The organism is Pseudomonas wenzhouensis (assembly GCF_021029445.1).
GTDB lineage: Bacteria > Pseudomonadota > Gammaproteobacteria > Pseudomonadales > Pseudomonadaceae > Aquipseudomonas > Aquipseudomonas wenzhouensis.
Genome location: NZ_CP072610.1, coordinates 2,409,434 through 2,866,083, shown reverse-complemented (window position 1 = coordinate 2,866,083; position 456,650 = coordinate 2,409,434). Strand labels below are relative to the sequence as shown.

408 protein-coding genes, 8 tRNA genes, 1 other RNA gene, 7 pseudogenes and 1 riboswitch (2 of these 425 running past the window's edge) are annotated in these 456,650 nt (G+C 62.3%); of the genes and pseudogenes, 240 read left to right on the top strand and 184 right to left on the bottom strand.

Annotation, left to right across the window (positions count from 1 at the left end):
* The 3 genes in view from J7655_RS13120 to J7655_RS13110 are tightly spaced (at most 27 nt apart) and all read right to left on the bottom strand, a layout consistent with a single transcriptional unit that may run on beyond the window.
* A protein-coding gene (locus J7655_RS13120) for a hypothetical protein (protein ID WP_143509038.1) crosses the window boundary here: on the bottom strand, positions 1-261 show its 5' portion. It extends 171 nt beyond the left edge of the window; only the first 261 of its 432 coding nucleotides appear in the window; the start codon lies at positions 259-261; its stop codon lies off the left edge, out of view.
* A 27-nt stretch (positions 262-288) separates the two neighbouring features.
* Positions 289-1,284, bottom strand: coding sequence for a 2-hydroxyacid dehydrogenase (locus J7655_RS13115; protein WP_230924836.1), 996 nt, complete (start codon positions 1,282-1,284; stop codon positions 289-291).
* A 9-nt stretch (positions 1,285-1,293) separates the two neighbouring features.
* Positions 1,294-4,044: a response regulator gene (locus J7655_RS13110; RefSeq protein ID WP_230924835.1), complete on the bottom strand. Its 2,751-nt coding sequence runs from the start codon at positions 4,042-4,044 to the stop codon at positions 1,294-1,296.
* Positions 4,045-4,162: 118 nt separating this feature from the next.
* Here J7655_RS13110 and J7655_RS13105 point away from each other — a divergent pair, with 118 nt between their 5' ends.
* From J7655_RS13105 to J7655_RS13070, 8 genes are all read left to right on the top strand, one after another.
* Positions 4,163-4,873, top strand: coding sequence for a response regulator transcription factor (locus tag J7655_RS13105; RefSeq protein WP_230924834.1), 711 nt, complete (start codon positions 4,163-4,165; stop codon positions 4,871-4,873).
* Positions 4,870-6,207, top strand: a complete 1,338-nt coding sequence (locus J7655_RS13100) for a sensor histidine kinase (RefSeq protein ID WP_230924833.1) — start codon at positions 4,870-4,872, stop codon at positions 6,205-6,207. Before J7655_RS13105 ends, J7655_RS13100 begins: the two co-directional genes overlap by 4 nt.
* Positions 6,208-6,388: 181 nt before the next feature.
* Complete coding sequence (cysM, locus tag J7655_RS13095; RefSeq protein WP_230924832.1) at positions 6,389-7,294, top strand: cysteine synthase CysM; 906 nt, start codon at positions 6,389-6,391, stop codon at positions 7,292-7,294.
* The gene (gene rlmD / locus J7655_RS13090; RefSeq protein WP_230924831.1) at positions 7,294-8,652 is read left to right on the top strand and encodes a 23S rRNA (uracil(1939)-C(5))-methyltransferase RlmD; all 1,359 of its coding nucleotides are present in this window, start codon (positions 7,294-7,296) and stop codon (positions 8,650-8,652) included. Before cysM ends, rlmD begins: the two co-directional genes overlap by 1 nt.
* Positions 8,653-8,786: 134 nt before the next feature.
* The gene (gene relA, locus J7655_RS13085; protein ID WP_230924830.1) at positions 8,787-11,030 is read left to right on the top strand and encodes a GTP diphosphokinase; all 2,244 of its coding nucleotides are present in this window, start codon (positions 8,787-8,789) and stop codon (positions 11,028-11,030) included.
* A 93-nt stretch (positions 11,031-11,123) separates the two neighbouring features.
* Positions 11,124-11,951 (top strand): nucleoside triphosphate pyrophosphohydrolase, encoded by an 828-nt coding sequence (gene mazG, locus J7655_RS13080; RefSeq protein ID WP_230924829.1) that lies wholly within the window; start codon positions 11,124-11,126, stop codon positions 11,949-11,951.
* A 117-nt stretch (positions 11,952-12,068) separates the two neighbouring features.
* A complete protein-coding gene (locus J7655_RS13075; protein ID WP_230924828.1) occupies positions 12,069-13,172 on the top strand; it encodes an IS110 family RNA-guided transposase in 1,104 nt (367 codons plus the stop codon).
* A gap of 424 nt (positions 13,173-13,596) precedes the next feature.
* Entirely contained in the window at positions 13,597-14,136 is a 540-nt protein-coding gene (locus J7655_RS13070; RefSeq protein ID WP_064494525.1) for a DUF2058 domain-containing protein, read from the top strand.
* Between the two features lie 36 nt (positions 14,137-14,172).
* Here the strand turns inward: J7655_RS13070 and J7655_RS13065 are convergent, their stop codons facing one another.
* Both J7655_RS13065 and J7655_RS13060 read right to left on the bottom strand, forming a co-directional pair.
* Positions 14,173-14,442 (bottom strand): Rho-binding antiterminator, encoded by a 270-nt coding sequence (locus tag J7655_RS13065; RefSeq protein ID WP_230924827.1) that lies wholly within the window; start codon positions 14,440-14,442, stop codon positions 14,173-14,175.
* 122 nt (positions 14,443-14,564) lie between these two features.
* On the bottom strand, positions 14,565-15,809 hold the full coding sequence (locus tag J7655_RS13060; protein WP_230924826.1) for an OprD family porin: 1,245 nt from the start codon (positions 15,807-15,809) through the stop codon (positions 14,565-14,567).
* Between the two features lie 320 nt (positions 15,810-16,129).
* Here J7655_RS13060 and J7655_RS13055 point away from each other — a divergent pair, with 320 nt between their 5' ends.
* Positions 16,130-17,269 (top strand): DUF5610 domain-containing protein, encoded by a 1,140-nt coding sequence (locus tag J7655_RS13055; protein ID WP_230924825.1) that lies wholly within the window; start codon positions 16,130-16,132, stop codon positions 17,267-17,269.
* Positions 17,270-17,317: 48 nt separating this feature from the next.
* Positions 17,318-17,554, top strand: coding sequence for a glutaredoxin family protein (locus J7655_RS13050; RefSeq protein WP_230924824.1), 237 nt, complete (start codon positions 17,318-17,320; stop codon positions 17,552-17,554).
* A 287-nt stretch (positions 17,555-17,841) separates the two neighbouring features.
* Here J7655_RS13050 and J7655_RS13045 read toward each other — a convergent pair.
* The 3 genes from J7655_RS13045 to mobA form a co-directional block, all read right to left on the bottom strand.
* Positions 17,842-17,918: transfer RNA gene (locus J7655_RS13045), tRNA-Pro, on the bottom strand.
* 99 nt (positions 17,919-18,017) lie between these two features.
* The gene (locus J7655_RS13040; protein WP_230924823.1) at positions 18,018-18,239 is read right to left on the bottom strand and encodes a YgdI/YgdR family lipoprotein; all 222 of its coding nucleotides are present in this window, start codon (positions 18,237-18,239) and stop codon (positions 18,018-18,020) included.
* A gap of 86 nt (positions 18,240-18,325) precedes the next feature.
* On the bottom strand, positions 18,326-18,916 hold the full coding sequence (gene mobA / locus J7655_RS13035; protein ID WP_230924822.1) for a molybdenum cofactor guanylyltransferase MobA: 591 nt from the start codon (positions 18,914-18,916) through the stop codon (positions 18,326-18,328).
* 68 nt (positions 18,917-18,984) lie between these two features.
* On the opposite strand from mobA, the gene moaB reads away from it, so the two are divergent.
* The 19 genes from moaB to J7655_RS12945 all read left to right on the top strand — a co-directional run bounded on the left by moaB (position 18,985) and on the right by J7655_RS12945 (position 34,204).
* Positions 18,985-19,524, top strand: a complete 540-nt coding sequence (gene moaB, locus J7655_RS13030; RefSeq protein ID WP_147810909.1) for a molybdenum cofactor biosynthesis protein B — start codon at positions 18,985-18,987, stop codon at positions 19,522-19,524.
* On the top strand, positions 19,521-20,735 hold the full coding sequence (locus J7655_RS13025) for a molybdopterin molybdotransferase MoeA (protein ID WP_230924821.1): 1,215 nt from the start codon (positions 19,521-19,523) through the stop codon (positions 20,733-20,735). Before moaB ends, J7655_RS13025 begins: the two co-directional genes overlap by 4 nt.
* Before the next feature lie 149 nt (positions 20,736-20,884).
* Positions 20,885-21,508 (top strand): C40 family peptidase, encoded by a 624-nt coding sequence (locus tag J7655_RS13020; protein ID WP_230924820.1) that lies wholly within the window; start codon positions 20,885-20,887, stop codon positions 21,506-21,508.
* Positions 21,509-21,592: 84 nt separating this feature from the next.
* Positions 21,593-22,117: a C40 family peptidase gene (locus J7655_RS13015; protein ID WP_230924819.1), complete on the top strand. Its 525-nt coding sequence runs from the start codon at positions 21,593-21,595 to the stop codon at positions 22,115-22,117.
* A 6-nt stretch (positions 22,118-22,123) separates the two neighbouring features.
* Positions 22,124-22,444, top strand: a complete 321-nt coding sequence (locus J7655_RS13010) for a hypothetical protein (protein WP_230924818.1) — start codon at positions 22,124-22,126, stop codon at positions 22,442-22,444.
* 39 nt (positions 22,445-22,483) lie between these two features.
* A riboswitch (cobalamin riboswitch) is annotated at positions 22,484-22,694 on the top strand.
* Positions 22,695-22,884: 190 nt separating this feature from the next.
* Complete coding sequence (gene cobO / locus J7655_RS13005) at positions 22,885-23,496, top strand: cob(I)yrinic acid a,c-diamide adenosyltransferase (protein WP_230924817.1); 612 nt, start codon at positions 22,885-22,887, stop codon at positions 23,494-23,496.
* On the top strand, positions 23,496-24,788 hold the full coding sequence (locus J7655_RS13000; protein WP_230924816.1) for a cobyrinic acid a,c-diamide synthase CobB: 1,293 nt from the start codon (positions 23,496-23,498) through the stop codon (positions 24,786-24,788). The genes cobO and J7655_RS13000 overlap by 1 nt, the downstream gene beginning before the upstream one ends.
* Positions 24,785-25,438 (top strand): 5,6-dimethylbenzimidazole synthase, encoded by a 654-nt coding sequence (gene bluB, locus J7655_RS12995; protein ID WP_230924815.1) that lies wholly within the window; start codon positions 24,785-24,787, stop codon positions 25,436-25,438. Before J7655_RS13000 ends, bluB begins: the two co-directional genes overlap by 4 nt.
* 3 nt (positions 25,439-25,441) lie before the next feature.
* Complete coding sequence (cbiB, locus tag J7655_RS12990; protein WP_230924814.1) at positions 25,442-26,350, top strand: adenosylcobinamide-phosphate synthase CbiB; 909 nt, start codon at positions 25,442-25,444, stop codon at positions 26,348-26,350.
* Positions 26,343-27,353 carry a threonine-phosphate decarboxylase CobD gene (gene cobD / locus J7655_RS12985; protein WP_230924813.1) on the top strand — a complete coding sequence of 337 codons (1,011 nt, stop codon included), beginning with the start codon at positions 26,343-26,345 and terminating at the stop codon, positions 27,351-27,353. Before cbiB ends, cobD begins: the two co-directional genes overlap by 8 nt.
* A complete protein-coding gene (locus J7655_RS12980; RefSeq protein ID WP_230924812.1) occupies positions 27,353-28,804 on the top strand; it encodes a cobyric acid synthase in 1,452 nt (483 codons plus the stop codon). The genes cobD and J7655_RS12980 overlap by 1 nt, the downstream gene beginning before the upstream one ends.
* Before the next feature lie 57 nt (positions 28,805-28,861).
* The gene (gene cobU, locus J7655_RS12975) at positions 28,862-29,383 is read left to right on the top strand and encodes a bifunctional adenosylcobinamide kinase/adenosylcobinamide-phosphate guanylyltransferase (protein WP_230924811.1); all 522 of its coding nucleotides are present in this window, start codon (positions 28,862-28,864) and stop codon (positions 29,381-29,383) included.
* Complete coding sequence (cobT, locus tag J7655_RS12970; RefSeq protein WP_230924810.1) at positions 29,380-30,435, top strand: nicotinate-nucleotide--dimethylbenzimidazole phosphoribosyltransferase; 1,056 nt, start codon at positions 29,380-29,382, stop codon at positions 30,433-30,435. Before cobU ends, cobT begins: the two co-directional genes overlap by 4 nt.
* Positions 30,435-31,007, top strand: a complete 573-nt coding sequence (gene cobC / locus J7655_RS12965) for an alpha-ribazole phosphatase family protein (RefSeq protein WP_230924809.1) — start codon at positions 30,435-30,437, stop codon at positions 31,005-31,007. Before cobT ends, cobC begins: the two co-directional genes overlap by 1 nt.
* The gene (locus J7655_RS12960) at positions 31,004-31,735 is read left to right on the top strand and encodes an adenosylcobinamide-GDP ribazoletransferase (protein ID WP_230924808.1); all 732 of its coding nucleotides are present in this window, start codon (positions 31,004-31,006) and stop codon (positions 31,733-31,735) included. The genes cobC and J7655_RS12960 overlap by 4 nt, the downstream gene beginning before the upstream one ends.
* 73 nt (positions 31,736-31,808) lie before the next feature.
* Positions 31,809-32,213, top strand: coding sequence for a MarR family winged helix-turn-helix transcriptional regulator (locus J7655_RS12955; RefSeq protein ID WP_230924807.1), 405 nt, complete (start codon positions 31,809-31,811; stop codon positions 32,211-32,213).
* Positions 32,214-32,262: 49 nt separating this feature from the next.
* On the top strand, positions 32,263-33,468 hold the full coding sequence (locus J7655_RS12950) for an MFS transporter (protein ID WP_147810893.1): 1,206 nt from the start codon (positions 32,263-32,265) through the stop codon (positions 33,466-33,468).
* Positions 33,465-33,590, top strand: a complete 126-nt coding sequence (locus tag J7655_RS20800) for a hypothetical protein (protein ID WP_267914131.1) — start codon at positions 33,465-33,467, stop codon at positions 33,588-33,590. The genes J7655_RS12950 and J7655_RS20800 overlap by 4 nt, the downstream gene beginning before the upstream one ends.
* A 62-nt stretch (positions 33,591-33,652) precedes the next feature.
* Positions 33,653-34,204: a glutathione peroxidase gene (locus tag J7655_RS12945; RefSeq protein ID WP_230924806.1), complete on the top strand. Its 552-nt coding sequence runs from the start codon at positions 33,653-33,655 to the stop codon at positions 34,202-34,204.
* A gap of 62 nt (positions 34,205-34,266) precedes the next feature.
* On the opposite strand, the gene J7655_RS12940 is transcribed toward J7655_RS12945, so the two are convergent.
* The 3 genes from J7655_RS12940 to J7655_RS12930 all read right to left on the bottom strand — a co-directional run bounded on the left by J7655_RS12940 (position 34,267) and on the right by J7655_RS12930 (position 37,194).
* Complete coding sequence (locus J7655_RS12940; RefSeq protein ID WP_230924805.1) at positions 34,267-35,520, bottom strand: OmpP1/FadL family transporter; 1,254 nt, start codon at positions 35,518-35,520, stop codon at positions 34,267-34,269.
* Positions 35,521-35,671: 151 nt separating this feature from the next.
* Positions 35,672-36,151, bottom strand: a complete 480-nt coding sequence (locus J7655_RS12935) for a hypothetical protein (protein WP_230924804.1) — start codon at positions 36,149-36,151, stop codon at positions 35,672-35,674.
* Positions 36,152-36,339: 188 nt separating this feature from the next.
* Entirely contained in the window at positions 36,340-37,194 is an 855-nt protein-coding gene (locus tag J7655_RS12930; protein ID WP_230924803.1) for a sulfurtransferase, read from the bottom strand.
* A 327-nt stretch (positions 37,195-37,521) separates the two neighbouring features.
* Here J7655_RS12930 and gdhA point away from each other — a divergent pair, with 327 nt between their 5' ends.
* Together gdhA and J7655_RS12920 are read left to right on the top strand one after the other, a co-directional pair.
* Positions 37,522-38,859 (top strand): NADP-specific glutamate dehydrogenase, encoded by a 1,338-nt coding sequence (gdhA, locus tag J7655_RS12925; RefSeq protein WP_230924802.1) that lies wholly within the window; start codon positions 37,522-37,524, stop codon positions 38,857-38,859.
* Between the two features lie 130 nt (positions 38,860-38,989).
* Complete coding sequence (locus J7655_RS12920; protein WP_230924801.1) at positions 38,990-39,670, top strand: spermidine synthase; 681 nt, start codon at positions 38,990-38,992, stop codon at positions 39,668-39,670.
* A gap of 145 nt (positions 39,671-39,815) precedes the next feature.
* On the opposite strand, the gene J7655_RS12915 is transcribed toward J7655_RS12920, so the two are convergent.
* On the bottom strand, positions 39,816-40,880 hold the full coding sequence (locus J7655_RS12915; RefSeq protein WP_420850878.1) for an SMP-30/gluconolactonase/LRE family protein: 1,065 nt from the start codon (positions 40,878-40,880) through the stop codon (positions 39,816-39,818).
* Between the two features lie 127 nt (positions 40,881-41,007).
* On the opposite strand from J7655_RS12915, the gene rnd reads away from it, so the two are divergent.
* The 5 genes from rnd to J7655_RS12890 all read left to right on the top strand — a co-directional run bounded on the left by rnd (position 41,008) and on the right by J7655_RS12890 (position 45,229).
* On the top strand, positions 41,008-42,141 hold the full coding sequence (rnd, locus tag J7655_RS12910) for a ribonuclease D (protein WP_230924800.1): 1,134 nt from the start codon (positions 41,008-41,010) through the stop codon (positions 42,139-42,141).
* Complete coding sequence (locus J7655_RS12905) at positions 42,138-42,431, top strand: YcgL domain-containing protein (RefSeq protein ID WP_147810885.1); 294 nt, start codon at positions 42,138-42,140, stop codon at positions 42,429-42,431. The genes rnd and J7655_RS12905 overlap by 4 nt, the downstream gene beginning before the upstream one ends.
* Before the next feature lie 3 nt (positions 42,432-42,434).
* Positions 42,435-43,367: a D-2-hydroxyacid dehydrogenase gene (locus tag J7655_RS12900; RefSeq protein ID WP_230924799.1), complete on the top strand. Its 933-nt coding sequence runs from the start codon at positions 42,435-42,437 to the stop codon at positions 43,365-43,367.
* Between the two features lie 84 nt (positions 43,368-43,451).
* Positions 43,452-43,901, top strand: a complete 450-nt coding sequence (locus tag J7655_RS12895; RefSeq protein ID WP_230924798.1) for a YcgN family cysteine cluster protein — start codon at positions 43,452-43,454, stop codon at positions 43,899-43,901.
* Between the two features lie 101 nt (positions 43,902-44,002).
* Positions 44,003-45,229 (top strand): hypothetical protein, encoded by a 1,227-nt coding sequence (locus J7655_RS12890; protein ID WP_230924797.1) that lies wholly within the window; start codon positions 44,003-44,005, stop codon positions 45,227-45,229.
* A 15-nt stretch (positions 45,230-45,244) separates the two neighbouring features.
* Here the strand turns inward: J7655_RS12890 and J7655_RS12885 are convergent, their stop codons facing one another.
* Together J7655_RS12885 and J7655_RS12880 are read right to left on the bottom strand one after the other, a co-directional pair.
* Complete coding sequence (locus J7655_RS12885) at positions 45,245-45,715, bottom strand: RNA methyltransferase (RefSeq protein WP_230924796.1); 471 nt, start codon at positions 45,713-45,715, stop codon at positions 45,245-45,247.
* A 47-nt stretch (positions 45,716-45,762) separates the two neighbouring features.
* Positions 45,763-46,104 carry a YajD family HNH nuclease gene (locus J7655_RS12880; RefSeq protein ID WP_104729658.1) on the bottom strand — a complete coding sequence of 114 codons (342 nt, stop codon included), beginning with the start codon at positions 46,102-46,104 and terminating at the stop codon, positions 45,763-45,765.
* An 84-nt stretch (positions 46,105-46,188) separates the two neighbouring features.
* Between J7655_RS12880 and J7655_RS12875 the strand changes: the two genes are divergently transcribed.
* On the top strand, positions 46,189-46,503 hold the full coding sequence (locus tag J7655_RS12875; RefSeq protein ID WP_230924795.1) for a hypothetical protein: 315 nt from the start codon (positions 46,189-46,191) through the stop codon (positions 46,501-46,503).
* 45 nt (positions 46,504-46,548) lie between these two features.
* Here the strand turns inward: J7655_RS12875 and J7655_RS12870 are convergent, their stop codons facing one another.
* The gene (locus J7655_RS12870) at positions 46,549-48,609 is read right to left on the bottom strand and encodes a S9 family peptidase (RefSeq protein WP_230924794.1); all 2,061 of its coding nucleotides are present in this window, start codon (positions 48,607-48,609) and stop codon (positions 46,549-46,551) included.
* 105 nt (positions 48,610-48,714) lie between these two features.
* Between J7655_RS12870 and J7655_RS12865 the strand changes: the two genes are divergently transcribed.
* From J7655_RS12865 to J7655_RS12850, 4 genes are all read left to right on the top strand, one after another.
* Positions 48,715-49,188 (top strand): MFS transporter, encoded by a 474-nt coding sequence (locus J7655_RS12865; RefSeq protein WP_230924793.1) that lies wholly within the window; start codon positions 48,715-48,717, stop codon positions 49,186-49,188.
* A 63-nt stretch (positions 49,189-49,251) separates the two neighbouring features.
* Positions 49,252-49,698, top strand: coding sequence for an HIT family protein (locus J7655_RS12860; RefSeq protein WP_230924792.1), 447 nt, complete (start codon positions 49,252-49,254; stop codon positions 49,696-49,698).
* Between the two features lie 4 nt (positions 49,699-49,702).
* Positions 49,703-50,476 carry a class II glutamine amidotransferase gene (locus J7655_RS12855; protein WP_230924791.1) on the top strand — a complete coding sequence of 258 codons (774 nt, stop codon included), beginning with the start codon at positions 49,703-49,705 and terminating at the stop codon, positions 50,474-50,476.
* A gap of 4 nt (positions 50,477-50,480) precedes the next feature.
* Positions 50,481-51,005 carry a DUF2937 family protein gene (locus J7655_RS12850; protein WP_230924790.1) on the top strand — a complete coding sequence of 175 codons (525 nt, stop codon included), beginning with the start codon at positions 50,481-50,483 and terminating at the stop codon, positions 51,003-51,005.
* Positions 51,006-51,083: 78 nt separating this feature from the next.
* On the opposite strand, the gene J7655_RS12845 is transcribed toward J7655_RS12850, so the two are convergent.
* Both J7655_RS12845 and J7655_RS12840 read right to left on the bottom strand, forming a co-directional pair.
* Complete coding sequence (locus tag J7655_RS12845; protein ID WP_230924789.1) at positions 51,084-52,262, bottom strand: vWA domain-containing protein; 1,179 nt, start codon at positions 52,260-52,262, stop codon at positions 51,084-51,086.
* 176 nt (positions 52,263-52,438) lie between these two features.
* Complete coding sequence (locus J7655_RS12840) at positions 52,439-53,284, bottom strand: AAA family ATPase (protein WP_230924788.1); 846 nt, start codon at positions 53,282-53,284, stop codon at positions 52,439-52,441.
* 207 nt (positions 53,285-53,491) lie between these two features.
* Here J7655_RS12840 and cysK point away from each other — a divergent pair, with 207 nt between their 5' ends.
* A complete protein-coding gene (cysK, locus tag J7655_RS12835; RefSeq protein WP_230924787.1) occupies positions 53,492-54,463 on the top strand; it encodes a cysteine synthase A in 972 nt (323 codons plus the stop codon).
* 57 nt (positions 54,464-54,520) lie between these two features.
* Here the strand turns inward: cysK and J7655_RS12830 are convergent, their stop codons facing one another.
* Together J7655_RS12830 and J7655_RS12825 are read right to left on the bottom strand one after the other, a co-directional pair.
* Positions 54,521-56,074 carry an MDR family MFS transporter gene (locus tag J7655_RS12830; protein WP_476748518.1) on the bottom strand — a complete coding sequence of 518 codons (1,554 nt, stop codon included), beginning with the start codon at positions 56,072-56,074 and terminating at the stop codon, positions 54,521-54,523.
* Entirely contained in the window at positions 56,064-57,113 is a 1,050-nt protein-coding gene (locus J7655_RS12825; RefSeq protein WP_230924786.1) for an HlyD family secretion protein, read from the bottom strand. Before J7655_RS12825 ends, J7655_RS12830 begins: the two co-directional genes overlap by 11 nt.
* Positions 57,114-57,219: 106 nt before the next feature.
* Here J7655_RS12825 and J7655_RS12820 point away from each other — a divergent pair, with 106 nt between their 5' ends.
* Positions 57,220-58,140, top strand: a complete 921-nt coding sequence (locus tag J7655_RS12820) for a LysR family transcriptional regulator (protein ID WP_230924785.1) — start codon at positions 57,220-57,222, stop codon at positions 58,138-58,140.
* Between the two features lie 34 nt (positions 58,141-58,174).
* Positions 58,175-59,656 (top strand): glutamate--tRNA ligase, encoded by a 1,482-nt coding sequence (gltX, locus tag J7655_RS12815; RefSeq protein ID WP_230924784.1) that lies wholly within the window; start codon positions 58,175-58,177, stop codon positions 59,654-59,656.
* A 67-nt stretch (positions 59,657-59,723) separates the two neighbouring features.
* On the opposite strand, the gene J7655_RS12810 is transcribed toward gltX, so the two are convergent.
* Positions 59,724-61,112: an adenylate/guanylate cyclase domain-containing protein gene (locus J7655_RS12810; RefSeq protein WP_230924783.1), complete on the bottom strand. Its 1,389-nt coding sequence runs from the start codon at positions 61,110-61,112 to the stop codon at positions 59,724-59,726.
* A 228-nt stretch (positions 61,113-61,340) separates the two neighbouring features.
* A complete protein-coding gene (locus J7655_RS12805) occupies positions 61,341-61,658 on the bottom strand; it encodes an Mpo1-like protein (RefSeq protein WP_230924782.1) in 318 nt (105 codons plus the stop codon).
* A gap of 128 nt (positions 61,659-61,786) precedes the next feature.
* On the opposite strand from J7655_RS12805, the gene J7655_RS12800 reads away from it, so the two are divergent.
* Positions 61,787-62,800, top strand: a complete 1,014-nt coding sequence (locus J7655_RS12800; RefSeq protein ID WP_230924781.1) for an AraC family transcriptional regulator — start codon at positions 61,787-61,789, stop codon at positions 62,798-62,800.
* Between the two features lie 12 nt (positions 62,801-62,812).
* On the opposite strand, the gene J7655_RS12795 is transcribed toward J7655_RS12800, so the two are convergent.
* Positions 62,813-64,267, bottom strand: coding sequence for a TrkH family potassium uptake protein (locus tag J7655_RS12795; RefSeq protein WP_230924780.1), 1,455 nt, complete (start codon positions 64,265-64,267; stop codon positions 62,813-62,815).
* A gap of 3 nt (positions 64,268-64,270) precedes the next feature.
* On the bottom strand, positions 64,271-65,725 hold the full coding sequence (locus J7655_RS12790; protein WP_230924779.1) for a TrkH family potassium uptake protein: 1,455 nt from the start codon (positions 65,723-65,725) through the stop codon (positions 64,271-64,273).
* A 151-nt stretch (positions 65,726-65,876) separates the two neighbouring features.
* On the opposite strand from J7655_RS12790, the gene J7655_RS12785 reads away from it, so the two are divergent.
* On the top strand, positions 65,877-66,248 hold the full coding sequence (locus J7655_RS12785; protein ID WP_147810864.1) for a YkgJ family cysteine cluster protein: 372 nt from the start codon (positions 65,877-65,879) through the stop codon (positions 66,246-66,248).
* Between the two features lie 220 nt (positions 66,249-66,468).
* Here J7655_RS12785 and J7655_RS12780 read toward each other — a convergent pair whose 3' ends face one another.
* Positions 66,469-67,359 (bottom strand): DMT family transporter, encoded by an 891-nt coding sequence (locus tag J7655_RS12780; RefSeq protein ID WP_230924778.1) that lies wholly within the window; start codon positions 67,357-67,359, stop codon positions 66,469-66,471.
* A 200-nt stretch (positions 67,360-67,559) separates the two neighbouring features.
* On the opposite strand from J7655_RS12780, the gene aceK reads away from it, so the two are divergent.
* The 5 genes and pseudogenes from aceK (at position 67,560) to J7655_RS12765 (ending at position 72,104) form a co-directional block, all read left to right on the top strand.
* Entirely contained in the window at positions 67,560-69,278 is a 1,719-nt protein-coding gene (gene aceK, locus J7655_RS12775; protein ID WP_230924777.1) for a bifunctional isocitrate dehydrogenase kinase/phosphatase, read from the top strand.
* 87 nt (positions 69,279-69,365) lie between these two features.
* Positions 69,366-69,497 (top strand): PA1414 family protein, encoded by a 132-nt coding sequence (locus J7655_RS20795; protein WP_256834787.1) that lies wholly within the window; start codon positions 69,366-69,368, stop codon positions 69,495-69,497.
* Positions 69,498-69,862: 365 nt separating this feature from the next.
* Positions 69,863-70,144 (top strand): annotated as a pseudogene (locus tag J7655_RS21095) (PAS domain-containing protein); the annotation flags it as partial.
* Positions 70,145-70,405: 261 nt separating this feature from the next.
* Positions 70,406-71,428: a methyl-accepting chemotaxis protein gene (locus tag J7655_RS12770; protein ID WP_420850950.1), complete on the top strand. Its 1,023-nt coding sequence runs from the start codon at positions 70,406-70,408 to the stop codon at positions 71,426-71,428.
* 82 nt (positions 71,429-71,510) lie between these two features.
* Positions 71,511-72,104: a tRNA-uridine aminocarboxypropyltransferase gene (locus J7655_RS12765; protein WP_230924775.1), complete on the top strand. Its 594-nt coding sequence runs from the start codon at positions 71,511-71,513 to the stop codon at positions 72,102-72,104.
* A 150-nt stretch (positions 72,105-72,254) separates the two neighbouring features.
* On the opposite strand, the gene J7655_RS12760 is transcribed toward J7655_RS12765, so the two are convergent.
* The 3 genes from J7655_RS12760 to J7655_RS12750 are packed head-to-tail and all read right to left on the bottom strand — an operon-like array spanning position 72,255 to position 77,165.
* Positions 72,255-73,613 (bottom strand): HlyD family type I secretion periplasmic adaptor subunit, encoded by a 1,359-nt coding sequence (locus J7655_RS12760; RefSeq protein WP_230924774.1) that lies wholly within the window; start codon positions 73,611-73,613, stop codon positions 72,255-72,257.
* 12 nt (positions 73,614-73,625) lie between these two features.
* Positions 73,626-75,785: a type I secretion system permease/ATPase gene (locus tag J7655_RS12755; protein ID WP_420850876.1), complete on the bottom strand. Its 2,160-nt coding sequence runs from the start codon at positions 75,783-75,785 to the stop codon at positions 73,626-73,628.
* Between the two features lie 24 nt (positions 75,786-75,809).
* The gene (locus J7655_RS12750; protein ID WP_230924772.1) at positions 75,810-77,165 is read right to left on the bottom strand and encodes a TolC family outer membrane protein; all 1,356 of its coding nucleotides are present in this window, start codon (positions 77,163-77,165) and stop codon (positions 75,810-75,812) included.
* Between the two features lie 447 nt (positions 77,166-77,612).
* Between J7655_RS12750 and J7655_RS12745 the strand changes: the two genes are divergently transcribed.
* Complete coding sequence (locus J7655_RS12745; RefSeq protein ID WP_230924771.1) at positions 77,613-87,353, top strand: retention module-containing protein; 9,741 nt, start codon at positions 77,613-77,615, stop codon at positions 87,351-87,353.
* A 148-nt stretch (positions 87,354-87,501) separates the two neighbouring features.
* Positions 87,502-87,843: a tryptophan synthase subunit beta gene (locus tag J7655_RS12740; protein WP_230924770.1), complete on the top strand. Its 342-nt coding sequence runs from the start codon at positions 87,502-87,504 to the stop codon at positions 87,841-87,843.
* A 138-nt stretch (positions 87,844-87,981) separates the two neighbouring features.
* Here J7655_RS12740 and lapD read toward each other — a convergent pair whose 3' ends face one another.
* The 4 genes from lapD to J7655_RS12720 all read right to left on the bottom strand — a co-directional run bounded on the left by lapD (position 87,982) and on the right by J7655_RS12720 (position 91,780).
* A complete protein-coding gene (lapD, locus tag J7655_RS12735; RefSeq protein ID WP_230924769.1) occupies positions 87,982-89,928 on the bottom strand; it encodes a cyclic di-GMP receptor LapD in 1,947 nt (648 codons plus the stop codon).
* 10 nt (positions 89,929-89,938) lie between these two features.
* Complete coding sequence (lapG, locus tag J7655_RS12730) at positions 89,939-90,619, bottom strand: cysteine protease LapG (RefSeq protein WP_230924768.1); 681 nt, start codon at positions 90,617-90,619, stop codon at positions 89,939-89,941.
* A 132-nt stretch (positions 90,620-90,751) separates the two neighbouring features.
* The gene (locus J7655_RS12725; RefSeq protein WP_230924767.1) at positions 90,752-91,150 is read right to left on the bottom strand and encodes a YbaN family protein; all 399 of its coding nucleotides are present in this window, start codon (positions 91,148-91,150) and stop codon (positions 90,752-90,754) included.
* Between the two features lie 45 nt (positions 91,151-91,195).
* The gene (locus J7655_RS12720; RefSeq protein ID WP_230924766.1) at positions 91,196-91,780 is read right to left on the bottom strand and encodes a UPF0149 family protein; all 585 of its coding nucleotides are present in this window, start codon (positions 91,778-91,780) and stop codon (positions 91,196-91,198) included.
* A 172-nt stretch (positions 91,781-91,952) separates the two neighbouring features.
* Here J7655_RS12720 and recQ point away from each other — a divergent pair, with 172 nt between their 5' ends.
* The 4 genes from recQ (at position 91,953) to J7655_RS12700 (ending at position 98,266) form a co-directional block, all read left to right on the top strand.
* Positions 91,953-94,085 (top strand): DNA helicase RecQ, encoded by a 2,133-nt coding sequence (gene recQ, locus J7655_RS12715; protein WP_230924765.1) that lies wholly within the window; start codon positions 91,953-91,955, stop codon positions 94,083-94,085.
* Between the two features lie 93 nt (positions 94,086-94,178).
* Positions 94,179-95,339: a GGDEF domain-containing protein gene (locus J7655_RS12710; RefSeq protein ID WP_230924764.1), complete on the top strand. Its 1,161-nt coding sequence runs from the start codon at positions 94,179-94,181 to the stop codon at positions 95,337-95,339.
* A 135-nt stretch (positions 95,340-95,474) separates the two neighbouring features.
* Positions 95,475-95,906, top strand: coding sequence for a MarR family transcriptional regulator (locus J7655_RS12705; protein WP_230924763.1), 432 nt, complete (start codon positions 95,475-95,477; stop codon positions 95,904-95,906).
* Positions 95,907-96,184: 278 nt separating this feature from the next.
* Positions 96,185-98,266 (top strand): FimV/HubP family polar landmark protein, encoded by a 2,082-nt coding sequence (locus J7655_RS12700; protein WP_230924762.1) that lies wholly within the window; start codon positions 96,185-96,187, stop codon positions 98,264-98,266.
* Positions 98,267-98,320: 54 nt separating this feature from the next.
* On the opposite strand, the gene J7655_RS12695 is transcribed toward J7655_RS12700, so the two are convergent.
* Positions 98,321-100,507 (bottom strand): patatin-like phospholipase family protein, encoded by a 2,187-nt coding sequence (locus J7655_RS12695; protein WP_230924761.1) that lies wholly within the window; start codon positions 100,505-100,507, stop codon positions 98,321-98,323.
* A 71-nt stretch (positions 100,508-100,578) separates the two neighbouring features.
* Here J7655_RS12695 and J7655_RS12690 point away from each other — a divergent pair.
* A pseudogene (locus tag J7655_RS12690) lies at positions 100,579-100,860 on the top strand (Rdx family protein).
* A gap of 4 nt (positions 100,861-100,864) precedes the next feature.
* Here J7655_RS12690 and J7655_RS12685 read toward each other — a convergent pair.
* The 3 genes from J7655_RS12685 to J7655_RS12675 form a co-directional block, all read right to left on the bottom strand.
* Positions 100,865-101,722: a DMT family transporter gene (locus J7655_RS12685; RefSeq protein ID WP_230924760.1), complete on the bottom strand. Its 858-nt coding sequence runs from the start codon at positions 101,720-101,722 to the stop codon at positions 100,865-100,867.
* The gene (locus J7655_RS12680; protein WP_230924759.1) at positions 101,719-102,054 is read right to left on the bottom strand and encodes a tRNA-binding protein; all 336 of its coding nucleotides are present in this window, start codon (positions 102,052-102,054) and stop codon (positions 101,719-101,721) included. The genes J7655_RS12685 and J7655_RS12680 overlap by 4 nt, the downstream gene beginning before the upstream one ends.
* 175 nt (positions 102,055-102,229) lie before the next feature.
* Positions 102,230-102,976, bottom strand: a complete 747-nt coding sequence (locus J7655_RS12675) for a helix-turn-helix transcriptional regulator (RefSeq protein WP_230924758.1) — start codon at positions 102,974-102,976, stop codon at positions 102,230-102,232.
* A gap of 134 nt (positions 102,977-103,110) precedes the next feature.
* Here J7655_RS12675 and J7655_RS12670 point away from each other — a divergent pair, with 134 nt between their 5' ends.
* The 3 genes from J7655_RS12670 (at position 103,111) to rluB (ending at position 106,246) form a co-directional block, all read left to right on the top strand.
* Positions 103,111-103,929: a UDP-2,3-diacylglucosamine diphosphatase gene (locus tag J7655_RS12670; protein ID WP_230924757.1), complete on the top strand. Its 819-nt coding sequence runs from the start codon at positions 103,111-103,113 to the stop codon at positions 103,927-103,929.
* The gene (locus J7655_RS12665; RefSeq protein WP_230924756.1) at positions 103,926-104,957 is read left to right on the top strand and encodes a glycosyltransferase family 4 protein; all 1,032 of its coding nucleotides are present in this window, start codon (positions 103,926-103,928) and stop codon (positions 104,955-104,957) included. The genes J7655_RS12670 and J7655_RS12665 overlap by 4 nt, the downstream gene beginning before the upstream one ends.
* Positions 104,958-105,088: 131 nt before the next feature.
* Complete coding sequence (gene rluB, locus J7655_RS12660; RefSeq protein ID WP_230924755.1) at positions 105,089-106,246, top strand: 23S rRNA pseudouridine(2605) synthase RluB; 1,158 nt, start codon at positions 105,089-105,091, stop codon at positions 106,244-106,246.
* Between the two features lie 86 nt (positions 106,247-106,332).
* Here the strand turns inward: rluB and J7655_RS12655 are convergent, their stop codons facing one another.
* From J7655_RS12655 to J7655_RS12625, 7 genes are all read right to left on the bottom strand, one after another.
* Positions 106,333-107,172, bottom strand: coding sequence for a penicillin-binding protein activator LpoB (locus J7655_RS12655; RefSeq protein WP_230924754.1), 840 nt, complete (start codon positions 107,170-107,172; stop codon positions 106,333-106,335).
* A 112-nt stretch (positions 107,173-107,284) separates the two neighbouring features.
* Positions 107,285-107,866: a tetratricopeptide repeat protein gene (locus J7655_RS12650; RefSeq protein ID WP_230924753.1), complete on the bottom strand. Its 582-nt coding sequence runs from the start codon at positions 107,864-107,866 to the stop codon at positions 107,285-107,287.
* Between the two features lie 148 nt (positions 107,867-108,014).
* Positions 108,015-108,941 (bottom strand): GGDEF domain-containing protein, encoded by a 927-nt coding sequence (locus J7655_RS12645; RefSeq protein WP_230924752.1) that lies wholly within the window; start codon positions 108,939-108,941, stop codon positions 108,015-108,017.
* A 238-nt stretch (positions 108,942-109,179) separates the two neighbouring features.
* Positions 109,180-109,920 (bottom strand): YciK family oxidoreductase, encoded by a 741-nt coding sequence (locus J7655_RS12640; RefSeq protein ID WP_230924751.1) that lies wholly within the window; start codon positions 109,918-109,920, stop codon positions 109,180-109,182.
* An 86-nt stretch (positions 109,921-110,006) separates the two neighbouring features.
* Positions 110,007-110,678, bottom strand: a complete 672-nt coding sequence (mupP, locus tag J7655_RS12635; protein WP_230924750.1) for an N-acetylmuramic acid 6-phosphate phosphatase MupP — start codon at positions 110,676-110,678, stop codon at positions 110,007-110,009.
* Positions 110,679-110,684: 6 nt separating this feature from the next.
* Positions 110,685-111,383 (bottom strand): bifunctional 2-polyprenyl-6-hydroxyphenol methylase/3-demethylubiquinol 3-O-methyltransferase UbiG, encoded by a 699-nt coding sequence (gene ubiG, locus J7655_RS12630; RefSeq protein ID WP_147812290.1) that lies wholly within the window; start codon positions 111,381-111,383, stop codon positions 110,685-110,687.
* Positions 111,384-111,496: 113 nt separating this feature from the next.
* Positions 111,497-112,855: a TRZ/ATZ family hydrolase gene (locus J7655_RS12625; protein WP_230924749.1), complete on the bottom strand. Its 1,359-nt coding sequence runs from the start codon at positions 112,853-112,855 to the stop codon at positions 111,497-111,499.
* Between the two features lie 158 nt (positions 112,856-113,013).
* Between J7655_RS12625 and mtnA the strand changes: the two genes are divergently transcribed.
* On the top strand, positions 113,014-114,090 hold the full coding sequence (gene mtnA, locus J7655_RS12620; RefSeq protein ID WP_230924748.1) for an S-methyl-5-thioribose-1-phosphate isomerase: 1,077 nt from the start codon (positions 113,014-113,016) through the stop codon (positions 114,088-114,090).
* A gap of 50 nt (positions 114,091-114,140) precedes the next feature.
* Here mtnA and J7655_RS12615 read toward each other — a convergent pair whose 3' ends face one another.
* Both J7655_RS12615 and J7655_RS12610 read right to left on the bottom strand, forming a co-directional pair.
* Entirely contained in the window at positions 114,141-117,428 is a 3,288-nt protein-coding gene (locus J7655_RS12615; RefSeq protein ID WP_230924747.1) for a sensor domain-containing protein, read from the bottom strand.
* Positions 117,429-117,531: 103 nt separating this feature from the next.
* Complete coding sequence (locus J7655_RS12610; RefSeq protein WP_230924746.1) at positions 117,532-118,413, bottom strand: LysR family transcriptional regulator; 882 nt, start codon at positions 118,411-118,413, stop codon at positions 117,532-117,534.
* A 280-nt stretch (positions 118,414-118,693) separates the two neighbouring features.
* Between J7655_RS12610 and leuC the strand changes: the two genes are divergently transcribed.
* The 15 genes from leuC (at position 118,694) to J7655_RS12535 (ending at position 135,952) form a co-directional block, all read left to right on the top strand.
* On the top strand, positions 118,694-120,121 hold the full coding sequence (gene leuC, locus J7655_RS12605; protein ID WP_092374835.1) for a 3-isopropylmalate dehydratase large subunit: 1,428 nt from the start codon (positions 118,694-118,696) through the stop codon (positions 120,119-120,121).
* An 11-nt stretch (positions 120,122-120,132) separates the two neighbouring features.
* Entirely contained in the window at positions 120,133-120,780 is a 648-nt protein-coding gene (gene leuD / locus J7655_RS12600; protein ID WP_230924745.1) for a 3-isopropylmalate dehydratase small subunit, read from the top strand.
* Positions 120,781-120,869: 89 nt separating this feature from the next.
* Positions 120,870-121,952, top strand: coding sequence for a 3-isopropylmalate dehydrogenase (leuB, locus tag J7655_RS12595; RefSeq protein ID WP_230924744.1), 1,083 nt, complete (start codon positions 120,870-120,872; stop codon positions 121,950-121,952).
* 56 nt (positions 121,953-122,008) lie between these two features.
* Complete coding sequence (gene asd, locus J7655_RS12590) at positions 122,009-123,121, top strand: aspartate-semialdehyde dehydrogenase (RefSeq protein WP_230924743.1); 1,113 nt, start codon at positions 122,009-122,011, stop codon at positions 123,119-123,121.
* Between the two features lie 140 nt (positions 123,122-123,261).
* Positions 123,262-124,272, top strand: coding sequence for an aspartate-semialdehyde dehydrogenase (locus J7655_RS12585; RefSeq protein ID WP_230924742.1), 1,011 nt, complete (start codon positions 123,262-123,264; stop codon positions 124,270-124,272).
* 155 nt (positions 124,273-124,427) lie between these two features.
* Positions 124,428-127,220, top strand: a complete 2,793-nt coding sequence (locus J7655_RS12580) for a motility hub landmark protein FimV (RefSeq protein WP_230924741.1) — start codon at positions 124,428-124,430, stop codon at positions 127,218-127,220.
* Positions 127,221-127,227: 7 nt separating this feature from the next.
* Positions 127,228-128,091, top strand: coding sequence for a tRNA pseudouridine(38-40) synthase TruA (gene truA, locus J7655_RS12575; protein WP_230924740.1), 864 nt, complete (start codon positions 127,228-127,230; stop codon positions 128,089-128,091).
* 24 nt (positions 128,092-128,115) lie between these two features.
* Positions 128,116-128,787, top strand: a complete 672-nt coding sequence (locus J7655_RS12570) for a phosphoribosylanthranilate isomerase (RefSeq protein ID WP_230924739.1) — start codon at positions 128,116-128,118, stop codon at positions 128,785-128,787.
* Positions 128,788-128,906: 119 nt separating this feature from the next.
* Positions 128,907-129,791, top strand: a complete 885-nt coding sequence (gene accD / locus J7655_RS12565) for an acetyl-CoA carboxylase, carboxyltransferase subunit beta (protein WP_230924738.1) — start codon at positions 128,907-128,909, stop codon at positions 129,789-129,791.
* Complete coding sequence (folC, locus tag J7655_RS12560; protein ID WP_230924737.1) at positions 129,788-131,065, top strand: bifunctional tetrahydrofolate synthase/dihydrofolate synthase; 1,278 nt, start codon at positions 129,788-129,790, stop codon at positions 131,063-131,065. Before accD ends, folC begins: the two co-directional genes overlap by 4 nt.
* Positions 131,066-131,080: 15 nt before the next feature.
* Complete coding sequence (locus tag J7655_RS12555) at positions 131,081-131,707, top strand: SPOR domain-containing protein (protein ID WP_230924736.1); 627 nt, start codon at positions 131,081-131,083, stop codon at positions 131,705-131,707.
* Between the two features lie 78 nt (positions 131,708-131,785).
* Entirely contained in the window at positions 131,786-132,307 is a 522-nt protein-coding gene (locus tag J7655_RS12550; RefSeq protein WP_147812276.1) for a CvpA family protein, read from the top strand.
* 75 nt (positions 132,308-132,382) lie between these two features.
* Positions 132,383-133,891, top strand: a complete 1,509-nt coding sequence (gene purF, locus J7655_RS12545) for an amidophosphoribosyltransferase (protein ID WP_230924735.1) — start codon at positions 132,383-132,385, stop codon at positions 133,889-133,891.
* Between the two features lie 73 nt (positions 133,892-133,964).
* A complete protein-coding gene (locus J7655_RS12540) occupies positions 133,965-135,176 on the top strand; it encodes an O-succinylhomoserine sulfhydrylase (protein WP_230924734.1) in 1,212 nt (403 codons plus the stop codon).
* On the top strand, positions 135,176-135,952 hold the full coding sequence (locus J7655_RS12535) for an SDR family oxidoreductase (RefSeq protein WP_230924733.1): 777 nt from the start codon (positions 135,176-135,178) through the stop codon (positions 135,950-135,952). The genes J7655_RS12540 and J7655_RS12535 overlap by 1 nt, the downstream gene beginning before the upstream one ends.
* Positions 135,953-136,021: 69 nt before the next feature.
* On the opposite strand, the gene J7655_RS12530 is transcribed toward J7655_RS12535, so the two are convergent.
* The gene (locus J7655_RS12530; RefSeq protein ID WP_230924732.1) at positions 136,022-137,686 is read right to left on the bottom strand and encodes an electron transfer flavoprotein-ubiquinone oxidoreductase; all 1,665 of its coding nucleotides are present in this window, start codon (positions 137,684-137,686) and stop codon (positions 136,022-136,024) included.
* Between the two features lie 324 nt (positions 137,687-138,010).
* Here J7655_RS12530 and J7655_RS12525 point away from each other — a divergent pair, with 324 nt between their 5' ends.
* The 3 genes from J7655_RS12525 to ltrA (J7655_RS12515) all read left to right on the top strand — a co-directional run bounded on the left by J7655_RS12525 (position 138,011) and on the right by ltrA (J7655_RS12515) (position 141,596).
* Positions 138,011-138,760 carry an electron transfer flavoprotein subunit beta/FixA family protein gene (locus J7655_RS12525; protein ID WP_024307880.1) on the top strand — a complete coding sequence of 250 codons (750 nt, stop codon included), beginning with the start codon at positions 138,011-138,013 and terminating at the stop codon, positions 138,758-138,760.
* Positions 138,761-139,690, top strand: coding sequence for an electron transfer flavoprotein subunit alpha/FixB family protein (locus J7655_RS12520; RefSeq protein WP_230924731.1), 930 nt, complete (start codon positions 138,761-138,763; stop codon positions 139,688-139,690).
* Positions 139,691-140,270: 580 nt separating this feature from the next.
* Entirely contained in the window at positions 140,271-141,596 is a 1,326-nt protein-coding gene (ltrA, locus tag J7655_RS12515; protein WP_230924730.1) for a group II intron reverse transcriptase/maturase, read from the top strand.
* Positions 141,597-142,363: 767 nt separating this feature from the next.
* On the opposite strand, the pseudogene J7655_RS12510 reads toward ltrA (J7655_RS12515), so the two are convergent.
* Positions 142,364-143,282: pseudogene (locus J7655_RS12510) on the bottom strand (alpha/beta fold hydrolase).
* 107 nt (positions 143,283-143,389) lie between these two features.
* Between J7655_RS12510 and J7655_RS12505 the strand changes: the two are divergent.
* From J7655_RS12505 to J7655_RS12470, 8 genes are all read left to right on the top strand, one after another.
* Complete coding sequence (locus tag J7655_RS12505; RefSeq protein WP_230924729.1) at positions 143,390-144,223, top strand: substrate-binding periplasmic protein; 834 nt, start codon at positions 143,390-143,392, stop codon at positions 144,221-144,223.
* 9 nt (positions 144,224-144,232) lie between these two features.
* A complete protein-coding gene (locus J7655_RS12500; RefSeq protein WP_230924728.1) occupies positions 144,233-144,583 on the top strand; it encodes a DUF4398 domain-containing protein in 351 nt (116 codons plus the stop codon).
* Positions 144,583-145,395 (top strand): OmpA family protein, encoded by an 813-nt coding sequence (locus tag J7655_RS12495; protein WP_230924727.1) that lies wholly within the window; start codon positions 144,583-144,585, stop codon positions 145,393-145,395. The genes J7655_RS12500 and J7655_RS12495 overlap by 1 nt, the downstream gene beginning before the upstream one ends.
* Positions 145,396-145,576: 181 nt before the next feature.
* On the top strand, positions 145,577-147,022 hold the full coding sequence (locus J7655_RS12490) for an aminotransferase-like domain-containing protein (RefSeq protein WP_230924726.1): 1,446 nt from the start codon (positions 145,577-145,579) through the stop codon (positions 147,020-147,022).
* An 86-nt stretch (positions 147,023-147,108) separates the two neighbouring features.
* Complete coding sequence (locus J7655_RS12485; RefSeq protein ID WP_230924725.1) at positions 147,109-148,809, top strand: vWA domain-containing protein; 1,701 nt, start codon at positions 147,109-147,111, stop codon at positions 148,807-148,809.
* Positions 148,806-149,378, top strand: a complete 573-nt coding sequence (locus J7655_RS12480; RefSeq protein ID WP_230924724.1) for an RNA polymerase sigma factor — start codon at positions 148,806-148,808, stop codon at positions 149,376-149,378. Before J7655_RS12485 ends, J7655_RS12480 begins: the two co-directional genes overlap by 4 nt.
* Positions 149,375-150,052, top strand: coding sequence for a hypothetical protein (locus J7655_RS12475; protein WP_230924723.1), 678 nt, complete (start codon positions 149,375-149,377; stop codon positions 150,050-150,052). Before J7655_RS12480 ends, J7655_RS12475 begins: the two co-directional genes overlap by 4 nt.
* 246 nt (positions 150,053-150,298) lie before the next feature.
* Positions 150,299-150,601, top strand: a complete 303-nt coding sequence (locus tag J7655_RS12470) for a hypothetical protein (protein ID WP_230924722.1) — start codon at positions 150,299-150,301, stop codon at positions 150,599-150,601.
* Between the two features lie 142 nt (positions 150,602-150,743).
* On the opposite strand, the gene J7655_RS12465 is transcribed toward J7655_RS12470, so the two are convergent.
* The 7 genes from J7655_RS12465 to J7655_RS12435 form a co-directional block, all read right to left on the bottom strand.
* Positions 150,744-151,568: an SDR family oxidoreductase gene (locus J7655_RS12465; RefSeq protein ID WP_230924721.1), complete on the bottom strand. Its 825-nt coding sequence runs from the start codon at positions 151,566-151,568 to the stop codon at positions 150,744-150,746.
* A 109-nt stretch (positions 151,569-151,677) separates the two neighbouring features.
* Positions 151,678-153,666 carry an acetyl/propionyl/methylcrotonyl-CoA carboxylase subunit alpha gene (locus J7655_RS12460; RefSeq protein ID WP_230924720.1) on the bottom strand — a complete coding sequence of 663 codons (1,989 nt, stop codon included), beginning with the start codon at positions 153,664-153,666 and terminating at the stop codon, positions 151,678-151,680.
* A gap of 109 nt (positions 153,667-153,775) precedes the next feature.
* Positions 153,776-154,573, bottom strand: coding sequence for an isohexenylglutaconyl-CoA hydratase (gene atuE / locus J7655_RS12455; RefSeq protein WP_230924719.1), 798 nt, complete (start codon positions 154,571-154,573; stop codon positions 153,776-153,778).
* A gap of 151 nt (positions 154,574-154,724) precedes the next feature.
* A complete protein-coding gene (gene atuD, locus J7655_RS12450) occupies positions 154,725-155,882 on the bottom strand; it encodes a citronellyl-CoA dehydrogenase (protein ID WP_230924718.1) in 1,158 nt (385 codons plus the stop codon).
* 25 nt (positions 155,883-155,907) lie between these two features.
* Positions 155,908-157,524, bottom strand: coding sequence for an acyl-CoA carboxylase subunit beta (atuC, locus tag J7655_RS12445; protein WP_230924717.1), 1,617 nt, complete (start codon positions 157,522-157,524; stop codon positions 155,908-155,910).
* Positions 157,525-157,528: 4 nt separating this feature from the next.
* A complete protein-coding gene (locus J7655_RS12440; RefSeq protein WP_230924716.1) occupies positions 157,529-158,398 on the bottom strand; it encodes an SDR family oxidoreductase in 870 nt (289 codons plus the stop codon).
* A 40-nt stretch (positions 158,399-158,438) separates the two neighbouring features.
* Positions 158,439-160,244, bottom strand: coding sequence for an acyclic terpene utilization AtuA family protein (locus J7655_RS12435; RefSeq protein WP_230924715.1), 1,806 nt, complete (start codon positions 160,242-160,244; stop codon positions 158,439-158,441).
* 221 nt (positions 160,245-160,465) lie between these two features.
* Between J7655_RS12435 and J7655_RS12430 the strand changes: the two genes are divergently transcribed.
* From J7655_RS12430 to J7655_RS12420, 3 genes are all read left to right on the top strand, one after another.
* The gene (locus tag J7655_RS12430) at positions 160,466-161,089 is read left to right on the top strand and encodes a TetR/AcrR family transcriptional regulator (RefSeq protein ID WP_230924714.1); all 624 of its coding nucleotides are present in this window, start codon (positions 160,466-160,468) and stop codon (positions 161,087-161,089) included.
* A gap of 111 nt (positions 161,090-161,200) precedes the next feature.
* Complete coding sequence (locus tag J7655_RS12425) at positions 161,201-161,965, top strand: substrate-binding periplasmic protein (RefSeq protein WP_230924713.1); 765 nt, start codon at positions 161,201-161,203, stop codon at positions 161,963-161,965.
* A 74-nt stretch (positions 161,966-162,039) separates the two neighbouring features.
* Positions 162,040-162,858 carry a substrate-binding periplasmic protein gene (locus J7655_RS12420; protein WP_230924712.1) on the top strand — a complete coding sequence of 273 codons (819 nt, stop codon included), beginning with the start codon at positions 162,040-162,042 and terminating at the stop codon, positions 162,856-162,858.
* On the opposite strand, the gene J7655_RS12415 is transcribed toward J7655_RS12420, so the two are convergent.
* Positions 162,809-163,567, bottom strand: coding sequence for a CPBP family intramembrane glutamic endopeptidase (locus J7655_RS12415; protein ID WP_230924711.1), 759 nt, complete (start codon positions 163,565-163,567; stop codon positions 162,809-162,811). The genes J7655_RS12420 and J7655_RS12415 overlap by 50 nt on opposite strands.
* A 204-nt stretch (positions 163,568-163,771) precedes the next feature.
* Positions 163,772-163,945, bottom strand: coding sequence for a DUF2897 family protein (locus J7655_RS12410; protein WP_230924710.1), 174 nt, complete (start codon positions 163,943-163,945; stop codon positions 163,772-163,774).
* Between the two features lie 1,351 nt (positions 163,946-165,296).
* Here J7655_RS12410 and ltrA (J7655_RS12405) point away from each other — a divergent pair.
* The 4 genes from ltrA (J7655_RS12405) (at position 165,297) to J7655_RS12390 (ending at position 169,882) form a co-directional block, all read left to right on the top strand.
* Positions 165,297-167,036: a group II intron reverse transcriptase/maturase gene (gene ltrA, locus J7655_RS12405; protein WP_230924709.1), complete on the top strand. Its 1,740-nt coding sequence runs from the start codon at positions 165,297-165,299 to the stop codon at positions 167,034-167,036.
* 155 nt (positions 167,037-167,191) lie between these two features.
* A complete protein-coding gene (gene pyrF, locus J7655_RS12400) occupies positions 167,192-167,893 on the top strand; it encodes an orotidine-5'-phosphate decarboxylase (RefSeq protein WP_230924708.1) in 702 nt (233 codons plus the stop codon).
* Positions 167,894-168,111: 218 nt separating this feature from the next.
* Positions 168,112-168,873, top strand: coding sequence for an SDR family oxidoreductase (locus J7655_RS12395; RefSeq protein WP_230924707.1), 762 nt, complete (start codon positions 168,112-168,114; stop codon positions 168,871-168,873).
* A 112-nt stretch (positions 168,874-168,985) separates the two neighbouring features.
* Entirely contained in the window at positions 168,986-169,882 is an 897-nt protein-coding gene (locus J7655_RS12390; RefSeq protein ID WP_230924706.1) for a bile acid:sodium symporter family protein, read from the top strand.
* Positions 169,883-170,012: 130 nt separating this feature from the next.
* Here J7655_RS12390 and J7655_RS12385 read toward each other — a convergent pair whose 3' ends face one another.
* Positions 170,013-171,203 carry a benzoate/H(+) symporter BenE family transporter gene (locus J7655_RS12385; RefSeq protein ID WP_230924705.1) on the bottom strand — a complete coding sequence of 397 codons (1,191 nt, stop codon included), beginning with the start codon at positions 171,201-171,203 and terminating at the stop codon, positions 170,013-170,015.
* Positions 171,203-171,814 (bottom strand): LysE family translocator, encoded by a 612-nt coding sequence (locus J7655_RS12380; RefSeq protein ID WP_230924704.1) that lies wholly within the window; start codon positions 171,812-171,814, stop codon positions 171,203-171,205. Before J7655_RS12380 ends, J7655_RS12385 begins: the two co-directional genes overlap by 1 nt.
* Positions 171,815-171,957: 143 nt before the next feature.
* On the opposite strand from J7655_RS12380, the gene J7655_RS12375 reads away from it, so the two are divergent.
* The gene (locus J7655_RS12375) at positions 171,958-172,599 is read left to right on the top strand and encodes a hypothetical protein (protein WP_147809811.1); all 642 of its coding nucleotides are present in this window, start codon (positions 171,958-171,960) and stop codon (positions 172,597-172,599) included.
* A gap of 37 nt (positions 172,600-172,636) precedes the next feature.
* Here the strand turns inward: J7655_RS12375 and J7655_RS12370 are convergent, their stop codons facing one another.
* The gene (locus tag J7655_RS12370) at positions 172,637-173,149 is read right to left on the bottom strand and encodes a MarR family winged helix-turn-helix transcriptional regulator (protein ID WP_230924703.1); all 513 of its coding nucleotides are present in this window, start codon (positions 173,147-173,149) and stop codon (positions 172,637-172,639) included.
* Positions 173,150-173,231: 82 nt separating this feature from the next.
* Between J7655_RS12370 and J7655_RS12365 the strand changes: the two genes are divergently transcribed.
* From J7655_RS12365 to J7655_RS12330, 8 genes are all read left to right on the top strand, one after another.
* Positions 173,232-174,389: an aminotransferase-like domain-containing protein gene (locus J7655_RS12365; protein ID WP_230924702.1), complete on the top strand. Its 1,158-nt coding sequence runs from the start codon at positions 173,232-173,234 to the stop codon at positions 174,387-174,389.
* A 108-nt stretch (positions 174,390-174,497) separates the two neighbouring features.
* Positions 174,498-175,100 carry a glutathione S-transferase family protein gene (locus J7655_RS12360; RefSeq protein ID WP_230924701.1) on the top strand — a complete coding sequence of 201 codons (603 nt, stop codon included), beginning with the start codon at positions 174,498-174,500 and terminating at the stop codon, positions 175,098-175,100.
* Between the two features lie 81 nt (positions 175,101-175,181).
* The gene (locus tag J7655_RS12355) at positions 175,182-175,586 is read left to right on the top strand and encodes a hypothetical protein (protein WP_230924700.1); all 405 of its coding nucleotides are present in this window, start codon (positions 175,182-175,184) and stop codon (positions 175,584-175,586) included.
* A gap of 74 nt (positions 175,587-175,660) precedes the next feature.
* Positions 175,661-175,960, top strand: a complete 300-nt coding sequence (locus J7655_RS12350) for a hypothetical protein (protein WP_045733131.1) — start codon at positions 175,661-175,663, stop codon at positions 175,958-175,960.
* Positions 175,947-177,347 carry a TolC family protein gene (locus tag J7655_RS12345; RefSeq protein WP_230924699.1) on the top strand — a complete coding sequence of 467 codons (1,401 nt, stop codon included), beginning with the start codon at positions 175,947-175,949 and terminating at the stop codon, positions 177,345-177,347. Before J7655_RS12350 ends, J7655_RS12345 begins: the two co-directional genes overlap by 14 nt.
* Before the next feature lie 16 nt (positions 177,348-177,363).
* Positions 177,364-178,776 (top strand): multicopper oxidase family protein, encoded by a 1,413-nt coding sequence (locus tag J7655_RS12340; RefSeq protein ID WP_230924698.1) that lies wholly within the window; start codon positions 177,364-177,366, stop codon positions 178,774-178,776.
* Between the two features lie 51 nt (positions 178,777-178,827).
* Complete coding sequence (locus J7655_RS12335; protein WP_230924697.1) at positions 178,828-179,322, top strand: cupredoxin domain-containing protein; 495 nt, start codon at positions 178,828-178,830, stop codon at positions 179,320-179,322.
* 19 nt (positions 179,323-179,341) lie between these two features.
* A complete protein-coding gene (locus J7655_RS12330) occupies positions 179,342-179,635 on the top strand; it encodes a copper-binding protein (protein ID WP_230924696.1) in 294 nt (97 codons plus the stop codon).
* A gap of 43 nt (positions 179,636-179,678) precedes the next feature.
* Here the strand turns inward: J7655_RS12330 and J7655_RS12325 are convergent, their stop codons facing one another.
* Positions 179,679-179,957, bottom strand: a complete 279-nt coding sequence (locus tag J7655_RS12325) for an HU family DNA-binding protein (protein WP_147809801.1) — start codon at positions 179,955-179,957, stop codon at positions 179,679-179,681.
* A gap of 263 nt (positions 179,958-180,220) precedes the next feature.
* Between J7655_RS12325 and J7655_RS21165 the strand changes: the two genes are divergently transcribed.
* Both J7655_RS21165 and ffs read left to right on the top strand, forming a co-directional pair.
* Complete coding sequence (locus tag J7655_RS21165) at positions 180,221-181,876, top strand: methyl-accepting chemotaxis protein (protein ID WP_476748517.1); 1,656 nt, start codon at positions 180,221-180,223, stop codon at positions 181,874-181,876.
* Positions 181,877-181,959: 83 nt separating this feature from the next.
* Positions 181,960-182,056: signal recognition particle sRNA small type (ffs, locus tag J7655_RS12315), an RNA gene on the top strand.
* Between the two features lie 122 nt (positions 182,057-182,178).
* On the opposite strand, the gene J7655_RS12310 is transcribed toward ffs, so the two are convergent.
* Together J7655_RS12310 and J7655_RS12305 are read right to left on the bottom strand one after the other, a co-directional pair.
* Complete coding sequence (locus tag J7655_RS12310; RefSeq protein WP_230924694.1) at positions 182,179-182,466, bottom strand: DUF3509 domain-containing protein; 288 nt, start codon at positions 182,464-182,466, stop codon at positions 182,179-182,181.
* Between the two features lie 53 nt (positions 182,467-182,519).
* Positions 182,520-182,741, bottom strand: coding sequence for a hypothetical protein (locus tag J7655_RS12305; protein ID WP_147809798.1), 222 nt, complete (start codon positions 182,739-182,741; stop codon positions 182,520-182,522).
* 462 nt (positions 182,742-183,203) lie between these two features.
* On the opposite strand from J7655_RS12305, the gene dnaX reads away from it, so the two are divergent.
* The 9 genes from dnaX (at position 183,204) to J7655_RS12260 (ending at position 193,193) form a co-directional block, all read left to right on the top strand.
* The gene (gene dnaX, locus J7655_RS12300) at positions 183,204-185,282 is read left to right on the top strand and encodes a DNA polymerase III subunit gamma/tau (protein WP_230924693.1); all 2,079 of its coding nucleotides are present in this window, start codon (positions 183,204-183,206) and stop codon (positions 185,280-185,282) included.
* A 24-nt stretch (positions 185,283-185,306) separates the two neighbouring features.
* Positions 185,307-185,633 carry a YbaB/EbfC family nucleoid-associated protein gene (locus J7655_RS12295; protein WP_003460931.1) on the top strand — a complete coding sequence of 109 codons (327 nt, stop codon included), beginning with the start codon at positions 185,307-185,309 and terminating at the stop codon, positions 185,631-185,633.
* Between the two features lie 208 nt (positions 185,634-185,841).
* Positions 185,842-186,441: a recombination mediator RecR gene (recR, locus tag J7655_RS12290; RefSeq protein ID WP_230924692.1), complete on the top strand. Its 600-nt coding sequence runs from the start codon at positions 185,842-185,844 to the stop codon at positions 186,439-186,441.
* A gap of 30 nt (positions 186,442-186,471) precedes the next feature.
* On the top strand, positions 186,472-187,050 hold the full coding sequence (locus J7655_RS12285) for an eCIS core domain-containing protein (RefSeq protein ID WP_230924691.1): 579 nt from the start codon (positions 186,472-186,474) through the stop codon (positions 187,048-187,050).
* A gap of 66 nt (positions 187,051-187,116) precedes the next feature.
* Positions 187,117-188,265 (top strand): acyl-CoA dehydrogenase family protein, encoded by a 1,149-nt coding sequence (locus J7655_RS12280; RefSeq protein WP_230924690.1) that lies wholly within the window; start codon positions 187,117-187,119, stop codon positions 188,263-188,265.
* A 288-nt stretch (positions 188,266-188,553) separates the two neighbouring features.
* On the top strand, positions 188,554-189,843 hold the full coding sequence (locus tag J7655_RS12275; protein ID WP_230924689.1) for an NAD(P)/FAD-dependent oxidoreductase: 1,290 nt from the start codon (positions 188,554-188,556) through the stop codon (positions 189,841-189,843).
* Positions 189,844-189,859: 16 nt separating this feature from the next.
* Entirely contained in the window at positions 189,860-190,417 is a 558-nt protein-coding gene (locus tag J7655_RS12270; protein ID WP_074914745.1) for a helix-turn-helix domain-containing protein, read from the top strand.
* A 26-nt stretch (positions 190,418-190,443) separates the two neighbouring features.
* Positions 190,444-191,790, top strand: a complete 1,347-nt coding sequence (locus J7655_RS12265) for a glutamine synthetase family protein (RefSeq protein ID WP_230924688.1) — start codon at positions 190,444-190,446, stop codon at positions 191,788-191,790.
* A 23-nt stretch (positions 191,791-191,813) separates the two neighbouring features.
* Positions 191,814-193,193: an aspartate aminotransferase family protein gene (locus J7655_RS12260; RefSeq protein ID WP_230924687.1), complete on the top strand. Its 1,380-nt coding sequence runs from the start codon at positions 191,814-191,816 to the stop codon at positions 193,191-193,193.
* A gap of 157 nt (positions 193,194-193,350) precedes the next feature.
* Here J7655_RS12260 and J7655_RS12255 read toward each other — a convergent pair whose 3' ends face one another.
* The 5 genes from J7655_RS12255 to J7655_RS12235 all read right to left on the bottom strand — a co-directional run bounded on the left by J7655_RS12255 (position 193,351) and on the right by J7655_RS12235 (position 196,207).
* Entirely contained in the window at positions 193,351-193,776 is a 426-nt protein-coding gene (locus tag J7655_RS12255) for an organic hydroperoxide resistance protein (protein ID WP_230924686.1), read from the bottom strand.
* A 312-nt stretch (positions 193,777-194,088) separates the two neighbouring features.
* Entirely contained in the window at positions 194,089-194,541 is a 453-nt protein-coding gene (locus J7655_RS12250) for a MarR family winged helix-turn-helix transcriptional regulator (protein ID WP_230924685.1), read from the bottom strand.
* 64 nt (positions 194,542-194,605) lie between these two features.
* On the bottom strand, positions 194,606-194,923 hold the full coding sequence (locus J7655_RS12245) for an I78 family peptidase inhibitor (RefSeq protein ID WP_230924684.1): 318 nt from the start codon (positions 194,921-194,923) through the stop codon (positions 194,606-194,608).
* 18 nt (positions 194,924-194,941) lie between these two features.
* Positions 194,942-195,592 carry a YceH family protein gene (locus J7655_RS12240; protein WP_230924683.1) on the bottom strand — a complete coding sequence of 217 codons (651 nt, stop codon included), beginning with the start codon at positions 195,590-195,592 and terminating at the stop codon, positions 194,942-194,944.
* A gap of 48 nt (positions 195,593-195,640) precedes the next feature.
* Entirely contained in the window at positions 195,641-196,207 is a 567-nt protein-coding gene (locus J7655_RS12235; RefSeq protein WP_230924682.1) for a TetR/AcrR family transcriptional regulator, read from the bottom strand.
* A gap of 89 nt (positions 196,208-196,296) precedes the next feature.
* On the opposite strand from J7655_RS12235, the gene J7655_RS12230 reads away from it, so the two are divergent.
* The 3 genes from J7655_RS12230 to J7655_RS12220 all read left to right on the top strand — a co-directional run bounded on the left by J7655_RS12230 (position 196,297) and on the right by J7655_RS12220 (position 197,951).
* Positions 196,297-197,028 carry an SDR family oxidoreductase gene (locus J7655_RS12230; RefSeq protein WP_230924681.1) on the top strand — a complete coding sequence of 244 codons (732 nt, stop codon included), beginning with the start codon at positions 196,297-196,299 and terminating at the stop codon, positions 197,026-197,028.
* 43 nt (positions 197,029-197,071) lie between these two features.
* Positions 197,072-197,665, top strand: coding sequence for a 2-hydroxychromene-2-carboxylate isomerase (locus tag J7655_RS12225; RefSeq protein WP_230924680.1), 594 nt, complete (start codon positions 197,072-197,074; stop codon positions 197,663-197,665).
* 67 nt (positions 197,666-197,732) lie between these two features.
* A complete protein-coding gene (locus J7655_RS12220; RefSeq protein ID WP_230924679.1) occupies positions 197,733-197,951 on the top strand; it encodes a DUF3820 family protein in 219 nt (72 codons plus the stop codon).
* A 36-nt stretch (positions 197,952-197,987) separates the two neighbouring features.
* On the opposite strand, the gene J7655_RS12215 is transcribed toward J7655_RS12220, so the two are convergent.
* Genes J7655_RS12215 through fnr form a run of 3 tightly spaced genes read right to left on the bottom strand, consistent with a single transcriptional unit; the run spans position 197,988 to position 200,186 of the window.
* Positions 197,988-198,803: an ion transporter gene (locus tag J7655_RS12215; RefSeq protein WP_230924678.1), complete on the bottom strand. Its 816-nt coding sequence runs from the start codon at positions 198,801-198,803 to the stop codon at positions 197,988-197,990.
* A gap of 56 nt (positions 198,804-198,859) precedes the next feature.
* A complete protein-coding gene (locus J7655_RS12210) occupies positions 198,860-199,408 on the bottom strand; it encodes an adenine phosphoribosyltransferase (RefSeq protein WP_230924677.1) in 549 nt (182 codons plus the stop codon).
* Positions 199,409-199,451: 43 nt separating this feature from the next.
* Positions 199,452-200,186 (bottom strand): fumarate/nitrate reduction transcriptional regulator Fnr, encoded by a 735-nt coding sequence (gene fnr / locus J7655_RS12205; RefSeq protein WP_230924676.1) that lies wholly within the window; start codon positions 200,184-200,186, stop codon positions 199,452-199,454.
* A 150-nt stretch (positions 200,187-200,336) separates the two neighbouring features.
* Here fnr and J7655_RS12200 point away from each other — a divergent pair, with 150 nt between their 5' ends.
* Positions 200,337-200,780, top strand: a complete 444-nt coding sequence (locus J7655_RS12200) for a hypothetical protein (RefSeq protein WP_230924675.1) — start codon at positions 200,337-200,339, stop codon at positions 200,778-200,780.
* Positions 200,781-200,814: 34 nt separating this feature from the next.
* Here J7655_RS12200 and hemN read toward each other — a convergent pair whose 3' ends face one another.
* From hemN to ccoN (J7655_RS12130), 14 genes are all read right to left on the bottom strand, one after another.
* Entirely contained in the window at positions 200,815-202,197 is a 1,383-nt protein-coding gene (gene hemN / locus J7655_RS12195) for an oxygen-independent coproporphyrinogen III oxidase (protein ID WP_230924674.1), read from the bottom strand.
* A 201-nt stretch (positions 202,198-202,398) separates the two neighbouring features.
* Positions 202,399-203,082, bottom strand: coding sequence for a sulfite exporter TauE/SafE family protein (locus J7655_RS12190; RefSeq protein ID WP_230924673.1), 684 nt, complete (start codon positions 203,080-203,082; stop codon positions 202,399-202,401).
* Positions 203,075-203,281 (bottom strand): cbb3-type cytochrome oxidase assembly protein CcoS, encoded by a 207-nt coding sequence (gene ccoS, locus J7655_RS12185; RefSeq protein WP_147809780.1) that lies wholly within the window; start codon positions 203,279-203,281, stop codon positions 203,075-203,077. Before ccoS ends, J7655_RS12190 begins: the two co-directional genes overlap by 8 nt.
* Before the next feature lie 46 nt (positions 203,282-203,327).
* Positions 203,328-205,724, bottom strand: coding sequence for a heavy metal translocating P-type ATPase (locus J7655_RS12180; protein ID WP_230924672.1), 2,397 nt, complete (start codon positions 205,722-205,724; stop codon positions 203,328-203,330).
* A gap of 8 nt (positions 205,725-205,732) precedes the next feature.
* Positions 205,733-206,251 (bottom strand): FixH family protein, encoded by a 519-nt coding sequence (locus tag J7655_RS12175; protein WP_230924671.1) that lies wholly within the window; start codon positions 206,249-206,251, stop codon positions 205,733-205,735.
* Between the two features lie 13 nt (positions 206,252-206,264).
* Positions 206,265-207,677, bottom strand: a complete 1,413-nt coding sequence (gene ccoG, locus J7655_RS12170; RefSeq protein WP_230924670.1) for a cytochrome c oxidase accessory protein CcoG — start codon at positions 207,675-207,677, stop codon at positions 206,265-206,267.
* Between the two features lie 161 nt (positions 207,678-207,838).
* Positions 207,839-208,834, bottom strand: coding sequence for a cytochrome-c oxidase, cbb3-type subunit III (ccoP, locus tag J7655_RS12165; RefSeq protein ID WP_230924669.1), 996 nt, complete (start codon positions 208,832-208,834; stop codon positions 207,839-207,841).
* Positions 208,831-209,019 (bottom strand): cbb3-type cytochrome oxidase subunit 3, encoded by a 189-nt coding sequence (locus tag J7655_RS12160; RefSeq protein ID WP_230924668.1) that lies wholly within the window; start codon positions 209,017-209,019, stop codon positions 208,831-208,833. The genes ccoP (J7655_RS12165) and J7655_RS12160 overlap by 4 nt, the downstream gene beginning before the upstream one ends.
* 6 nt (positions 209,020-209,025) lie before the next feature.
* The gene (gene ccoO, locus J7655_RS12155) at positions 209,026-209,634 is read right to left on the bottom strand and encodes a cytochrome-c oxidase, cbb3-type subunit II (RefSeq protein WP_092375024.1); all 609 of its coding nucleotides are present in this window, start codon (positions 209,632-209,634) and stop codon (positions 209,026-209,028) included.
* Positions 209,634-211,082: a cytochrome-c oxidase, cbb3-type subunit I gene (gene ccoN, locus J7655_RS12150; RefSeq protein ID WP_230924667.1), complete on the bottom strand. Its 1,449-nt coding sequence runs from the start codon at positions 211,080-211,082 to the stop codon at positions 209,634-209,636. Before ccoN (J7655_RS12150) ends, ccoO (J7655_RS12155) begins: the two co-directional genes overlap by 1 nt.
* A 347-nt stretch (positions 211,083-211,429) precedes the next feature.
* Complete coding sequence (gene ccoP / locus J7655_RS12145) at positions 211,430-212,356, bottom strand: cytochrome-c oxidase, cbb3-type subunit III (RefSeq protein WP_003460988.1); 927 nt, start codon at positions 212,354-212,356, stop codon at positions 211,430-211,432.
* The gene (locus J7655_RS12140; protein WP_092375032.1) at positions 212,353-212,532 is read right to left on the bottom strand and encodes a cbb3-type cytochrome oxidase subunit 3; all 180 of its coding nucleotides are present in this window, start codon (positions 212,530-212,532) and stop codon (positions 212,353-212,355) included. Before J7655_RS12140 ends, ccoP (J7655_RS12145) begins: the two co-directional genes overlap by 4 nt.
* 5 nt (positions 212,533-212,537) lie before the next feature.
* Positions 212,538-213,146, bottom strand: a complete 609-nt coding sequence (ccoO, locus tag J7655_RS12135; RefSeq protein ID WP_230924666.1) for a cytochrome-c oxidase, cbb3-type subunit II — start codon at positions 213,144-213,146, stop codon at positions 212,538-212,540.
* Positions 213,146-214,585: a cytochrome-c oxidase, cbb3-type subunit I gene (gene ccoN, locus J7655_RS12130; RefSeq protein ID WP_230924665.1), complete on the bottom strand. Its 1,440-nt coding sequence runs from the start codon at positions 214,583-214,585 to the stop codon at positions 213,146-213,148. Before ccoN (J7655_RS12130) ends, ccoO (J7655_RS12135) begins: the two co-directional genes overlap by 1 nt.
* A gap of 101 nt (positions 214,586-214,686) precedes the next feature.
* On the opposite strand from ccoN (J7655_RS12130), the gene J7655_RS12125 reads away from it, so the two are divergent.
* The 5 genes and pseudogenes from J7655_RS12125 (at position 214,687) to J7655_RS21075 (ending at position 218,812) form a co-directional block, all read left to right on the top strand.
* Positions 214,687-215,373, top strand: coding sequence for an alpha/beta family hydrolase (locus tag J7655_RS12125; RefSeq protein WP_230924664.1), 687 nt, complete (start codon positions 214,687-214,689; stop codon positions 215,371-215,373).
* 282 nt (positions 215,374-215,655) lie between these two features.
* A complete protein-coding gene (locus J7655_RS12120; RefSeq protein ID WP_230924663.1) occupies positions 215,656-217,065 on the top strand; it encodes a circularly permuted type 2 ATP-grasp protein in 1,410 nt (469 codons plus the stop codon).
* 3 nt (positions 217,066-217,068) lie between these two features.
* Positions 217,069-218,019: an alpha-E domain-containing protein gene (locus J7655_RS12115; protein WP_230924662.1), complete on the top strand. Its 951-nt coding sequence runs from the start codon at positions 217,069-217,071 to the stop codon at positions 218,017-218,019.
* Positions 218,016-218,191, top strand: a pseudogene (locus tag J7655_RS21080) (transglutaminase N-terminal domain-containing protein); the annotation flags it as partial. The gene J7655_RS12115 and the pseudogene J7655_RS21080, both read left to right, overlap by 4 nt.
* 210 nt (positions 218,192-218,401) lie before the next feature.
* On the top strand, positions 218,402-218,812 hold the full coding sequence (locus tag J7655_RS21075; protein WP_420850946.1) for a transglutaminase-like domain-containing protein: 411 nt from the start codon (positions 218,402-218,404) through the stop codon (positions 218,810-218,812).
* Positions 218,813-218,901: 89 nt separating this feature from the next.
* Here the strand turns inward: J7655_RS21075 and J7655_RS12105 are convergent, their stop codons facing one another.
* Both J7655_RS12105 and J7655_RS12100 read right to left on the bottom strand, forming a co-directional pair.
* A complete protein-coding gene (locus tag J7655_RS12105) occupies positions 218,902-219,708 on the bottom strand; it encodes a c-type cytochrome (protein ID WP_230924661.1) in 807 nt (268 codons plus the stop codon).
* Positions 219,708-220,064, bottom strand: coding sequence for a rhodanese-like domain-containing protein (locus J7655_RS12100; protein ID WP_230924660.1), 357 nt, complete (start codon positions 220,062-220,064; stop codon positions 219,708-219,710). Before J7655_RS12100 ends, J7655_RS12105 begins: the two co-directional genes overlap by 1 nt.
* Positions 220,065-220,756: 692 nt before the next feature.
* Between J7655_RS12100 and J7655_RS12095 the strand changes: the two genes are divergently transcribed.
* Both J7655_RS12095 and J7655_RS12090 read left to right on the top strand, forming a co-directional pair.
* The gene (locus J7655_RS12095) at positions 220,757-221,962 is read left to right on the top strand and encodes an acetyl-CoA C-acetyltransferase (RefSeq protein ID WP_230924659.1); all 1,206 of its coding nucleotides are present in this window, start codon (positions 220,757-220,759) and stop codon (positions 221,960-221,962) included.
* A gap of 90 nt (positions 221,963-222,052) precedes the next feature.
* Positions 222,053-224,197, top strand: coding sequence for a 3-hydroxyacyl-CoA dehydrogenase NAD-binding domain-containing protein (locus tag J7655_RS12090; protein WP_230924658.1), 2,145 nt, complete (start codon positions 222,053-222,055; stop codon positions 224,195-224,197).
* A gap of 173 nt (positions 224,198-224,370) precedes the next feature.
* Here the strand turns inward: J7655_RS12090 and J7655_RS12085 are convergent, their stop codons facing one another.
* Entirely contained in the window at positions 224,371-224,637 is a 267-nt protein-coding gene (locus J7655_RS12085) for a PepSY domain-containing protein (protein ID WP_230924657.1), read from the bottom strand.
* A gap of 254 nt (positions 224,638-224,891) precedes the next feature.
* Between J7655_RS12085 and J7655_RS12080 the strand changes: the two genes are divergently transcribed.
* The gene (locus J7655_RS12080) at positions 224,892-225,617 is read left to right on the top strand and encodes an amidotransferase (RefSeq protein ID WP_230924656.1); all 726 of its coding nucleotides are present in this window, start codon (positions 224,892-224,894) and stop codon (positions 225,615-225,617) included.
* A gap of 76 nt (positions 225,618-225,693) precedes the next feature.
* Here J7655_RS12080 and J7655_RS12075 read toward each other — a convergent pair whose 3' ends face one another.
* The 5 genes from J7655_RS12075 to acnB all read right to left on the bottom strand — a co-directional run bounded on the left by J7655_RS12075 (position 225,694) and on the right by acnB (position 232,596).
* On the bottom strand, positions 225,694-226,416 hold the full coding sequence (locus tag J7655_RS12075) for a lysophospholipid acyltransferase family protein (protein ID WP_230924655.1): 723 nt from the start codon (positions 226,414-226,416) through the stop codon (positions 225,694-225,696).
* A 163-nt stretch (positions 226,417-226,579) separates the two neighbouring features.
* Positions 226,580-227,809, bottom strand: coding sequence for an alanine transaminase (gene alaC, locus J7655_RS12070; RefSeq protein ID WP_230924654.1), 1,230 nt, complete (start codon positions 227,807-227,809; stop codon positions 226,580-226,582).
* A 129-nt stretch (positions 227,810-227,938) separates the two neighbouring features.
* Complete coding sequence (locus J7655_RS12065) at positions 227,939-228,517, bottom strand: ANTAR domain-containing response regulator (protein ID WP_036999951.1); 579 nt, start codon at positions 228,515-228,517, stop codon at positions 227,939-227,941.
* Positions 228,518-228,535: 18 nt separating this feature from the next.
* Complete coding sequence (locus J7655_RS12060) at positions 228,536-229,747, bottom strand: CmpA/NrtA family ABC transporter substrate-binding protein (protein ID WP_230924653.1); 1,212 nt, start codon at positions 229,745-229,747, stop codon at positions 228,536-228,538.
* A 248-nt stretch (positions 229,748-229,995) separates the two neighbouring features.
* The gene (acnB, locus tag J7655_RS12055; RefSeq protein WP_230927720.1) at positions 229,996-232,596 is read right to left on the bottom strand and encodes a bifunctional aconitate hydratase 2/2-methylisocitrate dehydratase; all 2,601 of its coding nucleotides are present in this window, start codon (positions 232,594-232,596) and stop codon (positions 229,996-229,998) included.
* 549 nt (positions 232,597-233,145) lie between these two features.
* Here acnB and J7655_RS12050 point away from each other — a divergent pair.
* The gene (locus tag J7655_RS12050) at positions 233,146-233,622 is read left to right on the top strand and encodes a DUF1289 domain-containing protein (protein WP_230924652.1); all 477 of its coding nucleotides are present in this window, start codon (positions 233,146-233,148) and stop codon (positions 233,620-233,622) included.
* Between the two features lie 63 nt (positions 233,623-233,685).
* Here the strand turns inward: J7655_RS12050 and J7655_RS12045 are convergent, their stop codons facing one another.
* On the bottom strand, positions 233,686-234,549 hold the full coding sequence (locus J7655_RS12045) for a universal stress protein (protein WP_230924651.1): 864 nt from the start codon (positions 234,547-234,549) through the stop codon (positions 233,686-233,688).
* Between the two features lie 157 nt (positions 234,550-234,706).
* Between J7655_RS12045 and J7655_RS12040 the strand changes: the two genes are divergently transcribed.
* Positions 234,707-235,384, top strand: a complete 678-nt coding sequence (locus J7655_RS12040) for a MiaE family protein (RefSeq protein ID WP_230924650.1) — start codon at positions 234,707-234,709, stop codon at positions 235,382-235,384.
* A gap of 129 nt (positions 235,385-235,513) precedes the next feature.
* On the opposite strand, the gene lpxH is transcribed toward J7655_RS12040, so the two are convergent.
* Together lpxH and J7655_RS12030 are read right to left on the bottom strand one after the other, a co-directional pair.
* Positions 235,514-236,242, bottom strand: coding sequence for a UDP-2,3-diacylglucosamine diphosphatase (lpxH, locus tag J7655_RS12035; protein WP_230924649.1), 729 nt, complete (start codon positions 236,240-236,242; stop codon positions 235,514-235,516).
* Between the two features lie 4 nt (positions 236,243-236,246).
* Complete coding sequence (locus J7655_RS12030) at positions 236,247-236,744, bottom strand: peptidylprolyl isomerase (RefSeq protein WP_119691148.1); 498 nt, start codon at positions 236,742-236,744, stop codon at positions 236,247-236,249.
* A 159-nt stretch (positions 236,745-236,903) separates the two neighbouring features.
* On the opposite strand from J7655_RS12030, the gene J7655_RS12025 reads away from it, so the two are divergent.
* Together J7655_RS12025 and cysS are read left to right on the top strand one after the other, a co-directional pair.
* Positions 236,904-238,568, top strand: coding sequence for a glutamine--tRNA ligase/YqeY domain fusion protein (locus J7655_RS12025; RefSeq protein WP_230924648.1), 1,665 nt, complete (start codon positions 236,904-236,906; stop codon positions 238,566-238,568).
* Entirely contained in the window at positions 238,568-239,953 is a 1,386-nt protein-coding gene (cysS, locus tag J7655_RS12020; protein ID WP_230924647.1) for a cysteine--tRNA ligase, read from the top strand. The genes J7655_RS12025 and cysS overlap by 1 nt, the downstream gene beginning before the upstream one ends.
* Before the next feature lie 310 nt (positions 239,954-240,263).
* Here cysS and J7655_RS12015 read toward each other — a convergent pair whose 3' ends face one another.
* Both J7655_RS12015 and J7655_RS12010 read right to left on the bottom strand, forming a co-directional pair.
* Entirely contained in the window at positions 240,264-241,403 is a 1,140-nt protein-coding gene (locus J7655_RS12015) for a class C beta-lactamase PRC-1 (RefSeq protein WP_230924646.1), read from the bottom strand.
* A gap of 95 nt (positions 241,404-241,498) precedes the next feature.
* Positions 241,499-243,334: a sigma-54-dependent Fis family transcriptional regulator gene (locus J7655_RS12010; protein WP_230924645.1), complete on the bottom strand. Its 1,836-nt coding sequence runs from the start codon at positions 243,332-243,334 to the stop codon at positions 241,499-241,501.
* Positions 243,335-243,593: 259 nt separating this feature from the next.
* On the opposite strand from J7655_RS12010, the gene J7655_RS12005 reads away from it, so the two are divergent.
* From J7655_RS12005 to J7655_RS11980, 6 genes are read left to right on the top strand one after another with little or no spacing between them, the layout of a single operon-like run.
* Positions 243,594-244,688, top strand: coding sequence for an ABC transporter ATP-binding protein (locus J7655_RS12005; protein ID WP_230924644.1), 1,095 nt, complete (start codon positions 243,594-243,596; stop codon positions 244,686-244,688).
* Positions 244,688-245,785, top strand: a complete 1,098-nt coding sequence (locus J7655_RS12000; RefSeq protein WP_230924643.1) for an ABC transporter ATP-binding protein — start codon at positions 244,688-244,690, stop codon at positions 245,783-245,785. Before J7655_RS12005 ends, J7655_RS12000 begins: the two co-directional genes overlap by 1 nt.
* The gene (locus J7655_RS11995; RefSeq protein ID WP_230924642.1) at positions 245,782-246,645 is read left to right on the top strand and encodes a carbohydrate ABC transporter permease; all 864 of its coding nucleotides are present in this window, start codon (positions 245,782-245,784) and stop codon (positions 246,643-246,645) included. Before J7655_RS12000 ends, J7655_RS11995 begins: the two co-directional genes overlap by 4 nt.
* A gap of 8 nt (positions 246,646-246,653) precedes the next feature.
* Positions 246,654-247,454 (top strand): carbohydrate ABC transporter permease, encoded by an 801-nt coding sequence (locus J7655_RS11990; RefSeq protein WP_037000801.1) that lies wholly within the window; start codon positions 246,654-246,656, stop codon positions 247,452-247,454.
* A 12-nt stretch (positions 247,455-247,466) separates the two neighbouring features.
* A complete protein-coding gene (locus tag J7655_RS11985; RefSeq protein ID WP_003239937.1) occupies positions 247,467-247,739 on the top strand; it encodes a DUF2160 domain-containing protein in 273 nt (90 codons plus the stop codon).
* A 51-nt stretch (positions 247,740-247,790) separates the two neighbouring features.
* Positions 247,791-249,533, top strand: a complete 1,743-nt coding sequence (locus J7655_RS11980) for an ABC transporter substrate-binding protein (RefSeq protein ID WP_230924641.1) — start codon at positions 247,791-247,793, stop codon at positions 249,531-249,533.
* Between the two features lie 60 nt (positions 249,534-249,593).
* On the opposite strand, the gene folD is transcribed toward J7655_RS11980, so the two are convergent.
* The gene (folD, locus tag J7655_RS11975; RefSeq protein WP_230924640.1) at positions 249,594-250,448 is read right to left on the bottom strand and encodes a bifunctional methylenetetrahydrofolate dehydrogenase/methenyltetrahydrofolate cyclohydrolase FolD; all 855 of its coding nucleotides are present in this window, start codon (positions 250,446-250,448) and stop codon (positions 249,594-249,596) included.
* Positions 250,449-250,717: 269 nt separating this feature from the next.
* Between folD and J7655_RS11970 the strand changes: the two genes are divergently transcribed.
* The 9 genes from J7655_RS11970 to J7655_RS11930 all read left to right on the top strand — a co-directional run bounded on the left by J7655_RS11970 (position 250,718) and on the right by J7655_RS11930 (position 259,601).
* Positions 250,718-250,794, top strand: a tRNA-Arg gene (locus J7655_RS11970).
* Positions 250,795-250,833: 39 nt separating this feature from the next.
* Positions 250,834-250,909, top strand: a tRNA-His gene (locus tag J7655_RS11965).
* Between the two features lie 55 nt (positions 250,910-250,964).
* Positions 250,965-251,049, top strand: a tRNA-Leu gene (locus J7655_RS11960).
* Between the two features lie 129 nt (positions 251,050-251,178).
* Entirely contained in the window at positions 251,179-252,489 is a 1,311-nt protein-coding gene (tig, locus tag J7655_RS11955) for a trigger factor (RefSeq protein ID WP_230924639.1), read from the top strand.
* Between the two features lie 94 nt (positions 252,490-252,583).
* On the top strand, positions 252,584-253,225 hold the full coding sequence (clpP, locus tag J7655_RS11950) for an ATP-dependent Clp endopeptidase proteolytic subunit ClpP (protein WP_230924638.1): 642 nt from the start codon (positions 252,584-252,586) through the stop codon (positions 253,223-253,225).
* A gap of 107 nt (positions 253,226-253,332) precedes the next feature.
* Positions 253,333-254,613, top strand: a complete 1,281-nt coding sequence (gene clpX, locus J7655_RS11945) for an ATP-dependent Clp protease ATP-binding subunit ClpX (protein WP_159971142.1) — start codon at positions 253,333-253,335, stop codon at positions 254,611-254,613.
* A 149-nt stretch (positions 254,614-254,762) separates the two neighbouring features.
* The gene (gene lon, locus J7655_RS11940; protein ID WP_230924637.1) at positions 254,763-257,159 is read left to right on the top strand and encodes an endopeptidase La; all 2,397 of its coding nucleotides are present in this window, start codon (positions 254,763-254,765) and stop codon (positions 257,157-257,159) included.
* A 135-nt stretch (positions 257,160-257,294) separates the two neighbouring features.
* Positions 257,295-257,567 carry a nucleoid-associated protein HU-beta gene (gene hupB / locus J7655_RS11935; protein ID WP_003282502.1) on the top strand — a complete coding sequence of 91 codons (273 nt, stop codon included), beginning with the start codon at positions 257,295-257,297 and terminating at the stop codon, positions 257,565-257,567.
* Positions 257,568-257,756: 189 nt separating this feature from the next.
* Positions 257,757-259,601: a SurA N-terminal domain-containing protein gene (locus tag J7655_RS11930; RefSeq protein WP_230924636.1), complete on the top strand. Its 1,845-nt coding sequence runs from the start codon at positions 257,757-257,759 to the stop codon at positions 259,599-259,601.
* 135 nt (positions 259,602-259,736) lie between these two features.
* On the opposite strand, the gene fabI is transcribed toward J7655_RS11930, so the two are convergent.
* The 8 genes from fabI to gloB all read right to left on the bottom strand — a co-directional run bounded on the left by fabI (position 259,737) and on the right by gloB (position 270,660).
* Complete coding sequence (fabI, locus tag J7655_RS11925; RefSeq protein ID WP_230924635.1) at positions 259,737-260,531, bottom strand: enoyl-ACP reductase FabI; 795 nt, start codon at positions 260,529-260,531, stop codon at positions 259,737-259,739.
* A 28-nt stretch (positions 260,532-260,559) separates the two neighbouring features.
* Complete coding sequence (locus J7655_RS11920; RefSeq protein ID WP_230924634.1) at positions 260,560-262,173, bottom strand: ABC transporter ATP-binding protein; 1,614 nt, start codon at positions 262,171-262,173, stop codon at positions 260,560-260,562.
* 1 nt (position 262,174) lies between these two features.
* Complete coding sequence (locus J7655_RS11915) at positions 262,175-263,194, bottom strand: ABC transporter permease (protein ID WP_230924633.1); 1,020 nt, start codon at positions 263,192-263,194, stop codon at positions 262,175-262,177.
* Between the two features lie 2 nt (positions 263,195-263,196).
* The gene (locus J7655_RS11910) at positions 263,197-264,282 is read right to left on the bottom strand and encodes a microcin C ABC transporter permease YejB (protein WP_230924632.1); all 1,086 of its coding nucleotides are present in this window, start codon (positions 264,280-264,282) and stop codon (positions 263,197-263,199) included.
* Positions 264,282-266,141, bottom strand: coding sequence for an extracellular solute-binding protein (locus J7655_RS11905; RefSeq protein WP_230924631.1), 1,860 nt, complete (start codon positions 266,139-266,141; stop codon positions 264,282-264,284). Before J7655_RS11905 ends, J7655_RS11910 begins: the two co-directional genes overlap by 1 nt.
* Entirely contained in the window at positions 266,138-267,967 is a 1,830-nt protein-coding gene (locus tag J7655_RS11900; protein WP_230924630.1) for an extracellular solute-binding protein, read from the bottom strand. The genes J7655_RS11905 and J7655_RS11900 overlap by 4 nt, the downstream gene beginning before the upstream one ends.
* Before the next feature lie 223 nt (positions 267,968-268,190).
* Positions 268,191-269,765 carry a lytic transglycosylase domain-containing protein gene (locus J7655_RS11895; protein WP_230924629.1) on the bottom strand — a complete coding sequence of 525 codons (1,575 nt, stop codon included), beginning with the start codon at positions 269,763-269,765 and terminating at the stop codon, positions 268,191-268,193.
* Positions 269,766-269,883: 118 nt separating this feature from the next.
* Complete coding sequence (gene gloB / locus J7655_RS11890; RefSeq protein ID WP_230924628.1) at positions 269,884-270,660, bottom strand: hydroxyacylglutathione hydrolase; 777 nt, start codon at positions 270,658-270,660, stop codon at positions 269,884-269,886.
* Between the two features lie 72 nt (positions 270,661-270,732).
* On the opposite strand from gloB, the gene J7655_RS11885 reads away from it, so the two are divergent.
* From J7655_RS11885 to nudC, 7 genes are all read left to right on the top strand, one after another.
* On the top strand, positions 270,733-271,491 hold the full coding sequence (locus J7655_RS11885; protein ID WP_230924627.1) for a class I SAM-dependent methyltransferase: 759 nt from the start codon (positions 270,733-270,735) through the stop codon (positions 271,489-271,491).
* Positions 271,492-271,549: 58 nt separating this feature from the next.
* A complete protein-coding gene (rnhA, locus tag J7655_RS11880; protein ID WP_230924626.1) occupies positions 271,550-272,002 on the top strand; it encodes a ribonuclease HI in 453 nt (150 codons plus the stop codon).
* 74 nt (positions 272,003-272,076) lie between these two features.
* Positions 272,077-272,835: a DNA polymerase III subunit epsilon gene (dnaQ, locus tag J7655_RS11875; protein ID WP_420850874.1), complete on the top strand. Its 759-nt coding sequence runs from the start codon at positions 272,077-272,079 to the stop codon at positions 272,833-272,835.
* A 121-nt stretch (positions 272,836-272,956) separates the two neighbouring features.
* Entirely contained in the window at positions 272,957-275,200 is a 2,244-nt protein-coding gene (locus J7655_RS11870; RefSeq protein ID WP_230924625.1) for an Orn/Lys/Arg family decarboxylase, read from the top strand.
* Between the two features lie 201 nt (positions 275,201-275,401).
* Positions 275,402-276,214, top strand: a complete 813-nt coding sequence (locus tag J7655_RS11865; RefSeq protein WP_230924624.1) for a crotonase/enoyl-CoA hydratase family protein — start codon at positions 275,402-275,404, stop codon at positions 276,212-276,214.
* Positions 276,215-276,251: 37 nt separating this feature from the next.
* Positions 276,252-277,931 carry a FimL-related protein gene (locus J7655_RS11860; protein WP_230924623.1) on the top strand — a complete coding sequence of 560 codons (1,680 nt, stop codon included), beginning with the start codon at positions 276,252-276,254 and terminating at the stop codon, positions 277,929-277,931.
* Positions 277,931-278,755: an NAD(+) diphosphatase gene (gene nudC / locus J7655_RS11855; protein ID WP_230924622.1), complete on the top strand. Its 825-nt coding sequence runs from the start codon at positions 277,931-277,933 to the stop codon at positions 278,753-278,755. Before J7655_RS11860 ends, nudC begins: the two co-directional genes overlap by 1 nt.
* Before the next feature lie 80 nt (positions 278,756-278,835).
* Here nudC and J7655_RS11850 read toward each other — a convergent pair whose 3' ends face one another.
* Positions 278,836-279,615, bottom strand: a complete 780-nt coding sequence (locus J7655_RS11850; RefSeq protein WP_230924621.1) for a TSUP family transporter — start codon at positions 279,613-279,615, stop codon at positions 278,836-278,838.
* 102 nt (positions 279,616-279,717) lie between these two features.
* Between J7655_RS11850 and J7655_RS11845 the strand changes: the two genes are divergently transcribed.
* Positions 279,718-280,365: a hypothetical protein gene (locus tag J7655_RS11845; RefSeq protein ID WP_230924620.1), complete on the top strand. Its 648-nt coding sequence runs from the start codon at positions 279,718-279,720 to the stop codon at positions 280,363-280,365.
* 306 nt (positions 280,366-280,671) lie between these two features.
* Here the strand turns inward: J7655_RS11845 and J7655_RS11840 are convergent, their stop codons facing one another.
* The 4 genes from J7655_RS11840 to J7655_RS11825 form a co-directional block, all read right to left on the bottom strand.
* Positions 280,672-281,439, bottom strand: coding sequence for an SDR family oxidoreductase (locus J7655_RS11840; protein ID WP_230924619.1), 768 nt, complete (start codon positions 281,437-281,439; stop codon positions 280,672-280,674).
* Positions 281,440-281,455: 16 nt separating this feature from the next.
* A complete protein-coding gene (locus J7655_RS11835) occupies positions 281,456-282,523 on the bottom strand; it encodes a phosphotransferase family protein (protein WP_230924618.1) in 1,068 nt (355 codons plus the stop codon).
* Between the two features lie 221 nt (positions 282,524-282,744).
* Positions 282,745-283,059, bottom strand: a complete 315-nt coding sequence (locus tag J7655_RS11830; protein WP_230927718.1) for an SCP2 sterol-binding domain-containing protein — start codon at positions 283,057-283,059, stop codon at positions 282,745-282,747.
* A gap of 54 nt (positions 283,060-283,113) precedes the next feature.
* Complete coding sequence (locus J7655_RS11825) at positions 283,114-283,812, bottom strand: histidine phosphatase family protein (protein ID WP_230924617.1); 699 nt, start codon at positions 283,810-283,812, stop codon at positions 283,114-283,116.
* A 197-nt stretch (positions 283,813-284,009) separates the two neighbouring features.
* Between J7655_RS11825 and sohB the strand changes: the two genes are divergently transcribed.
* A complete protein-coding gene (gene sohB, locus J7655_RS11820; protein ID WP_230924616.1) occupies positions 284,010-285,029 on the top strand; it encodes a protease SohB in 1,020 nt (339 codons plus the stop codon).
* A gap of 36 nt (positions 285,030-285,065) precedes the next feature.
* A complete protein-coding gene (locus J7655_RS11815; RefSeq protein ID WP_230924615.1) occupies positions 285,066-286,055 on the top strand; it encodes a YhdH/YhfP family quinone oxidoreductase in 990 nt (329 codons plus the stop codon).
* 54 nt (positions 286,056-286,109) lie between these two features.
* On the opposite strand, the gene J7655_RS11810 is transcribed toward J7655_RS11815, so the two are convergent.
* Together J7655_RS11810 and J7655_RS11805 are read right to left on the bottom strand one after the other, a co-directional pair.
* A complete protein-coding gene (locus J7655_RS11810; protein ID WP_230924614.1) occupies positions 286,110-286,877 on the bottom strand; it encodes a DODA-type extradiol aromatic ring-opening family dioxygenase in 768 nt (255 codons plus the stop codon).
* Between the two features lie 92 nt (positions 286,878-286,969).
* A complete protein-coding gene (locus J7655_RS11805; RefSeq protein WP_230924613.1) occupies positions 286,970-288,202 on the bottom strand; it encodes a transporter substrate-binding domain-containing protein in 1,233 nt (410 codons plus the stop codon).
* 53 nt (positions 288,203-288,255) lie between these two features.
* On the opposite strand from J7655_RS11805, the gene J7655_RS11800 reads away from it, so the two are divergent.
* Positions 288,256-288,912, top strand: a complete 657-nt coding sequence (locus J7655_RS11800) for a thiopurine S-methyltransferase (protein WP_230924612.1) — start codon at positions 288,256-288,258, stop codon at positions 288,910-288,912.
* A gap of 55 nt (positions 288,913-288,967) precedes the next feature.
* Here the strand turns inward: J7655_RS11800 and htpX are convergent, their stop codons facing one another.
* The 3 genes from htpX to J7655_RS11785 form a co-directional block, all read right to left on the bottom strand.
* Positions 288,968-289,840 (bottom strand): protease HtpX, encoded by an 873-nt coding sequence (gene htpX, locus J7655_RS11795; RefSeq protein WP_230924611.1) that lies wholly within the window; start codon positions 289,838-289,840, stop codon positions 288,968-288,970.
* Between the two features lie 88 nt (positions 289,841-289,928).
* A complete protein-coding gene (locus J7655_RS11790) occupies positions 289,929-290,381 on the bottom strand; it encodes a hypothetical protein (protein WP_230924610.1) in 453 nt (150 codons plus the stop codon).
* A gap of 6 nt (positions 290,382-290,387) precedes the next feature.
* The gene (locus J7655_RS11785; RefSeq protein WP_230924609.1) at positions 290,388-291,599 is read right to left on the bottom strand and encodes a pyridoxal phosphate-dependent aminotransferase; all 1,212 of its coding nucleotides are present in this window, start codon (positions 291,597-291,599) and stop codon (positions 290,388-290,390) included.
* A 170-nt stretch (positions 291,600-291,769) separates the two neighbouring features.
* Between J7655_RS11785 and msrB the strand changes: the two genes are divergently transcribed.
* Positions 291,770-292,168: a peptide-methionine (R)-S-oxide reductase MsrB gene (gene msrB / locus J7655_RS11780; protein WP_147809763.1), complete on the top strand. Its 399-nt coding sequence runs from the start codon at positions 291,770-291,772 to the stop codon at positions 292,166-292,168.
* A gap of 47 nt (positions 292,169-292,215) precedes the next feature.
* On the opposite strand, the gene J7655_RS11775 is transcribed toward msrB, so the two are convergent.
* The gene (locus J7655_RS11775) at positions 292,216-292,395 is read right to left on the bottom strand and encodes a PA1571 family protein (RefSeq protein ID WP_003459954.1); all 180 of its coding nucleotides are present in this window, start codon (positions 292,393-292,395) and stop codon (positions 292,216-292,218) included.
* A 148-nt stretch (positions 292,396-292,543) separates the two neighbouring features.
* Here J7655_RS11775 and J7655_RS11770 point away from each other — a divergent pair.
* From J7655_RS11770 to J7655_RS11750, 5 genes and pseudogenes are all read left to right on the top strand, one after another.
* A pseudogene (locus tag J7655_RS11770) lies at positions 292,544-293,733 on the top strand (ATP-NAD kinase family protein).
* Positions 293,669-294,259 (top strand): DUF1287 domain-containing protein, encoded by a 591-nt coding sequence (locus J7655_RS11765; RefSeq protein WP_230924608.1) that lies wholly within the window; start codon positions 293,669-293,671, stop codon positions 294,257-294,259. Before J7655_RS11770 ends, J7655_RS11765 begins: the two are co-directional and overlap by 65 nt.
* Positions 294,256-294,690, top strand: a complete 435-nt coding sequence (locus J7655_RS11760) for a thiol-disulfide oxidoreductase DCC family protein (protein ID WP_230924607.1) — start codon at positions 294,256-294,258, stop codon at positions 294,688-294,690. The genes J7655_RS11765 and J7655_RS11760 overlap by 4 nt, the downstream gene beginning before the upstream one ends.
* Entirely contained in the window at positions 294,683-295,090 is a 408-nt protein-coding gene (locus tag J7655_RS11755; protein ID WP_230924606.1) for a DoxX-like family protein, read from the top strand. The genes J7655_RS11760 and J7655_RS11755 overlap by 8 nt, the downstream gene beginning before the upstream one ends.
* Before the next feature lie 8 nt (positions 295,091-295,098).
* Positions 295,099-296,856, top strand: a complete 1,758-nt coding sequence (locus tag J7655_RS11750) for an ABC transporter transmembrane domain-containing protein (RefSeq protein ID WP_230924605.1) — start codon at positions 295,099-295,101, stop codon at positions 296,854-296,856.
* Here J7655_RS11750 and rhtA read toward each other — a convergent pair.
* The 3 genes from rhtA to J7655_RS11735 form a co-directional block, all read right to left on the bottom strand.
* Positions 296,853-297,704 carry a threonine/homoserine exporter RhtA gene (rhtA, locus tag J7655_RS11745; protein WP_230924604.1) on the bottom strand — a complete coding sequence of 284 codons (852 nt, stop codon included), beginning with the start codon at positions 297,702-297,704 and terminating at the stop codon, positions 296,853-296,855. The two genes, J7655_RS11750 and rhtA, sit on opposite strands and share 4 nt — an antisense overlap.
* 75 nt (positions 297,705-297,779) lie before the next feature.
* A complete protein-coding gene (ppnP, locus tag J7655_RS11740; protein ID WP_230924603.1) occupies positions 297,780-298,061 on the bottom strand; it encodes a pyrimidine/purine nucleoside phosphorylase in 282 nt (93 codons plus the stop codon).
* A 67-nt stretch (positions 298,062-298,128) separates the two neighbouring features.
* Positions 298,129-298,677, bottom strand: coding sequence for a 3'-5' exonuclease (locus J7655_RS11735; protein WP_230924602.1), 549 nt, complete (start codon positions 298,675-298,677; stop codon positions 298,129-298,131).
* 121 nt (positions 298,678-298,798) lie between these two features.
* On the opposite strand from J7655_RS11735, the gene J7655_RS11730 reads away from it, so the two are divergent.
* From J7655_RS11730 to J7655_RS11720, 3 genes are all read left to right on the top strand, one after another.
* Entirely contained in the window at positions 298,799-299,671 is an 873-nt protein-coding gene (locus J7655_RS11730; RefSeq protein ID WP_230924601.1) for an NAD(P)-dependent oxidoreductase, read from the top strand.
* Positions 299,672-299,744: 73 nt separating this feature from the next.
* Positions 299,745-299,996, top strand: coding sequence for a YkgJ family cysteine cluster protein (locus J7655_RS11725; protein WP_024308043.1), 252 nt, complete (start codon positions 299,745-299,747; stop codon positions 299,994-299,996).
* A gap of 66 nt (positions 299,997-300,062) precedes the next feature.
* Positions 300,063-300,662, top strand: coding sequence for an START domain-containing protein (locus J7655_RS11720; protein WP_230924600.1), 600 nt, complete (start codon positions 300,063-300,065; stop codon positions 300,660-300,662).
* Positions 300,663-300,728: 66 nt separating this feature from the next.
* On the opposite strand, the gene gltA is transcribed toward J7655_RS11720, so the two are convergent.
* Complete coding sequence (gltA, locus tag J7655_RS11715) at positions 300,729-302,009, bottom strand: citrate synthase (protein ID WP_230924599.1); 1,281 nt, start codon at positions 302,007-302,009, stop codon at positions 300,729-300,731.
* Between the two features lie 362 nt (positions 302,010-302,371).
* Between gltA and sdhC the strand changes: the two genes are divergently transcribed.
* The 12 genes from sdhC to J7655_RS11655 all read left to right on the top strand — a co-directional run bounded on the left by sdhC (position 302,372) and on the right by J7655_RS11655 (position 316,818).
* On the top strand, positions 302,372-302,746 hold the full coding sequence (gene sdhC, locus J7655_RS11710; protein WP_230924598.1) for a succinate dehydrogenase, cytochrome b556 subunit: 375 nt from the start codon (positions 302,372-302,374) through the stop codon (positions 302,744-302,746).
* Entirely contained in the window at positions 302,740-303,108 is a 369-nt protein-coding gene (gene sdhD, locus J7655_RS11705) for a succinate dehydrogenase, hydrophobic membrane anchor protein (RefSeq protein WP_090428741.1), read from the top strand. Before sdhC ends, sdhD begins: the two co-directional genes overlap by 7 nt.
* Positions 303,109-303,111: 3 nt before the next feature.
* Positions 303,112-304,884, top strand: coding sequence for a succinate dehydrogenase flavoprotein subunit (gene sdhA, locus J7655_RS11700; RefSeq protein ID WP_230924597.1), 1,773 nt, complete (start codon positions 303,112-303,114; stop codon positions 304,882-304,884).
* 11 nt (positions 304,885-304,895) lie between these two features.
* Entirely contained in the window at positions 304,896-305,603 is a 708-nt protein-coding gene (locus tag J7655_RS11695; RefSeq protein ID WP_230924596.1) for a succinate dehydrogenase iron-sulfur subunit, read from the top strand.
* Positions 305,604-305,852: 249 nt separating this feature from the next.
* On the top strand, positions 305,853-308,684 hold the full coding sequence (locus tag J7655_RS11690; RefSeq protein ID WP_230924595.1) for a 2-oxoglutarate dehydrogenase E1 component: 2,832 nt from the start codon (positions 305,853-305,855) through the stop codon (positions 308,682-308,684).
* A 64-nt stretch (positions 308,685-308,748) separates the two neighbouring features.
* Positions 308,749-309,972: a 2-oxoglutarate dehydrogenase complex dihydrolipoyllysine-residue succinyltransferase gene (gene odhB / locus J7655_RS11685; RefSeq protein ID WP_230924594.1), complete on the top strand. Its 1,224-nt coding sequence runs from the start codon at positions 308,749-308,751 to the stop codon at positions 309,970-309,972.
* A gap of 66 nt (positions 309,973-310,038) precedes the next feature.
* Positions 310,039-311,475 carry a dihydrolipoyl dehydrogenase gene (gene lpdA, locus J7655_RS11680; protein ID WP_230924593.1) on the top strand — a complete coding sequence of 479 codons (1,437 nt, stop codon included), beginning with the start codon at positions 310,039-310,041 and terminating at the stop codon, positions 311,473-311,475.
* Positions 311,476-311,860: 385 nt separating this feature from the next.
* Positions 311,861-313,027, top strand: a complete 1,167-nt coding sequence (sucC, locus tag J7655_RS11675; RefSeq protein ID WP_230924592.1) for an ADP-forming succinate--CoA ligase subunit beta — start codon at positions 311,861-311,863, stop codon at positions 313,025-313,027.
* Positions 313,027-313,914 (top strand): succinate--CoA ligase subunit alpha, encoded by an 888-nt coding sequence (gene sucD, locus J7655_RS11670; protein ID WP_230924591.1) that lies wholly within the window; start codon positions 313,027-313,029, stop codon positions 313,912-313,914. Before sucC ends, sucD begins: the two co-directional genes overlap by 1 nt.
* A gap of 359 nt (positions 313,915-314,273) precedes the next feature.
* Positions 314,274-315,587 carry a branched-chain amino acid transport system II carrier protein gene (gene brnQ / locus J7655_RS11665; protein ID WP_230924590.1) on the top strand — a complete coding sequence of 438 codons (1,314 nt, stop codon included), beginning with the start codon at positions 314,274-314,276 and terminating at the stop codon, positions 315,585-315,587.
* A 104-nt stretch (positions 315,588-315,691) separates the two neighbouring features.
* On the top strand, positions 315,692-316,426 hold the full coding sequence (locus J7655_RS11660; protein ID WP_230924589.1) for a DUF599 domain-containing protein: 735 nt from the start codon (positions 315,692-315,694) through the stop codon (positions 316,424-316,426).
* Positions 316,423-316,818 (top strand): MAPEG family protein, encoded by a 396-nt coding sequence (locus tag J7655_RS11655; protein WP_230924588.1) that lies wholly within the window; start codon positions 316,423-316,425, stop codon positions 316,816-316,818. Before J7655_RS11660 ends, J7655_RS11655 begins: the two co-directional genes overlap by 4 nt.
* 43 nt (positions 316,819-316,861) lie before the next feature.
* Here J7655_RS11655 and J7655_RS11650 read toward each other — a convergent pair whose 3' ends face one another.
* Positions 316,862-317,140: a hypothetical protein gene (locus tag J7655_RS11650; protein WP_230924587.1), complete on the bottom strand. Its 279-nt coding sequence runs from the start codon at positions 317,138-317,140 to the stop codon at positions 316,862-316,864.
* A gap of 303 nt (positions 317,141-317,443) precedes the next feature.
* On the opposite strand from J7655_RS11650, the gene J7655_RS11645 reads away from it, so the two are divergent.
* From J7655_RS11645 to J7655_RS11625, 5 genes are all read left to right on the top strand, one after another.
* Entirely contained in the window at positions 317,444-318,691 is a 1,248-nt protein-coding gene (locus J7655_RS11645) for an MFS transporter (protein WP_230924586.1), read from the top strand.
* Positions 318,692-318,775: 84 nt separating this feature from the next.
* Complete coding sequence (htpG, locus tag J7655_RS11640; protein ID WP_230924585.1) at positions 318,776-320,680, top strand: molecular chaperone HtpG; 1,905 nt, start codon at positions 318,776-318,778, stop codon at positions 320,678-320,680.
* Positions 320,681-320,866: 186 nt separating this feature from the next.
* Positions 320,867-324,508, top strand: a complete 3,642-nt coding sequence (locus J7655_RS11635) for a PAS domain S-box protein (protein WP_230924584.1) — start codon at positions 320,867-320,869, stop codon at positions 324,506-324,508.
* Positions 324,505-325,509, top strand: coding sequence for a response regulator (locus J7655_RS11630; protein ID WP_230924583.1), 1,005 nt, complete (start codon positions 324,505-324,507; stop codon positions 325,507-325,509). The genes J7655_RS11635 and J7655_RS11630 overlap by 4 nt, the downstream gene beginning before the upstream one ends.
* A 95-nt stretch (positions 325,510-325,604) precedes the next feature.
* Entirely contained in the window at positions 325,605-326,390 is a 786-nt protein-coding gene (locus tag J7655_RS11625) for a dienelactone hydrolase family protein (RefSeq protein ID WP_230924582.1), read from the top strand.
* A gap of 60 nt (positions 326,391-326,450) precedes the next feature.
* On the opposite strand, the gene J7655_RS11620 is transcribed toward J7655_RS11625, so the two are convergent.
* From J7655_RS11620 to J7655_RS11600, 5 genes are all read right to left on the bottom strand, one after another.
* On the bottom strand, positions 326,451-327,230 hold the full coding sequence (locus J7655_RS11620; RefSeq protein ID WP_230924581.1) for a DUF4394 domain-containing protein: 780 nt from the start codon (positions 327,228-327,230) through the stop codon (positions 326,451-326,453).
* Positions 327,231-327,414: 184 nt separating this feature from the next.
* Positions 327,415-328,128, bottom strand: coding sequence for an anti-sigma factor (locus tag J7655_RS11615; protein WP_230924580.1), 714 nt, complete (start codon positions 328,126-328,128; stop codon positions 327,415-327,417).
* Positions 328,125-328,673: a sigma-70 family RNA polymerase sigma factor gene (locus J7655_RS11610; protein WP_230924579.1), complete on the bottom strand. Its 549-nt coding sequence runs from the start codon at positions 328,671-328,673 to the stop codon at positions 328,125-328,127. Before J7655_RS11610 ends, J7655_RS11615 begins: the two co-directional genes overlap by 4 nt.
* Positions 328,674-328,770: 97 nt before the next feature.
* Positions 328,771-329,631 (bottom strand): pirin family protein, encoded by an 861-nt coding sequence (locus J7655_RS11605; RefSeq protein WP_230924578.1) that lies wholly within the window; start codon positions 329,629-329,631, stop codon positions 328,771-328,773.
* Positions 329,628-330,029: an OsmC family protein gene (locus J7655_RS11600; protein WP_230924577.1), complete on the bottom strand. Its 402-nt coding sequence runs from the start codon at positions 330,027-330,029 to the stop codon at positions 329,628-329,630. The genes J7655_RS11605 and J7655_RS11600 overlap by 4 nt, the downstream gene beginning before the upstream one ends.
* Before the next feature lie 173 nt (positions 330,030-330,202).
* On the opposite strand from J7655_RS11600, the gene J7655_RS11595 reads away from it, so the two are divergent.
* The 4 genes and pseudogenes from J7655_RS11595 (at position 330,203) to J7655_RS21065 (ending at position 333,802) form a co-directional block, all read left to right on the top strand.
* Complete coding sequence (locus J7655_RS11595; protein ID WP_230924576.1) at positions 330,203-331,213, top strand: amidohydrolase family protein; 1,011 nt, start codon at positions 330,203-330,205, stop codon at positions 331,211-331,213.
* A gap of 109 nt (positions 331,214-331,322) precedes the next feature.
* Positions 331,323-331,787, top strand: coding sequence for a DUF3859 domain-containing protein (locus J7655_RS11590; RefSeq protein WP_230924575.1), 465 nt, complete (start codon positions 331,323-331,325; stop codon positions 331,785-331,787).
* Between the two features lie 389 nt (positions 331,788-332,176).
* Positions 332,177-332,665, top strand: a pseudogene (locus tag J7655_RS21070) (MCP four helix bundle domain-containing protein); the annotation flags it as partial.
* Positions 332,666-332,758: 93 nt separating this feature from the next.
* Positions 332,759-333,802, top strand: a complete 1,044-nt coding sequence (locus J7655_RS21065) for a methyl-accepting chemotaxis protein (protein ID WP_420850945.1) — start codon at positions 332,759-332,761, stop codon at positions 333,800-333,802.
* 58 nt (positions 333,803-333,860) lie between these two features.
* Here the strand turns inward: J7655_RS21065 and fabB are convergent, their stop codons facing one another.
* The 3 genes from fabB to J7655_RS11570 form a co-directional block, all read right to left on the bottom strand.
* Positions 333,861-335,081, bottom strand: coding sequence for a beta-ketoacyl-ACP synthase I (gene fabB / locus J7655_RS11580; RefSeq protein WP_230924573.1), 1,221 nt, complete (start codon positions 335,079-335,081; stop codon positions 333,861-333,863).
* 11 nt (positions 335,082-335,092) lie between these two features.
* On the bottom strand, positions 335,093-335,608 hold the full coding sequence (fabA, locus tag J7655_RS11575; RefSeq protein WP_230924572.1) for a 3-hydroxyacyl-[acyl-carrier-protein] dehydratase FabA: 516 nt from the start codon (positions 335,606-335,608) through the stop codon (positions 335,093-335,095).
* Positions 335,609-335,826: 218 nt separating this feature from the next.
* Positions 335,827-337,740, bottom strand: a complete 1,914-nt coding sequence (locus tag J7655_RS11570) for a response regulator (protein ID WP_230924571.1) — start codon at positions 337,738-337,740, stop codon at positions 335,827-335,829.
* A gap of 270 nt (positions 337,741-338,010) precedes the next feature.
* On the opposite strand from J7655_RS11570, the gene J7655_RS11565 reads away from it, so the two are divergent.
* From J7655_RS11565 to J7655_RS11525, 9 genes are all read left to right on the top strand, one after another.
* On the top strand, positions 338,011-339,033 hold the full coding sequence (locus tag J7655_RS11565; protein ID WP_230924570.1) for an NAD(P)H-dependent glycerol-3-phosphate dehydrogenase: 1,023 nt from the start codon (positions 338,011-338,013) through the stop codon (positions 339,031-339,033).
* Positions 339,034-339,061: 28 nt separating this feature from the next.
* Positions 339,062-339,409, top strand: a complete 348-nt coding sequence (locus J7655_RS11560) for a DUF4389 domain-containing protein (protein ID WP_147809721.1) — start codon at positions 339,062-339,064, stop codon at positions 339,407-339,409.
* On the top strand, positions 339,406-339,864 hold the full coding sequence (gene sixA / locus J7655_RS11555) for a phosphohistidine phosphatase SixA (RefSeq protein ID WP_147809720.1): 459 nt from the start codon (positions 339,406-339,408) through the stop codon (positions 339,862-339,864). Before J7655_RS11560 ends, sixA begins: the two co-directional genes overlap by 4 nt.
* A 181-nt stretch (positions 339,865-340,045) precedes the next feature.
* Positions 340,046-341,713 (top strand): AMP-binding protein, encoded by a 1,668-nt coding sequence (locus J7655_RS11550; RefSeq protein WP_230924569.1) that lies wholly within the window; start codon positions 340,046-340,048, stop codon positions 341,711-341,713.
* A 55-nt stretch (positions 341,714-341,768) separates the two neighbouring features.
* On the top strand, positions 341,769-342,212 hold the full coding sequence (locus tag J7655_RS11545) for a hotdog fold thioesterase (RefSeq protein ID WP_230924568.1): 444 nt from the start codon (positions 341,769-341,771) through the stop codon (positions 342,210-342,212).
* 366 nt (positions 342,213-342,578) lie between these two features.
* Entirely contained in the window at positions 342,579-343,382 is an 804-nt protein-coding gene (locus J7655_RS11540) for an alpha/beta fold hydrolase (RefSeq protein ID WP_230924567.1), read from the top strand.
* Positions 343,379-344,242 (top strand): alpha/beta hydrolase, encoded by an 864-nt coding sequence (locus J7655_RS11535; protein WP_230924566.1) that lies wholly within the window; start codon positions 343,379-343,381, stop codon positions 344,240-344,242. The genes J7655_RS11540 and J7655_RS11535 overlap by 4 nt, the downstream gene beginning before the upstream one ends.
* Positions 344,243-344,369: 127 nt before the next feature.
* Positions 344,370-345,185 carry a DUF4892 domain-containing protein gene (locus J7655_RS11530; protein WP_230924565.1) on the top strand — a complete coding sequence of 272 codons (816 nt, stop codon included), beginning with the start codon at positions 344,370-344,372 and terminating at the stop codon, positions 345,183-345,185.
* Positions 345,186-345,259: 74 nt separating this feature from the next.
* A complete protein-coding gene (locus J7655_RS11525) occupies positions 345,260-346,345 on the top strand; it encodes an AI-2E family transporter (RefSeq protein WP_230924564.1) in 1,086 nt (361 codons plus the stop codon).
* Here the strand turns inward: J7655_RS11525 and J7655_RS11520 are convergent, their stop codons facing one another.
* Positions 346,346-347,353 (bottom strand): patatin-like phospholipase family protein, encoded by a 1,008-nt coding sequence (locus J7655_RS11520; protein ID WP_230924563.1) that lies wholly within the window; start codon positions 347,351-347,353, stop codon positions 346,346-346,348. It lies immediately after the preceding gene.
* A 112-nt stretch (positions 347,354-347,465) separates the two neighbouring features.
* On the opposite strand from J7655_RS11520, the gene selD reads away from it, so the two are divergent.
* The 10 genes and pseudogenes from selD (at position 347,466) to J7655_RS11470 (ending at position 356,432) form a co-directional block, all read left to right on the top strand.
* The gene (gene selD / locus J7655_RS11515) at positions 347,466-348,500 is read left to right on the top strand and encodes a selenide, water dikinase SelD (RefSeq protein ID WP_230924562.1); all 1,035 of its coding nucleotides are present in this window, start codon (positions 347,466-347,468) and stop codon (positions 348,498-348,500) included.
* A complete protein-coding gene (gene mnmH, locus J7655_RS11510; RefSeq protein WP_230927717.1) occupies positions 348,500-349,600 on the top strand; it encodes a tRNA 2-selenouridine(34) synthase MnmH in 1,101 nt (366 codons plus the stop codon). The genes selD and mnmH overlap by 1 nt, the downstream gene beginning before the upstream one ends.
* A 76-nt stretch (positions 349,601-349,676) precedes the next feature.
* Entirely contained in the window at positions 349,677-349,955 is a 279-nt protein-coding gene (locus J7655_RS11505; protein WP_147809710.1) for a hypothetical protein, read from the top strand.
* The gene (locus J7655_RS11500) at positions 349,955-350,560 is read left to right on the top strand and encodes a flavin reductase family protein (protein ID WP_230924561.1); all 606 of its coding nucleotides are present in this window, start codon (positions 349,955-349,957) and stop codon (positions 350,558-350,560) included. Before J7655_RS11505 ends, J7655_RS11500 begins: the two co-directional genes overlap by 1 nt.
* A 122-nt stretch (positions 350,561-350,682) precedes the next feature.
* Positions 350,683-350,772: pseudogene (locus tag J7655_RS21060) on the top strand (hypothetical protein); the annotation flags it as partial.
* 95 nt (positions 350,773-350,867) lie between these two features.
* A complete protein-coding gene (locus J7655_RS11490; RefSeq protein WP_230924559.1) occupies positions 350,868-351,785 on the top strand; it encodes an AAA family ATPase in 918 nt (305 codons plus the stop codon).
* Positions 351,785-352,738 (top strand): DUF58 domain-containing protein, encoded by a 954-nt coding sequence (locus tag J7655_RS11485; protein WP_230924558.1) that lies wholly within the window; start codon positions 351,785-351,787, stop codon positions 352,736-352,738. Before J7655_RS11490 ends, J7655_RS11485 begins: the two co-directional genes overlap by 1 nt.
* Positions 352,735-354,723: a transglutaminase TgpA family protein gene (locus J7655_RS11480; RefSeq protein WP_275948849.1), complete on the top strand. Its 1,989-nt coding sequence runs from the start codon at positions 352,735-352,737 to the stop codon at positions 354,721-354,723. Before J7655_RS11485 ends, J7655_RS11480 begins: the two co-directional genes overlap by 4 nt.
* Before the next feature lie 34 nt (positions 354,724-354,757).
* Positions 354,758-355,528 (top strand): CHAD domain-containing protein, encoded by a 771-nt coding sequence (locus J7655_RS11475; RefSeq protein ID WP_230924557.1) that lies wholly within the window; start codon positions 354,758-354,760, stop codon positions 355,526-355,528.
* 106 nt (positions 355,529-355,634) lie between these two features.
* Entirely contained in the window at positions 355,635-356,432 is a 798-nt protein-coding gene (locus J7655_RS11470; RefSeq protein ID WP_230924556.1) for an acyl-CoA thioesterase, read from the top strand.
* Between the two features lie 24 nt (positions 356,433-356,456).
* On the opposite strand, the gene J7655_RS11465 is transcribed toward J7655_RS11470, so the two are convergent.
* The 3 genes from J7655_RS11465 to J7655_RS11455 all read right to left on the bottom strand — a co-directional run bounded on the left by J7655_RS11465 (position 356,457) and on the right by J7655_RS11455 (position 359,293).
* Positions 356,457-356,813 (bottom strand): Mpo1-like protein, encoded by a 357-nt coding sequence (locus tag J7655_RS11465; protein ID WP_230924555.1) that lies wholly within the window; start codon positions 356,811-356,813, stop codon positions 356,457-356,459.
* A gap of 101 nt (positions 356,814-356,914) precedes the next feature.
* Complete coding sequence (locus J7655_RS11460; protein ID WP_230924554.1) at positions 356,915-358,381, bottom strand: methyl-accepting chemotaxis protein; 1,467 nt, start codon at positions 358,379-358,381, stop codon at positions 356,915-356,917.
* 84 nt (positions 358,382-358,465) lie between these two features.
* The gene (locus tag J7655_RS11455) at positions 358,466-359,293 is read right to left on the bottom strand and encodes a TatD family hydrolase (protein ID WP_230924553.1); all 828 of its coding nucleotides are present in this window, start codon (positions 359,291-359,293) and stop codon (positions 358,466-358,468) included.
* Positions 359,294-359,563: 270 nt separating this feature from the next.
* Between J7655_RS11455 and J7655_RS11450 the strand changes: the two genes are divergently transcribed.
* Both J7655_RS11450 and J7655_RS11445 read left to right on the top strand, forming a co-directional pair.
* Positions 359,564-360,958, top strand: coding sequence for an MltF family protein (locus J7655_RS11450; protein ID WP_230924552.1), 1,395 nt, complete (start codon positions 359,564-359,566; stop codon positions 360,956-360,958).
* 128 nt (positions 360,959-361,086) lie between these two features.
* The gene (locus tag J7655_RS11445; protein WP_230924551.1) at positions 361,087-361,521 is read left to right on the top strand and encodes a DoxX family protein; all 435 of its coding nucleotides are present in this window, start codon (positions 361,087-361,089) and stop codon (positions 361,519-361,521) included.
* Positions 361,522-361,583: 62 nt separating this feature from the next.
* Here the strand turns inward: J7655_RS11445 and J7655_RS11440 are convergent, their stop codons facing one another.
* Positions 361,584-362,519 carry a LysR family transcriptional regulator gene (locus tag J7655_RS11440; RefSeq protein ID WP_230924550.1) on the bottom strand — a complete coding sequence of 312 codons (936 nt, stop codon included), beginning with the start codon at positions 362,517-362,519 and terminating at the stop codon, positions 361,584-361,586.
* 149 nt (positions 362,520-362,668) lie between these two features.
* Here J7655_RS11440 and J7655_RS11435 point away from each other — a divergent pair, with 149 nt between their 5' ends.
* Positions 362,669-363,898, top strand: a complete 1,230-nt coding sequence (locus J7655_RS11435) for an acyl-CoA dehydrogenase (protein WP_230924549.1) — start codon at positions 362,669-362,671, stop codon at positions 363,896-363,898.
* A gap of 61 nt (positions 363,899-363,959) precedes the next feature.
* Here J7655_RS11435 and J7655_RS11430 read toward each other — a convergent pair whose 3' ends face one another.
* The 3 genes from J7655_RS11430 to xthA form a co-directional block, all read right to left on the bottom strand.
* Positions 363,960-364,949, bottom strand: a complete 990-nt coding sequence (locus tag J7655_RS11430; protein ID WP_230924548.1) for a TerC family protein — start codon at positions 364,947-364,949, stop codon at positions 363,960-363,962.
* 161 nt (positions 364,950-365,110) lie between these two features.
* Positions 365,111-366,493: a substrate-binding domain-containing protein gene (locus J7655_RS11425; protein ID WP_230924547.1), complete on the bottom strand. Its 1,383-nt coding sequence runs from the start codon at positions 366,491-366,493 to the stop codon at positions 365,111-365,113.
* Between the two features lie 101 nt (positions 366,494-366,594).
* Positions 366,595-367,407 (bottom strand): exodeoxyribonuclease III, encoded by an 813-nt coding sequence (xthA, locus tag J7655_RS11420; protein ID WP_230924546.1) that lies wholly within the window; start codon positions 367,405-367,407, stop codon positions 366,595-366,597.
* Between the two features lie 268 nt (positions 367,408-367,675).
* Between xthA and J7655_RS11415 the strand changes: the two genes are divergently transcribed.
* The 8 genes from J7655_RS11415 (at position 367,676) to J7655_RS11380 (ending at position 383,680) form a co-directional block, all read left to right on the top strand.
* Positions 367,676-368,320, top strand: coding sequence for a GNAT family N-acetyltransferase (locus tag J7655_RS11415; RefSeq protein ID WP_230924545.1), 645 nt, complete (start codon positions 367,676-367,678; stop codon positions 368,318-368,320).
* A gap of 68 nt (positions 368,321-368,388) precedes the next feature.
* A complete protein-coding gene (locus J7655_RS11410) occupies positions 368,389-370,116 on the top strand; it encodes an autotransporter assembly complex protein TamA (protein WP_230924544.1) in 1,728 nt (575 codons plus the stop codon).
* Positions 370,113-373,793, top strand: coding sequence for a translocation/assembly module TamB domain-containing protein (locus tag J7655_RS11405; protein ID WP_230924543.1), 3,681 nt, complete (start codon positions 370,113-370,115; stop codon positions 373,791-373,793). Before J7655_RS11410 ends, J7655_RS11405 begins: the two co-directional genes overlap by 4 nt.
* Positions 373,794-373,968: 175 nt before the next feature.
* Entirely contained in the window at positions 373,969-374,469 is a 501-nt protein-coding gene (gene tpx, locus J7655_RS11400; RefSeq protein WP_230924542.1) for a thiol peroxidase, read from the top strand.
* A 221-nt stretch (positions 374,470-374,690) separates the two neighbouring features.
* A complete protein-coding gene (locus J7655_RS11395; protein WP_230924541.1) occupies positions 374,691-375,881 on the top strand; it encodes an MdtA/MuxA family multidrug efflux RND transporter periplasmic adaptor subunit in 1,191 nt (396 codons plus the stop codon).
* Positions 375,878-378,970, top strand: coding sequence for an MdtB/MuxB family multidrug efflux RND transporter permease subunit (locus J7655_RS11390; RefSeq protein WP_230924540.1), 3,093 nt, complete (start codon positions 375,878-375,880; stop codon positions 378,968-378,970). The genes J7655_RS11395 and J7655_RS11390 overlap by 4 nt, the downstream gene beginning before the upstream one ends.
* Positions 378,971-379,112: 142 nt before the next feature.
* Complete coding sequence (locus tag J7655_RS11385) at positions 379,113-382,217, top strand: multidrug efflux RND transporter permease subunit (protein ID WP_230924539.1); 3,105 nt, start codon at positions 379,113-379,115, stop codon at positions 382,215-382,217.
* Complete coding sequence (locus J7655_RS11380) at positions 382,214-383,680, top strand: efflux transporter outer membrane subunit (RefSeq protein ID WP_230924538.1); 1,467 nt, start codon at positions 382,214-382,216, stop codon at positions 383,678-383,680. The genes J7655_RS11385 and J7655_RS11380 overlap by 4 nt, the downstream gene beginning before the upstream one ends.
* A 47-nt stretch (positions 383,681-383,727) precedes the next feature.
* Here the strand turns inward: J7655_RS11380 and J7655_RS11375 are convergent, their stop codons facing one another.
* Positions 383,728-384,735 carry a TRAP transporter substrate-binding protein gene (locus J7655_RS11375; RefSeq protein WP_230924537.1) on the bottom strand — a complete coding sequence of 336 codons (1,008 nt, stop codon included), beginning with the start codon at positions 384,733-384,735 and terminating at the stop codon, positions 383,728-383,730.
* A gap of 308 nt (positions 384,736-385,043) precedes the next feature.
* On the opposite strand from J7655_RS11375, the gene tam reads away from it, so the two are divergent.
* The gene (gene tam / locus J7655_RS11370; RefSeq protein WP_230924536.1) at positions 385,044-385,805 is read left to right on the top strand and encodes a trans-aconitate 2-methyltransferase; all 762 of its coding nucleotides are present in this window, start codon (positions 385,044-385,046) and stop codon (positions 385,803-385,805) included.
* Between the two features lie 128 nt (positions 385,806-385,933).
* Here the strand turns inward: tam and nuoN are convergent, their stop codons facing one another.
* The 24 genes from nuoN to J7655_RS11250 all read right to left on the bottom strand — a co-directional run bounded on the left by nuoN (position 385,934) and on the right by J7655_RS11250 (position 413,974).
* Positions 385,934-387,418 carry an NADH-quinone oxidoreductase subunit NuoN gene (nuoN, locus tag J7655_RS11365; protein WP_230924535.1) on the bottom strand — a complete coding sequence of 495 codons (1,485 nt, stop codon included), beginning with the start codon at positions 387,416-387,418 and terminating at the stop codon, positions 385,934-385,936.
* Between the two features lie 19 nt (positions 387,419-387,437).
* On the bottom strand, positions 387,438-388,967 hold the full coding sequence (nuoM, locus tag J7655_RS11360) for an NADH-quinone oxidoreductase subunit M (RefSeq protein WP_230924534.1): 1,530 nt from the start codon (positions 388,965-388,967) through the stop codon (positions 387,438-387,440).
* 271 nt (positions 388,968-389,238) lie between these two features.
* Entirely contained in the window at positions 389,239-391,098 is a 1,860-nt protein-coding gene (gene nuoL, locus J7655_RS11355; RefSeq protein ID WP_230924533.1) for an NADH-quinone oxidoreductase subunit L, read from the bottom strand.
* Positions 391,095-391,403, bottom strand: a complete 309-nt coding sequence (gene nuoK, locus J7655_RS11350) for an NADH-quinone oxidoreductase subunit NuoK (RefSeq protein ID WP_230924532.1) — start codon at positions 391,401-391,403, stop codon at positions 391,095-391,097. The genes nuoL and nuoK overlap by 4 nt, the downstream gene beginning before the upstream one ends.
* Positions 391,400-391,909 (bottom strand): NADH-quinone oxidoreductase subunit J, encoded by a 510-nt coding sequence (gene nuoJ / locus J7655_RS11345; RefSeq protein WP_230924531.1) that lies wholly within the window; start codon positions 391,907-391,909, stop codon positions 391,400-391,402. The genes nuoK and nuoJ overlap by 4 nt, the downstream gene beginning before the upstream one ends.
* Before the next feature lie 67 nt (positions 391,910-391,976).
* On the bottom strand, positions 391,977-392,525 hold the full coding sequence (gene nuoI / locus J7655_RS11340) for an NADH-quinone oxidoreductase subunit NuoI (protein ID WP_112211259.1): 549 nt from the start codon (positions 392,523-392,525) through the stop codon (positions 391,977-391,979).
* A gap of 11 nt (positions 392,526-392,536) precedes the next feature.
* Positions 392,537-393,529 (bottom strand): NADH-quinone oxidoreductase subunit NuoH, encoded by a 993-nt coding sequence (nuoH, locus tag J7655_RS11335; RefSeq protein WP_230924530.1) that lies wholly within the window; start codon positions 393,527-393,529, stop codon positions 392,537-392,539.
* Positions 393,526-396,234 (bottom strand): NADH-quinone oxidoreductase subunit NuoG, encoded by a 2,709-nt coding sequence (nuoG, locus tag J7655_RS11330; protein WP_230924529.1) that lies wholly within the window; start codon positions 396,232-396,234, stop codon positions 393,526-393,528. Before nuoG ends, nuoH begins: the two co-directional genes overlap by 4 nt.
* 58 nt (positions 396,235-396,292) lie before the next feature.
* The gene (gene nuoF / locus J7655_RS11325) at positions 396,293-397,639 is read right to left on the bottom strand and encodes an NADH-quinone oxidoreductase subunit NuoF (RefSeq protein WP_230924528.1); all 1,347 of its coding nucleotides are present in this window, start codon (positions 397,637-397,639) and stop codon (positions 396,293-396,295) included.
* On the bottom strand, positions 397,636-398,130 hold the full coding sequence (nuoE, locus tag J7655_RS11320) for an NADH-quinone oxidoreductase subunit NuoE (RefSeq protein WP_230924527.1): 495 nt from the start codon (positions 398,128-398,130) through the stop codon (positions 397,636-397,638). The genes nuoF and nuoE overlap by 4 nt, the downstream gene beginning before the upstream one ends.
* A 1-nt stretch (position 398,131) precedes the next feature.
* Positions 398,132-399,913 carry an NADH-quinone oxidoreductase subunit C/D gene (gene nuoC, locus J7655_RS11315; RefSeq protein WP_230924526.1) on the bottom strand — a complete coding sequence of 594 codons (1,782 nt, stop codon included), beginning with the start codon at positions 399,911-399,913 and terminating at the stop codon, positions 398,132-398,134.
* Between the two features lie 63 nt (positions 399,914-399,976).
* On the bottom strand, positions 399,977-400,654 hold the full coding sequence (locus J7655_RS11310) for a NuoB/complex I 20 kDa subunit family protein (protein WP_013715478.1): 678 nt from the start codon (positions 400,652-400,654) through the stop codon (positions 399,977-399,979).
* A gap of 10 nt (positions 400,655-400,664) precedes the next feature.
* Complete coding sequence (locus tag J7655_RS11305) at positions 400,665-401,078, bottom strand: NADH-quinone oxidoreductase subunit A (protein ID WP_125873291.1); 414 nt, start codon at positions 401,076-401,078, stop codon at positions 400,665-400,667.
* Positions 401,079-401,658: 580 nt separating this feature from the next.
* Positions 401,659-403,254 carry an isocitrate lyase gene (locus J7655_RS11300; protein WP_230924525.1) on the bottom strand — a complete coding sequence of 532 codons (1,596 nt, stop codon included), beginning with the start codon at positions 403,252-403,254 and terminating at the stop codon, positions 401,659-401,661.
* Between the two features lie 559 nt (positions 403,255-403,813).
* A complete protein-coding gene (locus J7655_RS11295) occupies positions 403,814-404,623 on the bottom strand; it encodes a secretin N-terminal domain-containing protein (protein ID WP_230924524.1) in 810 nt (269 codons plus the stop codon).
* The gene (locus J7655_RS11290) at positions 404,620-405,261 is read right to left on the bottom strand and encodes a DUF7931 domain-containing protein (protein WP_230924523.1); all 642 of its coding nucleotides are present in this window, start codon (positions 405,259-405,261) and stop codon (positions 404,620-404,622) included. The genes J7655_RS11295 and J7655_RS11290 overlap by 4 nt, the downstream gene beginning before the upstream one ends.
* Positions 405,262-405,269: 8 nt before the next feature.
* Entirely contained in the window at positions 405,270-405,695 is a 426-nt protein-coding gene (locus J7655_RS11285; protein ID WP_013715487.1) for a GNAT family N-acetyltransferase, read from the bottom strand.
* Positions 405,688-406,854: a ribosomal protein uL16 3-hydroxylase gene (locus J7655_RS11280; RefSeq protein WP_230924522.1), complete on the bottom strand. Its 1,167-nt coding sequence runs from the start codon at positions 406,852-406,854 to the stop codon at positions 405,688-405,690. The genes J7655_RS11285 and J7655_RS11280 overlap by 8 nt, the downstream gene beginning before the upstream one ends.
* 78 nt (positions 406,855-406,932) lie before the next feature.
* On the bottom strand, positions 406,933-408,303 hold the full coding sequence (gene purB, locus J7655_RS11275) for an adenylosuccinate lyase (protein WP_230924521.1): 1,371 nt from the start codon (positions 408,301-408,303) through the stop codon (positions 406,933-406,935).
* Positions 408,304-408,451: 148 nt separating this feature from the next.
* Positions 408,452-409,315 carry a DMT family transporter gene (locus J7655_RS11270; RefSeq protein ID WP_230924520.1) on the bottom strand — a complete coding sequence of 288 codons (864 nt, stop codon included), beginning with the start codon at positions 409,313-409,315 and terminating at the stop codon, positions 408,452-408,454.
* Positions 409,316-409,317: 2 nt separating this feature from the next.
* Positions 409,318-409,938, bottom strand: coding sequence for a high frequency lysogenization protein HflD (gene hflD / locus J7655_RS11265; RefSeq protein ID WP_230924519.1), 621 nt, complete (start codon positions 409,936-409,938; stop codon positions 409,318-409,320).
* Positions 409,935-411,047 (bottom strand): tRNA 2-thiouridine(34) synthase MnmA, encoded by a 1,113-nt coding sequence (gene mnmA / locus J7655_RS11260; RefSeq protein WP_230924518.1) that lies wholly within the window; start codon positions 411,045-411,047, stop codon positions 409,935-409,937. Before mnmA ends, hflD begins: the two co-directional genes overlap by 4 nt.
* A 136-nt stretch (positions 411,048-411,183) precedes the next feature.
* Complete coding sequence (locus J7655_RS11255) at positions 411,184-411,624, bottom strand: NUDIX hydrolase (RefSeq protein ID WP_230924517.1); 441 nt, start codon at positions 411,622-411,624, stop codon at positions 411,184-411,186.
* Positions 411,625-411,745: 121 nt separating this feature from the next.
* On the bottom strand, positions 411,746-413,974 hold the full coding sequence (locus tag J7655_RS11250; RefSeq protein ID WP_230924516.1) for an NADP-dependent isocitrate dehydrogenase: 2,229 nt from the start codon (positions 413,972-413,974) through the stop codon (positions 411,746-411,748).
* A 357-nt stretch (positions 413,975-414,331) separates the two neighbouring features.
* Here J7655_RS11250 and icd point away from each other — a divergent pair, with 357 nt between their 5' ends.
* Positions 414,332-415,588, top strand: a complete 1,257-nt coding sequence (gene icd / locus J7655_RS11245) for an NADP-dependent isocitrate dehydrogenase (RefSeq protein ID WP_230924515.1) — start codon at positions 414,332-414,334, stop codon at positions 415,586-415,588.
* A 100-nt stretch (positions 415,589-415,688) separates the two neighbouring features.
* On the opposite strand, the gene cspD is transcribed toward icd, so the two are convergent.
* Complete coding sequence (gene cspD / locus J7655_RS11240) at positions 415,689-415,958, bottom strand: cold shock domain-containing protein CspD (protein ID WP_017360860.1); 270 nt, start codon at positions 415,956-415,958, stop codon at positions 415,689-415,691.
* Between the two features lie 230 nt (positions 415,959-416,188).
* On the opposite strand from cspD, the gene clpS reads away from it, so the two are divergent.
* Together clpS and clpA are read left to right on the top strand one after the other, a co-directional pair.
* A complete protein-coding gene (gene clpS / locus J7655_RS11235; RefSeq protein WP_147810860.1) occupies positions 416,189-416,551 on the top strand; it encodes an ATP-dependent Clp protease adapter ClpS in 363 nt (120 codons plus the stop codon).
* 29 nt (positions 416,552-416,580) lie between these two features.
* Positions 416,581-418,851 (top strand): ATP-dependent Clp protease ATP-binding subunit ClpA, encoded by a 2,271-nt coding sequence (clpA, locus tag J7655_RS11230; RefSeq protein WP_230924514.1) that lies wholly within the window; start codon positions 416,581-416,583, stop codon positions 418,849-418,851.
* Between the two features lie 95 nt (positions 418,852-418,946).
* On the opposite strand, the gene infA is transcribed toward clpA, so the two are convergent.
* The 4 genes from infA to trxB all read right to left on the bottom strand — a co-directional run bounded on the left by infA (position 418,947) and on the right by trxB (position 421,749).
* On the bottom strand, positions 418,947-419,165 hold the full coding sequence (infA, locus tag J7655_RS11225; RefSeq protein ID WP_002553999.1) for a translation initiation factor IF-1: 219 nt from the start codon (positions 419,163-419,165) through the stop codon (positions 418,947-418,949).
* 135 nt (positions 419,166-419,300) lie between these two features.
* Entirely contained in the window at positions 419,301-420,008 is a 708-nt protein-coding gene (locus tag J7655_RS11220) for an arginyltransferase (protein WP_230924513.1), read from the bottom strand.
* Positions 420,009-420,062: 54 nt separating this feature from the next.
* The gene (gene aat, locus J7655_RS11215; RefSeq protein WP_230924512.1) at positions 420,063-420,743 is read right to left on the bottom strand and encodes a leucyl/phenylalanyl-tRNA--protein transferase; all 681 of its coding nucleotides are present in this window, start codon (positions 420,741-420,743) and stop codon (positions 420,063-420,065) included.
* Positions 420,744-420,798: 55 nt separating this feature from the next.
* Entirely contained in the window at positions 420,799-421,749 is a 951-nt protein-coding gene (gene trxB / locus J7655_RS11210; RefSeq protein ID WP_230924511.1) for a thioredoxin-disulfide reductase, read from the bottom strand.
* A gap of 192 nt (positions 421,750-421,941) precedes the next feature.
* Here trxB and J7655_RS11205 point away from each other — a divergent pair, with 192 nt between their 5' ends.
* The 6 genes from J7655_RS11205 to cysG all read left to right on the top strand — a co-directional run bounded on the left by J7655_RS11205 (position 421,942) and on the right by cysG (position 429,722).
* Positions 421,942-424,350 carry a DNA translocase FtsK gene (locus tag J7655_RS11205; protein WP_420850870.1) on the top strand — a complete coding sequence of 803 codons (2,409 nt, stop codon included), beginning with the start codon at positions 421,942-421,944 and terminating at the stop codon, positions 424,348-424,350.
* A gap of 121 nt (positions 424,351-424,471) precedes the next feature.
* Entirely contained in the window at positions 424,472-425,098 is a 627-nt protein-coding gene (gene lolA, locus J7655_RS11200) for an outer membrane lipoprotein periplasmic chaperone LolA (RefSeq protein ID WP_230924510.1), read from the top strand.
* Positions 425,099-425,101: 3 nt separating this feature from the next.
* Positions 425,102-426,424 (top strand): replication-associated recombination protein A, encoded by a 1,323-nt coding sequence (locus J7655_RS11195; RefSeq protein WP_230924509.1) that lies wholly within the window; start codon positions 425,102-425,104, stop codon positions 426,422-426,424.
* The gene (crcB, locus tag J7655_RS11190; RefSeq protein WP_230927714.1) at positions 426,424-426,804 is read left to right on the top strand and encodes a fluoride efflux transporter CrcB; all 381 of its coding nucleotides are present in this window, start codon (positions 426,424-426,426) and stop codon (positions 426,802-426,804) included. The genes J7655_RS11195 and crcB overlap by 1 nt, the downstream gene beginning before the upstream one ends.
* A gap of 80 nt (positions 426,805-426,884) precedes the next feature.
* Positions 426,885-428,165, top strand: coding sequence for a serine--tRNA ligase (gene serS, locus J7655_RS11185; protein ID WP_230924508.1), 1,281 nt, complete (start codon positions 426,885-426,887; stop codon positions 428,163-428,165).
* 168 nt (positions 428,166-428,333) lie between these two features.
* Positions 428,334-429,722: a siroheme synthase CysG gene (gene cysG / locus J7655_RS11180; RefSeq protein ID WP_230924507.1), complete on the top strand. Its 1,389-nt coding sequence runs from the start codon at positions 428,334-428,336 to the stop codon at positions 429,720-429,722.
* 38 nt (positions 429,723-429,760) lie between these two features.
* On the opposite strand, the gene J7655_RS11175 is transcribed toward cysG, so the two are convergent.
* The 7 genes from J7655_RS11175 to J7655_RS11145 all read right to left on the bottom strand — a co-directional run bounded on the left by J7655_RS11175 (position 429,761) and on the right by J7655_RS11145 (position 433,997).
* Positions 429,761-430,759: a glutathione S-transferase family protein gene (locus J7655_RS11175; protein WP_230924506.1), complete on the bottom strand. Its 999-nt coding sequence runs from the start codon at positions 430,757-430,759 to the stop codon at positions 429,761-429,763.
* Positions 430,760-430,844: 85 nt separating this feature from the next.
* Entirely contained in the window at positions 430,845-431,828 is a 984-nt protein-coding gene (locus tag J7655_RS11170) for a glycosyl transferase family protein (protein ID WP_230924505.1), read from the bottom strand.
* A complete protein-coding gene (locus tag J7655_RS11165; RefSeq protein WP_230924504.1) occupies positions 431,825-432,160 on the bottom strand; it encodes a TusE/DsrC/DsvC family sulfur relay protein in 336 nt (111 codons plus the stop codon). The genes J7655_RS11170 and J7655_RS11165 overlap by 4 nt, the downstream gene beginning before the upstream one ends.
* A complete protein-coding gene (gene tusB / locus J7655_RS11160) occupies positions 432,157-432,456 on the bottom strand; it encodes a sulfurtransferase complex subunit TusB (protein ID WP_230924503.1) in 300 nt (99 codons plus the stop codon). Before tusB ends, J7655_RS11165 begins: the two co-directional genes overlap by 4 nt.
* Positions 432,456-432,815, bottom strand: a complete 360-nt coding sequence (gene tusC, locus J7655_RS11155; protein ID WP_230924502.1) for a sulfurtransferase complex subunit TusC — start codon at positions 432,813-432,815, stop codon at positions 432,456-432,458. Before tusC ends, tusB begins: the two co-directional genes overlap by 1 nt.
* Positions 432,815-433,207 carry a sulfurtransferase complex subunit TusD gene (gene tusD, locus J7655_RS11150; protein ID WP_230924501.1) on the bottom strand — a complete coding sequence of 131 codons (393 nt, stop codon included), beginning with the start codon at positions 433,205-433,207 and terminating at the stop codon, positions 432,815-432,817. Before tusD ends, tusC begins: the two co-directional genes overlap by 1 nt.
* Before the next feature lie 121 nt (positions 433,208-433,328).
* Entirely contained in the window at positions 433,329-433,997 is a 669-nt protein-coding gene (locus tag J7655_RS11145) for a Bax inhibitor-1/YccA family protein (protein WP_230924500.1), read from the bottom strand.
* 164 nt (positions 433,998-434,161) lie between these two features.
* Between J7655_RS11145 and J7655_RS11140 the strand changes: the two genes are divergently transcribed.
* The 7 genes from J7655_RS11140 (at position 434,162) to J7655_RS11110 (ending at position 437,941) form a co-directional block, all read left to right on the top strand.
* Positions 434,162-434,249 (top strand) — tRNA-Ser (locus tag J7655_RS11140).
* Between the two features lie 165 nt (positions 434,250-434,414).
* Complete coding sequence (gene gacA, locus J7655_RS11135) at positions 434,415-435,059, top strand: response regulator transcription factor GacA (RefSeq protein ID WP_230924499.1); 645 nt, start codon at positions 434,415-434,417, stop codon at positions 435,057-435,059.
* Positions 435,060-435,061: 2 nt separating this feature from the next.
* Complete coding sequence (gene uvrC, locus J7655_RS11130; RefSeq protein ID WP_230924498.1) at positions 435,062-436,885, top strand: excinuclease ABC subunit UvrC; 1,824 nt, start codon at positions 435,062-435,064, stop codon at positions 436,883-436,885.
* A gap of 33 nt (positions 436,886-436,918) precedes the next feature.
* Positions 436,919-437,479, top strand: coding sequence for a CDP-diacylglycerol--glycerol-3-phosphate 3-phosphatidyltransferase (gene pgsA / locus J7655_RS11125; protein WP_230924497.1), 561 nt, complete (start codon positions 436,919-436,921; stop codon positions 437,477-437,479).
* Between the two features lie 67 nt (positions 437,480-437,546).
* A tRNA-Gly gene (locus J7655_RS11120) sits at positions 437,547-437,622 on the top strand.
* Between the two features lie 38 nt (positions 437,623-437,660).
* A tRNA-Cys gene (locus J7655_RS11115) sits at positions 437,661-437,734 on the top strand.
* Positions 437,735-437,854: 120 nt separating this feature from the next.
* A tRNA-Leu gene (locus J7655_RS11110) sits at positions 437,855-437,941 on the top strand.
* 783 nt (positions 437,942-438,724) lie between these two features.
* Here the strand turns inward: J7655_RS11110 and J7655_RS11100 are convergent.
* The 6 genes from J7655_RS11100 to arsB all read right to left on the bottom strand — a co-directional run bounded on the left by J7655_RS11100 (position 438,725) and on the right by arsB (position 443,497).
* Positions 438,725-439,375, bottom strand: coding sequence for an MFS transporter (locus J7655_RS11100; RefSeq protein WP_230924496.1), 651 nt, complete (start codon positions 439,373-439,375; stop codon positions 438,725-438,727).
* A gap of 236 nt (positions 439,376-439,611) precedes the next feature.
* The gene (tnpA, locus tag J7655_RS11095) at positions 439,612-440,043 is read right to left on the bottom strand and encodes an IS200/IS605 family transposase (RefSeq protein ID WP_230924495.1); all 432 of its coding nucleotides are present in this window, start codon (positions 440,041-440,043) and stop codon (positions 439,612-439,614) included.
* 37 nt (positions 440,044-440,080) lie between these two features.
* Positions 440,081-440,464, bottom strand: a complete 384-nt coding sequence (locus J7655_RS11090; protein ID WP_230924494.1) for an MFS transporter — start codon at positions 440,462-440,464, stop codon at positions 440,081-440,083.
* A gap of 676 nt (positions 440,465-441,140) precedes the next feature.
* Positions 441,141-441,377: a thioredoxin family protein gene (locus tag J7655_RS11085; RefSeq protein ID WP_230924493.1), complete on the bottom strand. Its 237-nt coding sequence runs from the start codon at positions 441,375-441,377 to the stop codon at positions 441,141-441,143.
* A 24-nt stretch (positions 441,378-441,401) separates the two neighbouring features.
* Entirely contained in the window at positions 441,402-442,406 is a 1,005-nt protein-coding gene (locus tag J7655_RS11080; RefSeq protein WP_230924492.1) for a permease, read from the bottom strand.
* A gap of 11 nt (positions 442,407-442,417) precedes the next feature.
* Positions 442,418-443,497, bottom strand: a complete 1,080-nt coding sequence (gene arsB / locus J7655_RS11075) for an ACR3 family arsenite efflux transporter (RefSeq protein ID WP_230924491.1) — start codon at positions 443,495-443,497, stop codon at positions 442,418-442,420.
* Positions 443,498-443,601: 104 nt separating this feature from the next.
* On the opposite strand from arsB, the gene J7655_RS20820 reads away from it, so the two are divergent.
* The 5 genes from J7655_RS20820 (at position 443,602) to arsJ (ending at position 448,028) form a co-directional block, all read left to right on the top strand.
* The gene (locus J7655_RS20820) at positions 443,602-444,378 is read left to right on the top strand and encodes a metalloregulator ArsR/SmtB family transcription factor (RefSeq protein ID WP_275948848.1); all 777 of its coding nucleotides are present in this window, start codon (positions 443,602-443,604) and stop codon (positions 444,376-444,378) included.
* A 51-nt stretch (positions 444,379-444,429) separates the two neighbouring features.
* On the top strand, positions 444,430-445,143 hold the full coding sequence (arsH, locus tag J7655_RS11060) for an arsenical resistance protein ArsH (RefSeq protein ID WP_230924490.1): 714 nt from the start codon (positions 444,430-444,432) through the stop codon (positions 445,141-445,143).
* A gap of 18 nt (positions 445,144-445,161) precedes the next feature.
* Complete coding sequence (locus J7655_RS11055; protein ID WP_230924489.1) at positions 445,162-445,662, top strand: phosphatase domain-containing putative toxin; 501 nt, start codon at positions 445,162-445,164, stop codon at positions 445,660-445,662.
* Between the two features lie 13 nt (positions 445,663-445,675).
* Positions 445,676-446,680: an ArsJ-associated glyceraldehyde-3-phosphate dehydrogenase gene (locus J7655_RS11050; protein ID WP_230924488.1), complete on the top strand. Its 1,005-nt coding sequence runs from the start codon at positions 445,676-445,678 to the stop codon at positions 446,678-446,680.
* 118 nt (positions 446,681-446,798) lie between these two features.
* Positions 446,799-448,028, top strand: coding sequence for an organoarsenical effux MFS transporter ArsJ (gene arsJ / locus J7655_RS11045; RefSeq protein WP_230924487.1), 1,230 nt, complete (start codon positions 446,799-446,801; stop codon positions 448,026-448,028).
* Between the two features lie 25 nt (positions 448,029-448,053).
* On the opposite strand, the gene J7655_RS11040 is transcribed toward arsJ, so the two are convergent.
* Together J7655_RS11040 and J7655_RS11035 are read right to left on the bottom strand one after the other, a co-directional pair.
* Entirely contained in the window at positions 448,054-449,130 is a 1,077-nt protein-coding gene (locus J7655_RS11040) for an ArsO family NAD(P)H-dependent flavin-containing monooxygenase (RefSeq protein WP_230924486.1), read from the bottom strand.
* Positions 449,131-449,340: 210 nt separating this feature from the next.
* Positions 449,341-452,349, bottom strand: coding sequence for a bifunctional diguanylate cyclase/phosphodiesterase (locus tag J7655_RS11035; protein ID WP_230924485.1), 3,009 nt, complete (start codon positions 452,347-452,349; stop codon positions 449,341-449,343).
* Between the two features lie 629 nt (positions 452,350-452,978).
* Between J7655_RS11035 and J7655_RS11030 the strand changes: the two genes are divergently transcribed.
* Entirely contained in the window at positions 452,979-454,850 is a 1,872-nt protein-coding gene (locus tag J7655_RS11030) for a CHASE domain-containing protein (protein WP_230924484.1), read from the top strand.
* Here the strand turns inward: J7655_RS11030 and istB are convergent.
* A complete protein-coding gene (gene istB, locus J7655_RS11025) occupies positions 454,847-455,602 on the bottom strand; it encodes an IS21-like element ISPpu7 family helper ATPase IstB (RefSeq protein ID WP_230924483.1) in 756 nt (251 codons plus the stop codon). The two genes, J7655_RS11030 and istB, sit on opposite strands and share 4 nt — an antisense overlap.
* Positions 455,603-455,619: 17 nt before the next feature.
* On the bottom strand, positions 455,620-456,650 hold the 3' portion of the coding sequence (gene istA / locus J7655_RS11020) for an IS21-like element IS1491 family transposase (protein WP_230924482.1). 484 nt of this gene lie beyond the right edge of the window; 1,031 of the gene's 1,515 nt are visible here — the last part of the coding sequence; its start codon lies beyond the right edge, outside the window; its stop codon occupies positions 455,620-455,622.

Sequence of the window (456,650 nt, the reverse complement as noted above, 5' to 3'; positions counted from 1 at the left end):
ATGGATGGCCAGCTCCTTGAACTGCGGTCCCTTGCACACGGCCAGCCATTGGCCGGGCGGGTTGATCAGGTGGCGAACCTTTTCCACCTCCAGGCGCATGTGCAGGTCGCGGCTGCCCTTGAGGGTGACCAGTAGCACGTCGTTTGCCTGGATCGAGCCGCCGTTGCCGGTGACCTGATAGCGGCCCGGCGCCAGGGCGCGGCATTCGGTGAGGGTGTGTTGCGGGTTGAGCAGGGAATAACGGAAATCGTGTTCGGCCATGGGTCCTCCGGATCAGCCGGCATGCTATCACGCACCGGCCTTGACCTCATTGCTTGGCTGCCCGGCGAGCCAGGCCGCGATGTTGTCCAGTGTCGTGCGGGCAATGGCACCGAGTGCTTCGTGGGTGAGAAAGGCCTGGTGCGCGGTGACGATGACATTGGGAAAGCTCAGCAGGCGGGCCAGAGTATCGTCCTGCAGCGGCAGGTCGGAATGATCCTCGAAGAACAGTTCCGACTCTTCTTCATAGACGTCCAGGCCCAGGTAGCCGAGCTGGCCGCTTTTCAGTGCCGCGATCAGCGCCGGTGCATCGACCAGTGCGCCGCGCCCAGTGTTGATCAGCATGGCACCGCGTTTCATCTGCTGCAGGCGGGCAGCATTGATCAGGTGGTAGCTGGCATCGGTCAGCGGGCAGTGCAGGCTGAGGATGTCGCTGCGGGCGATCACTGCTTCGAGTGGCGCCTGGCGTGCACCGGTTTCATCGAGTCCGGTCAGCGGGAATGGATCGTAGATCAGAACCTGGCAACCGAAGCCGTGCATGATGCGGGCGAATACTTGGCCGATCTTGCCGCCGCCGATGACGCCGACGGTCTTGCCGTGCAGGTCGAAGCCGGTCAGGCCATGCAGGGAAAAATCACCCTCGCGGGTGCGGTTGAAGGCGCGGTGGATGCGCCGGTTCAGGGCCAGTACCAGCGCCACGGCATGTTCGGCCACGGCATGCGGTGAGTAAGCCGGCACGCGTACCACGGTCAGACCAAGCCGCTGCGCCGCGCCCAGGTCGACATGGTTGTAGCCGGCCGAACGCAGGGCGATCAGGCGTGTGCCGCCGGCGGCCAGTTGTTCCAGTACCGTTGCCGACAGGTTGTCGTTGATGAAGGCGCAGACTACCGCGCTACCGCTGGCCAGCGCGACACTGTCAGCGGTCAGGCGCGCTTCATGAAATTGCAGGTGCCAGTCTGGGGTGTCGTTGGCGGCCAAGAACGACTCACTGTCGTAGCCCTTGCTGCTGAACAGGCAGATACGCATGGCGTTTCCTCAGGCGTTTTGCGCCGCTGTTTCGCTCAGGCGTACGATGGCCGCATCGAGTTCGTCCAGCGCGCGTTGGGCTTCGGGGTCATCCTGCTTGAGCAGGGTTTCGCTGCGCTGGCAGGCCAGGCGCAGTTGCGGTACGCCACAGTAGCGCGTGGCACCGTGCAGGCGATGAACCCGTTCGATCAGTGCGCTGCGCTCGCCGGCATCGCGTGCCTGGCGGATGGCCTGGCGGTCGCCGGGCAGGCCGGCCAGTAGCATGCTCAGCATATCGGCCGCCAGATCGGCTTTGCCGGCCGCCAGGCGCAGGCCTTCTTCGGCATCCAGTATCCGGGCTTGTGTGTCCGCCGGTGCATGTGGGGTGATGCGGGGGCTTGGCTGGTTGCGCAGGTTGAGCCCCGTCCATTTGAGTACCACCTGGGCCAGTTGCCGCTCGTTGATCGGCTTGGTCAGGTAGTCATCCATGCCGCTGTGCAGCAGCGCACGCTTCTCGTTGGCCAGGGCGTGGGCGGTGAGGGCGATGATCGGTGTGGCGCTGCGCCCCTGTTCGCTCTCCCACTGGCGAATCGTTTCGGTCGCCTGGCGGCCATCCATGCCGGGCATTTGTACATCCATGAACACCAGATCGAAGCTGTCCTGCCGGACGGCTTCTATCGCTGCGTAGCCGCTGTCCACAGCCGTGACCTGGGCGCCGAGATCATCCAGCAGGGTCTGTACCAGCAGCAGGTTGGCCGGGTTGTCATCGACGCAGAGAATCTGTGGCCGGCGTGTGTCGCCGACGGCGACTGGCTCGGCGCTCGTGCGTGGCGGGTTGACCAATTCGACCAGTGCCTTGTGCAGTTTGCGCGTGCAGGCGGGCTTGGCTTGCAGTTGCGTATAAGCGTCGGGCAGACGTTCGTGGAACAGCGCCAGTTCGGTGGTCGGGCACAGCACCAGCGCCTTGCAGTCGAGCCGGTCGAGTTCGCGGATCAGTTGGCCCAGCGCCTCGGGGGACAGCTCGTTGGCGGTGATCCCCAGTACGGCCAGTTGCAGTGGCCGTTCGAGGTCGTGCTGGGTTTTCACGGCTTCGACGAGCCGGGCGTGATCGATGAAGCTTTCCACCTCCAGGCCGCAGTCCTCGAGCAGGTGAGCCAGTGCCTGGCGCGCCAGCTCATGATTTTCCAGAATGGCGACGCGGCGCCCTTGCAGCGCCGTGCGCGGCAGGTCTTCGGCATCGTCGCGGGCCTTGGGCAAGGTCAGGGTGACCCAGAATTCCGAACCTTCTCCCGGCGTGCTGTCGACGCCAATCTCGCCGCCCATCTGCTCGATCAGGCGCTTGGAAATCACCAGCCCCAGGCCGGTACCTCCTGCCTGGCGGCTGAGGGAGTTGTCAGCCTGGCTGAAGGCCTGGAACAGGGCGCGCAGGTCTTCTTCCGAGAGGCCCACGCCGGTATCCATCACGCTGATGCGCAGTTGCGCGCTGTCGGCGCGTTCGTCCTCAAGCATGGCGCGCATGACGATGGTGCCCGCGCGGGTGAATTTGATCGCATTGCTGACCAGGTTGGTCAGTACCTGTTTCAGACGCAACGGGTCGCCGCGCAGCGCCAATGGCGTGTCGCGGTAAATCAGGCTGACCAGCTCCAGCTGCTTCTCGTGGGCAGCCGGGGCGAGGATGGTCAGGGTGTCCTGCAGCAGGTCGCGCAGGTTGAACGGAATGCTCTCCAGTACCAGCTTGCCGGCCTCGATCTTGGAGAAGTCGAGTACCTCGTTGATGATGCCGAGCAGGTTGTCGGCAGAGTTTTCGATGGTGGCCAGATAGTCGCGCTGACGTGGGCTGAGCTCGCTTTTCTGCAGCAGGTTGGTGAAGCCGAGAATGCCGTTGAGTGGGGTGCGAATTTCGTGGCTCATGTTGGCCAGGAATTCGGACTTGATACGGCTGGCCTCCAGTGCCTCCTTGCGTGCGAAGTCGAGTTCGATGTTCTGGATTTCGATGGTTTCCAGGTTCTGCCGCACGTCCTCGGTGGCTTGTTCGATGCTGTGCTGCAGCTCTTCCTGGGCGTTCTGCAGCGATTCGGCCATGCGGTTGATGCCGGCTGCCAGTTCGTCCATTTCATGGCTGCCCAGCGGCGGCAGGCGGGTTTGCAGGTGGCCGTCCTTGAGCTGGGCAACCCCCGCTTTGATTTCGCGCAAGGGGGCAATGATGCTGCGGCTCATGCGCAGGGCGAGCATGGCTGTCAGGGCCAGACCGCCGATGATCAGCAGCAGGCTGGCAAACAGGCTGCGGTAGCCGCTGAGCAGCGTACCCTGGTGCGAAAGCTCCAGCTCGACCCAGCCCAGCAACTGGAAGTTGGCTTCATCGGCCTGATCGTCGCTCAGCGCCAGATGTTGGTCATAGACCGGTAGCAGAAAGCGCGTGGCGTCCTGGCCGCTGATGCGGTTGAGGGTCGGTTGGCTGGCCGGTGACGGGTTGAGCATGCTCGGGCCGGCATAGGCCAGCGGCGTGCGTTCGGGTGTGAGCAAGGCCACCGCACGTACATCCGGGTGCTCCAGCGCCTGCCGGGCTATGCGCTCGAGTTTACTCACATCCTGTTGGTGCAGGGCCGGAGCGGTCAGGGGCGCCAGGTTTTCGACCAGCATCTCGCCGCGTTGCAGCAGTTGCGTCTGCAGGCTCGAGAGCTGTACCCAGGTGAAATAGCCGCCCAACACCAGCGCCAGCAGGCTGGTGGGCAGCAGGGTGAGCAGCAGTACGCGGCCTCTGATGCTGAGATCCTTGAACACGACCTTCCTCCTTAATCACATGCCGGCAGTGTAGCGATTCGGCGCGCTGGAATCTTTAGGTGAGCGATTGTCGTTTAATAGGTAGAATTGTTCGCATTATGCCTTTTGGTTCCTGGCCATGCTGACCTCCACCCGCACACCGGCTCGCATTCTTGCCGTCGAAGACGATCCGCTGCTTGCCTGCCATCTGCAATCGCACCTGATGGGCTGTGGGTTCGACGTAACCCTCAGGCATGACGGCAGCGAAGGCCTGCAACTGGCTGAACGTGAGGATTTCGATCTGATTCTGATGGATATCTTGCTGCCGGGAATCAGTGGTCTGGAGGCTCTGCAGCGGCTGCGCCGGCAACGCAGCGTGCCGGTTTTGCTGATGTCGGCTCTGGGTGACGAGCAGAACCGTATCGCCGGTTTCAGTCAGGGTGCCGATGACTACCTGCCCAAGCCCTTCAGCCTTGGTGAGTTGAGCGTACGGGTGGAAGCCATTCTGCGCCGTGTCGCCTATGAGCGTCGTGAGCCTCAGCCAGGTTCAGAGGGCAATGGCCTGCAGTTCGACGAAGGGCGCAGCGATGTCGCCTTTCGTGGTCACTGGGTCGGCCTGACGCCCAGCGAATACCGGGTGCTGGAGCTACTCTGGCGGCACCAGGACGAGGCATTGAGCAAGCCTTTCCTTTATCAGCAGGCGCTGCGCCGTGCTTACGCTCAGCATGATCGCAGCCTGGATATGCACGTCAGCCACATCCGCCGCAAACTGCTGGCTGTCGGTTACGAGGCTGCGCGCGTCGATACCGTGTGGGGCAAGGGCTACGTTCTGGTCAGGGCCGGCGCATGAGTCTGCCGGGCAGGTATTCGCTGCTCTGGCGCCTGGCTGGTGCGCTGGCCCTGTTTTGCCTGCTGTTGGTCAGCCTGCATGTGGATGTGGGGCGTGAACTGATCGAGGCGACCTCCTATCTGCCCGAACCCGCCCGGCAGACGCTCAAGGGCTATGCCCGTGAGGCGGAGACGGCCTGGCAAGAGGAAGGTGCATCCGGGGTCGATGCCTTTCTCCGGCAATTGCAGGAGCGCGAGCAGATCTGGGCCGTGGTGGTCGATGCGCACAAACGGTCGCTGTCTTCCCGACCGCTGAGCGCCGAACAGGCGCAGCGTCTGGATTTCGTGCGCAAGCTGGATTTTCCCGTTGGACGCCCCGGCGGTACGCCGACCTTTTATATCCCCTTCAATGCTGGCGAGGCGCGCTTGGTGATGGAGCTGCCGCAGCGCCTGAACCCGCGCCGCTACAACGTGCTGTGGGAGGCGTTGCTGCAGCGTGTGCTGCCGGCCGTGCTGGCTGTGCTCGTGGCGCTGTTGCTGTATCGCCAGTTGATTGCTCCACTCGCGATTCTCCGGCGTCAGGCTGCGGCCCTCAGTGCAGGCGATCTGTCCGCCAGGCTCGGCGCGCAGGTCACCGGGCGCAGGGATGAGCTGGGTGAGCTGGCGCGAACCTTCGATCATATGGCTGAGCGCCTGGACGGTACCGTAGCCTTTCAGCGCCAACTGCTGCGTGATCTGTCCCATGAGCTGCGCACGCCCCTGGCCCGCCTGCGCGTGGCCGGGGAGAGCGAACAGGACGGCGAGGCGCTGCGTCAGCGTCTGGCGCGCGAGGTCGCGGGCATGGAAAAACTGGTTGGCGATGCCCTGGAACTGGTCTGGCTGGATACCGAACGCCCCAGCCTGCCGCTGGAGGAGGTCGACGTCGGTCGGCTCTGGGATGTCATCAGGGAGAATGCCGGCTTCGAGACCGGCTGGGCCATCGAACGCATGCCCTGCGAGCTGCCCCACGACTGCCGTGTGCTGGGTAATCTCAACGGTCTGGCTCAGGCGCTGGAGAATATTCTGCGCAATGCCATTCGCCACTCGCCGGCGGACGGCGTGGTGCGCCTGAGCGGCCGGCGCGAAGGCGGGCAATGGGTATTGTGGATCGAAGACCAGGGGCCCGGCGTTGCCGAGGATGAGCTGGAAAACATCTTCCGGCCTTTTACCCGGCTCAGTGCCGCGCGCCCCGGGGGGGGCGGCTTCGGCCTCGGGCTGGCCATCGCGCGCAGCATGATTGCCACGCAAGGCGGTCATCTGTGGGCGGAGAATGCCCGGCCAGGGCTAAGGCTCAAGCTGCGTCTGCCCTGTGCGTAGCCCATTGCATGGCTCCAAGGTCGAATGCCTGTGATCACGAGAGTGCGCGTAGCGCAGCATTGGCCGCATGACCCCGGGGAGCGGTTGCTCGATCACGTTCTGCAACCGATCATGGCGTGATGAAGCGACGGGTTCGGCGTATCATGATGCCCCTTCGCGTCAGTCTGGATTCGAGCGACCCATGACCCTGCAATTCCCCACCATTGCCGACTGCATCGGCAATACCCCCCTGGTACGTCTGCAACGCCTGGGCGGCGACACCAGCAACACCCTGCTGGTCAAGCTGGAAGGTAACAACCCGGCCGGTTCGGTCAAGGACCGTCCGGCCCTGTCGATGATCAACCGCGCCGAGCTGCGTGGCGATATCCAGCCTGGCGATACCCTGATCGAAGCCACCAGTGGCAACACCGGCATTGCCCTGGCGATGGCGGCGGCGATCAAGGGCTACAAGATGATCCTGATCATGCCGGACAACTCCACTGCCGAGCGCAAGTGGGCGATGACCGCCTACGGCGCCGAGCTGATCCTGGTGAGCAAGGAAGAGGGCATGGAAGGCGCCCGTGATCTGGCCGAGCGCCTGCAGGCCGAAGGGCGCGGCAAGGTGCTGGATCAGTTCGCCAACGGTGACAACCCCGAGGCGCACTACAACGGCACCGGCCCGGAAATCTGGCGCCAGACCGGCGGCAGCGTGACCCATTTCATCAGCTCCATGGGCACCACCGGCACCATCATGGGCACTTCGCGCTACCTCAAGGAGCAGAACCCGGCGATCCAGATCGTCGGCCTGCAACCGCAGGAAGGTGCGGCCATTCCCGGTATCCGCCGCTGGCCCGAGGAATACCTGCCGAAGATCTATCAGGCCGAACGGGTCGATCAGATCATCGACATGGGCCAGGCCGAGGCCGAGCATGTCATGCGTCGCCTGGCGCGTGAGGAAGGCATCTTCTGCGGCGTGTCCTCCGGCGGTTCGGTGGCCGGCATGCTGCGTTTGTCGCAGCAGGTGGAAAACGCGGTACTGGTGGCGATCATCTGTGATCGTGGCGACCGTTACCTGTCCACCGGCGTTTATCAAGAACCGGCGCACTGATGGCCAGACGCAGCTCCAACCTGCGCTTTCAGCCCAGCGGCGGCAGCCGTGCGACGCAGGTGCCGGTGGGCAAGAAGCAGAAACTCACCATCGAGCGCCTGGCCGGTGACGGTCGTGGTATCGCCTTCGAGGGTGGACGCACCTGGTTCGTCAGCGGTGCATTGGCCGGTGAAGAGGTCGAGGCGCGGGTGCTCAGCGCTCGCAGCCAGACCGTCGAAGCGCGCGCCGAACGCATCATCGTCGCTAGCAGCGAACGGCGTACGCCGCCCTGCATTAACGCTGACCACTGCGGCGGCTGCAACCTGCAGCACATGCCCCACGCCGAGCAATTGGCCCTGAAACAGCGCACGCTGGCCGAGCAATTGTCGCGCTTGGGTGGCGTGCAGCCAGATGAGTGGGCTGCGCCGCTGGTTGGCCCCGAACTCGGTTACCGGCGCCGCGCGCGCATTGCCGTGCGCTGGGATGCCAAGGCGCGGCAGCTGCAGGTCGGTTTCCGTGCCGAGGCCAGCCAGGACATCGTTGCCATTGACCAATGTCCGGTACTGGTACAGCCCTTGCAGCCCATTTTCAGCGCCTTGCCGGCCTTGCTGCGCAGTTTGGAAAAGCCACAGGCAGTCGGGCACGTGGAGCTGTTCAGCGGTACTGCCGAAGCCTTGCTGCTGCGACATACGGCAGCGCTTGCCGAGGCGGATCTGAGTCGCCTGCGCGCGTTCTGCAGCGAGCATGATGCGCAGCTGTGGCTGCAGGGTGAAGGGCCGCCACAGCCTGATGAGCCGAGCGCTGAGCTGGGCTTTGAGTTGCAACGCTGGCACTTGCAACTGGCCTATCGGCCGGGTGATTTCGTTCAGGTCAATGGTCTGGTCAACGAGGCCATGGTCGCTCAGGCGCTAGACTGGTTGAAGGCGCAGCCCGGCGAACGGGTGCTGGATCTGTTCTGCGGCCTGGGCAATTTCGCCCTGCCGCTGGCGCGTCAGGCGGCTGAAGTAGTGGCGGTGGAAGGCGTCGCCGCGATGGTGCAGCGGGCCGCTGACAACGCGCGCCACAACGGCTTGGACAATGCGCACTTTTATCGCGCCGACCTGTCCAAGCCGCTGGTCAACGAGACCTGGGCGCGTGGCGGTTTTGCCGCAGTGCTGCTCGATCCGCCGCGTGACGGCGCGCTGGAGGCGGTACGTGGGATGAGCGAGCTGGGCGCGCGGCGCCTGGTCTATGTATCCTGCAACCCGACCACGCTGGCACGTGATGCAGCCGAGTTGCTGCAGCAGGGCTATCGCCTGCGCCGCGCCGGGATTCTCGACATGTTTGCGCAAACCGCGCATGTCGAGGCCATGGCTCTATTCGATAAGCCCGAGACTTAGGTCTTGGGCCAAAGCGGTACGTTCGGTACCGCGGGGATGCGCAGGACGCGCACCCTTTCAGTTAATCCGACCGGCTCAGAGAAGGCCGGCGACTGCTCGGTGCCGCTCAGGCGCACCGTAGGGAAGGTAAGACGATGGTTCAGGTGAGAGCGCATCAGCCGGTCAACGACGACGGCAGCATCAATCTCGTGGCCTGGTTGGATCATGTCACTCGTGTCGATCCGGCGCTGGATCGCCAGGCATTGCAAGAGGCCTGCGAGTTCGCCCGTGACGCCGAGCAACAGGCCAACACCACCGAGCATCACTGGAGCGAGGGCGCCTCGACATTCCGCGCCGGTCTCGACATTGCCGAGATTCTCGCCGATCTCAAACTCGATCAGGATTCGCTGGTTGCTGCGGTCATCTATCGCGGCGTGCGCGAGGGCAAGATCACCCTGGCCGCCGTGCAGCAGCGCTTCGGTGCGGTGGTGGCCAAGCTGATCGAAGGCGTGCTGCGCATGGCGGCGATCAGCGCCAGTATCAACCCGCGTGAATCGGTGGTGGTCGGCTCGCAGACGCAGGTGGAGAACCTGCGCAAGATGCTGGTGGCCATGGTCGATGACGTGCGTGTGGCGCTGATCAAGCTGGCCGAGCGTACCTGTGCGATTCGTGCGGTCAAGGAGGCCGACGAAGACAAGCGTCAGCGCGTGGCGCGCGAAGTGTTCGACATCTATGCACCACTGGCTCACCGCCTGGGCATCGGCCATATCAAGTGGGAGCTGGAAGACCTTTCCTTCCGCTACCTGGAGCCGGATCAATACAAGCAGATCGCCAAGCTGCTGCACGAGCGTCGCCTCGACCGCGAGCAGTACATCAACGACGCCATGGCGAATCTGCGTCAGGAGCTGGAAGCCACCGGTATCAAGGCCGATATCAGCGGCCGGGCGAAACATATCTATTCGATATGGCGCAAGATGCAGCGCAAGGGCCTGCAATTCAGCCAGATCTACGACGTGCGTGCGGTGCGGGTGCTGGTGCCGGAGGTGCGTGATTGCTACACCACCCTGGGCATCGTGCATACCCTGTGGCGGCACATTCCCAAGGAGTTCGACGACTACATCGCCAACCCCAAGGAGAACGGCTACCGCTCGTTGCACACCGCCGTGCTCGGGCCGGAAGGCAAGGTGCTGGAGGTGCAGATTCGCACCCACGCCATGCACGAAGAAGCCGAACTGGGTGTGTGTGCGCACTGGCGCTACAAGGGCACCGACGTCAAATCCGGCTCCAACCACTACGAAGAGAAGATTTCCTGGCTGCGTCAGGTCATCGAGTGGCACGAGGAACTGGGCGATATCGGCGGCCTGGCCGAGCAACTGCGTGTGGATATCGAGCCGGATCGGGTCTACGTGTTCACCCCCGACGGCCACGCCATCGACCTGCCCAAGGGCGCCACACCGCTGGATTTCGCCTACCGCGTGCACACCGAGATCGGCCACAACTGCCGCGGCGCCAAGATCAACGGGCGCATCGTGCCGCTGACCTACAGCCTGCAGACCGGTGAGCAGGTGGAAATCATCACCAGCAAGCAGGGCACGCCCAGTCGCGACTGGCTCAACCCCAACCTGGGCTATGTCACCACCAGCCGCGCGCGGGCGAAGATCGTCCACTGGTTCAAGCTGCAGGACCGCGATCAGAACGTCGCCGCCGGCAAGCAGTTGCTCGAGCGCGAGCTGGCGCGCCTGGCCCTGGTCGGTGCGGACTTCGACAAGCTGGCCGAGAAGGCCAACCTGAAAACCGCCGATGACCTGTTCGCCGCCCTGGGGGCCGGCGATGTGCGCCTGGCCCATGCGGTCAACCTGGCGCAGCAACTGCTCGAGCCTGAACGCGGTAACGAGCAACTGGAGCTGATTCCGCGCAAGGCGCAGGGCTTCAAGCCGGGCAAGCGCGGTGATATCCAGATCCAGGGCGTCGGCAACCTGCTGACGCAGATGGCCGGCTGCTGCCAGCCGCTGCCGGGCGACCCGATCGTCGGTTACATCACCCTCGGCCGTGGCGTCACCATCCACCGTCAGGACTGCCCGACGGCACTGCAGCAGACGGCGCGTGAGCCGGAGCGGATGATCCAGGTGAGCTGGGGGCCGGTGCCGGTGCAGACCTACCCGGTGGAGGTCGTCATCAAGGCCTACGACCGTTCCGGTCTGCTGCGTGACGTCACCCAGGTACTGCTCAACGAAAAACTCAACGTGCTGGCGGTCAACACCCGCTCGAACAAGGAGGACAACACCGCCTCCATGTCGATCACCGTGGAGATTCCCGGACTCGATGCGCTCGGGCGTCTGCTGGCGCGCATCGGCCAGTTGCCCAACATCATCGAGGCGCGTCGCCAGCGGGCCAATTAAGCGGCACGCTTCAAGTGACAAGCAGCAAGTCAGAGGCGCCGCTGCGCCTTTTCTTGTGGCTTGCCGCTTGTAGCGTGCAGCCCAGGAGTTTTTATGTACCAACTCGACGATCTGCTGCACCTGATGGCGCGTCTGCGTGACCCGCAACACGGCTGCCCGTGGGATCTCAAGCAAAGCTACGCGAGCATCGTGCCTTACACCCTGGAAGAGGCCTACGAGGTGGCTGACGCCATCGAGCGTGGCGACTTCGAGCATCTGCCGGGGGAGCTGGGCGACCTGCTGTTCCAGGTGGTCTATTACAGCCAGCTGGCGCAGGAGGAGGGGCGTTTCGATTTCGCCCGTGTGGTCGATGGCATCACTGCCAAGCTGATCCGCCGCCACCCGCATGTCTTCCCTGATGGCGATCTGTACGGCGCGCCGGATGCGGCCAAGCTGGAGGATGCTGCGGTCAAGCAGCGTTGGGAAGAGCTCAAGGCGCAGGAGCGCGCCGAAAAAGCCGCTGCACCCGAGCAACTATCCCTGCTCGATGATGTACCGACGGCGCTGCCGGCGCTGTCGCGTGCGGCCAAGCTGCAGAAGCGTGCGGCCCAGGTCGGTTTCGACTGGCCCGAGGCACTGCCGGTGGTGGACAAGGTGCGCGAAGAGCTGGATGAAGTGCTCGAAGCCATGAGCGAGAACGACGCCGAGGCGGTGGCCGAGGAAATCGGCGATCTGCTGTTCGTCGTCAGCAACCTGGCACGGCACCTGAAGGTCGATCCTGAGGCTGCGCTACGGGCAGCCAATGGCAAGTTCGAGCGGCGCTTTCGATTTATCGAACAGAGCGTGCGGGAGGCCGGGCGCAGCATGGAGGCTTGTTCGCTGGAGGAGCTGGACGCCCTCTGGGGCGAGGCGAAGAAGCAGGAAAAACAGGCTCCTGGCTAATGCCGATCAGATAAGGTTGGCAAGGCGGCCTTTCGTAATTACATGGACTCGCCCACGCCGAGGCGTCAATGCGCCACGGTGGCAGTCTAAGAAGCCAACGGCAGCGAGGGCGAGTCCATGAAAAAGCATACAGCAACTAATCAATCCCAGGCCTTAAACGATCTATCGGCCTGCACGACAGTGGCAGTCGATCTTGCCAAGCGGGTCTTTCAGGTGGCGGGAGAAGACGTTCTTGGTCAGGTGCGTTACGAGGCGCGGATCAAGTCGCGTGAGGCGTTCTACGAGTTTCTGTGCAAGTTGCCGCCGAGTGTCGTCGTGCTGGTTGAAACTGGCCCAGGTGCTCAGGCGTGGGCACGGCAGCTACAGGGGCAAGGCAACCTGGCGCGGATTCTTCCGGCTCGTCTCGTCGAGGGTCACCGCAGCGGTGCGAAGAATGATCGTAACGATGCCCTGTCGATCTTGCGCGCCGGTCGCGATAGCAAGATTTCAGCCGTGCCCATCAAAAGCGCTGCCTCGCTGGCCATGCAGGCGCTGCATCGCGCTCGGCAGGGTTATGTGCGTCGGCGTACGGCGATGAGTAATCAGATGCGCGGTTTGCTGCTGGAGCACGGCGTGGCTCTGGCGCAAGGCGATGCGGCTATCAGCCACGTGATACCGAGGGTGCTGGAAGATGCAACGCAGCCACTGCCGGAGATACTGCGGGAGTTGATCGACGAATTGCTGGGTGAATGGCGGCAATTGGGCGAACGCATCAACGTCTTGAGCGGGCGCTTGGAAGCTGCTGCGAACGCGGACAAGACCGCGAAACGACTGATGACGGTGCGCGGAGTCGGCCCGATCATCGCCACCGCGCTGCTGGCCAAGCAAACCGAACCTGAACGTTTCGCCAATGCCCGCTTATATGCGGCTTACTTCGGCATGGTGCCTGATCAGCACAGCAGCGGAGAAAAGATCCGCCTGGGCAAGATGAGCAAGCGAGGCGATGGCTACATGCGCAGCCTGATGATCCAGGGCGCGCATGCGGTCCTCCGACAACTACGGCCTGATTCGCAGCAACCGGATGATCGCCGCTTGCTGGGCTGGCTGAGTCGCCTGGGGCGCAAAGAGGCGGCGGTGAGGTTAGCCAACCGCAACCTACGGATCGCCTGGGTGCTGCTACAGAATGAACAGACTTATCAACGCCAGCCAGTTAATGACAGGCAGGCGGAAATGAGTCACTGATCCACCGAGTTCTGCCACCGGGGCGCGAAGTCGCTCCAACCTCTGCTAGAAAATATTGACCCCAGGTAAGACCGTTGCGGATTGATGCCTTGGCTCCTACTGGCCTTCGAGGTCTGAATGTAATAGGCATACCGCAAGCTCACACAATGTTGGCCAGAAGCTGATGACAGCTTCCTCGAATAGGCCTGATACATAGATGCAGCCGGGTAGCAGTGTTGAAAAGCAGGTTTGACAGTGGGGGCGAGTCCATACATAGGAGCCCCGCCCCGGGGCGAAGCTTTTCAATTGCTTTTCCCGGGTTGCATCCGGGCTACGGGTTGGCTTCCGTGCTGGAGCCCAGGCGTCTTAGCCCTTATGCTGGGCATCTTTCATGGTGGTGCCGCTGGCGTCGCCTGGTCTGAATCAAGTGTGGGATCGTTAAGTTATGGGTCTTTCCCTGCGCGACCAGCTGCTCAAAGCCGGCCTGGTCAATGAAAAACAAGCCAAGCAGGCTGGCAAACAGCAGCAAAAGCAGCAGCGCCTGGCCAAGAAAGGCCAAGCCGAACTGGACGACAGTGCCCGTCAGGCCGCACTGCAGGCTCAAGCCGAGAAGGCGGCGCGCGATCAGGAGCTGAACCGCCAGCAGCAGGAAAAAGCCGAACAGAAAGCCCGTGCGGCGCAGATCAAGCAACTGATCGAGCGTTCGCGCCTGCCCAAGCTCGATGGCGAGGATTACTACAACTTCGTCGACGACAAGAAGGTCAAGCGCCTGCCGGTCAACACGCTGGTGCGCAACAAACTGTCCAACGGCTGGCTGGCCATCGTGCGCCATGGTGGTGGCTATGAAATCATCCCGCGCGAGGCGGCAATGAAAATTCAGGAGCGCGACGCTTCGCGCATCGTCCTGCTCAATACCCATGTCGAAGAGCCGGATGCCGACGATCCTTACGCGGCCTATCAGATTCCTGATGATCTGATGTGGTAACGCAGCGTCACTGCATGCTCGCGTAGGCCGTCACGTTCAGCAGCGATTACCGTTCAACAGCACCCGACCAAAGCTGGCGTCTGCATCCTGTGGGGTGATCGCCAGCAGGCGGTCCATGCGCAGACGCTGCTCCCCATCGTTCGTGCGTATCAAGAGAAACTCCTCCTTGGCCGTGGTTTGCGTGGTCAGGGCCTGGCCCAACAGGTGAGAGCCGTCGATCAGCTCGATAGCCAACTGATAGCGGTGCATGCAGGCGATCTCCAGGTAGTCATAGAGGTCACAGGCCAGGGGTTGGTAGTCGTCCATCGAATCGTCCTCCGCGCTGGCTGGAGACTAGCCGAGAAATGCCCCCGGCTGTTTTCCGTGGCGATAAAGAAACGCCGCAACCCGATACCGGTGTTGCGGCGTTTTCGTTTCGCGGACGCGCCTTACATCAACGGAATGGTGTAGCTGACGATCAGGCGGTTCTCATCCAGATCGCCAATGTTCGCGTTGGAGCGCACCATCGCGTTACGCCAGCGCACGCCAAGGTTCTTCAGTGGGCCTTGCTGGATGACGTAGCTGATATCCACGTCACGTTCCCATTCCTTGCCGCTTGCGCCACCCACGCCGTCGAAGCCGTCACCGGTCACGTAGCGCACGAACGCGGTCAGGCCTGGAATGCCGTAGCTGGCAAAGTTGACGTCATAACGCGCCTGCCAGGATTTCTCGTCCTTGCGGGTAAAGTCGAGAATCTGGATGTAGTTGACGATGTACGGATCGGTTTCTGTCAGGAAGGGGAAGGCGTTGTCGCCACCGACCTTCTGGTAGCCCAGGCGGAAAGTGTGCGCACCGATACCGGCCCAGAGATTGACCGAGGTGAGGTCGTTATCCAGCTTGCCGCCGAGTTTGCGGCCGTTGTCCTGGGAGTCGAAGTAGGCCAGGTTGGCGCCCAGTTTCCAGTCGCCGATGGGCTGCACATGGATCAGGTTGTACAGCTTCTGGTCGTAGATATCTTCCAGCTCGCCGTACCACACGCCGACCGTGGTGTTGCCACCATTGAACTTGTAGTCGCCGCCGGCGAAGTTGTAGCGGTCGCTTTCGCCGCCGACGTTGGTGGCGGTGATATCCACTCTGTCGGTAGAGGCGCGTTGGTTGACTTCACGCAGTTGACCGCCATTGAGGGTCAGTCCGTCGATTTCCTGCGAAGTGATCATGCCGCCGGTGAACACCTGCGGCAGCAGGCGCGAGTCGCCGGAGGAGACGATGGGCAGCTTGGGCATCAGCCCGCCAACCTTGCCGACGGTTTTCGAGATCCGTGCCTTGGCCGCCCCGCTGAATTCCGAATATTCGTCCGGCCCCTCGTTGCCGAAGCCGTTGGGCAGCAGAGCAGTGCCGGCACGCTCGTCAGACGAATCGAGTTTCAGGCCCAGGCCTGCATAGGCATCCAGACCAAAACCGACGGTACCCTCGGTGAAGCCGGACTCGGCCTTGAGAATGAAGCCCTGTGCCCATTCCTCGCGTTTGGACTGGGCCACACCCGGATCACGCAGGTCGCGATTCATATAGAAGTTGCGCAGTTCCAGCGTCGCTTTGCTGTCGCCGATGAAGTCAGCCTGTGCCAGGCTCGGTAGAGTCAGGCTGGCGCCCAGCGTGGCGAGGGCCACGGCGCGGGCGAGGGGAGTTTTGCTCATTATTGTTGTCTCCTCGTTGTTATTGGCAGGTCGGCCACGATGTGACCGACCAGTTACGGCGCGATGAAATAAAGCATCTGGCTCGCGAGTCGACTGTAAGACTTTAGTCTGGCGGGGGTTTCCGCGCTTTCGGGGGGGAGTGGTGCGTAGGCTCTAGCGCGTGGTTATCGCGTGTTTTTAGTGGGAGCGCCGGCGGTCAGAAAAAAATCGACTGCGGGTGATCAGGCTGAGAAAAATCGATAACCGTTGGTCGATAAAGGTTAAAGCTTGCCTGTGTGCGGCCGCTAAGGTCGGCAGATAACCTATTCAGGTACCCGGCCATGAATCCTCTGAACTCACTCAACTCCGCCGCTTCCCGTGCCGCGCAGGCCAGCCAGTCCCAGGCGGCGCGCAACACTGCAATCGATGCTCAGGCCACGCTGGCCAACCGTCTTGCCGAGAAGCTGGGTGTGCCGCCGGGCTCGCTTTCCGCTGCGCGCGATGACTACACGCCTGAAAAGGTCGCCGGGCGGATTCTCGGTTTCATCGAGCAGCGCCTGCAGAGTGAGGCTGCTGCCGGCGCTGATCCGGCCAAACTGGACAAGCTGCTGACCCAGGCGCGCGATGGTGTAGAGAAGGGCTTTGCCGAGGCACGCAAGATTCTCGATGGCATGGGTGTGCTCAAAGGTCAGGTGGCAAGTGACGTCGACGACACCTACAAGCGCATTCAGGACGGCCTGGGCGACCTCGACAAGCGCTTCGGCAGTGCCGCTCCGAGCATTTCGGACGGGGTTGCCCTGGCCGGCTACAGCGAGCGTTTCAGTGCCCTGGCAGAGACCTTCGATCTGTCCGTCACCACCCGTGATGGCGACCGTCTGCGCATCTCTGTGGCACAGGCTTCGGCCAGTTGGTCGCAGAGCAGTTTTGCCGCCTCCAGCGATGACAAGTCTGCGACCGTCGCCGCCAGCAGCCAGTCAGGCAGCATGCGCATCGGCGGTTGGCAAGTGCAGGTCGAGGGCGAGCTGGACTATGGCGAGGTCAAGGCGCTGGAGAAGCTCTTCAGCCAGGTGCAGGAACTTTCCGACACCTTCTACGCCGGTGATCTGGCTGGTGCCTTCGATCGTGCCATGGCGCTGGATATGGATGCTGAACAGTTGGCATCGATGTCGCTGCGTCTGACCCAGACCAGCGTGCGGCAGGCCACTGATGCTTATGGCGCGGTGGCCGGGCAGGGGGTCAGTGCGGTCAATCCGGGGCTGCAGGAATATGCCCAGGGGCTGCTCGATGCGCTACGCACTGCCGGTGATCTGAGCCAGGATGCCGGTGGCCTGCTCAGGGATCTGCTCAAGGGCGGCTTCTCGCTCGATGAGCGTTTCGATCAGCCGCGTCTGGACAAGGCCGAGAGCATCAACCGCAGTCTGCTTGGCGGCCTGCAGTCTCTGCTTGCCAATCAGGCAGGCGCTGCCGCTGGCGCGAGCTGATTCATCGTGGTGCTAAACTGCGCGCCTTGCTCACAGTGAGGTGCGTAGATGACGCCTGAATGCCAACTTTTCGGAACCCTGGGTTGCCATCTCTGTGAGGTGGCGGAGGCGTTGTTGATGCCGTTCGTGGAGAACGGTCTGTTGGTCGAGTTGATCGACATTGCCGAGCACGAGAGCATGGTCGAGCAATACGGACTGCGTATTCCGGTGTTGCGCCGTTGCGATACGGGCAGCGAGCTGAATTGGCCGTTCGATGCCGAGCAGGTCGTTGAGTTTCTCAGTTGAAACGTCTGAGATGATGAATCGCAGACAATAAAAAACCCGCCGTGAGGCGGGTTTTTTGATTTGGTCGAGAGAGGGTGGTATCGGCCATCGGCCGGCGCTTGATATCCGCTCGTTTCATGGCTGTTTGGTATGCTGGGTTATAGGTGTTTTGCCAGCATGCCAATCGGCATACCAATTAGGTAGAGATGACCGGGGATAAGGTGAGGCAAGCAGAAACAGAAAACCCGGCGCAGAGGCCGGGTTTTCTGGGGTTTCGAGGCATGTCACGACATGCTGAAACAAAGGACTGGTCGGCGAGACAGGATTCGAACCTGCGACCCACTGGTCCCAAACCAGTTGCGCTACCAAGCTGCGCTACACTCCGAATGAGGGATATTCTACTGAAAAACTTTTACCGCACAAGGGGTTAGCCTGAAAAATATTCGGGCCGAGCAGCCTCCAGCAGCGCCTCGGGCTTTCCTGCTCAGAGTTCCTTGACGGTTTGCACCTGATCCTTGTTGATCGTGGCGCGTTTGCCGTCCAGTTGCTCGAATTCGTAGAAGCCTGAGTCTTCATCGTACTTGGGCTTGTCCACGGTTTGGATCTCACGTCCATCGTTGAGCGTGATCACCGAGGGGGTCGAGCAGCCGGCCAGGACAACGAAGCCTAGTGTCATCAGCAGTGTGGGAATGATCCGTTTGGTCATGGTCTGTCTCCTTGAGGGCTAACGGTTGGGCTATGCCTTCGCTCAGACGTGAAACTGTCACGTGAGTTCCTTATGGTTTTATAGCATCAGTCAATATTAGCGCTGGAAGCGAGCATGTCCGGGGTGTTCAGGTTGGCCAGGCGTGAATCTTGTACGGGGCAGTCGACGGCGATGGGCGTCAGTCTGCCAAACCAGCGTTGCGGGCTGCGTTCCCCTGACTGCCAGGCCTGTTCCAGGTCATCGCGCAAACGGGTCGGCAGCAGGCAGAACAGCGGCTGCCAGTAATCATTCTGGCGAATCACCACGGGCTGGCTGCCAGCCTGGGCGAGCAGTGACTCGATCAGGGCATGATCGACCAGCGGTGCGTCGCAAGGCAGTACCAGCATCTGCTCATGACGGGCCGCGGCCATGCCGGCGCGAATGCCGGCCAGGGGGCCCTGGAAGTCCTGTTCCTGGTCGGCGACCAGTTGATCGGCATACGGCGCGTAGTGCTCCTGGTTGCGGTTGCAGGAGATGATCAGATCATCGCTCAGTGGCCTTGTCAGGTCGTGCAGCCAGGCGATCAGCGGGCGCCCGCGCCAGTTCAGCAAGCCCTTGTCACGTCCGCCCATACGCTGGCCTCGACCACCGGAAAGCAGTAGCACGGAGCAGCAGGAAGAGGCATTGGATGCGGGCATGCAGGCGGTCTCCGTAGATGGGCTGTGTGATATAACAGCGCCCATTCTCTCCCAATTGGATGCCTGCCATGAACCATAAGGCTGATGCGGTTTTCGTGCCGCTGAACATCGCCGTACTGACCGTCAGCGATACGCGTACGCTGGAGACCGATACCTCAGGGCAACTGCTGGTCGATCGCCTGACGGACGCCGGTCATCAATTGGCCGCCCGTGTGCTGCTCAAGGACGACCTGTACAGAATCCGTGCGCAGGTGGCGACCTGGATCGCCGAGGATCAGGTGCAGGTCGTGGTGATCACCGGTGGCACCGGCTTTACCGGGCGCGACAGTACGCCGGAAGCGGTCGCTTGCCTGCTGGACAAGCAGGTCGACGGTTTCGGTGAGCTGTTCCGGCAGATATCCGTGGCCGATATCGGCACGTCTACCATCCAGTCGCGCGCGCTGGCCGGCCTGGCCAACGGCACGCTGGTGTGCTGCCTGCCGGGTTCGACCAATGCCTGCCGTACTGCCTGGGACGGCATTTTGGGCGATCAGCTGGATGCACGGCACCGTCCCTGTAACTTCGTCCCGCACCTGAAGCAGGTGGGCGCCTGCGAGACGCGCGGATGAGTGCTGGCGATCATCCCGGCTTGCTGCCCATGGAGGCTGCGCTGGAGCGCTTGCTGGCCTTGGCCGATGCCTCACGCATTGACGAGAGCGAGCCGGTCTCGCTGGCCGATGCCGATGGCCGGATATTGGCCGAGCCACTGATCGCCACGCTGGATCTGCCGCCCTGGCCCAACAGCGCCATGGATGGTTACGCCCTGCGGCTGGCTGATTGGAGCGGCCAGCCATTGCCGGTCAGTCAGCGTATTCAGGCCGGCAATGCGCCGCTGCCACTGCAGCCAGGCAGTTGCGCGCGTATCTTCACTGGCGCGCCGCTACCGGAAGGCGCCGACACCGTCGAGATGCAGGAAAACGTTGAGCTGGATGAGGCGGGGTGCGTGTATTTCCGTGAGCCGCTGAGCATCGGGCAGAACGTTCGTGCCCAGGGGCAGGAGACGCGAGTCGGTGAGTGCGTGCTGCCGGCCGGTACGCGTCTCGGGCCGATCGAGCTGGGCCTGGCCGCGTCGCTTGGTGCTGCACAATTGTGGGTGCGGCGGCGCCTGTGCGTTGCCGTGCTATCCACCGGCGACGAACTGGTGGAGCCGGGGCAGGCGCTGGGGCCGGGGCAGATCTACAACAGCAATCGGCGTCTGCTGATTGCCTGGTTGCTGCGGCTGGGTTGTGCGGTAGTCGATGCAGGCATATTGCCTGATGATTTGCCGCGTATCCGCACAGCGCTCGGTGCCCTGGGCGAGGTTGATCTGATCCTCTCCACGGGCGGTGTGTCGGTGGGGGAGGCGGATTTTCTCGGCATGGCCCTGCGTGAGGCCGGCGAACTGACGCTATGGAAGCTGGCGATCAAGCCTGGCAAGCCGCTGACCTTTGGACATTACCAGGGGGTTCCGGTTATCGGTTTGCCGGGCAATCCGGCTTCGACATTGGTCACCTTCGGCTTGCTGGCGCGTCCTTATATGTTGCGTCGTCTCGGTGTGCAGCGAGTGGAGCCGCTGGGCTTCGAGGTGCCGGCAGGCTTTGTCTGGGGCAAGCCGGGCAAACGTCGTGAGTACCTGCGTGCGCGCCTGGAGAATGGCCGCGTAGTGCCGTACGCCAACCAGAGCTCCGGTGTGCTGCGCAGTGCCGCCTGGGCCGAAGGGCTGGCCGAGGTGATGGAGGGCAGCACCTTGGCAGAAGGGGACATGCTGCGCTTCATTCCCTTGAGTGAGATCCTCGGCTAGCGTCTGCAGCGCCCGGCTGTGCGAACGGTTGGGCACTTTAGATGGCGCGGCAAAACAACCGGGTCACATTTTCGACGATAGAATTTGCAAATCAGCCTTATAGCGGGCATAGTCGCAGGCTTGTAAATTCAACCGACACGGTCGTGCCCATGCTAAAACGCTTCGCACCCCTCGTGCCTCTTGCACTCACAGTCTTTCTCGCTGCCTGCGCCGGCCACTCGCCGCAACCGCAGATCAGCGATGCCAAGGTCGAGCCTACTGCGCGTCCGCTGGCTCATCAGGCCGAGCCTGCTGACGATGAAATCAACGCGCTGATCGACGACAAGCCCTATGAAATGCCGCAACTGGCCGATAGCCTGCTCGATCTTGGGCGTTCGCTGATCGGTACTCGCTATCGTTACGGCGGTACCTCGGTGCAATCCGGTTTCGACTGCAGCGGTTTCGTCGGTTACCTGTTCCGTCAGGAAGTCGGTCTGGAGCTGCCGCGCTCCACGCGCGAGCTGATCAACCTGGATGCGCCCAAGGTGGCGCGGGCTGATCTGGAGCCTGGTGATCTGATCCTGTTCAATGACCGTGGTCGTGGCCGCGTCAGCCATGCGGGCATCTACCTGGGCGATGATCAGTTCATCCATTCCAGCAGTAGCCGCAGTGGTGGTGTGCGTATCGATAGCCTCGATGACAGCTACTGGAACCGCAGCTATCTGCAAGCCAAACGCGTGCTGGCGCTGGCTCAGGTGGAAGAGCAGGCGCCTGCCGACAAGCGTCATAACTGATGTTGCATGGCGTAACCCAAGGGTTGCGCCGTTTGTCGTGACTCGGGCAGAGTAGGGCGCATTGGACTCTGGATCGCCTCGCTAATGCCTCTCACGACCCGTGTCGCCCTCATTGCTCTTGCGCTGTTGCTGGCTGCCTGCAGCAGCCGGGCACCTTCTCCGCAGCCAGTCCATACCCCGCCAATCGCCTCGCCGTCCTACCTGGGTGGCGCAGAGGATGTGCTGTTTCGTGCGCTGGGGCTGGTCGGTACACCTTACCGCTACGGCGGCAACACCCCGGAAGGCGGCTTCGACTGCAGCGGCCTGATCGGCTATGTCTACCGTGATGCCGCCGGCATCAGCCTGCCGCGCTCGACGCGTGAACTCATTGCCATGCGTACACCTGCGGTGCGCCGCGATGCATTGCAGAGCGGGGATCTGGTGTTCTTCGCCACCAATGGTGGTCGCGCCGTCAGCCATGCCGGTATTTACGTGGGCGATGGGCGTTTCGTCCATGCACCGTCCACTGGCGGTACCGTACGGCTGGACAGCCTCGACAATGTCTACTGGCAGCGCGTCTATCTCGATGCCAAGCGTGTGATCACGCCCGAGCTTGCCCGTAACCCCTGATCCGTCATGGTCGAGCCCATCCGCCTGCCGCCTCAGCCGGAGGTCTGCGAGTTGTGCGCGCGACCTGTAGCGCTGACGCGTCACCATCTGATTCCCAAGGCCCTGCACGACAAACCCTATGTGCAGAAGCGTTTCGATCGTCATCAGCGCATAACGGCGACGCTCTGGGTGTGCCGTGCCTGCCACAACCAGATTCACCGACTCTTCAGTGAAAAAGAGCTGGCACTGACCTACAACAACCGGGGCCGGTTGCTGGCCGATGATCGCTTGCGCACCTTTGTCGAGTGGCTGGCCAGTAAACCGCCGGGCTTTACGCCCAGGCATTGAGGCGTCCCGGCGTTGACGTGCAGGGCTGCCAGCCTCTACCCTGCGCGCCTTGCTTCAGGTGCCCCTGCGCCATCATCCGTGATGGCGCAGGGGTGAAACAGGGAAGCCGGTCCGAATGCCGGCGCTGCCCCCGCAACGGTAGGTGAGTCAAACACCGCTCAAAGCCACTGTGCACTGCACGGGAAGGCGCGGTGCCGAACCTTTGGGTTCACTCACGAGCCCGGAGACCGGCCTGTCGCAGTTTCACGGCATCGCGGAGGGCGTTGTCCGGCCAACGCTCCGGTTCTACCGGGGCGTTCGTGTTTTTTCGTCTTCCGCTTGCCTGACCAGCCATTGGCGCCTGGATGAGTGCATGCGGATCGTCGCGATCTTTTTGCTCATGACCGTTCGTACTGTTCGCTGAACAGGCGGCGCGGGTGCCTGACGTGCAGGAGCACAGCATGAGTGAGACCGCCGAACGCGATGCCCGCCACAAGGCACGCATGCAGCGCAAGAAAGCCCTGATCGACGAGAAGATCGCCCAGGCCCAGGACGAATACGGCCTGCTGCTGGTGCACAGCGGCAATGGCAAGGGCAAGAGCAGCAGCGCCTTCGGCATGGTTGCGCGCGCTCTGGGTCATGGCATCAAGGTCGGTGTGGTGCAATTCATCAAGGGCGCGGCCAGCACTGGCGAAGAGACCTTCTTCCGCCGTTTTCCCGAGGAAGTCAGCTACCACGTGATGGGCGAGGGCTTCACCTGGGAAACCCAGGATCGCCAGCGTGATATCGCCAAGGCGCAGGAAGCCTGGGCGGTGGCCCGGCGCCTGCTCAGCGATGAGTCTGTCGGCCTGGTGGTGCTGGATGAACTGAATATCGCCCTCAAGCACGGCTATCTCGAACTGGATGCGGTGTTGGCGGATATCGAAGCGCGGCCGCTGCTGCAGCATGTGGTGGTGACTGGGCGTGGCGCTTTGCCGGGGATGATCGAGGCGGCTGATACCGTCACCGAAATGAGCCTGGTCAAGCATGCCTTCAAGTCCGGGGTGAAGGCGCAGAAGGGCATCGAATTCTGATGACGACACGTCACTGTCCGGCGTTGCTGATCGCCGCCCCGGCTTCCGGCCAGGGCAAGACCACCGTCACCGCTGCCCTGGCGCGTTTGCATACGCGCCAGGGGCGGCGGGTGCGGGTGTTCAAGTGTGGCCCGGATTTTCTCGACCCGATGATCCACGCCCGCGCCAGTGGCGCACCGGTGTACCAGCTCGATCTGGCCATGGTCGGCGAGGCTGAGAGCCGTCGCCTGCTGTGGCAGGCCGCCGGCGAGGCCGATCTGATCCTGATCGAAGGGGTGATGGGGCTGTTCGACGGCAAGCCCTCGGCGGCGGATCTGGCCCGTCATTTCGGCGTGCCGGTGCTGGGCGTGATCGACGGTGCGGCCATGGCGCAGACCTTCGGCGCCCTGGCTCATGGCCTGGCCACCTTTCAGCCGGACTTGCCCTTTGCCGGCGTGCTCGGCAATCGCGTTGCCAGCACACGCCACGGCGAGATCCTGCGTGATGCGCTGCCGCCGAGCATTCGCTGGTTCGGCGCCTTGCCGCGCAGCGCTGCGGTGGAGCTGCCGAGTCGGCATCTGGGCCTGGTGCAGGCCGCTGAGCTGGCCGATCTCGATGCGCGCCTTGACGCCGCCGCCGATGCCCTGGCCGCCAGCGCCAACGTCGACCTGCCGCCTGCGCTGAGCTTCGCCGCGCCGCCGTTCGATGAGCCTGCGCCCCTGATGAAAAATGTGCGTATTGGCGTGGCGCGTGATGCCGCGTTCGCCTTTTTATATCAAGCCAATCTCGACCTGTTGCTGGCGCTCGGTGCCAAGCTGCATTACTTCTCGCCACTGGCTGACAGCAGGCTGCCGGAGGTGGACAGCCTATACCTGCCCGGTGGTTATCCTGAGCTGTACCTGGCCGAGCTGGAAGCCAATCAGGCCATGGCCGCAGCGATTAGGGCTCATCACCAGGCTGGCAAACCGCTGCTGGCTGAATGTGGCGGCATGCTCTATCTGCTCGATGAACTGCGCGACAAACAAGGCGTTAGCGGGCGCATGCTCGGCTTGCTGGCAGGCAGCGCTGCGTTGCAGCCGCGGCTAACCGCTTTGGCCCTGCAGGCAGTGACGTTGCCGGAAGGCGAGCTGCGTGGTCATAGCTACCATCACTCGCGCCTGGACAGCCCGCTCGAGCCGCTGGTACGCGGCCGCTGCCCGAATGGCAAGCCGGTAGCCGAGGCGGTGTATCGCCTGGGACGGCTCACCGCCAGCTATATCCACTTCTACTTGCCGTCCAACCCGGAGGCGGCCGCCGCGCTGCTGCGTCCATGAGCGAGCACGCCTTCAGCCTTGAGGAGCGTGCAGCGGTGTACCGCGTCATCGCCGAGCGTCGCGATATGCGCCATTTCAACGGTGGCGAGGTGCCGGCCGAGGTATTGGCGCGTTTGCTCGAAGCCGCTCACCACGCCCCGAGCGTCGGCCTGATGCAGCCCTGGCGCTTCGTGCGCATCCGCGATGTGCAACTGCGTGAGGCGATCCATGGGCTGGTGGAGGCCGAGCGGGTGCGCACCGCCGAAGCCCTGGGCGAACGCAGCGACGCGTTCATGCGGCTGAAGGTCGAGGGCATTCGCGATTGCGCAGAATTGCTGGCGGTGGCGCTGATGGAGGGGCGCGAGAAACATGTCTTCGGGCGACGCACCTTGCCGGAAATGGATATGGCTTCGGTAGCCTGCGCCATTCAGAATCTGTGGCTGGCTGCGCGTGCCGAAGGGCTCGGGCTGGGCTGGGTATCGCTGTTCGACCCCGAGGCGTTGGCCGAGCTGCTGGGGATGCCAGCCGGCAGCAAGCCGGTGGCATTGCTGTGCCTTGGTCCGGTGGATGCCTTCTATGAAAAACCCATGCTGGTGCAAGAGGGCTGGGCCACGCCCCGACCTTTGAATCAGCTGCTGTTCGAGAATCGATGGGGAGAACAGGGTGACTGAACCATGAGCCTGGCGCTGATCACCTTCGCCGGTGTGGCGCTGGACGCCTTGCTGGGCGAGCCGCGCCGCGCGCATCCGCTGGTAGCCTTCGGGCGCCTGGCCGCGCGTCTGGAGCAGCGTTTCAACCCGGCTGGCAGTGGCTGGCGCAGCCACGGCGTCACGGCCTGGTGCCTGGCGGTGCTGCCGCTGACGCTGCTCACCTGGCTGCTGGTACAGGTGAGCGGGGTGAGCTGGGCAGTGGAGATTCTCGCACTGTATTTCGCCCTGGGCCTGCGCAGTCTGTATGAGCATGCGCAACCTGTTGCGCAGGCGCTGCGTCTGGGTGACCTGCGGCTTGCCCGCGAGCGCGTCGGCTGGATGGTCAGCCGCAACACCGCTGAACTGGACGCTACCGGCGTGGCCCGCGCCGGCACCGAATCGGTGCTGGAGAACGGCTCCGACGCCGTGTTCGCCGCCTTGTTCTGGTTCATCGTCGCTGGCGCGCCCGGCGTGGTGCTGTACCGCCTGAGCAATACGCTTGACGCCATGTGGGGCTATCGCAACGAACGCTTCGAGCGCTTCGGCTGGGCGGCGGCGAAGATCGATGATGGGCTCAATTACATCCCGGCGCGTCTGGTGGCGCTGACCTATGCGCTGCTCGGGCATACCTGGCTGGCGCTGCGCTGCTGGCGTCGGCAGGCGCCGTTGTGGGACAGTCCCAATGCTGGCCCGGTGATGGCGTCTGGTGCCGGCAGCCTGGGGGTGAGCCTGGGCGGCGTGGCGGAATATCACGGTGAGCGACATGAGCGCCCGCAACTGGGCGAAGGCCCACCGCCACGGGCGCGGGATATCGAACGGGCGATGAACAGGGTTATCGCTGGGGTTGGCTGGTGGCTGTTATGCCTGATCCTCTGGGAGGTGCTGGGTGCTTGAACATGGAGGTCGTCTGCGCGCGGCGGCGCAGCGCTATGGCATACCGCTGGAGGATTGGCTGGATCTGTCCACCGGTATTGCGCCCTATGGTTGGGAGCTGCCCGCCGTACCGCGCTCTGCCTGGACACGACTACCTGAAACGGACGACGGCCTGGAACAGGCGGCGCGTGACTACTACGGCGCTGTCGGCCTGCTGCCGGTCGCCGGTTCGCAAGCAGCGATTCAGGCATTGCCACGTCTGCGTGGACACAGCCGCGTCGGCATTCTCGCGCCCACTTACGCCGAGCACGCCGCAGCCTGGCGTCGCGAGGGGCATTGCGTGACCAAGCTCAGCGAGGGGGCGGTGCATCGTGCGTTGCCGCAGCTGGATGTGCTGCTGCTGGTCAACCCGAACAACCCGACTGGTCGTCTGATCGAGCCGGCGCGCCTGCTCGACTGGCATGACGAGCTGGCCGAGCGTAGCGGCTGGCTGGTGGTCGACGAAGCCTTTATCGATTGCACACCGCAGCACAGCCTGGCCGCCTACAGCGACATGCCGGGGCTGATCGTGCTGCGCTCGTTCGGCAAGTTCTTCGGCCTGGCCGGCCTGCGTCTGGGCTTCGTGCTCGCCGCCCAGGCACTGCTAGATGAGCTGGAGGCGCTGCTCGGACCCTGGGCGGTCAGCGGCCCGGCGCGCAGCGTGGCCTGCACTTTACTGCGTGACAGTGAGGGCCAGCGCCGCCAGCGCGAGCGTTTGCTGGCCGATGGTGAGCGCCTCAGGACACTGCTGCGTGACTGTGGCCTGCCGGCTACCGGCGGTTCGGCGCTGTTCCAGTTCTGCTGCACCCGCCGTGCGGTGCCCTGCATGGAGCTGCTGGCACGGCGCGGCATTCTGATCAGGTTGTTCGCCGAACTGGACAGCCTGCGCTTTGGCCTGCCGGCGGACGAGACGGGCTGGTTGCGGCTGGAGCAGGGGCTGCTGGAGTGCGCGCCGATATTGGCGAGTCTCGAGGAAACGTCCTGATGGCCACCCTGATGGTGCAGGGCACCACCTCCGATGCCGGCAAGAGCACCCTGGTCACGGCACTGTGCCGTTGGGCGCGGCGCCAGGGCGTGTCCGTGGCGCCGTTCAAGCCGCAGAACATGGCGCTCAACTCGGCGGTGACCGTCGATGGCGGCGAGATCGGCCGGGCGCAGGCGGTGCAGGCGCAGGCGGCCGGGCTGGCGCCGCATACCGACATGAACCCGGTGTTGCTCAAGCCCAACAGCGACATGGGCGCCCAGGTGATCATCCACGGCCGCGCCATCGGCAATATGCAGGCGCTGACCTATCACGCCTACAAACCGGTGGCCATGGCGGCGGTGCTGGAGTCCCACGCGCGCCTGGTCGAGCGTCACGAGCTGGTGCTGGTCGAAGGTGCCGGCTCGCCTGCCGAGATCAATTTACGTGCCGGCGATATTGCCAATATGGGCTTCGCCGAGGCGGTGGACTGCTCGGTGATCCTGATTGCCGATATCGACAAGGGTGGTGTATTCGCCCACCTGGTCGGCACCCTGGAACTGCTCAGCCCGAGCGAGCAGGCACGTATCCAAGGCTTCGTGATCAATCGTTTTCGTGGCGACATCGCCCTGCTCAAGCCGGGACTGGACTGGCTGGAGCAGCGCACCGGCAAACCAGTGCTGGGCGTGCTGCCGTACCTGATGGATTTTCACCTGGAGGCCGAAGACGCCGTCGACACTCGGCAGCAGGCCAAGGACGCGCAGGCGCTGCGCGTGGTGGTGCCGGTGCTGCCGCGCATCAGCAACCATACCGATTTCGACCCGTTGCGCCTGCACCCGCAGGTGCAACTGACCTTCGTTGGGCCGGGCCAGGCTATCCCGCCAGCGGATCTGATCATCCTGCCCGGCTCCAAGAGCGTGCGCGCCGATCTTGCGCGCCTGCGCGAGCAGGGCTGGGACGCCGCCATCGCCCGTCACCTGCGCTATGGCGGCAAGATTCTGGGTATCTGCGGTGGCCTGCAGATGCTCGGTCGGCAGATTCACGACCCGCACGGCCTGGAAGGCGCAGCCGGCAGCAGCGAGGGCCTCGGCCTGCTGGATTTCGAGACGGTGCTGGAGCCAGAGAAGCAGCTGCGCAACGTACGCGGCCGGCTGTGCCTGGAGCAGGCACCGGTCAGCGGCTACGAAATTCATGCCGGGGTCAGCCGTGGCCCTGGCCTCAATGGCGCCGTGCAACTCGATGACGGGCGCAGCGACGGCGGGTTGAGCGCCGATGGCCAGGTGCTCGGCACTTATCTGCACGGCCTGTTCGAGCAGCCTTCGGCAGCCGCTGCCTTGCTGCGCTGGGCCGGGTTGCATGCGGTGCAAGCGGTGGATTACCAGGCCCTGCGCGAGCGCGATATCGAACGCCTTGCCGACCAGGTGGAATTGCACCTGGATACCGAAAAACTCAAGGCACTTTGCGGCCTGGGGTAGGGGCGCGGCATTTGCAGGTTTTGAAATGGTGCGCACAGCGCACCCTACGGAGTGAAGATGCTTGAATTGATCCTCGGCGGTGCTCGTTCCGGCAAGAGCCGGCTGGCCGAGAAGCTGGCCGACGACTCCGGGTTGGAGGTCCTCTACATCGCCACCAGCCAGCCGCTCGATGGCGAGATGAATGCGCGCGTTGCCCAGCATCGCGCACGTCGGCCTGCGCACTGGGCGTTGGTCGAAGAGCCGCTGGCGCTGGCCCGTGTGCTGCGCGAGCAAGCTGCGCCCGATCGTTGTCTGCTGGTGGACTGCCTGACCCTGTGGCTGACCAATCTGCTGCTGCAGGACGATCCGGTTCGGCTGGCAGCCGAGCGCGAGGCACTGCTTGACTGCGTGAACAAACTGCCCGGGCGCATCCTGCTGGTCAGCAATGAAACCGGGCTGGGCGTGGTGCCGCTGGGCGAGCTGACCCGTCGTTATGTCGATGAGGCCGGCTGGCTGCACCAGGCGCTGGCCGAGCGCAGCCAGCGTGTGCTGTTCACCGTCGCCGGCCTGCCCATGGTGCTCAAGGGGGCGGCGTTATGAGTCTGCAGTGGTGGCAGGGGCCGTGCCAGCCGCTCGATCATGTGGCTCGCATCAAGGCCGAAGCGCGTCAGCAGCAACTGACCAAGCCAGCGGGTGCGCTGGGGCGACTGGAAGCGCTGGCCATTCATCTGGCGGCGTTGCAGGGGCGTGAGCGACCGACGCTTGAGCATGTGTGGATCGCCATTTTTGCCGGTGATCATGGCGTGGTGGCCGAGGGTATTTCCGCCTATCCGCAGGCGGTGACCGGGCAGATGCTGGCCAATTTCGTCACTGGCGGTGCGGCCATCAGCGTGCTCGCGCGCGAACTCGATGCGGCGCTGGAGGTGATCGACCTGGGTACGGCCGAACCCTTGCCGCCGCTGCCTGGCGTGCGTCATCTGCAGGTCGGCGCCGGCACGCAGAATTTCGCCCGCGATCCGGCGATGACCCTGGCTCAGGCAATGATCAGCCTGGAGGCCGGGCGCGACAGCATCCAGCGCGCCCGTGCCGTTGGTTGTGATCTGTTCGTTGGCGGTGAGATGGGCATTGGCAACACCACGGCAGCGGCGGCACTTGCCTGCTGGCTGCTGGATTGCCCGGCGAGCGAGCTGGCTGGCCCCGGTACCGGTCTCGATGACGCCGGTGTAGCGCACAAGGCGCGGGTGATCGATGCCGCGTTGAGCCTACACCGCGCGCAGATCGACGGCCCCTTGCAGGCATTGATCCACCTCGGTGGCTTCGAGATCGCCGCGCTCACCGGCGCCTACCTGGCCGCCGCGCAGCAGGGGGTGACGGTATTGGTCGATGGCTTTATCTGCAGCGTTGCCGCCTTGCTCGCCGTGCGCCTCAATCCAGCCTGTCGCGACTGGCTGCTGTTCGCCCATCACGGTGCCGAGCCCGGTCATGTACGGGTGCTGCAGACGCTGCAGGCCGAACCGTTGCTGGAGCTTGGCTTGCGTTTGGGCGAGGGCAGCGGCGCCGCCCTGGCCGTACCGTTGCTGCGCCTGGCTTGTGCCCTGCACGGGCAGATGGCGACGTTCGCCGAGGCTGCCGTGGCGCAGGGGGCAAACTGATGCTGTATCTGGACTTGCTGCGTCACGGTGAAACCGAGCTGGGTGGTGGGCTGCGGGGCAGCCTGGACGACGCGCTGACTGAGCATGGCTGGGCGCAACTGCGCGGAGCGGTGCAGGACGCGGGCCCCTGGGATCGCCTGATTAGCTCGCCGCTGCAGCGCTGCGCTCGGTTTGCCGAGGAGCTGGCCGCTACCCATTCATTGCCGCTGCACCTTGAGCCCGATGTGCGGGAGTTGCATTTTGGTGACTGGGAAGGGCGCAGCGCTGCCGCGCTGATGGAAACCGACGCGGAGGCGCTGGGCCGCTTCTGGGCCGACCCTTATGCCTTCACACCGCCCAATGGCGAGCCTCTGCTGCACTTCGAGGCACGCATTCTGTCTGCCCTGCAGCGCTTGCAGCAGCGCCACGCGGGTGAACGCCTGCTGCTGATCACGCACGGCGGTGTGATGCGCCTGCTCCTGGCGCGTGCGCGCGGCCTGCCACGGCAGGATCTGCTGCAGGTCAACGTCGGCTATGCCCAGCGTTTTCGCCTGCGCCTGGATGCCGATGGACAACTGGCGGAGTTGCCATGATTGCGTTGCTGATCGCCTTGCAGTTCCTTACTCGTCTTCCAGTGAGCCTGCCGGGCATACCGACCCCCGAGCAGGTGGGGCGCTCGCTGCTTTGGTACCCGCTGGTGGGGCTGCTGCTCGGCCTGCTGCTGTGGGGCGCCCATCTGCTGTTGGGGCAGGCATCGGCGGTGTTGCAGGCGGCGATCATCCTGGCGCTATGGGTGGGCTTGAGCGGTGGCCTGCATCTGGACGGCCTGGCCGATACCGCTGACGCCTGGGTCGGTGGCTTCGCAGATCGCGAGCGTACCCTGGCGATCATGAAAGACCCGCGCAGTGGCCCTATCGCGGTGGTGGTGCTGGTGCTGCTGTTGCTGCTCAAGTTCGCTGCGTTGTTCACGCTGCTACAGGCCGGACAGGGCATCTACCTGTTGCTGCTGCCCTGGCTGGGGCGCAGCCTGTTGCCGCTGTTGCTGGCGACCACGCCTTATGTGCGCGTGGGTGGGCTGGGCCAGGCGCTGGTCGAGCATCTGCCGCGCGGGCAATTGCCCTGGGTGCTGGGCATGCATCTGCTGGGCATGCTGCTGTTCGGCTGGATGGGGCTGCTGGCGTTGGCCACGGCATTGCTGCTGTTCATCTGGCTGCGCCGCGCGTTGCTACGGCGCCTGGGCGGCACCACCGGCGATACGGCCGGCGCGCTGGTCGAGCTGGGTGAGTGTGGCGTGCTGCTGGCGCTGGCCCTGAGTCTCTGATTGCAACTGTTATGGCGAGGCAGTGAGTAACTGTATGAGTGCTAATCGCTAAAGCGGGTATATACCTGTATTCATGTTGCCGACCTCCTGTCTTTGCACTCAATTACGCCGCGCCAGCCGTGGTGTCACCCGTCGTTATGACGATGCCCTCGCGGCCGTCGGGCTCGGTGCTGCGCAGTTTTCCCTGTTGCGTCATGTGCAGCGGCTCACGCAGCCGAGCATCTCTGTGCTCGCCGACGCCATGGGGCTCGATCGCAGTACGCTGGGGCGCAACCTGCGGGTGCTGGCGGAGCAGGGACTGGTGCAACTGGGTGAAGGGCGCGACTTGCGCGCTCGCGAGGTACGGCTCACGGAAGCCGGCCTGCAACGTATCGGGCAGGCGTTGCCGCTGTGGGAACAGGTGCAGCGTGAACTCAATGCCTGGTTAGGCGCCGAGCGCCGTGCCGAGCTGATGAGCCTGCTCGAAGAACTGGCCTGATGGCCCTACTGCTTACACGGTCGCAGGCGACCGTACGCTGGAGATAGCGATGACAACTGCATGGCGTTCAACCACCTGGCTGCTGCTCGGCGCCTCGCTGATCCTGGCGCTGTCGCTGGGCACGCGCCATGGCTTCGGCCTGTTCCTGCCGCCGATGAGTGCCGAGTTCGGCTGGGGGCGTGAGGTGTTCGCCTTCGCCATCGCCCTGCAGAACCTGATCTGGGGCCTGGCGCAGCCGATCACCGGCGCGCTGGCCGACCGCTTCGGTGCGCGCAAGGCCATCGTCATCGGTGGTGTGCTCTACGTGCTGGGGCTGCTGTGCATGGGCATGGCCGACTCGCCGCTGTCACTGTCGCTCAGCGCCGGCTTGCTGATCGGTATCGGTCTGTCCGGCACCTCGTTCTCGGTGATTCTCGGCGTGGTCGGCCGTGCCGTACCGGTGGAAAAACGCAGCATGGCCATGGGTATTGCGGCGGCGGCGGGCTCTTTCGGTCAGTTCGCCATGCTGCCTGGCACGCTCGGGCTGATCAGTTGGCTGGGGTGGTCGGCTGCGTTGCTCGCGCTGGGGCTGCTGGTGGCGTTGATTCTGCCGCTGGCGGCGATGATCAGGGAGGCGCCGCAACCTGCCAGCAACGGTCCGCAGCAGACGCTGGTCGAAGCGCTGCGCGAGGCCGCCAGTCACTCGGGGTTCTGGCTGCTGGCGCTGGGCTTCTTCGTCTGTGGGTTTCAGGTAGTGTTCGTCGCCGTGCATCTGCCGGCTTATCTGGTCGACCACCATTTGCCCGCATTGACCGGTACCACGGTGCTGGCGCTGGTGGGGCTGTTCAATATCTTCGGCACCTATATTGCCGGCTGGCTCGGTGGGCGCATGGCCAAGCCGCGATTACTCAGCGTGCTGTATCTGCTGCGTGGCGTGGTGATCACGCTGTTTCTGCTGGCACCGTTGACGCAGTGGAGCGCCTACCTGTTCGGCATTGCCATGGGCCTGCTGTGGTTGTCGACCGTGCCGCTGACCAACGGCACCGTGGCGACGCTGTTCGGCGTGCGCAATCTGTCGATGCTTGGCGGTATCGTTTTTTTGTTCCATCAGCTCGGCTCCTTCCTTGGCGGCTGGCTGGGGGGCTACCTTTACGACACCACCGGCAGCTATGACTTGGTTTGGCAGATTGCCGTCGGCCTGAGCCTGATGGCCGCTGCGCTGAACTGGCCGGTACGGGAAGTGCCGGTGGCGCGGCTGCAGGGGGCGCCGGCATGAACCGCCAGGTAGTGACGTTCAGTGCCGTAGCCCTGGGCTTCGGCCTGTTGTTGACGCTGGCCTGGTGGGGCTGGCGTCAGGGTGGGCTGGCCCTGCTGCAGTTGGGCGTTGGTATCTGCTAGTTGCCTAAGGGCGGGTCTGCGAGTAGCGTAATGCGATTGTGTTAGCGCCAGAGGTCACTGCCATGTTTCTTCGCCGTCTTGCCTGTTCCCTGTTGCTGTCCAGTCTGGCATTGCCGGTGCTGGCCGCCGAGTGTCCGGCGATGCTTCAGGGCGAATTGCCCAAGCTGCACGCCAAAGGTGAGAGCATCGAACTCTGTCAGTTCTCGGGCAAGCCTCTGATCGTGGTCAATACCGCCAGCTTCTGTGGTTTCACCCCGCAGTTCAAAGGGCTCGAAGCGCTTTATCAGCGTTACAAGGATCAGGGGCTGGAAGTGCTGGGCGTGCCGTCCGATGACTTTCGCCAGGAGTCCGCTGACAGCACGGAGACCGCCACCGTGTGTTACGTCAATTACGGCGTAACCTTCACCATGACCGAGCCGCAGCCTGTTTCCGGTACTGATGCCATCCCCTTGTTCAAGGGGTTGGCTGAGCAGAGCAGGGCGCCACGCTGGAATTTCTTCAAGTACGTGGTCGACCGCCAGGGCAAGGTGGTGGCCAGTTTCTCCAGCCTGACCAAGCCGGACGATCCCGAGTTGATCGCCGCTGTTGAAAAGGCCATCGCCTCGCAGCCCTGACCAGGCTCGTTTGCGCGGAGCAGAGGCTCACGTGGTCGTCCCTGACCCTGTGAGCGGTATTGTCAGAAGCGATAGCTGAGTGAGGCACCGAGGCCGTGTGCGCTGTTGTTGTAGCGTGCACGGTAGTCACCGCGGGTCGAGCTCTGCTGGTTCACGTCCACCGACTCTTCCTGCAGGTAGGAGTAGGCCACGTCGATGGTCATGTCCGGGTTGGGGCTCCAGCCGGCGCCAACGCTGAAAATGGTGCGGTCGCCCGAGGGCACGCGGGCCGAACGGTCGACATTATTGGTCGGTGACTGATCGACGGCGATGCCGGTGCGCAGCGTCCATTGTGGATTGAGCCTGTACGACAGGCCTACGGCATGTGCCCAGGTGTCGTGCCAGTTCTGTTCCTCGACGATGACGGGCAGCGCCGCCGAGTCATTCTCCACGCGGATTTCCTTGAAGCGACTCCAGCGCGTCCAGGTGCTGCCGGCATGCAGCGTCAGGGCATCGGTCAGTTGGTGGGTGATGGACATGTCCACCGACTCGGGCGTAGTCAGCCCCAGATTGGCGTCGTACTTGCCGGCGATAGCAGCCAGTGCACCGTTACCGGAAACACGGGTATCGCCCTCCAGTTCGTATTTGACGCGCGAGTGGTAGGTGATGCCGGCGCGTGTGCCAGGGGTGAACTCGTAGAGCACTCCCAGGTTGAAGCCCACGGCGGTGTCATCGCCTTTGACCCTCACTTTGCCGTCGCTGTTGCCCGGGTTGAGCAGCGAGGAGCTCAGTTCCCCTTCGATATGGTTGAAGGTGGGGCCGAAGCCGACCGACAGGTGCTCGTTGAAACGGTAGCTCAGGGTCGGCTGCACGGTAATCACCCGCACATAGCTCTTGTCTGCGTGGTAGCGGCCCTGGAACGTGCGCTCGTAGTCGGTCATCAGGCCGAAGGGCACGTAGACACCGAGACCGAAGGCGACCTTGTCGTCTAGCGGTTTGACGTAATAGCCCATGGGTACGCCGGTACTTGGCACCATATCGCCGTCGTTGCTGCCTGCCAGTGTCGCAGGGCCGGCGTTGGCACTGGCACGGCTGATATCGCTCTGGGCATGAATGACGGCTGCGCCGACATAGACCTCTTCGCGCTTGAGGCGTGCCATGCCGGCCGGGTTGCCGAATACTGTGCTGGCATCCTCGGCGGAGGATGAGCGGCCGGCGAAGGAGGTGCCCATGCCGGAAATGCTCTGTTCGTTGAGGGCGAAGCCGCTGGCGAAACCATGGCCCGAGGTGGCGGTGATGGCAACTGCCAGGCCAGTCTTGAGAAGGCGTTTGCTCACGGGGGAGGCTCCTGTGGTGAGGCGAGCGGCGCACGCTACCGTTTTTCCCGCTCCCTGCCAAGGCAAACAAGTTCAATGATATTGAGTGAATTGTCAGACAATTTCTGCAAATAGGTATGAAAAATACGAAGCTGATTTCCTGATTGAATGGTCAGGCTACCCGGCTCACTGGGGTGATGCAGCGCTGCCAGGTCTCGAGGAAATCCTGTTGACTGGCCTGTGGCTGAAAAACCTTGCACCAAATTCGGCCCATGGCCAGTACGTCATCGGCGGCCGGCAGCGTCAGCTTTTCCTGCTCGATCAGCAGCCAGGCAATGGCCGTTGCATAGCGCAGGTTGACCGTCAGTTCGAGGTGCGGCGCCTCGAGAAACGCGTGTTGGCTGGCAAGGCCGCGAACACGGCTGGCAAGCTCCGGATCGAAGGCCAGGTATTGATCCCAGAGCATCTGGTGGGCCGGTTCGCTGATGCGATACAAACCATGACCTTGCGGCGTATCCAGCGCGCTGCCCAGCGCCGACTGGCAAGCGGCAGCTCCAAGTAGCAGGGCTTCGGCGCTGTTGCTGTGGCGCTGCAGGTAGACAAGGGTCGGGCGGATCACGTGCTGGCTGAGATCGCAGGCGGCTATTCCCATGGCATCCTCGCGGAAGGTGCCGGTGGAGGCCGGGCTTCTGATCGTTGTTCGATAAAGACTCCACCGGGAGCGGAGTTAGCCGCTCATTCTCAAGCCTAGTGCGATATTTAAGCGGTAACGGTCTGTTTTTAAATTGATTACTGACTTGAGCTATTGGACATATTTCGATTCGTGCTTAAAACCGCTGCTCATTGGCCGGTAGCAACCGGACGTGCCGGGTTGGTGATCCATTCGCTCCAGGAGCCGGCATAGAGCGGTGCCAGGGGATAGCCGGCGAGATTCATGGCGAACAGGTTATGGCAGGCCGTGACGCCGGAGCCGCAGTAAGCCACCAGGTTTTCCAGCGGGCGTTCGCCGCGCAGGGCGTCGAAACGCTGGCGCAGTTCATCTGCCGGGAGGAAGCGGCCATCGGCGCCCAGGTTGTCGGTGAACGCGGCGCACTGCGCACCGGGAATATGCCCGGCAACCGGGTCGATCGGTTCGACCTCGCCACGAAAGCGCGGCAGTGCCCGCGCGTCCAGCAGGGTCAGATCCGCTGTGCCCAGGCGCACGGCCAATTGCTCGGCGCTCAGTACGAGGCTGTTATCGGGTTCGGCGCAGAAGTCGCCAGGGGCGTTGTCCGGTGCTGCGCAGGTCAATTCCAGGCCGGCTTCGCGCCAGGCTTTCAGGCCGCCGTCGAGCAGATAGAGGCCGTCACGTTTGCCCAGCCACACCAGCAACCACCAGGCGCGGGCGGCGAAGGCGCCGGGGCCATCGTCGTACAGTATCACCTGGCTATCCTGGCGCAGGCCGCAACTGCGCAGGCGTTCGACCAGTGCGCTGGCGTCGGGCAGTGGATGGCGCCCGGTCACGCCTTTGATCACTGGCGCGGACAAATCCTGCTCGAGGTCGAGAAAGTGTGCTCCTGGCAGATGCCCTTCGAGGTAACTGCGCCGCCCGTAGGCGGGATCTTCGAGGGCGAAGCGACAGTCCAGTAGCAGCAGATCTTCCTGTTGCAGGCGCTGTTGAAGGTCTTGCGTGCTGATCAGTTGAGCCAATGACATGGTATCTCCGGAGTCGTCGAGAGCTGGCTGCATCATAGCGTCCGCAACTGACGCAACCTTATCAAGAGGATGCTTTGGCAGGGGGACTCGCGATATTCGTGATGACTGAGGTGGAGTCCGGGAGCAAGAGCGGGCAAAAATTGTGCAATCAGGGCATTTATTTGGTGCGTCGAGAAATCGCTCATGCGGCCTGTTAACGGGGCTTCTGGGGTTACTTGTAGCTTCATGCTCTAAAAAGTTTCATGAAAGCGACATTTTGATCTGTTTTGGTGCTTTGCTGCCTGATAAAGTGCCGGCCACTTTGTCTTTGTGGTGTCGAGGTGCCGCATGTCGTTGTCCGTTGATGCTTTCCTGGCGCGCCTGAAACAGCGCGATCCCGACCAACCGGAGTTCCACCAGGCGGTGGAAGAGGTCGTGCGTACTCTATGGCCTTTCCTCGAAGCCAATCCGCGCTATCGCGATGCCGGTATTCTCGAGCGCATGGTCGAGCCTGAGCGTGCCATCCTGTTCCGGGTGCCGTGGGTCGACGACCGTGGTCAGGTGCACGTCAACCGTGGCTACCGCATCCAGATGAGCAGTGCCATCGGCCCCTACAAGGGTGGCCTGCGCTTTCACCCCTCGGTGAACCTGGGCGTGCTCAAGTTCCTGGCCTTCGAGCAGGTGTTCAAGAACTCGCTGACCTCGTTGCCCATGGGCGGCGGCAAGGGCGGCTCGGACTTCGACCCCAAGGGCAAGAGCGAGGGCGAGGTGATGCGCTTCTGTCAGTCGTTCATGACTGAGCTGTATCGCCATATCGGTGCCGATCTCGACGTGCCGGCTGGTGATATTGGCGTAGGTGGCCGCGAGATCGGCTACCTGTTCGGCCAGTACAAGCGTCTGTCCAACCAGTTCACCTCGGTGCTGACCGGCAAGGGCCTGAGCTACGGCGGCAGCCTGATCCGCCCGGAAGCCACCGGCTATGGCTGCGTTTATTTCGCTCAGGAGATGCTCAAGCGCATCGATCAGGGTTTCGAAGACAAGCGCGTGGCCATTTCCGGTTCCGGCAACGTCGCCCAGTATGCGGCGCAGAAGGTCATGGAGCTGGGCGGTCGGGTGATTTCGCTGTCCGACTCCGAGGGCACTCTGTATGCCGAGGGTGGCCTGAGTGATGAGCAGTGGCTGTACCTGATGGACCTGAAGAACGTGCGTCGTGGTCGCCTGCGTGAGATGGCCGAGCACTATGGCCTGCAGTTCCTGGCGGGCCAGCGTCCCTGGGATCTGCCGTGCGATATCGCGCTGCCCTGCGCAACGCAGAACGAGCTGGACGGCGAGAATGCTCGCACCCTGCTGAAGAATGGCTGCATCTGCGTGGCTGAGGGCGCCAATATGCCCTCGACCCTGGAAGCGGTTGACCTGTTCCTTGAGGCCGGCATCTGCTACGCCCCGGGCAAGGCTTCCAATGCCGGTGGCGTGGCCACCAGCGGCCTGGAAATGAGCCAGAACGCCATGCGCCTGCACTGGAGCGCCGGCGAGGTGGACGAGCGTCTGCACGGCATCATGCAGAACATCCATCACGCCTGTGTGCACCATGGTGAAGAGAACGGTCGTATCAACTACGTCAAGGGCGCCAACATCGCCGGCTTCGTCAAGGTGGCCGATGCCATGCTGGCGCAGGGCGTAGTCTGATCGATCCCGTTTTTAGCCACGAGGCCTCGCGTGTCAACGCGGGGCCTCGTCGTTTCTGGTGGGGCTGTGTTGCGCGGCCGATTCAGGCATGCTGCCGGCCTCACGCTCGTTACACAGGTTGTCGTTACGCATGAAACGCTTTGTCTTGCTCGACACCGCTCCGATCCCGGGTACGAATGGTGCGCTGAACCTGTTTGAGTACGGGGAAGACTTCGTCATCAAGATCGCTGGTGGTGATGGCGGGCAGCTGATGAATACCCGTATGCACGGCTCGGAAGATGCCCTGGCCGCGATTCCCTGCAAGCAGATCGCCAATCGTCCACAGGCGCGGGTGCTGATCGGAGGTCTGGGCATGGGCTTTACCCTGGCCTCGGCGCTGCAGCACCTTGGGGCTGACGCCGAGGTGGCGGTGGCCGAGCTGGTGCCTGGCGTGGTCGAGTGGAACCGTGGCCCGCTCGGGGCGAAGTCCGGTTATCCGTTGAATGACCCGCGTGCAGTGATCATTCAGGAGGACGTCGCCAAGGTGCTGCAGGCCGCCGAGCAGTGCTACGACGCGATCATGCTGGACGTCGACAACGGCCCCGAAGGCCTGACCCAGAAGGGTAATGACTGGCTGTACAGCATGGACGGCCTGCGTCAGTGCGCCAAGGCGCTGAGGCCCAAGGGCATGCTGGCAGTGTGGTCGTCCAGCGCCGACCGGGCATTTTCGGAGAAGGTGCGCAAGGCGGGCTTCAAGGGCGAGGCGGTGCAGGTGTATGCCCATGGCAACAGGGGCACGCGGCATACCATCTGGATTGCCCAGAAGGTCTGAGCCTGCAGTCTTTCGATTTGGTGGGCTGAAGCCCACCCTACCGTAGGGTGGGCCGGGCGGCGATCCACTTCAGCCCACCAACTTGGCGCACCACCGCGAATGGCCGCTCTGTCTTTTTGCTGTCATTCGCCGGTGGCATCTCGTCTCAGTGAATCTGCAGTTTGCCGATACGGTCGTTGTCCAGGCTGCCGAAGTACAGGTAGTCGCCTACCGGCTTCACCGAGGTGACCATGCGCAGGTGCGTGCCGCTGGTGTCATGCAGGCTGCGGACGATCTCGCCGTTCTCGTTGAGGGCGATGGCGAAGCCATAAGGGATTGCTTTCGGCCACAGCGCGCGCGGCAGTTTGGCCAGTTGCGCCTTGAGCCAGGGGTGGCGATGGAGAAAGTCGGCGTCGGCCTTGCGCGGGGTCGGCAGCGCGACCCAGAAGGTGCCGTTGCGGTCGCCCTGCAGGTTGTCCGGCAGGCCCGGCAGGTTGTCGATGAAGATGTCGTGCTGGCCGGCCTTGTCACCCTTGAGCCAGTAGCGGGTAATGCGATAGCGATAGGTCTCGTTAACCAGTATGAAGTCCTCGTTCGCCGACAGCGCCACGCCGTTGGCGAAATACAGGTCTTTCAGCAATACGCGGGTTTCGCCGCTGGCCGGGTCATAGCTGAGCAGGCGCCCATGCGGACGCGCTTCGAGCAGGTCGAGCAGATAGTCCGGCTGCTGGAAGCGTGAGGAGGCGTCGCTGAAGTAGATGGTGCCATCGCTGGCAATATCCAGATCATCGGTGAAGGCGAAACGCAAACCTTCAGCTTCTGTGCTCAGCACCTTGATCGCACCTTGCGGGTCGATGCTCAACAGACCCTTGTAGGCGTCGGCGACGATCAGGTGACCACTGGCGTCGAAGTTCATGCCCAGCGGACGGCCACCGGTATCGGCGAAGGTTTCCAGGCTGTCGTCTGCCAGCACGCGGACGATGCGGCCATCGTGCAAGCCGGTATAGACCCGGCCCTGGCTGTCGACAGCGGTGTCTTCCGGGCCATGCACCTGACCGCGCGCCAACAGCTCGGCCTTCATCAGGGTGTCGTTGGGCTCCAGCACACCGGTCATCGCCGGGGCAGGCGCGGCATCCCAGGGCAACGGGTCGATTGGGCTCGGGGTCAGGGCCAGGTAACCGGCTGCTGCGGCCAGCAGTACGACGAGCAGGGCAAGCAGTTTCCTCAGCATTATCGTGTGTCCGTTTCGGAGGTGGTGCGCGGCACAGATTACACAGTTCCGTTGATCGACGGCAGGCCGCGCCCCGTGCATCGGCCCGGGCATATATACTGCGCGGCATTCTAGACGGGAGAGCCGCGTGGCTAACGACATTCACTGGATTCTCGACGACGCCAGCCTGGCCGAGTATTGCGCCGCCTGGCAGGCGCAGCCATTCGTCGCCCTGGACACTGAGTTCATGCGCGTCGACACCTTCTACCCGATTGCCGGATTGCTGCAGGTCAGCGCTGGCGAGGGTGCCTATCTGATCGACCCCTTGCGCATTGGCGACTGGCAACCTTTTGCTGCGCTGCTCGAAGCGCCGAATGTGGTCAAGGTGCTGCATTCGTGCAGTGAGGACCTGGAGGTCTTCCTGCGCCTGACCGGCAGCCTGCCGACGCCGCTGTTCGATACGCAACTGGCGGCTGGCTATCTCAATCTTGGTTTCTCCATGGGCTACTCGCGTCTGGTGCAGGCCTTGCTCGATATCGAGCTGCCCAAGGGCGAAACCCGCTCCGACTGGTTGCAGCGGCCGCTGTCCGAGCTGCAGGTGCGTTACGCCGCCGAGGATGTGCTGCATCTGGTCGAGGTATACCGCGCATTGATGGCGCGTCTGGCGCCGCAGAAGGTCGAGTGGATTATTGAAGACGGCGCCGAGCTGGTGGCCAATCTGGGCCGCGAGATTGCCCCGGAAGACGCCTGGCGAGAGGCCAAGCTGGCCTGGAAACTGTCGCGCCAGCAACAAGCTGTGTTGCGCGCCCTGTGCGCCTGGCGCGAGCGTGAGGCGCGGGCGCGCAATCAGCCGCGCAACCGCGTGCTGCGTGAGCACTCGCTGTGGCCGCTGGCGCGCACCCAGCCGGACAATCTGGTGGCGTTGGCGCGTATCGAGGACATGCATCCGAAAACCGTGCGTCAGGATGGCGAAACCCTGCTGCAACTGATCCGCGAGGCTGCAGCGCTGCCGCCTGCGCAATGGCCTGAAGCCCTGCCCGAGCCGTTGCCGCTCGAGGCCTCGACGCTGCTCAAGAAGCTGCGCGCCGTCGGCCAGCGCGAGGGTGAGCGGCTGGATATCGTGCCGGAGCTGATGCTGCGCAAGAAAACCCTGGAAGCCTTGCTCAAAAGCGGTTATCCGCATGGCCCTTATCAATTGCCCGACTCCCTGCGCGGCTGGCGCCGGGAGCTGATGGGCCAGGCTTTGCTTGACTGCCTGGCCGCCGAAGGAGAATCCGCGTGAAACGCATCTGTTCCATCTACAAAAGCCCGCGCAAGAACGAGATGTACCTCTACGTGCTCAAGGCCGAGGCGCTGACCCGAGTGCCCGAAGGGCTGCTCGCGGTGTTCGGCCCGCCCGCGCATGCCTTCGATCTGGTGCTCAGCCCGGAGCGTCAGTTGGCTCGCGAGGACATCAGCCTGGTGCTGGAGAATCTCGAGAAACAGGGTTATCACCTGCAGATGCCGCCGCCCGAGGAGGAATACATCCAGCATCTGCCCGACGAGCTGCTGCGCCGCAACGACCCGGTGTAAACGATGCGCCTGCTGATCGCCGAGGATGATCACGCACGCTATGCCGAGCGCATCCGCATGGCCTGTCCGGCACTGCAACTGGTAGCCGGCGCACAGCCCGAAGCGCTGCATGCGCTGGCCGATGATTGCGACGTCTGGCTGGGGCAACCCGATCTGCTCGCACCCTTGCTGCGCCAAGGTGTGCGCCCACAGTGGTTGCAGTCGACCTGGGCCGGTATCACGCCGTTGCTGGCCCATGGATTGCCGCGTGATTACCGCCTGACCCGCGCTGTCGGCATCTTCGGTCAAGTGATGGCCGAATACGTGCTCGGCCATATGCTGGCCCACGAGCGGCGCCTGTTCGCCCGCCTGGCGGCGCAGGTCGAGCAGCGTTGGGATCACCGCCTGTCGCGCAGCCTGCGCGGGCGCCGGGTGTTGGTGGTCGGTTGCGGCGATATCGGTCAGGCCGTCGCCGAGTTTCTCCAACCCTTCGGCGTGGAGCTGCGTGGTGTCGCCAGTCAGGCGCGTGAGCAGGCGCCGTTTCTCGACGTGGTGGCAATGGATCAACTGCCGCAGCTGGTCGCCTGGGCCGATTACGTGGTCAATCTGCTGCCGGATACGCCGGCTACACGTGATCTGTACGATGCCCAGCTGCTTGCCCACTTTCGCCAGGATGCCGTGCTGATCAATGCCGGTCGTGGCGTTGCCGTGGTCGATGTCGACCTGGTCGCCGCGCTTGAGCAGAACAAACTGGCTGGCGCGGTGATCGATGTCTGCCGTGAAGAGCCGCTGCCGATCGGTCATGCGTTCTGGACGGCGCCGCGTTTGCTGCTCACCGGTCACAGCTCGGCACCCACCGACCCGGCGCTGATGAGCGAGCTGTTCATCGACAACCTGAGGCGCTGGCAAGCTGGAGAGGCGTTGCGCGGTGAGGTGGATTTCGCCCGTGGTTACTGAGGTCGTCGGGCCCGCGCCACTTGGCCCTGCATTGCACCCACGCTAGACTGCCGCGCCTTTTCCGCCTGAGTCCATACTGTAGCCATGGCCGCCGACCTCGAACCCTTCTGGAAGCGCAAGACCCTCGCCCAGCTCGACTCGGGCGAATGGGAGTCGCTGTGCGACGGCTGTGGCCTGTGCTGCCTGCAGAAGCTCGAAGATGAGGACGACGGCGCCGTCTACTACACGCGCATCGCCTGCAAGCTGCTGGATCTGCAGACCTGTCGCTGCAGCGATTATCCCAATCGGGTCAAGCATGTGCCTGACTGCATTCAGCTCACCCCGGCGCAAGCCGACCAGTTTCGCTGGCTGCCGCCGACCTGCGCTTACCGCCTGGTCAGCGAAGGCAAGGACTTGCCACATTGGCACCATCTTGTCTCAGGCGATCCGGAGGCTGTGCACGCTGAGCGCATTTCCCAGTCGGGGCGCATGCTCAGTGAAAACAGCGTGGCCGAAGACGACTGGGAAGATCATCTTATTTTCCGCGCAGGTTGATTGCCACGCGGCTTCGTGGCAAATCTGTCGCGTGCCCACGGAATTTGCCCTCTGGCGCGGCGGTCATATGCCGCCATGTCCCGCATCAGGAGTTTCGCTCGATGTCCCTTCGCTTGCCGTTGTTCTCGTCTTTGCTGCTTCTGAGCCTGCCGGCCTTCGCTGCTACGCAGAAGGTCGATCTGGATTATCACGTGCGTTTTCTACCCGAAAGCAATCAGGCTGAAGTCAGTATCACCCTGGAGAAGGGCGAGTACGTGCGCAGCCTCGATTTCAATCTGGGCGAGGACGAACGCTTCAGCGATTTCAAGGCCGACGGCCAGTGGTTGCAGGAAACCCCGCAGCGCGGCAAGTGGCAGCCAGGCGAAGGCAAGAGCGTGTTGAGCTATCGGGTGCTGATCGACAGTGAACGCAAGCCGGGGCGCTATGACGCCAGGATGACCGAGGACTGGGCGTTGTTCAGGGGCGACGACCTGATTCCTGCGGCCAAACTCGACCAGCAGAACAAGACCGAGCTGGTCGCGCGCCTGCAGTTCGAGCTGCCCAAGGGCTGGAAGAGCGTGGAGACCGGTTGGCCGCGTATCGGCAAGAACCGTTTCCGCATCGATAACCCGCAGCGCAAGTTCGACCGTCCCACCGGCTGGATGCTCGCTGGCAAGCTGGGCACTCGTCGCACCCGCCTGGGCGATACCGAGGTCGCCATCTCCGCGCCGATCGGCGAGGGCATGCGGCGCATGGACATCATGACCTTCCTCACCTTCGTCTGGCCGCAGCTGCAGCAGGTGTTCCCGCGCGACCCGGACAAACTGCTGATCGTCGGCGCTGGTGATCCGATGTGGCGCGGCGGCCTGTCGGCGGCCAATTCCTACTACATGCACGCCGACCGCCCGTTGGTCAGTGAGAATGGCACCAGCTCACTGGTGCACGAACTGGTGCATGTATTCGGTCGTATCTATGGGCGTGATCGCAGTGACTGGATCGCCGAAGGCCTGGCCGAGTATTACGCCATCGAGCTGATGCGCCGCGCTGGTGGTATCAGCGAGGATCGTTACCAGAAGATCCGTGAGCAGCTGATTCGCTGGAGCAAGCCGGTCAGCAGCCTGCGCACCGACAATGCCAGCGGCCCCGTCACCGCCCGTGCGGTGCTGCTGCTGCAGGAGCTGGATCGGGAAATTCGGCAGAAGACCAAGGACAAGGGCAACCTGTCCCTGGATGACGTGACCCGTGGCCTGATGCGGCTGGATCGAGTCAGCACTAAGGACTTCATCGACATCACCGAGAACGTCATTGGCGGCCCGTCGAAGACCCTGGATACGCGGTTGCTGCGCTGAACGCTAGCGCTTGACTCAGAACCGGGGGCCGGAGCGGGTGTTGTTACCCTTGGCCAGGCGGTCATAGAGCACCACGTTGACCGTCGCGGCCAGGTTCATGCAGCCCTGGGTCGGGATATACACCACTTCACCCGCGCACCAGTCGAGAATCTCCTGCTGCAGTGAGCCGTCCTCCGGGCCGAAGATGTACAGCGCCCGGTCGGGATGGGTATAGGCGGGCAGGGCGCGGGCATCATCGACCAGTTCCACCGCCACCGGTGTGCAGCCCAGCGGCAGGATCTTGCGCAGATCGTCGATATTGATCAGCGGGATATCCTGGTGAACCTTCTTGGTGTCGGTGATGAAATCCCTGGCGCGGTCGTAGCGGGTGCCGGTGTAGAACACCGAGCTGACGCCGTAGCAGCCCGCCGCCCGCATGATGGAACCGACGTTTTCCGGTGATTTCGGGTTGAACAGGCCGATGCAGGCGTATCGTTTGTTGGCCACGGTGGCACTCGCAAAAGCGCCGATTATACGGTGCCGAGCGCCCCGCCCTAGTCCTTTTTCAACAGGCTGGCCAGATCGCCAAAGGCCTTGTAGGTCGATTTGGCAGCCTGCGGGCTGGCGGTGGAGCCTTCGGCGAAATACTGCTGGTCGGTGTAGCGCGAGTGTTCGTTGTCATGACAGAACAGGCACAGCAGCTCCCAGTTGGAACCATCGGCCGGGTTGTTGTGGTGGTTGTGATCGCGGTGATGCACGGTCAGTTCGCTCAGGCGCTTGCCGGAGAACTCGCGGGCGCAGCGGCCGCAGACGTGTGGGTACATTTTCAGCGCTTTCTGCCGGTAGCCTTCTTCGGCCTGGGCGGACAGGTAGTAGCGGTTGTTGCTGGTGCTCATGACAGAACCTGTTATCGGGAGGTGAACGCTTGACTGGATATGTTGCCAGAATAGAACGAAAGCCTGCAGCACAGGAGACCTGTCATGCGCTTGCCTCTGTTCGCCGTAATGGTACTGGCCACCAGCCCTGTCAATCTGGCCTGGGCACAGGAACCGATACGCATGCCTTCTGCTGTGCAGCCCGGCTCACCGGGTACTGCGACGCCACAGCCTTACGCTCAGCCGTCCATGCCCAATACGATCAAGCGCCAGGGATCGGCGCCCCTCTTGCCGCCGCCCCAGGGGCAGGCTCTGCCCGGTGCGGCGCCCAAGTCCACCCGTGATCAGCCGATTCCGCAACTGGATGAGCAGTTACGCCGCAACAGCCAGGGGCTGGAAGGGCAACGCCAGCAGGACTGATCGTCGAATTATTGCAGTAGCGGCTTGAAACACGATGCAGGTGAGTCAACGCCCAAGCTGCATCTGCGGGTGTGCGACCCCCAGTACGTGGAACAGAAACGCGTACTCCAGCGCCACATCTCTGATGCCCTGATAACGTCCGCTCATGCCGCCATGGCCAACACCGAGGTCGGTCTTGAGTAATAGCAGATTGGTATCGGTCTTTTCGCGGCGCAGCCTGGCCACCCATTTGGCAGCTTCCCAGTACTGCACACGGCTGTCGTTGTAACCGGCGACGGCGAGGATGGGCGGGTAAGTCTGGACGCGTACGTTCTCGTAAGGCGCGTAGGCCTTGATGCGTTCATACACCTCGGGCTGGTTCGGGTCGCCCCATTCGTCGTACTCGGTCACGGTCAACGGCAGATCCGGGTTGAGCATGGTGTTGAGCACATCGACGAAGGGCACTTCGGCGATGGCAGCAGCGAACAGCTCGGGGCGCTGGTTGAGCACGGCGCCGATCAGCAGGCCGCCGGCGCTGCCGCCGCTGATTGCCAGTTGCGCGGGGGTGGTCAGGCCCTCGGCGATCAGGCGTTCGGCGCTGGCGATGAAGTCATCAAAGCTGTTCTGCTTGTGCGCAAGCTTGCCGGCACGGTACCAGGCTTCGCCCATCTCGCCGCCGCCGCGCACATGCGCGATGGCGAAGACGAAACCGCGATCGAGCAGGCTCAGGCGAGCGTGGGAGAACCAGGGGTCAAGGCTCTCGCCGTAGGCGCCGTAACCATAGAGATAGAGCGGTGCAGGCTTTCCTGCGGCGAACACGTCGCGCCGCGCCACCAGGCTGATCGGTATCTGCGTGCTGTCGGCAGCGCTGGCCCAGAGACGACGGCTTTCATAGGCATCGGCATCGAACGGGCCTTCCACGGGCGTCTGCTTCAGTACCTGCTGCGCGCCGCTGGCCAGTTCCAGCTGGCGTATCTGCGCGGGGCGATTGAGCGCTTCGTAGCGCAGGCGAATCACCGGGCTGTGAAACTCCAGGCTGTCCTGCACGTAGAGGCTATAGGCGGCATCCGGCAACTGCACGCGATAGGCTTCAGCGCCCTGTGGCTGCACTTCGAGGATCGGCAGACCGCCTTCGCGCAGCGCCAGGACGATGGCGCGCTGGTTCAGCGTGGCGCCTTCGAGCATCACCCGCGGGTCGTGGGCGCGAATCTGCTGCCAGTGCGGACGTTGCGGCTGCGACTCAGTGGCGCGGTACAGCGCAAAGTTGATACCGCTCTGGTTGCTGCGAATCAGCCAGCACCAGTGGCCATCGAGCATGCCGTGGTCGACGTCGTACTCGTGATTTTCCTCGCGGGGCGCCAGGCAGGTGAAGGCGTCTTGCGGGCTATGGGCGTCCAGCACCCAGACTTCGCTGGTGGTCTTGCTGCCCAGTTTCAGGATCAACTGGTGCTCGGAACTGGAGCGGTAGCAGTGCAGGAAGAAACGGCCATCTGCCTCTTCGAATACCGCTTCGGCTGCGGCGTCGCCGAGGCGGTGACGATAGAGTTTGTAGGGGCGGTGGGTGTCGTCCAGTTCGGTGAAGAACAGCGTCTGGCTATCATTCGCCCAGGTCATGCTGCCGTCGCAGTCGTCGAAGGGCAGTTCGCTGATCTGGCCGCTGCCCAATTCCTTGACGAACAGACGGTAGATTTCGTCGCCGTTGCTGTCGAGGCTGTAGGCCAGGCGCTGCTGGTCGGGGCTGATGCTGAAGGCGCCTACGGAAAGAAAGCCGCCGCCGGCCAGCTCGTTGGGATCGAGCAGCAGCGTTTCGCTGGCGCTGTCGACCTGCAGCGAACCATCGGCAGGACGGCGGCAGCGATAGTGCCGTGGATACTCGTCACCGGCCGTGGTGCGTTGGTAGTAGAGATAGTCGCCCCAGGGCGTGGGCAGCGACAGGTCTGTCTCGCGGATACGCCCCTTGATTTCTTCGAACAGTTGCTCGCGCAACGCCTGCTGCGGTTCCAGCACCGTCTCCAGGTAAGCGTTCTCGGCCTGCAGGTATGCCAGCACCTCTTCGCTGTCGCGGTTTTCCAGCCAGTGATAAGGGTCGTTGCCGGCTTCCTGGCGGGCGATGGGGGCAGGGGACATGGCATGGCTCCAGTGAACGAGAGGGCGACGGCAGGGGCGCCGCGCTGGACAAAAGCCGCTATCATAAGCGCCCCTTTGCCAGACCTGCCACGCCGGCGCCTGCTTATGATGAATGAAAACGACTACCTCATGGCCTGGGCGGCCTATGGGATTGCTGCCCTGGGTTGCCTGTTGGTGTGGATGCGCCTGACCCGCTGGATGTGGCGCTACCTGCGTGAGCCGCTGCGGGTGTTGATGGCTGTGCTGTTGTTCAGCCCGACCATCGTCGATCCGGCGCGTGACCTGTTTGCACCCGCTCTGGCGGTCACTGCCATGGACGTGTTGCTCAAGGTCGGCAACAACGCCTGGCGTGCGGTGGCCGATTTGGCGTTGTACAGCCTGATTGCCCTTGCCGTTTATCTGCTGTTCGTCGCCATTCGCTGGCCCATCGAGCGCTGGTGGAAGGATCGCCATGGCCAACCAGCGTCGGAGCCTGACGAAGACCCGCGCACCCTGCGCGAGCGCATGGAAGAGGACGACGATCTGCCGATTCGCGATTATGGGCGCGATCGCAGCGGCCGTCTGGAGCCGCGAATCTGATTTGCCCCCTTGCGCCGGCTGGCCCGTGCGTTCAGCATGATGGCCTTGTGCAAGGGAGGCCCGATGGATTGCGTGTTCTGTACCATTGCCGAGCGACGGCTACCCGCTCATCGACTTTACGAGGATGATGATTTCATCGTTCTGCTGGATATCTTCCCGATGCGTCCGGCCCATGTGCTGATCGTCAGTCGCCTACATGCGCCGTTTCTGCGTGACTTGCCCGTGTCGGTTCGTGAGCGCCTGCTGACTTTGTCGGAGCGCGTGGCCAGTGCGCTGCGTGAAGCGGGCTTTGGCAAGAACGGCATCAACCTGCTGATCAATGACGGTCCGGACTCCAACCAGCACGTGCCTCATCTTCATCTACACCTGATTCCGCGTCGGCCGGGTGACCTGCCGGCGCTGCTCTGGCGATTGCTGGTGCGTTTTCTGCCAATGGGCCGCAAGCGAATCGAAGCGCGTCTGCAGGACGAGGCCGAACGTTTGCGCCTGATCCTCGGCAAGGAGAATTGATTCGATGTGCGAATTGCTCGGCATGAGCGCCAATGTACCCACCGATATCGTCTTCAGTTTCACCGGGCTGATGCAGCGTGGTGGCCGCACCGGGCCGCACCGTGATGGCTGGGGTATCGGCTTCTATGAAGGGCGTGGCCTGCGGCTGTTCCAGGATCCGCGCGCGAGCAGTGAATCCGAGGTGGCGCAACTGGTGCAGCGCTACCCGATCAAGAGCGAAGTGGTGATCGGCCATATCCGCCAGGCCAACGTCGGCAAGGTTTGCCTGGTCAATACCCATCCCTTCAGCCGCGAGCTGTGGGGGCGCAACTGGTGTTTCGCGCACAATGGTCAGCTGGCAGGTCTGCAGGGCTCCACCAGTTTCTATCGGCCGGTGGGCGAGACCGACAGCGAGGCGGCCTTCTGCGACCTGCTCAACCGTGTGCGCCGCGCCTTTCCCGAGCCGGTCTCGGTGGAAATGCTCCTGCCGGTGCTGGTCGCCGCCTGCGCCAGTTACCGTCAGCTCGGCGTGTTCAATTGCCTGCTCAGTGATGGCGACTGGTTGTTCAGCTTCTGTTCGACCAAGTTGGCACATATTACCCGGCGTGCGCCGTTTGGCCCGGCGCAGCTCAAGGACGCCGATCTCAAGGTGGACTTCCAGGCGGAAACCACACCCAATGATGTGGTGACGGTCATCGCCACCGAACCTCTGACCGACAACGAACAATGGTCGCTGTACCAGCCGGGTGAATGGCGCCTGTGGCGCCGCGGCGAAAGCATCACTCACGGCAAGGCCTGATCCCATGCTTAGAAGTTACCTGCGTCTGACGCTTTTCGCTTTTGGCCTGCTGCTGGGCGTGCAGGTGCCGGGCTTTATCGATGACTACACCAAGCGGGTCGAGGCTCACCGCCTGGAGTCGCAGCAGAGCCTCAAGGGGTTCCGGGAGACGGCGCAGAAGTTCTTCAAGGGCGATATGGACGCGCTGGTGGCCCACTACCGGGTCAGCGATGACCCGGTGATGCGCAGCGATGCCGCCAGCGTCGGGCATCTGGTACAGCGCTCGGCCTTGCTCGAACGCGAATGGCAAACGATGCAGGGGCCCTGGTACACCCAGGCCTGGCACCTGGCGACGGGCGCTGACCATGAGCTGTTCGAGGAAACCCTGCAGGCCTACCGCTACCAGGTGCTGTTCACCCCGGATGCAATCCTCTGGGGTGTGATCAGTGCCTTGCTGCTGGCCTGGGTGGCCGAGCTGCTGGTGCTGATGTTCGGCCTGATGTTCGGGAGCGGGCGGCTCAGGCGCGCCCAGCAACGCCACTGGCGCTGAAGGCGATTACCGGGAGGCAACGAAAAACGCCGCGATCCTGTGCAGGGTGCGCGGCGTTTTTCGTTTCGGCATGAAGCCTTACTTGGACAGGTACTTCATGCCGTCTTCCAGCCCCTGCAGGGTCAGCGGGTACATGCGATCTTCGATCAGCTCGCGCACCAGGCCGGTAGAGGCGGTGTAGTTCCAGGTGTCCTTGGGGTAGGGGTTGATCCAGATGATCTTCTTGAACTTCTCGGTGAAGCGCTTCATCCAGACGTAGCCGGCTTCCTCGTTCCAGTGCTCGACGCTGCCGCCGGCCTGGGTGATCTCGTAGGGCGCCATGGCCGCATCGCCGACGAACACCACCTTGTAGTCGGCGCCGTACTTGTGCAGCAGATCCATCGTCGAGGTGCGTTCGCTGGTGCGGCGCAGGTTGTTCTTCCACACGCTCTCGTAGATGAAGTTGTGGAAGTAGAAATACTCAAGATGCTTGAACTCGGTCTTGCAGGCGGAAAACAGTTCCTCGCAGACCTTGACGTGGGCGTCCATCGAGCCGCCGATATCCAGCAGCAGCAGGAGCTTGACCGTGTTGCGCCGTTCCGGGCGCATCTGGATATTGAGCAGGCCGCCATCTTTCGCCGTGTGGTCGATGGTGCCGTCCAGATCGAGCTCTTCGGCTGCGCCCTGACGGGCGAACTTGCGCAGACGGCGCAACGCCACCTTGATATTGCGCGTGCCCAGCTCGACCTGATCGTCGAGGTTCTTGTATTCACGCTGATCCCACACCTTGGCGGCCTTGCCCTGGCGCTTGCCGGCATCGCCGACGCGAATGCCTTCGGGGTTGTAGCCGCCGGAGCCGAACGGGCTGGTGCCACCGGTGCCGATCCACTTGTTGCCGCCGGCGTGCTTTTCCTTCTGTTCTTCGAGGCGTTTCTTGAATTCCTCGATCAGCTTGTCCAGGCCGCCGAGGCTCTGGATCTGCGCCTTTTCCTCGTCGCTCAGCAGGCGCTCGAACTCCTTGCGCAGCCATTCCTCGGGAATCATCGCCTCGATGTGCTGGTTGAGGTTTTCCAGGCCATTGAAGTAGGCGCCGAAGGCGCGGTCGAACTTGTCGAAGTGACGTTCGTCCTTGACCAGGATCGCGCGCGCCAAGTAGTAGAACTCGTCCATGTCGGCGAACACGACGTTGTGCTTGAGCGCGTTGATCAGGTCGAGCAACTCGCGCACCGACACCGGCACCTTGGCCGCGCGCATTTCGTTGAACAGGTTGAGCAGCATGCTATGCCCTCATGAAAGTCTGTGACTGCCTGTGGCCACTGCCCGCACCAGAGTAAGGACGAGTGAGCTAGAGTCAGGCAAGGCGAGAGCAGGCGAGCAAGCGCAGTGTACTTTTGTACATGAGCATTGCGAGCCTGCTCTCAACGCAGCCTGACCGACGCGCAGCCGCCCGATGTTTACCGAGAAGCGCGGCGGGTCATGAAGGCCAGGCGCTCGAGCAGCTGCACATCCTGCTCGTTCTTCACCAGGGCGCCAGCCAGCGGCGGGATGGCCTTGGTCGGATCGCGTTCACGCAGCACGGCTTCGCCGATATTGTCGGCCATCAGCAGCTTGAGCCAGTCCACCAGCTCGCTGGTCGAGGGTTTTTTCTTCAGGCCCGGCACCTTGCGCACGTCGAAGAACACGTCCAGCGCTTCGGCCACCAGCTCGCCGCTGATATTGGGGTAGTGCACGTCGACGATCTTCTTCAGCGTGTCGCGATCGGGGAAGGCGATGTAGTGGAAGAAGCAGCGGCGCAGGAAGGCGTCCGGCAGTTCCTTCTCGTTATTCGAGGTGATGATGATGATCGGGCGATGCTTGGCCTTGATCGTCTCGTTGGTCTCGTAAACGTAGAACTCCATCTTGTCGAGTTCCTGCAACAGGTCGTTGGGGAACTCGATGTCGGCCTTGTCGATCTCGTCGATCAGCAGGATCACGCGTTCGTCGGATTCGAACGCCTCCCACAGCTTGCCCTTCTTGATGTAGTTGCGAACGTCGTGAACCTTGTCGGAATCGAGCTGCGAATCGCGCAGGCGGCTGACCGCATCGTATTCGTACAGGCCCTGATGCGCCTTGGTGGTGGACTTGATATGCCAGGTGATCAGCTTGGCGCCGAAGGCGTCGGCCAGTTGCTCGGCGAGCAGGGTCTTGCCGGTGCCCGGCTCACCCTTGACCAGCAGTGGGCGCTGCAGGGTGATGGCGGCGTTGACCGCGAGTTTGAGGTCGTCGGTGGCGACGTAGGACTGGGTGCCTTCGAACTTCATCGGAAAATCCTCGGAACGGTAACGCGCGGGGCCGGCCCGCAGCAGAAATTCAGAGCGCGACTATAACGCGCAGCTCCGGTGGCTGTGAACGCAGACGCAGTATTCAGTCACTGAATGGCGAGTCACCCAGCTTTCGGTCTGTTGGCTGGACGCGCGCCAGGGCGCGGCTTAGGCTTGGTGTCTTTCTCTGCCCGCAAGGATTTCGTCATGAGCCGCATTTTTGCAGACAACGCCCAGGCCATCGGTAATACGCCCCTGGTGATGATCAATCGCCTGGGGCCGAAAGGCGTGACCATTCTGGCCAAGATCGAGGGCCGTAACCCGGCGTATTCGGTCAAATGCCGCATTGGCGCGAGCATGATCTGGGACGCCGAGGAGCGCGGTGTGCTCAAGCCGGGCATGACCATCGTCGAGCCGACCTCGGGCAACACCGGCATCGGCCTGGCCTTCGTCGCCGCCGCGCGCGGTTACAAGCTGGTGCTGACCATGCCGGCGTCGATGAGCCTGGAGCGGCGCAAGGTGCTCAAGGCGCTGGGCGCCGAACTGGTGCTGACCGAGCCGGCCAAGGGCATGAAGGGCGCTATCGAAAAGGCCAATGAGCTGGCTGCTGCCAACCCGGACTACTACCTGCCGCAGCAGTTCGAGAACCCGGCCAACCCGGCGATTCACGAGAAGACCACGGGCCCGGAAATCTGGCGCGATACCGATGGCGCCATCGACGTGCTGGTCTCCGGCGTCGGCACCGGCGGCACCATTACCGGGGTGTCGCGCTATATCAAGCAGACCCAGGGTAAGCCGATTCTGTCGGTGGCGGTGGAGCCGGTGGGCTCGCCGGTGATCAGCCAGACCCTGGCCGGTGACGAGGTCAAACCGGCGCCGCACAAGATTCAGGGGATTGGTGCCGGCTTCGTGCCGAAAAACCTTGATCTGGCCATGGTTGATCAGGTCGAGCAGGTCACTGACGACGAAGCCAAGGCCATGGCCCTGCGCCTGATGCGTGAGGAAGGCATCCTCTGCGGCATTTCCTGTGGCGCGGCGATGGCAGCGGCGGTGCGTCTGGCCGAGAAGCCGCAGATGCAGGGCAAGACCATCGTGGTGATCCTGCCGGACTCCGGTGAGCGCTATCTGTCGAGCATGCTGTTCAGCGATATGTTCACCGAGCAGGAACTGCAGCAGTAAGGCGGCAGCCGGCGCGGGGGGATTTAGAGAGCGATATCCTCCCGCGTGACAGGCGCCTCAATGCGCTGCGCCGCCACCTGCCATGTTCTGCGGCAATTTCCGTGTCAGCAAGATCGCCAGCATGCTCACGCCCAGGGCGATGCCGATGAAATGGAAGGCATCGTTATAGGCCATGATGGTCGCCTGTTCATGGACGATCTGGCTGAGCTTGGCCAGGGCCGCCTGCTCGCTACCTAGGGTCTGCGTAAGCAATTGTAAGCGCTCCTCGACTTGCGGGTTGGTCGGCACGATAGATTCGCGCAGGTAGTCGAAATAGACCTTGGCGCGGGCATCCAGCAGGGTGGCGAGCAGGGCAATGCCGATGGCGCCACCGAGGTTGCGCAGGATGTTGAACAGGCTGGAGGCCGAGCCGGCATCCTGCGGCAGGATATAGGCCGTGGCGATCAGCGACACGGTGACCATTACCAGTGGCTGGCCCAGCGCGCGGACGATCTGGATGTGCTGGAACTGTTCACCGGCGAAGTCCGGGTTGAGTACGCCGGAGAAGAAACTCGCCGCGCCGAATAAGGCAAAGCCCAGGGCGCACAGCCATTTCGGCGAGATGATCTTCATCAGCTTGGGCACCAGCGGGATCAGAAACAGCTGCGGCACGCCCATCCACATGATCACTTCGCCGATCTGCAGGGCGTTGTAGCTCTGGATCTGCGCCAGGTACAGCGGCAGCACGTAGATCGAGCCATACAGCCCGACACCGAGGCCCAGGCTGGATATGCTGGCCAGGCCGAAGTTGCGTTCGCGCAGCACGCCCAGGTTGATCAGCGGGTTGGGCCGGGAGATCTGCAGGATGACGAACAGGATCAGGCTCACCAGGGCCACGCTACCCAGGCCGACGATCAGTTGCGATTCCAGCCAGTCCTTGCGGTGTCCCTCTTCGAGGAATACCTGCAGGCAGCCCAGGCCCAGGCCTAGGGTGACGATGCCGGCGTAGTCGGTGGTTTTCAGCAGCTCCCACTGTGGCGCCTTCTTCTCCAGGCCGTAGAGCAGCCCGGCGATCATGATCAGGCCGGGCGGCACGTTGATGTAGAAGATGTATTCCCAGCCCCAGTTCTCGGTCAGCCAGCCGCCCAGCGTCGGGCCGATGGAGGGGGCGAAGGTGGCGGTGATGGCGAACAGCGCCATGCCCTTGGCGCGTTGGTGCTCGGGCAGTTTGATCAGCGTCAGGGTGAACGCCAGTGGAATCAACGCGCCGCCGGTGAAGCCTTGCAGGGCGCGAAAGACGATCATGCTCTCCAGGCTCCAGGCCAGGGAGCACAGCAAGGATGCGATCAGAAAACCTACCGAGACCCACACCGCCAGGCGCCGTGCCGAAAACAGCTGCACCAGCCAGGCGGTCAACGGAATCATGATGATCTCGGCGACCAGGTAGGAGGTGGAAATCCACGAGCCTTCCTCCAGGGTGGCGGACAGTGCGCCCTGGATGTCCTTGAGCGAGGAGTTGGTGATCTGGATGTCCAGCACCGCCATGAAGGCGCCGAGCATGGCGCTCATCACGGCGATCCAGTCGCGGCGGCTGGGCTCTGCCGTCGGGCGGATCAGCGCATCATCCGCCATGGCTGTCGTCGCTGCGCAGATCGACGCTGACGTCCACTGACATGCCGGGGCGGATCAGCCCGCGTAGCGGATTGTCGGCGGCGAAGGTCAGTTTGACCGGTATGCGCTGCACCACCTTGGTGAAGTTGCCGGTGGCGTTGTCCGGCGGCAGCAGGCTGAACTGCGCGCCGGAGGCGGCGAACAGGCTGTCGATGTGGCCTTCGATAGGCGTGTCCGGGTAGCTGTCGAACAGCAGCTCGGCTTTTTGCCCTGGGCGCATGTAGCCGATCTGGGTTTCCTTGAAGTTGGCCTGGATCCAGATGTCCTGATCCGGTACCAGCGACAGCAGGTAGGCGCCGCTTTGTACCACCTGGCCTTCGCGGGCCGAGCGTTGGCCGACCATGCCGCTGATCGGCGCTTTGATCTGCGTGCGCGAGAGGTTGAGGTCGGCCTGTTCCAGGTCAGCCTGGGCGGACAGGATCAGTGCGTCCAGGCGTTTGAGTTCAGCTTCCAGGCTGGCGACCTGCTGACGCTGCGCCTGCAGATCGGCCTGGGCCTTGGCCACTTGCGAGCGGGCCACACGATTGTCGGCGGCCAGGGTGGTGACTCGCTCTTCGGATACATAACCCGGCTTGCGCAGGGTTTGGGCGCGGCCGAGATCGAGTCTGGAGCGATACAGCGTGGCCTGGCTGGCAGCGACGTCGGCCTGGCTGGCGGCAATCAGGCTGGCCTGCTGGTCGAGTTTGCTCTGCGCCTGGGCGCGCTCGGCCTCATGGGTTTGCAGCGCGGCGAGGGCGCGCTGGCGCGCCAGACGGAAATCGGCGTCTTCCAGCACGGCCAGCAACTGACCGGCTTCCACGTGCTGGTTGTCGCGCACCAGCACCTTTTCGATGCGTGCATTCAGCTGGCTGGAAATACGGGTGATCTCGCCCTGTACGTAGGCGTTGTCCGTGCTCTCGTGATAACGACCGACCAATAACCATCGAGTCAGTAGGGCGCCGGCGATCAACGCCAGCAGGATCACGCAGATGAAAAGACGACGTTGCAGTTTGACGGGCATGCTTTGGGCTCGAAATACGGCGGGAAATGTAAGTAAATTTAACAGTGTTCCCTTTTTGCCAGTAGACTCTCTGCTTGACATGCTTTGTTGCGTATGAGGAACAATCATGGGGCTTGATGATGCACTGATCTTTACCCGCGTGGTGGAGTGCCACAGCTTCACGCAGGCGGCGACCAGCCTGGGTATGCAGAAATCGACGGTGAGCCGGCGCATCGCCTTGCTCGAGGAGCGCCTCGGCGTACGTCTGCTCAACCGCACCACGCGCAAATTGCGCCTGACTGAAGTGGGCCAGGCCTATTACGAGCGTTGCCGACAGATCATGCTCGACTTCGCCGAGGCCGAGCAGGCGGTGATGCAGTTGCAGCGCGAGCCATCGGGGCTGCTGCGAATCACCTCGCCCATCGAGTTCGGCCAGTTGTTTCTGGGGCGCGTACTGGGTGAGTTCATGCGCCAGTACCCGCAGATCGACGCCGAGGTAGAGCTGACCTCGCGCCCGGTTGATCCGCTGGAGGAGGGCGTGGACATCGCCATTCTGGTCGGCCAGCCGCAGGATTCCACGCTAATCGCGCGCAAGCTGTTCGAGAGTGGCCGGCGCCTGTGCGCCAGCCCTACGTATCTGGCTGCGCACGGCACACCGCGCAGCGTTGCCGAGCTGGAAGGGCATCGGGCGATCCTGTTGCAGCAGGATGCGCCGCGTTACTGGCCGCTGCTGGGCGAGCATCTGCCATGCCGGCGGGTGATGACCTGCAACAACATCACCTTCGCCCGCGAGGCGACACTGGCGGGCGCCGGCATTGCCGGGCTGCCGGTGATGATCAGCGAAGAGGCGGTGCGCAGCGGGCGCCTGGTCGAGCTGTTGCCTGAAGCGCGGCTGCCGGTGGGCGAGGTCTATGCCATCTATCCATCGCGGCGTTTTCAGGCGATGAAGGTCAAGGCCTTTCTCGACTTCCTGATCACCAGCTTGCCGATAACCCGTGGCGGGTTGCTGGAGCCGGGGGGCGTCGGCCTGCTAACATCGCCTGCTTGATTCAAACCTCGTGTCTTCCTTACCGAGAGCATTCATGACCACCGTCCGTACCCGTATCGCGCCATCGCCCACTGGCGACCCCCACGTCGGCACTGCCTACATCGCGTTGTTCAACCTGTGTTTCGCGCGTCAGCACGGTGGCCAGTTCATCCTGCGCATCGAAGACACCGATCAGTTGCGTTCGACTCGCGAGTCCGAACAACAGATTTTCGATGCCCTGCGCTGGCTGGGGATCGAATGGGACGAAGGCCCGGACGTCGGCGGCCCGCATGGCCCGTACCGGCAGAGCGAGCGCGGCGAGATCTACAAGAAATACTCGGACGAACTGGTTGCCAAGGGGCATGCCTTCCCGTGCTTCTGCTCCGCCGAGCGCCTCGATGAAGTGCGTGCGCAGCAGATGGCCAACAAGGAAACCCCGCGTTACGACGGCCACTGCATGCATCTGGAGCCGGCCGAGGCGCAGCGCCGTATCGCCGCAGGTGAATCGCACGTGGTGCGCATGAAGGTGCCGAGCGAAGGCGTCTGCGTGGTGCCGGACATGCTGCGTGGCGATGTCGAGATCCCGTGGGACCGCATGGACATGCAGGTGCTGATGAAGGCCGATGGCCTGCCCACCTACTTCTTGGCCAACGTGGTCGACGACCATCTTATGGGTATTACCCACGTGCTGCGTGGCGAGGAGTGGCTGCCGTCGGCGCCCAAGCTGATCAAACTCTACGAATACTTTGGTTGGGAGCAGCCAGCGCTGTGCTACATGCCGCTGCTGCGTAACCCGGACAAGAGCAAGCTGTCCAAACGCAAGAACCCTACCAGCATCACCTTCTACGAGCGTATGGGTTACCTGCCGCAGGCCATGCTCAACTACCTGGGGCGCATGGGGTGGTCGATGCCGGACGAGCGCGAGAAGTTCTCCTTGGCCGAGATGATCGAGCACTTCGATATCAATCGCGTGTCGCTGGGCGGGCCGATCTTCGACCTGGAGAAACTGTCCTGGCTCAACGGACAATGGCTGCGTGAGCTGCCGGTGGAAACCTTCGCCGCCGAAGTGCAGAAGTGGGCGCTCAACCCCGAGTACCTGATGAAGATCGCGCCGCACGTGCAGGGCAGGGTGGAAACCTTCAGCCAGATCGCGCCGCTGGCCGGCTTCTTCTTCTCCGGTGGGCTGAATCTGGATGCCAAGCTGTTCGAGCACAAGAAGTTGTCGGCTGATCAGGTGCGTCAGCTGATGCAGCTGATCCTGTGGAAGCTCGAGTCGCTGCGTCAGTGGGAAAAGGAGCGTATCACCGGCTGCATCCAGGCGGTGGTCGAGCATCTGGAGCTGAAGCTGCGTGATGCCATGCCGCTGATGTTCGCCGCCATTACGGGCCAGGCCAGCTCGGTATCGGTACTCGATGCCATGGAAATCCTTGGTCCGGACCTGACTCGTTTCCGCCTGCGCCAGGCACTGGAGCTGCTCGGTGGCACCTCGAAGAAAGAGGCCAAAGAGTGGGAAAAGTTGCTGGCCAGCATCGCCTGATAGCCAGCTTTTGCAGCACCTCGGAAGCATGTACGTGTTTCCGAGGTGTTAAGCCTGCCGACCGGACTTAAAGGATGACCTTGTCGCGCAGCTTTTCGGCGGCCTGGTTGAGCGCCTGGATCACCCGTTCCTTGTCGTAGTTCTGGATGCCATTGGTGTCCAGGTACATGGAGAAGCCGGGCAGCTCGTGTTCGACGTAGCTGGAGGTGGCGCCCAGGTCGCGACGGAAATCCACCACCTGGTAGATCTGCACCGGGCGGGTGAAGCCCTTGACCGTGATCTGGCCCTTGTCGCGGCACATGATCACGTCCTTGACCAGCGAATAGGCTTCGTGGGAGATGAGAATCTCGCCGGATTCGGCTGCGCTTTCCAGGCGGCTGGCCAGGTTCACTTCGCGGCCGATGATGGTGTAGTCCATACGCGTGTCAGCGCCGAAGTTGCCCACCGTGCAGTAGCCGGTATTGAGCCCCATGCGGATCTCCAGCGGCTTGGTGATGCCCTGTGCACGCCATTGCTGGCGCAGCACCTTCATGTGCTTGCGCATGGCGATGGCCATGGAAACGGCCGCCACGGCATCCTGTTTGGCGCCTTTGCTGCTGGGGTCACCGAAGAACACCATGACGCTGTCGCCGATGAATTTGTCGATGGTGCCGCCATATTTCAGGGCGATCTTCGACATTTCATTGAGGTAGGTGTTGAGCAGGTCGGTGAGTTGCTCGGCTTCCAGCTCTTCGGTCAGCTCGGTGAAACCCTTGATGTCGGAGAAGAACACCGTGAGCTTCTTGCGCTGAGTCTCCAGGCGCACGCTCTTCTTGCCGGTGAAGATCGATTCCCAGACCTGCGGTGACAGGTACTTGGCCAGGTTGCGTGCCAGACGCGCGGCCTTTTCCTGCTCGCGCTTGATTTCGCTGCGCACCTGGGCCAGGCGTATGCCCTGCTGGTTAACGAAGTAGGCAGTGATGCAGATGTAGAGTGTGGCGAAGAGGATGCTGACCAATGCCACCAGCGTCGGTGTCTCGGTTCTGGGGTGAATCTCCACCAGCGCGGCGCACAGCGCCATACCGCTTGCTGCGACCAGCAACGACAGACCCAGGTAGCGCAGGCCGCCAATGACCAATGCACTGAAGCACAGGGTCAGCAGAAACATCAGGCTGGGGACGACGGAAAAACCGAGCAGCACGCAGGATGCGCCGGCATGCAGGGCGTCGAAGAAGAGCAGGGTGAGGTCGGTCTTTGCAGGGTGGTCATGTTTGAAACGGCGGCTGAGATTATGCGCCAGATGCGGGTAAAGCAGGGCGTAGGGCACCATCCACAGGATGTCGTAGGAGAAATAACCGACATAGGTGCCGGCAGCGATAGTGGCTGCCGTGGCGATATAGGCCAGTACGCGCGAGTAGTATTCGCGCAGTGGCGGCGTAGGAAGTCCGTTGGCACGACTGGGGGTGGCTGGCTTCATCTACTGGAACTGTCCCTGCTGGATTTTGGCGTCTCTGCTGGACGCCTGGCTGGTCGGCAAGGCCGAAGCCAGAGGCTTGCTGGGCGGGGATCATAACCAAGGGGGGGCTACCCGCCAAGCATGACTGCCGAACGGTGGCGTAGCAGTGGCCAGCGGTCAGCGCGTGCGAATGACCTCTGGCAGGTATGGGCTGGGCGCAGTCATAGCAGGGCTGCGCCCGGGTAGGGTTCAGAAGCGGATGCGTCCGGTAAAGGCATCCTTGAGCATCACCCAGTCGCCCATCAGGCTATAGAGCGGGTACTGGAAGGTGGCTGGACGGTTTTTTTCGAAAACGAAGTGACCGATCCAGGCGAAACCGTATCCGGCCAGTGGCATGGCCAGCAGCCACAGCCATTGCTGGCTGAGCAGGGTATAGGCGAGGATCGCCAGCACCAGCAGGCTGCCGGCATAGTGCAGGCGACGGCACACCGGGTTGCTGTGCTCCTGCAGGTAGTAGGGGTAGAACTCGGCGAAGCTCTGGTAGCGTTCGGTGGTCTGGGTGGTCATGGCGCACCTCCTGTTATTGTCATGATCAGTGTAGGACGGCTGTCTTCGTGGGCCACTGACTTAAGGTGCCAGTCTAGTATCCTTGCGCCGCTGACCATGGCCTGCTGATCGATCACAAGAACAAGATGATGAACGAAAGAACCACATCTTCCAGCTGGGCATTGGCCATCGTACAGGCGCTGGAGCTGGGCGGGGTCGACTGCCTCAGCCTGTTCGCTGAACTGGGTATGGACTACGCAGCCCTGAGCGACCCCGACGCACGCTTCCCGCAGGACGGCATGACCAGGCTGTGGCAGCGCGCCGTGGCGCTGTCCGGCAATCCGGCCATTGGTCTGAACATGGCAAAGGTGGTGCGGCCGGCGTCCTTTCATGTGGTCGGTTACGCGTTGATGTCCAGTCGCAATCTGCGCGAAGGTTTCGCGCGCCTGGTGCGTTATCAGCGCATCATCGGCGAGGGCGCGGATCTGAGCTTCCTGGCGCAGCCTGATGGCTATGCGCTGACGCTGGTCATTCATGGCGACCGTCTGCCGTCTGCCCGACAGAGTGCCGAGGCTTCACTGGCGTACTGCCTGGCCTTCTGCCGCTGGCTCACTGGCAAGCCCATTCGGCCGCGTGAGATTCGTCTGCAAGGGCCGCCGCCTGCCGATCTTGCACCTTATCAGGAGGTATTCCAGGCGCCATTGACGTTCAATGCCGAGCAGCATGCGCTGATTTTTACCCGTGCCGATCTCGAGGCGCCATTGCCCAGCGCCAACGAGGCGCTGGCGCAACTGCATGACGGGTTCGCCGGCGATTACCTGGCACGCTTCTGCAGCAGCCGTGTCACCCGCCAGGCGCGACAGGTGCTGTGCCGCCTGCTGCCGCAGGGCGAGCCGCGCCGCGAGGTGGTGGCGCAAACCCTGCATCTGTCGCAACGCACTTTGCAGCGGCGCCTGCAGGAGGAGGGCACCAGCTATCAGCAGTTGCTGGACGATACCCGGCGAGAGCTGGCCGAGCAGTATCTCGGGCGGGCCGATCTGACTTTGCTGGAGGTCGCTTACCTGCTTGGCTTTGCCGATCCGAGCAACTTCTTCAGGGCGTTTCGTCGCTGGTTCGGCGCAACGCCTGGCGAGTACCGCAGCCGTCGCGGGCTTGGCGACTGAGCGCGCGTGTGCTCAGTGGCGCCAGAAGGCCGGGAACAACAACACCAGTACGGTAAGGATTTCCAGGCGCCCGAGCAGCATGCCCAGGCTCAACAGCCACTTGGCCGTATCGGGGATGGTGGCGTAATTGCCGGCCGGACCGACCATCTCGCCCATGCCGGGGCCGACACCGGATACCATGGCTGCCGCCCCGGTCAGGGCGGTGATCCAGTCCACCCCGCACATGGCGACCGCCAGGGCCAGGGTGGCGATGGTGATGGTGTAGAAGAAGGCGAAGGCAAGAATCGAGCGAACGATGTCTTCATCCAGGCGGTGGCGGTTGTATTGCTGCTTGATCACCGCGCGTGGATGGATGAGCTGTCTGAGGTTGGCCCTGAGCAGGATATAGGCGACCTGGAAGCGGAAAATCTTCAGGCCACCGGCTGTGGAGCCGGAGCAACCGCCGACGAAACCCAGATAAAAGAACATCATGCTGGCGAACGGCCCCCACAGGTGGTAATCGCCCACGGCGAACCCGGTGGTGGTCATGATCGAGGTGATGTTCACGGCCACCAGGCGCAGTGCATCGAGCCAGTACAGGTCGGTGGTGAGCCATTTCCAGATGGCCAGGGTGAGCCAGCTGCCTACCAGCAGATAGAGGAAGCCGCGTACCTGCGCGTCGCGCAACAGGGCGCGGTAGTTGCCGCGCAGGGTGCTGACGTAGAGCACGAACGGCAGGCTGCCGAGCACCATTACCACGATGGCGACCCAGTGAATCGCCGGCTGCTGCCATTTGCCCAGCGAGGCATCCGAGGTGGAGAAGCCGCCGGTGGCGATGGCTGACATGGCATGGTTGATCGCGTCGAATAGACCCATGCCGGCCCACCAGAAGGCCAGCACTGCCAGGGTACTGAGGCCGACATAGGCCAGCACCATGTACTTGGCGACCATGTGCGAGCGTGGCATGACCTTTTCCGAGCGATCCGACGACTCGGTCTGGAACAGGCGCATGCCGCCGATGCGCAGGATCGGCAGAATCGCCACGGCCATGCCGATAAAGCCGATGCCGCCCAGCCAGTGCAGCAGCGAGCGCCAGATCAGCGTGCCGGGCGACATGTCGTCGAGGCCGCTGAACACCGTCGCGCCAGTGGCGGTAATGCCTGACATGCTCTCGAAGTAGGCGTCGGTGATGCTCGCCCGTTCGGCGAAAATGAACGGTAAGGCGGCGAAGATCGACACCATGACCCAGCTCGATACCGTCAACATGTACATGTCGCGCGGACGCAGCTGTGTTTGCTGTGGCCTGCCCTGGGCGATCATGGCGATGCCGGCAAGCGCAGTGATCATGCTCGACCAGAGAAAGGCGTTGATGCCTTGTGGCTGCTCGAAGATCAGCAGGGTGATCACCGGCACCAGCATGGCCACTGCCAGGGTGACGAGGAAGATGCCGTTGATGAAGGCAAGGATGCGCAGGCTGGCTAGAGGCATCGGTCAGTGTTTCCAGAAGCTGCGGGTGATCAGGACCAGCACGGTCAGAATTTCCAGGCGGCCGAGTAGCATGCCCAGGCTCAGTAGCCATTTGGCCGAATCCGGCAGGCTGGCGAAGTTGCCGGCCGGGCCGATGATCGGGCCAAGACCCGGGCCGACGTTGCACACTGCAGTGGCGGCGCCGGTCAGCGCGGTCATCCAGTCCAGGCCAACCAGGGTCAGCGCCAGGGCCAGCACGCCGATGGTGATGGTGAAGAAGAAGGAGAAGGTAATCATCGAGCGGACGATCTCTTCATCCAGATTGTGGTTGTTGTACTGCTGCCGGATCACTGCACGCGGGTGCACCAGCTGCATCAGGTTGGCCTTGAGCAGGACGTAGGCGACCTGGAAGCGGAAGATCTTCAGACCGCCAGCCGTGGAGCCGGAGCAGCCGCCAACGAAGGTCAGGTAGAAGAACAGCAAGACAGCAAAGCTGCCCCAGGTGGTGTAATCGCCGAGGGCGAAGCCTGTGGTGGTGACCACCGAGGTGACGTTGACGGCAACGATGCGAAAAGCCTCGAGCCAGGCGTAATTCGAGTTCAGCCATAGCCAGGTGCCGAAGACCAGCCAGGTCAGCAGGAGGAAACCGATGAAGCCGCGTACCTGATGATCCCTGAACAGCGCCTGGCGATTGCCGCGCACGAAGGCGACATAGAGCATGAAGGGCATACCACCGAGCAGCATCAGCACCACGGCCGTCCAGTGCACGGCCGGCTGTGGCCAGTGCGCCAGTGATGCATCGGAGGTGGAAAAGCCACCGGTGGAAATCGAGGCCATGGCGTGGTTGATCGCCTCGAAAGGCGTCATCCCGGCTGCCCAGAATGCCAGTGAACCGAGCAGCGTCAGGGCCAGGTAGATCAGCAGCAGATACTTGGCGGCCATGTGCGAGCGCGGCATCACTTTCTCGCCCCAGTCCGAGGATTCGGTCTGGAACAGGCGCATGCCGCCGACGCGTAGCAGCGGCAAGATGGCAATGGCCATACCGATGAAGCCGATGCCGCCGAGCCAGTGCAGCAGTGAGCGCCAGATCAGAATGCCGGGTGAGAGAGCGTCCAGACCAACCAGCACGGTCGAGCCGGTGGTGGTAATGCCGGACATGGTCTCGAAGATGGCGTCGGTGTAGCTGATGTGAGCGATCAACATCAGCGGCAGAGCGGCGAAAAAGCAGACCACGATCCAGCTGCCGGTCGTCAGCAGGTACATGTCGCGCGGGCGCAGCTGGGCGTTTTCGGGGCGACCAGGAATCACCAGGGCAAGGCCGGCGATCAGGGTGATCAGGCTGGACCAGAGAAAGGCGTAGAGGTCCTGCGGTTGTTCGAAGATCAACAGCGTCAGCATGGGAATGGCCATGCTGATCGCCAGGGTAATCAGGAATATGCCGATGATGAAACCGATGATGCGCAGCGTCGGCAAGGCCATGTGCAAGGGCTCTGGCGGGTTGTAAAAGTGCGCCATTCTACCTGTGGTCAGGCGCCTGTAAACCGCCGTAGGTGGGGGCTTTACAAGTCATTGGCCAAGCATAGAATAGCCGCCAGTTACTGGCGTCCGCCGGTTTCCGAGTTCTCCTCAAATGTCCGAAGCTAATCCCTGTCTTACGTGCGGCGCCTGCTGCGCGTTTTTTCGTGTGTCCTTCTTCTGGGGCGAGTGCCAATCCGCAGGCGGTAGCGTGCCGGATGAACAGGTCGTCCAGATCAGTCCCCATTACGTCGCCATGCGAGGTACCGAGAGCGCCCCCGCGCGCTGTACCCAGTTGCTCGGCGATGTCGGTTGCGGCGTGCGCTGCACCATGTACGAACAGCGCTCGAGCAGTTGCCGCGAGTTCGCAGCGAGCTGGGAGAACGGCGTACACAACCCGCGCTGTGACGACGCGCGCAAGGCCCATGGCCTGCCGCCACTGACGCCACCGGTGCAGCCGGTGATATCGCCTGACCGGGTGGCTTGACGCAGGTTGCAGTGTCTGTGGCGCGTATGCAGAGGCCTGATGTTGGGGCAAAGGTTTTGTTTATGCGCTGTTCATGCGATTCGTCGCCAGGCGCGGCTCCTGCAGGCTACGTGCTCAGAGCGGATATCGCTTTTGTGGGGCGGTGAAGTGCGCTCTGCCCTTGCCTGACCTTCAGTCCTTAGCTCGTATGGAATACGGTGAATCCCAGATTCCATCGGGGCTACGTTCTGCTCGCGCTCGGGCGCACCACCAGCCACAGGGCCAGGGCGATCAGCACGCAGCCGGGCAGGTAGTCCCAGCTCAGTGGCTCGCCCAGTAGCAGTGCGCCCCACAACACGCCGAATGGCGGGATCAGGAAGGTGGTGGTGCTGGCCTTGATCGGCCCGATATCGGCCAGCAGGCGGAAATACAGCACGTAGGCGAAGGCCGTGCAGACCAGCCCAAGACCTGCCAGTGATAGCCACACTTCTATGCCACCCCAGCTTGGCGGCGGCTGCAGCACCAGGCTGCCGGCGAACAGTGGCAGCAGGAACAGGCTGGCGCCTACCAGGCTGGCGAAGGCGGTCAAACGGTTGTCCAGGCCGCCTTGCTGGCCAATCCAGCGCCGGGTAAGGAAACCGGCGAAGCCATAGCAGGTGGTGGCTACCAGGCAGGCTCCGGCACCGAGCAACAGTTGCAGGTCGAAGGCTACCGGGCCGGTACGGGTCAGCACCGCCACACCCAGTAGACCGAGGAATACGCCGGCTGCCTTGCTCGGGGTGATGCCTTCATGAAAGAACAGCGCGCCGATCAATACGCCCATGAGTGGGGTGGTGGCGTTGAAGATTGCCGAGTAACCGGCCGGCAGGATCAGCGCCGCCAGGCAGTACATGACTGACGGCACGCCGGCGTTGATTAGCCCGAGTACCAGGCATATACGAAACTTGCCGCGAAAGTCCCAATTCGTGCGCAACAACAGTAGCAGGGCAAGCAAGCCCAGCATGCCGAAACTGGCGCGGAAGAAGGCGGTCGGCATGCTGCCCAGCACCGGCGCGGCAACGCGCATGAACAGGAAACTGGCGCCCCAGATGGCGGCGAGCAGCAGCAGGCGAAGCAGATCGGCGGTACGCAAGACGAAGTATCCGGCAGGGTGGGATCGAGAGTGTTGCTGCTGGGCAGGGTTCTGGCAATCCGTATTGCGCTGTCGAACGAACCCGTAGCCCGGATGAAATCCGGGAAGACATGGGCGATAGTCCCCGGATTGCATCCGGGCTACGTTTGGCCGACTTTGTGGCTAAGCTCGCTTCACTCATTTCCTTGCGAGGCACTTCCATGGGACAGCAATGGCCGGCCAGTGAGATCGCGCGTCTGATTCTCGATGGCTTCGACGACTATCGCGAGCATTTTCGTCAGATCACCGATGGCGCGCGGGTACGTTTCGAGCAGGCGCAGTGGCAGGATGCGCAGCAAGCCTCGGCGGCGCGTATCAACCTCTACGAAGACAAGGTCGCCGAGACCCGCGAGCATCTGCTGCAAGGGTTTGATGCGTCGCTGCTGGAAGTCGGGCAGTGGCCGCTGGTCAAGAGCGCCTATATCGCCCTGATCGACCTGCGTTTCGATGACGAGTTGGCGGAAACCTGGTTCAACTCGATCTTCTGCAGCCTGTTCAGCCATGACCAGATCAGCGATGGCTGCATGTTCATCCACACTACGCGGCCGTCGCTGCGCAACCAGCCCAGTGCCGTCCAGATACGCGGCTATCGACCTGCAGGCGAATTACCGCCGGCATTGCAGGCAATCTTCGACGATTACCGGTTTGACGTGCCCTACGAAGACCTGCCGCGTGACTTGCTGCGCCTGGAGGAGCAACTGCGTGCCAGCCTGCCGGACTGGGTGTGCAAGGACCCTGAGTTATGCATCGAGCTGTTTTCCTCGGTGCTGTATCGCAACAAGGGTGCTTATCTGATCGGACGCATCTATAACCGCGAGGAGCAGTGGCCGCTGGCAATCCCGCTGCTGCATCGCGAAGGGCTGGGCATCCAGGCCGATGCAGCGATCACCGACGAGGCGGAGGTGTCGATCATCTTCTCCTTCACCCGCAGTTATTTCATGGTGGACGTGGCCATTCCGGCGGAGTTCGTCGGCTTTCTCAAGCGCATCCTGCCGGGCAAGCACATCGCCGAGCTGTACACCTCGATCGGCTTCTACAAGCATGGCAAATCCGAGTTCTACCGCGCCCTGATCGGCCACCTGGCCGGCACCGATGATCGCTTCATCATGGCGCCGGGGGTGCGCGGCATGGTCATGAGCGTGTTCACCCTGCCGGGCTTCAATACCGTGTTCAAGATCATCAAGGACCGTTTCGCCCACGCCAAGACGGTGGACCGCAATACGGTGATCGAGAAGTATCGCCTGGTGAAAAGCGTCGACCGCGTAGGGCGCATGGCCGATACCCAGGAGTTCGCCGACTTCCGTTTTCCCAAGGCCAAGTTCGAGCCTGAGTGCCTGGCCGAGTTGCTGGAGGTGGCACCGTCGACCGTGGTCGTGGAGGGTGACACCGTGCTTGTGCGCCACTGTTGGACCGAACGGCGCATGACGCCGCTGAACCTCTACCTGGAGAGTGCCAACGAAGCGCAGGTGCGCGAAGCGCTGGATGACTACGGCCTGGCCATCAAACAACTGGCGGCGGCCAATATCTTCCCTGGCGACATGTTGCTGAAGAATTTCGGCGTCACCCGCCATGGCCGCGTGGTGTTCTACGACTACGACGAGATCTGCTTTCTCACCGAAGTGAACTTCCGCCGCATCCCGCCGCCGCGTTTTCCCGAGGACGAAATGAGTTCCGAGCCCTGGTATTCGGTGGGGCCGATGGACGTGTTCCCCGAGGAGTTTCCGCCGTTCCTGTTCGCCGATATCAAGCAGCGCCGGCTGTTCAGCCAGTTGCATGGCAATCTCTATGACGCCGATTACTGGAAACAATTGCAGGAGGCGATTCGGGCGGGCAAGGTGATCGACGTATTCCCGTATCGACGCAAGAGTCCGGTGATTTGACGGAAGCTGGTTGAAATCCGCCTTGCCCGGCCTAATCTTACAGGTGAGCCGCTGGCTCTTCCCTTTACTTGGCAGGAGGTCGTACCCATGCTCGCCAAGCTGCAAGAACAACTGCAAGCCCTGCTGCAGGCCCTTGGCCTCGCCCCACAACCTCAGCCGATTCGCATCAGTGAAGCCGAGCAGGAGCGTCTGAGTCGCGAAGCGCGTCAGCGTCGCTGAAACTCGTCAGTTGAGCCGATGGGCCTTGAGCCAAGTGCCTATCAGCTCTGACTGAGCGTCTACTTTTTCATGCCGTTCAGGCCACTCTTATTGGGTTCAGCATGACTGGGCGCGTCTGCACGGTAGGCGTCGTTCTGTCTGCTTTCCTATCGGGATGAAAACCGTGAGCTTCTATCCGATATGTCGTGATCTGCTGAAGGCTCAACTCGATCCAGAACACTGTTAAAGACTTCATGGTGCCAGCCGAAAGCCTGATACGCACTGTTCATCAGGCTCTGCGCCTAATCGCTGATTAGCGCTCCTCTGGCGCTGTGCTACTACTTCTAGAAGAAACCAGTATCTCTTACCCACTGAGACACCTCCGAATGCGCCAGAACCTGCCCGTGACCCAACGTGAACGCACGTTTCCTGCGGACGATCGCCTTATTTCCACGACCGACATGGATAGCCGGATTACCTATTGCAATGATGCGTTTGTCGAGATCAGTGGTTTCACCCGCGAGGAACTGATTGGCCAGCCCCACAATCTTGTACGTCACCCGGATATGCCGCCGGCAGTATTCGGGCATATGTGGGACACCATCAAGCAGGGCAAACCTTGGATGGGTATCGTCAAGAACCGGGCGAAGAATGGTGATTTCTACTGGGTTAGTGCCTATGTGACGCCAGTTTATGAAGGCGGGCGCATGGTTGGTTATGAGTCGGTACGCTCGCTACCGACCCAGGCGCAGAAGCAGCGCGCGGAGAAGCTTTATGCCCGTTTGCGTGAGGGCAAGCCTGCGGTGCCGGCGATTGAACGCTGGACCTACAGCCTGGTGCGTTCCTGGCCGCTGATCCTGGTTGCCGCACTCATTCTGTTAGCCGAGCATTTCATGACGGGCGGACTGCTGGTCGGCGTTACCATCGCCATGATGATTGCGTTGGGCGCATATCAGTTGCATCGCAGCCGCACGTTGATCTTGCGTACCCTCGCCGAACATCCCAAGGCTTTCACCAGTGAGTTGGTGGCCCTGACCTACAGCGACAACCGGGGCGCGCAGGCGCTGCTGGATATGGCCATGATCAGTGAGGAGGCTCGTTTGCAGACCGCGTTGACGCGCCTCGAAGATGCAGGTGAAAACGTCAAGCGGCGAGCTGCGCAGGCTGCCCAACTGGCCAGTGCGGGTGCCGAGTTGCTGGACCAGCAACGAGCCGAGACGGATCAGTCGGCGACCGCTATCAATGAAATGGCCGCCACCATTCAGGAGGTCTCGCACAACGTACAGAACACCTCGCATGCTGCCGAGGAGGCGGATCGTCTGGCGCGTGAGGGACGTGATCTGGCCGTCGGCAGTCTCGACTCCATGCGGCAGATGGCCAAGGCCGTCAACGATATCGGCCAGGCGGTCAACGAGCTGGCCAACTCCACCCAGTCCATCGGCAGTGTCGCCGATGTGATCACCTCGATTGCCGAGCAGACCAATCTGCTGGCACTCAATGCCGCGATCGAAGCTGCGCGAGCGGGCGAGCAGGGACGTGGGTTCGCGGTGGTGGCCGATGAGGTTCGATCACTGGCTTCTCGCACTCGCCAGTCGACCGAGCAGATCCACCAGATCATCTCGGAGCTGCGTGCAGGAGCCGAGCGCGCCGTATTAACCGCCGGAAAGGGAGAGGAAATTTCCCGTGGCAGCGTAGAGAGTGTCGAGTCAGTACGGGATGCGCTGGAAGGCATCAGCTCTGCCGTGACGCGCATTACCGGCATGAGCCAGCAAATGGCGGCAGCGTCTGAAGAACAGAGTCATGTAGCCGAGGATATCAGCCGGCAGATCACCCGCATCGCCCAGCTTTCCGACCACAGTGCTGGCCAGGCACATCAGGGCGCGGCCATCAATCGCGAGCTGGAGCAGATGGCTGATTACCTGCACAGTCTGGCCGAACGCTTCAACCGCTGAGCCCGTCGTGCGTATGCAATCCAGGGTTTCCGGATAGCATACGCACTACGCGTCGCAGCGGTGTTCTGGCACACTGCGCGGCATGCCTCGTCCAACCTGTTCACGTTGCCAGCGCCCGCTGAGCCATTGTCTCTGTGCGCTGGTTCCCAGTCTCGACAGTCGTACCCGGGTGCTGATCCTGCAGCACCCGAGCGAGGTCGGCCATGCCCTCAATACCGCTCGCCTGGCTGCGCTTGGGTTGCGCAACGCGGAGCTGCGTGTCGGTGAGGTGTGCGATGATTTGCCGGCATTGCTTGCGCATTCTGATTATCGCGCCTGCCTGCTGTTTCCCGGTGAAGAGTCCGTCATCCTGAGTGCTTATGCGACTGATGAGAGGCCTTTGCTGCTGGTGGTTCCCGACGGCACCTGGCGCAAGGCGCGCAAGCTGCTGCACATGAACCCGTTGTTGGCGGCGTTGCCACGCGTCAGCCTGGATGGCGCCGCGCCGTCGCGTTATCGCCTGCGCAAGGCGCCGGAAGAGGGAGCGCTGTCGACCATCGAGGCGATTGCCACGGCACTGGATGTGCTGGAGGCGCCGCACGATTTCAGCGCATTGCTCAGGCCCTTCGATGCGTTGATCGAAGGGCAGATCGCGGCGATGGGAGAAGAGGTCTTCATCCGCAATCACCAGCGTTAGGTGGCAAGGGCGCATCCTGGGATGCCGCGTAGCCCGGATGCAATCCAAGGCTGATTGTCGGGACGCAGAACCTCCCCGGATTACAGCCGAGCGACGAAACTACGATGTCGCGTCGGCCGCGAGGCCTTGAATGCCGTGTGTTCGGCGCGCTCAGCGTTCGCGCATGGCCTCGGAACGGGCCTTGAGCACCGGTTTGAGCAGGTAGTCCAGTACACTTTTTTCGCCGGTGATGATGTCCACGGTGGCGACCATGCCGGGGATGATCAGCAGAGGGTGTTCCGGATTGCCAAGATGGCTTTTTTCGGTACGCACCTGGATTAGGTAGAAGCTGTTGCCTTCCTCGTCGGTGATGGTGTCGGCGCTGATCAGTTCCAGATTGGCCTTGAGACCGCCATAGATGGTGTAGTCATAGGCAGTGAACTTGACCATGGCCTTCTGACCTGGGTGCAGGAAAGCGACATCCTGTGGGCGCACCTTGGCTTCGATCAGCAGGCTGTCATCCAGCGGCACGATTTCCAGCATGTCGCTACCTGGCTGAACCACACCGCCGATGGTGTTGACCTTGAGTTGCTTGATCACGCCGCGCACGGGCGAGGTCACGGTGGTGCGGGTCACCTTGTCTTCGATGGCTACGCTGGTGGCGGTAATCTTCTGCAGTTCCGTGCGTACTTCATTGAGTTCCTTGAAGGCTTCGGCGCGAAAAGCCAGCTCGGACTCCTCCATCTTGCTTCTGATTTCGCTCATGGCCGCTTCAGCACGCGGAATGGCCAGGTTGGTGGCCTCCAGTGAGCCACGTACTTCCACCAGGCTACGGCGAAGGCGTAGAACCTCGACCTGGGAAATCGCGCCCGAAGCCACCAGCGGCTGTGACATGTTCAGCTCCTGCTGCAGCAGGCCCAGGCTGGAGCGGTATTGCTGGGCCTTGGAGCGGAATTCGGCCAGCTCCTGTTCCTTCTGGCGCAGTTGCTCACCGAGGGTACGTTGCTCGCTGCGCAGGCGCTCCTGCCGTGAGCGGTAGAGAGCCAGTTGGTCTTCGGCCAACTGTGGCGCATCGCGGGTGATTTCCTCGGGCAGCCGTGGTGCGCGACCTTCGGCCTCTGCACTGAGACGTTCGAGACGGGCGATGAGGGCCAGACGATCCGCTTCGGTTTCGCCGCGGTTGGAGAGGAAGCGCGTGTCATCGAGCCTCAGCAGGGTATCGCCCTTGTCCACCACCTGGCCCTCGCGCACGAATATCTCGCTGACGATGCCGCCTTCGAGATTCTGGATCACCTGCACTTTGCTCGAGGGGATGGCCTTGCCTTCGCCGGTGGTGACTTCCTCAAGCACGGCAAAATGCGCCCAGATCAATGCCGTGAGCAGGCAGGCGCTGACCGCCCATACCGTGATGCGGCTCAGCCAGGGTGAATCCTCCAGGATGGCGCCTTCGACTTCCGGCATGAATTCGGTGTCCTGGCGTTTTTCGCGCAGGCTGTCGAAGTAGTTGCTGAGGTTCTGCGTCGCGTGCATCACAGATCGCTCCTACAGGCTGGCCGGGCCGACACGGCCCTTGCGCAAGGCTTCGATCACGGCCTCTTTGGGGCCGTCCGCTACCACTTTGCCGCTATCCAGCACGGTCAGACGGTCGACCAGGCTGAGCATGGAGGCGCGATGGGTGATGAGGATCAGCGTCTTGCCTTGTACCCAGTTGTGCAGGCGTTGGCGCAGCAGGTCTTCGCTGGTGTTGTCCATGGCGCTGGTGGGCTCGTCGAGCACCAGGATGGGTGGGTCGAGCAGCAGCGCGCGGGCCAGCAGCACGGCCTGGCGCTGGCCACCGGAGAGCAGTTGTCCGCGTTCGCCTACCGGGCGATCGAAGCCTTGCGGATGCTGCCGGGCCAGGTCGACCACGCCGGTCAGTTCGGCGACTTCGAGCATGCGTGCGTCGCTGATGTAACGGGCACCCAGGGTGAGGTTGTCGCGCAGGCTGCCGGCCAGCAGTGGCAGGTCGTGGGCGACGTAGCCGATCTGGTGGCGCAGGTCGGCGACATCCAGTTGGCGCAGATCGAGGTTGTCCAGCAGGATCTGTCCTTCGTCGGCGCTGTAGAAGGCCATCAGCAGTCGGGCCAGGGTGCTCTTGCCCGAGCCGCTGCGGCCGATGATGCCGAGGCGTTCTCCGGCTGCCAGGCGCAGGCTGACGTTGTTCAGGGCTGGTGCGTTCTGGCCGGGGTAGGTGAAGCTGACCTGGCGAATCTCCAGGCTGCCCTTGAGCAGGGTGCGATCCAGCGGGCGCTGCTTGTCCTGACGCTCCTGCGGCAGGGCCATCAGGGCGTCGGTGCTGGTCATGGTCAGGCGTGCCTGCTGGTAGCGGGTAATCAGCCCGGCGATTTGCCCGAGCGGGGCAAGGATGCGGCTGCCGAGCATGTAGCAGGCCACCAGCGCACCGACGCTGAGATGGCCGGCGATGATCAGGTAGACCCCGGCGACGATGGTCGCCATGCCGGCGAACTGCTGCAGGAACAGCGTGCCGTTGGTAGCCAGCGAAGCGAGGAATTTGGCATGGCCGTCCAGGCGGGTGAGGGCGCCATGGGTTTGCTCCCACTGGTGCTGACGCTCGCTCTCGGCACCGCAAGCCTTGAGCGTTTCCAGGCCGCCGAGGGTTTCGATCAGCAAGGCCTGGCGTTGTGCACCGAGTTGCAGGCTCTTGTGCACCGTATCGCGCAGGCGGATCTGGATGACCCAGGCGAAAACGATGGTGATGGGAAAGGCCAGCAGCGGGATGAACACCAGCGGCCCGCCGATCAGCCCGATCACCAGCAACATCAACAGGGAAAAAGGCAGATCGATCAGGCTGGTCAGGGTCACGGCGGTGAGGAAATCGCGCAGCCCCTGAAAATCATGAATGCTCTGGGCGAAGCCGCCGACGCTGGCCGGCCGCGCTTTCATCGACATACCGGTGATGCGTTCGAACAAGGTGGCCGACAAAACCACGTCGGTCTTCTTGCCCGCAGTGTCGAGCAGGTGCGCGCGCAGCACCTTGAGCAGCAGTTCGAAGCCAGTGCCGATAAACAGGCCTATGGCCAATACCCAGAGCGTAGCGGTCGCCTGGTTGGGCACCACGCGGTCGTAGGTCTGCATGACGAACAGCGGCACCATCAGGCCGAGCAGGTTGATCAGCAGGCTGGCCAGCACGGCATCGGTATAGAGCCAGCGCGACAGCTTGAGGGTGTCGCGGAACCAGGCTTCGATGCGTGGCACCAGCGGTGTGCGGGCTTCTTCCAGCTCATGCCGTGGGCGGGCGAAGAACGCCTGGCCGCTGTATTCGGCAGCCAGTTGCTCACGACTGACCCACTGCTCGCCGCCGTCTGCCTCGCACGGCAGGATCTGTGCCTGCTGCTTTGGCCCCCACTGGCGCAGCACGGCACTGCGACCATCCTTGAGCAGCAGCAGAACCGGTAGATTCAACGCCGAAATGCTGGCCAGTTCGCGCTGCAGCATACGGCCCTGCAGTCCGGCCCGTGCCGCTGCACGCGGCAGCAGTTCGGGGCTCAGACGCTGGGCCGGTAATGGCAGGCCGGCGCTCAGGCTGCCACGGCTGGCCGAGCAGCCGTGCAGGCGACAGAGGATCAACAGGCCGTCGAGCAGCGGATCGTCATGGCTGAGCCGTGGATCGCTTGTAGCTATGGGCCGTTCCATGCTGGTCAATTTCGACTACTCCTCGGGCCGGTATTACTTCATTTCCGGCAAGCGCGCCTCACTCTTCACTTCCGAGAGGGCTACGGCCTGCGCCGGGACTACGACCTGTTGCTGACGCAGCAGATCACCCATGGCCGCGACGACGCGGTACATCGAGAACTCCTCGCCGTAGCGAACCTCGGTGTAGCGCCGATTGGCGGTGAATAGTTCGTTCTCGCTGTCGAGCAGGTCGAGCAGGGTGCGCTGACCCAGGCTGAACTGCTGCTGATAGGCCTCGCGCACGCGTGTGGTGTAGTCCGCATAGTCGCGGGCCTTGGGGGTTTGCAGGCGCGCATTCTCCATGGCATTCCAGGCCAGCGAGAGATTTTCGTTGAGCACCCGCAGGGCGTTGTTGCGGATGTCCATCGACTCGTTGATCTGGTGCGCGGCTGACTCCAGGCGGGCCTTGTCGCGCATGCCATTGAACAGGTTGTAGTTCATCACCACGGCGGCCCGCCAGGAGTTGTTGTGGCCTTCGTCGCCTTGTACGTTGTCATCGGCCGAGGTGGCCAGTTCCAGATCGAAGCGTGGGTAGAACGGCGATTTGGCAACCTCGTACTGTTTCTCGGCAGCGTTGACGTCAGCCTGTGCCGATTTCAGGAAGGGGTTGTTCTCCATCACGGTCTGCCGTGCGGCGAGCAAGTCGGCAGGCATGCCACCCTTGATCGAGGCCGGGGTTTCCAGTTGATCCGGCAGGCGCCCGACGGCACTGAAGAAATTGGCCTCGGCATCGGCCAGGTTGACCTCTTCGGTGTAGAGGTTGTTCTGCGCCAGGGCCAGACGTGCTTCGGACTGATCCAGATCAGCCGTGCTGCCTACGCCTTGGCGGCTACGCATGCCGATCTGGTCGTTGATGCGCTGATGCGCCTGCAGATTGTTGCGCGCCAGCGTGACCATCTCGCGGCGCATCAGCACATCGAGGTATACCTCGACGGTGCGCAGGGCGAGGCTTTCCGACGTGCCAAGCAGACGATAGGCGCGCGAGTTGACCACCTCTTTCGTGCGCGCTACTTCGTTGGGGGTATTGAAACCGTCGAACAGCATTTGCCGCAGACGTAACTCGGCATCGCGGTAGTTCAGTGTTTCCGTGTTGTGGTCGCCCAGTGCTCGAGTGCTGGGGCTGTCCGTCCGTTCCCGGCCATAGCCAACCAGCAGGTCGACAGTGGGGAGATAGCCACCCTTGGCAAATTTCACATCTTCATCCGAAGCGAGCCGACTATTGGTGGCAGCACGGATTTCCGGGTGGTTGTCCAGCGTGCTCTGAATCGCTTCCGAGAGATTCATGGCCTGTGCCTGGCTGCAAACGGTCGCCAAAAGCATGGCGTGCAACAGGGGTTTCAAGGTGCGCATTGGGGTTTCTCCTTGCTGCTGTTCTTATCCTGTCGCCATAAAAATGGCGTTTTTGCCTGTAAAAGCGTTTCAGGCTTGTAACATCAGAGCTAAGAACAACTTTTGAGAGACCTAAGACGTTTTCTTCATAACCTATATTCAGAAAAAATCTTATGAACTCTGCGAAAAGCAGCACATTGTTTGAACTCGAGTGCTGTGCAATGCCTGATTTTTCGAGGGTTGTGCAGGTGAGGTGGGCTTTCAGGCACGAAAAGGCGAGGATGCATCTGGTGGAGTCGTTCGACGCATGTGGTGGTGACATTTTTTTGTCGTAAGTGTTTTTTTGATTTTGCGTCGTTCCACTTCGATCAGCTGTACAGGGTTCTTTCCTCGACCGTGAAGAGTTCTTCTGGCCCTTTCGGTAGATGCGTGTCGGCGGTGGTCGGCAGCTGTAGTGAGGATGGAATCATGGCTACTCTCATTGGTGTCGTCAGTCAGGTGGTCGGCGAAGTGTTCGCGGTAGCGAGCGACGGATCGCGCCGGCCAATCAGCGAAGGTGATCGGGTCTATGCAGGCGAACAACTGCTGACCGGGGTTGCCGGTGCGGTTGCGGTGACCCTGACCAATGGCCAGCAACTGACCCTGGGGCGCGACAGCAACATCACCCTCGATGCGCAGATGTTTGCCGATCGTGGTGAGCCGCAAGCACCGGCCGCTGAAGCGCCTCCCGCAGCTCCCAGCGATGCCGATCTGACCGATGTCGAGCGCCTGCAGGCTGCCATCGAGGCGGGTGTTGACCCGACTCTGGAAGGTGAGGCCACTGCGGCTGGGCCGGGTGCAGGCGGTGCTGCAGGTGGTGCCGGTGGTGGCCATTCTTTCGTGTTGCTCGGTGAGGTCGGCGGGGCACTGGATCCGGTCATTGGTTTTCCCACGGAGGGCCTACCCGGTGGGCCTGAGTTTCCGGAGGGTGAGCCCGTCGCCACTGCCGATGCCACGCCTGCTGTGGATGGCGTGCCCACGGGAGGCGCAGCCTCCAATGCGGTGGACGAGGATGGCCTGCCTGACGGCATCGTCGGTGGCGTCAACGACCTGGACGGCGAGGTCACGAGTGTCAATGGCGTCCTTGGCTACAGTTTTGGGCCGGATGGCCCCGGCACCTTCGCCTGGTCGACCGCCGGCCTGGCCGCGCTGGGCGTCAGCTCCGGTGGCGCACCGCTGGTCTATCAGGTTAGCCCCGATGGTTTGACGTTGACCGCGACGGCGGGGGAGTCCGTGGTGTTCGTGGCCCAGGTCACCAACCTGGCCACGGGGGCCTATCAGTTCCAGCTTTTCGCCCCGCTCGATCATGCAGCTCCGGAATTGGGTGGCAGTGACGAGAACGACATCCTTTATCAGTTCGGCTACACCATCACCGATGGCAACGGCACCCCCGCGACCGGTAGCCTGAGCATCCTGATCGACGACGACAGCCCTATACAGTCGGGCGGTGAGCAGGAGCGGCCGTGGATTCGTGCTCAGGTGCATGAGGATGCGCTGGGCACTGGCAATGCGGAACCGGATAACCTGCCGGCGCAAACCACACAGGCCATCGGTGAGCCGGGCACGCTCAATAACCTTGTCGACTTCGGCGCCGACGGCCCTGGCAGCTTCCAGCTCGACACCCGTGCCGAAGCGCTGAGCGACCTGCAGGCGCTGGGTTTGTCATCAGCTGGCCAGGCGCTGGTCTATTCGGTGTCCGAAGATGGCACCACCCTGACTGCCACAGCCGGTGCGCAAGGTGCGCCAGTATTCACCCTGGTGGTCGGCGCGGACGGCAGCTACACCTTCACCCTGCTTGGGCCTATCGATCATACGCAGCAGGACGGTGTCGACTCGGAAACCCTGGGCAGTAGCGAGCTGTCGCTGGACTTCTCGAAGCTGCTGATCGCCACGGATTTCGATGGCGATGCCGTGCCTGGCGGTTTCGTCAGCGGTAGCTTCGTCATCGATATCGAGGACGATGTGCCGGTACAGATCGGCGGCGAGGAGCGTCCAGTGGTCACCGGCCAGGTGCAGGAAGATGCGCTGACTGGCGGCAATACCGAAGGCAGCGGACAGACGCTGACGGCCAGCGGTGCGGCCGGCACCCTGGATGCGCTGGTGGCGTTCGGTGCGGACGGTCGCGGCGGCTTCCAATTGAGCCAGGAGCCTGGCGCGCTGTCCGGCCTGCAGGGGCTGAACCTGATTTCCGGTGGCGTGGCACTGGTGTACAGTGTTTCCATCGATGGAACCACTTTGACGGCTACTGCAGGTGGGGGCGGCGATCCAGTCTTCACCCTGATAGTGCGGCCAGACGGCAGTTACGACTTCACCCTGCAAGGCCCGGTCGATCATCCGCAGCAGAATGGCGTGGACTCGGAAACCCTGGGCGGCAGCGAGCGGGTGCTGGATTTCTCCACCGTGCTGGTGGCCACAGATGGTGACGGTGACCCGATCTTCGGCGGCTTCGCCGAGGGCAGCTTCGTCATCGATATCGAGGACGATGTGCCGGTACAGATCGGCGGCGAGGAGCGTCCAGTGGTCACCGGCCAGGTGCAGGAAGATGCGCTGACTGGCGGCAATACCGAAGGCAGCGGACAGACGCTGACGGCCATCGGTGCGGCCGGCACCCTGGATGCGCTGGTGGCGTTCGGTGCGGACGGTCGCGGCGGCTTCCAATTGAGCCAGGAGCCTGGCGCGCTGTCCGGCCTGCAGGGGCTGAACCTGACTTCCGGTGGCGTGGCACTGGTGTACAGTGTTTCCATCGATGGAACCACTTTGACGGCTACTGCAGGTGGGGGCGGCGATCCAGTCTTCACCCTGATAGTGCGGCCAGACGGCAGTTACGACTTCACCCTGCAAGGCCCGGTCGATCATCCGCAGCAGGATGGCGTTGACTCCGAAATCCTCGGCGGCAGCGAGCGGGCGCTGGACTTCTCCGGTGTGCTGGTGGCCACCGATGGCGACGGTGACCCGATCTTCGGCGGCTTCGCCGAGGGCAGCTTCGTCATCGACATTGAGGATGATGTGCCAGTCCTGAAAAACCTCGATCCGCAGCAGGCGCTGCCGGGCGGGACGGTGCATGAGGATCTGCTGTCCTCGCCTTACACCGGCAATGCCGAGGGTGGCGCGCAGACCTTGGTGGTGAGTACCGCGACGGGCGCAGGCACGCTGAGTTCGCTGGTGTCCTTCGGCGCCGATGGCCCCGGTGTTTTCGGCCTGGTGGACGGCGATACGGCTACCGCGCTGCTCGATGCTCAGAGCCTGAAATCAGGCGGTGAGAACCTGGTCTATGACGTGGTGCAAACCGTTATCGACGGCAAGCTGGTAAGCACTACGCTGACGGCAGTATCCGCCGACATCCTGGGTAATTACCCGGTCTTCACCTTGCAGGTGAATGCCGATGGCAGTTTCAGTTTCACCCTGCAGGGGCCGATCGACCATCCGCAGGCCAATGGCGATGATGGCGAACTGTGGAGCAACGTAGGGGCTACCGGAATCGACTTCACCCAACTGTTCACCGCTACCGATGGCGATGGCGATCCGCTAAAACTGCCTGAGGGCAGCAGTGGGCTGTTCGTCATCAACATCGAGGACGATGTTCCAGAACTGGTGACCAGCGAGCCGGAGTACAGCCTGACCCTGACTTACCAGGGGGGCGATGCGTCCTATGCCAATAGCTACGGCTACTACATCAAGGGGCCGGACGGTGTCCCGGTCAGCGGTGTGGTGGTGTGGTCTGACACGACGCAACTGAGCATTGGCAGCAGCGTGACGCTGGAAGGCCTGGCCCCCGACAGCATTGGCTTCTTCATCATCCCTAACGGTGGTGCCAATGGCGTCAGCAATGGCACCGAGGTGAGCTTCGAGCTGGTCGATGGTCAGTGGCAGGTCTTTGCCAATGGTTCTCCGCTGGTAGGCGAAGGCGGTGCCAGTGTGGTGTTCGACAATCCGGCACTGAATCCGGATAACAAACCCCATGTTCAGGACAACGCCGCCCCTGGCAATCAGAACTGGGAAGACGTCAACAACAGCGGCAGCGACAACGACTACAACGACGTCAATATCCAGGCCACCTGGGCGAATAGCACACCGCCCGCCATCGGTGGCACCGTTCATGAAGACAAGCTCGACAGCCCGCATATCGGTAATCCCGAGTCCAGCCAGACCCTGGTAGTCAGCACCGCTACCGGCGCGGGTAGCCTGGCCTCGCTGGTGGCCTTTGGCGCCGATGGGCGTGGCAGCTTTGGCCTGGTCAGCAGCGAGGCCGCTACGGCCGCTCTCGATGGGCAGGGCCTGGCCTCGGCGGAAAGGCCACTGGTCTATACGGTCAGTGAAAGCCTCGACGACCAGGGCCATCTGCTCAGCACCACGCTCACCGCGACCGCTGCCGCAGAGGTCGGCGGCTATCCGGTGTTCACCCTGGTGATCAATGCCAATGGCAGCTTCAGTTTCACTCTGCAGGGGCCGATCGATCATCCGCAGGCGGACGGCAACGACAGTGAACTGTGGTCGAGCGATGGCAAGATCGGCATCGACTTCACCCACTTGCTGGCCATCACCGATGGTGACGGCGATCCGCTGAATATTCATGAAGGTGTGGGCGGCCTGTTCGTGATCAATATTGAGGACGACGTACCGACCCTGAGCCTCGGGATCAATACCCAGGCTCTGGCTCAGTTGGAAGTGGTGCTGGACGAAACCCGTGGCGAGCAGGATCGCTACGCCGCCAACGACGACACCAGCCAGGGCTATATCAATGACGATGCCGGCGGCGCGCTGGCGCGTACCACGACTCAGGTTTCTGGCGGTCTCAGCGCGTTGTTCAGCGTCAGCTCCGCGGCCGGGGCCGATGGTCAGGCATCGCTCAGTAGCAGCCTGAGCTTTACCGGCATCCCACCTGAGGGGCTGGCCACCACGTTGTCAGCTACTGACGGCGGTGCCATCCGTCTGATCGTCGATGCCTCCGATAGCCAACTGCTCAGAGGGCTCGACAGCAGCGGCGATACGGTCTTCACCATTGCCATCATCACGGTCGACGGTCAGGCGCAATTGCAGACCACTCTGTTCGAGGCCATTCGTCACCCGGACAACGGCCAGCGCTTCGATGAAGCGGTCGACCTGCTGATCAAGGACGGTTCGCTGAAACTGCAGTATCAGATGATCCTCGTCGATGGTGACGGTGATGCCGTCACCCGCAGCGAGAGTGTGGAGCTGGCCGGCGGTAAATCGTCGTATTTCTCCTTCCAGGACGACGGGCCGAAAATCACCGCGTTCTCCATTGCCGAGGAGGCCAAGCTCTATGTTGACGAGTCGGTTGGCGCGGGCGGCTCCAGCCAGAACGAGCCGGGATATGCCGCGCCAAATGACGAACTCGGGCATGGCAGCGTGCTGGGTTACGCGCGCATCCAGGGCAAGGACTTGTTCAGCCTGAGCGCCGACGGTGGCGCAGATGGCCTGGATGCCAGCCGCACCCGCTTCAGCCTGAGCCTCAGCGCCAATGGCGTGGATTCGGGCCTCGACGCCACGGCTGGTGGCGACATCCTGTTGTTCAAAGACGCTGACGGCAACATTCTCGGCAAGGCCAACGGCGTCACGGTGTTCAAGATCAGCGTCAATGCCATTGATGGTAGCGTAACGCTGGAGCAATACCAGGCTATCAAGCATGGCGATACCGATAGCCACGACGAGCTGGCGTCGATCAAGGAGGGCGTGCTGACACTCGGCGTGACCGTCTTTGACAAGGATGGCGACGTGCAGAGCGCCAGCCTGGATCTGGGCAAGGTGGTCGGCTTCGAGGACGACGGCCCATCGGCGCAGATCGCCTTGAACGCTCAGGTGAAACTGATCCTCGACGAGTCGCTGGGCACCGATCCGACGGACAGCAATGCCGCGCTGGACGACGATGTCTCGTCCAATACCTTCCCGGCTGGGTACGGTACGCCGATCGGGCTGATGCAGGGTGATCTGGTCGACGTGCAGAGCGCGGATGTGGGTACCGACGAAGCCGGCTCCAGCGTTGCCTTGAGCCTGAGCATCACTGACCCCAACTCCGGGCTGATGACCACCAGCGGGCAGGCGATCACGCTGTATCAGGAGAGCGATGGCAGCATCAACGGACGCATTGGTGGTGCGACCGGTACCGTGGTCATCGCCGTCAGCATGGATGCAGCAGGTGTGGTGACCGTGGCGCAGTATCAGGCGCTGCAGCACCCGACCTCACCGGACAGCCAGGACGAGTCCGTCAATTTGAGCGGCAAGCTCGAAGCGGTGCTGACGGTGACCGATGGCGATGGCGACGTGACGATTTCCAGGGTGGACATCGGTGGGCAGATTCTCTTCGAGGACGATGGCCCCCGCGTCATCCAGCCCGATTGTGCCGAGCTTCAGGAGCAGACTGGCTTCACCACTCAGGGCGTGATTCAGGCCGACTATGGCAGCGACGGCGGTGGCTTCGACCTGTCGGCCAACGCCGGGCCGACCGCTGACGGCCTGTTCTACAGCGTGGTCAAGGAGAACGGTGTCACCACACTGACGGCCACGGTCGGCGATGCCGATGGCGAGACGTTCTTCACCCTGACCGTCTACGACGATCCAGATGCGCTGGGCAATGGCAACAACTACGAGCTGACCATCTTCAATGCGCGCCCGGTGACCATTGCCGACTTCGATCTGCAGTCGATCGATGCCGGTCAGCCTGAGGCTTCGTTCCTCGTCGATAGTGGCGAAGGGCTGTCGGTCACCCTGACGGGCAGCGGTCTGGTCAACCCATCGAACCAGGGCGTCGGCGTCGGTGGCAACAACCTGATCAATGGCGCCGAGCAACTGCACATGGCCTTCAGCGCCACGGTCTATTCGGCCGAGGTCAGCGTGCAGAAACTGTCGTCCGGCGATCAGCTGTCCTGGCAGGCCTTCGACGAAAACGACCAACTGGTGGCCTCCGGTACGCAGAATGGCCAGGGCTCGGAGAACTCGGCGTTCACCTTCGACCTGGCCGGTTCGACCTTCACCTTCGGTTCGGCCGCCTCGCTGGCCGAGGGCTTCGTCAAGCTGACCTTTGCTTCCAACGACGGCGACTACCGCATCCAGAACATCGCCCTGGAGCAGCAGTTCCTGCCACCGAGTCTGGATCTGTCGTTCCACATTGACGTCGTCGATGGCGACAACGATGTGGTCAGCACCCAGCTGGATATCTGCTTCGTCAACGATCAACCATCCGGTGGTTTCGTCTTCGACCGTGTCGACGAAGAGGGCCTGCCAAACGGCATCGTGGGCGGCGTGGCGGATGATGACGGGGTTGCGACCATCGTCACCGGCAGCCTGGGCTATGACTATGGCGACGATGGCTTTGGCAGTTTCGCCTGGCAAACCGATGGTTTACCGGCCGTCACCTCGGGCGGCCAGTCTGTGGAGTATCAGGTCAGCGACAATGGCCTGGTGCTGACGGCGCAGACTGTGGGCAGTCAGCAGCCTGTGTTCACCGTGACCCTGACCAACACCGCGACGGGGGCGTTCCAGTTCCAGTTGCATGCACCGCTGGATCATCCTGCGCCCGCTTCGGGCAGCGTGGAAAACAACCTGGACTTCCAGTTCGGTTACCAGATGGTCGATGGCAATGGTTCCACGGCAAGCGGAGCACTGATCATTTCAGTAGACGACGACTCGCCGGCCCAGCCGAACGATATCGCCAAATCTGCCAGTGAGCCGCTGGGTATTCATACCAATCTCATGGTGGTACTGGACCTGTCTGGCAGCATGGACGACGCGCCCTCGGGCGTCAGTGGGTTCACTACCAAGCTGGCGCTGGCCAAGGATGCTGTGCAACGTCTGATCGACAGCTACGATAACCTTGGCGATGTGATGGTGCGCATCGTGACCTTTGCCAATACGGCCAGCGCCGTGGGTAATGTCTGGATGACGGCCAACGACGCCAAGGCCTGGTTGACCGCGCTGGCCAATAACGCCGGAAACGGCTCGACCAACTATGACGATGCGTTGATCAAGGCGATGAGCGCCTACGACTCGACCGGGAAGCTCACCGGTACCGGCGTGCAGAGCGTCTCCTACTTCCTCTCCGACGGGCAGCCGACGTTGTCCAACGCCAACCCGGGCAGCAATAACAGCGGCAGCCAGTACAACCCGGAACTGGGTGATGGTATCGGTGCCGGCGAAGAGGCGGACTGGATCGCTTTCCTGACGGCCAGGGGCATCAAGTCCTACGCACTGGGCATGGGGCTTGGCAGCGACCTCGACCAGACGTTGCTCAACCCGATCGCTTATGACGGCAAGGCTGGCGTCAATACCGATGGCATCCTGGTCTCCAACCTCAATCAGCTCAACGACACCCTGCAGGGTACGGTGACGGGGACGGTTATTACCGGCAACCTGATCGACGAAGGCAGCAATGGTTTCGGTGCAGACGGCCCGGGCGTGCTGCCAATCGCGTCGATCACGCACAATGGTGTGACCTATACCCGTGCCTCCGCGGCCTACGATGAAGCGACGCACACGCTGACCTTCACCACCGCAGGTGGCGGCGCGTTCAGCGTCAACCTGCTCACCGGAGCCTACACCTACAGTTTCAACGGAGATGTGGCCGAAAACCGGACGGACACCATTCGCTATACGCTGGTCGACCGGGACGGCGATGCTGCGACCGCCGAACTCAAGTTGACCATCACCGACAGCAGCGAGGTGCATGCCTACGATAACTACAACCAGGCTGTCGTAGGGCAGACATGGGTGACGCCGAACCCGGTGCCCAAGGTACTGGCGGACTTCTCCAGCACCAGCAATCCTGCCTCCTCAGGACCCAACTACAACCCCTGGATATTCGATACCTTTAACAACGGCAACGTAAGTGGCAATGAAACCACGGTGATTACGCAGGCCAATGTTCTGGACGTGTCGGGCAGCAAGTGGGGCGCCACCGCGCTCAGTTCTACCAATGGCGTCAGTGTGCAGAGTGGTGCGCTTCAGCTTATCGACAGCGACCGTAGCGCCGGTGTCAGCACCAAGGCGGCAACGCCGACCTTCGACGTTGCCAGCGACAGCACTGCCAGGGTTTCTTTCGATCTGGGTAGCATCAGAAACTTCAGCAGCAGCGGCACGGGCGATCAGTTCACCTGGACGTTATACAAGCAGAATGGCAGCGCTTGGGAGCTGGTGCAGAGTGGCACCCATGCATCCAGTAACTCGACTACTGTCACCAGCAATAGCGTGGGCGAGGGTACTTATCGTCTCTACTTCGAGGTCAATGATCGTACCAACAACAGCAGCAGCTACCGTGTAAGGGTGGACAACATCACCCTGATCACCGTGGCCGCCGCGATGCTGGTCGACACGGCCACGGCAGTTGCAGGTAACGTGCTGACCGACCCCAATAACTACCTCAATAGCGACCACCCTTGGGGCGCGGTGGACAGCAAGGGCAGCGAAGGGGCCGTACTCAGCGTTCTGGACAACGGCAACTTTGTCGCAGTCGGCACCTCGAAGACTCTCACAGGGCAGTGGGGTAGCTTGCTGATACAGGGTGATGGTGCCTACACCTACACGCCGGATCCCGACTACGCCAACCTGGGCAAGGAAGATGTCTTCACCTATCAACTGACCCAGCCCGATGGTGACGTCAGCACGGCGCGCCTGGTGGTTGGTATCGGCTCCGGCGTGGCGGTTCAGCCCAACGTGATAATGGGCCATGAGGCGCTCAACGACACCTTGCTGGGCAGCGAAGGCAGTGATGTGCTGCTGGGATTAGGCGGCAACGATACGCTCTATGGGCTGGGTGGCAATGACCGTCTGGAGGGCGGTGATGGCAACGACACCCTGATCGCCGGCAAGGGCAACGACATCCTCATCGGCGGTGGCGGCAATGACACCTTCGTCTGGACTGCTGATGATCGTGGCGGAAACTATCACGACATCATCAAGGACTTCGGCAATGGCGACGACAAGCTGGACCTGTCGCAGCTATTGCAGGGGATCGAAGAACCCGCCACGGCCGATGTGCTGACTCAGTATCTGAGCTTCGACTTCGTCAGTGATCCGGGTAGTACGGTGATCAACATCGCCAGCGCTGGAGGTGGCGCGCCGGTTGATCAGACCATCACCCTGGAAAATACCGTGCTGTCGGGCGGTAATGCAGCGGAAATCATCCAGGGCATGCTGGATAACCAGCAACTGGTCGCCTGAGGTGCCAGGCAGGCTGCCAGTGTGCTGGTGGCCTTCCTGGCAAGGGGATATGCTCTTCAGAGTTTCCTTAGTTGGAGCACTGAACTAGAGTAAGCCCGCTACCCGCTCCGGGTAGTGGGCTTTTTTATGGCGTTTGCTGGAGGCACAGATGGTTTACGTACAGCGCGATGCAGCTGGGCGTTTGTTGCGCGTGGAGCATGAACCCTTCGAGGGAATGACTGAAAATCTGGCCGTCGAGAGCGAGGAGCTGCATAACTGGCTAGCCGCCAAGGAAGAGGTCAAGGCGCGTCTGGATAGCCTGAAACAGTCTGATCTCGAGCTGGTTCGTGTGCTCGAAGACGTGGTCAGTGTGCTGGTCGAGCGTGGTGTCATTCGCTACACCGACTTGCCTGAAGCGGCACGGCAGAAGCTCGATCAGCGTGCGATCGCGCGTGCCGAAATCGAAGGATTGAGCGGTTTGCTGGGCGACGACGAACACGACCTGGTTTGACCGGCTGTCGAAACTATCCGCTTTGGTTTCTTGCTTCGCTACCGTCTGAATTACCCACTCTTCGCCCGTGTCTCTTCAGCGGTCTGCCAAGGCAGTGGCTTGCAGGTCGTGATCTGCAGACCCTGACGATGATGTGATTCACGCCTTGCTCCAGGGGGCTGGCGCTCCGACCAGCCGTCCCATGGCACCATGTACGCCAAGCTCTGTCAGGGCTGCCAGCTCTCCTTCGCTCTCCACCATCTCGGCAATCAACGGCAGGTCGATGCTGTTGGTGGCGCGGTAGATGGCTTCGATGAACAGACGTTTATCGCTTTCCCTGTCGATGGCGCGGATATAGGTGCCATCGATCTTCAGGTAGGCCAGGCCTAGGTGGGTGAGATTGCCGATCAGGCTGAAGCGCCCTCCGAAATGCTGTAGGCCGATGGTGAAGCCCAGCTCACGAATGGCCTGGCTCAGTGCTTCCAGCTCGGCAGGCGGTGGCAGGTGACGTTCGTCGATTTCCAGGGTCAGGAGATGGGCGAGGTCTTTTCGATGGCTCAGCACTTCGAGCAGACGTGCCTTGTCCTTGTCGTTGCGCAGGGTCGCGGCTGAAAGGCTTAGTGCCAGTGGCGCCGGGTGTTGCTCCAGGTGCGCCAGGCTGTGTTCGAGCATCGCCAGGTCGAAGCGCGCGCTCCAGCCGAGGCGTTCGATCCAGGGCAGGAAGCGCCCGGCGGTAACGGCCTCACCCTGCGGATCAAGCAGGCGTGCCAGCACCTTTTGCTGCAAGGGTTTGCCTGACGCGCATTCGATCACCGGCTGGAAGTACAGCTGCAACTTGCCCTGACTCAGCGCTTCGTCGATCCAGCCGCGCCAGTCATGCAACCCCTGATTGCTCTGCGCGGTGAAGTCATCGAGGCGCTCCCAGCATCTCTGTGCATTGCTTTGAGCCTGCGCCAGTGCCTGGTCGGCACGGGCGATCACACTGGCCGGTTCCTCACCAGGGCGAAAGGCGCCGATGCCCAGGTGAGCGACCGGGTCGCAGTCGCTGGCACCCGTCTGGCGCAGGGTATGCAGGTAGTCGCTGAGTTCTTCGGCAAGACGATCGGCATCATCACGCCCCAGGCCTGGCGCGAGCAAAGTAAATTCGCCACCTCGGCTGCGCGAGGCCAGCCATTCGCTGTGCTCAGGCGCTTGTAGCAGGCCCTTGAGCCGCTCGCCGAGCGCACTGATCAGTGCGTCTGTGCGTTGCCCGCCCAGGCGCTGGTTGAGACCGCCCAGGTCGTTGACGCGCAACAGCAGCAGGTAGCCTTCGGCGTTCTGTTCGTTGACCAGCAACTGATTGCTCAGGCGAATATCGAATTGCCTGCGGTTGGCCAGCCCGGTGAGGCTGTCCTGATAGGCCTCCTCGCGCAGTTTCTCGCTGCGTGCAGCCTCTTCGGCGAACAGGGTCTTGAGCTTGTCGACCATCTGGTTCATGGCCAGCACCACGCGTTTGAGTTCCGGTGTGCGTGGTACGTGGGGCAGGGTGAGAAACTCTCGGCGGGTGATGGCCTGCGCCTGCTGCACCATGTTATCCAGCGGGCGCAGTTGGGTGCGCAGCAGCCAGCCACCGAGTACGGCACTGACCAGACCGCACAGCAGTAACCAGAGCAGGCTGCCGATGGCGCTGTCCCATAACTTGGCCAGGGCAAACTGCGGGTGGCTCAGGACTTCGACCCTTGCGGCCTGTTCCCAGCCACGCATGATCAGGGCGTCGCCACCTTCGGGCTGCAAATTCACCAGCTCGACGAACCACTGCGGAACGTTCTCCGCGCGCACTTCGGTGCTGCGTTCGACCAGTACCTTGTCGTCGGCAATGCTCACCACGCGGATGCTGGCGAAGTAGCCGCTGTCGAAGATCGAGCTGACCATCAGCTCGAGCATCGCCGGGTCGTCCACGTGCGGCGTCATCGACAGGCCCAGCGCCGTGGCCGCGTCCTGCGCGTGGGAGCGCAACTGGCTGAGTAGTTGCTCGCGTGAGGTTTCGACACTGGCGATGAAACTGCCGGTAAAGGCCACGACGAGGAACAGACAGATGGCGAGGAACAGTTGTTTCAGCAGGGACATATTCTTCCTCCTAGCCTTCGCCCACGGCGAAGCCCTCGGCATGCATTTTTTTCAGAATGTCCTGCCAGCGCGAGAGCTTCTTCGAGTCGCTCTTGCGGGTGTTGGAACCCGGCAGGTAGAGGCCTTCGGCGTTGAAGGCGTAGACCGGCAACAGATCCTTGCGCTGTGAGGCAGGGCGGATGTCGTTGATCAGGTTGTCCAGCACCAGCGGCTCGGCGCTGGGGCTGGCGTAATAGGTCACTACCATGTGCGCCTGGTTGTAATTCAGCGCCTTGACGTAGGTGATGCGCAGTTTTTCGCTGGGGATGCCGAGGCGTCGCAGGGTGAAGTACTTGGCGATGGAGTAGTCCTCGCAATCGCCAGCGCCCTTGACCAGCATTTCCACGGGGGTGGCCCAGTAATCGTTTTCCCGCCAGAGTTGAATGTCGTCGACGAAGCGCACCTTGCGGTTGAAAAAACGATTGACCTCGTTGAGCTTGTCGGGCTCTGGCAACGCCGCGCTGCTCTTGATCAGCGCTTCCCAATCGAGGATGCGTGCCTGCGCCTGGGCGAGATTGCCATAGCGACTTTCGGCGTTCTTCAGAATCTGGGCAAAGTCCCAGTTGGCCAGCGTCATGCCAGCCAGCGACATGCCGCCGATCCAGAAGATCGACAGCTGCCACCACCATCGCTGAATCCGTCGCCGTCGCATGAGGTCGTGCCTGTAGGCCTGATTCGGTGAGTCTAGGTGAGGTGCCGGCTTTTTGCCGGTCGATCCGTCAGGGCGGGCGAGGCTGTCAAAAGGTTGTCGAGGGGGTGACCAGTCTGCGTCGCCCGAATACCCTCAGGGTCGTTGCAGCGTCTTCTGGCGCAGGATGTAGATGCTCACCAGCACCGCGCTGGTAAGCATGAAAGCGCGTGCCCAGGGCATCGGCACCAGATAGCAGGAAAAGCTGATGCTGGCCCACATCAGCAGCAGGGCGTAGACCTTGCCCTTGAGCGGTATGCCCTGGCCTTCGAGGTAGTCGCGAATCCACGGCCCCAGGTGCCGGTGGGTGACCAGCCAGAGGTAGAACCGCCGTGAGCTGCGCACGAAGCAGGCCGCCGCCAGCAGCAGGAATGGCGTGGTTGGCAGTACCGGCAGGAAGATGCCGATGACCCCGAGGGCCACGCTCAGCCAGCCGATGGTCAGCAGCAGGTAGCGGACGCTGCGATGGCGGCTGGGCTGGATATCACGCGGCATGTGCGGGTCTTGGCGGCAGCCGGGGCCATGCCCCGGCGCGGGCACTCAGTGGCGAGGTTTGAGCAGCGCGGGCTTTTCTTCCGGCGCCTGGCACAGCAGGAAGAGGGCGGTCAGCAGTTCGGGAATCTGCTCGATCATGCTGTCCACCAGGTCGTGGTCGCGGGCGATCTCGGCGAACTCCTGCTGCTCGTCGAACAGGCCGGAACCAACCATGATCGGCAGCAGCAGTTCGCTGACTTCGTCTTCGGCATCCTCGAACCACACGGCCTCGCGCAGGAACACACCTTCCATGAAGCCGATGCACCAGCCGCGCAGGTCGGAGTCGTCCGGCTCGTCACCCAGATCCAGATCGCAGGGCAGTTCCGGCTCTTCTTCACCGGCCAACTGGCGCGCGATGTGCGCTTTGAGGTGGATCAGCGTACCTTCGATCTCTTCGCGTTCGGCATCGCTGCGGTAGTGCGGCGGTTCGGCGAACAGCGCGTCGATCCATTCACGCTCCGGCACCTGATCGGGGCAGATCGCCAGGGCGGTCAGGTAGCCATGGGCGGCCACGTAGTCCAACGCTTCCTCATGCAACTCATCGGCATCGAGAAAGGCTTGCAGGCGGGACAGTTGCTCAGCGAAGGACATCGTGGGGGTTACCTTGAGGCTTAGGGGATAAACGAGGTGAGATTCTAGTTCACCGCCGCCTCTGCGACCAGCGCGGGCGCTCTGCTGATGGCGATTCGGCTGCTTCGGACGGGTTGGCGCCCTGTTGCCTGCCATCCTGCGGCATAATGCGCGGCCAGATTTGGAGGCCTTCATGCTCGACCACGCCATGCGCATTCTCAAAGACGTTTTCGGCTACGACGCCTTTCGCGGCAATCAGGCCGCGATCATCGAGCGCGTGGCCGGCGGCGGCGATGCCCTGGTGCTGATGCCGACCGGCGGCGGCAAGTCGCTGTGCTTCCAGGTGCCGGCACTGATGCGCGAAGGCCTGGCGGTGGTGGTGTCGCCGCTGATCGCCCTGATGGACGATCAGGTGGCCACTCTCGACGAGCTGGGCGTGGCAGCCGTGGCGTTGAACTCCACCCTGAGCCCTGACGAGCAGCGCGAGATTGCCGATCGCATCCGCCGTGGGCAGATCAAGATGCTCTATCTGGCGCCCGAGCGCCTGGTGCAGCCGCGCATGCTGAGCTTTCTGCAAGGCCTGGATATCGCTCTGTTCGCCATCGATGAAGCGCACTGCGTGTCGCAGTGGGGCCATGATTTCCGTCCGGAGTACCTGCAGCTCGGCCAGCTGGCTGAGCTTTTTCCCCATGTGCCGCGTATCGCCCTGACTGCCACGGCAGACAAGCGCACCCGCGAAGAAATCGTCCAGCGCCTGCACTTGGACAACGCCGAGCGCTTTCTGTCGAGCTTCGACCGGCCAAACATCTTCTATCGTATCCAGCCCAAGGATCAGCCGCGTAAGCAACTGCTGAACTTTCTCGCTCCGCGCAAGGGCGATGCCGGTATCGTCTATTGCCTGTCGCGCAAGAAGGTCGAGGAGGTCGCCGACTTTCTCAGCAGCCAGGGTTTTCCGGCTTTGCCTTACCACGCCGGTTTGCCCAACGAGCTGCGCGCCTATCACCAGAAGCGTTTCCTCAACGAGGAAGGCCTGATCATGGTGGCCACCATCGCCTTCGGCATGGGTATCGACAAGCCCAACGTGCGCTTCGTTTGCCACCTCGATCTGCCCAAGTCGCTGGAGGCCTATTACCAGGAAACTGGTCGCGCCGGCCGCGACGGTTTGCCGGCCGATGCCTGGATGGCTTACGGCCTGCAGGATGTGATCTTCCTCAAACAGATGCTCAACAATTCCGACGGCGACGAGCGTCACAAGCGCATCGAGCAGCACAAGCTCGATGCCATGCTCGCCCTGTGCGAGGAAACCCGCTGCCGCCGTCAGGCGCTGCTGGCCTACTTCGATGAAGAATTGCCCAACCCCTGTGGGCACTGCGACAACTGCATCGATGGCGTCGAGACCTGGGATGCTACCGAGCCGGCGCGCCAGGCGTTGTCGGCGGTCTATCGCAGCGGCCAGCGCTATGGTGTCGGTCATCTGGTGGACATTCTGCTGGGCCGCGACAACGAGAAAATTCGCGCTGCTGGCCATCAGCACCTGGCGGTGTTCGGCGCGGGCAAGGGTTTTTCCGAGGTCGAGTGGCGCACCCTGTTCCGTCAGCTAGTCGCCCGTGGCCTGGCCGATGTCGATCTGGACGGCTTCGGCGGTTTGCGCCTGAGTGAGAGCTGCCGGCCGCTGCTGCGTGGCGAGGTCAGCCTGCAACTGCGCCGTGAGCTCAAGCCGGCACAGGCGGCCAAGGCCTCCAGTAGCGCTGCCAGCCAACTGGTGCGCGGCCATGAAAGAGAGATGTGGGAGGCGCTGCGCAGCCTGCGCCGTAAGCTGGCCGAAGAGCACAGCGTACCGCCGTACGTGATCTTCCCCGATGCCACGTTGCTGGAAATGTTGCGCAGCCAGCCAGGCTCGCTGCGCGAGATGGCCGAAGTCAGTGGTGTCGGTGCACGCAAGCTGGAACGCTATGGCCAGGCTTTTCTGCAGGTGCTCAATGGCGCGGTTGAGGAAGCCGTGCCGGCGCCAGTCGCTGACCTGCGTCATGAACTGGTCAGCCTGGCCCGCGCCGGCATGACGCCGACGCAAATCGCCGGCCAGCTCAACTGCAGCGAGAAGAACGTCTACAGCCTGCTGGCCGAGGCGATCGCCGCACAGCAGTTGAGCCTTGAGCAGGCGCTGGATCTGCCGGAAGACCTGTTGGGCGAGATTCAGGAGGCCTTCCTCGACGGAGAGGGCGAGTTGCCACCGGTCAGTGACATTGCGCCACTGTTTGCCGGCCGTATCGACGAAGCAGTGCTCTATTGCGTACGCGCAGCCCTGCAGGCCGAGTTCGAACTCTGAAGCCCCTGGGCAGAGAAAACGCTGCTGCACCTGTGGCGGCATTGCCGCGGTACGGCTAAGGTGAGAGGCATATAGCCTGTTGGCGAGGTAAGGGTGCCCAAGGATCAAGCCTGGCTCGACGAAGTTCGTCCCAGCCCTTATGCCGATCAGCTCAGCCAGGGCTTTCGCCGATTGCGCTTTTCTCAGGCGCTGGAGCGTGAGTACCGCGCCTCTATCCTCGAGGAGAGCTTCGAGCTCAAACGTATTGCACTGAGCGTGGCGGCCTTGATCTGGCTGGCACTGACGGTATTCGATATGGCCGTCGTGCCGGCCTCGCACGTCAGTTGGGTCATTGCCATTCGTGTTCTGGCGCTGGCTGTTTTGCTGGTGTGTGCCTTTTTCATTGTGCAGCGCCGCTATCGTCATCTCTGGCTGCCGCTGAGCATGACCTGCATCCTCGTGTTGGGTGTCGGGGCTGCGATGATCGTCGGTGTGGCTCATCGTGCCGACCCCGACTACCCCTATGAAGGGCTGATGCTGGTGAGCATGGCCGCTTACTTTCTCGTGGGGCTGCGGTTGAGTGAGGCCGTTGTCTGTTCCCTGGTGGTATTGCTGGCCTATGTGCTGGCGGAGCTGGCAGCTGGCTTGCCGGTGCCCAAGCTGCTCAACAATGTGCTGTTGCTGACCTTCGGCAACCTCATCGGTGGCGTCGGCTGCTACCTGCTCGAGCACAAGTCGCGCGAGTATTTTCTGGTCAGCCGGCTGATGCGTCTGTTGGCCTATCACGACAGCCTGACGGGTCTGCACAACCGACGCAGTTTCAATCGACAGTTCGAACGCCTGTGGCGTCAGGCACAACGAGAAAGCAAGTCACTGGCGCTGCTGCTATGCGATATCGATCATTTCAAGGCCTATAACGACAGCTATGGTCATCAGGCTGGAGACGTCGCCTTGCAACATGTCGGCGCGCTTATCCAGCAGGCGGCCAGACGGCCGCTGGATATGGGGGTGCGTCTCGGTGGCGAGGAATTCGCCCTGTTGCTCTTCGACATCGCTGCCGATGAAGCGGTACGGCGCGCTGAAGCCCTGCGGCAGGCATTGGAGCAGGCGGGTATCAGTCATCGCGAGTCCGCCAGTGGCAAGGTGCTGACCATGTCGGTCGGGGTTGCCTGGTTGAGTCCGGACAGTCAGCCGCAGCTCAGCCAGTTGTACGAGCAGGCTGATCGTGCGTTGTATCAGGCCAAGGCGTCTGGACGTAATCAGGTCTCTGTCTGAGCCCGGAAAATGTATTCAGTGCAAATCGGTCGCATCCTGCAACGGTCACGCAACAATCTGGACTTGCCCTGAGCAACGGGTTATGGCTAGCTGGCTAATAATTAGTTTTTGACCTTTGTATGAGTCCGTTAGCCCATGTCTTACCCCGATCAACACCGCTTTGCCATGCAGGTTGCCCAGTTGTCGCGCGCCTGGCGTTCCGAACTCGATAGACGTCTGGTCGGCCTGGGGCTGTCCCAGGCGCGCTGGCTGGTGCTCTTGCACCTGGCGCGCTTCACCGAAATGCCCACCCAGCGTGAACTGGCGCAGAGCGTCGGCGTAGAGGGGCCTACTCTGGCACGACTGCTCGACAGCCTGGAGAGCCAGGAACTAGTGACGCGTGTGGCAGTGCCTGAAGACCGTCGCGCCAAGAAGATCGCGCTGCAGCCCAAGGCGCAGCCGCTGATTGAAAAGATCGAGGCGATCTCCACCCAGCTGCGCCATGAGGTCTTTGCCGGTATTGATGAGGATGATCTGCGTCGCTGCCAGCAGGTTCACGCCCGTGTACTGGGTAATTTGATGAAGTGACCGGCTGTTGGTGTCAAAATTTCGATCACTTTCTGATCGAAATCATTTTTGTGTCCAGCTTTTGACTAATGGCGCTTGATAGCACCGTGCTTTCATCGGCAAACTGACGCCCAGGCCGCTACTTTGTGAATCAGTAGCCATAATGTAATCCGAGACGGCCTCGACAAGAGGCTTGTCAGCCGTTCTCGGAACTTTCAAGGGCGCCAGCCTCCCGACCAATGGAAGCTTAGACAGGAGTCGTGGAGGTGGCGTTCGAGCCGGATAACCCTGGAGGTCACATGGCTCGGGTGCGTCAGTTAATGTTGGGTTTGGCGTCGGGCTCTGCGCTCTATTCGGGTATGGCGCCGGCGCTCGGGTTGGGGGACATCACCCTGCACTCGGCGTTGAACCAGCCGTTCGAGGCCGAGATCGAATTGCTCGAGGTGGGTGACCTGGGCGCGCAGGATCTGCGCGTCGGTCTGGCGCCTGCCGATGTGTTCAGCCGTTCGGGCGTCGAGCGTTTGTACTTTCTCAATGACCTGCGCTTTACGCCGTTGTTGCGTGGTTCGCGCAGTGTCATTCGTGTGGTTTCCAGCCGTCCGGTGCGCGAGCCTTACCTGAATTTCATCGTCGAGGTGGCGCGCCCCAACGGTCAGATGCTGCGCGAATACACCGTGCTGCTCGACCCGCCAGGCTCATCGGCCTACACCTCGGTGGCAGCGCCCAGTGCTGCAGTAGTCTCGCAAGAGGCCCCGCGTGCTCAGGCTCCAGTGGCACAGTTCAGAGCGGTGCCTCCACCGAGTGCCACTGCCGGGCATCGTCACCAAGTCGTGCGCGGCGACAGCCTCTGGTCCATCGCTGCGCGTTTGCGTCAGCAGGGCAGTACGCTGTCTCAGCAGGCATTGATGGAGGGCATTCTGGCTCTTAATCCCAATGCCTTTGCCGGTGGCGATGCGAGCCGTTTGCAGGCTGGTGCCGACTTGCTGTTGCCGGACGCCGCGCGTGCAGGCGCGCCCCAGCCGACTGCCGCACCAACGGCAGCCGACGCCGCGCCCATCGTTGCACAAAGCAGTGCCGAGGGATTGCTCAGCGCGCCACCGGCTGCTGTGGCGTCGGCACCGCCACAAGCCGAAAGCCTGGAGCTACTGGCTGAGAAGCAGCGTCAGGTGGATGCCGAGCTGGCCAACCAGGCTGCAGAAAACCTGCAGCTGCAACAAGGCCTGGCGCAGTTGCAACTGCAACTGCAGCAATTGCAGGAACAACTCGCGCAGAAGGATGCCCAGTTGGCTGAGCTGGCTGCGCGTACACCAGCCGAGCCCGTTACTGCGCCTGTCGTGGCAACGCCGGTCAGTTTACAGGAGCCCATTGCCGGGCGTGGCTGGTGGGCGACGCTCCTGGCAGGTGGCACGGGTCTTTTATTGCTGCTCGGTGCACTGTTCTGGGCTGTGCGGCGGCGTGTCGACACAGGCAAGCCCGTGGTTCAGGTGCAAGCGAAGGCGCAGGCGTCTCAGCCACAACCCCAGCAGCAGATTACCGCTTCGGTGCCTGCCGAGCCGGTGCTGAAGGCTGTGCCGACACCGGTGCCTGCCCGGGCCCAGGCGCCAGTCGATGCGCTTGAGGCGGCCAATGTCTATATCGCCTATGGGCGTCTCAGCGAGGCTCGTGGCGAACTGAACAAGGCACTGGCTCAGGCACCGCAGCGCAGTGATCTGCGCTTTCGTCTGCTGGAAGTCATGGCGATGCTCGGTGATGGCGCAGGCTTTGCCCGTGAGGAGGCGTTACTGCGGGGCGAGGCCTTCGACGCTGCACGTATCGATGCACTCAAGGCGCGCCATCCCGACCTGCCCATGTCCCAGCCGGCACCGAAAGAGCCTGTTATGTCGCCGCCTGTTGCAGAGCCGCTGACCGAGCAGGATTTCCAGCTCAACCTCGACGACCTGTCGCTGGATGCCGACTGGGAGCTGGTCAGCCCGTTCCCGGCTACCGCCAAAGGCAAAGCCAAGCCGGCTGTCGAACCGGAGTTCGATGCATCCTTCGCCAGCAACCTGCAGGAGTTGCCGGAGGTGTTCGAGTTGCATCATGAAGACGAGCAGTTGAGCGCCTTCGGCGAGATGGAAATGGTCCTCAGTGATGAGGTCAAAGCGCTGGACGACAATTTCCTCGATGCCTTCGCCGGCGATGCCGATGCCACTGCGGCGCTGCAGGGCGATATCGATCAACTGGCGACCGACCCCGAGCACATGACCCGGCTCAATCAGGCACTGGCATATATCAGGCAGGGGGATATCGCCACTGCCTGCGACATCCTCAATGACGTCATCGACCATGGCGACGACGAGCAGAAGAAGGCGGCTCGCCAGTTATTGGCGGAAATCGCCTGACAGTCCCGGGCTGCTGTATCTGACGAGGCCGCGCAACTGCGCGGCCTCGTCGCTTCAGAAGCTCTTGCCCAGGTTCAGATACAGCGCTTTTTCCCGCTCGTCGTTGAAGCCATAGCTGAAATTCAGCGGGCCTAACGGGGTGTCCAGGCCGAGGAAGATGCTCGCTGCGTTGATATAGCCGCTGTCGAAGGCATTGTCGTTGTTCCAGGCGCGCCCACGCTCCAGCGACAGGCCCAGGTACAGCGGGAAGTTCAGCGGTAGCAGCGAATTCTGCGTCAGGCGCCGATAGTAGATCATCCGTGCCAGTGCCATGTTCTGGCCGCTCACCGAGTCCTGGCGAAAACCGGACAGCTCCTGGGCGCCGCCGAGAATGAAGCCTGAGGTGACCACCTCCGCTTCGTCCAGGGTGCGCCCGTAACGCCCACCGAACAGCCAGGTGTTGGCACCGTGGCTGAAGGCCTTGTCCAGCTTCAGTTGCCATTGCCGGTATTCGTCGTCCGAGCCCAGGCCGCGATCGTACTGGCGCAGCATCAGGCCGATGTCCTCGCCGCTGTGTGGGAAGTCGAGGTTATCCAACGTATCAAAGGAGTACAGCAGCTCGTAGTAGCCTTCGCTGAAGCTGAAGCTGGGCAGCTCGCGTTCGCCGACGCGTACGTTCGCTTCGCCCCAGGCCTGCGCGACGCCGAAGCGAATCTCGCCGTTGTTGGCAATCTGCCGGCCCAGATTGAGGCCATAGCCGTAGCGCTCCAGGCGGTATTCGGCGATGGGGTCGTTGTCCAGAATGGCTTCGACGTTCTGCGCCTCGCCGAACAGGTAGGGCGCGACGAAGTAGCGCGAGCCGGCGTCCAGTGGTTGATAGAACTCACTGTAGAGTTCCTGGCGGTCGCCCAGTTGCAGGCGTGTCAGCCACTCGGCACCGAGCTCGTTGATGCCGTTGATACGGTAGCTGGCGCCGATATTGAAGGCGCTGTCGCCTCGCATGTCATCCGACAGGTTCAGCCCCAGGCGCAGGTAGTCGGTGCCGGTACGCTTGCCGCGTGCGTCGATCACCAGGGCGCTGCCGCGCTCATCCAGTGGTTCGATGCGGTATTGCACGCGCTCGAAGTAGTCCAGGCCATACAGCGTGCCCATGTCCTTTTGCAAGCGCTCCATATCCAGGGCTTGGCCCAGTGGCTGGCGAATGTGCCGGCGGATCACGGCGTCGCCGACTTTCGAGTCGTTTTCCACTTTGATCTCGCGAATCACTGGTGTGCGTTGTTCGCGAGTGCGGGCCATGGCCAGCGCCGGATTACCGGGGCTGCTGGCACGCAGGCGGGCCAGTTGTTGCGCTCGGATCTGCGTGGCGCGATAACCGGCTTCCATCATCTGCGCGCCACGGTTGAAGTCGGCGACGCCAAAGCCGGCCAGCGGCGGTTGGATCAGCACGTCGTTGGCGGTCAATGTCTGCAACTGCGCTTCGGAGTTCTTGCGCATCATCAGGTTGATCGACTGGTTCATCACGTCGACCACGGTGAGCAGATCCTTGGCCGGTTTCAGTGGCATGCCCAGGTCGACGACGATGACGTGATCGACGCCCATCTGTCGCGCCACGTCGATCGGCACGTTGTTGACCATGCCGCCATCGACCAGCAGGCGGCCGTCGACTTCCACCGGTGCGAACACTGCCGGGATCGACATGCTGGCGCGCATCACCTGTGGCAGGTGTCCGCTGGCCATGATCACCTGCTCACCGCTGACCACATCGGTGGCTACGGCGCGGTATGGGATCGGCAACTGATCGAAGTCGCGGGTGGCGCTGCGATGCACCAGCAGGCTCTCCAGCAGCAGCGCCAGGTTCTGCCCCTGGATCACACCCAGCGGCAGGCCCAGGCTGCCATCGTCACGGAAGCTGAGTTTCTGCTTGATCAGAAAGTCGCGGTCGTCCTGCTTGCGCCGGAAGGGGATGTCCTCGCGCGGCGGTGAATCCGACAATGCCTGCTGCCAGTCCAGTTCCAGCGCCAGGCGTTCAAGCTCAGCCACCGAATAACCGGCAGCATAGAGCCCGCCGACGATGGCGCCCATGCTGGTGCCGGCAATGGCATCGATGCGAATGCCTTGCTCCTCAAGGGCCTTGAGCACGCCGATGTGCGCCAGACCTCGGGCGGCACCGCCGGACAGCACCAGGCCGACCCGTTCGGCCGCGACAGTGGGCAGACTGGACAGAGCGAGCAGGCAAAGCAGTGACACGAGCAGGCGACGCATGGCGATTTCCGGCTGAAGCAGAGACAAAGGCCGCTATTATAGGCACCTAGCCCCATCGTAGAGCCGTTGTCATGTCCGTTCAGAAGCCTGAAATCGTCATCACCTATTGCACCCAGTGCCAATGGTTGCTGCGCGCTGCCTGGCTGGCTCAGGAACTGCTCAGTACCTTTGCCGACGAGTTGGCGCGCGTCAGCCTGGAGCCCGGCACGGGCGGCGTATTCCGTATCCTCTGCGATGGCCGGTAGATCTGGGAGCGCAAGGCCGATGGAGGCTTTCCCGAGGCCAAGGTGCTCAAGCAGCGTGTACGCGATCAGATCGACCCGGCGCGCGATCTGGGGCACAACGACCGCTAGGCGCTCAGGTTCGCCGTGCCATACGCGCCGATACGACAATGGCGCTGACGATCAGCACACCACCGGCCAGCATGCGCAGTGTCGGTTGCTCGCTGAACAGCCACCAGGCGAACAGAATCCCGTAGACCGGCTCCAGGGCGAAGATCACTGCCGTGGTGCGTGCCTTGAGTACGCGCAGGCTGGCAACGAACAGGCTGTGTGCCAGCCCCGTACAGAAGATCCCAAGCATGGCCAGCCACAGCCAGTCTATCGGGCGCACGCTGGGCAGCAGCGGCCAGGCAAGCGGCAGCAGGCAGATCAGCACCGTGATGTTCTGGTATAGCGCAGCCTTTACCGGATCGAGGCCACGGGTGCTGGCGCGGTTAAGCAGCGACAGCAGGGCGAACAGAAACCCCGATAGTACGGCCCAGAGCAACCCGACGGTGGCGTCACTGGTCAGGCTGAACTCGGGCGTGACCAGTACCAACCCCACGCACACCACGCCGACCATGGCGAACTCGCCGGGGCGGGTGCGCTCGCGGAACAGCAGGCCTTCCAGCAGTACGGTGAAGGCCGGAAAGCTGGCGAATCCCAGCGTGGCAATGGCCACGCCGGAGATCTTCACCGACTCGAAGAAGGTAATCCAATGCGTGCCCAGCAGTAGACCGCCGAGCGCCAGCAAGGCCAACTGCCGCAGGGTCGGGCGCTGCGCGTTACGGCTGCGCCAGAGCAGCGCCGCCAGGCCAAGGGCGAGCACGGCGAAGATCGCGCGGCCACCTGCAATCATGTTCGGCGTGGTGGCTGCCAGTTTGCCGAATATGCCCGACAGGCCGAACAGCAGGGCGCCCAGGTGAATCGCCAGCAGGGCGTTACGCTCAGTCATGCCAGGCGCGCCCCGTTCGGCAGCGGTTTGTCGAAGCCGGCCAGGACGACACGGTTCTCGCTGTCATAGACACCGGTGACCAGCACTTCGGAACGCACCCCGGCGATGCGTTTGGGGGCGAAGTTGCACACGCACAGCACCTGGCGCCCGATCAGCTCGCTACAGCTGTAGTGCGCGGTGACCTGGGCGCTGGAGGTCTTGATGCCCAGTTCGCCGAGATCGACTTCCAGTACGTAGGCCGGCTTCACCGCTTTTTCATTGGCACGGGCGCTGCGAATGGTGCCGACGCGCAGCTCTACTTTTTCGAAATCCTGCCATTCGATGCTTTGCATGGGGTACTCCTCGATGATGCGGCGCAGTCTAGGTGGCGCCGGCGACAACTGTCTGTCGCGGGAGTGATGAGTTTTGTCGCCAGGCTCTCGTTAGTGTCTCGGCTGAGTGCGGCGAACCCGCTGTAGCCCGGATGATATCCGCGGCGATTTCACGGGTGTGGCGCGAATAAGGTTGTTAGCGCGCGCGGCGCAACTGCCTTGGGGTCATGCCCAGATGGCGGGAGAGGACGGCGGTGAAGGCACTCTGCGAGCTGTAACCGACCCGTGCAGCGATTTCGCCAACCGCCAGGTCGCTGTCGCGCAGTAGCTGTTCAGCCAATTGCAGGCGCCGTTGGCGGATGTGCTCCATGGGCGTACGGCCAGTTTCGACGAGAAAACGGGCATGCAGACGCGCCACCGAAAGACCGGCCAGGCGTGCCAGATCTGCTACCTGCAGCGGGTGAGCCGCATGCTGGTCGATGTAGTGATCGAGTGCAGCCAGGGGCAAACCCGCTGTTTCACGTTGCTGGCGGCTGCAGGCCAGGCTGCCGAGCAGCAGAGCCGCACCCTGGCCGGCGATGATCGGGTCATTGATCGGGCTGCTGGCCAGCCAATTGAGCAACTGCCCCTGTGAGGGATCGAGTTGCAGGGCGTTGGGCTTGTCCAGCAAACGCTGGATATCGCTCGCATGGTGGCCGAGCTGGCGTTCCAGCCAGTCGTTGGCCGGCAGGTCCAGTACCAGGCATTGGCTGCCACGTGGGCTGCCGCAGGTATGCCGTGCTGTAGCCGGCACCACAGCCAGTTGATGGCGCAGCACCTGGCTGCCCTGGCCATCCACTTCGAATTGCAGCTCACCTGCCAGGCCAAATACCAGCTGCGCATGGTCGTGGCTGTGGCTGAGCACTTCGTGGCTGTAATGACGCAGGGACAGGATCGGGGGCATGGCGGTTTCCTCGGCAACCGCAGCAGTGTAACGCCAGTGTGGAAGCGATGCTGCGTCACGCAATGGTCTTTTGCCTGTCACAGGTCTTTCACCGCAACGCCTCAAGCTCGTCTAAACCCAGCCGGAGGCCGCCCATGACCAGCGCTCAGCTCGCCAAGCCCAGCCGCAAGCAACGAGTCCGCACCCTGTGGATTTCCGACGTGCATCTCGGCACGCGTGACTGTCAGGCCGAACACCTGGCGACCTTTCTCAAGCGTTATCACGCTGATCGTATCTATCTGGTGGGCGACATCATCGATGGCTGGAAGCTACGCGGCGGCATCTATTGGCCGCAGGCGCACACCAACGTGATCCGCCGTCTGCTGACCATGAGCAAGCGCGGCACCGAGGTGATCTACGTCACCGGAAATCACGACGAATTTCTGCGCCGTTATTCCAGCTTGCTGCTGGGCAACATCCAACTGGTGGATGAGGCGGTGCACGTCACCGTCGATGGTCGCCAATTGCTGGTGATCCATGGCGACCAGTTCGACGTGATCACCCGTTACCACCGCTGGCTGGCCTTTCTTGGTGATTCGGCCTACGAGTTGACCCTCACCCTCAATCGCTGGCTCAACCACTGGCGTAGCCGCTGGGGCTATGGCTACTGGTCGCTGTCGGCGTACCTCAAGCACAAGGTCAAAACAGCGGTGAACTTCATCAGCGACTTCGAGGAGGCCATCGCTCACGAGTGCGTCAAGCGTGGGCTGCAAGGGGTGGTCTGTGGTCACATCCATCACGCCGAAATCCGTCAGGTTAATGGTGTCGAGTACATGAACTGTGGCGACTGGGTGGAGTCCTGCACGGCATTGATCGAGCACTGGGATGGCCCGATCGAACTCTACCGCCTGGCCGAAGCGCAGGCGCGCCTGGCCAGCGAGGAGCGGGCAATCGTCTTCGAGAGCGGCGCATGAGAATACTGATCGTCTCCGACGCCTGGGCGCCGCAAGTCAATGGCGTGGTCACCAGCCTGGCCGCGCTGGTCGGCGAACTGCGCGGATTGGGTCATCAGGTCAAGTTGCTGTCGCCCGCCGATTTTCGCGTCGTACCCTGTCCGACTTATCCGGAGATCCCGCTGGTGTGGGATCTCTGGCGCGTCGGTGCGGCGATTCGCGACTTCCGTCCGGACTGCGTGCATCTGGCCACCGAGGGGCCGCTGGGCTGGGCGGCGAGAGGTTGGCTGGTGCGGCGTGGGCTGGCATTTTCCACGGCGATCCATACGCGCTTCCCCGAATATGTCAGCACCCGTTGGCCGTGGATCGCACCACGTTGGGGTTATGCCTTTCTGCGCGCTTTTCACCGGCCGAGTCAGGCCGTGCTGGTGACCACCGAGCGTCTGCGCGCAGAGTTCGCCGGCTGGAACCTGCGCCGGTTGCAGCTATGGCGCAAGGGCGTCGACACGCGCCTGTTCTGCCCCGATCAGTCACGCCCGCGCCCGCTGCACCCGGTGTTTCTCTTCGTCGGGCGTATCGCGCCGGAAAAGAATCTGCAGGCCTTTCTCGAACTGGACCTGCCAGGCGAGAAACATGTGGTTGGCGACGGCCCGCAGCGTGAGATGCTGCAACGACAGTATCCGCAGGTACGCTTTCTCGGCTATCGCCATGGGCAGGCGCTGGCCGAGGCCTATCGCGCTGCCCCGGTGCTGGTCTTTCCGTCGCGCACCGATACCTATGGTCTGGTGATGCTCGAGGCGCTGGCCTGCGGTACGCCGGTAGCGGCTTTCCCGGTGGCCGGGCCGCTGGATGTGCTGCGGGAGGGGCTGAGTGGGGTGATGGACGATAATCTGCGCACTGCCTGCCTGGCGGCACTGGAACTGGATAGAGGGCGTTGCGCCGAGTTGGCAGCGGCGCAGTCCTGGCGGGCATCGGCGTTGGAGTTTCTGGCGTTGCAGGCGCTGATCGATGGTGAGGCGCTGCTGTTGCCTGAGGTGGCGGACGTGTAGCAGCAGGAATTTACCCTGGCGCTGGCCGTCTTATTCGGGCGAATGCTGTGGCATCGTCTACCCTATGAACGCCACAGCGCGTATCATGCGCGCCCTTCGATCATCAACTACTACACCGGGAGGTGCCCAAGATGACTGAGCACGAACAACCGCGTCCTGCAGGCGAGAAACTGCAGAAAGTTCTGGCCCGCCTCGGGCTGGCTTCACGTCGCGAGATCGAAACCTGGATCGCCGAAGGGCGGGTCAAGGTCAATGGTGCAGATGCGACGCTTGGGCAGCGCGTCGATGCCAACGACGCCATCGCCCTCGATGGCCGTCTGATCAAGCGTGAAGAAATCACCGGCTCCGTTCGCCGCGTGCTGATCTACAACAAGCCGGACGGCGAGATCTGTACCCGTGACGACCCGGAAGGTCGCCCGACCGTATTCGATCGTCTGCCGCGCCCCAAAGAGGGCCGCTGGATCAATATCGGCCGCCTCGATATCAACACCACAGGCCTGCTGCTGTTCACCACCGATGGTGAGCTGGCCAATCGTCTGATGCATCCGTCCTACCAGATGGACCGCGAATATGCGGTGCGTGTACGGGGTGAGGTCACCGAGGAAATGCTGGAGAACCTCAAGACCGGCGTGATGCTCGAGGATGGCCCGGCCAAGTTCACCGATATCAAGCAGGCGCCGGGTGGCGAGGGCTTCAACCACTGGTATCACTGCGTTGTGATGGAAGGCCGTAACCGTGAGGTGCGCCGTTTGTGGGAGTCGCAGGGTCTGGTGGTCAGCCGTCTGAAGCGTGTGCGTTTCGGCCCGGTGTTCCTCACCTCGGAGTTGACCATGGGCCGCTGGCGCGAGATGGATCAGCGTGAAGTGGACATTCTCAGTGCCGAAGTTGGGCTGGCGCCGCAGGCACTGCCGGCCATGAAGGAGAAAACCCGCGAAAAGCTCGACCGCCTGCAGCGCAAGTCGGCCAAGCCGGTCGAGGTTCGGGGCAAGCGTGTGCTGCGCCCGGCGAAGGATGAGGTTGGTGCAGAGAACAGCCGCCCGAGCCGTGCGCCGCGCCGTGAGGAGAGCGAGCAGCGTACGCCACGTGCACCGCGCAAGGAGGGTGGTGAGCGCCGTGAAAACAACCGTGGCACGCCGGTCGCCGAACGGCCGAGCGATGTGAAGAAGCGTCAGCCACGCCCGGCTGTCGAGCTTTCCGAGCGTCCGGCACGCAAGCCTCGCCCGGCTGCGCCGGGTAAGCGACCGCCAGCGGGTGATGGTCAACGGCCAGGCTTCGGGCGTAAGCGCTAGAAAGCTATAGCCCCAAGCGGTTTACAAACGAAAACGCCCCGCACAAGCGCTTGTGCGGGGCGTTTTCGTTTGGGCATGGGTGAGGATCAGTTGACCTTCAAGACACCGCCGGTACCCAGACCACCTTCAACTTCCTGTGCTTTGTAGTTTTTCAGGGAGACAATCATCTTGTTCCAGGCGTCGTTGAACGCTGCCACGGTGGCTTTACCTTCCGGGGTGCGGGAGAAACCACCCAGGCCGCCAGCCACGCCGCTGCTGGTGAGGGCGCCCAAGGCTGCACCGTAGTTGGTAGCGGTGGCGTTACCTTCGGAGGTGGAAATCTGTACGGAGGAGCGAATGTCGAATAGCGACAGGGTTACTACCGATGCCTTCGATTGCAGGGCGCCCGCCAGACCCGCCACAGCGCTGTTACCCAGTAGGCCGCCGATGGCCGAACCCACGCCGCCTACCGAATCGTTATCGATGATGATCTTGGGTTCCAGGAAGTAATCAGCGGCAACGCGCTGGCCCTTTTGCTGGTTGGAGCCGGCACGGTATTCGCCGGAATTGCGCTGCTGGTCGGTTATCTTGCTCAGGCGGCTGTCTAGCTGCTGGTTGCCGATGGAGGTGATCACGAAGCAGTTGGATTGCTGTACTGCCAGGCGCAGGAGTGGTTCGATGCTGGTGACTTGGGTTGCGCTGCCGAACTGGCCATACCAGTCGGAATTGCGCCCATCATCGATGGCGATGGTTCCCAGAGTGCGATCGCAGCGCTCCAGTTCTGGGTTGGCGCCGACGCTGGTGCTACCACCGGCGGATCCGGACATGGCGGTGGACTGGTTGCCGGTACTGATCATGCCGCCGCCAGCGCAGGCCGACAAAGTCGCGCCCAGCAGGCACAGGCTGAACAGTTTGAGAGGCTTGGATGGGATGCGAGCCTTGTTCATGAAATGCACTTCTCCATATGTTGTAGTGTCGGACGATCATTCGCTTAGCCAGATGCGGCAGGGATCACCCTTGCCTTCCCTGGCCGAGCTTTCTTGCTTATTTGGAGGGCTGTCAGTAGTAGTACCAATAGCCTTGTCGCCAGTAGCCGAAGTACGAATAGCCTCGATACCAGTATCCGCGGTAATACTCACGCCAGTGCTTGCGCCAGCGGTAGTCTTCGGCTTCTGATTTCTTAGCTTCCGTGGCTTCGGCCAGGCGCGCGGCGGATTCCTGGTCGCCTTGCGCTGCTGCCATCGACAGCCATTTTTCGGCTTCTTGAGGGTCGCTGCCCATTTCCTCAAAACCGCTCAGGTAATAGCCGCCCAGCGCTTTCTGGGCCTCCAGTAGACCACCATGGCCTGCCTTGCGCATCCATTGCAAAGCCTGATAACTGTTGCGCTGCACGCCGTCGCCTCGAAAGTAACGCAGGGACAGATCGTATGCGGCCTTGGGTTCGCTGGCGGCAGCCTCTTCGAGCTTGAGGATTTCTTCGCTTTTGACCACAGCCGGTTTGTTCAGATAGTCGGCTGAGACGGAGGAGAGGGGGCGTTCGGAACAGCCACTGTTATCGCAGAAGCGGGCGCTCTGCTGAGAGGTGCTGCTGCAGCCGCCTGCCAGAAGGGCGAAACCGAGCAGGACAAATAGCTGTTTCAACGAGGTGATGTGTAGGCGACAGTCCATATCTGAGCACTCCTATTGGAAGTGCGCAGGATAAATAGGTAGAGGTCAAAGGGCAATCACCTGTTATTCACGATGCGCAGCACAGCACAGGTATTGCCCGAATGCCCTCTGTCAGGCGTGGTTATCCCGCCATGCTCAGACGATTGCGCCCTTCGCGCTTGGCGATGTATAGCGCATTGTCGGCGCGACGTAGCAGGCTTTCCACCGACTCGCCGGGCAGCAGGCTGGAACACCCCAGGCTGATGGACACATCAATGGGGTGGCCCGCGTCCAGGCACTGCAATTCCATCACTGCAAAGCGCAGGCGTTCACCTACCAGGGCGGCGCTTTCCCGGCTGGTGCCGGAAAGCACGATGAGAAATTCCTCGCCACCGTAGCGAAAGACCATGTCGATATTGCGCAGCTGGTTCTTCAGGGTTTGCGCCACGGCTTTCAGCACTTCGTCGCCAAGCGCATGACCATGGTTGTCGTTGATGCGCTTGAAGTGGTCGATATCGACCATCAGCACGGACAGTGGCTGCAGGTTGCGGCGGGCCAGATCCACCTCGCGCTGCAGGACCTGCTCCATGGCAATACGGTTGCCGGTATCGGTCAGCGGGTCGCGCAGTGCGCTCTGCAGGGCCGTGCGATAGAGCAGGGCATTGCGCAGCGGGAACAGCAGGCTGGCGAGCAGCGATTCCAGCTGGATCAATTCGTTTTCGGCAAAACGCTGTTTGCGCCGGAAGATCAGCTCCCCCAAATACTCACCCTCGTGGCTCAAGCGATAGCCCGCCGAGTGTGGTGCGCGCTCACCCAGTTCCAGACGCAGGTCATGGGCGGGATGCTGGAACGCCAGCGCATCGAGCGGCACCAGGCGCTGCACTTCGCGGAAGAACAGGTTGAGGATGCGTTCCACGTCCAGGCTGGTTTGCAATTGCAGGCCCAGTTGATGGCGCAACTCCACCAGGCCGGCAGGCTTGAGCGGTAGCTTGCGCGTGCCGGTAAAACCGAGACGCTGCAACTTGGCGGCATCGAAATCGATGGTGTTGGACTGGCTGGGGGGAACCATTGAGCTGAACCTCTCGCGCGTTGGTGCGACGAGAGGGTTAGAGCGAATTTCGTGCCAGGTGGTTCATGTTGGAATAAAGTCTTGTGAAGTCAGTCACTTAGATGATTTCTGAGGCGTTGTTCGGCAAGCACTTGCCGGTTGTCTGGCGGTACTGGTGGCAATGTGCTGCCGCACGGCAATGAGGGTGACGGATTTTTGTCGTGGCCTGGCCCGCTGAAGCTAGCGGGCCAGAGGCTGTTTACTGAGCGTCGAAAGCCTGGCCGTTGACGCCTTTGCTGTCCGGCCCCATCAGGTACAGATAGAGCGGCATGATGTCTTCTGGCAGCGGACGGGTCGCCGGATTTTCTCCCGGGTAGGCCTGGGCGCGCATGGCGGTGCGCGTGGCGCCTGGGTTGATGCTGTTGGCACGTACGTTGGCGATGCCGTCCAGTTCGTCGGCCATGACCTGCATCAGGCCCTCGGTGGCGAATTTGGACACTGCATAGGCGCCCCAGTAGGCCCGGCCCTTGCGTCCAACGCTGCTGGAAGTGAAGGCCACGGAAGCGTCCTGCGACAGCTTGAGCAGTGGCAGCAGGGTGCTGCTGAGCATGAACATGGCGTTGACGTTGATCTGCATCACGCGCATGAAGTTGTCACCGGAGAGTTGCTCCAGCGGCGTACGCGGGCCGAGGATCGAGGCGTTGTGCAGCAGGCCGTCGAGGCGCCCGAACTCGTTTTCGATCATCACCGCCAGCTCGTCGTACTGGTGCGGCAGGGCGGTTTCCAGGTTGAAGGGAATCACCACCGGCTGCGGATGGCCGGCGGCCTCGATTTCGTCATAAACCTGGCTCAGGTTGGCTTCGGTCTTGCCCAGCAGCAATACCGTGGCGCCGTGCGCGGCGAAGCTTTTGGCGGCCGCAGCACCGATACCGCGACCGGCACCGGTGATCAGGATGACGCGATCCTTGAGCAGATCTGGGCGGGCGGTGTAATCGAACATGTGAAGATCCTTCGCAAAGCTCTTGAGAGTAGGGCGGGTGAACCCCGCCGAATGAAGAAATGGCGGGTTTCACCCGCCTTGCGCGATCAGCAGCTGCAGAGCGCGCGATCGAGTACCGCGCGCAGTTCCGACGGGTGATCGACGACTACGTCGGCCCCCCAGTTGCGCGGGTTGTCTTCGGGGTGGATATAGCCGTAGGTCACTGCTGCCGTACGGCAACCTGCCGCGCGACCCGATTCGATATCGCGGGCGTCATCGCCGACGAACAGCACGGCCTCGGGGTTGACCCCCATCTGCTGGCAGGCTAGCAACAGCATGTCCGGCGCGGGCTTGCTGCGTTCGACATGGTCAGGGCAGACCAGCACCGCTGAGCGTTCGGCCAGCTTCAGCCCCTGCATGATCGGCTCGGCGTAGCGCAGAGGTTTGTTGGTGGCCACGCCCCACAGCAGGCGTGCCTGTTCGATATCGTCGAGCAGGGCTTCGATACCTTCGAACGGGCGGGTCAGCACCGCGCAATGCTGCTGGTAGCGCTCGAGAAACTCCTGGCGCAACACCTCGAAGGCGGCGGAGTCCGGCGCCTCATCGAAGGCGCTGGCGACCATGGCGCGGGCACCACCGGAGATCTGGTCACGAATGAGCTTATCGGCCAGCGGCGGCAGGCCGCGCACTGTGCGCATGGCCTGGGTGATGGCGATGAAATCCGGCGCCGAGTCCAGCAGGGTGCCGTCCATATCGAAGAGAACTGCTTGCAAACGCATGCGTGCTTACTCCTTGCGCAGCGTCTGGATCATGTAGTTGACGTCGACGTCGGCGGCCAGCTTGTAATGCTTGGTCAGCGGGTTGTAGGTCAGGCCGATGATGTCCTTGACCTCGAGGCCGGCGGCACGGCTCCAGGCGCCTAGTTCGGAGGGGCGGATGAATTTCTTGAAGTCATGGGTGCCGCGCGGCAACAGGCGCAGGATGTACTCGGCGCCGATCACGGCGAAGAGGTAGGCTTTGGGGTTGCGGTTAATGGTGGAGAAGAACACCTGGCCACCGGGCTTGACCAGGGTGTGGCAGGCGCGGATCACCGAGGACGGATCGGGCACGTGTTCGAGCATTTCCAGGCAGGTGACCACGTCGAACTGGCCGGGCATCTCCTCGGCCAGGGCCTCGGCGGTGATCTGCCGGTAGTCGACCTCGACGCCGGACTCCAGTTGGTGCAACTGGGCGACGGCAAGCGGCGCCTCGCCCATGTCGATACCGGTGACCGTTGCGCCGCGCTGGGCCATGGCTTCACTGAGGATGCCGCCGCCACAGCCGACGTCCAGCACGCGTTTGCCGGCCAGACTGACGCGCTCGTCGATCCAGTTGACGCGCAGCGGATTGATGTCATGCAGGGGTTTGAACTCGCTTTCGCGATCCCACCAGCGGTGTGCCAGGGCTTCGAATTTGGCGATTTCGGCGCGGTCGACGTTGCTCATAAGCATCTCTTTCAAAGCGTGGAAAGCGGACTGCCGCTATGTTGCCAGTTTAAGATCGGGCATGGGGCGGCGCGGATTCGTTCAATGTATGTCAGTTTGTCGCAGTGGTGTGCTCAGCGTAGACCGTGGGCATGGTTCTCAGGTGGCTCCGGCGACCTTTGCGCAATCCTGGCTCCCCATTCCCTGGCCTTGGCGATCAGTGCCTGTTCGTCCATGCGCGTCAGGCGACCATCAGCGAGCAATTGTTTGCCGCCCACCCACAGATGCTTCACGCAGTCGCGGCTGCTGGCATAGATCAGTTGCGAGACCGGATCGTAGATCGGTTGCTGGGCCAGCCCGGACAGGTCGAAGGCGACCAGGTCGGCCAGTTTGCCCGGCTCCAGCGAACCGGTCTGCGCTTCCAGGCCCAGGGCGCGGGCACCATTGAGGGTCGCCATGCGCAAGGCGCTGTGCGCGTTGAGGGCCGTGGCAGAGCCGGCAACGGCCTTGGCCAGCAGGGCGGCGGTGCGGGTTTCGCCGAGCAGGTCGAGATCATTGTTGCTGGCCGCGCCGTCAGTGCCGATGGCGACATTGACACCCGCCTGCCACAGGCGTTCGACCGGACAGAAGCCGCTGGCCAGCTTGAGATTGGACTCGGGGCAATGAATCACGCTGCAGTTGTGTTCGACCAGCAGCGCCAGATCGGCATCATCGATCTGCGTCATATGCACGGCCTGAAAGCGCGGGCCGAGCAGGCCAAGGCGGGCCAGGCGGGCTAGCGGGCGTTCACCGTGCCTGGCGACGGCGTCGGCCACTTCCTCGGCGGTTTCGTGAACATGCATGTGAATACCGGCATCCAGCTCGTCGGCCAGCATGCGAATCTGCTCGAGCTTGTCGTCGCTGACTGTATAGGGCGCATGTGGGCCGAAGGCGATGCGGATGCGCGGGTGTTGCTTGAGGTCGTCGAACAGCTGCAAGCCCTTGCGCAGTGCTTCGGCCGCATTGAGTGCGCCAGGTACCGGAAAGTCCAGCACCGGCACGGTGATCTGTGCGCGCATGCCCGCCGCATGCACGCAGTCGGCTGCGGTGTGCGGGTAGAAATACATGTCGGAGAAGCAGGTGATGCCGCTCTTGATCTGTTCGGCGATGGCCAGCTCGGTGCCGTCACGGACGAAGTTCTCGTCGACCCATTTGCCTTCGGCAGGCCAGATATGTTCGTGCAGCCAGGTCATCAGCGGCAGATCGTCGGCTATGCCGCGAAACAGGCTCATGGCGGCGTGGCCATGGGCGTTGATCAACCCCGGTGCAAGCAGGCATTGCGGCAACTCTAAAACCTGCGTTGCCCGGTGGCGCAGTGCTTCGGCGCGGGGGGCGATCAGGCTGATGTGGCCGTCGCGTATGCCCAGACCATGCTCGCGCAATACGACCCCGGCGGGCTCCACGGGCACCAGCCAGGTGGGCAGCAGCAACAGGTCGAGAGGGGCGTCGGGCATGATGGCGTGTCCGTCTGGCTTGATCGATGCAGGAAAGCCCGCCAGTGTATAGATGAACGTGCCTGGCTTGAAGTCGCCAGGGCCGCCGGATTGTTCGGCTGGCGCCTGGCTGTCTGCGTATAATCCGCGATTTTTTGGCGGTTAGGATGGAGTGCGCGATGCGCGAGCAATTGCTGGCGGTGGAGAAGGTTCAGGCCATCGAGTGGCGCGAGGGCGCGCTGTACGCGCTCGATCAGCGCCTGCTGCCGCATCGGCAAACCTGGCTGCGTTTCGAAACGGCTGCCGAGGTGGCGGACGCGATTGGCGACGGGGTGGTGCGTGGTGCCCCGGCTATCGGCATCGCGGCGGCTTACGCTCTGGTGCTGGGGGCGCGGGCCCGGCTGGCGCTCGGTGGTGACTGGCGTGAGGCGCTGGAGGCCGATTTTGCCCGTCTAGCGCACGTGCGGCCGATGGCCGTCAACCTGTCCTGGGCTTTGCAGCGTATGCGTGAGCGCCTGATGCGGCTCAAGGACGGCGATGACATGCTGGCGCTGCTGGAGGCCGAGGCAGTTGGCATTCACCTGAGCGACCGCGAGGCCAACCTGACCATGGCGCAACTGGGCATCGAGCTGATTCGCAAGCATCAGGGCAACCCGCAGGTATTGCTGACGCACGGCAATGCCGGCGCGCTGGCGACCGGCGGCTTCGGTACGGCGCTTGGCGTGATTCGCGCAGCGTATCTGGATGATTTGCTCGAACATGTTTATGTCGATGAAACCCGTCCCGAGTTGCACGGTGCCCGCCTCACGGCCTGGGAACTGGCGGGCGATGGTGTGCCGGTCAGCCTCAATGTCGATGCCGCCGCTGCTCATCTGATGAAAACCAAGGGCATCACCTGGGTGGTCGTGGGGGCTGAGTGCATTGCCGCCAATGGCGATGTCGTCAACACGATCGGCACCTATCAGTTGGCGGTCAACGCCATGCACCATGGGGTGCGGATGATGGTCGTGGCACCGAGTTCGAGCATCGACATGAGCCTGGAAGACGCTGAGGACATGCGCCTCGAAGAGCGTGATGGTCGTGAGTTGCTGGAGGTGGCCGGGCATCGCGTGGCAACTGATGTGCCTGCAGTCAATCCGCTGTTCGATGTGACGCCTGCTGATCTGGTGGACTACATCGTGACCGAGAAAGGCATTGTCGAACGGCCGGACAGTACCAAACTGGCGCAGTTGATGTGCCGCAAGCGCCTGCATTGAGTGGGCTGAGCAGGCATGTTCCGCAGCGTCGGGCCCACGATCATCGCGTGTCAGTCGGCTGCGCGGCTCAGTAGGGCGCGAAAGGCTTCCTGCGCTAGCGGCCTGCTGAACAGGTAGCCCTGATAGAGGTGGCAACCCTGGGCCTGCAGGAAGTGCAGTTGGTCCTGCTGTTCCACGCCCTCGGCGATCAGCGCCAGGCCCAGGCTGCGTGCCATGGCGATGATGGCGCGAATGATTTCGGCGTCGTTGGGATCGTTGGTGGCGTCGCGCACGAACGATTGGTCGATCTTCAGCATGTCCACGGGCAGGCGCTTGAGATAAGTCAGTGAGCTGTAGCCTGTGCCGAAATCATCCATGGCGAAGCTGACGCCGTGCTTTTTCAGGCGCAGCATCTTGCCGATGGTGTCATCGATATTCTGGATGACGATGCCTTCGGTGATCTCCAGCTTGAGCATGCTGCCGGGTAGCCGGCTGTCGCGCAGGCTGCTGGCGACCCGCTCGACGAAGTCATGCTGGCGAAATTGCCGGGGGCTGATGTTGACGCACAGGCTGAATCGCTCGCCATCGATCAAGCCGTCAGCCAGCAATCGCGCGCAGAAATGACAGGCCTCGGCCAAGACCCAGCCGCCCACTTCGATAATCAGACCGCTTTCTTCGAGCACCTGGATGAACTGAGCCGGTGACTGCGGGCCCAGTTGTGGGTGTTGCCAGCGTAGCAGCGCCTCGGTACCGACTACCTGGCCGTCACGGGCATCGACCTGGGGCTGGAAATGCAGCTCGAATTCGCCGCGCGCCAGAGCCAGGCGCAGATCGTTCTCCAGGCGCAGGCGGGCGCTGGCGGCTTCCTGCATGGTGCTGCGAAACAGCTGGATGGCATTGCGCCCGGAATCCTTGGCGCGGTAGAGGGCGATGTCGGCACGTTTGAGCAGATCCGCCGGGGTATTGCCGTGATCGGGGAGCAGGGCGATACCGATACTGGGGGTGACCTGCAGGCGGTGACCATCCAGCAGCATCGGTTCGGCCAATAAATGACGCAGTTTTTCCGCGACCTGACGTACGTAGCGAGTGACCTCCGAGCGCTTGCCCTCGAGGCCGGAAAGCAGCACCACGAATTCGTCGCCGCCCAGGCGTGCCACGGTATCTTCCAGGCGAACGCTGGCTTCCAGTCGCGCCGTGACCATGCGCAGCACGGAATCGCCAACGGGATGGCCGAGCGAGTCGTTGATGTGCTTGAAATGATCGAGGTCGAGAAACAGCAACGCGCCGCGCAGATCATGGCGCTTGAGCAGGGCGATCTGCTGGGTCAGGCGGTCCATCAGCAGGGCGCGGTTGGGCAGGTTGGTCAGGGCATCATGGTAGGCCAGGTGCTGAGCCTGGGCCTGGGCTGCTTTCAGTTCGCTGATGTCACGCGCCGTCAGCAGCAGGCAGGGCAGACCATTGATTTCGATCGGCTGGACGGACACGTCGACCAGGCGAATCTCGCCTTCGCGGTGGCGGCCGTGCATTTCCATGTGCAGCACCTGGCCGTTCTGGCTCAGGCGCTCGATCATCTGCCGGCGCTCTTCGGGGTAAGCCCAGATGTTCAGATCGAAGGCCGTACGACCGATCACTTCCTCTGGCTGATAACCGGTGATGCGGGTGAAGCCTTCGTTGACCTCGATATAGCGGCCGCTGCCACGCTCGGTGATGGTGATGGCGTCCGGGCTGGAGTGGAACGCCTTGGCAAATCGCTCTTCCGATGCCTGCAGGCGTTGTTCGCGCAGAACACGCTCGCTGATATCGACCAGCGTTCCGACCATACGCAGCGGTTGGCCGGTATCGTCGAGCTGCAGTTTGGCGGTGCTTTCGAGAAAGCGCAGTCCGCCAGTTGCAAGCTGCACACGATAGGTGACCTGATAGTAGCTGCGCTGCTCTTCGATCAGGCGCAGGTAGCTCTGGCGCAGGCTGTAGCGATCTTCCAGCGGCACCTGACGAAAGAAGTCGAAGAAGGCACCTTCGAACGGTTGGCTTGGCAAACTATGCAGCTGCGCGGCGCGGGTGCTGGCATACAGTCGGTTGTCGGGAATGTGCCAGTCCCAGGTTCCCAGGTCGGCGGACTCCAGCGCCAGCTTGAGGCGTTGCCGGCTTTCATGGAGCGCGCGCTCCTGGGCGCGTTGCTCGGTGATGTTGCGCACCGTGAGTACCAGGCAGGTCGTGCCATTCAGCTCGATCTCGCCACCGAACAAGAGGTTAGTGGTGACCTCGCCGTCGCGGCTGAACAGCCTTACCTCCAGGTTGTTCAGGCGCCCAGTCTGCACAGCGTTGAGCATGCGTTGGCGGTCGCTGGGGTCAGCCCATATGCCGAGCTCCAGTGAGGTGCGGCCCACCGCTTCGGCACTGCTCCAGCCAAATTGCCGCTCGAAGCTCGGATTGACTTCGATGAAGCATCCGGTGGTGCGGTCGGTGATGGCGACCGCATCAGGGGTGTGCATGAAGGCCTTGGCGAATTTTTCCTCACTGGCGCGTAGCGCAGTTTCCGCCCGCTTGCGTTCGCTGGTGTCGAGGAAGGTGCAGAGCATCAGGCGCTCGCCCTGCAGTTCGATGTACTGGCTCGACAGTACACCGTCGAGAATATCGCCAGCGCGGGTGCGCAGTTGCACGTCCTGCGTCAGTGGCTCGCGGTTCAGTGGTGCCTGCTGGCGCAAATGATCGCGCTGGCTGGCGTGTACCCAGATATTCAGTTCGTGGGTGGCGCGGCCGATGATCTCGCTGGCAGCCCAGCCAAAGGCCTGGGTGAAGTGCTGATTGACCTCGACGATTTCGCTGTTGTCGTAGCGCACCAGCATCATGATGTCGGGGCTCAGACGGAACAGGCTGGCGAAACGTTCTTCCGAGGCGCGCAAGGCTGCGGCGCGCTCCTGCTGGGCGCTGATGTCGCGGATGACACCGAACATGCGTGGCCGACCGTCGGCCTCGTATTGCAGGCTGCCGGTGATTTCCAGCCAGTGCAGGCTGCCATCGGGCCAGCGGATGCGGTGACGCAGGACATCGAAAATCTGTTCGCCCCTGACGATGGCATTGAAATTCGCCAGGATCGCCGGGCGCTCTTCTTCCTGAATCAGTTCGAAGTAGTTCAGCGGTTGGCTGACGGGGCGGCTGGGGTCCAGGCCGAACAATGCCTGGGCGCCACGTGACCAGTTGACCTGGCCAGTGCCAATGTCCCAATACCAGGTGCCGAGTTTTGCGCCATTGAGGGCCGCCAGCAAACGCGGTGCATCTTGCCAGGTTTGTTCGAATTCGACGGGATCCATCGCCGGTATATGCGGCAGGGGCGGGGTCTGGTCAGTCGATCTGGCCATGGCCGAACCGTTCTCCGGAATGCGCGATGCGCGGGGCGGGCATTAATGTCTTCTAGACACTTTTTTTATCGTTATGTTGCCACGTTAATCTGATGCCGGTGGCCTATGCAAGGTCGTCCCGCTGACTGTCGAGCAGATCCATGAAAGCCCGTGCAGCATTCGACAGTGTGCGCTCGGTATGCAGGATGTAGCCCAGTTGGCGGGTCAGCTGAATGCCGGGTATCGGCAGGCGCGCGACCTGATCGTCGAGCATGGTGCGCGGCAGTACACTCCAGGCCAGGCCGATGGACACCATCATCTTGATGGTTTCCAGGTAGTTGGTACTCATGGCGATGTTGGGGGTCAGTCCCTGGGCCTCGAACAGACGCTGCACGATGTGATGGGTGAAGGTGTTGCCGCCGGGAAACACCGCCGGGTGCTGCGCCACATCGGCCATGCTGATCACCTGGCTACGGGCCAATGGATGCTCTGGCGCGGCAACGAAATCCAGTGGGTCGTCCCACACGGCGACGGCGCGAATCGGCTCGCGGGTTTCCGGGGCGAGGGTGATCACCGCCAGTTCGGCGCGGCCATGCAGGACTTCTTCGTAGGCCACTTCCGAATCGAGAAACTGGATATCCAGCGCCACTTGCGGGTGGGCCCGGGTGAAGGCGCGCAACAGGGCAGGCAGGCGATGCAGGCCGATATGGTGGCTGGTGGCGAGTGTCAGGCGGCCGCTGACCTCGCCGGACAGGTTGGTCAGGGCGCGGCGGGTGTCGTCCAACACGTTAAGGATCTGGTAGGCGCGTGGCAGCAGCGCGCGGCCAGCCTGGGTCAGGCCGATTTCGCGGCCGAGGCGGTCGAACAGGCGCACGCCCAGTTGCTGCTCCAGGCCGGCGATGCGTTTGCTCACGGCGGGTTGGGTGAGGTGCAGGCGCTCGCCGGCTTCGGAGAAACTGCCGGTTTCGGCAATGGCGATAAAGGCGTTGAGGTTGGCGAGATCCATAAAGCAGCTCCGAGCGGCAAGCTGCAAGCCACAAGCCGGGCCGCTCGGTCTTTGCTTGCGGCGTGTGGCTTGGCGCTTGCGGCTTCAGGTGGATTCCTTTATGGAATCCTCTGGATGAAAAATATGAATTTGAGTTATTTGTCTCGCGATCATAGCATTTCACCCCATAAGCCAAAGGGGCTTTGTTGCCCGGGCATAGAAACGTGCACTTCTGACGCCGTGCGTTGATCACGTAGGCCGTTGATGGATGTGCTCAAAAGGCGCTGATGAGGTAAGGCTGATGACTGGCAAGACGCTCTACGACAAGCTTTGGGAAATGCACGAGGTGAAACGTCGTGACGACGGTTCCTCGTTGATTTACATCGATCGTCACATCCTCCATGAAGTGACCTCGCCGCAGGCTTTCGAAGGCCTGCGTCTGGCCGGGCGCAAGCCGTGGCGCATCGACGCCAACATCGCCACCCCGGATCATAACGTGCCGACCACCAAGGCCGAGCGTCAGGGTGGCCTCGAAGCCATCGCCGACGAAGTCTCGCGCATCCAGGTGCAGACCCTGGACGAGAACTGCGATGACTTCGGCATCCTCGAGTTCAAGATGAACGACGTGCGCCAGGGCATCGTCCATGTGGTCGGGCCGGAGCAGGGCGCCACGCTGCCGGGCATGACCGTGGTCTGCGGCGACTCGCACACTTCCACCCATGGCGCCTTCGGCGCGCTGGCCCATGGCATCGGTACCTCCGAGGTGGAGCACGTGCTCGCCACTCAATGCCTGGTCGCCAAGAAGATGAAGAACATGCAGGTGCGCGTCGAAGGCAAACTGCCGTTCGGCGTCACCGCCAAGGACATCGTCCTGGCCGTGATCGGCAAGATCGGCACCGCCGGTGGCAACGGCCATGCGCTGGAATTTGCCGGCAGCGCCATTCGCGATCTGTCGCTGGAAGGGCGCATGACCATCTGCAACATGTCCATCGAGGCCGGCGCCCGTGTCGGCCTGGTCGCGGTGGACGAGAAAACCATCGCCTACGTCAAGGATCGTCCGTTCGCGCCCAAGGGCAGCGACTGGGACAAGGCCGTGGCGCAGTGGCAGAACCTGGTCTCCGACGCTGACGCGGTGTTCGACACCGTGGTCGAGCTGCGTGCTGAGGACATCAAGCCGCAGGTGAGCTGGGGCACTTCGCCGGAGATGGTCCTGGCCGTCGACCAGAACGTACCGGACCCGGCCGTCGAAGCCGACCCGGTGAAGAAGGACTCGATCACCCGTGCACTCAAGTACATGGGCCTGAGCGCCAACCAGCCGATCACCGATATCCAGCTGGATCGCGTGTTCATTGGGTCGTGCACCAACTCGCGCATCGAAGACCTGCGCGCTGCCGCCGAAGTGGCCAAGGGGCGCAAGGTCGCCGCGACCGTCAAGCAGGCGCTGGTGGTGCCGGGCTCCGGTCTGGTCAAGGCGCAAGCCGAGGCCGAAGGGCTGGACAAGATTTTCATCGAGGCCGGTTTCGAATGGCGTGAGCCGGGTTGCTCCATGTGCTTGGCGATGAACCCGGACAAACTGGGCAGCGGCGAGCATTGCGCTTCCACCTCCAACCGCAACTTCGAGGGCCGCCAGGGCGCCGGTGGTCGTACCCACTTGGTCAGCCCGGCCATGGCTGCCGCGGCGGCGGTGACTGGCCGCTTCATCGACGTTCGCGAATTGATCCAGGCCTGAGGAGACCGCACATGAAAGCCTTCACCCAACACACTGGCCTGGTTTGCCCGCTCGACCGTGCCAACGTCGACACCGACCAGATCATTCCCAAGCAGTTCCTGAAGTCGATCAAGCGCACCGGCTTCGGCCCCAACCTGTTCGACGAGTGGCGCTACCTGGATGTCGGCCAGCCGAATCAGGACAACTCCAAGCGCCCGGTCAACCAGGATTTCGTGCTCAATTTCCCGCGTTACCAGGGCGCCAGCGTGTTGCTGGCCCGTGAGAACTTCGGCTGCGGCTCCTCCCGTGAGCACGCGCCCTGGGCGCTTGAAGAATATGGCTTCCGTACCATCATCGCGCCGAGCTTCGCCGACATCTTCTTCAACAACAGCTTCAAGAACGGCCTGCTGCCGATCATCCTCAAGGATGAAGAGGTCGATGCGCTGTTCGAGCAGGCCGAGGCCACCGAGGGTTACCAACTGACCGTCGACCTCGAAGCGCAGACCGTGACCCGCCCCGATGGCGTGCAGTACAGCTTCGATGTCGATGCCTTCCGCAAGCACTGCCTGCTCAATGGTCTGGACGACATTGGCCTGACTCTGCAGGATCAGGACGCGATCAGGGCTTTCGAAGCCAAACACCGGCAGAACAGCCCCTGGATGTTCGGCGCCATCAAGTAGAGTGTGCGGGGCCGCTTAGGCTGTGTGCACCGACTGACTCACTATTTAAAAGGTGCGCACGGCGCACCCTACTGCGTATCGAGGATGTGATGAGCAAGCAGATTCTGGTTCTCCCTGGCGATGGTATCGGCCCGGAAATCATGGCCGAGGCGGTCAAGGTGCTGAACCTGGCCAACGACAAGTACGCCCTGGGTTTCGAACTGAGCTTCGATGATCTGGGTGGCGCGGCCATCGACCGTCACGGCGTGCCGCTGGCCGACGAAACCCTGGCGCGCGCCAAGGCCGCCGATGCCGTGCTGCTCGGCGCCGTAGGCGGGCCTAAGTGGGACACCATCGATCCGACCATTCGCCCCGAGCGCGGCTTGCTGAAGATCCGTTCGCAACTGGGCCTGTTCGGCAACCTGCGCCCGGCCATCCTCTATCCGCAATTGGCCGAGGCCTCCAGCCTCAAGCCGGAAGTGGTCGCCGGCCTGGATATCCTGATCGTCCGTGAGCTGACCGGTGGCATCTATTTCGGCCAGCCGCGCGAAAGCAAGGTGCTGGAGAGCGGCGAGCGCATGGCCTACGACACGCTGCCGTACAGCGAGAGCGAGATCCGTCGCATTGCCAAGGTCGGTTTCGACATGGCCATGGTGCGCAACAAGAAGCTGTGCTCGGTGGACAAGGCCAACGTCCTGGCCTCCAGTCAACTGTGGCGCGCCGTGGTCGAGGAAGTGGCCAAGGATTACCCGGACGTCGAGCTGAGCCACATGTACGTCGACAACGCCGCCATGCAACTGGTGCGCGCGCCCAAGCAGTTCGACGTGATGGTCACCGACAACATGTTTGGTGACATTTTGTCCGACGAAGCTTCGATGCTCACCGGTTCCATCGGCATGCTGCCGTCGGCATCCCTGGATGCCAACAACAAGGGCATGTACGAGCCGTGCCACGGCTCCGCGCCGGACATCGCCGGCCAGGGCATCGCCAACCCGCTGGCCACCATTCTCTCGGTGTCCATGATGCTGCGTTACAGCTTCGGCCAGGTGGTCGCGGCCGATGCCATCGAAAAGGCAGTGAGCCTGGTGCTGGATCAGGGCCTGCGTACCGGCGACATCTGGTCCGAGGGCAAGACCAAGGTCGGTACTGCTGCGATGGGTGATGCGGTAGCCTCCGCGCTGCGTAGTCTGTAATCTTCCCAGCCCCGCCGGGGTGGTTCCGGCGGGCTGTTCATATAGGTGTAGTCGTTATGAAACGTGTAGGTCTGATCGGTTGGCGTGGCATGGTCGGTTCCGTGCTCATGCAGCGCATGCTGGAAGAGCGGGACTTCGACCTGATCGAGCCGGTGTTCTTCACCACTTCCAATGTCGGTGGCCAGGGCCCTGCCATTGGCAAGGACATCGCCCCGCTGAAGGACGCCTACAGCATCGAAGACCTGAAAGGCCTGGACGTGATCCTGACCTGCCAGGGCGGCGACTACACCACTGAAGTCTTCCCCAAGCTGCGTGAAGCCGGCTGGCAGGGCTACTGGATCGATGCGGCCTCCAGCCTGCGCATGGCCGACGACTCGGTGATCGTGCTCGACCCGGTCAACCGCAAGGTCATCGACCAGGCACTGGACGCTGGCAGCAAGAACTATATCGGTGGCAACTGCACCGTCAGCCTGATGCTGATGGCGCTCGGTGGTCTGTACGAAGCCGGTTTGGTCGAGTGGATGAGTGCCATGACCTATCAGGCAGCCTCCGGTGCAGGCGCGCAGAACATGCGCGAGCTGATCAAGCAGATGGGCGCGATCAACGGTGCGGTGGCCGATGAATTGGCCGATCCGGCCAGCGCCATTCTCGACATCGACCGCAAGGTGGCCGAAGCCATGCGCGGCGAGAGCTTCCCGGTGGACAATTTCGGCGTGCCGCTGGCCGGCAGCCTGATCCCCTATATCGACAAGGAACTGCCGAACGGGCAGAGCCGTGAAGAGTGGAAGGCTCAGGCCGAAACCAACAAGATTCTCGGCCGCTTCAAGAACCCGATTCCGGTCGACGGCATCTGTGTGCGCATCGGTGCCATGCGCTGCCACAGCCAGGCGCTGACCATCAAGCTGAACAAGGATGTGCCGATGGCCGACATCGAGGGCCTGATCAGCCAGCACAACCCCTGGGTCAAATTGGTGCCGAACCACCGCGAAGACGCCATCCGCGACCTTGGCCCGACAGCCGTGACCGGCACCCTGAGCGTACCGGTCGGTCGTCTGCGCAAGCTCAACATGGGCTCGCAGTACCTGGGCGCCTTCACCGTGGGTGACCAACTGCTGTGGGGCGCTGCCGAGCCGCTGCGCCGCATGCTGCGGATTCTGCTGGAGCGCTAAGCTTCAGGCGCAACGCCCGGGGTCAAACAAAGCCCTTCTGTTTCGGCAGAAGGGCTTTGTCTTTTCATGGGTGTGCGCCGATTGCTCGGACGAGGGGCGTGCAGTTACAGTGCCGCTCCTTCCGTGTTGTAGGTCATTTCATGAGTCAGCCCATCAATATCGCCCTGATCGGCGTTACCGGTAATGTCGGCGAGGCACTGGTCGAGTTGCTCGAGGAGCGTGAGTTTCCGCTCAAGGATCTGCATCTGCTGGCCAGTAGCGAGTCGGTCGGGCAGAGCCTGTCATTCCGTGGTCGCCAGGTACGGGTGCGGTCGCTCGAGGCGTTCGACTTCTCTCAGGTGCAGTTGGCATTCTTTGCAGCGGGCGCTGAGGTGACACGCAGTCATTATGAGCGAGTGGTTGCGGCGGGTTGTTGCATTATCGATCTGAGCGCTGCCTTTACGCTGGCACAAGCGCCCTGTGTATTGCCCGAGCTTGGCCTTGCGGGCTTGCCGGCGTTGACCAAACCCTGGTGCGTCAGTGCGCCGACACCCTCGGCGGTTGCCTGTGCGTTGGTGCTGGCTACATTGAAACCTGTCGTGCAGCCACAGCAACTGCAAGTAACGGCCATGTTGGCGGTTTCGACATTGGGACGCAGTGGCGTGCAGGAGTTGGCGCGGCAGACTGCCGAATTGCTCAATGGGCGTCCGCTGGAGCACGCGGCGCTGGATCGGCAGATCGCATTCAATATGCTGGCGCAGGTCGGTGACGTCGATGAGGAGGGGCATGCTCAGCTGGAAAAACGGCTGGCGGCTGAAGTTCAGCAGTTGCTGGGTTTGCCCGAACTGCCGGTCGCGGTGACCTGTGCTCTGGCGCCGGTGTTTTTTGGCGACAGCCTGACGCTTGCCGTGCGTGCTGATGTCGATATCGACGTCGCCGCCGTCGTAAGGTTGCTGGATGCTGCACCGGGTATAGAACTGGTCGAGGCAGGCGATTATCCGACTGCAGTGGGCGATGCGGTTGGGCAGGATCAGCTGTATATAGGGCGCGTGCGGCGCGGGGTGAGCGACTCCAGACAGCTCAATTTGTGGATTGCGTCTGATAACGTAAGAAAAGGCGCCGCCCTGAATGCTGTGCAGATAGCGGAGTTATTGATAAAACACTATCTGTAAAAGATACTTACCTAGAAATTTGAAGAATCTTTCTAGCTTGGCAATACTGGTTGAGTTGATTGCTGAATGGGGAGCCGCTCTTTGAGCGGAAGCAGGCAGCAATTATCAACACCCTCTCGCATGCCGAGAAAAAAGATAAAACAAGGGATAACACTATGGTTCGGGTTCGCAAACTGGTGCTGGCAATCGCAGCCGCTTCCGCGCTGTCTCCCGGTATGGCGCATGCGCTGGGGTTGGGTGAAGTTACCCTGCAGTCCTCGCTGAATCAGCCGTTGGTAGCAGAAATCGAATTGCTCGAGGTGCGTGACCTGGCCTCCAATGAAGTGATTCCCGCCCTTGCGTCCCCCGAAGAGTTCGTCAAGGCTGGCGTGGATCGTCAGTACTTTCTGACCGATCTGAAGTTCACGCCCGTACTCAAACCCAATGGCAAGAGTGTGATTCGTGTCACCTCGAGCAAGGCCATCCGCGAGCCCTATCTCAACTTCCTGGTGGAAGTGCTCTGGCCAAATGGCCGTTTGCTGCGTGAATACACCCTGCTGCTCGACCCACCTCTTTACTCCCCGCAAACCACCGTAGCTGCAGCGCCACAATTGCCGATCGCCGCGCCTGCGCCGCGTCCGGCTGTAACGCCTGCGCCCAGCCGTGCGACCTCGGCGCCTGCGCCGCGCCCGGTTGCGCCAGCTGCGCCTTCGCGCGCCATTTCCGGCAACGAATACACAACCACGGCCAACGATACGCTCTGGGAAATCGCCCAGCGTGTCGGCGGTGGTTCGGTCAATCAGACCATGTTGGCTATTCAGGATCTCAACCCTGATGCCTTTATCGGCGGCAACATCAACCGCATGAAGAGCGGCCAGGTACTGCGCTTGCCGGATGAGCAGCAGGTGCGCAGTCGCAGCAACGCTGAAGCGATCGCTCAGGTTGCCGAGCAGAATGCCGCCTGGCGTGAGGGGCGTGCCGTTGCCTCGCGTCAGCTCGATGCCACCCGTCGTACCACTGCTGGTGCTGCGCCAGCTGCAGTAGAGCAGGCCGACAGCCTGAAACTGGTCGCTGCCGAGGCGGGCCAGTCCACACGCGGCAGCGATACCGGCTCGGCCGACAGCAAGGCGTTGGCTGACAAGCTGGCAGTGACTCAGGAAAGTCTGGATTCGACCCGTCGTGAAAATGCCGAGCTGCAAAGCCGTGTCGGCGATTTGCAAAGTCAGCTGGATAAGTTGCAGCGTCTGATCGAACTCAAGGACAGCCAGTTGGCCAAGCTTCAGGCCGATTTGTCTGCAGCGCCGGCCACGCCTGATGCAGTGGAAGAACCGTCTGCGCAAACGCCGGAAGTAGCGCCTGAAGCTGCACCGCCGGCAGTGGAGGCGGCTACGCCGCCGACCACTGTGCCTGAGGAGGCAGCACCTGATTACAACTATTCCGAAGAGTCGGCTGCACCTGTCGAAGACAGTGCCGCCGCCACCCAACAGCCGGCCGCAGAGCCGGCTGCTGTCGTTGAGCCCGCTGCCCCGGTCAAACCGGTCGAAGCAGCCAAGCCTGCAACGCCTGCTCCCGCTCCCGCTCCGCAGAGCTTCATCGATGACCTGATGGCCAATCCAATGACGCTGGGGCTCGCCGGTGGCGGTGCGCTCCTGGTCCTGCTGCTTGGTCTGATGGCGCTGTCACGTCGTAACGCGATGAAGGAAGCGCAGTTGCAGGAAGAGCTTGCCGATGATCTGTCCCAGGATCAGGCATTCTCGGCTGATCTGGACATGCCCGAAGAAAGCTTCGCCGGCCTGGATGATGAGCCTGCCAAGGCTGCTCAGGCTGGTGCAGAAGAACGTGTCACCGCGCAGACCGGCGATGCACTGGGCGAGGCTGACATCTACATTGCCTACGGTCGTTTCAATCAGGCCGCCGAGTTGCTGCAAAACGCCATCAATGACGAGCCGCATCGTGCCGACCTGCGCCTGAAGCTGATGGAGGTTTATGCCGAGCTGGGCGATCGTGAAGGTTTCGCGCGTCAGGACAACGAACTGCGTGAAATCGGTGGTGTGAATGCCCAGGCCGAGCAACTGAAGTCCAAGTATCCGGCCATCGCTGCTTTCGCCGGCGCTGGTGTGGCGGCTGCCTCTGCTTCTGCCGATGACGACATGGGTGATTTCAATCTGGACGACCTGAGTCTGGGCGAGGGTGAGCCGGTTGCGCACGCACAGACCACCGAAACTGGTGATCTGGACGATGCCTTTGACCTGAGTCTGGATGATCTTGAAGGCGACCTCGAGGCGGATATGCAGTCTGCCAGGGTCGAGACCGCGCCCCTGGCGCAGGATGATGATCTGGACTTTGGTCTGATCGATGAGCCGGCTACGCCGAGTGCCACCGATGATCTGGAGTTCTATCTGGCTCTTGATGATGACAAGGTCGACCTGTCTCGGTCCGCTGATGATCTGTCTGCTTTCAGTCTGGATCTGGACGAGCCGGTGCCGGCAGCCAGCGCTGAAGCTGATGATTTCCTGCTGAGTCTTGATGATGATGCGCCGCTCAGTCAGCCAGCCAGTGACTTTGCCGACCTGGGCCTTGATCTGCCGGAAGAAACTCCGCTTGCCAGCCCCGAGCTGCCGTCTGACTTCGATCTTTCTCTCGAGGATGATGCGCCGCTCGAGCCTGTTGCCGAGGCCGACAGCTTTGCCGCACAACTGGACGAAGTGACCGCTGAGCTCGATCAGCTGTCCACGGATTTCGAGGCGCCGCAGGTGCCGGCCGCTAATCTGGCCGGCGATCTGGATGGCGACGATGATTTCGATTTCCTCTCCGGTACCGATGAGACCGCCACCAAGCTTGACCTGGCGCGGGCCTACATCGATATGGGGGATACCGAAGGTGCCCGCGATATCCTTGACGAAGTGATTGCCGAGGGCAGTGATGCCCAGCAGCAGGAAGCTCGCGAGATGATTGCCAAGATGGTTTGATTGATCGATGTCTGAAGCAGTACCTGTAGCGGCCGCCGAAATGGCGGCCGCTGGCTTTTCCAGAATCGCCCTGGGCCTCGAATACAAGGGCGCACGTTATCGCGGCTTCCAGCGTCAGGGGCCGAAAGTACCGTCGATCCAGGAGCACCTGGAAACTGCCCTGTCCAAGGTGGCCGGTGGTGCGCCAGTCAGTATTCTCTGCGCCGGGCGCACCGATGCCTCCGTGCACTCGAGTGGTCAGGTGGTGCATTTCGACACGACTGTCGAGCGCTCGCTGCATGCCTGGGTCATGGGCGCCAACATGAATCTGCCTGCCGACATCAGCGTGACCTGGGCCAAGGTCATGCCGGCGCATTTTCATGCGCGTTTTTCGGCCATGGCGAGGCGTTACCGCTACGTGATCTACAACGATCCGATTCGTCCTGCGCACATGGCCGAGGAAGTCACCTGGAATCATCGCCCGCTGGATGTCGGACGCATGCGCGAGGCTGCTCAGGTGCTGGTTGGCACGCATGACTTCAGTGCCTTTCGCGCTACGCGTTGTCAGGCCAAGTCGCCGATCAAGACCGTGCATCATTTGCAGTTGATCGAGCATGGCCGCTTCATCGTGCTGGATATTCGTGCCAACGCCTTTCTTCATCATATGGTGCGCAATATCGCCGGAGTGTTGATGACCATCGGCGCGGGAGAGCGGCCGCCGGAGTGGGCGCGTGAGGTGCTCGAGCGCGGTGATCGGCACAGCGGTGGCGTGACGGCACATCCTTATGGTCTGTATCTGGTGCAGGTCGATTATCCAGAGGAGTTCGAGCTGCCAATACGCTATCTCGGCCCGCATTTCCTCTCTGGCCTGCCGGACGTGCGACAGCCATAAGCCTTTGCTAACATCCGGGGCCGCATGGCAAGAGGTGTGAACGTGAGCGTCGTACGCAGCAAGATTTGCGGTATTACCCGTGTCGAGGACGCCCTGGCTGCTGTGCAGGCGGGCGCCGATGCCATTGGTCTGGTGTTCTATGCGAAAAGTCCGCGCGCTGTCAGTGTCGAGCAGGCCGCTGCGATTCTGCGCGCACTGCCACCATTCGTGACCTCGGTCGGTTTGTTCGTCGACATGCCGCGTGCCGAGCTGCAGCAAGTGCTGCAGCAGTTGCCGCTGGATTTGTTGCAGTTCCATGGCGATGAGTCCCCGCAGGATTGCGAGGGATATGGCCGTCCGTATATCAAGGCGCTGCGGGTCCGCCCCGGTCAGGATGTGATGGCCGCGATGGCGCCCTACACGGGCGCGCAGGGCATTTTACTGGATACCTTCGTCGAAGGGGTGCCAGGGGGAACCGGAGCCGCCTTCGACTGGTCACTGGTGCCCAGGCAGGCGAGCAAGCCCATTATCCTGGCAGGCGGGCTCGATGCCGGTAATGTCGCGTCCGCGATTCGCCAGGTGCGCCCCTATGCCGTGGACGTCAGTGGTGGGGTGGAGGCCAGTAAAGGCATAAAGGATGCAGGCAAGATTTGTGCTTTCATTCGGGCCGTACAGAGTGCGCGATGTGACGGCGCTTCGTGCGTGGCCGTCAATTAGCCTGTCACACCGCCACAGGCAACCCAAGGGGCGGCCTGCCGATACGGCGGAAAAGAATTGCTGGAGGTGAGCATCGATGAGTCGCTCACCCGAACCAACGGTTATGGAGAAATGACAGCATGAGCAACTGGTTGGTAGACAAACTGATTCCCTCGATCATGCGTTCCGAGGTGAAGAAAAGCTCGGTGCCTGAAGGCCTGTGGCACAAGTGTCCGTCCTGCGAGGCCGTGCTTTACCGTCCCGAGCTGGAAAAGACCCTCGATGTCTGCCCCAAGTGCAACCATCACATGCGCATCGGTGCGCGCGCTCGTATCGATCTGTTTCTCGATGCCGAAGGGCGTGGAGAGATTGGTGCAGACCTGGAACCGGTCGATCGTCTGAAGTTTCGCGATACCAAGAAATACAAGGATCGCCTGGCCGGTGCGCAGAAGCAGACGGGTGAGAAGGATGCGCTGATTTCCATGAGTGGCACGCTCGAAGGCATGCCGATCGCCGTTTGCGCGTTCGAGTTCTCCTTCATGGGCGGCTCCATGGGCGCCATCGTTGGCGAGCGCTTCGTGCAGGCGGCCAATTTCGCCCTGGAGAACCGCTGCCCGCTGGTGTGTTTCTCCGCCTCTGGTGGTGCGCGAATGCAGGAAGCGCTGATCTCGCTGATGCAAATGGCCAAGACCTCGGCGGCGCTGGCCCGTCTGCGTGAAGAGGGCTTGCCCTTCATCTCCGTGCTGACCGACCCGGTATATGGCGGCGTATCGGCCAGCCTGGCCATGCTCGGGGATGTGATCGTGGCCGAGCCGAAGGCGCTGATCGGCTTTGCCGGCCCGCGCGTGATCGAGCAGACCGTGCGCGAGAAGCTGCCCGAAGGCTTCCAGCGCAGTGAATTCCTGCTGGATCACGGCGCCATCGACATGATCATCCCGCGCAATGAGCTGCGTCCGCGTCTGGCGCGTCTGCTTGCGCAACTGATGAATCGTCCGTCACCGGTTGCTCTGCCGGCCACGGCATGACCCAACGTAGCCTGGGCGAGTGGCTCGCCTACCTCGAGCAGCTGCATCCCTCGGCCATCGACATGGGCTTGGAGCGTTCGCGCGAGGTAGCCCGCAGGCTCGGCCTGGGCAAGCCTGCGCCGTTGGTGATCACCGTCACCGGCACCAATGGCAAGGGCTCTACCTGCGCCTTTCTCGCCAGCCTGATCGCTGCCCAGGGGCAGCGCGTAGGCGTCTATAGCTCGCCCCATCTGCTGCGCTACAACGAGCGCGTGGTTCTGGATGGGCGTGAAGCGAGCGACGAAGCGCTGTGTCAGGCGTTCACCGCGGTCGAAGCTGCGCGAGGCGAAATCTCGCTGACCTATTTCGAGATGGGTACGCTGGCGGCCTTCTGGTTGTTCGAGCGTGCCGGGCTGGACGCCGTGGTGCTCGAGGTCGGCCTGGGTGGACGCCTGGATGCGGTCAACCTGATCGATGCCGATCTGGCGCTGATCACCAGTATTGGCCTCGATCATGCCGACTGGCTGGGCGATACGCGTGAATCGGTGGCGTTCGAAAAAGCCGGCATCATGCGCGCAGGCAAGCCGGCTTTGTGTGGCGATCTTGACCCGCCACTACCCCTCATCGAGCAGGTGGCGTTGCTGGATACGCCGTTTTTCCTGCGTGGGCGCGACTACAACCTGAGGGTTGAAGGGCAGCAGTGGTCGTGGTTCGGCCTCGACCTGCAGGGGCGGGTATTGCACCTTGATCAACTGCCGTTGCTCGACCTGCCGATGGAGAACGCGGCCCTGGCCTTGCAGGCCTACGCGCTGCTGCCGCTGCCCTGGAACCATGAGCGGATCGTCCAGGCCCTGCTCGCTACGCGGGTGACCGGGCGTCTGGATCGACGCGAGCTGGATTGGCGGGGCAAGTCACTCACACTGTTGCTCGATGTTGGGCATAATCCCCATGCCGCCGACTATCTGGCGCAGCGTCTGCAGGGTCGTCCGCTGGCCGGTAAGCGCTGGGCGGTGTTCGGCTTGCTGGCCGACAAGGATCTGCCGGGCGTGGTTGAACCGCTCCTGAGTCAGGTAGCAGGTTGGGCTGTAGCGCCACTCGCTACGCCGCGCTCACGTTCGGCTGATGAGTTGGCCGCTCACCTGCGCAAGTGGGGGGCGGCGGTGGTGCAATACCCGGATCTGTGTGCAGCACTCGAGGCGCAATGCGAGCAAGCGGCAGAGGGTGACGAAATACTGCTGTTCGGATCGTTTTTCTGCGTGGCCGAAGCTCTGGATTGGCTGGCCCGCCCGGCTTGAATGAGGGGATTGGGGATGGCAATGCTGGATAAGGGGCTCAAACAGCGTATGGTCGGCGCTCTGGTGCTGGTGGCGCTGGCAGTGATTTTCCTGCCGATGCTGCTGTCACGCGAGAACGAGATGCGGCGCGTGGTCGTGGATGCCCCGCCAATGCCGCAAGCGTCAGCCCCGGTCGAGATCATCGTCGAGCCCGCCGAGGTGATCGAACCCGAGGTGTTGCCGCAAGAGCCGGTGCCCGTCGAGGAGTCGCAGGCGCAGACCGTCGAAGCCCCCGAAGTACCTGAGTCGCCGGTGCAGACGCCGGTGCCTGTTGCCCCGCCGAGCCAGTCCGCGCCGGCCAAGCCCGAGCAGTCGGTCGTGGCCGTTCCGGCACAGCCCGAAGGGCGCCTGGATGCCAATAACCTGCCGATAAGCTGGTCGGTGCAACTGGCCAGCCTGTCCAGCCGCAGTGGTGCCGAGAATCTGCAGAAAACCCTGCGCAGCCAGGGTTATAACGCCTATATCCGTACCTTCGACGGTATGAACCGGGTATTCGTTGGCCCGCTGATCGAGCGTGCCGAAGCCGAACGTCTGCGCGACCAGCTCAATCGCCAGCACAAGTTGAGTGGCTTCGTCGTGCGCTTCCAGCCTGAGGCGGGCTGAGCATGGCGCGCGTCGCACGGTTACCCCGCGCGCCGCGCTCTGCTAGAATGCCGGCCTTTTCCGCTGGCGGATTGCACCGTGGCATTTACCTGGGTCGATTGGGCGATCATCGCCGTCATCGCCATTTCTAGTCTGATCAGCCTCAAGCGCGGCTTCGTCAAGGAAGCCCTGTCGCTGCTGACCTGGATCATCGCAGGCGTGGTTGCCTGGATGTTCGGTGGCGCGCTGGCGTTGCATCTCGTTGAATTCATCGAAACGCCTTCTGCACGAGTGATCGCCGCCTGTGCCATGCTGTTCATCGCCACGTTGCTGGTCGGAGCCCTGGTGAATTTCCTCATCGGCGAACTGATTCGCGTGACGGGCCTGTCCGGTACCGATCGTTTTCTCGGCATGGTGTTTGGCGCCGCGCGCGGTGGCTTGTTGGTCGTGCTGCTGGTCGGGCTGATCAGCCTGGCGCCAGTTGAACAGGATACGTGGTGGCAGCAGTCGCACCTGGTGCCGCATTTTCTGATGGTCGCTGACTGGTCGAAGAACCTCATTCTGGGGTGGTCCGAGCAGTGGTTCTCTGGTGGTTCGGCTAACCCAGTCGATCTGCTTTAAAAGAGTGGCCGAGGCGGATTAACCGCTGCATCGGTCGCTGAATTAGCCTGAATTATCTAGCAGGGGTTGTGGCACATGTGTGGCATCGTCGGTATCGTCGGCAAGTCGAACGTCAATCAGGCGCTGTATGACGCGCTCACCGTCCTTCAGCATCGCGGCCAGGACGCTGCCGGTATTGTCACCAGCCATGATGGCCGCCTTTTCCTGCGCAAGGATAATGGCCTGGTGCGTGACGTGTTCCAGCAGCGCCATATGCAGCGTCTGGTCGGCCATATGGGTATCGGCCACGTGCGCTACCCGACCGCTGGCAGTTCCAGCTCGGCCGAGGCGCAGCCGTTCTACGTCAACTCGCCGTACGGCATCACCCTGGCGCACAACGGCAACCTGACCAACGTCGAGCAGTTGGCCAAGGAGATCTACGAATCCGATCTGCGTCACGTCAACACCAATTCCGATTCGGAAGTGCTGCTCAACGTGTTCGCCCATGAGCTGGCCCAGCGCGGCAAGCTGCAGCCGACCGAGGAAGATGTGTTCGCCGCCGTGACCCATGTGCACGAGCGCTGTGTTGGCGGCTACGCCGTGGTGGCGATGATCACCGGCTACGGCATCGTTGGTTTCCGCGACCCGAATGGCATTCGCCCGATCGTCTTCGGTCAGCGGCATACCGACGAAGGCGTGGAATACATGATCGCTTCGGAAAGCGTTTCGCTGGACGTGCTCGGTTTCACCCTGATCCGTGACCTGGCGCCGGGCGAAGCGGTGTATATCACCGAGGAAGGCCAACTGTTCACCCGCCAGTGCGCGACCAATGCCAAGTATGCGCCGTGCATTTTCGAGCACGTCTATCTGGCGCGCCCCGATTCGATCATGGATGGCATCTCGGTGTACAAGGCGCGCCTGCGCATGGGGGAGAAACTGGCCGACAAGATTCTGCGTGAGCGGCCGGATCATGATATCGACGTGGTCATTCCGATTCCCGATACCAGCCGTACGGCCGCTTTGGAGCTGGCCAACCGTCTGGGCGTGAAATTCCGTGAAGGCTTCGTCAAGAACCGCTACATCGGGCGTACCTTCATCATGCCTGGGCAGGCGGCGCGCAAGAAATCCGTGCGGCAGAAGCTCAATGCCATCGAGCTGGAGTTTCGCGGCAAGAACGTGATGCTGGTGGATGACTCCATCGTGCGTGGCACCACCTGCAAGCAGATCATTCAGATGGCGCGCGAAGCCGGCGCGAAGAATGTCTACTTCTGCTCGGCAGCACCAGCGGTGCGTTACCCGAACGTCTACGGTATCGACATGCCCAGCGCCCACGAGCTGATTGCTCATGGACGCAGTACCGAAGAGGTTTGCGAGCTGATTGGCGCCGACTGGCTGGTCTATCAGGATCTGCCGGATTTGATCGAGGCGGTCAGCGGTAGCAAGAAGATCAAGATCGACAACTTCGACTGTGCGGTTTTCGACGGCAAGTACGTCACCGGCGATGTCGACGAGGCCTACCTGAACCGTATCGAGCAGGCACGCAACGACGCCAGCAAGGCGAAGTCTCAGGCCGTCAGTGCAATTATTGATTTGCACAATAACTGAGCGGCACACTCTGCGTGATCGATTGAAGTCCGGGCCCTAGTGGCCCGGCCTGTTTTCTGGATGAGGATTTACGATGACACTGGAATGGGAAGCGGGGCGCCTGGATAGCGATCTGGACGGTGCCGGTTTCGACACCCTGGCGGTGCGTGCCGGGCAGCGCCGTTCGCCAGAGGGCGAGCATGGTGAGGCCTTGTACCTGACCTCCAGCTATGTATTCCGTACCGCAGCCGATGCGGCGGCACGCTTTGCTGGTGAAATGCCGGGCAACGTCTATTCGCGCTACACCAATCCCACCGTGCGCACCTTCGAGGAGCGCATCGCGGCGTTGGAGGGGGCCGAGCAGGCGGTAGCGACCGCTTCCGGCATGTCGGCGATCCTTGCCATCGTCATGAGCCTGTGCAGCGGCGGCGACCATGTGCTGGTCTCGCGCAGCGTGTTCGGCTCCACCATCAGCCTGTTCGAAAAGTACCTCAAGCGTTTCGGTATCGAGGTGGATTACGTGCCGCTGGCCGACCTGGACGCCTGGCAGGGCGCCTTCAAGGCCAATACCAGGCTGTTGTTCGTCGAGTCGCCATCCAATCCGTTGGCCGAGCTGGTGGATATCGCCGCGCTGGCCGATATTGCCCATGCCCGTGGTGCGCTGCTGGCGGTAGACAACTGCTTCTGCACGCCGGCGCTGCAGCAACCGTTGAAGCTCGGCGCCGACATCGTCATGCATTCGGCAACCAAGTACATCGATGGCCAGGGCCGTGGTCTGGGCGGTGTGGTGGCCGGTCGTAGCGAGCAGATGAAGGAGGTGGTCGGTTTCCTGCGTACCGCCGGGCCAACCCTGAGCCCGTTCAACGCCTGGCTGTTCGTCAAGGGGCTGGAAACCCTGCGTATCCGCATGCAGGCGCAGAGCGAGAGTGCGCGGCAGCTGGCGTTGTGGTTGGAGCAACAGCCGCAGGTCGAGCGTGTGTACTATGCCGGCTTGCCCAGCCACCCACAGCATGAGCTGGCGAAAAGGCAGCAGAGTGCCTTCGGCGCGGTGGTCAGTTTTGAGGTCAAGGGCGGGCGTGAGGCGGCCTGGAAGGTGATCGATGGCACCCGTGTCATTTCCATCACCACCAACCTGGGCGATACCAAGACCACCATCGCCCATCCGGCGACCACCTCTCATGGTCGCCTGACGCCGCAGGAGCGTGCCAATGCCGGCATCGGCGACAGCCTGATTCGGGTGGCCGTGGGCCTGGAAGAGCTGGAAGACCTCAAGGCGGATCTGGCGCGCGGCCTGGCGGCACTCTGATGCTGGAGTGGGGGACGACTGACACGCCCAACAACGGGCGTGTCGCGCTGGTCACCGGAGCCGCTCGCGGGATTGGTCTGGGCATCAGTGCCTGGCTGATTACCGAAGGCTGGCAGGTGGTGCTGGCCGACATCGACCGTGAGCGTGGCTCCAGGGTGGCGCGTGCGCTGGGCGATAACGCCTGGTTCGTGGCCATGGATGTGGCCAGGGAAGAGCAGGTTAGCGTTGGTGTCGCCGAGGTGCTCGGTCAGTTTGGCCGTCTCGATGCGCTGGTGTGCAATGCGGCCATCGCCGACCCGCATACGCCGCCACTGGAGTCACTCGATCTCAAGCGCTGGAATCGCATGCTGGCGGTCAACCTGACCGGCGCCATGCTCCTGGCCAAGCATTGCGCGCCCTATCTGCGTGGACATCACGGCGCCATCGTCAACATCGCTTCGACCCGCGCCAGCCAGTCCGAGGCTGATTGCGAGGCATACGCTGCGAGCAAGGGCGGGTTGGTGGCGCTCACTCATGCGCTGTCGATCAGTCTGGGCCCCGAAGTGCGGGTCAACTGCGTCAGTCCCGGCTGGATCGATGCCCGTGACCCGTCGCAGCAGCGCCTGGAGCCGCTGTCGGTGTTCGATCATGCGCAACATCCGGTCGGCCGTGTCGGTACGGTGGAGGATGTCGCAGCGCAGGTTGCCTGGCTGCTCTCCGATGCGGCCGGTTTCGTCACCGGTCAGGAGTTCGTCATCGATGGTGGCATGAGCCGCAAGATGATCTATCAGGACTGAATGCCCGCAGGAGTGATTCGATAGAAATGAAAAAGGCTCCCGAGGGAGCCTTTTTCATGCTGGCGCGAATTACATGTTGGGGTAATTCGGGCCGCCGGTGCCTTCCGGCGCCACCCAGGTGATGTTCTGCGCCGGATCCTTGATGTCGCAGGTCTTGCAGTGAACGCAGTTCTGCGCGTTGATCTGGAACTTCTTCTCGCCGTCTTCCTGTGTCACCACCTCGTACACGCCGGCCGGGCAGTAGCGCTGCGCCGGTTCGTCGTACAGCGGCAGGTTCTTCGCCAGCGGAATGCTCGGATCGCTGAGCTTGAGGTGGCAGGGCTGCTCTTCTTCGTGGTTGGTATTGGAGAGGAATACCGAGCTCAGTTTATCAAAGCTCAGTTTGCCGTCCGGTTTCGGGTAGGTGATCTTCGTGCACTCGGCTGCAGGCTTCAGGCAGGCGTAGTCCGGCTTGTTGTCGTGCAGGGTGAAGGGGGCCTTGCCGCCGAAGATGTTCTGGTCCAGCCAGTTGATACCGCCGCCGACGAGGGTGCCGTACTTGTGGATGGCCGCGCCGAAGTTGCGGCTGCGGAACAGTTCGTCATACAGCCAGCTGGCCTTGAAGCCATCGACGTAGTTGGTCAGCTCGTCACCGCCTTCGCGGCCGGCGGCCAGGGCTTCGGCGATGGCGTCAGCCGCCAGCATGCCGGATTTCATCGCGGTGTGGCTGCCCTTGATCTTGGCGAAGTTCAGGGTGCCGAGGTCGCAGCCGATCAGCGCGCCGCCCGGGAAGACCATCTTCGGCAGCGAGTTAAGGCCGCCCTTGCAGATGGCGCGGGCACCGTAAGCCACACGTTTGCCGCCTTCCAGGTACCGAGCGATCACCGGGTGGTGCTTGTAGCGCTGGAACTCGTCGAACGGCGACAGGTGCGGGTTGGCGTAGGACAGGTCGATGATCAGACCCACCACGACCTGGTTGTTTTCCAGGTGGTAAAGGAAGGAGCCACCGGTGTTCTCGGTACCCATGATGTCCATCGGCCAGCCGGCGGTGTGCACCACCAGGCCTTGCTCATGCTTGGCCGGATCGATATCCCAGATTTCCTTGATGCCGATACCGTAGTGTTGGGCATCGGCTTCGCTGTCGAGGTTGTATTTCTTGATCAACTGCTTGCCGATGTGGCCACGGCAGCCTTCGGCGAACAGGGTGTACTTGGCACGCAGCTCCATGCCCGGGGTGTAGTAGCCTTCCTTGGGGTTGCCTTCGCGGTCGACGCCCAGATCGCCAGTGACGATGCCACGTACCACGCCGTTCTCGTCGATGAGCGCTTCCTGGGCGGCGAAACCCGGATAGATCTCGACGCCCAGGTTTTCGGCCTGCTGGGCCAGCCAGCGGCACAGGTTGCCCAGGGAAATGATGTAGTTGCCTTCGTTGTGCATGGTTTTCGGCACAAAGAAGTCAGGAATTCGGGTAGCCTTGTCGGCGTCGCGCAGCAGGTAGATATCGTCGCGTTTGACCGGGGTGTTGAGCGGGGCGCCAAGTTCTTTCCAGTCAGGGAAGAGTTCGTTCAGTGCGCGTGGCTCGAACACCGCGCCGGAGAGGATGTGAGCGCCCACTTCGGAGCCTTTTTCGACCACGCAAACGCTGATCTCCTGGCCCGCTTCTGCGGCTTTCTGCTTCAGTCGGCAGGCGGCGGACAGGCCAGACGGGCCGGCGCCGACGATGACGACGTCGAACTCCATAAATTCGCGTTCCACAGGCTATCTCCTACTCAAGGCTCTTCGATGTTTTATAGGGGAGGGTACAGCTCGCTCCCTAAGCACGGTGCAGGCATTATATCTACACCCTCTCGACGGGCCAATACAAACGTTTGTTTGAATTTTCTGTAGGCCTGCTAGAATCCTACTACATCGCAGATGACCGGCCGGTTCGCTGTATTGACCAGGCCAGGCTGCGGGGTCAAGATACGGGCGGTTTTGCGCTCGCCGTCTGAGCTAAAAGGTTGGATGCGGTCGCTTTTGCATCACCGGCCAGGCTCGCCTTGGCGACATTCTTATTCACCGGAGAGTAACGAGGAATCCATGAAGGTTCTTGTAGCTGTCAAACGAGTGGTTGACTACAACGTCAAGGTTCGCGTCAAGGCGGACAACAGCGGCGTCGACCTCGCCAACGTCAAGATGTCCATGAACCCCTTCTGCGAAATCGCCGTGGAAGAGGCCGTACGCCTGAAGGAAAAGGGCGTGGCGAGCGAGATCGTCGTCGTCACCATCGGCCCGGCTACTGCGCAGGAGCAACTGCGCACCGCGCTGGCCCTCGGCGCCGACCGTGCCATCCTGGTCGAGTCCAACGATGAGCTGAACTCCCTGGCCGTGGCCAAACTGCTCAAAGCTGTGGTCGACAAGGAGCAGCCGCAGCTGGTGATCATGGGCAAGCAAGCCATCGACAGCGATAACAACCAGACCGGCCAGATGCTGGGCGCCCTGACTGGCTTCGGCCAAGGCACCTTCGCCTCCAAGGTCGAAGTGGCTGGCGACAAGGTCAACGTCACCCGTGAGATCGATGGCGGTCTGCAGACCGTTGCGCTGAACCTGCCGGCGATCGTCACCACTGACCTGCGTCTGAACGAGCCGCGCTACGCGTCGCTGCCGAACATCATGAAGGCCAAGAAAAAGCCGCTGGAAACCGTTACCCCGGACGCGCTGGGCGTTTCCACCGCTTCCACCGTCAAGACTCTGAAAGTCGAAGCACCGGCTGCTCGCAGCGCCGGCATCAAGGTCAAGTCCGTGGCTGAACTGGTCGAGAAACTGAAGAACGAGGCGAAGGTAATCTAAATGACTATCCTGGTTATCGCTGAACACACCAATGCCGCCCTGGCGCCCGCTACCCTGAACACCGTTGCTGCGGCGCAGAAGATCGGTGGCGATATTCACGTTCTGGTAGCCGGTGCCAACGCTGGCGCTGCTGCCGACGCCGCTGCCAAGATCGCTGGCGTAGCCAAGGTGCTGGTTGCCGACAACGCGGCCTATGCCAACCAGCTGCCGGAAAACGTCGCGCCGCTGGTAGCCGAGCTGGGCAAGAACTACAGCCACATCCTGGCTGCCGCCACCAGCAACGGCAAGAACATCCTGCCGCGCGTCGCTGCTGCCCTGGACGTCGATCAGATCTCCGAGATAATCGCCGTTGAAAGCGCCGACACCTTCAAGCGTCCGATCTATGCCGGTAACGCCATCGCCACCGTGCAGTCCTCGGCTGCCGTCAAGGTGATCACTGTGCGTAGCACTGGTTTCGACGCTGTTGCTGCCGAAGGCGGCAGCGCTGCCATTGAAGCCGTTTCCGGCCCGGCCGATGCCGGCAAGTCCGCCTTCGTCGGCGAAGAGCTGGCCAAGTCCGATCGTCCGGAACTGACGGCTGCCAAGATCGTCGTTTCCGGCGGTCGTGGCATGGGCAATGGCGACAACTTCAAGCACCTGTACGCGCTGGCCGACAAGCTGGGCGCTGCCGTCGGCGCTTCCCGCGCTGCCGTCGACGCCGGTTTCGTGCCGAACGACATGCAGGTCGGTCAGACCGGCAAGATCGTTGCGCCGCAGCTGTACATCGCCGTCGGTATCTCCGGTGCGATCCAGCACCTGGCTGGTATGAAAGATTCCAAGGTGATCGTTGCGATCAACAAGGACGAAGAGGCGCCGATCTTCCAGGTGGCTGACTACGGTCTGGTTGCTGACCTGTTCGAAGCCGTACCGGAGCTGGAAAAGTCGGTCTAAGCCGCTTTCCCGCAACGAAAAACCCGCTCACTAGAGCGGGTTTTTTATTGGGTGCGCCAGGCATGGCGCGTAGCGCCGTGACTGGCGCTGTTCGGTTCACTGTGGTGGTGAACCGGACGACTTGGAGGTGAAAGTCCTCTGCACGCCCGGCAAGGGGAAGTGCTAGCGGAAGGCAAGGGTGTCGCGGGTGACTGCGAATCTGAAGGAAGCCGGAAGCAAATGGCTGGCCTGACGAACAGGAAGCGGATGGAGGCGGCGTAGCGGGGTGAGACGGCCCAATTCGTCAAAGCCCGGTACTTGCACGGCACGCTACGACGTAGATCCGCCAGGCATAAGCCGGAAGGTCGCGCGAATTACCCTGGGAGATCTGCATGTTTGCCGCTGGGCTACCGGGCGTCGAGAGGCGACGGGATGGGCGTGCAGAAGTCAGCCGAGGCCGTAGTAAGTGACGAGCAACCACGTCACCAAGGGCCGAACAGGTCATACCGCCGGTAGGCGTTGGAGTCTCATGGGATGTCGAACCGCAGAAGCTTCCCCCCAGGGGAAGGCTGTTCCCCGGCATGGTGGACGGAATCCGCGCATGCCGGCTGACAGTGCGCAGACACCGATGGCGTCTGTAACGTGGACGAAAGCGGAGCCGAACGCGCTGATGGAGCGGGTGCTGTCGCCGGCGAACCTGAGGCGTGCGTATCGACGGGTGGTGAACAACCGGGGCGCACCTGGGGCCGATGGCCTGTCGGTGGACGAACTCGCGGGCTACCTGAAGCAGTATTGGCCGTCCCTGCGGGAGCGGCTGCAGACGGGTGAATACCAGCCGCACGGCGTCCGTGCGGTGAACATTCCCAAGCCCGAGGGCGGGGTCAGAACGCTGGGGATACCCAGCGTGCTGGATCGCCTGATCCAGCAGGCGCTGCTGCAGCAACTGACGCCGCTTTTCGAACCGCTGTTCTCGGACTTCAGCTACGGCTTTCGTCCGGGGCGCAGCGCGCACCAGGCCATCGAAATGGCCCGCGCCCATGTGGCGTCGGGCTATCGCTGGAGCGTGGAACTGGACCTGGAGAAATTCTTCGACCGGGTCGACCACGATCTGCTGATGGATCTGCTGGCGCGTCAGGTCGAAGACCCGCGTGTGCGGCGGCTGGTTCGGCGCTACCTGGAAGCCGGTGTCATGGCGGATGGGCTCGTGAGCCTGCGACGAGAAGGCACGCCGCAAGGCGGGCCGCTCTCGCCCCTGCTCTCGAACATCCTGCTGAACGAGCTGGACCAGGAGCTGAGCCGGCGCGGCCATCGCTTCGTGCGCTATGCCGACGACGCGAACGTCTACGTCCGCAGTCGGCAGGCGGGCGAGCGGGTGCTGGCCAGTCTGGAGCGTTTCCTGGAGCAGCGGCTGCGGTTGCGGTTGAACCGGGCCAAGAGCCAGGTCATCCGCCCGTGGCGCAGCAGTTACCTGGGCTACGGCATGACCGTGCACCGGCAGCCGAAACTGCGGATTGCCGGCAGCAGTCTGCAGCGCCTGCGCGAACGGGTGAAAAGCCTGCTACGTGCTAGGCGGGGTAGTCAGCTGACCTGGCTGATCGAGCGGCTCAACCCGGTTCTGCGTGGCTGGAGCAGCTACTTCAAGCTGAGCCAGAGCAAGCGGCCTGTGGAAGAGCTGGATGGCTGGGTGCGGCGGTTGCTGCGCAATGTGCTGTGGCGGCACTGGAAACGACCGGTTACCCGGGCACGCAATCTGATGCGGCTGGGCTTACCGGAGGAGCGGGCCTGGAAGTCGGCCACCAACGGGCGCGGCCCCTGGTGGAACGCCGGCGCCTTGCACCTGCGGCAGGCGCTGCCGAAGAAACGCTGGGATGCGCTTGGACTGGTGTCAATACTGGATACGATCACTCGGCTTAGCCGTATGGCCTGAACCGCCGTATACGGAACCGTACGTACGGTGGTGTGAGAGGACGGCGGGGGCGACCCCGCCTCCTACTCGATTGCGCCAGGCATGGCGCGTAGCGCCGTGACTGGCGCTGTTCGGTTCACTGTGGTGGTGAGCTGGACGACTAGGAGGTGAAAGTCCTCTACACACCCGGCAAGGGGAAGTGTTAGCCAGAGGCAAGGGTGTCGTGGGTGACTGCGAATCTGAAGGAAGCCCGAGGCAAAATGCTGGCCTGACGAACAGGAAGCGGATTAGGCGGTGCAGCGGGGTAAGGTAGCCAAAATTGCCAAAGCCCAATACTTGCACGGAACGCTGTGACGTAGATCCGACAGGCATAAGCAGGAAAGTCGCGCGAATTACCCTGGGAGATCTGTTTGACCTGCCATGTGCTACCGGCGCCGCGAGGTGACGGGATGGGCGAACAGAAGTCAGCAGAGGCCGTAGTAGTTGCTCGCAACCGGAGCAATGAAGGGCTGAACCTGTCATGAGTGGATAGTCAGGTGTGCTCTCTGTTGGAGCGTAAAGCAGAAGCGTCGTGAACAGCGGCGGTCGAGACCATCAGGAGGTAGGAGTCGGAAACTCCGAGGGCCGGTCTGGGCGCTTAGTTACCACGGGCGACACATCAACGGAACCAAGCTCGCTGACGCTGTTGGTCAGTAGGCAGGAACCGCCGTATACGGAACCGTACGTACGGTGGTGTGGGAGGACGGCGGGGGTGACCCCGCCTCCTACCCGATCCTGTGTGCCGGGTGTCACTTCAGGCCTTCCAGAAATCGCCGATAGAGCAGGGCGCTTTCTTCGGGACGCTCAAGCATGGGGGCGTGACCAACGTCATCCATGGTCACCACGCTGTGCTGGCGCAGCAACGGTTGCATGACTTCGATGCTGGATACGTCCAGCACTCGATCCTGTTTGCCCCACAGCAGTAAGGTGGGTGCCTGGATTCCTGTCAGCTGGGGCTCCAGAGCAATGGCGCGTTCCCGCAACTGCTTGAACACCATCTCGTAATGCCCGGCACGGGCCATGGCGCGCTCACCCAGATAGCGCTTGAGCGACTCGGGCAGATAGGGCGGCTCGACGAAGATGAAGTGCAGCAGCTTGTCAAAATCCTGCGGCTGCCTGATCACCAGGGGATTGGGCTCGCCACGAGCGAGCAGGCGATACAGCTCGCTCTTGTGCGGGCTGTCGATTCCGGCATTGGCGAACAGCGCCAGCGAGCGGACGCGTTCCGGGTAGCGTGCGGCGAAGAGGGCGGCGATCTGTCCGCCCATCGAGTTACCCAGCACGTGCGCCTGCTGGATACCCATGGCGGCGAGAATATCCGCCAGACGTTCGGCCTGAGTGCCGGTATCGTAGCTACCGCTAGGCAGGTCGCTGTCGCCGAAGCCTGGCAGATCCAGGGCAATGACGCGATAGTTCGCGGTCAGGTGGCGAGCAAAGCGCAGCCAGTTATCCTTGTCGGCGGCAAAACCATGAAGCAGCACCAGCGTTTCAGCGCTTGCCGGCCCTCCCTGGTAGTAATGGATGTTAAGATTATGGACAGTCAGCTGCTCGTGAGCGAGACCGGCGCGGTAGCAGACGCAGGCTGGCCAGTTGAGTCGCAGGAAAGAAATACAGCGTAGCTGCGCTACCTGACAGCAGGAGCAGCAGCGCGAACAGCAGTTTTTTCATGGCGCGTCCTTATCGCACTGATTCCGGTGGCGCCATTAAGCTAGCATGAATACACAGGACTCCGGGGCCGCTGTCCCGCCGACCCACGTATGATCCGAGAGTAGCCAATGCCTGAGCGTTGTCTGTTTAAGTCGCTGTTGTTGTGGTGCGCACTGGTCGTCATGCCAACTGCGGCCCTTGCTGCTGGTAAATGCGAGCGCCTGGTGGCGACCGGTAACCCCGAGTACCCGCCCTATCTCTGGCGTGATCCGCAGAACCCGCAGCAACTGGTCGGCGCCAATGCTGATTTGCTCAAGCATTTGGGTAAAGAGCTGGGTGTGGTGATCGACGTGATTTACACCGGGCCATGGTCACGCGCGCAGGATGAAGTGCGTACCGGTCGTGTCGATCTGATTGCGGGCGCGTTCATCACCCTGCCGCGTCTGGAGCAAATGGATTATGTGCACCCAGCGTTCTTCTATACGCCCAGCGTAGTCTGGGTGCGCAAGGGTGAAGCCTTCCCCTATGGCAGCTGGATCGACCTGCAGGGACATACCGGCGATACGCTGGTGGGCAACAGTTTCGGTCAGCAGTTCGACACCTTTGCCAAGCAGAACCTGACGCTCGAAGGGGTATCGAGCCTGACTCAGGCCTTCCAGAAGTTACTGCTCGGTCGCACCGATTATGTGCTGTACGAACGCTATCCCGGCCTGGCACTCGCTGAAACGCTGGGGATGGATGATGACCTCGAGGTGCTGGATCCGCCGATTTCCAGCGAAGGCCTCTACCTTACCCTGTCGCACAATTCGGCGTGCAACGAGCCCTGGCTGCGTGGCCAGCTGGCGCGGAAGATGACAGAAATGGTCGCCGCCGGGCTGCCTGAGCAGTTCCTGCAACGCAATCTGGATCTGTGGAAGGCGCAGCAGATGCAGCCTGATCCGGTTGGCGACGTCACTCAGTAGGAAATTTTCGTGATCAATCGAACCCTTCCCTTGCTGCTGGCGCTGGGCCTGACGGCCTGCGCCAGCGATCCTGCACCCACCGAGCAGCTGCGGCTGACCGAACAGGCCTTGGCGCAGACCAAATCCCTGGGTGTCGTCAGCGAGCAGTCCGCTTCATTGCTACAAGCCGAAAGCAAGCTCGCCCAGGCTCAGAGCGCCATGCAGGACGGCGAAAACAAGCAGGCACGGCAACTTGCCGAGCAGGCCGAACTGGATGCACGCCTGGCCGAGGCTGAGCATCTGAACGCCAAGGGCCGTGAGCAACTGACCGAGCTCAACCAGCGTATCGGTCGGCTGCGCCAGCAATTGGGGGCGATGTGATGAAGACTTTCGGTCATTTCGGCGCGGTGGTACTGGCTGGTGCCGTTCTGAGTGGCTGCGTCAGCAGTCAGCCGGCAAGCGAGCAGGCTCTGGAGGAGGCGCGTATCAGCTTCCAGTCGGTCAAGGAGGATCCTAATGTACTGCGTGCCGCGCCCAAGGATGTGATTCGCGCAGGCGAGTCCCTGGCGCGTGCCGAGCGACTGTCCAGTTATTGGGGCAGTGGCGACGATGTACGTCATTACGCCTACCTCAGTCAGCGCTATGCCGAGATCGCCCGGCAACATAGCGATATCAGCCTCAACCAGGAGCGTGCGGCCAAGCTGGAACTGGAGCGTCAGCGTCTGCAACTGACCCTGCGTGAAGCCAAACTGCTCAGCGTGCAGCAGCATAACGGCTGGCTGGAAGAGCAGATGGTCAGCCTGGCCACCAGCGAGACCGAGCGCGGCCTGGTGATGACCCTGGGCGACATGCTGTTCGATGCCGGTCGCGCTGATCTGCAGCCGGCGGCCAACCGTACTGTGCTCAAACTCGTGCAGTTTCTGCAGATCAATCCGCAGCGGCGTGTGCGTATCGAGGGCTACACCGACAACACCGGCGATGCGGCGGAGAATCTCGAACTGTCGCGCGCGCGCGCGCAGGCTGTAGCCGACCTGCTGGTCGACCTGGGCGTCGATGCCAAGCGTATTCAGGTGGTTGGCTACGGCGTGGACTTTCCCGTTGCGGAAAACGCCTCGGCACGTGGTCGGGCGCAGAATCGGCGGGTGGAAATCGTCTTCTCCGATGAGCGAGGTCAGCTTGGCGCAGAGCGTTGATCGCCTGGTACCGAACCTGAAAACCCCGGCGCGCCCGGGGTTTTTTATGTTCGGAACACGGCATTTACGCAATCTGTGACCAGCAAAGTGCTGCGTACGGTAAAAACAGATCGCATCTGTGCCGGTACAATTGTGTAGCAATAGGTTACTGTTATGCTCCTGTGCCCCGGAGGATATCGCCATGACCAATCTGCTGCTCTATCAACGTATCGCCCAGCAGTTGGCCGAGGATATTCGTCGCGGCGTCTATCAGCCCGGCGAGCGTGTGCCGTCCGTACGCAAGATGAGCGCCCAGCTCAACGTCAGCCACGCCACCGTTTTGCAGGCGTACGCTAATCTCGAAGATCAGGGGCTGATCCGTGCGCGCCCGCAATCGGGTTTCTACGTACATCAGACGCCAGCCCTGACCGCGCCGACGCCGGATATCGCCAAGGTCGAACGGCCTGGTCTGGTCACCCGCGCCAGTATCATCAACCAGGTCCTCACCGAGTCGCGTCGTGAGGGCGTATTCCCGCTGGGTGCTGCGGTGCCGCATGTCGACTATTTGCCGGTGCGGGCGTTGCACCAGCAACTGGCCAAGGTCACCCGTTTTCACAGTCCGCGCGCCTTCAGCTACATGTTCAGCCCCGGTTTCGAACCGTTGCGCCGCCAGGTGGCGATCCGCATGCGTGATGCCGGTGTGGTGGTCGACCCGTCCGAGGTGGTGATCACCCATGGCTGCGTCGATGCGCTGCAGATGAGCCTGCGCGTGTTGACCAAGCCGGGCGACCTGATCGCGGTGGAGTCGCCGACCTACTATGGTCTGCTGCAACTGGCCGATCTGCTGGGGCTCAAGGTCATCGAGATCCCGTGCGATCCGACCACCGGCATCAGCCTCGAAGCGCTGCAACTGGCGGCCAACCAGTGGCCGATCAAGGCGCTGGTGCTGACGGCACGTCTATCCAACCCACTCGGCGGCACCATCCCCGAGGAGCGTCAGCGCCAGTTGCTGCGCCTGGCCGGCGATTACGATTTCCAGATCGTCGAGGACGACATCTACGGCGAGCTGATGTTCGAACAGGGCCCGACCAAGGCGCTCAAATCCCATGATCGCGACAGCCGGGTGATCTACTGTTCGAGCTTCTCCAAGACGCTGTCGCCCGGTGTGCGCATCGGCTGGATCGTCGCTGGCAAGTATCAGGACGAGATCCAGCGGCTGCAGACCTTTTCCACCCATTCGGCGTGCAGCGTCACCCAGATGGCGGTGGCGGCCTACCTGGAAAATGGCGGGTATGACCGCCATCTGCGGCATATCCGTCAGGAGTACCGCAAGAACCTCAGCGCCTTCCAGCTGGCGGTACAGCAGTATTTCCCGGTCGGTACGCAGATGACCCGGCCCAAGGGCGGCTTCATCCTCTGGATCAGCCTGCCCGCGCGGGTCAACACCAAGGATCTGCACGTGCGCGCGCTGCAGCAGGGCATTTCCATCGCCCCCGGGCTGATCTTCAGCAATACCGAACAGTTCAACCATTGTGTGCGCCTCAACTGCGGCATTCCATGGAACCGTGAGGCGGAGAGGGCGCTGATGACGTTGGGCATGCTGGCCACGCAGCTGTGCCAGGAAGCGGGCGGTTCGTGGGAAGGTTGAGCAGGCACGTTCTGGTTTAACCCGATTCACCTCAAGGCTGCGTCTACCTGAGCGAAGGTCTCGTGCCATTGCTCAGGAGGTGCAGCATGCCCGCTTATGCCTTGTTGCTCGTTCGTCTGTTCGCCGTCGGTTTTTCGGCGGGCACCGTGCTGTTGCTTGCCGCTTGCAGCGCCTCTGGCCCGGAGCCGGAAGCCCAGGCCAATTCGGAACCGGCGGTGACACTTGTCCGTGAACGTCTGGCTGCGCCTGCGGCTGCCGAGATGCATGTCGAGGCCAGTCAGAAGCGCATGGCGCCGATGGCCTACGCGCCGGCCCCCGTCGCCGATATCCTGCCGCCGAGCTACCGTGACGAGTCGCGTGAGCAATACCAGGCCTATGCCGACAACCCGGTATTCGCCGTTGCCGAAACGCCGGTGTCCACCTTCAGCATCGACGTCGATACCGGCAGCTACGCCAACGTGCGGCGTTTCCTCAACGGTGGGCAACTACCACCGAAGGATGCCGTGCGCCTGGAGGAGCTGGTCAACTACTTCCCCTATGCCTATCCGTTGCCGCAGGGTGACGTACCTTTCGGCGTCAGCACCGAGCTGGCGGTGACGCCGTGGAACCCGCAGACGCGCCTGCTGCGCATCGCCATCAAGGCATCGGATCGCAGCGTGGAGGAGCTGCCGCCGGCCAACCTGGTGTTCCTGGTCGACGTGTCCGGGTCGATGCATCGCCGTGAAGGTCTACCGATGGTGCAGGGCACGCTGAAATTGCTGGTCGAGCAGCTGCGCCCGCAGGATCGTGTCTCGCTGGTCACCTATGCCGGTAACAGCCAGGTGGTGCTGGACTCCACGCCCGGCAGTGACACGGTGAAGATTCGTGCGGCTATCGATCAACTCAGCGCTGGCGGTTCGACGGCAGGGGAGTCAGGCATTCAGTTGGCCTATCAGCAGGCAAGCAAGCATATGATCGAGGGCGGCATCAACCGCATCCTGCTGGCCACCGACGGCGACTTCAATGTTGGCATCAGCGACTTCGACAGCCTCAAGCAACTGGCGGCGGACAAGCGCAACACAGGCGTCTCGCTGACCACCCTGGGTTTCGGCGTGGACAACTACAACGAGCGCCTGATGGAGCAACTGGCCGATGCCGGCAACGGCAATTACGCCTATATCGACAACCTGCGCGAGGCGCGCAAGGTGCTGGTGGATCAGCTCGGCTCGACCCTGGCCACCGTGGCCAGCGACGTGAAGCTGCAACTGGAATTCAACCCGAGCGAAGTCAGCGAATACCGCTTGCTGGGCTACGAGAACCGCGCGCTCAAGCGCGAGGACTTCAGCAACGACAAGGTCGATGCCGGCGATATTGGCGCTGGCCACACGGTCACTGCGCTCTACGAGATTGTTCCCGCCGGCGGCAAGGGCTGGCTGGAGCCGCTGCGCTACCAGGCCGCGACCTCGCCAGCGGGCAAGGCGGATGAACTGGCCTGGCTGCGGATTCGCTACAAGGCGCCAGGCGAGGCAGCCAGCCGTTTGCTGGAGCGCCCCATCGCGCGTGCCGAGGCCAAGCCGATAAGCGCTGCCAGCGAGGATCTGCGCTTCGCCGCTGCGGTCGCGGCCTTCGCCCAGCAGCTCAAGGACGGTCGCTACACCGGCGACTTCGACCTGGCGCAGAGCATCGAGCTGGCGCGCTCGGCCAGGGGCGAGGATCGCTTCGGCCTGCGCGGCGAGTTCATCCAACTGGCCGAAATTGCCCAGAGCCTGCACACTTCCGGCTCCACCCCCGCACGAGTTCAGCAGTGAACGCACCTCTCACGGATGACGACGCCGCTCTATTGCGACGTTACCGCCGCGGTGATGCCGCAGCCTTCAACGCGCTGTACCAGCGCCATCGGCTGGGTCTGTTCCGCTTTCTGCTCGGCCTGTGTGGCGATCATGCCCTGGCCGAGGAAGTGTTCCAGGAAACCTGGATGAGCCTGATCCGCAGCCAGAGCGAGCAGCGCGAGGCGGTGCTGTTCAAGACCTGGCTGTACCAGATCGCCCGCAACCGTTTGATCGACCACTGGCGCAAGACGGGTCGTCATCAGACCGGACATGACGAATATGACGAAGGCCAGCACGCCCAGGCCGATCCGCAGCCAGGCCCGGAGCAGCACTGGTGGCTGACCCGCGACAAAGAACGGTTGCAGGCGGCGCTGGCTGACCTGCCGGAAGATCAGCGCGAGGTGTTCCTGTTGCGTGCCCATGGCGACCTGGAACTGAACGAGATTGCCGAGTTGACCCGCACGCCGGCTGAGACGGTCAAGAGCCGTTTGCGCTATGCCCTGCAGAAACTGCGCCGGCTGCTGGCCACCGAGGAGTTGTCCGTATGACCCATGAACGAGAACCGCTGGATCACGAACAAGAGCTGTTGGCGCATTTCCGTGCCCATGGCAGCGGTGAACCCTCGGCCGAGATGGATGCGCGCATCCTGGCGGCGGCCAATGCGGCCGCCCGTGAAGCACAGCAGGCCGACAAGGCTGAATCTGGCAGGGCGCAACGCCTGCACCAATGGCTGTTCGGCAGCGGTCGTCAGCGCTGGTCGGTGGCGCTAGCCGGGCTGGCTTGCGTGGGGATCGGCGTCAGCCTTACCTGGCGTACGCTGGAGCAAACGCCGGAGGCCTTCGATGCCGTGCCGCCCAGCGTGGCGATGAGCCCTGCCGCGCCAGCACCTGCATCGATGGCGGCCAAGCGGGCTGCGGAGGTTGAGCCGATGGCGCGTATGGCTGTTCCTCAGGAGCGCCTCAAAGCTGAGGCTGTTGCACGATCAGCGCAGCCGACCGCGATGGCGGATGAAGCCCTGAGCAGTGCTACTGCCATCGCACCGATGGCCGAGCTGGTGATCCAGAGCGAACTGCGCGAGGCGTTGCTGCGTCTGCTGGCGCTGCGCAAGGCCAATCAGCAGGAGGAGGCGCAGCGGTTGCTGGAGCAGCTCAAGGCCGATTATCCGCAACTGGATATCGAGGCCGAGCTTGAGCATCTGGCTAAGGAGCCGTCAGCCGAATGAGCGGTCGGGTAAAAGTCCTGTAAGTCGACTTGTCAGGCGCGCCCAGGCGGAGGAGCATGGGCGCGTTACTGATCGAGTTACCCTTGTCCCATGATGCGTAAGTCCATTTTACTGTTGCTGTGTTTGGGTTGGCTGAGCGCCTGCGAGCGTGCGCCTGAGCCTGTTGCGCAGCAGCCTGCACCTGAGCCCGCCGTGGTTAGCGCGCCTCAACCTGCGCCGCCTGCCAAGGTGGTCGAAAACAAACCCGTGCCTCCCGCCAAAGCGCCTGTTGCCGCCAAGCCCAAACCTGCTGCAGCACCACAGCCTAAACCTGCCGAGCCCGAGGCGAAGCTGGCACTGGATCTCAGCGTGCCGCAGGAGTTGTTCGAGCAGGCGCTGGAAAACGAAACCCGCGAGGAACTCTCGCCAGTGCTGCCGCCGCTGTTTGGCGAGAAACCCGACGTCCAGAGTCCGTTCCAGATCAGCGGTCGGCTGATCAGCAACGAGCGTGTCGACGACTACTGGGACTCCATCGAAGGCGCCGAGGTGCAGTTCGAGTTCAAGCAGTAGCCGTGTGTACCGGGCAAGGCGCGATCCCGACGCTTGTCTCGGTGCACGCGGCTCGGGTGTCCGTAGCCCGGATGTAACCCGGGGAATCCGCGCATGGGATACCCGGATTGCATCCGGGTTACGAAGCCACGCGTCTTAGGCCTTAGTCGACAAACAGATCCGGCACTAGGCTGCCGCCAGCGGGATCGAAACGGTACTGCTCGAAATCGTTGACGCCCCGTTCGCGCAGGATGTCCTCGTCGATCAGCAGACGCCCGCTGATGCTGCGGCCTTCGCTGCTCAGAATCGCATGGGCGGCGTCAGCCATGATCGCCGGCGTGCGCGCACGTTTGAAGGCGTCGCGGCTGCCCAGTTCGAATTCGATGGCGGCGGTGGCGATCATGGTCTTCGGCCACAGCGAGTTGACGCTGATGCCGTACTTCTTGAACTCCTCGCTCATGCCCATGGTGAGCATGCTCATGCCGTACTTGGTGACGGTGTAGGGGCCGTGCTGGGCGAACCACTTGGCATCGAGGTTGAGTGGCGGCGAGAGGTTGAGAATATGCCCACCCGCGCTCTTCTTCAGATAGGGAAGTGCCGCCTGGCTGCAGACCATCACTGCGCGGGTGTTGATCTGGTACATCAGGTCGAATCGCTTGGGTTCGAGTTTTTCCACGCCCACCAGCTTGATCGCGCCGGCGTTGTTGACCAGGGCGTCGATGCCGCCGAAATGCTCGGCAGCCTGGGCCATGGCGGCGGCCACGGCCTGTTCGTCGCGCACGTCCAGCTGCAGTGCCAGGGCCTTGCCGCCAGCGGCTTCGACCTCGGCGGCGACGCTGAAGATGGTGCCTTCCAGTTTCGGGTGTGGCTCGGCGCTCTTGGCCGCGATGACGATGTTGGCGCCATCGGCGGCGGCCTTGAGGGCGATCTCGCGGCCGATGCCACGGCTGGCGCCAGTGATGAACAGGGTTTTGCCGGACAGTGACATGGGCGTGCTCCTTCTTGTTGTTATGGGGCCGTGGGAAGGGCCGGGCGGCGATCCGCTTTAGCCGCGATGAACAACGCTCGCGGCTAAAGCCCCTCCCACGGTGATGTAGTCAAACCTCGGCGGCTTCGATTTCCACCAGCAACTGGCGATTCTTCACCTGATCGCCCTGGCTTACGCCGACGCGGCGAACGATGCCGTCGACGCCAGCCTTGAGCGGGTGCTCCATCTTCATCGCTTCCAGCACCAGCAGCAGTTGCCCTTTGCTCACGCTGGCGCCTTCGGCGATCAGCACGTCGACGATGGCGCCATCCATCGGTGCCTTTACCGCGCCGCTGCTGGCGGCGTTCTGGCCGCCTGCTGGCTCGTGAGTGACATCGACCAGCTCCAGGTTGCCGTGCTCACCATACAGCCACAGGTGCTCACCTTCGATGTGGTAAGCCTGGCGGCGGCGCACGCCGTCCAGCTCCAAAGTCAGCCAGCGGCCGTCGCTGGCCAGCAGGCGCAGGGACAGTTGTTCCTCACCCCGGCGCACGCAAAGGTGCGCTTGGGCGCCGCTGGCGAGTACGTCCAGCTCCACGGCGTGCTTGTGCTCGCCCTGCTTGAGAACGAAACGCCAGGGCGCGCTGCCGGCGCTGCGCCAGCCGGACAGGCCGGGTTGGTGTGCACGGGTGTCGGCCGAGACCTGGTAGAGCAGGGCGGCGGCCATGGCCAACTCGGCCAGGCTGGCGGTGTGTGGGTGCAGGCTGGGGTCATCCGCGAAATGTTCGGCGATGAACGCCGTGGTGGCGTTGCCGGCGGCGAACTCCGGATTCTTGAGGAGGTTGGCGAGGAAGCGCTGGTTGCCATTCACGCCCAGCAGCACGCACTGCTCGACGGCGCGTACCAGCTTGCGCCGGGCCTCGTCGCGGGTTTCGCCGTAGGCGATGACCTTGGCCAGCATCGGATCGTAGAAGGGCGTGACGGCCTGGCCTTCGACCAGGCCGTGGTCGATGCGCACGCCGGCCAGCAGTTCGGGCTCCCAGCGCAGCACCTGACCGGTTTGCGGCAGGAAGCCGGCGGCCGAGTCCTCGGCGTACAGGCGCACCTCCATGGCGTGGCCGGTGAGGCGAATCTCGTCCTGCTGCAGCGGCAGGGGCTGGCCTTCGGCCACGCGAATCTGCCAGGCCACCAGATCCTGTCCGGTAATCAGCTCGGTGACCGGGTGCTCGACCTGTAGGCGAGTGTTCATCTCCAGGAAGAAGAACTCGCCGGAGGTATCGAGTAGAAATTCCACGGTGCCGGCGCCGACGTAGTTGACCGAGGTAGCAGCCTTGACCGCCGCTTCACCCATGGCCTGGCGCAGATCGGGCGTCATGACCGGGCAGGGTGCTTCCTCGACCACCTTCTGGTGGCGGCGCTGCACCGAGCAGTCGCGCTCGCCGAGATAGACGATATTGCCGTGCTGGTCGCCGAAGACCTGGATCTCCACATGGCGTGGGCGGATCACCGCGCGTTCGAGGATCAGCTCGCCGGAGCCGAAGGCGTTCTGCGCCTCCGAGCGGGCGGTGCGGATCTGCCCCAGCAGTTCGGCGGATTCATGCACCAGGCGCATGCCACGGCCGCCGCCGCCGGCGCTGGCCTTGATCATCAGCGGGTAGCCGATGCGTTCGGCTTCGCGGGCCAGGGTGTCGTCATCCTGGGCGGCGCCTTCGTAGCCGGGGATGCAGGGCACGCCGGCTTCGAGCATGGCGATCTTCGATAGGCGCTTGCTGCCCATGAGGTGGATGGCTTCCACGGTCGGGCCGATAAAGACGATGCCGGCGGCTTCACAGGCGCGGGCGAAATCGGCGTTCTCGGAGAGGAAGCCATAGCCAGGATGGATGGCGTCGGCGCCGGTCTTGCGCGCGGCCTCAATGATGGCGTCGATGCGCAGGTAGGACTGGTTGACCTGGGCCGGGCCGATGCACACGGCTTCGTCGGCGATCTGTACGTGGCGGGCGTCGGCATCGGCCTCGGAGTACACCGCCACGGTGCGGTAGCCGAGTTCGATGGCGGTGCGCATCACCCGGCAGGCGATCTCGCCACGGTTGGCGATCAGGATCTTGTTGAATGCGGGCATCTTTGTGCTCCTGCTGTGCGTAGCCCGGATGCAATCCGGGGAATCATTTTGGCGAGCGCTCCCGGATTACATCCGGGCTACGGTCGATCATGTCAGTCCAGCCAATCCATCATTGCGCCCACTTCGGCTTACGCTTCTGCACGAAGGCCATGGTGCCTTCGACGCCCTCGGCGCCGGTCACGGCGGCAGCGAACTGTTCGGCTGCGCGGTCGAGCAACGGGCCGAGCGCTTCGCCTTCGCTGGCCAGCAGCAGGGCCTTGGTCTGCGCATTGGCCTGTGGCGCACATTGGCGAATCTGTTCCAGGGTCTCGTCCAGGCGCTGTTGCAGGGCGGCGTCACCGTCCTCGCAGTAATGCACCAGGCCCAGACGCAGGGCTTCGGCACCGTCGAAGCGGGCAGCGGTCAGCGCCAGGCGGCGCGCTTGGGTCAGGCCGATGCGGTGCACGACGAAGGGGGCGATCTGCGCCGGGAGGATACCTAGCGTGGTTTCCGGCAGGCCGAACTTGGCGCCGCTGGCAGCGATGGCCACATCGGATACGCAGGCCAGGCCGAAGCCGCCGCCGAGCACGGCGCCTTCCAGCACCGCCACCAGCACCTGCGGCGCGGCCTGAGCTTCTTCCAGCAGCGCACCGAAGGCGCGGTTCAGCTCGCGATAGGCGTCACCTCCCTTGGCGCGGGCGCCGGCCATGTCCTTGATATCGCCGCCGGCACAGAAGTGACCATCGGCACCACGCAGGACGAGGGCGCGCACGTTCGGATCATGACGCACGGCCTCCAGCGTAGCGCGCAGTTCGCCGACCATGGCCAGGCTCATGGCGTTGCGGCTGTCCGGGCGGTTGAGGGTGACGTGCAGCACGCCACCTTCTAGGTTCAGCAGCAGGGTTTCGCAGTGGGGCAGGTTGCTCATGGGGGCACCTTTAGATCGTTCCCACGCTCCGCGTGGAAATGCATTTGGCGACGCTCTGCGTCGCTGGAACGCGGAGCGTCCCGTTATGGGTTCCCACGCGGACGGTTCGACGCCTCGACGTGGGAAGCATCAGCTCGCAGAATCGTCCCGGCTATTTTTTCTTCCCGGGCAGAATGCCCATCAGCTTGCAGATGATGCCGAGCATGATTTCGTCGGCACCGCCGCCGATGCTGACCAGGCGCACGTCGCGGTAGGCGCGCGACACCGGGTTGTCCCACATGAAGCCCATGCCGCCCCAGTATTGCAGGCAGGCGTCGGACACCTCGCGGCCCAGGCGGCCGGCCTTGAGCTTGGCCATCGACGCCAGCTTGGTCACGTCACGACCTTTCACATACTGCTCGGTGGCCTGGTAGACCAGCGCACGCAGGCACTCGATATCGGTCTGCAGTTCGGCCAGGCGGAAGTGGATGACCTGGTTGTCGATCAGTGGTTGGCCAAAGGTGTGGCGCTGCTTGCAGTAGTCGATGGTGGTGTCGATGCAGTATTCCAGCCCCTTGATGATGTTGGCGGCGCCAAACAGACGCTCTTCCTGGAACTGCAGCATCTGCATCATGAAACCGGCGCCATCGTGGCCGATGCGATAGCGCTGCGGCACGCGCACGTTGTCGAAGAACACCTGAGCGGTTTCCGAGCTGCGCATGCCGAGCTTGTCCAGATGCGGGCTGACGGTGATGCCGGGCGTCTTCATCGGCACCACGATCAGCGATTTGTTGACGTGCGGCTTGTCGTCGCTGGTGTTGGCCAGCAGGCAGATGAAGTCGGCCGACGGCGAGTTGGTGATCCACATTTTGCTGCCGTTGATCACGTAGTCGTCGCCGTCCTTGCGGGCGGTGGTCTTCAGGCCCGCCACGTCTGAACCGGCGCCGACTTCGGAGACGCCGATGCAGCCAACCATCTCGCCGCTGATGGCCGGGCGCAGGAACTCCTCGCGCAGCTCATCGGAGCCGAAGCGCGCCAGGGCCGGGGTGCACATGTCGGTCTGCACGCCGATGGACATGGGGATGCCGCCGCAATGGATGGTGCCGAACTCTTCGGCGGCGACGATGGAGTAGCTGTAGTCCAGACCCATGCCACCGAATTTCTCCGGCTTGGAGATGCCCAGCAGGCCCAGTTCGCCAGCCTTCTTGAAAATGTCGTGGATGGGGAAGCGGCCTTCCTTTTCCCACTCATCGACGTGCGGGTTGATTTCCTTGTCGACGAAGTTGCGCACGGTGCGGCGGAGTTCTTCGTGCTCTTGAGTGAAGATCATTGTTGTTGTGCTCCGATGATGAGGGTCAGAAACGGGCGACGCCGAAACGGTTGGATTTCAGAGGTCGCAGGTTGGCTTCGGCGCAGATGTCCAGCAAGAAGCCCAGCAGCTTGCGCGTGTCGCGCGGGTCGATCAGGCCGTCGTCCCACAGGCTGGCGGTGCCATAGAGGGCAGTGGACTGGCTGTCGAGTTTCTGCGCAGTGACGTGCTCGAGCATGTCGAGCATTTTCGGATCGGCTTCCTTGCCTTCCTTGGCGTGCTTATCCTCGGTGACGATGCGCAGCACCTTGCCGGCCTGGGCGCCGCCCATCACGGCGGTGCGGCTGTTGGGCCAGGCGAAGATGAAGCGCGGGTCGAGGCCGCGGCCGCACATGGCGTAGTTGCCGGCGCCGTAGGAGCCGCCGACGACGATGGTGAGCTTGGGCACGGTGGCGTTGGCCACGGCCTGGATCATCTTCGAGCCGTGCTTGATCACGCCGTTTTGTTCCGATTCCGTCCCGACCATAAAGCCGGTGGTGTTGTGGAAGAACAGGATCGGCGTGTTGCTCTGCTCGCACAGCTGGATGAACTGCGCTGCCTTGGCCGCACCCTGCGGGGTGATCGGGCCGTTGTTGCCGATGAAGCCGCAGGCCTGGCCTTCGATCTGCAGGTGGCCGCAGACGGTCTGGCTGTCGAACTCGTTCTTGAAGTCGAGGAACTCCGAGCCATCGGCGATGCGCGCGATGATCTCGCGTACGTCGTAGGGCTTCTTGGCATCGGCCGGCACCAGGCCGAGCAGTTCCTCGGCCGGGTACAGCGGTTCGCGCCAGGTGAGCTTCTCACGAGCGGGCAGTTGCTGGTTCCACGGCAGCATGCCAAGGATCTCGCGTGCCAGGCGCACGCCGTCGGCGTCGTTCTCGGCCAGGTACTCGGCGGTACCGGCGACTTGCGCGTGCATTTCCGCGCCGCCCAGTTGCTCGTCGGTGGCGATTTCACCGGTGGCGGCTTTGAGCAGAGGCGGGCCGGCGAGGAACATCTTGGCCTTGCCGCGCACCACCACCACGTAGTCCGACAGGCCCGGCTGGTAAGCCCCGCCAGCAGTGCTGGAGCCATGCACCACGGTGACCTGCGGCAGGCCCATGGCGGACATGCGCGCCTGGTTGGCGAAGCCGCGCGCGCCCTCGACGAAGATGTCGGCGGCGTAGTTGAGGTTGGCGCCACCGCTTTCGGCCAGGGTCACCACCGGCAGCTTGTTCTCGAAGGCGATCTGCTGCAGACGCAGGGATTTCTTCAGGCCGGTGGGGGAGATGGTGCCGCCCTTGATCGCGCTGTTGTTGGCGATCACCAGGCAACGCACACCGGCGATGTAGCCGATGCCGGCGATCAGGCCGCCACCTGCCTGGCTGCCGTCCTTGTCGTCGTGCAGTTTGTAGCCTGCCAGCGAGGACAGTTCGAGGAACGGCGCGCCGGCATCGAGCAGCAGGTTGATGCGTTCACGCGGCAGCAACTGGCCGCGCTTCTCGAACTTGGCCTTGGCTTCCTGCGCCTTGTCGAGCACCTTCTGCTCCACGTCACGGAAGGCCGCGATGGCACTCAGCATGGCTTCGCGGTTCTGCGCGAAGGCTTCGCCATGGACATCGATTTCCGATTGGATCACGGGCATCGCCTTACTCCTGATCTTTCAGTACGTCGGGCACGTAGGCCCGGTGGAAACCGTTGTAGGATTCGCTGTTTTTCGCCTTGCCCAGAGTCCAGGCACGAGTGCCCTGGCTGGCGGCGCCATCGATGCGGATGGTGTTGCCGCTGATGAAGTTGGCGCCGGGGCTGAGCAGGAAAACGATGGCCGCCGCCACCTCGGACTCGGTGCCGATGCGTTGCAGCGGCACGTGATCCTTGAGGTTGCGGATCATGTTCTTCATCGACTCAGGGTAGGTGTCCATGCCGCTGGAGGCGATCCAGCCCGGCGCTACGGCGTTGACCCGCACACCGGCGTGGCCCCACTCGTAGGCGGCGGTCTTGGTGAAGTTCTCCATGCCGGCCCGCGCCGCCCCCGAATGGCCCATGCCGGGCATGCCGCCCCACATGTCGGCGAGCATGTTGACGATGCTGCCGCCGTGCTTGCTCATGCTCTGCAGGAAGACTTCCTTGGCCACCAGAAAGCCGCCCACCAGATTGGTGCGCACCACGGTCTCGAAGCCTTTCTGGTTGATGCCGATCAGCGGCGCGGGGAACTGGCCGCCAGCATTGTTCACAAGCTGGTGGATGCGCCCGCGTTCCCTGATCACCGCGCCGACCATGGCCTTCACGGCGTCTTCGTCACGGATGTCGCAGACCTGGAAGCTGGCGCTGCCACCGTCCTCGGTGATCTCGGCGCAGGTCTTCTCCAGCTTTTCCTGCTTGCGCCCGACCAGCACCACATGGGCGCCGAGGTGGGCCAACTCGTGGGCCACGCAGCGGCCGATGCCGCTGCCACCACCGGTGACCAGGATGGTCTGTTCATTGAACAGGCCAGGTTTGAATACGGAGTCGTAGCTCATTGTTCTTGTTGTCCTGAGTGATTGCGGTGCGCGTGGCGCGCTACGAGACGGTTGCAGTGTTCAGGCTGTCGGCCAGCGCCTTGGGCACCGGCACCGGGAACTCCAGCAACTGCTGGGCGAACGCCTTGCCCTGCGGGTCGATGCGCAGGCTGGCGACGCCACCACCGCCCAGCGCGTTCTCCAGCAGGAAGTTGAGGCCGTGGCAACCCGGCAGGTACCAGCGGCTGACGCGGCCCTGTTCGGCGTCCAGGGTATGCGCCATCCAGTTGGCCACGGCTTCGGGCGTCAACGCAGCAGCGATCCACGCCAGGTATTCGGGCTTTCTGGCCATCACGCCGATGTTGCTGTGGTTGCCCTTGTCGCCGGAGCGGGCCACGGCCAGGCGGATCAGCGGCACGGCGGCGTCGGCTTCACCCATGGGGACGGGCAGAGCGGCTGGTGCACGAAGTTGGGCCGGGTCGAAGGCATCGATCTGCGGCAGGGCGACCGGTTGGCGTTCGCCATCGATCTCGACGCTCAGGGCGCAGGCACTCTTGTCCACCAGGAAGCTGAACAGGCGGATCACCGGGTAGACGGTGGGGCGGCCGCCGACGATGCCGGTCAGGCCCGGTGCCATGCCGGTGGCAGCCTGGGCGATCTCGCGGGAGAAGAGGATCAGTGCCTCCTTCTTGGCATGCCGTGCGGCGATCTTCACCACCACTTCGCGGCTGTATTTGCGGTGAGCATGGACGCCATAGGTGGCTTCGCTGCCGAGCAGCTCGACGCTGACTTCCTGATAACGGCCCCAGCCGCGCTCGGCGAACAGCTCTTCGGTCTTGTTGATGATCGCCTGGCTGACCCGCTCGGCCTTGGCCACCGCATCGATACCGGCGAGCAGGAAGCTGGCGGTGCAGCGGAAACCGTCCGGGTGCGTGGCGCTGACCTTGTACTGGTCGGTGGGCGGCAGGCCGCGTGCGCCCCGCAGCTGCACGCGGTTGTCGCCGACCTGGCTCAGCTCGACAAGGGTGAAATCGCAGATCACGTCCGGCAGCAGATAGGCGCGCGGGTCGCCGATCTCGTAGAGCATCTGCTCGCCAACGGTAAAAGGCGTGACCAAGCCGCCGGAACCCTCCGGCTTGGTCACGACGAAACGGCCATCGCTCTCGACTTCGACGATGGGGAAGCCGATGTGCTCGTAATCCGGCACGTCGCGCCAGTCGGTGAAGTTGCCACCGGTGCACTGCGCGCCGCACTCGATGATGTGCCCGGCCAGTGCGGCCTGGGCCAGCTTGTCGTAGTCGCTCCAGGCCCAGCTGAATTCGTGCACCAGGGCGGCGCTGACCACGGCGCTGTCGACCACGCGGCCGGTGATGACGATGTCGGCGCCCTGTTCCAGCGCGGCGACGATGCCCGGTGCGCCGAGGTAGGCGTTGACCGAGACGCAGAAGGGCGGCAGCGCGGCGCCCGTGAACATCTCGCGGGTGCCGGCCTTGACCAGCTCGCCAAGCTTGGGTTGCAGGTTGTCACCGTGCAGTACGGCGATCTTCAGGTTCACCCCGGCCTGCTCGCAGGCGGCGCTCAGGGCGGCGGCGCAGGCCATCGGGTTGACCCCACCGGCGTTACTGATGACGCGGGTTTTCTTCGCTGCCAGTTCGCCGAGCAGCGGCGCGAGCACCTCGACGAAGTCACGGGCGTAGCCGTCATCCGGCTTCTTCATGCGGGCGCCGGCCATGATCGACATGGTGATCTCGGCCAGGTAGTCGAACACCAGGTAATCCAGTTCGGCGCCGCGAACCAGTTGGGCTGCAGCGGTGGAGGTATCGCCCCAGAAAGCGGAGGCGCAGCCGATGCGTACGGTTTTGGTCATTGGAATTGGCCCGTCACACATTGATAAGGTGAGTCGACATTACCAAGCAAGCGCTTGGTTGAAAAGTGGTGGAAGGCGACAAAACGGCCAAAAATGCGCCCAAGCGCTTGCTTGGTCATCGTCCGGCGCATACATTTCATCAAGTAAGACAAGCACTTGCCGGCAGCATGAAGAACTCATCAGAACAATTGCCGTGCAAGGCAATCAGGGGAGAAATCAGCGTGGATGAACACAGAGCCCAGGCCGTGATGCTGGAGTTGGTTGCCAGCGGCCAGGTGACCGACCCGGACAGCGCCCGTGGCAAGCTGTTACAGATGGCCGCCCACCTGTTCCGCAGCAAGGGCTATGAGCGCACCACGGTGCGTGACCTGGCCAGCGCTATTGGCATCCAGTCGGGCAGCATCTTTCATCACTTCAAAAGCAAGGACGAGATCCTGCGCGCGGTGATGGAGGAGACCATCATCTATAACACGGCGCTGATGCGTGCTGCGCTGGCCTCGGCACAGGGCACCCGTGAGCGTCTACTGGCGCTGATTCGTTGTGAGCTGCAGTCGATCATGGGCGGTACCGGTGAAGCCATGGCGGTGCTGGTCTACGAGTGGCGTTCGTTGTCCGAGCGGGGGCAGGCACAGATTCTGGCCTTGCGCGACACCTACGAGCAGCTTTGGCTGCAGGTGCTGGGCGAGGCGCGTGACGCCGGTTATTTCAAGGGTGATCCGTTCATCCAGCGGCGGTTTCTGACTGGTGCCTTGAGCTGGACCAATACCTGGTTTCGTCCGCAGGGGCCAATGAGCCTGGATCAGCTGGCGGAAGAGGCGCTGTCGCTGGTGTGCAAGGATATTTGAGCAAACTTGGCTAGGCTGATGGTGAGCGCCCGTTCTAGGGGCTCTGACACCGGGCTGCTTCGTATCGTGTGACGTGACGAGAGGTCGAGTTTGCGTGCGCTAGTGTTTTGCATGATGTGCTGCCTGTCGTTGCTGCATGTGCCGACTGCCATTGCCACGCAGGAGGTGCGCGTCGGTGGTTATCACTTTCCACCTTATGTAGAGCGGCCGGAATCATCGCAGCCGCAGGGGCTGGTGCCTGATTTGTTGCAGGCGCTCAACGCCACGCAGCAGCGCTATCGTTTCGTATTGGTACCGACCTCGGCTCCCCGGCGTTATCGCGACCTTGAGAACGGACGTTTCGATCTGATGTTCTTCGAGTCCAGTACCTGGGGTTGGCAGGGGCGCTCCTATCTGGCGCTGGATCTGAATGTCGATGATGCCGAGGTTTTCGTCGCCGCTGCCCAGCCAGGACGTGGCCAGGAATATTTCCAGGACCTGAGCGACAAGCGCATGGCGCTCTATCATGGCTATCACTACCGTTTCGCTGGCTTCAATGCCGACCCTGACCATCTCGTGCGTACCTACAACGCCATGCTGACCTACTCCCATGACAGCAACCTGTTAATGCTTTTGGCTCAGCGTGCCGATGTAGCCGTGGTTACGCGCTCCTACCTGCAGATGTTCCTCGATCGGCATCCGGCACTGGTGCCCGAATTCCTGGTTTCCGCGCAGGCGGATCAGCTTTATCACCACCAGATCCTGTTGCGACGTGGTGGGCCTCTGAAGCCTGCACAAATCGGCGAGCTGCTGCGGCAGTTAAAGGGCAGTGGCGAGTTTTCGAGGTTGCTTGATCGCTATCATCTGACCCTGATCGATAAGGAATCCGGGCGTTAGAAACCGTCTGTTCGGTCAAGGTCGGTTCGGGTAGGCTGGCGCACATCAGAAGACGGATTTTTCGGGGGCTCGCAATGCGTCATTCACGGTGCCTGATTCAAGGATGCGTGCTGGCCCTTGGGCTGCTGTCAGCCGTGCCCCTGTTTGCCGCCGAGCTGATCAAGGTGGGCGGCGCCTATTTTCCGCCTTATGTGGTCAAGTCCAATCTGCAGGAGTCGAGTGGCCTGCTGGCGCAGTTGCTCGAGGCGCTCAATCGGGAACAAAGCGATTACCAGTTCATCATGCTGCCTACGGCTGTCGTGCGTCGTTTCGACGATCTGCAGCGCGGGCGCATCGATATGGCCATTTTCGAGAATCCGCAATGGGGCTGGCAGGGCATCGATGCCGAGCCGGTCGACATGCAGCTCGAAGATGCCGAGTTGTTCGTGGCCAGGCGTGAGAACCTGCGTGATCAGGGTTACTTCGCCGCGTTAGAGGGCAAGCGGCTGGCGCTGTATCGCGGTTATCACTATGGCTTTGCCCAGTTCAACAGCGATCCTGACTTTCTCACCAGCACTTTCAATGCCTACCTCGGTCATTCGCATGACAGCAATCTGTTGATGGTGTTGCGCGGGCGCGCCGATGTTGCCTTGGTGACGCGCTCCAATCTCTACGATTTTCTGGCGCGTAATCAGGAATATGCGCCTCGATTGCTGATCTCCGAGCGTATCGATCAGGTTTATCGCCACCACGCGATGATTCGCGCGGGCGCGCCGATAACGCCTGAGCGCTTCGCCGCCCTGCTCGAACGTTTGCGCAGTAAGGGCGAGTTGCTGCGCATTTTTTCGCCTTACCGCATTGCCGTCACGTCAGCCGCAGCGGATAGCTCAGCAATAGGAAATGCAGGAGATTGACTGCTCCGTGCAGCGCTATGGCCAGGCTGAGACGACCGCTGTAGTGAAAGGCCAGACCATAGCCAAGGCCTGCACAGGCTGCCACTATGGCAAACAGCGGGCTGAAGGGCAGGTGGGCCGCACCGAACAGGCCTGCCGTCAGTAGCAATCCAGGCCACGTTCCCAAGTATCTGATCAGAGCCGGCTGCAACAGGCCACGAAACAGCAACTCCTCGGCCAATACCGCTACGCCGAGATTGATGGCCAGCCACAGCAGCAGCCCCTGCGGCCATTTGGGTTGCCAGGCGAGCAGGCCCAGCGCCATGGCCAGTAGCGGTACCAGCAGCAAGGTGGCGATGCAGGCCAGCCATGCACGCTGCGGAGAATTGGCGTCGCGGCGTGCCTGCCCCAGCCACCAGGCCAGCAGTGTGGTGGCCACTAGCAGTTTGTCCCAGGACAGGCGCAGGCCATAGGGCGCCGCATCGCTGCTGATCAGGCGCGGTGGCCACAGTTGCCAGGGGGTGAAACCGGGTATCAGGTGCGCTGCCAGACTGACGCTACTCAGCAGGATCAGTGCTAGCCAAAGCCCGTTCGGCAAGTGCCGTTCAGCGGCCAGTACCCATACAACGAAAAGGCCGCCGAACAGCAGGCCTGTGGGGGCAATGAAGCCCAGGCTGGTGCCAAGGGCCAGGGTTAGGGCCGGGAGCAGCAGGCGCAGGTGCAGGGGCATGATATGTCCTTGGCGAGGCTGCGCAGTCTGGGCGCTTCAGGAAAAATGCCTGCGCTTGGTGATGCTTGGTTGAAACCGGGCTGGAACCTCGGTGCGGTCAAATGCTCATTTACCGCGCCCGGGCGCGAGTGTGGGGCCAGACCCTTTCTTGCCTGTTTGTGCGCGGTCGTCATCATCTTCGCTCGACGACTTTTCGCACAAAACCTAGCGTTGGCGCTCGCGTTCGTCCTTGGCTTGTTGTTCGATGGCGCGCTGGCGCATGCGTGCGAGCTGCTCCTCACTCAGGGGCATTTTCTTGGCACTGCTGCGCAGGATCAGCAGGCTGCCGATTACCGAGCCGAACACCAGAGCCAGCAGCAACCAAACGTACCAGGGCATGGTAACTCCTTACGAGGGGGAGAATGTCAACCATAACCTGCGTATCGTACCTTGTCTTGTCTGGTTCACCTGAGGCCGCCGGCAGGCTGAGCTATGCATGACTGCATTGACCCGACAGGTGTTGATCGGATGCCTCGGCCGGCGCAGATCATTCGCCGCACAGAGCATGCTTAACCGATGTGGAGGCCATGCTGGCAGGGTGTGCAGAGCGTAAGGTGAGTGGGCGTGATGAGTGCCTTGCAGCCTTTCGCCCTGGCCAGTGTTCGCTGGCTTTGCGCTACAATGCCCGGCGTTGTGCGACACGTATGATCGCGTCGTGCTTGGTCTGGTTCATTGCACCATGGCTCCAAATCCTTTGCTATCAAGGGGTTAATGCCTAAAACAGCAATCAACATAACCAGCTCAGCCTGGGTTGATCTGCGCCTCGGGAGCATCGTGCTTCAACGGGGACAGGCAACAAAATGCACCATTTCACGCCTTCGTTGGGCCGTGGAATCGGTGCGAAAAGCAGGAAAGTCGCACTCTGATGCAATCGGGGTGTAACTAAATATGTCAGCCTAGAGGGTGAATCCGCCCTCTGGGCAAGGTTTCACTTCTCAACGTCTGGCATTGAGCCTTAATCACCGTCGTGAGACGTAGGTGGGAAGTGTTGTCCAAGCACGGAGCGTCAAGCTCCTAATCGCATTGCTCAGCCCGCTTACACAGGGGTACCGAGCCTGGCATGTACCTGCCAGTTCATTAGATCGGCATGCGTCAGGGGCCAACCCTGGGGTGTGAAGCCCGATTGACAATGTCTCGCTCGCAAGAGGGTGTTATCCGGTGACGGAGAGCTCCATGTGTCCGAATTGCACGGATGCGCCGAGGCTAATGACCCAACCCGCATGGCTAACCCATGTGAATCGTCGACAGACCCCCCGTGAGCATTGAGAGGCCTACGGCAATTATCGGCCTCAGCCAAAAGGCAACACAGTCGGTCATCACCGTAGCGTCTGGTGATGCGGTACCAAAACGACTGTCGGGGGAAAGACGAAGCCTAAACGGGGAATAGATGCGACTCGGGGAACGTGGCAATCCCGACCACTCGCCTGACCAGCAGCATGGTCAGGCAGGCAAACCGCAAGGGGCGCTGATGGGTGTGGGGAATGGGAGGATGCAAGAAGCGAATGGCTGCCTGTAATGGGTAGCATATCGGTTGAAACATCACCGGCAGGGGCAACCCTGGCTGACGTGCATCTGGTTTACGAGCGCAAGAAGAGCCGCTGATTCCAGCGATAACCAAACGACCCTATGGGCGACTACTGCCCATAGGGGAGTAGTCCGTCCTGAATGTCGTTCATCTCAGGAGGACTGTATGAAAACGCAACCAGCAACACCGGTCGCGTCTGCGCCCTTCGGCGGAGTGATGAATTGGCACGATCTCGATTGGGCCACCGTTCAGCAAGCCGTTCGGAAAACGCAGCTAAAGATTGCGCAGGCAACACAGGAAGGTAACTGGCGCAGGGTTAAACGCCTGCAACGGATGCTGACCTATTCGTTTTACGGCCGCTGTTTGGCTGTACGACGAGTCACGGAGAACCGGGGTCGTAAGACTCCGGGCGTCGATGGAGAAACCTGGGGATCGCCCCAGGCCAAGCTCCGTGCTGTGGGAAGTCTGTCGAAACAACGGGGTTATCGACCCAAACCGCTACGGCGGGTCTGGATACCGAAACCCGGTAAGCATGAGAGGCGCCCGCTGGGTATCCCGACGATGTTGGATCGGGCCATGCAGGCGCTGCATCTGCAAGCGTTGGAGCCTGTAATCGAAAGTACCAGCGATCCGAAGTCCTATGGATTTCGCCCGGATCGTTCGACTGCTGACGCAATGGTTGAGCTTTTCCACCTGCTGTCGTCGCAAACGGCGCCGGTCTGGATTCTGGAAGGCGACATCAAGGGCTTCTTCGACAACATCAACCACGAATGGCTGTGTCGGAATGTCCCGATGGACACGAAGGTACTGCGCAAGTGGTTAAAAGCCGGGGTTATCGACCGGCGACAACTCATGGCAACGGAAGCCGGGACGCCGCAGGGTGGAATTATTTCGCCCTGTCTGGCCAATGCCACTCTGAACGGTCTGGAAACTCAGTTGAAGCGCCATCTGGCGAAGAGGCTGGGGGTTGTGAAAGCCAAGAAGACCAAGGTGCAATGCGTTAGGTATGCGGACGACTTCGTGATCCTGGCAGCCTCGAAAGAGCTGTTGGAGGAAGAGGTCAAACCCTGGGTAGAACAATTCCTGTCAGTACGAGGGGTTGAGCTGTCCCGGGAGAAAACGCACATCACGCACATTCACCAGGGATTCGATTTCCTGGGGTGGAATTTCAGGAAGTACGTGCCGAAGTCACCACGCAGGAAAGCCAAGCTGCTGATCAAGCCCTCGAAGAAAAACGCTTCAGCGTTTTATCGGAAGGTGCGCGAGATCATCAAAGGCAGTGGGGCCATGACGCAGGAAGCGTTGATCGGCCAACTGAACCCGGTACTGAAGGGGTGGGCACAATACCACTCCCCGGTCGTGGCAAAACAAACCTTCAGCAGGCTGGATCATCTGATCTTTTGGCGAATCTGGAGGTGGGCGAAACGTAGGCATCCAAGGAAGTCGGCTGATTGGATCAGGAATAAATACTTCCGATCCATAGGCGGGCAGAACTGGGTGTTCGCGTACCCCTACAAGAATGGTAAGGGAGAAAAGCAGTACCGCCGGCTATACCAGTTGGCGGGAACCGCAATCGTGCGTCACAAGCGTCTGTCGGTGGATTACACCCCCTACGACGCGGAGCGCGAGCTGGAATGGGAGGCGCTGAGAGTCAAACGGATGCAGCACAAGCTGCGTTATCGGGGACAAATCCTCAGTCTCTTCCGCAGACAGCGGGGCCTATGTGCCTCGTGCGGGCAAGCGGTGAGCAAGGAAACTGGCTGGCACGACCATCACGTCATCAGGCGGGTGGACGGCGGGCCAGACACTCTGCAAAACCGTGTGCTGCTTCATCCCAACTGCCATGCGCTGGTTCATAGCCGGCGCCAAGAGACACCTCTACGGTTTAGCGGTTTAAAACTGTAGAATTCGACGCAACACTTCGTACGTTGCCGGCCAAGCTACTTGGTTTTTCGTAAGCTTGAGCCGTATGCGGTGAAAGCCGCACGTACGGTTCTTAGGGGGGGACGGGCCAGTAATGGCCTGTCCCTACCCGACTTTGTCCTGTTCGAGATTTGCTCATGCCCGCCTGCCAGACCCCGATCATCGTCGCCCTCGACTTTCCCAGCCGTGATGCCGCTCTGGCGTTGGCCGACCAGCTCGATCCGGCGTTGTGCCGGGTCAAGGTCGGCAAGGAGCTGTTCACCCGCAGTGGCCCGCAGGTGGTCGAGGCGCTGCAGGCCAAAGGATTCGAGCTGTTTCTCGATCTGAAATTTCATGACATCCCCAATACCACGGCGATGGCGGTCAAGGCCGCTGCGGAACTGGGCGTGTGGATGGTCAACGTGCACTGCTCCGGCGGCCTGCGCATGATGGCGGCCTGCCGTAATGAGCTGGACAAGCTGGCGGGCGCCAAGCCGTTGTTGATCGGCGTGACGGTGCTGACCAGCATGGAGCAGCAGGACCTGGCCGGTATCGGCCTGGATGTGCCGCCGCAGGAGCAAGTGCTGCGTCTGGCCGGGCTGGCCGCCGAGGCCGGGCTCGATGGCCTGGTCTGCTCGGCGCAGGAAGCGCAGGCGCTGAAGGTGGCGCAGCCGCGCCTGCAACTGGTGACGCCCGGCATTCGCCCGGCTGGTAGCAGCGCCGACGACCAGAAGCGCATCCTCACCCCGCGTCAGGCACTGGAGGCCAGCTCCGACTATCTGGTGATCGGTCGCCCCATCAGCCAGGCCGCCGATCCGGCGCAGGCGCTGGCTGCCGTGGTCGCCGAACTGCACGCCTGAGCCTTGTAGCCCGGATGAAATCTGGGGCGGTCTGGCATGCCGTCCTATCTTTCCCGGATTTCATCCGGGCTATCCGTTGATCGCGGCACCGCGCTGCTGGCGTCGTCATCAGCGCCCTGCATGACCCGCCACTCCAGAGTCTGATAGTGCTGCTCGCCGTCCGGCTTGCTGGCTAGACTCCTCGCCCATTCAACAGGAATCACTGCGAGGAAGCAGACATGAGCATGACGTTCTCCGGCCAGGTCGCCCTGGTCACCGGCGCTGCCGCCGGTATTGGCCGTGCCACCGCCCAGGCTTTCGCTGCCGAAGGGCTCAAGGTCGTGGTATCCGATGTGGATGTGGCTGGCGGTGAAGGCACCGTCGAGCTGATTCGTGCGGCCGGTGGCGAGGCCTGCTTCGTGCGCTGCGACGTGACCCGTGATGCCGAGGTCAAGGCGTTGATGGACGCCACCCTGGCGCAGTACGGCCGGCTGGACTATGCCTTCAACAATGCCGGTATCGAGATCGAACAGGGCAAGCTGGCCGACGGCAACGAGGCCGAGTTCGACGCCATCATGGGCGTCAACGTCAAGGGCGTATGGTTGTGCATGAAACACCAGATCCCGTTGCTGCTGGCCCAGGGCGGCGGCGCCATCGTCAACACCGCCTCGGTCGCCGGCCTGGGTGCCGCGCCGAAGATGAGCATCTATGCCGCTTCCAAACATGCGGTGATCGGCCTGAGCAAATCCGCAGCGGTGGAATATGCGAAGAAGAAAGTCCGCGTCAACGCCGTGTGCCCGGCGGTGATCGACACCGATATGTTTCGCCGCGCCTACGAGGCGGACCCGAAGAAGGCCGAGTTCGCTGCCGCCATGCACCCGGTCGGGCGTATCGGCACGGTCGAGGAAGTCGCCGCAGCAGTGCTCTATCTGTGCAGTGATCATGCGGCGTTCACCACTGGCCAGGCGCTGGCCGTAGACGGTGGTGCCACGGCGATCTAATAGCTCTGGCCCGGTAGTCTGCACGCAGTCTAAGGTTGGCTCGCAGGGCCACTGTCAGCAGTGGCTCTGACTCAGCACAATCACGACGGGTTCAACTGGAGCAATAACAATAATGACCGCCGATCCCTTGCTGACGTTTTTCCTGCCCGCTGCGCTGGGCATCATCATGCTCGGGCTTGGTCTGTCCCTGAGCCTGGCCGACTTCGCCCGCGTGGCCAAATTTCCCAAGCCGGTGCTGATCGGCCTGGCTTGCCAGCTGCTGCTGTTGCCGCTGGCGTGCTTTTTCCTGGCCAAATTGTTCGGTCTGGCGCCGGCACTGGCCGTCGGTCTGATGCTCTTGGCTGCCTCGCCGGGCGGCACCACGGCCAACCTCTACAGTCATCTGGCCCATGGCGACGTGGCGTTGAACATCACCCTCACCGCAGTCAACTCGGTGATCGCGATTCTGACCATGCCGCTGATCGTCAATCTGTCGCTGGCTTACTTCATGTCCGCCGATCAGGCCATTCCGCTGCAGTTCGCCAAGGTGGTGCAGGTGTTCGTCATCGTCCTGGGGCCGGTGGCCATTGGCATGTGGCTGCGCAGCCGTTTCCCCGGCTTCGCCGAGCGCATGCAGAAACCGGTGAAGATCATCTCGGCGCTGTTCTTGCTGCTGATCATCCTGCTGGCGGTGGCCAAGGACTGGCGTACCTTCGTCGATTACGCGCCGTCGGTAGGCGGCGCGGCGCTGGCCTTCAACCTGTTGAGCATGGCGGTGGGTTACTGCGTGCCCAGGCTGCTCAAGCTCAACCTGCGCCAGGCGATTGCCATCGCCATGGAGATCGGTATCCACAATGGCACCCTGGCCATCGCCCTGGCACTCAGCCCGGCGCTGCTGAACAACCCGACCATGGCCATTCCGGCCGCCATCTACAGCCTGATCATGTTCATCACGGCGGCGTTGTTCGGCTTGTGGGTCAACCGTGTGCATGGTGCAGAACTGGCCCACGACGCGGTGCCCGAACAGTAGGGTGCGCTGCGCGCACCGCATGCATACGCTGTCAGTCGTTGGTGCGCACGGCGCACCCTACCGCTCGTAGCCCGGATGCAATCCGGGGCGGCCTTGTAGAGCCCCGGATTGCTTCAGAGCTATGGGGTGGCTAGCGCTTGCCCCAGTTCAGCACGGCCAGGGTCAGAAGGCCGGCGACGATACCCCAGAAGGCCGAGCCGACACCGGCCAGGGTCATGCCCGAGGCGGTGACCAGGAAGGTGATCAGCGCCGCTTCGCGCTCGTTGGGTTCGCTCATGGCCTGGGTCAGGCCGCCGATGATCGAGGCGAACAACGCCAGTGCGGCGATGGAGAGGATCAACGCCGCCGGCAACGCGGCGAACAGCGAGGCCAGAGTGGCGCCGAAAATGCCGGCAATGGCGTAGAACACCCCGCACCAGACTGCTGCGGTGTAGCGCTTGCGCGGGTCTTCATGGGCTTCCGGGCCAGCGCAGATGGCGGCGCTGATCGCGGCCATGTGAATGCCGTGGCTGCCGAACGGCGCCATCAGGATCGACACCAGGCCGGTGCTGGTCAGCAGTGGTGAGGCCGGCACGTCGTAACCATTGGCGCGCAGCACCGCCATGCCCGGCAGGTTCTGCGAGGCCATGGCGACGATGAACAGCGGTATGCCGATACTGATGGCAGCGCCCAGGGAGAAGCTCGGCGTGGTCCACTCAGGCGTGGCCAGTTGCAGCTGGAAGCCAGTGAAGTCCAACAGGCCGAACATCCCGGCCAGCACGCTGCCGACAACCAGTGCCGAAAGCACCGAGTAGCGAGGCCATAGGCGCTTGCCGAGCAGGTAGGCGAGCAGCATGGCCACCACCAGAATCGGTTGTTGTTCGGCGGCCACGCAGATTTCCAGGCCGATCTTGAACAGCACACCGGCCAGCAGGGCGGCCGCGATAGAGGCAGGGATGCGGCGCATCAGGCGGTCGAAGGTGCCGGTCAGACCGATCAGCACGATCAGACCCGAGGCCAGGATGTAGGCGCCAATCGCCTCGCCATAGGACACCTGCGGCAAGCTGGTGATCAGCAGCGCCGCACCGGGCGTCGACCAGGCGATCATCACCGGCGCGCGATAGCGTAGCGAGAGCACGATGCAGCACAGCGCCATGCCGATCGACAGCGCCCAGATCCACGAGGAAATCTGCCCGGCGCTGAGGCCGGCCGCCTGGCCGGCCTGGAACATCAGCACCAGGGAGCTGGTATAGCCGGTGAGCATGGCGATGAATCCAGCGACCACGGCCGAGGTGGAGGTGTCCGCCAGTGGGCGCAGGCGGGAAGGGACGGCGTCTTGCATCAGAACATTCCAGTGTCGACGATGATGGGGTAAAGCGAGGCGACCAGCAGCAGCGCCATGCCGATGTTGAAGGTACGCAGCGCCCGCGGGTTGTCCAGCCACTTGCGCAGCATACTGCCGGCGACGGTCCACAGGCCCACGCTGGGGCAGTTGATCAGGGCGAACAGGGCGGCGATCAGCAGCACGTTGCTGAAGAAACCATCCTGCGGGGTATAGGTGGTGATGGCGCCGATGGCCATGATCCAGGCCTTGGGGTTGACCCACTGGAATGCCGCAGCCTGGAGAAAGGTGAAGGGTTTGGCGGCAGGGTTGTCACGGCCTTGCGGCGCGCCGGACTGGGCGATTTTCCAGGCCAGATAAAGCAGGTAGGCGGCGCCGACATAGCGCAGCACGTCATGCAGCAGCGGCAGCCGTTGGAACACCTGGCCCAGGCCCAGGCCTACGGCGGCCACCAGCAGCATGAAGCCCAGGCTGATGCCGAGCATGTGCGGAATGCTGCGGCGCACGCCGAAGTTCACCCCGGAGGCGAGCAGCATCATGTTGTTGGGGCCTGGCGTCACCGAGGTGACGAAGGCGAAGGCGATGAAGGCGAGCAGCAGTTCGGTGGACATGGTCGTTCTCCGGGGACTGGCAAAGCCTATTGCGCCACCGCAGCGGCGTCGCGGTACAGCCATGGCTGGGTTGGGCCGTACAGTCTGGCCAAGCGCTGGCCATATCGTTAGCCTCGAGTTTTTGCCGATCAAGGGCCACATCGATGCAACCGGACAATCCCTACAGCGCACCGCAGGTGGAGTTGCTCGACCGTGTCGGCAGCAGGCAATTGCCGGGATGGAGTGCCAGGCAGTTGCAGGTATTGGGCGGGTTGGCGCTGGTGTCGGTCGCCGCCAACACACTGTTGCTCGGGTTGTTGTTCTTGGCTGCGCCACTGCAGACGCCTGAGGCCGAACGACTGTTTGCCTATACCGACTGGTTGAGCCTGATGCTGGCTCTGCTCGGCTGCTACCTGTTGTTGCGTTTCAAGGCTTTTGCCGAAGCCCGCTTCGCTGCACGCAACCTGGGCGTACCGATCTGGCTGCTGCTGGGGGTGACGCTGTTGCTGGAAATACTCGATATGTTGTTCGGCGATCAGCTGTTTGGTGGGTTGGATTGGCAAACCATTGGCTACATGGCGCTGCTCTGTCTGATGGGCATATGCACCACCTGGCTGGGAATGCGGCTACTCAAGCTGGACTATCCCTATCCGGCGCTGAAGGTCATGGCCTGGCTCGATATTGTCGGCGGGCTGATGTTGGCCAGCGTGCTGCTGATGCTGGTGGCGTTGCTGCCGCTGCTGGGCGCGGGCGTAGCGCTGATGCTGGTGTTCTTCAGGGGTGCTGGCGAGTTACAGCAGGGGTAGGCAGACTCTTCCGTCTGCCAGGCTGTCTGACAGCGATTCAGCTACGGCCGGCAGCCAGTGCCAGATTTACCCTGAGCCAGCCCTGCACCGCCTCTTCACCCACTTCAGCGAATACACGTTGCAGCAGCCGCGCCTGCTCGCGGCGCAGTGCCTGCTCCAGCTTGGCACCTTCGGCCGTGAAGCCGAGAACACGCTTGCGCTTATCGTCCGTGGCAGCCTCGCTTTGCACCAGATTCATCTCGATCAACTGACGCAGCGGCATGTTCAGTGCCTGCTTGCTTACCCCCAGGTAACCCAGCAGTTCGGTCATGTTCAGGCCCGGATACTTGGCGATGAAGAACAGAATGCGATGATGCACCCGCGACAGGCCGCGCTTTGCCAGCATCTCGTCAGGCTTGGCGGTGAAGGCCTGGTAGCCGAAGAAGAAGGCTTCCATGGCAGCCTGCTGGGCTGCAGCGTGCTTGATCACTTGTGCGCCATGATGGTTGGCCTGCGCACCCTCGGCGGGTGACGTTAAAAACTTCTCGGCGAAATTTTTTAGGTCAGTCATATTGACGTATCTCGGGTTGGCGGCGTAGTTTCGGTCAAGCAGTTTGACTTAATTCCAATGACTTTGCAGCCCAGGACATCTCATGGCCTTCTCCGAACGTATCGCCCGCCTGAAAAGCTCTCTGATTCGCGAAATTCTGGCTGCGGCGCAGCGTCCGGAGGTGATGTCCTTCGCCGGTGGCCTGCCGGCCGAACCGATGCTGCCCAAGGTGGACTGGGCCGATATGCCGGCGAGCATGGGCCAGTACGGCATGAGCGAGGGTGAGCCGGCGCTGCGTGAGGCCATTGCCGCTGAGGCGCGTGCATTGGGCGTGCCTTGCGAGGCCAGCCAGGTACTGATCGTCAGCGGCTCGCAGCAGACCTTGGATCTGGCCTCCAAGCTGTTCATCGATCCGGGCACCGAGGTATTGCTCGAAGCGCCGACCTACCTGGCCGCGCTGCAGGCCTTCCAGCTCTTTGGCGCCGACTGCATCAGCGTGCCGCAGGAGGCCGACGGGCCTGAGTTGGCGGCGCTGCGTCAGCGTCTGGAAACGCACAAGCCGGCTTTCGCCTACCTGATCCCGACCTTTCAGAACCCGTCCGCCACCCGTTACAGCGAGGCCAAGCGCGAAGCCGTGGCGGCGCTGCTCGACGAGTTTGGCGTGACCCTGATCGAAGACGAGCCGTACCGCGAGCTGGTGTTCGACGCCGGCAGCGCCACGCCCATCGTCAGCCGCCTGAAGAAAGCCAGTTGGATCTACACCGGCACCGTATCCAAGACATTGCTGCCAGGCCTGCGCGTGGGTTACCTGATCGCCACGCCTGACCTGTTCCCGCACCTGCTGCGCCTGAAACAGTCGGCGGATCTGCACACCAACCGTATCGGCCAGTGGCAGGCGCTGCAGTGGCTGGGCAGCGAGCAGTACCGTGGCCACCTGGCCGAGCTGCGCGATTTCTACCGCCTCCGCCGTGACGCCATGCAGGCGTCGTTGCAGGAACACTTCGCTGACCTGGCTGACTGGGAGATTCCGCAGGGTGGTCTGTTCTTCTGGCTGACCCTCAAGCAGCCGCTGGATACCCGTACGCTGCTCGACGCAGCGTTGGCGCAGAACGTCGCCTTCATGCCGGGTGAGCCGTTCTTCATCGATCCGGACGCCAACCCTGGTCACCTGCGGCTGAATTTCAGCCACGTGGCGCCGGAGCGTCTGGGCGAAGGCCTGCGCCGGTTGGCGGTGGTGATCCGCGAGGCGCAGGCGAAGTAGGGTCTTGCAGAACCGTAGGAGCCAGCTTGCTGGCGATGCTTTCGCGCAAAGCGGATCGCCGGCAAGCCGGCTCCTTGGGAAAGAATGAAACACGGGGAGGGCAACGCGATGTTCAAGGTCTACGGCGATTACCGCTCGGGCAACTGCTACAAGGTCAAGCTGATGCTGCATCTGCTGGGCAAGGAGTACCAGTGGATTGCCATCGACATCCTCAAGGGCGAAACTCAGAGCGAAGCTTTTCTGGCCAGGAATCCCAACGGCAAGATTCCGGTGCTGGAGCTGGAAGATGGCACCTGTCTGTGGGAATCCAACGCCATCCTCAACTTCCTTGCCGATGGCAGCGAGTTTCTGCCGACCGAGCCGCGCCTGCGCACCCAGGTACTGCAGTGGCAGTTCTTCGAGCAATACAGCCACGAGCCCTATGTTGCAGTGGCGCGCTTCATCCAGCTTTACCAGGGCATGCCGGAGGCGCGGCGCGAAGAGCACGCGCGCTGCCTGGCGCTGGGCTACAAGGCGCTGAAGGTGATGGAGAAGCAGTTGGAGCGTACGTCCTACCTAGTCGGCGAGCAGTATTCGATTGCCGATATCGCCCTGTATGCCTACACCCATGTGGCGGATGAAGGCGGCTTCAGCCTGGAAGCTTTCCCAGCCATTCGCGCCTGGCTCGACCGGGTAGCCAGCCATCCACGGCATGTGACCATGCTTGGCTGAGGCTGGATGGCGGGGCTGGACAATGGCCGCGAGGCGCGGATAATCCAGCCCATGTTTCTCACTGCTCTGGTCTTGCACCTCATGCGCACATCCCTGCGTACCGCCCTGATCTGCATGCTGATGCTGGCCCTGCCGGCACAGGCCATGGCGGCGCTTGGCATGCAGTTATGCGAGCAGGTGCATCGCAGCGGCGCTCTGCAGATGAGTTCGACTCAGCAGGCTGAGCACGCCATGCACCACGACATGGCGGCCGACAGCGCACATGGCGCGCATCAGGACGCCGCCTCGGTGGCCAGCAGCGCTGCTCCCGCCGATGGCGGCCTCTGCACCCTGTGCGCCTTCTGCGTCGGTGTCGCCGCGCCCAGTCAGCCATTTCTGAACGACTCTGCCCTGCAAACCGCCGAGCCGGCCGCAGCCTGGCTCGACCGCCTTATCGTCGGCGTGGCCGACACGCCCGAACGCCCCCCGCGTCTTTCTCTCGCCTGAGCCCCTTAGGTAGCGCCGCCTTGCGGCGCCTGTAGCTCACGCGGTCGCCTGGCCGCCGTACGCGAGAACACATCATGACTTTGCATTCCCTTGCCGGAAGGCTGCTGGGCATCGCTGCCCTGGCGCTGCCCGGCATCCTGATGGCGGCCCAGCCTGACCCGCTGGACGCCAACGCCGCCGTGCCGGCGCAGGATTACCGTTCCCCTCTGAAAGACTACCGCGCCCAGGCCGACGAGCCGTTGCAGGACTGGCGCGCGGCCAACGATCTGGTCGGCCGTATCGGCGGCTGGCGCACCTACAGCATGGAAGGCTGGGAGCAGCCGGCCGAGCAGGGCGCCGAGCCCGTCGAGGGAGGTGGCCATGACCACCATTAAACCCGCCGTACTGCTCTGCGCCGCGCTGCTGCTGGCCGGATGCGCCGGCTTCAGCCAGGACAGCGGCTTCGATCCGGTGCAGCAAAGCGCCGAGCGCCAGCTGGACAAGCAACTGCTGTGGGCCCGCGACGAGGCCGGGCGCAGCCAGATCGAGGCGCGCGTCGCCGAGCTGTTGGCCGAACCCCTGAGCCTGGATGCCGCGGTGCAACTGGCGCTGCTCAACAACCGCGGCCTGCAGGCGTCTTTCGACGAACTGGGCATCGGCGAGGCCGAACGGGTGCAGGCCGGGCGCCTGCCCAATCCCGGCTTCTCCTACGGCCGCCTGGAGAAGGGCAGCGAGATCGAATACGAGCGCGGCCTGCACCTGAATCTGGCGCGGCTGATCGCCCTGCCGCTGACCTCGCGCCTGGAGGGTCGGCGCTTCGAGCAGCTGCAGCGGCAGACCAGCCTGGCGGTGTTCGAGCTTGCCAGCGAGACGCGCAAGGCCTGGTACCAGGCGGTCGCCGCAGAGGAGAGCCTGGTCTACGCGCGGCAGGTGTTGGCCGCCGCCGAAGCCGGCGCCGAGCTGGCCCGGCGCATGACTGCAGTGGGTAACTTCAGCAAGTTGCAGCAGGCCGAACAGCAGAACTTCTACGCCGAGGCCGGCATCGGCCTGCTGCAGGCCGAACAGGCGCGGGTGCGCAGCCGCGAGCAGTTGACCCGTCTGCTCGGCCTGTGGGGCGAGCAGCTCGACTACCGCCTGCTCGAACGCCTGCCGGCATTGCCGAAAACCGCAGACGAGTTGCCGGACGTGGAGCGCCTGGCCATGAACCAGCGCCAGGACATCCAGGCCGTGCGCCTGGATGCCGAGCGTCTGGCGCAGAACCTCGGCCTGACCCGAACCACGCGCTTCATCAACGTGCTGGAGCTGGGCGTGGTCAACAACCGCTCCAACGAGGAGCCGACCCAGCGCGGCTACGAGATCAGCGTCGAGCTGCCGCTGTTCGACTGGAGCGGTGCCAAGGTGGCGCGGGCCGAGGCGCAGTATCGCCAGGCGCTCAACCGCGCCGCCGAGACGGCGATCAACGCCCGCTCGCAGGTGCGCGAGGCCTACCACGCCTACCGCAACGCCTTCGAGCTGGCGCAGCACTATCGCGCCGAGGTGCTGCCGCTGCGCCAGCGCATCGCCGAGGAAAACTTGCTGCGCTACAACGGCATGTTCATCAGCACCTTTGACCTGCTCGCCGATGCGCGCCGCCAGGTGCAGGCGGTGGATGGCTACCTGCAGGCGCAACGCGCCTTCTGGCTGGCGCGCGCCGACCTCGACATGGCCCTGTTGGGCGCCCCCAATCCCTCGCTCGGCGCGGCGCCTGCCGCTGCTGCCGAGCCGGCCGCCGCCGGCCACTGAACAAGGAATTTCCCTGATGGTTTCACGACGCGATTTCTTTCTCGGGGCCAGCGCCATCGGCGCTGCGGTGGCGACCTCGGCGGTAAGCCGGGTGGCCATGGCGGCCCTGCCCGAGCCGGTGCTGCAGGCCAGCGCCGACACCCAACCGCCGCTGCAGCCGGGCAGCGGGCGGCCCTACAACCCGGTGGTGACCCTCAACGGCTGGACGCTGCCGTGGCGGATGAACAACGGCGTCAAGGAGTTCCACCTGGTCGCCGAGCCGGTGGTACGCGAGCTGGCGCCCGGCTACAAGGCCCACCTGTGGGGCTATAACGGCCAGTCGCCGGGGCCGACTATCGAGGTGGTGGAGGGCGACCGGGTGCGCATCTTCGTTACCAACAAGCTGCCCGAGCACACCAGCATCCACTGGCACGGCCAGCGCCTGCCCAACGGCATGGACGGTGTGACGGGCCTGACCCAGCCGGCGATTCCCTCTGGCAAGACCTTCGTCTACGAGTTTGTCGCCCGCCGTCCCGGCACCTTCATGTACCACCCGCACGCCGACGAGATGGTGCAGATGGCCATGGGCATGATGGGCTTCTGGGTCACCCACCCCAGAGAGCATCACCCGCTGATCGCCGAGGTGGACCGCGACTACTGCTTGCTGCTCAGCGCCTACGACATTGAGCCGGGCGCCTACACGCCGAAGATCATGGAGATGCTCGATTTCAACCTGTGGACCTTCAACAGCCGGGTGTTCCCCGGCATCGACCCGCTGGTGGCGCGCCAGGGCGAGCGGGTGCGCCTGCGCGTCGGCAACCTGACCATGACCAACCACCCGATCCACCTGCACGGCCACGAGTTCGAGGTCACCGGCACCGACGGTGGTCCGACCCCGGTCGGCTCGCGCTGGCCGGAGGTGACCGCCGACGTAGCGGTGGGGCAGATGCGCCAGCTCGAGTTCATCGCCGACGAGGAGGGCGACTGGGCGCTGCACTGCCACAAGAGCCACCACACTATGAACGCCATGGGTCACGACGTGCCGACCTTGGTCGGCGTCGATCACCGCGACATCACCCGCAAGATCGCCAAGCTAGTGCCGGACTACATGGTGATGGGCGAGCGCGGTATGGCCGACATGGCGGAAATGCAGATGCCGCTGCCGGACAACACCGTACCGATGATGACCGGCGACGGCCCGTTCGGCTCGGTGGAGATGGGCGGCATGTTCACCATGCTCAAGGTGCGCAAGGAGCAGGCCGCTGGCGACTACCGCGACCCGGGCTGGTTCAAGCATCCGGCCGGAACTGTGGCCTATGAATGGAAGGGCGCACTGGCCAACCCGAGCCGCTCGCACGACGGCGGCGGCCAGTCGATGCCGCTCAAGCAGCCGCTCGAGACGCCGGTGGAAGTGCAGGTACGCAAGCCGGGCGGTCATGCCGGGCATTGACGGGGCGGGCCGCCACGCGGCCCGGTCCCCACAGCAAGCGAGGATTCACAGATGAAAACAGCACAGTTACTGGTTCTGACCCTGATCGGGCTGCTCGGCAGCCCGGCAGCGCTGGCCCACAGCGAGGCGCACGAGGGCCATCAGGCCGCCGCAACGATCAGGGAGCAGAAGCCCTGGGGCATCGCCGGCGATGCCGGTGAGGTCGACCGCACCATCGAGATCCGTATGACCGACCGGATGCGCTTCACCCCAGATCGGCTGCAGATCAGGCAGGGCGAGACCATCCGTTTTGTTCACCACAACGACGGCAAGATCCTCCACGAGTTTGTCATCGGCACCCGCGAAACCCTGGATGAACATGCCGAGGCGATGCTGCGTTTTCCCGGTATGCAGCACGACGAACCCTATATGGCCCACGTCGCGTCGGGGCAGAGCGGCGAGATGATCTGGACCTTCAACCGCGCAGGCGAGTTCGACTTCGCCTGCCTGATCGCCGGCCACTATCAGGCCGGTATGGTCGGCACCATCCGGGTGCTGGCCGAGTGACCGACGAGAGGAAACATGCATGAACAAGTCATTGCTGATCGCGACGCTGGCTACCCTGTTCAGCCTGCCGGTGCAGGCCGCCGACCCCGCGCCGCTGAGTCAGGGCGAGGTGCGCAAGGTCGATAGCGCCGCGCAGAAGATCACCCTGCGTCACGGCCCCATCGCCAGTATCGGTATGCCGCCGATGACCATGGTGTTCGAGGTTGCGAATGCGCAGCTGCTGGAGGGCGTTTCGGCAGGAGAGAAAGTCAACTTTCAGGTGCAGCAGCAGGGTAACCGGTACATCGTTACCGAGCTGCAGGTAGTCGAGTAACCAGCAGAGCCGGCCCAGGCATTGCGCCTGGGCTGGCAAACACTCAGTTCAGGCTGTCGGTCAGGGCCTTGGCGGGCACCAGCTTGACCACTTTCTTGGCAGCGATTTCGATGGCTTTGCCGGTCTGCGGGTTGCGGCCGGTGCGTGCCGGGCGCTCGCTTACCTTCAGTTTGCCGATACCCGGCAGGGTGATCTCACCGTCGTTTTCCAGCGCGTCGCCGACGATCTCGGCCAACTGGTCGAGCAGATTGCGTACGCTGGCTTTGGGCAGGGAGGTGGCCTCGGCCAGGTCGCCGATCAGTTGGTCTTTGGTGATTGCCATGGTGTAACTCCGTTTGCAGGTGAGAGGTTCGGCGCGACGGGCAGGGCCGCACAGCCGAAAACGTGGGAACGCTAGCACAAAAGGTAAGGCTCGGCAGTGTCCTGACGGCCCTTCCGATAGGGCTTAGTGTCGCATCGGCCCCTGTGGTTCCGGCCCATGAGCAAAAAACGTAAGCATTCAGGCAGGCGTAGTCCGCTGCGTTCGGCCGTTATTTGCCAGGGCATGCAGCAGCCTGGCAAGGCTCGACTAAGCTGTTGCTAGTAATGTCATGCTGGAGTGCCATCATGTTGCGTGTATTCGCTGATCTTGGTTTTCGCTGGAAGATTGCTCTACCGATTCTGCTGCTGGCCATTCTGCTGGTGACGATGGGGGCGCTGGGGGTTCGTGGCATCACTCAGGTTGCCGAGTCCAGCACGACACTGACCAATCGCCATTTGCCGGCTGTCAGCCTGTTGCTCAATGCCGACCGGGATCTCTATCAGGCTTTCGTTGCCGAGCGCAGCTTGCTCGATGAGAGTGCGCACCAGCATGCCGACCAGCTACGCGCTGCCCATGCTGAAAATCTGCAGCAGGCCTATGACCGTGTGCACAAGTTCGCCGCCATGCAGCCTGGCAATGAGGCGCTTGCCCTGGTGGCCGAGTTTGACCGTGGCTATGAGCGTTGGAAGGCAACGTCTCTGCGCGTGCTGGAAATGAGTTCGAGTGACCCGGAGGGCGCCAGTCTGCTGAGTTTTGCTGACAGTGAGGCGCAATTCGAAGAGGCACGTACCGCTATCGACAAACTTGGCGAGTTGGAAGATGGCGCAGCCAATGCGGTGGGTACCGATGCCATAGCACGTGGCGATGCGCTGGTCTGGCAGCAGGGGCTGCTGATCGCCATAGGCCTGCTGGTGTGTCTGGTGCTGATAGTGGGCTTCCCGCTGCTGGTGACGCGTCCGCTGCACAGTCTGCTGCATCGCATCGAGCAGATTGCCGATGGGGATGGTGATCTGCGGGTGCGTCTGGATGTGCTGTCCAGGGATGAGTTGGGTAAGCTCAGTCACGCCTTCAATCGCTTTCTCGACAAGCTGCAACCCCTGATCAAGGAAGTGGGCAGGGTCACCGGGGAGGTGGCCGATTCAGCGCAAAGCCTGGCAGGGATGGCAGCCGCCAATGACCGCCTCATCAGTAGCGAGCATGTGGCTGTAGATCAGGTCAGCACGGCTGCAACCGAGATGAGCGCAGCGGTGCATGAGGTGGCGCGCAATGCGCAGAATGCCGCCGATGCGGCGCGCCAGGCCGAAGCGCAGTCGCGTGAGGGGGCCGAGGTGGTGGGGGCCACCATACGCTCTATCCGCCAGTTGGCACAGGAAGTGGAGAGTGCCTCCACTACCATCCAGACGCTGGAACAGGAAACCGCCAATATTGGCGCCGTGCTGGCGGTGATCAAGGGTATTGCCGAGCAAACCAACCTGCTGGCACTCAATGCCGCCATCGAGGCGGCGCGGGCAGGCGAGCAGGGGCGTGGTTTTGCTGTGGTGGCCGATGAGGTGCGCGCGTTGGCCGCGCGTACTCAGGAGTCCACCAAGGATATTCAGCAGATGATCGAGCGTCTGCAGATCGGTGTGCAGAATGCGGTCAAGGCCACCCATTCGGGCAGTGCGCGGGCACGGCAGAGCGTGGAGCAGGCGGCGGGTGTGGATCAGGCGTTGAGCGTGACCGGTGATTCGGTGCAGCGCATCAATGACATGGCCGCGCAGATCGCCACGGCGTGCGAGGAGCAGAGCAGCGTTACCGAAGAGATCGCACGCAACATCAGTGATATTCGTGATCTGTCCAACGAGGCGGCACAGACCTCCGAGCAGAGCACGCGGGCCAGCCAGCATCTGTCCGAGCTGTCCCATGGCCTGGCTCAGTTGGTGGGCCGTTTCCGCGTCTAAGTGTTTGAAGCAGTTGTAAGTTTGCGTTTAGTCGTTACAATGGCGCGGCCCGTCGCAATGGCGGGCTTCGTTATGGTGGGCCCTGTCGGTCCCCTCGCAACGATTACCCGTGAACCTGGTCAGGCCCGGAAGGGAGCAGCCACAGCGGGAACATCGTGTGCCGGGGTGTGGCTGGCAGGGTTCGCCTCCAATCTCTAGCGCTTCCCTCCTTCTCTTTCGATGCCCCCGTCTCGTCGCTGGTCATTTGCTCTGCGCAATAAAAAGCCTGCGCGTTGGGCGCAGGCTTTTGCGGGTGTGCAGGTTCAGGCGATGCGGTAATTCAGCACGCTGTCCTGTTCCTTGAGTATCTTGCGCAGGTCGGCAGGAATATTGCCGGCGCGTACCGCCAGTTCCAGGCGGATTTCTTCCAGGCTCTGGGCAAAGGCGTTCTGGTCGGTGATTTGGGGCCTGGCCAGAACACGGCTGTAGACGGTGCTGTCGCTCTCGTCGAGCAAGGCGAGGATGACGCTGCCATCCGGCCGCGGCGAGCTGAAGCTGGCGCGCAGCGGATTGAACAGATGGTCGACGAGTTGCTGATTGCTGAGTTCCATATCTGACTCCATCCTGAGGTTGATTTGCTTCGACCTCAACATGGCGGCTTGGTTCAAGCCGTGAGCGATTGGCGCGTACGCTCGATCACCTGTTGCAGCGAATCGTCGTTGTACTGGCCCGGGTAAAGACGCTGGCTGTACTGGGCGATACCGGTCTTGTCGACTAGGGTGAAGCTGAAGCTGCCCTTGCGCGTGGCCTGGATGCGGCAGTCGAACGGCGCGAAGGCGTGGGTCAGGGTGCTGATGGCTTTCTGAATTTGATGTTGAGCATTCATTCTTAGGTACTTCCTTAAAGCATGTGCGCTTCGTTGCGCGTGGTGTAGCTCCATGTGGTTGGCCGAAAAGCGGCCATAGCATGTCGAACCATCGGAGCTTGGTTAGCACGATAAAGTTCCAGTGTTACGGTTCTTAGGCGTGGTCGGTACGTCGGAGGCAGGCGGAGGATCTGCGCCAGTAAGTGGCGAGTCGGCCTGATCAGTCAGCGGATGGGATCGGGTAGGGCGGTAGCGCGAAACAGCGCTAGACGTTGAACCGGGAAACCAGCGAGGGGGCGCGAAGGCCTTTTTGACTTGCAGCGTGGTACGAACGGTTCGGACTATACGCCGTTGTTCAAGAATTGAACAGCGCTATTTGCAGAGCACCTCTGTGACGTCTGCGGGTATCGGTTGGCGGATGCAATTTGCCGGTTGCTCCGCTAGCATTAGCCCACTTTTGCTTTCCTCATACGACGGTTTTCCATGAGTTATCAGGTTCTTGCACGTAAATGGCGTCCGCGCTCGTTCCGCGAAATGGTCGGCCAGACCCATGTGCTCAAAGCCCTGATCAACGCCTTGGACAGCCAGCGTCTGCACCACGCCTATCTGTTTACCGGCACGCGCGGGGTGGGCAAGACCACCATCGCGCGGATCATCGCCAAGTGCCTGAACTGCGAAACCGGCATCAGTTCCACGCCTTGCGGCACCTGCTCGGTATGCAGGGAGATCGATGAAGGCCGCTTCGTCGACCTGATCGAAGTGGACGCTGCCAGCCGCACCAAGGTCGAAGACACCCGTGAGCTGCTCGATAACGTGCAGTATTCACCGAGTCGTGGGCGCTTCAAGGTCTACCTGATCGACGAAGTGCACATGCTCTCCACCAGTTCCTTCAACGCCCTGTTGAAGACCCTGGAAGAGCCGCCACCCCACGTCAAATTCCTCCTCGCGACTACCGACCCGCAAAAGTTGCCGGTCACAGTGCTGTCGCGCTGCCTGCAGTTCTCCCTGAAGAACATGCCGCCGGAGCGGGTGGTCGAGCACCTGACCCATGTGCTGACTGCCGAAAACGTGCCGTTCGAGGACGATGCCCTGTGGCTGCTGGGTCGCGCTGCCGATGGTTCGATGCGCGATGCCATGAGCCTCACCGACCAGGCCATTGCCTTTGGTGAGGGCAAGGTGCTGGCGGCTGATGTGCGCGCCATGCTCGGCACGCTCGATCACGGCCAGGTTTATGGCGTGCTGCATGCGTTGATCGAAGGTGATGCGCGTGCGCTGATCGAGGCGGTGCGCCATCTCGCCGAGCAGGGGCCGGACTGGAATGGCGTGCTGGCGGAAATGCTCAACGTCCTGCACCGCGTGGCCATCGCCCAAGCGCTGCCAGAGGCCGTGGACAATGGCCAGGGCGACCGTGAGCGCGTGCTGCAGTTGGCCCAGGCACTGCCGGCCGAAGACGTGCAGTTTTATTATCAGATGGGCCTGATCGGCCGCCGCGACCTGCCCCTGGCGCCGGATCCTCGCGGTGGTTTCGAAATGGTGCTGCTGCGGATGCTGGCCTTCCGCCCGGCGGGCGCCGACGACGCACCCAAGGTGACGCTAAAGCCCTTGGGGATCAGCCAGGCCACTGCTGATTCCCAACAAAGCCCAGTGGCCGGCACCGCTATGCCGGCTCCTGTGGTTTCTGTCCAGGCGGCTCCTGCTGTTGCGAATCCTGTCGAGCCGAGCCCTGCCGCCGTGGTTGCGAGTCCTGAGCCCGCTGAGCCTGAACCGGCCCAGATGCTTGAAGTGCCCGTGGCGCCAGTCGCTAATCTGTCGCCCGAGCCCGAGCCCGAGCCCGAGCCCGAGCCCGAGTCTGCTGCTCCTGAGCCTGCGGCTGCCGTCGATGTGCCTTGGGAAACGGCTGAAGCGCCTGAGCCAGTCGCCGCACCCGCTGAGCCCGTCGCAACGCCTGAGCCAGAGCCTGTAGCGGTGCCTGCTGTTGCGGTTGCAACGCCTGTCGTGAGCGAGGTCATCCAGCCTGTGGTGGACGCCGATGGCGGTGACGACGAACCACCGCCCGGCGACTACGACTATGTCGAAATGGACGCCGAAACCCTCGATTACGATTTCGGCCAGGCTGAAACCGCTACGCCTGTGGTCGAAGAGCCGTTGCCTGCCGCCAAGCCGGCAACCGGTCTGGCGGCAGAATGGTTGTCGCTGTTCCCGCAGCTGGGCTTGGGCGGCATGACCGGCAGCATCGCCGCCAACTGTACGCTGATCGAAGCCAATGGCGATGACTGGCTGCTGCACCTGGATCCGGCGCACAGTGCGTTGTTCAATCCAACTCAGCAGCGTCGTCTCAATGAGGCGCTGAACCAGCAGCAGGGACGCAGCATCAAACTGCGCATCGAGCTGTGCAAGCCCGAGCAGGAAACTCCGGCGCAGGCCGCAGCTCGCCGCCGTGCTGATCGCCAGCGCAGCGCCGAGGCCTCGATCCATGCCGACCCGCTGGTGCAGCAGATGATTCAACAGTTCGCCGCCAAGGTGCGCGACGACAGCATCGAACCTATCGATACTCCCAGTTAAACCCCGAATACCGAGGATACCGACATGATGAAAGGTGGCATGGCAGGCCTGATGAAACAGGCTCAGCAAATGCAGGAAAAAATGCAGAAGATGCAGGAAGAACTGGCCAACGCCGAAGTCACCGGCCAGTCCGGCGCCGGTCTGGTCAGCGTGGTGATGACCGGTCGTCACGACGTCAAGCGCATCACCCTGGACGACAGCCTGATGCAGGAAGACAAGGAAGTGCTGGAAGACCTGATCGCCGCGGCCGTCAATGACGCCGTGCGCAAGGTCGAGCAGAACAGCCAGGAGAAAATGTCCGGCATGACCGCAGGCATGCAGCTCCCCCCAGGCTTCAAAATGCCTTTCTGAATAGGTGACGCCCAGTCGACGCACATGGCTGTGTTGCCGACGAACTCGGAATCCTCATGTGCTGCAGCACACTGCGGTTCCTCGTTCGTCGGCGCCTTGCCCTGCACGCCGCCTGATCGCCACTCTTACTTATGTTGATCGCATGTTCAGTTCGTAGGGTGGGCTTTAGCCCACCAAATCGTTGCCCGCCAACCTTTGCAGGACTTCCATGAGCTTCAGCCCCCTGATTCGCCAGTTGATCGATTCCCTGCGCATCCTGCCCGGTGTTGGGCAGAAGACCGCGCAGCGCATGGCGCTGCAGCTGCTTGAGCGTGATCGCAGTGGCGGTCAGCGTCTGGCTCAGGCGCTCAATGCTGCGATGGAAGGCGTGGGCCACTGCAAGCGATGCCGCAGCCTGAGCGAAGACGAACTGTGCCAGCTGTGTCTGGACGAGCGCCGCGATGACAGCCTGCTGTGCGTCGTAGAGGGGCCGATGGACGTGCATGCAGTGGAGCAAACCGGCTTTCGCGGTCGCTACTTCGTGCTCAAGGGGCATCTGTCCCCGCTCGATGGCCTGGGCCCGGAAGCCATCGGCATTCCCGCGCTGCTGGAGCGCATCGAGGCCGGTGCTTTCAGCGAAGTGATCCTGGCCACCAACCCGACCGTAGAGGGTGAGGCCACTGCGCACTACATCGCGCAGATCCTTGCCGGCAAAGGCCTGGTTGCCTCGCGTATCGCCCATGGCATGCCGCTGGGTGGCGAGCTGGAACTGGTCGACGGCGGCACCCTGGCCCATGCGTTGGCAGGTCGGCGCCCGATCAGCCTGTAAGCCGTCAAATCCTCTCTAATCGGAGTGCCCGTGATCGCCGACACTCTGCGCCGTATTGCCCTGGTGTTCCTGATCGGGGCGCCTCTGGCTGCACAGGCCCAATGCCCGACTGGGCAGATTCAGGTGTGTCTGGGCGCTTCCTGCCTATGTGTGCCCGATCCGGTGCGGGTGCGGGAAGATGGCCTGAATATGGCGGCGGCGCGCCTCGAAACCTGGCTGCTGCAATCGCGCCAGGCGGCAATCCGAGCCGGCACCGAGCCAATTCCCCTGATGATTCGCGCGCAGCTCGCGCCGTTCTACGACGATGCGTTGCTCGATGAAGTGCGCTATCGCGTCGGTATCACCGACGAGATGGATGCCGCCACCGTCATGCTGCAGAACCCCGACGTACAGGCTGTGACGCTGGTGGATGTGGTGGTGTTTCGTGATGCACAGGCGGCTGCCGCCGACCCTGTGCTCTGGGCGCATGAGTTATGGCATGTGCAGCAGTACCGCGAGTGGGGCACCGATGGTTTCGCCCAGCGCTACACCCGTAATTTCCAGGCAGTGGAAGGGCCGGCCTACGAAATGGGCGAGCGGGTGAGGAAGACGCTGCACGAGCAGAAATGAAACGCTCGCTTGAAAACCAAGCAAGCGCTAGGTTAGGGTGGCGAAAACAATAACGGGAGTACCCGCATGGCCGCCGCTCTGTCGTATTTCGATGAGTCCCACCAACTGGTTCGTGATTCTGTTCGGCGCTTCGTCGAGCGCGAGATCCTGCCGCATATCGACGAGTGGGAGGAGGCCGAGGAATTTCCTCGTGAGCTGTACCTCAAGGCAGGTGAGGCGGGCATCCTCGGTATCGGCTACCCGGAGCAGTACGGCGGCAGCCACGAGGGCGACGTATTCGCCAAGGTCGCAGCCAGCGAGGAACTGATGCGCAGCGGCTCGGGCGGCCTGGTGGCCGGGCTGGGCTCGCTGGATATCGGTTTGCCGCCCATCGTCAAATGGGCCAAGCCTGCCATCCGCGAGCGCGTGGTGCCGCAGGTGCTGGCCGGCGAGAAGATCATGGCGCTGGCAGTCACCGAGCCTTCCGGTGGCTCCGACGTGGCCAACCTCAAGACCCGCGCCGTGTGTGATGGCGACCATTACCGCATCAACGGCAGCAAGACCTTCATCACCAGCGGCGTGCGTGCCGATTACTACACGGTGGCGGTGCGTACCGGTGGCGAGGGCTTTGGCGGCGTCAGCCTGTTGCTGGTGGAAAAGGGCACGCCAGGCTTCACCGTCGGTCGCAAACTGAAGAAGATGGGCTGGTGGGCGTCGGACACCGCCGAACTGTTCTTCGATGACTGCCTGGTGCCGGTGGAGAACCTCATCGGCGTGGAGAACGCCGGCTTCGCCTGCATCATGGCCAACTTCCAGAGCGAACGCCTGAGCCTGGCGATCATGGCCAATATGACCGCGCAAATGGCGCTGGAAGAGTCGATGAAGTGGGCGCGCGAGCGCCAGGCGTTCGGCAAGCCGGTGGGCAAGTTCCAGGTGCTCAAGCACCGCCTGGCCGAGATGGCTACTCAGTTGGAAGTCTCCCGTGAGTTCACCTACCGCCAGGCCGCGCAGATGGCGGCCGGCAGAAGCGTGATCAAGGAAATCTCCATGGCCAAGAACTTCGCCACCGATATCGCCGACCGCCTGACCTACGATGCGGTGCAGATCATGGGCGGCATGGGCTATATGCGCGAGTCCCTGGTAGAGCGCCTGTACCGCGACAACCGCATCCTCTCCATTGGCGGCGGCACGCGCGAGATCATGAACGAAATCATCGCCAAGCAGATGGGGCTATAGCAGGTGTCGCAGGAAGGGCTTTAGGCTCTGTACGGAAAGTATCGGCGCTCGCTGATGCGGCGCCGTTATTCCTCTCAGGATGTGCATTTACAGCACCTAAGCTGCGCTTCTTCGAGCGATTTCGTTTGTATGAGCGTCGCGCGATGACTTTCCGTGAAGAATCTGGTCGCGAGTATTTCTGTCGAGCGCTGCGTCTGAGCTCGCCCCTGGCGTGCTCAGACTTGCCTTTGTGAAATTTTATCTATATATTTTCATGAAATTAATTATTTTAAATTTCATGAGCCGCTTATGTTTCGCCAGGCCAGTGAGCATGTCGACAGTTACTACGCGCAGAACTGTCGGGATCGGTTGAGGCACTATCCGGCCCTGCAAGGTAACGTGCAGTGCGATGTACTGGTGGTCGGTGCTGGTTTCAGCGGTCTGCACACGGCGCTGCGCCTGGCCGAAGCCGGCAAGCGGGTGATCCTGCTGGAGGCCAGCCGGGTGGCCTGGGCGGCTTCCGGTCGTAATGGCGGGCAGGCGATTCTCGGCTGGTCGTGCGATATGCCGCCGCTGGAGAAGGCGCTTGGTCTCGAACGTGCCCGCCGTCTATGGTATGGCATGACCTGGGCGGCCCGCGAGTTGCGCGAACTGCCCCAGCGTTATGGTTTCGACTGCGATTATCGCCGTGGCCATCTGTGGACGGCTGTGCTGCCGCGCCGCGTGGTGCTGTTGCATGAATGGCAGGAGCAGGCCGCCTATAAGTGGGGGCACCGCGCGCTGCAGTTCGTCTCTCGTGAGCAGATGCCGCAATGGGTCGCCAGTGAGCGTTATCAGGCGGGTCTCTATGACCCAGAAGCCGGCCACCTCAACCCGCTCAAGCTGGCACTCGGCCTGACCGAGGCCTTCGTTCGCGCCGGTGGGCAGATCTTCGAGCAGAGTCGCGCACTGAGTCAGGATAGGCATGGCGACGGCTACCACGTGCGTACCGAGCAGGGCAGCGTGCAGGCCGACAATCTGGTGCTGGCCTGCAACACCTATATCGACGATCTGGAGCCACGCCTGGCCCGGCGCATCCTGCCGGTCGGCACCTACCAGATCGCCACCGAGCCGTTGGGCGCAGAACGCGCCGAGGCCTTGCTGCCGCGCAATGCTTGTGTCACCGATAACCAGTTCGTCCTCGATTATTTCCGCCGCACGCCGGATCACCGCTTGCTATTCGGCGGCGGTTGCACCTATCTGGGCGGCCTGCCGAAGGACATGGCGGCTGCCACGCGGCCTTTCCTCGAGCGTGTATTCCCGCAGTTGTCAGACGTGGCCATCGATTTCGCCTGGGGTGGGCATATCGACATCACCCGTGCGCGCACGCCGGATATCGGTGGCGAGAACGGCCGCTATTGGCTGCAGGGCTTCTCCGGCCATGGCGTATTGCCGACCCTGGCAGCGGCGCGGGCTGTCAGCGATGCGATTCTCGGCAATGACGACGAACTGGCCCTGTACCAGCAGTTGCGCAACCCCGCCTTTCCATTTGGCGAGCGCCTGGCGGCGCCGCTCGAGGCCATTGGCAAGGCCTGGTACCGACTAAGAGACAGCTTCTGAAATGAACAGCCCAGAGATGGACAAGAACCTGGAGATGGCGGCCCTGGCCGTGCTGATCCACGACCTGCGCAAGCACAAGAAGGTCACCCTCAACGAGCTGGCCGAGCGCATCGGCCGCTCCGTGGGCTTTCTCTCGCAGGTCGAACGTGGCTTGTCGCGCCCGACGGTGGAGGATCTGACCGCCATCGCCGAGGCGCTCGACGTGCCCACCACCTATTTCTACAGCCTGCCCAAGCCCAAGGCGCTGGACTGGGTCACCCGGCCGGATGAGCGCCGTACCCTGTATCTGGCTGGTGGCATCACCGACATCATGGCCTCGCCGACGCTGCAGGGCGCCTTCATGGTGGTCGATAGCCTGCTCGAACCCGGCGCCAGCAGTGGTGAGCGGCAGATGAGCGACCGCTCGGAGCAGGCCGGCTACGTGCTCGAAGGCCAATTGACCCTGTGGCTGGGTGAGGACGAAGAGAGCGCCACCCTTTACCCCGGCGATGTTTTCCAGGTGCCCAGCTATGCGCGCCTGCGTTATGCCAACCAGGGCGACACCCCCGCGCGGGTGTTGTGGATCTACACCTGACCTCCCGTGAATCGGAAATAACCACAATGAACGCCACCCGAGTCGAGCTGCTCGACGAAGTCCGCCAATTCCGCCAGGCCCACCCCGAGGTGCGCTTCGTCGACCTGATCTGCCTGGACATTCCCGGGCATTTCTACGGCAAGCGCTACCCCATCGAGATGCTGGAGAAGGTCGCCGCCGGCAGCGCCCTGAAGTTGCCGCAGAATTGCATGCTGCTCGGCGCCCAGGGCGGGCTGTACGAGATTGGCGATTACTGCTTCCACGATGGCGATCCGGACGCGCCTCGCCGCTTGATTCCCGGCACGCTCAAACTGGTGAACTGGGAACGCCAGCCGCTGGGGCAGATGCTGATCAGCTCCGATGGTACTGAAGCACCGATCGAGTTCGAACCGCGCGAGGTGCTGGCGCGCGTGGTGCAGCGCCTAGCCGCCCGTGGCATTCGTCCGGTGGTGGCCTTCGAGCTGGAGTTCTACCTGTTCGACAAGGCGCTCAAGGACGGCTTGCCGCAATACCCGCGCGATGACCTGAGCGGGGATGCCGACGACCAGCCGAATATGCATATCGAGCGGCTCTCGCGTTTTGCCGAGGTGCTCGACGACATCAGTGAGACCGCGCGTCTGCAGGGCATCGACACCACAGTTATAACCGCCGAGATCGGCCCGGGGCAGTTCGAGATCAACTTCAGCCACAACGCCGACCCGCTGCAGGCGGCCGACTGGTCGGCGCTGTTCTGCCGGGTGACCCGTGGCGTGGCGCTCAAGCATGGTCATCGCGCCAGCTTCATGGCCAAGCCATACCTGCAGTATCCGGGCAGCGGCATGCATATCCACGTCAGCCTGTACGACGAGGCTGGCAACAACCTGCTGGCGCGTGACGAGCAGCGTCCGTTGCGGCATGCCGTGGCCGGTTGCCTGGAACTGCTGCCGGAGCTGATGCCGATCTACGCGCCGAACCACAACAGCTACCGCCGCTTTGGCGCCCAGGTGAACTCGGCGAGCAAGGCCAGCTGGGGCTTCGAGGATCGCGACGCCTGCGTGCGCATTCCCGAGTCCGACGCGTGCAACCTGCGCCTGGAATTCCGCCTGCCGGGCGCCGATGCCAACCCCTATCTGGTGCTGGCGGCATTACTGACCAGCATCGAACAGGGTCTCGATGCCCAGGTCGAGCCCATCGCACCGCTGAATGACGACCGCAGCAGCGGCGTCGACTTTCCCAAGGACATGCTCGACGCCGTGCGCCGCATGCAGGCCAGCGAGCGCGTCGCCGCCGGCCTCGGTAGCGAGTTCGTCATGGTTTATTGCGAGAACAAACGCCAGGATCACCTGGCCTTCATGCACGACATCAGCCCGCGCGAATACCGCTGGTACCTGTGATGTCACGGATAGAAGGAGGCGCCATGAATAACGCCCAGAACAACTCGAAAACCGCACACTGGCAGGCGCTGAGCCAGGCCCACCACCTGGCGCCGTTCAGTGATTACAAGCAGTTGGCCGAAAAGGGGCCGCGCATCATCACCGAGGCCAAGGGTGTGCACCTGTGGGACAGCGAGGGCAACAAGATCCTCGATGGCATGGCCGGCCTGTGGTGTGTGGCCGTCGGCTATGGTCGCGAGGAACTGGTCGCTGCAGCTTCCAAACAGATGTTGCAGCTACCGTTCTACAACACCTTCTTCCAGACTGCTCACCCGCCAGTGCTGGAACTGGCCCACGCTATCTCCCAACTGGCGCCGGCCGGCATGAACCATGTGTTCTTTACCGGTTCGGGCTCGGAAGGCAATGACACCATGCTGCGTCTGGTACGCCACTACTGGGCATGCAAGGGGCAGCCGAACAAGAAAATCATCATCGGTCGCGACAATGGCTACCACGGCTCCACCGTGGCCGGCGCCAGCCTCGGCGGCATGAAGTTCATGCACGAGCAGGGCGACCTGCCGATTCCGGGTATCGCGCATATTCCGCAACCGTACTGGTTCGGTGAAGGCGGTGATATGAGCCCGGACGCCTTCGGCATCTGGGCTGCCGATCAGTTGGAGAAGAAGATTCTCGAACTGGGCGAGGAAAACGTCGCCGCGTTCATTGCCGAGCCGATCCAGGGCGCCGGTGGTGTGATCATCCCGCCAGAGACCTACTGGCCGCGCATCAAGGAAATCCTCGCCAAGTACGACATTCTGTTCGTCGCTGACGAAGTGATCTGCGGCTTTGGCCGTACCGGCGAGTGGTTCGGCAGCCAGTACTACGACCTCAAGCCTGATCTGATGACCATCGCCAAGGGCCTCACCAGCGGCTACGTGCCGATGGGCGGGCTGATCGTCAGCGACAAGGTGTTCGAAGTGATCGAAGCGCACGGCGACTTCAACCACGGCTTCACCTATTCCGGGCATCCGGTGGCGGCAGCGGTAGGGCTGGAGAACCTGCGCATTCTCAAGGAAGAAGGCATCGTCGAGCGGGTCAAGGCCGAAACCGCGCCCTACCTGCAAAAGCGCCTGCGTGAGCTGGCCGATCACCCGTTGGTGGGCGAAGTGCGTGGCGTTGGCATGCTCGGCGCCATCGAACTGGTGCAGGACAAGGCCACGCGCAAGCGCTTCTCCGGTGATGTGGGCGTGGGCATGGTCTGTCGTGGCCACTGCTTCAACAACGGTCTGATCATGCGCGCGGTGGGCGACACCATGATCATCGCGCCGCCTTTGGTGATCAGCCAGGCGGAGGTGGATGAGCTGGTCGAGAAAGCGCGCAAGTGCCTGGATCTGACCTGGGAGCAGGTGCGTGGTCTGGCATAACGCGTTATTTCGCGGCTGAAGCGGAGTGCCGCCCAGCCGTTCCTACAGGTGTATCAGCGTTCGCGTAGGAGCAGCTTCAGTTGCGAAGGATGATGATCAAAAGAAAACCCCGCTACCGGTAACGGTGGCGGGGTTTCGTTTTTTGGCGTGTGCGGGTTCAGACGATAGTCAGGGTGACGTCGATGTTGCCGCGGGTGGCATTGGAGTACGGGCAGACGATGTGCGCGCGATCTACCAGGGTTTGCGCGGCGTCGCGATCCAGGCCCGGCAGGCTGATGCGCAGTACCACTTCGATGCCGAAGCCGGTGGGGATGGCGCCGATGCCCACGGTGCCTTCGATGAAGGTATCCGCCGGGATGCTCAGCTTGTCGCGGGCGGCGACGAACTTCAGGGCACCCAGGAAGCAGGCAGAGTAGCCGGCAGCGAAGAGTTGTTCCGGGTTGGTGCCGTTGCCGCCAGCACCGCCGAGTTCTTTCGGCGTGGTGAGGGCGATGTCCAGAATGCCGTCGGAAGAAACGGCGCGGCCTTCACGGCCACCAAAGGCTTCAGCGGTGGCGCGGTAGAGAACGTTTTCGATAGTCATGGGGATATTCCTCGTTAGGTCAGTAAATGATGGATTGGCTCGCTAATCATTTGCGCGCTAACCATTTCCATAGTGAGAGCTTTATTGCGCATATATTTTGCGCGCAAGATAAATCTATAAAGTATTGGGTTATATGAGTGGCGATCAATGGAATAAGCAGCTGCGACGTGGGCTAGCGCCGTGATGGGCGGCCATGTTCCGCTGATACGGAAGCAGTCTGGCAAGGCACGGAAGGCGCAGGAGGGACAGGTCGGTGGGGCAATTCAGGCGGGAGAATGAGGGGGTTGGGGCGATGGCTCGCATCGCCCGTGTTCAGAGCGCGTCCTGCAGGTGCTGGCGCAGCTCGACCAGGTCGTCACGCAACTTGCCCAGTGCCGGCAAGTCGAGGCCCGAGGCCTTGAGGATGCAGGCCGGCAATGCCTTGGCCTGTTCGTGCAGGGCACGACCCTTGTCGGTGAGGTACAGCTGCACCACGCGCTCGTCCTGGCTGCTGCGTTGGCGCTGCAGCAGGCCTTCGCCTTCCAGGCGTTTGAGTAGAGGCGTCAACGAACCCGGGTCGGTCAGCATGCGCGCGCTGATCTCACTGACGGTGATGCCCTCGTTTTCCCACAGCACCAGCATGGCCAAATATTGCGGGTAGGTGAGACCGAGCGCCTGTAACAGGGGCTTGTAGGTCTTGGTCATCATCAGTGAGGTGGAGTAAAGGGCAAAGCACAGCTGGTTATCCAGCATCAGCTCGGCGCAAGGCTGCACGTGTGAGGTCATGGTATTGGCCTGTGCAAGGTGGTTGGCGTGATGGCGATACGGGATAAGCCGCACCGCCGTGCCGTCAGCCGCAGGATACGCGGGTGATCACGCGTTGATCGTCGACGTTGAGGTTAAGGCGCTGGCCATTGTATTCCAGGGTCACCACGCTGTTGGGCGTGAGAATGCGGGCCGAGCTGGCGCCAGCTTGCTGACGGGCTTGTTCGAGCAGTTCGGGGGTGGCGGTCTGGCCTTTGAGGTGCTCGACGGCGGACGAGGTGCAGCTATCCGGGGTTACAGCACTCGGTGCTGCTGCGCGGCTGGGTTGCTCGGCGGTACTGCTGCAGCCGGCAGCGAGCAGGGTGGCGCTGAGTATGAGGCAGAAACGGCTTTTGAGATTCAATGCATGGACTCCTTAGGGTTACTGTGCGCCTTCCAGGCGTGCCAGACGTTCTTCCAGTGCGGCGATACGCGCTTCCAGTTCGACCAGACGATCATCGTTAGGTGCCGAGGTGTCACTACGGCTGCTGGGGCGGCTGGCCAGCAGGTTCTCCAGGTCAGTCTGCTCGCCCAGCAGATGCATGTAGCGATCCTCGCGCTGACCGCTCTGGCGTGGTAGCAGTACGGCCAGGCCACGACCAATGAGACGTTCCAGTTGGTGCTGGACGTCGTCTACGTCGTCGAAATCGTGCATGCGGTTGCTGCGGGTGAGCAGTTCATTGAGCGTTTGCGGCCCGCGCAACAGCAGCAGGCCGAGCAGTACGGTTTGCGGTTTGACCAACTCCAGCTGCTTGTCGCAACGCTGTTCCCAGCGGTCGGCGCGGCTGCCCATGACCAGGTGCACCAACTTACGGCCTTCCAGGCTGCGCAGGTAGCGGCCGACTTCGCCGGTTTCCAGGCTCATCAGCGGCTCGCGACTGGTTTTCTGGTTGCAGGCCAGCTGCACGGCATTGAGCGTCAGTGGGTAGGTTTCCGGTGTGGTCAACTGCTTTTCGATCAGGCAACCGAGGATGCGGACTTCGATGGCGTGCAGCGGGTTTTCACCCACCAGCGGGGAAGGCGTGTACGGCATGGGGCGATCCTGACAAGAAGAACCTGCGTAGGGTAACGGCATCCGCGTTCAGCTGACAGGCTTCAATGTGTTTTCGAGCATGTCCAGGCTGGCGCCGAGTACCTGCTGGCGCGATTCCTCGCTGGCCATCATGCGCGCCAGCAGCAGGCTGCCGAGGCATTGAGCGAGAATCGTCCAGGCCAGTTGTGGGTCGCCGATGATCTCGGCCCAGGTGCTCTGCAGTCGCAGGATCTGTTGCTCGGTGCGCAAGCGTACGCCTTCATCGGCACGGGCGATCTCCGCGCCCAGGGCCGGCAGTACGCAGCCTTTATCCGGTTGCTCGACATGCGCCAGGCTGAGATAAGCCGCCAGGCAGCGTTTCAGTTTGTCGCGTCCGGCACCACCCGCTTCGCCGCCGAGTCGGCTCAGGCTATTGCGAAGCTCGCGCTCGATCAGTTCGGCGAACAGGTCGTTCTTGCTCGGGAAGTGGCTGTAGAACGCCGCGCCGGTCAGACCGATGGTTTTCATCAGTGCATCCACCCCGGTCACGGCAAAACCTTGCTGCTTGGCGAGGGCGCCGCTGCTGGCGAGCAGGCGCTCGCGGGTTTCGGTCTTGTGTTCGGCGCAATAACGCATGGATGACTCCGTTCTATGCTGAGTTGACCCGACCGAGAGCGTAGCATAACGTTCGTTCATCTAACGATCGTTAGCTAATGGAGAAGGCCATGACCGAAAATAAGAAAATCGCATTGATCATTGGCGCCGGTGACGCCACGGGCGGCGCCATTGCCCGGCGTTTTGCCCGCGAGGGATATGTCGCCTGCGTGACCCGGCGCAGCCTCGAAAAACTGCAACCGTTGTTGGCAGAAATCCGCAGTGAGGGTGGCGAAGCACATGGTTTTGCCTCCGATGCGCGACGTGAGGAGCAGGTGGCTGAACTGGTCGAACGCATCGAGCGCGACATCGGCCCGATCGAGGTGATGGTCTTCAATATCGGTGCTAACGTGCCCTGCAGCATTCTGGAAGAAACGCCACGCAAGTACTTCAAGATCTGGGAAATGGCTTGTTTCTCCGGTTTTCTTACCAGCCAGGCAGTGGCCAAGCGCATGGTCACGCGCGCGCGTGGCAGCATCCTGTTTACCGGTGCCACCGCAGGTTTGCGCGGGGCTGCCGGTTTTGCCGCCTTTGCCGGAGCCAAGCATGGTATCCGCGCACTGGCGCAGAGCATGGCGCGAGAGCTCGGGCCGTTGAATATCCATGTCGCCCATATCGTGGTCGACGGAGCCATCGATACGGCCTTCATCCGTGATAACTGGCCGGAGACATATGCCCTGAAAGACCAGGATGGCATTCTCGATCCCGAGCATATCGCCGACAGTTACTGGTTCTTGCACAGCCAGCCGCGTGATGCCTGGACCTTCGAGCTGGATCTGCGTCCGTGGATCGAGCGCTGGTAACCTGCGCTGAACCCATCATCACAATAACGAGCGAGTGAAACTGATGAGCAAGACGGTGGAGTTTTTCTTCGACCTGGGCAGCCCGGCGTCCTACCTGGCCCATACCCAGTTGCCTGATCTGTGTCGCGACGCTGGCGCTGCACTGGTCTATCGGCCAATGCTGCTTGGCGGCGTGTTCCAGGCCACCGGCAACGCCTCGCCGGCGATGATTCCGGCCAAGGGGCGTTACATGATTCGCGACCTGGCGCGCTTTGCCGAGCGCTATGGCGTGCCGATGCGCTTCAACCCGCATTTCCCGATCAATACCCTGACGCTGATGCGCTTGCTGGTGGCGCTGCAACTGCGCCAGCCAGAACGTTTCGACGATGCCTTGCAGGCACTGTTTCGGGCGATCTGGGTCGATGGCGTGAACATGGGCGATCCGGCCAGGGTGGCCGCCGTATTGCTGGCGGCCGGCTTCGATGCCGCGCAGTTGCAGGCTCAGGCGGCCGATCCGGCAGTCAAGGAGGCGCTCAAGTCGACGACCGAGGAAGCCGTCCGGCGAGGCGTATTCGGTGCGCCGACCTGCTTCGTCGGTGGGGAGATGTTCTTTGGTCAGGATCGCCTGGATTTCGTGCGTGAAGCACTGCATGGGTAGCGACTTTTCGTTTCAGGGCTGATGCCTGGCACAATGACGCCGTCATTTCCGATCAATCGAGCATTCGATGAACCCCGAAGCACTGCAACTCCTGGTGACCCGGCGCATGCCCTACGGTAAGTACAAGGGTCGGTTGATCGCCGATTTGCCGGGGCACTATCTGAACTGGTTTGCCCGCGAGGGGTTTCCCAAGGGCGAGCTGGGGCAATTGCTGGCGTTGATGCAGGAGATCGACCACAACGGCCTCAAGGCGCTGCTCGATCCGCTACGACGCAATACCCGCTAGCTGTTGAGGTCGCGCGCGGGCCTGTGACGGCCTTGCTCAGGGCTGCTGGCGGCGTAACTCGGCCACTTCGCTGCGCAGTGCGCGCAGTTCGTCGAGAATCGCCTGTTCGCGTGCTGCTGCGGCCTGTTCTTCAGGGCTGGGTTCATGGGCACTCTGCATCGCGTTGACGATGACGGCGATGAACAGGTTGAGCATCATGAAAGTGGCAATCAGCACATAGGGAATGAAGAACAGCCAAGCCAGTGGATAAACTTCCATGATTGGCCTGACGGTGCCGCTCGACCAGCTATCGAGTGTCATCATCTGGAACAGTGAGTAGAGGCTGGCGGTGAGGCTGCCGAACCATTCCGGAAAGCGCTCGCCAAACAGCTGTGTGGCCATTACGGCGGCGACATAGAAGATCAGGCTCATCAGCATGATGATGTTGCCCATGCCGGGTAACGAAGCGAGGAGTGCCTGCACCACCTTGCGCATACTCGGATTGATCGATACCAGGCGTAGCACTCGCAACACGCGCAGCGCTCGTAAAACCGCGAAAGGGCCACTGGCCGGTATAAGGGCTATGGCGACGACAATGCAGTCGAACAAGGCCCAGGGGTCGCGTAGCAGGGCGATGCCACGGGCGGCGAAACGCAGGCTCAGCTCCGCGAAGAAACAGGCGAGAATGATGGCGTCCAGCGGCACCAGCAGCCAGCCCCACTGGCTGACGATAGGCGGTGAAGTGAGCAGACCGAGGATGGCGGCATTTATCAGAATCAGTCCGGTCACCAGCCGCTGGACGGCCCTGCCGTCCATGGTCTGGGCCAGGCGCAGGCGCCATGCGCTTGTCGAATCCAAGGAGGTCTGCTTCATCTGGGTTTCAGTGGCGATTCGCTGAGCGGCATCATCCACAACCGCTGGCTCCGGGCTTAGCGGTCGTCGAGTGCGAAGGCGGTCAGGGTAAAGGTGGGAATGCCGGCATCCTGCAGTTTTTGCGAGCCGCCCAGCTCCGGCAGGTCGATGATTGCAGCGGCCTCGAAAACGCTGGCACGCAGGCGACGTACCAGATTGGCGGCGGCGATCAGCGTGCCACCGGTGGCGATCAGGTCATCGAAGATCAGCACCGAGTCGCCTTCGCAGAGGCTGTCATTGTGTACTTCCAGGAACGCTTCGCCGTACTCGGTCTGGTAGCCCTCGCTGAGCACATCCGCCGGCAGCTTGCCCTGTTTGCGAAACAGCACCAGCGGCTTGTTCAGTTCATAGGCGATGATCGAGCCGATGAGAAAGCCGCGCGCATCCATGGCGCCAATATGGCTGAATTCAGCCTCCACATAGCGCTGGATGAAACTGTCGGCGACCATGCGCAGGGCGCGCGGCGACTGGAACAGCGGGGTGATGTCGCGAAACACCACGCCCGGTTTTGGGAAGTCTGCTACCGGGCGGATCAGGGTCTTGATGCTGAATTCGTCAAAGATCATCGTGGGGTCCTAAAGGCGTTGAGCCCGCGAAAGCCGTGCGAACTCAAACGTCGAGATTGCCACCGGCCAATGCACACAACTCGATCGGGTCGAGAATGTGGACTTCCTTGCCTTCGGCTTCGAGCAGCTTGTTCTGTTGGAAGCGGGTAAATACGCGAGACACCGTCTCGACCGCAAGACCCAAATAGTTACCAATTTCGTTGCGTGACATGGCCAGGCGGAACTGGTTGGCCGAGAAGCCGCGCGCGCGGAAGCGGGCAGAGAGGTTGACCAGGAAGGTGGCGATGCGTTCGTCGGCGGTTTTCTTCGACAGTAGCAGCATCATCTGCTGATCGTCGCGGATCTCACGGCTCATGATGCGCATCAGTTGGCGGCGCAGCTGTGGCAGTTGCAGGGCCAGGTCGTCAAGGCGCTCGAAGGGAATCTCGCAGACCGAGGTGGTTTCCAGCGCCTGTGCCGAGACCGGGTAGCGCTCGCCGTCGACACCCGACAGGCCGACCAGCTCGCTGGGCAGGTGAAAGCCGGTTATCTGCTCTTCGCCACCATCGCTCAGGCTGAAGGTTTTCAGCGCGCCGGAACGCACGGCGAATACGGAGCCGAAGGAATCACCCTGACGGAACAGGAATTCGCCTTTTTTCAGCGGTCGACCACGCTTGACGATGTCGTCGAGGGCGTTCATGTCTTCCATGTTCAGCGAGAGCGGCAGGCACAAGCTGGCCAGGCTGCAATCCTTGCAATGGGCTTGGTGCTGCGTACGCAGCTTGATGCTCTCGGACATCGTTCAGCTTCCTGATAGATACGCAATGGCGCTTAGGGTACAGCAGGGGCGGGTTTGCGACCAGCCATGCAAGCCTGACTGCTTACTCAAGTTTGATCCCGGCCTGCCGATGTGACCCTGACATGATAGATCAAGGCAGGGAGCAGGGTAATGCGCATCGCTTCGCTGGGTTCACTGAACAATCTGGCTCAGGGTGTTCAACGACAGTTCAGCACGGCTGAACGAACTGCGCAGGAGCGTTGCGAAGGATTGCGCGTGAGCCTGTCCGAGCTGGGCAAGGGCATGTCGACCAGGTCTGAGAAGCATCAAGATATCGACGATAGCGACCTGCCTCAGGCGATCAGGGATCTGCTCAAGATGATCCGCGAGCTGCGTGCACAGATCGTCGAGAAACAGGCGCAGATCGAGGCCATCATGAGCGATCAGAGGCTTGACGCCGAGGGCAAGCGTCAGCAGTTGGAAGGGCTGCAGACCGAGCTGGCCTCGCTCAACAGTGCGCTGACTTCGGCCAACGCCCAGCTGATCAAGTTGATGCGTGACAATGGCCTTTCCAGCGAGCAGATGCAGGCTGCGAGCCTGCTGGCGATGAGTTGAGAAGCGCCCGTAACGGAGCGGGCGCTTGCCCGGCTCAGATCACCCGCGAGAAGCGCTGGCGCACCTGATCGTTGAGATAACGATCAAACAGCATGCACAGCGAACGCACCAGTAGGCGCCCGGCCGGGCGCACTTCAATACCCTGAGCGTCGAGGCTGATCAGGCCGTCAGCCGCGAGTTGCTCCAGCTCCGGCCACAGGGCGCAGAAATAATCACGGAACACCACGCCATGCGTTTGCTCGATGTCGGCGAAACGCAGTTGGAAATGGCAGATCAGTTGCTGAATCACGGCGCGACGCAGGCGGTCGTCGGCATTGCAATGCAGGCCGCGGCGAGTCGCCAACTGGCCATTGCCCAGGGTCTGCTGGTAACTGGTGATATCGCTGTCGTTCTGGCTGTATAGGTCGCCGATCTGGCTGATGGCGGATACGCCCAGGCCGATCAGGTCGCAATGGCCGTGGGTGGTGTAGCCCTGGAAGTTGCGTTGCAGCGTGCCTTCTTCCTGAGCGATGGCCAGTTCATCGTCGGGCAGGGCGAAGTGATCCATGCCGATGTAGCGATAGCCGGCGCGGGTCAGTTGCTCGATGCTGGCCTGCAGCATGGCCAGCTTGTCCGCCGGGCTGGGCAGGTCATCGGCGCTGATGCGCCGTTGCGGCATGAAGCGCTCGGGCAGGTGCGCGTAGTTGAACAGCGACAGACGATCCGGCTGCAGGGCGATGATCTCGGCCACGGTGCGGGCGAAGCGCTCAGGCGTTTGCTTGGGCAGGCCGTAGATCAGGTCGATGTTTACCGAGCGAAACTGCAGGGTGCGCGCTGCCTCGACGATGGCGCGGGTTTCCTCCAGGGTCTGCAGGCGGTTGACCGCGCGTTGCACCTCGGGGTCTAGATCCTGCACGCCCAGGCTGACACGGTTGAAGCCCAGTTCGCGCAGCAGGCCCATGGTCGACCAGTCGGCTTCGCGCGGATCGATCTCGATGCTGTAATCACCGGAATCGTCATCCAGCAGGTTGAAGTGCTGGCGCAGGTGCTGCATCAGGCGGCGCAGCTCGTCATGGCTGAGGAAGGTTGGCGTACCGCCACCGAAATGCAGTTGCTCGATTGGCTGGTTGCGATCGATGTAGCGGCTGATGATCTCGATTTCCCGCTCGAGCTTTTCCAGATAAGGCAGGGCGCGGCCACGATCCTTGGTGATGACCTTGTTGCAGGCACAGTAGTAGCAGATGTGCGCGCAGAACGGTACGTGCACGTACAACGAGAGCGGACGCCCGGCCTTGCGGCTGTCGCGCAACGCGTGCAGCAGATCGAATGGGCCGATGTCGTCGTGAAACTGTACGGCGGTCGGGTAGGAGGTGTAACGCGGACCGGCGAGATCGTAGCGGCGGATCAGGTCGGTATCCCACTGGAGGGTATCGAGCATGGGAAATAATCCTGGACAGGCTGTGTTGCCAGTCTAGGGATGCGCGCAGGGGATGGCCTTGACTTGAATCAACAGGCTACAAGAGGGGCGGCCGCAGGCTGCAGGCGAAGTGAAAAAGCTTCACTGGAGCCGATGGTGACGTAGCCCGGATGCAATCCGGGGCTTGTGGCAGGTTTCCCCGGATTGCATCCGGGCTGCGTGTCAGTGACCCATCAGCCAGTGCTGGTGTGGGCCGGGCAGGGTCCAGATGCCGAACAGGATGACCAGCAGGCCACCCGCCATGCGCACGCCACGCTTGCGCAGCAGGGCGGTGATGCGTTCTGCCGCCAGACCGGTGGCCAGCAGCACCGGCCAGGTGCCCAGGCCAAAGGCCAGCATCAGCAGGGCACTGTTGACGGCATTGCCCTGGCTCGAGGCCCACAGCAGGGTGCTGTAAACCAGGCCACACGGCAGCCAGCCCCAGAGACCACCCAGCACCACTGCCTTGGGGATGCTTGTGACCGGCATGAAGCGGCGTGTCAGGGGTTGAATGTGTCGCCACAGGCCACGGCCCAGTGCTTCGATGCGCGTCAGGCCGCTCCACCAGCCGGCGAGATAAAGACCCATGGCGATCAGCAGCAGCGCCGCCAGCGTGCGCATGATGACCTCGGCCTGGCTGCCGGCCACGGCCCAACCGGCCAACCCCAGGAGCAAGCCTGCCAGCGCGTAGCTGAGGACGCGCCCGAGGTTGTAGGCCAATAGCAGTTGCAGGCGTCTGCTGCGTTGTTCAGGGGGAATCGCCAGGGTCAGGGCGCCCATCAGGCCGCCGCACATGCCCAGGCAATGGCCGCCGCCGAGCAGGCCGAGAATCAGCGCCGATACCAGCAGTGGCGCCAGTTCAGGCATCGGGCTTGTCCTGCCTGTTCTGCTCTTCGACCTGTTCGACGCCAGCCTTGTGCAATGGGTCTTCGTCGTCGAACAGAATGCTGTGTGCCGGCCCGTCGAGGTCGTCGTACTGGCCGCTGTCCACTGCCCAGAAGAACAGCCAGATGGCGAAGCCGACCAGGGCGATGGCAACGGGAATCAGGATGTACAGGGCGGACATGGCATCTCTCGTGTAAGGACAGCCTGTGGGGGCAAACTCGTTGGCGTCAACGACTCAGGCGCAGCGCATTGAGCACCACCAGCAGCGAGCTGAGCGACATCCCCACCGCCGCCCAGATCGGTGTGATCAGACCCAGGGCTGCGAAGGGTAGCACCAGGCCATTGTACAGCGTCGCCCAGGCCAGGTTTTCGATGATGATACGGCGCGTGCGCTTGGCCAGTTTCAGGCCGTCGACCAGGCTGCTCAGGCGATTGGACAGCAACACCGCATCGGCGCTGGTTTTCGCCAGGTCGGACGCCGAGCCCATGGCCACGCTGATGTCGGCAGCGGCCAGCACTGGTACATCATTGACGCCATCGCCAAGCATCAGCACGCGGCGGCCTTCGCTGTGCAGCTGTTTGAGTACTGCCAGTTTGGCATCCGGGGTCAGGCCGCCACGGGCATCTTCGATGCCCAGTTGACGGGCGACTTCGCCCACCATCGGCGAGCTGTCGCCAGACAGCAGGTGAATGTTCCAGCCGCGGGCACGTGCTGCGGCGATCAGGTCCGGCGCGTCTTCACGCAGGCGGTCGTCGAGGACGAACCAGGCCAGTGCTCCCTGTTCGTCGCCCAGCAGCAACCACTGGCCGTGCTCGCTGGCAATCGGTGGTGCGGTCTGGCCGCTCAGGGCGCAGACGAAACTGGCTTCGCCGATGCGTAGCAGGCGTCCGTCGACGCTGCCCTGCAAGCCCTGGCCCGGATGGCTATCGACGGATTGCGCTGCGCGCGGCGCCTGGCTGAAGGCGCGGGCGATAGGGTGCTCCGAACGGTTTTCCAGTGCAGCCGCCAGCGCCAGGCAATCGCCCTCGTCGAGATCGCGCAGCGGGTGGATAGCCTTGAGCGTCAGGCGACCTTCGGTCAGTGTGCCGGTCTTGTCCAGTACCAGGGTGTCGACCTGGTTGAGGCCTTCGAGCACGTGGCCGCGGGTCAGCAGCATGCCCAGTTTGTGCAGGCTGCCGGTGGCGGTGGTCAGCGCTGTTGGTGTGGCGAGGGCCAGTGCGCAAGGGCAGGTAGCCACGAGCAGGGCGAGCACGACCCAGAAGGCGCGGCTGGAGTCGATCTCCCACCAGGCGTAGCCGACCACGGCAGCCGCCACGAGGATGAACAACAGAAACCATTGCGAGACGCGGTCGGCGATTTCCGCCAGGCGCGGTTTCTCGCTCTGCGCGCGTTCCAGCAGGCGGACGATGGCCGATAGGCGCGTGGCATCGCCCAGCGCCTGCACCTCGACGGTCAGCGGGCCTTCGACATTCAGCGTGCCGGCAGTGACGCCGTCGCCGATGCCGCGTGCCTGAGGCAGGTATTCACCCGTCAGCAGTGACTCGTCGACGCTGGACTGGCCGGCAAGAATGCGCCCGTCAGCGGGAATCAGCGAGCCGGGCTGCACCAGCACCTGTTCGCCGACCTGCAGTTCGCGCAGCAGAATGCGCTGGCTCTGACCGTCGGCGTCCAGACGCAGGCAGGACGCCGGCAGCAGCTTGACCAGTTGCGCGGTGGCGGCGGCGGTGCGTTCACGCGCACGCCGTTCCAGATAGCGGCCGGCGAGGAGGAACAGGGCGAACATGCCCACCGCGTCGAAATACAGCTCGCCCTGGCCGGTGATGGTCGACCAGATGCCGGCGACATAGGCGCCGCCAATGGCCAGCGAGACCGATACGTCCATGGTCAGGTGGCGCGTGCGCAGGTCGCGCAGGGCGCCGCGGAAGAACTGGCCGCAACAGTAGAAGACGATGGGCGTGGTGAGGAACAGGCTGGTCCAACGCAGGATCTTGTCCAGTTCCGGCGACAGGTCGATGTTGAACTCCGGCCAGGTGGCCATGGTCGCCATCATCACCTGCATCCACAGCAACCCGGCCACACCCAACTCGCGCATGCGCCGGTGATTCTCCGCAGCCATGCGCTCGGCCGCCTCGTCGGCGCGCCACGGATGAGCGGCGTAGCCAATGCGGCGCAATTCGGCGAGCAGTTGGCTCAAGGGTATCCGGCTATCCTGCCAGCGCACCTGCAGGCGGTGGTTGGACAGGTTCAGGTGCGCTTCGGCTACGCCGGCTACGCCGCGCAGATGTTTTTCGATCAGCCAGCCGCAGGCGGCGCAACTGATGCCTTCTATCAGCAATTGGGTTTCGCTCAGCTCGCCTTCGTGCTGGACGAAAGACTGCTGCACGTCACTGCGGTCGTAGAGTGCCAGTTCGTCAGGCAGGGCGGCGGGCAGTGCCTGCGGGTTGGCGGCACTTTCGCTGCGATGGCTGTAATAGTGCTCAAGCCCGCCGGCGACGATGGCTTCGGCCACCGCCTGGCAGCCGGGGCAGCACATTTGCCGGGCCTGGCCGAGCACGTCGGCACTGAACTGACTGCCGGCAGGCACCGGCAGGCCACAGTGGTAGCAGGGAGTAGGGGCGGGCATCGGCAGGGTCAGTAGGAGGGATTGTCACCGATCATGATGGTCTGGCCATCGGCGATGGTTTCTTCCTCGAACAGGCGCCAGTTCTGGCTACCTTCCTGGCCGAGCAATTCGACGAAGCGGCGACCGCTGACCTGATCGACCATCTGACCACGGTAGTGACCGTCAGCAGTGGGTTGCAGGATCACCCGGCGGTCACGTTCCGGCTGGGTTGGCGATATCAGGTTGAGCACGATCTGCTGCGGCCGGCTGTTGCCCTGCAGGCTCAGCAGCGCGGTACCGGTGGTGTTGTCCAGCACCAGCTCGCCGTGCAGTTGCAGGCGTTCTGCCAGTTTCTCGCGTTCCAGCGACTGGTTGATGCCTTTGCCGACGTCGTAGTAATCATCCGAGATGAGGCCCGGCGGGTTCTTGGTGGCGATGGTGAGCAGGGTCAGCCCCTGCACCACCGAGTAGCCCAACAGGAACAGGATGAACCAGGGCCAGAACTGCTTGTACCAGGGTTTGACTGGCGATGTGGTGTGTTCGCTCATGCGTTTTCCGTCGTCAGCGGACGCTTGGGCCGATGAAACGGCTGTCGGCGTCGTTCTTGATACTGGGGTCGTCTACCGATTGTACGTGGAAGACGATGTTGTTGGCGCTGGAAGGCAGTTTTTCCGGTGCGATGGACAGCTCGACCGGGAAGGAATAGACCTCGCCGGCCAGCGCCCGTACTTCGCGCTTGCCTTCGTAGACCAGGCCGTCGAGACCGTCGGCGGTGATCACGTAGGTCATGTCGCGCTGCGCCTTGTTCATGATCTTCAGGGTGTAGACGTTCTCGATGTGGCCACGCTCGTTCTCGCGGAACAGCACGCGGTCCTTGAGCACGTCCAGCTCCACCAGCGGGCGATTGGCCACGGCCCAGGCGAACAGGCCGATCATCGCCACCAGCGCGACAGCGTAGCCGATCAGGCGCGGGCGCAGCAGGTGGGTCTTGCGCCCGGACAGGTTGTGTTCAGTGGTGTAGCTGATCAGCCCCTTGGGATAGTTCATCTTGTCCATGATGTCGTCGCAGGCATCGATGCAGGCGGCGCAGCCGATGCATTCGATCTGCAGGCCATCACGGATGTCGATGCCGGTCGGGCAGACCTGTACGCACATCTTGCAATCGATGCAGTCGCCGAGGCCCTGCGCCTTGTAGTCGGCGTCCTTCTTGCGCGGCCCGCGCGACTCGCCCCGGCGCGGATCGTAGGACACGATCAGGGTGTCCTGGTCGAACATCACGCTCTGAAAGCGCGCATACGGGCACATGTAGATGCACACCTGTTCGCGCAGGTAGCCGGCGTTGCCGTAGGTGGCGAGGGTGAAGAAGCCGATCCAGAAGTAGGCCCAACCGCTGGCCTGGCCGGTGAAGAGCTCGATGACCAGGTCACGAATGGGCGTGAAGTAGCCGACGAAGGTGATAGCGGTGAGCAGTGATACGCCCACCCAGATGCCGTGCTTGGCCAGCTTGCGTGTAAATTTCCTGCCGCTCATGGACTGCTTGTCCAGCTTCATGCGCTGGTTGCGGTCGCCCTCGGTGACTTTCTCCGCCCACATGAACACCCAGGTGAACACGCTTTGCGGGCAGGTATAACCACACCAGACGCGTCCGGCGAACACGGTGATGAAGAACAGGCCAAAGGCGCAGATGATCAGCAGCCACGACAGCAGCATGAAGTCCTGCGGCCAGTAGGTGGCGCCGAAGATATGGAACTTGCGTTCCGGCAGGTTCCACCACACGGCCTGGCGGCCTTCCCAGTTCAGCCAGACGGTGCCGAAGAACAGCAGGAACAGCAGGGCGCCGCCGGCAAGTCGCAGATTGCGGAACAGGCCCGTGAACGCGCGCGTGTAGATCTTCTCCCGGCTGGCGTAGAGATCGACGCTGGCGTTCTTGGTGGAAGGGGGGGTGATGTCCTGTACGGGGATCTGTTCGCTCATCGATGCATACCACGGCGGTTGGTTGGCAGCCCGGGCCGATGCGTGCCGGTCAGGGTCATTTCACGATGACTATATGGTACGCCTGAAAGACAACGCCCGGGTGCGACCAGCAGTCGCGACCCGGGCGTTCATTGACCCTTGTCAAAAGAGTCGCTTTGCGCTTACTGCTCTTCGGCCTTGTGCGACAGGCTGTACACATAGGCAGCCAGCAGGTGCACCTTGTCGTTGCCAAGGAATTCTTCCTGGGCTGGCATGTTGCCGTGACGGCCGTAGCGAATGGTCTGCTGCAGTTGCGCGTAGCTGCTGCCGTAGATGAACGCGGCCGGGTTGGTCAGGTTCGGTGCGCCAAGGGCCTGCATGCCGGTGCCAGCCGGGGTATGGCAGGCCGCGCAGACGGTGCCGAACACTTGCTTGCCGGCCTCGATGTCAGCCTCGACACCTTCCGGCAGTTCGCGACCGCCGAGCTCGGTGAGGACGTAGGCGGCAACATTGCGCACGCCATCTTCACCAATGATCGGACCCTGAGCAGGCATCATGCCCTGACGGCCCTTGAGCAGGGTGGTCTTGATGGTTTCCGGCTCGCCGCCCCAGCGCCATTCGTTGTCGGTCAGGTTGGGGAAACCGTAGCTGCCCTTGGCATCGGAGCCGTGGCACACCGAGCAGTTGGAGGCGAACAGGCGGCCACCCATTTTCAGGGCTTGCTCGTCCTTGGCCACTTCTTCTATGGGCATGGCGGCGTACTTGGCGAACAGCGGGCCGTATTGCTCATCGGCACGCGCCATTTCCTTTTCCCACTGGTGCACGCCGGTCCAGCCGGAGTGACGCATGGAACCGTCAGCGATCTGTACACCGGCAGCGAAAGGGGTCTGCTTCTCGCTGTCGACGTAGTCGTAGCCCGGCAGCAGGCCTTTGAAGTTACCCAGGCCAGGGTACAGGGCGAGGTAGCCGAGGGCGAAGACGATGGTGGCGACGAACAGCATGAACCACCACTTCGGCAGTGGGTTGTCATACTCCTCGATGCCATCGAAGCTGTGCCCGACGGTTTCTTCGGTGGTTTCCTGGCGCTGGCCCTTGCGGGTGCCGAAGATCAGCCAGGTCAGGGCGAAGATGGTGCCCAGAGACAGAATGGTTACGTACCAACTCCAGAACGTGGTCATTGGTTATTGCTCCTGGAAGAGTCCTGATCGCGCGTGGACTCGGGCTTGGGATCGTCGGCGAAGGGCAGGTTGGCAGCTTCGTCGAAGCTCGATTTGCGCTTGCTGCTGTAAGCCCAGAGCACCACGCCGATGAAGGCGATGAACACCACCGCCGTGCCGATGCCGCGAATCATCCCGATGTCCATAGCGTCTTACCGTTTGTTCTTGATGGAAGTGCCGAGAACCTGCAGGTACGCGATCAGCGCGTCCATTTCGGTCTTGCCTTTCACGGCATCGCGGGCGCCGGCGATATCTTCGTCGGTGTAGGGGATGCCGAAGCCACGCATGACTTCCATCTTCTTCGCGGTGTCGCGACCGTCGAGCCTGTTTTCCACCAGCCAGGGGTAGGCAGGCATCTTCGACTCCGGCACGACGTTGCGCGGGTTGTACAGGTGGGCGCGATGCCACTCGTCCGAGTAGCGACCGCCGACACGGGCCAGATCCGGGCCGGTACGCTTGGAGCCCCACAGGAAGGGGTGATCCCAGACGCTTTCGCCGGCGACGGAGTAGTGACCGTAACGCTCGGTCTCGGCGCGGAACGGGCGGATCATCTGCGAGTGGCAGCCGACACAACCTTCCTTGATATAGATGTCGCGGCCTTCCAGTTGCAGCGCGGTGTAGGGCTTGAGGCCTTCCACCGGCTCATTGGTGACGTCCTGGAAGAACAGCGGGACGATCTGGGTCAGGCCGCCGATGCTGACGGCGATCACCATCAGCAGCGCCATCAGGCCGATGTTCTTCTCGATGATTTCGTGTTTCATCAGTGAGCGCTCCCTTGAACTGCGGGGATCTGCGCGGCTGCTTCGTATTCAGCCGGCTTGGCGGCGCGCACGGTGCGCCAGGTGTTGTAAGCCATCAGCAGCATGCCGGTGACGAAGAAGGCACCGCCGATCATGCGTACGACATAACCTGCATGGCTGGCTTCCAGCGCTTCGACGAAGGAGTAGGTGAGGGTGCCGTCTTCGTTGACTGCGCGCCACATCAGACCCTGGGTGATGCCGTTGACCCACATCGAGGCGATGTACAGCACGGTACCGATGGTGGCCAGCCAGAAGTGCGCGTTGATCAGGCCGATGCTGTACATCTGCTCACGACCGAACACCTTCGGAATCAGGTGATACAGCGAGCCGATGGAGATCATCGCCACCCAGCCGAGGGCGCCGGCATGTACGTGGCCGATGGTCCAGTCGGTGTAGTGGGACAGGGCGTTGACGGTCTTGATGGCCATCATCGGGCCTTCGAAGGTCGACATGCCGTAGAACGCCAGCGATACCACCAGGAAGCGCAGGATCGGGTCGGTGCGCAGCTTATGCCAGGCGCCCGACAGGCTCATCATGCCGTTGATCATGCCGCCCCAGCTTGGTGCCAGGAGGATGACCGACATGGCCATGCCCAGGGACTGCGCCCAGTCCGGCAGCGCGGTGTAGTGCAGGTGGTGCGGGCCGGCCCAGATGTACAGGGTGATCAGCGCCCAGAAGTGCACGATGGACAGGCGATAGGAGTAGATCGGACGCTCGGCCTGCTTGGGTACGAAATAGTACATCATGCCCAGGAAGCCGGTGGTCAGGAAGAAGCCTACGGCGTTGTGGCCGTACCACCACTGGATCATCGCGTCGGTCGCCCCGGCGTAGACCGAGTACGACTTGAACAGGCTCACCGGCATGGCCGCGCTGTTGACGATATGCAGCATGGCGGTCACGAGGATGAAGGCGCCGAAGAACCAGTTGCCCACATAAATGTGCTTGGTCTTGCGCTTGACGATAGTGCCGAAGAACACCACCAGGTAGGTGATCCAGACCAGGCCCAGAAGGATGTCGATCGGCCATTCCAGCTCGGCGTATTCCTTGGTGCTGGTGTAGCCCATCGGCAGTGTGATCACGGCGAGCACGATGACAGCTTGCCAACCCCAGAAGGTGAAGGCAGCCAGACCGTCGGAGATCAGGCGCGTCTGACAGGTGCGCTGGACGACGTAGTACGAGGTGGCGAACAGTGCGCATCCGCCGAAGGCGAAGATCACCGCGTTGGTGTGCAGCGGGCGCAGACGGCCGAAGCTGGTCCACGGCAGGTTTAGGTTGAGTTCCGGCCACACGAGTTGTGCGGCGATGAACACGCCTAGACCCATCCCAATGACCCCCCAGATCACCGTCATAATGGCGAACTGGCGGACCACCTTATAGTTATAAGCAGTCTGACTGATTGCTGTGCTCATGCTAGGGGTTCCACGGTTAATGGAGTTTTATGGGGCAAAAATCGGCGGCAAGTATGGAGAAAGCAGGTAGCCATTGCAACGCAACATACCGACGCGAACCGGGTTTCAGAGCGTTTCACGGGGCGTTCGAGTCGACCCGGGGAGCGGCTCTTTGTCTTTTGGCGCAATCATTTTGCGCAGCGCTAAGAATGGATCGCCTTGGAGTTGTGGCAGGTGGCGACTGAAAAGCAGCTTAGCCCAGATCAAGGAGGGTGCAGGGCTATTGGTCGGCAGGTGCGACACTGGGTCGCACACTTATATAAGGAGGGAGCCGGCGACCTTGCTGCGGTCGCCGGTAAAGCTGTGGATTACTTGTCTTCGCCCTGGCTCAGCTTGAGCACGTAAGCAGCCAGCAGGTGAGCCTTGTCGTTACCGAGAAAATCACCCTGAGCCGGCATGTTGCCGCTGCGACCATAGCGAATGGTCTGTTGCAGTTGGGCGAAGCTGCTGCCGTAGATGAACGCGCTGGGTTGGGTCAGGTCCGGCGCGCCCATCATCGGCATGCCGGTGCCGGCAGGGGTATGGCAGGCGGCGCAGAGGGTGGAGAAGATCTGCTTGCCGGCGGCGATGTCCGCTTCCGTGCCCTCGGGCAGCTCACGACCACCCAGTTCGGTGAGCACGTAGGCTGCGACGTTACGCACGCCATCTTCGCCGATCATCGGGCCTTGTGCCGGCATTACGCCCATGCGGCCATGCATGATGGAGGCTTTGATGGTTTCCGGCTCACCGCCCCAGCGCCAGCTGTTGTCCGTCAGGTTGGGGAAGCCGTAGCTGCCCTTGGCATCCGAGCCATGGCACACCGAGCAGTTGGAGGCGAACAGGCGACCGCCCATTTTCAGCGCGCGCTCGTCCTTGGCCACTTCCTCGATGGGCATGGCGGCATATTTAGCGAAAATCGGGCCGTACAGCTCATCGGCGCGATCCATTTCGCGCTGCCACTGGTTGACCTGGGTCCAGCCATCCTCGTAGCCCGGCAGCAGGCCCTTGAAGTTACCCAGGCCCGGATACAGCAGCAGGTAAGCCACGGAAAACACCAGGGTGCCGACGAACAACATGAACCACCACTTGGGCAGCGGGTTGTCGTACTCCTCGATGCCATCGAAAGAGTGACCCATGGTCTGCTCGGTGGGGTTCTTGTGAACTTCGCCCTTGCGGGTGGCGAAAATCAGCCAGAACAGCGCAACCAGCGAACCAACGGTCAGCAGGGTGATGTACCAACTCCAGAAGGTGGTCATGCTTGGGTCCTCGAAACGGCGGGCTTGGACTCATCGGCGAAGGGCAGGTTGGCGGCCTCGGCGAAGGCGTCGCGGCGCTTGCCGCTATAAGCCCAGAGGGTAACAGCGGTGAAGGCGATCAGAACCAGTGCGCTGCCCAGACCGCGCAGGGTGCCGATATCGATAAGCTCGAACATGTCGCTCACCTCTTGTTCTTCACGGCGGTGCCAAGCACCTGCAGGTAGGCGACCAGAGCATCCATCTCGCTCTTGCCCTTGACCGCATCGCTGGCGCCGGCGATGTCTTCTTCGCTGTAGGGCACGCCCAATGTGCGCAAGGCGCCCATCTTCTTGGCCGTGTCCTTGCCATCGAGGCTCTGTTCGACCAGCCAGGGGTAGGCGGGCATGATCGACTCCGGCACGACGTTGCGCGGGTTGTACAGGTGGGCGCGATGCCACTCGTCCGAGTAGCGACCGCCGACGCGGGCCAGGTCCGGGCCGGTACGCTTGGAGCCCCACAGGAAGGGGTGATCCCAGACGCTTTCGCCGGCGACGGAGTAGTGACCGTAGCGCTCGGTCTCGGCGCGGAACGGGCGGATCATCTGCGAGTGGCAGCCGACGCAGCCCTCGCGGATGTAAATGTCGCGGCCTTCCAGTTGCAGCGCGGTGTAGGGCTTGAGACCATCAACCGGCTCGTTGGTGACGTCCTGGAAGAACAGCGGGACGATCTGCGTCAGGCCGCCGATGCTGACCGCCAGGATCATCACCAGGGCCATCAGGCCGATGTTCTTCTCGAGAATCTCGTGTTTCATCAGTGGGCTCCTTCTACCGAGAACTGCGCAGCGGCTTCCATCTCGGTGGATTTCGCGCTACGTACGGTCAGCCAGACGTTCCAGGCCATCAGCAGCATGCCGGCGAAGAAGATGGCGCCACCGATCACCCGTACCACGAAGCCGACATGGCTGGCTTCCAGCGCTTCGACGAAGGAGTAGGTGAGGGTGCCGTCTTCGTTGACTGCACGCCACATCAGGCCCTGCGTGATGCCGTTGACCCACATCGAGGCGATGTACAGCACGGTGCCGATGGTGGCCAGCCAGAAATGGCTGTTGATCAGGCCCAGGCTGTGCATCTGCTCGCGGCCGAACACCTTGGGAATCAGGTGATACAGCGAGCCGATCGACACCATGGCGACCCAGCCGAGGGCGCCGGCATGTACGTGGCCGATGGTCCAGTCGGTGTAGTGGGACAGGGCGTTGACGGTCTTGATCGCCATCATCGGGCCTTCGAAGGTCGACATGCCGTAGAACGCCAGTGATACCACGAGGAAGCGCAGGATCGGGTCGGTGCGCAGTTTGTGCCAGGCACCGGAGAGGGTCATCATGCCGTTGATCATGCCGCCCCAGCTGGGCGCCAGGAGGATCAGCGACATCACCATGCCCAGGCTCTGCGCCCAATCCGGCAGGGCGGTGTAGTGCAGGTGGTGCGGGCCGGCCCAGATGTACACCGCGATCAGCGCCCAGAAGTGGACGATGGACAGGCGATAGGAGTAGACCGGGCGACCGGCCTGCTTGGGCACGAAGTAATACATCATCCCCAGGAAACCGGCGGTGAGGAAGAAGCCCACGGCGTTGTGGCCGTACCACCACTGGATCATCGCATCGGTGGCGCCGGCATACAGCGAGTAGGACTTGGTCAGGGTGACCGGAATTTCCAGGTTGTTGACCACATGCAGGATGGCCACGGTGAGGATGAACCCGCCGAAGAACCAGTTACCCACATAGATGTGGCTGACCTTGCGCTGCATCACCGTGCCGAAGAAAACGATGGCATAGGACACCCAGACGATGGTGATCAGGATATCGATCGGCCATTCCAGTTCGGCGTATTCCTTGGAGCTGGTCCAGCCCAGCGGCAGGCTGATGGCTGCGAGTACGATCACCAGTTGCCAACCCCAGAAGGTGAAGGCCGCCAGCTTCGGAGCGAACAGCGTGGTCTGACTGGTGCGTTGCACCGCGTAGTAACTGGTAGCGAACAGGGCGCAGCCACCGAAAGCGAAGATCACCGCATTGGTATGTAGCGGGCGCAGACGGCCGAAGCTGGTCCACGGCAGGTTGAAGTTAAGTTCGGGCCAGGCCAGCTGGGCAGCGATGAATACGCCGAGTCCCATGCCGACGATGCCCCAAACCACCGTCATAATGGCGAACTGGCGAACCACCCTGTAGTTGTAGGCGGAACGGGTTGTTGTGTTCATGTCTGGGCTTCCATCCACGGTTATGGCAGAGCGGCCGATATCCGTGGCACCCCCAGGCATGAGCAGGCCACGAACACCACAGATATCGACGCGAGGCAAGCATGAGCAAAGGGCCATCTGGGTTTATTGACGCCGGTCAATGTGAGCGGGGACTACCCTGGCTGTGGGACGAACCGCCGCAGGGGGCGTTCAGTACGCTGATCCTGGCCCATGGCGCGGGTGCGCCGATGGACAGCCCGTTCATGCAGTACATGGCTCAAGGTCTTGCCGCGCGCGGCGTGCGCGTGGTGCGCTTCGAGTTCGCCTACATGGCGCAGCGCCGGCTGGATGGGCGCAAGCGACCGCCCAATGTGCAGGCGCAACTGCTGCAGCAATGGCGTGAGGTGCATGGGCTGGTGCGGCAGCAGGTCACAGGGCCGCTGGCCATGGGAGGCAAGTCCATGGGCGGACGTATGGCCAGCTTGCTGGCTGACGAGCTGGACGTCTGCGCCCTGGTTTGCTTCGGTTATCCCTTCTACGCCGCCGGCAAGCCCGAGAAGCCGCGCGTTGCTCATCTTGCCGAGCTGCGCAGGCCCACGCTGATCATCCAGGGTGAGCGCGATGCCCTGGGCAATCGCGAGACGGTTGCCGGCTATGACCTGGCACCTGCCATCGAGCTGCACTGGTTACCGGCAGCCGATCACGATCTCAAACCGCTCAAGGTCTCGGGGTTTACCCATGAGCAGCATCTGCAGCACGCCATCGAACGTACGGTCGACTTTCTGCTTGCCTCGTGGCGAACGCCCTGAGACTTGCATGAGCCGGTAATGCGCAAGCGGTTGCACTCGACCGGACAGTCACGCACTGTGGCCTTCGATGGTCAGCGTTAGGGGGGGCGGCACCCGCGTACAGAGGCTGCGGATGTGACGTGCCACGCAATGGGACGTGGCATCAGAAGCGGGTCACTGCACTGCACGATATTGGTGCGCTTGTTTTATGTTCGTTAGCTAAGTGGTTGATTTTAATGGTTTAGATAGGCTGGCTCGCAGCTTGCAGTGGATGCTGCAAGTCCGGGTGACAAGGAGTACGGCATGGCCCGCACCTTTTATGACGAGATGTACGACGCGAGCGGCGCTGTCCGCCCGCACTACTGCGAATTTGCCCGCTGGTTGGCAGACACGCCGGATGATCTGCTGGCCCAGCGCCGACGAGAAGCCGACCTTCTGTTCCACCGTGCCGGTATCACCTTCACCCTCTATGGGGATGATCAGGGCACCGAGCGCCTGATCCCCTTCGACATCATTCCCCGCTCCATCCCTGCCAGCGAATGGCGCGTCGTCGAACGCGGCTGTATCCAGCGCGTACAGGCGCTCAACCTGTTCCTTGCCGATCTTTACCATGACCAGCGCATCATCAAGGCGGGGATCATCCCGGCCGAGCAGGTGCTGGCCAACGAGGGCTACCAGATGGCCATGCAGGGCCTCGACCTGCACCGCGATATCTACGCGCACATCGCCGGGGTCGACCTAGTGCGTGACGGTGATGGCAGTTACTACGTGCTCGAAGACAACTTGCGCACCCCCAGCGGCGTCAGCTACATGCTCGAAGACCGCAAGATGATGATGCGCCTGTTCCCCGAGCTGTTCGCCGCGCAGCGCGTGGCGCCGGTGGATCACTACCCGAACCTGTTGCTCGACGCGCTGAAGAGTTCCAGCCCGCTGGACAATCCCACGGTGGTGGTACTGACCCCAGGGCGCTTCAACAGCGCCTACTTCGAACACGCCTTCCTCGCCCGCGAGATGGGCGTGGAGCTGGTAGAGGGCGCTGACCTGTTCGTGCGTGATGACAAGGTCTACATGCGCACCACCGCCGGTGCGCGGCAGGTGGACGTGATCTACCGCCGCCTCGATGATGCCTTCCTCGATCCGCTGGCCTTCAACCCTGATTCGATGCTCGGCGTGCCTGGCCTGCTCTCGGCCTACCGCTCACGCAACGTGGTGCTGGCCAACGCCATTGGTACTGGCGTGGCCGACGACAAGTCGATCTACCCCTATGTCGGCGACATGATCCGCTTCTACCTCGACGAGGAGCCGATCCTCAAGAACGTACCTACCTGGCAGTGCCGCAAGCCGGAGGAGTTGTCCCATGTGCTGGCCAACCTGTCCGAACTGGTGGTCAAGGAAACCCAGGGTTCCGGCGGCTACGGCATGTTGGTCGGCCCGGCGGCGAGCAAGGCCGAGATCGAGAACTTCCGTGCGCGGCTGATCGCCAAGCCGGAGGCTTACATCGCCCAGCCGACGCTGTGCCTGTCGACCTGCCCGACCTTCGTCGAGCGCGGCATCGCCCCACGCCATATCGACCTGCGCCCGTTCGTCCTGACCGGTCGCGAAACCCGCCTGGTGCCCGGCGGCCTCACGCGCGTGGCACTGCGCGAAGGCTCGCTGGTGGTCAACTCGTCGCAAGGCGGCGGAACCAAGGACACCTGGGTGGTGGAGGACTGAACCATGTTGAGTAGAACTGCCTCCGACCTGTACTGGATGTCGCGCTACCTAGAGCGTGCCGAGAATCTGGCGCGCATGCTCGACGTCAGCTATTCGCTTTCGCTGATGCCGCAGGACGGCCGTGGTGACGGCCTCGATGAACTGGCCATGCCGCTGCTGATCACCGGCACCCTGGATGACTACCTGGAGCGCCACGGCCCGCTGCACGCCGAGCGCATGCTGCACTTCTTCGCCCTCGATGCGAGCAACCCGGGCAGCATCTACTGTTGCCTGCAGGCCGCGCGCAGCAACGCCCATGCCGTGCGCGGGCGGATCACTGCCGACATGTGGGAGAACATCAACGCCACCTGGCTGGAGATGCGCGGTATCGCCGAGCAGGGCCTGGGGCGCTACGGCATCAGCCGCTTCTGCGAGTGGGTCAAGGAGCGTTCACACCTGTTTCTTGGCGCCACCTTCGGCACCATCATGCGCGGCGAAGCCTATCGCTTCATTCGCCTGGGCACCTTCATCGAGCGCGCCGACAACACCCTGCGCCTGCTCGATGCGCGCTACGAAATGCTCGGCGAAGAGATCGACGAGCTGGAAGAGCGCACCGCCCGCAGCTATTACCAATGGAGTGCTTTGCTGCGTGCGTTGTCCTCGTTCGAGGCGTTTGCCGAGATTTATCGAGGCTCGCCACGCACGCGCAAAGTGGCCGAGTTGCTCTTGTTGCGCCCGGAAGTGCCGCGTTCACTGCGTGCCTGCATGGAAGAACTGAACCTGATGCTCGCCGGCCTACCCGGCGAGAACGGTCGTCCGGCACAGCGCCTGGCCGCCGAACTGGATGCGCGGTTGCGCTACACCAGCATCGACGAATTGCTCGATGAAGGCCTGCACGCCTGGCTTACCGACTTCATCCTGCTGGTGCGCCAGCTGGGCAACACCATCCACACGTCCTACTTGGAGGTCGCATGAGACTCTCGATCAGCCATGACACCACCTACCATTACGACGATCAGGTGCGCGCGAGCATCCAGTACCTGCGCCTGACCCGCATGACAGCGAACGCCAACAGGTGCTCAGCTGGCAGCTCGACCTGCCACGTCCGGTACACGCCCAGCTCGACCCTTACGGCAACATCCTCCATGTGCTGACCCTGGACGAGCCGCACGAGTCCATCATCATCGGTGCACGTGGCCAGGTGGAGATCGATGAAACCTGTGAAGCCGAGCATGAGTGCCAGTCGGCGTTGCCGTTCCTGCGTTTCACCCGCCTGACTCAGGCCGACGACGCCATCCGCGAGTTCGCCGCGCAGCAGAGCAAGGCACGCACGGATCGCAACGGTTTGATCGACCTGATGCACGCGCTCAATGCGCACATCGCCTACCAGCCCGGTATCACTGCAGTGGACACCAGCGCCGCCGAGGTCTTCGCTGGCCGCCGTGGCGTCTGCCAGGATCACACCCATGCCTTTCTCGCCTGCGTGCGCAGCCTCGGCGTGCCGGCGCGTTACGTGTCGGGCTACCTCTACACCGATGATGCCGAGCACCTGGCCAGCCACGCCTGGGCCGAGGCCTGGGTCGGCGATGCCTGGTACAGCTTCGACGTGACCAACTGCCTGGCGCGCCCGGAGCGTCACCTCAAGCTGGCGGTGGGGCTGGATTATCTTGATGCCTGCCCGGTACGCGGCATGCGTCGAGGCGGTGGTGGTGAGCAGATGCATGCGCAGGTGCAGGTCGCGCCGCTCTTGCAGGTGCGTCAGCAGTGATGTGCCAAGAGGCGCCATAAGCCTTTTGTAGGGTGCGCCGTGCGCACCTCGGGTGGCCAGTCAGCACTGCGCTCCCCGCCCGAACCCTTCTACAGGTTCGTGTTGCGCTTGCGTTGGGCCATGTGACCCAGATAAGCGATTAATCGCTCCAGTTCCGCCTGTGGCAAGATTGACTCGTCAAACCCCGGCATGCGCCCCTGCGGCCAGCGCCGCAGGCTCTGCGGGTCACGAATGTACTGGCGCAGGAAGTCGCCGCTGAAGTACTCGGTGGGGTTGTGCGGGATATTCAGATCCGGGCCGAACTCGGAGTCTCCTGCGCCATTGAGCCGATGGCAGGCCATGCAGTTCTTCTGATAGACAGCGAAACCGGCACGGACTTCGGCGCTGGCGTCTGCTGCCGGCAGCAGGGCGGGGAAGCGCTGCTCGACCGGCGCCAGTTGGCGAATCCGGGCGATCTGGAATGGCCACTGCTCCGGGCCGATCTGGCTGGCGACCGGATCGGTCCAGACCAGGTAGAAGGGCCCGGCGCTGGGCTTGCCCTTGGCCAGTGGTGGCCAAGGGTGTTGCGGGTCTTCGATGGCCAGCCAGGCCTTGGCGCCCTCGCGCGCCAGCAGGGTGGCGGCTGGCAGTTCGGCGGCAAAGCCGTCGAGTGCTACTGCCTGAAGATGATCGCCGGGGCTGATGCCCTCCAACAGTGCGCTCAATGGCACGGCGCGATAGCGCATGGGGCGTTTGTAGCTGACGTCATCGATGATTTCTATATCGCGCGCCTGTGGATGCGTCAGCAGCTCGCTGCTGCTCCAGACGTGCCATTCGTTCGCAAGCTGCACCTCGAACTGGGCAGCCTGCAACGAGCCGGCGAGCAGGGTCAGGGCCAGCAGTAGGGCCTGTTTCATCAGGGTTTATCCAGTAGGGGCCGCAGTTCGTCATAGGCGCCGGCATTGAGCACCTGGCTGTAGCCCATTGCTTCCAGGCTTTGCTGTGCCAGTGCCGAACGCCGCCCGCTACGGCAATAGAGAATCAGTGGGCGATCCTTGTCAGGGGCGATGCGGCTGATCTGGGTGGCGATGTCGTCGTGGCCGATACGAATCGCGCCGGGCAGTGCGCCTTCTGCAAATTCTTCGGCGCTGCGGACATCGATCAACAGGCTGTCGCCGCGTTGCAGGCTGGAAAGGGCGGCGGCCTGATCGTATTCGCCCGCTTGCGCAGTGAGCAGAGCGAACAGGCCGGCGATCAGGATGAACAGGCGCATGGCGGGCTCCAGTGACAAGCGAGGGTCGAGGCATGATCCCTTGCGCCGCTGCTGAAGTCCAGATCCGCCCAGTCGGTGGAGCCGTGCGGGCTGCCCGTCCTGCGCTGATCGCGCCACGGCGTCTGCGCAGGTTCGGGAGCGTTCGAGGGTCAACTGACCAGACGGGTCAGGTTGGGAAGGATCAGGATCACCGCCGTGGCGAACAGAATGACGCCAGCCTGGCGGTATTTCGGCTGCTTGAACATGGCCGCGTGCCTTTTGTTGTTATCGGGTGGTGGAGTGCCGGCCAAAGAGGCTGACTGCCGCACCACACCCGGGCATGGTTCTGACTCACCGTCCCGGCATGACCCGGCGACGGTTTCCGGCACCCGTTTCCTGCTGGGTGTACAAGCAACTCTAGGGGCGGAGTCAGCCATGCCTTAGATCACTTGCTTCCTAAGCCTTGGCTTCTAGAAAGCCTGAGCTATGCCGACGTTTGTCCGCAATGCCGTAGACCTTGAAGCAGACGGCTTGCTGGCCTGCCTGCCAGGCAATCGAGTAAACGACCGTTCGTCTGAGCTCAGTGGTCAATGGTGCTGAGCGCTTAGGTCATTGAGCCCAGATGCCCCGGCGTTAAGGTAGGCAAGTCGCAACAAGAACCCGCGCGGTGGCCGTATTTTGTCGCCAGCGCTGCACCAGCTCTCGAGGACGCCATGACCGAAGCCTATATTTTCGATGCACTGCGTACGCCCCGTGGCAAGGGCAAGAAGGATGGCGCGTTGTACAGCGTCAAGCCCGTCCAGCTAGTCGCCGGCCTGCTCAATGCCCTGCAAGCCCGCAACGGCCTGGATACCAGCCAGGTGGACGACATCGTCCTCGGTTGCGTGACACCGGTGGGCGATCAGGGCGCTGATATCGCCAAGACGGCCGCCATGGTCGCCGACTGGGACGTCAGCGTCGCCGGCGTGCAGCTCAACCGCTTCTGCGCTTCGGGCCTGGAGGCGGTGAACCTGGGCGCGATGAAGGTGCGCTCCGGTTTCGAGGATCTGGTGGTAGTCGGTGGTGTGGAATCCATGTCGCGCGTGCCCATGGGCTCCGACGGGGGGGCCTGGGTCATGGACCCTGAAACCAACATGCACAGCAATTTCGTACCTCAGGGCATCGGCGCCGATCTGATCGCCACCCTGGAGGGCTTCAGCCGCACGGATGTCGATGCCTTCGCCCTGCGCTCGCAGCACAAGGCGGCACGCGCCAGTGCCGATGGATCGTTCGCCAGGTCGCTGATTCCGGTGACCGACCAGAACGGCATCGTGCTGCTCGACCATGATGAGTTCATCCGTGCTGATTCGACCCTGGAAGGCCTCGGCAAGCTCAAGCCGAGCTTCGAGATGATGGGGCAGATGGGCTTCGACGCCACCGCGCTGCGCGTCTACAGCCACGTCGAACGGATCGAGCACGTGCACACGCCCGGCAACAGTTCTGGCATCGTCGACGGCGCAGCGCTGATGCTGATCGGTTCCGCAGCCAAGGGCAGAGAGCTGGGCCTGAAGCCGCGCGCGCGCATCGTCGCCACGGCGGTGACCAGCACCGACCCGACCATCATGCTCACCGGCCCGGCGCCGGCCACGCGCAAGGCACTGGCCAAGGCGGGACTCTCCATCGACGACATCGACCTGTTCGAGGTCAACGAGGCTTTTGCCTCCGTTGTCATGAAGTTCATGAAGGACATGGGCGTGAGCGAGGACAAGGTCAACGTCAACGGCGGTTCCATCGCCATGGGCCACCCGCTGGGCGCCACCGGCTGCGCAATCCTCGGCACGCTGCTCGACGAGCTGGAGAAACGCCAGTTGCGCTATGGCCTTGCCACCCTCTGCGTGGGCGGCGGCATGGGCATCGCCACCATCATCGAACGAATCTGATCGGTAGGGCGGGTGAAACCCGCCATTCGTGTGCTGGCGGGCTGCACCCGCCCTACGCAGCTCCCACAGCTTTGGGAAGAGAATACAAAAATGACTGACGCCATCCGTTACGAAAAAGGCCAGGACAATATCGTCGTCCTGACCATGGACATGCCCGGCCAGAGCGCCAATACCATGAACGCGGTGTACCGCGAGGCCATGGGCCAGATCGTCGACCGCCTGGAAGCGGAAAAGGACTCGATCGCCGGGGTGATCGTCACCTCGGCGAAGAATACCTTCTTCGCTGGCGGCGACCTCAATGAACTGATCAAGGTCACCCAGGCTGAGGCCCAGGGCTTCTACGAGATGATCCTGAGAATCAAGGGCCAACTGCGCCGCCTGGAAACCCTCGGCAAGCCGGTGGTGGCCGCCATCAACGGCGCAGCGCTGGGCGGCGGCTGGGAAATCGCCTTGGCCTGCCACCACCGCATCGCGCTGAACGAGAGCCACGTCCAGCTCGGCCTGCCGGAGGTCACCCTCGGCCTGCTGCCGGGCGGCGGTGGGGTAGTGCGCATGGTGCGCCTGCTTGGCCTGGAAAAGGCGTTGCCGTACCTGGCCGAGGGTAAGAAGGTACGCCCGGATGCTGCGCTCAAGGCCGGCCTGATCCACGATCTGGCCAGCGACCGTGACGAGATGCTGGCCAAGGCCCGCGCCTGGATCGCCGCCAACCCGGCGGCCAAGCAGCCGTGGGACGTGCAGGGCTACAAGATTCCCGGCGGCACGCCCAGCTCGCCGAACGTGGCGCAGATGCTGGCCATCGCCCCGAGCGTGCTGCGCGACAAGACCAAGGGCTGCTTCCCGGCGCCGGAGAAGATCATGTGCGCGGCCGTAGAAGGCGCGCAGGTCGATTTCGACACCGCGCAGATCATCGAGGCGCGCTACTTCACCGAGCTGACCTGCGGTCAGGTGGCGAAGAACATGATCGGCACCTTCTGGTTCCAACTGAACGAGATCAACGCCGGCGGCTCGCGCCCACAGGGCTATCCGAAAACCCAGACGAAAAAGGTCGGCGTGCTTGGTGCCGGCATGATGGGCGCCGGCATTGCCTACGTGTCAGCGGCCGCTGGTATCGAGGTGGTACTCAAGGATGTGTCCCTCGACGCGGCGGAGAAGGGCAAGGCCTACTCGGCCAAGCTGCTCGACAAGAAAGTCGGCAAGGGCCACATGACGGCCGATCAACGCGAGTCTTTCCTCGCGCTGATCAAAGCGACCGACAGCGAGGCGGATTTTGCCGGCTGCGACCTGATCATCGAAGCCGTGTTCGAGGATCGTGCGCTCAAGGGCAAGGTCACCGCTGCCGCCGAGGCCGCTGCGCTGAGCGACGCGGTGATCGCCTCCAACACCTCGACGCTGCCGATCTCCGGCCTGGCGACTGCCGTGGCCAAACCGGAGAAATTCATCGGCCTGCATTTCTTCAGCCCGGTGGACAAGATGCCGCTGGTGGAGATCATCCGCGGCGAGAAGACCAGTGACGAGACGCTGGCGCGTGGCTTCGACTACGTCATGCAGATCAAGAAGACCCCCATCGTGGTCAACGACAGCCGCGGCTTCTTCACCTCGCGGGTATTCGGCACCTTCACCAATGAGGGCCTGGCCATGCTCGGTGAAGGCGTCAGCGCGGCGATGATCGAGAACGAAGCGCGCAAGGCCGGCATGCCGGTCGGCCCGCTGGCGATCAGCGACGAAGTGTCGATGAGCCTGATGAATCACATCCGCCAGCAGACCATCAAGGATCTGGCGGCCGAGGGCAAATCCATCCCCGAGCACCCGGCCTTTGCCGTGATCGATCTGATGCTCAATGAGTACAAGCGTCCGGGCAAGGCGGCCGGGAGTGGTTTCTACGATTACCCGGCGGGTGGCAAGAAGCACCTGTGGCCCGAGCTCAAGGCGCGCTTCGAGAAAGCCGATGCGCAGATTTCGCAGGAGGACGTGCGCGACCGCATCCTGTTCATCCAGGCCATCGAGACGGTGCGCTGCGTGGAAGAGGGCGTACTCAAGTCGGTGGCCGACGCCAATATCGGCTCGATCTTCGGCATAGGCTTCGCCGCCTGGACTGGTGGTGCGCTGCAGTTCATCAACCAGTACGGCGTGAAGGACTTCGTCGCCCGTGCGCAGTACCTGGCCGAGCAGTATGGTGAGCGCTTCCTGCCTCCAGCCCTGTTGCTGGAAAAGGCCGCCAGGGGCGAGATGTTCTAACACTGCCGGCCAGTAATGGGGGCGCTGAACTTGTAGGCGCGGCGCCCCGCCGCGAACCTGGGTGACGGTGGCTCGCAACGCTTCGTCCCGGGGCGGGACTCCTGCCAAAGACAGTTTGGCCCTGTATCGGCTTGAAACTAGCCCGGCTGGGCTAGTTTCCTTAGCGCTGTGAATCAGTCTTCCAACTGTTCGCGGATCACCTGGCCGCTCTTGCCGTCGATGCGAAACTCGTAGAGGCGGCCGTCCTGTTTCAAACCTTCGCCTTCCCAGTAGCCATCATGGTCGGCTTCGATCTTGTGCAGTTCGGTATAGCCGGCTGCGCGTGCCTTGTTCAGGGCATCCTCGATGCTGATCCAGTCGCTGCCGGGGCGATCCGCCAGGGCGTTACCGGCCAGCAACAGGCTGCCTGTGAGCAGAGTGATCAGTGTGCGTGCGTGCATGCTGTGTTTCCTCTCGGTGTGAATATCCGCAGTTGAGTCTAGACCACCCTGTTGCCAGGTTACCCGCGAGGCATGATCACCACGGAGGCTATTGCAAATTGTCAATTTTAATTGACAATTGTTCGGTGCTTTGCACAGTGCCGGATATCGCCAATCTTCCTGAAAAGTCAGGCGCGGCTATTTCTTTGTGGGGGTTCATGTGTTAAGTAAAACGCACAAATCACCCGCCCTCCGTGTTTGCCACAGGAAACCTCATGTCACTGCGTATCTGCATCCTGGAAACTGACATTCTCCGCCCTGAACTGGTCGATCAGTACCAGGGTTATGGCCATATGTTCGAGCAGTTGTTCGCTCAGCAGCCGGTGGCGGCGCAGTTCAGTGTCTACAACGTGGTGGAGGGGCACTATCCGCCCGATAGTGAGCAATTCGATGCTTATCTGGTGACTGGCAGCAAGGCTGACTCCTTCGGCAGTGAGCCCTGGATTCAAACGCTGAAAGAGTACCTGCTCGAGCGCTATGAACGCGGCGACAAGCTGCTGGGCATCTGTTTTGGTCACCAGCTGCTGGCCTTGCTGCTCGGTGGCAAAGCCGAGCGCGCGGAGCAGGGCTGGGGCGTAGGGGTGCACAGCTATCGCTTGGAGAACAAACCCGAGTGGATGAGTCCGTCGCTGGACGAACTGCAGTTGCTGATCAGCCACCAGGATCAGGTGACCCGTCTGCCGGAAAAGGCCACGCTGCTGGCTACCAGTGACTTCTGCCCGATTGGCGCCTACCACATCGAGGATCAGGTCCTGTGTTTCCAGGGCCACCCGGAATTCGTGCATGACTATTCGCGGGCGTTGCTCGATCTGCGTCAGCAGCATCTTGGCGAGCAGGTCTATCAGCAGGGGGTGGACAGCCTGAAGCATACGCAACAGGGCAAGGCCGTGGCTGAGTGGATGATGCGCTTCGTCGCTCAGGGCAAGGAGACCAAGGCCTGAGCGTTGCCATAGGCATGTAAGGCCCGGAGTACAGCGGTTCCCGGGCCGATGATGCGGTGCGCGGCTTGTCTCTTGTCTAAGACGTCGCCAATTCCAGGTCCATACTGTCGATGCACGCGCTCATGGCCTGTTGGCAACGTTCCATCAGCGCAGGCATATCGTCCAGGCTCAGGCCGGCAGTTGGGATGGCCGGCAGCGAGCGAATCATGATGCTGCCACTGTTCCAGCGGTTCAGGCGCATGGTCTTGGCATAGCTGCTGACGCATACCGGAATAATCGGCACGCCAGCCGTGATCGCCATCTGAAACGCGCCTTTCTTGAACGGCAGCAGGCCTCGGCCAAGGTTCCGCGTGCCTTCCGGGAAGACCCAGATCGACGTGTCGCGATGGCGCAGGGTTTCAGTGGTGGTGAGCATCGCGCGTTTGGCGGTCACTGCGTTGCTGCGGTCGATCAAGACGTTACCGGCCAGCCAGTACAGCTGGCCGAAGAAGGGCACCCACTTGAGACTCTTCTTGCCGATGCTCACGGTGCGCTCCGGTACCACGCGGCCGAGCACGTACAGATCGAAGTTGGACTGGTGGTTGGCGATGATCACACAGGAGCGCTGGTGTTCCAGCAGCGGGCGAACATCGGTCTTCAACTTCAGGCGCAGCAGATACAGGGCCGGCAGCGAATAGAGGCGGGCGCAGAGGCGGCTGTTGTCCGAGTTGAACGGGCGGCACAGGCCGAGCAGCAGACCGAGTATGCCGGCCAGGATGAAATGCACGCCCATCAGCAGCATGCGCAAAACGAAAAGCATTGGGGGGAACCGTCAGGGGAGGGGCGCGCAGTGTACGGGCGTTCACTTTGTCGGGCAATTACCTGAAACTACCGTCTGGCGCAGGTAGCGTCATGAATTGTCGCAGAACTTGTCGGTATCCATGGCCATACAGAAAGGGCGCCTCGCGGCGCCCTTTTTGTATTTACTCAGCCGCGGTCTTGGCTGGCTTACCTGGCAGCAGGCCGTCTGCGCGTAACATCGCCTTGATGCCACGCAAGGCCTGACGGCTGCGATCCTGGTTCTCGATCAGGGCGAAGCGCACGTGGTCGTCGCCGTAGTCACCAAAACCCAGGCCCGGCGAGACGCAGACCTTGGCTTCGGCCAGCAGCTTCTTGGCGAACTCCAGCGAGCCCAGATGCGCATAGGCGTCAGGAATCTTGGCCCAGATGTACATCGAGGCCTTGGGTTTTTCCACCATCCAGCCGATCTCGTGCAGACCCTTGACCAGCAGGTTGCGGCGCTGGCGGTACTGTTCGGCGATATCGCGCACGCACTGTTGGTCACCTTCCAGCGCGGCGATGGCCGCGACCTGCAGCGGGGTGAAGGTGCCGTAATCGTGGTAGCTCTTGATCCGCGCCAGGGCGCTGACCAGCTCGGGGTTACCGACCATGAAACCGATGCGCCAGCCGGCCATGTTGTAGCTCTTGGACAGGGTGAAGAACTCCACTGCGATGTCCTTGGCGCCCGGCACCTGCATGATCGACGGGGCTTTCCAGCCGTCGTAGACGATGTCGGCGTAGGCCAGGTCGTGAATCACCAGCACGTCGTACTGCTTGGCCAGGGTCACCACGCGCTCGAAGAAGTCCAGCTCCACGCACTGCGCGGTGGGGTTGGAGGGAAAGCCGAGAATCATCATCTTCGGCTTGGGGATCGACTCGCGAATGGCGCGTTCCAGCTCGGCGAAGAAGTCTACGCCCGGCACCAGCGGCACGGAGCGCACCTGGGCACCGGCGATCACTGCGCCGTAGATATGGATCGGGTAGCTGGGGTTGGGCACCAGCACGGTGTCGCCATGATCCAGGGTGGCCAGCATCAGGTGTGCCAGGCCTTCCTTGGAGCCGATGGTGACGATGGCTTCGCTTTCCGGATCGATCTCCACGTCGTAGCGGTCCTTGTACCAGCGCGAGATGGCGCGGCGCAGGCGCGGAATACCGCGGGAAGTGGAGTAGCCATGGGTGTCTTCACGCTGGGCGACCTGCACCAGCTTCTCGACGATGTGCGGCGGCGTCGCACCGTCGGGGTTGCCCATGGAAAAGTCGATGATGTCCTCGCCGCGACGGCGTGCAGCCATCTTCAGTTCGGCGGTGATGTTGAAGACGTAGGGGGGCAGACGATCGATGCGCGCAAAGCGACGCTTGGCGTTATCAGCCATGATTTCCTCGAAGTACGTAAGCGCCCGGAACCGTCCGAGCGACGTTGGCCACTGCTGCAGCCTGCGGCGAAGATACGCGCGCCGCCGTCTCGCTGTCCAGTACAGCCAGCGAGCGGCGTAGCGCAACAGTCAACCGCCGAGCATGTCGTGCATGGCGATGATCTGTTCGGCCACCTGGATCAGCTTCTGCTGGCGACTCATGGCCTGACGGCGCATCAGGGTGTAGGCCTCCTCCTCGTTGCAGCTCTTCATTTTCATCAGCAGACCCTTGGCCAGCTCGACGCGTTTGCGTTCGGCCAGTTGTGCATCACGCGCCTGCAGTTGGGCACGCAATGCCTGATCGCTCTCGAAGCGGGCCATGGCCACGTCGAGGATCGGTTGCAGGCGCTGGGCATGAATGCCTTCGACGATGTAGGCGCTGACGCCGCTCTGGATCGCCTGGCGCATCACGCCGGGGTCGTGCTCATCGGTGAACATGACGATCGGCCGTGGCTGATCGCGACTGACCAGTACCACCTGCTCCATGACGTCGCGGCCGGGCGATTCGGTGTCGATCAGGATCACGTCGGGGCGCACGGCTTCCACGCGCTCCGGCAGGTCGATGGTCAGGCCGGACTCGTCGATTACCTCGAAACCCGCCTCGATCAGCGCGCATTTCAGGCGGCCGACCTTCTTCGGGGTGTCGTTAATCAGCAGGATACGCAGCATCGATGACACTCCCGATGATTACAGGGCGACAGCCGGATTATCGGCCAGGGCATGCAGAGGGAAGCTACGCGCGTAGGCGGCAGGGTCGCTGCCGTCCCAGCAACTGCCATCCTGCAGGATGGAGCTGCGCATGTCGCCCGGTACGGCAATGCCTAGGGCCGTCGCTGCCTCGCGGTACAGAGCCAACTGCTGAACCTGGCGGGCCACTGCCAGGTAGTCGGGGTCTCTGCGCAGCAGGCCCCAGCGGCGGAACTGGGTCATGAACCACATGCCGTCGGACAGGTATGGTTGGTTGACCAGGCCGCCGGCGTGAAAGCGCAGCGGATGCTCGTCCAGCCAGGCGTGGCCCAGGCCGTCCTGATACTGGCCAAGAAAGCGCGGTGTGATCGCCGAGAGCGGGGCGTCGACATACTCGCTGCCACTGAGTAGCTGCGCCGTGCTGCGCTTGTTCTCTTCGTTGTCATCGATGAAACGGGCGGCGTCAAGCACCGCCATGATCAGCGCGCGGGCAGTGTTGGGGTGCTGCTCGACGAAGGCGCGGGTGCAGCCCAGTACCTTTTCCGGATGATCCGGCCAGATCGCCTGGATGGTGGTCAGGGTGCAGCCGAGCTGTTCATCGACAGCCTTGGCGGTCCAGGGTTCGCCGACACAGAAACCGTCGATGCGCGCGGCTTTCAGGTGTTCGATCATCTGTGGCGGCGGCACCACCACGCTGTCGACATCGCGCAGCGGGTGGATGCCCTGGCTGGCCAGCCAGTAATAGAGCCACATGGCATGGGTGCCGGTGGGGAAGGTCTGGGCGAAAGTCAGGCGTGCTTTGTTTTGGTGCACGTGCTGGCGCAGTGCTTCGCCACTGGTCACGCCGGCCGCTTGTAAAGTGTGCGAGAGGTTGATGCTCTGGCCGTTCTGGTTCAGCCCCATGAGCACGGCCATGTCGGTGGCCGAACCGACGCCGAGACCCAGCTGTACGCCATAGATCAGCCCGTAAAGGCTGTGCGCGGCATCCAGCTCGCCACTGAGCAGGCGGTCGCGTAGGCCGGCCCAGGAGGTCTGGCGATGCAGCCTGATGCTGAGCCCGTACTTCTCGGCAAAGCCCTGCGTGGCGGCGACGATCACTGAGGCCGAGTCGCTCAGGGCCATGAAGCCGATGTTCAGCACGCTCTTCTCTGGGGCATTGTTGCCCCAGGCCCAGGTCAGGGCATCGTCGCGAGGGGTGTCGTGTTCGCTCATGCTGCTTTCCTTTAGGTCACGCAATACGCTGCTTGGCCGTCGCTGGCCCATAAAAAACGTCGCACTGATCCCGGGGCGAATCCTCCCGAATCCAGTACGACGCCGTTGTCGCTGAGGCCTGTTCCGCTATTGGAAGGGCCGTATTGCCAGTGACGAAGCAAGGCATATGCCACAAGGCAGGCGGGGTTGGCGCGATGAAGATATAAAAAAGCCCCGCACTGGGCGGGGCTCCTTTTACAACGCGGGGATCAGGCCTGAACGACCGGGATCTTGGCGTTGGCCGCAGCTTCACGGAAGTCGGCGATCTGGTCGAAGCTCAGGTAGCGGTAGATGTCGCCAGCCATGCTGTCGATATCCTTCGCGTAGGCCATGTACTCCTCAACGGTCGGCAGCTTGCCGAGAATCGAGGCGACCGCTGCCAGTTCGGCAGAGGCCAGGTACACGTTGGCGCCATCGCCCAGACGGTTCGGGAAGTTACGGGTGGAGGTCGACACCACGGTGGAGTTGGCAGCCACACGTGCCTGGTTACCCATGCACAGCGAGCAGCCCGGCATCTCCATGCGTGCACCGGCCTTGCCGTAGATGCCGTAGTAGCCTTCCTCGGTCAGCTGGTGAGCATCCATCTTGGTCGGCGGCGACAGCCACAGACGAGTCGGGATGCCGCCCTTGACCTTGTCCAGCAGTTTACCGGCAGCGCGGAAGTGACCGATGTTGGTCATGCACGAACCGATGAACACTTCGTCGATCTTGTCGCCGGCCACGGTGGACAGCAGACGGGCGTCGTCCGGGTCGTTCGGGGCGCACAGCACCGGCTCCTTGAGCTCGGCCAGGTCGATTTCGATGACTTCGGCGTACTCGGCGTCCTTGTCGGCTTCCATCAGCACCGGGTTGGCCAGCCAGGCTTCCATCGCCTGGGCACGGCGCTCCAGGGTGCGGGCATCGCCATAGCCTTCGCTGATCATCCAGCGCAGCAGGGTGATGTTGGACTTCAGGTACTCGGCGATGGCCGATTCCGGCAGTTTGATGGTGCAGCCGGCAGCCGAACGCTCGGCGGAGGCGTCGGACAGCTCGAATGCCTGCTCGACGGTCAGGTTGTCCAGACCTTCGATCTCGAGGATGCGGCCGGAGAAGATGTTCTTCTTGCCTTTCTTCTCGACGGTCAGCAGGCCTTTCTGGATGGCGTAGTAGGGGATGGCGTGGACCAGGTCACGCAGGGTGATACCCGGTTGCATCTTGCCCTTGAAGCGCACCAGAACCGATTCCGGCATGTCCAGCGGCATCACGCCGGTGGCGGCGGCGAAGGCCACCAGGCCGGAACCGGCCGGGAAGGAAATGCCGATCGGGAAGCGGGTGTGCGAGTCGCCACCGGTGCCGACGGTATCCGGCAGCAGCATGCGGTTCAGCCAGCTGTGGATGATGCCGTCGCCAGGACGCAGGGATACGCCGCCACGGGTGCGGATGAAATCCGGCAGGGTGTGGTGGGTGGTGACGTCGATCGGTTTCGGATAGGCCGCAGTGTGGCAGAAGGACTGCATCACCAGATCAGCGGAGAAGCCCAGGCAAGCCAGGTCTTTCAGCTCGTCACGGGTCATCGGGCCAGTGGTGTCCTGGGAGCCGACGGTGGTCATCTTCGGTTCGCAGTAGGTGCCCGGGCGCACGCCTTCGACGCCGCAGGCCTTGCCGACCATCTTCTGCGCCAGGGTGAAGCCCTTGCCGCTGTCAGCCGGCTGCTCCGGCTTCTTGAACAGGTCGGAGGAGCCCAGGCCGAGCTCTGCGCGCGCCTTCTCGGTCAGGCCGCGGCCGACGATCAGCGGGATACGGCCGCCAGCGCGGACTTCGTCGAGCAGCACCGGGGTCTTCAGTTCGAAGGTGGTGATGACTTCGTCGGTGCCGTGCTTGCAGACCTTGCCAGCGTACGGGTAGACGTCGATCACGTCGCCCATGTTGATGTTCGACACGTCGAACTCGATCGGCAGGGCGCCGGCGTCTTCCATGGTGTTGTAGAAGATCGGGGCGATCTTGGTGCCGAAGCAGAAGCCGCCAGCGCGCTTGTTCGGAACGTACGGAATGTCGTCGCCGAAGAACCACAGCACCGAGTTGGTGGCGGACTTACGGGAAGAACCGGTACCGACCACGTCACCGACGTAGGCGACCGGGAAGCCCTTGGCCTTGATCTCTTCGATCTGCTTCAGCGGGCCGATGGCGCCTTGCTGCTCCGGCACGATGCCGTCGCGAGCCATTTTCAGCATGGCCAGGGCGTGCAGCGGGATGTCAGGGCGCGACCAGGCGTCCGGGGCAGGGGACAGGTCGTCGGTGTTGGTTTCGCCAGGCACCTTGAACACGGCCAGGCTGTACTTCTCGGCGATGGCCGGCTTGGCGGTGAACCACTCGCCATCGGCCCAGGACTGCAGCACGGCCTTGGCGTTGGCATTGCCAGCCTTGGCTTTCTCGGCGACATCGTGGAAGGCGTCGAACATCAGCAGGGTGTGCTTGAGTTGCTCGGCGGCAACGGCGCCCAGGGTGGCGTCGTCCAGCAGTTCGACCAGGGTGGCGATGTTGTAGCCGCCCTGCATGGTGCCCAGCAGCTCGACGGCGCGTTGCTTGCTGATCAGCGGGGAAGTGGCTTCGCCCTTGGCAACGGCAGAGAGGAAACCGGCCTTGACGTAGGCAGCTTCGTCCACGCCTGGCGGTACGCGGTTGGTGATCAGGTCTACGAGGAATTCTTCTTCGCCAGCCGGCGGATTTTTCAGCAGCTCGACCAGGCCTGCGGTTTGTTCGGCGTTCAGCGGCTGGGGCACGATACCCTGAGCGGCACGCTCTGCTACGTGTTTGCGATAGGCTTCAAGCACAGTTATTACCCTCATCAGTGGTCCCAAAGGGTTGTCCGGGACGCGATCCAGATACCCATGAACCAGGCGCTTTCCGACTTTATGAGCCGATCAGCCGAGGTTTCACGAGTCTCTTGTAGAAGCTGCTTTCAAAGTTTTACGCCGGCAGGACGGTTTCTGATGAGGGCTGACGCAGTCGCTCGGGGGGACTCCAATTGGCTGCGCCGCCATCGTACCTGCAGGATCGACTGTGCTCGTGACGCTTTGAAAACAGCTTCCAACGGACATTGGTGCCTTTACAAGGCGGGCCGATTCTAATGGAAAGTGCGCACAAAGTTAAGCCGATGTCCCCGCATTGACAGGCCGTTGAAAAAACCTAGGCGAGGCAGGCCAGACAAAGCAAAACGGCCGAAAAAGCGGAGATTACCTGCTGTAAATGAGCATTTTGAGGTCGTTTTTAACGCAGTATTGCCAATGCAGGCAGTTTTTCTGCGGCCTGTTGGCGGGGGTGATCTGAATTAGACAAAGGGCTAAGATGCCAGACCTTTCAGTAGTCCTTATTGCCTTGTCATGTCCAATCAGCGCATCAAGACGCCTTGTGTGGGGCTTTGTTCGACCGTCTATGGTGATGTCGTGTGCCGCGGTTGCAAGCGCTTTCATCATGAGGTGATCAACTGGAACAGCTACAACGACGATGAAAAGCGTGCGGTCTGGACGCGTCTGGAAGTGCTGTTGGTGCAGGTGATGACGGCCAAGGTCGAGGTGTTCGATGAGCTGCGTCTGCGTAGCCAGCTGGAACAGAGGCAGATTCGCTTCGTGCCGCAGCAGTCGCCTTATTGCTGGGCCTATCAGCTGATTGCGCGTGGCGCACGGATGATCAACCAGCTTGATGCCTACGGCATGGTGTTGCTGCCCGAGTTCCGTAACTGGACGTTGCCCGAGTTGCGCGACGCCATTGATCGCGAGTTCTTTCTGCTCTCCGAAGCGCACTACGAGCGCTACATCGCGCCGAAATTTCTGCGTGAAGGCCTGGAGTTGCGGGTCTAGTCCGGTTTTCAGGAGAGCATGCCGCTCGCTGAAAAGCGGCATGTTCGTCCTGGCAACTGCGCCCTAGCGCTGGGCGACGAGTTCTTCGAGGTGGGCGATGACATCGTCCGGTTTGAGTACCAGCACGTCGCTTTCCAAAGAGTCCAGCACGATTTCTGCGGTATTGCCGATCAGGGCGCCGGAAAGTCCGGTGCGGGCCACGGTGCCAATCACCGTGACGGCGGCGTTGAATTGGCTGGCGACCTGCGGAATCACTACGTCGGCAGGGCCTTCGAGCACATGCAGGCGCTCGTCACTGATGTCGTATTCGTTCTGGAAGCTGCGGCATTGCTCGCGGTAGCGCGCTTCGATGGTTTCCTTGAGCTGAAAGGTCGGGTCGGCGGCCGACAGCATTGGCGTCGGATGCGCAGTGACCACGTGCAACGTGCCTTTGGCTAGGCCGGCGATATCGTAGCCGTGGCTGACGATGCCGGAATGCAGGGTGCGGTGTTCGCCATCTGAATTGCCGACGTCCACGGCAGCCAGGATGTTGCCGCCGGTCCAGGAAGTATCGGTCTTGACCATCAGAACCGGCGCGGGGCAGTAGCGCAGCAACTTCCAGTCTTCCGGGGTGAGAATGGCTTTTTTCAGCGGGTTGTCGGGGGCATGCTGCTTGATGACCAGGCCACAGCCCTCGGCTTGCTGCACAGCGATGACGGTCTGATGCGGGTTGTCATGCCAGGACTGCTGCGACGAAGCGCTGAAGCCTTCCTTGCCCAGTTCGCTGCTTAGGTCATTGAGCCAGACACTGTGGTCGCCTTTCTTGTCGCAGACCAGCAGGTGCAGATGCGACTGAGTGACTCCCGCTATCAGTTTTGCCCGCTTCAGTGCGAGGGCTTCCGGGTGCTGGGGGTCCATCACCACCAGAATGCTGCGGATCGCTTGCATGGTCATCTCCCTGAGCGTAAATGGCAGTTATCCAACTATAGGCGGGTCGTTATCAGCGGCATGTTGACCTGTATCAACGGCATGCTGGTCGTCCGGCCTGCCACTCGTATAATGGCCCGCCATTTCCAACCTCGCCAGCACCGAGAGCGCTTCAATCATGATGTCAAATACCCAGCATGTTCCGAGTAATGGTGAGGAACCTGTCACTATCCTGCAGGAAATTCTCGAGTTTCTCGGTGGTGTTGCGACCCCTGACGCCTGGCTGGACGAGGCCTTGCGCCAGCAGGAGATCCTCCTGCTCGATCACCGCAACCTGGAATACAAGGCGGCGCAAACGGCCCTTAGCCTGATGGGGCGCTACCTGACCAAGACCGAATTGACCGCGAGAATGTCGCGTTTGGCCCGTGAGGAACTGGTGCACTTCGAGCAGGTGAGCAAGATCATTCGTGGCCGTGGTATCGAGGTTCGTCACGTCTCGGCTTCACGTTATGCCGCTGGCCTGCGCGCGCTCCTGCGCGGCGGTGAGGTGGAGCGGTTGGTGGATGTGTTGGTGGTCGGGGCTGTTATCGAGGCGCGCTCCTGTGAGCGCTTCGCCGCGTTGGTGCCGCATCTGGATGCCGAACTGGCCAAGTTCTACGCCGGCTTGTTGGAGAGTGAAGGGCGCCACTATCGGGGGTATCTCAAGCTCGCTTACCTGTATGGCGATGCGGCCGATGTGGACGCACGTATCGAGGTGGTACGCGCGGTGGAGCGTGAACTGATCATCTCGCCGGACGAGCAGTTTCGTTTCCACAGCGGTGTGCCAGCAAGCAGCAGCCGCGAAGCGGCCATCTGATGACCCTCTCCCGCTTGCGGGATGAGGGTGTCCGCAGGGCGGGAGAGGGGAGCAAAGCCCTGCAGTCGTAGCCCGGATGAAATCCGGGGATTTATCGAAAGATCGCCCCGGATTTCATCCGGGCTACGGTCAGGCTGGTGTCAGTTCGAACGGCGTCTGGTTGAAGCCCTGTTCATCGACCTGCAATGCCCAGCCCTGACGATCCCAGTCGCCCAGCACGATACGGCGTGCCGGTTGGCCATTCACCTCCAGCTCATGCACCGCCGGCCTGTGGGTATGGCCATGGATCAGCGTGCGCACGCCGTATTCGTCCATCACCTTGAGCACTTCCTCGGGCGTGACATCGACGATCTCGCTGGCTTTCATCCGCGTCTGTGCGCGGCTTTCGTTGCGTAGCTTGCGCGCCAGCTTCTGCCGGGTAGTGAGCGGCAGGTTACGCAGGATCAGCAGCGACAGCGGATTGCGCAGCCAGCGGCGCAGCTTCATGTAGCCGACATCGAGGGTGCACAGGCTATCGCCGTGCATCAGCAGGACCGACTCGCCGCCCATCTGCACTTTGTGCGGGTCGCTCAGCAAGGTGCAGCCCGCCGCGCGGCAGAACGCCTTGCCGATAAGGAAGTCGCGATTGCCATGCATCAGGTAGATGCGCGTGCCGGCATTACTCAGTTCGCGCAGGGCACGGGCGATCTCGTGCTGGAAGGGCGTCATGCCGTCGTCGCCGATCCAGACTTCGAAGAAGTCGCCGAGGATATACAGCGCCTCGGCCTGGCGCGCGCGCGTGGCGAGAAAATGCAGAAACGCCCGGGTGATATCCGGGCGTTTCTCTTCGAGGTGCAGATCGGAGATCAGCAGGATCATCGATTTACTCGGCTACGACTTCGGCCTTCTCGATGATCACGTCGTCCACCGGTACGTCCTGGTGGCCGGATTTCATGGTGGTGGCGACGCCCTTGATCTTCTCGACCACGTCCATGCCTTCGACCACTTCACCGAATACGGCGTAGCCCCAGCCCTGAACGGTCGGCGCGCTGTGGTTGAGGAAGCTGTTGTCGGCGACGTTGATGAAGAACTGCGCGCTGGCCGAATGCGGCTCCATGGTCCGGGCCATGGCGATGGTGCCGACCTTGTTGGCGACGCCGTTGTTGGCTTCGTTCTTGATCGGTGCGCGGGTCGGCTTCTGCTTCATGCCTGGCTCGAAACCGCCGCCCTGGATCATGAAGTTGCCGATTACGCGGTGGAAGATGGTGCCGTCGTAATGGCCTTCCTTCACGTATTGCTCGAAGTTGGCCACGGTTTCCGGGGCCTTGTCGGCGAACAGGTTCAGGGTGATGACGCCGTGGTTGGTGTGCAGTTTGATCATGATCGTATCCGTGATGAGGCAGGTTCGGGCCAGTGGCCCGAGGTGAATAGCGCTTGTCAGGGTGGCATGTACCCTGTCAGGGGCTTGACAGGTTGGTTATGATACGGACTTTGCCCGAGGCGGCCTACCCTGTGCCGCGCCAGTATTGTTAAGGACACCATGAGCAAGCCTACTGTCGAAAAAGCTGCCAACTTCCTGCGCCCCATCGTCCAGGCTGATCTGGACAGCGGCAAGCACGCCAAGATCGTGACCCGCTTCCCGCCGGAGCCCAACGGCTACCTGCACATTGGCCATGCTAAGAGCATCTGCCTGAACTTCGGCCTGGCCGAAGAGTTCGGCGGCCAGTGCAACCTGCGTTTCGACGACACCAACCCGGCCAAGGAAGATCAGGAATACATCGACGCGATCAAGGCCGACGTCGAATGGCTGGGTTTCAAGTGGGCCGGTGAGGAGCGCTACGCCTCCAACTATTTCGACCAACTGCATGCCTGGGCCATCGAGCTGATCAAGGCGGGCAAGGCCTTTGTCTGCGACCTCAATGCCGAGGAAATGCGCGAATACCGTGGCAACCTGACCGAGCCGGGCAAGAACAGTCCGTTCCGTGACCGCACTGTCGAGGAAAACCTCGACCTGTTCGCCCGCATGAAAGCCGGCGAGTTCCCCGATGGCGCCCGCTCGCTGCGTGCCAAGATCGACATGGCCTCGCCGAACATCAACCTGCGCGACCCAATCCTCTATCGCATTCGCCACGCCCATCACCACCAGACCGGTGACAAGTGGTGCATCTACCCGAGCTATGACTTCACCCATGGTCAGTCGGACGCCATCGAGGGCATCACCCACTCCATCTGCACCCTGGAGTTCGAAGATCACCGCCCGCTGTACGAGTGGTTCCTGGCCAACCTGCCGGTGCCCGCGCAGCCGCGTCAGTACGAGTTCGCCCGCCTGAATCTGAACTACACCATCACCAGCAAGCGCAAACTCAAGCAGTTGGTCGACGAAGGTCACGTCAACGGTTGGGACGACCCGCGCATGTCGACGCTGTCCGGTTACCGTCGCCGTGGCTATACCCCGGCTTCGATCCGCGCCTTCTGCGACATGATCGGCGTCAACCGCGCCGGCGGCCTGGTGGATATCGGCATGCTCGAGTTCGCCATTCGCGATGACCTGGATGCCAACGCCGCGCGCGCCATGTGCGTGCTCAAACCACTGAAAGTGGTGATCACCAACTACCCCGAGGGTCAGGTTGAAAACCTCGAACTGCCGCGCCATCCCAAGCAGGACATGGGCGTGCGCGTGCTGCCCTTCTCCCGCGAGATCTACATCGACGCCAGCGACTTCGAAGAAACCCCGCCGGACGGCTTCAAGCGCCTGATCCCAGGCGGCGAAGTGCGCCTGCGCGGCAGCTATGTGATCCGTGCTGACGAAGCCATCAAGGACGCCGCCGGTAACATCGTTGAGCTGCGCTGCTCCTATGACGAGAACACCCTGGGCAAGAACCCGGAAGGCCGCAAGGTCAAGGGCGTGATCCACTGGGTGCCGGCTGCCGAGAGCGTCGAGTGCGAAGTGCGTCTGTACGATCGTCTGTTCCGCTCGGCCAACCCCGAGAAAGCGGAAGAGGGCGGTAGCTTCCTCGACAACATCAATCCGGATTCGCTGGTGGTGCTCACCGGTTGCCGCGCCGAGCCGTCGCTGGCCCAGGCCGCTGCCGATGACCGCTTCCAGTTCGAGCGCGAAGGCTACTTCTGCCTGGACAAGGACTCGACCGCCGGTGCCCTGGTGTTCAACCGTACCGTTACGCTGCGCGATTCGTGGGGGCAGTAATGGCACTGTCGATCTACAACACGCTCAGCAAGGTCAAGGAACCGTTCAAGCCGCTGATCGGTAACAGCGTGCGCATGTACGTGTGCGGCATGACTGTCTATGACTTCTGCCACATCGGTCACGCCCGGGTGATGGTCGCCTTCGACGTGGTCACCCGCTGGCTGCGTCAGCGCGGCTATGACGTGACCTACGTGCGCAATATCACCGACATCGACGACAAGATCATCAAGCGCGCCAATGACAACGGCGAGCCGTTCGAGGCACTGGTTGAACGCATGATCGCCGCGATGCACGAGGACGAGGCGCGCCTGAGCGTGCTGCGCCCGGACATCGAGCCGCGCGCCACCGGCCATATTGCCGGGATGCACCAGATGATCCAGACCCTGATCGACAAGGGCTTCGCCTACGCACCGGGCAATGGTGACGTGTATTACCGTGTCACCAAGTTCGAAACCTACGGCAAGCTGTCGCGGCGCAAGATCGACGAGCTGAAGATCGGCGCGCGCATCGAAGTCGACGAAATCAAGGAAGACCCGCTGGACTTCGTGCTCTGGAAAGGCGCCAAGCCGGGCGAGCCGAGCTGGGAATCGCCCTGGGGCAAGGGGCGTCCGGGCTGGCATATCGAATGCTCGGTGATGTCCACCTGCTGCCTCGGCGAGACCTTCGACATTCACGGCGGCGGCCCGGATCTGGTGTTCCCGCACCACGAAAACGAGATCGCGCAGAGCGAGGCGGCCACCGGCAAGCAGTACGCCAATGCCTGGATGCACGCCGGCGCGGTGCGCGTGGATGGCGAGAAGATGTCCAAGAGCCTGGGCAACTTCTTCACCATCCGTGAGGTGCTGGAGAAGTACCACCCGGAAGTGGTGCGCTACCTGCTGGTGTCCAGCCATTACCGCAGCCCGATCAACTATTCGGAAGAGAGCCTCAAGGAAGCCAAGGGCGCCCTGGAGCGCTTCTACAACGGCCTCAAGGGGCTGCCGGAAGCTGCGCCTGCCGGCGGCGAAGCCTTCGTCGAGCGCTTCGGCGCGGCGATGGACGATGACTTCAACTCGCCGGAAGCCTGCGCTGTACTGTTCGAGATGATCCGCGAGGTCAACCGCCTGCGTGAATCGGACGTTCAAGCCGCCGCCGGCCTGGCCGCCCAGCTCAAGCAAATGGCCAGCGTGCTGGGTGTGCTGCAACTCGAGCCCGAGGCCTTCCTCCAGGCCGGTGCTGCCGGCAAGGTCGATGCCGCTGAAGTCGAGGCGCTGATCGCTGCGCGCCTGCAGGCTCGCGCCGACAAGAACTGGGCGGAAAGCGACCGCATCCGCGACCAGCTCACGGCCATGGGTGTGGTGCTGGAAGATGGCAAGGGCGGCACCACCTGGCGCCTGGCCGAATAAGGTTGGTGCTCGACGACAAAGGCCGCTTTTCAGCGGCCTTTGTCGTTCCTGCGGCCCTGTATCCCAGGTGTAGGGTGGCACTGTGCGCACGCGTATCCGCCGGCATGATTCCCGGATTTCATCCGGGCTACGGGGGCTGTGGTGCGCACAGCGCACCCTACGGTCTTACGGCTTGTTGATGACGTCGTCTCTATGGGAGGCACTATGCGTCTGAGCGAGCGTAGCCCGGATGCAATCCGGGGATGGTTGGCGCCAGCCATGGTTTCCGGATTTCATCCGGGCTCCGGGGCGGTGGTGCGTACAGCGCACCCTACGGCTCGATCGCGTCCAGCAATTGCAAGGCCAGGCGCACGCGTTCGGCATTGGGGTAATTGCGGTTGGCGAGTATCACCAGGCCGGTATCGCGCGCCGGCAGCAGTAGGATGTAGGCGCCGAAGCCGTTGGTCGAGCCGGTCTTGTTCAGCAGCAGGTCACCTTCGGCAGGCTTGGGCGCAGCGAAACGCGCCACGGTCTGCGGTTGCAGCGCCATTTCTGCTGAGTTGCCAGCCTGCAGTTTTTCTAGGCTGATGGGGTAGGCGTAGCGCTCCCAGCCCAGCGCCTGAGTCATGTCGCCGACCTGGTAGTAGCCACGATGTGTTGCGCTGATCGCCTGGCGCAGTGGTGCGGGTAGTTGATCCGGGTGCAGATTGGCGTCGATGAAGCGTAGCACGTCGGCGGCAGTAGATTTCAACCCGTAGGCTTCGGCATCCAGCGCGCCGGGCGTCACGCGCACCGCCTTGTCGTCGCGGTAGCCCCAGGCATAGTGCTCCATCTGCTCGGTCGGTATACGGACGTAGCTTTCCTGCATGCTCAGTTGCGGCAGCAGATCCTTCTCCATCAACTGCTGAAACGGCTTGGCCAGACTGGCTGCTGCCAGGTGGCCGAACAGGCCGATGCTGGGGTTGGAATACAGCCGCTGCGTACCCGGCGGATACACCGCCTGCCAGTTGCGGTAGTAATCGAGCATCTGCCGTTCGTTGCTGACCGTGTCCGGGAACTGCAGTGGCAGGCCGCCCGAGGTGTAAGTGGCCAGATCCAGCAAACTGATGTGATCGAAGGCGCTGCCCTGCAGGGCCGGCAGATACTGGCTGGCGTTGTCACTGAGGTTCAGCGTGCCGCGCGCTTCGGCGTAGGCGCCGAGGGTGGCGGTGAAGAGTTTGCTGATCGAGCCCAGCTCGAAAAGGGTATGGCGATCCACCGTCTGGCCGTTTTCAAGGGATGCGACGCCGTATTCGAAGAAATGCGACTGCCCCTTGTGGCTGATGGCGATGGCCATGCCGGGAATGGCATGGGTCTGCATCATCGACTTCGCAGCGGCGTCCACCTGTGTTTCCAGTGAAGGTGCGGCCGGCGCGTGGCTGGCGGCCAGCAGCGCCAGGGCGACGAACAGAGGGCGGTACAGGTGGCGCATGCTGAGTTCCTTTCTTGGCGGGACGACGCCTATGCTACTCGATGGGCGAGTGCGATGGCAAATGTATGGCTTGGGCCAATTCTTCGAACAAAGGTTCAGGGTCTGACGCCCTGTTCACGCAGGCGCTTGTACAGGGTGTTGCGGCTCAGACCCAGGTGGCGGGCCAGGTAGGAGATATTACCGCCGCACGCCTGGTACTGGCTGGCCAGGTCACCATCATCCAGCTCGAGATTCGCTGGCAGGGGCGCCTCTGTCGGCAGATCGAGAAAGAAGTCGTCCGGCAGGTGTTCGGCACGGATGGGCTGGTCGTCGGCCATGGCCAGGGCCACGCGCAGGACGCTGCTGAGCTGACGCAAATTGCCCGGCCAGGGGTGATGCTGGAACAGCTCCAGTACCTCGCGGCTGATGCCGGCCCGTTGCTGGGGTTCACGGTGCTGTTCCCACAGTCTCTGGAACAGCGCCTGCTTGTCGCTGCGCTCACGCAGTGGCGGCAGCTCCAGGTTCAGGCCGCTGATGCGGTAGTACAGGTCGGCGCGGAACTGGCCGCTGTCGACGTCCTGGCGTAGCGGGCGGTTGGTGGCAGACACCAGACGCACGTCGACCGGATGCAGCTCGCTGCTGCCCAGTGGCTGCACGCAGCGCTCCTGCAGCACGCGCAGCAGGCGGGCCTGCACGCGCAGCGGCATGTCGCCGATCTCGTCGAGAAACAGCGTGCCCTTGTGCGCCTTGCGGATCAGCCCGATATGGCCTTTCTGGCTGGCGCCGGTGAAGGCGCCTTTCTCGTAGCCGAACAATTCCGACTCCACCAGCTCCGCCGGAATGGCCGCGCAGTTGACCGCGATGAAGGGCTGCTCGGCGCGTGAGCTGGTGCGATGCAGCGCCCTGACGAAAACCTCCTTGCCGGCCCCGGTCTCGCCCTGCACCAGAATCGGGATGTCCTTTTCCAGCAGGCGTTCGGTCTGGCGGATGGCCTTGTCCATGCGTGCGTCACCCAGGCTCAGCGCATGCAGATGAGGCTCTTGTGGCGTGCTCGCAGTGCTCTGTGGTCGGAAATCGCGAGGCTGAATGGGGGCTGGTCTGGCAGGGCGCCGTACCCGTGCGTGAAAACGAAAGTGGCCGCTGGTGCGCAGGTTGAACGGCTGGCCGTCCGGCTGGTTGAGCAACTGTTGTAGAGGCACGTCGAACAGCTGCTCGATGGCGCCGTAGGTCAAAGGCTGGCCGAGCAGATTGTCGGCACGGCGATTGGCCGACACCACGTGGCCCTGCTCGTCGAACACCACCAGGCCGGCCCAGGGGCTGTCGAGGTTGTCCAGGCTGGTGTTGAAGCTGAGCAGGTGGTACTGGTCGGCGAACAACTTGAGGATCAGGCGGTTCTCCACCGACTGGCTCATCATCTTGACCATGCCCAGGGTATGCGCCGGCGGCAGGTAGCTGTCGCTGGACACGTCGAGCACGGCGATCATCCGCCGTTGCTCGTCGAAGATCGGCGAGGCCGAGCCGGTCATGAAACGGTTGGCCTTGAGAAAGTGTTCATCGTGCTGGATATGCACGGCCTGGCCGCAACTGAGCGCGGTGCCGATGGCATTGGTGCCGGTGTAGCGTTCCAACCAACTGGCGCCGGCAATGAAGCCTGCGGCCTGGCGCGGCTCGATGAAGCGCTGGTCGCCCCAAGATTGCAGCAGCCGGCCCTGGTCGTCGGCGAGCATGATCAGGCAGTTGGAGTTGGACAGGATGGTGCCGTAGTAGGGCAGCACTTCCTGATGAGTGGTCTGCACCAAGGCCTGGCGGCTTTCCAGCAGGGCCGAAAGATCGCCTGGCGCCGGAGGGTCGAAGCGAGGCGCGCTCTGATGGGTCAGGCCGTAGTCACGGCAGCGCGACCAGGACTCCTGGATGATGGCGTCATGCGCCGGTGCGCGGGCAGCTTCTGTCATGGTGCGATCTCTTCTTGTTGGCTCGCGATCTGCGCCGCGATCGATCCAGTTTCGTTCAAGTCTGTTCAAAGTCAACGAACGAATTGTTCAGTTGTTCACATTCGACTGTTCAAAAGTGTTCAGTGGCAATCCGTCGCTGCACCGTTATTTGGCGGATTTTTCGATTCTGATCAACGAGATACGTTTATTTTTGGGGGCTGGCACGCTTGTCGCTATCGATGTTCGCAATCGAATGGCACGACAAGAAAAAGGACAGGCCATGTCGCTCAAGCTCGAACACGTCACCCGTATCGTCGATGGCCAGGTGCATATCGACGATGCCTGCCTGAGTTTCGAACCCGGCTCATTCAACGTCCTGCTCGGCCGCACCCTGGCCGGCAAGACCAGCCTGATGCGGCTGATGGCCGGTCTGGATCGGCCCAGCAGCGGCCGTGTGCTGATGAACGGCGCCGATGTCACGGGTATGCCGGTGCGCCAGCGCAACGTGTCGATGGTCTATCAGCAGTTCATCAACTACCCGACCCTGACGGTGTTCGAGAACATCGCCTCGCCGCTGCGCCAGGCCGGTGTGGCCAAGGAGCAGATCGTCGAGAAGGTCGAGGCTACCGCGCGCATGCTGCGCATCGACAAACTGTTGTCGCGCTATCCGCTGGAGCTGTCCGGCGGCCAGCAGCAGCGCACGGCCATGGCCCGGGCGCTGGTCAAGGACGCCTCGCTGATTCTCTTCGACGAGCCTCTGGTCAACCTCGATTACAAGCTGCGTGAGGAGCTGCGCCAGGAAATGCACGAGCTGTTCCAGGCGCGCCACACCATCGCCATCTACGCCACCACCGAGCCCAACGAGGCGCTGGCCCTGGGTGGCACCACCACCATCCTGCATGAAGGGCGGGTGGTGCAGAGCGGCAAGACCGCCGAGGTCTACCACCGTCCGCAGCAGATGCTGGCCGCCGAGCTGTTCTCGGAACCGGCGATCAACCTGGTGCCTGGACGCATCAGTGGCACTGAGGTGAGCTTCGCCGATTGCGTGCATTTTCCGCTCAACCCCGATCTGCGCGGCATCGCCGAGGGCGAGTACCGTTTTGGCGTGCGCCCTAGTCATATCGGCCTAGTGCCGTCCAATGACGATGATCTGGAGCTAGCGGTAACCGTGGAGCTGGCCGAGATCAGCGGTTCGGAAACCTTCCTGCATGTACGCAACGAGCAGTTCGTGCTGGTGCTGCACCTGCCGGGGGTGCACGAGTACGCGGTGGATACGCCGATCCTGATTTACATCCCGACCCACAAACTCTTCGTCTTCGCTGCCGATGGGCAGTTGGTGCAGGCGCCCAGTCGTCGTCAGGGGAGGGCTGCCTGATGGCCGAGATTCGTTTGCACAACCTGGCGCACAGCTACAGCGCTGCGCCGAACGCGCCGCAGGATTATGCGATTCGTGAGATGAACCATGTCTGGCAGCAGGGCGGTGCCTATGCGCTGCTGGGGCCGTCGGGCTGCGGCAAGTCGACGTTGCTCAACATCATCTCCGGCCTGCTCAGCCCGTCGCAGGGCGAGGTGCAGTTCGATGGCAAGGCGGTCAACACCTTGTCGCCGCAAGAGCGCAACATCGCCCAGGTTTTCCAGTTCCCTGTGGTCTACGACACCATGACGGTGTTCGACAACCTGGCCTTCCCGCTGCGCAATCAGGGCATGGACGAGGCGCGGGTGATGAGCAAGGTGCACGAGATCGCCGAGGTGCTGGAGCTGCATCCGCTGCTGCACAAGAAGGCGCGCAACCTTACTGCCGACGAGAAGCAGAAGGTTTCCATGGGCCGTGGCCTGGTGCGCGACGACGTGTCGGCGATTCTCTTCGACGAACCGCTGACGGTGATCGACCCGCACCTGAAATGGAAGCTGCGACGCAAGCTCAAGCAGATCCACGAGCAGTTCAACATCACCATGGTCTACGTCACCCATGATCAGCTGGAGGCTTCCACCTTCGCCGACAAGATCGCGGTGATGTATGGCGGACAGATCGTCCAGTTCGGCACGCCGCGCGAGCTGTTCGAGCGCCCCGGACACACCTTCGTCGGCTATTTCATCGGCAGTCCGGGAATGAACCTGATCGAGGTACAGCGCTGCGAGGGCGGGGTGCGTTTTGCCGGAACGGTGTTGCCGCTGTCCGACGCGCTCAACCAGCGCCTGGCCGAACTGGACGGCAAACGTCTGCAGGTCGGTATCCGTCCCGAGTTCGTGCACATCTGGGACGGCGTCTACGAAGACGCTCTGTGCGCCCGCGTGCTGCACGTCGAGGATCTCGGCACCTACAAGATCCTCACCTTCGATCTCGACGGCCAGGTGCTCAAGGCGCGCTTGCAGGAGGATCAGCCCGTGCCGCGCGAACAGGTGTACCTGAGCTTTCCGGCGCAGTGGCTGATGCTCTATGCCGACGACTACCTGGTGGAGGTGGCGCCATGAAGGTGCAGAACAACAAGGCCTGGTGGCTGGTGCTGCCGGTGTTCCTGCTGGTGGCGTTCAGCGCCATCGTGCCGATGATGACGGTGGTCAACTACTCGGTGCAGGACATCTTCGATCCGTCCACGCGCTACTTCGTTGGCGTCGACTGGTATCGCCAGGTGTTGCAGGACCCGCGCCTGCACGACTCGCTGCTGCGCCAGTTCATCTTCTCCGCCTGCGTGCTGCTGATCCAGATCCCGCTGGGCATCGCCATCGCCTTGTGCATGCCGACACGCGGGCGCTGGGCGTCGCTGTGTCTGATCCTGATGGCCATTCCGCTGCTGATCCCGTGGAACGTGGTCGGTACCATCTGGCAGATCTTCGGCCGCGCCGACATCGGCCTGATGGGCTGGGCGCTGAACAAGCTGGGCATCAGCTACAACTATGCCTCCAACACCATGGATGCCTGGGTGACGGTGCTGATCATGGACGTCTGGCACTGGACCTCGCTGGTGGCGCTGTTGTGCTACTCCGGCCTGCGCGCTATTCCTGACGTCTATTACCAGGCGGCGCGCATTGACCGCGCGTCGAACTGGGCGGTGTTCCGCCATATCCAGCTGCCCAAGCTGAAAAGCGTGCTGCTGATCGCGGTGATGCTGCGCTTCATGGACAGTTTCATGATCTACACCGAGCCCTTCGTGCTCACCGGCGGCGGGCCTGGCAACGCCACCACCTTCCTCAGCCAGACCCTGACGCAAATGGCCATCGGTCAGTTCGACCTGGGCCCGGCCGCGGCGTTCTCGCTGGTGTACTTCCTGATCATCCTGCTGGTGTCCTGGTTGTTCTACACCGCCATGACCCACGACGACAAAACCCGCTGAGGCCGACCATGACGCTACGCAAACGCCTGGTACTGCTGATCTATTTCCTGTTCCTGCTGGTGCCGATCTACTGGCTGCTGAACATGTCGTTCAAGAGCAATACCGAGATCCTCGGTGGTCTCAGCCTGTGGCCGCAGAGTTTCACCCTGGACAACTACCGGGTGATCTTTACCGACCGCAGTTGGTACGAGGGCTACCTCAATTCGCTGTACTACGTCAGCCTCAACACCCTGATCTCGCTCAGCGTGGCGCTGCCGGCGGCTTATGCCTTCTCGCGCTATCGCTTTCTTGGCGACAAGCACCTGTTCTTCTGGTTGCTGACCAACCGCATGGCGCCGCCGGCAGTGTTCCTGCTGCCGTTCTTTCAGCTGTACTCGTCCATCGGCCTGTTCGACACCCACATTGCCGTGGCGCTGGCGCACTGCCTGTTCAACGTGCCGCTGGCGGTGTGGATTCTCGAAGGATTCATGTCCAGCGTGCCCAAGGAAATCGACGAGACGGCCTATATCGACGGCTACAGCTTCCCGAAATTCTTCGTGAAGATCTTTATCCCGCTGATCCGCTCCGGCATCGGCGTCACCGCGTTCTTCTGCTTCATGTTTTCCTGGGTCGAGCTGCTGCTGGCGCGCACCCTGACCTCGGTAGACGCCAAGCCCATCGCCGCTGTGATGACCCGTACCGTTTCCGCCTCCGGCATCGACTGGGGTGTGCTCGCCGCTGCCGGGGTGCTGACCATCATCCCCGGGATGCTGGTGATCTGGTTCGTTCGCAACCATGTGGCCAAGGGCTTCGCCCTCGGTCGCGTGTAAGGGAGGTTCGTCATGAGCTGGATGGCCTGGACTCTACCAACCGCGCTGTTCTTCGGCGGCATCGCCGTACTGCTGGCCGGCATGACGCTGGTCGAGCTGCGCTGGCCGTGCGTCGAGCGCAAGGGTTTTCTGCCGATCACCACCACCCGGGGTGATCGGCTGTTTATCGGTCTGCTCGGCAGCGCCTATCTGCACCTGCTGGTGATAGGCGTGACCGACTGGAGCGTGTGGATAGCGTCGCTGCTATCGCTGTTGTGGTTGTGCGCAGTCATGCGCTGGGGCTGAGCCGGGCTGCCGCCGGTATGCCTCTCCCCAAATCCTGAGATGGAGGTCTCTATGTTCGACAATAACAACAAGACCCGACATAGCATGGCGTTGGCCGCCTTGCTGGCGTTGTCCGGTTTGAGCGGTGCGGCCTGGGCGGATGCCTATGAAGAGGCCGCGATGAAATGGATCGCCGAGGAGTTCAACCCTTCGACCCTGACGCCCGAGCAGCAGCTCGAAGAGCTGAAGTGGTTCATCAAGGCCGCCGAGCCGTTTCGTGGCATGGACATCAGCGTGGTGTCGGAAACCATCACCACCCACGAGTACGAGTCCAAGGTGCTGGCCAAGGCCTTCAGCGAAATCACCGGGATCAAACTCAAGCACGACCTGCTGCAGGAAGGCGACGTGGTCGAGAAGCTGCAGACGCAGATGCAGTCGGACAAGAACATCTACGACGGCTGGGTCAACGACTCCGACCTGATCGGCACCCATGCGCGCTACGGCAAGGCGGTGGCGATCAGCGACATGATCGAAGGTGAGGGCAAGGACTTCACCTCGCCGACCCTGGATCTCGAGGACTTCATCGGCATTTCCTTCACCACCGGCCCTGACGGCAAGCTGTATCAATTGCCCGACCAGCAGTTCGCCAACCTCTACTGGTTCCGTGCCGACTGGTTCGAGCGCCCGGAGCTGAAGGCCAAGTTCAAGGAAATCTACGGCTACGAGCTGGGCGTGCCGGTCAACTGGTCGGCCTACGAGGACATCGCCGAGTTCTTCTCGGTGCACGTCAAGGAGATCGATGGTCAGCGCGTCTACGGTCACATGGACTATGGCAAGAAGGATCCGTCGCTGGGCTGGCGCTTCACCGATGCCTGGTTCTCCATGGCTGGCGGCGGCGACAAGGGCCTGCCCAACGGTCTGCCGGTGGACGAGTGGGGTATTCGCGTCGACGGCTGCCGTCCCGTGGGCTCCAGCGTCGCCCGTGGCGGTGACACCAATGGCCCGGCGGCGGTATTCGCTACGCAGAAGTACGTCGACTGGATGCGCCAATACGCGCCGCCGGAAGCGCAGGGCATGACCTTCTCCGAGGCCGGCCCGGTGCCGGCGCAGGGCGCCATCGCCCAGCAGATCTTCTGGTACACCGCCTTTACCGCCGACATGACCAAGCCCGGTCTGCCGGTGGTCAACGAAGACGGCACGCCGAAATGGCGCATGGCGCCGTCGCCGAAGGGGCCGTACTGGGAGGAGGGCATGAAGCTCGGCTATCAGGACACCGGTTCCTGGACCTTCCTCAAGTCCACCCCGGAAAAGCAGCGCCTGGCCGCCTGGCTCTACGCGCAGTTCGTCACCTCCAAGACCGTCTCACTGAAGAAGACCCTGGTCGGCCTGACGCCGATCCGCGAGTCGGACATCAACTCGCAGGCAATGACGGACGTAGCGCCCAAACTGGGTGGTCTGGTGGAGTTCTACCGCAGTCCGGCACGTGTGCAGTGGACGCCGACCGGCACCAACGTGCCGGACTATCCGCGCCTGGCACAGCTCTGGTGGCAGTTCATCGCCGAGGCTGCCAGCGGCGACAAGACCCCGCAACAGGCGCTCGATGGCCTGGCCGCAGCGCAGGACACCATGCTTGGTCGCCTGGAACGCTCCGGTGTACTGGGTGAGTGCGGGCCGAAGCTGAACGAGCCGCGTGATCCGCAGTACTGGTTCGATCAGCCGGGTGCACCGAAGCCCAAGCTGGCCAACGAGAAGCCCAAGGGCGAAACCATCGCCTACGACGAGCTGCTCAAATCCTGGGAGCAGGCGCGCAACTGATCCGAGTGGCAGAAACGACAACGGCACCCGAGGGTGCCGTTGTTCGTTATGCCACGCTACTTATTTATGCAGGTGCTCGGCTGCGTGCAGGGTATTCTCCAGCAGGCCTGCGCGGGTCATCGGGCCAACACCGCCTGGTACCGGGGTGATCCAGCCAGCGCGGGGCAGGGCGGCATCAAAGGTCACGTCGCCAACCAGTGTGCCATCGTCCTGGCGGTTGATGCCAACATCGATGACGATGGCGCCCGGCTTGATCCACTCACCCTTGACCAGGCCCGGCTTGCCGGCAGCGACCACGACGATATCGGCCTGGCCGACATGACCAGCCAGATCCTTGGTGAAGCGGTGGGTAACGGTCACGGTACAGCCGGCCAGCAGCAACTCCATGGCCATTGGTCGGCCAACGATGTTGGACGCGCCTACGACTACGGCATGCATGCCGTACAAGTCGGCGCCCGTGCTTTCCAGTAGGGCCATGATGCCCTTCGGTGTGCAGGGACGCAGCAGCGGCATGCGCTGCGCCAGGCGACCGATGTTGTAGGGGTGGAAGCCGTCCACATCCTTGTCTGGGCGAATGCGCTCAAGCAGCAGGGAAGAATCCAGATTCTCCGGCAGCGGCAGCTGCACCAGGATGCCGTCGATGGCCGGGTCTTCGTTGAGCTCGTCGATCAGGGCGAGCAAATCGGCCTGGCTGGTCTCTGCTGGCAGGTCATAGGCGCGTGAGAGGAAACCGACTTCTTCGCAATCCTTGCGTTTGTGTGACACATAGACCTGGGAAGCAGGATCGGTGCCGACCAGAATCACGGCCAGGCCTGGCGCACGAAGGCCTTGCTGGCGACGTTCGGCGACACGTTGGGCAATCTGCTGGCGGAGGCTGGCGGCGATCGCCTTGCCGTCGATCAGTTGTGCGGTCATTGCGCTGGTTAACCATTAATAAGGATGAAAAAAGGACGCGCATTCTCGCATGGGTGCTCACTCGGGCAAAGGCGCCTGCCGCTGTTTTCGCGTAACTCCTTTAAATCGCTGAATTTTTTTGAAAATTTCTGTTGACGAGGTTGGGAGCCGTCTATAACATTCGCCCCGCTTCTCAGGAACAGCCACTCGCTGGGTGAGACGGCAAGATCCAAGCTCTAGTGGCGAGGTTCAAGTCGAAAGCTTGTAAGTCTGCACTAGCGGATGGATAAGCGCCCGTAGCTCAGCTGGATAGAGCATCCGCCTTCTAAGCGGATGGTCGCAGGTTCGAGTCCTGCCGGGTGCGCCATTTGGCGGTCAGGCAAGTTGAGTAAGCAAATGCAATATGGTGGGCGTAGCTCAGTTGGTAGAGCCCTGGATTGTGATTCCAGTTGTCGTGGGTTCGAGTCCCATCGTCCACCCCATATTCCAAAGCGCCAGGCATAAAGCCTGGCGTTTTTGTTTCAAGCTAAAAACCACGCGGACGTGGTGAAATTGGTAGACACACCAGATTTAGGTTCTGGCGCCGCAAGGTGTGAGAGTTCGAGTCTCTCCGTCCGCACCATCTTCATATAGCCCTTCCCGACTGCCGCCTGCTTCTAGGGTGACTTCTGCACATTGACCCTCTAGAATGCTTGGCCTTGAATTCGGGGCCGGTTCGAGCCGGCTTATGTCTGTGCAACGAGGAATATCCATGCAAGTTTCTGTTGAAAGCACTTCTGCTCTTGAGCGCCGCATGACCGTCGGCGTACCCGTCGAGCGCATCGAGACCGAAGTCAACAAGCGTCTGCAACAGACTGCCCGTCGTGCCAAGGTTCCTGGCTTCCGCCCTGGCAAGGTGCCGATGAGCGTCATCCGTCAGCGTTACGAAGATGCTGCGCGTCAGGAAGCTCTGGGCGATCTGATCCAGGCGACCTTCTATGAGGCTGTTGTTGAGCAGAAGCTGAATCCGGCGGGTGCTCCGGCCGTTGAGCCGAAGTCTTTCGAGAAGGGCAAGGCGTTGGAATACGTCGCTACTTTCGAAGTGTTCCCCGAGTTCGAAGTGACAGGTCTCGATTCCATCGCTATCGAGCGTCTGCAGGCTGACGTGGCTGACAGCGATGTCGACAACATGCTCGACATCCTGCGCAAGCAGAACACCCGCTTCGAAGCTGTCGAGCGTGCTGCCGAGAGCGGCGACCAACTGAATATCGATTTCGTCGGCAAGATCGACGGCGAGGCCTTCGCCGGCGGCAGCGCCAAGGGCACTCAGCTGGTGCTGGGTTCCGGCCGCATGATCCCGGGCTTCGAAGATGCCCTGGTCGGTGCCAAAGCCGGCGAAGAGCGCGTTATCAACCCGACCTTCCCCGAGGACTATCAGAATCTTGATCTGGCCGGCAAAACCGCCGAGTTCACCGTTACCGTGAACAGCGTATCCGCGCCGCAACTGCCTGAGCTGAACGACGAATTCTTTGCTCTGTTCGGCATCAAGGAAGGCGGTCTGGAAGGTTTCCGCGCCGAAGTTCGCAAGAACATGGAGCGCGAACTGCGTCAGGCCATCAAGTCCAAGGTCAAGAACCAGGTCATGGACGGTCTGCTGGCTGCCAACCCGGTCGAAGTGCCGAAGGCGCTGATCGGCAACGAAGTGAACCGTCTGCGTGTGCAGGCCGTTCAGCAGTTCGGTGGCAACATCAAGCCCGATCAACTGCCGGCCGAGCTGTTCGAAGAGCAAGCCAAGCGCCGTGTTGTGCTGGGTCTGATCGTCGCTGAAGTGGTCAAGCAGTTCGAGCTGAAGCCCGACGAAGCCCGTGTTCGTGAGCTGATCGAAGAGATGGCTTCTGCTTACCAGGAACCTGAGCAGGTCGTTGCCTGGTACTACAAGAACGACCAGCAAATGAACGAAGTGCGTTCGGTTGTACTGGAAGAGCAAGTTGTAGATACTGTTCTGCAGAAGGCCAACGTGACCGATAAAGCGGTTTCCTACGAAGACGCAGTCAAGCCGGCGGAAGCTCCTAAAGCCGACTGATCTGGCAACCTCGTTCGAGCACACCACCATAAGCCAGCCTCAGTGCTGGCTTATGCGTATTTGAGACATGACTATTGGGGAGTGAGCGCAAGACATGTCCCGCAATCCTTTTATGCAAAACATGCCTGAAATTCAGGCCGCTGGCGGCCTGGTGCCGATGGTCATCGAGCAATCCGCTCGGGGCGAGCGTGCCTACGACATCTATTCGCGCCTGCTCAAGGAGCGCGTGATCTTCCTTGTCGGTCCGGTTGAGGACTACATGGCCAACCTGATCTGCGCCCAGTTGCTGTTTCTGGAGGCAGAAAACCCGGACAAGGACATCCACCTGTACATCAATTCACCGGGCGGCTCGGTGACTGCCGGCATGGCGATCTACGACACCATGCAGTTCATCAAGGCCGACGTGTCCACCACCTGCATTGGCCAGGCCTGCAGTATGGGGGCATTCCTGCTGGCGGGCGGTGCCAAGGGCAAACGTTTCTGTCTGCCGAACTCGCGGGTGATGATTCACCAGCCGCTGGGCGGCTTCCAGGGGCAGGCCTCGGATATCGAGATCCATGCCAAGGAAATTCTGTTCATTCGCGAGCGTCTGAACGAGCTGCTGGCGCATCACACCGGTCAGAGCCTGGAAACCATCGAGCGCGATACCAATCGCGACAACTTCATGAGTGCGTCGCGCGCCGTGGAATATGGTCTGGTCGATGCCGTGCATGAAAAGCGTCAAATGCCGGTCTAGGTGATGCATCTGCTGCGGGCATTCTTGAATGGCGCGACCTGCGCCCTTGAAAATGCCCGCATTTGCCTTCATCTTGTGTTTCAAGCCTACCGTATTGGATTGATCGAATGACTGACACCCGTAACGGTGAGGACAACGGCAAACTGCTTTATTGCTCCTTCTGCGGCAAAAGCCAGCATGAAGTGCGCAAGTTGATCGCCGGTCCTTCCGTCTTCATCTGCGACGAATGCGTCGACCTGTGCAATGACATCATCCGCGAGGAGGTGCAGGAAGCCCAGGCCGAGAGCAGCGCGCACAAACTTCCGGCGCCCAAGGAAATCAGCGGCATCCTCGATCAGTACGTGATCGGTCAGGAGCGTGCCAAGAAGGTGCTGTCGGTAGCGGTGTACAACCACTACAAGCGCCTCAATCAGCGTGACAAGAAAGATGATGTCGAGCTGGGCAAGAGCAATATCCTGCTGATCGGTCCGACCGGTTCGGGCAAGACGCTGCTGGCTGAAACCCTGGCACGCCTGCTCAATGTGCCGTTCACCATCGCCGATGCCACCACCCTGACCGAAGCCGGTTATGTGGGGGAGGACGTCGAGAACATCATTCAGAAGCTGTTGCAGAAGTGCGATTACGATGTCGAGAAGGCCCAGATGGGTATCGTCTACATCGACGAAATCGACAAGATCTCGCGCAAGTCCGACAACCCGTCGATCACCCGTGACGTGTCGGGCGAGGGCGTGCAGCAGGCGCTGCTCAAGTTGATCGAGGGTACTGTGGCCTCGGTTCCGCCGCAGGGTGGGCGCAAGCATCCACAGCAGGAGTTCCTGCAGGTCGACACGCGCAACATCCTGTTCATCTGCGGCGGTGCGTTTGCCGGTCTGGAGAAAGTCATCCAGGCGCGCTCCACCAAGGGCGGAATCGGTTTCGGTGCCGAGGTACGCAGCAAGCAGGAAGGTAAGAAGATCGGCGAATCGCTGCGTGAAGTAGAGCCGGACGATCTGGTCAAGTTCGGCCTGATCCCCGAGTTCGTCGGTCGCCTGCCGGTGATCGCGACGCTCGAGGAACTGGATGAGGCTGCGCTGGTGCAAATTCTCACCGAGCCGAAGAACGCACTGACCAAGCAGTACGCCAAACTGTTCGAAATGGAAGGCGTGGATCTGGAGTTCCGCTCCGATGCACTGAAATCCGTGGCACAGAAGGCGCTGGAGCGTAAGACCGGTGCACGTGGTCTGCGTTCGATTCTCGAGGGCATTTTGCTCGACACCATGTACGAGATCCCGTCCCAGCAGGACGTGAGCAAGGTGGTGATCGACGAGAGCGTCATCGAAGGTTCGTCCAAGCCGCTGCTGATCTACGAGAACAGCGAGCCTCAGGCCAAGGCCGCGCCAGACGCCTGATGACTGTCACACGTTGCAAAGAAGGGGCCCTTTGGGCCCCTTCGCTTTTCTGGACATTGCGCTTGTTTTTTACGGGAGCTACCCCCATCTTAAAAGCCAAGGGTAATCCCGCCTGTTTACGGCCTTATGGCCGCCGCTGAGCCGAAATCATGAAGACAACCATCGAATTGCCTCTCCTGCCATTGCGCGATGTAGTGGTCTATCCGCACATGGTCATCCCGCTTTTCGTCGGGCGCGAGAAATCCATCGAAGCCCTGGAGGCAGCGATGACGGGCGACAAGCAGATTCTGCTGGTGGCCCAGAAGAATCCGGCGGTGGATGATCCGAGCGATCAGGATCTGTATCGCGTAGGCACCGTCGCCACCGTGCTGCAACTGCTCAAGCTGCCCGACGGCACTGTCAAGGTGTTGGTGGAGGGTGAGCAGCGCGGTTCCATCGAGCGCTTCATCGAGCTCGATGATCACTGCCGGGCCGAGGTGCAGTTGATCGAAGAGGGTGAGACGCTCGAGCGTGAGTCTGAGGTCTTCACTCGCAGCCTGCTCAGCCAGTTCGAGCAGTACGTACAGCTGGGCAAGAAGGTTCCGGCTGAAGTCCTGTCTTCGCTCAACAGCATCGATGAGCCCAGCCGCCTGGTCGACACCATGGCCGCGCACATGGCGCTGAAGATCGAGCAGAAGCAGGAGATTCTCGAGATCACCTCGTTGTCCGCCCGTGTCGAGCATGTGCTGGCACTGCTGGACGCCGAGATCGACCTGCTGCAGGTCGAGAAACGCATCCGTGGTCGGGTGAAGAAGCAGATGGAGCGCAGCCAGCGCGAGTACTACCTGAATGAGCAGATGAAGGCCATTCAGAAGGAGCTGGGCGACATCGACGAAGGTCACAACGAACTTGACGAGCTGAAGAAGCGCATCGATAACGTCGGGCTGACCAAGGAAGCGCTGACCAAGGCCAATGCCGAGCTGAACAAGCTCAAGCAGATGTCGCCGATGTCCGCCGAAGCGACTGTGGTGCGCTCCTACATCGACTGGCTGGTCAATGTGCCGTGGAAGGCCGAGAGCAAGGTGCGTCTGGATCTGGCGCGCGCAGAGAGCATTCTCGATGCCGACCATTACGGCCTGGAAGAGGTTAAGGAGCGCATTCTTGAATATCTCGCCGTGCAAAAGCGGGTGAAGAAGCTCAAGGGGCCGGTGCTGTGCCTGGTCGGTCCGCCCGGTGTGGGCAAGACCTCGCTGGCCGAGTCCATCGCCACCGCGACCAACCGCAAGTTCGTGCGCATGGCGCTCGGTGGCGTGCGTGATGAGGCCGAGATCCGTGGCCATCGCCGCACCTATATCGGTTCGATGCCGGGCCGCCTAATCCAGAAGATGACCAAGGTGGGCGTGCGCAACCCGCTGTTTTTGCTCGACGAGATCGACAAGATGGGTCAGGACATGCGCGGTGATCCTGCGTCGGCGCTGCTGGAAGTGCTCGACCCGGAGCAGAATCACAACTTCAACGATCACTACCTCGAGGTCGACTACGACCTGTCGGACGTGATGTTCCTCTGCACCGCCAACTCGATGAACATCCCCGGTCCATTGCTGGATCGCATGGAGGTCATCCGTCTGCCGGGCTACACCGAGGACGAGAAGGTCAACATTGCCATCAAGTACCTGGCGCCCAAGCAGATCAAGGCCAATGGTCTGAAGAAGGGCGAACTGGAATTCGACGAGGCGGCCATCCGCGACATCATCCGCTACTACACCCGCGAGGCCGGTGTGCGCAGTCTGGAGCGGCAGATCGCCAAGGTCTGCCGCAAGGCGGTCAGGGAGCACATTGGCGAGAAGCGTTTCCAGGTTACTGTGACGGCTGCGTCACTCGAGCATTTCCTTGGCGTACGCAAGCACCGCTACGGCCTTGCCGAACAGCAGGATCAGATCGGTCAGGTGACCGGTCTGGCCTGGACTCAGGTCGGTGGCGAGTTGCTGACTATCGAGACCGCTGTGGTGCCTGGCAAGGGCGTATTGATCAAGACCGGCTCGCTGGGTGATGTCATGGCCGAGTCCATGACGGCGGCGATGACTGTAGTGCGCAGTCGCGCGAAAAGCCTGGGGATCGCGGCTGATTTCAACGAGAAGCGCGACGTTCACATCCACATGCCTGAGGGTGCCACACCGAAGGATGGCCCGAGTGCGGGTATTGGCCTGTGCACGGCACTGGTCTCGGCGTTGACCCAGATTCCGGTTCGTGCCGATGTCGCCATGACTGGTGAAATCACCCTGCGGGGTCAGGTACTGGCCATCGGCGGGCTGAAAGAGAAACTTCTGGCGGCGCATCGGGGTGGAATCAAGACCGTGATCATTCCCGAAGAAAATGTGCGTGATTTGAAAGAAATTCCGGAAAATATTAAACAAGACCTGCAGATTAAACCGGTTAAATGGATTGACGAGGTCCTGCAAATTGCGCTGCAATACGCCCCGGAGCCCTTACCCGATGCGGCTCCCGAGATGGTTGCAACGGATGACAAGCGCGAGTCTGATTCCAAGGAGCGAATCAGCACGCATTAGCCGGACGGCTTCCTTGACACAATTTTTGAGCCCTTGTTATAAAGCTGCTCTTATTGTGTCGGCAGGCCATCCAGCACCCGCTTTGCTTAGACTAAAAATCAAGAAACAAACTCAACAGAAATAAGGGGACTTAGAGTGAACAAGTCGGAACTGATCGATGCTATCGCTGCATCTGCTGATATCCCGAAAGCTGTTGCTGGCCGCGCGCTGGATGCAGTGATTGAATCCGTCACTGGCGCCCTCAAGGCTGGTGACTCTGTCGTACTGGTTGGCTTCGGCACCTTCGCTGTCAAAGAGCGTGCTGCTCGCACTGGCCGCAACCCGCAGACTGGCAAGCCGATCAACATCGCTGCTGCCAAGATCCCGGGCTTCAAAGCTGGCAAGGCTCTGAAAGACGCTGTCAACTAAGCGTCTTCTGAATTTGTCTCGCCGTCAGGCCTTTCTGGCGGTTGTTGGGCGACCGGGCAGACAGTTTTTATGCCTGTATTGATCGCTTGACACGTTATGAGAAGGCGCATCCTAGGATGCGCCTTTCTTCTATCCGGAATTACCCACACTGCGCGGCTGGTGGCTCTGTACAGTCGTTCTGGGGGAAGCATGCTGCAAAACATCAGGGACAATTCACGCGGTTGGATTGCCAAAACCATCATCGGCCTCATCGTTATGCTGATGGCGTTTACCGGCTTCGAGGCCATCGTCACCGGTACCAGTAACCGCAATAATGCGGCCGACGTGAACGGTGACACCATTACCCTCGACGAGCTCAATCAGGCCGTTGAAATGCAGCGTCGTCAGTTGCTGCAGCAGCTGGGACGTGATTTCGATGCCTCGCTGCTCGATGATCGCCTGCTGCGTGAGGCATCGCTCAAGGGGCTGATCGAGCGCAAGCTGCTGCTTCAGGCGGCAGGCGATGCTCGTTTCGCTTTCTCGCAGGCATCGCTGGATCAGGTGATTCTGCAGACGCCCGAGTTTCAGGTAGACGGCCGCTTCGATGCCGCCCGTTTCGATCAGGTCATTCGCCAGATGGGCTATACCCGTCTGCAGTTCCGTCAGATGCTGGAAGAGGAAATGCTGATTGGCCAGTTGCGTGCTGGTATCGGCGCCAGCAGCTTCGTCACCGAGCAGCAGGCGCGTGCGTTCGCCAACCTCGAGCGGCAGACCCGCGATTTCGCCAGCCTCACCATCAAGGCCGACCCGGCTGCGATCGAGTTGAGCGAAGCTGACGTCCAGGCGTACTACGCCGAGCACGCCAGTGAGTTCATGAGTCCCGAGCAGGTGGTGTTAGAGTACGTCGAGCTGCACAAGGAAAGCTTCTTCGATCAGGTCGAAGTCAGCGACGAGGAACTGCAGCCGCTCTATGAGAGCGAAATCGCCAACCTGGCCGAGCAGCGTCAGGCTGCGCACATCCTCATCGAAGGCGATGACGAAGCTGCGCGCAGCAAGATCGAAGAGATCAAGGCGCGTGTCGACGCTGGCGAAGATTTCGCGGCCCTGGCCAAGGAATTCTCGCAGGATCCAGGTTCTGCCGCCGATGGCGGTGATCTGGGTTATGCCGGCCCTGGCGTCTACGATCCGGCTTTCGAGGAAGCGCTCTATGCACTGCAACAGGATCAGGTTTCCGAGCCGGTGAAGAGCGAGTTCGGCTGGCACCTGATCAAGCTGTTGGGTGTACAGGCTCCGGAAGTGCCCAGCTTCGACAGTCTCAAGGACAAGCTGGCGCGTGACTTCAAGACTCAGCAGGTCGAATTGCGCTTCGTCGAAGCCACCAAGCAACTGGAAGATGCTGCGTTCGAGGCTTCGGATCTGGCGCAGCCGGCTCAGGAGCTGAACCTTGAGGTAAAGACCAGTGAACCTTTTGGTCGTGAAGGGGGCGCTACCGGCATCACTGCCAATCGTCAGGTGCTGCAGGCTGCCTTCAGCCCTGAGGTGCTGGAAGACGGCACCAACAGCTCGACCATCGAACTGGATCCGAGTACCTTCGTCGTGGTGCGCGTGAAGGAGCACAAGAAGCCCGAGCAGTTGCCGCTGGATCAGGTTGCCGAGAGCATTCGTGCCCATCTGCAGCAGGAGCGTGCTGCTGCTGCCGCCAAGGCTGAAGGCGAGAAGCAGCTGGCTGCTGCCGAGAACGGTGAAAGCGTTAGTGACTGGCAGGTGCAGGAAGCTGCCACGCGCAGCCAGGATGGCGTCGAGCCGAAGGTGCTGCAGGCGCTGTTCCGTATGCCCAAGCCAGCCAAGGCGGGTGAGCCGAGCTTTGCGGGCGTAACGCTGAACAATGGTGACTATGTCGTCCTGCGCCTTGATGGCGTCAACGTGCCGGAGGAGGCGCTGGCTGAGGAAGAGTTGGCCATGTACCGCAACTTCCTGGCTTCGCGTGCCGGTCAGCAGGACTTCGCTGCGCTGCGTCAGCAGCTCGAAACCAAGGCCGATATCGAGCGCTTCTAAAACCGACCACTCGGACGCCTCCTGCGAGGCGTTCGTGCAGGCAATAAAAACCCGCAAATCTGCGGGTTTTTTATTGCCTGAGTCGATGCCGCTAGCGGCATCGAGTTGTGCCCGGCGCAGTGCCGGGCGCAACTGTCACTCTTCCATGGCGCCCATGGCGGTGGTGTTGAAGCCGCCGTCGACGTACATGATCTCGCCGCTGATGCCCGACGCCAGGTCGGAGCAGAGGAAGGCGCCGGCATTGCCGACTTCCTCGATGGTGACGTTGCGACGCAGCGGAGTCTGCTTCTCGTTGGCCGCCAGCATCTTGCGGAAGCTGGCAATGCCGCTGGCAGCCAGGGTGCGGATCGGACCGGCGGAAATGGCGTTGACGCGGGTGCCTTCCGGGCCGAGGCTGCCGGCCAGGTAGCGTACACCGGCTTCCAGGCTGGCCTTGGCCATGCCCATGACATTGTAGTTGGGCATGGTGCGCTCGGCACCCAGGTAGGAGAGGGTGAGCAGGCTGCCGTTGCGGCCCTTCATCATCTCGCGACCGGCCTTGGCCAGGGCGACGAAGCTGTAGGCGCTGATGTCGTGGGCGATCTTGAAGCCTTCACGGGTGGTCACTTCGGTGAAGTCGCCATTGAGCTGGTCGCCCGGGGCGAAGCCGACCGAGTGGACGATGCAGTCCAGGCCGTCCCACTTCTTGCTCAGCGCTTCGAATACGGCGGCGATTTCCTCGTCGCTGGCCACATCGCAAGGGAAGCACAGGTCAGCGCTGGAGCCCCAGCCGGCGGCGAACTCTTCGACGCGGCCCTTGAGCTTCTCGTTCTGGTAGGTGAAAGCCAGCTCGGCACCTTCGCGGTGCATGGCGGCGGCGATACCCGAGGCGATGGACAGTTTGCTGGCAACGCCAACGATGAGTACGCGCTTACCGGTTAGAAAACCCATTGTGCTATTCCTCTTCCTGTTTCAAGGATCAGTGAGCCGTTGCCGGGGCCAGAAAAGCGGCTTCCAGCAACTGCTGCGTATAAGGGTGTTGCGGTGCGCTGAAGATCGACTCGGCAGACCCCTGTTCGACCACCTGGCCCTGCTTGACCACCATCAATTGGTGGCTCAGCGCTCTGACTACCGCCAGGTCATGGCTGATAAACAGATAGGTCAGGTTGTACTTGGCCTGCAAGCCGCGCAACAACTCCACCACCTGACGCTGAACCGTGCGGTCGAGCGCCGAGGTGGGCTCGTCCAGCAGAATCAGCGCCGGTTTCAACACCAGTGCCCGGGCAATGGCAATCCGCTGCCGTTGCCCGCCAGAAAACTCGTGGGGGTAGCGATGCCGCGTCTGCGGATCCAGCCCTACCTCCAAAAGCGCGTCGATGATCGCCTGTTCCTGCTCCGCCTCGTTGCCCATGCGGTGAATGCGCAGACCTTCACCGACGATCTGGCTCACCGACATGCGCGGGCTCAGGCTGCCGAAGGGGTCCTGAAACACCACCTGCATCTGCCTGCGCAGCGGGCGTACTTCCTGCTGGCTCAGGCCCTGCAGCTGCTGGCCCTGGAAGCGGATATCACCGCGGCTGGCGAGCAGTCGCAGAATGGCCATGCCCAGAGTGGACTTGCCGGAACCACTTTCGCCGACGATGCCCAGGGTCTGGCCCTGAGGCAGGCTGAAGTTGATGCCGTCCACCGCTTTGACATGATCCACCGTCCGGCGCAACAGACCCTTCTTGATCGGGAACCACACACGCAGGTCGTCCACTTCCAGCAACGGCTGGCCTGCAGGGTTGGCCGCAGGTTCGCCGCTGGGCTCGGCGCCGAGCAGTTCCTGGGTATAGGGATGCTGCGGCGACCGGAACAATTGTTCGCACGACGCCTGTTCGACGATGCGACCGCGCTGCATGACACATACGCGATGAGCAATTCTGCGCACTAGGTTGAGATCATGGCTGATCAGCAGCAGCGACATGCCCAGGCGCGCCTGCAGATCCTTGAGCAGTTCGAGGATCTTCAGCTGTACGGTGACGTCCAGAGCGGTGGTCGGCTCGTCGGCGATCAACAGCTGTGGTTCATTGGCCAGGGCCATGGCGATCATCACGCGCTGCCGTTGGCCGCCGGAGAGTTCGTGCGGGTAGGCCTTCAGACGCTTCTTCGGTTCGGGGATGCCGACCAGCTCCAATAGCTCCAGGGTTCGTTCGCTGGCAGCCTTGCCGCGCAGCCCCTTGTGCAGGGCGAGCACTTCGTTGATCTGCTTTTCGATGCTGTGCAGCGGGTTGAGCGAGGTCATTGGCTCCTGAAAGACCATGGCGATGCGGTTGCCACGAATACCGCGCAAGCGGCCCTCGCTGAGTGTGAGCAGGTTTTCGCCGGCGTACTCGATGCTGCCATGCGGATGGCGTGCGAGCGGGTAGGGCAGCAGACGCAGGATCGAGTGCGCGGTGACCGACTTGCCCGAGCCGCTTTCGCCGACCAGGGCCAGGGTTTCGCCTTTGTGAATGTCGAAGCTGATGTTCTCTACCACGCGTTGGTGCTGATCGCCGGTGACGAACTCGACGGCCAGGTCGCGAACTTGCAGCAGGGTTTCGTTCTGGCTCATGTCATTTCCTCGGGTCGAAGGCATCGCGGGCGGCTTCGCCGATGAACACCAGCAGGCTCAGCATGATCGCCAGCACGGCGAAGGCGCTGATGCCCAGCCAGGGCGCCTGCAGGTTGCTCTTGCCCTGAGCGACCAGTTCGCCGAGCGAGGGGGCGCCGGGCGGCAGGCCGAAGCCGAGGAAGTCCAGCGCGGTCAGGGTGCCGATGGCACCGGTGAGGATGAAGGGCATGAAGGTCATGGTCGAGACCATGGCATTGGGCAGGATATGGCGGAACATGATGGCGCCGTTTTCCATGCCCAGCGCCCGCGCAGCGCGTACGTATTCGAGGTTGCGCCCGCGCAAAAACTCGGCGCGCACCACGTCTACCAGGCTCATCCAGGAGAACAGCAGCATGATGCCCAGCAGCCACCAGAAGTTCGGCTGCACGAAGCTGGCGAGGATGATCAGCAGGTAGAGCACCGGCAGGCCCGACCAGATTTCCAGGAAGCGCTGACCGAGCAGGTCGACCCAGCCGCCATAGAAGCCTTGCAGGGCGCCGGCGATCACACCAATCACCGAACTGGCCAGGGTCAGGGTCAGGGCGAACAGCACCGAGATGCGAAAGCCGTAGATCACCCGTGCCAGCACGTCGCGGCCCTGATCGTCGGTGCCCAGCCAGTTCTGCGCCGAAGGCGGCGCCGGAGCGGGCACTTCCAGGTCATAGTTGATGCTCGAATAGCTGAACGGGATTGGCGGCCAGAGCATCCAGCCGTCTTTTTCCGCGATCAGGTCCTGAATGTACGGGCTCTTGTAATTGGCCTGCAGCGGGAACTCACCGCCGAACACCGTTTCCGGGTAGCGCTTGAGTACCGGGAAGTACCACTGGCCGTCGTAGCGCACGGCCAGCGGCTTGTCGTTGGCGATCAGTTCGGCGCCGAGGCTCAGGCCGAACAGGATGAGAAACAGCCACAGCGACCACCAGCCGCGTTTGTGCGCCTTGAAACGGTCGAATCGGCGCTGGTTGAGAGGGGAGAGTTTCATGCTCAACCCTCCCGGCTTTCGAAGTCGATACGCGGATCGACCAGGGTGTAGGTGATGTCACCGATCAATTTCACGATCAGCCCCAGCAAGGTGAAGATGAACAGGGTGCCGAACACCACTGGATAATCGCGGTTGATCGCTGCCTCGAAGCTCATCAGGCCCAGGCCGTCGAGGGAGAAGATCACTTCGATCAGCAGGGAGCCGGTGAAGAAGATGCCGATGAAGGCAGCCGGGAAGCCGGCGATGATCAGCAGCATGGCGTTGCGGAAGACGTGGCCGTAGAGCACGCGATGGTTGGTCAGACCCTTGGCCCGTGCGGTGGTCACGTACTGCTTGTTGATCTCGTCGAGAAAGCTGTTCTTGGTCAGCAGGGTCAGGGTGGCGAAGTTGCCGATGACCAGGGCGGTGACCGGCAGCACCAGGTGCCAGAGGTAGTCGAGAATCTTGCCGCCGAGACTGAGTTGCTCGAAGTTGTTCGAGGTCAGGCCGCGTAGAGGAAACCAGTCCCAGTAGCTGCCGCCGGCGAACAGCACGATCAGCAGGATGGCGAAGAGGAAGGCCGGGATGGCGTAGCCGACGATGATCGCCGAACTGGTCCAGACATCGAAGGCGCTGCCGTGGCGGGTGGCCTTGGCGATGCCCAGCGGGATGGACACCAGATACATGATCAGGGTGCTCCACAGGCCGAGCGAGATCGACACCGGCATCTTCTCGATGATCAGGTCGATGACCTGGGCATCGCGAAAGAAGCTGGAGCCGAAATCCAGTTGGGCGTAGTTCTTCAGCATGATCCAGAAGCGTTCTGGCGCCGACTTGTCGAAGCCGTACATCTTCTCGATTTCGGCGATCAGTTGCGGATCGAGGCCCTGGGCGCCACGGTAGTTGGAGCCGGCCACCGACACTTCGGCGCCGCCGCCACCGATGCGCCCTGTGGCGCCGCCCGCGGCCGCATCGAAACCCTCCAGTTTGGCGATCATCTGCTCGACCGGGCCGCCCGGCGCAGCCTGGATGATGATGAAGTTGATCACCAGAATGCCGAACAGGGTCGGGATGATCAGCAGCAGGCGGCGAAAGATATAGGCCAGCATTATGGCTTCGCCTCTTCGGTCGCTTGTGCCGTGGCTTGCTGCTGCGCTTCGCTCGGCTGCTCCTGGCCTGGGCGCACCCACCAGGTGTGCAGACCGATATCGTAGAGCGGCGTCACCTTGGGATGCTCGAAGCGGTTCCAGTAGGCCACGCGCCAGGTCTTGATGTGCCAGTTGGGGATCACGTAGTAGCCCCACAGCAGGACGCGGTCGAGGGCGCGGGTATGGGCGATCAGGCTTTGCCGCGAGTCGGCATTGATCAGGCCTTCGACGATCTGGTCGATGGCCGGATCCTTCAGGCCAATGAAATTGCGACTGCCAGGGTTGTCGGCGCTGGAGGAGTGCCAGTATTCGCGTTGCTCGTTACCGGGCGAGTTGGACTGGCCGAAGCCGCCGACGATCATGTCGAAGTCACGCGAGCGCAGACGATTGATGTACTGCGAAACATCGACGCGGCGAATCTCCAGATCCATGCCGAGGTCGGCCAGGTTGCGCTTGAAGGGCAGCAGCACGCGCTCGAATTCGGTTTGCGCCAGCAGGAACTCGAAACGCACGGGTTGGCCGTTGGCATCGAGCATGCGGTCACCTTCGATGCGCCAGCCGGCCTGCTGCAGTAGCTGATAGGCGCGGCGCTGTTGTTCACGAATGATGCCGCTGCCGTCGGTGACCGGGACACGGAATTCTTCGTTGAACACCTCGGCCGGAATCTTGCCGCGTAGCGGTTCGAGAATCGCCAGTTCGTCCTCTCCTGGCAGCCCCTGCGAGGCCAGTTCGGAGTTGTCGAAATAGCTGCGGGTGCGGAAGTAGGCGCCGTTGAACAGGCGTTTGTTGGCCCATTCGAAGTCATACAGCAGACCCAGGGCTTCACGCACGCGGCGATCCTGGAACTGCGGACGGCGGGTGTTGAAGATGAAACCCTGCATGCCGGTCGGGTTGCGGTTCTGGATCTCTTCCTTGATCAGTTGGCCGTTGGCCACTGCCGGGGTGTTGTAGGCCGTGGCCCAGTTCTTCGCGCTCATTTCCAGCCAGTAGTCGAACTGCCCGGCTTTCAGTGCTTCCAGCGCCACGGTGTTATCGCGGTAGTAGTCGACCTGCAAGGTATCGAAGTTGTAGAAGCCGCGACTGACCGGCAGATCCTTGGCCCACCAGTCCTTGACGCGCTCGTAGCGGATGCTGCGCCCGGCCTGGACCCGCCCGACCTGATACGGGCCGCTGCCCAGCGGCACCTCGAGATTGCTCTTGGAAAAGTCGCGCTCGGCCCACCAGTGTTTGGGCAGCACCGGCAGCTGTCCCAGGATCAGCGGCAGCTCGCGATTGCCGGCGTGCTTGAACACAAAGCGCACGCTATGCGGCGACTCTACCTCGACCTGGTCGACATCGGCGTAGTAGCCACGGTAGGTCGGCGAGCCTTTCTCCATCAGCGTATCGAAGGTGAATTTGACATCCTCGGCGGTGATCGGTGTGCCGTCATGAAAGCGGGCTTCCTTGCGGAGCACAAACCGTACCCAGGCGTTGTCGGGGGCTTTCTCGATCTTCTCTGCGACCAAACCATAAGCGGTGAACGGCTCGTCCAGGCTCTGCACGGTCAGAGTGGCGTAGATCAGGCCGATGTTGTCGGCGGCGACGCCCTTGCTGATAAAGGGATTGAGGCTATCGAAGCTACCGAAACCGGCTTCACGAAAGGTGCCGCCCTTGGGAGCGTCGGGGTTGGTGTATTCGAAGTGGGTGAAGTCGGCGGGATACTTGGGCGCCTCGTCATACAGGGTGACGGCATGCTTGGGTGCGGCGAAGGCGAGGCCGGCCAGACCGAGCAGGATGAGGCTGCTACCGTGGAGCAGGAAACTGCGCAGCGGGTGGGTCATCGAGCGTTCTCCGTGGGCTTCAGCCACCAGGTTCGCAGGCCCAGGGTATAGGGCGGCGTGGTGACGAAGGCGAACCGGTTACGGTACGCCAGGCGGTGATAATTGATGTACCAGTTGGGAATGCTGTAGTGCTGCCAGAGCAGGACGCGATCCAGCGCGCGGGTGGCGGCGACCTGTTCGTCGCGGGTCTGCGCCGAAAGCAGCTTGTCGATCATCTCGTCGACCACTGGGTCGTTGACGCCTGCATAGTTCTTGCCGCCCTTGACGTTCACCTGGCTGGAGTGGAAATACAACGATTGCTCCAGGCCCGGGCTGAGGGTTTGCGGCAGGGTCAGGAGAATCATGTCGTAGTCGAACTGATCGAGGCGTTGCTTGTACTGGGCGCGGTCGACAGTGCGCAGGTTGGCGCTGATGCCGAGGCTGGCGAGGTTGGCGACATAGGGCTGGAGAATGCGCTCGAGGCTGGGATTGACCAGCATGATCTCGAATGCCAGGCGTTGGCCTTGGGCATTACGCAGCTCCTGCCCGGCGGGCTTCCAGCCGGCATCGGCCAATAGACCGAGGGCGCGGCGCAAGGTTTCCCGTGGGATGCCGCGGCCATCGGTTACCGGTTGTGTCGGCGCCTCGGTGAACAGACGTGCGGGCAGCTTGTCGCGGTGGGGCGATAGCAGCAGCCATTCGGCGCCTTCGGGCTTGCCAAGGGCGGAGAACTCGCTGTTGGGGTAATAGCTGGCCGCGCGCGTATAGGCGTTGTTGAACAGGGTACGATTGGTCCATTCGAAGTCGAACATCAACCCCAGCGCTTCGCGCACGCGACGGTCGCTGAACAGTTCCCGGCGCGTATTCATGAACAGCGCCTGGGTCTGGGTCGGAATCTGGTGCGGTATTTCGGCGCGAATCACGTCGCCGCGCGTCACGGCCGGGAAACGGTAACCGTTGCTCCAGTTCTTCGCCTGGTTCTCGATGTAGAAATCGAATTCGCCCGCCTTGAAGGCCTCGAAGGCGACATGGTTGTCACGGTAGAACTCCACCTCGACGCGGTCGAAGTTGTACTTGCCGCGATTGACCGGCAGATCCTTACCCCACCAGTCCTTGACCCGTTCGAATACCAGGCGTCGGCCCGGCACCACCTGGACGATGCGATAGGGGCCGCTGCCCAGTGGCGGCTCGAAGGTGGTGCTCTTGAAGTCGCGATCCTTCCAGTAGTGCTGCGGCAGTACGGGCAGTTCGCCCAGGCGCAGGATCAGCAGGGGATTGCCGGCACGCTTGAACACGAACCGGATGCGATGGCGGCCAAGGATGTCGACGCGCTTCACTTCCTGCAGGTTGGTGCGGTACTGCGGATGGCCATCATTGCGCAGCAGGCGATAGGAGAAGGCCACGTCGTAGGCGGTGATCGGTTTGCCATCGTGAAAGCGTGCTTCCGGGCGTAGGTTGAACACCACCCAGCTGCGATCTTCGCTGTACTCGACGCTCTTGGCGATCAGGCCATAGCTGGAGGCAGGCTCATCCCCCGAGGGGTCGTAGGCGCCGGTACCGACCATCAGGGGTTCGTTCAGCTCATTGGCGCCGTACTGCAGGAAATGCGCAGTCGAGATCGGGCTGCTGCCCTTGAGTGTGTAAGGGTTGAGCGTATCGAAAGTGCCGGATGCCATGATGCGCAACGTGCCGCCTTTGGGCGCGTCGGGGTTGACCCAGTCGAAATGACTGAAGCTGGCAGGGTACTTGAGTGTCCCGAACTGGGCGTAGCCGTGGCTCTCGCTGATAGTCGCAGAGGCGGGAAAGCTCAAGGCCAGGCTGAGGAACAGCAGTAGGAGGGGACGCATCGGGCGTGAGATCCGATCCATGGCGGCGTTTGGGCTTCTGGAGCGGTACAGTAACAGCTTGTATCGGCAGGAAAAAGAGTGCAGTGGCGGGTAGGGGGCAAGTCGCGGGTCGGGCATCGTCGGGTGCGGCTCGCGGCAATGGCTGCGTCGGGTGCCATTGAGGATGTTTGGGCAGGTCACACGGTCGGCTGCGTATTGCCTGCCTGCACCCGGCACGCCTTGATCAGGGCAGATAGAGGGTCAGCATTTGCCCGGGACGCAGCGTGCTGCTGCGCGGGTTCCAGGCCTGCAGGCGCTTGAGGTCGACCTTGAAGCGTTTGGCGATGACGTACAGGGAGTCGCCCTGCTGGACGCGGTAATAGGTCGCATTGTCGCGAGAGCCGGAGGTGCTGCGAGTCGTGTTGGCGAGCGGCGCACTACTGGCGCTGGCTGCCAACGTGAGCACCTGGCCGACTTTCAGCTGATTGCCCTGCAGCCTGTTCCAGCGTTTGAGGTCATGCACGGCAACCTGATTGGCACGGGCGATCTGCCACAGGTTGTCGCCGTTCTTGACCCGGTAGGTCGGTGCGGCACTGTTCTGTGCGCTGCTGCGCTGCTGATACAGCGGCTCGTTCGGCGCCGTATCGGGTCTGGCCGGTATGGTCAGCACCTGGCCGATGCTCAGGTTGTTGCTGCTCAGGCGGTTGACATCCTTGAGCATGTTCACCGACAGATGATGATGATTGGCAATGGCGTGCAGGCTGTCACCGGAGCGCACGGTATAGCTCTGCCAGTCGACCAGTTCCTGCGGTTTCATCAGGGCCAGGTTGGCGCTGAGCAGCTCGGCTTTTTCGGTCGGTACCAGCAGATGCTGTGGGCCATCGAGGGTGATGCCGCGTTTGTAGGCAGGATTGAGTTGCAGCAGTTCCTCTTCGTCGAGGTCAGCCAGTTTGGCGACGCGGGCCAGATCCATGTGCTGCTTGATGGCGATCTGCTCGAAGTAGGGCTCGTTGGCGATTGGCGACAGCGTTACGCCGTAAGCGTCTGGAGTCATGATCACCTGTGACAGGGCGAGCAGCTTGGGGACGTAGTCTTCGGTTTCCTTGGGCAGCGACAGGTTCCAGTAGTCGCTGGGCAGGCCGAGTTTCTCATTGCGCTCGATGGCGCGGCTGACGCGGCCTTCGCCAGCGTTGTAGGCGGCCAGGGCGAGCAGCCAGTCGCCATTGAACATCTCATGCAGGCGGCTGAGATAGTTGAGTGCTGCCTGGGTCGATGCTGTGACGTCACGGCGGCCGTCGTACCAGTTGGTCTGGCGCAGGTTGTAATGGCGACCGGTGGAGGGGATGAACTGCCACAGGCCAACGGCATGGGCCGACGAGTAGGCCTGTGGGTCATAAGCGCTTTCGATCACCGGCAGCAGCGCCAACTCCATGGGCATGTCGCGTTCGGCCAGACGCTCGACGATGTAGTGGATATAAGGTGCGCTACGTTCGCTGACGGTGTCGACGTGCTTCGGATTGCTGGCGTACCAGAGGCGCACACGTTCGATGCGCGGGTTGATGCCGATTTCATCTTGCAACTTGAAACCGTCGCGTACGCGCTCCCAGATGTCGCTGTACTCGCGTGGTTTGATCTGGCTGCTAAGCCATTCCGGTTGGCGTTCCAGACCGATGGCCCTGGAGGTGTCAGTGGACTTATCCGGGGTGTCGCTGGGCAGGCTCTGACAGCCGGCCAGAATCATGCTGCACATCACTGCGAGCACTCGGGAGCTTCGCATAAATGCCTTGATATTCAATGAGTTGCGTGATGATAAAGGCATTGGCTGAGGTGGTTGTCCCGGCGAAAAAGTCGGGCGATTCTAGGAATCGGGTCGAGGCTGGTCAAGTTTTCACCAGCCTCGAGTGGGGCTTTTGCGTGCCCGTCGACCTTTTTCTCCGCTAGCGGAAGGTATCTTTCCAGCTGCGCAGGCTAGCGAATACGGCGCTTGGCTCGCTCGACTGCCGGTCGTCGTGTCCCTTGCTCGCCGCGATTACCGCAGGCTCGGCGGTACGCAGGAAGGGGTTGGTGGCGTGTTCCAGTTCGATGGTCGACGGCAGGCTGATTCGACCGTCTTCGCGCCATCGCGTGACTTCTGCCAGGCGTGCATTCAGGCGCGTGTTGTTCGGCTCGACGGCATGGGCGAAGCGCAGGTTGCTCAGCGTGTATTCGTGGGTGCAGTACACTGCTGTTTCGCCGGGCAGATTGGCCAGGCGGCTCAGGGATTGATGCATCTGCTGCGGCGTGCCCTCGAATAGACGGCCGCAGCCACCGGCGAACAGGGTGTCACCACAGAACAGCAAAGCCTGTTCAGCCTGGTAGTAGGCGATATGGCCAAGCGTGTGGCCAGGGACAGCCATCACCTCGAAGCGCAGGCCGAGGACCTCGATGGTGTCGTTGTCGTTCAAGTCGATATCGCGGGCCGGGATCTGCTCCGCTGCCGGGCCGGCGACACGGGCACCGGTGGCGTGCTTCAACGTCTCGACGCCACCGACATGGTCGAAGTGATGATGAGTGATGAGGATATCGCTGAGCGTCCAGTCCGGATGGCTTTCCAGCCAGGCCAGAACGGGTGCAGCATCACCGGGGTCGACCACGGCGCAGCGCCTGGTGTTGGTATCCTGCAGCAGCCAGATATAGTTGTCATTGAAGGCGGGCAACGCGTCGATCTGAATCATTGCGGGTCGCTAAGCTGTTGATAAAGGTGCATCTTAGACAGGACATGCAGAACCTGTCATGCGGAGGCAGCGATGACTGATGAGGCATTCGCCCAGGCTGATCCTGAGTGGCTCAAGCTCATTGGCGAGGCGCGCGACTGGCTTGCCGGGCCGCTCGGCCAGCTGTTGCTGGAGGAAGAGCGGCGTTTGCTGGAAGAAGAGCTGGCACGCTTCTTCGGTGGTTATCTGGTGAGCTACGGCCCTGGCGCCGAAGGCCCGCCCAAGGCCGGGCAGATCCAGCATAACGTGCGCCTGGGGGCGCCAATGCCGGGTGTGCAGATCGTCTGCGAGGAGCAATCCTGGCCCCTGGGCGAGCATGCAGCTGATGTGGTGGTGTTGCAGCATGGTCTGGATTTCAGCCTGTCACCGCATGGTCTGTTACGTGAAGCAGCGCGCAGTGTCAGGCCTGGCGGGCATCTGTTGATTCTCGGTATTCACCCCTGGAGCGCCTGGGGGGCACGGCGTCTGTTCGCTCGGGATGGCCTGGCCAGGGCACGTTGTATCGCGCCCAATCGTGTCGGCGACTGGCTGAGCCTGCTCGGCTTTGCGTTGGAGAAACGCCGCTTCGGGTGCTATCGTCCGCCGCTCGCTGCGCTGGCCTGGCAAATGCGCCTGCGGCGAATGGAAAGCTGGGGCAATGCCTGGCATTTGCCGGGTGCCGGCTTCTATCTGTTGGTGGCGCGCAAACTGGTGGTCGGCCTGCGGCCCTTGCGCCAGTCACGCCGTGAACCGATGGGCAAGCTGCTGCCGATGCCGGTGGCCAAGGTCAGCCGGCGCGACCTCGACAACTGATTGCCACAGTTCGCCGCAGGTCGCGTTCCGGCCAAACAATTCCGTACAGAGCTGATGAATGTCTGAAACCCATGATGTAGTGATCTACACCGATGGCGCCTGCAAGGGCAACCCTGGCCCCGGTGGCTGGGGCGCGCTGCTGATCTATAAAGGTGTAGAAAAGGAACTCTGGGGTGGTGATCCCAATACCACCAACAACCGCATGGAGCTGATGGCGGCGATTGCCGGCCTGATCGTGCTGACCCGGCCGTGCTCGGTCAAGCTGGTGACCGACTCGCAGTACGTGATGAAAGGTATCCAGGAATGGCTGCCGAACTGGAAGAAGCGCGGCTGGAAGACCGCCTCGAAAGAGCCGGTGAAAAACGCCGACCTCTGGCAGAAGTTGGACGAAGAAGTGAATCGCCATCAGGTGAGCTGGCAGTGGGTGCGTGGGCATACCGGCCACCCCGGCAACGAGCGTGCCGACCAGTTGGCCAACCGAGGCGTCGATGATGTGCGTGCGGCGCGCTGAGCGACGACACCCTGGCTGAGTTAAGATGCCACGCTTGAATGTGCAACAACCTGGACAGATGAGAGAGGCAAGGCGTGACAACCGATAACACCGTCAAGCGCTACGTGGTGCTGGATACTGAAACCACAGGTATGCCGGTCACTGACGGGCACCGCATCATCGAGATCGGTTGTGTCGAATTGATGGGGCGGCGCCTGACCGGGCGTCACTTCCATGTCTATCTCAACCCGGATCGCGAGATCGACGAAGGCGCCATCGCGGTTCACGGCATCACCAATGAGTACGTCGCCGACAAGCCGCGCTTCAAGGACGTCGCCGATGAATTCTACGAATTCATCAAGGGTGCCCAGCTGATCATCCACAACGCGGCGTTCGACGTTGGCTTCATCAACAACGAGTTCGCCCTGTTGGGGCAGAGCGAGCGGGCCGACGTCAGTGATTATTGCTCGGTGCTCGATACCCTGATGATGGCGCGTGAGCGCCATCCGGGGCAGCGCAATAGTCTCGACGCGCTGTGCAAGCGTTACGGCGTCGACAACTCCAACCGCGAACTGCACGGCGCCTTGCTCGACTCGGAGATTCTCGCCGACGTCTACCTGGCGATGACTGGCGGGCAGACCAATCTGTCCTTGGCCGGTGAAGGTTCCGATGGCGACGGCAGCGGGCGCCAGCAGCCCACACCGATTCGCCGTCTGGACGCCTCGCGTCCGCGCACGCGCGTCATCCGTGCCAGCGAAGATGAGCTGGCAGCCCATCTCGCGCGCCTAGCCGTGATCGAAAAAACCGCCGGTGGCCCATCGCTGTGGGCGCAGCTGGAAAAGGCGCCGGAATAACCGAACAGCGCAATTGCGACCTTTTCTTATAGCGTGATGCACAGGGGGTTCCGCCCATCAGAGCGAGCCTCTAACCTGAGGCGATGGGTAGGCCCAGCCTGCCAGCCTTCAGGACGTCACAATGTATAAAGATCTAAAATTCCCCGTCCTTATCGTGCACCGCGACATCAAGGCCGACACCGTGGCAGGTGATCGCGTGCGCGCCATCGCTCAGGAACTCACCCAGGACGGTTTCAGCATCCTGCCCACGGCCAGCGCTGCCGAGGGGCGCATCGTCGCCTCCACCCATCACGGCCTGGCCTGCATCCTGGTGGCGGCCGAGGGCGCTGGCGAGAACAGCCGCCTGCTGCAGGACATGGTCGAGCTGATCCGCGTGGCGCGGGTGCGGGCGCCGCAATTGCCGATCTTCGCCCTCGGCGAGCAGGTCACTATCGAGAACGCGCCGGCCGAAGCCATGGCCGATCTCAACCACCTGCGCGGCATCCTCTACCTCTACGAAGACACTGTGTCCTTCCTGGCCCGCCAGGTGGCGCGGGCGGCGCACAATTACCTCGACGGCCTGCTGCCGCCGTTCTTCAAGGCGCTGGTGCAGCACACCGCGCAGTCCAACTATTCCTGGCATACGCCTGGCCATGGCGGCGGCGTGGCCTATCGCAAAAGCCCGGTGGGCCAGGCTTTCCACCAGTTCTTCGGTGAGAACACCCTGCGTTCCGACCTGTCCGTGTCGGTGCCGGAGTTGGGCTCGCTGCTCGATCACACCGGGCCGCTGGCCGAGGCCGAGGCGCGTGCGGCGCGCAACTTTGGCGCCGATCACACCTTCTTCGTGATCAACGGCACCTCGACGGCGAACAAGATCGTCTGGCATTCCATGGTCGGTCGCGATGACCTGGTGCTGGTGGATCGCAACTGCCACAAATCGATCCTGCACTCGATCATCATGACCGGTGCAATTCCGCTGTACCTGTGCCCGGAGCGCAACGAGCTGGGCATCATCGGGCCGATTCCGCTCTCCGAGTTCAGCAAGGAATCGATCCAGGCCAAGATCGACGCCAGCCCGCTGGCGCGCGGCCGGGCGCCCAAGGTCAAGCTGGCGGTGGTGACCAACTCCACCTACGACGGGCTCTGCTACAACGCTGAGATGGTCAAGCAGGCGCTGGGTGATTCGGTCGAAGTCCTGCATTTCGATGAGGCCTGGTATGCCTATGCGGCGTTCCATGAGTTCTATGCCGGCCGTTATGGCATGGGCACCCAATGTGACGAGCAGTCGCCGCTGGTGTTCACCACCCATTCCACGCACAAGCTACTGGCGGCGTTCAGTCAGGCGTCGATGATTCACGTGCAGGATGGTGGTCAGCGCCAACTGGACCGTGACCGCTTCAACGAAGCTTTCATGATGCACATCTCCACTTCGCCGCAGTACGGCATCATTGCCTCGCTGGATGTGGCCTCGGCGATGATGGAAGGGCCGGCCGGCCGTTCGCTGATCCAGGAAACCTTCGACGAGGCGCTGAGCTTCCGCCGTGCCCTCGCCAATGTGCGGCGCAACCTGAGCGCCGAGGACTGGTGGTTCAGCATCTGGCAGCCGGGTGCAGCCGATGGCGCCGACAGCCTTGCCACGACCGACTGGGTGCTGCAGCCAGACGCCGACTGGCATGGCTTTGGCGAAGTGGCCGATGACTATGTGCTGCTCGATCCGATCAAGGTCACCCTGGTGATGCCGGGGCTCAGCGCCGCCGGCAAGCTGGAGCCGCAGGGCATTCCGGCTGCAGTGGTCAGCAAGTTCCTCTGGGAGCGCGGCCTGGTGGTGGAGAAAACCGGGCTGTACTCCTTTCTGGTGCTGTTCTCCATGGGCATCACCAAGGGCAAGTGGAGCACGCTGCTGACCGAGTTGCTGGAGTTCAAGCGCAGCTACGATGCCAACTTGCCGCTGATCGACGTGCTGCCTTCCATCGCCCATGCCGGTAGCGGGCGCTACCACGGCATGGGGCTGCGCGATCTGTGCGATGCGCTGCATGGGTGCTACCGCGACAACGCCACGGCCAAGGCGCTGCGAAGCATGTATACGGCACTGCCAGAGACTGCGATCAAACCGGCTGATGCCTATGACCGCCTGGTGCGGGGCGAGGTCGAAGCGGTACCGATCGACCAGCTCCAGGGGCGTATCGCGGCGGTGATGCTGGTGCCTTACCCGCCCGGCATTCCGCTGATCATGCCGGGTGAGCGCTTTACCACGCAAAGTCGTTCGATTCTCGACTACCTGGCGTTCGCGCGCACCTTCGACAAGGCTTTCCCCGGCTTTGACGTCGATGTACATGGCCTGCAAACCGACACCGGACACTACACGGTGGATTGCTTGGTGGAATAAACCACCCCGGATCTGCCGAAGCGCAAGTTCTTCGGCAGATCAAACGCTTATCTCTGATATTCAAAGCAGTTGATAACGCCCGGGCTGTGGCCTGCGTCACGCTGGCAAGCATCGACTTTTATGACGCGCTTGTTATAGTTGCCCGGTTATTAATCACAAAATAATCATCGCGCTGCCACGCCGTTGCTGAGGATGCCTGCCATGTCCGACTACAAAGCCTTCCGCATCGAGCTGGTGGGCAAGATCGCTCACGTGCAGATCAACCGACCGGACAAGGTCAACGCCATGAATGCCGACTTCTGGCGCGAGATCATCGAGATTTTCCAGTGGGTCGATGACAACGATGTGGTCCGCGTGGTGGTGCTTTCCGGTGCCGGCAAGCACTTTTCCTCGGGCATCGATCTGATGCTGCTGGCCTCGGTCGGTGCGCAACTGGGCAAGGATGTCGGTCGCAACGCCACCGCGCTGCGGCGCAAGATTCTCGAGCTGCAAGCCTCCTTCAATGCTGTCGACAACTGCCGCAAACCCGTGCTGGCGGCGATTCAGGGCTACTGCATCGGTGGCGCCATCGATCTGGTCAGCGCCTGCGATATGCGTTACTGCACGGTCGATGCACAGTTTTCGATCAAGGAAGTCGACATGGGGATGGCCGCCGATGTCGGCACGCTGCAGCGCCTGCCGCGCATCATCGGTGACGGCATGATGCGTGAGCTGGCCTATACCGGGCGCAGCATCGATGGTCACGAGGCCGTACGCATCGGTCTGGCCAACCGGGCCTACGAAAACCATGAGACGTTACTGGCTGGTGTCATGGAGATTGCCGAGCAGATCGCCGCCAAGTCACCGATTGCCGTGCGCGGTACCAAGGAAATGATTCGCTACATGCGCGACCACCGCGTCGAAGATGGCCTCGAATATATCGCCACCTGGAACGCCGCCATGCTGCAGTCGGAAGACCTGCGCCTGGCCATGGCCGCCCACATGACCAAACAGAAGCCGGAGTTCGCCGACTGATGCCGTATTCGCTGACGTTCGCTGCGAGGCCCAGAGCATGGTAAGTGGAGCCACATCGCTGAACCTGGTGCGCGACGAGTTGTTCGTCACCATGGAGGAGGCCGAGCAGAGCCTGGAGCACTTCATCGCCGAGCGACACAACGGCAGCCTGCTGCAGCAGGCGGTGGAAAACCTGCAGCAGGTGCGCGGTACGCTCAACCTGATCGAGCTGGCCGGTGCCGAGTTGTTGGCGCAGGAAGTGCTCGATCAGGCCACCGATATCCCGGCCGGTGTCGGTGAGGAGCGCGATGTACAACTGGCGGCCCTGAGCAATGCCCTGTATGTGCTGCGCCGTTACCTGGAGAGCGTCGATGCTCACCGTCAGGAAATGCCCGAGCTGCTGTTGCCGGCGATCAATGACCTGCGTCAGGCCGGGGGGCAGCCGCCGCTGCCGGAAAGCTTCTTCTTCAGTGTCCGTCTGGATCACGCGCGCCCGCATAGTGCGACGCTGCCACTCGACGGTGCTGCCAAGCAGGTCGAAGGCAAGCGTCTGCGCCACATGTATCAGGTGGGCCTGCTCGGCTTTATTCGTGAGCAGAATCCACAGGCCAGCCTCAAGCTGATGGTGCGCGCCATGGCGCGTCTGGACAGCCTGTTCGCCAACGAGCCGCGCGCCCGCATGTGCTGGATCGGCGCTGCGGCCCTCGAGGCGCAGTGCGATGCCCAGTTGCTGCCGCGTAAATCACGCAAGCAGCTGTTCTCGCGACTGGATCGCGAGCTCAAGTTGATGCTCGGCAACCCCCAGTACGAAGCACCACGCAGTTTGCTCAAGGAGTTGCTGTATCTGGTCGCGTTGGCCGACAGCCACGGGCCACTCGCCAGCGCCATGCGCGAGGTGTTCGGCCTCACGCCGCTGCCGTTCACCGATCACCTGCTGGAAGAGGAATACCAACGCTTGGCCGGGCCTGGGCAGGCGGTGATGCGTTCGCTGTCTGCGGCGATTCGTGAAGAACTGGCCAGCGTCAAGGACATGCTCGACCTGCTCGAGCGCGGCACCCTGCAAGGCGAAACGCTGGGTACCCTGCATGCACTGTTGGGCAAGTTGGCCAAGACCCTGGGTATGGTTGGCCTGACTTCTGCCGGTAATTCGCTGAGCGCGCAGTTGCCACTGGTTGCAGCCTGGAGTGAAGATGCGCCGCCACAGCCACAGCAATTGCACAAACTGGCTGACGCGGTGCTGTATGTCGAAGGCATGGTGGCCAGCCTCGAGCGCGGTGACGGTCGTGATAGCAGGCCGGTAGCGGTGGCACCGGGCCAGGAGGCCGACTCCTTCGCCAGCCATCAGCTCAACGAGGCGCGTATCGTCGTGGTCGACGAGGCTCAGGCCGGTCTGGCGCTGGCCAAGCGTGCCATCACGGCGTATCTGGAGTCCGGTGGCGACAAGATGCACCTGTCCAACGTGCCCTTCAGTTTGCAGGCGGTACGCGGTGGCTTGTGGTTCCTGGAGCAACGCCGCGCATCGGTGCTGGTCGGTGCATGCGCCGACTATATCCAGACGCGCATGCTGGAAAGTGGGCAAATGCCATCCGAGCAGATGCTGGAAACCCTGGCCGATGCCCTCAGCAGCCTGGAATACTACCTGGAAGCTGGCGCCGTGATGCGTCCGGAAACCAAGCCCAGCGTACTCGACCTCGCCGAAGAAAGCGTCAAGGCGCTGGGCATGCCGGTGCAGGCCTGATGGTCTGGCGTAACGCCTTTCTCGACCCGGCTCAGCCTGGCGGCTGGGCTGTGCTCTACAGTCAGCAGCATTTTCTTGCCGACAGCAATGGCGTGCTGTTCCCGCGTGACTGGGTCAAGCGCCAGGATCTGCCGATCATTGGCGAGCAGGGCATTGGCCATTTTGGTGAGGACGCCGTCTATCTGCTGCAGGTGAAACCGTCGGCCATGCTCGAAGGCTGCAGCTGGCAGAGCCTGCGTCAGTTCATGTTGCAGGGCGACACGGAGACCTTCCGCATGCTCGCCTACGCCGCGCAAATCGGCACCTGGTACGCCGAGCATCGTTATTGCGGCAGCTGTGGCGCAGCGACGCGCCAGCTTCCCGGTGAGCGGGCGATGCGCTGCGACAGTTGCGAGTCGCAGCATTATCCGCGCCTGGCGCCGAGCATGATCGTGCTGGTCACGCGCGGCGACGAGATCCTGCTGGCGCGCTCGCCGCGCTTCGTCACCGGGGTGTACAGCGCCCTGGCCGGTTTCGTCGAGCCAGGGGAGTCGGTGGAGCATTGCGTGGCGCGCGAGGTGCACGAGGAAGTCGGGCTGGCGGTGAAAAACCTGCACTACATCGGCAGTCAGGGCTGGCCTTTCCCACATTCGCTGATGCTGGGCTTCCACGCCGAATATGCCGGGGGCGAGATCGTCATGCAGGAAGACGAGATCGAGGACGCGCGCTGGTTCCGTGTCGATGACCTGCCGCCGTTGCCGGCATCACGTTCCATCGCCCGTCATCTGATCGATCTTTATGTTGCGCGCCGGCTTGGCTTGCCCGAGCCGACGATGCCGGCCTAGAGCGCTGGTGTAGGTACGACTTCAGCCGCGAATCTCGCCGATGAAGCCGTCTCTACGCGGCCCTGAATGATCTGCCTGAATTAGCCAAACCAGTGTTGCCAGACCAGGCGTGCGGTCAGTGCCAATACCACGGTGATGAACACCGGACGAATGAATTTTGAGCCGCCCTTGATCGCCGTGCGTGCACCGAGGAAGGCGCCGACCATCAATGCGGCGCCCATGCTCAGGCCCAGCACCCAGGCCACCTGGCCGAAGGCGATGAATACGGCCAGCGCCGCCGCGTTGCTGACGAAGTTCATGGTGCGCGCCACGCCGCTGGCGCGCACCAGATCGAGCGGGTACAGCAGCAGGCTGCTGACCGTCCAGAATGCGCCGGTACCGGGGCCGGCCACGCCGTCGTAGAGACCCAGGCCCAGTCCCTGTGGCCATTGCCGGCCACGGGCAATCGGCAGGTCGTTGTCGGCGGGTGGCTCCGGTGTGCGACCGAACAGCAGATACAGACCACAGGCGAAGACGATCACCGGCAGCATCTGATTGAGCCAGGCTGCCGGCATCCAGTGGGCGATAACGGCGCCGAACAGGGCGCCGATCAGCGTCGCCAAAAGCGCATTACGCCATTGCTGCGGGTCGAAGAGCTTGCGTTTGTAGAAGGTCAGGGCCGCAGTGCCCGAGCCGAACGTGGCGCACAGTTTGTTGGTGCCCAGCACCAGATGTGGCGGCAAGCCGGCGGTCAACAAGGCCGGGATGGTCAGTAGGCCACCGCCACCAGCAATGGCATCGATGAAGCCGGCGATAAAGGCGACCAGGGCGAGAATGGCTAGCGTGCCGGGATCGATGGCGAGCTCGAGAGCGAATGGCATATCAAAGTGTCGACTTGTGGGCGAGTACGCAGCCTGCCGGCTGTTCGCCGTGAGGAGAGCTGCGCATAATGCCGGGATTTCGCCAGAGAAGGAACGCAATCGATGCAATACGACGGGTTGGCCTGGGCCGTGGCGCTGTTGGCCGTGTTGGTGCTGCTGGTGGCATTGCGCATTTTGCTCAATACGGGCTGGTTCCTCGGTTGGTTGCGCGGCACCTGTGGTCTGGCATTTCTTGCTTTGGCGGGCCTGGTCGGCCTGCTGGCTTACGATCTGTATGCCTACGAGCCGCTGCAGACGGGCAAACCACTGGTCACGCTGAGTTTCAAGGCCGATGGCCCGCAGCGCTATCAGGTGACATTGCTCGAAGGGCAGCGTGAGCGCACGGTCACGCTCGAGGGGGATTTGTGGCAACTCGATGGTCGCCTGATCCGCTGGAAGGGGCTGGCCGAGCTGATCGGTCTTGAGCCGGGATACCGCCTGGAGCGTCTGTCCGGACGTTTTCTCGCCATCGAACAGCAGGCATTGGCGCAACATGGCCGTGTGCAACTGGCTGAAAGCCCGTACGGCGTCGATCTATGGCGCTGGCTGCGGCTCAATCAGCGTGATCTGTTGTTGTTCGATCCACAGGCGCTGCGCGTCACCTATCTGCCGATCGCGGCCGATGCGGTGTATAGCGTCAGCCTGACGCCGACCGGTTTGCTGGCCGAGCCGATGAACCCGGCGGCGGAAGTGGCGTTGAAGGATTGGTAGCGGCCAGCAGGCAGGTAGATGTAGGGTGGGCTTTAGCCCACACCGAGAGTGATTGGTGGGCTGAAGCTCACCCTACAAAAAAGGCACCTGCAAGGTAATGCCAGTCAGTTAAGGCTGTACGCGTTTGGCTCCCCTCTCCCGTTTAAGGGAGAGGGGCTGGGGGAGAGGGCCGAAATACCGCGAAACGGCCATTTGTACCTCTCCGAACATGGCTCGCCAGAGGGGCGAGGGGACTCATCTTGGCAGTCGGCGCTTAACTGATCAGCATTAAACTGCAAGGTGCCTTTGTCGTTCTGGCATCCGGCCTCAGGAAAGGAAGCCGCCGTCCACGTTCAACGCCACGCCAGTGGTGTAGCTGGAGGCTTCGCTGGCCAGGTACAGCACCGCGCTGGCCATCTCGCTCGGATCAGCCACGCGCTTGAGCGGGATGCGCTGCAGGGCGTGCTTGAGGATGGCGTCGTTCTTGGTCAGCGCCGAGGCGAACTTGGTATCGGTCAGGCCCGGCAGCAGGGCGTTGCAGCGGATGCCGAACTGCGCGCATTCCTTGGCGAATACCTTGGTCATGCTGATCACGGCGGCCTTGGTCACCGAGTAGATACCCTGGAACTCGCCCGGGGTGACGCCATTGATCGAGGCGACGTTGATGATCGAGCCGCCGCCGTTTTCCTTCATCAGCTTGCCGCCTTCGATGGACATGAAGTAGTAGCCGCGAATGTTCACATCGACGGTCTTCTGGAAGGCGGAGAGGTCGGTGTCCAGCACGTTGCAGAACTGCGGGTTGGTCGCGGCGTTGTTGACCAGGATGTCGAGGCGGCCGAACTGCTCGCGGATCTGCGCGAAGACGTTCTGGATCTGCTCCATCTCGCCGATGTGGCAGGCGATGGCGGTGGCCTTGCCGCCGTCGGCGATGATGGCGTCAGCCACGGCCTGGCAGCCGTCGATCTTGCGGCTGGAGACGATCACGTGCGCGCCTTGCTGGGCCAGCAGTTTGGCGATGGCCTCGCCGATGCCGCGGCTGGCGCCGGAGACGAAGGCGATCTTGCCGTCGAGGTCGAACAGTTGGGTCTTGGACATGGTGATTACCCCGGGGTTAGAGAGTGGATTTGCCGATGACCTGCAGGCACATCTGCTCCAGCAGCTTGTTCATGTGAATGAACTGGGCGAAGCGCTTGTCCTGGGTCTGGCCGTGATGGAAGCGGTAGTAGATCTGCTGCACGATACCGGCCAGGCGGAACAGGCCGTAGGTGTAGTAGAAGTCGAAACTGTTGATCGCGATGCCGGCTTTTTCGGCGTAGTAGTCGACGAACTGCTGGCGCGTGAGCATGCCCGGTGCGTTGCTCGGCTGGCGGCGCATCAGCTGTACCGGTGGCGGATCGCCGGCTTCGATCCAGTAGGCCAGGGTGTTGCCCAGATCCATCAGAGGATCGCCGATGGTGGTCATCTCCCAGTCGAGCACGCCGATGATCTGCATCGGGTTGTTCGGGTCGAGGATCACGTTGTCGAAACGGTAGTCGTTGTGCACGATGCCCGGCTTGTGGTGGTCGGCCGGCATCTTGTCATTGAGCCAGGCCTTGACCGGTTCCCAGGTCGGCGCGTCCGGTGTCAGAGCCTTCTCGTAACGGTCGCTCCAGCCCTTGATCTGGCGTTCGACATAACCCTCCGGCTTGCCCAGGTCGCCCAGGCCGCAGGCGTTGTAATCGACGTTGTGCAACTCCACCAGCTTGTCGATGAAGCTCTTGCACAGGGCTGTGGTCTGCTCGGCGCTGAAGCTCAGCTCGGCCGGCATCTCCGAGCGCAGGATGATGCCCTTAACCCGCTCCATGACGTAGAACTCGGCGCCGATTACCGACTCGTCGGTGCAGTGCACATAGGCTTTGGGGCAGTAGGGGAAACCGGCATTGAGCTGATTGAGGATGCGGTATTCGCGGCCCATGTCATGCGCTGACTTGGCCTTGTGGCCGAACGGCGGACGGCGCAGCACGAACTCCTGCTGCGGGTATTCGATCAGGTAGGTCAGGTTGGATGCACCACCGGGAAACTGGCTGATCTTCGCTTCACCGCTCAGGCCTGGGATATGGGCCTTGAGGTAGGCATCGATGACGCCAGCGTCGAGCTCTTCGCCCGCGCGGATACGGGTGGATTGGTCAGTGAGCGCCATATTTATCCCTTCTACTTATGATGGGTGCCCTAGATAATTGGCTAATCTAATGCTGCACCTGGGCTGTCACAAGCAATACGCGCCGTTATAGGCAGGCGTGTTGCCCCTTGATCAAACTGCCTGATCAGTCATCTTCGACCTGCGCCGTTCTGCGTTTTACAGGTACAAAAAAACCGGAGTGCGAGGACTCCGGTTTTCGTATCGTGCGCGCAGCTCGCCGATTAGACCGGGAACAGTTCGCCCAGCTTCATCGCCAGCATCATGTCGCCTTCGGCGCGCAGCTTGCCGGCCATGAAGGCCTGCATGCCGTCGGTTTCGCCGCTGACGATGCCTTTGAGGGTTTCGCTGTCCATGATCAGGGTCACGTTGGCGTTCGGGTTGTCGCCTTGCTCGAGGGCGCAGGTGCCGTCCTTGACGATCAGCGCGTAGTTCTCGCCATCTTCGATGTTGAACTGGAACACCAGATCCAGGCCGGCAGCGGCGCTGGCGTTGAACTTGGACTGCATGGTTTGGGCGATGTCAGCAACACTCATGATCTTATCCTTCTATCGGTTATTTCGCGCAGCCTCGCGGCCGCAGTGGGCTGGAGCTTATCGGTAAGTGATCAGCTCCGGCGCCTTCAGCAGCTGTAAATGCACATGGCTGTTGAAGGAAGCCAGACTCACCTCGCGGCCACGAAATTTCAGCTGGCTGAACGAGGTATTGACGATTTGCCAATTCAGTTCGAAGGCCTTTATCGAAGGCACGCCGGTGATCAGGCGGAGCAAGGCGGTGATGGTGCCGCCGGAGGTGAACACGGCAATGTTCTGTTTGCTGCCGGCCTGTTCGAGGATGCGCTGCAAGCCGCCTTCTACCTGCTCGACATAAGCCTGCCAACTCTGCAGGCCGGGTTTGTCATGCTCACCGGAAATCCAGCGCTGGATCAGTTTGGCGAACAGGCGCTGGAACTCGGCGCGGTTCTGCGCGCCATTGCGCAGGATGTGCAGCGCTTCGGGCTCTTCCGGCAGCAGATCCGGCAGCAGCGTGCGAATCACCGCGTCGGCATCGAATTCGTTGAAGGCTTCGTCGATATCCAGTGCCGGCGCCCTGCTCATGTGCTGCAGGGCGGCGTTGGCAGTGTGTTGCTGGCGGCGCAGGCTGCCACTGACGCAACGATCGAGACTGATGCCGAGTTGCTCCAGGTGCTTGCCCAGCACTTCGGCCTGGCGCACGCCGACGGGAGACAGGACATCGTAGTCGTCTGCACCGAATGAGGCCTGGCCATGTCGAATCAGAAAGATGCTGCCCACGTCCGTATCGATCCCGGTACGTTGAATGTTCCGCGAGGGTATGGGGAAGCTCGGGGGCTGTCAACGAAAAAACATACGCTTGTTTGAATTGTCTGTATGGCAATTTTACAGCGCTGGCGTGCTTGGCCGGTGAGGCGCTGCGCCGTATGCTTGAGCCTTTGGCGCCTGGGCGCCGGTGCATTGTCCGAGGGGGATATGTGGAGTTTTTTAGCGAGTACGCCAGCTTTCTGGCGAAAACCCTGACCCTGGTGGTCGCCATCGTCGTGGTGCTGGTGGCTGTCGCTGCCACACGCGGCAAGGGGCGGCGCGCCGGGGGGCAACTGCAGGTGCAGAAGCTCAATGATTTCTATAAGGATCTGCGTGAGCGCCTGGAGCACAGTGTGTTGTCTAAGGATCAGCTCAAGGCCACGCGCAAGGCCGAGGCCAAGGCGGCCAAGCAGGAAAAGAAAGCGCCGTCCAGCAAACCGCGGGTGTTCGTGCTGGATTTCGATGGCGATATCAAGGCGTCAGCCACCGACAACCTGCGCCATGAGGTGACGGCGCTGCTGTCCATGGCCAAGGCCGAGGACGAAGTGGTGCTGCGCCTGGAAAGTGGTGGCGGCATGGTGCATAGCTACGGCCTGGCTTCGTCGCAACTGGTGCGTATCCGCGATGCGGGTATCCCGCTGACGGTGTGCGTGGACAAGGTAGCGGCCAGCGGCGGTTACATGATGGCCTGCATCGGTCAGAAGATTCTCAGTGCACCTTTTGCCATCCTCGGCTCCATCGGCGTGGTGGCGCAGTTGCCTAACCTGCATCGTCTGCTGAAGAAGCACGAAATCGATTTCGAGGTGCTGACGGCCGGCGAATACAAGCGCACGCTGACCGTATTCGGTGAGAACACCGAAAAGGGCCGGGAGAAGTTCCAGGAAGACTTGGAAACCACCCACGAACTATTCAAGGGCTTCGTTGCCCGTTACCGCCCCCAGCTGGACATCGATGCCATCGCCACCGGTGAGGTCTGGCTGGGCATGGCGGCGCAAGAGCGCCTGCTGGTGGATGAACTGAAGACCAGCGACCAGTACCTGGCCGAGCGCGCCGTCGAGGCTGAACTGTTCCATCTGCATTTCGCTCATAAAAAGAGTTTGCAGGAGCGTGTCGGGCTGGCGGCCAGCATGGCCCTGGATCGCTTCGTGCTGACCTGGCTGAGCAGACTCAATCAGCAACGTTTCTGGTAAGAGCACGCCACCGAACAACGACAAGAGGAGAAGGTGATGACTGAATTCAAGGCTTTGCTGGTCAGCGAGGGTGCCGATGGCAGTTTTCGGCGCCAGGTAGTAGCCCGGCAGATCGAGGATCTGCCCGCAGGCGATCTGCTGATCCGCGTGCGCTATTCCTCGCTCAACTACAAGGATGCGCTGTCGGCCAGCGGCAATCGCGGGGTCACCAAGCAGTATCCGCATACGCCGGGCATCGACGCCGCTGGCGTGGTGGAGGCGTCCGCCGTGGCCGAGTTCGCCGTGGGCGACGAGGTGATCGTCACTGGCTACGACCTGGGCATGAACACTGCCGGTGGTTTCGGCCAGTACATCCGCGTACCGGCGGCCTGGGCGATCAAGCGCCCACAAGGCTTGCCGCTGCGCGAGGCGATGATTCTCGGCACCGCCGGCCTGACGGCTGCGCTATGCGTGGACAAGCTGGAGCAGGCCGGCGTTACTCCGGAGTCCGGCACTGTGCTGGTCACGGGTGCTACGGGTGGCGTCGGCAGCATCGCCGTGGTGCTGCTCAAACAGCTCGGTTATCGCGTAGCCGCCGCCACCGGCAAGGCCGAACAGGCCGATTTTCTGCGTAACCTGGGGGCTGACGAGATCGTCAGTCGCGAGGAGCTGCAGCAGGGCAGCGAACGCCCGATGCTCAAGGAGCGCTGGGCGGGAGCGGTGGATACGGTGGGCGGCGACATCCTGTTCAATGTGGTCAAGTCGCTGCGCCACAGCGGCAGCGTGGCCTGCTGTGGGCTGACTGCTGGCGTTGGCTTCCAGGCCAGTGTGCTGCCGTTCATCCTGCGCGGGGTCAACCTGCTGGGCGTGGATTCGGTGGAACTGCCGCTGGTGGTCAAGGCGTCGATGTGGGACAAGCTCTCGCTGCAGTGGAAGCTCGACCTGTCGCCGCTGTGCCAGGAAATTGGCCTGGCGGAGTTGCCGGCGGCTATCGAGCGGATATTGGCCGGTGGCATGGTCGGCCGCATCCTGGTGCGGCTGGACTGAATGAGCGAGGCCCGTCGATGACGGGCCTCGTTGTTTCTGGCGCGTGTCTGTCGTCTAGTCGAAGCGATAGATGTCCATGCCCAGGGCGCCGTAGGTAAAACCTGCGTGGACCACGGAAAAGGCGCCACCGGCGCCATGGGCGAAGAACAGCGGCAGCAGATGTTCTTCGCTGGGATGATTGCGCATGGCATGCGGTGCCAGGTGACGGTACTGGTGCAAGGCCGCTTCGTCGTCTGCTGCGAGCTTTTCCACCATCCAGTCGCGAAATTCCTTGGCCCAGGGCGTGATGACCTCCGGGCCGGCACGCCAGTTCAGCGCGCCCAGGTTGTGGGTGATGCTGCCCGAGCCAATCAGCAGGATGCCTTGTGCGCGCAGGCTGGCCAGCGCACGGCCTACACGGGTCTGCAGTTCGGGGCCGAGGTGGCTGGGCAGCGATAGCTGCAGCACGGGAATATCGGCGTTTGGGTACATCAGCGACAGCGGCACCCAGGCACCATGGTCGAAGGGGCGTTGCGCATCGAGCTGCGCAGGAAGACCCGCATCGTTCAGTTGCTGGGCGATGTCCTCGGCCAGTTGCGGTGCACCAGGGGCTGGATACTGCACGGTATAGAGTTCGGCTGGAAAGCCGCCGAAGTCGTGCCAGGTTTGTGGCTTTTCGCCTGCTGTGAGACGCAGATGGGGGCTTTCCCAGTGCGCCGACACCACGACGATAGCGTTAGGCCTTGGCATATCGGCAGCCAGTTTGACCAGCGCAGGGCCACTGGCGCCGGGCTCCAGAGCTAGCATGGGGGAACCGTGGGAAATGAACAGCGAGGGCAGCATGACGACCTCCAGAGACCTGCCTGCATTCTCTCCGAGGTTTTAATCGATTAATAATGATGTTTTTCCGCGATATCTATCGATTAGCTGGATGATTAAAGCAGGTTGTCGCCAAAAGCGCTTTCGATATTGATGCCGAGGCTGAGTACACCGAGAAAACGCCCGTCTCGCGGGTCATGGATAGGCGCGGAAACCTTGCTCTGAAAGCTCTGGGTCGAGCCGTCGTACTCGATACCACCAATATGGATCTGACCGGCTGGCAAATCCCGGGCCTGCTGGAAGTCGTCTTCGTCAGCCTGCCAGTAATCACTGGTGACCTCACTGATGGCGACCAACTGGCCGCTGTGGTCACTGAGGAATATCTCGTTGAACAATGGCTGATGCTGGCGCGTGATGTTGGCCAGAAGAAGCGAGGGCGGTGTTTGCAGCAGGCGGCGAATCAGAGGTTTTTCCTCGAGCAGGCGCTCGCGTAGCCATTGCCGGTCCAGCTCGCGAATGCGTTCGATGCTGGTGTTGCGCGTTACGACCCGGCGCAGGGCGTTCAACAGGTCGTCGTGATAGGCCCAGCGTTGCAGGTGCCGGGCTGTCAGTTGGCGCAGATAGTGAGCCTCCGCTTCGGTGAGTGTGCTGCCTTTGGGGGCGCAGTGTTCGACCTGGCGATTGAAGGCGTTGAGAAAGTCGGGGTGTTGCTGCAGGAAGTCATGCGCGAAATAAACGCCTAATGGCGAGTAGCGTACGAAGCGTCGCTGCAGCGCCTGTTTGGCCGGGTATTTCAAGAGGGCGCTGTGCATGGCGTTGTCGTCGGCCAGAAACAGGTCGATGCGCCCGCGCTGGAGTAATTCGATCAGCTGTTCGAGGCGCGGGACCTTCTGCGCCACCGTGATGCCGCGTGCCTCCAGCCAGGTCATGCTGTTGCTTCCCAGCACGCTGCCGATGCGCAGCTCGTGATCCCATATGGGTTTGGTGAGGATCAAGGGATCATAGGCGTACCAGTACCACTTCTCCATCAGCAGGGGTGCGGATAACTGGGCATAGCCATCGACCTGGCTGTCTGGTGCGGAGCTGAAGAAACCATCGGCGATATGTCGGCTGACATTCTGCCGCGCTCGGCTCACTGATGTGAGCTGGATGCGATAGGGTTGCTGCAAATGCTTGAAGATACATTCGAGAACCGTGACCGACTGACCGGCCAATTCGCCATCGACCGCTACCTGATACGGCTCCTCGAGGCTGGTGTCGAGGCGTACGGTAGACTTTTCTTCTGCGCAGAGAGTAGGTGTGGCCGTCAGGAGCAGCCCTATCAGGCAGAGTGAATGACGTGAGAGCATGATGGCAATTCGTCAGCTTGGGGTGTTTTTCAGTTTAGGTGAGGGGATAAGAGATGCACGATGCTTTCTGGCAGGAGCGCTGGGCGCGCAATCAAATCGGTTTCCATCAGGAGAAGGTCAACGGTTACCTGCGTCGTCACTGGTCTGCGCTTGGCCTGGCGAAAGGCGCGGCGGTGCTGGTGCCGCTGTGTGGCAAGAGCCTGGACATGGTCTGGCTGGCGGAGCAGGGCCACCCGGTCATTGGTGTCGAGCTGGCCGAACGGGCTGTGGAGGATTTCTTCAACGAGCGTGATGTGCAGCCACAGGTGTCACAGCGCGGGGCGTTCAAGGTCTATCAGGCGGGCGAGTTGCAAATTCTGTGTGGCGATTTCTTCGCCCTGAGTCATGCGGATGTTGCCGGGTGCCAGGCCTTTTATGACCGGGCGGCGCTGATCGCGCTGCCGCCGCCGATGCGCGAGCGTTATGTCGCCCATCTGCAGGCGATAGTGCCCAATGCCTGTCAGGGATTGCTGGTTACGCTGGTTTACGATCAGGCGAAAATGGATGGCCCGCCATTCTCGGTGGCTGACACCGAGGTGGAGCAGCACTTTGCAGATGGCTGGACGTTGCACAAGGTCGAGGAAAAGGATGTGCTGACGGGCAATCCGCGTTTCAGTGACAGCGGTCTGACAGCAGTGGATGAGCACGTCTTCCGGCTGATTCGACGCTAGCGGCAGCCCAATGCAAAAGGCGACCCGAAGGTCGCCTTTGTTGTCAGCCGAAGGGTCAGCCCAGGCGGCGCAGCGCTTCGATACGGTCTTCCAGCGGCGGGTGGCTCATCAGCAGACCAGCCAGGCCGTTCTTCAGGCCGCCGTTGATGCCGAAAGCGGTCAGGCTGTCGGGCATCTGCACGGGTACACCCTGCTCGGCACGCAGACGCTGCAGGGCGGCAATCATCGCGCCAGTACCGGCCAGGCGGGCACCGGCTTCGTCAGCCTTGTACTCGCGTTTGCGCGAGAACCACATGACGATGATGCTGGCCAGGATACCCAGTACCAGCTCGGCGAAGATGGTCGCGACGAAGTAACCGATGCCGTGGCCGTCTTCGTTCTTCAGGATCGCCTTGTCGACGAAGTTGCCGAAGATACGTGCGAAGAACATGACGAAGGTGTTCACCACGCCCTGGATCAGCGCCAGGGTGACCATATCGCCGTTGGCCACGTGGCCGATTTCGTGCGCCAGCACCGCGCGGACTTCATCGGGCGAGAAGCGCTCGAGCAGGCCCTGACTGACCGCGACCAGTGCGTCGTTCTTGTTCCAGCCGGTGGCGAAGGCGTTGGACTCGTAGGCCGGGAAGATACCGACTTCCGGCATCTTGATCCCGGCTTCGCGCGACAGCTCCTCGACGGTCTGCAGCAGCCACTGCTCGTGGCGGGTGCGCGGCTGGGTGATGATCTGGGTGCCGGTGCTCATCTTCGCCATCCACTTGGACAGGAACAGCGACACCAGCGAGCCGGCGAAACCGAACACGGCGCAGAAGATCAGCAGGCTGCCATGGTTCTGGCCGGTAAACCGATCAACCCCCAGCAGTTTGAGGGTGATGCTGGCGATAACCAGCACCGCCAGGTTGGTGGCCAGGAACAACATAATGCGCATCATGGTGTGAACGGACTCCTCACGGGAAAGACGTACGAGTAATGCGGGCTATATAAGGGCGCGCCCCTCAGGCTTTCAACTGGCGACTATTTCAAACTATGTCGCCTGCCGTGCCCATCGGGCTTTCGAACAACAGACGGGTGAGACGGGCAATTCGTTCCCCATGTTGCTGGGCCAGTGCTTCACGCAGTTGAAAGGCCAGGGTGGCGTGCACGCGACGCACGCTCGGCGGCAGCGCTTCGCCTTCGCGCAGGGCATGGGGAATGCCGCGCGACAGGCGCATGAAGCCTTTTTCGCTGAGCACCGCCTGATCCAGCGCGTCATAGGCGATGGTCGATTCGAAACGCAGATAGCCTTCCTCGCCCAGCCACAGCAGCGCCCCCAGGCAGGCCTGGTGGCGCTTGCTGGGCAGGCCGAATTCGTCCGGCTCCTCACGCCCGATCAGGTCTTCCACGTACAGCGCCATCTTGCGCGGGAAGGTCTGATAGAGCATGAGCAGGCCGCTGGCGGCGTCCTTGTAGAAGTCGTCGATCTGCAGATCCATGTCGGCTTACTGGCTGTAGCCCTTGAGGAAGTTGCCGATGCGGCCGATGGCCTGCTCCAGGTCGTCGACGCGCGGCAGGGTGACCACGCGGAAGTGATCCGGCCACGGCCAGTTGAAGGCGGTGCCCTGGACGATCAGCAGCTTCTCCGACAGCAGCAGGTCGAGGACGAACTTCTCGTCGTTGTGGATCGGGCAGACCTTGGGGTCGATCTTCGGGAAGGCATACAACGCGCCCATGGGCTTGACGCAGCTGACCCCGGGGATGTCGTTGAGCAGTTCCCAGGCGCGGTTGCGCTGTTCCAGCAGGCGACCGTTGGGCAGCACCAGGTCATTGATGCTCTGGTAGCCACCGAGCGCGGTCTGGATCGCATGCTGGCTCGGCACGTTGGCGCACAGGCGCATGTTGGCCAAGATATCCAGGCCTTCGATATAGCTCTGCGCCTTGTGCTTGGGCCCGGAGATGGCCACCCAGCCGGAACGGAAGCCGGCCACGCGGTAGCTCTTGGACAGGCCGTTGAAGGTCAGGCACAGCACGTCCGGGGCCAGCGAGGCGGTGCTGATGTGCACGGCTTCGTCGTAGAGGATCTTGTCGTAGATCTCGTCGGAGAAGATCACCAGGTTGTGCTGGCGGGCCAGCTCGACGATGTCCTGCAGCACTTCGCGCGAATACACCGCGCCGGTGGGGTTGTTCGGGTTGATCAGCACCAGGGCCTTGGTGTTCGGCGTGATCTTGGCACGCATGTCGGCGATATCCGGGAACCAGCCGGCCTGTTCGTCGCACAGGTAATGCACCGGCTTGCCGCCGGAGAGGGCCACGGCAGCCGTCCACAGCGGGTAATCCGGCGCCGGGATCAGCACCTCGTCACCGTTGTTGAGCAGCGCCTGCATGGCCATCACGATCAGCTCGGACACGCCGTTGCCGAGGTAGATGTCCTCGATGCCGACGCCTTCGACCTGCTTCTGCTGGTAATACTGCATCACCGCCTTGCGGGCGCTGAACAGGCCTTTGGAGTCGCTGTAGCCTTGAGCGGTCGGCAGGTTGCGGATGACGTCCTGAAGGATTTCTTCCGGTGCCTCGAAACCGAACGGCGCCGGGTTGCCGATGTTCAGCTTGAGGATGCGGTGGCCTTCCTCTTCCAGACGCTTGGCGTGCTTGAGCACCGGCCCGCGAATGTCGTAGCAGACGTTGGCGAGCTTGTTCGATTTGCTGACCTGCATGTGAGAAATCCCATTCGGTGGATGACCCGCTGAATCACGCTGCAAAAGTATCCTCTGGCGGAACCTTGGCAGCCCGCAGGGCGGGTGACAGACTGGGCACGAATCATACGTTGCAGCCTGACCCTGGCAAAGCTGTCGGTCGGGCTTTTTTACGAGGAGGGAAGCAGTCCGTGGATAAAGTCGAGAAATCCCTGGATGCCTGGCGTGAAGTGTTGTCGCCGGAACAGTTCCACGTCTGCCGCCTGGGCGGCACCGAACGGCCTTTTACCGGGCAATATCACGACAGCAAGGTGGCGGGCGTCTATCACTGCGTCTGTTGTGGCGAGGCGCTGTTCGATTCCGCCGCCAAGTACGATTCCGGTTGCGGCTGGCCCAGCTATTTTCAGCCGCTCAGTGCGACGGTGATCCGTGAGCTGGATGACTTCAGCCATGGCATGCAGCGTATCGAGGTCAGATGCGCCAAATGCGATGCGCACCTGGGCCACGTCTTTCCCGATGGGCCGCGTCCGACCGGTTTGCGCTACTGCATCAACTCGGTGTCGCTGAAGCTCGCGCCGCGCGAGCCATGATGGATGAACGATGGGCTGCCACGAACGGGCAGCCCGGCTGAGTTTTTTCAGCGTTTCTGTGGACGGTTCTGCTGGCTTTGTTCCAGAAGCTGGCAGGCCTGCTGGATCATCGCTTCGGTGATCGGCACTTCGCGCCCCTGGGCGTCGATGATGAAGCCACCGATCGGCGTTGGGCGGGCGTGGTTGTTCAGGTGTTGCGGCTGATTGGCAGTGTTGTGCAAGCTCATGGCCTGTCTCCTCATCGATTCTGCGCGCAGTCTAGTGGTGCCGGATGAAGGTGCGGTGACAGTGAAGGTGTACGGAAAACCGTCACGCCGACAACGCAGAACAGGTACAAGCAGGCTGCATGCCAGTCTGCCGGCAATTGAGGAAGGCATGTCGCGTTTTCATATAGGTCTGATCATCAACCCTCTGGCCGGGCTGGGTGGCCCGGCTGCACTCAAGGGCAGCGACGGCGTGGCCGAGCAGGCCCTGGCACTCGGCGTTGAACCGAAGGCTGCGCAGCGTACGCGCACGGCGCTGGAGCAACTGTTGGCGCTGCGTGAGCGCATCGAGTTCGTCACCTATCCCGGTGCCATGGGCGGCGATTTGTTGGCGCAGATGGGCTTTGAGCATCGTCTGCTGGGGCAGTTGGGTGCAGAGCCCAGCACGGCCGACGACACCCGTCGTGCTGTGCAACACCTGCAGGACGCCGGTGTGGCACTGATTCTATTCGCCGGTGGCGATGGCACTGCGCGTGATGTTTGTGCCGTGATCAGGGACGGGCAGCCGGTGTTGGGCATTCCGGCGGGGGTGAAGATCCAATCCGGCGTCTATGCCATCAGCCCGCGAGCTGCGGGCGAGCTGACTGCGCGACTGGTCGAAGGCGGCCTGGTGCGTCTGGCCAGCGGCGAGGTACGCGATATCGACGAGGCGGCCCTGCGCGAAGGGCGTGTGACCGCTCGCTGGTATGGCGAGTTGTGCGTGCCGCAAGAGGGCGGCTATGTGCAGGCGGTCAAGCAGGGGGGGATGGAGTCCGAAGAGCTGGTGCTGGCCGATCTGGCCGCCTGGCTGGAGAGTGAATGGGAGCCGGGCGTTCGCTACGTGTTCGGTCCGGGTTCGACTCTGCATGGCCTGGGGCAAAATCTTGGGCTGGAAACTACCTTGCTCGGCGTCGATGTGATCGAGGATGGCCGGGTGATTGCCCGCGACGTCAACGAAGCCGAGCTGTTCGCGTTGGTAGAAGGACATGCGACCTACTTATTGGTGACCGCAATCGGCGGCCAGGGCCATATCATCGGCCGCGGCAATCAGCAGATCAGCCCGCGGGTGTTGCGCGCCGTCGGCCTGGAGCGCCTGCGGGTGGTGGCGACCAAGCGCAAGCTGGCGACGCTGGAAGGGCGGCCGCTGCTGGTGGACAGTGGCGACGTGACGCTGGACGATGCCTTTCCCGATGCCGTGCGGGTCTGGGCAGGTTACAAGGAAGAGTTGCTGTATCCCTTGGCTAGATAGGAGATCGCGATGCGGATGCTGGTTGTACTGCTGGCCTGGGCGCTGGCCCTGGCTGCGCAGGCCATCGAGGCTGACAGGCTGGTGCTGGATGCGCGCAAGCAGGTCGGCGTGACCCTGAGCTATGACCCGGCCTACCGCCAGTTGAGCTATCCGGGCGGCGACGTGCCCATGGCCACCGGTGTGTGCACCGACGTGGTGATCCGCGCGCTGCGCCAGCAGGGGCTGGACCTGCAGGAGGCAGTGCATCGCGACATGCGCAGCAATTTTGCCCTTTACCCCAGAAACTGGGGCCTGAGCCGGCCGGACAGCAATATCGACCACCGTCGCGTGCCCAACCTGATGACCTGGTTCAAGCGTCAGGGCTGGTCGCTGCCGGTCAGTCAGGATCCTGCGGTTTACCAGGCTGGCGATATCGTCACCTGGGATCTGGGGCGCGGCCTGACTCATATCGGCATCGTCAGCGATCGTCAGGCGGCAAATGGTGCGCCGCTGATCCTGCATAACATCGGCCGCGGCACGCAGGAGGAAGATATCCTCTTCGCCTACCGCATCACTGGCCATTATCGCCCGCAGGCGCAACAGGCGAGTGCCCTACGATGACGGAGCCATCGCTACCACCCGGCCTGTCGGCTGGCGAGCGCGTCGTGCTGTTCGACGGCGTCTGCAAGCTGTGCAACGGCTGGGCGAAGTTTCTTATCCACCATGACCGTACCCGGCAGTTTCGCCTCGCGTCCGTGCAGTCCGCTCAGGGGCAGGCGTTGCTGGCCTGGTATGGGCTGCCGACCGATCGTTTCGACACCATGGCCCTGATCGACGAGGCGGGGCTGCATGTGCGCTCCACGGCGCTGCTGCGCATTCTCTCGCGCTTGCCGCAACCCTGGCGTGCGCTGCGATTACTGCGTCTGCTGCCCCGGCCGCTGCGGGATTGGTGTTATGACCGCATTGCGCTGAATCGCTATCGCCTGTTCGGCCGGCATGCCGTTTGCCTGCTGCCCACGGCCGACCACGCCGAGCGCTTTCTGCATGACTGAGCGGCGGCTGGCGCAGATCGCCTGGCTCGCGCGGCTGGCATTGGCGGCGGTATTCGTCTGGCATGGTCTGGCGCCGAAGATTCTCTGGCTGAGCCCTGACGAGGTGGCGATGATCGGTGCGCACGGCTTGCCCGATCACGCGTTGTTCGCACCGGAGCTGATCGCCCGTATCGGAGGCATCGCCGAGGTATTGCTGGGCATTGCGCTGCTGACCATTCGCCGTCAGCGCTGGCCGTTGCTGGCGGCCGCAGCAGTCTTGCTGGTGCTGCTGCTTGATGTTGCGCTGCTGAGCCCCCACCTGTTGATTCAGGCGTTCAATCCTCTGTCCACCAACCTGGCAGCGCTGGCCCTCTGCGCGGTGGCCTGGCTGGCCGAAGCGCCTGCTACCACCGATTCCTGAGGCTCTTCATGACTTGCCTGCTTTCCTCCCGCCAGCGTGGTGCGATACGCCTGGCCTGGCGCTTTATCGCGCCTTATCGCGGCCGGGTGCTGGGTGCGCTGCTGGCCTTGCTGTTCACGGCGGCGATCACCCTGTCCATGGGGCAGGGCATCAAGCTGCTGGTGGATCAGGGCCTGGCGACGCAATCGCCGGCTGCGCTGCGTCAGTCCCTGCTGCTGTTCTTCGTGCTGGTGCTGGCGCTGGCCTTTGGCACCTACACGCGCTTCTACCTGGTGTCGTGGATCGGCGAGCGGGTGGTGGCCGATATTCGCCGGCGGGTGTTCGATCACCTGATCGAGTTGCATCCCGGCTTCTACGAGAGCAATCGCAGCTCAGAGATTCAGTCACGGCTGACCGCCGATACCACCTTGCTGCAGTCGGTGATCGGCTCGTCGCTGTCGATGGCACTGCGCAACCTGATCATGCTGATCGGCGGCAGCGTGTTGCTGGTGATCACCAACCCCAAGCTCAGCGGTATCGTCCTGCTGGCCTTGCCGCTGGTGGTGGCGCCGATCCTGCTGTTCGGCCGTCGCGTGCGGGCGCTGTCGCGGCAGAGCCAGGACCGTGTGGCCGATGTCGGCAGCTACGTCGGCGAGGTGTTGGGGCAGATCAAGACGGTGCAGGCCTACAACCACCAGAACGAGGACAAGCGACGCTTTGGCGAGTCCGCCGAGGCCGCTTTCGATGTGGCGCGTAAACGCATCGCTCAGCGTTCCTGGCTGATCACCGTAGTCATCGTGCTGGTGCTCGGGGCGGTGGGCGTGATGCTCTGGGTTGGCGGCATGGACGTGATCGCCGGACGCATTTCCGGCGGCGAGCTGGCGGCCTTCGTGTTCTACAGCCTGATCGTCGGCTCGTCCTTCGGCACCCTGAGCGAGGTGATCGGCGAACTGCAGCGCGCGGCCGGAGCGGCGGAGCGTATTGGCGAACTGCTGCGCTCCAGCAATGCCATCGTCGCGCCGGAGCAGCCTCAGCATCTGCCGCAGCCGGTGCGTGGGCGTATCGAGTTGCAGGGCGTGCGTTTCGCCTATCCATCGCGGCCCGACAGCTACGCCATCGATGGCGTTGACCTGCAGGTGGCGGCCGGTGAAACCCTGGCGCTGGTCGGGCCATCGGGAGCGGGCAAGTCGACGCTGTTCGATCTGCTGCTGCGCTTTTTCGACCCGCAGGCCGGGCGCATCCTCATCGATGGTGTGCCGATCGATCAGCTCGATCCGCGCGAGCTGCGCGCCTGCTTCGCTCTGGTGTCGCAGAGTCCGGCGCTGTTCTTCGGTTCGGTGGAGGACAATATTCGCTATGGCCGACTCGATGCCTCCCGGGCAGAGGTAGAAGCGGCCGCGCGGGCAGCGCATGCCCACGAATTCATCGAGCGTCTGCCGCAGGGGTATCAGACCCATCTGGGCGAGGCCGGGCTGGGGCTGTCGGGTGGGCAGCGTCAGCGTCTGGCGATTGCCCGTGCATTGATGGCCGATGCGCCTATCCTGCTGCTTGACGAGGCCACCAGCGCCCTGGATGCCGAGAGCGAACATCTGATCCAGCAGGCACTACCGTCGCTGATGGCCGGGCGCACCACCCTGGTGATCGCCCATCGCCTGGCCACGGTGAAACAGGCGGACCGCATCGCCGTGGTCGAACAGGGGCACCTGGCGGCCATTGGCAGTCATGCCGAGCTGATCGAGAGTAGTCCGCTCTATGCGCGCTTGGCGGAGCTGCAGTTCGGCAACTAGCGCTTGGGTCTGATAGTGGCGGCGGCGCCAGCCGAGGCGACGATGATCGCGCCGACGGCCAGCCACTGGCCCCAGAGCAGCTTCTCGCCGAGAAAGGCCAGGCCGCACATGGCCGCGATTGCCGGCTCCAGGCTCATCAATACGCTGAAGGTGCGCGCTGGCAGTCGCGTCAGAGCCACCATCTCCAGGCTGTAGGGCAGGGCTGAGGACAGCACTGCGACGCCTAAGGCAATGGGCAGCAGGTCGAGGCTGAGCAGATCGCTGCCTGCGTGCCAGGCGCCGATGGGCAGCACCAGCAACGCGGCGACCCAGGTGCCTAGCGCGACTGTGTGGCGGCCATGCTGGGCGCCGGCTTTCTGCCCGAAGATGATGTATAGCGCCCAGCAAACGCCTGCGCCAAGGGCCAGGGCCGCGCCGAGTGGATCGATGGCGCTCTGCGTGGCGCCAGTTGGCAGGAGCATCCACAGGCCGATGACGGCCAGGATCACCCAGACGAAATCCAGCAGGCGGCGCGAGGAAAACAGCGCCAGGGCCAGCGGGCCGGTGAATTCCAGTGCTACGGCGATACCCAGCGGGATGCTCTGCAATGACATGTAGAACAGCAGATTCATCCCACCCAGCGCCAGGCCGTAGGCAAGCAATGACTGGCACTTGCGCAGGTCCAACCTGGCGCGCCAGGGCTGCATCACCAGCGACAGAATGATTGCCCCCAGCACCAGGCGCAGGGTGGTGGTGCCTTCGGCGCCGACTATAGGGAACAGGTTCTTGGCCAGCGACGCGCCGCTCTGGATCGAAACCATCGCCACCACGAGCAGGGCGATGGGGACAAGAAGGGCGGAGCGTGGCATGGGCTGGCGTCCTGAGAGTGGTCAAAGAAAAACCGGCCGCTGGGGCCGGTTCTTAAACGCTATGCGGCTAGCTTATTAGCGGTATTCGCAGAGGTAGGCGGTATCCACGGCCACCTTCAGTTGGAACTTGCTGTTGGCCTCGACGGTGAACTGGCTGCCGGCCTCATAGGTGTTCCAGCTGTCGCTGCCCGGCAGTTTCACGGTCAGGGCGCCGGCAATGACATGCATGACTTCCAGCTGGCTGGTGCCGAATTCGTATTCGCCCGGGGCCATCACGCCGATAGTGGCGGGGCCTTCGGCCATGGCGAAGCCGATGGATTTGACGGTGCCGTCGAAGTACTCGTTGACCTTGAACATCTGCGATTCCTCGGGAAAGGGTTACGAAAGAGGGGCGCCAGTATGCCCAAGCGGCTTTTCTTCGTCATCAGTCTTTGAGCGGTAGCACCAGCGGCAGCAGGCGCGCGGTATTACGGGCGTCCTCGAGGGCTCGGTGCTGTTGCCCCTGAAAGTGCATGCCGGCCAGCTGCAGTGCGCTGTGCAGGCCGACCGGGCGTTGCAGTTGCCGGGCCTTGGCGAATGCCTGTTTCAGATTCAGATGGGGCACGCCAGCCAGCAGGCTGTGCACCTGATGCCGACGCCATTCCTGCTCCAGCTGGCGGCGGTCATAGTCGCCCCAACTACTCCAGCCGACCAGACGCGGTGCGTGCTGCGTCAGCCAGCGCTCAAACGGGGGCCAGACCTGTGGCATTGGCGCGGCGCTGTCGATATCGGCCTGCTTGATGTGGGTGAGCTCGCGGCAGAAGTCTGTCAGGCATGGGCGCCGCTGTGGTTTGACGAAACGCTGGAAGTGATCGCGCTCGTGGCCGTCAGCGCCGACCAGGCTGGCACCGATCTCGATGATTTCCATTTCTTCCATCGGCCAGCCACCTTCGTCGGTCGTGGCTTCCAGGTCGATGACCAACCAATGTCCCATTGGCGCTCCTAATCGTTCGCAAGGCCTCGCTCGGGGCCGATTGGCAGGCAGTATGGAAGGCCTTTCCGGCCAGGGCAAACGTCGTGTTAGGCTCTGCGGCCTATGTCCGCAGGAGGTTGTTATGGCAAAGGTCGCATTTATCGGCTTGGGCGTTATGGGGTATCCGATGGCCGGGCATCTTGCCCGCAAGGGGCATCAGGTGACGGTCTATAACCGTTCGGCGGGCAAGGCCGAGCAGTGGGTGGCGGAATATGCCGGCAACAGCGCGCCGACCCCGCGTGAGGCGGCGGCGGGTGCCGAACTGGTGATGTGTTGCGTCGGCAACGATGACGACCTGCGCAGCGTGATTCTGGGTGAGCAGGGCGCTTTCGCCGGTATGGCGCCGGGCGCCATTCTGGTCGACCACACCACCGCTTCGGCCGATGTGGCACGCGAGCTGGCGACTGTCGCGGCCGAGCGTGGCCTGGGTTTCCTCGATGCGCCGGTTTCCGGCGGCCAGGCCGGTGCGGTCAATGGTGTGCTGACCGTGATGGTCGGTGGCGAGCAACAGGCCTATGCAGCGGCAGAGCCCGTGATCCAGTGCTATGCGCGGATGATGCGGCTGATGGGGCCGGCCGGTAGCGGCCAGTTGAGCAAGATGGTCAACCAGATCTGCATCGCCGGCCTGGTGCAGGGGTTGGCCGAGGCCTTGAACTTCGCCCAGTGCGCAGGCCTCGATGGCCATGCGGTAGTCGACGTGATCAGCAAGGGGGCGGCGCAGTCGTGGCAGATGGAAAATCGCTACAAGACAATGCTGGCCGGCGAGTTCGACTTCGGCTTTGCGGTCGACTGGATGCGCAAGGACCTTTCCATCGTGCTCGAGGAGTCGCGTCGCAATGGCGCGCAGCTACCGGTGACAGCGCTGGTCGATCAGTTCTATGCCGACGTTCAGGGCATGGGTGGCGGGCGCTGGGATACTTCGAGCCTGCTGGCGCGTCTGCAGCGTAACCGCTGATCGCAAAAGACCTCGACGGACGGCGCGCGCCTCATTAGGATCGCCGCCGTTCGTTTGTAGTCGAGGTCGTTTCATGGAGTGTCGTGCCGGTTGCGGTGCCTGCTGCATCGCGCCTTCCATCAGCTCGCCGATTCCAGGCATGCCCAATGGCAAGCCGGCTGGCGTGCGCTGCATTCATCTCAATGCCGAATTTCTCTGCGCCATTTTCGGTCGCCCGGAGCGCCCGGCGGTCTGCGCCGGGTTCAAGGCCGAGGCTGAGCTATGTGCCGATGACCGTGAAAGCGCCATTCGCCTGCTGGGTTGGCTGGAGCAGGCCACTGCCTGACGATCTGAACCGCTCGCGGCCCGTGCGGGTCGAAACGCAAACAGTCCCACCGGGAGTTGCTCGAAGATGATGCGTTATTCCGTTCTGGCCATGCTGTTGTGCGCGACTGCTGCCCAGGCTGCCGAAAGGCAGTGGCAGCTGGAGCGTGAAGAGGAGGGCGTCAGCGTGTATCTGGCTGACGTACCAGGTTCGAAATACAAGGCTTACCGCGGCGTGGTAACGATCAACGGCGATCTGGCTGCCGTGAAGGCTGCGCAGGAGGATGTCGAGGGTTCCTGCGCCTGGATCTTCAGTTGTCAGCAACAGCGCCTGCTGGAAACCAAAGGCGATGTGAGCGAGCTGTACACCCGCTTCGAAATGCCCTGGCCGGTGAAGGCGCGCGATTCGGTGATTCAGGTGACGACGCGTACCGATGCCGATGGCAGTGTCACCCGTATGCTCAAGGCGGTGCCGGATCGCCTGCCGGAGGAAAAGGATTTCGTGCGCGTGCAGCGCGTCGATGGGCAGTGGCAACTGAAGCCGCTGGCTGACGGCAAGGTGGAAGTGACGTACGAAGCGCATACTGAGCCTGGCGGCAGCGTGCCGTCGTGGCTGGCCAACAGCTTCGTCGTCGATGCGCCGCTGCAGACGCTGCAGGGCTTGCGGGCGAAGGTGGAAAAGCGCTGAGGCGCGAGTTCTTTGCCAAATAAAAAAGGCTGCCAGATTGGCAGCCTTTTTCGTCTCGCGGCGCTATCAGTCGCGGTTGGCAGGCAGGTCGCGCTGCTCGTAACCGGTGTACAGCTGGCGCGGGCGGCCGATCTTGTACGGGCCGGAAAGCATTTCCTTCCAGTGCGAGATCCAGCCGACGGTACGTGCCAGGGCGAAGATCACGGTGAACATCGAGGTCGGAATGCCGATGGCCTTGAGGATGATGCCCGAGTAGAAATCGACGTTCGGGTAGAGGTTGCGCTCCTTGAAGTAAGGATCGTTGCGCGCGATCTCCTCCAGTTTCATCGCCAGTTCCAGCTGCGGGTCGTTGATGCCCAGCTCGGCCAGGACTTCGTCGCAGGTCTGCTTCATGACCTTGGCGCGCGGATCGAAGTTCTTGTAGACGCGGTGACCGAAGCCCATCAGCTTGAACGGGTCGTCCTTGTCCTTGGCCTTGGCCACGAATTTTTCGATGTTGTCCACGCTGCCGATCTCGTCGAGCATGGTCAGTACCGCTTCGTTGGCGCCGCCGTGTGCCGGGCCCCAGAGTGCGGCGATGCCGGCAGCGATACAGGCGAACGGGTTGGCACCCGAGGAGCCTGCCAGGCGTACGGTGGAGGTGGAAGCATTCTGCTCGTGGTCGGCATGGAGGATGAAGATCTTGTCCATTGCCTTGGCCAACACCGGGCTGATCGGTTTGATCTCGCAGGGGGTGTTGAACATCATGTGCAGGAAGTTTTCTGCGTAGTTCAGGTCGTTGCGCGGGTACATCATGGGCTGACCCATGGAGTACTTGTAGGTCATGGCGGCGATGGTCGGCATCTTGGCCACCAGGCGCATGGCCGATACTTCGCGGTGTTGCGGATTCTTGATGTCCAGCGAGTCGTGATAGAAGGCGGACAGTGCGCCGACCACGCCACACATGATGGCCATCGGGTGGGCGTCACGGCGGAAACCGTTGAAGAAGGTCTTCAGCTGCTCATGAACCATGGTGTGGTTTTTGATGGTGCTGACGAAGTTGGCCTTTTCTTCCTTACTCGGCAGTTCGCCATTGAGCAGCAGGTAGCAGGTTTCCAGGTAGTCGGATTTCTCGGCGAGTTGTTCAATGGGGTAGCCGCGATGCAGCAAAATTCCTTTGTCGCCGTCGATGTAGGTGATCTTCGACTCGCAAGAGGCGGTCGACATAAAACCAGGATCAAATGTGAACCGACCCGTGGCGGTCAGGCTCCGCACATCGATTACTTCGGGACCAACAGTGCCGGTCAGAACGGGCAGTTCGACGGGGGCATTGCCCTCGATGATCAACTGCGCTTTTTTGTCAGCCATATGTGGCCTCCTAGTTATGCTTGAAATCATCAGACAGCCCCCCACGCAGGGCCCGCACCACTATAGTGGGATAAATGCGAATGTCAATTTGCGCGAACCCAGACAGTAGAAGGGTTTGGGCGGTGTTTTCGACGAAAAAAGTGCGCTATTTACGCCATTTGTCTGAAGGCTGCAATGCGCTTTTTGGGGGAGGCCATTGCATTGTCATTAGTCTGCTAACTGTCTATACTCCGTGGGCGACCGTCAGGGGCTTTGCGGCCATATCATGACGGTCGTCACTCCTTGGGTGATGGGTACCTGACCAGTGCACTTCCCAACAACTTTGCCCTGATAGTTAGGGGCTCTCAGTGTGATAAAAAGCCGTGAATAGCCAACGACCTGTAAACCTAGACCTTAGGACTATCAAGCTCCCAGTCACCGCTTACACATCCATTCTTCACCGTATCTCCGGTGTCATCCTCTTTGTCGCCATCGCCATTTTGCTGTTCGGCCTCGACAAGTCGCTGACCTCCGAAGAGGGCTTCGTCCAGGTGAAAGAATGTCTGGCCAGCCCGCTGGCCAAGTTCGTGATCTGGGGTCTTCTGTCCGCTCTGCTGTATCACCTGGTGGCCGGCGTGCGCCACTTGATCATGGACATGGGCATCGGCGAGACGCTGGAAGGCGGCAAGCTGGGCTCGAAAATCGTCATCGCCGTTGCGGTGGTCGTGATCGTGCTGCTGGGGGTGTGGATATGGTAACCAATGTCACGAATTTCTCGCGTTCGGGTCTCTATGACTGGATGGCTCAACGCGTTTCTGCAGTCGTTCTCGCGGCTTACACGCTGTTTCTGCTGGGCTATGTGATCTGCAATCCGGGTATGGGCTACGCCGAATGGCATGGTCTGTTCTCGCATACCGCAATGCGCATCTTCAGTCTGCTGGCTCTGGTTGCACTGAGTGTGCATGCCTGGGTCGGCATGTGGACCATTTCCACTGACTACCTGACGCCGATGGCGCTGGGCAAGTCGGCGACCGTTGTGCGTTTCCTGTTCCAGGCCGTTTGTGGCATCGCCATGTTCGCGATGTTCGTCTGGGGCGTGCAGATTCTGTGGGGGTTCTGATTCATGGCTAGCATCCGTACTCTTTCTTATGACGCCATCATCGTAGGTGGTGGTGGTGCCGGCATGCGTGCTGCGCTGCAGCTGGCTCAGGGCGGTCACAAGACTGCCGTGGTCACCAAGGTGTTCCCGACCCGTTCGCACACCGTTTCCGCCCAGGGCGGCATTACCTGCGCCATCGCTTCGGCCGACCCGAACGATGATTGGCGCTGGCACATGTACGATACCGTAAAAGGTTCTGACTACATCGGTGACCAAGACGCTATCGAATATATGTGCTCCGTTGGCCCGGAAGCCGTGTTCGAGCTCGAGCACATGGGCCTGCCGTTCTCCCGTACCGAGCAGGGTCGCATCTATCAGCGTCCGTTCGGTGGCCAGTCCAAGGGGCCGGATAATCCGACTCAGGCTGCCCGTACCTGCGCCGCAGCCGACCGCACCGGTCACGCGCTGCTGCACACCCTGTATCAGGCCAACCTGAAAGCCGGCACTTCGTTCCTCAACGAGTGGTACGCCGTTGACCTGGTGAAGAACCAGGACGGTGCCATCGTCGGCATCATCGCCATCTGCATCGAGACTGGCGAAACCGTCTATATCCGTTCCAAGGCCGTGGTTCTGGCCACTGGCGGTGCCGGTCGTATCTATGCCTCGACTACCAACGCCCTGATCAATACCGGTGACGGTATCGGTATGGCTCTGCGTGCCGGTGTGCCGGTGCAGGACATCGAGATGTGGCAGTTCCACCCGACCGGTATCGCCGGCGCTGGTGTACTGGTCACCGAAGGTTGCCGTGGCGAGGGTGGTTACCTGATCAACGCTCATGGCGAGCGCTTCATGGAGCGTTATGCGCCGAACGCCAAGGACCTGGCCGGCCGCGACGTGGTCGCCCGTTCCATGGTCAAGGAAGTGATCGCCGGCAATGGCTGTGGCCCGAACAAGGATCACGTACTGCTGAAGCTCGATCACCTCGGCGAAGACGTGCTGCACAGCCGTCTGCCGGGCATCTGCGAACTGTCCAAGACCTTCGCCCACGTCGACCCGGTGGTTGCGCCGGTTCCGGTGATCCCGACCTGCCACTACATGATGGGCGGCGTTGCCACCAACATTCATGGCCAGGCTATCACCCAGGACGCCAATGGCAACGACACCATCATCGAAGGTCTGTTCGCTGTTGGTGAAGTTGCCTGCGTATCGGTGCACGGTGCCAACCGTCTGGGCGGCAACTCGCTGCTCGACCTGGTGGTGTTCGGTCGCGCCGCTGGTCTGCACCTGGAAAAAGCGCTGAAAGAAGGCGTGGAAGTCCGTGGTGCCAGCGAAACCGACATCGAGCAATCGCTGGCTCGCCTGGCAGGCGTCAACGAGCGCAGCACCGGTGAAGAAGTGGCTCCGCTCAAGCGCGAGCTGCAACAGTGCATGCAGAACTACTTCGGTGTATTCCGTACCGGCGAATACATGCAGAAGGGCATCCAACAACTGGCCGACCTGCGCGAGCGTATCGCCAAGGTGAAAATCTCCGACAAGAGCCAGGCGTTCAACACTGCGCGTATCGAAGCGCTGGAACTGCAAAACCTGCTCGAAGTTGCTGAGGCGACCGCGGTTGCTGCCGAGGCTCGTAAAGAGTCCCGTGGTGCCCACGCTCGCGAAGACTTTGAGGAGCGCGATGACCAAAACTGGCTGTGCCACTCCCTGTACTTCCCAGGCGAGAAGCGCGTTGCCAAGCGTGCGGTCAACTTCGCGCCGAAGACCGTTCCGGCATTTGAACCCAAGGTTCGGACTTATTAAGGGTGACTGATATGTTGCAAGTCAGTGTGTATCGCTACAACCCGGAGAAAGACGCTGCTCCGTTCATGCAGGATTTCCAGATCGATACCGGCGGCAAGGACATCATGGTCCTCGACGTGCTGGCACTGATCAAGGAACAGGACGAAGGCTTCTCCTATCGTCGCTCCTGCCGCGAAGGTGTTTGCGGCTCCGACGGCATGAACATCAACGGCAAGAACGGTCTGGCCTGCATCACTCCGCTGTCCGCAGCGGGGCTGAAAGGCGGCAAGCTGGTGATTCGTCCGCTGCCCGGTCTGCCGGTCATTCGTGACCTGGCCGTCGATATGAGCATCTTCTACAAGCAATACGAGAAGGTGCAGCCGTTCCTGCAGAACGATACGCCGGCTCCGGCCATCGAACGTCTGCAGTCGCCGGAAGAGCGCGAGAAGCTCGATGGCCTGTACGAGTGCATTCTGTGTGCGTGCTGCTCGACCAGCTGCCCGTCGTTCTGGTGGAACCCGGACAAGTTCCTCGGTCCCGCTGCGCTGCTGCAGGCCTATCGTTTCCTGGCCGACAGCCGTGACACCAAGACCGCCGAGCGTCTGGCTTCGCTGGACGATCCGTTCAGCGTGTTCCGCTGCCGTGGCATCATGAACTGCGTGAACGTGTGCCCCAAGGGTCTGAACCCGACCAAGGCCATCGGCCACGTGCGTAACATGCTGCTGCAAAGCGGTACCTGATTCGCAAGTTGCTGTACCTGTAACACCTGCATACCGGCTTCGGCCGGTATTGCAGCAAAAGCCGGAGCCGCAGCTCACAAAGCCGCAGCTCATACTCGAAAAATATGACGACCAGCAGGGGCATCCGGGCTGGTACCCGGACTATCTGCGGGAACCCAATTGGCTTCATCCGAGTCGCAACAGCGTGACTTCGATTGGCGCCATGCGGTATTCACGCCGGTGGTGTCCCCTTACCGAGGGTGACCAAGCATGCAAGAAAGCGTGATGCAGCGCATGTGGGACAGTGCCCACCTATCCGGTGGCAACGCTGCCTACGTGGAAGAGCTCTACGAGCTCTACCTGCACGATCCCAACGCTGTGCCAGAAGAGTGGCGCACTTACTTCCAGAAGTTGCCGACTGACGGCAGCGCTGCAACGGACGTATCGCATTCGACCATTCGCGATCATTTCGTCCTGCTCGCCAAAAATTCGCGTCGCGCCCAGCCGGTTTCCGCCGGGGCCGTCAGCAGCGAGCACGAAAAGAAGCAGGTGGAAGTACTGCGCCTGATCCAGGCCTACCGCATGCGTGGCCATCAGGCCGCCCAACTCGACCCTCTGGGTCTGTGGGTGCGCACTGCGCCGTCTGACCTGTCGATCAACCACTACGGCCTGACCGATGCGGATCTGGATACCACCTTCCGTACGGGCGAGTTGTATATCGGCAAGGAAGAGGCAACGCTACGCGAAATCCGCGATGCGCTGCAGCAGACATATTGTCGCACCATCGGTGCCGAGTTCACTCACATCGTCGATTCCGGCCAGCGCAACTGGTTCGCCCAGCGCCTGGAAAGCGTGCGCGGTCGTCCGCAGTTTTCCGCTGAGGTGCAGGCGCACGTGCTCGAGCGCGTGACCGCTGCCGAAGGTCTGGAAAAGTACCTGGGCACCAAGTACCCGGGTACCAAGCGTTTCGGTCTGGAGGGCGGCGAAAGCCTGATCCCGCTGCTGGACGAGATCATCCAGCGTTCGGGCTCCTACGGCACCAAGGAAATCGTCATCGGCATGGCCCACCGTGGCCGTCTCAACGTGCTGGTCAACACCTTCGGCAAGAACCCGCGTGACCTGTTCGACGAGTTCGAAGGCAAGAAGACCGAAGGCCTGTCCTCTGGTGACGTGAAGTACCACCAGGGCTTTTCGTCCAACGTCATGACCCAGGGCGGTGAAGTGCACCTGGCGCTGGCGTTCAACCCTTCGCACCTGGAGATCGTTTCTCCGGTGGTCGAGGGTTCGGTGCGTGCCCGTCAGGATCGTCGCAACGACGCCACTGGCGACAAGGTGCTGCCGATTTCCATCCACGGTGATGCGGCGTTCGCCGGTCAGGGCGTGGTCATGGAAACCTTCCAGATGTCGCAGACCCGTGGTTACAAGACGGGTGGCACCATCCACATCGTGATCAACAACCAGGTGGGCTTCACCACCAGCCGTCCGGAAGATGCGCGTTCCACCGAGTACGCCACTGATGTCGCCAAGATGATTCAGGCGCCGATCTTCCACGTCAATGGTGATGATCCGGAAGCCGTGCTGTTCGTCACCCAGCTGGCCGTCGACTACCGCATGCAGTACAAGCGCGATGTGGTCATCGACCTGGTCTGCTATCGCCGTCGTGGTCACAACGAGGCCGACGAGCCGAATGGCACCCAGCCGCTGATGTACCAGCAGATCGCCAAGCAGCGCACCACCCGTGAGCTGTATGCCGATGCGCTGATCGCCTCCGGCGCGCTGAGCAGCGACGCTGTGCAGGCCAAGATCGACGACTACCGCACCGCGCTGGATAACGGCCAGCACGTGGTCAAGAGCCTGGTCAAGGAGCCGAACAAGGAGCTGTTCGTCGACTGGCGTCCGTACCTAGGCCATGCCTGGACTGCGCGCCACGACACCCGCTTCGATCTGAAGACCCTGCAGGATCTGTCCGCCAAGCTGCTGGAAATTCCGGAAGGGTTCCTGGTTCAGCGTCAGGTGGCGAAGATCCTCGAAGACCGTCAGAAGATGGGCGCAGGCGGCTTGCCGATCAACTGGGGCTTCGCCGAGACTATGGCTTACGCCACGCTGCTGGTCGAAGGTCACCCGATCCGCATGACCGGCCAGGACATCGGCCGTGGCACCTTCTCGCACCGTCATGCGGTGCTGCACAACCAGAAGGACGCCTCGACCTACGTACCGTTGAAGAACCTGTACGACGGTCAGCCGAAGTTCGAGCTGTACGACTCCTACCTCTCCGAGGAAGCGGTGCTAGCGTTCGAATATGGCTATGCCACCACCACGCCGAACGCGCTGGTGATCTGGGAAGCCCAGTTCGGCGACTTCGCCAACGGCGCTCAGGTGGTATTCGACCAGTTCATCTCCAGCGGCGAGACCAAGTGGGGCCGTCTCTGCGGTCTGACCGTTCTGCTGCCGCATGGTTATGAAGGGCAGGGGCCTGAGCACAGCTCGGCGCGTCTGGAGCGTTATCTGCAACTGTGCGCCGAGCACAACATGCAGGTCTGCGTGCCGACCACCCCGGCGCAGGTCTACCACATGCTGCGTCGCCAGGTGATCCGCCCGCTGCGCAAGCCGCTGGTGGTGCTGACGCCGAAGTCGCTGCTGCGTCACAAGCTGGCCATCTCGACCCTGGAAGATCTGGCCGAAGGCTCCTTCCAGACCGTGATCGGCGAGATCGATGCCTTGGATCCGAAAAAGGTCGAGCGTCTGATCCTGTGCAGCGGCAAGGTCTACTACGACCTGCTGGAGAAGCGTCGTGCCGAGGGTCGCGACGATACCGCCATCGTGCGTATCGAGCAGCTCTATCCGTTCCCGGAAGACGACCTAGCCGAAGCGCTGGCGCCGTACAAGAACCTCAAGCACATCGTCTGGTGTCAGGAAGAGCCGATGAACCAGGGCGCCTGGTATTGCAGCCAGCACCACATGCGTCGTGTCGCTACTGCGCACAAGAAGGCGCTGTTCCTGGAGTACGCCGGTCGTGATGCGTCGGCAGCACCCGCTTGCGGTTATGCGTCGATGCACGCCGAGCAGCAGGAAAAACTGCTGCAGGACGCCTTTACTGTTTAACGCCTTCATCCGGCAGGTGGCGAGTGCTGCCTGCCGGTAAACCGAATTTAAGGAAACGCATACAATGGCTATCGAGATCAAAGCCCCAACCTTCCCGGAATCGGTTGCCGACGGCACCGTGGCCACCTGGCACAAGAAGCCGGGCGAAGCGGTCAAGCGTGATGAGCTGATCGTCGACATCGAAACCGACAAGGTGGTGATCGAAGTACTGGCCGAGGCCGATGGTGTCCTGGCTGAAATCATCAAGAACGAAGGCGACACCGTTCTCTCCAACGAGCTGCTCGGCAAGCTGACCGAAGGTGGCGCTGCCGCCGCTGCTCCGGCTGCCGCTCCGGCCACTGCCGCTGCTCCGGCCCAGGCTGCTGCCCCGGCCGCTGCTGCTGGTGACGACGCCATCCTCTCGCCGGCCGCGCGCAAGCTGGCCGAAGAAAACGGTATCGACCCGAACAGCATCGCCGGCACCGGCAAAGGTGGCCGTGTGACCAAGGAAGACGTGGTCGCTGCCGTCGACGCCAAGAAAAACGCGCCGGCCGCTGCTGCCAAGCCGGCCGCTGCCGCCGCTGCGCCGGTTGTTGCCACTGGCGACCGCACCGAGAAGCGTGTGCCGATGACCCGTCTGCGCGCCAAGATCGCCGAGCGTCTGGTCGAGGCTCAGTCCTCCATGGCCATGCTGACCACCTTCAACGAAGTCGACATGACCGAAGTCATGGCCCTGCGTTCGAAGTACAAGGATCTGTTCGAGAAGTCCCACAACGGCGTGCGCCTGGGCTTCATGTCGTTCTTCGTCAAGGCTGCTACCGAAGCCCTGAAACGCTTCCCGGCAGTCAACGCCTCGATCGACGGCAACGACATCGTTTACCACGGCTATGCCGACGTCGGTGTTGCCGTGTCCAGCGACCGTGGCCTGGTGGTTCCGGTGCTGCGTAACGCCGAACTGATGAGCCTGGCTGAAATCGAGAATGGCATCGCCACCTTCGGCAAGAAGGCTCGTGACGGCAAGCTGTCCATCGAAGAAATGACCGGCGGCACCTTCACCATCACCAACGGTGGTACCTTCGGTTCGATGATGTCGACCCCGATCGTCAACCCGCCGCAGGCTGCGATTCTGGGGATGCACAACATCATCCAGCGTCCGATGGCCATCAACGGCCAGGTGGTGATCCGTCCGATGATGTACCTGGCGCTGTCTTACGACCACCGCCTGATCGATGGTAAGGAAGCCGTGACCTTCCTGGTGACCATCAAGAACTTGCTTGAAGACCCGGCGCGTCTGCTGCTGGAAATCTAAAAGCCAGTCTCCTCCACGGCGGCCCTGTTTACGGGGCCGTCCGGTTTTTTCGAGAAGGAATACGTTATGACCCAGAAATTCGACGTGGTAGTCATCGGTGCCGGCCCTGGTGGCTACGTAGCCGCCATCAAGGCAGCGCAGCTCGGTCTGAAGACCGCCTGCATCGAGAAGTACCAGGGCCAGGACGGCAAGGTCGCCCTCGGCGGTACCTGCCTGAACGTCGGCTGCATTCCGTCCAAGGCGCTGCTGGACAGCTCCTGGAAGTACCACGAAGCCAAAGAAGGCTTCGCTGTACACGGTATCGAAGCCAAGGGCGTGACCATCGACGTGCCGGCCATGGTGGCGCGCAAGAACACCATCATCAAGAACCTCACCGGTGGCGTTGCCGGCCTGTTCAAGGCCAACGGCGTGACCCTGCTGGAAGGCCACGGCAAGCTGCTGGCTGGCAAGCAGGTCGAAGTGACCGGCACTGACGGCAAGAGCCAGGTGGTCGAAGCCGCTCATGTGATCATCGCTTCCGGCTCCAAGCCGGTCGAGATTCCGCCGGCTCCGGTCGACCAGGATGTGATCGTCGACTCCACCGGCGCCCTGGAGTTCCAGAGCGTACCGAAGAAGCTGGGCGTCATCGGCGCTGGCGTCATCGGTCTGGAGCTGGGCTCGGTCTGGGCTCGCCTGGGCGCGGAAGTGACCGTGCTGGAAGCCATGGACAAGTTCCTCGCGGCCGCCGACGAGCAGATCGCCAAGGAAGCCCAGAAGACCCTGACCAAGCAGGGCCTGGACATCCGTCTGGGTGCTCGCGTTACCGGTACCGAGGTCAAGAAGAAGCAGGTTACCGTCACCTTCACTGACGCCAATGGCGAGCAGAAGATGGTGTTCGACAAGCTGATCGTGGCCGTGGGCCGTCGCCCGGTGACCACCGATCTGCTGGCTGCCGACAGCGGCGTGACCCTGGACGAGCGTGGCTACATCTTCGTCAACGACCAGTGCGAAACCAGCGTTCCGGGCGTCTACGCCATTGGTGACGTGGTACGCGGCATGATGCTGGCGCACAAGGCCTCGGAAGAGGGCGTGATGGTCGCCGAGCGTATCGCTGGCCACAAAGCCCAGATCAACTACGATCTGGTGCCGTCGGTTATCTACACCCACCCGGAAATCGCATGGGTCGGAAAGACCGAGCAGCAGCTCAAGGCTGAAGGCGTCGCCATCAATGTTGGCACCTTCCCGTTCGCTGCCAGTGGTCGCGCCATGGCGGCCAACGACACCGGTGGCCTGGTCAAGGTCATCGCCGATGCCAAGACCGACCGCGTGCTGGGCGTTCACGTCATTGGCCCGAGCGCTGCCGAGCTGGTTCAGCAAGGTGCAATCGGCATGGAATTCGGCACCAGCGCCGAAGACCTGGGCATGATGGTCTTCTCCCACCCGACCCTGTCCGAGGCGCTGCACGAAGCGGCCCTGGCGGTCAACGGTGGCGCGATCCATATCGCCAACCGCAAGAAGCGTTAAGAACCGATATACGATCTGCTGCGCGTCGGCTAAACGGCGTTGAAAACGGCCTCGGAATGCTCATTTACAGATGTAAACTCCGCTTCCTTGGCCCATTTCGCCAGCGTTTATCTCTGGCTCACCAGATCGTAAACCGGCTCCAGGCGTCAGAAGTGGCCGGGCAATTCCGGTCACGCAAATTGTTGTAAGCCGTCGTGGTAGGCGGGGCGTCGCGTAATCGCCCCATCGTTGCGGCGGTGTTTGCAAGCAGAACCACGGCGGGTTGCCCGCGTCGAGTTTCACTCGCGGCGGAAGGCCCGGCGGACTGTTTCGGCAGTCACAGGTGGCGCGGTATCACAAGTACAGCGCCGAATGCGCAATACCTAAACGAAGACGGTAGACAAGCATGAATCTTCACGAGTATCAGGGTAAGCAGCTGTTCGCTGAATACGGCCTGCCCGTATCCAAGGGCTTCGCGGTAGACACCCCCGAAGAAGCCGCAGAAGCCTGCGAAAAAATCGGCGGCAGTGAGTGGGTCGTCAAGGCTCAGGTCCACGCCGGTGGCCGCGGTAAAGCCGGTGGCGTAAAGCTGGTCAAGAGCAAAGAAGACGCCAAGGCCTTCGCCGCCAACTGGCTGGGCAAGCGTCTGGTGACCTACCAGACTGACGCCAACGGTCAGCCGGTCAGCAAAATCCTGGTCGAATCCTGCACCGACATCGCCAAGGAACTGTACCTGGGCGCTGTAGTGGACCGCTCCAGCCGTCGTATCGTGTTCATGGCTTCCACCGAAGGTGGCGTGGACATCGAGAAAGTGGCCCACGAAACCCCTGAGAAGATCCTCAAGGCCACCGTTGATCCGCTGGTTGGCGCTCAGCCCTACCAGGGTCGTGAGCTGGCTTTCCAGCTGGGTCTGGAAGGCAAGCAGGTCGCTCAGTTCGCCAAGATCTTCGTAGGTCTGGCCAAGCTGTTCAAAGATCACGATCTGGCGCTGCTGGAAGTCAACCCGCTGGTCATCAAGGCCGACGGTGACCTGCACTGCCTGGACGCGAAGATCAACATCGACGCTAACGCCATGTACCGTCAGCCGAAGCTGAAGACCTTCCACGACCCGTCGCAGGACGATCCTCGTGAAGCCCACGCTGCCAGCTTCGAGCTGAACTACGTTGCACTAGATGGCAATATCGGTTGTATGGTTAACGGTGCAGGCCTCGCAATGGGTACCATGGACATCGTTAAACTGCACGGCGGCAAGCCAGCCAACTTTCTCGACGTAGGTGGCGGCGCAACCAAAGAGCGCGTGACCGAAGCCTTCAAGATCATCCTGTCCGACAGCAACGTTGCTGCCGTTCTGGTGAACATCTTCGGCGGCATCGTTCGTTGCGACCTGATTGCAGACGGCATCATCGGCGCAGTAAAAGAAGTCGGCGTGAAGATCCCGGTGGTCGTCCGCCTGGAAGGTAACAACGCTGAGCTGGGCGCCAAGGTCCTGGCTGAAAGCGGCCTGAACATCATCGCGGCAACCAGCCTGACCGACGCTGCTCAGCAAGTCGTCAAAGCTGCGGAGGGCAAGTAATGAGCGTCCTGATCAATAAAGACACCAAAGTCATCTGCCAGGGCTTCACCGGCTCGCAGGGTACTTTCCACTCCGAACAAGCCATCGCCTACGGCACCAAGATGGTTGGCGGCGTGACTCCGGGCAAGGGCGGCACCACTCACCTGGGCCTGCCGGTGTTCAACACCGTGAAAGAAGCCGTTGAAGCCACTGGCGCTGACGCTTCGGTCATCTACGTTCCGGCTCCGTTCTGCAAAGACTCGATCCTGGAAGCGGCATTCAGCGGCATCAAGCTGATCGTCTGCATCACCGAAGGCATTCCTACCCTGGACATGCTGGATGCCAAAGTCATCTGCGACGAGCTGGGCGTTCGCCTGATCGGCCCGAACTGCCCGGGCGTGATCACTCCCGGCGAGTGCAAGATCGGCATCATGCCGGGTCACATCCACCTGCCAGGCAAAGTCGGCATCGTGTCCCGTTCGGGCACCCTGACCTATGAAGCCGTCAAGCAGACCACTGACGCCGGTTTCGGCCAGTCCACCTGCGTGGGCATCGGTGGTGACCCCATCCCGGGCTCCAACTTCATCGATATCCTGAAGCTGTTCCAGGAAGACCCGAAGACCGAAGCGATCGTCATGATCGGTGAGATCGGCGGTTCTGCTGAAGAAGAAGCGGCTGCCTACATCAAGGCCAACGTCACCAAGCCTGTAGTGTCCTACATCGCTGGTGTGACTGCTCCGCCCGGCAAGCGCATGGGCCATGCTGGCGCCATCATTTCCGGCGGCAAGGGCACTGCAGACGAGAAATTCGCTGCACTGCAGGACGCTGGCGTGAAAACCGTGCGTTCCCTGGCTGACATCGGCAAGGCCCTGGCCGAGCTGACCGGTTGGGAAGTCAAGAAGGCCTAAACCTTCGCTGACTGATCGCAAAGAGACCACCTTCGGGTGGTCTTTTTGTATGTGCAGTGATGGGGGCATGGTGGCCACGACACTGCGTATCAACGCGGCAGAAATGCGCCGCTGTGGTGTTCCCAGTCTGAATAACTTTTGCTGATGCGACAGTCAGTTACGTCAGTCCGACAGCTTGTCCGGCAACTGTGCTGCTGCAGGTCGCTTTTCGCTAGTATCCGCCCCTTACCGTGTCCGTGGCGTCACAAGCGCCTGGCGATGCATGCAGTGGTTCGAGCCAAACGCTCGGGCGACGTTTCCCGGATCCCTCAAGGAAACCCCCGCAATTCTTCGATTTCCTGCTTGTGGTATTTCCCCTTATGACTCGTTTGAAAGGCTCGGACCTCCTGGCCCTCGGCTTCATGACCTTTGCGTTGTTTCTCGGCGCAGGCAACATCATCTTCCCGCCCAGTGCCGGCCTGGCTGCAGGGGAGAATCTGCTTCCTGCCGCGATCGGCTTTCTGCTGACCGGTGTTGGCCTGCCATTGTTGACGGTAGTGGCGCTGGCCCGTGTCGGCGGCGGTATGGATGTGCTCACCGCGCCGTTGGGCAAAGTGGCAGGCGCCACTTTGGCTGTCGCGGTGTACCTGGCCATCGGCCCGTTGTTTGCCACGCCCCGTACGGCAGTGGTGTCGTTCGAAATGGGCATCGCGCCGTTCACCGGTAACGAAGGCACGCCGCTGCTGATCTACACCCTGGTGTATTTCGCCGCCGTACTGTTTCTTTCCCTCAATCCGGGGCAACTGGTCGACCGCATCGGCAAGTTCATCACTCCGGTTTTGCTGGCAGCGCTTCTGGTGCTCGGTGGTGCAGCCCTGTTCGCCCCGGCTGGCGAGATTGGCGTGGTCGCTGACAGTTATCGCGAGACGCCGCTGTTGCAGGGGTTCCTGCAGGGCTATCTGACCATGGATACCCTGGGTGCGCTGGTGTTCGGCATCGTTATCGCCAGTGCGATTCGCGACCGCGGCGTCAGTGATGCGGGGCTGGTGACCCGTTACTCGGTCATCGCCGGCATCATTGCGGCCATCGGCTTGTCGTTGGTGTATCTGGCATTGTTCTACCTCGGCGCAACCAGCCAGGGTATCGCGGGCGATGCGCAAAATGGCGTGCAGATTCTGACTACCTATGTCCAGCACACCTTCGGCACCCCAGGCAGTCTGCTGCTGGCGGTGGTCATTACGCTGGCCTGCCTGACTACGGCGGTTGGCCTGCTGACTGCCTGTGGCGAGTTCTTCAGCAAGCTGCTGCCGGTGTCCTATCGCAGCGTGGTGATTGCCTTCGGGCTGTTCAGCCTGGTGGTGGCCAATCAGGGCCTGACTCAGCTGATCAGCTTCTCCATTCCGGTGCTGGTCGGCCTGTATCCGCTGGCCATCGTGCTGGTCGCCCTGAGCCTGGCCAGTCGTCTGTGGGTGTCCCAGTCGCTGGTGTTCGTGCCGGTGATGGCCGTTACCCTAGTCTTCGGCGTGGCCGATGGTATTGCTGCGACGCCCTGGGCCGACAAGGTGCCGGCCTGGTTCGGGCAGTTGCCGCTGGCCGGTCAGAGCCTGGGCTGGCTGCTGCCGGTGGCGGTGACGCTGGCAGTAATGGTGGTGCTGGATCGCATTCTGGGTCTGCGCCAGAACGCCACGGCTTAAGCGCCGTGTAAGACAAACGAGGCTGCCCACAAGGCGGCCTTTTTTGTCGAACAAGGAAAGAGGCAGGCTGGCTATAATCGGCGGCAGTCCTACAAGGAGTTGGCATGCTCAACAGCTATCCGTACCTGCCTCATGTACTCGCTGCGCTCTGGTTCGTCGTCTGCTGGGGCGGTTACACCCGCTACGCCTCCCTGAAGGCGCAAACCACACCCTGCCTGGCCAGTGTGCTGCACCTGTACCGGGAAGACTGGATGCGCCGCATGCTGCTGCGCGACAACCGCATCGCCGACGCCAACGTGATCGGCAATCTCGAGCGCAATGCTTCCTTCTTTGCCTCCAGCACCCTGATCATCCTGGCCGGTATCCTCACCGTGCTGGGGGCCTCCGACCGTGCGCTGTCGTTGTTGGCCGACATTCCCTTCGTGCAACAGGCCAGTCGGGGGCTGTCGGAAATCAAGCTGCTGTGCCTGGGCATCATCTTCGTCTACGCCTTCTTCACCTTCAGCTGGTGCATGCGCCAATACAACTTCGCCGCCGTGCTGGTGGGCTCGGCGCCGATGGTGGGTGAGCGGCATGTCACCGAGCAGGAGCGCAAAGCCTTCGCCGAGCGTACTGCGCGGGTGATCTCGATGGCGGCCAACCAGTTCAACTTCGGTCTGCGCGCCTATTACTTCGGCATGGCGACGCTGGCCTGGTTCATCAACCCCTGGTTCTTCATGCTGGTCACGGCCGGCGTGGTCGTGGTGCTATATCGCCGTGAGTTCCATTCGGATGTGCTGGAAGTGATGGTCTATACCCCTACGCCGGCCGCCGAGGTGGCCAAGGAGAAGAGTGAATGAGCATTCCGTTCTGGTGCGTGTTCATCAGCGCCTTGTTGATCTTCATCGCCAAGGCGCCCGTCGCCAGGGCCATGGCCGAGGAGGGCGGCGGGCGCTATGACAACCGCCACCCGCGCGCCCAGCAGGCGCGCCTGACGGGGTTTGGTGCGCGTGCTCTGGCGGCGCATCTCAATAGCATCGAGGCCTTTCCGCTGTTTGCGGCGGGTGTGCTGATGGCGCATGCCACGCAAACCTATGGCACTCTGGTTGACGTGCTGGCGATCACCTTCGTCGTCAGCCGTGTACTGTATCTGCTGTGCTACTGGTGGGATCTGCACTGGCAGCGCAGTCTGGTGTGGGTGGTAGGGTTGGTGTGCAGCCTGTTGCTGATGCTCAGCCCGGCGCTGAAATGAAAGAAGGCCCGCATTGCGGGCCTTCCTTGTTCATCACTCGGGATTACTGAGCGTCGACGGCATCTTTCACTTCGTCGCCAGCATCCTCGATGGCGTCGGCCGCATCCTCAATTTTCTCGCCGGTGGTGGGTTCGTTACCCAGGGCTTCATTGGTTTTCTGTTCGATGGCTTCGCCCGTATCTTTGGCTGCATCGCCCAGGTTCTCCATCGCTTCGGAGACTGACTCCTTGGCCGACTCCATCTTGTCTTCCGGGGTTTTCTCGCAGGCGGCGAGACCCAGGGCAGTGGCAAGCAGCAGGGCATAAGTCAGGGTTTTTTTCACGGTTATCACTCCATGTGTGAGAGTTTGCGGCGGCCAGGCGAAGCCTGAACACACTGCCTCTTCGAGCGCCTGCGTGCCGGATAAGTTCCCTGGAGGCAGCGGATGTACGGGGTGCCGTGATGTCTGTTGATGCGCTGCAGTGCAGATTTGCCCAGAATCATCGACTTCTCGATAGATTCGCGCAGCGTGGCTCTTTATCGTGGCGGGCTGTGCACACGACGCAAGGTCGAAGCACCAGGGTTGAGTCGCTGCCGGCAGAGGCTCGGCCGGCAGCGCAGCGAATTGTTGACAAGGATTATCCGGATGGACGCATTGCTGATTATTGGTGGCCTGTTGCTGATGCTGGCGGGCCTGGTGTGGCTGGTGATGCGTGCTTTCGCCACCAGTCTGCTATGGGGCTGGGGCAGCCTTATTGCACCCATCACCCTGATCTACATACTGCGTCACTGGCCGCGTGCGCGCAGTGCCGTGGGGCTGATTGCGCTGGGCTGCATTCCTCTGGTGGTGGGGCTGACGATGCTGGCCAGCAAGGATGCCGAGCGCCTGGCGGCGATAGTCCGTCTCGACTGGCTCAAGCCCGAGACGCAGGCGCCGGCTGAGTTGGCTATCGAACTTGCGGGCGAGCTCAATGGCCAGCCCTTTCGACCGCAGCAGGGTGAACTGATCGATGATGTGCTGGTGTTGCGTGAGGGGCTGGATTTCTTTGCCTTGCGTGAGCTGAGCATTCGCCTGCCACAGGCTGTCGAGGGGGCGGTACGGGTCGATGTGTTGCCGCAGGATACTGGCGAGCTCCCGGAGGTCGAGCTGAGCTGGTTGCTCCCGGAACAGGATCTACCCGAGGCCCGTCACCTGAGCCGTGGCTACACGCTGCACCTGGACCTGCAGCCGCAAGCGCCCAACAGGCTGGTCGGAGACTTTCATCTGGTCATGCCGCCGCGCTTCAAGACCAGCCTCAGTGGGCGTGTCGAGTTGTACCGTGACCGCTTGCGTTATGTCGATGGCCGGGTCGATACGCGCTTCGACTCGCGCGACACCATCGCCCATGTGCTGCATGACTATCTGCAGCGTCGTTTCGCTACACGCAACGTGCGCGAACTGAAATTGCCGGTGTTCACCTTCACGGGCGATCATCTGCAGTTGCAGGTCGAGGTGCAGGTCGACGGGCGTGACGAGCGTCTGCCGCTGCGCCTGCACAAACGCGCCGAGCAAGGCTGGGGGGTGGAGGGCGACCGATTTGCCGCATTGCCCAACAGTGTCACGCCCCAGCCGCAGGCATCGCGTGAAACTGCCCCGGTCGAGGAGCGGCAAAGCCGGCCACTGGATCGCCGCCAACGTTTCAGTCTGGCGCGCCTGCAGCGCAACCCGGAGCAGTACCGCATGCTCAGCATGCGTTTGAGCCGGGCCAGTGGCGGCACCGTCGAAGGCCGCTTCGTGGGGATCGATGCCGACGGTAGCATCCGCCTCAGCCAGCAAATGGGCAGCGGTGGCGGACAAGCCAGTTTCAGTTTCAAACCGGAGGAAATTGCTCGCCTGGAACTGCTCGAACCCTAAGCCCTTGAAATTGATCAGACTGCCCCCATCTGCATGACATCCGCCGCCCGCGCGGCATAGTCCTGCATGTGGAGTTAGACGACCATGAGTGTGGAAACTCAAAAAGAAACCCTGGGCTTCCAGACCGAGGTGAAGCAGCTGCTGCACCTGATGATCCATTCGCTGTACTCGAACAAGGAAATCTTCCTGCGCGAGTTGATCTCCAACGCTTCCGACGCCGCCGACAAGCTGCGTTTCGAGGCACTGGCCAAGCCCGAGCTGCTTGAGGGCGGTGCCGAGCTGAAGATCCGCCTGAGCTTCGACAAGGACGCCAAGACCGTCACCCTCGAAGACAACGGCATCGGCATGAGTCGCGAAGAGGTCATCACCCACCTGGGCACCATTGCCAAATCCGGTACCGCCGATTTCCTGAAGAACCTGTCCGGCGACCAGAAAAAGGATTCGCACCTGATCGGCCAGTTCGGCGTGGGTTTCTATTCGGCCTTCATCGTTGCCGATGAGGTCGAGGTCTTCACCCGCCGTGCCGGTCTGGCTGCTGCCGAGGGCGTGCACTGGTCGAGCAAGGGCGAGGGCGAGTTCGAGGTTGCCAACGTCGAGAAAGCCGAACGCGGCACCCGCATTGTCCTGCACCTGAAGAGCGGCGAAGAAGAATTTGCCGATGGCTGGCGTCTGCGCAATATCGTCAAGAAGTACTCCGACCATATCGCGCTGCCCATCGAGCTGCCGAAAGAGCACTATGGCGAAGAAAAGGACAAGCCAGCCGAGGTCGAGTGGGAAACCGTCAACCGCGCCAGCGCCCTGTGGACCCGCCCACGTACCGAGATCAAGGACGAGGAATATCAGGAGTTCTACAAGCACGTTGGCCATGACTTCGAGAACCCGCTGACCTGGAGCCACAACAAGGTCGAAGGCAAGCTGGAGTACACCTCGCTGCTCTACGTGCCGGGCCGTGCTCCGTTCGACCTGTACCACCGCGAAGCACCCAAGGGCCTCAAGCTCTACGTGCAGCGCGTGTTCATCATGGATCAGGCCGATCAGTTCCTGCCGCTGTACCTGCGTTTCATCAAGGGCGTGGTCGATTCCAATGACCTGTCGCTGAACGTTTCCCGCGAAATCCTGCAGTCCGGCCCGGTCATCGATTCGATGAAGTCGGCGCTGACCAAGCGCGTACTGGACATGCTGGAGAAGCTGGCCAAGGACAAGCCGGACGACTACAAGGCGTTTTGGAAGGCCTTCGGTCAAGTGCTCAAGGAAGGCCCGGCGGAAGACTTCGCCAACAAGGAGAAGATCGCCGGTCTGCTGCGTTTCGCCTCCACTGCAGGCGAGGGCGACGAGCAGTCCGTCGCGCTGGCCGACTACCTCGGTCGGGTCAAGGAAGGTCAGGACAAGATCTACTACCTCACCGGCGAGTCCTACGCGCAGATCAAGAACAGCCCACACCTGGAAGTCTTCCGCAAGAAAGGCATCGAGGTGCTGCTGCTTACCGACCGCATCGACGAGTGGCTGATGAGCTACCTGACCGAGTTCGACGGCAAGCAGTTCGTCGACGTGGCGCGTGGCGACCTGGATCTGGGCAAACTGGACTCTGAAGAAGACAAGAAGGCCCAGGAAGAAGTCGCCAAGGCCAAGGAAGGGCTGATCGAGCGGCTCAAGGGCGCGCTGGGAGAGCAGGTGGCCGAAGTGCGCGTCTCCCACCGCCTGACTGATTCGCCGGCGATTCTTGCCATTGGCGAACAGGATCTGGGCCTGCAGATGCGCCAGATTCTCGAGGCCAGCGGACAGAAAGTGCCAGATGCCAAGCCGATCTTCGAGTTCAACCCTGCGCACCCGCTGATCGAGCGCCTGGATGCCGAGCCGGACGAGGATCGCTTCACCGATCTCTCGCACATCCTCTTCGACCAGGCCGCTTTGGCCGCAGGCGACAGCCTGAAGGATCCAGCCGCTTACGTGCAGCGCCTGAACAAGCTGCTGGTGGAGCTCTCCGCCTGATCTATCTGGCAATAGGACAAGCCCGCTTCGGCGGGCTTTTCTATGGGGGTGATTGATCGGCTTTAATTGACAAGCGAGGCCCCGTCGTTTCAGATGCTGGCAATTAGCTGGCGGTCTGTCGCGTCCTGGGGTTGTATGTCGATTCTCGAGCTTTTTTTCATCATGGGCGCGGATCCCGGTGTCCTCGTGCTCAGTCGTTACGACCCGCAGTTGGTACTGTTGTCGCTGGCCATTGCCGTATTCGCCGCCGGCATGGCGCTGCAGCTGGCCGGCGAAGCGCGCGTCAATTCGCATCCGGTCGCCCGACAGATCACCATTTTCACCGGCTCACTCGCCCTCGGCGGCGGCATCTGGTCCATGCATGTGCTCGGCATGCTCGCCTTCGAACTGTGTGCGGCAGTGCGATTCGATCCGGGCATCACGCTGTTATCGATGCTGCCGAGCCTGGCTGCTTCGTGGGTCGCACTTACTCTGCTGGCGCGGCGCGACTTGAGCCTGCTGCAACTCTGTGTTGGGGGTGTGCTGGTCGGGGCCGGTATAGGTGCCATGCACTACAGCGGTATGGCGGCGATGCAGATGGCGCCTCTGCTGCGCTATGACCCCTGGATGTTCGCCCTGTCCATCGTTGTCGCCGTTGCCCTGGCCATCCTGGCGTTGTGGGTACGCTTCGGTCTGGAGGGGCGTTTGCCGACGCTTTGGGCGCTTCTGCTCAGCGCCCTGGTGATGGGGCTGGCGATCAGTAGCATGCACTACACCGGTATGGCCGCGGCGCGTTTTGTCGGTACGCCTGAGTCCGAGGTGCCGATGGCAGTGGTCGACAGTGGTTATATCGCGATTGCCATCACGCTGCTGACCGTCACTCTGACCGTCTTCGTGGTGGCGGCCAACACGCTGCTGCGCTATCGCCGCATGAGCCTCCAGCTCAAGGCCAGCGAACAGCATCTGCGCTCGATCTTCGATACCGCGCTGGATGCCATCGTCACCGTTGATCACACCGGCACTGTGCGCTCGGCCAATCGTGCGGTTTCGCGCCTATTCGGCTGGTCACCGCACGAGCTGGTGGGCATGCACATGCGCTCGCTGATGCCTGCCAGCCATGTCGAACAGGTGGAGGCACTGCTGGAGAGCTACCTCAGAACCGGACGCCTGACGATGCCGGCGGGCGAGCAGGAGCTGGTGTGCCTGACCCGAGAGGGTGAAGAAAAACCTGTGCGCATCAGCGTTGGCGTTACCCATTCAGGCAGCCGGCCGCTGTTCGTGGTATTCGTCGCCGACATCAGCGAAAGACAGGCCATGGAGAGAGCCCTGCGTGACAGCGAGCAGCAGTACCGCTCGTTGATCAGCAACATTCCTGGTGTGTCGTTTCGCTGCATGCTGGACCGGGACTGGACCATGATATTTATCAGCGATGCGGTGCAGACCCTCACGGGGTGGAGCGCGGACGACTTCATCAGTCGCCGCTGTTCGATTGCTGATATGTATCACCCGGACGACTACCAGCGGGTCGTTGACGAGGTCGTTCAGGCCGTTGAGCAAGGGTGCAACTATACCGTCGAATATCGTCTCTTTGATCGTAGCGGAACCGAGCTCTGGATATGGGAAAGTGGTAGCCCGGTTTGCGACGAGAATGGTATGCCGCGCTGGATCGACGGCGTGTTGCTCGACCAGACCGAAACCAAACGGCGCAATGCAGAGTACGAGGGCAAGGTCACCGCGATCAGCAAGGCGATGGCACTGATCGAGTTCGACCTCGACGGCAATATCCTAGAGGTCAATGACAATGCGTTGGCGTTGTTTGGTTATGAAAAGGAGGAAGTGGTAGGGCGCCATCACGGTATGTTCTGCGCTCCTGAGCTGGTAGCAAGCGATGCCTATCGCCAGGGTTGGATGGATCTGCGTGCAGGTCATTTTCGTGCAGGCGAATACCACCGCTTTGGTAAGGGCGGACGGGATGTCTGGATTCAGGCCAGCTACAACCCAATCCTCGACACCGACGGCAAGCCGTTCAAGGTCGTCAAGTTGGCAACCGACCTGACCCCGCGCCGCGTCATGGAACAGGATCTGCGGGCTGCCCGTGATCGTGCCGAGACCGCCGCTGCCGCGCGCAGCAGCTTCCTGGCCAATATGAGTCATGAAATTCGTACGCCGATGAATGCCATCATCGGTTTTACCGACCTGCTGCTGGAAACCCCGCTTTCCAGTGAACAGCGTCGCCATCTGAGTACCGTGCAGCATTCGTCGCGTTCATTATTGGGCTTGCTCAATGACATCCTCGACACGGCCAAGCTCGACCGGGGCGCCATCGAGCTGGAGCAACTGGATTTCTCCCTGCGCGAACTGTGCGAGCAGGTGCTCGCAACGCAGCGCCTGACGGCCGAAAGCAAAGGCCTGCAACTGCATCTGGATTTCCCGGCAACGACCAACGAGTTCTTCTGCGGGGACCCACTGCGATTGCAACAAGTGCTGACCAACCTGCTCGGTAATGCGGTCAAGTTCACCCTGCACGGCGAGGTTCGCCTGAAAGTGACGGGTGAGCCGGGCGCGATGCGTCTGGCGGTGAAAGACACCGGCATTGGTATCGCAGCCGACCGCCTGGAGAAGATCTTCGAGCCGTTTGCTCAGGCCGATGCGTCGATGAGTCGACGTTTCGGTGGTACCGGACTCGGTACCACCATCTCTCGGCAATTGGTCGAGTTGATGGGGGGGCGCTTGCGGGTCGAAAGTACAGAAGGGCAGGGCAGTTGCTTCAGCATCGAATTGCCGCTGCGCGCCGGCAAGCGCTTGGCGTCGCAGCAACGCGCCGTGCTGCCTGAACTGGGGCGGCTGAATATTCTGGCGGCCGATGACGTGCCGCAGAACCTCGAATTGTTGCAACTGACCCTGGAGCATTTCGGCCATCGCGTACACTGCGTCGCCGATGGTGAAGGCGCACTACAGGCGTTCACCCAGCAGCGTTTCGATCTGATCCTGATGGATGTGCAGATGCCGGGTGTTGACGGCCTGGAAGCGTCGCGACGAATCCGCCAGCTGGAGGCCGCCGAGGCGCGAGAGCCGATTCCGATCATTGCTCTGACCGCCAGCGTACTTGATCAGGACCGTCAGGCAGCGTTGGACTCGGGGATGAATGGTTTCGCCTCGAAGCCTTTGGATCTCAACGCACTGCTTTGGGAAGTTGCCCGTCTGCTGGGTCTGACCGATGTGCCCGGCGCCGTCGTCAGTGCCACCCAAGTTGCCGACGACAGCTTGTTCGACTGGGTGCGTGGCAGCCGCTTATGGGGTGGGCCGTTACGCATGGCACAGGCGATCAGCGTGTTCATCACCGAGCAGGCTGACCTGAGCATGCGCTTGCAGCAGTCGGTGCAGGCGCACGACTGGGAAAACGGGCGGGCACTTGCACATCGCATGCACGGTGCGGCCGCCAATTTGGCCTTGAACCATCTGAGCAGCCTCGGCCGGGAAATCGAGCAGGCGTTCGTCGCACATGACCAAGCCACGCTGGGCAGGCTGCTGCGCGACCTCGAGCGAGCCCTGCAGGCCATCCGCGAGAACCTGCCGCAGGTGCCGCAGGCCAGCGCCGATGTGCTCGGTTCGAGCATTGATCCGCAGGTGTTGCTCAGCCATGCGATGCAACTGCGTAGCGCCCTGGTGCGTGGCAGCCTCGACGATGAGGCACTGCAGGCCATCGAGCGGGCTGCAAGCGGCAGCGCCCACGCCAGCACCCTGAGCAGCCTGCGTCAGGCGCTCGATGACTTCGATTTCGATCAGGCACTGCTGGTGCTCGATCAACTGTTGCTGCAACTGCAAGACGAGGAAACGACTCCATCATGAATCAGGCTGCCGATACCCGTCCGCTGCTGTTGCTGGTCGATGACGAACCCACCAACCTGCAGGTGCTGCGCCATATCCTGCAGGAGGACTACCGCCTGCTGTTCGCCAAGGAGGGCATGCGCGCGCTGGAAATGGCCGAGCGCGAGCGGCCCGATCTGATCCTGCTCGACGTGATGATGCCCGGCATGACCGGCTACGAGGTGTGCGAGCAGCTCAAGGCCAGCCCTGAGCTGAAGGCCATTCCCGTGATCTTCGTCAGCGCCCTTGGCGACGTCGAGGATGAGACGCGCGGCTTCGAAGTCGGTGCGGTGGACTACATCACCAAACCGGTCAGCCCACCCATCGTGCGGGCGCGGGTGCGCACGCATCTGTCGCTGGTGCGTGTCGACGAGCTCAGGCAGACCCGCCTGCAGATCGTTCAGCGCCTGGGTATGGCTGCCGAGTACAAGGATAATGAAACGGGTCTGCACGTGATTCGCATGAGTCATTTCTCCAGGGTGCTGGCGCTGGCGGCCGGCTTCAGCGAAAGCACGGCCGAGGAGCTGCTCAACGCCGCGCCGATGCACGATGTCGGCAAGATCGGCATTCCCGATGCGGTGCTGCGCAAGCCGGGCAAGCTCGACGAAGAGGAGTGGCAGGTGATGCGTCAGCACGTAGAAATCGGTGCGCGGATCATCGGCGAGCATAGCTCTGGGCTGCTGCGCACGGCGCATCGTATTGCCCTGTCGCACCATGAGAAGTGGGATGGCAGCGGTTACCCCAATGGCCTGAGGGGGGAGGATATCCCTCTGGAAGGGCGCATCGTTGCCATTGCCGATGTGTTCGATGCCCTGACCAGCGTGCGGCCCTACAAGCAGGCCTGGTCCGTGGAGGATGCCGTGGCTTTCCTGCGTGAACAGAGTGGTCGTCACTTCGATCCGCGCCTGGTCGAGCTGTTCATCGACTGTCTGCCGGAAATTCTGCGCATCAAGGAACGCTGGGCCGAGCAGCCGGCCAGCTGAAATCTTCTGTGTAAAACCTGCCTTCTGCCCGCTTGGTGATTGCCGTGGAGAAGGCTATTGTCAGGAGTCTACCTTTACCGAGTACAGGCCTCATCATGCAGAAGAAACTGATTCCGTTGCTGTGCGCCGCGTTCGCTGGTCTTGCCGATGCGGCGGTCGTGACCAAGACGATTCCCTACGAAATCGACGGTGAAACATTCGAAGGTGTGCTGGTCTACGACGATTCGGTCACCACGCCGCGCCCGGGCCTGCTCGCCGTTCCCAACTGGACGGGGGTGAACGAGGACACCGTGGCCAAGGCCGCGCGTGCCGCGGGTGACAAGTACGTGGTGTTCCTTGCCGATATGTATGGCAAATCCATTCGCCCCAGCAACCCTGAAGAAGCGCGTGCTGCGGCCACTGCCGTGCGCGCTGACCGTCCGCTGATGCGCAAGCGTGCTCAGGCAGCGGTCGATGTGCTCAAGGCGCAGGGCAGCGCGGTGGCACTGGACCTCGATAAGCTCGGTGCCATTGGCTTCTGCTTCGGTGGCGGTACGGTGCTGGAACTGGCCCGTGCGGGCGCACCGCTGAAGGGCTTCGTCTCTTTCCATGGCAACCTGGATACGCCCAATCCCGCCGATGCGCAGAACATCAAGGCGCCGGTATTGGTGCTGCATGGCGCGGATGATCCAGCCGTACCGCAAGAGCAGGTCGACGGCTTCATCGCCGAGATGAAGGCGGCCAAGACCGATTGGCAACTGGTGAGCTACGGTGGCGCAGTGCACTCGTTTACCAACCCCAAGGCCAACGTGCCGGGTCGCAACGAATACCATCCGGTGGTTGCTGCACGAGCATTCAAAGCGATGAACGATCTGTTCGATGAGGTCTTCGCCGAGCAGTAACGCCAGGGTTGTGTACGCGTTCAACGAAAGGCTGCGCCCATTGGGCGCAGCCTTTTTCTTTTATTTCACCGGCAGCACGGCAATGTCGATGATGCCGTCCGGCAGATCGGCGACGTCACCTAGGGTGGTGGGCTTGCCGCTGGCCAGATCCAGCTGATGCAGGGTCTTGCCGGTCAGCACGTAGGCGGTGTTGCCGCCCTTGCCGTCACTGGCGATATCCAACGCAGCGGCCTTGAGGCCATCGGCGACCTTGCCGACCAGTTGCTGCACGCCATCGTTTGGCGGGTTCTGCAGCATCAGGCTGCTGCTGGCCAGATCGATGTTGTACAGCGCGGTGCTCTGGGTACCGGCATAGGCATTGGTGTAGGCGCCGGCGACCACTTTGGCGTGCTTGCCGGTGTAGGGGCCGTCGGCTGCGTAGGCAACCTTGCCGTCTACGGCGACTTCACCGGTATCGACGTTTACCCGCAGGCTGGTGCCGTCCGGGCCGAGCAGGCGCAGGCGGTCGGCCACCGGGTTGAAATCGACCACGGCCTGGCCGCTGCCGGACAGCGCAGTTTGCAGCTTGCTACCTGCCGTTGCCTTGCCGCTGGCAGTGTCCAGGATGTAGAGCTGATCGTTGCCGCCAAGGGCATAGAGCTGACCACTGGCCGGACGCACGTCCAGGCCACGCAGATCGCTGGCGCCGCTGACCGCCATGCTGGCGGTGACCTTGAGGCTGGCGACATCGACCTTGAACAGCTGGCCATCGGCGCCCAGTGCGAGCAGTTCGGTGGCGCTGGCGGCACCTGCACTCAGGGTCAGCAGGCCGGCGGTGCAAAGGGTAGTGATGCGTTGCATGGTTGTTCCTCATAAAGGTTTCAGCATCGAGACGAAGCCGGCTGGCCGGCTTCGCAGGTGCCTCGACGAAACACCTGTGAGCTATACCCGCGAGGAACGGGTTTGGATGTCGGCGGACGAAAATATTTTTTCGGCGGGGTATCGCCTGCTTGTAAAGGTGCCGGCCGAGCGGCCGGCAACCTGCTCAGTTGGCGCTGGCCAGCACGGCGCGGCCGATATACAGCACCGGCCCGCTGGGTTGGTCGTAGGGCGAACCACCGGCTGGCTCGAGCGTCAGCTCGAACAGCTGGCCGGCTTGCACCGCGCCGATTTGCTCAGCTGGCAGGCGCAGCGGTTGGCCCGCTTCGACCAGGCCCAGCGAGCGTGGGCCGTCGGCCGGATCGATCAACGTCCAGAACTGCAAGGCGCGACCTTCAGGCACCTGGTCGGCGACCAGTGGATCGAGTTGCAGGGTGCCATCGCTGCTGATCTGGATCACCCAGCCCGGTTTGGCCGCTTCGCCCGGCTGCTGCAGCACCACGGTATAGCGTTCGCCGGCGCTATCCGGGGCGCGCAGCAGCGGCAGCAGCACGGCAACCAGCAGCGCCATGGCCAGCGCGGCTGCGGTCAGGCGCCAGGTCAGCAGGCTGTTCCACCAGTTGCCCAGCGGGTTCGGGCGCGGCTCATCATGCAGGCCCAGACTCTGCCGAATACGTGACCACAGGGCCGGGGAGGGGGCTTGTTCCGGTAGCTGGTCGCTGAGTTCGAGAAAGTGTCGTTCCCATTCCAGGGCCATACGGGCGGCATTTTCATCGTCTTCGAGCAACTGGCGCACCTCGGCCGCTTCATGCTCATCGAGCAAGCCCAGCAGGTATTCGCCAATCAGGGCGCGACGTTCTTCGGGTTCGTGCGGAATCATGCTTGCAGACACTCCTGCAGCGCGCGCAGGCCGGCGCGGATACGGCCTTTGATGGTGCCCAGCGGGGTGCTCAGGCGGCTGGCGATCTGCTCGTGGGTCAGCCCCCGGTAGAAGGCCAGCAGAATCGGGTGACGGCGCGGCTTTTCCAGGCGCTGCAGGCAGTTGCGCAGCAGGCGCTGCTCGGCTTGCTCCAGCGCCTTGGCTTCAGCCTGTGGGCTGTCGTCCAGCACCCGCTCGATGAAGTCATCGTCCACCTCGACATGCCGGCCGCTGCTGCGCAGGGCATTGAGCACGCGGTAACGCAGTATGCTGTGCACCCAGGCACGGCCGTTGCCTAGTTCGCGCCGATAACGCGCCGCGTGCTGCCAGATACGCACGAAGGCGTCGTGCAGACAATCCTCGGCCATATCGCGCCGGCCCAGCATGCTGATGGCCAGACCGAGCAATTGCCCTGCTTCTTGCCGGTAAAGCGCCTGGAAGGCACGTTCGTCGCCGCGCGCGCAGGCTTCCAGGGTACTTTCGTAGTCGAACTCGCGATCTGCCATGGGTCATCCGTTGGCCTGAGAAATCCGCATGCAGCTTATACCCGGCCACTGCGCTTCTGGATCACGCACCGGTAACAAAAAGTCGCCGGCACGGGTTTCAGCGCGGCAATTCGATGCGCGTGCTCTCGCCTGGCACCTGTGGCCAGTCGCCGGCGGCCCAGCGCTGGCGCGCCTGTTCGATCAGCTCCGCGGTGCTGGCGACGAAGTTCCAGTTCATACGCCGCGGGCCGATGGGCTCGCCGCCGATCAGGGTCAGGTGGCACTCACCGCAGGCGCTGAGCAGAGGCGTTTCACCTGCCGAGATCACGGCCATGGTGTGCCTGGGCAGCGTCTCGCCATCCAGTTCCGCTTCGCCATCGATCACGTACAGGGCGCGCTCGCTGTGTTCGGCCGGGATCAGCAGGCTGGCCCCGGCGCTCAGACGCAGCTCGGCATACAGGGTCGGTGAGTGTACCGGTACGGGTGATTCGAGGCAGAAACCACGGCCAGCGATCAGGGTGATCCGTACGCCCATGGCTTCGCTGCGGGGTAGCGAAGCCGCGGGGTGATGGCTGTAAGCCGGTTCGCCCTGCTCATCGGCTTGCGGCTGCGCCAGCCACACTTGCAGGCCGTGTAGCCGCTTGTTTTTCTCGAGCAGTTCGGCTGGGCTGCGTTCGACATGCGCGACGCCACGGCCAGCGGTCATCCAGCTGACATCACCCGGTTCGACCCGTTGGTCCGAGCCCAGGCTGTCCTTGTGTTGCAGCTGACCCTCGAACAGGTAGGTGAGTGTCGACAGGCCGATATGCGGATGTTGGGCGATATTCATGCCGCTGCCGGCGGGGTAGTCCTGCTCGAGCATGTGATCGAAAAACACGAAGGGACCGATGCTGCGAAAGCGTGCCGAGGGCAGTGGGCGCAGAATGGGCTGGCCTGAGATGTCCTCGGCGCGTGGGTGGATCAGCTGCAGCTCACTCATGCCGGTGTTCCCGCCAGGCGGGTTTCGACCTGGATGTCGCTGCTGGTCATCAGCTTGTGAATCGGGCACTTGTCGGCGATGCGCAGCAGTTGCTGGCGCTGGGTGTCATCCAGCGGTCCCTTGAGCGACAGTTCGACGATCAGGCGATAGTTGCCGGCGCGCTCTTCGCTGTCATCACGCTCGACGTTGACGTCGATACCTGCCAGCGGCAACCCGCGCTGGCGTGCGTAGATCAGCAGGGTCATGGCCTTGCAGGTGCCGAGCGCGGCGTCGAACAGGTCGTGCGGATCGGGGCCGGCGCCGTCACCACCCAGCTCGGGGGAAACGTCGCCAAGCAACTGGTGTGAGCCGATTTCGATCTGCTGCTGCAGACCCTTGCTGTTATGGATACGAATCATCAGGCGCCCTTCGTCATGAGCCGGCAATGCGCTGAGCCTAGCCCAGGTAGGCGCCAATGCACCAGAAGTCCGGCGTGCGGGGCGCTGCAGGGCGTAATCGAACTTGCCAGGCCGCCCGGCGGTCTATGCTGCTCTAGCCGTCAGGAGGACTCGCCTTGCTCAATTGCCGATCAATGCCATGGATACTTGCACTCAGTGCTGCTATTACCTGCAGCGTCCAGGCTCGCGAATACCGTTACAGCGACGCTCATCTGCACTACGTGGATTTCTTTCAGGAGAGTGCCGGCATGGACGAGTTGCTGGAAAAGATGGCGGAAAACAACGTCGATCATGTGATGTTCTCCGGCATTCCGGTGGCCAAGAAGTGGGACGAGGACGAGCCCAAGCGCCCACGTTACTATGCCGGTGATGACGCCAACGCCTACTGGTACAGTGCCACCGATGTATTCATTGCCGACGCCTACAAACGCCTGCCGGCCGAGCAGCGCAAGCGCTTCCACCCGTTCCTGTCCGGTTTCAACCCCAATGACAAGAATGCCGATGCGCATATCCGTCGCATGCTCGAACTCGATCCTGGTCTGTGGCAGGGTATCGGTGAGGTCTTCACCCGCCATGATGACCTTACCGCGCTGATCCACGGCAGCGCGCCGCGCGCCAACAACGAGGCGCTGGCGCGCGTCTTTCATCTGGCCGCCGAATACGATCTGCCGGTGATGTTGCACTCGAACATCACCTCCAAACGTGAGCGCGAGCCGATCTATTTGGAAGAAATCGAGGCGCCGCTGCGCAACCATCCACACGTTCGCTTCATCTGGGCGCATGCCGGCACCAGTGCCGAAATTCATCGCCATCAGGAGAAGCTGAATTTCCTTCTGGAGACGATCGAGCGCATGCTCGGCCAGTACCCGAATCTGTATATCGACCTGTCCTGGACCATGCTGCAGCCCTATCTGCTGGACGAGAACGGTCAGCCAGACGATAAATGGGCGCATCTGGTCAGCAGCTATCCAGATCGCTTCATGCTCGGTTCCGACGTGGTCGGGCGCTTCGGTAATCTGGGCGAGTACATGAAAGGCTTCGAGCCGTTTCTCGATGCTTTGCCCGAGGACGTTGCGCACAAGGTCGCGCGTGACAACTTCCTGTCGGTATTGCCGCGCCGGGTGCAGGCCGAACTGGATCGCTAGGGTGGAAATCGCGCTGCGATTATGCGCGTGCTGTGCCCGTCAGCATGGCTGTCATCAGGCTGTCACCCGGACGTCATAGCCTCGCGCTCACTTCAACGAGGAGCGCATCATGCGTGACACCCGAATGGCCGTGATGGCCGGTCTATTGCTCTGGGCAGGGCTGAGCCAGGCTGACGTCCGTATCGATGGGCCGGTGGAATACGGCATCTTCAGCAGTAACTATCAGGATTTTCAGCCGGGCGAGCGGGTACTGACCCGCAGCAATCAGGCGATCCAGCGCACCGAGCAGATTCCCGCCAGGCTCGGCACCAAGTTCGGCATGCGCTACCGCCTGGCGGGTAAGCGCGAAGGCGATGTGCCGCTGACGCTGCTGTACCTCACGCCGGGTGTGATGACGCCCGATGGTCAGCGTCATGACAAGTTCGAAGTGCAGCAGCAGCTGGTGCCCGGTGCGGCGCAGGACGTCATGGCTTTCGAGTTCACCGAACACCATGAGGTGGTGCCCGGTGAGTGGCACTTCATCGTCTATCAGGGCGACCGCAAGTTGGCCGAACAGCGTTTCTCCGTGCGCTGAGTTGTCATCCCTCAGCCCTGCCGGAGTCAGGCTCCGTTTACGGGCGCGTCGAGCTAAACCGGCCATGGCGATGACGCCCTGCAAACAGCTGAGAAACGCAGTGAAAGCCCGTTCTGTTCGGGCTCGCGCGTGAGCCTGTTGTTAATGCCGCCCCCTCAAGCGCAGGCACTTTTCCCATAAAGTCCGTTTGTCTTTGTCGCACCTAACCAGCGGAGAGCGTTCCGGGCCGATCAGGCCCGGCGCAAGGTGTTGCTGAAATTTCGTGTTCGCTATCAAGCGTGCAGCGAAGTCGCCGATAAACAGTCCGGGATCAGCGCAATCTCACCTGATCTTCGACCAGGTATGGGTTGAAGGTGTCTCGACTTCTGCGCGTATGGGAGTTCCACAACATGTCGCTGCGTAACCTTTCGATTGCTCCGCGTGCTTCTTTGGGGTTCGGCCTGGTGGCTTTGCTGGTGCTATTGCTTGGCGCTTTCTCTCTTTTCCAGATGCTGGAGATGCGCAAACAATCCGAAGCAATCGACAATAACTGGCTACCCAGCGTCGTAACGCTCGGGGAAGTGAGTCAGGATATCCTGCGCCTGCGGGCCATTACCTTGCGCCTCATGCTCAACCGTGATCCTGCCGATGTGCAGACCAACTTGCGTCTGGCAGATGAGTTACGCAATGAAGTGCTTCAGGCCGAATCGGTGTTCCGGGAGCTGATCTCGAGTCCTGAGGAGCGCGCAGCCTATGACGTCTTCCGCCAGGCCGAAGCAAGTTATCTGCAGGAGCAGGGCAAGATTGTCGAGTTTGTTCGTCAGGGCAATTTCGACGGGGCCGTTGCTGTATCGCGTGGCCCGCTCAATGAGTATGCCGACAATATGACGAGAGCACTGCGTGATCTTGCCGAGATCAACAGGGAAGGGGCCTCTGCCGCAGCCCGTGAAGCTGAACGGGTATTCGACTCCGCCCTGATCTGGGTGATCACGATGATGGTGCTGGCCGCCCTGACCACCATCATTCTGGCGATACTGTTGACGCGCAGCATCGTTGCACCGCTGGCCGAGGCCGTGCGCGTGGCTGAGGTCGTTGCTTCGGGCGATCTGACGCAGGCCATCGATGCGTACGGTACGGACGAGCCGGCGCGCCTGCTGGCTGCCCTGAAGAACATGCAGAGCAACCTGCGAGGCACCATCCAGAGCATTGCCGACTCCTCCAATCAGTTGGCCTCGGCCTCGGAAGAGCTGCATGCGGTCACCGAAGATTCCACGCGTGGCCTGCACCAGCAGAACACCGAGATCGAGCAGGCCGCTACGGCGGTCAACGAAATGACCGCCGCCGTCGAGGAGGTGGCGCGTAATGCGGTGAGCACCTCGGAAGCGTCGCGCGCCTCTACCGTGACCGCACAGCAGGGGCGCGAGCAGGTGCGGCAGACGGTGGAGTCCATCGGCCAGTTGGCCACTGACGTGACCAGCACGGCCGGCGAGGTTGAGCAACTGGCGCAGCGGGTGCACGAAATCAGCAAGGTGCTCGATGTCATCCGCTCCATCGCCGAGCAGACCAACCTGCTCGCGCTCAACGCCGCCATCGAGGCCGCGCGGGCCGGTGATGCCGGGCGCGGTTTTGCCGTAGTGGCCGATGAGGTGAGGGCGCTGGCGCATCGTACGCAGCAGTCGACTCAGGAAATCGAGCAGATGATCGGCGGCATCCAGAGTGGTACGGAACGCGCCGTGACTGCCATGCAGAGCAGCAATGGCCGCACGCGTTCGACCCTGGAGGTGGCGCAGGCGGCTGGTGTGGCGCTGGAGCAGATCACTCAGGCGATCTCTTCGATCAACGAGCGCAACCTGGTGATCGCCAGCGCTTCCGAGGAGCAGGCGCAGGTCGCGCGCGAGGTGGATCGCAACCTGGTCAACATCCGTGACCTGTCGCTGCAGACCTCGGCCGGTGCCAATCAAACCAGTGCGGCGAGTCAGGAGCTGTCGCGTCTGGCCGTGGATCTGAACGGGCTGGTGGCGCGCTTCAAGGTCTGAGGCAGGCCGCAAACGATAACGGCGCCCGAGGGCGCCGTTATCTGTACCGCAGCAGCGATTACTTGCCGGCCCAGCGCTTGAGCACCAGGGTGGCATTGGTGCCGCCGAAACCGAAGCTGTTGCTCATCACGGTATCGAGCTTGGCATTCTCGACGGTGGTCAGCTGGATCGGCATGTCGGCCACTTCCGGGTCGAGCTCGTCGATGTTGGCCGAGGCAGCGATGAAGTTGCCTTCCATCATCAGCATGCAATAGATCGCTTCCTGCACACCGGCTGCGCCCAGGCTGTGACCGGACAGGCTCTTGGTCGAGCTGATGGCCGGTGCCTTGTCGCCAAATACTTCACGCACGCCACGAATTTCGGCGACGTCGCCGACCGGCGTCGAGGTGCCATGGGTGTTGAGGTAGTCGATCGGGGTGTCGACGGTGGCCAGCGCCTGCTGCATGCAGCGCACGGCACCTTCACCGCTCGGGGCCACCATGTCGTAGCCGTCGCTGGTGGCGCCGTAACCGACGATTTCGGCGTAGATCTTCGCACCACGGGCCAGGGCATGTTCCAGCTCCTCGACCACGACCATGCCGCCACCGCCGGCGATGACGAAGCCGTCACGCTTGGCGTCGTAGGCGCGCGAAGCCTTTTCCGGTGTCTCGTTGTATTGGGTGGAGAGGGCGCCCATGGCGTCGAACAGGCAGCTCTGGCTCCAGTGCTCTTCTTCACCGCCGCCGGCGAAGACGACATCCTGCTTGCCCAGCTGGATCTGCTCCATGGCCTGACCGATGCAATGTGCGCTGGTGGCGCAAGCAGAGGAGATGGAGAAGTTCACGCCCTTGATCTTGAACGGCGTGGCCAGGCAGGCCGATACGGTGCTGCCCATGGTGCGGGTGACACGGTATGGGCCGATGCGCTTGACGCCTTTTTCGCGCAGGGTGTCGATGGCTTCCATCTGGTTGATGGTGGAGGCGCCACCGCTGCCGGCGATCAGGCCGGTGCGCGGGTTGGAAACCTGCTCTTCGCTGAGGCCGGAGTCCTTGATCGCCTGCTCCATCGACAGGTAGGCGTAGGCTGCCGCGTCGCCCATGAAGCGGAACAGCTTGCGGTCGATCAGCTCTTCCAGATTCAGGTCGACCGAGCCGGAAACATGGCTGCGCAGGCCCATTTCGGCGTAGGACGGATTGAAGCGGATGCCCGACTTGCCTGCACGCAGGCTGGCGGCCACGGCTTCTTTGTCAGTGCCCAGGCAGGAAACGATGCCCAGACCGGTGATCACTACACGACGCATGTGCAAGTCCTTCAGAAACTGTCAGTGGAGGTGAACAGGCCAACACGCAGGCCTTCGGCACTGTAGATTTCGCGGCCGTCCACGGCCACGGTACCATCGGCGATGCCGAGCACCAGCGAGCGGTTGATGGTGCGCTTGATGTGGATGTTGTAGGTGACTTTCTTGGCGGTCGGCAGCACCTGACCGAAGAATTTCACTTCACCGCTACCCAGCGCACGGCCGCGCCCCGGGTTGCCTTGCCAGCCCAGATAAAAACCGACCAGTTGCCACATGGCGTCGAGGCCAAGGCAGCCGGGCATGACCGGATCACCCTCGAAGTGGCAGCCGAAGAACCACAGATCCGGATTGATGTCGAGCTCAGCGACGATTTCGCCCTTGCCGTACTTGCCGCCGGTTTCGCTGATGTGTGCGATGCGATCGATCATCAGCATGTTCGGGGCGGGCAGTTGCGCGTTCCCGGGGCCGAACAGTTCGCCGCGGCTGCAGGCGAGCAGGTCTTCCCGAGAGTAGGCGTTTGGTTTTGTCATGCGAGCTCCTCAATTGTCCCCATGCTTCTAAGGCTGGGCGAATCGTCCTGGCCGGCGCGTCTGGAAAATCAGATCGGGCGCCGGCAGCCTAGTCATAGACTGTTGCGTTGTGGTGAAAGTCACAGCGCAGTGAGTACAGTTGTACTCTGCTGCTTCCATGTTGTCACAGCTGCAGCAGTTTCCCCTTGTAACGCCGGTTTGTCATGGGCGCCAGTTGACTAAGGTCGCGATGGCAGCCAGCGCTGCAGGATACGTTGCAGGTCGGCACGTTTGAATGGTTTTGCCAGGTAATCGTTCATTCCGGCGGCCAGGCAGGCTTCGCGGTCGCCCTGCAGGGCATTGGCGGTGAGGGCGATGATGGGCAGTTGTTGCCTGCCCTCGAGCTGGCGAATTTGCCGCGTTGCCTCGTAACCGTCCATCAGCGGTAGCCTGCAGTCCATGAGGATGGCGGCGTAATCCTGTGCGCGGCAGTTCTGTACGGCCTGTTGACCGTCGCCGACCAGGCTGACTTGGTAGCCCAGGCTGCGCAGCATGGCTTCGATCACGGTCTGGTTGACCGGGTTGTCCTCGACCAGCAGCACGGCCTGACCGTTGCCGCCGGCCAGCGGTTGACCGTCACGGTCGGGTACCTGCGTGCTGCAGGGGCGAAATGGCAGGGGAATTTCCAGGGTGAATACCGAGCCCGTTCCCAGCTCACTCTGCGCATGCAGGGTGCCACCCATGCGCTCGGCAAGGGTACGTGCAATCGGCAGGCCGAGGCCGGTGCCGCCGTAGCGCCTGGAGATAGAGGTGTCGGCCTGCTGGAAGGCATCGAACATATGTTCCAGACGCTCGTCATCGATGCCGATACCGCTGTCGTGCACTGCACATGTGAACCACAGCACCTGTTCGTCCAGCGTTTGCCACTGGGTTTGTACCCGTATCTGGCCTTCTTCGGTGAATTTCAGTGCGTTGCCGATCAGGTTGACCAGAATCTGTCGGATGCGTGTGGGGTCACCGCGTACTTCCAGGCGCTCCAGGCCGGGCTGAGTTTCCAGCAGCAATTGCAGGCCGCGTTGCTGGGCGCTGTGCTGAAATACCTGGACCGAGCCCTGCAACAGCTCGGTAAGGTTGAAGGGGATGGCTTCGAGTTCCAGGGCGCCACGTTCGATCCGCGAGAAATCGAGGATATCGTTGATCACCTTGAGCAGGTGCTCGGTGGATTCGGTGGCCAGGGCTGCATACTCCGCCTGTTCGTCGTTCAGGCTGGTGGTTTCCAGCAGCTGCAGCATGCCCAGTACGCCGTTCATGGGGGTGCGCAGTTCATGGCTCATCATGGCCAGGAAGTCCGACTTGGCACGGTTGGCCTGCTCGGACTCCTCGCGTGCCTGAATCAGTTCGGCCATCGCCCGCTGCTGTTGCTGGCCGCTCTGTTCGAGTGCGCTGGCCAGGTCGTTGATGTGTCGGGCCAGGTCGGTCAACTCGTCATTGCCACGTTCGATCAGTGCTGGACTGTAGTCGCCACGCTGGATGCGTTCGAGGGCTTTGCCCATGGCGCTGAGTGGTTGCGCCAGGCGCCTGGCCAGGCGCCTGGCGAGCAGGAAGGTCAGGAGCAGGGCGAACAGGGCCAGAACGCCGGCCTTGAGCAGTATTTCCTGCTGGCGGGTGTTGAAGGTGTCGTTGGAAATGCCGACGACGACCCGCCCCAGATAGCCGTCGCCGAGCGATTTACCCTGCACCGGTATCCGTTCCTGCGCCGACAGCGCCTGCAGGCGAATCGGCGCCTGGAAGATTTCCACCTGAGGTGTGCTGTGGCCCTGTTCCTTGGGCCGCTCGACATACACGAGGATGTTGTCGTCACGGTCGCGAACTTCGGCGAAGCGGACATCGGGAGTGCTCAGCGTGGCACGCAGCAGTATTTCCAGGATATCCAGCTTGCCGTTGATCACACCATATTCGGTGGCCGGCGCCAGTTGATTGGCGATCAATTGGCCGGTGTGTCCCTGCTCCTGGCGCAAATCCTGCAGGCGAGTAAAGGTGAGAAAGCCGGTCAGCAGCAACGTCAACAACAATGCCGGGCCGACACTGATCAGCTGGGTGCGGGTGTGGATGTTCCAGCCGCGGCGCTGAGCATGAGCTTTACCGCCAGGCATTGGCCGGGGATTTGCCGCTGGTTGCTCGGCGGCGCCGGAAGGGGGCGAGGGGCTGCCTGTGGGCACGAGTCGTCCTTGGCAATTAACGTTGGTCGCTCATGGTAACCGAGCCGTCGCGCTTTGCCAGTCTCAGGCGTGTGCACTCTGCGCCAATTCTCGTTTGCGCCTGCCCGCGCAGGGGCATTACTGAACTTTTGCCCTGACCAGCTACTCTCGGCTCCGTATAATGCCCGCAGACCGCCATCACGCATGGCCTCATTCGGAAGACCTATGACACAGCTTCAACCCATTGCCGTACTCGGTGGCGGTAGTTTCGGTACCGCACTGGCCAATTTGCTGGCGGAGAACGGCCAGCGCGTCCTGCAGTGGATGCGTGATCCCGAGCAGGCCGAGCAGATGCGCCAGAGCGGGGAAAACCCGCGCTACCTGAAAGGCGTCAAGCTGCATCCCGGCATCGAGCCGACCAGCGATCTGAGCGGCGTACTGCAGCAGGCCGAACTGGTGCTGGTGGCCTTGCCCTCCAGTGCCCTGCGCGATGCCCTGCAACCGGTCGCTGCGCTGCTGGCCGGCAAGATGTTGATCAGCACCACCAAGGGCATCGAAGCCAGAACCTTCAAGCTGATGAGCCAGATTCTCGAAGAGATCGCGCCTGATGCGCGTATCGGCGTGCTGTCCGGGCCGAATCTGGCCAAGGAAGTGGCTGATCACGCACTGACTGCCACGGTCATCGCCAGTGAGGATGAAGCACTGTGCCTGCGCGTGCAGCAGGCGCTGCATGGTCGAACCTTCCGCGTCTATGCCAGTGCCGACCGTTTTGGTGTCGAACTCGGCGGTGCGTTGAAGAACGTCTACGCCATCATGTCCGGCATGGCGGCGGCGCTGGGCATGGGCGAGAACACCAAGAGCATGCTGATCACCCGCGCCCTGGCGGAAATGACCCGTTTCGCGGTCAAGCTTGGTGCCAATCCCATGACCTTCCTTGGCCTGGCCGGCGTCGGCGATCTGATCGTCACCTGTTCGTCACCGAAAAGCCGCAATTATCAGGTGGGTTACGCCCTGGGCGAGGGCTTGAGCCTGGAGGAGGCGGTGCAGCGTCTGGGTGAGGTTGCCGAAGGGGTCAACACGCTGAAGGTACTCAAGGCGCGTGCCGAGGAGCTGGACGTCTACATGCCGCTGGTTGCCGGTCTGCATGCCATTCTTTTCGAGGGGCGTACGCTGGCGCAGGTCATCGAACTGTTGATGCGCGGTGAACCCAAGACCGATGTCGATTTCATCCCCACTGCCGGCTTCTGAACCCGGTAGTCAATCAAGGAGTTGCGTCATGAGCGATGAAAAGCAGGAACTGGAACGTGAGTCGATTCTGCTGCGCATTCTGTGGATGGTGATCTTCGTCATCGTCTGGCAACTGGCCGAATTGCTGCTCGGCGCCGTGGTGCTGCTGCAACTGGGTTACCGCCTGTTCTACGGCGCGCCCAATGCCAGCCTGCTGGGTTTTGGCGACAGCCTCAGCCAGTACCTGGCGCAGATCGGTCGTTTCGGCACCTTTAATACCGATGAAAAACCCTGGCCGTTCGCCGATTGGCCGACGCCGCGAGCACCTGAAGGCGAGACCGCACACAGTATTCCGCCGGCGCCGCATCCGGTGCGTGACGAGGAGCCCAAGCTGTGAGGTTATGGCTGTTGCGTCATGGTCAGGCCGAGCCTCAGGCCGCCAGCGATGCGGCCCGCGAACTGACCGCCCATGGTCGCCAGGAAGTGCAACAGGCTGCCGCGCAACTGCTTGGTCGCCCGCTGACCGCTATCATGGCCAGCCCTTACGTGCGCGCTCAGCAGACGGCCGAGTTGGTACGCCTTGAGCTAGGGTTCAGCGGCTCGGTACAGACGGTGTCCTGGCTGACGCCGGACAGCGACCCGCGCGATGCGCTGAAGTACCTCGATGAACGCGAGCGTGCCGAGGTACTGCTGGTCAGCCATCAGCCGCTGATCGGCGCACTGGGTGGTCTGCTGGTGCATGGTCATCGCCAGGAGCCGCTGCCGATGCGTACTGCCAGCCTGGCTGAGCTGGAAGGTGATATTCCGGCAGCCGGGCTGATGGAGCTGCTGGCATTGATTCACCCGCGCTGAGCCTTTGCCCTGAGGCGCTGCGCACCTTGCAGCACGCGCCTGATGCCCGTTCCAGGGCGTCTGAAGGCGAATGTTCCAGTTGCGAAACATTTCTTAACTTGCACCTCTTTTGTTCACGTGGAATAGTCAACCAAGCAAGTGCTTGGTTGATTCCTACAAAAACAACAAAGGAGGAAGCCCTGTGGCTGATGCAATCCGTTTGCCGCTCGAGCTGTTTTACGAACGTGAAGCAAGGCACCCGAACAAACGCTACATGGTTCAACCTCTCGGTGGCGGTCAACTGCTGGAGCTGAGTTGGGCCGAGGTCGGGGAACAGGCCCGACGTGCGGCCAGTTGGTTGCGCAGCCGCGAACTGCCACCGGGCAGTCGTGTCGCCATCGTTTCCAAGAACTGCGCGCACTGGATCATCGCCGATCTGGCGATCTGGATGGCGGGCTGCGTCTCGGTGCCGCTGTATCCCAACCTCACCGCCGACTCCATGCGTCAGGTACTGGAGCATTCCGAGGCGACACTGGCCTTCATCGGCAAGCTCGATGACTGGGCTTCGATGGCGCCAGGCCTGCCGCCAGGGGTGGCGACCATCAGCCTGCCACTGCACCCGCAGGGCCGCTTCGACTTCAGTTGGGATGACCTGCAGCGCAGTGCACCGATTCAGGACGATCCCAAGCCTGCGGCCAACCAGCTGGCCACCATCATCTATACCTCCGGCACCACCGGCATGCCCAAGGGCGTGATGCACAACTTCTCCAACCTCGGCTTCGCCGCCAGTAATGCCATCAAGCTGTTTGGCGTCGGTGAGGATGATCGACTGATCTCCTACCTGCCGCTGTGTCATGTCGCCGAGCGCATGTTCATCGAACTGGCGTCACTCTATGCCGGACACACCATCTTCTTCGCCGAGAGCCTGGATACCTTCCTTGCAGACCTCAAGCGCGCGCGGCCGACGGTGATGTTCGGTGTGCCGCGCATCTGGACCAAGTTCCAGATGGGCGTGTACAGCAAGATGCCGGCGCACAAGCTCGACCGCCTGCTGCGTTTACCCATCATCGGTCGCTTCATCGGCCGTAAGGTGCTCGCCGGGCTTGGCCTGGATGCCATCCGCTATGCGCTGTCCGGGGCCGCTCCGGTGCCCGAGGCGCTGCTCAACTGGTATCGGCGTCTGGGCATGGAGATCCAGGAGGTCTATGGCATGACCGAGAACTGCGGTTATTCCCACGTCTGCCTGCCCGGCAGGTTCAAGCAGGGCTGGATTGGCCAGAACAACCCGGGTGTCGAGGTGCGTATTGCTGAAGACGGTGAAGTTCAGGTACGTAGTGGCGCAACCATGCAGGGGTACTACAAGGACCCGCTCAAGACCGCCGAAGCGCTGACCGACGACGGTTTTCTGCGTACGGGCGACAAGGGCGAGCAGGATGCCGAGGGCAACCTGCGCCTGACCGGGCGCATCAAGGAGATCTTCAAGACCAGCAAGGGCAAGTACGTAGCACCGGCGCCGATCGAAAACCGTCTCGGTGAGCACTCGCGCATCGAGCAGGTCTGTGTGGTTGGGGACGGTCTGCCACAGCCCATCGCGCTATGCGTATTGTCTGATGTGGGGCGCCAGGAAGCGGCCAACGACAGCCGCAACGATCTGGAAAGCAGCCTCAAGGCATTGCTTGCCGAGGTCAATGGTCGCCTCGATCAACATGAACGTTTGCAGGGCCTGGTGCTGGTCAAGGAGGTCTGGGCGGTGGAGAACGGTTTTCTCACACCAACCCTGAAGATCAAGCGCGCGGTGATCGAAGGCACCTATGGCGAGCGGTTTGCCGAGTGGCAGCAGCGCAGCGAAGCGGTGCTCTGGCACGATTGAGCCTGAGCGGGCCGGGGCGACCGGCCCTTACTTCAACCTTCCAGGAGCGCTATTTATGGGGCTGTGGCAACGAACGCCGGATATCGATGCACTTAACGCAACCTTGAAAAACACCATCGGCGAGGTGCTGGACATTCGTTTCGAGGCATTCGATGACGAATCGCTCAGCGCCAGTATGGTGATCGATTCGCGCACCCACCAGCCTTATGGCCTGCTGCATGGCGGTGCCTCGGTGGTGCTGGCGGAAACCCTTGGCTCGACCGCCAGCTACCTGTGCATCGACACCAGCCGCTTCTATTGCGTCGGTCTGGAGATCAATGCCAACCACCTACGCGGCTTGCGTAGCGGACGTGTGCAGGCGGTGGCGCGGGCGGTGCATCTGGGGCGAACCACGCATGTCTGGGACATTCGCCTCAGCGGTGACGATGGCAAGTCCAGCTGCATTTCGCGTCTGACCATGGCCATCGTGCCGTTGGGTGAGCAGCCTGCCAAGGTGTGATGCTGCACATGGGGGCTGCTGCGAGCCTGGCATACCCAGTGAGGGGGTGATGGGCCGAGCATATCCGGCGGTTTTTCAAGCCTGGCCGGGTTCGTACGAAAAGTCGTCGAGCGAGGTTCTGGCGATCCCAGGGCGACCCCGGAAAGGGGCGGGGCGCGGATTGGGCTCGCCCCCGAGTCAAGGCGCTGTAAATGGGCTGGCGTTCCAGTCCGTTGTCAACGCAGCATCAGTGAATACAGAGGCCCACCTTGGGCGCCGGCAGGCATAGCCCTGACCATTGCACCGTCATCAATGGCCGTTACAGTCGTTGCCCCAGGCTGACGGCTGCCGGAGAATCCCGACACCACTGGATTTCGGGTTTAATGCATGTCGCAGTCCGTTTTTTTCGCCCATGCCAACGGTTTTCCGTCGGCCACCTACGGCAAGCTGTTCGCCGCGCTGGCGCCGGACTCTCAAGTGCAGCACCTGGAGCAGCACGGCCACGACCCGCGTTTTCCGGTCAATGACAACTGGTCGAATCTGGTCGATGAGCTGATCCATCACCTCGAGGGTGGTGACGAGCCGGTCTGGGGCGTCGGTCATTCGCTCGGCGGTGTGTTGCACTATCACGCAGCTTTGCTCCGCCCCGAGTTGTATCGCGGCGTGGTGATGCTCGACTCGCCGCTGCTGACCCTGGCCGACCGCATGGTGATCCGCGCCGCCAAACGCTTCGGCTTCATCGACCGCATCACCCCGGCCGGGCGCACCCTGGGGCGCCGTGAAGCATTCGCCGACTTGCTCGAAGCGCGTAATTATTTTGCCGGCAAGAGCTTGTTCCGGCGTTTCGATCCCGAATGTCTGGATGCTTATGTCAGCCACGGTCTGCAGGCGGGAGCGCAGGGTTTGCGTTTGAAGTTCGACCCTGCCACCGAGATCAGCATCTACCGCAGCGTGCCGCACACCGCGCCGGGTCGGCCGCAGCAGCTTGCCGTACCTCTGGCCATGGTTCGGGGGCGCCACAGTCGCGTCGTGCTGCCGCATCATGCGCGTCTGCTCAAGCGCATGCCGCGTGCGGAATATCACCATTTGCCTGGCGGCCATATGTTCCCGCTGGAGCGGCCGCAGGCCACAGCCGAGTTGCTGCGTCAGCTGTTCAGCCGCTGGGCCGGTCATCAGGAGCAAGACGCATGAGCATGGGTGTCGAGGAAGTTCGTCTGAGCCTGCCGCATATCGAGCTGGCGGCGCATCTCTATGGCCCCGAAGAGGGTTTGCCGGTATTGGCCCTGCACGGCTGGCTGGATAATGCCGCGAGCTTCGCGCGGCTGGCACCGAAACTTGATGGGCTACGCATCGTTGCACTGGATTTTGCCGGTCACGGCCATTCCGAGCATCGTGCAGCAGGCGCAGGTTATGCGTTATGGGACTACGCCTATGACGTGCTGCAGGTCGCCGAACAGTTTGGCTGGCAGCGGTTTTCCATCCTCGGCCACTCCATGGGCGCGATCACTGCAGTGTTGCTGGCCGGGGCGATGCCCGAGCGCATTGCGCGCCTGGCGTTGATCGACGGCCTGGTGCCCTATACCGGTGAGGCCGAACAGGCCCCGGAAAAACTCGGTGAGGCATTGCGCGCCAGGCAGAAACTCACCGACAAGCGCAAGCCGGTGTATGCCGAGGTGGCGCGCGCAGTCGAGGCACGCATGAAGGGCGTCGGTGCGGTCAGCCGTGAGGCGGCCGAATTGTTGGCCCAGCGCGGGCTGATGCCGGTGCCTGGCGGCTACACCTGGCGCACCGACAGCCGCCTGACCTTGCCATCGCCGCTGCGCCTGAGCTGGGCCCATGCCCAGGCGTTCGTCCATGCGCTGCAATGCCCGGTCAGTCTGGTGCTGGCCGAGCAAGGCATGATGAGCGCACAGCCGGCGGTGCAGGCTCTGCTCCAGCACGTACCGTTCGAGGTACATCGTCTGCCTGGCGGGCATCATCTGCATCTGGATGACGAGACTGGCGCGCAGCTCGTAGCGGATTGTTTCAATCCATTCCTGCGCTTGCCTTGACTTGCCTGCGTCCCTGGGGAAAGGTGTGGCGGTCTGCCATGGAGGATCGCATGATCGACCCGTCAAAAGTCGTCACCCACTGCTTTGCACGTTCGTTTGCCCTTGGCCTGCAACAGGTCTGCAGTCAATGAAGGGGTATACGAAGCTGTTGTGCGCAGCGCTGGTTACCTTTTGCAGTGCTGCCGTGCTGGCGGCCGATCTGCCAGGCAGCCGCGATCTTGAGGTTTTGCCGCGTTTTCCCGCCAGTCTGATCGTGGCGTTCAAGGAGGCGCCGGACGTCGAGCGCATCTATCCGCAGGGCTCGATTCGCCGTATCAGCGGACGCTTGCGTTACGAGCGCGAGATTCTCGTGCAGGGCCAGCACCGTGCGGTGACCTACGAATTGCCACGCACCCACAGCGCTGATCAGGTATTCACCGCCGCACGGGAAACGCTGCTGCAGCAGGGCGCCGAATTGCTTTACTGGTGCCAGGGCCGCGAGTGCGGCGCCAGCAGCCTGTGGGCCAACTCGGTGTTCGGCAATGCCACGCTGTATGGTTCCGACGACCAGCAGGCCTACGCGCTGTTGCGCCTGGCCGAGCCGAATCACGAAAGCCTGCTGGCGCTGTACAGCATCACCCGGGGTAATCGCCGCGCCTATCTGCATGCCGAGCAACTGGATGCCGGTGCGCCCTTGGGCGAACTGTTGCCGACACCCGCGACTCTGCTGCGGCAGTTGCGCAGCGATGGGCAACTGAAGCTGCCTGATGAAGCCAAGGCTGACAGCGGCTGGGTGGAAGTGCTGGCGCGCAGCCTGAATCTCGACAGCACCTTGCGTGTTACCCTTGCCGGCAGTCAGGCCGAGGCCTGGCGTGAGGCGTTGATCGCGCAACGTGTACGTGAAGCGCGCCTGGAGCTTGGCGATGCTGCCGATGGTGCCCTGAGCATGCGTCTGTTGCGTTAAGCTAGCGCTCGCAATCGCCTATACAGAGCGCCCGTAAGGGCGCTTTGTCGTTTCGCCGAAGGGAGTTTCGCTCGATGGCCAACAATGATCGTCTGCTGGTGCAGATTCTTTTGCTCGGTCTGCTGGCCGCCAGTCTCTGGGTACTGGCGCCATTCTGGTCGGCATTGTTCTGGGCGGCCGTGCTGGCCTTTGCCAGTTGGCCGCTGATGCGTCTGCTGACGCAGTTGCTCAATGGCCGTATGTCGCTCGCGGCAGGCATCCTCACGGGTGTCTGGGTCGTTCTGGTGGCAGTACCCCTGGTCTGGCTGGGCTTCAACCTGGCCGATCACATCAAGGATGCCAACGCGCTGGTCAGAGATCTGCAAGTGAAAGGCCTGCCGCCGCCGCCGAGCTGGCTGGCCGGCATTCCGCTGGTTGGCGAACGTTTGGTGGAGTTGTGGCGCACCGTCGATCAGCAAGGCGCGGCGCTCTTCGATACCGTACGGCCCTATCTGGGCCAGGTCGGTAACTGGCTGATGGCGCGCAGCGCGAAAATCGGCACGGGTATGGTCGAGCTGGCCCTGAGCCTGGTGCTGGTGTTCTTCTTCTATCGTGACGGGCCACGCCTGGCGGTATTCGTGCACAGTTTGCTGGAGCGGCTGATCGGCGTACGCGCCGACCATTACCTGGAGCTGGTCGCCGGCACCGTGCAGCGCGTGGTCAACGGCGTGATCGGTACCGCTGCCGCGCAGGCCGTACTGGCCTATATCGGTTTTGCCATCGCCGGCGTGCCGGGGGCGCTGGTGCTGGCCCTGCTGACCTTCGCCTGCAGTTTCATCATGATCCCGCCGCTGATCTGGGGGCCGTCCGTGGCCTGGCTGGTGTGGCAGGGGGAGATCGGCATGGCGATCTTCCTGGGGGTCTGGGGCTTCTTCGTCATCAGCGGTGTGGACAATATTCTCAAACCGTACCTGATCAGCCGTGGCGGCAACCTGCCGCTGGTGGTGGTGCTGCTCGGTGTGTTCGGCGGCATCCTGGCGTTTGGCTTCATGGGCCTGTTCCTGGGGCCGACCCTGCTGGCGGTGGCCTATAGCCTGCTCAGCGATTGGGTGGCGGACAAGGCGCCAGCCGCCGAAACGACAGTGGACAAACCGCTGCCGGGTGAGCAAACGCGTGGCTGATCAGCCGCGCTCGCTTTCGTACTTGTCGAGGGTATCGCGGGCGATCTGCCGGCCCAGCATGATCAGCTCCGGCGCCTTGTAAAACTCGAAGAAGCGGCAGACGCGCTTGGGCACATTGATCAGGATATCCGGCGGGTAACCGGCGATCTTGTATTGCGCCAGGGAGGTCTGCATCACCTCGAAGCTCTGGTTGACCAGCTCCAACAGCGAGCCTGGCCCGCTGAATTCGGCAATACGCGAGCCACTGGCGGATCGGGGCGCTGCGCCATCTTCCTTGCGGTTCGGGGCTGCCGCCGGAGCGATCTCGTCGCCCGGATGCTGTGCGCTGCCGAGCAGCAGCGTTTCGTCATCGCCCTTGCGGCGAAAGTTCGGCAGGCGCGAGCCGAGGTTGCTCATCAACTGATCGATGCGGCCCTTGAGCGCTGCCGGACGTTCGATCAGCGGCAACTGGTAGTGATTCTGGTTGGTGGCGTTGAGGTTGACCGCGACGATCAGATCGCAGTGGCTGGACACCACCGGGACGATCGGCAGCGGGTTGAGCAGGCCCCCATCGACCAGCATGCGCTTACCCTGAATGACCGGGGTGAACAGGCTGGGGATCGCCGCCGAGGCACGCATCGCCTGGTGCAGACAGCCCTCCTGGAACCAGATTTCCTGCTGGTTGGTGAGGTCCGTGGCGACGGCGGTGAAGGGGATGTTGAGGTTCTCGATATCCACGTCGCCGACGATGTCCTGAATCCGCCCGAACACCCGCTCACCGCGAATGGCGCCCAGGCGGAAGCTGACGTCGAGCAGGCGCAGTACGTCGAGATAATCCAGGCTTTCCGTCCACTCGCGGTACTCCGGCAGCTTGCCCGCCGCGAAGATGCCGCCGACCACCGCACCCATCGAACAGCCGGCGATACAGCCGATTTCATAGCCGCGCGCCTGCAGCTCCTCGATCACGCCGATATGCGCATAGCCACGCGCGCCCCCCGAGCCCAGCACCAGCGCCACTTTCTTGCTCATCGATGGTTCCCCCGTTGAAGCTTTGACCTTACTCGCACACCAGCGTTGAGCCAAGGCAGGCAATGCAGTCTTTGCTAGAATCCGCCGCCAGTCATCGCGGTGAGAGAAAAGCATGAGCGAACCCATTCGTTTGACCCAGTACAGCCACGGCGCCGGTTGCGGTTGCAAGATTTCGCCCAAGGTGCTCGAAGTGATTCTCGCGGGCAGCGGGGCGCAGAATCTCGACCCCAGCCTCTGGGTCGGCAATGCCTCGCGCGATGATGCGGCGGTGTATGCCATCGACGAAGAGCGCGGTGTGGTGTCCACCACCGATTTCTTCATGCCGATCGTCGATGACCCTTACGATTTTGGCCGTATCGCCGCCACCAATGCCATCAGCGATATTTACGCCATGGGCGGCGATCCACTGATGGCCATCGCCATTCTTGGCTGGCCGGTCAATGTGCTGGCGCCGGAAGTGGCGCGCGAAGTGATCCGCGGTGGCCGCGCCGTGTGCGACGAAGCCGGCATCCCGCTGGCAGGCGGGCACTCGATCGATGCCCCGGAGCCGATTTTCGGCCTGGCCGTGACCGGTCTGGTGAGCAAGGCCAACATGAAGCGCAACGACACCGCCACGGCCGGTTGCAAGCTGTACCTGAGCAAACCACTGGGCATTGGCATCCTCACCACGGCGGAGAAGAAGGCCAAGCTGCGTGAGGCCGACATTGGCCTGGCGCGTGACTGGATGTGCACCCTGAACAAGCCCGGCAGCCGCTTTGGCAAGCTCGCCGGCGTGCGCGCGATGACCGATGTCACCGGCTTCGGCCTGCTCGGTCATCTGGTGGAAATGGCTGATGGTAGTGGCCTCAGCGCCCGTGTCGAGTTCGCCCGCGTGCCGCGTCTGGAGAGTGTCGAACACTATCTGGAGCAGGGCTGCATACCCGGTGGCACCTTGCGCAACTTCGACAGCTATGGCGACAAGATCGCACCGCTGCCGGAGCTGGCCAAGCTGCTGCTGTGCGACCCGCAGACCAGCGGCGGCTTGCTGATTGCCGTGGCGGCGGAAGGTGAGGCCGAGTTTCTCGCCGTTGCCGCCGAACTGGGGCTGACGCTGGCGCCCATCGGCGAGATGGTCGAGCGACAGCATTACGCGGTCGAGGTGTTATGATGCGCGACAACTGCACCGACTACCGCGACCTGTTCCTGCATGACCGGCCGCTGATGGACACCCGTGCGCCGGTCGAGTTTCTCAAGGGCGCCTTTCCCGGCGTGATCAACTTGCCGCTGATGAACGACATCGAGCGGCAGAAGGTCGGCACCTGCTACAAGCAGCAAGGCCAGCAGGCGGCCATCGAGCTGGGCCATCAACTGGTCAGCGGCCATACCAAGGCCGAGCGCATCGAAGCCTGGGCGGCCTTTGCCAAGGCCAACCCTGAGGGTTACCTGTACTGCTTTCGCGGTGGCCTGCGTTCGCAGATCGTCCAGCAATGGCTGAAAAGCGAGGCGGGGATCGACTATCCGCGCGTGGTCGGTGGCTACAAGGCCATGCGCACCTTCCTCCTGCAGAGTACGGACGACGCCATTGCCGCGTGCGATTTCGTGCTGGTGGGCGGCATGACCGGCACCGGCAAGACCGAGGTGCTCAGCCAGCTTGGCAACAGCCTGGACCTGGAGGCGCATGCCAATCATCGTGGCTCCAGTTTTGGCAAGCGCGCCAGTGCCCAGCCGGCGCAGATCGATTTCGAGAATGCCCTGGCCATCGACTTGCTCAAGCGCCGCGCGGCAGGGCAGCAGCAATTCGTGCTGGAAGACGAAGCGCGCCTGATCGGTCGCTGCTCCCTGCCATTGCCGCTGCACCAAGCCATGCAGCACTACCCGCTGGTCTGGCTGGAAGACAGCGTGGCCAATCGGGTCGAGCGTATCCTGCAGGCTTACGTGGTCGAGCTGTGTGCCGAGTTCGTTGCACTGCAGGGCGAGCAAGAGGGTTTCAGTGCCTTCGCTGCGCGCTTGCGCGAGAGCCTGGCCAATATCACCCGGCGTCTGGGTGGCGAGCGTTACCAGCGTTTGGCCGCGATCATGGATCAGGCGTTGCAGGAGCAGCAGGCCGATGGCCAGGTGGACACCCATCGCGGCTGGATCGAGGCCTTGCTGGTCGAATACTACGATCCCATGTATGTGTTCCAGCGCGAGAGCAAGTCCGGGCGTATAGAATTCGCTGGCGAACAAGAGGCTGTGGTGCAATACCTCCGTGAACGAAACGGCGGTTGAGCCGGGCACTTTCGCGCAGGCGAGGCGTCATAGATGAGCCAACCTGTAGTCCTGTCCCTCCCGAGGAGTGTGGTCGATGAAACATTGGATCTGTTTGCCGCTGCTGGCGGTGATGCTCACCGGCTGTGCCGGCAAGACCGTTTACCGCGAGACCTGCGCCAACCAGCTGGATGCCGCCTGGAAGGAGCTGAGCATCGCCGAGGCCGAAGGTTTCGCCGGCACCGTGAGCTATTCCAAGGCGCTTTCGCTGCTCACCGCCGCCAAGACTCAGCAGCAGTTCGAGGCCTATGAAGGCTGTGTCAGCAAGGCCGAACGTGCGCGTTTCTACATCCGCGAATCGCGAGCGGGGCGCTGATGCAGATCGATTTCGCTGATCTGAGCCCGCTCGAGACTTATCGCTGGCTGGCGTCCAGTGTCACGCCACGGCCCATCGCCTGGGTGTCGACCCGCTCGGCCGAGGGCGTGGCCAACCTCGCGCCGTTCAGCTTCTTTCAGGTGATCAGCGACAACCCGCCGACCGTGCTGGTCAACGTCAACACCCGTGATGACGGCAGCCTCAAGGATACCCTGCACAATGCCCAGGCCAGCGGCGAGCTGGCGATTCAACTAGTCAGCTTCGCCCAGGCCGAGGCAATGAATGCCAGTGCCGCGCTGCTGCCGCATGAGGTCAGCGAGTTCGCCCACTGCGCCATTGCCAGCCAGCCCTGCGAGCGTATCGACGTGCCGCGTGTCAGTGGCGCAGCGGTGACCTTCGAGTGCCGCGTGGCGCAGATTCAGCCCTATCCGCCGCAGCAGCCCAATTGTCACCTGATCTTCGCCGAAGTGCTGCTGGCGCATATCGATGATGCCGTGCTCAACGAGCAGGGCCGTCTCGATCCACTCAAGCTCGATCTGGTCGGGCGCCTGGGTGGCAGTGCCTATTGCCGCACGCTCGATCTGTTCCAGATGCAGCGGCCCTGATACTGCTTCCGAACGTTCTGGTGATCGTAACCGGGCTGTTGGCGCTGCTGGATATGCAGCAGAGTGCCAGCCTGGCTTGCCTGAAGGTTGGCGCCGCGAACCAGGCCGAGACCGCCCTGGAGGCCATGGGCGAAACCGCTGCCTCGAGCATTCAGTTGGCCGAGCTGGGGCGCGAGCTGCAGGGAATGGCTGGGCAATTTCACCTGGTATAGCGGCGGGCCTCACAGTTTCGTGAGCAAAAATGTCATGGCGCTATGCCGCATGCCTGCGCCCCAGTAGCATCGACCCTCTGCATAAGGAGTGAACGATGCGAAGCAAACTCGATGCCTGTCTCGACGCGGTCAATCAGGTGGTGTTGGGCAAGGAGGCGCAGGTGCGTCTGGCGCTGACCTGCCTGCTGGCACGCGGACACCTGCTGATCGAAGACCTGCCGGGCATGGGCAAGACCACCCTCAGCCATGCCCTGGCGCGCGTGCTGGGGCTGAGTTTCCAGCGTATTCAGTTCACCTCCGACCTGCTTCCCGGGGATATTCTCGGCACCTCGGTATTCGACAAGGACAGCGGCCAGTTCGTCTTCCATCCCGGACCGATCTTCGCTGAGCTGGTATTGGCCGATGAGATCAACCGTGCCACGCCCAAGAGCCAGAGTGCGTTGCTCGAAGCCATGGAGGAGGGGCAGGTGACCATCGAGGGCGCGACCCGGCCGTTACCCGAGCCATTCTTCGTGATCGCCACGCAGAACCCGGTCAGCAGCGGCGGCACCTTTGCCTTGCCGGAATCGCAGCTTGACCGCTTTCTCATGCGTCTTTCGCTGGGCTATCCGGCGCAGGCTGCAGAGCGTGCGCTGCTGCTGGGTGATGCGCGGCGCGACCTGCTGCCGCGTTTGCAGCCGATCCTCGATCACGCCGAGCTGGCGCGCCTGCAGGCGCAGGTGCCGAAGGTACGCGCCAGCGATGCCCTGGTCGACTATGTGCTACGTTTGGTCGAGGCCACGCGTAGCCAGCCGCAGTTCGCCTGGGGCCTGTCGCCGCGTGCCAGTCTGGCGCTGTTGGCGGCGGCACGGGCCTGGGCCTTGCTGGCCGAGCGTGATTATGTGATTCCCGAAGACGTGCAGGCCGTACTGCCCTCGGTGGTTGGCCATCGCCTGCGCGAGCGCGCCGACCCGGCTGGCCATGGCGGCGGCGGCCTGGTGCAATGGCTGCTGCGTGAAGTGCCGGCGCTCTGATGCGTGCCGCGTTGAAGCCGCTCTGGCAGCGCTGGCTGGCCAGGCGCATTCCGCCAGCGGCCAGCGTGCGTTTGAACCAGCGGCGTATCTTCATCCTGCCCAGCCGCGTGGGGGGCGCATTTGCCGTGGCACTGCTGCTGATGCTGCTGGTGGGCATCAATTACCAGAACAGCCTGGCCTATGGCCTGACTTTTCTACTGATGGCGGTGTTCGTCGTCACCATTCTGCACACCTACCGCAACCTGGCCGGGCTGGTGCTCAAGGCGGGTGGCGGCGCTGCGGTGTTCGTCGGCGAGCAGGCGCGTTTTCGCGTGCGCCTGGAAAGCCGCGAGCGCGAGCACCAGGCCATCGCGCTCGGTTGGCCGCCAGCCGAACTGATGCTGCGTGATGTGCCGCGAAAAGGGCAGAGCGAGGTGGAGCTGAGTCTGCCGGCGACGCGACGTGGCTGGCTCAGGCCTGAGCGCCTGCGTGTGGAAAGTCGTTTCCCTCTGGGTTTGCTGGTGGCCTGGAGTTGGGTCGATCTGGATCAGGCCGTGCTGGTCTACCCGCAGCCGCTGGAAGGCGATCTGCCTTTGTCAGCAGGCCTCGGTGACGAGCAGGAAGAAGGCCTGCGCGCCCTTGGCCAGGGCGCCGATGATTTTCAGGGCTTGCGCGAGTATCAGCCGGGTGACTCGAAAAGGCGCCTGGACTGGAAGGCCTATTCGCGCGGCCAGGGCCTGTTGGTCAAGGATTTCGCCATGCTCAGCGGGCGTGACCTGTGGCTGGATTTCGACAGTCTGGGAGGCGACAGTGAAACGCGCCTTTCGCTGCTCTGTCATTGGGTGCTGCAGTTATCTCAGCGTCAGCAGGCCTTCGGTCTGCAACTGCCGGGGCAGGTGATTGCCCCGGATTATGGCGAGGGCCACCGCGATGCCTGCCTGCGTGCCCTGGCGTTGTTCGGAGCACGCGCATGAGCAGCCTGCCGGGTATCCCGAGGATCGCCCTGACCTGGTTGCTGGTCGCCCAGGTGCTGGTGATCGTGCCGCACCTGGTGCATCTGCCGCTGTGGATGATCGCGCTATGGCTGGGCGCTGCCGGTTGGCGCGTACAGATCTTTCGCATGCGTGCCCCTTATCCCGGTGGCTGGGTCAAGGGCGGGCTGATGCTGCTGGTGCTGGCCGGTATCCTGCTGTCGCGTGGCACGTTGGTCGGGCTGGATGCCGCCGTGGTGCTGCTGATCGCCACCTTCGTTCTGAAGTTGCTGGAGATGCGCACGCGACGTGATGCGCTGGTACTGATCTTCCTCGGTTTCTTCTGCGTGGTGACCGCCTACCTGTTCGAGGACGGCATCCTCTCAGCGCTCTACAGTCTGTTGCCGGTCGCTGCCTTGCTGGCTGCCCTGGTTGGTTTGCAGCACAGTGGTTTCGCCGAGCGCCCCTGGCCGACCCTGCGCCTGGCCGGTGGGCTGCTGTTGCAGGCGATACCGCTGATGGTGCTGCTGTTCGTCTTCTTCCCGCGCATGGGACCGTTGTGGTCGCTGCCACTGCCCAGCGACAAGGGCGTCACCGGCCTGTCGGACAGCATGGAACCGGCCGATATCGCCGAACTCAGTCGCTCCCCGGCCTTGGCCTTTCGCGCCAGCTTCGAAGGTGACGTGCCGCCGCGCGAACAACTGTACTGGCGTGCCCTGACGCTGGAGCGTTTCGATGGCCGGCGCTGGTCGCAGTCCGCTTACGCGGATGTACCGATGTCCGCGCAGTGGAGCAAGGCCGGAGACCCGCTCGACTACAGCATCATCATGCAGCCCAGTGGCAAGCGCTGGCTGTTCGCCCTCGACGTTGGCGAGATGACCCAGGACGGCGCACGGATGATGAGTGACTTTCGCTGGCAGCGGCTGCGCCCGGCGGATCGGCCACTGCTGTACCAGGTGCGCTCCTGGCCAGAGGCTGTGCGCGAGGCGCAGGGCGAGCCGCCTGGATTGCGCCAGGCGCTGCAGTTGCCGCCGCAGGGCGATCCGCGTAGCCGCGCCTGGGCAGCCGAGCTGAAGGCGCAGTATCCACAGAGCGATGCGCTGGTGGCGGCCATACTGCAGCATTTCAATCGCGAGCCCTATGTCTATACCCTGCGTCCGCAGCCGCTGGGTGCTGACAGCATCGATGAGTTCCTGTTCGACACGCGGCGCGGGTTCTGTGCGCACTATGCCGGCGCCATGACCTTCGTGCTGCGTGCAGCGGGTATTCCGGCGCGGGTCGTGGCCGGCTACCAGGGCGGTGAGCTCAATCCTGCTGGCAACTACGTCCAAGTGCGCCAGTTCGATGCGCATGCCTGGGTCGAGTACTGGCAGCCGGGGCAGGGCTGGCGCAGCGTGGATCCGACCTTCCAGTTTGCCCCCGAGCGTATCGAGCAGGGCTTGGAGGAGGCGTTGGCCGAAGAGGATGGTTTTCTCGAGGATCAGCCGTTCTCGCCGCTGCGCTACCGCGAGCTGACCTGGCTCAATCAGCTGCGTTTGAGCTGGGAAAACCTCAACTACGGCTGGCAGCGCTGGGTGCTGGGGTATCAGGGTGAGCAGCAGCTGAAACTGCTGCAGAACTGGTTCGGCAGCCTCGACTGGCAGCGTCTGGCGCTCGCCCTGGTGGGCACCGGTGCGCTGTTGATTGGCCTGCTGGCGCTGTGCTTGCTCAAGCCCTGGCAGCAACGGGCTGATCCACAGCGTCAGATTTTCCGCCAGTTCGAGCGTGTGCTGGCGCGCCATGGCGTACGCCGCGAAACGGGCGAGGGCGCACGCTCATTCGCCTTGCGGGCTGCCCGCGAACTGCCGGCACAGGCTGAGCAGATCGAGGCTTTCGCGCATTGTTTCGAACAGCAGCGCTATGCATTGCAGCCCGCTTCGCGTACCGCCCTGGTGCACGCGCTGAGGCAGGTACGCAAGGCTTTGCCCTGGCGCCTGTCGCGCCAGTGATACAGTGCAGAGGTATCTTGCTCTGGGAGTCCGCATGAGTGATTTGAGCGAACATTGCCTGTACCGCGTCCTGGCCCTGCAGGTACGCCTGTATGCCTGCCAGGCCCGCTTGGCCGACTGCACCGATAGCGAAGCGCTACATGATTTGCGTATTGCCCTGCGTCAACTGCGCAGCCTGTTGCGTCCGCTGCGTGGTTTGCCGGGTGTGGATGCCCTGGAGCAGGGCGCGGCCGTACTGGGGCGTCTCAGCGGCCCGTTGCGTGACCGCGAGGTATTACTGGCCGAGTTGACCGGCAGACAGCTGTCACACCTGCTACCGCTTGATGCGCCATCACGTGCGGCAGGCTACGCCATGCTTGCGACCTCCCGTGAGCTGATGGATGTCCTGCATCTGCTCGACCGTTGGCCGGCAAGTTGGCGTGAGGCCGCCCGTCAGGGGCTGTTGAGTGATCTGGGCCGGCGTATTCGCCGGCGCCTGCGCCGCCAGCAACGGCAGCTGGCCGATGCGCTGCGTGATCCCGCCCATGACCGTCATCGCCTGCGCCTGCTGATCAAACGTGTGCGCTACGCTGCTGAAACCTATCCGCAGCACAGTGGCCTGAGCAAGGCGGCGCAGCTCAGGCTCAAGCGTGCGCAGAGTGCACTCGGTGACTGGCATGATCATCTGCAGTGGTTGGCACAGGCCGAAGCAAGCGAAGCGTTACAGCCTTGTCGGGCTGCCTGGTTACAGGCCCAGTGGGCGGCCGAACGGCGTGCGGATGACGCCCTGCTGGCGCTCTATGGCGATTTTCCCAAGGCGAAATAGGGTGTCATTTTCGCCGCCAATATGACCGACTAGCCATCCTCCCGGGCTATCGTTGCGCGGCCGGCATCCCCTAAGATCGTCGCCATCGATGAATGCCGAGGTGCTTATGATCTTCTCCGAAATGCTCGAAGCGGTACGCCGCGATCCTCATGCCGTGGTGATTCCGCCGGAGTGGGGCCAGGGGCGCGCCAGTTTCGGTGGGCTGGTCGCCGCACTGGCATTCGAGGCGATGCGCGCCAAGGTGCCCGAGAACCGGCCGCTGCGTTCATTGGCCATTACCTTCGTCGGCCCGGTGGCGCCGGATGTCCCGGTGAGTTTTCAGGCCGAAGTGCTGCGCGAGGGCAAGGCGGTCAGCCAGATGTTCCTGCGTGCGGTTCAGGATGGCCAGGTGATGACCGTGGTTCAGGGCAGCTTTGGCGCCTCTCGTCCCTCATCGGTTGCCGTGGAGGCGCTGGCCGCACCACAGATCACGCCGGCCGAGCAGTGCCAGGAGCTGCCCTACGTGCGTAACGTCACACCGGAATTCACCCGCTTTCTGGCCATGCGCTGGGGCATTGGCGGTATGCCGTTCAGCAATACGCCCTCACGGCAGATGGGCGGCTGGGTGCGGCTGCGCGGCGAGAGCGTGCCACAGGCGATGAGCGAAGCGCATCTGCTGGCACTGGTCGATGCCTGGCCGCCTGCGGTGCTGCCTTATCTGAAAAGCCCGGCGCCGGGCAGCTCACTGACCTGGACCATCGAATTCGTCCAGCCGCTACGCACTCTCAACAGTGACGACTGGTGCCTGTACCGTGCCGATATCGAACATGCCCGCGATGGCTATGGCCATGTGGCGGCGGCGATATGGAGCCCGGCGGGCGAGCTGATTGCCCTGAGCCGGCAGACCGTCACGGTATTTGCCTGAGCGTGCGCGTCGGCTGGGCGCAGGCTACTTGCGCTTGCGCCAGGTGCGCCACCAGCCGCCGCTGAGCACGAAGCGCGGAAAGGTGACGCACTGTTCCAGCAACAGGTGCTTGCAGGCGTCGCGCCGGCCACGGAAGGGTTCCGGTTGATTCTGCTCCAGACGATGCCCCCGCGCCTGCAGGGCCAGGGCGGCATACAGGCCGATGGCGCCAAGCACCAGTGGTACGAAACCCGGTTGCCAGAGGCCGATCAGCAGCAGCGCCAGCGACAGCAGAAACAGCGGCACGGCGAGCAGGTGCAGCAGCAGGTTGGTCGGATGCTGGTGCTGGTCGGCGTAGTGACGCCACTGCCTGCTCAGCAGGTTGGGAAGGCGCTTGTTCATGATGCGGTCCTCGACTCGATAGAGCGAGTCTAGAACCGCCAGGAGCGAGCGACGAATTGCTCTTGGCTATGGCTGGGATAGATTCATCCTGGGGCTGCCGATTACAGCCGCAGCTGGCCGATGGCCTTGTTCAGTTCGCCGGCCAACTGCGCCAGTTGCTGGCTGGTGGCGGCCGATTCGAGGGTCTGACCGACCGTCTGCTCGGTGACGTCGCGGATGCCCACCACCGAGCGGCTCATCTCTTCGGCGACCTGGCTTTGCTGCGTTGCGGCCACGGCGATCTGCGTATTGCTCTCACGCATCAGCGCCACGGCGGCGGTGATCGCGGCCAGAGACTCGCCCGCTTCTTGCGCCAGTTGGACGCATTGGTTGGCACTCTCCGAGCTTTCACGCATGAATTCCACAGCGTCGCGGGTGCCGCCCTGCAGACTGCCGATCATCTGGGTGATTTCATCGGTGGAGTCCTGCACGCGCTTGGCCAGGTTACGCACCTCATCGGCGACCACGGCGAAGCCACGACCCATTTCACCGGCGCGAGCAGCCTCGATGGCGGCATTGAGTGCAAGCAGGTTGGTCTGTTCGGCGATGCCGTGAATCACGCCGACCACGCGGTTGATGTGCTGGCTGTCTTCGGCCAGCCGCTCGATGCTGGCAGCGCTCTGGCGCACCCCCTGCGACAGGGCGGCGATGGATTGTTCGACGCGCTCGACCACGTGCTGACCGGCGCGGGCCAGTTGATCGGCACTCTGGGATTGATCGCGGGTGGTGCCGGCATGCTCGGCAATGTGTTGCACGGTCGCCGACATTTCGTTGATCGCGGTGGCGGCCTGGTCGGTTTCGCTTTGCTGGCTGAGCATGCCCTGGCGCACTGCACCCATGCGCTCGGCCATGTCGCGGGTGCCGCTGTTCAGCTCACTGGCGACCTGGCCGACGGTGCCGACCACACGCTGATAACCTGCCTGCATGGCGTTGAAGGCGGCGGCCATCTGGCCGACCTCGTCGCGGCCGTCCAGCGGCACTCGCAGAGACAGGTCGCCGCTGCGCTCGGCCTGCAACATGACATCCTTGAGGGTATTGAGGTGGCTGAGCAGAAAGCGGATCAACAACTGCGAGGCAGCCAGCAGCAACAGCATCAGCACGGCGACAGCGACGGCGTAGGTGAGGGCATGCTGGGTGAACAGATCGAGCAGGCTGGGCGCGCGCGCCAGGATCGCCAGGGTGCGTCCATCGCCGAGGGTGACACGCTGGGCGCCGATCAGGGGCGAGTCGGCGAACCAGGCATCGTGTGCCAGTGTCTGCCAGCCGCTGGCGTCCGGGGTGCCTTGCGCGCCCGGCAGGCTGTCGCCCTGCAGTAGCTGAACGTTGCTCGAAGTGGGCAATGCCGCCTGCGCTGGCCATTGCTGGAGCAGACGCGCCTGCTCGATTGCCGCTTGCCGGGCATCGCCACTGCGTGCCTGCTGCTCGGTCTGCAGGGCGAACAGCACCAGCATCAGGCTGATGACGAAGGCAACGGCGTTGACTGCCCAGAATTTGTACTTGAGAGAAAGGTTGCTGATCCAGGCACCCATGCTTTGATTATCCATCTCGCTGCATTCGCTGTTGGCTAAGTGCCAGCAGTATGCCTTGGGAAAAAGCCGGAGTCTTGACGTCAATCAAGACTCTGGTGGTGGCCCATCCAGTATGACCGGTAAGCCGAAGAACAGCCGCGCGTTGCGCGTGGTCTGTGCCGCCAGGCTGTCTTCGGGCTGACCTCGGTGCAGCGCCACCTCACGCAGCACCTCGCCGAGGAAGGCCGGTTCGTTACGCCCGCTCTTGGGCTTGGGTCGCAGGGTACGTGGCAGCAGAAAGGGCGCGTCGGTCTCGAGCATCAGGCGCTCGTCGGGAATATCTCTGAGTAGCGGGTGCAGGTGCGTGCCACGGCGCTCGTCGCAAACCCAGCCGGTGATGCCGATGTGCAGGTCGAGATCGAGATAGGCATAAAGTGCACGGCGTTCGCCGGTGAAGCAGTGGATCACGGCTGCCGGTAGCCGGTCGCGATAGTCGCGCAGGATCTCCAGCATGCGCTGGCTGGCTTCACGCTCGTGAAGAAACACCGGCATCTGTAACTCGACAGCCAGTGCCAGCTGTTCTTCCAGCGCCTTCTCCTGCGCGGGGCGTGGTGAGAAGTCACGGTCGAAATCCAGCCCGCATTCACCGACGGCGCGCACCTGTGCTTCCTGTAACAAGGCCTTGAGGGTGTTGCCGCTGCTGGCATCCCAGGTGCTGGCTGCGTGGGGGTGAACCCCGGCCGTGCTGAACAGGCGCTGGCCGCTGTCGTCCAGTTGTCGGCAAAGTGTCAGGCTTGCCTCGCTTTCGTTCAGACTGGTGCCGGTCAGCACCATCTGGCACACATCGGCTGCGTAGGCGCGCTCGAGCAGTGCTTCGGCCTGCACGGCGAGGCTGGGGTGGGTGAGATTGACGGCAATATCGATGAGTTGCATGGTGCCACCTGTTGAACGCGAAAGAGCAGAATAGCAGAAGCCGTCCATTCGTCAGGAAGTCGATTTAAAACAACAACTTGTTCGCTGTTTTTAAGGTTCATGCAAGGTTGTGGGGTGGCGCCGGAGCGCTCGCCTGTGCCAATCTCCGCGCCCCTGTCCGGCTTGGGAACTTGTTCTGCGAGCTCAGGGTCTGACGCCGTCTGTCGCGCATCGGCGAGCAGCAGGCCCACGACGAAGTTTCGGCGGCCAACCGTCTTTTCTGGAGAATCGATGTCGCGATTGCTGCTGATCCTGTGTCTGCTGGCCATGCTGCCGCTGCCGGTCAGCGCACGCCTGGCTGGCCCGCCAGAGGTCGGTGGGCAGGCCCGCAGCGCGCGTGATCTGCCAGCTATTCGCAGCAGTGGCGAACTGCGCGTGCTGGTCAACCAGAGCCGCAACAGCTCGGGATTGGTGAAGGGCCAGAGCATTGGCGTCGAGTATCACCGCCTGCGCGCCTTTGAGCAGTACCTCAATCGCAATGCCCGCGATGGGCGCAGCCTCAAGTTGAAGATCATTCCCAAGGCCAAGGATCAACTGCTCGGTGCGCTGCAGCGTGGCGAGGGTGATCTGGTCGCGCCGGGCGAGTTGCTCAATGTGCGCACGGGGCATGAGGTCAGCGCCAGTACGGCAATTCGCCGTGAAGTGCCGCTGGTGGTGGTCTCGAAGCAGGGCAACAGGCACTACCGCAACCTTGAGCAACTGGCCGGGCGCAGCCTCTCATTGCCGGCGGGCAGTGCCGTGGGCGAGGCGTTGCGCCTGATCAACCAGCAACTGGCGGATCGCAAGTTGCCGCCGATGGTGGTCGAGTGGGTCGACCCCAGCCTGGCCGTCGAGGATGTGCTGGAGATGGTTCAGGCCGGCATCTTCGAACGTACGGCGGTGGAGCTGCCGATTGCCGAGCGCTGGGCCAAGGTGATGCCCAGGTTACGTGTCGACAGGCATCTGGTACTGGCCCGTGACGGCGATATGAAGTGGTTCGTACGCCCCGATGCGCCAATGCTGCGCGCCAGCATCGATCGCTTCTTCAGCAGCTACAGGAGCCCGGCAGATCAGGATGCTGCGTTTCAGCGCGTCTATCGCCGGCTGTACAAGGTGCATTCTCCCTTTGGTCGTACCGAGCGCCAGCGTCTGGAACGGGTACGTCCGGTGCTGCAGCAGCATGCCGAGCAGCAGGGCTTCGATTGGCTGATGCTGGCAGCGCTGGCCTTCAAGGAGTCGACGCTCAACCCCTCGGCGCGTGGCGCCAGCGGGGCGACCGGGCTGATGCAGATTACCCCGGCCGCCGCGCGCACTGTCGGCGTGAGCAACATCCAGAATATCGATGGCAATGTGCAGGCCAGCAGCAAGTACCTGGCGATGATCCGGCGCAATTTCTTCAATAGCCCACTGCTTAACGAGCGCGAGCGCATGGCCTTTATCCTGGCCGGTTACAACCTGGGCCCGCAACGGGTGCAGAGCCTGCGTGCCGAGGCCCGCAGGCGTGGCCTCAACCCCAATCAGTGGTTCTTTCAGGTCGAACGTGTGGCCATGGAACAGATGGGCATGGGGGTGGTGAGCTATGTGAATGCGGTCAACAAGTATTACCTGGCTTATGACCGTGAGCGCTATCTGCTGGAGCCGCAGTAGTCAGCGGCTGATGGTCAGATAAATATCAAATTAATCGATCACTATTAGGCATATTTTGCGATTTTAAGATCGATTAATTTGGATATTCTGTGCGCCATCTACCCCACACTGCAAAAGGAAATCTCCTCATGAACACCCTGATCAAAAGCATCACGGCCAGCCAGGCCGGTTTCGGCATCACCATTTTGCGCATCATCGCCGGTATCACCTTCGCCGCTCATGGCGCACAGAAGCTGTTTGGCTGGTTTGGCGGCTATGGCCTGGCGGGCGTCGCACAGTGGATGGAGAGCATTGGCCTGGCGCCGGGTTACCTGATGGCATTGGCTGCCGGTAGCGCTGAGTTCTTCGGTGGCGTGGCGCTGATCATCGGCCTGCTGGTGCGCCCGGCGGCAGCGGTGCTGGCGGTAACCATGCTGGTGGCGATCGTCACCGTGCACCTGGCCAACGGTTTCTTCATGAGCAACAACGGCTACGAGTTCGCCCTGGCGCTGCTGGCCATCAGCGTAGCGCTGGTGTTCGAAGGTGCCGGCAAGCTGTCGGTCGATGGCAAGCTCGCGCGCTGATTGATCAGCTACCAGCAAGAAGGCCCGCACATGCGGGCCTTCTTGCATCAAGCGCCGAACGGTCAGGCGGTAGCGGCCTGATCAGCTTTCTTTTCCTGTGCAATGACCTGCTGCGCCAGTTCGATCATCTGCTCGCGCATCCAGCGGTTGGCCGGGTCCTGGTCGGTACTCTCATGCCAATACAGGTGCGTTTCCAGCGCCGGCACATCACCGACCGGTAAGGTCACATGATGCAGGTTGTGGCGGCGGGCGAAGCGCTCCGGCACGGTCATCACCATATCGGTCTGCTGCAGCACGCTGCTGGCCATCAGGTAATGCTGCGAGCGCAGGGCAATCTTGCGCTGGATGCCCATCTTGCCCAGGGCCAGATCCACATAACCGAGACCACTGCGGCGGCTGGAGATGTGGATGTGGCTCAGTGACAGGTACTCATCGAGGCTGATCTTTTCCTTGGCCAGTGGGTGACCGGGGCGCATGGCGCAGACGTAACGATCATCCAGCAGTTTGACGTGACGCACCTGCGGGTCGGTGTTGAGCGGTGCATCGACGGCAAAATCGAGGCGGCCGGCAGCCAGCTCCTTGGTGGTTTCGCGGCGCTTGGCCAGGAAACTCTCGATGCACACGCTAGGCGCCAGACGGCGCAGGCGCTGGAACAGCGGCGGCAGGAGAATCTGCTCGGAGAGGTCGGTCATGCTGATGCGGTAGGTCTTGCCGGCCTGCTGCGGGTTGAAGGTGCGGCTCTCCTGCACGGAGACACGCAGCAACTGCAGGGCGTTACGCACCGGGCCGATGATGTTCTGCGCCATGGGCGTGGGCACCATGCCCTGGGCAGTGCGCACGAACAGCGGGTCGTTGAAGGTTTCGCGCAGACGGGCGAGGGCGTTGGAAACCGCCGGCTGGGTGATGCCGACGATCTGTCCGGCACGGGTCAGGTTGGCCTCGGTGTAGATGGCGTCGAAGACGATGAAGAGGTTCAGGTCCACCTTGGTCAGGTTCATGCCGGCAGTGCTCCAGGGGCGTCGATATCAATCGATCATATATCGGTTATGAATGTTCATACACGCTGAAAATAGGTTCGATAAATCTTAAGCGCTGTTCTAGCATCATTTCCACAACCTCTCACCCTTTGTCACAAACAGGTATCTCCATGGATTTCGCCTATTCCCCCAAGGTTCAAGAGCTGCGTGAGCGTGTTACCGCGTTCATGGAGGCTTATGTCTACCCGGCCGAAGCGGTGTTCGAGCAGCAAGTGGCCGAGGGCGACCGCTGGCAGCCGACCGCAATCATGGAAGAACTGAAGAACAAGGCCAAGGCCGAGGGGCTGTGGAACCTGTTCCTGCCTGAGTCGGACTATGGCGCCGGCCTGAGCAATACCGAATACGCGCCGCTGGCCGAGATCATGGGCCGCTCGCTGATTGGCCCGGAGCCGTTCAACTGCGCCGCGCCGGATACCGGCAACATGGAGGTGCTGGTACGTTACGGCAACGAGGCGCAGAAACAGCAATGGCTGGAGCCGCTGCTGTCTGGCGAGATTCGTTCCGCCTTCGCCATGACCGAGCCGGGCGTGGCCTCCAGCGACGCCACCAACATGCAGGCCAATGCCCGCCGTGAAGGTGATGAGTGGGTGATCAACGGCCGCAAATGGTGGACGTCGGGCGCCTGTGACCCGCGCTGCAAGATCATGATCTTCATGGGCCTGACCAATCCGGATGCGCCGCGTCACCAGCAGCATTCGATGATTCTGGTGCCGATGGATGCCCCCGGCGTCAGCGTGTTGCGTCCGCTGCCGGTGTTCGGCTACGACGACGCGCCGCATGGCCATGCCGAGGTGCTGTTCGAGAATGTGCGCGTGCCTTACGAGAACGTGCTGCTGGGTGAGGGCCGTGGTTTCGAGATCGCCCAGGGTCGCCTTGGCCCGGGCCGTATCCACCACTGCATGCGCTCGATCGGCATGGCCGAACGTGCCCTGGAACTGATGTGCAAACGCGCCGTGAGCCGTACCGCCTTTGGCAAGCCGCTGGCACGCCTGGGCGGCAACATCGACCACATCGCCGATTCGCGCATGGAGATCAACCAGGCGCGTCTACTGACCCTGAACGCGGCCTACATGATGGATACCGTGGGCAACAAGATCGCTGCCAGCGAAATCGCCCAGATCAAGGTAGTGGCGCCCAACGTCGCGCTGAAGGTGATCGACCGGGCGATCCAGATGCACGGCGGTGCCGGGGTTTCCAACGACTTCCCGCTGGCCTACTGGTACGCCATGCAGCGCACCCTGCGCCTGGCCGACGGCCCGGATGAAGTGCACCGCGCCGCCATCGGCAAGTACGAAATCGGTAAATATGTGCCGCGTGACGTGATGAAAGCCAGTCGCTGATCAGGCAAATGACAAGGCCCGCAGATGCGGGCCTTGTCATTGATGGGTGCTGGAGGCTTTATCAGTGCTGCGGAGCGCTCTGGTCGCGCGTCTTCAGCAGTGACAGCAGCACACCACCAGCCAGCAGGCCCAGGGTAACGGCAAGCGAGAGCAGGGCAGGTACCTTGATCAGGTCATGCAGGAAAATCTTGCCACCGATATACATCAGCACCAGCGCCAAAGCGTACTTCAGGTAGATGAAACGGTGCATCAGTGCGGCCAGGGCGAAGTACAGCGCACGCAGGCCGAGAATGGCGAAGATGTTCGAGGTGTAGACGATGAACGGGTCCTGCGAGATGGCCAGCACCGCCGGCACGCTATCGACGGCGAACACCAGGTCGGCCAACTCGATCAGCACCAGTGCCAGCAGCAGCGGAGTGGCATACAGCAGCGGCTTGCCGCTGACCTTGTCCTGCAGGCGTACCAGGAACTTGCCTTCGTGCAGGTCGTCGGTTACGCGGATGTGCTTGCGCACGAAGCGGATCACCGGGTTTTGCGCCAGGTCCGGGTGGGCTTCGGTATCGTTGCTGCGCAGCATCTTGATGCCGCTGAAGAGCAGGAAGGCACCGAAGATGTAGAGAATCCAGTCGAACTGCTGCACCAGTGCCGTGCCCAGGCCGATCATGATCGCGCGCAGCACGATCACCCCGAGAATGCCCCAGAACAGCACGCGATGCTGGTACTTACGCGGGATATTGAAGTAACCGAGGATCATCGCCATGACGAAGACGTTGTCCATCGACAGCGATTGCTCGACCAGAAAGCCGGTGTAGTACTCCATCGCCTTGGTGCCGCCGAGCTGCCACCAGATCCAGCCGCCGAAGGCGACGCCGACGCTGAAGTAGCCGGAATACAGCAACAGGCTCTCGCGCATCTCGATTTCATGCTGATCGCGATGCAGCACGCCGAGGTCGAGCACCAGAAGGGTGATGATCAGTACCAGAAAGGCCAGCCAGAACCAGCCTGGAGTACCGAAGATGGGGGATGTCAAAAAGGCAAGTAGAGCGTCCATGAGCCCTCCCTTATGTCTGCCTGAGTTGAAAGATATCTACTCAGTGACTCCGACATCACGGTGAGAAAACTCACCGCCAGAGGGGCCCGGCGTCACGCGCGGCGAAGATTAGCGTCGAGTCGTCGCGCTGCCAAGCCTTTGTAAGAAAATATTTACTGGTCTCAGTAGACCCAGACTTCCACGCGGCGATTGCGGATGCGGCCATTGTTCTGATCATTGGCTGCCACCGGCAGCTCGCTGCCCAGGCCGGTGACTTCACGCAGCAGTACGCCCTCCCTGGCCAGTTCGCGGCGCACGGCCATGGCGCGCAGCTTCGACAGCAACTCGGCGCGCTCGGGGTCGCTTTTCGGGTCGCCAAAGCCGACCAGCACCACCTTGTTTTGCAACTTGTCGTGCTGTTTGAGGTAGTCCAGCACCCGTCGCACATCACGATGGGCCTTGTTGTCCAGCGTCGCGCTGCCTTCCTGGAAACGGAAGTTCACCGACAGGCGTTGCCCCTGTTTTGCCAGTTGCCGGTACTCCGCGGGCATCTGAGTATCTGTGTTGACCTTCACCGCCTGCACGGTCTGGGCGATGAAGCCGCTGCTGTCGACGATGGCCTGGCCGCGCGGGCTGTGAGCGAAGTCGATCAGCGCGCGGGCCCAGGGATTGCTCTGTTGCGGTGCGTTGTAGAGAAACAGACGGCGTGCCAGGGGGTAGTCTTCGGTGGCGATCAGTGTGGTGCTCGGCGGCATTGGCTGGGAGTCGCCAGACGCGACCGAGACCGCTTTGGCCTGACGGATGTAGGGCAGGCCAATGAAGCCGATGCCATTGGGATCGCTGCTCACCGCGTCGGACAGTTGGCTGCTGGACTCGAAGCGTTGCGCGCGGGGCGCAAGTGTACGTCCGCCTGGGGCCAGCACCAGCTCCTTGAAGGTGTCATAGGTGCCGGAATTGTCATCGCGTGCGTAGGGGCGCACCTGGCCAGGCCTGCCGCCCAGTGTGGCCCAGTCGTCGATATCGCCGGAAAACAGCTGCGCGATCTGCTCCACGCTGAGCGCTGCGACAGGGTTGGACGGGTGGACGATGATCGCCAACCCGTCGATGGCGATGACCTGTTCGCTTTGCGGGCTGCGCAGATCACCCAGGGCGGCCAAGCTGGCGGCTTCGCTGTCCTTGATCGGCCGCGATGAAGCGGCCAGATCGGCGCTGCCATCGCTGAGTGCAGTAAAGCCGGTGCCCGAGCCATGAGCGGCAATTTCGACAACCACCGCCCTGCCATCGGCCTGGCGTGCCAGCACACGCTGCTCGTTTGCCCGGGTACCGTCCTCGCTATGGATGTCCAGCAGGCCTTGTGCCTCGAACAGCCCCTTGACCAGTTCCGGCGCCAGCCTGGCACCGATGGTGTTGGAACCCTCAATGCGCAGCAGCGGCTGGTTATCCTCCGACGCTGGCAGTGCCGTAGCGAAGACGGAAAGCGGCAGGGTGTAGCAGATGAAACCGATCAGCAACAGCGACAGCGTACGACCCCAGAGGTCGCGATCAGCGGACAGGGCGCGCGGCATGCGGCAGGCACCTTCTAGTGGGTGGGATAAGGTGCCGCGCAGATTAAGTCAGTCAGGTTGCAGTCTTGTGACGGGGCGTCTGCTCGTCACGCATTGGTATTTCACTCCAACTCCAGCCAGATCGGCGCATGATCGGATGGCTTGTCCATGCCGCGTAATTCGTAGTCGATGCCGGCGTCCTTGAAGCGCGCCTGCAGCGGCTGGCTGGCGAGGATCACGTCGATGCGAAGACCACGTTTGGGCTCGTCTTCGAAGCCACGGCTGCGGTAGTCGAACCAGCTGAAACGGTCATTCACCTCGGGGTTGAGGTGGCGGAAGCTGTCCACCAGGCCCCAGTTCTTCAGGGTCGCCAGCCACTCGCGCTCTTCCGGCAGAAAGCTGCACTTGCCGGTTTTCAGCCAGCGCAGACGATTGGGCTCGCCGATGCCGATGTCGCAATCTTCCGGGCTGATGTTGATGTCGCCCATCACCACCAGCGCCTGCTGCGGGTCGAAGCGCTCCACCAGCAGCTGCTGCAGATCGGCATAGAAGCGCTGCTTGGCCGGGAATTTCACGGGATGGTCGCGGCTCTCACCTTGAGGAAAGTAGCCGTTCATCACGGTGATGGGGTTGCCACTGGCATCGGCGAAGGTGCCGTAAATAAAGCGCCGCTGAGACTCTTCGTCATCACCGGGGAGGCCCTTGTGCAGGCTCAGCGGCGCCTGGCGCGAGAGCAGGGCGACGCCGTAGTGGCCTTTCTGGCCGTGGTAATGCACGTGGTAGCCGAGCTGGCGGATCTCGGCTTCGGGGAACTGCTCGTCGGCTACTTTGGTTTCCTGCAGGCCGATCACATCTGGTTGGTGCTTCTCGATCAAGGCTTGCAACTGATGTGGGCGCGCACGCAGGCCATTGATATTGAAGGAGACGATTTTCATGGGCAGCGGTCCTGGGCTAACGGGCATGCCACGAGAGGCATCCGGAATGATGAAAGCCTTCGCAGCATGCCTCTCTCATCCGACGCTTCGCGCCACCTTCTCGCGGCAGGAGAAGGCTATAAGAGGATGTCGCTGCGCGACTTTCAGATTAAACGGCGATGCTAGCCGATCCTCGACGCTGGCGGCCAGCGCCTGGCAGGGGGCGTGCGGCGGTGCTAAGTTGGCTATACCGCACCTGACCCACAATCTATAACAACAGAGGTCCACCATGCCCCATAACGCCCCCGCAGAAGTGCGCATGCTCAATGGTGGTTACGCCCGTGAGGTGCGTTCGCTGCTTTACCATGCCTATCGTCATGAGCCGACCTTCGCCTATCTATTCGAGGCCGAGCGCCCTGGTTTCGACCAGCGGGTGCGCGCCACGATTCGCGAACTGGTGCAGCAGCATTTCGCCGAGGACTTGCCGGCCATCGGTCTGCTGATCGATGACCGTCTGATCGGCGCGGCACTGATCGCTCCACCGCAACGGCGCCTGGACATCACCGAAAGCTGGGGCTGGCGCCTGCGCATGTTGCTGAGCACCGGCTTCGGCTGCACCAAACGTTATCTGGAATACCACGATGCGGTGCTGGCCAGTTTGCCGCCTGGGCCTTACCACGTGCTGCCGCTACTGGGTATTCACCCCGAGTTCCAGGGGCAGCATCGCGGCGAACAGTTGCTCGAGGCCCTGCACGACTGGTGTGCGCAGGACAGCGGCTCGCAAGGGGTGGTGCTGGACACCGGCAATGCGCGCTACCTGGAGTTCTACCGGCGCCAGGGCTACGAGGAGGTTGGTGAGTTGGCCATCGGCCCGGTGGTCGAGCATGTGTTCTTCCATCCCAACCCACAGCCGGTGGTGCGTGCCAGCGCCTGAACTGCGACTGTCGGGTTCAGGTGTAACGCCTCTGGCTCGGGCGCTAGTCCGTGGTAGCATCCCTCGCCATGAGCGTATATGGACATCTTCAGCGCAGCCTGGTGCTGCTGCTGATCGGTACGGGTGCCTTCGCCGCAGGCGAGCTGGACGTACGAATTACCCCGAGCAATTCGGCTCTCAAGGCCAATATCGAAGGTTATGTCGGCAGCCTCGACGGACGCGACGCGCAGTCATTGCGACGCCTGCGGCGCATCGCCGAGGGTGAGGCCGACAAGGCTGCTCAGGCCCTGGGTTACTACCAGGCGCGTATTCGCAGCCGTATCGAAGAGGGCGAAACACCGCGCCTGGTACTCGAAGTCGAGCCCGGTGAGCGCGTTCGCCTGCGCCATGTCGACATTCGCATCGAAGGGCCGGCCAGCGAACTGTCGGCTTTTCGCATCCCCAGTGCCAGCCGTCTGCAACCGGGTTCGGTGCTCAATCACGGGCGCTACGAGGATGCCAAGCGGCTGATTCAGAATCAGGCCTCGCGCTACGGCTTCTTCGATGGCCGATTCACCCGCCAGCGCTTGCAGGTCGACCCCGCTGCCGGGGTGGCCGATATCGAACTGGTTTTCGCCAGTGGGCCGCGCTACAGCCTGGGCGATATAGCCTTCGGCGGTGATTTCCCGTTCGATAAAGCGCTGCTGCGGCGTATGGTGCCGTTCGAGCCGGACACCCCCTACGATTCCGAGCTGATCGCCGAGCTGTACCAGGCGCTGCAATCCAGCGGCTATTTCGAGTCGGTGAGGGTCGACGCCATCCCTGCCCAGGCCGAGCAGTTGCGCATTCCGGTTGCGGTGACGCTGCAGGTTCGCGAGCCGCGCACCATGGGCCTGGGGCTGGGCTTTTCCACCGATGTCGGGCCGCGCCTGCGTGCCAACTGGACACGCCACTGGCGCAACCCGCAGGGGCATAGCTACGGGGTGGAAACCGAACTGTCGGCGCCAAGGCAGAACGTCGGTCTGTGGTACGACATCCCTGGTGATCCACCGCTGACCGATAAGCTGCGTCTGGCTGGCGGCTATCAGTACGAAGAACTGGCCAGCAAGGACAGCCTCAGCCGTCTGCTCACCCTGGGCCCGGAATGGCACAGCCAGCGCCCTGGCGGCTGGCAGCGCGTGCTGTCGGTGAAATGGCAGCACGAGGAATATCGCCTGGGCGACGATTCCGGGTTGAGCACCTTGCTTATGCCGGGCGTCAATTACTCGCTGCTGCGCAGCGATAACCGCCTCGATCCGAATCAGGGCTATCGCCTGCAGTTCGACCTGCGTGGCGCCGTCGATGGCCTGTTGTCCGATGCCAACGTGTTGCATGGCAATGTCATGCTCAAGGGCTTGACCACCGTATTCGACCATCACCGCCTGCTGGGGCGCGTACAGTTTGGCGGCACCGAAACCAATGGTTTCTCTGCCGTGCCGCCGTCGCTGCGCTTCTTTGCCGGTGGCGATCAGAGCGTACGCGGCTACGACTACCAGAGCCTGTCGCCGGAGAACAATCGCGGTGACAAGATCGGCGGCCGTTACCTGTTCGCTGCCAGCGCCGAGTACCAGTACAGCCTGACCGACAAGTGGCGCCTGGCGACCTTCATCGACCAGGGCAATTCGTTCGACTCGCTGGATTTCCCCACCCTCAAGACCGGCGTTGGTTTCGGTGTGCGTTGGGTTTCGCCGGTTGGCCCGCTGCGCCTGGATCTGGCCCACGCGCTGGACGACGAGGGTGGCGTGCGCCTGCATTTCTCCATGGGGCCTGAACTATGACCCGGCGCCTGCTGAAATGGCTGGCCGGAGGTCTGTTCGCTCTGCTGTTGCTGCTCGTAGCCGTTTTGTGGACGCTGCTCGGTACCCAGGGCGGTAGCCGTTCGCTGCTGGCCCAGGTGCCAGGCTTGCAGGTCGACAACTTCGTAGGCCGTCTGGGCGGTGCCTGGCAGGCCGATGCGCTGATCTGGCAGCAGGACGAGATGCGCGTGGAGCTGCAGCAGCTGGACATGACCTGGTCGCCGTCGTGCCTGCTGCGCCTGACGCTGTGCCTGGATCGCCTGCATCTGCAGCGGGTGGCCGTGACCTTGCCGGCCGGTGCCGAATCGGGCAGCGAACCGCTCAGTCTGCCCAATGTAAAACTGCCACTGCGCCTGCAATTGGGCGATATCCAGCTGGGCGAGCTGACTCTGGACGGCCAGCCGCAGGTGCGCGATGTCGCACTGATTGCCAGTTGGAACGAGCAGGGCGTCGACCTGCAACGTTTTGCCCTGCAGCGTGATGAACTGCGCCTGGAGGTCAGCGGTCGTCTGACGCCGCAGGGTGGCTGGCCGCTGGCCTTGAGCGGGCGCCTGCAGTTGCCCGAGGTCGATGGCAAACCCTGGCAGGTGGCGCTGCAGGTGGGCGGCGAATTGCAGCGCAGCCTGGAGGTCGAGGCCGATAGCACAGGCTATCTCGACGCCCGCTTGCAGGGCTCGGTGCAGGCGCTGGCCGAGCACCTGCCGGCCGAGTTGCGTCTGACCAGCGACGCTTTTCAGGCCAGCAGTGCCTTGCCGCCAACCCTGCGTTTGCAAGCGCTGCAACTCAAGGCTCAGGGTGATCTGGCCAGTGGCTACCGCATTGAAGGCACGGCCAATCTGCCGGCCGAGCAGGCGCCGATGCCGCTGCAACTGCGGGGGCGTGTCGATGCTGCCGGTGCGGATATAGAGCTGTTACGTATCGAGGCCGAAGCGCAACATGTGCAACTCGAGGGCACGCTGGCCTGGCGCGAAGTGTTCAGCGTCGATGCCAGGCTGGACTGGCTGGATTTTCCCTGGCAGCGCCTGTACCCGCTGGACGAGCCGCCACCCGTGGCACTGCAACAACTGCAGGCCGAAGTCAGCTATAGCGAAGGCAATTTCCTGGGTAACTTCGCTGCGCAGTTGCAGGGACCTGCGGGTGACTTCAGCCTTAGCAGCCCGGTCAGTGGCGATCTCGCTCAGTTCAGCCTGCCGCAATTGCAGCTGGTGGCCGGCCAGGGGCGTGCCGAGGGGGTGGTCAAGGTCGGTTTTGCCGAGGGCATCGACTGGCAGGCCATGTTGCAGCTCAGCGCGCTCGACCCCGGTTATTGGTTGGCGCAGATGCCGGGAAATCTGGCCGGCCCGCTGAACACCTCCGGCAGCTTCAACGCCGGGGCGTTGCAGGCGCAAGCCGATATCGATCTCAATGGCCGCCTGCGCGGCCAACCGGCGCAATTGCAGGTGCAGGGCGGCGGTAGCGGCGAGCAGTGGCAGTTACAGCGACTGCTGGTACGCCTGGGCGACAACCGGGTCAGCGGCCAGGGCGCGCTGGATCAGCGTTTGCGTGGTCAGCTGGAGTTGGCGTTGCCGCGCCTGGGGCAACTCTGGCCTGGCTTGCAAGGGCAGATACAGGGCCAGTTGTCCATGGCCGGTACCCTGCAGGCGCCGCAAGGCCAGCTGGCGCTCAGTGGTGAGCGCCTGGCCTTTGGCGACCCCAGTCTGCGTCGCCTGCAACTGGACGCGACGCTGGATGCTCGCCAGCAGGCGCGCCTGGGTTTGAATCTGCGCGGTATTCGTATCGGCGACACCTACCTCGGGCGCTTGCAGGCCGATGGCCGTGGCGATCAGCGTCGTCAGGCGCTGACTATCGATTTGCAAGGGCCGCTGCTGCAGCTGGCGCTGGCTCTGGACGGCAACTTGAGCGAACAAGGCGACTGGCGCGGGCGCATCGCCAGCGGCCGGGTGCAGAGCGGTGGTCAGGACTGGCAGTTGCAGCAGGCGGCGAGCCTGGAGCGTCTGGCCAGTGGCCGGCTCAACCTGGGCGCGCATTGCTGGCAGTCCGGCGATGCCAGTCTGTGTGGCGGGCAGCAACGGCTGATGCCGCAGCCCAGCCTGGACTGGCGCCTGGAGAACTTCCCGCTGGCCAGCCTGCAGCCCTGGTTGCCCGAGGATTTCGCCTGGCAGGGTCGCTTGGAGGGTCAGCTCAAGGTCGAGTTGCCGGACAGTGGCCCCAATGGCCAGATCACGCTCGACGCCGGTAGCGGCAACCTGCGCATTCGTCAGGCAGATGACCAGCAGTGGCTGGATTTCCCCTATGACAGTCTGCGTCTGAGCAGCACGTTGCGTCCGCAGCGGGTGGACAGCCAACTGCGTTTCGTCAGCGCACGCCTCGGTGAGCTGGCACTGCAGGCGCAGATCGATCCGCGCCCGGCGTACAAGCCGGTCAACGGCGAGTTTCGTCTGAGTGGTTTCGACCTCGCCGTCTTGCGCCCCTTCGTGGCAATGGCGGACACCCTCGAAGGCAAGCTGCAGGGCAGTGGCACTATCGGTGGCCAGCTGATGGCGCCGCAGATCAACGGCCAGCTGCGGTTGGAGGGCGGCGAGCTGTCCGGCAGCGAGTTGCCGGTGAGCCTGGAGGGCTTGCAGCTGCAGGCGCTGATCGCAGGTGAGCGGGTGCAGCTTGCCGGCAACTGGCGCAGTGGCGAGCAGGGCCAGGGCAACCTGCGTGGCGAAATTGCCTGGGCCGAAGGCCTGCGCGGCGACCTGGCCCTGCAGGGCCGGCGTCTGCCGGTGAAGGTCGAGCCTTACGCCGAACTGGAAGTCGAACCTGACCTGCAATTGCAGCTACGTGCTCAGCGCCTGGCCATCAGCGGTCAAGTCGGCGTGCCACGCGGGCTGATCAGCGTACGTGAGCTGCCACCGTCAACGGTGAAAGTCTCCGGCGATGCGCAGGTGGTCGGGCGTGAAGTGCCAGAGGCCGAAGAGGGGCTCGGCGTCGCCATGGATGTCGAGGTCGAGGTCGGTCAGGACAAGCTGGCGTTCAGCGGTTTTGGCCTGAGCGCCGACCTGCGTGGGCGCGTGCATATCGGCGATAACCTCGACACCCGTGGCGAGCTGGATCTGGCCAATGGCCGCTATCGTGCCTACGGCCAGCGTCTGACCATCCGCCGCGCACGGTTGTTGTTCACTGGCCCCATCGATCAGCCGTTTCTCGATGTCGAGGCGATTCGCCGGGTCGATACGGTGGTCGCCGGTATTCGTCTGTCCGGCAGTGCCGAGCAGCCCAGCACCACGGTCTTCGCCGAGCCGGCCATGAGCCAGGAGCAGGCGCTGTCCTACCTGGTACTGGGGCGTCCGCTGGGGCAAGGCAGTGGCGACAACAATATGCTGGGCCAGGCGGCGCTGGCGCTGGGGTTGGCCGGCAGCAGTTCGATCACCACCGGCCTGGCCAACAGCCTGGGTATTCAGGATTTTCAACTCGACACCGAAGGCAGCGGGGTGACCACCAGCGTGGTGGCCAGCGGCAATATCACCGAGCGCCTCAGTCTGCGCTATGGCGTCGGGGTGTTCGAGCCGGCCAATACCATGGCCCTGCGCTACCAGTTGAGCCGGCGCTTGTATCTGGAGGCCGCCAGCGGCCTGGCCAGTTCGCTCGACCTGTTCTACCGGCGCGATTTCTGATGGCAAAAGGTTCATTGGCTAAAATCCCTACTCGGTCTCCGGTGTATCGGCGTCGCTTCTGCGCTAGTCTGGACGCATGGTCGGGCCGTGACCTGCCATTCGATGGGGCATTCGCTGCGGCGAAGCCCGTGTCACATATTTGCCCTTCAACTCCCTGAACGATAAGGAAACTCCCATGGCGCAAGTCACTCTCAAAGGCAATCCGGTACAGGTCGATGGTCAACTGCCGCAGGCTGGTCAGCAGGCGCCGGCGTTCAGCCTGGTCGCGGGCAACCTGAGCGACGTCACCCTGGCCAGCCTGGCCGGCAAGCGCAAGGTGCTGAACATCTTCCCCAGCGTCGACACGCCGACCTGCGCCACTTCCGTGCGCAAGTTCAACGCTGAAGCCAGCCAGTTGAACAACACCGTGGTGCTGTGCATCTCCGCCGACCTGCCGTTCGCCCAGGCACGCTTCTGCGGTGCCGAAGGCCTGGAAAAGGTGGTCAACCTGTCCACCCTGCGTGGTGGCGAGTTCCTCAAGCACTACGGTGTGGCCATCGCCAGTGGCCCGCTGACCGGCCTGGCCGCGCGTGCCGTGGTGGTGCTGGATGAAAACGACAAGGTGTTGCACAGCGAGCTGGTTGGTGAAATTGCCGACGAGCCTGACTACGCCGCAGCCCTCGCTGTACTCAAGTAAGCATCCGCTAAAACCAGACGGCCTGCTGTGCAGGCCGTTTTTATTGGTCGGCCGAGCGAACGTCCGGGCACCTCGAGAGTCTCTTGCCTGACCCGGAATTTATCGCTGACTCAAACAGTTAGTAACGTAAGGAGAGCGTAAAAAGCGGGTAAATGGGCTTTGCTTGACGCGGGCCAGTGCTTATCGTTCCGACTCCCTGAAAAAGTGACCTTGCGCCCGCCATGTCGAATGTCTCCCCGTCCTCCCCGAATACCTCCCGTCAATGGCTGATCGGCCTGACACTGCTCGCCGTGTTGCTTCTGCTGCTGTGGTGGTTCTGGCCGGGCGAGCCAGAATCTCAGCAGATGGGTCGTGGCCGCTTTGGTGATATGGGGCCGGTGCCGGTGCGTGTGGCCGAGGTCGAGCAGGGCGAGTTCGCCATCGAGCTCAAGGCGCTCGGCACGGTAACTGCCTACAACACGGTCAACGTGCGCTCGCGGGTCGACGGCGAGCTGGTCAAGGTGCTGTTCGAGGAAGGTCAGCAGGTCAAGGCCGGTGATCTCCTGGCAGTGATCGATCCGCGCCCCTATCAGGTGGCCCTGCAGCAGGCGCAGGGTGCGCTGCAGGAAAATCAGGCGCAACTGAAGAATGCCGAGCTGGATCTGCAGCGCTACAAGGGGCTCTACGCCGAAGACAGCATCGCCAGGCAGACCCTCGATACCCAGCAGGCGCTGGTCAACCAGTACCGAGGCAGCCTGCAGAGCAATCAGGCCGATGTCGCCACGGCCAGGCTCAACCTCGACTTCACCCAGATTCGCGCGCCCATCGCCGGACGTCTGGGCCTGCGTCAGCTGGACGTCGGCAACCTGGTCAGCAGTGGCGATACCACGCCGCTGGTGGTGATTACCCAGGCCGACCCGATTGCGGTGATCTTCACCATTCCCGAAGGCGATTTGCCGGCGGTGTTGCAACGCCGCCGCGCTGGCGCAACGCTGGCGGTCGAGGCCTGGGACCGGGGTGAACGCCTGAAGCTGGCCGAAGGCGTGCTGGAAAGCCTGGATAACCAGATCGACACCACCACCGGCACGGTCAAGCTCAAGGCGCGCTTCGACAACGCCGAGCAGATGCTCTTCCCAAACCAGTTCGTCAACGTGCGCTTGCGCGTGGAAACCCGCGAGGCGGCCACCATCATTCCGTCCGCTGCGGTGCAGTTCGGCACTCAGGGCACTTTCGTTTACGTGGTTGACGGCGAGAACAAGGTGAGTATCCGGCCGGTGACCATTGCGTCCAGTGACGCTGAGCGTAGCCTGGTCAGCGAGGGCGTACGCCAGGGCGAGCGACTGGTGCTGGAGGGGACCGACCGTTTGCGTGATGGCAGCGAAGTCGAGGTGGTCGAGCCGCAATCCGAGACTGCGGCGCGGAACGACGCATGAATATTTCCCGCCCCTTCATTCTGCGGCCGGTTGCCACCACGCTGTTGATGGTGGCGATCTTTCTCAGCGGTGTGATCGCCTATCGTCTGCTGCCGGTGTCGGCGCTGCCGGAGGTGGATTATCCGACCATCCGCGTGCTGACTTTGTATCCAGGCGCCAGCCCGGATGTGATGACCAGCGCGGTGACCGCCCCGCTGGAACGCCAGTTCGGGCAGATGGCCGGGCTCAAGCAGATGTCCTCGACCAGTTCTGGCGGCGCCTCGGTGATCACCCTGCGCTTCAATCTGGATGTGTCGCTGGCGGTGGCCGAGCAGGAGGTGCAGGCGGCGATCAACGCAGCGAGCAACCTGCTACCCGCTGATTTGCCGGCGCCGCCGGTGTACAACAAGGTCAACCCGGCCGATACGCCGGTGCTGACCCTGGCGGTGAGCTCAAAGACGCTGCCGCTGCCGCAGGTCAACGACCTGGTCGATACCCGCTTGGCGCAGAAGCTGGCGCAAACCAGTGGCGTCGGCTTGGTGACCCTGGCTGGTGGGCAACGTCCGGCCGTGCGCATTCGCGTCAACCCGGAGGCGCTCGCGTCTTATGGCCTGAGCCTGGCCGACGTGCGCAGCCTGATCACGGCCAGCAACGTCAACCAGCCCAAGGGCAACTTCGACGGGCCGACACGGGTTTCCCAGCTCGATGCCAACGACCAGTTGAAGTCGGTCGAGGAATATCGCGAGCTGATCCTCAGTTATCAGAATGGTGCCGCGCTGCGCCTGAAGGATGTCGCCGAGATCATCGACGGCGCCGAGAACGAGCGCCTGGCCGCCTGGGCCAATCGCAACCAGGCGGTGCTGGTGAACGTGCAGCGCCAACCCGGCGCCAACGTCATCGATGTGGTCGACCGCATCCAGACCCTGCTGCCACACCTGACCGAAGGCCTGCCGGCCAGCGTCGAGGTCAAGGTGCTCACCGATCGCACGCAGACCATCCGCGCTGCAGTGCGCGATGTGCAGCACGAGCTACTACTGGCCATCGCCCTGGTGGTGATGGTGACCTTCCTGTTCCTGCGCAAGTTGTCGGCGACCCTGATTCCGTCCATCGTCGTGCCGCTGTCGCTGATCGGCACCTTCGGCGTGATGTACCTGGCCGGTTTCACCATCAACAACCTGACATTGATGGCGCTGACCATTGCCACCGGTTTCGTGGTCGACGACGCCATCGTCATGCTGGAGAACATCGCCCGCCATCTGGAGGAGGGCGAAACGCCGCTCAACGCTGCGCTCAAGGGCGCCCGGCAAATCGGCTTCACTCTGGTCTCGCTGACCCTGTCGCTGATCGCCGTGTTGATCCCGCTGCTGTTCATGGCCGATGTGGTGGGGCGGCTGTTCCGTGAGTTCGCCATCACCCTGGCGGTGGCGATCCTGATTTCCCTGGTGGTGTCGCTGACCCTCACGCCGATGATGTGCGCGCGCCTGCTCAAGGCCGAAAAGCCCGAGTCGGAAGGGCGCTTCTACCACGCTGCCGGTGGCGCTATCGACGCCATGATCGAACGCTATGGCGTGTGGCTGCAGTGGGTGCTGCGTCACCAACCGCTGACCCTGCTGGTGGCGGTGGCTACGCTGGGCCTGACCGTGCTGCTGTATATGGCGGTGCCCAAGGGATTTTTCCCGGTGCAGGACACCGGTGTGATCCAGGGCATTTCCGAGGCGCCGCAGTCGATTTCCTTCAGCGCCATGAGCGAGCGCCAACAACGCCTGGCCGACGTGATCCTGCGTGATCCGGCGGTGGCGAGTCTGTCCTCGTCGATTGGTGTGGATGGCGATAACCCCACGCTCAACAGCGGCCGTCTGCTGATCAACCTGAAAACCCACGCCGAACGCGATGTCACCGCCAGCGAGGTGATCGAACGCCTGCGTCCGGAGCTGGCGAAGGTTCCCGGTATCGAGTTGTTCATGCAGCCGGTACAGGACCTGACCATCGAGGATCGCATCAGCCGCACCCAGTTCCAGTTCACCCTGGAGTCGCCTGACAGCCAGTTGTTGGAAACCTGGACGCCGCGTCTGGTCGAGGCGCTGCGCGAGCAGCCGGAGCTGACCGACGTGGCCAGCGACCTGCAGAACCGCGGTCTGCAGGTGTTCCTGGATATCGACCGTGACGCCGCGGCGCGTCTGGGCATCAACGTCGGCACTATCGACGATGCTTTGTATGACGCTTTTGGCCAGCGCCAGATCAGCACCATCTACACCCAGGCCAGCCAGTACCGCGTGGTGCTGGAGAGCCGCGATGGCGGGCGTATCGGCCTGGCCGCGTTGCGTCAGATTCACGTAGCCACCGGTGATGGCCAGCAGGTGCCGCTGTCATCCCTGGCGCATATCGAGGAGCGGCCCGCCAGTTTGCTGATCAACCATATCGGTCAGTTCCCGGCGGTGACCCTGTCGTTCAACCTGGCGCCTGGCGTGTCGCTGGGCGAGGCAGTGGCGGTGATCGAGCGGGTCGAGCAGGAGATCGGTCTGCCGGGTGGCATCAATACCCAGTTCCAGGGCGCTGCCGAGGCGTTCCGTGCGTCGTTGTCGTCGACCTTGCTGCTGATCCTGGCGGCCATCGTCACCATGTACATCGTGCTGGGCGTGCTCTACGAGAGCTACATCCACCCGATCACCATTTTGTCCACGCTGCCGTCGGCGGGCGTTGGTGCGCTGCTGGCGTTGCTGCTGACGGGCAAAGACCTGGGGCTGATCGCCATCATCGGCATCATCCTGTTGATCGGCATCGTCAAGAAGAACGCGATCATGATGATCGACTTCGCCCTCGAGGCCGAGCGCAACCAGGGCATGGCGCCTGAGGCGGCGATCTATCAGGCGGCGCTGCTGCGCTTTCGGCCGATCCTGATGACCACCCTGGCGGCGCTGTTCGGTGCCATTCCGCTGATGCTCGCCTCGGGCTCCGGCGCCGAGCTGCGCCAGCCGCTGGGCCTGGTGATGGTCGGCGGCCTGCTGGTCAGCCAGGTGCTGACGCTGTTCACCACACCGGTGATCTACCTGTACTTCGATCGCCTGTCGCGCCGCGTCAGCGGGCGAAGTGCAGCGGGGGTGGCGGTATGAGCGGCGCAGCGCTTTTACTCCCCTCTCCCTTCGGGAGAGGGGCTGGGGGTGAGGGTATGAAGGTTGCCCGAACTTCAATCGGGGCGCCGTCGCAACCCTCATCCGGCGCTGCGCGCCACCTTCTCCCAGAGGGAGAAGGACGGTGAACCTCTCCGCCCCCTTTATCCGCCGTCCGGTGGCCACGCTGCTGCTGAGCCTGGCGATCATGCTGCTCGGCGGCGTCAGCTTCGGCCTGCTGCCGGTGGCGCCGTTGCCACAGATGGATTTCCCCACCATCACCGTGCAGGCCAGCCTGCCTGGTGCCAGCCCGCAGATCATGGCCTCGACCGTGGCCACGCCGCTGGAACGCTCGCTCGGCTCGATCGCTGGGGTCAGCCAGATGAACAGCCGCAGCAGCCAGGGCAGCACGCGGATCATGATCCAGTTCGACCTGGACAAGGACATCAACACCGCTGCGCGCGAGGTGCAGGCGGCGATCAATGCGGCGCGTGAACTGCTGCCCAGCGGCATGCGCACCATGCCCAGCTACCGCAAGATCAACCCCTCGCAGGCACCGATCATGGTGCTGTCGCTGACCAGTGCCACGCTGAACAAGGGCCAGCTGTACGACGTGGCCTCGACCATCCTGGCGCAGAAACTGTCCCAGGTCGGTGGCGTGGGTGAGGTGCAGGTCGGTGGTAGTTCGCTGCCGGCTGTGCGTGTTTCCCTCGAACCGCGCCTACTCGATCACTATGGCATCGCCCTGGACGAAGTGCGCCAGACCATCGCAGCCAGCAACGCCCTGCGTCCCAAGGGGGCGGTCGAGGACGAGCAGCGCCGCTGGCAGGTACAGGCCAGCGACCAGTTGGCCAAGGCTGCCGATTATCTACCGATGATCATCCGCTACCAGGACGGCGCTGCCGTACGCCTGGGTGACGTGGCCACGGTTACCGATGGCGTCGAAGACCGCTACAACAGCGGCTTCTACAACGACAAGGAAGCGGTGCTGCTGGTGATCAATCGGCAGAGCGGGGCGAATATCCTGCAGACCATCAGCGACATCCGTGCCGAGCTGCCAGCCCTGCGTGAGGTGATTCCTGCCAGCGTCGAGCTGGAGGTGGCGATGGATCGCTCGCCGGTAATCCGCGCCACCCTGCACGAGGCCGAGCAGACGCTGCTGATTGCCGTGGGTCTGGTGATCCTGGTGGTGCTGGCGTTTCTCGGGCGTTGGCGCGCAGCGCTGATTCCAGCGCTGGCGGTGCCGGTGTCGCTGATCGGTAGTTTCGCCGCCATGTACCTGCTGGGTTTCTCGCTGAACAACCTGTCGCTGATGGCGCTGATCATCGCCACCGGGCTGGTGGTGGACGATGCCATTGTGGTGCTGGAGAACATCGCCCGGCATATCCATAACGGCGAGAAGCCAATGGCGGCGGCGTTCAAAGGCACGCGCGAGGTAGGCTTCACCCTGTTGTCGATGAACCTGTCGCTGGTGGCGGTGTTCATCTCCATCCTGTTCATGGGCGGCATCGTCGAGCGGCTGTTTCGCGAGTTTTCCATCACCCTGGCCGTGGCGGTGGTGATTTCCCTGCTGGTGTCGTTGACCTTGACGCCGATGCTTTGCGCGCGCTGGCTCAAGGCTGAGGACGAACAGCCGCGCGGCCGCCTGCAGCAATGGGGTGATCGCCTGCAGACGCGGGTGCTGGCTATCTACGGGCGTTCGCTGGACTGGGCGTTACGTCATTCGTTGCTGATGGTCATCAGCCTGCTGGCGACCATCGCGTTGAACGTCTATCTGTTCGTCAGCATTCCCAAGACCTTCATGCCGCAACAGGACACCGGCCAACTGATCGGTTTTATCCGCGGCGACGATGGCCTGTCGTTCCAGGTCATGCAGCCGAAGATGGAAATTTTCCGCAAGGCGGTACTGGCCGATCCGGCGGTAGACAGCGTCGCAGGCTTCATCGGCGGTGCTGGCGGCATCAACAATGCCTTCATGATCGTGCGCCTGAAGCCCATCAGCGAGCGTGGCGTGTCATCGCAACAGGTGATCAACCGCCTGCGCGCCAGCGTGCCGAAGGTGCCCGGTGGGCGCATGTTCCTCATGCCGGATCAGGACCTGCAAATCGGTGGGCGCGAGGGGCGCAGTTCGGAAAACGAGTACATGCTGCTCTCGGGCGACCTCGATGCCCTGCGTGAGTGGCTGCCCAAGGTGCGTGAAGCGCTGCGCGCGTTGCCCGAACTGACCGATATCGACGCCCGCGAGAACAGTGGTGCCCAGCAGATTCGCCTGGTGGTGGATCGCGAGGCTGCGCAGCGCCTGGGCGTGGACATGAGCATGATCACCGCGGTGCTCAACAACGCCTTCAGTCAGCGCCAGGTTTCCACCATCTATGAAGCGCTGAACCAGTACAGCGTGGTGATGGAAATCAACCCGCTCTATGCCCAGCATCCCGAGGCGCTGGACCAGATTCAGCTGATCACCGCCGATGGCGCACGGGTGCCGCTGTCCACCTTCGCCCATTGGGAGCGCAGCCTGGAGGAAGATCGAGTCAACCATCAGGGCCAGTTCGCCGCCGAGAACATCGGTTTCTCCCTGGCCGAAGGAGTCAGCCTGGATCAGGCCAGCCGCGCCATCGACAACTCCGTGGCGCGGGTCGGCCTGCCCACCGAAGTGCAGGGCATGCTGGGCGGCACCGGTGCGGCCTTCCAGCAGACCCAGGGCAATCAGCCGCTGATGATCCTGCTGGCACTGGTGGTGGTGTATATCGTGTTGGGCGTGCTCTACGAGAGCTACGTACATCCGCTGACCATTCTTTCGACCTTGCCGTCGGCCGGCGTTGGCGCCTTGCTGGCGCTGCAGCTGGTAGGCATGGAGTTCAGCCTGATCTCGCTGCTGGGCCTGTTCCTGCTGATCGGTATCGTCAAGAAGAACGCCATCCTGATGGTCGATCTGGCCCTGCAACTGGAGCGCGGCGAGCGCCTGAGCCCGCAGGAATCCATTCGTCAGGCCTGTCTGTTGCGCTTCAGGCCAATCCTGATGACCACTCTGGCTGCGATTCTCGGTGCCTTGCCGCTGGTGCTGGGCAGTGCCGAAGGTTCGGAAATGCGCCAGCCGCTGGGTATCACCATCGTCGGTGGTCTGGTGCTGAGCCAGGTGCTGACGCTTTACACCACTCCGGTGGTCTACCTCTACTTCGACCGCCTGCGCCATCGCGTCAACCGCTGGCGCGGCGTGCGTACCGATGCCTCGTTGGAAACTCCGCTATGACCCGAGCTCCCTTTGCCCGAACATTCGTCTCCCTGCTGCTGGCCGGCGTACTGGGTGGCTGCACCCTCGGGCCTGACTATCAGCGCCCCGATCTGGCGGCGCCTGCGCAGTTCAAGCAGGTCGAGGGCTGGAAGAGTGCGGCCCCTGCTGACGCGCTGGAGCGTGGCAATTGGTGGGCACTGTATGGCGATGTCGAACTCGATGCCCTGGTCGAGCGCCTGCATGTGTCCAACCAGAACCTGGCGGCTGCCGAGGCCCAGTACCGTCAGGCGCGCGCACTGGTGCGCGGTGCGCGTGCCAGCTTCTACCCGACCCTGTCCGGTAGCGCCGGGGTGACGCGGGCCGGGCAGGGTGGCGGTGACAGCACCATCCGTACCGCCGATGGCGTCACTGTTGGTGGCTCCGGTGCCTCGAGCATTTCCAAGAGCTACGATCTCAGCCTCAATGCAGCCTGGGAGCTGGATCTCTGGGGCAAGCTGCGCCGGGGCCTGGAGGCCAGCCGCGCCGAATTCGAGGCCAGCGCCGCCGACCTTGCCGCTGCGCGCCTGAGCCTGCAGAGCGAACTGGTGCAGAACTACCTGCAACTGCGCATTCTCGACGAACAGAAGCGCCTGCTCGACGCGACAGTGGCCGCTTACGCACGCTCGCTGCGCCTGACCGAGAACCAGTATCGAGCCGGCATCGTGCCCAAGTCCGACGTGACCCAGGCCACCACTCAGCTCAAGAGCACGCAGGCGCAGGCGATTGATCTCGAGTGGCAGCGCGCGCAGCTCGAACATGCCATTGCCGTGCTGGTCGGCGTCAGCCCGGCCGAGCTGTCCATCGCACCGCGCGAAAGCCTGCCGGCATTGCCCGAGGTGCCCGTGGCGCTGCCTTCGCAGCTGCTCGAGCGCCGCCCTGACGTTGCCGCCGCCGAGCGCCGGGTGATGGCGGCCAACGCGCAGATAGGCGTAGCCGAGGCTGCGTGGTTCCCCGATCTGACGATCTCGGCCAGCGGGGGGTATCGCGGCAGCAGCTTCGCCGACTGGATCGAGGTACCCAACCGCTTCTGGTCACTCGGCCCGCAACTGGCGCTGACGCTGTTCGACGGCGGTGCGCGCCGCGCGGAGGTGGAGCGCAGCGAAGCCGCCTATGATCAGACTGTGACGCAATACCGCCAGGCGGTGCTGGACAGCTTCCGCGAAGTGGAGGACTACCTGGTGCAGCTGCGCGTGCTGGAGCAGGAGAGCGGGGTGCAGCAGGAGGCGTTGGATGCGGCGCGCGAGTCGCTGCGTCTGATCGAGAACCAGTACCGCGCCGGTACCGTCGACTACAACAGCGTGGTTACCGTACAGGCCACCGCGCTGAACAACGAACGTACCAACCTCACCCTGCTGGGTAGCCGGCTGACAGCCAGTGTGCAGTTGATTGCTGCGCTGGGTGGCGGGTGGCAGCAGGAGCAGTTGCGTCAGCAAGAACCCTGAGGCTGGTACAGCGCCGGCATGGCGGTTTTCGCCATACCGGCCATGGCTTATTGGCGTTTCTTGCGATTGACCGCTTCGGCTGCCTTGAGTACGTCCGAACCAATCTGTCCCTCGAACTGTGCCCACACTGGGCGCATGGCATCACGCCAGGCCTGACGTTGCTCTGGGGTGAGGGTGATGAGCTGGGATTTGCCGGAGTCGATGATGCGCTGACGGTCGGTCTGATTGGCCGCTTCTGCCTGCTTGTTCACCATGTAGGTGACTTCATCGATGATGGCTTCCAGCTCCACACGAACCTGATGCGGAATGCCGTACCAGAAGCGAGAGTTGCTCACCAGCATGTAGTCCAGTACGCCATGGTTGGTTTCGCTGATGAAAGGCTGCACTTCGTGCAGTTTCTGGCTGTAGATATTCGACCAGGGATTTTCCGCACCCTGTACCTGACCGCTCTGCAGGGCCTTGAATACTTCCGAGAAGGGCAGTTTCTGACTATTTGCGCCAACTTGCCGGAATTGCGCCTCCAGCACCGCTGACGGCTGGATACGGAAGTTCAGACCATTGGCATCGCCTGGGCTGTGCAAGGCGCGGGTGGCAGACAGTTGCTTCATGCCGTTGTGCCAGTAAGCCAGGCCGACGATATTGTGATCTTCCATCGAGCGCAGCAGTTGGCGGCCCTTGGCGCGCTTCTGGAAGCGATTGACTGCTTCGAGATCATCGAACAGGAACGGCAGGTCGAACACCTGCAACTGTTTGGTGTACTGGTCGAACTTGGCCAGGGACGGCGCCAGTAATTGCACCTCGTTGTTGCGCAGTGCTTCCAGTTCGTTGGCGTCGCCGTAGAGGCTGGAGTTGGGGTAAACCTCGACCTTGACCTTGCCGCCCAGGCGCTCCTCGACCAGTTGCTGGAACAGCAGTGCGCCCTGACCCTTCGGGGTGGTGTCGGCGACAACATGGGAAAACTTGATCAGGATAGGTTCATCGGCCAGTGCGAGGTTGGTACCGAAAGAGGCTATCGCCAGGGCACAAGCGGCCAGGGCGCGGGCTGAATTGAACATACTGCTTCCTTTTGTTCTTGTCGGTTGCGACACCCGTGGGTGCCTCGTGTTGGTTGCTCCACGGTTCTGCTGGAGGGCTATGGCCAGCCGCGTCGACAGTTTAGAGCGTGCCTTGTTACCGCAAGGCTTGTGCCAGTATGGCGAATTCCCGCCAGGCTTTCAGGGCTGAGAAAAGCACTGTGAAATGGCGCACAGCGCATGGCGGAAAACCGCCAGGTATGTGCGTCCATGCAGCGGAAAATTGCTGATGCGCCGAGTCTCTTGTCGCCTGTTACTCTGCGCCAGTCGATTGTGCTGCGGAGGTGCCGATGAGTTGGTCTGCCCGACAATATTCCCTGTTCGAACGCCAGCGCACGCGCCCGGTCCATGACGTGCTGGCGGCGGTGCCACGTGAGGGTATCGAGTTGGCCGTCGATCTCGGCTGTGGTCTCGGCAACTCCACTGCCGTGTTGCAGGCGCATGTGCCCAAGGCACGGGTGATCGCTATCGACAGCAGCGCAGACATGCTGCGCGCAGCGCGTGAGCGGCTGCCCCAGGTGACCTTTCAACTGATGGATATCCAGCACTGGCAAGCCGAGCACGCGCCGCAACTGATCCTGGCCAATGCCTCGCTGCAGTGGTTGCCGGACCATGCTCGGCTGTATCCGAGATTGCTCGCGCAACTGGCGCCCGGTGGCTGGCTGGCGATCCAGACCCCGGACAACTTGCAGGAACCTGCGCATCGCCTGGCTCGTGAGGTGGCGGCAGATGGACCATGGGCAGCGCAGATCTGCGAGGTGCGCCATACCGAGCGGCACAGCGCGCAGGCTTACTACGACATCCTTAGCACTCAGGCCAGTGAGCTGGATATCTGGCGCACCACTTACTTCCACGTACTGGAGAATGCCGCAGCGGTGGTGGAGTGGTTCAAATCCACGGCGTTGCTGCCGTTTTTGCAGCCGCTGGAGGCCGAGCAGCAGGCAGCTTTCCTCGAGCGCTACCAGGCGGCGATTGCCGAGGCCTATCCGGCGCAGGCCGATGGCCGGGTGTTGTTGCCGTTTCCGCGTCTGTTTCTGGTGGCTCGGCGGTAGCCCGGATGCAATCCGGGGCAGGTCTGTCGCGGCTAAAGCCCCTCCCACGGAGTTCATGATGACTTGTGGGAGGGGCTTCAGCCGCGACCTTTAAAAGAACAGGCCCCGCAGTTAGCGGGGCTTGTGCTTCATTGCGCCAGGGCAACCAGGCCGGCGTGCTGCACCAGTTCCAGCAACGGCTGCGGGTATACGCCGAGAACGAAGACGAGCAGAGCGACTACCAGCAGCATGATGCCGCCGGCGCCCTGGCCCCAGTCGAAGGGCGCATCGTGGCGATGCATGTTGGGTTCGCGCATGAACAGGGTGACCATCACCCGCAGGTAATAGAACACGCCGATGGCGCTGCCCAGCACCATGGCGCCGAGCAGCCACCACAGTTGCGCTTCGACACCGGCGGCGATCACGTAGAACTTGCCGATGAAGCCGGCCGTCAGCGGAATGCCGGCCAGCGACAGCATCATCACCGTGAGCACGGCGGTCAGGTACGGGCGGCGCCAGAACAGGCCACGGTATTCGTACAGCGCATCGGCATCGCGGCCGCTGTAGGGGGTGGACATCAGGGTGATCACACCGAACGCACCGAGGCTGGTCAGCACGTAGGTGGCCAGGTACACGCCCACGGCTTCCACCGCGAGCCCCTTGCTCGCCACCAATGCCACCAGCAGGTAACCGAAGTGGGCGATGGACGAGTAACCCAGCAGGCGCTTGAGGTTGTTCTGCAGCAGCGCCAGCAGATTGCCGAACAGGATCGAGGCGATGGCGATCAGGGTCAGCAGGTCGCTCAGCCAGCCGCCGCTCATGGCCGGGGATATCTGGTACAGTCGCAGCAGCACGGCGAACACCGCTACCTTGCTGGCGGTGGCGAGAAAGGCCGCCACTGGCGCCGGGGCGCCTTCGTAGACATCCGGCGTCCACAGGTGGAAGGGCACCAGCGACAGTTTGAAAGCCAGGCCGATCAGCATCATGCCGATGCCGATCTGCACCAATTGGCTGCTCTCGCGCATCAGAGTGGCACCGATATCGGCGAAGCCCAGGTTGCCGGACTCGGCGTACAGCAGCGCCATGCCGAACAGTAGGAAGGCGCTGCCGGCAGCCGAAAGCACCATGTACTTGATGCCGGCCTCCAGCGAGCGCTTGTTGAAAAAGGCGTAGGCGATCATGCCGTAGGTCGGCACCGACAGCAGTTCCAGGCCGATGAACAGCCCGGCCAGGTGCTGGGCACTGACCAGTACCAGGCCGCCAGCGGCGGACAGCAACACCAGCAGGTACAGCTCCTCGCGGTTGCCCGGGTAACCCTTGCCGGATTCGCCGCCCAGATAGGCATGGATCAGGGTGATGCAGGCCAGGCTGGCGGCCAGTACCAGTGCCATGTAGTAGCAGGCGAAGTTGTCGATCAGCAGCAGCGGGGTAACCTGCAGCGGGGCCACCTCCAGGGTTGGAATGAGCGACAGCAGCGCCAGATTCAGACCGACCACCGAAAGCAAGAAGGTCAGGCCGTGATTGCGCCTGACGGCGATTGCCAGCATCACCACCACCACGGTAAGGCTGGTTACCAGCAATGGCAGCAGGGCGATCAGATGTTGCACGGTGAATTCGACAGCGTGATGTTCCATGAGTCTCTAATCCTTACCCTTACCGGCCCGAGGCGAGTTGATCGAGGGCGCCAGCCATCCACTGCTGCACGCCATGCATGCTGGCAGCGGAGGTGTCGAGCACCGGTTGCGGGTAAACGCCAAGCAGAATCAGCAGCACGCCGAGGCCGAGCACCATGGCCATCTCGCGAGCTTTCAGCCCCGGCAGCGGCGCTTCCTGCTGCACCGGGCCGAAGTAGGCGCGATGGATCATCGCCAGGGCGTATACCGAGCCGAGCACCAGGCCGCTGGCGGCGAGCACCACGACCCAGGGCGCGCTGGGGAAGCTACCGATCAGAATGAGGAATTCGCCGACGAAGTTGCCGGTACCCGGCAGGCCGAGCGCGGCGGCGGCGAAGAACAGGCTGATGGCCGGCAGCCAGGGCATGCGTGCCCAGATTCCGCCCATCTGGCGCAGGTCGCGGGTGTGCAGGCGCTCGTAGAGCTGGCCGCAGAGGATGAACAGCGCAGCGGCAGACAGACCGTGGGCGACCATTTGCACCACCGCACCCTGCAGGGCGATCTGGCTGCCCGAATAGATGGCGATCAGCACGAAGCCCATGTGCGAGACGCTGGAGTAGGCCACCAGGCGCTTGATGTCGGTCTGTGCGAACGACAGCAGGGCGCCGTAGATGATGGCGAACACACCGAGCCACTGGGCGATGGGCGCGAACTCCGCCGAGGCATTGGGGAACAGCGGCAGGGCGAAGCGCAACAGGCCGTAGGCGGCGGTCTTCAGCAGGATACCGGCCAGGTCCACGGAGCCTGCGGTCGGTGCCTGGGCGTGGGCGTCCGGCAGCCAGGAATGCACAGGCACCACCGGGAACTTCACCGCGAAGGCGACGAAGAAACCGAGCATCAGCAGGTATTCGGTGCCGGGCGCCAGTTCGGTCTTCAGCAGGTCGGCGTAATTGAAGGTCAGTACACCGGTCTGGTTGAAGTGCACGAACACCAGGGCCAGGATCGCCAGCAGCATGATCAAACCGCTGGCCTGGGTGAAGATGAAGAACTTGGTGGCAGCGGTGATACGGGTGCGACCGTCACTGCCGCTATGACCCCAGAGCGCGATGAGGAAGTACATCGGCACCAGCATCATTTCCCAGAAAAAGAAGAACAGGAACAGGTCGACGGCGAGGAATACGCCGACCACGCCACCGAGAATCCACATCAGGTTGAGGTGGAAGAAGCCGACGCGATGCTGGATCTCGTTCCACGAGCACAGTACCGAGAGCACACCGAGCAGGCCGGTGAGCACCACCATCAGCACCGACAGGCCGTCCATCGCCAGGTGGATGGTGATGCCCATCCGCGGGATCCAGTCGATGACGAACTCATGGGCCCAGCGCGGGCCGCTGTCCGGGGCCGGTGCCAGGGTGAAATCACCGCTGACCCACAGCCACAAGCTCAGGCCGAACAGTAGGCCCATGGTGATCAGGGCGATCCAGCGCGGCAGCACGGAGCCAAAACGCTCGCCTTGCCAGCACAGCAGGCCGCCGATGAAGGGAATCAGGATTAGCCAGGGCAGAATCATGACAGGCTGTTTTCCTTGGGGTCTATTGACGTTTCGACACGAGCCGCGTTGCTGCGCGAAATAGCGCCAGGCAAGGCGTAGGACGCCGGTAATGGTGTTCCCTTGCCAAGTCCTGCAACGCAGCATGGCGCTATTTGGCGCGCAACCCGAAGGGCCGGGCCCGTTTTTGCGCGCTGCTGCGTTACTCGTCGTTCATTTGGAGCGACCAAACTTCTCTCCTCGTGCCTTGCCCCGCGCAAAAACGGGCTCCGGCGCGGCCGTGTGCGAAACATCAATAGACCCCACCAAGAAAGAGGATGGCGGCGAGCACCAGCACGGCGCCCCCGGCGATCGAAGCGGCGTACCAGCGCACCTGGCCGGTTTCGCTGCGTACCAGTGCGGCGTTGCCGCCACGCGCGAGCAGCGGAATCAGGCCGATGCTGCGGTCGATGGGGTCGCGGCGCAGCAGGTGGCAGAGCGCCAGATAAGGGCGTACGAACAGCTTGTCGTAGAGCCAGTCGAAGCCCCAGGCAGCGAACCACAGGGCGCTCAGCAGGCGACCCGGCGTGCTCTGCGCCACGGCAGATGCGACGCGACGCTGGCCGAGGAAGAGTAGGGCGGCGATGACGATACCGCTCACCGCGATCAGCCCCGACAGCAGTTCCAGGCTGTGCTTGGCCTCGCCACCGGCATGGCCGACGCTTTGCGGCAGCACGCCGGCCAGCGGCGGGGTGATCCAGGCACCGATGAAGGTGGACAGCACGATCAGCACCATCAGCGGCAGGTTGTGGGCGATGCCATGACCGGCGTGCGCCTCGGTCTTCTGCTCGCCGTGGAAGGCGATGAAGATTAGGCGGAAGGTGTAGATCGAGGTCAGGAAGGCGCCGACCAGGCCCGCGTAGAGCAGCTCGCTATGACCGCTGGCGAAGGCTTCCCAGAGGATCTCGTCCTTGGAGTAGAAGCCGGCGGTCAGCAACGGCAGGGCAGCCAGCGCGGAACCACCGACGATGAAGCTGGCATAGGCCAGCGGCAGCTTCTTCCACAGCCCACCCATCTTGAAGATGTTCTGCTCGTGGTGGCAGGCATGGATCACCGCACCGGATGCGAGGAACAGCAGGGCCTTGAAGAAGGCGTGGGTCATCAGGTGGAAGATTGCCGCATCCCAGGCACCGACGCCCAGGGCCAGGAACATGTAGCCGATCTGGCTCATGGTCGAGTAGGCGAGGATGCGCTTGATGTCGGTTTGTACCAGTGCAGCGAAACCGGCCAGCACCAGGGTCACGCCGCCAACGACGCCGACCAGCTCGAGAATCTCCGGGGTCAGTAGGAACAGGCCGTGGGTACGGGCGATCAGGTAGACGCCTGCAGTCACCATGGTCGCCGCGTGGATCAGCGCCGACACCGGCGTCGGGCCGGCCATGGCGTCGGCCAGCCAGGTCTGCAGCGGCAACTGGGCGGACTTGCCCACCGCGCCGCCGAGCAGCATCAGCGTGGCAACCCACAGCCAGGTATCGCCGGCCACGTATTTTTGCGGCGCCAGCACCATCAGCTCCTGAATGTTCAGAGTGCCGAGGTTGATGAACAGCAGGAACATACCGATCATCAGGAACACGTCGCCGACGCGGGTGACGATGAAGGCCTTGAGCGCCGCGTTACCGTTGGGCACGTGCTTGTAGTAGAAGCCGATCAGCAGGTACGAGCACAGGCCCACGCCTTCCCAGCCGAAGAACAACACCAGCAGGTTGTCGCCGAGTACCAGCAGCAACATGCTGAAGATGAACAGGTTGGTGTAAGCGAAGAAACGTGAGTAACCTTCCTCGCCACGCATATACCAGCTGGCGAACAGGTGGATCAGAAAACCCACGCCGGTGACTACGCCGAGCATGGTGGCCGACAGACCATCCAGATGCAGGGTGAAGCTCGGCGCCAGGCCTTCGACGCTCATCCACTGCCACAGGGTCAGGCTGTAGGCGCCACCGGCCGGCGGATTGCCGAGAAAGGCGGCGATGACCCAGGCAGCGCTGGCAGCGGCCAGGCCGATGGAGCCAACGCCGATCACCGCGCTGGTGTTTTCCGAGAAGCGTCCGCGCGAGAAGGCCAGCAGCAGCCAGCCGAGCAGCGGGAAGAATAGAGTCAGGGCTAGAAGGTTCATCCGCGCATCTCGCTGGCAGCGTCGATATCCAGGGTATTGAAGCGGCGATACAGCTGCAGCAGGATCGCCAGGCCGATGCTGGCCTCGGCGGCTGCCAGGGTGATCACCAGAATGAACATCACCTGGCCGTCAGCCGCGCCCCAACGGGCACCAACCACGACGAAGGCCAGTGCAGCGGCGTTCATCATCACTTCCAGGCTCATCAGGATGAACAGGATGTTGCGCCGCACCATCAGGCCGACCAGGCCGATGCAGAACAGCACGCCGGCCAGGGCCAGGCCGTGTTCGAGTGGGATGCCGGTCATACGGTGGGCTCCTTGGCGTCATGGCGGCCCAGGTGGTAGGCAGCGACCAGTGCAGCGAGCAGCAGCATGGAGGCCAGCTCTACCGCCAGCAGATAAGGCCCGAACAGGCTGATGCCGACAGCCTTGGCTTCGACCGTGGTGTGGCCGATGTGGGCGTCGCTGACGTGGTTCAGCAGCACATAGAGCAACTGACCGAGCAGCAGCGCGCTGAGAATCGCCGGGCCGACCCAGATGCCGGGCGTCAGCCATTTGCGCTCCTGCTCGGCAGCAGCCGGGCCAAGGTTGAGCATCATTACCACGAAGACGAACAGCACCATGATGGCGCCGGCGTAGACGATGATTTCCAGCGCGCCGGCAAAGGGCGCACCGAGGGCGAAGAACACCATCGACACCGCCAGCAGCGAGACGATGAGATAGAGCAGGGCATGCACCGGGTTGGTGTTGGTGACCACCCCAACCGTCGATGCCACCGCCACACCGGCGGAAAAGTAGAACGCGAATTCCATCAGATGCTCCTCATTGCACCCCTCTCCCGCATGCGGGAGAGGGACTGGGGGAGAGGGTAAGAACGAGTCATGGCAGCAGGCTCTTGACGTTGATCGGCTCGGCCTCGTTCTGCGCGGCACCCTTGGGCTTGCCGGCGATGGCCATACCGGCAACGCGGTAGAAGTTGTAGTCCGGGTTCTTGCCGGGGCCGCTGATCAGCAGGTCTTCCTTCTCGTACACCAGATCCTGGCGCTTGAACTCGCCCATCTCGAAATCGGGAGTGAGCTGGATCGCAGTGGTCGGGCAGGCTTCCTCGCACAGGCCGCAGAAAATGCAGCGCGAGAAGTTGATGCGGAAGAACTCCGGGTACCAGCGCCCGTCGTCGGTCTCGGCCTTCTGCAACGAGATGCAGCCCACCGGGCAGGCCACGGCGCACAGGTTGCAGGCCACGCAGCGTTCCTCGCCGTCGGGGTCGCGGGTCAGGACGATGCGGCCACGGTAGCGCGGCGGCAGGTAGACCGCCTCTTCCGGGTATTGCAGGGTGTCGCGCTTGCGAAAGCCGTGGCTGAACACCATGACCAGGCTGCGCAGTTGGGTGCCGGTACCGACCAGCACGTCCCAGATGTACTTGAACATTGCTTTTCTCCTTACTGGGCCGTGGCCAGCACGACGGCGCCGGTCACCAGCAGGTTGATCAGGGTCAGCGGCAGGCAGAACTTCCAACTGAAGGCCATGACCTGGTCATAGCGCGGGCGTGGGATCGACGCGCGCAGCAGGATGAAGATCATGATGAAGAAGGCCGTTTTCAGCGCGAACCAGAAGAACGGAATCTGCGGCAGGATGCCGAACGGGCCGTGCCAGCCACCGAAGAACAGGGTTACCAGCAGCGCCGACACGGTGACGATGGCCACGTATTCGCCGACGAAGAACATGCCCCATTTCATCCCGGCGTATTCGATGTGGTAACCGTCGGCCAGCTCCTGCTCGGCTTCCGGCTGGTCGAACGGGTGACGGTGGGTCACGGCCACGGCAGCGATGAAGAAGGTACAGAAGCCGAAGAACTGCGGAATGATGAACCACAGGTTCTGCGCCTGGTAATCGACGATGTCGCGCATGTTGAACGAGCCGACCTGCGCCACCACGCCCATTAGAGCCAGGGCCAGGAACACTTCGTAGGACACCGTCTGTGCCGAAGCACGCAGGGCACCGAGCAGGGCGAACTTGTTGTTGCTTGCCCAGCCAGCGAACAGCACCGCATACACCGACAAGCCCGCCATTGCGAAGAAGAACAGGATGCCGATGTTCAAGTCCGCCACGCCCCAGTTCGGGGTGATGGGGATGATGGCGAAGGCCATCAGCATCGCCGAAAAGGCGATCATCGGCGCCAGGATGAAGATGAACTTGTCGGCGAACGGCGGCGTCCAGTCCTCCTTGAAGAACATCTTGATCATGTCGGCGGCGATCTGAAACATGCCGAACGGCCCCACACGGTTGGGGCCGTAGCGATCCTGCCACCAGCCGAGCAGACGGCGTTCGACGAAGCTCAGCAGTGCGCCGCATACCACCACCACCAGCAGGATGACGATGGCCTTGAGTACCGCGATGACGATCTCGATCAGTTCGGGCGTCAACCAGTTCATTGCGCGGCCTCCTGCAGCAGGGTCACGCTGGCACCGGCGACTGCTGCCGGAATGCCCGGCAGGCCAACCGGCAGACCGACCAGACCGACGGCCAGATCATCACGCACCTGCAGCGGCAGGCGCAGCGCCTGGCCGTTGACGCTCAGGGCCAGCAGTGCACCGTCGTTCACCCCAAGGCGAGCCGCTTCATCGCGGGCCAGGGCCACGTAGGGTTCGGGGATGCGTTCCTGGATCGGTTTGGCACGCGCGGAGTTTTCCTCGCTGCCGAACAGGTGGTGCAGTGGCGCCACCTGCCAGGTGCCGGCTACCGGGTTGAACGCAGCATTGACGGCGAACCAGGGCAGGGCGTTACCGGCGGCTTCGAGCAGGCGCACGCCGGGGTCGCCGGCGCGCAGGTGACCACCGACCTCGTCCTGGAACTTGTTCCAGGCCTGCGGCGAGTTCCAGCCCGGCGACCAGGCGAATGGAATCTGCTGCCGATCTTCCTTGCTGCCGGCGTAGCCTTCCATGGAGAAGGCGAAGGCGCTGTCCTGATCCTGCGGCTGACGCGGCTCGTGCACGCTGATATTGGCGCGCATGGCGGTGCGGCCACTGTAGCGGTGCGGCTCGCGGGCCAGCTTGAGACCCTTGATGCGGAACGAGGCGCTCGGCGCGGCGTCCTTGATCCCGGCCAGCAACGTATTGCTGGCGGCGCAGGCTGCGGTGACCTGATCCAGCTGCGTCCAGTCCACGGCCTTGCCTTGCAGGGTGCTGTGCAGCGCGTGCAGCCAGCGCCAGCCTTCGCGGATCAGAATGCCCGCGTCGTAGTAGCTCGGCTCATAGACCTGGAAGAAGCGCTGGGCGCGGCCTTCCAGGCTGACCAGGGTGCCGTCGCCTTCGGCGAAGCTCGCCACCGGCAACAGCAGGTGGGCGCGTTCGCTGGTGGCGGTGCGTTGGTGATCGGCGACGATCACTGTCTGAGCGGCGCTGAGCGCTGCATCGACCTTGGCCGCATCGGCGCGGCGGTACAGGTCGTTTTCCAGCACGATCACGGCATCGGCCTGGCCGTTGCTCAGCGCATCGAGCGCGGCATCGACGGACTCGCCGCCCAGCAGTGCCAAGCCCAGGCTGTTGGCCTCGGGCACCACCAGGCTCAGCGAGCCATTCTTCTCACGGTTTTTCAGCGCGCTGGCGATATTGGCGGCGGCTTCGAGCAGGGCTTTGTCGCCCAGCGAGGCGCCGGAGACGATCAGCGGGCGTTGGGCTGTCAGCAGGGCATCGGCGATGCGCTGTACCAGCTCTCGGGTCTCGGCTTCCAGACCGTCGACCGCCGGTGCGCTCGGGTCGATGGCGTGAGCCACGGCGAAACCGATGCGAGCCAGGTCGGCCGGGGCGGCCTGCACGCTTTCGGCAGCCACGTCGTCCAGGTGGGTTTCCGCAACGCTGGCGATAAACAGCGGATGCCGCGCGTGCTGCGCAACATTCTGCACGGCCGCCATGTGCCAGTCCTGAATGCGCGCACCGGCAGCGATTTCGGTGGCCTTGCCCTTGACCGCTTGACGCAGGGCCAGGGCCAGGCGTGCGGCGGTCTGGGTCAGGTCTTCGCCAAGAACGAAGATGGCGTCGTGCAGCTCGATATCGCGCAGGGTCGGCGTCGGCAACGGGCCGTTTTGCAGGATGTCGCGGATCAGGCGGATATTGGCCAGTTCGCTGGCCGCAATACCACTATAGAAGTTGTCGGCGCCCACCAGTTCGCGCAGGGCGAAGTTGGATTCGAGGCTGGCACGCGGCGAGCCAATGCCGATCACACGCTTGCCCTTGAGCAGCTCGGCGGCCTTGTCCAGCGCGGCATCGATGCCGATGGCCTGGCCAGCCAGCAACGGCTGACGCGGGCGATCCGCATTGTTGACGTAGCCATAGCCGAAGCGGCCACGGTCACAGAGGAAGTACTGGTTCACCGAGCCGTTGAAGCGGTTCTCGATACGGCGCAGTTCGCCGTAGCGCTCACCGGGGCTGATGTTGCAGCCGCTGGAGCAGCCGTGGCAGATGCTTGGGGCGAACTGCATGTCCCACTTGCGGTTATAGCGCTCAGAGTGGGTTTTGTCAGTAAATACCCCTGTCGGGCAGACTTCGACTAAGTTGCCAGAAAATTCACTTTCCAGCGTGCCGTCCTCGACGCGGCCGAAGTACACGTTGTCGTGCGCGCCGTAGACGCCGAGGTCGGTGCCGCCGGCGTAGTCCTTGTAGTAGCGCACGCAGCGATAGCAGGCGATGCAGCGGTTCATCTCGTGGGCGATGAACGGGCCGAGCTCCTGGTTCTGGTGGGTGCGCTTGGTGAAGCGGTAGCGACGGGCGTTGTGCCCGGTCATCACCGTCATATCTTGCAGGTGGCAGTTACCGCCCTCTTCACAGACTGGACAGTCATGTGGGTGGTTGGTCATCAGCCATTCGACGACACTGGCGCGGAACGCCTTGGATTCCTCGTCGTCAATGCTGATCCAGGTGTTGTCGGTGGCTGGCGTCATGCAGGACATGACGATACGACCACGGGTGTCGTTCTCGTCGTTGTACTGCTTGACCGCGCACTGCCGGCACGCGCCGACGCTGCCTAGCGCCGGGTGCCAGCAGAAGTAGGGGATATCGAGTCCGAGGGACAGGCAGGCCTGCAGGAGGTTGTCTGCACCATCGACTTCGAAATCTTTGCCGTCTACGTGGATAGTGGCCATTTCTTCAAGTCTTCGTTTACCCGCTGGTTAAAGCGGCTGGCTAAGGGAATTCGTCTGTTCAGCTCGCAGTCACCGGCGTGCGGGGCGTATTCGCCACCTGGGCCACACCGGCCTCGAACTCGTCGCGGAAATACTTGATCGCACTGCCCAACGGCTCCACGGCACCCGGCGCGTGAGCACAGAAGGTCTTGCCCGGGCCGAGGAAGTTGACCAGGCCGAGCAGGGTGGCGATGTCCTCGCGGGTGCCTTCGCCGCGTTCCAGGGCGCGGAGGATCTTTACGCTCCACGGCAGGCCGTCGCGGCACGGCGTGCACCAGCCACAGGACTCGCGGGCGAAGAACTCTTCCATATTGCGCAGCAAGGACACCATGTTGATCGAGTCGTCCACCGCCAGCGCCAGGCCGGTGCCCATGCGCGTGCCGACCTTGGCGATACCGCCGGCGTACATCTGCGCCTCGAGGTGCTCGGGCAGCAGGAAGCCGGTACCGGCGCCGCCAGGCTGCCAGCATTTGAGCCTGTAGCCGTCACGCATGCCGCCGGCGTAGTCCTCGAACAGCTCGCGGGCGCTGATGCCGAACGGCAGTTCCCACAGGCCGGGGTTCTTCACCTTGCCGGAGAAGCCCATCAGCTTGGTGCCGTGGTCTTCGCTGCCGGGGCGGGCGAGGCTCTTGTACCAGTCCACGCCCTGGCCAATGATGGCCGGCACGTTGCACAGGGTTTCGACGTTGTTGACGCAGGTCGGCTTGCCCCAGACGCCGACGGCAGCCGGGAAGGGCGGCTTGGCGCGCGGGTTGGCGCGGCGGCCTTCCAGCGAGTTGATCAGCGCGGTTTCTTCGCCGCAGATGTAGCGGCCAGCGCCAGTGTGCACGAACAGCTCGAAATCGAAGCCTGAGCCGAAGATGTTCTTGCCCAAGAGGCCTGCGGCCTTGGCTTCCTCGATGGCGCGGTTGAGGTTGGCGGCGGCGTCGACGTATTCGCCGCGCAGGAAGATGTAGCCGCGGTAGGCCTTGAGCGCACGCGCCGAGATCAGCATGCCTTCCACCAACAGGTGTGGCAGCTGTTCCATCAGCATGCGGTCTTTCCAGGTGTTGGGCTCCATTTCGTCCGCATTGCACAGCAGGTAGCGGATGTTCATGGATTCGTCGGCCGGCATCAGGCCCCACTTCACCCCGGTGGGGAAGCCTGCGCCGCCGCGACCCTTGAGGCCGGATTCCTTGACGGTCTGCACGATGTCGGCCTGGGCCATCTCGGTCAGTGCCTTGCGTGCGGCCGCGTAGCCGTTCTTCTGCTGGTATTCCTGCAGCCATACCGGCTGGGCGTCGTCACGCAGGCGCCAGGTCAGCGGGTGGGTTTCTTCGCTGCGGGCGATGCGGTTGGCTGGGCCGATGGAGGTGAGGGTCTTCATTTGTAGGCCTCCAGCAGCTTGGCGACGCCGTCAGGCTGGACATCGCCGAAGGTGTCGTCGTCGATCATCAGCGCCGGGGCCTTGTCGCAGTTGCCCAGGCAGCACACCGGCAGCAGGGTGAAGCGCTCATCGCTGGTGGTCTGGCCAAGGCCGATGCCAAGCTGCTTCTGCATCTCACTGACCACCGACTCATGGCCGCCGATGTAGCAGGTCATGCTGTCGCACACGCGAATCACATGACGACCAACCGGCTGGCGGAATATCTGGCTGTAGAAGGTGGCCACGCCCTCGACGTCGCTGGCCGGGATGCCGAGAATTTCGCCAATGGCATCGGCGGCGCCGTCGGGCACCCAGCCGCGCTGCTTCTGCACGATCTTCAGCGCTTCGATGCTGGCAGCGCGAGGGTCTTCGTAGTGATGCATCTCGTGCTCGATGGCCGAGCGCTCGGTTTCGCTGAGGGTGAAACGGTCGGTCTGAATTAGCGTGCTCATGTCAGCGGTCCACATCGGCCATGACGAAGTCGATACTGCCCAGGTAGGCGATCAGATCCGCCACCATGCTGCCGCGAATCACCGAAGGGATCTGCTGCAGGTGGGCGAAGCTGGGGGTGCGAATCCGGGTGCGGTAGCTCATGGTGCTGCCGTCGCTCGTCAGGTAGTAGCTGTTGATGCCCTTGGTCGCCTCGATCATCTGGAAGGCTTCGTTGGCCGGCATGACCGGGCCCCAGGAAACCTGCAGGAAGTGGGTGATCAGGGTTTCGATGTGCTGCAGCGTGCGTTCTTTCGGCGGCGGCGTGGTCAGCGGGTGATCGGCCTTGTACGGGCCTTCCGGCATGTTCTTCAGGCACTGGTCGATGATGCGGATGCTCTGGCGCATCTCCTCTACGCGCACCATGCAGCGGTCATAGGCGTCGCCATTGGCCGCCAGTGGCACCTCGAACTCGAAGTGCTCGTAGCCGGAGTACGGGCGCGCCTTGCGCAGGTCGAAGTCGCAGCCGGTGGCGCGCAGGCCGGCGCCGGTGGTGCCCCATTCCAGCGCTTCCTTGGTGTTGTACTGCGCCACACCGATGGTACGGGCCTTGAGGATGCTGTTCTTCAGCGCCGCCTTCTCGTATTCGTCGAGGCGCTTGGGCAGCCAGTCGACGAATTCCTTGACCAGCTTGTCCCAACCGCGCGGCAGGTCGTGGGCGACGCCACCGATGCGATACCAGGCCGGATGCAGGCGGAAGCCGGTGATGGCTTCGATCACCTTGTAGGCGCGCTGGCGATCGGTGAAGGTGAAGAACACCGGGGTCATGGCGCCGACATCCTGGATATAGGTACCGAGGAACAGCAGGTGGCTGGTGATGCGGAAGAACTCGGCGAGCATCACGCGGATGAAGTCGACCCGGGCCGGCACCTTGATACCGGCGAGTTTCTCCACCGAGAGCACGTAGGGCAGGTTGTTCATCACCCCGCCGAGGTAGTCGATGCGGTCGGTGTAGGGGATGAAGCTGTGCCAGCTCTGGCGTTCGGCCATCTTTTCGGCACCACGGTGGTGGTAGCCGATCTCCGGTACGCAATCGACGATCTCTTCGCCGTCGAGCTGCAGGATGATGCGGAAGGCGCCGTGGGCAGAGGGGTGGTTGGGGCCGAGGTTGAGGAACATGTAGTCCTCGTGCTCGCCGCCGCGTTTCATGCCCCAGTCTTCAGGCTTGAAGCGCGCGGCTTCTTCTTCCAACTGCTGCTTGGCCAGGGTCAGGCTGAACGGATCGAATTCGGTGGCGCGCGCCGGGTAGTCCTTGCGCAGCGGGTGGCCTTCCCAGGTCGGCGGCATCATGATGCGACTCAGGTGCGGGTGGCCGGTAAAGGTGATGCCGTACAGATCCCAGACTTCGCGCTCGTACCAGTTGGCGTTGGGCCAGATGCCGGTGGCGGTGGGCAGTTTGAGGTCGCGCTCGGACAAGGCGACCTTGATCATCACGTCGCTATTACGCTCCAGCGACATCAGGTGATAGAACACCGTGAAGTCGGCGTCTGGCAGGCCGCGACGCTGGGTGCGCAGGCGCTCGTCGACGCCGTGCAGGTCGTAGAGCATCACGTAGGGGCGCGGCAGGTTGCGCAGGCAGGTGAGCACTTCAATAAGGCGCTCACGGGCGACCCAGAGTACCGGCATGCCGGTGCGGGTCGCTTGCAGGGTGAAACTGTCGTCGCCAAAACGGGCGCGCAGTTCGGCGACGACGTCCTGGTCGTCAGCCTTGTAAGGCGGTATGGACACAACGGTGTCTTGAGTCATGGTCTCGGTCGCTGTCGATCAACGTAGAAAGTGGGCATGACGCTTGCGCAGGCAAGCATCGGCTCAGACTTCGTCGGGGCTACGCAGGTTGGTAACGGCGATTCGCTGCTCGCGACGCTGTTCCTTCTGCGAAGGCATTTCGGCACGGTAGATGCCTTGATCGCCAACGACCCAGGATAGCGGGCGGCGCTCCTGGCCGATGGATTCCTGCAGCAGCATCAAGCCTTGCAGGAACGCCTCGGGGCGGGGCGGGCAGCCGGGAATGTAGACGTCCACGGGGAGGAACTTGTCCACGCCCTGAACGACCGAGTAGATGTCGTACATGCCGCCGGAGTTGGCGCATGAACCCATGGAAATGACCCACTTGGGCTCCAGCATCTGCTCGTAGAGACGCTGAATGACCGGCGCCATCTTGATGAAGCAGGTGCCGGCAATGACCATGAAGTCGGCCTGGCGGGGTGATGCGCGAATGACTTCCGCACCGAAGCGCGCCACGTCATGCGGGGCGGTGAAGGCGGTGGTCATTTCCACATAGCAGCAGGACAGGCCGAAGTTGTACGGCCACAAGGAATTCTTGCGCCCCCAATTGACTGCGCCGTTAAGCACGTCCGAGAGCTTGCCCATGTAGATGTTCTTGTGAACCTGATCCTCTAGCAGCGGGTCGGAAACGACCTCCCGCTGGCCGATCGGATACGCCTCATTGGGCGCATTCGGGTCGACCCGAGTAAGTTTGTATTGCATCGCCAAAGCCTCATTGTTTTAGCTTCGCCTGCCGTTCACGACGTCCCTGCGGTGCCCAATCGAGCGCGCCGATACGCCAAAGATAGACAAGACCTGCCAACAGAATTGCTATGAAAACTGTAGCTTCGATCAGGCCCGCCCAGCCGCTTTCGCGTACCGAGACTGCCCAAGCGAAGAGATAGAGGGCTTCAACGTCGAAGATCACGAAGAGCATCGCGACCAGATAGAACTTGGCTGACAGGCGCAGACGCGCGCTGCCGGTGGGAAGCATGCCCGACTCGAAGGGTTCGTTCTTGCTGCGTCCCCAGGCCTTGCTGCCGAGCAGGCTGGAAAGGCCGAGCATGAAGGCGATGAGCGCGCAGACACCCAGCAAGAAAACAGCGAAGGCCCAGTTCTGGGACATGGTGGTTACCGCATCAGGCATGCCGGTACTCCTGGAACTCAAGGAACGGCTTTTATTTGGTTAGCTGACCAGCACCGTCAAGGGTGCTGACGCAAAGTGTGTTTACAATACTATGTGTATGCCGACTGTAAGTAAATTTTTCAGAGAAAATTATTCCTGCATTTTCATCACTATTGCCAGGTTTTTGCCTGAATTGTCGCATCGCTGTAATTGCGCCGCAGGCCATGCAGGTCGGCGCTTCTGGACTATAGCTGATGGCTTTGTTCTGGCAATCCGTGGCGCCCATTCATCCGGCTAATCTGCCTCATTTTGCTGGGTGATGCGCCTCGGCAAGATGAGTAATTGCCTGCCACTTTGGTATTGGGGCGGCGGCAGCAGGCATTGACTTAAATTCTCTTGATGTATCTCTACGCCTGCAGCTCTGCATCAAGGTTTATCGGGCCTTGGGACATTCACTCGCCCATCCTGTCTTGGATATGCCAAGGCTGAGCCCTGTTTGGCTGAAGCGGTTTATCGCGCAAGTAAAAAAAGCCCCGGCAAGCCGGGGCGGATTAGGCAATCGGCCGCTGCGGGTGCGTGGCCCGCAGCGGTTGAACCGTTCTTAGTGGAACTGGTTCATGGTGTTGTCTTTACCGCTGGCCTTCAGAGCCGCTTCGCCTGCGAAGTACTCCTTGTGGTTGTCGCCGATGTCCGAGCCGGCCATGTTCTGGTGCTTGACGCAGGCGATGCCCTGGCGCAGTTCCTGACGCTGTACGCCTTTCACGTAGGCCAGCATGCCCTGGTCGGCGAAGTAACCCTTGGCCAGGTTGTCGGTGGACAGCGCGGCGGTGTGGTAGGTCGGCAGGGTGATCAGGTGGTGGAAGATGCCGGCGTGGGCCGAGCCGTCGCGCTGGAAGGTGCGGATCTTCTCGTCGGCAACCTGAGCCAGTTCGGTTTCGTCGTACTCGACGCTCATCAGCTTGGCGCGGTCGTAGGCGGACACGTCCTTGCCTTCGGCAACGAATGCATCGAACACTTGCTGGCGGAAGTTCAGGGTCCAGTTGAAGGACGGGCTGTTGTTGTAGACCAGCTTGGCATTCGGGATGACTTCGCGGATACGGTCAACCATGGCCTTGATCTGGCCAACGTGCGGTTTCTCGGTTTCGATCCACAGCAGGTCGGCGCCGTTCTGTAGGCTGGTGATGCAGTCCAGGACGCAGCGGTCTTCGCCGGTGCCGGCACGGAACTGGAACAGGTTGGACGGCAGGCGCTTCGGACGCAGCAGCTTGCCTTCACGTTTGATCACGACATCGCCGTTGCCCAGTTCGGCTTCGGAGATTTCTTCGCAATCGAGGAAGGAGTTGTACAGGTCGCCCAGGTCGCCCGGCTCTTTGGTCACGGCGATCTGCTTGGTCAGGCCAGCACCCAGGGAGTCGGTACGGGCAACGATCACGCCGTTGTCGATACCCAGTTCCAGGAAGGCGTAACGCACGGCAGCGATCTTGGCCAGGAAGTCGGCATGAGGAACGGTCACTTTACCGTCCTGGTGGCCGCACTGCTTCTCATCGGAAACCTGGTTCTCGATCTGGATGCAGCAGGCGCCTGCTTCAATCATGCGCTTGGCCAGCAGGTAGGTGGCTTCCGGGTTACCGAAGCCAGCGTCGATGTCGGCGATGATCGGGACGATGTGGGTTTCGAAGTTGTCGATCTGGTTCTGGATCTCGGCGGCCTTGGCGTGGTCGCCAGCGTCACGAGCGGCGTCCAGGGCAGTGAACAGCAGGTCCAGTTCGCGGCTGTCAGCCTGGCGCAGGAAGGTGTACAGCTCTTCGATCAGGTCGGAGACGGCGGTTTTCTCGTGCATCGACTGATCCGGCAGCGGGCCGAAGTCGGAGCGCAGAGCGGCGACCATCCAGCCGGACAGGTAGAGGTAGCGCTTGTTGGTGGTTTTCAGGTGCTTCTTGATCGAGATCAGCTTCTGCTGACCAATGAAGCCGTGCCAGCAACCCAGCGACTGGGTGTAGAGGGAGGAGTCGGCGTCGTACTCTTCCATATCCTTGCGCATGATGTCAGCGGTGTACTGAGCGATTTCCAGACCGGTCTTGAAACGGTTCTGAGCGCGCATACGGGCGACGGACTCGGGGTTGATAGCGCTCCAGCTGCTGCCGAACTTCTCTTTCAGAGCGGCTACAGCCTTGATGTCGTTTTGATATGCGGACATGGTCAATCCTTCAGAAAATGTGTTGGTTGAGCACCGACTACCCACGCAAAGCGTGCACGAATGCAGCGGCTGGGCGGCTACCACTTCGACGGCGAGAAAACGGCTGAAAGGCGAGGGTGTACTGCGAAGAGGGGGATGTAGGCGAGCAGATCGCTGGTCGCTTCAGGCGTCGGGCTCGTGGAAACCCTTGGCACTGCGCTGAACCTGGCGAGCTGTCTGTTACTTAACGCTTCCCCGTCCCTCAGGACAACTTCGTTCCAGTCGCAACCTCGTCGTACGGCCTTATGGGCTGTTGGGACACGGACCGTAGCGAAGTACTTCGCGGGCGGTCTGGAGATCCTTTTCAGGACCCCTGGCTAGCGGGAGCGAGGCCATCATGCCTCTGGGAAGATGCTTCGTCAAACGTTTTGTAGTGGTTTTTTTAAACTACTACATATTCATTCGGCGACTGCCTGGTCATGCCAGGCAGCCCATGGGGCGGGCGTTTCAAGCAGTTTTCGGGTTGTGCGACTTGTCCATCATGCTTAGGGCTAAAGAGCATTCGACTTTGGTCGGAGCGTTAGTCGAGCGCTTCGACCTTGAGGCGTAGCGACATGTCTTCACGGCCCTGGGTAGTGTGTCTGCGCAGTACATCGCGGCCGCTGGAACTGGTTTCCTCGCTGACGCCGCCGAGTGTGATCCACTCACCTAGACGCCCGCTAACGCGCGTGTCGGTGCTCTGCACATCGACCACCCCGGGGCGGTGGTCATTCATGCGGTCACGCTGGCTACTGATGGAAACGTGCACCAACTCGCCGGTGAGGCTGGCCGTCACGTAGAAGCCGCGGGTGACGTCGCGGTACTGGGTGTCCTGGTAAACCTGGCCGTAAGGGCCGGTACGGGTGGTGGTCAGTGGCACGCTCTGGCCGACCTGGATCAGCGCCGGATAACCTTCGGTGGCCTGTACTTGCTGGGTACCGCCGCCACGGCTGTCAGTGCTGCGGCGAATGATGCGCACCTGGTCACGACCGTTCACTTCGCCGCGGCCGACCTGCACCTCGGCATTGCCGGCGCTGAGCGTGCCATCGACGCGATAGCCGCGATCGTTCTGGTAATGGCTGTCGGCGCTCTCCACGGTGATCAGCAGGCGACGCGGACGGGTGTCGAGTTGCTGCAACAGTACGCGCACCTCGCCGATCTTGGCCGGTGAGGCGTTGACGATCAGCTGGTTGCCGTAGGCGCTAACCTTGCCCTCGTTGCCGAGCATCGACTGCACCACGCCGAGCACGTCGTCGGCGGTGCGGTAATTCAGCGGGATCACCTCGGTCGCGGCTTGCAAAGGCAGGCACAGGCCGAGAAGCAGGGCGGCGAACAGCGTGCGCAAGGTCATAGCAGGAAGCTCCGCAAGTCAGGGTCGGTAATGCTGGTGTCCCAGGCCTGATCGAACTGGGCCTGGCGCTGGCGCACGCGCGCCGGATCGTTGTACAGGGTGTAGCCGGACTGCTGATCGAGTTCTGGGCGCAAGAACAAGCCTCTGTCGTCGGCGATCAGGAAGGCCAGTTCATCACTGGCGTAGTCCGGGTTGAGTTTGCGGATATGCAGATTGGAGGACAGCCGACGCGATAGGGCGAGCAGGCGATGGCCTTCCTTCACCGCACGGGTTGGATCGCGCAGCAGGATACGCAGGCGCGCCCGCGGGCTGTTCAGCAGGAAGCGGGTGCAGGCCTTCTGCACGCTGCTGTGGTGATAAAGCCAGGGCTCAAGATCGTCGGTATACAGGCACAGGTTGCGCTGGGCCTGCTGTATCAGTGCCAGGACATGCGAGCGCGCTTCCTGCGGTTTGCTGAAGCGCTCCAGGTGCTCATGCTGGCCGAGGGTGAACGGGGCGGGTTCCCATTGCGCCGCATCCGCCGTGACGGATTCGGGGTTATGCACGGCAAAACGCCCCGGCGACTCGAATTCGATGGCCGCCAGCTCAATGGGAACTGGCGTATCGATCGGGTCGACCGGGGCGTCTTTTTCGTTCATCTGGGTCTCTATTGGCTGGTGCGCACCATATCCACGTGCGGTATGCCGGCGTCGAGGTACTCTTCGCTGACAATCCTGAAGCCTAGCCTTTCATAGAACGGCGTCGCGTGCACCTGAGCGGTGAGCATTTGCTGATGCAGGCCGCGTTTTTCCGCTTCTGCGATCACCGCCTGCATCAGTTTCTCGCCGACCTTGAGGCCGCGCCAGTCCTTCAGTACCGAGACACGACCGATATGGCCATCCGGCAGCAGGCGCGCGGTGCCAACCGGGTAGTCACCTTCCTCTGCGAGAAAGTGCACGGCCTCGGTATCTTCGGCGTCCCACTCCAGTTCCGGCGGCACCGATTGCTCGGCGACGAATACGCTGTCGCGGATACGACGAAGCTCGGCATTGTCCCTATGCCAGTCCGCGACTCGGACGGAGATCTCACTCATCGGCAAATCCCAGGCTGCCTTGTTTGACCAGTTCCCACAGCAGGGTACGCCCCTCGTCGTCGGCCAGCCAGGCGCCGAGGTTTTCCACATGTAACGCATCGGCGCTGCAGATCAGCTTCAATAGCTCACGCAGGTGGGCCGAAACCAGGCGGCTCTGGCCACTGGCGAACAGCACCAGATCTTCACCGACTTCCGACCAGGCCATGCGCGCGCTGGGGTTGCGGATCAGGATCGCGCCATCTTCCAGGGCGCCGAGGAAGTCTTCTTCCTCGATCTCGATGCCGGCAACCAGCTCGGGGTACTTGGGTTCGGTCATGAACTGGCCGAACCAGGTCATCAGCAGGCGTTCGTCGCTCATGTGCTCGTTGAGCAGAGCCTTGAGGCGTTCCAGGGCATCGCGCTGGATCTGGTTGGGATCCTCGCTCGGCTGGATGTCGGCATCGCTGTAACGCTCTTCGTCGGGCAGGAACTGGCCGAGGAAATCAGTGAAATGGGTCAGTACTTCAGCGGCGCTCGGCGCGCGGAAGCCCACGGAATAGGTCATGCAATCATCCTCAGCGGTGCCACAGTGGGCGAGGCAGGGCGGCAGATAGAGCATGTCGCCGGGTGCCAGCACCCATTCATCGGTTGGTTCAAATTCAGCCAGGATCTTCAGATCGGCGTGGGGGAGCAGCGGGCTGTCGGCATCGCACATCTGGCCAATCTGCCAGCGGCGATGGCCGTGGGCCTGCAGCAGGAATACGTCGTAGTTGTCGAAATGCGGGCCGACACCGCCACCGGGGGCGGCGAAGCTGATCATCAAGTCGTCGATGCGCCATTTGGGCAGGAACTTGAAGTCTTCCAGCAGTTCGGCCACTTCCGGGACGAACTGGTCGACGGCCTGCACCAGCAGGGTCCAGTCGCGCTCGGGCAGGCCCTGGAAGGTGTCTTCGTTGAACGGGCCGCGCTGCAGTTCCCAGGGGCGCTTGCCGTGCTCGATCACCAGGCGCGATTCGACTTCTTCTTCCAGCGCCAGGCCAGCCAGTTCGTCCGGGCTGATCGGGCTTTCGAAGTCCGGGATCGCCTGACGCACCAGCAGCGGCTTCTTCTGCCAGTAGTCGCGCAGGAATTCACGGGCTGTGAGGCCACCCAGCAATTGCAGCGGAGTATCAGGATTCATCAGTAAGCCCTTGAAATAGATAAAAACCTTAAAACAAAAACGCCCGGCTCAGCCGGGCGTCCTCGAGGCTGGTCGCGCTTAGATACGCTTGGCCTGGGCCACGGCGTTACCAATGTAGCGCGCCGGGGTCAGTTGCTTGAGCTCTTCCTTGGCGGCGGCTGGCATGTCCAGGCCATCGATGAAGGCCAACAGAGCCTCTGGGCTGATGCCCTTGCCGCGGGTCAGCTCTTTGAGCTTCTCGTAGGGGTTCTCGATGGCATAGCGGCGCATCACGGTCTGGATCGGCTCGGCAAGCACTTCCCAGCAGGCGTCCAGATCGGCGGCGATGCGCTGCTCGTTCAATTCCAGTTTGCCGATGCCCTTGAGGCTGGCTTCATAGGCGATGACGCTGTGAGCGAAGCCGACGCCGAGGTTGCGCAGCACAGTGGAGTCGGTCAGGTCGCGCTGCCAGCGGGAGATCGGCAGCTTGCTGGCCAGGTGCTGGAAGATCGCGTTGGCGATGCCCAGGTTGCCTTCGGAATTCTCGAAGTCGATCGGGTTGACCTTGTGCGGCATGGTCGAGGAGCCGATTTCGCCGGCCACGGTCTTCTGCTTGAAGTAGCCGAGGGATATATAGCCCCAGACGTCGCGGTCGAAGTCGATCAGGATGGTGTTGAAGCGCGCGATGGCGTCGAACAGTTCGGCGATGTAGTCATGCGGCTCGATCTGGGTGGTGTAGGGGTTGAAGGTCAGGCCCAGGTCACCTTCGATGAACTGACGGGCGTTGGCTTCCCAGTCGATGCTCGGGTAGGCCGACAGGTGCGCATTGTAGTTGCCCACGGCGCCGTTGATCTTGCCCAGCAGCGGCACGGCAGCGACCTGAGCGATCTGCCGCTCCAGGCGGTAGACGACGTTGGCCAGTTCCTTGCCCAGGGTGGTCGGCGAAGCCGGCTGGCCGTGGGTGCGCGAGAGCATCGGCACGTCGGCGAACTTCACCGCCAGCTCGCGGATGGCGCCTGCCAGTTGCTGCATCAGCGGCAGCAGCACGTTGTCGCGGCCTTCGCGCAGCATCAGGGCGTGGGACAGGTTGTTGATGTCCTCGCTGGTGCAGGCGAAGTGGATGAACTCGCTGACCTTGTCCAGCTCCGGCAGCTTGGCAGCCTGCTCCTTAAGCAGGTATTCCACGGCCTTGACGTCGTGGTTGGTGGTGCGCTCGATTTCCTTGACGCGCTCGGCGTGCTCGACGGCGAAGTTCTCGGCCAGCTCGTTGAGCAGGGCATTGGCTTCGGCGGAGAAGGGCGCGACTTCCGGAATACCTTCGTGGGCAGCCAGGCGCTGCAGCCAGCGCACTTCGACCAGTACGCGGCTGCGGATCAGGCCGTATTCGCTGAAGATGGGGCGCAGGGCGCTGGTTTTGCCGGCGTAGCGGCCGTCGACGGGGGAAACCGCGGTGAGCGAGGAAAGCTGCATGTAGGCGTTCTCGAGCTGTCGGGCTGAAAAGTCATCCTGGATCGCTGTGCATCGCGCCGGCTTCGATGAAGCGGGCGCTAGCTCAGGTGCCTGGACGACCTCTGACGAAAAGGGCGCATATCATACATGAAAACCGGCGCTTGGCCGCCTATGCCCTGCGTCTTGCGACCGATAACAGACTGGCGGCAAAAATCAGCGCCGCGCCGAACAGCGAGAGGGTGTCTGGTGTTTCGCCCCAGAGCAGCCAGGCGATGAGGCCGGCGAAGACGATGGCCAGGTAGGCGACCGGGCCGATCAGTCCGGGCGGCGCCAGGCCGTAGGCGCGTGACATGATCACCTGGCTGGCGGTGGCCAGCAGGCCGATGCCCAGCAGCCAGCCAAGCTGGTTGGCGTCCAGCGGCTGCCAGCTCCAGGTCAGCGGGATGGCGGAAAACAACGCGGAAAACAGCGAGAAATAGAAGACGATGCGGGTCGCCGGCTCGCTGTCGCTCATCTCTCGAATGGAGACGAAGGCAAAGGCCGCCAGCAGGCTGGCAGCCAGGCCGGCCAGGGCTGGCCCTTCGAATAATGCTGCGCTGGGTTTGGCTACCAGCAGTACGCCACACAAGCCAATCAGGCTGCTGATCAGCATGCGTCGGGTCAGTGGTTCCTTGAGCCAGATATGCGCGATCAGCGGAGTGAAGACGGGGGCCGAATAGGTGAACAGCATGGCGTCGGCCAATGGCAGATGGGCGATGGTATAAAAGAAGCAGTACATCGCCGCCAGGCCATAGGTGGTGCGCCACAGATGGGACTTCAGGCGTGTCGTGCGCAACGGGCGAATGCCGCGCACCAGCAGCAGCGGCAGGAAGAACAACACGCCGACCAGGTTGCGGAAGAACACCACTGACTCGTTGTTGACGCTGACGGAAATCTCGCGGATGCCGACTCCGGTGAAGGCAAACAGCAGCGCCGAGAGCGCCAGCAGCAGGGCACCCTGAAGGGGTTTGACGTTGCGGCTGGCGGGCTCCATGGTCAGTTTCGCGTCATGTCGTAGAGCGCTTTGAGCAGCTTGCCGCGACTGAATACCAACTGCCAGCGGTGGCCGCCGAGCTGACGCCACAGACGCGCCGAGCGGATGCCGGCGAGTAGTAGCGCGCGAATTTTCGCCGCATTGTTAGGCTGCTGCAGGAAGCGCATGTCGCCATGCACCTGGATGCGCTGGCGGAAGGTGCTGATGGTGTCCTGATAGAGGCCGCCGCAGGCAGCGATGACGTTGTCGTGGACCAGGCCGAAATGTTCGACCTGTTGCTGGATCTGATCCAGCCGACTGCCCATGATCTGCAGCATGTCGCTGCGTTTATCCAGTTGCCGCTCCAGGCCGATCATCGCCAGCGAATAACGCAACGGCTCGCGCTGCAGGGCGGATGGATTGCGTTCCAGCGAGCTGATCAGGGCGCGATAGCCATCACGCAGGTTGAGGTCGTCGCCACCGTATACATCCAAAGTGCTTTTCGGGTCGCGCACCAGCAGGCTGCCGAGCATGCAGCCCATCGAGGCTTCGCTGACCTGGCCAGTGCGGGCGATCTTGTCGGCCAGTACGGCGGCTTCGAATACGGCGCCCAGGGCAACCAGTTGTTCCTGCATCGGGCTCATCGGGCGTCCTCGTACCAGGCTTCTGCGGTTTCGATCACGCCGCCGCCGAGGCACACCTCGCCGTCGTAGAACACTACGGACTGACCCGGAGTGACGGCGCGTTGCGGTGCGTCGAACACGGCGCGATAGCCGTTCTCGGTTTTCTCCAGGGTGCAGGCCTGGTCGCTCTGGCGGTAGCGCACCTTGGCGGTGAGGCGGCGCGGCGTGCTCAGATCTACGGGGTTTACCCAGTAGATGTCTGAGGCGAGCAGGGCGCGGGAGAACAGCCAGGGGTGCTCGTTGCCCTGACCGACGATCAGCACATTGCGTGTCAGATCCTTGCGCAGTACGTACCAGGGATCATCGCTGGCATCCTTGAGGCCGCCGATACCGAGCCCCTGACGCTGGCCGATGGTGTGGTACATCAGGCCGTGGTGACGGCCAATGACCTGACCGTCGGTGGTCTCGATATCCCCGGGCTGCGCCGGCAGGTACTGCTTGAGAAAATCGCTGAAACGACGCTCACCGATGAAGCAGATGCCGGTGGAATCCTTCTTCTTCGCCGTGGCCAGCTCGTATTTCTCGGCGATGGCGCGCACTTGCGGCTTTTCCAGTTCGCCGACCGGGAACAGGGTCTTGGCGATCTGTTCGCCGCCGACAGCGTGCAGGAAGTAGCTCTGATCCTTGTTCGGATCCAGGCCCTTGAGCAGTTCGGTGCGGCCATCGATGTCGCGGCGACGCACGTAGTGACCGGTGGCGATCAGATCCGCGCCGAGGCTCAGGGCGTAGTCGAGGAAGGCTTTGAACTTGATCTCGCGGTTGCACAGGATGTCCGGGTTCGGCGTGCGTCCGGCCTTGTATTCGGCCAGGAAATGCTCGAACACGTTGTCCCAGTACTCCGCAGCAAAGTTGGCGGTGTGCAGCTTGATACCGATGCGGTCGCATACGGCCTGGGCGTCGGCCAGGTCATCCATGGCGGTGCAGTATTCGGTGCCGTCGTCTTCGTCCCAGTTCTTCATGAACAGGCCTTCGACCTGGTAACCCTGTTCGATTAGCAGCAGGGCGGAAACGGACGAGTCGACGCCGCCGGACATGCCGACGATCACGCGTTGGGTGTTGGGTGCTTGCATGGGAATCTGCGAGTGAAGCCTGAAAAGTTGTCGAGTCTACCAGAAAGCCCGGCCCAGGTAGGGCGCGCCAGCCCGTAGCTCGGATGAAGTCCGGGAAGGTCATGCCAAGCACCCCCGGATTTCATCCGGGCTACGCTTAGTCACGCAGCAGTTCCAGAGAACCTCGTATGCCGGCCAGGTAATCGTCCACGCAGCGCAGCACCAGCTCGCTGCGCCAACGCTCCGGCTGGGCGGCCAGCTCGTCACGGGTCAGCCAGGTGATGCCGCTGATGTCGCTGTCCAGTTCGCGTTCAGGGTCATGGCGCACGGGGCGGGCGCTGAAGCACACGCGCTGGTAGGTCACGCCGTTGCTTGGTGCGGTGTAGAGATAGATGCCGAGCAGGGCAGTCAGCTCCACGTCCCAGCCGGTTTCCTCGAGGGTTTCGCGCAGTGCGGCTTCGCGCAGCGATTCGTTGGCTTCAAGGTGTCCGGCCGGCTGGTTGAGCACCATACGGCCAGCCTTGAATTCTTCGACGAACAGAAAACGGCCATTCTCTTCGATCACCGTGGCCACGGTTATATGCGGTTGCCAGTCCATTTCGGTGCTCCAGAAAAAGGTCGATGAGCAGGATTTTGCGGCGGCGAGTGCTGCTCGCGAAAGTTCTGCTTAAAAAAGAACCCCGGCGCAGGGCCGGGGTTCTTTTGACACTCAAGCCTTATCAGGCATTCAGTGCAGCCAGCGCAGCGTTGAAGGTGGCGCTGGGGCGCATCACCTTGCTGGTCAGCTCGGGGTTGGAGCGGTAGTAGCCGCCGATGTCAGCCGGCTTGCCCTGTACGGCGGCCAGTTCGCTGACGATGGTCGCTTCCTGCTCGGTCAGTTGCTTGGCCAGCGGGGCGAAGTGCGCTTTCAGCTCGGCATCGTCATTCTGCTCGGCCAGAGCTTGTGCCCAGTACAGCGCCAGGTAGAAGTGGCTGCCACGGTTGTCGATCTCGCCGACCTTGCGCGCCGGGGACTTGTTGTTGTCCAGCAGCTTGCCGGTGGCCTGATCCAGGGTCTTGCCCAGTACCTTGGCCTTGGCGTTGTTGGTCTTGATGCCGGTTTCTTCCAGCGACACGGCCAGGGCCAGGAACTCGCCCAGGGAATCCCAGCGCAGGTAGTTCTCTTCGACCAGCTGTTGTACATGTTTCGGAGCCGAGCCGCCGGCACCGGTTTCGTACATGCCGCCACCCGCCATCAGCGGAACGATGGACAGCATCTTGGCCGAAGTGCCCAGCTCCATGATCGGGAACAGGTCGGTCAGGTAGTCACGCAGTACGTTGCCGGTTACCGAGATGGTGTCCTGGCCGCGGATCATGCGTTCCATGGACATGCGGATGGCTTCGTTGTAGCCCATCATGCGGATGTCCAGACCGGTCAGGTCGTGGTCCTTGAGGTACAGCTCGACCTTCTTCTGCAGTTCGCGGTCGTGGGCGCGCTCCGGGTCTAGCCAGAAGATGGCCGGGGTGTTGGACTGACGGGCGCGGGTAACGGCCAGCTTGACCCAGTCGCGAATCGGCGCGTCCTTGGTCTGGCAGGCGCGCCAGATGTCACCGGCTTCGACTTCGTGCTGCATCAGCACGGTGCCATCGGCTGCGACGACGCGCATGGTGCCGTCTGCGGTCATTTCGAAGGTCTTGTCGTGGGAGCCGTATTCCTCGGCCTTCTGCGCCATCAGACCGACGTTCGGTACGCTGCCCATGGTGGTCGGATCGAACGCGCCGTTGGTTTTGCAGAAGTTGATCATTTCCTGATAGATGCGCGCGTAGGTGCTCTCAGGCATGACGGCCTTGGTGTCTTTCTGCTTGCCGTCCTTGCCCCACATCTGACCGGAGTTGCGGATCATCGCCGGCATCGAGGCGTCGACGATCACGTCGCTCGGGATGTGTAGGTTGGTGATGCCCTTGACCGAGTCGACCATGGCCATTTCCGGGCGATGGGCGTAAACCTCGTGGATGTCATGCAGGATTTCTTCCTGCTGCGAGGCCGGCAGGGCCTTGATCTTGTCGTAGACGCTGCTGATGCCGTTGTTCGGGTTGACGCCCAGTTCCTTGAACAGCTCGCCGTACTTGTCGAACACGTCCTTGTAGTAAACGCTGACGGCGTGACCGAAGACGATCGGGTGGGAGACCTTCATCATGGTCGCCTTGACGTGCAGGGACCACATCACGCCGGTTTCTTTGCAGTCCTGCAGGGTCTTCTCGAAGAAGTCGCGCAGTTTGTTGCAGCTCATGAACATGCTGTCGAGCACTTCGCCTTCCTGCAGGGCGAGTTGCTTCTTGACTTCGACCTTGCCGTCCTTGCCGACGAACTCGATGCGCACGTCACCGGCCTTGGCCATGGTGATCGACTGTTCGCTGGAGAAGAAGTCGCCGCCACGCATGTAGTCGGCGTGGGACTGCGAAGCCATGCTCCACTTGCCCATGCTGTGCGGGTGCTTGCGGGCGTAGGCCTTGACCGCGGCCGGGGCGCGGCGGTCGGAGTTGCCTTCACGCAGTACCGGGTTCACGGCGCTACCCAATACCTTGCTGTAACGGGCGCGCACTTCCTTGTCTTCGTCGCTTTGCGGGTCTTCCGGGAAGTCCGGGATGTTGTAGCCCTGGGCCTGCAGCTCGGCGATGGCGGCCTTGAGCTGCGGTACGGAGGCGCTGATGTTCGGCAGCTTGATGATGTTGGCGTCCGGCTGCAGAGTCAGCTCGGCCAGCTTGGCCAGGTCGTCGTCGATGCGCTTGTCGGCGTCCAGGCGGTCGGCAAAGCTTGCCAGGATCCGCCCAGCAAGAGAGATGTCGCGGGTTTCAACGGAGATGTCAGCCGATGCGGCAAAGGCTTCTACTATTGGCAGAAGCGAATAGGTGGCAAGGGCCGGAGCTTCGTCGGTGAAGGTGTAGATGATCTTCGAAGGGGTGGACATTTAGGGTTAACTCTCTTCTTTGCTGAGCGCGCATAGAAACTCGACCTGCGCGTGTGGCGCGAACTCCAGGATGGTGGAGCCGGGTCGAGGACTCGCCGCGGTGATGTTGGATGCACCCGTAGAGTGTCGAGCAATTCGAGCCGCTAAACAGTGGTGGCCGTTTACCGGTTGCAAGAGGTTGCTGCCTGGTTCAGGCAGGCTGCCCCTTATGACTCGTTAGTCACCTAAGCAGTATACCACTGCGACGCCTCGTCGCAGAATGCCCTGTTGAATAAGACCTTTGCACATGTGTCTGTGGTTCGTGGTTTGCGCTACTCTCGGGAGTGCACACTGTCTAACCACAAGATGGAGTCCAGCATGGGATACCAAAAGATCCAGGTGCCAGCCAGCGGTGACAAAATCACCGTCAACGCCGATATGTCGCTGAATGTTCCAGACAATCCGATCATCCCGTTCATCGAGGGTGACGGTATTGGTGTCGATATTTCCCCGGTGATGATCAAGGTGGTCGACGCTGCGGTTGAGAAGGCCTACGGCGGCGCCCGCAAGATCTCCTGGATGGAGGTTTATGCCGGCGAGAAAGCCACTCAGGTTTACGATCAGGACACCTGGCTGCCGAAAGAAACCCTCGAGGCCGTGCGTGATTACGTGGTCTCGATCAAAGGCCCGCTGACCACGCCCGTAGGCGGCGGCATCCGTTCATTGAACGTAGCCCTGCGCCAGGAGCTCGACCTTTATGTCTGCCTGCGCCCGGTGCGCTGGTTCGAGGGCGTGCCCAGCCCGGTGAAGAAACCGGGTGACGTGGACATGGTGATCTTCCGCGAGAACTCCGAAGACATCTATGCCGGCGTCGAGTGGAAGGCCGGCAGCCCTGAAGCCGAGAAAGTCATCAAGTTCCTCACCGAGGAAATGGGCGTCAAGAAGATCCGCTTCACCGAAATGTGTGGTATCGGCATCAAACCGGTCTCCGAAGCGGGCACCAAGCGCCTGGTGCGCAAGGCATTGCAGTACGCAGTCGATAACGACCGCAGCTCGGTGACTCTGGTGCACAAGGGCAACATCATGAAGTTCACCGAAGGTGCCTTCAAGGAGTGGGGTTACGAAATCGCGCGTGACGAATTCGGTGCCGAGCTGCTCGATGGCGGCCCTTGGATGCAGTTCAAGAATCCGCGTACCGGCAAGAATATCGTGGTCAAGGACGTGATTGCCGACGCCATGCTCCAGCAGATCCTGCTGCGTCCGGCCGAATATGACGTGATCGCCACGCTCAACCTCAATGGCGACTATCTGTCCGACGCCCTGGCGGCCGAAGTCGGTGGCATCGGTATCGCGCCGGGTGCCAACCTGTCCGACTCCGTGGCGATGTTCGAGGCGACTCACGGCACGGCGCCGAAATACGCCGGCCAGGACAAGGTCAATCCGGGCTCGGTCATTCTCTCGGCCGAGATGATGTTGCGTCACATGGGCTGGGCCGAGGCGGCCGATCTGATCATCAAGGGCACCAACGGCGCCATCGCTGCGAAGACCGTGACCTATGACTTCGAACGTTTGATGGAAGGTGCGAAGCTGATGTCGTGCTCCGAGTTCGGCGATGCGATGATCAGCCATATGTAGGCTGATTAAGGTGTGAAAAAAAGGCCGGTCAAATGACCGGCCTTTTCGTGTTAAGCACATCCATGTGCTTCGTATTCGATGAAGCTGTGGGTCAGGATGCTCAGACTTCGGCAGTGCTCGCGATACTCTGCGTCTGGGTGGCTGCCACGGGGGCATCCTGAGTGGCGCTGGCTGCGCTGATATTGACCGCATGCAGACCTTTGGGGCCTTGCACGATCTCGAAGCGGACCGGCTGACCGGCCTTGAGCGTTTTATAACCGTCCATCTGGATGGCCGAGTAGTGGGCGAACAGGTCCTCATCTCGGCCGTCGGCCAGGATGAATCCATAGCCTTTGGCGTTGTTGAACCACTTGACCTTACCGCTGAGCATGCTGATATCCCTCTGCAAAGGACTCCATCTCTGGAGTATCATCCACTTCATTCCGCGCGATAACCGACCAGGCCGGGCGAAGGCGCGGAATCCCTGATACCCGCGTATGGGTACTCATTTGTTGTAACACCCTTTTGCCGTTAGTCAAGGCTATACGGCGGATGGCTGAGAACTCAGTCAAACTCCTTCTAGTATCCCTGTTCGCCCGGCCCTGAACCTCTGATTTCAGCATGCATGCAAGTAGCCAGATTCGACTAACATTCAATCAGGATCACCCGGCAGAGCATGAGGATGATTCCTCTGGTATTGCTGTTCAGGAATCCAAGCCCGCATTGCAGGCACCACCGATGTACAAGGTGGTCTTATTCAATGACGACTACACCCCGATGGATTTCGTCGTCGAAGTGCTCGAAACCTTTTTCGGTATGAACCGTGAGCTAGCGACCAAGATCATGCTCGCCGTCCATACGGAAGGGCGTGCGGTATGTGGTGTGTACACCCGTGATATTGCAGAGACCAAGGCGATGCAGGTCAATCAGTACGCGCGGGAATGTCAGCATCCGCTACTCTGTGAAATAGAGAAGGACGGTTAACGCCGGCCACTTGGGTATGAGGTGAAGCTATGTTGAATCGAGAGCTCGAAGTCACCCTCAATCTGGCTTTCAAGGAGGCCCGTGCCAAGCGTCATGAGTTCATGACGGTCGAGCATCTGCTGCTCGCCCTGCTGGACAACGAAGCGGCTGCCAGTGTCCTGCGGGCCTGTGGGGCCAACCTCGACAAGCTGCGCCATGATCTGCAGGAGTTCATCGACTCCACCACGCCATTGATTCCTCAGCACGATGAAGACCGCGAAACCCAACCGACCCTAGGCTTTCAGCGTGTGCTGCAGCGTGCGGTATTCCATGTTCAGAGCTCCGGCAAGCGTGAAGTCACCGGCGCCAACGTGCTGGTGGCGATCTTCAGCGAGCAAGAAAGCCAGGCGGTATTTCTGCTCAAGCAGCAGAGTGTCGCTCGTATCGATGTGGTCAACTACATCGCGCATGGCATTTCCAAGGTGCCGGGTCATGGCGAGCACCATGAGAATGATCAGGAGATGCAGGATGAGGAGGGGGGAGAATCCTCCGCGTCCAGCAATCCGCTTGATGCCTACGCCAGCAACCTCAACGAACTGGCGCGCCAGGGGCGTATCGACCCGCTGGTAGGGCGCGAGCATGAAGTCGAGCGTGTTGCGCAGATTCTCGCCCGTCGGCGCAAGAACAACCCGCTACTGGTAGGCGAGGCCGGTGTCGGCAAGACAGCCATCGCCGAAGGCTTGGCCAAGCGTATCGTCGACGAGCAGGTGCCTGATCTGCTGGCCGACAGTGTGGTCTATTCCCTGGATCTCGGTGCACTGCTGGCCGGTACCAAATACCGCGGCGACTTCGAGAAGCGCTTCAAAGCGCTGCTCAATGAGCTGCGCAAGCGCCCGCACGCCATCCTCTTCATCGACGAGATTCACACCATCATCGGTGCCGGTGCGGCCTCGGGCGGAGTCATGGATGCCTCCAACCTGCTCAAGCCGATGTTGTCCTCGGGTGAGATTCGCTGCATTGGTTCCACCACCTTCCAGGAATTTCGCGGCATCTTCGAGAAGGACCGTGCGCTGGCACGGCGCTTCCAGAAGGTCGATGTGGTCGAGCCGTCGGTAGAGGATACCGTCGGCATTCTTAAGGGGCTCAAGGCGCGCTTCGAGCAGCATCACAACATCGAGTACAGCGACGAGGCCCTGCGTGCAGCGGCCGAGCTGGCTGCGCGCTACATCAATGATCGGCACATGCCGGACAAGGCCATCGATGTCATCGACGAAGCGGGTGCCTACCAGCGTCTGCAGCCGGAAGACAAGCGCGTGGCGCGTATCGAGGTCGCACAGGTCGAGGATATCGTCGCCAAGATCGCGCGGATTCCGCCGAAACACGTCTCCAGCTCCGACAAGGAGCTGCTTCGCAATCTGGAGCGTGATCTCAAGCTCACCGTATTCGGTCAGGATGCTGCCATCGATTCGCTGGCAACCGCGATCAAGCTGTCGCGTGCCGGCCTCAAGGCGCCGGACAAGCCGGTCGGCTCCTTCCTGTTCGCCGGGCCTACCGGCGTGGGCAAGACCGAGGCAGCGCGGCAATTGGCCAAGGCCATGGGCATCGAGCTGGTGCGTTTCGACATGTCCGAGTACATGGAGCGCCATACCGTGTCGCGCCTGATCGGTGCGCCGCCTGGCTATGTCGGTTTCGATCAGGGCGGCCTTTTGACCGAGGCGATTACCAAGCAGCCGCATTGCGTGCTGCTGCTCGATGAGATCGAGAAGGCGCATCCGGAAGTCTTCAACCTGCTGCTGCAAGTGATGGATCACGGTACGCTGACCGACAACAACGGGCGCAAGGCGGATTTCCGCAACGTGATCCTGATCATGACCACCAACGCCGGCGCGGAAACCGCCTCGCGTGCCTCGATCGGCTTCACTCAGCAGGATCACTCCACCGATGCCATGGAAGTGATCAAGAAGAGCTTCACGCCGGAGTTCCGCAACCGTCTGGATACCATCATCCAGTTCGGCCGCCTTAGCCACGAGACGATCAAGAGCATCGTCGACAAGTTCCTCACCGAACTGCAGGCGCAGCTGGAGGACAAGCGTGTCACGCTTGAAGTCAGCGATGCGGCGCGTAGCTGGCTGGCCGAGCGCGGTTACGATGTGATGATGGGCGCGCGGCCGATGGCGCGTTTGATCCAGGACAAGATCAAGCGTCCACTGGCGGAGGAAATCCTCTTTGGCGAGCTGGCCGAGCATGGCGGTGTGGTGCACATCGACATCAAGGATGGCGAGCCCAGCTTCGAGTTCGAGACGGCGGCAGAGGTCGCCTGATCGAATGGCCTCAGGTGTACTGAAAGCTCTGGTGGCTTTCAGTACACCAACGAAAACGCCCGGCAGATGCCGGGCGTTTTCGTTTGGTGCTTGGCTTAACGGGCGCGGTAGGTGATGCGGCCCTTGCTCAAATCATAAGGCGTCAGCTCAACGCGCACCTTGTCACCAGTGAGAATGCGGATGTAGTTCTTGCGCATCTTGCCGGAGATGTGCGCGGTAACGACGTGCCCGTTTTCCAACTCCACGCGGAACATGGTGTTGGGCAGGGTGTCGACGACAGTGCCTTCCATTTCGAAGCTGTCTTCTTTCGACATGCAGTAAAGCCCTCGGTATCCAGGAAATGGCCCGGTGCAACTGGCGCCAGGCAAAAGCGGCGTGCATTGTGCCCGAAAACAGGGGGCTGCGCCAAGTGGCTTGGAGGGCGGGGCGTGTTGGATACCACGCAGGCGTCAGGTCAGCAGCGTCCAGCGCTGGTTTACGAAGAGTTCGATTGGGCGGTACTGGGTCTTGTAGTTCATCTTGCGGCAATTCTTGATCCAGTAGCCGAGATAGACAGCCTGCAGCCCCTGGCGTGCAGTCTCGCCAATTTGCCAGAGAATGGCGAAGCGGCCCAGGCTACGGCGCTCTTCGGTCGGGTCATAAAAGGTATATACCGCCGATAGGCCGTTCGGCAGAAGGTCGGTGACGGCAATCGCCACCAACCGGCCCTGCAGGCGGAACTCGTAGAAGCGTGAAAAGGGCAGGTCGCGCACCAGGAAGGTGGAAAACTGATCGCGGCTGGGTGGGTACATGTCGCCATCGGCATGGCGCTGCTCGATGTAGCGTACGTAGAGGTCGTAATATTCTTCGGTGAATACCGGGCGTACGCAGCGCACGCTGATGTCTTCGTTGCGCTTGAGAATGCGTCGTTGCTGCCGGTTGGGGCTGAAGTGCGCGGCTGGAATGCGTGCCGGAATGCAGGCAGTGCACTGTTGGCAATGCGGGCGGTAGAGGTGATCGCCACTGCGGCGAAAGCCCATTTCCGACAGTTCGGCATAGACCAGCGCATCCATGGGCTGGCTGGGGTCGAGAAACAGGGTGGTGGCCTGTTCTTCCGGCAGATAGCTGCATGGATGAGGTTGAGTGGCATAGAACTTCAGGCGGGCCAGCTCGGTCATGGCGCAATCTCGAAAAAGCCTTGTTGAGAGTGTATGCCAGGCTTGGCCGCTCGACTAGGCAGGCCAGTCTGCTTTGCTGGGCAGGTCGAGATGCTGCTGCAGGTATTCGGCGAAACGGGCGCGGGGTATGGCCCTGGCGCCGAAGCTGTGCAGGTGCTGCGTCGGCATCTGGCAGTCGATCAGTACAAAGCCCCAGTCTCGAAGTTTGCCGACCAGTGTGGCGAAACCGACTTTCGAGGCATTGTCGGCGCGGCTGAACATGGATTCGCCGAAGAACAGCTGCCCCATCGCCAGGCCGTAAAGCCCGCCGACCAGTTGATCCTCCTGCCAGACTTCCACCGAGTGGGCGATGCCGCGCTCATGCAGCTGCAGGTAAGCCTCCTGCATGCTACGGGTAATCCAGGTGCCATCGGCGTAGGTGCGCGGCTCGGCGCAGGCCTGTATGACAGCGGCGAAGTCCTGATCGAAGGTGACGCGGTAGCGCTGCTGGCGCAGCAGCTTGGCCAGGCTGCGGGAGACATGCAGTTCCTCGGGGAACAACACCGTGCGTGGATCGGGTGACCACCAGAGAATCGGCTGGCCATCCTGAAACCAGGGAAAGCAGCCATGTCGATAGGCGCTGATCAGGCGGTCGGCGCTCAGATCGCCGCCGGCGGCCAGCAGGCCATTAGGCTCGCGCATGGCTTTAGCCAGTGGCGGGAACTGCAGTGAGTCACGTTGCAGCCAGGTGAGCATGTGCGCTTGTCCAGCGGAGGAGGGGAGGGCGAGCGGGGGCGCTCGCCCTTGTCCATCAGTTGCCGTCGAGAAACTTCTCGACGTCCAGTGCGGCCATGCAGCCGGCGCCGGCCGAGGTAATGGCCTGGCGGTAGACGTGGTCGGCCACATCGCCGGCGGCGAATACGCCCTCGATGCTGGTGGCAGTGGCATTGCCTTCGCTACCGCCTTTGATCTTCAGGTAGCCGTCATGCATGTCCAGCTGGCCGACGAACAGTTCGGTATTGGGTTTGTGGCCGATGGCGATGAACACGCCGGCCAGGGCCAGCTCCTTGGTGCTGCCGTCGAGGGTGCTTTTCAGGCGTACGCCAGTTACGCCGCTCTGGTCGCCCAGCACCTCATCCAGGGTGTGGTTCCAGTGCAGGCGCATGTTGCCGTTCTCGACCTTGTCGAACAGTTTGTCCTGCAGGATCTTCTCCGAGCGGAGCTTGTCGCGGCGGTGCACCAGGTGCACTTCCTTGGCGATGTTCGACAGGTACAGCGCCTCTTCGACGGCGGTATTGCCGCCGCCGATCACGGCGACCACCTGATTGCGGTAGAAGAAGCCGTCGCAGGTGGCGCAGGCCGAAACACCCTTGCCGGAAAACGCCTCTTCCGATGGCAGGCCGAGGTACTGGGCACTGGCGCCGGTAGCAATGATCAGGGCATCGCAACTGTAAGTGCCGCTGTCACCCTTGAGCACGAAGGGACGGCTCTGCAACTCGGCGGTATGGATGTGGTCGTAGATGATCTCGGTGTCGAAGCGCTCGGCATGCTTCTGCATGCGCTCCATCAGCGCCGGGCCGGTGAGGCCTTCGACGTCGCCCGGCCAGTTGTCCACTTCGGTGGTGGTGGTGAGCTGACCGCCAGGCTGGATGCCGGTGATCACGACGGGTTTCAGGTTGGCGCGCGCGGCATACACGGCAGCGCTATAACCGGCAGGGCCGGAACCCAGGATGATCAGGCGGGAATGCTTGACTTCGCTCATAAAAAAACCCCATAAGCCTTTGTCACAAAAGAGAATGCGTGCTCCAATTGAGCCGCATGGAAGCTGCTGGCGGCTATGCTACACCGAAGCAGGGTGGGTGCGGGAGCTTGGCAATTGGCCTCGGCGTCAGGCTGGCCCTACAATAAGCCGCTTGTGATCAACCACCAGATGGACGCGCCAAGGGCGCAGGAAATGGCTGTTTTGAAGAATTCCACCACCCAGATTACCGACTGGCGCCACAAGCTTCAGTACCGACTGAAGGAAGGCGCGTTGATCGCCCTGGGCGCGATGTGCCTGTACCTGCTGATGGCACTGCTGACCTATAACGTGGCCGACCCGGCCTGGGACAACAGTGTGCAGGTCGAGCGCATCATCAATGCCGGTGGCAGCATTGGCGCCTGGCTGTCCAGCGCGTTGTTCGGCGCCCTGGGTTACTTCGCCTACATCTTCCCCCTGTTGCTGGCCGCCAAGACCTGGCAGGTGTTTCGCACCCGTAATCAACCCTGGCACTGGAATGGCTGGCTGTTTTCCTGGCACAGCATCGGCCTGGTCTTCCTGATTCTTTCCGGCGCAGCGTTGGGTGACATTCATTTTGCCGCCGCGGCCGGCATGCAGGGTTCCGGCGGCGGCATGCTGGGTGCCAGCCTGGGCGATTTGGCCGTGCATGCGCTGAACGTACAAGGCAGTACGCTGATTTTTCTGGCGCTGTTCCTGTTCGGTTTGACCGTATTCACCGACCTGTCCTGGTTCCGCGTGATGGATCTGACCGGCAAGATCACCCTCGATCTGCTTGAGCTGATTCACGGTGCCATCACCAGCTGGTGGAACGCCCGCAGCGAACGCAAGCAGATGAAGATTCAGCTGCGCGAGCTGGACGAACGCGTTATCGAGGTGGCCGCGCCGGTGGTGTCCGATCGTCGTGAGCAGGCCAGGGTCAAGGAGCGTCTGCTCGAGCGCGAAGAGTCGCTGAGCAAGCACATGAGCGAGCGCGAGAAACGCCCTGCGCCGGTCATCGCCACGCCGCCAGTGGTCAAGGCGCCAGAGCCGAGCAAGCGCGTGCAGAAGGAAAAACAGGCGCCGTTGTTTGTTGACAGCGCGGTGGAAGGCACCTTGCCGCCGATTTCCCTGCTCGACCCGGCGGAAGCCAAGAAGGTCGAGTATTCGCCGGAGTCGCTCAAGGGCGTCGGCCATCTGCTGGAAATCAAGCTCAAGGAGTTCGGCGTCGAGGTCGCGGTGGATTCGATCCACCCGGGCCCGGTGATCACCCGCTACGAAATTCAGCCGGCTGCCGGGGTCAAGGTCAGTCGCATCGCCAACCTGGCCAAGGATCTGGCGCGTTCGCTGGCCGTGACCAGCGTGCGTGTGGTCGAGGTCATTCCGGGCAAGACCACCGTTGGTATCGAGATTCCCAACGAGAACCGCCAGATCGTGCGTTTCTCCGAAGTGCTGTCGACCCCCGAGTATGACGAGGCCAAGTCACCGGTCACCCTTGCACTGGGGCACGACATCGGCGGCAAACCGGTGATCACTGATCTGGCCAAGATGCCGCACCTGCTGGTGGCTGGCACCACCGGTTCCGGTAAGTCGGTGGGTGTGAACGCGATGATTCTGTCGATTCTGTTCAAGTCCAGCCCGGAAGACGCCAAACTGATCATGATCGACCCGAAAATGCTCGAGTTGTCGATCTACGAGGGCATTCCGCACCTGCTGTGCCCGGTGGTCACCGACATGAAGGAGGCGGCCAACGCCCTGCGCTGGAGCGTCGCCGAGATGGAGCGTCGCTACAAGCTGATGTCGAAGATGGGCGTGCGCAACCTGGCGGGCTTCAACCGCAAGGTCAAGGATGCCATCGAGGCTGGCGAGCCGCTGACTGACCCGCTGTTCCGCCGGGAAAACCTGGACGACGAAGCGCCGCTGCTCAAGCCGCTGCCGACCATCGTGGTGGTGGTCGACGAATTTGCTGACATGATGATGATCGTTGGCAAGAAGGTCGAAGAGCTGATCGCACGTATCGCGCAGAAGGCGCGTGCGGCCGGTATTCACCTGATTCTCGCCACCCAGCGCCCGTCGGTGGACGTGATCACCGGTCTGATCAAGGCCAATATCCCGACCCGCATGGCGTTCCAGGTATCGAGCAAGATCGACTCGCGCACCATCATCGACCAGGGCGGTGCTGAGCAATTGCTTGGCCACGGTGACATGCTCTACATGCCGCCCGGCACCAGCTTGCCTATTCGTGTTCACGGCGCCTTTGTCTCCGACGATGAAGTGCATCGCGTGGTTGAGGCCTGGAAGCTGCGTGGCGCACCGGATTACAACGAGGACATTCTCGCCGGCGCCGAAGAGGCTGGCGGTGGTTTCGAAGGCGGCAGTGGTGGTGAAGGCGGCGAAGGCAGCGAGGAAGATCCGCTGTACGACGAGGCCGTCAACTTCGTGCTGGAAAGCCGTCGCGCTTCCATTTCCGCCGTGCAGCGCAAGTTGAAGATCGGTTACAACCGCGCCGCGCGGATGATCGAGGCAATGGAAATGGCCGGCGTGGTCAGCTCGATGAACACCAACGGCTCACGCGAAGTGCTGGCGCCCGGTTCATCCCGTGACTGAGTGTTACCGTCACGGATAAACCGCTGATTTCGCGGTCTACAGGATTCACGGCAGCACGGGCTGCCGAGCAGTGCGAGGCCTGCAGTAGCTTCGCCGTTCTCATTCGACTCAAGGGGTTTATATGCGTGTTATCCGCCTGCTGATGCTGGCTGCTCTGAGTTTTACCCTGCTGAACGCACAGGCCGATGAAGAGGTGGCAAGCAAGCGGCTGAGCGAGCTGCTCGGCCAGGCCCAGACCATCAGTGCGCGCTTCTCGCAGCTGACCCTCGACGCCAGCGGCACGCAATTGCAGGAAACTGCAGGGCAACTGGCGCTCAAGCGTCCGGGCATGTTCCGCTGGCACACCGATCAACCCATGGAGCAGCTACTGGTCTCCAATGGCGAAAAGGTCTGGCTGTACGACCCGGATCTGGAGCAGGTGACCATTCAGACACTCGATCAGCGCCTGACCCATACCCCGGCATTGCTGCTGTCCGGCGATGTGTCGCAGATTCGCGAGAATTTCGAGATCGACTACAAGGAAGGCGGCAGCGTGGTCGACTTCATCCTCAAGCCCAAGGCCAAGGACAGCCTGTTCGACAGCCTGCGTCTGTCGTTCCGCAATCGTGTGCTCAACGACATGCAACTGATCGACAGCATCGGTCAGCGCACCAACATCCTGTTCCTCAATGTGAAGATGAACGAGCCGGTCGAAGACCACCTGTTCACCTTCGACATCCCCGAAGGCGCGGACGTCATCCAGGAGTAAGGCGTGGATCTGTTCGGCCGCCAACCCGTCGCGCAGCCCCTGGCTGCGCGTTTGCGTGCTACCAGCCTGGACGAGTACGTCGGCCAGGAGCATGTGCTGGCGCCAGGCAAACCGCTGCGTGAGGCGCTGGAGCAGGGCGCCTTGCACTCGATGATCTTCTGGGGACCGCCCGGGGTGGGCAAGACCACCCTGGCGCGCCTGCTGGCCAAGGTCACTGATGCGCATTTCGAGACCATCTCGGCCGTGCTCTCCGGGGTCAAGGAGATTCGCCAGGCGGTCGAAGTGGCCCAGCAGCATGCGGCTCAGTATGGTCGTCGCACCATTCTCTTCGTCGACGAAGTGCACCGCTTCAACAAGAGCCAGCAGGACGCCTTCCTGCCCTATGTGGAAGACGGCACGCTGATCTTCATTGGTGCCACCACCGAGAATCCTTCGTTCGAGCTGAACAATGCGCTGCTCTCGCGGGCCCGCGTCTACGTGCTCAAGAGCCTTGACGAGGCGGCGATGCGCAAGCTGGTCAATCGCGCGTTGACCGACCCGAAAGGCCTGGGCGAGCGCCATCTCAGCCTGCCGGACGAGGCCTTTCAGATCCTTCTGGCTGCCGCCGATGGCGATGGCCGTCGTTTGCTCAACTTCCTCGAGAACGCTGCAGACCTGGCCGAGGACGATGGCGAAATTGGGGTGGAGCTGCTGCAGAACCTGCTGGGCGACAGCCGCCGCCGTTTCGACAAGGGTGGCGAAGCCTTCTACGACCAGATTTCCGCGCTGCATAAATCGGTACGCGGCTCCAGCCCGGACGGCGCGCTGTACTGGTACGCGCGTATGCTCGATGGCGGCTGCGACCCGCTGTACATCGCCCGCCGTGTGGTGCGCATGGCCAGCGAGGATATCGGCAACGCCGACCCGCGCGCGCTGACCCTGTGTCTCAATGCCTGGGACGTGCAGGAGCGCCTGGGCAGCCCGGAAGGCGAGCTGGCCGTGGCTCAGGCCATCGTTTATCTGGCCTGTGCGCCGAAGAGCAACGCGGTGTATGCGGCCTTCAAGGCGGCCATGCGTGATGCCGCCGAGCAGGGTTCGCAGGAGGTGCCGCTGCACCTGCGCAACGCACCGACCAAGCTGATGAAGCAGCTCGGCTACGGTGACGAATATCGCTACGCGCACGATGAGCCGGATGCCTATGCGGCCGGTGAGGACTATTTTCCCGAGTCGTTGCAGCCGCGCCAGTATTACGAGCCTGTACCGCGCGGTCTGGAACTGAAGATTCGCGACAAGCTGCAACATTTGCGCAGCCTGGATGCCAGCAGCCCGAAGCGGAGGAGAACATGATGTTTCGTGTAGCGCTGGCTGTCGCGGTAGGGGGCGCTGCGGGTTCGCTCATGCGTTTTCTGGTCGCCAGTTGGGTGGCCGGCAACTGGCCCCGGCATTTCTATCTGGGCACTTTCGCGGTAAACATCATCGGTTGCCTGCTGATTGGCCTGCTTTCCGGCCTGTTCCTCACGCGTACCGATCTGCCATTGGAGCTGCGCACCGGGCTGATTACAGGCGTCTTGGGTGGCTTCACCACCTTTTCGTCCTTCAGCCTGGAAATCATGAAGCTGCTGGAGGGCGGTCGCGCGCCCGAGGCCTTCGGTTACCTGGCATTGAGTATCATCGGCGGTCTACTGGCCGCCTGGGCCGGTTTGAGCCTGGCTCGATTGGCATCCTGACCCGCTAAAGCTTTACACTCGGCAACCCGCGTCACGCTGGTGGCCGCTACCTTTTTTCGTCGATGTATTGAGACCCGAACATGCTCGATTCCAAACTTGTCCGCACGCAACTCACCGAAATCGCCGAGCGCCTCGCCACCCGTGGCTTTGCCCTCGACGTCGCCCACTTCGAGGCCCTGGAGAGTCAGCGCAAGTCGGTGCAGGTTCGCACCGAGCAACTGCAGGCCGAGCGCAACAGCCGCTCCAAGTCCATCGGCCAGGCCAAGGCACGTGGCGAAGATATCGCGCCGCTGCTGGCGGAAGTCGATCAGATGGGCAGCGACCTGGAAGCCGGCAAGCGTGAGCTGGACGCCATCCAGGGCGAGCTGGACAACCTGCTGCTGAACATTCCCAACCTGCCGCACGAGTCCGTGCCGGTGGGCGCCGATGAAGACGGCAACGTCGAGGTAGCACGCTGGGGCACGCCGCGCAGCTTCGATTTCGAAATCAAGGATCACGTCGCCCTCGGCGAGCAGCACGGCTGGCTGGACTTCGAGACCGCTGCCAAGCTGTCTGGCGCGCGCTTTGCCCTGTTGCGCGGCCCCATCGCCCGCCTGCATCGTGCCCTGGCGCAGTTCATGATCAACCTGCACACCGGCGAGCACGGTTACGAAGAGGCCTACACCCCGTATCTGGTGCAAGCCCCGGCGCTGCAGGGCACCGGCCAACTGCCGAAATTCGAGGAAGACCTGTTCAAGATCGCCCGTGAAGACCAGGCCGATCTGTACCTGATCCCGACCGCCGAAGTCTCGCTGACCAATATCGTCGCTGGCGAAATTCTCGATGCCAAGCAGCTGCCACTGAAGTTCGTCGCCCATACCCCGTGCTTCCGTAGCGAGGCGGGCGCCTCTGGCCGCGACACCCGCGGCATGATCCGTCAGCACCAGTTCGACAAGGTGGAGATGGTGCAGATCGTCGAGCCGTCCAAGTCCTTCGAGGCGCTGGAGGGCATGACCGCCAACGCCGAGCGCGTGCTGCAACTGCTGGAACTGCCGTACCGCAAGCTGGCCCTGTGCACCGGCGATATGGGCTTCTCCGCGGTGAAGACCTACGACCTGGAAGTCTGGGTGCCGAGCCAGGACAAGTACCGCGAGATTTCTTCCTGCTCCAACTGCGGCGACTTCCAGGCGCGTCGCATGCAGGCGCGCTACCGCAATCCGGAAACCGGCAAGCCGGAGCTGGTACACACCCTCAATGGCTCCGGCCTGGCAGTCGGTCGCACCCTGGTGGCGGTACTGGAGAATTACCAGCAGGCTGACGGCAGTATTCGTGTGCCCGAAGTGCTCAAGCCTTATATGGGCGGTATCGAGGTGATCGGCTAAGCCGGTTCAGCGGGGTGGCACGACCGCTCCGTTTCCAAACGGCACGCCTGACGATGGTCGCCGCGCGTAGGGTGTGCTGTGCGCACCAAGGTCTTTCCGCGTAGTTCGGTGCGCACGGCGCACCCTACGAGCCGCCGTTCGTCTTCCCACCTCAAGCGAGGCTGATTTATGCAATTCCTTCCGCTGTTCCACAAGCTGCAGGGCCGCCCAGTGCTGGTCGTTGGCGGTGGTGAGGTGGCGCTGCGCAAGGCGCGTCTGCTGGCCGAGGCCGGGGCGCGCCTGCATGTGGTGGCTCCGGAGATCCGCAGCGAACTGCAGGCCATGGCCGGAGAGGTTGGCGTGTTTCTGCGCGGTTACGCCAGCGGCGACCTGCAGGGCGTCGGGCTGGTGATCGCCGCCACCGACGACGAGCCGCTCAATGCGCGAATCTCTGCCGAGGCGCAGGCGTTGGGCATTCCGGTCAACGTGGTGGATGCGCCGGCACTGTGCAGCGTGATCTTCCCAGCCATCGTCGACCGCTCGCCGCTGATCGTCGCGGTCAGCAGCGGCGGTGACGCACCGGTGCTGGCGCGCTTGATCCGCGCCAAGATCGAAACCTGGATTCCCGCCTCCTACGGCCAGTTGGCTAACCTGGGCAAGCGCTTTCGTGAACGGGTCAAACAGCTGTTTCCCGACGTGCAGCAGCGCCGCGTATTCTGGGAGGACGTGTTCCAGGGGCAGGTTGCCGAGAGCGTTTTTGCTGGCAAGCCGGAAGAGGCTGAGCGTCTGCTGGAGGCGCGTCTGGCCGGTGCCGCGCCACGTTCGCTGGGTGAGGTGTATCTGGTCGGTGCTGGCCCTGGCGACCCCGATCTGCTGACTTTTCGGGCGTTGCGTCTGATGCAGCAGGCCGACGTGGTGCTGTACGACCGCCTGGTGGCGCCGGCGATCATCGATTTGTGCCGCCGTGATGCTGAGCGTATCTACGTCGGCAAGCGCCGCGCCGATCATGCCGTACCGCAGGAGCAGATCAATCAGCTGTTGATCGATCTGGCGAAGCAGGGCAAGCGGGTGCTGCGCCTGAAGGGCGGTGATCCGTTCATCTTCGGCCGGGGCGGTGAGGAGATCGAGCAACTGGCTGCCGAAGGCGTTCCGTTTCAGGTGGTGCCGGGTATTACCGCGGCTTCAGGATGCGCAGCCTATGCCGGGATTCCGCTGACTCATCGCGATCATGCGCAGTCCGTACGTTTCGTCACCGGCCACCTCAAGGATGGCAGCAGCAATCTGCCCTGGCAGGACCTGGTAGCGCCAGGGCAAACCCTGGTGTTCTACATGGGGCTGGTTGGCCTGCCCGGTATCTGTGAGCAATTGATCGCACACGGCCGTTCAGGCGCCACGCCGGCGGCCTTGGTGCAGCAGGGCACGACGCAGAATCAACGCGTGTTTACCGGCACTCTGGCGACCCTGCCGGAGTTGGTAGCAGCGCATGAAGTACATGCGCCGACCCTGGTAATCGTCGGGGAAGTGGTCAATCTGCGTGAAAAGCTGGCCTGGTTCGAAGGTGCTCAAGGCGGCCTCTGACCCGCAGAAGCCTCTTTGCGAGGCTTCTGTCATGACGCTCAGCGTTTGAAAATACCCTTGCCCGCCAGGCGCTGGCGGTCATGCGCGCGCGTGAAATCCTGCTGCGGCCCCTTGGGAATCACGCCGGTCGGGTTGATGGTGGCGTGGCTGGCGTAGTAGTGCGACTTGATGTGGGTGAAGTCCACCGTCTCGGCGATCCCTGGCCACTGATACAGTTCGCGCAGCCAGTGGGACAGATTCGGGTAGTCCTCGATGCGCCGCAGATTGCACTTGAAGTGCCCGTGATAGACGGCATCGAAGCGGATCAGTGTGGTGAACAGGCGAATGTCCGCTTCGGTCAGGTACTCACCGGCCAGATAGCGATTGCTGTTCAGGAGTGTTTCCAGCTCATCGAGCATGGTGAAAAGCTCGTCGAAGGCTTCTTCGTAGGCTTCCTGGGTGGTGGCGAACCCCGCGCGGTAGACACCGTTGTTCACCGCCGGGTAGATGCGCTCATTGAGTGAGTCGATGCGTTCGCGCAGGGCTTCAGGATACAAATCCAGAGCGTTGCCAGTCAGGCCATCGAAGGCGCTGTTGAGCATGCGGATGATTTCCGCCGATTCATTGCTGACGATGCCGCCCGTTTGTTTGTCCCACAATACAGGCACGGTCACGCGCCCGGTGTAGTGCTGGTCATCGGCAGTGTAGCGCTGGTGCATGTAACTCAGGTTGTCGAGGTGATCGCCGCTGGAGCCTGTGCTGCGGTCGAAGGTCCAGCCTTGCTCGCGCATCAGCCAACTGACCACCGAGACGTCGATCAGCGATTCCAGACCTTTGAGCTTGCGCAGGATCAGGGTGCGGTGAGCCCAGGGGCAGGCCAGTGAAACATACAGGAGATAGCGCCCGGCCTCGGCCTTGAAGCCGCTGCTGCCACTCGGGCCGGCACTGCCATCGGCGGTCACCCAGTTACGCCGTTGTGCGCTTTCGCGTTGGAAGCGGCCGCTGTCGCCGGTGTCATACCACTGGTCATGCCAGCGGCCATCGATCAACAAGCCCATAACACGTGCCTCCGTCTTGAATGAACCTGGAGTCTAGCGTTGTGGGGTCGATGGAAAGGTGGAAAAAGCTGGCTTAACTGATCGATCAATTGGATTGAAAGCGTGCATCCCAGCGTTGTCGAGCCTGTTGCATGGCCTCATCGCGGCTCAGGCCCAATCCACGCAGCGCGGTTGCCATGGTCGCGATCACGGCCAGGCGACCGTAGGCATCATCATGTTCACCGCGCCAGAACGCGCCCAGTACGGTCGGGTCGAGCCGCTCGGGTTTGACGTGACGCTGTGCCGACAGCGCGGGCCATTCTTCGTCCCAATCCTCGCCGTCGCGGGTGCCATACAGATCGCAGGCGACATCGGGGTTGACCTCGATCTCGCCACCTTCGCCCTTGATCACGATGGCATGATCGCCCAGTAATCGGCTGGCTTCACGGTGCACGGCCTGGTAGCCGGGGTGAAAAATGCTCTGCAGGCCGCAGTGGGCGTTCAGTGGGTTGATCACTCGTGCCAGGGAATGAATCGGCGAACGCAGACCAAGGGTGTTGCGCAGGTCGATCATGCGCTGCAGTGCCGGCATCCAGTTGCCCAGGTAGCTGTAGGCCAGGCCGTGTGCGTCGAGTGCCTCTTCCACGGCCTGCCAGTCATCGCAGCAGGCTATATCCAGCTGCTTTAGCAGTTGTTCGGTATACAGCCGCCCTGCGGTATGAGCACCGCCACCGTGCATGAAAATGCGCGTGCCGCTGGCGGCCAGCGCCTTGGCCGCCAGCAGATACCAGGGCAGATGACGTTTCTTGCCGGCATAACTGGGCCAATCCAGATCCACTGCAGCGCTGGGCGTGGGCAGGCGCTGACGGATTGCCTCGGTGAAGCCGGCCAGTTCTTCGGCGCTTTCTTCCTTGTGCCGCAGCAGCATCAGAAAAGCGCCGAGCTGAGTGTCCTCCACCTTGCCGTCGAGCAGCAGACCCATGGCCTCGCGGGCTTCCTCGCGGGTGAGGCCACGTGCGCCGCGCTTGCCCTTGCCGAGAATACGCACGAACTGGGCGAAGGGGTGTTCGGCAGGGGTGATCAGGTTCATAGGCAATTGGTCGGTTTTGGCAGGCCGGCCAGCTTGGCGGCGAGTTTGGCGGGCGTGCCCTTGAACAGGCGGTTGAGATGCAGGCTGTTGCCTTTCTCCGGGCCGAGCTTCAATGCCACGTACTTGATCAGTGGGCGGTTGGCCGGCGACAGCTGAAACTCGGCGTAAAAGGCGCGCAACAGGTCGAGAATTTCCCAGTGATCGTCACTCAGTTGCAGCTCTTCAGTTGCGGCTAGCGCCTCGGCTACCGGCCGCGACCAGTCCTGCAGGTCGACCAGGTAGCCGTCCTTGTCCAGGGCGATTTCGCGTCCGACGACGTTTAGCGTGTTCATAGCCAACTGTTGACCTTGGCGTAGCGGGTGCAGAGTTCGACGAAGCCTGGATAGTCCACCACCTGCACACGCTCAGGGGGCTGCATACCACGTGCGGCAAGGTCTTCCTCCAGGGCGTGGAGCGCGACGCTGGCGGGCATCAGTTGCAGCGCCTGCAGGCCAGTGGTGTCAGGCTGCAGGGCATAGACGGCATCGCCGGTGAGCAGCAGGCCATCGTCAGCGCCGAGCAGGCGCAGACAACTGGCCAGGCGGCTATCTGCGAACGGTGAGTGGGAAAGGATGTGCAGGGTGGCCATCAGAGGGTGATCACCTGGTCGTAATGATCGAGGAGGTTGGTCAGCGCATTGTCGTCGAGGCGCTCTACCGGCAGATTCAGTTCGCTGTCACTCAGGCCGCGTTCGGCCAGGCTGCGCTGGCTGGCGTAGAGATGCTCGACACCGAACATCGGCAGAGCCTGCAGGTTGGCGCCGAGGTCTTTCTGCTGCAGCGCGCCGGGTTGCTGGGTTTTGCTCAGTTGGAAGACACCGTCGTCGAGAAACAGCATGCCGATGGGCAGGTCGAATGCGCCGCCGGCCAGGGCGATATCCAGCGCCTCACGGGCTCCAGGGCCGCTCCATGGCGCCTGGCGGCTGATGATCAGCAAAGACTTGCTCATTAGTGGCCTCCGAAGCAGATCAGGCGGTCGGCCTGTTGCGCCGCTTCATGCAATTGGCCGAGGCCGGAAAGCTCCCATGGGGCCTGCAGATTGGCGGCGGGACGAGCATAGCGCTGCGCCTCCTCGCTATTCAGTACGCCACGACGCAAGGCAGCGGCTATGCACACCACTGCATCCAGCTCGTTGGTCGTGACGAACTCACGCCATTCCCGGGGTAGATCAAGCTCATCCTGCGCGCTGACCACATTGCTGGCTGCGCTGTGCACGCCGTCCTGATAAAAGAACAGGCGAACGATTTCGTGACCACCGGCCAATGCCGCCTGGGCAAAACGCAGAGCACGACGTGAGGCGGGCTGATGAGGGGCAGCGAACAGAACGATGGCAAACTTCATGGTGTTTCCGGCGAGGCAAAACTGGGCCAATGATAAGGCCAGGGTGCTCGGCAAACAAAGGCGTCAGGCGATCACGCAAGAAAAAGCCCGCCGAAGCGGGCTCGAAGGGGGACGAAAGCAATCAGTCGTCGCCGCCCATGATGCCGAAGATCTGCAGCAGGCTGACGAACAGGTTGTAGATCGACACGTACAGGCTGATGGTGGCCATGATGTAGTTGCGCTCACCGCCATGGATGATGGCGCTGGTCTGATATAGGATGCAGACCGAGGAGAACAGCACGAAGCCGGCGCTGATCGCCAGTTGCAGGCCGCTGATCTGGAAGAAGAAGCTGGCAACCACGGCGCCCAGCAACACGAAGAAGCCTGCAGTGATGAAGCCGCTGAGGAAGCTCATGTCCTTGCGGGTGGTCAGCACATAGGCGGACAGGCCGAAGAACACCAGCGCAGTCATGGTGAAGGCGGAACTGATGACTTCAGCGCCGTTGGCCATGCCCAGGTAGCGGTTGAGGATCGGGCCCAGGGTGTAACCCATGAAACCGGTGAGGGCGAGGGTAGAGAGCAGGCCCCACGCCGAATTGCGCAGCTTGGCGGTAAGGAAGAACAGACCGTAGAAACCTATCAATACGACGAAGATGTTCGGATAGCCAACGTTGGCACGCTGCGACAGGAACGCCACCAGGCCGCTGAAGGCCAGCGTGATGGCCAGAAGGCCATAAGTGTTGCGCAGAACGCTGCTGACTTCCTGTTGTTCAACCTGAGAATGGTTGAGTGCATAATCTCGCTCTTGCATGGCGACGCTCCTTTGGCACGAGGCTTTCGAATTCAACTGTGCTGGATCATAACAGAGCATGATGGTCTGCCAAGACATAGAGTTTGACAGTGTGTTGCGTTCCGGTAAGATTGCTGCCCGCACTACAGCGGAGGCCGCTTTTACGTCCTCCGTGCTCGAAGTTTGGAAGCGTGGCCGAGTGGTTTAAGGCAACGGTCTTGAAAACCGTCGATGGGCAACTATCCGTGAGTTCGAATCTCACCGCTTCCGCCATTTCCTCCCAAATTGCTCCGATGCGATTGCCACTTTTAATTTGACGCTTGCTTTTTGACTGTCGTGCGGCAAGCTAGGTCAGTCCTCGGCTTTTTGCTAAGGTGACCGACAGGTTCAATTTCACCGTCGCTGCACGGTGGCTGACAAGGTGCAACGAGGTGGCGATTGATTAGGGTCCTGGTTGTCGATGATCACGATCTGGTGCGTACGGGCATTACCCGCATGCTGGCCGATATCGATGGCCTGCAGGTGGTGGGTGAAGCCAGCACCGGCGAGGAAGCCCTGCTCAAGGTTCGTGAAGTCAGGCCCGATGTCGTTCTGATGGACGTCAAGATGCCCGGCATCGGCGGCCTGGAAGCCACCCGCAAGCTGATGCGCAGCCATCCCGATATCAAGGTCGTTGCTGTAACCGTGTGCGAGGAAGATCCCTTCCCGACGCGTCTGCTGCAGGCGGGCGCCGCCGGTTATCTGACCAAGGGCGCGGCGTTGGAGCAGATGGTGCAGGCGATTCGTCTGGTGTTCGCCGGCCAGCGTTATATCGATCCGCAAATCGCTCAGCAACTGGCGCTGAAATCCTTCCAGCCGCAGACCAATGGCTCGCCGTTCGACTTGCTGTCCGAGCGTGAAATCCAGATTGCCCTGATGATCGCCAACTGCCACAAGGTACAAACCATCTCCGACAAGCTGTGCCTGTCGCCGAAAACGGTCAACACCTACCGGTACCGCATTTTCGAAAAACTTTCCATCACCAGCGATGTCGAGCTGGCTCTGCTTGCGGTTCGCCACGGCATGGTTGACGCCGTCAGCTGATAATGTCCGTACCGTTCGATTCGAGTGCCTTCCTGGCCACCTGTAGTGGGCGCCCGGGCGTCTATCGCATGTTCGATAGCGAGGCCCGTCTGCTTTATGTCGGCAAGGCGAAGAACCTCAAGAAGCGTCTCTCCAGTTATTTTCGCAAGACCGGCCAGGCACCCAAGACTGCAGCGCTGGTGGCGCGTATCGCACAGATCGAAACCACCATCACCGCCAACGAGACCGAGGCGCTCCTGCTCGAGCAGACGCTGATCAAGGAGTGGCGGCCGCCCTACAACATCCTCCTGCGCGACGATAAGTCTTACCCGTATGTGTTTCTCTCCGACGGCGAGTTTCCGCGTCTGGGCATCCATCGTGGTGCCAAGAAGGCCAAGGGGCGCTACTTCGGCCCCTATCCCAGCGCCCTGGCGATTCGTGAAAGCCTGAGCCTGCTACAGAAGACCTTCCTGGTTCGCCAGTGTGAGGACAGCTACTACAAAAACCGCACGCGCCCCTGCCTGCAGTACCAGATCAAACGCTGCAAAGGCCCCTGCGTTGGTCTGGTCAGTCCTGAAGAATACGCTGAAGACGTGCGCCATTCAGTGATGTTCCTCGACGGCCGCAGCAATGCCTTGAGCGAGGAGCTTTCCAGCGCCATGGAAAAGGCATCCGTGGCGCTGGAGTTCGAGCGCGCCGCCGAGCTGCGCGACCAAATTGCACTGCTGCGCCGTGTGCAGGATCAACAAAGCATGGAAGGCGGCACCGGCGACGTCGATGTGGTCGCGGTGATGCTCACGCCGGGTGGCGCCTGCGTACACCTGATCAGCGTGCGTGGTGGGCGTGTACTGGGTAGCAAGAATTTCTTCCCGCAGGTGGCGATCGAGGAGGAGGGCGGCGATGTGCTGATGGCCTTCCTCGCTCAGTACTACCTGGGTAATGCCGAGCGCGATCTGCCCAGCGAGTTGATCGTCAACGTGCAGCATGAAGACTTCGCCACCTTGATCGAAGCCATCGAATCATTGCGTGGACGCAGCCTGAGCATCAGTTTGCGTGTACGCGGCACCCGTGCCCGCTGGCAGCAATTGGCCGTTACCAACGCCGAACAGGCGCTGGCGGCACGTCTGGCCAATCGGCAGCACCTGGCCGAACGCTTCGAGGCGTTGGCCGCTGTGCTGGAAATGGACGAGCCGCCGCAGCGCATGGAGTGTTTCGATATCAGTCACTCCAGCGGCGAGGCGACGGTCGCCTCCTGCGTGGTGTTCGGCCCCGAAGGGCCGCTGAAATCCGATTACCGTCGCTTCAATATCGAGGGCGTCACGCCCGGCGATGACTATGCGGCCATGCACCAGGCGCTGACGCGGCGTTTCAGCAAGATCAAGGATGGCGAGGGCAAGCTGCCTGACGTGCTGCTGGTGGACGGCGGCAAGGGGCAACTGACCATGGCGCGCGAAGTGTTACAGGAGCTGGCGGTGCCGGATCTGATCCTGCTCGGCGTGGCCAAGGGCACGACGCGCAAGCCGGGGCTGGAAGTGCTTTACCTGAACGATGCCGAGCATGAGTTCACCTTGCCCGGCAACTCCCCGGCACTGCATCTGATTCAGCAGATCCGCGACGAATCGCACCGCTTCGCGATCACCGGACACCGTGCGCGACGCGGCAAGACCCGACGTACCTCTACATTGGAAGAAGTGCCGGGCATTGGTCCCAAGCGGCGGCGCGAACTGCTCAATCACTTCGGCGGCCTGCAGGAGTTGTCCCGTGCCAGCGCTGAAGAAATTGCCAAAGCGCCTGGAATCAGTAAAAAGCTCGCTGAGTTGATTTATGACACTCTGCACAGCGAGTAGAATGCCCGCTCACCTCGCAGCCTTGTTGTGCCGATGAATATCCCCAACCTGCTTACCGTGCTCCGGGTCGCACTGATACCGGTTTTCATCCTCCTGTTCTATCTGCCGTTTGCCTGGAGTTACTGGGCAGCCAGCGGAATTTTTGCCGTTGCTGCCGTCACTGATTGGCTAGATGGCTACCTGGCACGGCGCTGGGAGCAGGGTACGCCTTTCGGCGCCTTCCTCGATCCGGTCGCGGATAAGTTGATGGTCGCTGTAGCCTTGGTGCTACTGGCTGCCGAACACTCCAATCTCTGGCTGACGCTGGCGGCGGCGATCATCATTGGTCGCGAGATCGTCGTCTCTGCGCTGCGCGAATGGATGGCCGAACTGGGGGCTCGGGCACATGTGGCCGTGTCCAACCTTGGCAAGTGGAAAACCGCGGCACAGATGCTGGCGTTGGTCATTCTGCTGGGCAATCCGCCGGTTTTCACCTTCTGGGTCGTGCTCGGATACGTTCTGCTTGTGGTCGCAGCGGTGCTGACCTTGTGGTCGATGCTGCAATACCTGTTGGCCGCCTGGCCGCACCTCAGCACGACCTCGGAAAAGAAATAAGTATTTTTGAATCAAAGGGTTGACTGCGCGATTCGATTCTATAGAATGGCGCTCGTCGACAAGACAAGCGGGAATAGCTCAGTTGGTAGAGCACGACCTTGCCAAGGTCGGGGTCGCGAGTTCGAGTCTCGTTTCCCGCTCCAGTTTTATACGAGTCGCCAAAGCTACTCGTTTGCTTCATGGCTGAGTTGCAGAGTGGTTATGCACCGGATTGCAAATCCGTGAACGCCGGTTCGATTCCGACCTCAGCCTCCAATTTAAAAAGCCTCGTAGATCCATGATTTACGGGGCTTTTTTCATTCTTACAGGCATGTTCCACATGCCTTGCGAGGAAGCGAAGGGCTGTATATAGTCCGCCCTTCGCACAGCGCTACCGCCCGAATGGCGAAATCGGTAGACGCAGGAGACTTAAAATCTCTCGCTCGCAAGGGCGTGCCGGTTCGAGTCCGGCTTCGGGCACCATTTAAAATCAAGCACTTACGTGTTTTAGCGGCTGTATGATTTGATCCGCAATTTATCGTGTTGGCGTGGTTTTTCCCTCGACGATCTGTGATGTAGTGCTCGGCCATAACCACTGCCGTATGGCCTAGCTGGTCTCTTGCTTGCAAGATGTTGCCACTGGATTCCGCTTTGTCAGTTCCTGCCTTAGCCCGTAGATCGCGTAGTTGGAACTCTGCTTTTTCAATGCCTGCGGCTTCTCTGGCCTTGTCGAAGCGAGAACGCAGCATTGCTTGCGTCCTTGGTGCGCCATCCTCGGCCACAACTAGCTTTGATTCTATCCAGCAGCTGTGACAACTCCCCCGCGACTTCGATACGGCGCTTTGTCCCCTGCTTTCGATTGTCTGACATGCAGGTAGCCATCTCTAATATCTCGCTCGTCTAGTCGCAGCGTGTCACCAGGGCGCTGATCTGTGAGATAGCCGAGCGCGGCCGCCGTCCACTGCGTGACATCCCATACTCCGGAGAGGGTAATGGCCAGCACCACCAGCACCTGGCCATACAGTACCGTTGTCGCTTGCATTCCTGAATCGAACCTCCCAGGCAGAACGCACGGCACGCGGGTGTGCCGCAGGCGAGAGGTTCGGCATTGGTAAGAAGGGGACAAAGACCTTGTCGGCGGGTATTAAGGCGGATTGGACAACGCGGCAAACTGCATCAGTTGGCGGGTAAGTTCAGCAGAGCATGGAGTACATGAACAGTAGATGCCGTCCCGCAGCAGGCTTGGCGTTTTATCGAAGTCTCGAACTACGCGTCTGCTGTCCGCACGGGTAATAGCCAGCTTGACAGGAGCGCCACTAGTACGATTCCAGCCAGCAGAAGCAATAATGTATGCCCACTTGATGTATCAAGAATCGCCGCCGCAATAATCGGCCCTGCCGCCTGTGCAATTAGCATCGGTCTGGCCAGCAAACCCATACGCGCGCCATAACCAACAGACCCGAACAGCACCAGTGGCAAGGTTCCTCGTGTGATCGTCAGGATGCCGTTACCCGCGCCATACAGGGCGATAGCGCCGAATGCCAACCAAGGCTGAGCCGGTATCAGCAGGGCTATTCCGGCCAGGCATAGCAGAATGCCTATTCGGGTGGCCCGGGTGGGATGTAGCCCTTGGCCCCAGGTGAATTCGACGATACGTCCGGCAACCTGTGCTGGACCCATTACCATCCCGATAGCCAAGGCTGTGGCGGTCGCGATGCCGAGTTGCTTGAGCATATCCAACAGATGTACCGAAATACTCGATGTCACCAGGGATTGGAGCGTCAGCAGAAATGCGAGCAAAAGAAAGAGGTGCCGAAAGGTCGGCGGTCGGATGTTTCCAGTGGTTATCTTTGTAGTGTCGGCAACTACGGCTTGGGCAGGCTGGATGCTGGGTACAAGAGACAGATAAATCGGCATACCTATCAGTAGGTGGGCTCCCGCCATTACGAAACAGGCGCCTCGCCAGCCCAGCTCATGCTCTAGGTAGGCAAGCAAGGGCCACCCCACGGTACTGGCAAAGCCCCCGAGCAGCGTCAGGCCGCTGATTGACGGGCGTGCTGTCGAGCCCACTCAACAACCACCGACTGAAGTCGGTGGGTTAGTGACTTACGGACTGAAAGTCCGGATACGCGTCGACTGAACGACGCGTCGGATCAGTCAGGCTCCATCCTGAAATTATCGTTCGGGCTCGGCTCAAAATGATGCTCCAGATACTGCTTGATCATCTCTTCCGTCATCTGCCCAACCGTCGCGCAAAAGTACCCGCGAGCCCAAAAATGCTGCCCCCAATAGCGCTTTTTCAGATGGGGAAACTCCTCGAAAATCTTGCTCGCCGTACGCCCCTTGATCCGCCTCATGATCTCACTCGGCGCCAAATTCGGCGGACTGCTCACCAGAATATGCACGTGATCCTTGCTCACCACACCTTTCACAATCCGAATTTCAAATGCTTCGCACGTCTGTCTCACCAGCTCTCGCACTCGCTCAGCAACCTCACCGCTGAGCACCTTGTATCGGTACTTAGTCACCCAAACAAAGTGATACTCGATCTGGTAGACCGTATGACTGCCGTATCTGTAATCCATGCGCTTGCCCTCCAGCCCCGCATGGTGGCGCTAAAGCTCACCGGCTGAAAGCCGGTGGTTTTAACCTTTCGATGGAAAATAAACGGCCCAGTGTGGCGAACGCTGCGTCATATAAGCCCGCTGCCATGGCGAAGCCGATAATCGTCCAGGCAAGGTAGTAGAGCGCGAGATGTTGGGCTGCGCCAATGAGAGACAGGCCGAATGCCATGAGAATCGAACTGGTTGCTAGAATCGAGCGACCACCATATTGGTCGATCATGCTCCCGATCTTAGGAGAGCATGCCCCTGCAACCAGCAAGCCCAGGGAAAGCCCTATTACCACATGCGTGATCGACCAATCCGTAGTCTGGGAAATGGGGTTGGCCAGCACGGCAGGCAGATAGTAGGTTGAACTCCAGGCCAGTATCTGACCAATACCCATGGCGCCTACCAGTTGAACTCTATTGAGCTGTGGTTCAGTGGAGTTGGCTGGCATCTTCAAAGGTATCCGCAGTTGCTCGGTATCACAGTTACCGAGCGGATGTTGTTTACTGATGCAGATTATCCAAGCAACTTGAAACAGCTGTATGACATCTGCGCGCGGACGCTATCGGGCTGCATATGGAGTTGCTTGCCCTGACGCTGAAAATAGAAGCCGCCAGAAGGCTGCTGCTGGTGCTGGAGGGGCCCTCCAGGTATTTGATCGCTCGCCTATCTAATGCCTACTTGTAGTCCTTGAAGGTCTGCTTATCAGCAGATTTGACCGTCATTGCATCCGGGCCACTGCCGATGTAAGTGGGCTGCTTGGCTGGCTCGCCAGTGGCCTTCAAGTCCTTCAGCTTTTGAGTGTTCTGGCGCAATACTCACAGGCAGCCTTCCTGGATTTCACTGGCGAAGCCAGGCCGGTCGTACTGGCTGGCCAGCACAGAAACGGCGAAAAGGCTGGAGAGCATCAGGGCGGTCAGAGCGATCTTTTCTATCGTTGTGCACCCTGGGATGTTTGGGTGGAGACACCCTAGCGAATCAAGGATGACGAGCTTATTACATCGTCCATATATGCGACTAAGCATATGTAAGGTTTTGTATCAGATTAACATCTGCCGCAGATTTGGGCGCGCTCAGCTCTTCTTCAACAACGCTTCCACCTCGGCGGGGCTGAGCACCTTGCCCATCGAGACCACCTTGTCGTCGATGGCCAGTGCCGGGGTCGACATCACGCCCATGGCCGCTATCTCGGCGATATCCGTGATCTTGACGATCTCGGCCTCGCGACCGAGGTTGGTCAATGCGGCCCGCGTGTTGTCGGTGAGGGTGATGCACTTCTTGCAGCCTGTGCCGAGGATTTTGATGATCATGATGGTTCTCCTGGGGAGGATGGATCAGAGAAACAGGTAGGCGAAGCTATTGAACAGGTAGCCGATCAGCATGATGCCGATGACCACGATGGCGAAGAACAGCGCCAGCAGCGGAGCCTTGACGACCTTCTTGAGCATGATCAGCGAAGGCAGCGACAGCGCGGTCACCGCCATCATGAAGGCCAGCACGGTACCCAGGCCGACGCCTTTACCGACCAGTGCCTCGGCGATTGGCAGCGTGCCGAAGATGTCGGCATACATGGGCACGCCGAGCAGCGCCGCCAATGGCACCGACCACCAGTTGTCGCGCCCGATCAGGGCGCTGATCAGATCCTGTGGAATCCAGTTGTGAATCGCTGCGCCGATACCCACACCGATCAGGATATACAGCCACACGCGCTGGATGATCTCGGCAACCTGCTCGCGAGCGTAGCGCATGCGATCACCCGGGCTCAGCTGTTCCTGGGGGAGGTCGAGCGCCTTGTGCTGGGTGACGAACGACTCGACGTAGCCTTCCATTCGCGCCCGGCCAATCAGTGTGCCACCAAGCACCGCCAGCACGATGCCGACGACCACGTAGGCGATGGCTATCGACCAGTTGAAGACACCCGCCAGCAGGATCATCGAGGCCAGGTCGACCAGTGGCGAGGAAATCAGGAAAGAGAAGGTCACTCCCAACGGCAGTCCCGAGCTAGTGAAGCCGATGAACAGCGGGATCGATGAGCATGAGCAGAAGGGAGTGACCGTACCGAGCAGCGCACCGACGAGGTTGGCACGCAAGCCACGCATGCCGCCCAGAATCTTGCGGGTACGCTCTGGCGGGAAATAGCTCTGCACCCAGGAGATGCTGAAGATCAGCACCGACAGCAGGATGAAGATCTTGATCACGTCGTAGATGAAGAAATGCAGGCTGCCACCAAGGCGGCTGCTCATGCTCAGGCCAAACACCTCTTCCACCAGCAACTGGACGAGATAGGCCAGCCATTCCATACGCAGGAGCTGGTCATTCAGCCACTGGAAAATCTCCATGGATCCTCCCCTCAGCGCGATGGCAGGGCCCGCTCGTACCAGTTACGACTCTTGTTGACCATGCGCACCAGCCAGAGCATCACCGGCACCTCGATCAGCACGCCGACCACGGTGGCCAGCGCGGCGCCGGAGTCGAAGCCGTAGAGCACGATAGCCACCGCCACGGCCAGCTCGAAGAAGTTGGACGCACCGATCATGGTCGAGGGGCCGGCCACGTCATGGCGTACCTTGAGCGAGCGGTTGAGCCAGTAGCCGAGCGCGGCGATCAGCAGCGTCTGCAGCAGGATCGGCATGGCCAGAATGCCGATCACCAGCGGTTGTTCGACGATGGCTCGGCCCTGAAAGGAGAACAGCAGCACCAGGGTGGCCAGCAGGGCGATGATGGAGAAGGGGGAGATTTTCGCCAGGGCCGCCTCGAAGGCGGGCTTGCCGCGTTTGAGCAGGTGGGCGCGCACGGCCTGGGCGATGGCCAGGGGGATGACGATGTACATCACCACCGATAGCAGCAGGGTGTCCCACGGCACCGGGATCGACGACACGCCCAGCAGCAGGGCGACGATGGGGGCGAAGGCGAACACCATCACCAGATCGTTGAGGGCCACCTGGCTGATGGTGAAGTTGGCGTTGCCGTTGCACAGGTTACTCCACACGAACACCATCGCCGTGCAGGGCGCGGCGCCCAGCAGGATCAGCCCGGCCATATAGCTGTCGAGCTGGTCGGCCGGCAGCCAGTCGGCGAACAGGATCTTGATGAACAGCCAGCCGATCAGGGCCATGGAGAAGGGCTTGACCACCCAGTTGACGAACAGGGTGACGCCGATACCGGCTTTCTGCCCGCGCACTTCATGCAGCGAGCCGAAGTCGATCTTCATCAGCATGGGGATGATCATCACCCAGATCAGCAGGCCGACCGGGATGTTCACCTGGGCAACTTCCATGGCGCCCACTGCCTGAGCAGCCTGCGGCGCGAGCAGACCGAGTACCGTACCGGCCGCGATACAGAGGAACACCCACAGGGTCAGGTAACGCTCGAAGAACCCCAGGGGTGCGTCTGCAGATTGTTTCAGGGCGGTGTCACACGCATTTGTCATCGGTTGCCTATCCTCATCATGGGCGAATGAATCAAACATATTCGCTTTACTGTATATTCGAAAAATAATATATTCGCTCATGTGCATCCTTGACGGAAATCAACATGAGCCAGAAAAAGCGTGTGCTGTTCCTCTGCGTGGCCAACTCGTCGCGCTCGCAGATGGCCGAAGCGCTGCTGCGCCACACCGACTCCGAACACTTCGAAGCCTTCAGTGCGGGCACCGCGCCCACCGAGGTAGACCCGCGTACGCGCAATGCGTTGGAACAGTTGGGCGTCTCTACCGAAGGGCTGTTCAGCAAGTCCGTCGAGCAGGTGGCGGGCGAGCCTTTCGACTATGTGATCACCCTATGCGACAAGTCTGCGCTGGAGTGTCTGGCGCTGCCTGGCACCGGTGAATACATCGCCTGGAACTTCGAAGACCCGGCGACCAACTCGCAGAAGGACGCCTATCGCAAGACCCTGCACGAGATCCACGAGCGGATAAAGATGTTCGTGCTGATCAAGAGCAAGCCAGCCAGTGCTGCCAATGACGACATGACGCCTACCGAGCTGTTCAAGTGCCTGGCCGATGAAACGCGGGCGCGTATCGCCATGCTCGTCACCCTGGAGCAGGAGCTGTGCGTCTGCGAGCTGACCGCCGCGCTGGAAGAGGCGCAACCGAAGATTTCCCGGCACCTGGCGTTACTGCGCAGCAGCGGTCTGCTGGAAGACCGCCGTAACGGGCAGTGGGTGTACTACCGCCTGCATCCGCAGTTGCCCGAGTGGGTCAGGGACGTGCTCAAGCGCACCCTGGACAGCAATGCCGAGTGGCTGCGCCCGGATGTGCAGCGCCTCTGGCAGATGCGTGACCGCCCTGGGCGCAAGCCGGCTTGTGACTGAGAGTCGAGCCTCGTGAAGACCCTGTTCTGAGCCATTTTCTGGAGCGGCACCATGCAAGACGATCTGCCCAACATCGATCGGCAACTGCTCGATCTACCGACCTCGGACAAGCTCACCATCGAGCCTGCCTCGACCCACGCGCCGCGCATCCTGCTGTTGTATGGCTCCACTCGCGAGAAGTCCTTCAGCCGCCTGCTGACCGAGGAGGCCGCGCGCCTGTTGCAGCACTTCGGTGCCGAGACGCGAATTTTCGACCCGCGCGGCCTGCCGCTGCCGGACGATGCCCCGGACAGTCATCCCAAGGTGCAGGAGCTGCGTGAGCTGATGCAGTGGTCGGAAGGCCAGGTGTGGTGCTCTCCCGAGCGTCACGGCGCGATGACTGCCGTGTTCAAGGCGCAGATCGACTGGGTGCCGCTGGCTATGGGCGCGGTCCGCCCGACCCAGGGCAAGACCCTGGCGGTGATGCAGGTCTGCGGTGGCTCGCAGTCGTTCAACGTGGTCAACCAGTTGCGCGTACTGGGGCGCTGGATGCGCATGTTCACCATCCCCAACCAGTCCTCGGTGCCCAAGGCCTTCATGGAGTTCGACGCGGATGGCCGGATGAAACCGTCCTCGTTCTACGACCGCCTGGTAGACGTGATGGAGGAACTGGTCAAGTTCACCCTGCTGCTGCGCGATCGCTCCGACTACCTGGTCGACCGTTATTCCGAGCGCAAGGAGTCGGCCGAAGAACTGTCCAAGCGCGTCAATCAGCGCGCCATCTGAGCGAAGGAATTGCCCGCCATGACTCACCCCTACGACGTACTAAAGGTGCCCGGCCTGGCCGGCGCGCTGATCTTCACGCCTTGCCCGGGCACCCGTGAAACCACGCTCGAAGCAGCGCTGCTGGCGTTGAAGCAGGCCGGGGCTGCGGGCGTGATCACGCTGATGCCCTACAACGAGCTTGCTGCCAACGGCGCCGAGCAAATCGCCCAGCAGTGCCAGGCCTTGGACCTGGCCTGGTATCACCTGCCGGTGGCCGACGAGCAGGTGCCGCTGGAGGCGTTCGGCGAAGGCTGGCGGGCATCGCGCCTGGCGATTGTCGAGCACCTGCGTGGCGGCCAAGCGCTGGCCATTCACTGCAAGGGCGGCTCCGGGCGCACCGGCCTGATCGCCGCGCGCCTCCTCATCGAAGCCGGCATCGCACGCGATGAGGCCATCGCCCTGGTGCAGGCACTGCGGCCCAAGACCATCCAGCATCCCGCCCACGTCAACTGGATCAACCAGTTCGACGCGACCCACTGACAGAGGCATCGACATGACCATCAAGGTAGGCATCAACGGTTTTGGCCGCATCGGCCGTCTGGCCCTGCGCGCGGCCTGGAACTGGCCCGAACTGGAGTTCGTGCAGATCAACGACCCGGCTGGCGACGCCGCCACCCACGCGCACCTGCTCAATTTCGACTCGGTGCATGGCCGCTGGCAGCATGAGGCGAGCAGCGACGGCGATTACGTGGTGATCGATGGCAAGCGCATCAAAGTCAGCGCCAACAAGGCCATCGCTGACACCGACTGGAGCGGTTGCGATCTGGTGCTCGAGGCCAGCGGCAAGATGAAGACGGTCGCCGTGCTGCAGGGTTATCTGGACCAGGGCGTGGAGCGCGTGGTGGTCTGCGCGCCGGTCAAGGAGCAGGGCGCGCTGAACGTGGTGATGGGCGTCAACCAGCACCTGTTCGACCCGGCGCAGCACCGCATCGTCACCGCGGCGTCCTGCACCACCAACTGCCTGGCACCGGTGGTCAAGGTGATCCACGAGGCGCTGGGCATCCGTCACGGTTCGATCACTACCATCCACGACCTGACCAACACCCAGAGCATCCTCGACCAGCCGCACAAAGATCTGCGTCGCGCCCGCGCATCTAGCATGAGCCTGATTCCGACCACCACCGGCTCGGCCACGGCGATTGCCGAGATCTTCCCCGAGCTGCGCGGCAAGCTCAACGGCCATGCCGTACGCGTGCCGCTGGCCAACGCCTCGCTGACCGACTGCGTGTTCGAGGTGGAGCGCGCCACCACGGCCGAGGAAGTCAACGCGATGCTCAAGGCGGCCGCCGATGGCCCGCTGAAGAACATCCTGGGTTATGAGGAGCGCCCGCTGGTGTCCATCGACTACCGCACCGATTCGCGCTCGTCCATCGTCGATGCGCTGTCGACCATGGTGGTGGCCGGCACTCAGGTGAAGATCTATGCCTGGTACGACAACGAGTGGGGCTACGCCAACCGCGCGGTGGAGCTGGCGCGCATGGTCGGGGCAGCCGATTGACCCGTGGTGGATGACGCTTTATCCATCTACCAGATAACCAAGGTGAATGAAAAAGGCGTCATCCACTCACTCTGCTGTCGCGGCTAAAGCCCCTCCCACGGTTTACACAGGATTTGTTATGCATGCCTTATCCCGTCTGGCCCCCGAGGTGCGCCAGTACCTGCTGGTGACCGGCAACTACTGGGCTTTCACCCTCACCGACGGCGCGTTGCGCATGCTGGTGGTACTGCACTTTCACAGCCTTGGCTACACGCCGTTGCAGATTGCCGCGCTGTTTCTGTTCTACGAAATCTTCGGTGTGGTCACCAACCTGGTGGGCGGCTACCTGGGCGCGCGGCTGGGCCTCAACCGCACCATGAACATTGGCCTCGGCCTGCAGGTGCTGGCGCTGTTGATGCTCACCGTGCCGGCTGTCTGGTTGACCGTGCCCTGGGTCATGGGCGCCCAGGCGCTGTCCGGTATCGCCAAGGATCTGAACAAGATGAGCGCCAAGAGCTCGATCAAGCTCCTGGTGCCGGACAGTCAGCAGGGCACCCTGTACAAGTGGGTGGCGATCCTCACTGGCTCGAAGAATGCGCTCAAGGGCGTCGGCTTCTTCCTCGGTGGCGCGCTGCTCGCCGTGCTCGGCTTCACCGGTGCGGTGCTGGCCATGGCCGCTGTGCTGGCGCTGATCTGGCTGGCCAGCCTGGTGCTGCTGAAGAAGGATCTGGGCAAGGCCAAGGCCAAGCCGAAATTCCGCGACATGCTGTCCAAGAGCCGGGCGATCAACATTCTCTCGGCCGCCCGGCTGTTCCTGTTCGGTGCGCGCGACGTCTGGTTCGTGGTGGCGCTGCCGGTTTACCTGAGCACGGTGTTCGGCTGGGAGTTCTGGCTGGTGGGCGGTTTTCTCGCCAGTTGGGTGATCGGCTACGGCATCGTGCAATCGCTTGCCCCGCGTATCACCGGCAAGCAAAGCGGGCATGTGCCGGACGGCCGCGCCGCATTCCTCTGGGCGACATCGCTGGCGGGGCTGCCGGCGCTGATCGCCTTGGGTCTGGGCACTGGCTGGTCGGCACATGTTGTCTTGCTCGGCGGGCTGATGCTGTTCGGCGTGCTGTTCGCGGTGAATTCCTCGTTGCACAGCTACCTGATCGTCAGCTACGCCAAGGAGGACGGCGTATCGCTGGACGTCGGCTTCTACTACATGTCCAACGCTCTGGGCCGGCTGATCGGCACGCTGCTGTCGGGCTGGGTTTTCCAGGCTTATGGGCTACAGGCCTGCCTGTGGGTGTCCAGCGCCTTCGTGCTGGCTGCCGCGCTGATTTCCATCGCCTTGCCTAGGCATCGCGATGCCGCTCGGCAAATCTGAACTGTCGGCTCAGCCGCCGAGGCGTTCAGGCCTGCGCCTTGCTCAGGAACTGCTCGATTTCGGCGGCGGTGCTGCGCGCGGTGCGAGTCACCCCGATCAGGGTGGCCGACGCCGAGCCCGTCCATTCGCCGTAGCCCACCAGCCATAGCCTGGGTTCGTGGATGGCGCGGGTGCCTTCGACCTCGATTCGCCCTTCATCGGTGAGCAGCCCCAGGCTGGCCAGGTGGTCCAGCGCAGGTTTGAAACCGGTACACCAGATCACCACATCCACTGCGCTCTGCGTGCCATCTGGCCAGAGCACGCCATCGCGGGTGAAGCATTCGAACGGGCGTACCGCGTGCAGCACGCCGCGCTCGCGTGCCTCGACCACGGGCGGTACCATCACCACATCGCCGAGCCCGCCCACCGGTTGGTCGATGACGCGACCTTCCTGCTGGGCTTTCCAGCGCTCGGTGGCGCGCTCGAACAGTACGCGACCGTCGACATCGTCGGGCAGGAACAGCGGCTCGGTGGGCGTCACCCAGGTGGCGTCGGCCACTTTCGACACCTCTGCCAGAATCTGCGCCCCGGAGTTGCCGCCGCCCACCACCAGCACCCGTTTACCCGCGAACGGTTGCGCTTCGACATAGTGGGCCGAGTGCAATTGCTCGCCGCCAAACAGCTCGCTGCCTGGATAGTGGGGAATATGGGGATGGCTCCAGGTGCCGGTGGCACTGACCACCGCCCTGGCGTCCCAATACTGATGCGCGGCATGCACGCGCAACGACCCTGCGCGGCGTTCCACCGAAGTGACCCGCACGGGGCGCTGCACTCTAAACTGGTAGCGATCCTCGTAGCGCGCGAGGTAATCGACGACGTGATCGCGTGTCGGGTAGCCATCTTCGGCTGGCGGCATCATCCAGCCGGGAATCGAACTCCAGGTTGCCGGGGAGAACAGTCGCAGGGAATTCCAGCCATGGCGCCAGGCACCGCCTGGGCCGTCCTCGGCATCGAGCATCACGAATGACAAACCAGTACGACGCAGGAAATATGCGGTGGCTAAAGCGGCTTGCCCACCCCCGATAATGACGACATCTATCGGCGTATCAGCGTTGGTTTTCATATGGTGGTTCCTGCGTCTCAACGGAAGGAGTCTATATGCTTACTTGCCCTTGAAAGTGACGCGCGGCAACTCGAGCGCTGTTCATTGAAGGACTGCTATTGGCCGGTTTCTACTTGTGCGGGGCCGCCATCGCTATCGCCTGACCTCCGCTGGGCGACTTATCGTACAGACCCTAAGAGCATTCTCGTAGCGCGATTTTGCGGATTAGACCTATTTCGCGGGTGGCAGTGGCCCCGGCTTTCCGAACAGGTATCCCTGGAATGCATGGCAGCCGAGCGATACCAGCAAATCAAGCTGTTTACGCTGCTCCACGCCTTCGGCTACTACCTCCAGGCCGAGATTATCCGCCAGAGTGACCACGGTACTGGCGATGGCGCTGTCGGTATTGTCCACAAGAATGTCGTCGATAAAGGACTTATCGATTTTCAGTTGGTCCAGCGGCATATGCTTGAGGTAACTCATGGACGAATAGCCGGTACCAAAGTCATCCAGCGAAAACCGTACACCGATTTGGCGAAGTGCCTGCATCTTGCCGATGGTGACCGCCAGATCGTGCTGCAGCATGGATTCGGTGATCTCCAGGCGCAGGCGTCTGGCCGGTGCGTTGGTGCTGGCTAGGATGTTTAGGACTTGCTGGACGAAATCGGGCTGGCTGAGCTGCCGTGCACTGATATTCACGGCAATGGTCCAAGCCTGGCGCACAGGATCGTGCTGCCACTCGGCCAGTTGACGGCAGGCGGTGCTCATTACCCATTGGCCGATGGGAATGATCAGGCCACTTTCTTCTGCGAGGGGGATGAACTGTAATGGGGAAACCATTCCGCGCTGTGGGCTTTGCCAGCGCAGCAGGGCTTCATAGCCAAGAATTTGTTCGTCAGTATTGACCACGGGTTGATAGAACAGACGTAACTCGTCCTTCTCGATTGCCAGGCGCAACTCTCGCTGTAACTGGGCGCGCTGATTGATCTCGTTCTGCAATGTGTTGTCGAAGAAGCATAACTGGTCGCGTCCGGCATCTTTGGCCTTGTACAGCGCCATGTCGGCCTGTTTGATCAGCTCATCGGCGCTTTGCAGTGTGCCATCGAATAGCACCACACCAATGCTCGTGCTGATCTGCACCATATGCTCATGCAGTTGGTAGGGTGCGGAAAGAACCTGGCGGATTTTCTCGCCGGTATCGCTCGCATGATGCATAGCACTTTCCTGACCGTTGCCAAGCTCCTCGAGAATGACAACAAATTCGTCACCACCAAGACGCGCAACAGTATCGTTTTGGCGCAGGTTGGCCTGCAGGCGCACGGCCACCTCCTTGAGCAGTTGATCGCCGATAGGGTGACCGAGGGTGTCGTTGATTTCCTTGAAGTGATCCAAATCCATCAGCAGCAAGGCGCCATGCTGGCTGTGTCGCTGACTGTGTTGCAGGGCAAAGATCAGGCGCTCGCTCATCAGGCGGCGGTTGGCCAGGCCGGTAAGCGAGTCATGTAGAGCCAGGCGCTGAGCGGCTTCTTCAATCAGCTTGCGCTTGGTGATGTCGGCGCGAATGGCAATGTACTGCTCGGGCAGGCCGTCCTTGCCGATGAACGGCATGATGGTGCTCTGAACCCAATACAGCGAGCCGTCCTTTGCTTGATTGCACACCTCACCACTCCATACCTCGCCACGGCTGATGGTGCGCCACAGATCCTGGAAGAACTCGCGTGGGTGGTGACCGGAATTGATCATTTTGTGGGTGCGGCCGATCAGTTCGCTGCGGGCGTACTGGGAAATGGCGCAGAACTTGTCGTTGACCTGAGTGATTACGCCGCGGGCATCGGTAATGGCGACGATGGCGTGCGCGTCGAGGGCGGCCTTGATTTCGGCGATTTCGCGCAGTGATTCAATCAACTTCTGACGACTGCGTTCGCGCTCACTGGTGTCGGTGAAAATGGCCACGACTCCAGCCTCACGGCCGCTAACCTGGCGTTCCGGTACCACCAGACAAGAGGCATAGGCGCTTTGGCCGTCCGGGCGAACGTATTGAATGTCCTGATCGCTACGTATTCCGCTGATTGCCTTGAGCAGATGTGGCCTGATTTGTTCGGCAACGTCCTTTAGCAACAGATCATTGATGCTTTTGCCGATCACACTGTCAGGCCGACGATCCAGGCTTTGGATCAGGCTCGGGTTGGCGTAGCGCAGGTTGAGGCAGTCATCGATACGGGCTACGCCGACCGGCAAATTGTCCAGCAGGTTGTTTAACTCAGCCTCCTGTTCGCGAATGTGTTTCTCGCGCATTTCCAGCAAGCGATAGGGTTTGCGCACGGCTATCTGGAAGGCAGCCAGGTAGAAGAAGCAGTAGGCCGCTACCTTGTAAAGATGGCCAAACAGATTTATGAATTCCGAGGCTTGCCGGTACTGGGTAAACGCCACTGCGCCCATGGCGGTGATGAAACAGGCAACGCCTAGCCAAAGGTCTCGGCTATTTTGGGTCTTGCGGCTCATCAGGAAAAACCACAAGGCCAGACTGAGGTTGGCAGCGCACAGTATGTACTCACTGATCTGCTTCAACGGCGTCAGACCGCTGCCAGGGATATAGCTTATCGGTAGCAATTGCGGGTGCTGAGTCGCCACCACAAACAGGGCTATGACCAGGGCAATGCCTGCCATTAGCCAGAGATTGCGGCTGCCGGGCAGTCGAACGGCCAAGGCTACCAGGCAGAGAACGGCAACTTCGACTGCACGGCTGCTGAGCCAGAAGAAAATTGCTGTATTGGTACTGCCATCCACGAGCAGCCCTGGCATGCCGCCGTAGTAAAGGGTGTGCAAGATGTCCAGGCCGGCGACACTGGTGAAGCCGAAAATCATGGTCTGTGCAGTTGGCTCTACGCTCTGGTGCAGTGTGTTCCAGGCGATAGTGACGATCATCAGCGAGACACTGATGGCAAACATTTCCAGCAGCAAGTGCACTGATACGTAATCGGCCGGGCGCTGAGTGAGGATCGCAATGGGAGGCAGGCTCAAGGCTAAAGCCATGAGTAGCAGCGCCAGAGCGCAGGTGTTCAAGGCAAGGCGGCGATTTTTTATGTAAGCGCTAGGTGAGTGCACGGCGATATCCGAGAGCGCTATCAGCGCTCGCTGTTTTTGTCCTGGCCGGAAAGCATCGGGAGCATGCGCTAATAACCCTGCGTATGCGTTTACCCGTGAAATCTGCGGCTGTGGTGGTTTGGAAAGGCGAATCAACCCGCTTTGCAACGTCTCTGGCAGGCAGGCGCTGCTGTTCTGCGGCCTCAATTTCCGGCTCGTTCACATGATGGATAGTATCGACCACCTTGCTGATGCCTTGCAGCGATTGTTCCGCGCGCCGCAACTTGCTTAAGACTATTGTGTGCCGCCTCGCTGTCAGGGCTGGCACAGTTCAAGAGGTATACAAGGCATGTGGCGACAGTCTATGAAAAGTGCCTGCTCGGTCATGTCTGGTTAAAAGCAGGCTGCAATGTCAGCCTGGTCAAGACTCGTTACGGGTCGCCTGCCGAGCAAAGCCCTGTCCATGGTTGGGTGTGGTGCCAAGGTGTGCAGATGATAGGCAATGGTCAGCCGATTTTCGACATACTCAATGGCCCGCCGTGACCGAAAAGCGCCATTAATTGACCAGGCAGACAGCTATTCCCTGGCTCGCCACAGGTGCTATCGTCTGGGCAATGATCAAACGTTTTTTGCCCGCGGCAGGATAAGAATAATTTGTACTTTCTTTTTAGCGCGGCATGAGTATAGCAACTTCGCCAAGTTGCGGCTTTACGCCTGATGGTTGCGAATACATATCGCATACGGTCGAGAATATTTAAGAAGAGGTTTTCTTGAGAGCTTTAAAAATGCTGCTGACACGCAACATGCTTTGCGGCGCGCTGGTGTTTTTTCTATGTATTTTTCTCAGTGCCTTGGCCGGCTGGCAGCAAGCTCGTAATAATCACAACCACGTGCAAGAAGAACTGGCGACGGCCACTTTGGAGATTGAGAGAGCGCTGACTGCGCGTTTGAAGGTCTATGAGTATCGCCTGCGTGGTATCCGTGGGGCTATTCACATGATCGGTGAGAGCAAAATCAGTCGTGCTCAGTTCGAGCGTTATGGTCAGGCGCGCAATCTCGACCTCGAGTATCCCGGCGCGCGGGGCTTTGGATATATCCGCAAGGTGCCGCGATCACGGGTGGAGGCTTTCCTGGTCAATGCCAGGGCCGATGGCCGACCCGATTTCCAGATCTGGCAGTTGGCTCCGCACAACGGAGATCTATTCGTCATTCAATATGTCGAACCTGCCGAACGCAATGCCCAGGCAATAGGTCTGGACATCGCCTCCGAGCACAAGCGTCGCTATGCTGCGGTGATGGCAGCCGCCAGCGGTAAGGCGACGCTGACCAGTCCGATCAATTTGGTTCAGGTTGCTGGCTTCGAAGAAAGTTCCTTCCTGTTTTTGCTGCCCGTTTATCGCGATCCAGTCATTCCACAATCCCCTGAGCTGCGCAGATTTGAGCTGCTTGGCTGGAGTTATGCGCCACTCGCCATGAGCGAGGTCATGGCTTTCCTCGATATTGCACCCAAAGGCCTTCAACTCCAGCTGACCGATATAACGGACTCCCCTGAGGGGCAGCTCATCTACAGGTCCGAGACTGTCAGCGGCCAGGCCGGCATCCAGACCTATACTCTGGAGCGCGCATTTTTCGGCCGCACCTGGCGTATGGATGTGTCAGCCGATTCTATTTTCCTCGAGCGCCTGGAGCCCGTATCGCCGCTGATGGTTTTTGCAGCAGGAAGTCTGGCCAGTGCGTTGTTGGCGCTGATTACAGTGATGCTGCTGATGTCACGTGATCGACGCCAGGAAAGTCTGGCCGCTCAGGCGCGCCTCGCCACCATCGTTGAAAACTCCAGCGACGCGATCATTGGTGAGGCTCTGGACGGCCGCATCATCACCTGGAACCACGCGGCAGAGCAGATGTTCGGTTATCCCGAAAGTGCCGTACTCGGCAAGCCACTGGCGCCTTTGCTTGTACCCGCCGAACGGCTGGAGGAAGACCAGGCGATGCTTGCCCAGGCATCCAGAGGTGAGCGCAGCTCGGCCATGGAAACTCAGCGTTTGCACAGAGATGGCCGACTGATCGATGTCGCGATTACCTGCAGCCTGATCCGCGAGCCTGATGGCTGCATCCTCGGGGTGGCCAAGTTGATGCACGACATCAGTGATCGCAAGCGTGCAGAAAACTACCTGAAGCAGTTCAATATCGCGCTGGAAGAGCAGGTCAGCCAGCGTACCGCCGAGTTGACGCGGGTTGCAGGCTTGCTCCAGGCCGTGCTGGATGCTTCTTCGGAGGTCTCGATCATTGCCACGGACATGCAAGGGCAGGTCATGGTGTTCAATCGAGGCGCCGAGCAGCTATTGGGCTATCGTGCCGAGGAGATGATCGGCAAGGGCAGCCCCAAAGAATTTCATATGCAAGGCGAGATCGAGGCGCGCTCAGCTGAACTGACGCGCGAATACGGAACGGCTGTCGAAGGCGTTGATGTCTTCCACTACAAGGCCGATCTTGAGGGCTCCGAGACACGCGAATGGACTTACGTATGCGGATTCCACGCCATCCGGCCACCCAGTCCGCTCTCATCTGGCCAGGCATTCCACGGCCATCTGGCCACCTGTTCCACGGCCATCCGGCCGGGCAGTCGGAGCGCAGCGACGCAGGGGTGGCATTGTTAGTCCGGGTTGGCTGGCGTCGTCAATTTCTGCGTCCGTTTGCGCATTGATTCACCCTTCAGATTGATCCGATAAGCGTTGTGCACCAGGCGGTCGAGGATGGCATCGGCCAGGGTTGGATCGCCGATCAGTTCGTGCCAGTTGTCCACGGGCATTTGGCTGGTCACGAGGGTCGAGCGCTGGCCGTAGCGGTCGTCCAGTAGCTCCAGCATGTCGCGGCGCTGTTCGGCGGTGAACGGGGCCAGGCCCCAGTCATCAAGGATCAGCAGGTCGGTCTTGGCGTAGCTACTCATCAGCTTGGCGAAGCGCCCGTCGCCATGGGCCAAGCCCAACTCTTCCAGTAGGCGCGGCAAGCGCAGGTAACGCACGCTGTAGCCCTCTCGGCAGGCCTGGTGGGCCAGGGCGCAGGCCAGCCAGGTTTTACCGACGCCAGTCGGGCCGTTGATAATCAGGTTGAGTCCGTCGCGCAGCCACTGACCGCTGCTCAGCTGGAGGATCAGCGCCTTGTCGAGTCCGCGCGGGGCACGGTAGTCGATGTCTTCGAGACAGGCGTTGTGCTTGAGCCGGGCCTGGCGCAGGCGGCTGCTGAGGCGCTTGTCGTCGCGTTCGGTCAGTTCGCGGTCGACCAGCAGGCCGAGGCGTTCCTCGAAGCTCAGGCTGTCGATGTCGGGGGTTTTCAGTTGCTCGGCGAGTGCCTTGAGCATGCCGTGCAGGCGCAGGGTCTGGAGCTTGTCCAGGGTCGGATGGGGCAGCATGGTGGGATTCCTTGTGTTCAGTGGTAGTAGCCGGGGCCGCGAAGGTTGGCGTGGTCGTCCGGCAGCAGGGGCAGGTGCTGCTGGGCCAGCGGCAGGTTTTCCAGCCCCTGGCGCAGGATCGATTCGAGGCTCTTGTAGCTGCACGCACCGAGGCTGAGGGCGCGACGGCAGGCCAACTCCAAGCGCACTTCGCCATGGGTCTTGCCCAGGCGCAGGATGCCCAGGCAGGCCCGGTAGCCTTGGGTTGGGTGGATGCGCCGTTCGAGGATGTGGCTGATCACGCCGGCCGTGTTCGGCCCGGTCTGCTCAGCCCAGCGGATCAGCCGTCGTGGCGTCCACTCGGCGTGCTCGCGATGGCTCTTGGGCATGTGCTCGGCCTGTGTGCTGTGCCGGCCCTTGTGCGGTGAGCGAAGGTGGCTGGCCACCCGCTGATTGGCGTGGAAGCACTCCACCGTGCGCGCTGTCAGGCGTACTTCCAGTTGTTTCTTCACCAGTTGGTACGGCACCGAGTAGTAATGCCCATCGACCTCGACGTGGTAGTCGATGTGCACCCGCGCCTTCTTCCACTCGGCGTAGACGTAGGGTTGCACCGGCAGGGGGCGCAGCGCCGGACGATCCAGGCTGTCGAAGGCCGTCTGGCGCGAGCCCGGCAGCTTCTTGAACGGGCGTTGGTTGAGCCGCTCCAGCAACACGGAGATGGCGCTGTTGAGTTCGTCCAAGGAGAAGAACTGACGGTTGCGCAGGGCCGCGAGGATCCAACGCTCGACCACCTGCACGCCGACTTCGGCCTTGGCCTTGTCGCGCGGTTTGCGTGCCCGCGCCGGCACCACCGCCACTCCGTAGTGCTTGGCCAGGTCGCGGTAGCTGGGGTTGATGTCCGGCTCGTAACGATGGGCCTTGCTTACCGCGCTGCGCAGGTTGTCCGGCACCACGATCTCCGGCACGCCGCCGAGGAAGGCAAAGCAGCGGGCATGGGAGCCTAGCCAGTCCGGCAGCTGCTGCGACCAGGTGGCTTCGGCGAAGGTGTAGCTGGACGCGCCGAGCACTG

Excerpts from the sequence above, each read along its gene's own strand:
- relA (WP_230924830.1), top strand. The coding sequence starts at position 8,787 with ATGGTTCAGGTGAGAGCGCATCAGCCGGTCAACGACGACGGCAGCATC.
- J7655_RS12255 (WP_230924686.1), bottom strand. The coding sequence starts at position 193,776 with ATGACTATCGAAAACGTTCTCTACCGCGCCACCGCTGAAGCCTTTGGT.
- J7655_RS12395 (WP_230924707.1), top strand. The coding sequence starts at position 168,112 with ATGAGCATGACGTTCTCCGGCCAGGTCGCCCTGGTCACCGGCGCTGCC.
- J7655_RS20820 (WP_275948848.1), top strand. The coding sequence starts at position 443,602 with ATGAGCCAGAAAAAGCGTGTGCTGTTCCTCTGCGTGGCCAACTCGTCG.
- truA (WP_230924740.1), top strand. The coding sequence starts at position 127,228 with ATGTCTGAAGCAGTACCTGTAGCGGCCGCCGAAATGGCGGCCGCTGGC.
- J7655_RS12275 (WP_230924689.1), top strand. The coding sequence starts at position 188,554 with ATGTTTCGCCAGGCCAGTGAGCATGTCGACAGTTACTACGCGCAGAAC.
- J7655_RS11590 (WP_230924575.1), top strand. The coding sequence starts at position 331,323 with ATGCGTGACACCCGAATGGCCGTGATGGCCGGTCTATTGCTCTGGGCA.
- nuoL (WP_230924533.1), bottom strand. The coding sequence starts at position 391,098 with ATGAACCTTCTAGCCCTGACTCTATTCTTCCCGCTGCTCGGCTGGCTG.
- J7655_RS12045 (WP_230924651.1), bottom strand. The coding sequence starts at position 234,549 with ATGCAAGCGATCCGCAGCATTCTGGTGGTGATGGACCCCCAGCACCCG.
- arsH (WP_230924490.1), top strand. The coding sequence starts at position 444,430 with ATGCAAGACGATCTGCCCAACATCGATCGGCAACTGCTCGATCTACCG.
- dnaX (WP_230924693.1), top strand. The coding sequence starts at position 183,204 with ATGAGTTATCAGGTTCTTGCACGTAAATGGCGTCCGCGCTCGTTCCGC.
- hflD (WP_230924519.1), bottom strand. The coding sequence starts at position 409,938 with ATGAGCCCGATGCAGGAACAACTGGTTGCCCTGGGCGCCGTATTCGAA.
- J7655_RS11405 (WP_230924543.1), top strand. The coding sequence starts at position 370,113 with ATGACCCGGCGCCTGCTGAAATGGCTGGCCGGAGGTCTGTTCGCTCTG.
- ppnP (WP_230924603.1), bottom strand. The coding sequence starts at position 298,061 with ATGTTCAAGGTCAACGAGTACTTCGACGGCACCGTCAAATCCATCGGC.
- J7655_RS12495 (WP_230924727.1), top strand. The coding sequence starts at position 144,583 with ATGAAGACTTTCGGTCATTTCGGCGCGGTGGTACTGGCTGGTGCCGTT.
- tam (WP_230924536.1), top strand. The coding sequence starts at position 385,044 with ATGAGTTGGTCTGCCCGACAATATTCCCTGTTCGAACGCCAGCGCACG.
- J7655_RS12750 (WP_230924772.1), bottom strand. The coding sequence starts at position 77,165 with ATGCGCACCTTGAAACCCCTGTTGCACGCCATGCTTTTGGCGACCGTT.
- J7655_RS11310 (WP_013715478.1), bottom strand. The coding sequence starts at position 400,654 with ATGCAATACAAACTTACTCGGGTCGACCCGAATGCGCCCAATGAGGCG.
- J7655_RS11545 (WP_230924568.1), top strand. The coding sequence starts at position 341,769 with ATGGGGCTGTGGCAACGAACGCCGGATATCGATGCACTTAACGCAACC.
- J7655_RS11485 (WP_230924558.1), top strand. The coding sequence starts at position 351,785 with ATGCGTGCCGCGTTGAAGCCGCTCTGGCAGCGCTGGCTGGCCAGGCGC.
- xthA (WP_230924546.1), bottom strand. The coding sequence starts at position 367,407 with ATGAAAATCGTCTCCTTCAATATCAATGGCCTGCGTGCGCGCCCACAT.
- J7655_RS13100 (WP_230924833.1), top strand. The coding sequence starts at position 4,870 with ATGAGTCTGCCGGGCAGGTATTCGCTGCTCTGGCGCCTGGCTGGTGCG.
- J7655_RS11560 (WP_147809721.1), top strand. The coding sequence starts at position 339,062 with ATGAGCGATGAAAAGCAGGAACTGGAACGTGAGTCGATTCTGCTGCGC.
- J7655_RS12760 (WP_230924774.1), bottom strand. The coding sequence starts at position 73,613 with ATGCACGCGACGCAGAACCTCAGCAACTACTTCGACAGCCTGCGCGAA.
- J7655_RS12240 (WP_230924683.1), bottom strand. The coding sequence starts at position 195,592 with ATGCCGTACACGCCTTCCCCGCTGGTGGGTGAAAACCCGCTGCACGCC.
- mazG (WP_230924829.1), top strand. The coding sequence starts at position 11,124 with ATGTACCAACTCGACGATCTGCTGCACCTGATGGCGCGTCTGCGTGAC.
- J7655_RS12265 (WP_230924688.1), top strand. The coding sequence starts at position 190,444 with ATGAACGCCACCCGAGTCGAGCTGCTCGACGAAGTCCGCCAATTCCGC.
- J7655_RS11785 (WP_230924609.1), bottom strand. The coding sequence starts at position 291,599 with ATGCAGGTCAGCAAATCGAACAAGCTCGCCAACGTCTGCTACGACATT.
- J7655_RS11920 (WP_230924634.1), bottom strand. The coding sequence starts at position 262,173 with ATGAGCCAGAACGAAACCCTGCTGCAAGTTCGCGACCTGGCCGTCGAG.
- ccoN (WP_230924665.1), bottom strand. The coding sequence starts at position 214,585 with ATGAACACAACAACCCGTTCCGCCTACAACTACAGGGTGGTTCGCCAG.
- J7655_RS11050 (WP_230924488.1), top strand. The coding sequence starts at position 445,676 with ATGACCATCAAGGTAGGCATCAACGGTTTTGGCCGCATCGGCCGTCTG.
- J7655_RS11530 (WP_230924565.1), top strand. The coding sequence starts at position 344,370 with ATGAAGGGGTATACGAAGCTGTTGTGCGCAGCGCTGGTTACCTTTTGC.
- alaC (WP_230924654.1), bottom strand. The coding sequence starts at position 227,809 with ATGGCTGATAACGCCAAGCGTCGCTTTGCGCGCATCGATCGTCTGCCC.
- fnr (WP_230924676.1), bottom strand. The coding sequence starts at position 200,186 with ATGTCCGAGAGCATCAAGCTGCGTACGCAGCACCAAGCCCATTGCAAG.
- J7655_RS11535 (WP_230924566.1), top strand. The coding sequence starts at position 343,379 with ATGAGCATGGGTGTCGAGGAAGTTCGTCTGAGCCTGCCGCATATCGAG.
- J7655_RS11040 (WP_230924486.1), bottom strand. The coding sequence starts at position 449,130 with ATGAAAACCAACGCTGATACGCCGATAGATGTCGTCATTATCGGGGGT.
- J7655_RS12950 (WP_147810893.1), top strand. The coding sequence starts at position 32,263 with ATGACAACTGCATGGCGTTCAACCACCTGGCTGCTGCTCGGCGCCTCG.
- J7655_RS11220 (WP_230924513.1), bottom strand. The coding sequence starts at position 420,008 with ATGACCGAGCTGGCCCGCCTGAAGTTCTATGCCACTCAACCTCATCCA.
- nuoN (WP_230924535.1), bottom strand. The coding sequence starts at position 387,418 with ATGGAACATCACGCTGTCGAATTCACCGTGCAACATCTGATCGCCCTG.
- J7655_RS11285 (WP_013715487.1), bottom strand. The coding sequence starts at position 405,695 with ATGAGTGAGATCTCCGTCCGAGTCGCGGACTGGCATAGGGACAATGCC.
- J7655_RS11525 (WP_230924564.1), top strand. The coding sequence starts at position 345,260 with ATGGCCAACAATGATCGTCTGCTGGTGCAGATTCTTTTGCTCGGTCTG.
- folD (WP_230924640.1), bottom strand. The coding sequence starts at position 250,448 with ATGACCGCACAACTGATCGACGGCAAGGCGATCGCCGCCAGCCTCCGC.
- J7655_RS11725 (WP_024308043.1), top strand. The coding sequence starts at position 299,745 with ATGGAGTGTCGTGCCGGTTGCGGTGCCTGCTGCATCGCGCCTTCCATC.
- leuB (WP_230924744.1), top strand. The coding sequence starts at position 120,870 with ATGAGCAAGCAGATTCTGGTTCTCCCTGGCGATGGTATCGGCCCGGAA.
- J7655_RS12350 (WP_045733131.1), top strand. The coding sequence starts at position 175,661 with ATGACTTTGCATTCCCTTGCCGGAAGGCTGCTGGGCATCGCTGCCCTG.
- J7655_RS12415 (WP_230924711.1), bottom strand. The coding sequence starts at position 163,567 with ATGCCCCTGCACCTGCGCCTGCTGCTCCCGGCCCTAACCCTGGCCCTT.
- J7655_RS11810 (WP_230924614.1), bottom strand. The coding sequence starts at position 286,877 with ATGCTGCCCTCGCTGTTCATTTCCCACGGTTCCCCCATGCTAGCTCTG.
- J7655_RS11435 (WP_230924549.1), top strand. The coding sequence starts at position 362,669 with ATGGATTTCGCCTATTCCCCCAAGGTTCAAGAGCTGCGTGAGCGTGTT.
- J7655_RS12370 (WP_230924703.1), bottom strand. The coding sequence starts at position 173,149 with ATGACTGACCTAAAAAATTTCGCCGAGAAGTTTTTAACGTCACCCGCC.
- leuC (WP_092374835.1), top strand. The coding sequence starts at position 118,694 with ATGACTGGCAAGACGCTCTACGACAAGCTTTGGGAAATGCACGAGGTG.
- J7655_RS12490 (WP_230924726.1), top strand. The coding sequence starts at position 145,577 with ATGACCAATCTGCTGCTCTATCAACGTATCGCCCAGCAGTTGGCCGAG.
- J7655_RS12330 (WP_230924696.1), top strand. The coding sequence starts at position 179,342 with ATGAACAAGTCATTGCTGATCGCGACGCTGGCTACCCTGTTCAGCCTG.
- J7655_RS12830 (WP_476748518.1), bottom strand. The coding sequence starts at position 56,074 with ATGGCGGATGATGCGCTGATCCGCCCGACGGCAGAGCCCAGCCGCCGC.
- J7655_RS12325 (WP_147809801.1), bottom strand. The coding sequence starts at position 179,957 with ATGGCAATCACCAAAGACCAACTGATCGGCGACCTGGCCGAGGCCACC.
- J7655_RS12960 (WP_230924808.1), top strand. The coding sequence starts at position 31,004 with ATGATTGCGTTGCTGATCGCCTTGCAGTTCCTTACTCGTCTTCCAGTG.
- mnmH (WP_230927717.1), top strand. The coding sequence starts at position 348,500 with ATGCGCGACAACTGCACCGACTACCGCGACCTGTTCCTGCATGACCGG.
- gltX (WP_230924784.1), top strand. The coding sequence starts at position 58,175 with ATGACCACCGTCCGTACCCGTATCGCGCCATCGCCCACTGGCGACCCC.
- J7655_RS12025 (WP_230924648.1), top strand. The coding sequence starts at position 236,904 with ATGAGCAAGCCTACTGTCGAAAAAGCTGCCAACTTCCTGCGCCCCATC.
- J7655_RS11305 (WP_125873291.1), bottom strand. The coding sequence starts at position 401,078 with ATGCCTGATGCGGTAACCACCATGTCCCAGAACTGGGCCTTCGCTGTT.
- J7655_RS21165 (WP_476748517.1), top strand. The coding sequence starts at position 180,221 with ATGTCATGCTGGAGTGCCATCATGTTGCGTGTATTCGCTGATCTTGGT.
- J7655_RS12805 (WP_230924782.1), bottom strand. The coding sequence starts at position 61,658 with ATGACCACCCAGACCACCGAACGCTACCAGAGCTTCGCCGAGTTCTAC.
- J7655_RS11895 (WP_230924629.1), bottom strand. The coding sequence starts at position 269,765 with ATGCCTTTATCATCACGCAACTCATTGAATATCAAGGCATTTATGCGA.
- J7655_RS12040 (WP_230924650.1), top strand. The coding sequence starts at position 234,707 with ATGATGTCAAATACCCAGCATGTTCCGAGTAATGGTGAGGAACCTGTC.
- J7655_RS12235 (WP_230924682.1), bottom strand. The coding sequence starts at position 196,207 with ATGCGTTATTGCGCCGAACACAAGACCGAAACCCGCGAGCGCCTGCTC.
- ltrA (WP_230924709.1), top strand. The coding sequence starts at position 165,297 with ATGAAAACGCAACCAGCAACACCGGTCGCGTCTGCGCCCTTCGGCGGA.
- J7655_RS11470 (WP_230924556.1), top strand. The coding sequence starts at position 355,635 with ATGATCTTCTCCGAAATGCTCGAAGCGGTACGCCGCGATCCTCATGCC.
- nuoI (WP_112211259.1), bottom strand. The coding sequence starts at position 392,525 with ATGTTCAAGTACATCTGGGACGTGCTGGTCGGTACCGGCACCCAACTG.
- J7655_RS21075 (WP_420850946.1), top strand. The coding sequence starts at position 218,402 with ATGCACGCGCTCAATGCGCACATCGCCTACCAGCCCGGTATCACTGCA.
- J7655_RS11430 (WP_230924548.1), bottom strand. The coding sequence starts at position 364,949 with ATGGACGCTCTACTTGCCTTTTTGACATCCCCCATCTTCGGTACTCCA.
- purF (WP_230924735.1), top strand. The coding sequence starts at position 132,383 with ATGTGTGGCATCGTCGGTATCGTCGGCAAGTCGAACGTCAATCAGGCG.
- J7655_RS12015 (WP_230924646.1), bottom strand. The coding sequence starts at position 241,403 with ATGCGCCACCTGTACCGCCCTCTGTTCGTCGCCCTGGCGCTGCTGGCC.
- fabI (WP_230924635.1), bottom strand. The coding sequence starts at position 260,531 with ATGGGTTTTCTAACCGGTAAGCGCGTACTCATCGTTGGCGTTGCCAGC.
- rluB (WP_230924755.1), top strand. The coding sequence starts at position 105,089 with ATGACTGAGCACGAACAACCGCGTCCTGCAGGCGAGAAACTGCAGAAA.
- J7655_RS11835 (WP_230924618.1), bottom strand. The coding sequence starts at position 282,523 with ATGGCGCTCACTGACCAATCCACCCGTATCCGCGCGGGCGAAGAGCTC.
- J7655_RS12920 (WP_230924801.1), top strand. The coding sequence starts at position 38,990 with ATGAAACGCTTTGTCTTGCTCGACACCGCTCCGATCCCGGGTACGAAT.
- nuoK (WP_230924532.1), bottom strand. The coding sequence starts at position 391,403 with ATGACCGGCATCCCACTCGAACACGGCCTGGCCCTGGCCGGCGTGCTG.
- J7655_RS13075 (WP_230924828.1), top strand. The coding sequence starts at position 12,069 with ATGAAAAAGCATACAGCAACTAATCAATCCCAGGCCTTAAACGATCTA.
- J7655_RS12460 (WP_230924720.1), bottom strand. The coding sequence starts at position 153,666 with ATGCCCGCATTCAACAAGATCCTGATCGCCAACCGTGGCGAGATCGCC.
- J7655_RS13040 (WP_230924823.1), bottom strand. The coding sequence starts at position 18,239 with ATGACCAAACGGATCATTCCCACACTGCTGATGACACTAGGCTTCGTT.
- tusB (WP_230924503.1), bottom strand. The coding sequence starts at position 432,456 with ATGGCCACCCTGCACATCCTTTCCCACTCACCGTTCGCAGATAGCCGC.
- J7655_RS12535 (WP_230924733.1), top strand. The coding sequence starts at position 135,176 with ATGCTGGAGTGGGGGACGACTGACACGCCCAACAACGGGCGTGTCGCG.
- mupP (WP_230924750.1), bottom strand. The coding sequence starts at position 110,678 with ATGCGTTTGCAAGCAGTTCTCTTCGATATGGACGGCACCCTGCTGGAC.
- nuoF (WP_230924528.1), bottom strand. The coding sequence starts at position 397,639 with ATGAAGACCCTCACCTCCATCGGCCCAGCCAACCGCATCGCCCGCAGC.
- J7655_RS12060 (WP_230924653.1), bottom strand. The coding sequence starts at position 229,747 with ATGAGCGAACACGACACCCCTCGCGACGATGCCCTGACCTGGGCCTGG.
- J7655_RS11415 (WP_230924545.1), top strand. The coding sequence starts at position 367,676 with ATGCCCCATAACGCCCCCGCAGAAGTGCGCATGCTCAATGGTGGTTAC.
- J7655_RS11490 (WP_230924559.1), top strand. The coding sequence starts at position 350,868 with ATGCGAAGCAAACTCGATGCCTGTCTCGACGCGGTCAATCAGGTGGTG.
- J7655_RS11995 (WP_230924642.1), top strand. The coding sequence starts at position 245,782 with ATGAAGGTGCAGAACAACAAGGCCTGGTGGCTGGTGCTGCCGGTGTTC.
- J7655_RS11690 (WP_230924595.1), top strand. The coding sequence starts at position 305,853 with ATGCAAGAAAGCGTGATGCAGCGCATGTGGGACAGTGCCCACCTATCC.
- J7655_RS11845 (WP_230924620.1), top strand. The coding sequence starts at position 279,718 with ATGCAATACGACGGGTTGGCCTGGGCCGTGGCGCTGTTGGCCGTGTTG.
- J7655_RS11410 (WP_230924544.1), top strand. The coding sequence starts at position 368,389 with ATGAGCGTATATGGACATCTTCAGCGCAGCCTGGTGCTGCTGCTGATC.
- J7655_RS12570 (WP_230924739.1), top strand. The coding sequence starts at position 128,116 with ATGGCAAGAGGTGTGAACGTGAGCGTCGTACGCAGCAAGATTTGCGGT.
- J7655_RS12645 (WP_230924752.1), bottom strand. The coding sequence starts at position 108,941 with ATGGTTCCCCCCAGCCAGTCCAACACCATCGATTTCGATGCCGCCAAG.
- rnhA (WP_230924626.1), top strand. The coding sequence starts at position 271,550 with ATGTCTGAAACCCATGATGTAGTGATCTACACCGATGGCGCCTGCAAG.
- J7655_RS12030 (WP_119691148.1), bottom strand. The coding sequence starts at position 236,744 with ATGATCAAACTGCACACCAACCACGGCGTCATCACCCTGAACCTGTTC.
- leuD (WP_230924745.1), top strand. The coding sequence starts at position 120,133 with ATGAAAGCCTTCACCCAACACACTGGCCTGGTTTGCCCGCTCGACCGT.
- J7655_RS11290 (WP_230924523.1), bottom strand. The coding sequence starts at position 405,261 with ATGAACGAAAAAGACGCCCCGGTCGACCCGATCGATACGCCAGTTCCC.
- J7655_RS11295 (WP_230924524.1), bottom strand. The coding sequence starts at position 404,623 with ATGACCTTGCGCACGCTGTTCGCCGCCCTGCTTCTCGGCCTGTGCCTG.
- J7655_RS12900 (WP_230924799.1), top strand. The coding sequence starts at position 42,435 with ATGCGCCTGCTGATCGCCGAGGATGATCACGCACGCTATGCCGAGCGC.
- J7655_RS11645 (WP_230924586.1), top strand. The coding sequence starts at position 317,444 with ATGGACGCATTGCTGATTATTGGTGGCCTGTTGCTGATGCTGGCGGGC.
- lpdA (WP_230924593.1), top strand. The coding sequence starts at position 310,039 with ATGACCCAGAAATTCGACGTGGTAGTCATCGGTGCCGGCCCTGGTGGC.
- J7655_RS11660 (WP_230924589.1), top strand. The coding sequence starts at position 315,692 with ATGCTCAACAGCTATCCGTACCTGCCTCATGTACTCGCTGCGCTCTGG.
- J7655_RS12875 (WP_230924795.1), top strand. The coding sequence starts at position 46,189 with ATGCGCTTGCCTCTGTTCGCCGTAATGGTACTGGCCACCAGCCCTGTC.
- serS (WP_230924508.1), top strand. The coding sequence starts at position 426,885 with ATGCTCGATTCCAAACTTGTCCGCACGCAACTCACCGAAATCGCCGAG.
- J7655_RS11165 (WP_230924504.1), bottom strand. The coding sequence starts at position 432,160 with ATGAACACGCTAAACGTCGTCGGACGCGAAATCGCCCTGGACAAGGAC.
- J7655_RS12160 (WP_230924668.1), bottom strand. The coding sequence starts at position 209,019 with ATGGACATCGGGATGATTCGCGGCATCGGCACGGCGGTGGTGTTCATC.
- J7655_RS11565 (WP_230924570.1), top strand. The coding sequence starts at position 338,011 with ATGACACAGCTTCAACCCATTGCCGTACTCGGTGGCGGTAGTTTCGGT.
- infA (WP_002553999.1), bottom strand. The coding sequence starts at position 419,165 with ATGTCGAAAGAAGACAGCTTCGAAATGGAAGGCACTGTCGTCGACACC.
- J7655_RS12215 (WP_230924678.1), bottom strand. The coding sequence starts at position 198,803 with ATGAAGCAGACCTCCTTGGATTCGACAAGCGCATGGCGCCTGCGCCTG.
- fabB (WP_230924573.1), bottom strand. The coding sequence starts at position 335,081 with ATGCGTCGTGTAGTGATCACCGGTCTGGGCATCGTTTCCTGCCTGGGC.
- J7655_RS12090 (WP_230924658.1), top strand. The coding sequence starts at position 222,053 with ATGACTGACGCCATCCGTTACGAAAAAGGCCAGGACAATATCGTCGTC.
- J7655_RS11500 (WP_230924561.1), top strand. The coding sequence starts at position 349,955 with ATGCAGATCGATTTCGCTGATCTGAGCCCGCTCGAGACTTATCGCTGG.
- lpxH (WP_230924649.1), bottom strand. The coding sequence starts at position 236,242 with ATGATCCTGCTGATCTCCGATCTGCACCTCGAAGAGAAACGCCCGGAT.
- tusC (WP_230924502.1), bottom strand. The coding sequence starts at position 432,815 with ATGAGCAAGTCTTTGCTGATCATCAGCCGCCAGGCGCCATGGAGCGGC.
- cbiB (WP_230924814.1), top strand. The coding sequence starts at position 25,442 with ATGAGCCTGGCGCTGATCACCTTCGCCGGTGTGGCGCTGGACGCCTTG.
- clpP (WP_230924638.1), top strand. The coding sequence starts at position 252,584 with ATGTCCCGCAATCCTTTTATGCAAAACATGCCTGAAATTCAGGCCGCT.
- ccoO (WP_230924666.1), bottom strand. The coding sequence starts at position 213,146 with ATGAAACACGAGATTCTCGAGAAGAACATCGGCCTGATGGCCCTGGTG.
- J7655_RS12785 (WP_147810864.1), top strand. The coding sequence starts at position 65,877 with ATGTCCGAAGCTAATCCCTGTCTTACGTGCGGCGCCTGCTGCGCGTTT.
- arsB (WP_230924491.1), bottom strand. The coding sequence starts at position 443,497 with ATGACAAATGCGTGTGACACCGCCCTGAAACAATCTGCAGACGCACCC.
- nuoJ (WP_230924531.1), bottom strand. The coding sequence starts at position 391,909 with ATGGAATTCGCGTTCTACTTTTCCGCCGGTGTGGCGGTGGCATCGACG.
- J7655_RS12475 (WP_230924723.1), top strand. The coding sequence starts at position 149,375 with ATGACCCATGAACGAGAACCGCTGGATCACGAACAAGAGCTGTTGGCG.
- J7655_RS13070 (WP_064494525.1), top strand. The coding sequence starts at position 13,597 with ATGGGTCTTTCCCTGCGCGACCAGCTGCTCAAAGCCGGCCTGGTCAAT.
- moaB (WP_147810909.1), top strand. The coding sequence starts at position 18,985 with ATGAACCATAAGGCTGATGCGGTTTTCGTGCCGCTGAACATCGCCGTA.
- J7655_RS13015 (WP_230924819.1), top strand. The coding sequence starts at position 21,593 with ATGCCTCTCACGACCCGTGTCGCCCTCATTGCTCTTGCGCTGTTGCTG.
- odhB (WP_230924594.1), top strand. The coding sequence starts at position 308,749 with ATGGCTATCGAGATCAAAGCCCCAACCTTCCCGGAATCGGTTGCCGAC.
- cysG (WP_230924507.1), top strand. The coding sequence starts at position 428,334 with ATGCAATTCCTTCCGCTGTTCCACAAGCTGCAGGGCCGCCCAGTGCTG.
- J7655_RS11840 (WP_230924619.1), bottom strand. The coding sequence starts at position 281,439 with ATGTCCAAGACCCAACTGTTCGACCTCGACGGCAAGATCGCCTTCGTC.
- J7655_RS11980 (WP_230924641.1), top strand. The coding sequence starts at position 247,791 with ATGTTCGACAATAACAACAAGACCCGACATAGCATGGCGTTGGCCGCC.
- J7655_RS12440 (WP_230924716.1), bottom strand. The coding sequence starts at position 158,398 with ATGAGCTACGACTCCGTATTCAAACCTGGCCTGTTCAATGAACAGACC.
- J7655_RS12725 (WP_230924767.1), bottom strand. The coding sequence starts at position 91,150 with ATGCCGCGTGATATCCAGCCCAGCCGCCATCGCAGCGTCCGCTACCTG.
- J7655_RS12085 (WP_230924657.1), bottom strand. The coding sequence starts at position 224,637 with ATGCACGCACGCACACTGATCACTCTGCTCACAGGCAGCCTGTTGCTG.
- J7655_RS11915 (WP_230924633.1), bottom strand. The coding sequence starts at position 263,194 with ATGAAACTCTCCCCTCTCAACCAGCGCCGATTCGACCGTTTCAAGGCG.
- J7655_RS11860 (WP_230924623.1), top strand. The coding sequence starts at position 276,252 with ATGGTAAGTGGAGCCACATCGCTGAACCTGGTGCGCGACGAGTTGTTC.
- lapD (WP_230924769.1), bottom strand. The coding sequence starts at position 89,928 with ATGTCCCTGCTGAAACAACTGTTCCTCGCCATCTGTCTGTTCCTCGTC.
- ccoG (WP_230924670.1), bottom strand. The coding sequence starts at position 207,677 with ATGAGCGAACAGATCCCCGTACAGGACATCACCCCCCCTTCCACCAAG.
- J7655_RS12175 (WP_230924671.1), bottom strand. The coding sequence starts at position 206,251 with ATGAGCGAACACACCACATCGCCAGTCAAACCCTGGTACAAGCAGTTC.
- J7655_RS12640 (WP_230924751.1), bottom strand. The coding sequence starts at position 109,920 with ATGTTCGATTACACCGCCCGCCCAGATCTGCTCAAGGATCGCGTCATC.
- J7655_RS12740 (WP_230924770.1), top strand. The coding sequence starts at position 87,502 with ATGGTTTACGTACAGCGCGATGCAGCTGGGCGTTTGTTGCGCGTGGAG.
- J7655_RS12465 (WP_230924721.1), bottom strand. The coding sequence starts at position 151,568 with ATGTCACTGTCCGGCAAAACCCTGTTCATCACTGGCGCCAGCCGTGGC.
- J7655_RS11815 (WP_230924615.1), top strand. The coding sequence starts at position 285,066 with ATGACTGAATTCAAGGCTTTGCTGGTCAGCGAGGGTGCCGATGGCAGT.
- J7655_RS12355 (WP_230924700.1), top strand. The coding sequence starts at position 175,182 with ATGCGCACATCCCTGCGTACCGCCCTGATCTGCATGCTGATGCTGGCC.
- mobA (WP_230924822.1), bottom strand. The coding sequence starts at position 18,916 with ATGCCCGCATCCAATGCCTCTTCCTGCTGCTCCGTGCTACTGCTTTCC.
- cobT (WP_230924810.1), top strand. The coding sequence starts at position 29,380 with ATGAGTCTGCAGTGGTGGCAGGGGCCGTGCCAGCCGCTCGATCATGTG.
- J7655_RS12665 (WP_230924756.1), top strand. The coding sequence starts at position 103,926 with ATGAGAATACTGATCGTCTCCGACGCCTGGGCGCCGCAAGTCAATGGC.
- J7655_RS11440 (WP_230924550.1), bottom strand. The coding sequence starts at position 362,519 with ATGAACCTGACCAAGGTGGACCTGAACCTCTTCATCGTCTTCGACGCC.
- J7655_RS12280 (WP_230924690.1), top strand. The coding sequence starts at position 187,117 with ATGGCCGCCGCTCTGTCGTATTTCGATGAGTCCCACCAACTGGTTCGT.
- icd (WP_230924515.1), top strand. The coding sequence starts at position 414,332 with ATGGGATACCAAAAGATCCAGGTGCCAGCCAGCGGTGACAAAATCACC.
- J7655_RS12005 (WP_230924644.1), top strand. The coding sequence starts at position 243,594 with ATGTCGCTCAAGCTCGAACACGTCACCCGTATCGTCGATGGCCAGGTG.
- J7655_RS12190 (WP_230924673.1), bottom strand. The coding sequence starts at position 203,082 with ATGCCTGAACTGGCGCCACTGCTGGTATCGGCGCTGATTCTCGGCCTG.
- J7655_RS13060 (WP_230924826.1), bottom strand. The coding sequence starts at position 15,809 with ATGAGCAAAACTCCCCTCGCCCGCGCCGTGGCCCTCGCCACGCTGGGC.
- J7655_RS11145 (WP_230924500.1), bottom strand. The coding sequence starts at position 433,997 with ATGCAAGAGCGAGATTATGCACTCAACCATTCTCAGGTTGAACAACAG.
- J7655_RS12580 (WP_230924741.1), top strand. The coding sequence starts at position 124,428 with ATGGTTCGGGTTCGCAAACTGGTGCTGGCAATCGCAGCCGCTTCCGCG.
- clpS (WP_147810860.1), top strand. The coding sequence starts at position 416,189 with ATGCATGCAAGTAGCCAGATTCGACTAACATTCAATCAGGATCACCCG.
- J7655_RS11205 (WP_420850870.1), top strand. The coding sequence starts at position 421,942 with ATGGCTGTTTTGAAGAATTCCACCACCCAGATTACCGACTGGCGCCAC.
- J7655_RS11030 (WP_230924484.1), top strand. The coding sequence starts at position 452,979 with ATGCTGCTGACACGCAACATGCTTTGCGGCGCGCTGGTGTTTTTTCTA.
- J7655_RS13000 (WP_230924816.1), top strand. The coding sequence starts at position 23,496 with ATGACGACACGTCACTGTCCGGCGTTGCTGATCGCCGCCCCGGCTTCC.
- J7655_RS11170 (WP_230924505.1), bottom strand. The coding sequence starts at position 431,828 with ATGAACCTGATCACCCCTGCCGAACACCCCTTCGCCCAGTTCGTGCGT.
- J7655_RS20800 (WP_267914131.1), top strand. The coding sequence starts at position 33,465 with ATGAACCGCCAGGTAGTGACGTTCAGTGCCGTAGCCCTGGGCTTCGGC.
- J7655_RS11615 (WP_230924580.1), bottom strand. The coding sequence starts at position 328,128 with ATGATTCCGCACGAACCCGAAGAACGTCGCGCCCTGATTGGCGAATAC.
- J7655_RS12340 (WP_230924698.1), top strand. The coding sequence starts at position 177,364 with ATGGTTTCACGACGCGATTTCTTTCTCGGGGCCAGCGCCATCGGCGCT.
- sdhD (WP_090428741.1), top strand. The coding sequence starts at position 302,740 with ATGGTAACCAATGTCACGAATTTCTCGCGTTCGGGTCTCTATGACTGG.
- J7655_RS11885 (WP_230924627.1), top strand. The coding sequence starts at position 270,733 with ATGACTGATGAGGCATTCGCCCAGGCTGATCCTGAGTGGCTCAAGCTC.
- J7655_RS12915 (WP_420850878.1), bottom strand. The coding sequence starts at position 40,880 with ATGCTGAGGAAACTGCTTGCCCTGCTCGTCGTACTGCTGGCCGCAGCA.
- J7655_RS13050 (WP_230924824.1), top strand. The coding sequence starts at position 17,318 with ATGACGCCTGAATGCCAACTTTTCGGAACCCTGGGTTGCCATCTCTGT.
- J7655_RS12855 (WP_230924791.1), top strand. The coding sequence starts at position 49,703 with ATGTGCGAATTGCTCGGCATGAGCGCCAATGTACCCACCGATATCGTC.
- J7655_RS11910 (WP_230924632.1), bottom strand. The coding sequence starts at position 264,282 with ATGCTGGCCTATATCTTTCGCCGCCTGCTGCTGATCATCCCGACCCTG.
- J7655_RS11255 (WP_230924517.1), bottom strand. The coding sequence starts at position 411,624 with ATGGACTGGCAACCGCATATAACCGTGGCCACGGTGATCGAAGAGAAT.
- cysK (WP_230924787.1), top strand. The coding sequence starts at position 53,492 with ATGAGCCGCATTTTTGCAGACAACGCCCAGGCCATCGGTAATACGCCC.
- J7655_RS12625 (WP_230924749.1), bottom strand. The coding sequence starts at position 112,855 with ATGCCCGACGCCCCTCTCGACCTGTTGCTGCTGCCCACCTGGCTGGTG.
- tig (WP_230924639.1), top strand. The coding sequence starts at position 251,179 with ATGCAAGTTTCTGTTGAAAGCACTTCTGCTCTTGAGCGCCGCATGACC.
- ubiG (WP_147812290.1), bottom strand. The coding sequence starts at position 111,383 with ATGAGCAACGTCGACCGCGCCGAAATCGCCAAATTCGAAGCCCTGGCA.
- J7655_RS12305 (WP_147809798.1), bottom strand. The coding sequence starts at position 182,741 with ATGAATGCTCAACATCAAATTCAGAAAGCCATCAGCACCCTGACCCAC.
- J7655_RS12980 (WP_230924812.1), top strand. The coding sequence starts at position 27,353 with ATGGCCACCCTGATGGTGCAGGGCACCACCTCCGATGCCGGCAAGAGC.
- crcB (WP_230927714.1), top strand. The coding sequence starts at position 426,424 with ATGTTTCGTGTAGCGCTGGCTGTCGCGGTAGGGGGCGCTGCGGGTTCG.
- J7655_RS12520 (WP_230924731.1), top strand. The coding sequence starts at position 138,761 with ATGACTATCCTGGTTATCGCTGAACACACCAATGCCGCCCTGGCGCCC.
- J7655_RS11695 (WP_230924596.1), top strand. The coding sequence starts at position 304,896 with ATGTTGCAAGTCAGTGTGTATCGCTACAACCCGGAGAAAGACGCTGCT.
- J7655_RS11775 (WP_003459954.1), bottom strand. The coding sequence starts at position 292,395 with ATGAGCTTGCACAACACTGCCAATCAGCCGCAACACCTGAACAACCAC.
- J7655_RS12820 (WP_230924785.1), top strand. The coding sequence starts at position 57,220 with ATGGGGCTTGATGATGCACTGATCTTTACCCGCGTGGTGGAGTGCCAC.
- J7655_RS12180 (WP_230924672.1), bottom strand. The coding sequence starts at position 205,724 with ATGCCCGCCCCTACTCCCTGCTACCACTGTGGCCTGCCGGTGCCTGCC.
- sucD (WP_230924591.1), top strand. The coding sequence starts at position 313,027 with ATGAGCGTCCTGATCAATAAAGACACCAAAGTCATCTGCCAGGGCTTC.
- J7655_RS12420 (WP_230924712.1), top strand. The coding sequence starts at position 162,040 with ATGCGTCATTCACGGTGCCTGATTCAAGGATGCGTGCTGGCCCTTGGG.
- J7655_RS12895 (WP_230924798.1), top strand. The coding sequence starts at position 43,452 with ATGGCCGCCGACCTCGAACCCTTCTGGAAGCGCAAGACCCTCGCCCAG.
- nudC (WP_230924622.1), top strand. The coding sequence starts at position 277,931 with ATGGTCTGGCGTAACGCCTTTCTCGACCCGGCTCAGCCTGGCGGCTGG.
- J7655_RS12540 (WP_230924734.1), top strand. The coding sequence starts at position 133,965 with ATGACACTGGAATGGGAAGCGGGGCGCCTGGATAGCGATCTGGACGGT.
- J7655_RS11610 (WP_230924579.1), bottom strand. The coding sequence starts at position 328,673 with ATGGCAGATCGCGAGTTCGACTACGAAAGTACCCTGGAAGCCTGCGCG.
- aat (WP_230924512.1), bottom strand. The coding sequence starts at position 420,743 with ATGCTCACCTGGCTGCAACGTGACTCACTGCAGTTCCCGCCACTGGCT.
- ltrA (WP_230924730.1), top strand. The coding sequence starts at position 140,271 with ATGCCGGCTGACAGTGCGCAGACACCGATGGCGTCTGTAACGTGGACG.
- J7655_RS12615 (WP_230924747.1), bottom strand. The coding sequence starts at position 117,428 with ATGGCCAGATCGACTGACCAGACCCCGCCCCTGCCGCATATACCGGCG.
- J7655_RS11765 (WP_230924608.1), top strand. The coding sequence starts at position 293,669 with ATGCGGATGCTGGTTGTACTGCTGGCCTGGGCGCTGGCCCTGGCTGCG.
- J7655_RS12525 (WP_024307880.1), top strand. The coding sequence starts at position 138,011 with ATGAAGGTTCTTGTAGCTGTCAAACGAGTGGTTGACTACAACGTCAAG.
- J7655_RS11655 (WP_230924588.1), top strand. The coding sequence starts at position 316,423 with ATGAGCATTCCGTTCTGGTGCGTGTTCATCAGCGCCTTGTTGATCTTC.
- J7655_RS11600 (WP_230924577.1), bottom strand. The coding sequence starts at position 330,029 with ATGATTCGTATCCATAACAGCAAGGGTCTGCAGCAGCAGATCGAAATC.
- atuE (WP_230924719.1), bottom strand. The coding sequence starts at position 154,573 with ATGAGCAACCTGCCCCACTGCGAAACCCTGCTGCTGAACCTAGAAGGT.
- J7655_RS21065 (WP_420850945.1), top strand. The coding sequence starts at position 332,759 with ATGATGGTGCTGGCCGCCCTGACCACCATCATTCTGGCGATACTGTTG.
- J7655_RS12105 (WP_230924661.1), bottom strand. The coding sequence starts at position 219,708 with ATGAAACAGGCCCTACTGCTGGCCCTGACCCTGCTCGCCGGCTCGTTG.
- bluB (WP_230924815.1), top strand. The coding sequence starts at position 24,785 with ATGAGCGAGCACGCCTTCAGCCTTGAGGAGCGTGCAGCGGTGTACCGC.
- J7655_RS11620 (WP_230924581.1), bottom strand. The coding sequence starts at position 327,230 with ATGCAACGCATCACTACCCTTTGCACCGCCGGCCTGCTGACCCTGAGT.
- J7655_RS11905 (WP_230924631.1), bottom strand. The coding sequence starts at position 266,141 with ATGACCCACCCGCTGCGCAGTTTCCTGCTCCACGGTAGCAGCCTCATC.
- J7655_RS12310 (WP_230924694.1), bottom strand. The coding sequence starts at position 182,466 with ATGGAACTCAGCAATCAGCAACTCGTCGACCATCTGTTCAATCCGCTG.
- tnpA (WP_230924495.1), bottom strand. The coding sequence starts at position 440,043 with ATGGATTACAGATACGGCAGTCATACGGTCTACCAGATCGAGTATCAC.
- aceK (WP_230924777.1), top strand. The coding sequence starts at position 67,560 with ATGGGACAGCAATGGCCGGCCAGTGAGATCGCGCGTCTGATTCTCGAT.
- J7655_RS11475 (WP_230924557.1), top strand. The coding sequence starts at position 354,758 with ATGAGTGATTTGAGCGAACATTGCCTGTACCGCGTCCTGGCCCTGCAG.
- J7655_RS11625 (WP_230924582.1), top strand. The coding sequence starts at position 325,605 with ATGCAGAAGAAACTGATTCCGTTGCTGTGCGCCGCGTTCGCTGGTCTT.
- J7655_RS12375 (WP_147809811.1), top strand. The coding sequence starts at position 171,958 with ATGCAACCGGACAATCCCTACAGCGCACCGCAGGTGGAGTTGCTCGAC.
- recQ (WP_230924765.1), top strand. The coding sequence starts at position 91,953 with ATGCTCGACCACGCCATGCGCATTCTCAAAGACGTTTTCGGCTACGAC.
- pgsA (WP_230924497.1), top strand. The coding sequence starts at position 436,919 with ATGAATATCCCCAACCTGCTTACCGTGCTCCGGGTCGCACTGATACCG.
- J7655_RS12200 (WP_230924675.1), top strand. The coding sequence starts at position 200,337 with ATGCGCATCGCTTCGCTGGGTTCACTGAACAATCTGGCTCAGGGTGTT.
- J7655_RS11300 (WP_230924525.1), bottom strand. The coding sequence starts at position 403,254 with ATGTCCGCATATCAAAACGACATCAAGGCTGTAGCCGCTCTGAAAGAG.
- J7655_RS11390 (WP_230924540.1), top strand. The coding sequence starts at position 375,878 with ATGAATATTTCCCGCCCCTTCATTCTGCGGCCGGTTGCCACCACGCTG.
- ccoN (WP_230924667.1), bottom strand. The coding sequence starts at position 211,082 with ATGAGCACAGCAATCAGTCAGACTGCTTATAACTATAAGGTGGTCCGC.
- J7655_RS12720 (WP_230924766.1), bottom strand. The coding sequence starts at position 91,780 with ATGTCCTTCGCTGAGCAACTGTCCCGCCTGCAAGCCTTTCTCGATGCC.
- J7655_RS11790 (WP_230924610.1), bottom strand. The coding sequence starts at position 290,381 with ATGGATCTGCAGATCGACGACTTCTACAAGGACGCCGCCAGCGGCCTG.
- J7655_RS11520 (WP_230924563.1), bottom strand. The coding sequence starts at position 347,353 with ATGAGCAAGAAAGTGGCGCTGGTGCTGGGCTCGGGGGGCGCGCGTGGC.
- J7655_RS11250 (WP_230924516.1), bottom strand. The coding sequence starts at position 413,974 with ATGTCCACCCCTTCGAAGATCATCTACACCTTCACCGACGAAGCTCCG.
- J7655_RS12000 (WP_230924643.1), top strand. The coding sequence starts at position 244,688 with ATGGCCGAGATTCGTTTGCACAACCTGGCGCACAGCTACAGCGCTGCG.
- cysS (WP_230924647.1), top strand. The coding sequence starts at position 238,568 with ATGGCACTGTCGATCTACAACACGCTCAGCAAGGTCAAGGAACCGTTC.
- J7655_RS12295 (WP_003460931.1), top strand. The coding sequence starts at position 185,307 with ATGATGAAAGGTGGCATGGCAGGCCTGATGAAACAGGCTCAGCAAATG.
- J7655_RS12220 (WP_230924679.1), top strand. The coding sequence starts at position 197,733 with ATGAACCCCGAAGCACTGCAACTCCTGGTGACCCGGCGCATGCCCTAC.
- J7655_RS12435 (WP_230924715.1), bottom strand. The coding sequence starts at position 160,244 with ATGACCAAAACCGTACGCATCGGCTGCGCCTCCGCTTTCTGGGGCGAT.
- asd (WP_230924743.1), top strand. The coding sequence starts at position 122,009 with ATGAAACGTGTAGGTCTGATCGGTTGGCGTGGCATGGTCGGTTCCGTG.
- J7655_RS12250 (WP_230924685.1), bottom strand. The coding sequence starts at position 194,541 with ATGACCTCACACGTGCAGCCTTGCGCCGAGCTGATGCTGGATAACCAG.
- purB (WP_230924521.1), bottom strand. The coding sequence starts at position 408,303 with ATGCAGCTTTCCTCGCTCACCGCGGTTTCCCCCGTCGACGGCCGCTAC.
- J7655_RS12945 (WP_230924806.1), top strand. The coding sequence starts at position 33,653 with ATGTTTCTTCGCCGTCTTGCCTGTTCCCTGTTGCTGTCCAGTCTGGCA.
- nuoG (WP_230924529.1), bottom strand. The coding sequence starts at position 396,234 with ATGGCCACTATCCACGTAGACGGCAAAGATTTCGAAGTCGATGGTGCA.
- J7655_RS11870 (WP_230924625.1), top strand. The coding sequence starts at position 272,957 with ATGTATAAAGATCTAAAATTCCCCGTCCTTATCGTGCACCGCGACATC.
- J7655_RS11100 (WP_230924496.1), bottom strand. The coding sequence starts at position 439,375 with ATGCCGATTTATCTGTCTCTTGTACCCAGCATCCAGCCTGCCCAAGCC.
- cysM (WP_230924832.1), top strand. The coding sequence starts at position 6,389 with ATGACCCTGCAATTCCCCACCATTGCCGACTGCATCGGCAATACCCCC.
- J7655_RS12230 (WP_230924681.1), top strand. The coding sequence starts at position 196,297 with ATGACCGAAAATAAGAAAATCGCATTGATCATTGGCGCCGGTGACGCC.
- J7655_RS12955 (WP_230924807.1), top strand. The coding sequence starts at position 31,809 with ATGTTGCCGACCTCCTGTCTTTGCACTCAATTACGCCGCGCCAGCCGT.
- atuC (WP_230924717.1), bottom strand. The coding sequence starts at position 157,524 with ATGCCCGTGATCCAATCGGAAATCGATGTCCATGGCGAAGCCTTCGCG.
- J7655_RS12840 (WP_230924788.1), bottom strand. The coding sequence starts at position 53,284 with ATGAAGTTCGAAGGCACCCAGTCCTACGTCGCCACCGACGACCTCAAA.
- htpX (WP_230924611.1), bottom strand. The coding sequence starts at position 289,840 with ATGATGCGCATTATGTTGTTCCTGGCCACCAACCTGGCGGTGCTGGTT.
- J7655_RS11755 (WP_230924606.1), top strand. The coding sequence starts at position 294,683 with ATGACTGAGCGGCGGCTGGCGCAGATCGCCTGGCTCGCGCGGCTGGCA.
- J7655_RS11175 (WP_230924506.1), bottom strand. The coding sequence starts at position 430,759 with ATGGGCTTGTTGATCGATGGCCGCTGGCATGACCAGTGGTATGACACC.
- J7655_RS11465 (WP_230924555.1), bottom strand. The coding sequence starts at position 356,813 with ATGAACAAGCGCCTTCCCAACCTGCTGAGCAGGCAGTGGCGTCACTAC.
- J7655_RS13025 (WP_230924821.1), top strand. The coding sequence starts at position 19,521 with ATGAGTGCTGGCGATCATCCCGGCTTGCTGCCCATGGAGGCTGCGCTG.
- J7655_RS12695 (WP_230924761.1), bottom strand. The coding sequence starts at position 100,507 with ATGCGTCGCCTGCTCGTGTCACTGCTTTGCCTGCTCGCTCTGTCCAGT.
- gltA (WP_230924599.1), bottom strand. The coding sequence starts at position 302,009 with ATGGCTGACAAAAAAGCGCAGTTGATCATCGAGGGCAATGCCCCCGTC.
- J7655_RS12800 (WP_230924781.1), top strand. The coding sequence starts at position 61,787 with ATGAACGAAAGAACCACATCTTCCAGCTGGGCATTGGCCATCGTACAG.
- J7655_RS13065 (WP_230924827.1), bottom strand. The coding sequence starts at position 14,442 with ATGGACGACTACCAACCCCTGGCCTGTGACCTCTATGACTACCTGGAG.
- J7655_RS12140 (WP_092375032.1), bottom strand. The coding sequence starts at position 212,532 with ATGTTCGAGCTTATCGATATCGGCACCCTGCGCGGTCTGGGCAGCGCA.
- J7655_RS12585 (WP_230924742.1), top strand. The coding sequence starts at position 123,262 with ATGAGTCAGCCCATCAATATCGCCCTGATCGGCGTTACCGGTAATGTC.
- J7655_RS12745 (WP_230924771.1), top strand. The coding sequence starts at position 77,613 with ATGGCTACTCTCATTGGTGTCGTCAGTCAGGTGGTCGGCGAAGTGTTC.
- tusD (WP_230924501.1), bottom strand. The coding sequence starts at position 433,207 with ATGAAGTTTGCCATCGTTCTGTTCGCTGCCCCTCATCAGCCCGCCTCA.
- J7655_RS12390 (WP_230924706.1), top strand. The coding sequence starts at position 168,986 with ATGACCGCCGATCCCTTGCTGACGTTTTTCCTGCCCGCTGCGCTGGGC.
- J7655_RS11280 (WP_230924522.1), bottom strand. The coding sequence starts at position 406,854 with ATGAATCCTGATACTCCGCTGCAATTGCTGGGTGGCCTCACAGCCCGT.
- J7655_RS12765 (WP_230924775.1), top strand. The coding sequence starts at position 71,511 with ATGCCTCGTCCAACCTGTTCACGTTGCCAGCGCCCGCTGAGCCATTGT.
- J7655_RS11850 (WP_230924621.1), bottom strand. The coding sequence starts at position 279,615 with ATGCCATTCGCTCTCGAGCTCGCCATCGATCCCGGCACGCTAGCCATT.
- J7655_RS12335 (WP_230924697.1), top strand. The coding sequence starts at position 178,828 with ATGAAAACAGCACAGTTACTGGTTCTGACCCTGATCGGGCTGCTCGGC.
- J7655_RS11395 (WP_230924541.1), top strand. The coding sequence starts at position 374,691 with ATGTCGAATGTCTCCCCGTCCTCCCCGAATACCTCCCGTCAATGGCTG.
- J7655_RS12860 (WP_230924792.1), top strand. The coding sequence starts at position 49,252 with ATGGATTGCGTGTTCTGTACCATTGCCGAGCGACGGCTACCCGCTCAT.
- J7655_RS11425 (WP_230924547.1), bottom strand. The coding sequence starts at position 366,493 with ATGCCGCGCGCCCTGTCCGCTGATCGCGACCTCTGGGGTCGTACGCTG.
- mtnA (WP_230924748.1), top strand. The coding sequence starts at position 113,014 with ATGCGCGAGCAATTGCTGGCGGTGGAGAAGGTTCAGGCCATCGAGTGG.
- J7655_RS12850 (WP_230924790.1), top strand. The coding sequence starts at position 50,481 with ATGCTTAGAAGTTACCTGCGTCTGACGCTTTTCGCTTTTGGCCTGCTG.
- J7655_RS13020 (WP_230924820.1), top strand. The coding sequence starts at position 20,885 with ATGCTAAAACGCTTCGCACCCCTCGTGCCTCTTGCACTCACAGTCTTT.
- sucC (WP_230924592.1), top strand. The coding sequence starts at position 311,861 with ATGAATCTTCACGAGTATCAGGGTAAGCAGCTGTTCGCTGAATACGGC.
- J7655_RS11805 (WP_230924613.1), bottom strand. The coding sequence starts at position 288,202 with ATGCTCTCACGTCATTCACTCTGCCTGATAGGGCTGCTCCTGACGGCC.
- J7655_RS12120 (WP_230924663.1), top strand. The coding sequence starts at position 215,656 with ATGGCCCGCACCTTTTATGACGAGATGTACGACGCGAGCGGCGCTGTC.
- J7655_RS12260 (WP_230924687.1), top strand. The coding sequence starts at position 191,814 with ATGAATAACGCCCAGAACAACTCGAAAACCGCACACTGGCAGGCGCTG.
- J7655_RS11270 (WP_230924520.1), bottom strand. The coding sequence starts at position 409,315 with ATGGAGCCCGCCAGCCGCAACGTCAAACCCCTTCAGGGTGCCCTGCTG.
- J7655_RS11085 (WP_230924493.1), bottom strand. The coding sequence starts at position 441,377 with ATGATCATCAAAATCCTCGGCACAGGCTGCAAGAAGTGCATCACCCTC.
- nuoE (WP_230924527.1), bottom strand. The coding sequence starts at position 398,130 with ATGAGCACGCTAATTCAGACCGACCGTTTCACCCTCAGCGAAACCGAG.
- J7655_RS12610 (WP_230924746.1), bottom strand. The coding sequence starts at position 118,413 with ATGGATCTCGCCAACCTCAACGCCTTTATCGCCATTGCCGAAACCGGC.
- J7655_RS11055 (WP_230924489.1), top strand. The coding sequence starts at position 445,162 with ATGACTCACCCCTACGACGTACTAAAGGTGCCCGGCCTGGCCGGCGCG.
- arsJ (WP_230924487.1), top strand. The coding sequence starts at position 446,799 with ATGCATGCCTTATCCCGTCTGGCCCCCGAGGTGCGCCAGTACCTGCTG.
- ccoP (WP_003460988.1), bottom strand. The coding sequence starts at position 212,356 with ATGACCACCTTCTGGAGTTGGTACATCACCCTGCTGACCGTTGGTTCG.
- hemN (WP_230924674.1), bottom strand. The coding sequence starts at position 202,197 with ATGCTCGATACCCTCCAGTGGGATACCGACCTGATCCGCCGCTACGAT.
- J7655_RS12930 (WP_230924803.1), bottom strand. The coding sequence starts at position 37,194 with ATGTCATTGGCTCAACTGATCAGCACGCAAGACCTTCAACAGCGCCTG.
- J7655_RS11985 (WP_003239937.1), top strand. The coding sequence starts at position 247,467 with ATGAGCTGGATGGCCTGGACTCTACCAACCGCGCTGTTCTTCGGCGGC.
- lapG (WP_230924768.1), bottom strand. The coding sequence starts at position 90,619 with ATGCGACGGCGACGGATTCAGCGATGGTGGTGGCAGCTGTCGATCTTC.
- J7655_RS11455 (WP_230924553.1), bottom strand. The coding sequence starts at position 359,293 with ATGCAACTCATCGATATTGCCGTCAATCTCACCCACCCCAGCCTCGCC.
- lon (WP_230924637.1), top strand. The coding sequence starts at position 254,763 with ATGAAGACAACCATCGAATTGCCTCTCCTGCCATTGCGCGATGTAGTG.
- J7655_RS12865 (WP_230924793.1), top strand. The coding sequence starts at position 48,715 with ATGATGAATGAAAACGACTACCTCATGGCCTGGGCGGCCTATGGGATT.
- J7655_RS12810 (WP_230924783.1), bottom strand. The coding sequence starts at position 61,112 with ATGAAGCCAGCCACCCCCAGTCGTGCCAACGGACTTCCTACGCCGCCA.
- J7655_RS12825 (WP_230924786.1), bottom strand. The coding sequence starts at position 57,113 with ATGCCCGTCAAACTGCAACGTCGTCTTTTCATCTGCGTGATCCTGCTG.
- J7655_RS13055 (WP_230924825.1), top strand. The coding sequence starts at position 16,130 with ATGAATCCTCTGAACTCACTCAACTCCGCCGCTTCCCGTGCCGCGCAG.
- J7655_RS12770 (WP_420850950.1), top strand. The coding sequence starts at position 70,406 with ATGATGATTGCGTTGGGCGCATATCAGTTGCATCGCAGCCGCACGTTG.
- J7655_RS12100 (WP_230924660.1), bottom strand. The coding sequence starts at position 220,064 with ATGCGCCTGTTCATCCTGATCGCCGGCCTGTTCGCTCTGCTCACTGCG.
- sdhA (WP_230924597.1), top strand. The coding sequence starts at position 303,112 with ATGGCTAGCATCCGTACTCTTTCTTATGACGCCATCATCGTAGGTGGT.
- recR (WP_230924692.1), top strand. The coding sequence starts at position 185,842 with ATGAGCTTCAGCCCCCTGATTCGCCAGTTGATCGATTCCCTGCGCATC.
- nuoM (WP_230924534.1), bottom strand. The coding sequence starts at position 388,967 with ATGATTCTGCCCTGGCTAATCCTGATTCCCTTCATCGGCGGCCTGCTG.
- rhtA (WP_230924604.1), bottom strand. The coding sequence starts at position 297,704 with ATGCCACGCTCCGCCCTTCTTGTCCCCATCGCCCTGCTCGTGGTGGCG.
- J7655_RS12870 (WP_230924794.1), bottom strand. The coding sequence starts at position 48,609 with ATGTCCCCTGCCCCCATCGCCCGCCAGGAAGCCGGCAACGACCCTTAT.
- J7655_RS11450 (WP_230924552.1), top strand. The coding sequence starts at position 359,564 with ATGTCGCGATTGCTGCTGATCCTGTGTCTGCTGGCCATGCTGCCGCTG.
- J7655_RS13010 (WP_230924818.1), top strand. The coding sequence starts at position 22,124 with ATGGTCGAGCCCATCCGCCTGCCGCCTCAGCCGGAGGTCTGCGAGTTG.
- folC (WP_230924737.1), top strand. The coding sequence starts at position 129,788 with ATGACCCAACGTAGCCTGGGCGAGTGGCTCGCCTACCTCGAGCAGCTG.
- accD (WP_230924738.1), top strand. The coding sequence starts at position 128,907 with ATGAGCAACTGGTTGGTAGACAAACTGATTCCCTCGATCATGCGTTCC.
- J7655_RS11380 (WP_230924538.1), top strand. The coding sequence starts at position 382,214 with ATGACCCGAGCTCCCTTTGCCCGAACATTCGTCTCCCTGCTGCTGGCC.
- J7655_RS12410 (WP_230924710.1), bottom strand. The coding sequence starts at position 163,945 with ATGCCCTGGTACGTTTGGTTGCTGCTGGCTCTGGTGTTCGGCTCGGTA.
- J7655_RS12505 (WP_230924729.1), top strand. The coding sequence starts at position 143,390 with ATGCCTGAGCGTTGTCTGTTTAAGTCGCTGTTGTTGTGGTGCGCACTG.
- J7655_RS11900 (WP_230924630.1), bottom strand. The coding sequence starts at position 267,967 with ATGCGTCCCCTCCTACTGCTGTTCCTCAGCCTGGCCTTGAGCTTTCCC.
- J7655_RS12700 (WP_230924762.1), top strand. The coding sequence starts at position 96,185 with ATGGCTCGGGTGCGTCAGTTAATGTTGGGTTTGGCGTCGGGCTCTGCG.
- mnmA (WP_230924518.1), bottom strand. The coding sequence starts at position 411,047 with ATGCAAGCACCCAACACCCAACGCGTGATCGTCGGCATGTCCGGCGGC.
- J7655_RS11080 (WP_230924492.1), bottom strand. The coding sequence starts at position 442,406 with ATGGAGATTTTCCAGTGGCTGAATGACCAGCTCCTGCGTATGGAATGG.
- J7655_RS12880 (WP_104729658.1), bottom strand. The coding sequence starts at position 46,104 with ATGAGCACCAGCAACAACCGCTACTACCTGTCCGCCCAGGCCGAAGAA.
- J7655_RS12115 (WP_230924662.1), top strand. The coding sequence starts at position 217,069 with ATGTTGAGTAGAACTGCCTCCGACCTGTACTGGATGTCGCGCTACCTA.
- gloB (WP_230924628.1), bottom strand. The coding sequence starts at position 270,660 with ATGATTCAGATCGACGCGTTGCCCGCCTTCAATGACAACTATATCTGG.
- J7655_RS11090 (WP_230924494.1), bottom strand. The coding sequence starts at position 440,464 with ATGGGTATTGGTCAGATACTGGCCTGGAGTTCAACCTACTATCTGCCT.
- cobC (WP_230924809.1), top strand. The coding sequence starts at position 30,435 with ATGCTGTATCTGGACTTGCTGCGTCACGGTGAAACCGAGCTGGGTGGT.
- nuoH (WP_230924530.1), bottom strand. The coding sequence starts at position 393,529 with ATGAACTGGTTGACGCCCGAACTGATCGAGATCGTCATCGCGGTACTC.
- J7655_RS12095 (WP_230924659.1), top strand. The coding sequence starts at position 220,757 with ATGACCGAAGCCTATATTTTCGATGCACTGCGTACGCCCCGTGGCAAG.
- brnQ (WP_230924590.1), top strand. The coding sequence starts at position 314,274 with ATGACTCGTTTGAAAGGCTCGGACCTCCTGGCCCTCGGCTTCATGACC.
- htpG (WP_230924585.1), top strand. The coding sequence starts at position 318,776 with ATGAGTGTGGAAACTCAAAAAGAAACCCTGGGCTTCCAGACCGAGGTG.
- J7655_RS12555 (WP_230924736.1), top strand. The coding sequence starts at position 131,081 with ATGGCAATGCTGGATAAGGGGCTCAAACAGCGTATGGTCGGCGCTCTG.
- J7655_RS12360 (WP_230924701.1), top strand. The coding sequence starts at position 174,498 with ATGTTCAAGGTCTACGGCGATTACCGCTCGGGCAACTGCTACAAGGTC.
- J7655_RS12075 (WP_230924655.1), bottom strand. The coding sequence starts at position 226,416 with ATGCTTTTCGTTTTGCGCATGCTGCTGATGGGCGTGCATTTCATCCTG.
- clpA (WP_230924514.1), top strand. The coding sequence starts at position 416,581 with ATGTTGAATCGAGAGCTCGAAGTCACCCTCAATCTGGCTTTCAAGGAG.
- ccoP (WP_230924669.1), bottom strand. The coding sequence starts at position 208,834 with ATGACCACGTTCTGGAGTTGGTACGTAACCATTCTGTCTCTGGGCACC.
- J7655_RS12125 (WP_230924664.1), top strand. The coding sequence starts at position 214,687 with ATGAGCAAAGGGCCATCTGGGTTTATTGACGCCGGTCAATGTGAGCGG.
- J7655_RS11460 (WP_230924554.1), bottom strand. The coding sequence starts at position 358,381 with ATGGGTGCCTGGATCAGCAACCTTTCTCTCAAGTACAAATTCTGGGCA.
- J7655_RS11990 (WP_037000801.1), top strand. The coding sequence starts at position 246,654 with ATGACGCTACGCAAACGCCTGGTACTGCTGATCTATTTCCTGTTCCTG.
- J7655_RS12845 (WP_230924789.1), bottom strand. The coding sequence starts at position 52,262 with ATGCTGCTCAACCTGTTCAACGAAATGCGCGCGGCCAAGGTGCCGGTG.
- J7655_RS12675 (WP_230924758.1), bottom strand. The coding sequence starts at position 102,976 with ATGCCCCCGATCCTGTCCCTGCGTCATTACAGCCACGAAGTGCTCAGC.
- J7655_RS13115 (WP_230924836.1), bottom strand. The coding sequence starts at position 1,284 with ATGCGTATCTGCCTGTTCAGCAGCAAGGGCTACGACAGTGAGTCGTTC.
- J7655_RS12685 (WP_230924760.1), bottom strand. The coding sequence starts at position 101,722 with ATGACTGAGCGTAACGCCCTGCTGGCGATTCACCTGGGCGCCCTGCTG.
- J7655_RS11865 (WP_230924624.1), top strand. The coding sequence starts at position 275,402 with ATGTCCGACTACAAAGCCTTCCGCATCGAGCTGGTGGGCAAGATCGCT.
- J7655_RS12365 (WP_230924702.1), top strand. The coding sequence starts at position 173,232 with ATGGCCTTCTCCGAACGTATCGCCCGCCTGAAAAGCTCTCTGATTCGC.
- J7655_RS12225 (WP_230924680.1), top strand. The coding sequence starts at position 197,072 with ATGAGCAAGACGGTGGAGTTTTTCTTCGACCTGGGCAGCCCGGCGTCC.
- J7655_RS11930 (WP_230924636.1), top strand. The coding sequence starts at position 257,757 with ATGCTGCAAAACATCAGGGACAATTCACGCGGTTGGATTGCCAAAACC.
- J7655_RS12345 (WP_230924699.1), top strand. The coding sequence starts at position 175,947 with ATGACCACCATTAAACCCGCCGTACTGCTCTGCGCCGCGCTGCTGCTG.
- cobU (WP_230924811.1), top strand. The coding sequence starts at position 28,862 with ATGCTTGAATTGATCCTCGGCGGTGCTCGTTCCGGCAAGAGCCGGCTG.
- J7655_RS12270 (WP_074914745.1), top strand. The coding sequence starts at position 189,860 with ATGGACAAGAACCTGGAGATGGCGGCCCTGGCCGTGCTGATCCACGAC.
- J7655_RS12210 (WP_230924677.1), bottom strand. The coding sequence starts at position 199,408 with ATGATCTTTGACGAATTCAGCATCAAGACCCTGATCCGCCCGGTAGCA.
- J7655_RS20795 (WP_256834787.1), top strand. The coding sequence starts at position 69,366 with ATGCTCGCCAAGCTGCAAGAACAACTGCAAGCCCTGCTGCAGGCCCTT.
- fabA (WP_230924572.1), bottom strand. The coding sequence starts at position 335,608 with ATGACAAAACCAAACGCCTACTCTCGGGAAGACCTGCTCGCCTGCAGC.
- J7655_RS11505 (WP_147809710.1), top strand. The coding sequence starts at position 349,677 with ATGAAACATTGGATCTGTTTGCCGCTGCTGGCGGTGATGCTCACCGGC.
- J7655_RS11750 (WP_230924605.1), top strand. The coding sequence starts at position 295,099 with ATGACTTGCCTGCTTTCCTCCCGCCAGCGTGGTGCGATACGCCTGGCC.
- J7655_RS12425 (WP_230924713.1), top strand. The coding sequence starts at position 161,201 with ATGATGTGCTGCCTGTCGTTGCTGCATGTGCCGACTGCCATTGCCACG.
- clpX (WP_159971142.1), top strand. The coding sequence starts at position 253,333 with ATGACTGACACCCGTAACGGTGAGGACAACGGCAAACTGCTTTATTGC.
- J7655_RS11760 (WP_230924607.1), top strand. The coding sequence starts at position 294,256 with ATGACGGAGCCATCGCTACCACCCGGCCTGTCGGCTGGCGAGCGCGTC.
- J7655_RS11570 (WP_230924571.1), bottom strand. The coding sequence starts at position 337,740 with ATGCCTGGCGGTAAAGCTCATGCTCAGCGCCGCGGCTGGAACATCCAC.
- lolA (WP_230924510.1), top strand. The coding sequence starts at position 424,472 with ATGCGTGTTATCCGCCTGCTGATGCTGGCTGCTCTGAGTTTTACCCTG.
- atuD (WP_230924718.1), bottom strand. The coding sequence starts at position 155,882 with ATGATCTTCACTCAAGAGCACGAAGAACTCCGCCGCACCGTGCGCAAC.
- J7655_RS12050 (WP_230924652.1), top strand. The coding sequence starts at position 233,146 with ATGTCCAATCAGCGCATCAAGACGCCTTGTGTGGGGCTTTGTTCGACC.
- rlmD (WP_230924831.1), top strand. The coding sequence starts at position 7,294 with ATGGCCAGACGCAGCTCCAACCTGCGCTTTCAGCCCAGCGGCGGCAGC.
- J7655_RS12670 (WP_230924757.1), top strand. The coding sequence starts at position 103,111 with ATGACCAGCGCTCAGCTCGCCAAGCCCAGCCGCAAGCAACGAGTCCGC.
- J7655_RS12080 (WP_230924656.1), top strand. The coding sequence starts at position 224,892 with ATGTCACTGCGTATCTGCATCCTGGAAACTGACATTCTCCGCCCTGAA.
- J7655_RS12935 (WP_230924804.1), bottom strand. The coding sequence starts at position 36,151 with ATGGGAATAGCCGCCTGCGATCTCAGCCAGCACGTGATCCGCCCGACC.
- J7655_RS12065 (WP_036999951.1), bottom strand. The coding sequence starts at position 228,517 with ATGCTGCGTATCCTGCTGATTAACGACACCCCGAAGAAGGTCGGCCGC.
- cobO (WP_230924817.1), top strand. The coding sequence starts at position 22,885 with ATGAGTGAGACCGCCGAACGCGATGCCCGCCACAAGGCACGCATGCAG.
- J7655_RS12795 (WP_230924780.1), bottom strand. The coding sequence starts at position 64,267 with ATGCCTCTAGCCAGCCTGCGCATCCTTGCCTTCATCAACGGCATCTTC.
- J7655_RS11445 (WP_230924551.1), top strand. The coding sequence starts at position 361,087 with ATGAACACCCTGATCAAAAGCATCACGGCCAGCCAGGCCGGTTTCGGC.
- J7655_RS12655 (WP_230924754.1), bottom strand. The coding sequence starts at position 107,172 with ATGAACAAGGCTCGCATCCCATCCAAGCCTCTCAAACTGTTCAGCCTG.
- selD (WP_230924562.1), top strand. The coding sequence starts at position 347,466 with ATGAGCGAACCCATTCGTTTGACCCAGTACAGCCACGGCGCCGGTTGC.
- trxB (WP_230924511.1), bottom strand. The coding sequence starts at position 421,749 with ATGAGCGAAGTCAAGCATTCCCGCCTGATCATCCTGGGTTCCGGCCCT.
- J7655_RS12705 (WP_230924763.1), top strand. The coding sequence starts at position 95,475 with ATGTCTTACCCCGATCAACACCGCTTTGCCATGCAGGTTGCCCAGTTG.
- nuoC (WP_230924526.1), bottom strand. The coding sequence starts at position 399,913 with ATGACTCAAGACACCGTTGTGTCCATACCGCCTTACAAGGCTGACGAC.
- J7655_RS11720 (WP_230924600.1), top strand. The coding sequence starts at position 300,063 with ATGATGCGTTATTCCGTTCTGGCCATGCTGTTGTGCGCGACTGCTGCC.
- J7655_RS11800 (WP_230924612.1), top strand. The coding sequence starts at position 288,256 with ATGCACGATGCTTTCTGGCAGGAGCGCTGGGCGCGCAATCAAATCGGT.
- J7655_RS12485 (WP_230924725.1), top strand. The coding sequence starts at position 147,109 with ATGCCCGCTTATGCCTTGTTGCTCGTTCGTCTGTTCGCCGTCGGTTTT.
- ccoO (WP_092375024.1), bottom strand. The coding sequence starts at position 209,634 with ATGAAACACGAAATCATCGAGAAGAACATCGGCCTGATGGCGCTGCTG.
- J7655_RS11540 (WP_230924567.1), top strand. The coding sequence starts at position 342,579 with ATGTCGCAGTCCGTTTTTTTCGCCCATGCCAACGGTTTTCCGTCGGCC.
- cspD (WP_017360860.1), bottom strand. The coding sequence starts at position 415,958 with ATGCTCAGCGGTAAGGTCAAGTGGTTCAACAACGCCAAAGGCTATGGA.
- J7655_RS13105 (WP_230924834.1), top strand. The coding sequence starts at position 4,163 with ATGCTGACCTCCACCCGCACACCGGCTCGCATTCTTGCCGTCGAAGAC.
- J7655_RS12385 (WP_230924705.1), bottom strand. The coding sequence starts at position 171,203 with ATGCAAGACGCCGTCCCTTCCCGCCTGCGCCCACTGGCGGACACCTCC.
- ccoS (WP_147809780.1), bottom strand. The coding sequence starts at position 203,281 with ATGTCCGCCCTGTACATCCTGATTCCCGTTGCCATCGCCCTGGTCGGC.
- J7655_RS11605 (WP_230924578.1), bottom strand. The coding sequence starts at position 329,631 with ATGAGTGAGCTGCAGCTGATCCACCCACGCGCCGAGGACATCTCAGGC.
- gdhA (WP_230924802.1), top strand. The coding sequence starts at position 37,522 with ATGTCGTTGTCCGTTGATGCTTTCCTGGCGCGCCTGAAACAGCGCGAT.
- uvrC (WP_230924498.1), top strand. The coding sequence starts at position 435,062 with ATGTCCGTACCGTTCGATTCGAGTGCCTTCCTGGCCACCTGTAGTGGG.
- J7655_RS11375 (WP_230924537.1), bottom strand. The coding sequence starts at position 384,735 with ATGTTCAATTCAGCCCGCGCCCTGGCCGCTTGTGCCCTGGCGATAGCC.
- J7655_RS11730 (WP_230924601.1), top strand. The coding sequence starts at position 298,799 with ATGGCAAAGGTCGCATTTATCGGCTTGGGCGTTATGGGGTATCCGATG.
- J7655_RS11735 (WP_230924602.1), bottom strand. The coding sequence starts at position 298,677 with ATGGGACATTGGTTGGTCATCGACCTGGAAGCCACGACCGACGAAGGT.
- J7655_RS12680 (WP_230924759.1), bottom strand. The coding sequence starts at position 102,054 with ATGCAAAGCATCGAATGGCAGGATTTCGAAAAAGTAGAGCTGCGCGTC.
- J7655_RS12380 (WP_230924704.1), bottom strand. The coding sequence starts at position 171,814 with ATGTCCACCGAACTGCTGCTCGCCTTCATCGCCTTCGCCTTCGTCACC.
- J7655_RS11595 (WP_230924576.1), top strand. The coding sequence starts at position 330,203 with ATGCCATGGATACTTGCACTCAGTGCTGCTATTACCTGCAGCGTCCAG.
- tpx (WP_230924542.1), top strand. The coding sequence starts at position 373,969 with ATGGCGCAAGTCACTCTCAAAGGCAATCCGGTACAGGTCGATGGTCAA.
- J7655_RS11480 (WP_275948849.1), top strand. The coding sequence starts at position 352,735 with ATGAGCAGCCTGCCGGGTATCCCGAGGATCGCCCTGACCTGGTTGCTG.
- istB (WP_230924483.1), bottom strand. The coding sequence starts at position 455,602 with ATGCTGCCCCATCCGACCCTGGACAAGCTCCAGACCCTGCGCCTGCAC.
- pyrF (WP_230924708.1), top strand. The coding sequence starts at position 167,192 with ATGCCCGCCTGCCAGACCCCGATCATCGTCGCCCTCGACTTTCCCAGC.
- J7655_RS12010 (WP_230924645.1), bottom strand. The coding sequence starts at position 243,334 with ATGACAGAAGCTGCCCGCGCACCGGCGCATGACGCCATCATCCAGGAG.
- J7655_RS11630 (WP_230924583.1), top strand. The coding sequence starts at position 324,505 with ATGAATCAGGCTGCCGATACCCGTCCGCTGCTGTTGCTGGTCGATGAC.
- J7655_RS12890 (WP_230924797.1), top strand. The coding sequence starts at position 44,003 with ATGTCCCTTCGCTTGCCGTTGTTCTCGTCTTTGCTGCTTCTGAGCCTG.
- J7655_RS12790 (WP_230924779.1), bottom strand. The coding sequence starts at position 65,725 with ATGGCCTTGCCGACGCTGCGCATCATCGGTTTCATCATCGGCATATTC.